The sequence below is a fragment of the Anaerostipes sp. PC18 genome (assembly GCF_039789045.1).
In the GTDB taxonomy this organism is placed as follows: domain Bacteria; phylum Bacillota; class Clostridia; order Lachnospirales; family Lachnospiraceae; genus Anaerostipes; species Anaerostipes hominis.
Genome location: NZ_CP121164.1, coordinates 1,719,285 through 2,177,998, shown reverse-complemented (window position 1 = coordinate 2,177,998; position 458,714 = coordinate 1,719,285). Strand labels below are relative to the sequence as shown.

The following is a 458,714-nucleotide window of genomic DNA, read 5'->3' as shown; positions in this document are numbered from 1 at the left end:
GTTTTAATGAAATCTACAATGGAGAGCCTCTGTGGCTTGGATCTGAGATCCGAAAAGTCTGCAGGCTGGCTCCCCAGAATCTGCGCCTTCATTTCACGAAAGAGACAGGAGAGGAAGCTTTTGCAGTCTACCGGGCTATCTGTGAAATACTGGAGGGAAAGACGGCTGAACTTCCATTCCCAAATTATACAAAAGGACACTTTAAGAGAGGAATATTATAGGTGGTAATATGATTCAAATCATTGCAGTGGCTGCAAAATACCTGATACTGATCATGTGTCTGGTCTATACATTTTCTTGTTTTACTATGTTCCGGCCGAAAAATAAAAAACGGCAGGAGGCACTGCTTGACAATCAGGTCATTTATATGTTTATATTTTTGTTTCTGTGCAATCTGGTCTTGTTTTTAAAGACACTGGAATTGAAAGTTCTAATATTTTTTGCGGCACAGATCGTGTTTTTTGAAATCGTCATGATCTTATATCCGAAAATTTATAAGAGGTCATCCAGGCTTCTGATTAACAATATGTGTTTCCTTTTGGGAACAGGATTTGTGATCCTCACAAGGCTTTCTTTTGAACTGGCAATGAAGCAATTTGCCATCGTAGCCATCGGGGTGCTCGTCACAGGACTGATCCCCCTGATGATGCATAAACTGTCATTCTGGAATAAGCTGGGATGGGTCTATGCCATCGGCGGCTTTGCGCTGCTTTCCTCCGTATTTGTTTTCGGAGTTATGAAAAACGGTGCTTATAACTGGGTTCAGTTCGGAAGTCTGGCATTCCAGCCGTCCGAATTTGTCAAGATCATCTTCGTGTTTTTTGCTGCGGCCATGCTGAGCAAAGCAAAAGAATTCAGAGATCTTGTCAAGATCACGGTTATCGCAGGCCTCTATGTTCTGGTGCTTGTGGTGGAAAAGGATTTGGGAGGAGCGCTCCTCTATTTTATGATCTATCTGATGATGCTGTATGTTGCGACTGCCAAGCCGAGCTATCTGCTGGGCGGATTAGGGGCAGGAGCATTTGCGGCAGTGATCGCATATCATTTGTTCTCCCATGTACAGGTCCGGGTAGCTGTCTGGCAGGACCCGTTTTCCATGATCGAGGGGAGAGGTGCACAGGTATGCCAGTCTCTATTTGCCATCGGCACCGGCGGCTGGTTCGGGATGGGCCTTACCCAGGGAAGACCGTTTGATATCCCGGTCCGGGAATCAGATTTTATTTTTTCCGTGATCAGCGAGGAATTCGGTGTGATCTTCGGGATCTGTCTGATCTTCGTACTGATCAGCTGTTTTATCTTGTTTATGGACATTTCCACCAGAAGCCGTACACTGTTCAACAAGCTGCTTTGTCTGGGCTTTGGTGTTTGTTTTATTTTTCAGGTATTTTTAAGTATCGGCGGGGTGACCAAGTTCATACCGTCCACAGGTGTTACCATCCCTCTCGTAAGCTACGGAGGAACATCGGTGCTGAGTACTTTGATTATTTTAAGTGTCATTCAGGGACTGCACATGTTAGCAAATAGTGAGGAAGAAGAAAATGAGCTTATTCAAACGCAGAAAGAAAGCGGAAACGGAGATACCAAAGAAATCTCCTTCTCTAAAAACAGGACGAAGCGCGGGAAGAAAGAAAAAGCACGCAAATAGACAGATCCTTCAGATTACATATATCTTTGTCGGATTGTTCCTTGTGCTGATCGGTTATATCATACACTTTGTCGTCAGAGACAGCCGGAATGTGATCACCGATTCCCACAATTTAAGGCTTCAGGAATTGGAGAAATATGTGGTGAGAGGAAAAATCATCAGTGCGAACGGAAAAGTCCTGGCCCAGACCGTCAGCGACGGAGACAGCGAGACAAGGGATTATCCGTATGGACGGATGTTCGCCCATGTGGTGGGATATAATGCCAAAGGAAAGTCCGGCCTGGAATCCAAATGTAATTTTGATCTGCTGAAATCCAATGCAAATCTTTTATCCCAGATTGAGAGTAATCTGAAAGGAGAAAAGAGCATCGGGGATAATGTTTATACTACGCTGGATACAAGGGTACAGAAGGCAGCGTATGATGCGCTGAGCGGTGAAAAAGGAGCGGTGGTGGCCATGGACCCTGAAACCGGAAAAGTGATCGCCATGGTTTCAAAACCGGATTTCCGTCCGGCTCTGGTAAAGGAAAACTGGAAAGAACTGAATACGGATGAAGATGCACTTTTGATCAACAGGGCGACACAGGGACTGTATCCTCCGGGGTCTACCTTTAAGGTGATCACTGCCCTGGAGTTTATGAGGGAACACAAAGATTATAAAAACTTTACCTACCACTGCACCGGATATACGACCATCAATAATGTAAAAATCCGCTGTTATGGGGGAACTGCCCATGGAACTGTAGATCTGGAAGGAGCAGTGGAAAAATCGTGCAATACTGCTTTTGTCCATATGGCTTCCCAGCTGAATAAAGGTAAATTTGCTTCCCTCGCAGAGGATATGATGTTTAACTCCAGAATTCCGATTAATCTGGCGGCGGTATCCAGCCGGTTTACATTTGACGGCAGTTCCAAAGACAGCCAGGTTCCCCAGATCGCAATAGGACAGGGAAGCACACTGATTACGCCGCTTCAGAATGCGGCAGTCATGAGCACCATCGTCAATGACGGAGTCATGATGGAACCATACCTTGTGGACAAGGTGAAAAATGTAAACGGAGGGGTGATCAAAGAGACGAAGACGAAAGAGATCGCCAGCCCGCTCAGCGCCGCGGAGTGTAAAAAACTCAGGAAAATGCTCAGGAAAGTTGTGACAAACGGAACAGGTACATCAGCCTACTCTTCAAGATATAAAGTCTATGGAAAAACCGGTTCTGCGGAGTATAACGATGATAAGGATTCCCACGCATGGTTTATCGGCTGTGCGGAGCATAACGGCAGAAAGATCGTCGTAAGCGTGATCGTGGAAGGCGGCGGATCCGGAGGCCGCGTGGCAGCTCCGATTGCAAAAAATGTCTTTGACGCTTATTTCAGGTAAGTAAAGGGAAAGCAAAATCCAATGTTGAAATGCATATCCATTAACGTTATAATAATTTCTAGAGAGACCCAAAATAGCGTTGAGGCAGGATGATTGGAGGCCGCGATGACAGAGGCAACAAGCTGTGGAGGTGTCGTAATTTACAGAGGGAAGATATTGCTGTTGTACAAAAGTTACAAGAACAGATATGACGGCTGGGTACTTCCGAAAGGTACAGTTGAAAAAGGGGAAACGCATGAACAAACCGCTTTGCGTGAAGTAAAAGAAGAGACAGATGCCAATGCCCGTATTATCAAATATGTCGGAAAGAGCGAGTATTCCTTTTACTCTTTCCACGAGCAGATCGTAAAAAGCGTTCACTGGTATTTGATGGAGGCAGAAGGGTATCATTCAAAGCCGCAGAAAGAAGAGTTTTTCGTTGACTCTGGGTACTACAAATTTCACGAAGCCTACCACTTGTTAAAGTTCCCGAATGAAAAAGAGATTTTAAAGGAAGCATACGAAGAATACAAGAAATTAAAATCTAAAAATCAATGGGGAATACGGCAAAGAAGATGAAAAGGAACTGTAGATGGGAATCCATCTATGGTTCTTTTTGTTATGAGGAATATTTATACATAACTATAACAGGAGTTAATATATGGTGAATAATGTGAATATATTATTAATATTACAATAAGATTTAAATAAAAGCATTGATTTAATTTTGTATAACTGTTATTATAATCAAACCAAATATAACCATATTATGGGTTTTATGAAAGGAGAAGTCATATGAGAAAAATTGTAGTGTTTAATATGATATTTGTATTTCTACTCAGTATTTTTTGTTTTGGGCAACAGGTGAAAGCCTATAAACTAATTTCAGGCTGGAAGTTTTCAAATCCAAAAAAGATAGAATATAATATAGACAAGTCGGCAAGCAAATACTCCTCTGTCATGTCCAGCGGTATTTCGACTTGGCAATATACCAGTAAGATAAAGATTAAAAAATCTGTCTCTAACATCCCGGCTGGACAAAGGGTGTTGATTTCCTACTTAAACAAAGATACAACTGCCTATGCATCGGCGACTAAAAGTGGCAGTACAAGAACGATAGGATTTTTTAAAGGATTTAGTAAGCTGTCAGAGACAAAAAAGAAGGAAACGGTTGTCCATGAGTTTGGCCATCAACTGGGACTGGCCCATACTCAAACTACAAATGATAAAAAGGCGGTTATGCGAGCATTAGGATTTAATAATAAAGCGTACCCTTTGGGTGACGATAAAAAAGGAATCAGCAAAATTTATTGAGGAGGGCATATACAATGAAAAAGAAAATAATGATAGTAATGTTAGGAATTATAATTTTATCTGTATGTAGTTGTACTAAAAAAGAGGAAAACTCATCAACAGAAGAAACAGAGAAACAAGATGTTTACCAGATTTCAGAGAAGGACCCTAGATTAATTTGTAGCGAAGCGAAAACAGATGGATATCAAACACTTGGACAACTTGAAGAAGCAAGTCCAATCATACTTTTGGTACAGAAGAAAAAAGAAATTAAATCGGAATTTGGAAATATGGAAAATGCTAAAATCCCTGTGGGGACATTATCTTCTGTAAAAGTGCTCAATGTAATTAAAAATGAATCTAAGGAAACCATAGAACAAAATGAACTAATTTCTGTATTGGAGAGCGAGGTTTATGACCATGATGACAACACCCTGTATCGTATCAACGATTATTCTATGATGCAAGAAGGAGGACAGTATTTTTTGTATGTTAGAAAATCAACAACGGATAATGAATATTTAATTCTTGGAATAACCCTTGGAAAAGTAGAAGCCGATACAAAAAATGCAAAACCAGGAAGGTTAAAGTCCAGTAAGTTATCCGATGACGTTCAAAAGATTCATAAGGCTGCTTACGAGAAAAACAAGAAATATTTAAAAAAGTAAGACCACATTTCTGCAAAGATCCAAAACTGTATTCCCGCAGAGGACATTATTTCTATGTCTTCTGCGGTTTTTTTGTAATAAATCGGCTTGTTCCTTATTAAACTGTAACATAAGAGGTGAAAGGTTATTTTATGAAAAAAGCAGCGATTTTTATTCTTTCTTTACTGTTATGCATTTCATCCGGAACAGTGGTGCGTGCCACAGAACCGGAAACATTGCTTACAGTGGCTCAGGACGGAGAAGGACTTGACCTGACTGCAAAATCTGCAGTTGTGATGGAGGCGGGGAGCGGTACCATACTGTATCAAAAAGACAAAGACATGAAACTGCCTCCGGCCAGTGTGACAAAAGTCATGTCTCTTCTTCTGATCTTTGAAGAACTGGACAAAGGAAATCTTAAGTATTCAGATAAAGTGACAGTCAGCGAGCACGCGGCTTCCATGGGAGGGTCCCAGGTGTTCTTAGAGCCTGGAGAAAGCCAGACAGTGGACACGATGCTTAAATGTATCGTGATCTCCAGCGCCAACGATGCGGTTGTATCCATGGCGGAACATATCGCAGGAAGCGAGGGCGCTTTTGTAAAGCGGATGAATGAAAAGGCGAAGCAGCTTGGCATGAAAAATACCACATTTAAAAACAGCTGCGGTCTGGATATCAAAGGACATGAGACTTCAGCCTATGATATTGCCTTGATGTCAAGAGAACTGACGACAAAACACCCGGATATTTTTAAATATACGAAAATATGGATGGACAAATTTACCCATGAGACGAAAAAGGGAACTAAGGAATTCGGTCTCAGCAATACAAATAAACTGTTAAAGCAGTATAATGGATGTACCGGCCTGAAGACAGGAAGTACCAGTACCGCAAAATTCTGTCTGAGTGCCACGGCTACGAGAAACGGAGTCAATCTGATCGCCGTTGTCATGGCAAGTGACGATTCCAAAACAAGGGTGAAGGATGCAAGTGCTTTGCTGGACTATGGATTTTCTCACTGTCAGGTGATGGAGGACCACACGAGGGCGAAGGACATCGGAAAGATCACCGTGACAAAGGGCAAGAAAGAGACGGTCTCTTACAGCAGGGATATTCCTGCCAAAATCGTTTTGGTGAAGGGCAGCAAAAGTGATGTAAAGAAACAGATCCGCATCGGACAGGTAAAAGCTCCCGTGAAAAAGGGCCAGGTGCTCGGCTATATAATTTATAAAAGAGGAGATGAAATTCTCTTGAAAAAACCGGTGAAAGCCATAGAAAGTGTGGAGAAAATGAATTTTCTTACCAGCCTGACCCGGTTGGCGGAGCGATACTTTTGAGTGAAAGTGAACAAAAAAAGTAGATTATGATTTTTTCATAAGTTATAATAAAATACCTTGGGTATAAATATTTTATAAACAAATCTGAATAATATATAAAGTATAATTTTCGCTTATTTTATAAATAAGACACTTCTTTTCATCGGCATGGAAAAAGACAGAATTAAATTTCTTCCTCTTTGACTTTATAATGAGACCATCAAGTAAACAAGTCACATGTTAGGAGGATTATTTATGAGCGAATCATGGTTGGGCCTTGAAGGCAAAACAGTCATCGTGACCGGCGGAGCATCCGGAATCGGGAAAGCAGTTGCCCAGGAATTTTTAAACGTGGGATGCAATGTGGTTGTTTCTGACATGGCGCCGGAAGCGCCGGAGTTTGACACTGCAGCCGGCAGGTTCCATTACGTGAAGACAGACGTGACCAGTGCAAAAGATGTGGATGCCATGGTAAAAGAAGTGGTGGATACATTCGGAACCGTGGATGTACTGGTAAACAACGCGGGGATCAATATCCCGAGACTCCTGGTAGACCCGAAAGAGCCGAAAGGACAGTATGAACTGGACGAAGCAGTATGGGATAAAGTATGCAGCGTCAATTTAAAGGGAGTGTTCTTCTGTGCACAGGCGGTCGGAAGACTTCTTGTGGAAAAGGGAGAGGGAGTTATCATCAACATGTCTTCAGAGAGCGGACTGGAAGGGTCCGAGGGACAGAGCGTGTACGCGGCGACAAAGAACGCAGTGAATTCCCTGACGAGGAGCTGGGCAAAAGAATTAGGGAAACAGGGAGTGCGCGTAGTAGGCGTGGCACCGGGCATCATGGAAGCGACGGGATTAAGGACACTGGCGTATGAATCAGCGCTGGCGTACACAAGAGGGATCACAGTGGATGACTTAAGAGCGGGCTACAGCAAGACGTCAACAACACCGCTCGGAAGATCCGGAAAGCTTTCCGAAGTGGCAGACATGTGTGTATATCTGGCAAGCAAAAGATCTTCTTATGTACACGGTGTGACCATCAATGTAGCCGGCGGAAAGACAAGAGGTTAATCTGCATACGGAGAAAAGGTGGTATTAGGTAAGCTTATGAAACTTTTTAATGATGAAAACAGAATGGCTGCTCTGTTAAGGAACGTGGAGGTACAGGATTCCTCCGACGTAGACCGCATTGCGGCAAAGCTCAGCGTTTCCACAAAGACTGTGCGGAACGATGTAAAAGAGCTGAACTGCCTGATGGGCGGATATGCAGTCATCAGCAATAAAAAAGGACAGTATAAGCTTATTGTATTCGATCAGAAGGGTTATGAGGAGATCCGAGACAAGATATACGAACAGGAAGAATATTTTAATTCCCCTCAGACAAGGATGGCGTATATTTTCTGGCAGCTGATGGATGCCAAAAAGCCATATCTGATCGATGACCTGTCGGAGGAGATGAAGGTAGGGAGAACGACTACCGTCGGAGATTTAAACCGTATCCGGGAACAGATAAAAAAGTATGATCTGACAGTGGAAGGAAAGGCAAACACAGGGCTCTCCCTTTGCGGGGAAGAGATTAAGATTCGCCTGTTTCTCCTGGAAAATGTCTATGAGCAGATTTATCTGAACTATCCGCTGGGCAGCCAGTTAAGGCAGCTTTTGTACGATATGCAGACAGAATATTCTCTGGATGCTTTGGGATTCGGACAATTTTTCAGGGCTTTTGTAGTCATGGTCGACCGCCTTGGGAACGGACATACGATTGAGTCTCTGGACCACAGGTATCTGGAGCTTTATGACAGCAAAGTATACGAGATTGCGGACGAATTTGCGGACAAAGTGGAAGAGGCTGTTCCATTCAAAATACCGAAGCCGGAAAGGATTTTCCTCTGCCTGCCGATCGCAGGGATGAGGACTCCGGTAAACACCGAGGGGATAGAAAATTATATCCAGATTTCAGAGGAGGCGGCGGATCTGATCATCGAGATTTTAGACCGTATCCAGGATGAAATCGGTGTCACAGTGATCGTAAATGAACTGTTTGACGATTTTGTCTATCATGTATTTTTCATGATCAACCGGCTGAAATATGGATTTCATATCCGGAATGCCCTGGTGGAAGAAGTAAAAGATGAATACTCCGTTGCCTACACGATGGCCGGCATTGCCAAAGATGTCATCGAGACGAGGACCGGAGTCGAGGTGACGAAGGACGAGCTGGGATTTCTGGCGATGTATTTCGGCGTGTTTCTTTTAGAACAGGCGCCGGAACAGAAGCAGTACAGAATTGCTATTGTATGCGGGTCAGGAAAGATTATCGGAAGACTGATCGCCAGCCAGCTGAAAAATATTTTTGAGGTGGAACCGGTCATCGATTACTATTTCAATGGAGATTTTGAAGCGGAAAAAGAAGATTCCTACGACTTGATTATTACGACAACAAATTTAAAGACAAAAGGGCCGACACCGATCATCGACATCGATGAGGTGTTCGACAAGAATCTGCTGAAAAGCAAAGTGGAAAGTGTAAAAAACATGGCGGAGATGGGAATACCGATCCGCCGGGGAATTGATTCAGTGTTTCTAAACATGCTGGACGAGGAACGGTTCTTTGTGCTTAGGCCGGATCTTGGCTACGAAGAGAATGTGGACATGATGACCGAAGAGCTGTTTAAACAGGGACTTGTGGACGACGGCTTTGAGGAGAGACTCCGCATTCGGGAACAGGAATCGACAATGATATTTGAAAAAAATATTGCTTTTCCTCATACGACGAATAAACTGCAAAAGCTGACCCTTGCCTTCGGTGTATTTCCGGAAAAAGAGAAGGCGAAAGGGGAGGACGAGGTTCAGCTGGTGTTTTTGCTGGCCATCCCGGAAGAAATGAAAAATGATTCCGTGCTGATCCAGCTCTATGACAATATGCTGGCGATCGCCCATGATCCGGACGTGGTGAAGAAGCTTCGGCAGATGAAGACTTACAGGGAATTACTTCTATATTTTGTGGAAGAGAACAATATTTTTAAATAAAGTTAAGGAGGATGCGTATGTCATACTATTTATTGATTGCAGGTGCGCTGCTGACGGCATTTATACTGCAGTTTCTGTTTTCAATGGTTCAGATGAAGGGCTTTAACGTCCACTACGGAAGATTGAGAAAGATCGGAAGAGTGGCGATTGGAAAAAGCAAAGGCGGTTTTCATGCCGGAGCTATGGTGATGTTTGCAATTGATAAGCGTGGCATGATCAAAGAAGGATGTTTTATGCGGGGATTTACAATCTTTGCACGATTTAAAAAGTTTGATGATTTCAACGGAAAGAATGTGGGACTGATTACGAAAGAAGACTGCAAAGGCATGGAATATTCTTTGAGAAGATCCGTTTTGAATGCAGCCTCCAACTACAACACGATCATGGACGGAGGCGAAGTAGTGGAGACGCCGGGACTCTTGACGAGAATTGCGGACATGCTTCTCGGCAAATCCAGAAAAGCCTGTAAATAGGAAGGAGAAATATATATGAACGTTATTGTAAAATTTGCGTCAGGATTTATGGGATTATTTGACACTGGGGCCCAGACTTTTATCGGCTGGGTATCAGGAATTGTACCGAAGGTATTACTGTTACTTATTTTAATGAATACCATCATCGCACTGGTCGGACAGGACAGGATCAACAAATTTGCGAAAGTGTGCTCTAAAAATGTTATTTTGGCTTACGGGGTGCTGCCATTTATCGCAGCCTTCATGTTAGGTAACCCTATGGCGCTTTCCATGGGTAAATTCCTGCCGGAACGCCAGAAACCAAGCTACTATGCTTCAGCAGCTTATCACTGCCATACAAACAGCGGTATTTTCCCTCATATCAATCCGGGTGAAATCTTCATCTACATGGGAATTGCGGCTGGAATCCAGAAACTCGGTTTAAACGAAACAGACCTTGCACTGAGGTACCTGTTAGTCGGTCTTGTCATGAACTTCTTTGCCGGATGGGTGACAGACTTTACGACAAAGATCGTTATGAAACAGCAGGGAATCGAACTGAGCAACGAGATTAAGTTAGAGGATCAATAAAGAGAGAAAAGGAGGATTCATCATGGCAGAATACAGAGCAATTAAAATTGAAAAAGGAAGCGGCGGATTCGGCGGACCTTTAACCGTAAAACCAGAAGAAGGAAAAGACGTTTTATTATTCATCACCGGAGGAGGAGCAGAACCTGATATCGTTCAGAAGATCGTAGACCTTACCGGATGCCGTGCAGTAAACGGATTTAAGACAACCGTGCCGGAAAAGGAAATTTTCCTTGTAATCATCGACTGCGGAGGAACTCTTCGCTGCGGTATTTACCCTCAGAAAAGAATTCCTACCATCAATGTAAACCCGGTTGGAAAATCCGGACCGATGGCGAAGTACATCACAGAAGACATCTATGTATCCGGTGTCGGCATGAACCAGATCAGCGCAGCAGACGGGTCTGCGGCTCCGATCAGATCAGAGGCGCCTAAGACAGAAGAGAGAGAATTCAAATACAGTGCAGACAAGAAAGTTTCAGAGCAGATGGGCGGAAACGGCGGAAAGAAATCCAGCTTCATCCAGAAGATCGGTATGGGTGCAGGTAAAGTCGTAGCGACATTCAACGCGGCTGCGAAAGAATCCGTAAACACCGTATTACATACGATTCTCCCGTTCATGGGGTTCGTGTCACTGCTGATCGGTATTATCCAGGGCTCCGGTTTCGGTAACTGGTTTGCACAGATGTTAAAGCCACTTTGCGGAAATATCGTGGGACTTGTGATCCTTGGACTGATCTGTTCTATCCCGTTCCTGTCCTGTCTGTTAGGACCTGGAGCCGTTATTGCTCAGATCATCGGTACTCTGATCGGTGTGGAAATCGGAAAAGGAAACATTGCACCTGGACTTGCACTGCCGGCACTGTTTGCCATCAACACACAGTGTGCCTGTGACTTCATCCCGGTAGGCCTGGGACTTGCGGAAGCAGATCCGGAAACAGTTGAAGTCGGTGTGCCTTCTGTGCTATACTCAAGGTTCATAATAGGTGTGCCGCGTGTGCTCGTAGCATTCGTAGCAAGTATTGGATTATACAAATAATTCAGCTTTAGCAGGAAAGGAAGAAGAACATGATTTATCAGACAACGATCAAAGGAATGGGAGATCAGGTAGAAGCATTTGTTGGAGAGGGAATCTTCGTAACATTTGGGGACAACGCTCCGGATACTTTAAAAGATTTCTGCTATTCCGTAGAGGTGACTCCGGTTCAGGGAGAGATCAAACCGGGCAATAAGCTCGTGATCGACGGACAGGAATACAAGATTACCATGGTTGGAGATGTTGCCAGAGAAAACCTGAACAACTTGGGACACGTGACATACTCATTCAACGGAAGCGGAGAATGCCTTCCGGGAAGCATCTGTGTAGAGAAAACAGATGTGCCGACATTAAAAGTTGGAAGCACAATTTCTATTACAGAATAAATATTATTTTTCATAACAATGGACAATGGGGGACGGAAGCCCGGGTGAGGCATCCGTCCCTCTTGTTTTTTTTCAAATTATTTAGTAAAATAGGGAAAGGTATACCCGGACTGTCAAGAAAGGTACGGGAATGGCCTTTATAGATATGGGACTTCCAAATAACGGGAAAGTGAGAGAGTATGTTGTTTATAATTTTAACTGCGGCCGTAATATTGGGGACGGCTGTATGTTTTGCGAGTATGAATGAAAATCAAAACCTGTCGTTGGAAGAATATACGGTTGTTTCTGCAAAACTGCCGGAGGAATTTGACGGCTATAAAATCGTGTTCTTGACGGATCTGCACTGCAACGAATTTGACTACCAGAATAAGGCATTGATTGACATGATTGACGGATGCAGCCCGGATGCCGTTTTTGTGGGCGGGGATATGCTCGTGAGCAGGGTGGACTCGTCTTATGAAGTCGCGCTGGATCTGATGAGAGAACTCTCCCGGAGATACCGTATCTATTATGCTGACGGGAACCATGAACTGAGGCTCAAAAGAAATGAAGAAGTTTACGGAGTGGCCTATAAAGAATATGTCCACCAGCTCAAAGAATGCGGAGTCGTTCATCTGTCCAATGAAAGTATCATGGTAGACAGCGGAATTTCTGCCATCTGCCTGACAGCTTTTGATATGGAAGAAAAACAGTACCGCAAGTTCCATCCTGCACCGCCTTCGTCGGAGGAAATGACCGATACGCTCGGAGATGCAGATCCGGAATTTTTTCAGGTGCTCCTGGCCCACAATCCAAACTACTTCAGACAGTATTCCAAGTGGGGGTGTGATCTGGTCTTGTCAGGACATTTTCACGGAGGCATGGTCAGGCTTCCGAAGGTAGGAGGCGTGATATCTCCTCAGTTTCAGCTGTTTCCAAAGTATGATGCGGGAGAATACCAGATCGGCACATCGATCATGATATTAAGCCGCGGACTGGGCAACCATTCTATTAAGATCAGGCTGTTTAACAAGCCTGAGGTATCGTGTATTACATTAAAGAAAAAGTAGGACATTGAGTATGGCAGCGATTGATATAAAATTAAATGTTTATGAGGGGCCTTTGGATCTTTTGCTCCATTTGATTGAGAAAAACAAAGTGGATATCTATGATATCCCCATTTCTGAGATCACAGAGCAATACCTCGCCTATATCCGTGAGATGGAGGAGGAAGACCTGGATGTGATGAGTGATTTTCTTGTGATGGCGGCGACACTGCTCAGGATCAAAGCCAAAATGCTTCTTCCGGCCAAAGAAGATGATGAGGAGGAAGGAGATCCAAGGGAGGAATTGGTTTTAAGACTTCTGGAGTACAAAATATATAAGTACGCGTCCAGAGAACTGAAAGCGAGGGAGTACGAGGCGGAGAAGACATTCTTTAAAGAACGGGCCGTTCCGGAAGAGGTGCTCAGATACCGCCGTCCGGTTGACGTCCGGGAGATCAGCAGGGATGTCACTATGGAAGACCTGAACAGGATTTTTGAATTTGTCATGCGCAAGAGGGAAGATAAGATCGATCCCATCAGGAGTAAGTTTGGAGAGATCAAACAGGAGGAAGTCCGGCTGGAAGATAAGATGGAAGAAGTGGAATATCTGATATCTTCCAGGAGACGCTTGTCGTTCAGACAGCTGCTGGAAGGACAGATGACCAAAGAACAGGTTGTGGTCACGTTTCTTTCAATTCTGGAACTGATGAAGGTTGGAAAGATACGGGCTGTCCAGGAAAAGATCGGACAGGAAATTATGATTGAGGTGTTAGAGAGGCATGAGACAGAAGCAGGCAATGATTGAGGCAATTTTATTCTCCATGGGAGAGAGCGTCTCGAAGAAACAGCTGATGACGGCTCTGGATATCCCGGAGGATTTATTTTTTTACTTAATTGATCAGTTAAAAAGAAAATACAACAGAAAAGACAGCGGGATCAGGCTCCTTGAGCTGGACGGTTCTTACCAGCTGTGTACCAGGCCGGAATACTATGATCAATTAATTAAAATTGTAAACCAGCCGAAAAAACCGAAGCTTACCGATGTCATGATGGAAACATTATCTATCATCGCATATAAGCAGCCGGTGACAAAACAAGAGATAGAAGCCATCCGAGGGGTCAAATGCGACCATCCGGTAAATAAGTTATTAGAGTATAACTTAATCCAGGAGGCCGGGCGTTTAGACGCTGTCGGACGACCGATATTATTCAGAACGACGGAAGAATTCTTGCGCTGTTTTGGAGTGGAATCCATAAAAGAGCTTCCTGAAATCGATCAGGATAAGGTAGAGGACTTTAAACAAGAAGCTCAGGAGGAAGTAAAATATGCATTAGAGGAACTGGAACAAAATTAAGGGAGGACAGCATATGGGAAAAATTACAGGAAACCAGCTTTTGGTAAAGGCATTAAAAGAAGAAGGCGTAGATACCGTCTTTGGGTATCCGGGGGCCTGCGTCATTGATATTTTTGACGAGTTATACAAAGATGACACGATCGACGTGATCCTTCCGAGACATGAACAGGGACTGATCCATGCGGCAGACGGGTATGCCAGGGCTACCGGAAAAGTGGGCGTCTGTCTTGCTACCAGCGGCCCCGGTGCGACTAATCTGGTGACGGGAATCGCCACGGCGAATTATGACAGTGTACCGCTTGTGTGCTTCACCGGACAGGTGGCGCTTCCGCTGATCGGAAATGACACGTTCCAGGAAGTAGATATCGTGGGAGTGACAAGGAATGTCGCCAAATTTGTGATCGTTGTCAGGAACAGGGCAGATCTGGGCCGTATCATCAAAGAAGCTTTTTATATCGCAAGGACCGGAAAACCGGGGCCGGTGCTGATCGATCTTCCAAAGGATGTGATGGGCACCTTCGGCAGCGAGGAGTATCCGGACAGCGTCAATATCAGAGGATATAAACCAAATACGAAAGTACACCACGGACAGGTGATGAGAGCCATGAAAGCTCTTCATAAGTCCAAGAAGCCGCTGTTTCTTATCGGTGGAGGAACAAAGATTGCCGGAGCCCACAAAGAGATGACAAGGCTTGCGGAAATACTGAAGGTACCTGTGGTGTCCACGATTATGGGTCGCGGAGTACTGCCTACAGACCATCCGCTCTATTTTGGCAACATCGGCATGCACGGAAATTTTGCTGCAAATGAAGCCATTGCCAACTGTGATGTCCTGTTTTCCATCGGAACGAGATTCAATGACCGGATCACAGGAAAACTTGGTACGTTTGCGTCCAAGGCAAAGATCATACATATTGATATCGACACGGCGGCCATTTCTAAAAATGTAACCGTGGATATCCCAATCGTTGCAGATGCAAAGGAAGCCATTTTAGATATTCTGGAACTGGCACAGAAAGAACCGGCTCTTAATGTGGAGCGCTGGATCTCTATGATGGAGAGCTGGCAGAAATCCCATCCGATCAAGATGGAGGGTGCCAAAGGAAATCTGACTCCTCAGATGATCATAGAGGCCATCAATAAAGATTTCAAAGAACCGATCGTTGTCACAGATGTAGGGCAGAATCAGATGTGGGCGACACAGTATGTGGAGCTCCACGGAAACCGCCAGCTGCTCACCTCGGGAGGTCTGGGCACTATGGGCTACGGATTCCCGGCGGCCTTGGGTGCATGTATCGGAAATCCCGGAAGGGAAGTGGTATGCATCAGCGGAGACGGCGGAGCCCAGATGAACATCCAGGAGATGGCGACGGCAGTAGTGCAGGAGCTTCCTGTGGTATTCTGTATTTTTAACAACGGATATCTGGGCATGGTGAGACAATGGCAGGATCTCTTCTATAATAGAAGGTTCGCAAGTACATGTCTGAAATATAGAAAGAGCTGCAAAGGTAACTGTACGCCGGAGAACCATCCGTGCCCTCCGTATACACCGGATTTTGTGAAACTTGCGGAAAGCTACGGAGCTCAGGGGATCCGTGTGACCAAGCCGGAAGAGATTGATGCAGCATTTGAGAAGGCAAAAGAAAAGACCGACGGACCGACATTGATAGAATTCATTATTGACAGTGAGCAGCTGGTATTCCCGATGATGAAGACAGGCGGTTCCATCAACGAAATGATTATGGATCGATAGTCCAGCGGTGATATGTCAAGTATAAATTGAAACTTTTTTGCAGACTTTTTCATATCATATGCTGAAAAAAGGGTAACTTTAACAAGCCCTGCGATATCTGCTTTTGGAAGCAGGGCATTCATCAGCAGGAATAGAATTCTATTCCGCTGCTCGATATAGACGATTGTCTTTCAGCAGTCGAAAGACCAACCGCACAAATTTACGGGCAGTTAATGCGAGTGCACGTTTGTGTTGATGCCTGTTCACTTCCTTGTACTTGGAGTGATAGAAGCTGCTGTACTCCGTGTCGCATCTCACGAGAGACAAAGCACCTTCACACAGGTAATACTTTAAAAAGCGGTTGCCGGAGCGGATGAGTTTTGTATTCTCCGCCTCGAAGTCACCGGATTGATTCTGAGTCCAGGCAAGTCCTGCATATTTGCCAAGCTGCGCTTGACCTGGGAAACGGTTGATATCTCCGATTTCAGCCATGATGCCGGCTGAGATGACCGGCCCAATGCCGGGGATGGATATCAATACATTTGGCAGGAGTTCCATTTGTGCTTCGATAGCTTTATTGAACTCTTTGATCTGAGCATCCAGCGCCTTTATCGAGGTTATGGATATAGAAAGCACCTGATTTATGGAGTCATTCACCGTCTTGGGTAAACGGTAGGAACTCCTGGCAGCTTTCTGGATGGCTTTGGCTACGGCATCGGGATTGGGAAAGCGGTTCTTTCCTTTTTCCATAATGAAGTCCGTAAGTTCTTGTAAGTCCATCGCCGCCAATGCTTCTGCGGATTCAAACTCTTCGTAGACAGCTAAGGCAGTAGTGCTGAAGGTATCGGAAAATACCTTCTCCTGCGTCATAGTAGAATACTTCTTGAACAGGACATTGATGAATCGCTGTTTTTCTTTTACGAGGTTCTGTACGGCGAAGAAACGAGCCCTTGTAAGGTTCTGAAGGGCTTTATAGCGGTAATCTCCCAGATAGACCTCTTTGTTGATTCTACCAAAGCGCAGGCAGTCAGCAATGACAAAGGAGTCCATATAATCATTCTTTGGCAGGTCGTTATAGGCTTCCTTGAAGTTCTTTACCTGCTTGGGATTGAGGACATGGATCTTCCTGTTAAACGGAGCCAGAGAGGCATCTTCCCTCAGGAAATATACGAGATTGTCTCCATAGACAGATGTAGCTTCAAGACCTATGACGACTGTATCGAGGGAACGGGAAGTGACTGCGGAAAGAATCCGTTTTACCATCTGGGATGAGCCATCCTGAGAGTTTGCAACAGAGAAACAGCTATGTTTCGCACCATCAGGGAGCATTAGATAAATGACATTGGATTTGCTGCTGACATCAATACCGACGTAAAGTGGGTTCATGATATCACCTTCTTTCTATGTTGTATTTGAGTGTTCAATCGGCTTGGTAAAACCCATGATCACGGAGCATCAACACCCTCGCATATAAGAATCCGGTCTGAGATGGGCTGATGCGAACCACACTGCTAAATGGCAGTCCATGTACTCAGACAAACAGCCAGCTGGTTTGAAGCTAACTTCCATGTCAGGGGAACAGACTATCTTTGAAGCAACCATTTTTGGTTCAACAGGAGGTAACAGAACTATTACCTGATTGACACTAGGGAACAATTATACCATGGGCTTTACTAAGCCTATTGAACAATTTTTATTCAGTTATCAAGGTACATTTAATGTATCTAAAAGATATTATACGAGGAGGTTTTTCTATGGAAAAAAGATGGTTATCCTTATATGTTGAAAACCGTGTGGGAGTGCTGGCGAGGATTGCGGGTCTGTTCTCAGGAAAATCCTACAATCTGCAGAGCCTCACGGTGGGAACGACAGAAGATGAGACGGTGTCCAGAATGACGATAAGCGTAGAAAGCGATGACGCCACCTTTGAGCAGATTAAAAAACAGCTGAACCGCAGCGTGGAAGTTATCAAAGTCATGGATTACACAAACATGTCTATCCGCATGAAAGAGATCATGTTTATCAAGGTGAAAGGCTGTACCCAGAAGGACAGAAATGAAGTGTTTCAGATGGCGCAGGTATTCAAATTTCGTGTGAAGGATATGGGGAAAGACAGTATTTTGATCGAATCTGTACGGACAGAAGCGAAGAACAACTCTATATTAAAAGTTTTTAAGAAAAGGTTTTCCAGTATTGAGGTGGTGCGGGGCGGAAGTGTCGCGATCGACTCCATCAGTATGCAGGACAGATAATTGAGTTTTTTATTACTATTTCTGTCACGCTTTGAAATGTATTCCTACAATAGTGATAAAAAACTGCCTCTGGATGTTTCCTTCCGTTGGTGGGAAACTTCTTCGACAAATACTATATGTGATTTAAAGGCTCAGGAGCAAACAGGCTCCCGAGCCTTTTTCTGAATGATTGTTTTGTGAAAAAACTGTGAACTTTTATTGGAGGAGTTGACATATTGAAAGATAATTGTTATATTACACATAGAACAAATAAACAACATATAACAGTGCGGGTATTCCCGTACAGGAGATAGAATAGGAGGAATGACTTATGTTGATGCCAAGTATTTTTGGAGAAAATGTTTTTGACGGATGGATGGACCGGGCGTTTAAAAATGCATTTCCTGCTGACCGTTTTGGCTTTGGAGATTTTGAACGCGGCATGAAGACAGATATCAAAGATACAGAAGACGGATATGAATTAAGTATGGAACTTCCTGGTTTCAGCAAGGAGGATATTTCCGCCCAGCTGAAAGACGGTTATCTGACCATCAGTGCGGCAAAGAACGAAGCAAAAGATGAGAAAGACAAAGAGGGCAACTATATCCGGAAAGAGCGTTACTCCGGACAGTGCAGCAGAAGCTTCTATGTCGGAAAAGAACTGAAACAGGAGGATATCAAGGCGAAGTTTGACAACGGCGAACTGGTGCTGAGATTTCCAAAGGCCGAGGAAAGAAAAGAAGTTCCGGCAGAGGAATACATTTCAATAGAGGGATAACGATAAAAGATTTGACCGGGGTGTTTAAAAGGTACCCCGGTCAAATCTTTTATTCCTCAGGCATTCGGGAATCATAACTTTTCCTGTGCCTGTCCTGAAAGGCAGCCGTGAAATTTTAAAAGAATTGAGGTATAAAGTAAATCTGCCCGAGTTTAAAGAACTTATCGCGGCAGACTTCTCTGATCTGGCTCAGGGCTGTATGATTTACAGTGAGTTTATTGAAAAAATGTTACAGACGGCAGAGGAACAGCTCGATTATCTCGGGATTGCCCTGTGCGGACCCAAAAAGATGGTGAACAAATTAACTGGTAGCCTGCCTCTTTTAAGATAAAAAATGAAGGAAAAAGAGACAGGCACAGATGCTTATGATAAGCCTTCATCATGAAGACAGTGTATATTGTTAATTTTATGACGATTTTATGTTGATTTTAAGGGATACAATGTCTAAAAATATATGAAATTTTTCTAAATAAAAAAACGAACATATGGATGTATTTAAAAAAGTACAATCTATACTGTATACAAAAGACTAAAACAAATGGCTTAAATACGCAGTTTTTAAGATGATATGAAGCCTGGATTAAAGCCTGAAAAAAATTAGTAATTGAAATGAAAAAGTGATTGTGATACTATTAACATATCGGCGGGAAACTGCCAAACACTATATAACACAGAATTATTATGGAGGAATTGATATGTCAAGAAAAGTAGTTATTGCAAGTGCTTGTCGAACAGCAGTAGGTAAGATGGGCGGAGCATTGAGCACGACTCCGGCTGCTGACTTAGGATCAATCGTTATCAAAGAAGCGCTGAACAGAGCGAATGTTAAGCCAGAGCAGGTAGATGAAGTATACATGGGATGTGTTATCCAGGCTGGTTTAGGACAGAATGTTGCTCGTCAGGCATCCATCAAGGCAGGTCTTCCGATCGAAGTTCCGGCAACAACGATCAACGTTGTGTGCGGTTCCGGACTGAAGGCGGTAAACATGGCTGCAGACATGATCAGAAGCGGTGACGCTGACGTTGTCGTAGCAGGCGGATGTGAGAACATGTCAATGGCTCCATATGTATTAGATCAGGCACGTTTCGGATACCGTATGAACAACGGCGTATTAAAAGATGCTATGGTTAATGATGCATTATGGTGTGCATTTAATGACTACCACATGGGTATGACAGCAGAGAACATCTGTGACCAGTGGGGACTTACCCGTGAAGAATTAGATGAGTTTGCAGCAGCGAGCCAGCAGAAGGCAGTTGCAGCTCAGGAAGCCGGAAAATTCGACGAAGAGATCGTACCGGTAGAAGTAAAAAAGAAAAAAGAAACCATTATCGTAAACAAAGATGAAGGTCCTCGTCCGGGAACAACAGCAGAAGGAATCTCAGGATTAAGACCAGCGTTCAAACAGGGCGGAATGGTGACAGCTGCTAACTCTTCAGGAATCAATGACGGTGCAGCAGCAGTTGTAGTTATGAGTGAAGAAAAAGCAAAAGAATTAGGCGTTACCCCGATGGCTACATGGATTGCCGGAGCACTCGGCGGTGTAGATCCTAAGATCATGGGTATCGGACCAGTTGCTTCTACAAGAAAAGTTATGGAAAGAACAGGAATGAGCATTGATGACTTCGACCTGATCGAAGCAAATGAAGCATTTGCAGCTCAGTCTGTAGCAGTAGGAAAAGACTTAGGATTCGACTTAAGCAAATTAAATGTAAACGGCGGAGCGATTGCCATCGGACATCCGGTTGGAGCTTCAGGATGCCGTATCTTGGTTACTCTGCTTCATGCAATGAAAGACAGGGGAGCTAAGAAAGGTCTTGCAACACTTTGCATCGGCGGCGGTATGGGATGCTCTACCATCGTTGAAATGGACTAATTTAATTTGAAAGGAGATTGAATCCATGGAATTCATCACATATGAAACAGAAGGTTTTGTAGGTATCCTCACCATCAACCGTCCAAAAGCATTAAATGCATTAAACAGCCAGGTGCTCGGCGAGATTGAGGAAGCACTGGATGCTGTTGATCTGGAAAATACAAGAGCCTTGATCCTTACCGGAGCAGGAGATAAATCCTTTGTGGCCGGAGCTGACATCGCTGAGATGAGTACATTGACAAAAGCAGAAGGAGAAGCCTTCGGTAAGAAGGGAAATGACGTGTTCCGCAAGTTAGAGACATTCCCTATTCCGACCATCGCCGCAGTGAACGGATTTGCACTGGGAGGAGGATGTGAAATCTCCATGAGCTGTGATATCCGCCTTTGTGCTGAAAACGCAGTATTCGGCCAGCCGGAAGTAGGTCTTGGAATTACTCCTGGATTTGGAGGAACTCAGAGGCTTGCCCGTCTTGTAGGCGCTGGAAAAGCAAAAGAAATGATTTATACTGCTTTCAATATCAAAGCAGATGAGGCATACAGGATCGGACTTGTAAATGCTGTATATCCGCAGGCAGATCTCTTGGATGCAGCAAAGAAGATGGCTGCGAAGATCGCTAAGAATGCTCCTATTGCAGTCCGCGCTTCAAAGAAAGCCATCAATGAAGGACTGGATGTGGACATGGATCAGGCCATTGTCGTGGAAGAAAAAGCATTCGGAAGCTGCTTCGAGAGTGAAGACCAGAGAGCAGGCATGGAAGCATTCTTAAACAAGACGAAAGTCGACGGATTCAAAAATAAATAATCAGTGTCAGGCAACAATTAGAGTTTAAATACAGGAGGAATCATAATGAAAGTTGGAGTTATCGGTGCTGGAACAATGGGCAGCGGAATTGCTCAGGCATTTGCGCAGACAGAAGGCTATGAAGTTTACCTTTGCGATATCAATGAAGAATTCGCAGCAAACGGAAAAGCAAGAATCGCAAAAGGATTCGAAAAAAGAGTAGCAAAAGGTAAGATGGATCAGGAAAAAGCTGACGCCATTTTAGCTAAAATCACAACTGGTGTGAAAGACATCTGCACTGACTGTGACCTTGTTGTGGAAGCAGCGATTGAAAACATGGAGATCAAAAAGCAGACTTTCAAAGAATTACAGGATATCTGCAAACCGGAAGCAATCTTCGCTACCAATACATCTTCCCTTTCTATTACTGAAATCGGAGCAGGACTTGACCGTCCGATGATCGGTATGCATTTCTTCAATCCGGCTCCGGTTATGAAGCTTGTTGAAGTTATCGCAGGAATCAATACTCCTCAGGAAACGGTTGACAGAATTATCGAGATCTCTAAAGATATTGGAAAGACACCGGTTCAGGTAGAAGAAGCAGCTGGATTTGTTGTTAACAGAATCCTCATCCCTATGATCAACGAAGCAATCGGAATCTATGCAGACGGAGTAGCATCTGTAGAAGGTATTGATACAGCCATGAAATTAGGAGCTAACCACCCGATGGGACCGTTAGCATTGGGTGACCTGATCGGATTAGACGTTTGCCTTGCTATCATGGAAGTGCTTTACAATGAGTTTGGAGATACCAAGTATCGTCCGCATCCATTGCTGAGAAAGATGGTACGCGGCGGTATGTTAGGCCAGAAGACCGGCAAAGGATTCTACGATTATAGTAAATAATTAAATGGAGGAATAAGAAATGGATTTCGCATTAAGTAAGAAACACGAAATGGCAAGAACTCTGTTCAAAGAGTTCGCCGAAAATGAAGTAAAGCCTCTTGCACAGGACGTGGATGAAACAGAACAGTTCCCAAAAGAAACTGTTCAGAAGATGGCTGAGAATGGTTTTCTTGGTATCCCGATTCCGAAAGAGTACGGCGGACAGGGCTGTGATCCTCTGACATACGTTATGTGTGTAGAAGAATTATCAAAAGTCTGCGGTACCACAGGCGTTATCGTATCTGCACATACATCTCTGTGCTGTGATCCAATCCAGACTTACGGTACAGAAGAACAGAAGAAAAAATACCTTCCTGATCTTGCATCTGGTAAGAAATTAGGTGCATTCGGCCTGACTGAACCGGGAGCTGGTACCGACGCTCAGGGACAGCAGACTAAGGCTGTCTTAGACGGTAACGAGTGGGTATTAAACGGTTCTAAATGCTTCATCACAAATGGTAAAGAAGCAGACGTTTACATCGTGATCGCTGTTACAGGAATCATTGAAAAACGCGGAAGAAAATTAAAAGAGATCTCTGCATTCATCGTAGATAAGGGAACTCCAGGATTCTCCTTTGGAACAAAGGAAAAGAAAATGGGTATCCGCGGATCTTCCACTTATGAACTGATCTTCGAAGACTGCCGCATTCCAAAAGAAAACTTATTAGGAAAACAGGGCAAAGGATTCGGAATCGCAATGCATACTCTTGACGGCGGACGTATCGGTATCGCTTCCCAGGCTCTTGGACTGGCAGAAGGTGCATTAGAAGCAACCATCGAATATGTAAAAGAAAGAAAACAGTTCGGACGTACGATCGGACAGTTCCAGAACACACAGTTCCAGTTAGCTGATATGGCGACTAAGGTGGAAGCTGCAAAACTGTTAGTTTATAAAGCGGCAATGGCAAAAGCTACACAGAAAGTATATAGTGTGGAAGCAGCTATGGCGAAGTTATATGCAGCAGAAGTGGCAATGGAAGTGACAACAAAGGCTGTTCAGTTACACGGTGGTTACGGATATATCAGAGAATACGATGTAGAACGTATGATGCGCGATGCTAAGATCACAGAGATCTACGAAGGAACATCTGAAGTTCAGCGTATGGTCATTTCTGGAAATCTGTTAAAATAAGGGAGGTACTTTACTGTGAAAATCGTTGTATGTGTAAAACAGGTACCAGATACTAAGGGCGGAGTTAAATTTAACCCGGATGGTACTTTGGATAGAGGTGCAATGCTGACCATCATGAATCCAGATGATAAAGCTGGATTGGAAGCGGCATTAAAATTAAAAGATGAATATGATGCAGAAGTTACTGTTCTTACGATGGGACTTCCGAAAGCAGATGAAGTTTTACGTGAGGCTATGGCTATGGGAGCAGACAAGGGAGTCCTTGTCACAGACAGAGTTCTCGGAGGAGCAGATACATGGGCTACCTCTACAACGCTTGCAGGTGCGATCAGAAATCTTGACTACGACCTGATCATCACAGGACGTCAGGCAATCGATGGAGATACCGCACAGGTAGGTCCTCAGATTTCAGAACATCTGGATATTCCAGTTATTTCTTACGCTCAGGATATCAAAATCGACGGAGACAATGTTGTTGTTGAACGTCAGTATGAAGACAGATATCATGTTGTAAAGGCAAAAATGCCTTGCCTGATCACAGCACTTTCTGAATTAAACGAGCCGCGTTACATGACACCGGGCGGAATCTTTGATGCATACGATGCAGAAGTGACTGTTTGGGGAAGAAAAGACTTAAAAGATGTCGATGATGCAAACATCGGACTTGCCGGATCACCTACAAAGATTGCGAAAGCATCTGATAAGGTTCGTAAAGGTGCAGGGGAAAAGGTAACCCTTGATCCGGAAGAATCCGTAGCATATATCATGGACAAATTGAAAGAAAAACATGTAATCTAATTTAAAAAGGAAAAGTGGTGAATAAAATGGGTTTAGAAGAATATAAAGGAGTTTATGTCTTTGCACAGCAGGTGGACAATGAATTAAGCGGCATCGCTTTTGAATTACTTGGAAAAGCCAAAGACCTTGCAAAAGATTTAGATACAGATGTTACAGCTGTTTTAATTGGATCTGAAGTGAAAGACCTTGCAGATGAACTTGCAGCTTACGGTGCGGACAAGGTGATCGTAGTTGATGATCCTGAACTGAAAGAATACAGAACAGAGCCTTATACACATGCACTTGCATCTGTGATCAATGAATACAAACCAGAAATCATGTTAGTTGGTGCGACAGCAATCGGTAGAGACTTAGGACCTCGTGTGTCTGCGAGAGTTGCAACTGGTCTTACTGCTGACTGTACAGTCCTTGAAATCGGTGATTTCCCATTAGTAGCAATTCCGGGAAAAGAGCAGAAACATAACCAGTTACTGATGACACGTCCTGCGTTCGGCGGAAATACGATCGCTACCATTGCATGCCCGGATAACCGTCCTCAGATGGCTACAGTACGTCCTGGTGTTATGCAGGCGATTGACAAGATCGAAGGAGCAAAAGCGGAAGTGATTGAATTCAATCCTGGATTTACTCCGGACAATAAATATGTTGAGATCATGGAAGTTGTAAAATCTGTGACTGACGTTGTGGATATCATGGATGCAAACATCCTTGTATCCGGCGGACGTGGAGTCGGAAGCCCTGAAAACTTCAAGATCTTAGAAGATTTAGCAGAAGTTTTAGGTGGAGAAGTGAGCTGTTCCCGTGCGGTAGTAGACGCAGGATGGAAGCCTAGAGATATCCAGGTTGGACAGACTGGTAAGACTGTACGCCCAAATGTATACTTTGCAATTGGTATCTCAGGAGCAATCCAGCACGTGGCAGGTATGGAAGAGGCTGACATTATCGTTGCAATCAACAAAGATGACACAGCACCGATTTTCGATGTAGCAGACTATGGAATCGTTGGAGATTTAAATAAGATCGTTCCAATGCTGACAGAACAGTTAAAGACTGTAGTAAAATAATTATAAACATCAATAAAACTTATAAAAGAGGTTCTGCATCCGTGCAGGACCTCTTTTGCTACGGAAAGTTGCATAAAATACTCAGATGTAAACTATAGTTGCTTGCTGGAAAAAACTTTGATTGCTATACTTTAACCATCAAAACAGAGGAGGAACATAAAATGTTTTCTGCAAAATTAAAAGACCTGCGCAAGCAGGCAAAAATGTCTCAGGAGAAGATGGCTGAAAAGTGACTATATTTATGACAGCCGGTTGCCGCATGAGAGAAGCTCATGTGTAAGAAATAAGCAGGTTGCTTTTTTCGTACCAGAGATCAAGATGGTCACTGGCTTGTGTCTGTGAAATGAGGAGGCACATGATCATGAAGAAAGCAATCAAAAAAGTTCTGGTAAGTGCATTGGCAGTTTTGCTTGTTATCGGGTTCACAGCTCCGGCAGCAGAACCTGTGGCAGCAGCCAGCAATAAAGTAACGGTCAAAACAAGTACATCCAAGAAAGTTAAAACAAAGATATATAAATTAAAGAAAATAGTAAAACGTAAAAAGGTCACAACAAAAAAAGCAAAGAAAAAAACTGTCAAAACAACAACAATCATTAAAAAGGTTATCAAAACAACAAATTTTGCGCAGGCAGGAAATGCAAATATCAGTCAGTTAAAGGGCATCGTCGATGACAAAGTAATCAGCGAATTCAACAGAGTGGGTATGACCATCCAGACGAATCCGAATTCTTCTTTGCTGAAAGGGGCAGACGGCAGAAAAGAACAATTTTGCCGGCGACAACCGTGCATATGCAGTATCAAACAACAAAGAGTTTTTTACAGAGGTATTTAAAGAGTATTCTATGAACAGAGCTTCTTTAAAGAGCCACTGCCCGAGAGCTTATGAATATGTCAAAAATGTTCTTGCAGAAATGTAAGGTGAAGGGGTTATGGAGATCCGTCCGGAGTTGTCCGGACGGATTTTTTCTAGTATAATAGTTAAAGAAAATTTATTAGAAAGTAGGATAAACATGCAGATACAGAGAGACGATATTATCATCAGAAAAGGAATCATCCATATACTGGACAGCCATAACGGATACCTTGGCCTGTCCAATGACCTGCTGGATATGGGTCCGGACTTGATGGAGTTTATCAGAGGACACATTTTTAAAATACTGGAAAGCGATGACACAAAAAAATGCCAGTTTGACGGAAGTCTTTCACCGGTTTTAAGCCTTTTGGAATCGATGGATGAAAAGGAGGACGAAAGCTTTGTGGAAGCCAGCCGTGTACTGTCGGAAAGTCTTTTTGATATTATGTGCGACAGTGTGACGATTCCGGCGGCAGACCTGATCGTGGTCAGTTTCCAGCTTTACAGCGTCGTACATCTGGCGCTTCTGAAAATGAATTATAAGGAGACTTACATACATAAAGAGGAAGAAAACGAAGTCAACGACATTGTAAAGCAGCGGGTGATGCCTATGGACGGGGCAAAGCTTACAGAGGCCGTGATCGTGGATCTTCTGGAGTATAAGGTCCAGCTGGTGGAAAAGAAGTTTGAGATGCTGACAGGCGACAAGATTAACTATATTTCGGAGCGCTTTCTTCAGTGCCATGCGGACATGGCTCCCAAAAAGAAGTTCCAGATCTTAAACAAGGTGATCACAGACATCAATAACCGGTACGAGAATGAACCTCTTAGAAACCGACTGGATGCCAGGAGTAAGTTGAGAGAAGAATTCGCGGAAAAAAATGAGTTTCGGGTCAACGAGATCGGCGACAGGATCTTTGGAGACAGCACGGAGAAGAAACAGGAGTTTGATGACCGCATCGAGAGATATGACCTGCAGTATGATACCTTTACGGTGGCCAAAGAAAATACCGTGAAGAAGCTGGAATATCAGATTCTTGAGACCGACGCAGGGATCGAGATTAAGATTCCCATGGAAGAATATATCACAAAAGACAATGTGGAGATCCTGGAAGAACAGGGAGGAGGAAGCACAATCATCATTAAGAACATAGAACAGGTGAAGATAAAATAGTCCGCGATTTCTTGACAGACAGAAGAGAAAGGAATATAATAAGCAAAATTCATTATTTGAACGCTCTAGGCCGGAGGATGTCCGGTTTAGAGCTTTTCTTACATCATCGCGGAAAGAAGAGGTACAAAAGTATGACACAGTTTTCAGAGAGAATCTTAAACACGCCCGCATCCTTTATCAGGGAAATTTTAAAAGTGATCCAGCAGGATGACATCATCTCCTTTGCAGGAGGACTGCCTAATCCGGTTTCCTTTCCAAAGGAAGATCTTAAACAGTCTATGGAAAGGGTCATTGACCAATATGGTGATGAGGTCTTCCAGTACTCCAGTACGGAAGGCTACCGGCCGCTCAGGGAATGGGTGGCAAAGAGATACCGGGACGAATACGGGATGGATGTACAGGCGGTCGATGTATTGATCACGACAGGGTCGCAGCAGGCTTTGGATCTGATGGGAAAGGTACTGATCAATCCCGGTGACGCGCTGGCGATCGAAGAACCCGGCTATTTGGGAGCTATTCAGGCATTTACCGTATTTGAGCCGGATTTCTGCCCGGTGCCTCTTTTGGATGATGGGATGGATCTGGACAGGCTGGAGCAGATCCTGGAGGAGAGGAATGTAAAACTTTTGTATACGGTTCCAAACTTTCAAAACCCAACCGGACTTACATATTCTGTGGAGAAAAGAAATGCACTGTGCAGTCTTTTAAACCGCTATTCTGCCTATTTGATCGAGGATGATCCGTACGGACAGCTGAAGTTTGAGGGAGAGGCGCTTCCTTATATCGGATCGTTCGGCCTGAAAAAGAGTGTGCTCTTCGGGACGATTTCAAAGATCATCACACCGGGAATGAGACTTGGATGGATCTGCACGAAAGACAAAGAACTGATGCAGCATCTCGTGACCGCAAAGCAGGCGGCCGATCTGCACAGCAATATATTTGCCCAGTATGCAGTGTATGATTATCTCATGAACCATGAATTAAACGAACACATCGGCAAAATCAAAGCCCTCTATAAAGAGCAGAGCGATGTCATGCTCCAGGCAATGAAGGATTTCTTTCCGGACACTGTCACTTATACCATGCCGAAAGGAGGCATGTTTGTATGGGGATCTCTTCCGGAAGGCGAGTCATCCCTCGAATTATTTGATCGTGCGATGAAAGAAAAGGTCGCTTTCGTACCGGGCAATCCGTTTTATGTGAACGATGAGAAGCCGGTGCCCACATTCCGCCTGAATTATACGAATTCCGAGCCGGAAGTGATCCGGGAGGGAATCCGGCGGCTCGGCAGGCTGATGGAGAGTTATTAATCTGACTCGAACTTGATTTCATAGTGGATCACCAGAGTCAGAAAAGATCTCAAAAGGATGACGGCTCCCAGCATATAAAGTTCGTTCATGTTTTTGGTGATGACGGTCCTGAGTATTTCGCCTCCCAGTTTGAACTCCAGGGCAAAAGCCAGCATTTTGGCCAATTCCAGTTTGATCTCCCTTCCCTCCGTGGTAAATCCTGCCCGGAGATATTGGAGAAAAGCCTTGATACAGCCAAAGACGATGACAAAGATCCCGAAAAGTTCCAAGAGGTGGATGCAGAGCATCACGGTTTCCGTTAAAAGATGATCAGGCATATTGCTGTACGCTTTCTATGTTTTTGTAAAATAGCTTCATTTTATAGTCTGCATGTTTGTAAGATTTCATTCAAATATGGTATAATAAAACTACTATAACAAAAAGGCAGGAAATAAAAATGAATCAAGCAAAAAACGGCAGTGCAGCTGTATTGCTATATAATTTAGACAGCTCTGAGCGGGCAAGAAAGATAAAGTTTATCCTGATCCGCATGGGTGTACGGATAAAAAATATAAAAAAAGAAGATTATCTGAAACCAATCGGGGCACTGGCAGGAGTTCCCGGCATTGAACCAGGAGACAGCTGCTATGACGGCCCCGGATTCACAGAAGAGATGCTTGTCATGAAAGGCTTCTCCGGCCGTCAGATTGATGAGATGATTTTGAGTTTCCGAAAAGAGAAGCTTAAAAAGATAAATTTAAAGGCCGTTCTGACGGATACAAACCAGACTTGGGACTCTATGACTCTATATGAGAATCTCAGGGAAGAACATGAACAGATGTCCGGGCAGTGATCGAATCTGGGGAGTTATGCAATGAAAATCAGGGATTATTATAGGGATCTTGGGAAATCGACAGCGATTTTATCGGTTAAGCAGGGGCTTAATTCTGGGTTCCTTTGTACTTTTATTTAAGAGTTTTCCATATCCGCCTTATCAGGAATTTATAACCGCTTTCCTGGGAGGGCGGATTTTGAATATTTTAGATGCTACGGCCATGTGCATCACGATGCTATCCTGTGCGCTGTTCCGGCTGAGTGTCAGGGCGGCAAAGAAGTTTGAAGCGATGCATACGGCGGGAGCAGAGTATTTGTTCAACTTATCCATACTGAATCTGCTGTCGATCGTCATGATTACTCATTTGTTCGCAGGAGCCGGCGTACTGCTGAGAGAGAGGATTACGGCAGGCCGGTCCCGCCGGAGGAATTCATTAAGATTTATCTTTAACAGACCGAAAAGGAGTGAGTGATGTGCAGCAGATGATTACGGTCCTGGACTTTGACGATTTATACGATAAGGAAGAGTTTTATAAATCAGCCCCTTATCAGCGGATCGGCCTGACAGAAGTTCAGGGGACCAACGGATACTGTGAGGATACTGCGGCGGAGACGATCAGAGAAAGGATCAGGGCAGGAAAGCCCTCTCATATTTATTTTCTAGGTTCCGGAAATTACCATTATGTCTCCTTTCTTCTGCAAAAAGAGATGTGCAGGGATTTTACGCTGGTGCTGTTTGACTACCACACTGATCTTCAGAAGCCGCTGTTTCCTGAACTTTTATCCTGCGGATGCTGGGTGCGGAGGGCCATGGACGAGATTGAACATCTAAAAAAAGTGATTCTGATCGGTACTTCGGCCGCATATCTGCGGGAGGTGGAGCCGAGATACAGAAACCACATGGCGGCAGTGCCGGAGGAAGAAGCTATATCCCCGGATTTTGACTGGAAGACATGGCTTCAAAGAGAGATCCTGACGGATGTCTATCTGTCTTTGGACAAGGATGTGCTGAGCCAGAGCGAGATGTCCACAAACTGGGACCAGGGCAGCATGACCGTCGGGCAGGTCTGCAGGATATGTACAATGATATCACAGGAAAGAAAAATCTTAGGGGCCGATATCTGCGGTGAATATCAGGGCGGCCTGCTGTCCGACGGAAGAGAGATCATGCAAAGTGACCGTGTCAACAAAGAAGTTTTGGAATGTTTGGACGGGCTGTTGCCCCTTTCCGATGATCCGCAGACGTAAAGAATCATTATTTACACAGAAAAGGGGATAGGTGCAATGAAGAAAAGGAAGATGACAAGGTGCTGTGTTCATCTGTACATTGGCACTGAGCGGGTGCAGCGGCAAAAATACGGTCTTGAATGAAGAAACAGATTCTGAGGATGTTACTATTATTTATTACGTTTTTCCGGAACAAATATGAGCCTGAAAATGTCAAAGTAATCGAGGAGATCATATGAGAGCCTGAAAGGGCAGAATACTTTGAAGCCCTGGAAAAGCGGATGGAAACAGGGAAGAGTGCTGATGTTTTCATGGTCAATCACGATATCCTTCTGAAACTGAAGGCGAAAGAACAGGCGGCAGATCTGTCGGGCCTTCATACGATTCCGGACTATACAGATCAAATGCTGACTAAGATGAAAGATAAGGGAAAGATGTATTGGGTTCCGACTACGGTATTTGCGTTGGGACCCTACTGCAATGAGGATTTGCTGAAAAAACATAAGCAAAAGAATCTGATTCATCCGGACGATTAAGACAGTCTTGTGAAGAGTATTCAAGCTGCAGACACAGACGGCCGGAAATGCAAAGCGGGCAGGCATGGACCGGCATTTTGCGAAACCAATCGATGTGAAAGCATTTGAACAGATGCTGTATGAATACCTTCTGGGAAATCCTTAGGTTGTAACTCTATTCTTTTTTGCATATACATAGTGCAGAAAAGAATAGGGGATGAAGCGGATGAACAATACAAAAAGGAGTTTTTGGCTGCTTTGCACGGTGTTTTTCCTGGGACTTTTGGTCACAGCCGAGAGTTTGACTGTGGAAAGGATTCTAAGGCGGAACGAAGCCATCGAAGAAGAAAAGGTATATCAGGAATACCGAAATACCGGATGTAAAAGCGGAAGACCGGATCCGCTGATACAAGAGGAGATCAAGGGACCTCCGGTGCCGGATGAATATATACCGTTTGTAAACTATTCGGATTCTTGGAATGAGGCGAGGAATTTTGGCGGAGACAGGCATCACGAGGGCACGGATATTATGTCCGATACGGTATCGAAGAAGAGAGGTGAAATACCTGTGCTCAGTATGTCTGACGGAGTCGTAGAGCAGATCGGATGGCTGAAACTGGGAGGCTACCGTGTCGGCATCCGTTCTCCGAAAGGTATTTATTTTTATTATGCACACCTTTACAGTTATGCTCCCGGAATCAAACAGGGAACAAAGATTCATGCGGGAGATATGATCGGGTATATGGGGGATTCAGGATATGGGAAGGAAGAGGGAACAGTGGGGAAGTTCCCGGTGCATCTGCACCTCGGCATATATCGGAAGGATGCAGGGCATGGAGAATACAGTGTAAATCCATATCGCTTTTTGAGGCAGGTATTATGAGTGGGAAGAGTAAAATGATCATTTTCTTTCAAGAGAAGTCATGGTAAGATAAGGATATGTATAAGGGGACAAAAAATGAGGGGATCATGTGGGTACATTCAAGAAAGGTAAGCCATCTCACCACATTAAAAAATAATATTTTTCAGGGGTGTCTTCTGATTACGTCAGGATCAATTTTGACCAACATTCTGTCTACGGCCATGATTTAACGTGTCGATGAGTTTCCCATATGGATGACCTGGCCTGTAATAATGGTTTACTATATTCAGCCACCGCTGATGGGGGCTTTACACCGTATCTATCGTCTATACAGAGAGGAAGGAACTGAGAAAGGTCATAGGCTTTGGAATCATACCTGCCCTAGTGTACAGTGTGCTCGTTCTGATCAACCCATTGACCAGAAATCTGTTTGATATCAGCCCTGGGCAGGGTTATGTAAGGAGGCCGTGGATAGTCTACACTTATTTGATCTTTTATGCGTACTGTGCCATCAGCATTGTGGTCACCGTACTGAACAAGAGAAAGATTGATAGAAATATATACCATATACTTGCGGCTTTTCCGATTCTGGCCGTACTGGTTATTCTGGTCCAGCAGAGGTATCCAAATGTAATTCTGTCCGGATCTGCAGCAACCTGTGCCCTGCTTATAATTTATCTGCACCTGCAGAATAAGCAGATTTCGATGGATTATCTGATCAATGTGCCCAACCGGAAGGAATTTTTCAATATGCTGGGGCTGATGATCAAAAAATTGCCCGAGAAGCAGTTTATACTTGTCGTCGTCTCTCTGAGGGATTTCCACCAGGTTAACAATACATGCGGACAGCAGAAGGGCGATGAGCTTCTATTATGCAAAATCAATGCCTGAGGATCAGATGCAGAAAATGACAGGAGGAACGTATGAAACGATTGTTTGAGCCGTTTTACATAAAGCATTTAAAAATAAAGAATCGTATCTGTGTGCCGCCGATGGTATGCTATAACTGGGTGAAGGAAGACGGCTGCGTGGTGCACAAAAATATTGAACATTACAGAGCCATTGCCAGGGGCGGTGCCGGCCTGATCATTCAGGAAGCCACCTGTGTTGACCCGGAGGGAAAACTCTCCAAGGACCAGCTGGGCATCTGGGAGGACAGACAGATTGACGGGCTGAAAGAGATCGTCGGTGCGGTGCATGAAGAAGGCTGCCCGATATTTTTGCAGATCCATCACGCAGGGGTGAACGGCTCCGGTGAGTATCTTCTGTGTCCGAGCGATTATGAGATGGACAAAGACGGAGAGAAAAGAATCGGCCATGAAATGACGAAAGAACAGATTCATAAGGTGCAGGATCAGTTTGTTAAAGCTGCGGTGAGAGCATATGAAGCCGGTTATGACGGGGTGGAGCTGCACGGCTGCCACAGGTATATGATGTGTGAATTTTTCAATTCGAGAGTCAACAAAAGAACCGACGAATACGGACGGCATCCGGAAAAGTTTGCGTTGGAGATTCTGGAGAGGATCAAAAAAGAAGTACCAGAAAATTTTGTTGTGGGAATCCGGCTGGGAGCCTTTGAACCCGCTCTTGCAGACGGTATCCGTCATGCAAAGATTCTGGAGAAGCACGGAATTAATTTCTTGGATATTTCCTATGGATTTTCAGGGGAAGATAAGCCTGAGGCTCCAAAAGATTTTCCGTATAAAGATGTGATCCATGCCGCGGGGGAGATCAAAAAGCATGTATCGGTTCCTGTTTTTGCGGTCAACAGCATAACGGATGCCCGGATGGCAGAAGACATTTTAGAGCGCACCGGTGTGGATATGGTGGATATCGGCAGGGGTGTACTGGTCAATTATAACTGGGCCATAGATGCGAGAGAAGGAAGAAATACCGGCAGATGCCTGCACTGCAAAGAATGTCAGTGGAGGATCGATGCCGAAAAATGTGCAGGAAGGGTCCTGCTGAACAGAAAGAGAAATACAGGGGAATAAAAAAGCTCCTTTCAGTGTGAATTTATTGGCACTGAAAGGAGCTTTTTTATTCTGTACCCACAAGGATCATGTTCTCAACCATAAAGTCCGGATTTTTATCGGTGATGAGTGTGACGCTGTCTGTCCCGGATAGAAAAACACATCAGAAGCCGGAGACTGGGGTAAAAGCAGGCCCACCGACACAGTCATGCCTTGAAAACCACTGGAGAATGGATTAAAATGAAACATGTAAAATTAAATCGTGCAAAGATAAAAACACAGTCCCGGCCGGTAGTCCGGGCGCAGAGATAAAATCTGTCAGTAACCTGCCTCCTCGGTTGTCCGTTCTTTGCTGTCGAAAGCGAGGAGTGTTTTTTATGCAAAAAATCGAGAGCAGGCTGACAGTATATTTTGACGGACCCTTTTGGGTCGGGATTTATGAACGTATTCTGGACGGAGGGTTGGAAGTGTCCAAAATTACGTTCGGGGCAGAACCAAAAGACTATGAGGTCTTGGCATTTCTGATGGAGCATCATGGAGAACTTCGTTTCAGCCCTCCCGTGGATGTTTCGGTCAAAGAGGTAAAAAATCTGAATCCCAAACGAATGCAGAGAAGTCTTCGAAGGCACAGGAACGAAGGGCTGGGAACCAAGTCCCAGCAGGCGCTGGCTGCCCGGAGGGAAGAACAAATAACCGTAAGGAAAGAGCGCAGAAAAGATCTGCGGGAAGAACGGAAGCAGCATGAAAAGAATAAGCCCAGGAATTCCTTTTTTGACGGGTGCATATATTTAGAAAAAGACCAAAAAAAGGAATGAAGTATGATATATGTAGTAAATGAAGGGGATACGATTAATTCTATTGCAGGGCAGTTTCATATTTCAAGTAGCCGGCTGATCTATGACAACCAGATTTATGCCGGGAGAGTTGTGCCCGGCCAGGCACTGCTCATTCTGGAGCCCTCTGTTGTCCATACGGTACAGGAAGGAGATACGCTGACATCTATTGCGCAGCAGTACGGCACCTCGGTTTCTTCGATTGTCAGAAAAAATCCATATCTGCTGAATGAATCAAATCTGATGCCGGGAGATGTGCTAACGATCCGCTATCGGCAGGAGCAGCTGGGGAACCTCAATGTAACGGGATATGCTTATCCATATATCAGCACGGAGATTTTAAGAGAAGTACTCTTATATTTGAATGAACTTCTGATCTTTTCTTATGGCTTTACAACCGAAGGAACGCTCATACCGCCGGCTATGGAAGAGCCTCTGATTGAACAGACATTGGAGTTTGGGGTTGATCCCATGCTTGTGCTGACGCCGTTTGCAGAGACCGGAAGTTTTAACAATCAGCTGGTTAAGGCTGTGTCGGAAGATCTTCAGATGCAGCAGGTTCTTATTGAGAATCTGGTTCAGACGGTTCAGGAAAAGCAATATGCCGGAGTGGATGTGGATTTTGAATACATCCTTCCGGAGGACCGGGAGGGATATGCCGCATTCGTAGGTAACTTAAGAGAGCGGATGAATCCCTTAGGATATAAGGTGTCTGTCGCTTTAGCACCTAAAATTTCTGCAGAACAGGCAGGCCTGTTATATGAAGGAATGGACTACGGACTTTTGGGTGCTAATGCAGATTCCGTATTTTTGATGACGTACGAATGGGGATATACGTTCGGGCCGTCAATGGCAGTTGCACCGATCAACAAAGTCCAACAGGTTTTGGATTACGCAGTGACAGAGATCCCGCCGGAGAAAATATATATGGGCATTCCGAACTATGCCTATGACTGGCCGCTCCCCTACGAGAGAGGAACCACAAGGGCAAGGACGATCGGAAATGTGGAAGCAGTGGAGATCGCAGATCAGAACGGAGTACAGATCCGGTTCGATGAGACTGCTATGAGCCCATTTTTTAACTACACGTTAAATGGAACAGAACATGAAGTATGGTTTGAAGATGTCCGGAGTATCGATGTAAAAGTCCGGACAGCAAAAGAATATGGTTTTACGGGTATCGGATACTGGAATCTGATGAGGCCGTTTCGGGCCAACTGGCTGCTGTTAGACAGTTTATTTCAGCTAAACGGCAGACCGTAGACGGGAGGGATCCTATGGGGAAACATATTGTAAGTATGATGCTGGCGGCATTGATTGGACTGGGTGCATCCGTTCAGGAGATAAGAGAAAAGGAACCCGTCAAACCGGCATTTTCCAATAAAAGCATCAGCGGTTTTTCTTACGAAAAGGTCCCGAAGGCAGTGAAAGAAAAAATCAGCGGGGTTTCTTACAGGTCCAATCCGAACATAAAAATTCAGGACCTGCGCTATGTGAAGGTGAAATATTACGGTTATGACGGGAAGATCAGGAGTGGGCAGCTGCTTGTGAATAAGTCCATTGCCAAAGATACGGTGGAAATTTTTCAGGAGCTTTATGATATGCAGTACCCGATCGAGAGTATCCGTCTGGTCGATGATTACGGCGCCGATGACACAAAATCTATGGAAGCCAATAACACCTCCGCCTTTAACTACCGGATTGTAGAAGGGACCAGTCACCTGTCCAACCATGCTTACGGCAAAGCGATTGACATTAATCCGAGGGTCAACCCCTTTGTAAAGAGAAATTCCATCACACCTGAAAACGGAAAAATCTATGCGCAGAGAGATGTAAAAAAGTGCAGAGGCAAGTATAAATATAATATGATCCACAGAAATGACCGTGTGTACCGGATTTTCAGGAAACACGGTTTTCAGTGGGGCGGTGACTGGATTACATATAAAGACTATCAGCATTTTGAGAAACGATAAGCGCCAAGACGCATTGTATTTTATGACCTTTAATAAAAAAACTCCGGTTAAAATCTATGACCGGAGTTTTTTCTGAGTGCGCCTGGCTGCGCACGTTACTAATGGGTGAAAGTCGTGTGTTCTGCAAGCTGTCAACAGCTTGCCAGTGAAAGTCTGGTCGGAGTAATCACCAGTGAGCTCCGTAACATTAAGTGAATCCTGTAGCATCGTTACGTTAGCCCTTTTGGGAAAAAGAGGGTGTCGAGTCACTGGCTTTCTGACGAAGACCACGGAAGGTGTGAAGAAACTGGAAGCAGCGCTGAAGAACCCTTCGGTGTAGAGGGAGCGGAATGTTAACATAGTTGTTGATGGAACAGAAGAGACCTCATAGTGTCATGGAACCATAAACATGTAATTCTTGATATAAGTAACACACGAAATTCAAGAAGACGCATTATGAGGAGTCGGAGGAGCCCATAGTATCTATGATGGTGCGGTAAGATAAACGTATTTGGAAAAGGGGCTCTACTTTAGTCAAGTTAAACAGGAAGGTAAGGGACAGTGCATGCCTCAAAAGGGACAACAACACTCAATAGATAAATCACGACAACTTCAATGCAAACTATACTTGGCTGCCAAAAAGGATAAGCAACGCAGATTTCATGCGTTGTATGACCGTATTTTTCGCCTGGATGTTTTATGGCGGGCGTGGAAAGAGGTAAAAGAAAACAAAGGAAGTGCCGGAATAGATGGTGTGACCTTTGAAATGATTGAAGAGTATGGAGTGGAATCATACTTATTGGATACCTAGGAAGATTTAGTAAAAGGCATCTATTATCCAAAACCAGTTAAGAGAGTTTATATATCAAAGCCAGATGGTAAACAGCGACCATTGGGTATACCTGTTATTAGAGATAGAATTGTACAACAGGCATGCAAAATAGTAGTTGAACCAGTTTTTGAAGCAAACTTTTTAGAATGCTCATATGGGTTCAGACCAAAACGGGACGCAATACAGGCAACGAAGAAGGTACAGAAGACTTTATATAAGAGCTGGTATGTAGTAGATGCAGACATAAAAGGATATTTTGATAACATCGACCATGAAATACTTATGAGTCTTATCGAAAGAAGAATCAGTGATAGACGAGTTCTGAAATTGTTTCGGCAATGGTTAAAAGCAGGAGTAATAGAAGACGGAAAATACTTCCCAACAAAAGTGGGTTCACCGCAAGGAGCGTTATGCCTTTCTAATCATAAGGTGGAGTAATAAGTCCGGTTCTTGCAAATATGTTTTTGCACTATGTATTTGATATGTGGATGAAATGAAATTTTCCGCAAGCCCCGTTTGAGAGGTATGCAGATGATAGAATAGTCCACTGCCGTACAAAAGAGGAGGCAATATGTATCAAGCAGAGCCTGGCTCAAAGGTTTGAAGAATGTAAGCTGGAACTGAATCCGACCAAGACAAGGATTGTGTATGGTAAGGACGAGGACAGGTGAAAGGAAGAAGAACTTACAGAGTTTGATTTTTCTGGGATACACATTTAAAGCAATGTATAGAATCCGATACTAAGTGGCTGGATGAATTATTTTGGGAAATACAATCCATCCGCAATGAAAGATACGCTGCTATGCATAGAAAGAAGACTTGTGAAATGGGCATGTGTATGTATAAGAACTTCCGTGGGAGAAGACGCAGGGCAGAAGAATGGCTCTGCACTTTGAGAAAGCGAGAGCCAAAACTATTTGCTCATTGGAGTATGATATATTCGTACTGCTGAATGATAAGAGCCGTATGAAAGGAGACTTTCACGTACGGTTCCGTGAGAAGTTTGAGGTGAAATTCCTCCTACTCGATTGAACTTATAAAAGATTTTGATTTAATATCTCTGCCAAACGGTTTCTGGCTTTGGTCACTGATTTGTCTGAAACTTTTTTTGCAGACAGGCAGTGTTCCAGTTGTTCCATCCGGGAATCTACCCGTGAAAAAGCAGTTTTTCTGCTTTTTGTATACTGTTCAAACGCCTTTTTGATATTTTTAAATTGTTCGCTGGCCAGATCTTTTGAAAGTTCAGCGTTTAAATATTTATCTGTCGTCTCAATCGCTCTCAGGCCCAGCCTGTACTGGCTGTCACTGAGTCCTTCCGGTTTTACGTGTGCTGTACCGCATCCGCTTAAAGTAACTGCAATCGCCAAAGCTACAATACCGGCTAAGAGATATCTTTTCATATGGAACCCTCACTTTTTGTATGAATCTAATAAAAAATCAGTAAATTTTTGTTTGAATCATACAATAGCACAGATCTCATAATGTGTAAATATTTCCACTGTACTTTTTCGTATACAAAAGATACAAAACGGAGCCTGCTATAAATCCAGGGATGAAAGGATCTCTTTTAACTGTCCTGCAGATTTATTCAGCAGATTGGATTCTTTACTGTTTAAATCAATTTCTATGACCTGTTCCGCACCGTTTTTGTTGACAATGGTCGGTACGCTCAGACAAAGGTCAGACAGGCCATATTCTCCGCTAAGCAGGCTGGAGACCGGGAGGATCGAATTTTTATTTCGAATAATGCTCTCTGCAATATGGCTGACTGCGATGGCGACGCCGTAATAGGTAGCACCTTTCTTCTCGATGATCTCATAGGCGCTGTTTCTCACATCGTCAAAAATCCTCTTCATAGATTTCTCGTGGTCAAAATGCCCGCGCATTTCACAAAATTCGTTGATGCCGATCCCTGAGACATTGGTGTCACTCCAGACAGCCAGTTCACTGTCTCCATGCTCCCCGATGATAAATGCCTGAATGCTGCCGCTGTCTACTTCCAAGTGTTCGCTGAGCAGGTATTGGAAACGTGCCGAATCCAAGACGGTTCCGGAGCCAAAGACCCGGTTTTTTGGAAATCCTGAAAGCTTTAAAGTCACATAAGTAAGAATATCAACCGGATTGGCAACAACCAATAAGATCCCCTCGGAGTTTCGTTTGGTGATCTCCGGAATGATAGATTTAAAAATGGCTACATTTTTGTGTACCAGGTCGAGACGGGTTTCATCGGGCTTTTGATTTGCACCGGCGGTTATGATGATCAGCCCGCAGTCCGCGACATCATCATAGGTGCCTGCATATATCTTGGATGTATCTACATACGGGCGCCCATGGCTTAAATCCATCGCCTCACCCTTGGCTTTTTCTTCGTTTACATCGATTAAGACCAGTTCGGAAAACAGTCCCTGGTGCATCAGGCTGAATGCGGTGGACGCACCGACAAATCCGCAGCCAATGATGGCCGTTTTTCTATTATTAATCATAAAAAATCCTCCTTTGTATTAAGTAGTTTAACAAAGGAGGATAAAATATTCATCGAATTTTGATAAAGTGAGAAACTGTATCAAAATCTATTTGTTGGATCTTCTCCAAATGTGAGCTTTTTCTGCGTCTTTGATCAGCTGGTCTCTGAAGTCTGGATGAGCGATATTGATCAGGGCTTCCGCGCGCTGCCATGCAGAGAGTCCCTTCATGTTTGCCATTCCGTATTCAGTGACGATGTAGTGGGCATTGGCACGGGTATCTGTTACAATAGACCCGTTATGCAGGGTAGGAAGAATACGGGAATGCATCTGGCCGGCCTTGTCTGTGAAAGTGGAAGAAAGACATACAAAGCTCTTTCCACCGTTTGATAAGTAAGCTCCCATGACGAAGTCCAACTGTCCGCCGGCACCGCTGATCTGTTTGATTCCTGAAGATTCTGCACTGATCTGTCCGTACAGATCCACATCCACGGCGTTATTGATAGAGATGAAATTGTCAATGGAAGAAACCCTTGCAATGTCATTTGTATAGTTTACAGGAGCACTCATACATTCCGGATTGTTATCTAAGTAGTCATATAATTTTTTGGTTCCTGCTGCAAACGCATAGGTTTGACGGTAGCGGTCGATATTTTTTCTGGCACCGGTGATCTTTCCTGCTTTTGCAATGTCTACGAACGCATCCACATACATTTCAGTGTGAACACCCAGGTCTTTCAGGTCGGATTCCGCGATCATGGAACCTACGGCATTCGGCATTCCGCCGATACCAAGCTGGAGACATGCGCCGTTCGGGATCTGGTCTACAATGAGTTTTGCAACGGCTTTGTCCACATCAGTGGCTGCTCCGCCTCCGCCCAGTTCTGCAATCGCAGGATTTCCGCCTTCGACGATCATATCAACTTTGGAAATATGTACGCCCTCTTCAAATCCGCCTAAGCAGCGAGGCATATTTTCGTTAACCTCCACGATGACACAGTCGGCTTTTTCAAGCATTGCAGCCAGGTGGGATGCGCTTGGCCCGAAGTTGAAGAATCCGTGTTCATCCATCGGGGCAACCTGCATCATCGCAACATCTATGTGATCGATATAATTGCGGTAGTATCCTGGAAGCTCAGAATAACGGATTGGTGCATAATATGCGAATCCTTCGTTGATCCATTTTCTCTCCAGTCCGCCCATGTGCCAGGAATTCCATGTAAAGTGATCGGCAGGGGAGTCGATCTTTGTAATCTCCAGCGGCCACATGACGATTCCGCCCCGGATATTAATATTTTCCAATTCCGGCATTCTTTTTGCCAAAGCCTTGTCAAGGGCAACCGGTGTGGTGACGCACCAGCCGTACTCCAGCCAATCGCCGGATTTCACAACTTTTACGGCCTCATCGGCTGTTTTAAGTTTCTTTTGGTATTCTTCCTTAAATGACATAAGTAATCCTCCTGTCTTTTATCTGTTAATTTATTAACATACCGTTTCATTGTACCATCCGCATAAAAGAAACACAAGTAAAATAATTTAAATTATGGGTGGCCTTTTTACAAGTTTTGTACTATAATTAGATACTGAGTTTAGGAGGACATTTATGGAACATAAAAAATTTACTTGGAAGCATTACACACTGATCACAGTCGGGATTATTTTTGTGATCTACTGCTGTATCGCAGTGTATTTCAGCAAGAAGTTTACATATGGGACAAAGATCAATGGTGTCGATGTTTCCAACAAGACAGTTGACGAAGTTACAGACATTTTCAAAAAAAAGGCGGACGGCTATTCGCTGACCGTAAAAGAGCGAAAAGGCAGAGAGGAAGTTTTAAAGAGCAGTGTGCTCAAGGTTTCCTTTGACGGTGAAGACCAGATCAGGAAGCTCAAAGACGGACAGAGTTCTTTTCTGTGGATCAAAGGTGTTTTCGGGGGAGAGAAGTACAACGATATCGATATGTTTGCTTATGACAAAGCAGCATTTCAAAAGGCCTTAAAAAACCTTGACTGCTTCAAAAAGAAAAATATCATCAAGATCCGAAATGCCAAACCGGTTTACAAAGACGGAGCTTATCAGATCCAAAAAGAAGAAATCGGTACGGTCTTAAAGAAGGAACAGACGGAAAAACTCATAAAGAGTGCCGTAGAAGGCGGTGTCGCTGTCGTGGATCTGGACAAGGAAGGCGCCTATGATGTCCCGAAGTATACTAGCAAGAGCAAAGAGATCATTTCTCTGAAAGACAGGATGAACGATTCTCTGAAGGGAAGTATTACTTATAAGTTCGGGAAACAGACGGTAGTTCTTGATAAGGATGTATACCACAAGTGGTTTAAGATCAAGAATGACACAGATTTTACTATCGACATGAAGAAGATGGAAAACTGGGTTATGAAGTTTGCATACAAATATAACACGATGGGGACTATGCGCACTGTCAAGACTCACGACGGAAGAACCAAAAAGATTTTCGGAGGTCCTTACGGCTGGAGAATGAGCCGTGAAAAGGAAGAAGCCGCAGTCAAAAAAATGCTGAAAGAGGGCACACAAGAGACAAGAGAGCCATACTGGCGCCAAAAGGCAAAGGTATACGACGGATATCAGGGAGACATCGGCGATACTTATATCGAGGTCGATATGGGACAGCAGGAAGTTTTCTACATTAAAAAGAAAAAGGTTGTCTTTTCTTCATCCGTAGTCACAGGCAAGATGGAAGCGGGAAGAAAAACACCGGAATGTGTGGCATTTGTACTGTACAAACAGCGCAATGCGACATTGAGCGGTCAGGGTTATAACTCACCGGTATCTTACTGGATGCCGTTCAACGGCAACGTGGGACTTCACGATGCAAGCTGGAGGTCTTCTTTCGGAGGAAGTGAGTATATTTCCGGGGGATCACACGGATGTGTCAATATGCCGCCTTATGCAGCTGCAACCCTTTACAATATGATCGATGCCGGAACACCGGTTATCTGCTATTACTAAACTAAACCGAGAGAGCAGGATTTAAATAGTCCGGGCTCTCTCTTTTTGTTATTTCATAGAAAAGGTCTACGACCTTTTTGTCCACGGATCAGGAGGGAATGAAAATGAGGATCAGCATAACACAGTGGGTGCATGGAGAGCTGAGACGCTTTATTAAACAAGGAGACTTATGTATTGATGCAACGGTTGGAAACGGAGGTGACACTGAGTACTTGTGCGGGCTCACAGACAGAGTGATTGGATTTGAAATACAGGAGGAAGCACTGTTCAATGCCAGGAAGCGGCTGAAATTAAAAGGATACCATCCAAAGTTTATTTTGGACAGCCATGAAAATATGGACCGGTATGCAGAAAAAGGTACGGTACAGGCGATTTTGTTTAATCTGGGTTATCTTCCGGGTGGGGATCACAGTATTGCTACAAGGCCGAAAAGTACGATACAGGCTATTAAAGTGGGACTTGAGCTTTTGAAATCGGGAGGAGTTATCAGTGTTTGTATTTATAGTGGAGGAGATACCGGGTTTGCGGAGAAAGAAGAAGTCCTTCAATACTTAAAGCAGCTGGATGACAGGAGATATATTGTTATAAAACAGGACTTTTATAATAAACAGAATCATCCTCCGCTTCCGGTACTTATTTTGAAACTGGATTAGCTTGCTCTTTCCTCCGGCACATTGTAATTTATGAGTGGAAGAAAGTTTAAAACCGGGTTTTAATTTCTGCGGCATTTTAAAGATGGAGGAAGATTTTATGAAAAAAAATTGCGGGAGAGAACGGTGCGTTCCATATAGACGGACAGGCGTTTTATGATGCGATTGTGAGCAGTACAGAAGATTATATCTATATCATCGATATGACAACCGATATGGCTCTGATTTCCGATAATATGCTGCAGGATTTTGAACTGCGGGAAGAATCGTACCCGGGCTTGCTCCGATGGTCCTGTCCTGACACTGAAGCCGCAGGTCCTGCTCAGTTTATACCGCTCCTTGAAAACAGCGGGCTGATTATAGAGGCAGGAAAATGAATATTGGAGCAGGCATTCTCTACATGTAAACGCTGGCTGCTTCATATCCGGATCATGTATTTAATCATTCTTTTATCGGGGCGGTCATAAAGCTATGCCACAGTGTAGGGATTGCTGTATGTGTGGAAGGAGTCGAGCATCCGGGAGAACTGGAAGCAGTGTGTTCCCTGGGTGCAGACAGTATACAGGGATTTTATATTTCAAATCCGATCCCGGCGGATCAGTTTGAGGAGAAATATTGGAAGAAGGGCGGGAGGCAATGAATATGACCTCCCTGATTTATTTTTGTCCCTTCAAACATAAATACGTTCCTTATCTTTTGGCGGGACTTTAGAACTGCGTTTTCCTTGCGCTGAGGTTATTACGATTATTTTATATGCAGCTGTTTCTTCGCAGCTTTCTGCCGCTGTCAGCCAGCAGGAACTGCAGGATGAGAACCGCAGCCTGTCGACGCTTGCAAACTATGACCAGCTCACCGGACTGCTGAGCCGGCATGCTTTCCTAAAAAAGGTGGAAAACTGTCTGGCGGCCTTTGCAGTGCTGGCACTGCGCGATATCGATGATTTTAAGATTGTAAACGACACGTGGGGAAATTTCTGCGGAGATAAGATTCTGAGTGAACCAGCAGAACTTATCTGTTCTTTTCTGGGAGGAGACGTGGATGTCTGCCGGTGGGGAGGAGCAGAGTTTATTTTTCTTTTCCGGGACACACCGCTGGAGGATGTGCTCATAAAGCTTTAGGAGCTGTGTGATACGGTGGCCGGACATGTTTTTTGCTGTGATGATAAAAATCTGCATATTACTATGATCTTCGGAGTCAGTCCTTCCGAGGAGATAATTGCCCTGGCCGACAGACAGATGTACAAGGGCAAGACTGCAGGGAAGAATCGCGTCGTCTGCGGGAAACCATGAGACTATGTTATACCTTATCGTGCGGAGCACGTCCACCCGAAGGGTATGAGTTACGGTGTGCCCTGTGGGTATACCTTATCGTGCGGAGCACGTCCACCCGAAGGGTATAAAATACGGTGTGCCCTGTGGGTATATTTTGTTCTGACGTTTCATATAGTATTAATTGTATGAGTTTTTCTCCATTATCCCAGTCGGCTCTTAACAGGCCTCCTTCCGATAACGGAGAGAAATATCTTAGCTGGCTTGAAGGAGAGTAAATGGAATGAAGAAGATTTTCTGTGTAATATGGTCTCTGTTTTTGTGTCTGCAGCTCGGATTTCACACGGTCCGGGCGGATGATACGTTAAAGCTCTATGCAAAATCTGCAATTTTGATGGATGCGGGCAGCGGACGAGTCTTATTTGATAAATCCGGAAAAGCCAGAATGCCGAATGCCAGCACTACAAAGATTTTAACATGCCTGTATATTATTAAACATTGCAATCTGGAAGAGGAAGCGACAGTTTCTAAAAATGCCGCTGCCCAGCCACAGGTCCATCTGGGAGCAAGGGCCGGGGAAAAATACAAAGTTAAGGACCTCCTTTACGGACTGATGCTTGAGTCTTACAATGACTGTGCGGTGATCCTGGCGGAGCACGCGGCGGGATCAACTGAAAACTTTGCAAAAAAGCTTAATGCAGAGGCCAGATCCTATGGGGCAAAGTCGACACACTTTGTCACGCCCAACGGATTGGACCGCACCGACAAAAACGGGATTCATTCCACTACGGCATATGATCTTGCACTGATCATGAAACAGTGCATCAAAAATAAAGAATTTTTGGAGATCACCAGAGCCAGGAGCCATTCTTTTCATGACGCATCCGGGCAGCGTTCTTTTAATTGCAATAACCACAACGCCCTGCTGTCCATGATGGACGGTGCGGTTTCCGGAAAGACCGGATTTACTTCTAAAGCCGGGTACTGCTACGTGGGAGCCGTGAAGAAAAATGGCATGACCATGATCGCGGTCGTGCTGGCCTGCGGATGGCCTCCCCATAAAACTTACAAATGGTCGGATGTCAGAACTTTGATAGACTACGGTGCCAAAAATTATTCCTATCACAAGATCATTCCGGACTACAGCAAATTAACGGACTTGTATGTAAACGGAGGAATGGAGCACAAAGTCTCCATAGGGGCCAAAGGCGGAGGTATAACGCTTCTGCTGAAAAAAGGGGAAAAGGTCGATATCAAATGCCAGATCCCGAAGAGTTTAGATGCACCTGTAAAGAAGAAAGAACAGGTGGGGAAGATCGAATATGTGCTGAACGGCAAGGTGATCCGGGAGGAAAAAGTCTTTACGAAAAATTCTATCGACAAAAAGGATTACTGGTGGTATCTCGGAAAAACACTGGATGAGTTCTGCCTGTAAAAAATATTAGAGGAAAAGGTTGTTGAGATTCTGGATCAACTGCCTTTTTTTCTAAACTGAAATATGATAAGATAACCGGAGAATAAACCAAGGAAAGGAGAACAAGACAATGTTATTTATAGAATATCCGAAATGTACAACCTGTAAAAGAGCGAAAAAATGGCTGGACGAGCATCAGATTTCCTATGAAGACCGCCATATAGTGGAAAACAATCCAAAAGCAGAGGAATTAAAAGAATGGATTGCAGTGAGCGGACTTCCGGTCAAGCGTTTTTTTAATACAAGCGGGATGAAATACAGGGATCTGGGACTGAAAGACCGACTCCCGGAAATGAGCGAGGAGGAACAGATCGATCTTCTGGCGACAGACGGCATGCTGGTAAAACGTCCTTTAGTCATAGGGGATGACTTTGTCTTGATTGGATTTAAAGAGGAACAATGGGGCAATACTATCAAATAAAAAGTATTTTTGCAGACAGAAAGGATATTGCGAATGGAACGAAAGAATACATGGCTTTCTTATACAGAAGAAGAGATAGAAAAACTGGAATCTCTGGCGTCTGATTATAAAGAGTACCTCACCGGCGGAAAAACAGAGAGGGAATGTGTGAAAGAATCAGTAAAACTGGCCCAGAGAGCAGGATATCAGGATTTAGAGCATTTTATAGCAGAGGAAAAGAAGCTGAACCCGGGTGATAAAGTTTACCGCACGTGGATGGACAAAACCATTGTCCTATTCCAGATCGGGGAAAAGCCGATGGAAGACGGGTTGAACATTTTGGGGGCGCACATCGATTCCCCAAGGATGGATTTAAAACAAAATCCACTGTATGAGGACACAGAAATGGTGCTTCTGGACACCCATTACTACGGCGGTGTGAAGAAATATCAGTGGGTGACGCTGCCTTTGGCTCTCCACGGAGTTGTCATTAAAAAGGACGGAACTACAATCGAGATCAGCATTGGTGAGAAAGAAACCGATCCTGTGGTAGGGGTGACCGATCTTTTGATCCATCTGTCCGCACAGCAGCTGGAAAAGAAGGCTAAGGTCGTGATCGAAGGTGAAGATCTGAATGTACTGATCGGAAGCCGCCCGGCCAAAGGTGAAGAGAAGGATGCCGTAAAAAGAGAAATGCTTGGCATATTGAAAGAGGAATACGGGATTGAGGAAGAAGATTTCCTGTCTGCTGAGATCGAGGTTGTCCCGGCAGGGCCCGCCAGAGATTTCGGATTAGACCGCAGCATGATCATGTCTTACGGGCAGGATGACAGGGTTTGTGCCTACACATCCCTTGTGGCTATGCTGAATGTGGAGGATGCTCAGAGGACTACCTGCTGTATCCTCGTGGACAAAGAAGAAATCGGAAGCGTGGGCGCTACCGGCATGCATTCCAGATTTTTTGAAAATACACTGGCCGAGATCATGGCCCTGACAGGAGAATACAGTGAGTTAAAACTCCGCAGAATCCTTCAGAATTCTCATATGCTGTCTTCTGATGTGAGTGCGGCTTTTGATCCGAATTATCCTCAGGTCATGGAAAAGAAGAATGCGGCTTACTTCGGAAAGGGACTGGTCTTGAATAAATACACCGGCTCCAGGGGGAAATCCGGTTCCAACGACGCCAACCCTGAATTCGTTGCGAAACTCCGAAGAATGTTTGATGATAATCAGGTAGCATTCCAGACTGCAGAACTCGGAAAAGTAGATGAAGGAGGCGGGGGAACCATCGCTTATATTCCGGCTTCCTATGCTATGGACGTCATCGACTGCGGTGTTGCAGTGCTGAATATGCACGCTCCATGGGAGATCACAAGCAAATCCGATCTCTACGAAGTGGAAAAGGGATACGAAGTATTCCTGCGAAACTGCTGAACATCATGCAGATAAAAAGAGAATCCTGACAGTTTCCTTATCACTGTCAGGATTCTCTTTTATTTTAGATTCTGAAAATAAATTACTTTTTGCTCGGTATGATCTCGATCCAGTAGCCGTCGGGATCACTGATGAAGTAAATACCCATATCCGGATTTTCATAACAGATACAGCCCATCTCCTCATGACGCTTGTGAAGGGCTTCCATATCGTCGGTCTCCAGAGCCAGGTGATACTCGAGTTCTCCCAGATTATATGGTTCCGTGCGGTCCTTTAACCATGTGAGCTCCAGAGAGAAGCCTGTAGTCTGGTCTCCCAAAAATACGAGCTTAAAACTCCCGTCGGATGCGTTTTTTTCACGGACAGGCTCAAGATCCAATGCTTTTTTATAGAAGTCAAGGCTTTTGTCCAAGTCCAGAACGTTGAAGTTAAAGTGATTAAATGCAATCATAATGTCCTCCTTGATATTTTACGATTTTCTTAAATTTATAATAACATACTTTTTGCTATTTACAAGTGTAAAAGAGAGTGGATATAATGGTAGAGTATTTAGGAAAGACGAAAGGGGAAGTTATGAAGCAGCAAATCAGCAAGTTAAAGAAGTTGACAGCAGTCCTTCTGATGTTGTCTTTGCTTATCGGGACAGGAATTGGTCCGGCTAAGGCAAAGACCGTCAGCGCGGCACAGACAAAATACTGGATTAAGGTTAATAAGCAGGCAAATGTAGCCACTGTATATAAGCTTACCAAAGGAAAGTATAAACCGATCAAGGCGTTTTTAGTGTCCTGCGGGGGCTCCAATACACCGTCCGGAACCTTTTATACTCCGGCGAAATATCGCTGGCAGACATTGATGGGACCGAGCTATGGACAGTATTGTACAAGGATTCATGGAGGGATTTTATTCCACTCTGTGTGGTATTACAGCCACAGCAAGGCCAGCCAGTCCACCGTTCAGTTCAATAAGCTTGGAAAGACCGCATCACACGGATGCGTGCGTTTAAGTGTTGCTGACGCAAAGTGGATCTATGATAACTGTAAACTGGGAACAAAGGTTACCATATACAGCAGCAAGAATCCGGGACCGTTAGGAAAACCAAAGCCCATCAAGGTGTCCACTTCCAGAAGTATGTACTGGGACCCGACCGATCCGGATAAGAACAATCCGTACCGCAAGGTAAAACCGACCATCAAGATTTCTTCCAAGAAGAAAAAAACAGTGGAGTACGGCAAATCTTACAGCGTGAAGTCTCATGTAACGGCGAAAGACAATGTGACAAAGAAAAGCCTTACAAAGAAAGTGAAGTATTCAGTCACCAAGTATAATGCAGAGAAGAAAAAGTATTATAAAGCGAAATTCAGCACAAAATCTTTAGGTACATACAAGATTAAGTATTCTGTAAAATCTGCCCTTGGAAAGAGCGCAAGCAAGACGATCAAGGTAGAAGTTGTGGATACTCTTGCACCGGTAATTTCCAACGCGGCAAATAAAACAGTTACGATTAATACGAAGAATGCTGTGTTTAAGACAACGGCCAAGATGAGAAGCGGCAAGAGCAGAACTTCTGCCATGACAGTCTCCATCACAAAACCGGGAGAGAAGAAGGCCACGTCCATGTCTTACTCTAAGGCCAAATCTTACGTGTTTAACAAGGCCGGAACTTACACTGTGAAGTATACGGTGAAGAACAGCAATAAGCCTTACAGAGCGGCATCCAAGACAGTAAAAGTTACAGTCAAAGGTTATAAGAATGCTGAGATAAAAGCAAATCCGACGGCATTTACAATGACAGTGACCGATCCAAATGCGGTAGATCAGGCAAAGAAAGAATTAGAGGCACAGATTATAAAGGCCATCAGCATTACAGACAATGGTACTAAGGTGATACCGTCTGATAAAAATCTGAAGTTTGAATATATTGGGCAAAACGATGATACAGCCTATACAGACTTCTCAAAAGACGGAAACTGCAGAGTGAAAGTTACTTATACTGGTACAAAAAATAAGAAGCCGGTATCTGTTATCGTGAATATTTCTGTAAAAACCGAAATTCCGTTAGACGGTAAAAATACCAAAGCTATACCTGCCTCTGAGACGACAACAGCAGTAGAATAAACTAAATAGCTTTTAACTATGAAAGGTGTCCGGCTTTGCCGGATGCCTTTTGCATATAGAAATATTGACATCAAACGGGTATATGATAAAATAAATAAGTTAATAAGTATATATTACTTTATTTTATATATTGTATTTAGACAAGAGATACAGTTTAGGAGGATGAAAATTATGGCAGTACCTTATAATCATAAGGCAATCGAACAGAAGTGGAGGAAACACTGGGAGGAACAGCCGGTCAACGTAAATGACGGCAAAAAGCCGAAATACTATTGTCTGGACATGTTCCCGTATCCGTCAGGAAGCGGACTTCATGTGGGACACTGGAGAGGCTATGTGATCAGCGATGTGTGGAGCCGTTACAAAATGCTCAATGGATACTATGTGATCCACCCTATGGGATGGGATGCCTTTGGACTGCCGGCGGAAAACTACGCGATCAAGATGGGCGTGCATCCGAAAGAATCCACAGCAAAGAATATAGAGAATATCAAACGCCAGATCGGCGAGATCGCGGCCATCTATGACTGGGATATGGAAGTCAACACCACAGACCCTGAGTTCTACAAATGGACCCAGTGGATTTTTGTTCAAATGTTTAAAAAAGGACTGGCCTATGAAAAACAGATGCCGATCAACTGGTGCCCTTCCTGTAAGACAGGGCTTGCAAATGAAGAAGTTGTAAACGGCAAATGTGAGCGCTGCGGTGCAGATGTGACGAAGAAAAATCTGAGACAATGGATGTTAAAGATCACAGAATATGCAGACCGCCTCCTGGGTGACTTGGATAAGCTGAATTGGCCGGAAAAAGTCAAGAAAATGCAGGCAGAGTGGATCGGAAAGAGCCACGGCGCCGAGGTTGACTTTAAAATAGAAGACAGCGATGAGGCGATCACTGTCTATACGACAAGGCCGGATACACTTCACGGAGCAACCTTCATGGTATTGGCGCCGGAACACAAGCTGGCAGCGGAACTTGCCACTGATGAGACCAGAGAAGCAGTGGAGGAGTATATCTACCAGGCATCTTTGAAATCTTCCGTAGACCGCCTGCAGGATAAAGAAAAGACCGGTGTGTTTACCGGAAGCTATGCAGTCAACCCGATCAATGGTAAAAAGGTTCCAATCTGGCTGTCTGACTATGTCCTCGCAGACTATGGAACAGGTGCTATCATGTGTGTTCCTGCCCATGATGACCGTGACTTTGAATTTGCCACGAAATTTAATATTCCGATCGTACAGGTCATTGCTAAAGATGGAAAAGAAATCGAAAATATGACAGAGGCATACACAGAGGCAGCCGGAACAATGATCAATTCCGGTGACTGGAACGGTATGGAATCTTCTGTATTAAAAGAGGAAGCCCCGGCCATCATTGAGAAGATGGGAGTGGGCAAAAAGACTACCAACTATAAGCTCAGAGACTGGGTATTCAGCCGCCAGCGCTACTGGGGAGAACCAATTCCGATCGTTCACTGTCCGGACTGCGGTGCCGTGCCGGTGCCGGAAGAAGAACTTCCGCTGACACTTCCGGAAGTTGAAAAATACGAGCCTACGGGAACAGGAGAATCTCCGCTTGCAGACATTGATGAATGGGTCAACACAACCTGTCCTGTCTGTGGAAAACCGGCTAAGAGAGAGACGAATACTATGCCGCAGTGGGCGGGATCATCCTGGTATTTTCTGCGATATATCGACAGCAAGAACAGTAAAGAACTGGTTTCCAAAGAAAAAGCGGACAAATACCTGCCGGTTGATATGTATATCGGCGGTGTAGAGCATGCCGTGCTCCATCTATTGTATTCCAGATTCTACACGAAGTTCTTGTATGACATCGGTGCAGTGGACTTTGATGAACCGTTCCACAAGCTGTTCAACCAGGGTATGATAACAGGTAAAAACGGAATTAAGATGAGCAAGTCCAAGGGAAATGTAGTCTCACCGGATGATCTGGTAAGAGATTATGGATGTGATTCCCTCAGAATGTATGAACTGTTCGTGGGACCGCCTGAACTGGATGCGGAGTGGGATGAGAGAGGAATCGACGGTGTGCGCCGTTTCTTAAGCCGTTTCTATAACGTGGTTCTGGACCAGAAGGACAAGAATGTTAAAGAGACAAAGGATCTGCTCAAGGTACGCAATCGTCTTGTATATGATGTGACAAGCAGGCTTGAGAAATTCAGCCTGAATACAGTGGTCAGCGGATTCATGGAGTATAATAATAAACTCAATGATCTGGCGAAAAAGGGCGGAGTGGACAAAAAGACTCTGGAAACTTTCATTGTGCTGCTGGCACCTTTCGCGCCTCATATTTCTGAGGAACTCTGGAGTGAGCTGGGACATGAGGACAGTGTATTCTCACAGAAATGGCCGGCCTATGATGAAGCGTATTTAAAAGACGATGAGGTTGAGATTGCAGTGCAGATTAACGGAAAAGCGAGAACAACTATTACCATCGGAGCAGATGATGCAAAAGATGCGGTCATTGCAAAGGCAAAAGAAGCATTGGGTGACAAGCTGAACGGAACCGTTGTAAAAGAGATTTATGTTCCGGGAAGAATTGTAAATATTGTGCAGAAATAAAAAAGTAAATCCAGAAAAATGGCGCAAGTGGAGACATTGCTTGCGCCATTTTTGAATTTGATGATAAAAGGAGAATCAGAAAATGATAAAAGCAGTTTTTTTTGATCTTGATGGCACATTGATTTCTAATACAACTGGTGGAATTCCGAAAAGCGCCAGAAAATCCATAGACTGCCTGAGAATGAACGGAGTTCGTGTATTTACGGCGACCGGCAGACACATGTCGGAGATCAAAGATCTGCCAGCCTTTGACATACAGTTTGACGGCTTCATTACACTGAACGGGCAGCTCTGCCTGGACAGCAGGAAAGAACTGCTTTACGGTGAGCCAATCAGTGAGAGGAATGTCGAGCAGATGCTTACTATGTTTGAGGCGCGGAAGGTGCCGCTTATGCTGGTTGAAAAAGACAGAATGTATATCAATTATATCGATGAGATGGTGGAAAAAGCACAAGCAGCGATTAATACAGCAGTTCCCGATATCGGCACTTATTCCGGAGAACCGATCTATCAATTTATTTTGTATTCGGAGGAAAAAACGGCAGAGAAAATCGTTGCGGGACTTGAGGACTGCAAGATGACCAGATGGAATCCATATGGGGTCGATATCATTTCAAAAAGCGGGGGGAAAGTGGCCGGAATCAAGCGGATCATACAGGCTTGCGGGATTCGACGTAATGAAGTCATGGCATTTGGAGATGGTGAAAATGATATGGACATGCTCCGCTATGCAGGAATCGGGGTCGCGATGGGAAATGCTGAGGAAGATGTCAAAGTGTGTGCGGATTATATAACAGATGATGTGGATGAAGACGGAATTGAAAAGGCATTCAAATATTTTAAGATGGTTTAATTTATTCCTCACCATTTGAATAGAATCGTTATTTTGAGAGTAAAATCAAAAGGGAATATTAGTATAATTTATTTTTATATGTTATATATTTAAAAATTTTTCAGGAACAGAATTAAGGGCTTGAAAAAAAATAGAAATTATAGTAGAATCTATTTATAACAATAAACAGAAAAGGAAAGATAGCATTGGAAAATAAAGATATACTATATGGTGTAGAAACTATTATTATGAAATCCATTTGGAAATTAGAAAAAACAGAGAAAGCTATAACTGTTTATGATATAATTCAAAGTTTAAAGGAAGATTATGAAAAAGAATACAGTCGAGCCACGGTCAGAACCTATCTAACAAAACTCGAAAAAAAAGGTTTTATACACATGGAATGGAAAGGGCGTTATAGTTATGTAATTTCTCTCATAGAAGAAAAAGCATATCAGAAGAAACAGTTAGAAAATATAAAAGAATTTTGGTTCGATGATTCTTTATCAGATATGGTATGTGCCTTTACAGAAACGATTTCACAAGGGCAAGTTGAGGAACTGAAAGATTTGATAAACAAATTAAGTGACTGAAAGGGGTTATTTGTTTATGGAAAGGAATAAAATAAAAGTATTTAATGCTGACAACCAGCTAAGTGCCATGGTATAAAAATAAAGTCATCGTTGCTAAAATTATTTTAATATTTTTTCTGCTTGGCATTATTATTCCGTTCATTGAGATGGTGATCGACATCCTGTAATGATTTGTTGAGATTAAAAGACGACAAAAGGGTGTTTCGCTGTCTGTGGGGAATACAAAATGATCTCCTCCTGTTATAATGAGCATAAAAAGGAGGGGATGATCTTGGATCAGAAGAAAATCGGAGTGTTTATTGCTCTGCTTCGTAAGGAACGGGGAATTACCCAGGCAGAACCTGGTGAAAAAATCGGGGTGACGAATAAAACAGTTTCACGGTAGGAAAATGGAGTTTCCCAAATAAAAGAATATTGCTACTAAGCTAAGAGATACTGCGTAAATGTTCAGTATCTCTTTTTCATTGCCATGAAACAGTATAATATTTCATTTCTGCTTGATTACCTTAAAACTTATTAGATTATGGTTTGTCAAGGGCTTGTTGCGTAAGCAATGCTTTAGCATCCTTTATAAATCATAGTCTGATAAGTAATTTATCAAAAGCAGAAAAGAAATGACTATATTGAAGTATCATGATATAATAACCCCATCAATGCCCATTTGTGGAATTACAAAAAATGCGCTGTCAATGAATTTTCTTGTAGGTGTTGGAAGATGATTTTAATGTGAGAAAATCTTACGAAAAGAACGGCTGGGGACAGGATGTTTAGGAGGTATCATGAAAGGATTTAATCGACAAAATCAATTATTCGCTCTCTGTGGTTTGAACTGTGGGCTTTGCCCTATGTTTTTGAGTAAACACTGCCCTGGCTGCGGGGGCGGCGAGGGAAATCAGTCTTGTAAAATTGCAAGATGTAGCATGGAACATGGAGGGATTGAATACTGCTTTCAGTGCGGTGAATACCCTTGTCCGAAATATGATCATATCGAAGACTATGATGTTTTCATCACAGGAAGGAATCAAAAGCGCGATATGAAAAAGGCACAGCAGATTGGAGTGGAAGCCTACAACGCAGAGCAGGCAGAAAAGGCATGCATTCTGGACATCCTCCTCGCCCACTATAATGACGGGAGGAAAAAGACGCTGTTCTGTGTTGCAGTCAACCTGTTGGAACTGCAGGAACTGCAGGAGGTACTCCGGCAAATTGAAAACAGATCCGATTTGGAAACGCTGACGCTCAAAGAAAAAAGCGCTCTTGCCGCAGGATTGCTGAAGGCTGTGGCAGCAAAGAATGATATTGACCTGAAGTTGCGCAAGAAAAAGTGACGATGAAAAGGAGAATTTAAATGAAGTATGTATGTGTGGTTATATCAGTAGCTGACATCAAGACCGCAAGGAAGTTTTATGAAGACCTATTCGGATTAGAAGTGTATCAGGATTATGGAAGGAACATCGCGTTTACCTGTGGGCTGGCGTTACAGCAGGATTTTGACTGGCTGGTAAGTATACCAAAAGAAAAGGTACTGAAAAAATCCAATAATGCGGAAGTCGTCTTTGAGGAGCAGGATTTCGATGGTTTCCTGAATAAGCTGAAGGAGTACCCGGAGATCGAATATCTGGGAGAAGTCGCCCTGCATAGCTGGGGGCAGCGTGTAATCCGCTTCTACGACTTGGATGGGCATCTTATAGAGGTTGGCGAGGATATGAAAATGGTGATTAGGCGTTTTCTCGCTTCTGGTATGACTATGGAAGAAATATCTGTGAAGATGGATACTTCTATTGGGGATTTAACAAAACTTCTGAATCGTTAGTACACAGTGGACAAATCAGCAAATTCCTATTCTGACAATCAAAACGCAAACACCGTCTGTAGGATAGTTGAGTTGGCCCAACAGTGAGGAGCAATATATGAATGAAAAAGTCTTAGTGGTTGATGATGAAAAAGAGCTGGCCGACTTAGTTGAAGTATATCTGAAAAATGATGGATATTCCGTTTATAAATTCTATAATGGCAAGGATGCATTAAAGTGCATTGAATCCGTAGAATTGGATTTAGCCATACTGGATATCATGCTTCCGGATGTTGACGGCTTTCAGATCTGCCAGAAAATCCGGGAGAAGTCCTACTTCCCTGTTATCATGCTGACAGCGAAAGTCGAGGACGGGGATAAAATCATGGGGCTGTCCGTTGCGGATGATTATATTACGAAGCCATTTAACCCGCTGGAAGTGGTTGCGAGAGTAAAGGCGCAGTTAAGGCAGTACATGCGGTACAAGCAGCCCCGCATAAAGCAGGAGGCTGAACGCACAGAATACGATATCAGAGGGATGACAATCAGCAAGAGCAGCCATAAATGTATCCTGTTTGGAAAGGAGATCCAGCTGACGCCAACGGAGTTTTCCATCCTTTGGTATCTGTGCGAGCGTCAGGGGATGGTTGTTTCTACGGAGGAATTATTTGAGGCAGTATGGGGAGAACGGTATTTTGACAGCAATAATACCGTGATGGCGCATATCGGGCGCCTCAGAGAGAAAATGAAGGAGCCGTCAAGAAATCCGAAATTTATAAAAACCGTGTGGGGAGTGGGATATACCATTGAAAAATAAAAATAACATCAGTCATGAAGATGACTATTTGCTTTTTAAAAACAGATTGTTTGTTAAAATACTGCTGATCATGGCATGCTCCATTCTGATTATAGCGGTTATTTACCTGTTCGTCTTAAAAGATAATTTTGCAAATGTGGTGGTAGCCATATTAGAGTGTTTTGTTTATCATGACCGGAATGAGGCGGTGGCTGTTTACCTGAGAACTTTCAAGGCGTATGAGATATGGCTTTTCCTGATTGCCGTCATGGGCGTGTTCTTTATCATTTTCCGCCACTATCTGGACAGCATTTCAAAGTATTTTAAGGAGATCAACCGGGGGATTGATACCCTGGTGCATGAAGATACCAATGATATTGCCTTGCCTCCGGAACTGGCTTCGACCGAAAGGAAAATCAATTCCATACGGCATACCCTGACGAAACGGAAAACGGATGTCGAGCTTGCAGAGCAACGGAAAAACGACCTTGTCATGTACCTGGCCCATGATTTGAAGACCCCGCTTGCATCGGTCATAGGGTATTTGAACCTGTTAAGGGATGAGAAGCAGATCTCCGAGGAACTCAGGGAAAAATATCTTTCCATATCACTGGATAAGGCGGAGCGTTTGGAAGAGCTGATCAATGAGTTTTTTGAAATTACCCGTTTTAATCTTTCAAACATTACGCTTGTATACAGCAAAATCAATCTGACGATGATGCTGGAACAGCTGGGGCATGAGTTTAAGCCGATGCTGGCCGGGAAAAATCTGAGATGTGAATTTGATGTTCAGCCGGACATGATGTTGTCCTGCGATGCCAACAAGCTGCAGCGGGTGTTCGATAATGTGATGAGAAATGCCGTCAACTACTGTTATGAGAATACCACCATTCAGGTGAAGGCCAGGAAGACAGAAAACCATGTGCTGATCAAAATCATGAACGAGGGGGATACGATTCCTGGAGAGAGATTAGAAAGGATCTTTGAGCAGTTTTACCGCCTGGATGTGTCACGGAGCTCAAGCACCGGCGGAGCCGGTCTGGGGCTTGCGATTGCAAGGGAGATTGTGGAACTGCACCATGGGCAGATCACTGCCCACAGTGAAAACGGCACCACCTGTTTTGAGGTTACATTGCCGCTCGTAGAAAAATCGTAAGAAATTCCAGGATAAACCGTGTGTTATCCATAAAAGAATACGAAAACATAAATCGTTCCATTCTGGTATGCTTTTATACTAGGGGGAGCGATTTTTTTTGCTTTCAGAAAGGAGCTAAGAGAAACGTGAAACGTCAAAACAACAGAAGAAATTATGATGGAAGGAACCGCAGAGAAGCGAAAAGAAGAAAATTGCTTTTTTACAGGGCTGCGTGTGCCATGCTCTGTTTACTCATAGCCTCTGTAATTTTTGGGGTCGCACATTTCCTTAAGGATGGTAAAGAGCCTGCCCTTCCAGTCGAAGAGAGCACAAAACCCGGCAAGGACATTTCGCGGGTGGCTGATGACCAGAGCGAAAAGGTTCTTCCATTTTCAGAGCCTGCCGTATCAGATCAGGCTGGCACGATTTCCACAGACATCACAGCAGCAAACGCCATTTTGGTGAATAAAGACACCAATACGGTATTGTATCAGAAAAACGGCACGGATAAGATTGCGCCGGCCAGTACAGCCAAAATGATTACGGCGTTGACCGTGCTTGACCATTGTTCCCCGGAGGATGAAATGAGGGTAGGTGCGGAGATTGAAATGATCCATAATGATTCGTCAACCGCATGGCTTATGCAGGGCGATACATTGACTGTCAGGCAGCTACTGATTGCCCTTATGCTTCCGTCCGGCAATGATGCAGCCTATACCCTTGCAGTCAATACCGGAAAGGCCATTGCAGATGATAACAGCCTGACCAATCAGCAGGCCATTAAAATATTCATGGATAAGGTGAATGAGAAGGCCAGGGAGATTGGCGCCACAGACTCAAATTTTGTGGTCCCGGATGGGTATGACGCCGAGGGACAGTATACCACAGCCTATGACCTTGCCATTATTGCAAAGGCATGTTTGGAGAATTCCATTATTTCAGAAATTGTGGCAAGCAATACATCAAATGAAAAATGGCCGAACGGAAGAGAGGTGACTTATAAAAATTCCAATAAGCTTCTTGATCCGAATAGTCCATATTACCATCCGGAGGTTATCGGCCTGAAAACCGGAACCAGCAGCCTTGGCGGCGCCTGTGTCGTTTCTGCCGCAGTGATTGACGGAGAAACCTATATCTGCGTAGTCATGGGCTCTACGAAGGAAAGCAGATTTCAGGACAGCGTTGATATTTTGGATAAAATCAAAGCCCAGTGAGATTTTAAGGAGGAAACGAATGAAGAAAAAACACATATTACGGTTTTTGGATGTGAGCCGGACGAAGCAGAGATATTCCGTAAACTTTCATCTGAGTATGGCATCACAGTTTCGCTCATAGAAGATGCCGTATCAGAGCACAACGCAAAATTAGCAGACGGATGCCGTCACGCTTGCCATTACTGAGAAACTGGCAAGGCGTGAAAAAATAGAGATGTTCCTCACAGAACTGGAACAGCAGGACGGGACGGTTACGGAATTCAGAGAACGGCTCTGGTACAGTTTGGTGGATTATGTGACAGTCTTCAGCAAGGAAGATATCCGTTTTACTTTTAAGAATGGGATGGAGATAAAGGTATAGGTAGAAACCTTGGGTGTTGGATACGAACAGGCAATAATGGGTGTTGAAGAAAGGATTTGTTTTATGGAAAATAGGATAGAATTTAATGCGGCAAAATACCCTAAAGTGATGTCATTAGTTATAGGGAAATCAATAAATGCGGATAAAGTTGATACAGATATGAATAGCATGGAACCAGAGTTGGCCATATACCTTCCAAGAGGAGTATATCTAATTTATCTTCAAGACATGGTCAACAAGCGAAAACATACGGAAATTGAGTTGTTCAAAAAATATGCCTATGGTGTTGTTTTAGAAGATAAGGATTACTCTGCATTGCTCCATTTGGACTATGCATCAATGAGGATGAAAATTGAAAGAAGATATTTAGCATAATAGAAGATGCGGAATAATCTATAAAGGTTGAAGCATGGGTAGGCATTAGAAAGTTCTATCGTTTTATATCCGGCAAGAGGATGCCCGTATGGAACTGCCACATTCAAATAGTGATATCCCAGAGGATAAAAGTTACATTTCGACAGCCAGGATCTTGAACTGCACGTTCCTACAAAAAAATCAAAATCCTTCCCTAAGTGTTCAAGTGTTGAAAGTATATTTCTGTGGTCATCTTCAAATGTAACAATGTTTAACTGATATTCTAAATGCTTCTCGCTGATCGATTTCCAAAGGTTGAAAAAAGTACGGCATGGATTAAGCAAAGACGTTCCTACAAATTGATTTTTATAGCGCCTATATTGTTCCCTTTTGGAGGGTTTATGATTACGATGACAAATTCATCTGTTCTAATATCCGAACCAGCCGCAGCACATAATCTGCAGGTTTGAGTGAATACAACAGCCCATAGGATATGCTGTATTCCCACTCTACGGGAATTGTCACTAACCCAGGATGAACATCCTGCCAGCATTCCAGGGATAACAGTATATTTTCTGTCTCGGCGCACCGGTTAAACACGGACATATCATAAAAATGCGGGGTGTCTTCTATTTGTATCTGGGGATGATGTTTCTTGAGATCATCTCTGATATGATCATTGGTATCGGAGTCACCCTGCTTTACCATCATGAGTTTTTCACCGTATAAATCCGTAATTTTCAGCAGTTTTTTCTCTGCAAGACGGTGTTCCCTTGAGACTGCACACATCTTTTTATATCTTCCGAGAGGAAACATATTGCATTTGTTTAGCCATGTCTTAGAATCACAGACACCGATCAGGACATCAAATTTTTCTCCCAATTGTGATATTTCTGAAAGAATCCCTTTATGGTTATCGTCAAAAGGAACAAGATGCAGTTTATAGCCAGGAAAATCTTTATTTACGCGGTACCACAAATTCATAAAGGGTTTTGCCGGGTTAAGAAGTGATGTTCCGACATAGAAAGTTCGGTCTGTACAAGACATAGCATGTCTGGCATTCGTAATTGATTTTTTGGAAAAATCGAATAAAAACTTTGCATCTTTATAGATTACCTCCCCGGCAGGCGTCAGACGAATCCCTGAGGGTGTCCGTTTTGTAAGCTTCAGGTCCAGATGGTTTTCCAGGGAATTGATCTGTTTCATAACAGCGGTAGGTGAAATGTACAGGATTTCTGCAGCTTTTGTAAAACTGCCGCAGTCAGCCACCGTTACAAAGGATGTTAAGAGACTGTTATACATAGGGCACCTCCAATCATAGTATAAACATTTAGTTTATACTATCGTAACGTACTGGAGATTCCAGGTCAAGCTTATGGCAAATATAATGAAGGAAAGATGGATAGGGAAAGCGAGGGAGAATGATGGCAATGACAGAATTTTCAAAAAAATACAAGGAAAAAATATTTCAGGGATGCGAGTCTGAGCTTATAGAAACAGATCCGGAGTTTATGGAGCGTTTTAATCATTTTGTATTTGATGAGGTGGTCAATCAGGTGAAACTTGATGACAAGATCGGATTTATGGCAATTTTGGCAGCTCTTTTAGGCTGTCAGGGAAAAGAAGCATTCAGAGAATTACTGCCTGCGGCCATGGATTTAGGGGTTACACCTGTTGAAGTGAAAGAAATTGTATATCAGGCAGCAGCTTATTTAGGAATGGGTAGAGTCCTTCCATTTTTAAAGATTACCAATGAAGTGCTGACAGAAAAAGGGGTATCACTTCCGCTGGAAGGACAGGCAGGCAACACTGTGGAGAACCGCAGGGAGACAGGAACACAGGTACAAGTGGAGATCTTCGGAGAAGGAATGCAGGATTTCTGGCAGTCCGGTCCTCGGGAGAGCAGGCACATCAATCAATGGCTGGCTGAAAACTGCTTTGGGGATTATTACACGAGAAACGGGCTTGACTACAAACAAAGGGAGATGATCACATTCTGTTTTCTGGCAGCACAGGGCGGATGTGAGCCTCAGCTTACCAGCCATGCGGCGGCCAATATGAGGATTGGCAATGGCAAGGAGTTTTTAATCAGGATTATTTCTCAGTGCCTGCCGTATATTGGATACCCAAGGAGTTTGAACGCATTAAGCTGTGTGAATGCAGCGGCAAAGAAATAGGAAAAAGGAGATTGATATCAATGAAGATGATAGAGAAAAAGGAATTTGACGAAATCAATGTATTTGGGCAGGGAGAGCCTAACGAAGGATTTGCGCAGTATTTCAGCGGAGCATCTTTTTTAAATGTACTGAACAACTCCCAGGAGAAGGGCGGAATCTTTACAGCCAATGTAACATTCGAGCCGGGATGCCGCAATAACTGGCATATCCACCACGCAGAGACAGGCGGCGGACAGATGCTGATCTGTACCGCCGGTGAAGGGTGGTATCAGGAGGAAGGAAAGGATGCGGTAAGCCTGACACCCGGAACCGTCATCAATATAAGGCCGGAAGTGAAACATTGGCACGGCGCAAAGAAAGATTCGTGGTTCAGCCACATAGCATTGGAGATTATGGAACTGACTGCAGGAATGAATGGCGCGAGCCGGTTTCTGATGAAGAATATGGGGAATTATCTTGACAAAAACAGTTTTATACAATAAAAAGTATGAGTAGAACAGCCAGAAGAGCGTAGAATCACGACGATTCTACGCTTTTTTTTCTTCTTCCCAGCGTACTTTCTCTTTTAATAAGTGGATTTTATAATATTGTTGGCCAGATTATTACATTTTCATACTAAAAAATTTCATAAAATGAAATTTTTAAATTTTTTTTTCTGTAAGGTGATATATTATAGACACCAAAAGAAAACATTTACAGAAAAGAGGTATGGATATGAAGAAAAATGCAGTAGTTATAGTAGGTGCAGGAAGCACACACACACCAGGAATAATTCAAAGTTTATTACAAAAGAAGGATGAATTTCCTTTAAGAAAATTAGCTTTATTTGATATCGATGAAAAAAGATTACATTTAGTATATGATATCATGAAGCAATTCATTAATGAAACTTATCCAGGTCTTGAGGTTGTAGTTACAACAAATGAAGAAGAGGCTTATACAGATATAGACTTTGTATTTGCTCAAATTCGTCAAGGTGGATTAAAGTTAAGAAGTTCAGATGAAAAGATTCCATTAAAATATGGAGTAGTTGGACAAGAAACTTGTGGTCCTGGAGGATCAATTTCTTATGGAATGCGTTCAATTCCAGCTATAATTCATATCATAAAAATGGCAAAAAAGTATTCTCCAAATTGTTGGATTTTAAATTATTCAAACCCAGCAGCAGTTGTTGCAGAGGCTACAAGAAGAGAGTTCAATAATGAAAGAATATTAAATATATGCGATATGCCAACAGCAATTCTTTTATCTTATTCTAAGATGTTAGGCTTAGATAGCTGGCAATCATTAGACCCATGTTATTTTGGATTAAATCACTTTGGGTGGTTTACAGCTTTATATGATAAAGATGGGAAGGACCGTTTACCAGAATTAAGAGAAATGATATTAACTTCTGGTATGACAGCTTGTAGTGATAAGCATCATAAAGATAAGGATTGGCAAAAGACATGGAAGCAATATGCAGAGATAGTTAAGGATTATCCTGACTTCTTACCAAACAGCTATCTTCAATACTATTTATATTCTTCAGAGATGGTAGCAAAAATGGATATAAATCGTACAAGAGCTGATATGGTTATTGAAGAACGTGAACAAGAAATGTTTGCAGAACACAAGAAATATTTAGAGTCACCAGAAAACTATAAGAGTCCATTACAAGAGTTCACAGTATTTGGCGACTTTATAGTTGATGCAGCCTCATCTATTGCATACAATAAGGGAGAACGTTTCTTAGTAATTGTAGAAAATAATGGAGCTATCCCTAATATGCCAGCAGATGCCATGGTAGAAGTACCAGCATATATACGTTCATGGGGGCCAGAGCCAGTGTCAATTCCAGCAATACCAACCTTCCACAAAGGAATGATGGAAAATCAATTAGCTTCAGAAAAATTAGCTGTAGATGCTTATTTTGAAAATTCTTATGATAAAGCATTACAAGCTATAGCTATAAACAAAACAGTACCATCTACAACAGTTGCAAGAAAAATCTTAGATGACTTAATTGATGCAAACGGTGATTATTGGCCAACATTAAAATTAAAGAACGAAAGATAAGGAGGATTTTCATGGATAAGAAAAAAATATTTAGCTCATTTCAAAAACTAGGTAAAGTTCTAATGGCGCCTGTTCTACTTTTACCTATTTCAGGTATTCTTGTTGGTGTTGGTAGTGCATTTACAAACGCTAGCTTAGTTGAAGTTGCACCTTTTTTAGGGAATAGTTTCTTTTCTCTTATATTCCAATTAATGAAGGATGCAGGTAACGTTGTAAATAATAATATTTCAATTATTTTTGCTATATGTATTGCGTATGGATATGCTAAGTCTGAAAAAGCTACAGCAGCATTATCAGGTTTTTTAGGATATATGACAATGAATACAATAATGGGAAGTTTCTTAATTGCCAGAGGTGTTATAGATACAAGCAATTTAATTACTGGTCAAAAAGCAATTTTAGGTGTAACTACTTTAGATACTGGTGTGTTTGGTGGTATAATAATTGGTCTTATAGTAAGTTATCTTCATAATAAATATTATAAGATACAATTACCTCCAGTATTGGGTATCTTTAATGGGACACGTTTTATACCTGCAATTACAATTATAGTTTCTAGCTTTGCAGGTATTGGATTATCATTTATATTCCCTCCTATACAAAATGCTTTAGAGTTATCTTCTGGATTTATTAATTCAACTGGTGTGTTTGGAGCATTTGTATACGGATTTGCAGAGCGTATGTTATTACCTTTTGGTTTACATCACTTTATATATCTTCCATTCTTCTTCACATCTCTTGGTGGTGCAATGGAAATTGGAGGTCAAACAGTAGAGGGAGCTGTAAATATATATAATGCAATATTAAATACTCCTGGTGCTATGTTTGACATTAATATAAGTCGTTATGTAATGAATGGTAAAGTATTATTTGCTATGTTTGGTTTAACTGGTGCGGCACTTGCAATATATAAGACTGCAAAGAAGGAAAATAGAAAGAAAGTAGCCTCTCTTATGATAGCGGCAGTTATACCTTGTGCACTTATGGGAATTACTGAACCACTAGAGTATAGTTTCCTTTTCGTAGCACCTATGCTATTTGGAGTTCATGCTTTATTGTCAGGAATAGCTTATGTATTAACATATATAGTTCAATTTAATGTAGCAGGACCATCAGCCTTTGGAGGACCATTATTATCATGGATATTCAATGGAATATTAAATGCTGATAAGGGATCTAACTGGTATTGGTTACCTATACTTGGAATAGTTTATTTTGTAATCTACTATTACGTATTCAAATTTGTAATTATTAAATTCAATTTAAAAACCCCTGGAAGAGAAGTTGTAGATGTAGAAGAAAATGCAGTAAATGAAAGTAATACAGGAAATTTAATTCCTAAAATAGTAGAAGCCGTTGGTGGCAAAGATAATATTTTAAAAGTAGAAGCATGCTTTACTAGATTACGTTTAACACTAAAAGACACCTCAGTAATAGAAAAAGATGAGTATTTCAAAAATGAATTATCTGCTAATGGAATAGTTAAGGTTGCTCAAGGTGTACAACTTATTTATGGTAATAAAGTTTCTGTTTATAAAACTGAAATGAGAGAATATTTAGGTATTGAATAATTACATAAAGATATAGGGTAGTTTATGCTACCCTATATTTTTGTAATATAATATATATTTAATAGTTATAGAATGGTCCTATGTCAAGATAAATGGAGGAAAGTATGTATTCATTTTTTTCTAACATAAAAAGATGTGTAGAAGAAATAACGGAGTATTCTTCTATAGATAGCTATATAGCACAGTATATTTTACATAACCATGAAATAATCCCTGACATGACTATATTTGATATTGCAAAAGCATGTAACACCTCACCTTCTACAATAACAAGGTTTTGTAAAAGGGTTAATAATTCAAATTTTAAGGAGTTAAAAGAGGATGTTATTGTTTATAATGAGTTTCTTCAGGATGAAATAAGCAATAAAAGTGTTAAAAGTGGTAATGAAAATAGGAATAGTAATTCTATATTGAATGGGTATTTTAAGGCGCTTAATAAGTCATTTGTAGAAACAAAAGAACTTATTGATGAAAAGAAGCTGATTAAAGCTGTTCATTGGATTGAAGAAGCTAAGGGGATTTATGTCTTTGGTAGCTCTTTTTCTAATATTGTTGCTAAAAATTTCAGCGAAAAATTTACAAGGTTAAATAAGACTGCTTATTCTTTTCCAACTTTAAAAAGCCAGATACTTGCAATAGAAAGTATGAGTGAGGATGATATTGCAATAATTGTATCATTTTCTGGAACAACACGACATATAAAGCAAATAAATAAACTTTTAAAACAAAAGAATATAAAGATAATTTGGATTACATCACAAAATGAAATTAAGAATTCTTTTAGAGAAATTAGGTTATTAGTAAGTACTTTAAAAATGGAGGAGTTTCAAACATCAATTATTCAAGATCATGCACTAAATAGCATTGTAGATATATTATATATTTATTATGTATATCTATAATCTTAAATATAACAGAATAGCAATGTTCTTATGGGTGATTGTCTAAAAACAGATAACTACCCTTTTTCAGATAGTGTCAAGTGATGTATGAAAAAGCTGAGCATAAAAAATAGGCTCAGATGAACCTTGAAACCTGTAGATATTGATAACGTTAAGCTCTCCGAGGGCTTAGGGCGCTGCCCTAAGTACCCGCAAGGGACTTGTCCCTTGACCTAATATCAGACTTTGCTCGAACCCATCCTCGCCGGAAGGCAGGAAAAGGGCGCAGTTGCCCCTTTTCTGCTAAACAGGATAATCCGAGAACCCTTATGTCAAGCAACTTTCGCGGCATATCCTTGTGCGGTGCACTGTGGTATTCCACGGTTTGCGTGACAACGGTTCCGCTCCTTTTAGCAGTTCCACCTCATTTAGGACTTTATATCCTGTGTGTTTGTGAGGACGAAGGAAATTGTAGTAAGCAACCCATAGAGCAAGGTCATAGTTGGCGCCGTCGATGTTGTCAAAGCCGTTCGTAGGTCTGTAAGAGACCTTGTATGTACGATTGAGCCTTTCAATCATCTGCTTGTATGGTCGGAATTCTTTTGACACTTCATCGTCGTTGGTAAGTCCAATTACCTGAGTGATGCTGAACTTAAATTTATCACCAAACTCATGGAAGAACTGCTGGGCAGCTAATGGATAGGCACTGTATCCATCCGCAATAAATTTAAAGTTTTTCGGAAGCTCTTTTAGATTTCGGAAAGCCATTCTCATCGCAAGGATACAGGGACCAACACCGCGATTATCAGAGATCCGGTATCCAATGATGGAACGTTTTGCAGCATCCATAATGAACCAGACGTAAGCTTTAAGACCACGGATTTTGATATAGGTTTCATCAGCCGTGAAGACGGATTCGGTGCCATAATCGTAATGATCGACAAAGGGTTTGATGCAAAGAGCTGCGGATTTACAGTAGTTGGCAATGCTCTGATGAGAGATAGTGATACCGTAAAGGTCATGGAGCGCCTGCTTAGTTTTCCTGAGAGAAAGTCCAAGATTCACATGCATAGTCAGACATAGAGACATGGTGTGGGAATCAAACTTGGTGAATTTGAGAGAAGAGGCATTCTTTGGGAGAGAGTTTAAATCCATCCGAAAGAAATCTATCGTGAATTCACGGTAGATGTAGTGAAGCTTATATTTATTTTTACCGTAATCCTCATTCAGATGCTTTTTATCAACTTTTTTCAGGTTGTGCAGATAGTAAGGACACTTTAACACGGTAGTTTTGGAAAAACGGTTATCTTTGGTTGGAGAAAAATGTGTCTGGCAGACCTTGCACAGCACTTGGGATTTTCGTTTCCCATCGTTCCACGTGAGATAGTCAACCGGCGCACCGCAAACAGGACAGTGACAGGATTTGGGGATATCACATTCCACGCGTCTGAACACAGGCTTAATGGATTTATGGTAACGCCGCTGATAGTAAGAGATGAGATCCTTCCAGTTCCATTCCTGTTTATAGGAAATGAATTTGGGGAGCTGATCAATTTTAAATTTTTGATATTTCGGAGAATGGGAATCATCGAAAGCCCACTGCTTAAGTGGGATGTATCTACAGATAAAGTTAATAAGCCAGCAAAGTTGTTTATGTTGGTATTGAATAAGTTGAAGTAAATAAAGTATAATGTCCATGAGCAATGAACTCCTTTCGTATTATGTTTGGTTGTGGTGACTACATTATACTTCAAAAAGGGAGGTCATTGCTCTTTTTATTGCAAACTCCCATAAAATCAAGGTTAAAACAATAAGACAGGTAGTAAAACTTGACACTACCCAAAATTTGCAGAGGGTGCATATTATGGCGCTTATGCTCCGTTAGGATATAAGAAACACCCTGATATAAAAGGAAAACTGCTGGTTGATGATGAAACAAAGTGGATTATTGAAAGTGTGTACGTCTGGACCGTAATGATCGGCTTTTTAGATATGACATTTTGACCAGGATCTAACGATTGCTTCTTATCACTATTGGAGGAACGCATTTCAAAGCGGGACGGAAATAGTAAAGATGAAAACGGGGCAATGCTGGCCTATGCCAATTCCTATTGGGTTTATATGGATTTGGAGACGGGCCGCCCGGTAAAGGCTACGCCGGAGGAAATAGCGGTATATGATCCGGAGCCTGAGCTGCCCATGGAGTATGCATCCAGAAAGATTAAACTTCCGGACAGCTGGGAGGAGAAGGAAGGCTTGAAAGTACCCAAATCTTGGATTGACAGTAATTACCATGTAAATAACAGCCAGTATGTGAGACAGGCGTGGAATGAACTCCCTCTTTATACAAAAATACAGCAGGTGAGAGTTGAATACAAAAATTCTGCTAAATTGGGGGATTTGATGATACCGAGAATTTCTATGGAAGAGGAACGGATTGTGGCGGAATTGTGTGATGAGACAAGAAAACCGTATGCAGTTGTTGAATTTAAAATCAAGAAATAAATTTATCTGGTATTATGAAAAGTAATACCATGAATATTGTTTCTAAATTTCTTTTTCGTCTAACTGTTTCAATAGGTACTAATACCTGAAAAGAAAAATTGTCAGATTACGAGGAAAAGGAGCAGCAGTTATGATAAGAAAATTTTTAGTCTTCTTGTTGGTCATTGTATTTGGGACGGGGTAGGCTATGGTTTTTGTGGAGTCCGGTGCACAGGAAGCAGAACAGGCAGAAGATAGAAAGCCTGAAGCGAACATAGGAAATACAGAGGATACAGAATCGACAACGGAAGAATCGGAGGAGAATTTGGGGGAGACTGTCCGAAAAATAAGTTAGACAGTCATCCGTAAACATTAGATTGAATCACCCTCTAAGGGGGCGTTTCATATAGATATATTTGTACATTGCTACGAAAAGGGGCATATTTATGCTGAAAAATAAAGTTTTCGGACAGGCTGAGGGGCAAATTGCCTCTGCTATAATTTTTCCTTACAACGCATTCAAAGATATTTGTATTATCCAAAGGAAAATTTATGGATTATAATGGCATTATTCATTGTAAAAAAAGAAGGTGAGCAGATGAAACAGATATTATGCTTTGGAGATTCCAATACATACGGCTTGATTCCAGGGACAACAAAACGGTACGATTGGAACGCAAGGTGGACTGGAATTATTGGGAAAAAATTTGCAGGTACAGGATATCAGATTATTGAGGAGGGATTGTGCGGCAGGACAACCGTATTTGATGATCCCCTCCGTGCGGGAAGGAGAGGTACAGAGCTGCTTCCCACAATATTAGAAACGCACAGGCCTTTGGACACGGTAATCCTGATGCTGGGAACAAACGACTGCAAGGCACATTACGGGGCAACTGCGCAGATGATCGGATTAGGAATCCATAAGCTAATCGGCCAAATCAGGGATTTTGTTCCAAAAGCCAATATACTGCTGATTTCACCGATTTACCTTGGTGATGATGTCTGGGATGGCTATGATTCGGAATTTAATGAAGAATCTGTAAATATCTCAAAACAGCTGGGAAAAGTATATGAGCAGATTGCTGCAGAGGAAAAAGTTTTTTATCTGAGGGCTTCCGATTATGCATTCCCATCCAATGCGGACAGGGAACATTTGGACGAAGAAGGCCATGAAAAATTAGCACAGGCAATACTGCAGAAACTTCAGGAAGTATTATCGTAGAAAATATTCTGGTTGAATTGCAGGAAAGCCTGTGTTATATTTTAACAGTAAAGCCTATTAAAACAATATGCAAAATAAGAAAAGTAGGTGAATAAATGACACTGACACAGTTAGAGTATGTGGTAAAAATTGCAGATACCAAGTCCATGAACAAGGCAGCAGCAGAACTGTTTGTTTCACAGCCGGCACTATCAGGGGCAATTAAGGATTTGGAGAAGGAAATACATACAGAGCTTTTTATCCGGACAAACCGTGGCATTGTGATTACCACAGAAGGGGAAGAGTTCCTAAGTTATGCCAGACAGATGCTGGAGCTGAATAAGCTGATTGAGGAACGCTATGCAGGGAACAAACAGGCAAAAAAGAAATTCAGTGTATCCATGCAGCATTATTCCTTTGCAGTGGAAGCATTTATTGATTTGGCAAAAGAGTTTGCGATCGGAGAATTCGAACTGGCAGTACACGAAACCAAGACACATGAAGTAATTGATAATGTGAAAAATTACCGGAGCGACCTGGGGATTTTGTATCTGAATGAATTTAATGAGAAGGTGATGCAGAAGATTTTTTCGGAAAGCGAGCTTGAGTTTGTCCCATTGTTTGAATGTGGGATATCCGTTTATCTGAGCAAGGGACATCCGTTAGCTTCACAGGACAAAATTAAATTCGAGGAGCTTGCAGATTATCCATGCCTTTCTTTTGAACAAGGGGACAAAAATTCTTTTTATTTTGCAGAGGAAGTATTAAGTACTTTGGAGTATAGGCAAATCATTAAGGCAGACGACCGGGCTACCATGCTGAATCTTATGGTGGGACTGAATGGTTACACATTATGCTCAGGCATCATCTGTGAGGATCTAAACGGAGGAAACTATGTATCGGTTCCTCTTGATACTCAGGACAAAATGAATATCGGATATTTGAAACGTAAAAATATACCGCTTGGCATTTTAGGGGAGAAATATGTAGAAATTTTGAAAAGATACGGAGACCAGTCGGCATAATGGAGGTTTGGTATGAGTCAGGATATTAAAAGAAGAATATCGGATGCAGCCGGGAGACTGGAATTAAATTATAAAACGCAGTTGATTTTTAAGGATATAGAGGCAGAATTGCAGGGTGATCCGGCAACAGGCAACAAGGAGGAGATTATTTTTTCTTATCCGGGAATCTATGCAATTTCTGTATATAGGATAGCACATGTTTTATATGAGTTAAATGTTCCGTTTATCCCAAGAATCATGACGGAACACGCACATGGGAAAACAGGGATTGACATCAATCCGGGGGCAAAGATTGGCGAATATTTTTTTATTGACCATGGCACCGGTATTGTAATTGGGGAGACAACGGAAATAGGGAACCATGCAAAGATATACCAAGGGGTAACGCTTGGGGCACTGTCAACGATGAAGGGGCAGGCCCTTTCCGGGATTAAGAGACACCCGACCATAGAAGATAATGTGGTAATTTATGCAAACACTACAATTTTAGGAGGGGATACTGTCGTTGGCAGAAATTCCGTGGTGGCAGAAAATACATTTGAAACGCAGTCCATTCCGGAAGGCACAAAGGTGTCAGCCTATGTGCCAGAGTTACAGATGCACAAACGCACACTATAGCGATAAATAACAAAATCAAATGTAGTATTCACAGGAAGCAGGCTGATTGTTGATGACATCCTGTAAGGTAATGCCATTCAGGTACTGGATGATAACGTCATATAATCCCTCATAGATAGGAAGGGTCATACAGCCATCACAATTTTCACACAGGTTTGGAGTGTTGTCCATGCAGCTTACGGGAGTAAGGCTGCCTTCTGCACTTTCCAGTATTTCCCGTACTGTAATTTCAGAAGGATGTCTGGCAAGCTGGTAGCCTCCCATGTGTCCTTTGTTGGCATTTAATAGATTGTTTCTGTTTAAAAATGGGATGATCTGTTCCAGATATTTTTTTGATATTTTCTGACGTGCAGAAATATCTTTGAGGGCAATAAAGCCTTCATTATAGTGCCGTGCTAAATCTATCATCATACGAAAAGAATAACGGCCTCTGGTTGATATTTTCAATGCGACTGCCTCCTTCTATTAAAATATGGATTATTTTTGTTTTCAAAACCTATCTTACCACAGGATACATAGGTAATCAAGAATAAAAAGAAACATATACCTTGATACCCAAGAAACAGAGTAATAATTAGGAAAGGATGTATTAGTTTGATACAAAAAATAAAACAGTTAAAACAGGAAAATGATTTTGTAATCCTTGCACATTATTATGTAGATGGAAGTGTACAGGAAATTGCAGATTATGTTGGTGATTCTTTTTATCTCAGCAAGATAGCCACGGGTATATACAGCAGGAACATATTGTTTGCCGGTGTTTCATTTATGGGAGAAAGTGCAAAGCTCATAAATCCGGAAAAGCATGTTTATATGGCAGATAATACAGCGGACTGTCCGATGGCTCATATGGTGGAAGCAGATGAAATCCATAGGATTAGGGAAGAAAACGACGATTTAGCAGTGGTCTGTTATGTAAACTCTACTGCAGAGATTAAGTCACTATCTGATGTGTGTGTTATATCATTAAATGCATTAAAGGTGGTCAGCAATCTGAAAGAAAAAAACATATTTTTTATCCCCGACTACAATCTTGGACATTATATAGCAGAACAGATGCGGTCAAAGAATTTCATTTTAAATGATGGGTTCTGCCATGTACATAAAAGCATAGGAGATAAGCTGGTAAAACAGGCAAAATCTTGAGTTGGTGGATTTTATAGGGAGTACCTCGCAAATCATTGATTTTGCAACCGACAGCAGGGAAATGGAGTTTATTATATGTACGGAGATGGGGATTTTTTATGAGCTTTCCCAGAAAAACCCGGATAAAAGATTTTATTCTGTAGGACACAGGCAGTTTTGTCCTAATATGAAAAAGATAAATATGCAGAATATTTTAAGTGTTCTCGAAAATCCTGGAAATGAAATTATTTTGTCGGATGAGTTGATGGTAAAGGCAAGGATTCCTTTAGTTAAAATGCTGGAATTGGCAAAGTGAGTCAGAAGTAAAAATGGAGGTAAAAATGGAGGTAAAATTAGAAATAACAATAGATGAGTTGGAGAGGGAAATTGAACATATTCTGCTAATTGACATTAGAGATGGAATTTCCTATCAGCATGGACATATACCAAAAGCAGAGTTGTTAGCGGACAATGCAGATGCAAAAAAAATCACAGAACTGCTTTATCGTAGTGTAGGCAAGACTAAGGTGGTACTTTATTGTAGCATTGGGGAGAAAAGCAAAGAAGTGGTGGAAGGGCTGCGAAGAGAGGGAGTTTTGGCATATAATCTGAAAGGTGGATTTCGCTCCTGGCTGTTAAAACATACAGGTATCCTGAATGAAGAGGAAAACGAACGATATTCCAGACAAATGATTTTGCCACAGATAGGTCAAACTGGTCAGGTAACATTAAAAAAATCTAAAGTGCTGATCGTTGGGGCAGGAGGGCTTGGTTCACCGGCGGCGCTTTACTTGGCAGCAGCAGGGATAGGAACCATTGGCTTGATAGACGGGGATGATGTGGACCTGTCAAATCTGCAAAGGCAGATATTACATGATACTGCTTTTCTGGGAGAAAGAAAGGTGATTTCAGCAAAAAAACGTTTGCAATCAGTAAATCCTAATACGGAGATTATCACTTATGATGATTATATAACACCGGATAATATAACAGATATTATAGGTTCCTATGATTTTGTGATTGATGGGGCAGATAACTTTGAGACAAAATTCTTAATCAATGATGCCTGTGTTATTCGGAAAATACCCTTTTGCCATGCAGGAATTTTGAAGTTTGAAGGTCAGGTTATGACATATGTTCCGGGAGAGGGTGCATGTTATCGCTGTATATTTGAGGACATACCAAAAGAATATGTACCAAATTGTGCAGAGGCTGGAATTATCGGAGCCATGGCAGGAGTGATAGGCAGTATTCAGGCATTAGAAGCGATTAAGTATATTACAGGAGCAGGAGAACTGCTGACAGGGCGAATGTATATCCTTGACGGGCTCTCTATGCAGGGCAGAACAGTCAGTTTTCCCAAGCGTTCCAGACAATGTAAGGTTTGTGGGGATCATCCGCAGATAACAGATGTGAGAGTAAATAGAAAAGCATACCAGACAGAGGTATGTAGGTTATAAGATTTACGGACAGCTGGTTCATAGAAACATGTAATACCCATGTATTCTCAGTTTGTTTAAAATAAAAAAGACAAGCAAGCATAAGGAAACACCTTATGGGTATATCTAGATGTCTTGGGAAACAAGGCAGTAATAAGGAAATGATGGATATACATATGGGCTGTGGATTTGCAACAAAATGTATTTACGGAAACGGAAAAGATTTCGAATAAGGAAGGAAATGCTTCACATTGATACAGAGGAAGCAAGAGCGCATTTGTTAAAGGGAAAGTTTGGATTGGAAATGAAAGGACTGAGATTAATACAGATATAGAAAAAAGCCCAGGGGATGCAGTGAAAGCACTGGGCAGATACTATGCAAAAATTCAAAATACACTGGGAAAACTGCCAGAGCCGGAATTCCTTTGGTCATTTTCCAATCCGCCATATATCAGGAATGAAGAAGATATTCCGGTGGCAAAATTTAACGGAAAAGAATCATCGAAAACGGTGTACAGGGATTATTTATCTGATTGATATGGCAAGTATAAAATGACATTTTTTATTATATATATAAATTATTTCTTCTCAGATGGGCTTTTAAAAAAGGATTTTGAAAGAATAGGCCTAAAGAATTTTAAGGATTATAAAAAACAGTTATATCTGGATTTGGCACAGTAGCTTGTAACCTATAGATGGATATTGGTAGCAGTTACGAAGCAAGTCCGGTACTGAATTCTTCCTATGTGGAAAAGGGGAAATTCGATGGGGATTTATTTATGGGGCTTGCATCCGTAAGGTACAGAGAACTTGGATATTGGAATTTCTTTGCCCCGATATTAAATTACTCGGATTTGAAGGCTTATGTGGACAGTATCCATGAATATATAGACAAAAAGCGGATTCAGGCACCGTCCGAGCTGTATTATCCAATCCGTTTGAAACCAAAAGGAGAAAATAACCTGAAGAATTTATTAGAGCATGGCATCAATCATATTGAGCTTCGTATGTTTGATTAGAAGTTTACGGAAAAAGATCAGGTGCAGGCAATCCAGAGCCTTAAGAATGCGGCACATTACGACTTGAAAACGGTTAGGATTATTGTACCGAATGGAGAGGTGTAAATGGCTTTCTTTTATGAGGGCATTGCCTCTACAGAAAAAGAATCGGTACAGGCACTAAAAAGCAGCTATTTAAAAGAAAGACTGTGGCACAAGATAGAAGCAGACATGCGGCTGATGGCATGGCGGGATGGAAAACATTTATTTACATGCCATAAACACGGTCATGAATATAAAGATAATGCAAAGGATATGCAGTTCCTTTTTTGGATTCTTCATTATTATAGAAGAGCTGGTTATAACAGTTGGTTATAACCAGTTCTAATTTTTTGCTATTAAAAAATGGGGAGAAAATGATTGACAGGAAATGACTGTGTGAATATAATAACATACATAAAATAACATATAAAATCTATGAAAAAGATAGGTAATTAAACAAGGATATCTAAAACGGAGGTAATCAGTTATGTCAAAAATCAAAGAAAGTGCATTAGAGTTAATTGGGGGTACACCATTGCTTAAGTTAAATCGTTACAGTGAGAAAGTAGGCATCACAGGTGCGAACATCATTGCAAAGCTGGAATATTTGAATCCGGCAGGTTCCGTAAAGGACAGAATTGCTTTGGCAATGATTGAGGATGCGGAAAAAAACGGCAAATTAAAGCCAGGCGCTACGATTATCGAGCCTACCAGCGGAAATACGGGAATCGGCCTTGCTGCGGTTGCAGCGGCAAAGGGTTATCAGGCAATCCTCACACTGCCTGATACTATGAGCGTTGAGAGAAGAAATCTTTTGAAAGCATATGGTGCAGAGCTTGTGCTTACAGAAGGTGCTAAGGGAATGAAAGGTGCAATTGCAAAGGCAGAGGAATTAAATCAGGAAATCGAGGGTTCCATTATCCTTGGTCAGTTTGTGAATCAGGCGAATCCGGCAGTACATAAGGCAACAACAGGTCCTGAAATCTGGAAACAGACAGATGGAAAAGTTGATATCTTTGTAGCAGGCGTTGGTACAGGCGGAACTGTTACCGGTGTGGGAGAATACTTAAAGAAACAGAATCCGAATGTAAAAGTAGTAGCGGTGGAGCCAGCATCAAGTCCGGTGCTTTCAAAAGGAACTCCGGGACCGCATAAGATTCAGGGACTTGGTGCCGGATTTGTACCTGATGTACTGAATACAAAAGTGTATGATGAAGTCATTGCCATTGAAAATGAAGATGCATTTGCAGAAGGAAAAACATTTGCGTTGGCAGAGGGAATTCTTGTGGGAATTTCATCTGGGGCAGCACTGAAAGCAGCTGCTATTCTTGCAGCAAGACCGGAAAATGAAGGTAAGACTATTGTGGTATTATTGCCGGATTCAGGAGATAGATATTTGTCAACACCGCTGTTTGCTAACTGAGAAAGAAAATCGTTAAGGAGGATAAAAGGATATGGGATAGAGATATTATAGAAAAGGCGGCAGAGGAGTTATTGAATTCATACACGGATGAGGTTGCGGAGCAGTATGCTGCACAAAACAGATGTAATGTCAATAGTTTTCTGAAAAAAGTGAAAAAACTTTCCCGGAATTGGGAGGAAAGAAGAAATTGAAAGCAAGAAAAAAGAGCGAAAATTCGGGCTTTGAAGAGTTTCCGAGACCGTTCTTTTTCGATTAGGGAGGACAATATGGCAAAGCATGAACATATACATAATCACCGTGCACTTATAGGTTTTGATAAGCATGGCATACCAACAGTTGTAGCAAAGGCTGACCATGGTGATGGTGAGGAGAACGCTTTTATCAGGGATTATATGAGCGCAGTTAAAGAATATAAAAAGACCTTTCCTTCTAAACAGGATGTAATCGATAAAACGCCCGATCCGGCCGTACGGGATTTGCTGCTAAGAGCTGAGCAGCTTGGAATTGACACGGCATTTGACCGATTTGACAGGCAGAAACCGCAATGTAATTTTGGTCTTGCCGGAATTTGCTGTAAAATCTGTAATATGGGACCTTGCCGTATTACGGAGAAGGCACCAAAAGGTGTATGCGGGGCGGATGCTGACTTGATTGTTGCAAGAAATCTGCTGCGCTCGGCGGCAGCAGGTGCGGCACAGCATGGTATGCATGCGAGAGAGATTATTTTAGCTCTTAAATGGGCTGCAGAAGGTAAACTTGACATTCCGATTATAGGGGAGCAAAAGATACGAAGTGTTGCCGAAGCGTTTGGAATAAAAATCTACCGCAGAACAACAAAAGAAATTGCCGCGGATTTGGCTGATGCCCTGCTTGAGGATATGTCGCGGACGGTCCCGGCTGAATATAAAACTATTAAAGCCTGTGCCCCGTCTGAGCGCCAGGAGGTGTGGAGAGAGCTTGATATTCTTCCGATAAGCGCCTATCATGAGGTTTTTGAAGCATATCATAAATCAGGGTGTGCAACAGACGGTGATTGGAGAAGCGTAATGCAGCAATTTTTACGCTGCGGTCTTGCTTTTACCTTTTCCGGCGTTGTCGGCGCATCAATAGCTACGGACAGTTTATTCGGAGTTGGCGATAGGGTAACTTCAAAGGTAAATATTGGTGCGCTGAAAAAAGGTTATGTCAATATCGCTGTACATGGACATTTGCCGCTTTTGGTAAGCGAAATAGTAAAGGTCGGAAAAGATAAAAAATTTATAGAACTTGCAAAATCAAAAGGTGCAAAAGGAATACGATTTTACGGAATATGCTGTTCGGGACTTGCGGCAATGTATCGGTACGGCGGAGTTGTTCCTCTCTCGAACGCAGTATCAGCCGAGCTTGTTCTTGGAACGGGAGCGTTGGATTTATGGGTTGCGGATGTGCAGGACGTATTTCCTGCAATTATGGACGTTGCAAGATGCTTCAAGACAACGGTTGTTACTACAAGCGAGTCGGCGAGGCTGCCGGGTGCGGAGCGTTATGAGTATGACCATCACCATTCAAATATCGGTGAAACGAGAGCGCTTGCGGAAAAGATCGTGGTACGCGCTATAGAGAGTTTTGAGTCAAGAAAAGGAATTCCTGTATATATACCTCCATATGAGGTTGAGGCGGAGGTCGGTTTCTCGGTTGAGTATGTGCATAAGCGGTTCGGCAGTATGCAGCCGTTGGCGGATGCACTAAAAAGTGGAAAAATACTCGGTATTGTGAACATGGTAGGATGTAGCAATCCGAAAACCATTTATGAAAAATCTACGGTTGATGTTGCAGATGTGCTTTTGAAAAATAATGTCCTTATCCTATCAAACGGCTGTGCTTCCTTCCCGCTGATGAAGCTTGGTTATTGCAATACATCTGCGTTTGACAAATGCGGCGAAGGATTAAAGGAATTTTTAGCGCCTGACTTACCCCCTGTGTGGCACGTCGGTGAGTGTATTGACAACACGCGTTCATCAGGGATTTTTGCCGGAATAGCAGGTGCAACCGAAAAGAGAATCACAGATATGCCGTTTGCTTTCGCGTCACCCGAATGGGGCAATGAAAAAGGGATTGACGCAGCCTTAGGGTTCAGGCTGCTGGGTGTAAGCTCATACCATTGTATTGAAGCTCCGATTTACGGTTCAAAAAATGTAATTGAGTTTTTGAAGGAAGGGACAAAAGAAATTCTCGGTTCATCAATGAACGTTGATGCAGATCCTGCTGCGCTTGGAAACAAAATTGTAGAGGATATGAAGGCTAAGAGAAAAGCTCTTGGATGGGATTAGGGAGGCTTAGTGGGAAAATAGATTTTCATTGCTATTGGTGCCTTTTGACAGAAAGGAATGGATATTAAAATGAAAAAGATAGTATCACTTATTTTAGCGGGAATAGCGCTCTTAGCGCTGGCAGCTTGCGGAAGAGGAACAGCGGATAGTAAAACAGTAAAAATAGCATATCTGCCGATAACTCATGCACTAACCGTGTTTGAAGAAGCGGAAGAGTTGAAAAATAGTACTGGACTTAATGTAGAGCTTGTGAAATACGGCTCGTGGCCAGAGCTTTTAGACGCTCTTAACACTGGCAATGTTGACGGCGCATCGGTTCTTATTGAACTTGCAATGAAATCTAAGGAAGAGGGCATCGGTGTAAAGGCTGTTGCGCTCGGACATCACGATGGAAATGTTATTATTGTATCAAATGATATAAACTCGGTTGAGGATTTAAAGGGAAAGACATTCGCGATACCGCACAGGCAGTCATCACATAATCTGCTTATCAATGATGCTCTTGCGGCTGCTGGACTTACAACGGATGACCTGAATATAACAGAGCTTGCTCCGACGGAAATGCCGTCGGCTCTTGCGGGCGGTCAGATTGACGGATATTGTGTAGCTGAACCATTTGGAGCAAAGGCAGTTGAACTTGGAGTTGGTAAAGTGTTGTTCTCATCAGAAGATTTATGGGAAAATTCGTTGTGCTGTGGGCTTGTGCTTACGGACAAATTTATAGATGAGCATCCTGAAACAGCTAAGGAGTTTGTTGATGCATATAAGGAAGCAGGAAATAATTTAACTGCTGAAAAGGCAAAAACTGTTGCAAAACAGTACCTGAATCAAGATGATAATGTTCTCGACATATCCTTGAAATGGATTTCATATGATAACCTCGATATTACGGAGGAAATTTATAACGGTCTTGTTGAAAGAGTAAAGAAGTATGGCCTTTCCGACAATCCTCCATCTTACGAGAGCTTTGTGGATAATTCTTTATGACGAGGAAATGGAAGGTTGAAAAAGAATAGTAGAGGGTATCCATTCCCTTAACTGCATCACAATTAGACCATCTTACGGTGGTCACTTAAAAATTGAATATGTAGCGAAGTTAAGGTTTATTCAGTAGCTGACTTGATTTTATATCCTTGAAACTGTGCCATTAAGATTGTCTGTTCCACCGTGATTTCACGGTCTACAGGAAGAACATCGCTTTTTCGGTAAAGTTCAGCATTATAGGATTCCTTATTTTTCAGCATGTTGTATAAAGCTGTTAGAAGCATTCTCGTAATAGTGATGATTGCCTTCTTGTGGCCGCGACGTTTTCTTAAACGGAGATAGCGGTTACGATAGATGAAAACATTTTTTCGTCTCTGTACAGCAGTAAGGCATCTCGCCCGAATACTCCGGTAAATGTTATTGTAGGTGCCCTTATTCTAAAAGAAGCCCTTGGTAATACAGACGATGAATTAGTAGAAGCTCTTATGTTTGACATTCGGTATCAGTACGCACTTCACACTACAAGCTTAGAGGAACAGCCGCTTAGTGACAGAACTCTCAGCAGATTCAGAGCACGTGTGCCGGCGTATGAAACAAAACACGATGTGGACTTGATTCATGAATGCATTGTTAAGATGGCGAAAGAGATTTCGGAGTTTATGAATATCTCTCCAAATATGCAGCGTATGGATAGTCTCATGATTTCAGCAAATATCAGAAATCTTTCACTGCTTGAGTTGTTTTACATTTGTGTAGCAAATCTTAAAAAGATTATGAACCAACGTGAAATAGAAATTCCGCAAGAGCAACATCACATGAAGCCGAGAATCTTATTCATCTGTGTGACAGTACTGGAGACTTCGACGATACAAGCATCTTAAACTGGTTACTACAAACTTTACAGAGCGTAAACCAGATGCAATTTATTCGAAATTCAGGTTCACAGAGGATGGACACTTTTTGATAGAATGCGTAAATGGCAGTTCTCCTGAAGAATGCACGTTTCCGTAATGGTGTAGAAGCAATCCCGTCTCTTCTCAGAAGAAGATATCATGCAGATAAGATACCAGCTCATGGAAAGAATAGAACTCGGTTTTATTTTGGTTTTAAAATAGCAGCATTGAATTTTCAAAGGCTATTGGATTATACCGATAGCCTGAACAACGATGGTCAAAAATCAAAAGTAGCCTAAAAATTCGTCGAATAGATATTCATCAAATAGCACCAAACTCCTATATTCTGTCATCTAAAACCATTTCGTGTTAAATTTTCAAGATACAAGTAAATATCAATTATTATTTAAGAGTCTTTTGACACCCTAATCTAATAAGAAAATCGCTCAAAGCCAACATTTTCATAACGTTTTGTGCCTTGAGCGAAGCGAAAGGAATGTATATAAAAATGAAAAAAATTGTAGCAGTTAAACATGTTATTGTATCGTTTATTACACTGATTTCCATATGGCAGATAGTATATGTGACAAGTCATTTCAATGAAGCGCTGTTTCCGTCCCCGCTGCACGCATGGAAAGCACTTGTGCAAATGGTTATTGATGGTTCCATATTTGTTCATATAGGAACAAGTATGTATCGCTTTGCAGTGGGATATATAAGCGCAATTGTTGTTGCTGTATTGTTGGGGCTTCTGCTTGGGTGGTTTACAGGAATATTTAATTATGTAAATCCCATTATACAGCTTTTAAGGCCGATTTCGCCAATGGCCTGGATGCCGTTTATTGTGCTTTGGTTTGGTATTGGTGATGTTCCGGCGATTGTAATTATTTTTATCGCAGCGTTTTTTCCTGTTCTCCTATCAACTGTTTCAGCAGTCAGCGGGGTTAATCCAATATATTTAAAGGTGTCAAAAAATTTTGGCGTCGGCCAGCCGCATATTTTATGGAAAGTTGTGTTTCCGGCTGCGTTCCCGCAAATTGCAAATGGCATACATTTAGCTCTCGGCACGGCTTGGGTATTTCTTGTTGCAGGTGAAATGACCGGTGCGCAGTCCGGGCTCGGTTACCAGATTATAGACGCAAGAAATAATCTTGAGTCCGATACCTTGCTTGCCACAATTGTTGTTATTGGATTTCTAGGTATATTGCTTGATGCATTGCTGAAGGTAATTGAAAAGCGCGTGCTTCGCTCGTGGGGAGGTGTTGCGTAATGTATATAGAAATAGAGAATGCGGGTAAAACTTTCCAGCAAAATGGCGAGAATTTCCGTGCGCTTGAAAATGTGTCATTGTCAATAGAAAAGGGAGAATTTATATGTCTTTTGGGTCCGTCGGGATGCGGTAAAAGTACGTTGTTAAATGCTATTGCCGGATTTGACCCGATAAACGAGGGCAGTATAAAAATAGATGGGAAAGAAGTCACACAGCCTTCAAGGGAGAACGTAACAATATTTCAGCATTACGGACTTTTGCCGTGGAGGACGGTACTGAAAAATGTAGAGTTTGGACTGGAACCGCAAAGAATATCAAAACATGAGCGCAGAGAAATTGCGGAAAAGTATGTGGAGCTTGTAGGTCTTTCGAAATTTAAACATTCATATCCGCGTCAGCTTTCGGGAGGCATGCAGCAAAGAGTGTCTATTGCCAGGGCGCTTGCGGTTGACCCTGAAATTATATTCATGGATGAGCCATTCGGCGCACTTGATGCAATTACAAGAATGAAGCTTCAGGATGATATTTTAGAGATTGCAAGCAGACAAAAAAAGACAATTATTTTTGTTACGCACGATATTGAAGAAGCCGTATTTCTTGCGGATAGAATTGTCGTGATGACACCGAATCCCGGAAAAATAAAATGTATTGTCCCCGTGCAGTTAAGACATAACAGGGATAGGACGGGCGATGATTTTGTGGCTATGCGTGATAAGATCTTTGAAATATTCAACATGAAGCATCATGATGAAATTGAATATATCATTTAAATGGAATGTCCCTTGAATAGACGCTGACAGTAACAGGCAAGTCACTGTTTCTGGAGGGCCAGAAGGAGTCTCTGCGGCGGCAGAAAGAATTTAAGGAAACGGCTCTGCCACTTACTGACTGAATCCTGTCCAAGGCCTACCCGGCCTGATATCTGCATGTTATCAAATCCGTCTGCAGTCAGGAGGATTATCTTTGCACACTGTACCTGGCGGGCTGAAAAAGTCCTGCTTCTGGCATATTTGGAAAAGATAGTGCGGATGGCTTCGGGTATTGTAACAGGGGCGGCAACAAATGGCATGTGAATGTTCTCCCTGGGTTTTCATTCTGTTACTCCGGCGGTTAAATATTGACAAATTTAGGCAAGTAGAAATGTCAGTTTATGTAAAAGAAAAATATCAAGTCTGCAAATAAAAAGTCAAGCAGAAATTAATGAACTTTGAAAATTTTATACAGGTTGAAAAAAGAGTACAACAACAAGACCACCGCAGTGCGCTGGTCTGAAGCCTGATAGATCTTTTCTGCTTTTGAGGCACTGAAGTTATAGCCTTTGCGTTTGCACCAGTTTTGATAGTGTTCAGTAAAGGCTTTCTGGGATTTTCCGCGTACACAGTCCACATGCCAGTAGGTATAGACAAAATCTACCCATTTCTGGCTGCCGTCACTACGGGCGGGGATGTCAAATAAGTCATTGGCTCCGGGATAGGATTGATCCAGAAGGGCAATGAGATTGTTTTTCATAGCAGTTTTCTGGTCTATATAAAAACCGAACTGCCGGTTCATTGTTTTGAGTTGGTTGCGTGTTTTATCCATGCTTCCACATTGCTTCAGTTTTGCCCAACGGTCAAGAGTATAACGGGTAATTTTTTTAGAATCCGCCTTATCTGTCTTGGGAGTACGAAGAGAATCAGCACCGAAATCCCTGATGAGGATCGGATTTTCAGCACTGACAAAGATACCGGCATCAGAGAGCCAGGTAGTAACCGGTTCGTAGTATCTGCCGGTATGCTCCATGCAGACTTTGGTTTCGCCGTTAAGGCCTTTGATCTGCTCAATGAGAGCATTGATAGCAGACTGGATATGTGGAATATCGCATGGCGGCATAAGAACAACATCTCCGGACATGCGGATTGTGACAGTACTTTTTCCTTTGGAAACATCGATACTAGCAGCGTTCATGATAAAAACTCCTTTGAAATGAATTAGCAATGGTCAATACCAGGTTTACTCATTGCCTATTCAAGCTACTGGGGATTTCACACGAACGGAGGAAGGTTCAACCTGCGTAAAACGAATGCTGCGAATGAGGGCCAGATCTATTGCCACACTCATTCTAACAGCTTAAGCAACAAGATGGGTAATTCCTTACTGGCTGTAAGGGGTATTAACCATAAATATATTGTAGTAGGAGGAAATACGGGAACTTTCTAAGCAATTGGGGCTTTCCACATGGAATAAACAGTCCTTTGCCTGTCTTTCTTCCTGTTTTGTATATGGAGAGACGATTAGCGAGGAACGGCTTGGAATGGTGGATAAAGCAGAGCAGCTGCTTCTTGATATGGATTTTCATCAGGCGAGGGTTCGCATTCATGGGCAGGAAAATGGGACAATTGCAAGAATGGAAGTGTTATCGGAAGTATTTTCCAGGTTAGTTTAGGAAGACAATCGTAAAAAGATATATTATTATTTGAAACAATTAGGTTTTTCCTATGTCACATTGGATTTGGGGAGAATATCGAACTGGCAGTATGAATGAGATCTTATAATAGCATGGACTGGAGGATAAATATTGGATTTACTGAAATTGGCAGAACAGTCAGTTTTCCGAAGCGTTCCAGACAATGTAAGGTTTGCGAGGATCATCCGCAGATAACAGATGTGAGAGTAAATAGTAAAGCATACCAGACAGAGGTATGTGGGTTATAAGATTTACGGATAGCTGGTTCATAGAAACATGTAATACCCATGTATTCTCAGTTTGTTTAAAATAAAAGAGACAAACAAAGAACAAAGCAAACTTAAAGAAACACCCTTTGGGTATACCATGATGCCTTGAAAAACAAGGCAAAATTAATGAAAGGATTATTTTACATATGGACTGCGGATTTGCAACAAAATGTATTTACGGAAATGGAAAAGATTTTGAAAAAGATAAGACAGGGGCAATCAGCTTCCCCATTTATCAGACCGCAACCTACGAACATCCGGAAGTGGGAAGGAGCACAGGATATGATTACAGCAGGCTTCAAAACCCCACAAGGCAGCAGGTGGAGAAGGTTGTGGCAGCATTGGAAGGTGGGGTAGATGCCCTGGCATTTTCTTCCGGCATGGCGGCGATTACTGCGATGATGGAATTATTTCAGCCGTGTGACCATCTTATCACAGATGCGGATCTTTACGGAGGCAGCATACGGTTATTTGACAATGTGAGTGAGAAAAATGGTATTACATTCAGCCATATTGACTGTTCCAGTGAAGATATAGAAAGCTTTATACAGAAGAACACAAAAGCAATCTTCGTAGAAACACCGACAAATCCTATGATGAATGTGGTAGATATCCGTAAAACTGCAGAAATAGCGAAAAGGCATGGATTGTTATTGATTGTGGATAATACATTTATGTCCCCATATTTTCAAAAGCCATTTGATTTAGGGGCTGATATTATCATACACAGCGGAACGAAATTCTTAGGGGGGCATAATGATACCCTTGCCGGATTTATTGTGGTGGGTTCACAGGAGATGTCGGATAAACTCCGCTTTTTCATTAAGACGGTGGGTTCAGGACTTGCACCGTTTGACAGTTGGCTGATTCTGAGGGGAATTAAGACATTGCCTCTCAGGATGGAGAAGGCACAGGAAAACGCAAAGGCGATTGTGGAGTTTCTGCGGGGAGAGGAGAAGGTAAAAAAAGTATATTATCCGGGAATTGAAGGTTCTAAGGGATATGAGATCTGTAAATCCCAGGCAAGCGGATTTGGCAGTATGCTCACTTTTGAAGTGGAAAGTAAAGAACTGGCCCTTCATATTTTAAAATTCACAAAATTGATACCATTTGCGGAAAGCCTTGGAGGAACCGAGACATTGCTTACCTACCCTGCCACCCAGACCCATGCAGATGTGTCGGAAGAAGTGCGTATGAAGAATGGAATCACAGAAAAGGTGCTTCGTTTGTCGGCAGGCATCGAGGACAAAGAAGATTTAATTCATGATTTAAAGCAAGCCATTGAGTCTTTTGAAGGCTAATGGAATGCGAATAAAAATTTGCGAATCATTCATGATAAGAGAGGATGGTGTATATGCAGGCAGAAAAGAATTTAGATTTTGATACCGTAACAGACCGAAGAGATACAGACTGTTTGAAATATGATTTTGCCAAGAGACGGGGCTACCCAAAGGATGTCCTGCCTCTTTGGGTAGCGGATATGGATTTTCGGACATCAAGTCTGATATTAGAGGCGATACATACAAGAGTGGAGCATGGCATTTTTGGCTATACGGAGAGCCGGGACAGCTATTTTGAAGCAGTGTCAGGCTGGATGAAAAGGAGACATGGCTGGGATGTGGAACGCAGATGGCTGGTGAAAACGCCGGGGGTGGTGTTTGCCCTGGCTATGGCAGTAAAAGCGTATTCCAAAGCAGGAGATGCGGTACTGATTCAGAAGCCGGTCTACTATCCCTTTACTGAGGTGATAGTAGATAATGAAAGAAAAGTAGTAAGCAATAATCTGATACTGGGAGAGGACGGAAAGTATCATATTGATTTTGAGGATTTAGAAAACAAAATAATAGAAAACAAGATACAATTGTTTTTGTTTTGCAGTCCCCACAATCCGGTAAGCAGGGTCTGGACGAAAGAGGAACTGGTTAGAATTGGAGAGATATGTCTGAAACATCATGTGGTTGTTGTAAGCGATGAGATTCATGAGGATTTTGTATTTGGTCACAGGAAACATTATGTTTTTGCAGACTTAAAGGAAGAGTTTCAGGATATTTCCATTACCTGCACTTCGCCGGCAAAGACCTTTAATCTGGCGGGGTTACAGATTTCCAATATATTTATACCGAATGCTGCCCTGCGGGGGAAATTCAAGAAACAGATCGCAGCGGCAGGCTACAGCCAGTTAAATATCATGGGGCTGACGGCCTGCGAGGCGGCTTACCGGTATGGAGACACATGGTATGAGGCAATGATGAGGTATGTAGAAAGCAATATTGATTTTGTGAGGGAGTATTTGAGAGAGAATCTTCCGCAGATCCATATGACAGAGCCGGAAGGGACTTACCTTCTATGGCTTGATTTTCGGAAACTTGGACTGCCAGAAAATGAACTGGAAGATTTGGTGGTAAAAAAAGCAAATCTCTGGCTGGATTCCGGTGCAATATTTGGCAGGGCAGGAGAAGGCTTTGAACGAATCAATGCTGCCTGTCCGAGAAGCATTTTAAATCGGGCCCTAAATCAACTGAAAGCAGCTATTCTAAGAGAGGCAGGTGACTAGAGATGCTTCACATTGACACGGAGGAAGCAAGGGAACTTTTGTTAAAGGGGGAGTTTGGGCTGGAAATGGAAGGGCTTCGTGTGGACAAAGATGGCTTTTTGTCCCATACGCCCCATCCGTTTGGAGAGCATACACATATCGTGCGGGATTTTTGTGAAAATCAGACGGAAATCAACACGAATATCGAAAAAAGCCCGAAGCATGCAGTGGAAGCATTAAGCAGATATTATATGGAAATTCAAAATACACTGGAGAAATTACCGGAGCCGGAATATCTCTGGCCGTTTTCAAATCCACCCTATATCCAGAATGAAGAAGATATTCCGGTAGCAAAATTTAGCGGTATGGAATCATCGAAAACGGTATACAGGGATTATCTGTCTGACCGTTATGGCAGGTATAAAATGGCATTTTCCGGTATTCATATCAATTATTCCTTCTCAGAAGAGCTTTTAAAAAAGGATTTTAATAGAACAGGCTTGTCAGATTTTAAGGATTATAAAAATCAGTTATATCTGGACCTGGCAGAAAGGCTGGCAGCTTATGGCTGGATATTGGTAGCAGTGACAGCTGCAAGTCCGGTACTGGATTCCTCCTATGTGGAAAAGGGAAAGTTTGATGGGGATTTATTTATGGGTCTTGCATCTGTAAGGTGCAGCGAACTTGGATATTGGAATTTCTTTGCGCCGATATTAAATTATTCGGATTTGCAGGCTTATGTGGACAGCATTCATGAGTACATAGACGAAAAGTGGATCCAGGCACCGTCCGAATTGTATTATCCCATCCGTTTGAAGCCAAAGGGGGAGAATAATCTGAAGAGCCTGTTAGAAAACGGTGTGAATCATATTGAGCTTCGCATGTTTGATTTAAATCCCCTTGCAGAGTATGGAGTGGACGAAAGGGACATTGCCTTCGCCCAGCTTCTCATGGGCTGGCTTGCCTCTACGCCGAAACAGAAATTTTCAGAAAAGGATCAGGTGCAGGCAATCCAAAACTTTAAAAATGCAGCGCATTATGATTTGAAAACGGTAAAGATTATCGTGCCGAATGGAGAGGTGTATTCCGTGGTTCAGGCAGCATTAAATGTGATTGGCTTTATGAAGGAGTTTTATGAAGGATATTCGCAGGAAGTAAAGGAAATCCTAGCGTTTGAGGAGTCGAAATTTACGGAGGCTTGGAACCGTTATGCATGGCAGATACGAAAATTGTATGGAAAAGGATATGTGAAAAAAGGATTGAAGCTGGCAGAAAAGAAGCAGAAGGAAAGCAGGTGAGAGCCGGTGTGTGAATTATTTGGCATAAGCAGCACGAAAAAAGTCAGGGTAAATGAATATTTAAAAGAATTCTTTTCCCATAGCGTGGAGCATCCCCATGGCTGGGGCATGGCAGCCTTTTATGAGGGCGTGGCATCCATAGAAAAAGAACCAATACAGGCATTAAAAAGCAGTTATTTGAAAGAAAGGCTGCGGCATAAGATAGAAGTTAGTACTATGATCGCCCATATCCGGCTCGCCACGGTAGGCTCTATGGATTATGAAAACTGCCATCCCTTTGTAAGGCAGGATAATTACGGAAGGAGATGGACTCTGGCACATAACGGAACCATGTTTGATGCTCCTGCCTTAAACCCTTATTTTTACGGGCAGGAAGGACAGACCGATAGCGAGAGGCTTCTTTATTATTTTATTGACAAAATAAATAAAAAGCAGAAATCCCTTAGACGGAGTTTAACAGAGCAGGAACGCTTTGAGTTTTTAGACGGATTGATAGGCGGTATGGCAGCAGGGAATAAGACGAATCTGCTGTTTTATGATGGAAGTGTAATGTATGTGCATACGAATTACAGGGATTCCTTATACTATGCTACAGAACAGGATGCCGTCCTGTTTGCGACTGTCCCACTATCAGACAAACAGGAATGGAAAGCGGTACCGTTTATGCGGCTGATGGCATGGCGGGATGGAAGACATTTATATACCGGTCATAAGCATGGTCATGAATATAAGGATAATGCAAAGGATATGCAGTTTCTTTTTCTGGATTCTTCCGCATTATAGAAGGACTGGTTATAACAGCAGGTTATAACCAGTTCTAATTTTTTGCTTTCTTTAAATTGAAAAAAGTGATTGACATGGAAACAAAGAGTTAATATAGTAACATACATACAATAACATATAAAACCTATGAAATAAATAGGCAATAAAGAAGAAAAATAAATTTTGAGGTAATCAGTTATGTCAGAACTCAAAGAGAGTGCATTGGAATTAATCGGAGGGTCACCATTACTGAAACTTAGCCGCTACAGCGAGAAAGTAGGCGTTACCGGGGCAAACATCATCGCAAAGCTGGAGTATCTGAATCCGGCAGGTTCCGTAAAGAACAGAATTGCTTTGGCAATGATTGAGGATGCAGAAAAGGGTGGTAAATTAAAACCGGGAGCTACGATTATTGAGCCTACCAGCGGAAATACGGACATCGGCCTTGCGGCGCTTGCAGCAGCAAAGGGCTATAAGGCAATCCACTTTATTCTTATGAAAAAGGCGGTGTTTATATGCAAGATAAGCCAGTGGAATCTTCAGGTAAGGATTTTCTATATCTTGCCCATTACCTTAAAATATCAGATGATGATACATATGCAATAGGTGATGGTAATAATGACTTTGGCTTAATCAGCAGTGTCAGATATCCGATTGCAATGGGAAATGCCAATCAAAAGATAAAAGAAGCTGCAAGATGGATAACGAATTATAATGCTCATGATGGTATTGCAAAGGTGATTGATATGGCTTTCCATACTATTAGGAAAGTCAAATTTTATGATTTGGATGATGTGGTAAGAATTGAACAGGAATGCTTTCCGATAGAAGAGGCTGCAACAAGAGAACAGTTGTCGGCAAGAATTGAAACTTTTAGCAGTCATTTTTATATATTGGAATATGCAGGAGTGCCTATTGGGTTTATAAATGGCATGGTAACAAATGGAGAAGCCATTACGGATGAAATGTATGAAGATGAAAATATGCATATAGAAACAGGAGAGTGGCAGACCGTATTTGGATTAGATATAGTAAAGAATTTCAGGCATCAGGGATATGCCAGCGAATTGATGCAGGAATTTATCGGCAAGGCAAGAGAAGAAAAACAAAAAGAAGTAGTTTTAACCTGCAAGGAACAGTTGATTTCTTTTTATGAGCAGTTTGGTTTCTGCAATATGGGTATATCCGGGTCCGTTCATGGTGGAGCTGTTTGGTATGATATGAAATTAAGCCTGATATAAGAAAAAATTATAGCCAAATATAAGCTATCCATATTATACAAAGCCAGAAAAATATATTATACTGCATTTAAATTTAAGAAAGAAATGAAAGGAGCGATGCTTATGCATGGAAATTTGGGAAAAGTTATGAAAGGACGAATGTGTTGTATGCGTAGCATTTGTATGAAGAAATAACAGGATGGTGAAATAGATAGAAATGAATTAAATTAGTGAACCATAAAAATGTATTTTGGGAGGATTTCATTATGAGTGAATATAAATTTGAAACATTGCAGTTACATGTAGGACAGGAGCAGGCAGATCCGGCAACGGATTCAAGGGCAGTGCCGATTTACCAGACAACATCTTATGTGTTCCATAATTCTGCCCATGCTGCAGCAAGATTTGGACTTACCGATGCAGGGAATATTTATGGAAGACTTACAAACTCCACACAGGATGTGCTGGAAAAGAGACTTGCAGCCTTAGAGGGAGGTGTTGCAGCATTGGCATTAGCCAGCGGTGCGGCAGCCATTACATATACCATTCAGGCACTGGCACAGGCAGGCGACCATATTGTCTCGCAGAAGACCATTTATGGCGGTACGTTCAATCTTTTGGCACACACCTTAAAGCAGTACGGAATCGAGACAACCTTTGTGGATGCACATAACCTTGATGAACTGGAGGGAGCAATACGCCCGAATACGAAAGCAGTCTTTTTGGAGACACTAGGAAATCCAAACTCGGATATACCTGATATTGATGCAATTTCAGAAATTGCACATAAACATGGGCTTCCGCTTGCAATTGACAATACCTTTGGAACGCCATATTTAATCCGTCCGATTGAGCATGGTGCAGACATCGTAGTGCATTCAGCCACAAAATTCATTGGCGGGCATGGAACCACCCTAGGGGGAATTATTGTGGATTCCGGTAAATTTGACTGGAAGGCAAGTGGGAAATATGCCAATATTGCAGATGCCAATCCAAGCTATCACGGTGTGTCCTTCGTGGATGCCGCAGGTTCTGCCGCATTTGTTACTTATATCAGGGCGATATTGCTCCGTGATACGGGTGCAACCATATCACCGTTCAATGCATTCCTTCTGTTACAGGGAGTGGAAACACTTTCGCTTAGACTGGACAGACACGCAGAGAACACAAAGAAGGTTGTGGAGTATCTGGCAAAGCATCCGCAGGTAGAGCATGTGAACCATCCATCGTTGCCGGATCATCCGGATCATGCTTTATATAACAAGTATTTCCCGAATGGCGGCGCATCCATCTTTACCTTTGAGATTAAAGGGGGGCAGGAAGAGGCCCACAAATTTATTGACAATCTTGAGATTTTTTCGCTGCTTGCCAATGTTGCGGATGTAAAGAGCCTTGTCATCCATCCGGCAACCACCACACATAGCCAGTTGTCTGAGGAAGAATTGCTGGATCAGGGGATTAAGTCGAATACAATCCGTCTTTCTATTGGAACAGAGCATATTGACGATATCATTGCAGATTTGGAAAAGGGCTTTGCTGCGGTTCGTGGTTAAAGGGAAGTTGTCCTGATGCTTTTGGCTCATATCATGGATAAGATTTAAAGGGACAGGATAGGTATTTTTCAATATTTATCCTGTTTTTCTATGGGTAAGCCGTGTAAAGAAGATTGACAAGAAATTGGAAAGCAGTATTATTAAGTAAAAAACCTATAAAAACAATAGGTGAGATAGGAGGAATAAGAATTGGAAAATTTGATTTACTTAGACAATGCGGCTACTACAAAAGTGAACCATGAGGTATTTGAGGCAATGAAACCATACTTTGAGGAGAAATATGGAAATGCCTCCGGTATTTATACATTTGCAGGAAAAGCAAAAAAGGCTGTGGACGATGCAAGGGAAACCGTTGCTTCGTTTTTAGGTGTAAAACCGAATGAAATCTATTTTACCGGCGGCGGGAGTGAATCCGATAACTGGGCATTGAAGGCCACTGCCTATACATTGAAAGAAAAGGGAAACCATATCATAACTTCCAAGATTGAGCATCATGCCATTCTGCATACATGTAAATTTATGGAAATGCAGGGTTTTGAAGTGACATATCTGGATGTGGATGAAAATGGGGTGGTAAAGCTTGACGATTTAAAGGCAGCCATCCGACCGACCACGATTCTTATTTCGATTATGTTTGCCAATAATGAAATCGGGACAATCGAGCCAATCAGGGAAATCGGGGAGATTGCAAAAGAGCATAACATTTTGTTCCATACAGATGCCGTGCAGGCATATGGCCATCTTCCAATCAATGTGGAAGAGCTTCATATAGACATGCTTTCTGCCAGCGGGCATAAGATTAGCGGACCAAAAGGCATCGGTATCCTGTATATGAAAAACACTGTAAAAATCGGCTCATTTATTCACGGAGGCGCACAGGAGCGTGGCAGGAGGGCAGGAACGCATAACACACCGGGGATTGTGGGTTTTGCAAAGGCTACAGAAATTGCTGCTGCCAATATGGAAAGGCGTGCAAGACAGGAGACGGAGCTTAGGGATTACTTGATTGAAAGAGTGTTAGATGAGATTCCGTATGCCAGATTAAACGGTCACAGGGAAAATAGATTGTCCAATAATGCTAATTTCTGCTTCCGTTTCATAGAGGGAGAATCTCTTTTAATTCTGCTTGACCAGAATGGGATATGTGGATCCAGCGGTTCGGCATGTACTTCCGGTTCACTGGATCCGTCCCATGTGCTTCTTGCTATAGGGCTGCCGCATGAGATCGCACATGGCTCCCTCCGGCTTACACTTTCGGATGAGACAACAAAAGAAGAGATTGATGTTGTTATAGAAAAGCTAAAGGAAATCGTAAAGAGACTTCGCAGTATGTCCCCGTTATATGAGGACTTTATCGGGAAGGAGGCGAAATCCTCCTGATAGGGTAAAGGATGAAATAGATAGACTGAAATTAGGAGGATTACAGGCATGAGTCAGGTGATTGAATACAGTGAAAAAGTAATGGAACATTTTAATCATCCGAGAAATGTGGGAGAAATTGAAAATCCCAGCGGTGTCGGTACGGTTGGAAATGCCAAGTGCGGGGAAATTATGAGGATTTATCTGGATGTGGATGAAAACGGAGTAATCAGAGACTGCAAGTTCAAGACATTTTGCTGTGGTGCAGCAGTGGCGACAAGCAGTATGGCTACGGAAATGGTAATCGGGAAAACGGTGCAGGAAGCACTTACAGTGACAAACAAAGCAGTAATGGAAGCATTGGATGGATTGCCGTCAGTTAAGGTACACTGTTCCCTGCTGCAGAGGAAGCAATTCATGCCGCACTTTAGGACTATGCATAGAAAAACAACATTGAAATTGAAGGGCTGAAGCCGCCGGTAGACGATATTGATGAGACAGAAAAATTTTATGAGTTGTCCGGTGATTAAGTATGTCTAAGACAAAAGTTGTTGTGAGAATGTCCGGTGGTGTGGATTCCTCGGTTGCTGCGTATCTGTTAAAGGAACAGGGATATGATGTCATTGGCGAGACGATGCAGATTTGGCATACTGAAATGCTGTTTTGAGGAAAAAGTAAGGGCGGCGCCGCCAGGGCAGGCTATCGTCTTCTATCATGGGGAATATGTTCTTGGTGGAGGGACAATTATAAGAAACAAGGAGGCTTCAGGATTATGATATCAACAAGAGGCAGATATGCATTAAACATTATGCTGGACATACTGGAGCATGATAACGGAAAGCCGGATTACTTGGAGGCGTTAGAGGCGCAAACGGCGGGTACTATTTAAAAAGGCCTGCGAAAGATATCAGTGTCGGAGAGATTCTTCGTGTTATGGAAGGAAATTTGGCACCGACCCCTGCGTGGAAGAGAATAGCATTCCATGTAAAAGAAAGGATAAATGTACGAATAGTATTCTCTGGAGGAAAATCAATGATGCGGTAAATTCCGTAATTGATAAAATTACATTGGAAGATATGCATATGTGGGAACATGATACAACTTAACATATTAGCATTGCCAAAATATATGAAATGGATAGTTTATAATAACAGCAGAAAAATAATAAAAAATGAACAGGAGGCAGTAAAATGGAAGAGAATCGTTACGAATTAAATAAGAATCTGGCACAAATGTTAAAAGGTGGAGCCATCATGGATGTTACAACACCGGAGCAGGCACATATTGCAGAGGAGGCGGGAGCTTGTGCGGTTATGGCACTGGAAAGAATTCCGGCAGATATCCGTGCAGCCGGTGGAGTATCCAGAATGAGTGATCCAAAGATGATTAAGGGAATACAGGAGGCGGTTTCTATACCGGTCATGGCGAAATGCAGAATCGGACATTTTGTGGAAGCTCAGGTTTTAGAGGCAATCGAAATTGATTACATTGATGAAAGCGAAGTATTATCACCGGCAGATGATGTATATCATATTGATAAGACAAAGTTTAAGGTGCCATTTGTATGTGGGGCAAAAGATTTAGGCGAGGCACTGCGGCGTATTTCAGAGGGAGCATCCATGATCCGTACAAAGGGAGAACCAGGAACGGGCGATGTGGTTCAGGCTGTAAGGCATATGCGGGCTATGAATTCAGAAATCAGGAGAGTTCAGAATCTCTCAGAAGATGAATTGTTTGAGACTGCAAAGCAGCTGCAGGTTTCTGTTGATTTGCTTAAGATTGTACATAAAAATGGAAAGCTTCCGGTCGTAAATTTTGCGGCAGGTGGCGTTGCAACGCCGGCAGATGCCGCTCTTATGATGCAGCTTGGAGCAGAGGGCGTGTTTGTGGGATCGGGTATTTTTAAATCAGGAAACCCTGCAAAACGGGCAGCGGCCATTGTACAGGCGGTAACCAATTATACGGATGCAAAATTAATTGCGGAATTATCAGCAGACTTGGGTGAAGCAATGGTGGGAATCAATGAATCAGAGATTGCATTGCTTATGGCTGAAAGGGGAAAATAAATGAAGATAGGGATACTTGCCCTGCAGGGAGCTTTTGCAGAACATGGCATGATATTGGACAGGCTGGGGGTGGAACATTTTGAAATCCGAAACAGATCGGATTTGGGGAAAACCTTTGATGGGTTGATCATTCCGGGCGGCGAAAGCACAGTTATGGGGAAACTGCTTAAGGACTTACAGCTATATGAACCGATAAAAGAATTTACAGAAAATGGATTACCTGTATTTGGAACCTGTGCTGGACTGCTCCTTTTGGCAAGGGAGATTGAGGGAGAAGATGCACTTGGTTTTCGGACAATGAACATAAAAGCAAAAAGAAATGCTTATGGAAGGCAGTTAGGAAGCTTTTATACTGAAGAAGAGTTTTATGGAATAGGCCGGATAGCAATGACGTTTATCAGGGGTCCATATATTGCTGAGATTTGGGAAAATGCGGAAATTCTTGCCCGAACCGGAGACAGGATTGTCGCTGCAAGGCAGGAAAATCAGTTAGTAACAGCATTTCACCCGGAACTTTCAGAGGATGTCAGGGTACATCAGTATTTTATTCATATGGTTCAAAACAGATAGGATACGGCAAGGCATATGTCTATTTAGATATTTGTCTTGCTTTTTATCATATTCCTGTTGAAACCTATAAAAATCATAGGTACAATAGATGATGTATAATTGGCTAAACGGGTTTTATTTGAAAGGAAGAGAAGGGATGGAAGATTTTGAGATATCCGTACAAAAGCTATTCACATTAGATATAAGGGATTACAATTTCATTGATATCCGGGATGAAATATCATTTTCTTATGGGCATATTCCGGGCAGCATAAATATTCCAAAAGAATTGCTATATGGAGAATATGAAAAATATAAGAATAAAAAGCTGATTGTGTATTGCAAAAAAGGTGAAGCAAGCATAGAAACAGCCTGCTTTCTGCGTGAAAGAGGAATCACGGCATTCAGCTTGAAAGGCGGTTATCTTGCATGGCTGATGGCAAATTTAAATACGGAGCAAAAGGGGCAGGGAACGGGAGGACATCACTTAGAAATTGAAGAAAGCATCCGGAAGAACTTCCGAAAAAATATATGGCGCAAATTCACGAAAGCGATTCGTGAGTATGAACTGGTGAAAGAAGGGGATAAAGTAGCAGTATGTATTTCCGGAGGTAAGGACTCTTTTCTTATGGCGAAGCTGTTTCAGGAGTTAAAACGCCACAATAAGTTTCCGTTTGAACTGGAATTTGTTGTGATGGATCCGGGATACAGTACAGAGAACAGGCAGATTATAGAGGCAAATGCAAAGAGATTAAATATTCCAGTCATGATCTTTGAATCGGATATTTTTGAATCGGTTTTTCATGTGGAAAAATCACCCTGTTATCTGTGTGCAAGAATGAGAAGGGGGCATTTATACAGCAAAGCAAAGGAACTTGGATGCAATAAAATAGCATTGGGACACCATTATGATGATGTGATAGAAACGATTCTTATGGGAATGCTCTATGGGGCACAGGTACAGACTATGATGCCAAAGCTCCACAGTACAAATTTTGCAGGCATGGAGCTGATTCGCCCACTATATCTGATACGGGAAGAGGACATTAAGAAATGGCGTGACTATAATGATCTGCATTTCATTCAATGCGCCTGCAGGTTTACGGTTACCTGCTCTTCCTGCTCAGCAGCTGGACAAAGCAACTCGAAACGGCTGGAAGTAAAGAAACTGATACAGGAATTAAAAAAGACGAATCCATTTGTGGAAGGAAATATTTTCAAAAGCGTGGAAAATGTGAATTTGAGTACGGTTATTGCTTTTAAACAGGATGGAGTAAAGCATCATTTTCTGGAGGACTATTATGGCTGATATAATGATTCGTATGGCTGTTATAGAAGATGCATGGTCATTGAGAAAAATTTATGAACCCTATGTAAAAAATACTGCTATTACATTTGAATATGAAGTGCCAACAAACGAAGAATTTTCAGGGCGAATTAGTGAAACATTAAAGAAATATCCATACCTTGTAGCGCTTTATGGAAATGAAATAATAGGATACGCTTATGCAGGAGCATTTAAAAACCGGGCTGCTTATCATTGGGCAGTAGAAATGTCGGTTTATGTAAAAGAAAAATATCACGCAAAAGGAATAGGAAAGCAATTATACCTACATATGGAAAATGTTCTTAAAAAACAGGGGATTACCAATCTGTATGCCTGTATTGCCTATCCAAACATAGAAGATGAATATTTAGATATGGGCAGTGTACATTTTCATGAAAAAATGGGCTATCAAATGATTGGAACTTTCCATAATTGTGGATACAAATTTGGAAAATGGTATCATATGGTCTGGATGGAAAAAGAGATAGGGCAGCACCTGCCAAAGCAGCCGGAGGTAATCTGGTTTTCGGAGTTGAAAGATAAGAGAGGATAGACAAGATGACAACTTATGAGAAGTATCAGAAATTAAAAAATTACTTATTGGAGCTTGGAAGTGTTGCGGTAGCATTTTCCAGCGGGGTGGATTCAACCTTTCTGCTGAAAGCAGCAGTGGATACATTGGGAACAGATAAAGTGATTGCAGTTACAGCTTCCTCCTGTTCTTTTCCGGTCAGAGAATTAAGGGAAGCAGAAGAGTTTTGTAAAAACAATAATATAAGGCATGTTGTGTGCCAGTCGGAAGAACTGGACATAGATGGCTTTCGGAATAATCCGAAGAACCGTTGCTATTTGTGTAAGCATGAGTTATTTGAAAAGATATTGGCGATTGCAGCAGAAAACAATATAAATACAGTTTTAGAAGGTTCAAACCTGGATGATAATGGGGATTACCGTCCGGGATTGATGGCAGTGCAGGAATTAAATATCAAGAGTCCTTTGCGTTATGCAGGGCTTAATAAGGAGGAAATACGGGAACTTTCTAAGCAATTAGCACTTTCCACATGGAATAAACAGTCCTTTGCCTGTCTTTCTTCTCGTTTTGTGTATGGAGAGACAATCAGCGAGGAACGGCTTGGAATGGTGGATAAAGCAGAGCAGTTGCTTCTCGATATGGATTTTCATCAGGTGAGGGTCCGCATTCATGGACAGGAAAATGGGGCGATTGCAAGAATCGAAGTGTTACCAGAAGAATTTTCCAAGTTAATGCAGGAAGACAATCGGGAGAAGATATATCATTATTTGAAACAATTAGGTTTTTCCTATGTCGCATTGGATTTGGGCGGATATCGAACAGGCAGTATGAATGAAACTTTATAATAGCATGGACTGGAGGATAAAACATTGGATTTACTGAAATTAGCAGGAAAAATTATAAAAGGATATCGAATCAAAAGAGGAGAAAATCTGGATTTCTTTCTGGATTGCGAGTTACAGGAACTGTGTAATGCGGCAGATTTAATCAGAAAACATTTCTGCGGTTATAAAGTTGATTTGTGTACAATTATTAATGGTAAAAGCGGACGCTGTGGGGAGGACTGCAAATATTGTGCCCAGTCAGCACATCACCATACAGGCTGTGAAGCCTACGGTTTTATGGATACAGATTCTATTGTGGATGCAGCACTGGCAAATGAAGCGGAAGCTGTTGACCGTTTTGCAATTGTGGAGTCTTATGTGGGAATAGGAAACTGTATCCTTGGCTACGCAAAAGGGGAACATCCGGTTGCCGCTCCGAGAAAAGCGGACTATGTAATAAAAAGTTAGTTTATGTTCGGGATAGAGAGAATCATAACGGCGAAAGTACGGAACAGTTATTGAGTGAGAGAAATATGAAAAAGAAAGGACGATTGTTATGACACGAGAAGAAGCATGGAATTTACTAAATGAATATAATAGGGATGAATTCCATTTGCAGCATGGACAGATTGTGGAGCAGACCATGATGTACTTTGCAGAAAAATTAGGGTATGGAGAAGAAAAAGAGTTCTGGGGAATTGTAGGTCTGCTGCATGATTTAGATTTTGAACAGTTCCCGGCGCAGCATTGTATTAAGAGTCAGGAAATTATGAGGGAAAGAGACATAGATGAAAAGATTATCCATGCAACAGCAAGTCATGGCTATGGGATTACTGTAGATATTAAGCCGGAGCATGAGATGGAGAAAGTTCTCTATGCCGTCGATGAACTGACAGGTCTCATCGGTGCAGTCGTTTTGATGCGGCCGTCAAAAAGCGTGCAGGACTTGGAATTAAAGTCTGTAAAAAAGAAATACAAAAGCAAGGGATTTGCAGCAGGTTGTGACAGGGAGGTGATTCAGAGGGGAGCAGATATGCTCGGCTGGACACTGGATGACTTGATAATACAGACCATTGAAGCACTTAAAACTTTTCAAGATTAGGGGGATGGGGAAGCTGGAGAATATGAACAGTTGTTAATCAGAGACAAGAGCTTTTATTAATTACTATAGGTTTTAGCATGACAGAAGTATGAAACCAGATAAGGATAAAACTCAAAAATTGTGTTTAAGACAGCAGACACAAGAATGTGGAGTGAATATTCTATCTGGAGGTAACAGACAATGGCAAAATCATTATTTGAGGAACTGGGCGGCAAATACGAAAGGCAAGGGGATTACTTTACTTAAAGATAACCTATACATACAGCCTGCTGATACATTGTTTGCAGATACTTCGCAGAAACCAAACCATACAGAAAAGGAGCTTTTGCATATGAAATCAATATTTGAACAGTTAGGCGGCACATATCACGAAGAAAATGAGTATCTTATCCCAGATTTGAAGTTACCAGAGGAAGAAGAACAGCCGATAGGCATCTGGGGACAGCGGCATTTAGATTATCTGAAACAGCACCTCAAAGATACATACATCAATCTTCTAACAAGCGGCAAACTCAACGTCTATCTTGCCGACATCAACAAACAGGCACAGGAACGCTTTGAGAGAGTTATAGAGGGCATGAAGCAGTCACAGGGCATAACGGAACAGCTAAAGGCAGAAAACGTCTTAGAGTGGACAGGAAGAATGAATAATATAAGGGCTTGTGCGAGGGAGATTGTAAATAAGGAAATAATTTACGCATAAGCACCAACAGCGGCAAGGAGAAATCTTTGCCGCATTTTTTGAGTTTCTATAATTCTATCGTAACAAATTTGACAAGCATAGTTCATTATGATATAATTACCACTGCAGTAGTAACTAATATAATTAAGGAGAAAGGAAAATGGAAGAAGCTGTATTTGAGAAGTTACAGAAATTTGGATTGAATCTATATGAAGCCAAAGCTTATGCAAGTCTGTTAAAAATTGGAACAGCTAATGCGTATAAGGTAAGTAAAGAATCTGGCATACCAAGAGCAAGGATTTATGATGTTTTGGAAACACTCACGAAACGTGGGTTAGCTATGGTAGAAGAAAGCAGTGAGAACACAAAGATTTATACACCTGTTCCCAGTAAGGTTTTTTTGGAGAAAACGAAAAAAGAATGGGAAAACGATTTTGAGGATGTTACAAATGCTTTGGTCGGGTTGGAAACAGAGGCAAATAAGCAGGATGTTTATGTTTTCACAGTAAAAGGAAAAGAAAATATTACCTCTTATTGCAGACAGTTGTTAAAGGGGGCAAGCCAGTATGTAATGATTTCCATGTGGAATCAGATGTATGAACTGCTTTTGCCCGAACTGGAAGAATGCCAGAATCATGGCTGTAAGGTCTTAGGTGTGGGGCATAATTTAAAAAATTCTGTTGCACAAATTGAAATACACCATGATGGAAAATACCATAATATGCCTGAAAATCTCCGTTGGTTTATCATCTCCGCAGATGGGGAAAAGCTACTTTATGGATATTCAGCAGAGATGGATAAAGACGCATTTTATACTGAGGACACAAGCCATATTTATCTTCTGGAAGATTATATGATTCATGATATGGTAGTCAACCGGTTTGTTTCGGATAGGGAAAATGAGGAGGAATTAAGTTCTATAATGAGGGAAATATTAAAAGAACTGGGAAAATAGTTTTAGGAAGGCTGGTAGTCTTATGGAAAGTCAGAGCGAAAAATCTGTAAAGTTAAGCGGAAAGATGATTGCACTTATGGCGGCGGCAAGTGGAATAGCGGTTGCCAATATCTACTACATACAGCCGCTGTTAAACAGTGCGGCAGAGCATTTTAATATAGCAGGCTCTCAGGCAAGCCTGCTTGCGACTCTTACACAGACAGGATATGCTTTGGGTTTGTTTTTTATCCTGCCCATAGCAGATTTGACGGAACGAAAAAAATTGATTTTAACAATGATTTTTTTATCAGTCCTGTCACTTTTAGGAATGTATTTATCGCCCAATTTTACCTTAGCTTGTATTGCCTGTCTGGCTGTTGGTATTTCATCTGTAATTCCACAACTGCTGCTTCCGCTTTGTGCAAAATTGTCAGATGAACGGGTAAGAGGAAAAAATATCGGACATATCATGAGTGGGCTTTTAACAGGAGTTGTCCTTTCAAGGGTAGTCAGCGGTACAGTCGGAAAGTATTTCGGATGGAAAAGCATTTACATAATTGCAGTTGCTTTTATGGCAATACTGTTTGCTGTTTTAAAATTTACACTTCCTGTCTGTACAGCAGAGGAAAAAGGAAGTCTGGACTACGCATCATCTCTAAAATCAATGTTTTTCTTGCCGAGTAAGTTCCCTGTAATCAGGGAGGCGGCGATAAATGGGGCAATGATTTTGGCGGCATTCAGTGCGCTTTGGACAGTTTTGACATTCCATTTACAGGGTTCTCCATTTTATTTTGGTACAAACATCATCGGTCTGTTTGGGATTTTGGGAGTAAGCGGAGCTTTGTTTGCGCCCTTTGCAGGGAAAATTTCTGATAAAAAAAGCGCAAAATATACAGTCGGAATCAATATTATAATAATTTTTATTTCATATCTTTGTTTTATTGCTTTTGGATTTAAGGTTTGGGGACTGATTGCAGGCGTTATATTGCTTGATATGGGCGTGAACTCCTGCAATGTTGCAAATCAGGCAAGGATACAGAGCCTTAGTGAAAGCGAGAGGAACAGAATTACCTCAGTTTACATGGTAACTATGTTTGCAGGAGGTGCAGTAGGTTCATATTTAGGTGCGGCTTTATACAATCATTTTGGATGGTATGGTTTTTGCTGCATCGGAATAGCCACACAGATGATTGCAGGAGCTGTCCATTTAATGGGCGGTAAAAAGCGGTAATTTTCCGTTTGCAATATAAAAAAATCATAGGAGGTCATTAAAATGGCGAAAATTTATCACGAAGAAGAATGCAGCTTGAAACCGTTAGAGGGCAAAAAGGTTGCGGTTATCGGTTATGGAAGTCAGGGACATGCACATGCTCTGAATCTCCATGAAAGCGGAGTGGATGTAATTGTCGGGCTTTACGAGGGCAGCAAATCATGGGCAAAAGCCGAAGCGGCAGGACTGAAAGTTGTTAATGCAAAGCAGGCGGCAGAAGAAGCAGATGTTATCATGATGCTTGTCAATGATGAGAAGCAGGCAGATTTGTACAAAAGGTCAATTGAACCGTATATGACAGGGGGAAAATCTCTGGTATTTGCACATGGATTTGTCATCCATTATGGGCTTATCAAACCGCCTGCGGATGTTGATGTGTTTTTGATAGCCCCAAAAGGTCCGGGGCATACAGTACGAAGCCAGTTTGAAGAAGGCAAAGGAGTTCCCTGTCTTATTGCAATTCATCAGGATGCAAGCGGAAAAGCAAGGGAAACGGCACTTGCATATGCTCTGGGAATCGGCGGGGCGAGAGCGGGAGTTGTTGAAACAACATTCAAAGAAGAAACGGAAACAGACCTTTTCGGTGAGCAGGCGGTGCTTTGCGGTGGCGTTTCTGCCCTTATAAAGGCAGGTTTTGAAACTCTTGTAGAGGCGGGGTATCAGCCAGAAATGGCATATTTTGAGTGCTGCCACGAAATGAAGCTGATTGTAGACCTCATAAACAGAGGTGGTCTTAATATGATGAGGTATTCCATCAGCGATACGGCTGAGTATGGCGATTACATAACAGGGGAAAAGATTATCACGGATGATACCAGAAAGTCCATGAAAAATATCCTAAAGGATGTTAGGGAGGGAAAGTTTGCAAGGGAGTGGCTGCTTGAAAATCAGTCTGGCAGGGTTTATTTCAATGCTAAAAAGCAGATGGAATCAGAGCATGAAATTGAAAAAGTCGGGGCAGAACTTAGGGGATTAATGTCTTGGATGAAAAAAGAAAGCAATTCATAGCATTATGTCAGAATGGATATTATGCCCTGTCTGCGGGAATAAAACCCGTGACAGGATTAGAAAAGACACCACATTGAAGAACTATCCCCTATACTGCCCGAAATGTAGGCAGGAAACATTGATTGAAGCAAAAAATTTGCAGATAACTGTCATCAGAGAGCCAGACGCACAGACGCAGAGCCGATAAACTTTTGAAACACATTAAAGTTTGTTGGTTCTGTTTCTTTTGTAAGGCTTTAAGGCAAACGCCCACCAAATAAAAATATGGTGTTATGGTGGGCGGTATTGCTATGCCCGAAAGACTTAACAGACACTCCCCAGACCTGTTTTAAAGTTTGGGGGGATTTTTTATGTCCTTTTTTCGGGCAGTTATCCATCTGCACATACGAAGTAAATTTTATACATACATAGCACATCAGAGAAAGGCAGGAAACCAGTTAAAAAAATCCCTGCCCATGCAACGGTACTTCTCACCATGAAAGCAGAAGTACAATCTCTATATAACAGAACTATTATTACTTATAACCGTGAAGGTCACAGAGCCTTTGCGGTTTTTCTTTTGTCGTTTTTTATCGGAATACGCCGCAGGGCTGTTTCTGGTATGCGGTGTCGTTCGCCGCCTTTCAATCTGGATTTTTACGTTTTCAAAGATTCAGATTGATTGGAGGAAAAAAGAATGGCATATAACAACGGACGTGAGGACAGGAAATGGCGTATCTGGAAAGAAGCCGAGGAAAAAGTATTGAGGGAACATGGAGTTGATGAAAATACGATTGAGCAAATCCGCATTGATGACAGGGCAGACTTTAATTCCAACAGACGATTTTACCATTGGTCAAGCGACTTCGGGGAATACCTTGAGGGAATGGCGGACAGGGAACGGTCAGACGAAGTAAAGACTGTTGAGGATTTACTGGATGGAATCGAGAATGAAAATCTATATTGGGCATTGCTTACGGTGGACAGGCGTACCCTGCAAATCCTTGTGATGAAAATGCAGGGATATTCCACAAAAGAGATTGCGCCGATTGTCGGTCTGACAGCAGGGGCTATCTATGCACGGTTAGACCATCTTAGAAAAAAGCTGCGGAAGATTTTATAAGCGTCTAATATAGACTGCTTTTCTACGGACTATTGGGTGGGGGAGAAAATTCTCCCATCCAATTTTTAAAATGGATGAATAAAATTTGCGTCCACAGGGAATACTAAAAAATTTATCTAAAATCTTGACATGGATATAGCCGCTATGGTATTCTGAAATACCCATAAGGGAATTGGAAAATTAAATAACACATAGATTGAAGTATTGAATGTCAGCCGATGGACAAGGCTGACCGCCGCCGAAGCAACGTTGCTTTTTCGGTTGGTGTATTGCAGCATGGGTTTTGAATTTCAAAGCCGTTACATAGCATTGCGGAATCAGAACGGGAGGAAATCCTCTTGTTATCCGTGATGTGGTGTAGCGGCTTTTTTGTTTGCTCAAAATCGGAAAGTGAAAATCATATCCAGAACGGAGGTGGAAAGGACATAGGATTTTCTTTTCGGAGGGTAGATATGGAAGAATGTCGTTGCACAGGGAAATTGCTTTGTGGCGGTGTCCACAGAGATAGCGAGCATCGGATTGTGTCAGCCACAATCCCGCCCACATAAAACAAGTGGGCATAACTTACTCAGGGAACGCCCCTGTTTACCCCGAAGAAAGTAAAATTCAAGACTGGAGGATTAAGGAAAATGAGCAGAGAAAAATCAGAAAAGAACGTGCGGAATGTTCCGATTACTATCCGACTGAACGAGGAAGAAAGCGGGCATTTAAAGAATTGTGCCGCCGCTTGCGGTCTGTCCGTAGCGGAATTTATGCGCCAGCTATAAGCGTTCGTCAAGCGTGTCCAGTCTTGTGAAACACGCTAATGAATTTTGATAAGCATGCAATTTTAAAATATAAATATGGGAATTGACATTTCTGGGCAGCAGGATATTATGTAAGCACGGTAGGATTAAATGAGGCAACCATAAAAAAATATATTCAAGAGCAAGAAAGTCATGATATAGCGAAAGATAAGTTAAGTGCAAAGGAATATGAGGAGCCTTTTAAGGGTGGCAGGTAATAGAGGCTTATAGCCTCAGAACAAGCCGCCCGTTTTACGGGCGGTCATGACTCTTCGCAGTTCTCAGGCAGCTTTCTCTCTGATAAAGACTCCAACATCAATTATTTTAAGGAGGATTTTATGAATCAGTCAGAAAACAGTCGATTTTGGGGACAAAAAAATATCAAAGCTAATGCTTAAATTTTTTGTTCCCTGCGTACTATCTCTTTTGAAGCAAGGGCGGCTTATTATCATAGCATTTCCGGTCTGCACTGGGGAAATGTTTATAATTATGATTTGCTGATAGACAGGTCTATAGGCATTGAAAACTGTACTGCAGCGGTCTGTTAATTGTAGTAAGGACTGAAAATAAAAAATAATTTATTTAAGAATGGCGGCTGCCGTAAAAAACAGCCGCTGTCTTTTTCTTGTATTCATCTTTTCACAAAATTTTTCTTGACTTGGAGTTAACTACAAGGAGTATTCTTTATATATGGGATACATAAATAATTAACTCGATGTGAAATATTCAAGGAGGATTCGTATGATTTATAAAGATTTTAAAGACAAGAAGCTTTCTGCCCTGGGACTGGGAGCAATGCGTCTTCCGATTATGAAGGGTGGTTCGGATGGACAGATTGATGAAGAGCAGACTGTAAAGATGGTAGATTATGCGCTGGACCATGGGATCAATTATTTTGATACCGCGTATGGCTATCACGACGGACAGTCAGAGATTGTCATGGGTAAAGTATTAGGCAGGTACCCACGGGAGAGCTATTATTTAGCCGACAAGTTTCCAGGGTATGATTTGTCAAACATGGATAAGGTGGAGAGCATTTTTGAAGAACAGCTGAAAAAATGCGGAACAGATTATTTTGATTTTTACCTGTTTCATAACGTATATGAAAAAAATATAGATCCCTATATGGATGAAAAATACGGCATTATGGAATACCTGAGAAAGCAGAAAGAAGCCGGAAGAATCAGACATCTGGGATTTTCCTGTCATGGACGATATGACACATTAAAACGATTCCTGGATACATACGGCGATGATTTGGAATTCTGCCAGATCCAGCTGAATTATCTGGACTGGAAACTCCAGGATGCAAAAGCTAAGGTGGAACTGCTCAATGAATACAAGATGCCGATCTGGGTTATGGAGCCGTTAAGAGGAGGAAAGCTGGCGTCACTCTCTGATGAAAACAGCGAGAAGCTGAAGGCCTGCCGTCCGGATGAGAAAATTCCGGCCTGGGGATTCCGGTTTTTACAGTCAATCCCAGGAGTGACCATGATCCTTTCCGGCATGTCCGATATGGAACAGTTGATGGAAAATGCGGCTACATTTGCACAGGAAAAGCCGCTGACAGAGGAAGAAATAAAGGTTTTGATGGAAGTTACCGACAGCATGCTGGATATTCTTCCATGCACTGCCTGCCGCTACTGTACATCACACTGTCCGAAAAAATTGGATATTCCAACGCTGATGTCTTTATACAATGAGAGCCGTTTCAATATGACGATCATCACACAGATGGCTGTAGGTGCCATGCCGGAGGATAAACGTCCGGATGCATGTATCGGATGTAAAAGCTGTGAAGCAGTCTGTCCGCAGATGCTGAAAATATCTGAGGCAATGAAGGACTTTGCACAAAAGCTTGGACAGCCGGCAGGACTGTGAGAGACAGAAGAAGGAGGAAGAAAATGTTAGGAAATTTCAGTTATTCAAATCCAACGAAATTGTATTTTGGAGAGGATTCCTTAAATTATTTAAATGAAGAACTTCCGAAGTACGGCAAAAATGTACAGCTTGCCTATGGGGGCGGTTCCATCAAGAAAAACGGGATCTATGATAAGGTGATGGAGATTCTTAAGGCAAACGGGAAAAATGTATTTGAGGATGGAGGTGTTATGCCCAATCCTACGGTAGAAAAGCTTTATGAGGGCGTAGAGATTGCCAGAGAACATAAAGTGGACTTCATCCTGGCCGTAGGCGGCGGGTCTGTCTGTGATTATGCCAAGGCAGTGTCTATCTCAGTTCATTGTGAAGAAGATCCATGGGATAAATACTATCTGCGTATGGAGGACGTGGACAATGAGATCATTCCGGTGGGCTGCGTCCTGACGATGGTCGGAACAGGTTCAGAGATGAACGGCGGGTCTGTCATCACCAATCATGAGACGAAGTTAAAGATCGGCCATGTTTTCGGAGAAAATGTATTTCCAAAGTTTTCGATTCTAAATCCCACATTTACATTCACTTTGCCGAAGTATCAGATGACAGCAGGATTCTTTGACATCATGTCTCATATTTTAGAGCAGTATTTCTCAGGGGAGGATGACAGTACCTCTGATTATATCATGGAAGGGCTTTTAAAATCTCTGATCCACAGCTCACGGATTGCCATAAAAAATCCTGCCGACTATGAGGCCAGAAGCAATATTATGTGGATTGCCACATGGGCCTTAAATACTTTTGTTGCAAAAGGGAAAACGACCGACTGGGAAGTGCACATGATCGGACAGTCCATCGGCGCATATACGAATGCGACCCATGGAATGACATTATCAGCCGTATCTTTGCCATACTACCGTTTTCTTATGCCTTACGGCCTTCAAAAGTTCAAACGTTATGCCGTAAATGTATGGGATGTAAATCCGGACGGCAAGACGGATGAACAGATTGCAGAAGAAGGCCTTTTCTGCATGGAATCCTACATGAAAGAGCTGGGTCTTGTCATGAACATCCGGGAACTCGGTGTGACAGAAGAAATGCTTTCTGGGATTGCAGACGGAACCTTTGTCATGGAAGGAGGATATAAGGTTCTGACACATGATGATATCGTTACTATATTAAGAAAAAGTATGTGATTCAGATACCGTTTAAATGTTCTTTCAGTAGGTTAAAAATTTTTCGGCTGGTCTGGAGAAGATCTGATGTTTCTTCCAAAGGATGCTCATTTCTTCTTCCAGCTTTGGTGCCAGAGGGGAGCGGAAACAAAGGCTGCTGTGGGAGGTGTTGATGATTTTGTCAAGACCGACGGCGTATCCTAATCCTTCATCCACAAGCAAAGATGCATTATAGATGAGATTGTAGGCAGTAGTGATATTTAAATCCGTCACCTGGCATTGAAACCACTGCGTTAAGCTGCCGCCCCGGTGTTCCTGTTGGGACAGGGTCTGGAGCTTGAGGGCATTGTATTTTGTCAAATCAACGGTTCCAAAAACGAGCAGCCCTCCGAAAGGTAAAAATGAAAGCTGGGGTTTAAAAAAGAAAGGAGAGATACGATTGAAAAAGGTTTTACACTCTTGCTTGTGGGAGTCTTTGTTTTATCTTTAGCGGGCTGCGGCCGGGACATACGTCAGAGAAAAACCTTAAAGAAAAGCATCTCCGGATAAAAAGCCAAAATGGACAGAACATTATAATTAAGCTGCTGTCCATACAAAAGCTACCTATCTTTTTTGGGTTGACTGTATGAGTGTGATCGAAGATTCATCGCAGTTTTCTGCGTATGAATCTGGCCTGTCCGAGAAGACGGCTTGAAGATAGACTGAAACAGTTAAAAGCCGGCGTGGAAGCATATGAGGAATGGTTGTCAGGACAATGCTGTGAAAAGACAAAAAAAGAAAGTTTTAACACAGAAAATCGGACTATGTTATAATGAAATGAAATAAGATTTTTACCTTTTTAATTGGAGGAGGGAAAGGAGTTTTCATGAAGTTATTCATAGTCTATCTTGTTTTTATAAATGTAATTACATTTTTTATATATGGGAGCGATAAGCAAAGGGCAAAAAAGAACAGATGGAGGATTCCGGAAAAATAAAAATTTTATGCAGTATGAATTAGACTGACAGGAATACATAGACGGAGGACTGAGGATATGATGAAAGGTAGAATCCTGCTGCTGGAAGACGATGAGAGCTTGAGACGCGGAATTTGTTTTAAACTGGAAAAGGAAGGATACCAAATCTCTGCCTGTCCGGATATCCGGGAGGGCATGAGACTGTGGAATAAGAATACGTTTGATTTGGTCATCTGCGATATAACACTTGAGGATGGCAGCGGACTGGATTTTTGCCGGGACATCCGTCAAAGAAGTAATGTGCATTTCATGTTTTTGACAGCCATGGATCAAGAAATAGATATTGTCATGGGGTACGAGGCCGGAGCGGATGACTATGTGGTAAAACCATTCAGTCTTGCCGTTCTCATATCCAAGGTTCACGCAGTATTTGCCCGGATGGACGTAAAAGAGGAAAAGATAGAATCCGGAAAAGTATGTGTCCATAAGACAGAGATGAAGGTCATGGTATCGGGAGAAGAGAGAAGTCTTACCAAAAATGAATGGAAACTGCTGCTTTTGTTTATCTCCCATCCAAGGCAGGTGTTTTCTAAAGGTCAGCTTTTAGAGCAGATGTTTGACATGGATGGCGAGTTTGCTGATGAAAACACGGTGGCAGTCAACATCAGAAGACTCAGGGAAAAGATTGAGCCCGATCCGTCTGACCCGGAGTATATTAAAAATATACGGGGGATCGGATATTTGTGGGATAAGGAGTGTACCGGAAATTGATTGGAAAGAGGGAAAAGATCGGCTGGGTCAAGTTTTCCGTTTGTACGGCAGCTATTTTATTATGTATATTTGGATACGCATTATTTTCAGAAGATAGAAGGCTGATCCGGGAAGAAAAGCAGCTGCAGGAAACGGCAGGAATGCTGGAAGAGGGAAAGACTAAGGAAGAGATACTGTATCATATATTTCAGGAAGATGACGAAAAAGCTCTGGAGAAAAAGGGAAAACAGTTTTTTGTCAGGGCAGGTTTTGAAGAAGAGACGAAAGCAAGGTATCAAAGCCGGATGGTGCAGTATATTGTCCATACCGGAGGAGCCCTTTTAGGCGCTTACCTTCTGATTACAGCAGCTGCATATATCTGGACGAGAGAGACCAGCAGGCGGAGAGAACAGGAGTTTGAACAATTCGGCAGTGTCATTGAACAATTTTATACAGGAAATTATCAGGTTCCTTATAAAGAGGAAGAAGGTATGAAAAGTCAGCTTTTCAGCAGACTAAATTCTCTTGGAAAACGTTTGGAAGTGCAGGAGAAGAGAATACAGGATGAAAAAGAAACTACAAAGTCCTTGGTCACTGATATATCCCATCAGCTGAAAACGCCTGTGACATCTTTAAAAATGTGTCTGGAACTTTTAGAGGAAGAAGAACTGTCAAAGGAAGAACAAAAAGAGTTTCTCGGTCAGGCAGTGGGACAGACACGGCGGCTGGACAGCCTCACAAAAGCTCTGATCAATATTTCCAGGATGGAAACAGGCATGATTTCAGTCAAAAAGATCCATGCACCAATCATGGATACCGTCGCCCAGGCAGTCAGCAGTGTTTATGGGAAGGCTCAGGAGAAGAATATCGAGATGGAAGTGGTGAAAAACAGCGACGGGATCGCCGATATGGCAATCCCCCATGATCCTCACTGGACCAGGGAAGCGATTGCAAATATTTTGGAAAATGCAGTGAAATACAGCGGAAGGGATACCTGCATCCAGATCCGTATGATGAGACGGACCAGTTTTTTGAGGATTGAAATTGAGGATCAGGGGATCGGAATTGACAGCAGAGACTATTCCAAAATCTTTCAGCGGTTCTACCGGGGAACAGCACCGCAGGTAAAAAAAGAGGACGGCTCCGGAGTCGGCCTTTATCTTACCAGAAGTATCCTGGAGGCTCAGGGAGGGTCTATTTCTGTTTCTGCGGGGAAACAGGGAAGTATCTTTAAGATACATTTAAGTTTATTATAACTTAAAATAAATTTCTGAATATCTTTTTAAATCTTCTTAAATGTCCGTATAGCCTTATTTTATCGGCTATTCGGGCATTATTTCTATCGGTGGATACTTCACATTTCTTCTTATATATCCTCATGTTTTGGCTTTGAAAAGTGGTAAATTCTTTACGCTATCAAACGTAACAATTCTGATTTCACACCGTCAATAGACGCATGAGCGTACAGGTTCAGCGTGATATTGATATTTGAATGACCCATGATATAGTGCAGGCTCTTAGGGTTCAAATTCAGCTTATTCAATCATTTTGACTTTACGATGTGTTTGTTCGTTTACTTTTTGATAACTGCTATCTACTCTAAGAACTTCTTCTAAAATGGTGTCCATTCTATTGACTTTGACGTTACGTCATAGTGTATTATGTAAAAAAAGAAAGGGGTGCAATTATGAATGTAACTGCTATACGTTCAGATAGTGTCTACAAAAAAATTATGGAAGCACCAATGGACAAAAAAAACGATATTTATCGCTACGAATTGATGATGCCTTTTGAAAAGAAATGGGCCTGTTATAGTGTTCCAATGAAAGCAACAACGCCCAATGGTTATGATGTTATTATGGCAAGTGGTATGCTTGGTCACATTTCACCAACCAAAGTCGATGAAACCCAGGAGCAAAATATTGAACTTATTTCAGACAATAAATTGTGGAAAGTATGTGAGGAGTCAATCCGAAAATCATTGAATTGTTTTGTTGCACAAGGAGTAACATTGCCTGTCAACGATTATCTGTTCACTATTTTGCTTGCCAATGCAGAAAGTCCATATATTATGCTCAACGAGGGATATTGTGGCGACGGTGGGATTCCAGGATATATTTTTTCATGGCTAGTTCCTAACAAATACACTCTGGAACATCTTCCTGTAGCCTTGGCACATGAAACTAATCATAATATCCGTTTTCAATTTATTAAATGGAAAAATGATATTACACTTGGAGAGATGATGGTAAGTGAGGGACTGGCAGAAAATTTCGCCACTTATTTGTATGGGGAAGAAAAGGCAGGACCTTGGGTAACAAAAACGGACATACAAACTTTGAATGAGTACATTAAACCCATAATTTATGAGGGTTTGAATGTTCAAGGTCTTGAAAATCTTAATGCCTATTTATATGGTGATGAAATGGCTAAACTTCAGAATTATCCACAGGTTGGTTTGCCTTATTGTGCTGGCTATGCTTGCGGTTACCACTTAGTTAAACACTACCTAAATAAAACAGGCAAAAATATTGTAGAAGCTACTTTATTATCCGCAAATGAAATTTTAGAAGCTACGGAGGATTTTTGGAATGAACAATAAACCAAAGACCGTTCATGAAGTTGTCTGTTTAACTGGAATTACAGCCCGAACTCTTTGCTATTATGATAAAATTGGTCTGCTAAAACCATCTATCGTAACAGAAGCAAAGTATCGGTTATATACAGAGGATGATTTATACAAACTTCAAGAAATCTTATTTTTTAGAGAGGTGGGTTTTGCCTTAAAAGAAATAAAAGAACTGATTTCCTCTCCTAATTATATCCGATCCGAAGCATTAGAAAAACATTTGAAAATTTTAGAAGCACAAAAGGAACGAATAGACACTTTGATTGCACTTGTTAAAAAAGAAATAAACGGTGCCAATGATATTTCTTTTACTGAATTTTCAAACTCAAAGATTATAGCAATGCAAGAACAGTTCAGAGATGAAGTATTGGAACGTTGGGGAAATACAGAAATTTTCAAAGAATATGAAGCTACATTCTCAAGAAAAGCAAAAATGCTACAAAATGAAAAAATGGAATCATTTTATTTAGTGGCTCAAGATATATTTGAAAGATTAGCCATGTATGAAGATAAACCCGTTGATTGCCCAGAGGTTCAAAAGATAGTTCACAAATGGCAGGAGTATATTACAGAACATTTCTATGAGTGCAATAAACAAATATTATCGTGCTTAGGTAATCTCTACATAACAGACGAAAGATTTACGAATTTTATTAACCGCTTTGGACAGGGCGATCTGGCAAATTTCTTTCATATGGCTATTGAAGTATTTTGCAGTCGTGAGGAATAGAATAGATATAAGTATAATTAATGTAAAAAAACAACAAATAACTGTTACAGAGCCAGACACAAAGATGCAGAACCGATAATCCAAGAATATAGTCTATGGGTTATCGGCCTATTTTTAAGAGGAAGTGGTATCATGGGAAAATACTAATAATTACATTTAATAATGATGAGGAACAACTCCTGTCCTTATTAAAAAGCAAATAAATAGATTTTATATAGACCCTTTTACTAGAACTTTTATTAGTGAAAAAGGAAAGTCAGTATATATAACTGCTAAAGAATTTGACCTACTCTATTTTCTCTATTCTTACAAGGGACAGGTATTTACCAAAGAGCAACTTTACGATAACGTATGGGGACATTTGATTTTCTGATTAAGAAAAAAATTTCAACTAAACATTGTAAAGCATATGAAAAAGATGTACAGTGTTAATATCAAGGAGGGTGTTAATACTAAGAGGAATGATTAGTGCTCATGCTCTTGAACGCTAGAAAAGGTGGCCAGCAAAATATTTATTATGGATTATGCAACAGCAGCATAAGATCAATTATAAATAAAAGAAGTCTTACAAATCTGTAAGGCTTTTTCTTTTGGATTGAAAGCTGAATGTAAGAGGGGGCCTTTATTATAGACAGTAAGAACAGGAGGTATGAAAAAATGCAGAATACAGTCATTTTAGAGACAAAGGATTTATGTAAATATTACGGCAGCGGAGAAAACGAGGTGCGGGCCATCGACCACACATCCCTTCAAATCTACCAGGGTGAATTTGCTGCGATTGTGGGAAAGAGCGGTTCCGGAAAAAGTACTCTTCTTCATATGCTGGGAGGGCTGGACTGCCCTACGGAAGGAAAGATCCTGATTGGAGATAAAGACATCAGTTCCATGAAGGAGGAAGAGATTGCTGTTTTCCGGCGCAGAAAGATCGGATTTATTTTTCAGTCCTTCAACTTAATTTCTTCTTTAAACGTCTGGGAGAACATCGTTCTTCCCATCGGACTGGATGGAAGAAGCGTGAATAAGGTATTCATCAATGAGCTTTTGTGTACACTGGGTATCGAGGAGAAGAAGCACAATCTTCCCAACACGCTTTCCGGCGGCCAGCAGCAGCGGGTTGCCATCGCCAGAGCTATTGCGTCAAAGCCTGATATTATTCTGGCAGATGAGCCGACCGGAAATCTGGATACCAAGACCGGAGATGAAGTGATTTCCCTGCTGAAAATGACAGCTAAGAAATACGGACAGACTTTAGTCATGATCACCCATGATGAGGAGATTGCACAGATGGCTGACCGAATTATCCTGATCGAAGACGGCAAGGTGGTGGATTAAATGAAGGCAGTAACACAGTTATCGAAAAAGAATCTGATGCAGACCAGAAGCAGAAGTATCCTCATTGGGATTTCCATCATGCTGACGACGGCTCTCTTAACGATCATCGGTTTAAGCTGTAATGGATTACTGAAAGCGAACAGCCAAAACAGCTCGATACTCTATGGAGATTTTCATGCCGCATTTACCGGGATCAGTGAAGAAAAAAAGCAGGAGATTTCCGTCAGAGGCGAAATTGAAAAGACAGGCTCCATGTCCTCTGTAGCCACGGTAGAGTTGGGGAAAGCCAGCGGCGTGCTTTCCTACTATGACCAGAATGCCCGTGCAATGTCGAACTTAAAGATGACCAGCCAGAGCAGAATTCCCACTGGGGAAAACGAGATCATGGCCCAGAAATCATTTTTTGAGAACCTCATGAAAAAGAAACCTAAGATTGGAGACACGGTCACGGTTCCTTACCGGATCAATGGGGAAGGAGACGTACTGAGAAAAAAATTTACAATTACCGGATTTCTACCTGACAGTGAAATGAATGACCTGAAACAGGCATACGGGGCCGTAGTATCAAAAGAATTTTTTGAAAAGGCTGTCCCTGTGGACCAAAGATCCTATACGGTCTGTGTGAAGATGAATAAGGCAGATAAAGTCACAGAAAACGGACTGAAGGAGAGTATCAATCACCTTGCAGAGAAACTTTCCATCCCTGAAAAAAATGTTTCCCTGAATACGATATTTATTATGTGGGATACGGACCCAGGGGTAGAAACCGTGGCTGCAGGAGTATTTATCGCGGCGGTTGTCATCTTATTCAGCATCGTTGTCATCTATAATATTTTTTATGTCGGTATGATACAGAAGGTACAGGAATACGGGAAACTGCGGGCCATCGGAATGACAAAGAAGCAGATGAAGCAGATGATCTTCCGGGAAGGCATGATATTGTCCGGCATCAGCATTCCTGTTGGACTGATTGCAGGTTATTTTGGAACAGAGCTGTTTTTCGCAAAGATCGCCGGGTTTAGCAGTGTAAACGAAGCCATCAACGAAGTGATCGCAGATACTCAGCTGTTTAGCATACCTGTTTTGGCCGGAGCAGGGATACTTTCGCTGATTACCGTCTGTCTTTCCATGAAGCATCCGATGCAGATTGCAGCCAAAGTGTCTCCGGTGGAAGCGGTACGGTATCAGGAGAACACCGGGAAAAAGAAACAGAAGCGGAAAGGATACAGGCAGGTAAATTTGATCGGTCTTACCAGGGCAAATTTGTCGAGCAACCGGAAACGGACATTGATGACGATCTTTACTATGGGGTTAAGCTGTGTAATGTTCGTGACCATCGCCAATCTGTGCGGCAATATGGACCCGGCCTATGAGGCTGAAAAAGATGTGAAAAAAGGAGATTTCTATCTGACACTGGATACGAAGCTGGATGATAAGACCTATCCGGAGAGAAATCTGAACCGGGTTCAGGAACAGGGGCTCATGAATGCTTCGGTAGTAGATAAGATCAAAAATATCAATGGTGTTACAAAGGTAGAGACTGGTAAATGGGCCGCAGTAAAAGTCCGGGTAAATGGAGAAGAAGGAACTTCGGTCATTCAGATTTTATCCAAAGAGGATTTTGATGCATTTGTAAAAAGCGAATTAGAGCGCGGAAGTGCGGACTATGAGCAGATGGTAAAAGAAAATGGAACCGTCTATCTTTGGGATTACTTCCTCGATGAAAATGGGTATCGCATCGGGGAAAAGATATCTATGGATCTGCTGGATGGAAAGAGGAAAGTACCTCTTACGTTAAAAATTGCCGGTTCTTCAAATTCGCATTTAGATGCCAGTTGGGCTATGACAGAGGAGACATTCAAGAAGCTCCATGTGAAAGGGGATCTGACCAGCGAAATTTATGTTTCCTGCCGTCCGGAAAAAAAGCTGGCAGTGGAAAAACAGCTGAGGAAACTTACAGGAGGCAGCGAGTTTTATGACTTGCTCTCTTACGATGATGCATACCGTACTGCGGATCTTAGCATTGGGTTTCTCAGGGACTCTTTATACGCCCTACTGTTTGTCATTGGGATCATTGGATTTATGAATATGGCGAATACATTGATTACAAGCATTGTTACGCGGAAAAAAGAACTTGGAATCCTTCAGGCACTGGGGATGACCAATGTACAGCTGGCCAGAATGCTCCAGATGGAAGGGCTGATCTTTACGGTGGGTACGCTGCTGATATCACTGACCTTTGGAAATGCCGCCGGATATATTCTGTTCCTGAAATGTAAGAATACCGGAATGATCGGTCTTAATGACTATCATTTTCCCATGGCTGAGATACTTGCGATGTCAGGCATCCTTCTGATGCTGCAGATCATTCTGTCCGCATTTATGAGCAGGAAGTTGCAGAAGGACTCTCTGGTTGAACGGATAAGATACGAAGAATAAATATAAAAAAATTTCCGGAATACTTTTTAAAAGTATCCGGAAATTTTTTTAAAGTATCATATTTCTCAGCATTTCAAGTCTCTGTTTCTCCTGACCGGTCATAGTTTCCGAGAGAGCGTCGATGATGATGCCCGTTTCTTCGTTGGTAAATGCGATGCCCTGTTCTGCCAGGCGGCTGGAGGCTGCCATAAGATCCGGCAGGATGTCTTCCAGGTTTTTGCCCCGGCATTGGTTCACGAGAAGTTCCATAATTTCTATTTTCTTTGAGTCGATGCTCTGAACCGCGCGATTCATTTTCCATTGTTCATCCATGCGGGATACCTCACTTTTTCAGAATTTGATTGATTTGATTTAACAGGTCACTGTTGGGTGCGTTTGCTGCTTCCTGCTTCTCAGGCTGAGACTGGGACATAAACAGCGGCATTAGTTTTGCCATCATGTCAGAATCGGCTGAAGAATTGCCGGGTGAAGCATTGGCATTCGGATTTGCCTGAAGAAAATCCTGATAGGACTGGTACATTTTTGCCATTTTCATCATCTGGAGTATCTGATCGATTTGTTTTGAGGTTTCCTTAGGCGCCCGCATTCTCATCGCGGTAAGCATCATTTCCAGAGAGGCATTGTTCTGGTCCAGCCCGCATGCGGAGAGAGTATCCTCATCGTCAAAGTCTTCCATGATGTTTTGGAGTTCATGGAGTTTGATGTAAAGAGCTGCAGATTTTTTCAGATTGGAAGGGAGATAAGGGAGCGCGTCTTCCAGCATATTGGACGAGTCGTCACGGAAAAAGTGCTCCCAGTGGGTTTGTTTTTGATCCATTTTGTCACAACCTTAGGTTTTATTCTCATATCCTATATTATTAGGAGGTGAAGAAAATTATGAGTGAAATTTTTGTAGAAGAAGAAAATACCGTTTACGAACTGGATGAGGAATGTCTCAGAAGAAAAGGAAAAATGGGATTTTCAAGACAGGGAAATGGAATCATGAAAAAGCAGAGTATGGAAGGCGGCAGCATACTGATTTTGATCGTTGCCCTTTTATGCTGCTTTAAATAATAGATATTTCAGTGTCCGGGGGATCACTTCCGGACACTTTTTTCTTTCACAGGAAAGTTCTACGACCTTCCCTATGAAATAAAAACGCTCCGCGGCACACAAAAAGGGCAGCAGGTTGGTTACCCGCTGCCCGTGGTTTATCAGGACATATCAGATTAGCATCCGCATCCGCAGCCACTGCCGCCGCCGAATCCGCCTCCGCAGCAGCACAGTAAGATGATGATCCAAATGATAGAATCACATCCACATTCGCATCCGTCTCCTCTTCCGAATCCGCAGTCGCCTCCGCAGCAGCATAATAAGAGAATAAGAAGAAGACAGTTGTTTCCTCCGAATCCTGAATTGCATGATGTTCCGCAACCTGTTGCAGCTAAATCACTCATGTTGTTTCCTCCTTGATTTTATTTACAGTTTATATTATTCGGTCTCTTCCAATGTGTGCCGGAAAAAGAAAATCTTTTTATTTGCCTGTTACTTTTTTCTGGGAGAAAACGGGGGTTAAAGAATTGTAAGTAAATTGTAACAAACGTAATGAGAAGGTGTGTTATACTCTAACAATAAGATATAAGCAGGGGGAAGGAGAGCGTATGAGGTATTTTAAAAGATGGGCAGCATGGCTGATGTCGGCGGTTCTTTTGGGAACATCGGCTCCCGCCGCGGTTAGTGCGGCTTCCGGAAAAGACCAGGTGACAGAGATGAAAAAGTTGCTTTCCGGCAGACAGGAAGCAGGATATGCGGAGGGAGAAGCACTGGTCATGTACCGGACCACAGTATCAGGGCAGAGGAGCAGATCCGTTCCTTTTTCCTCCGGAATCAAGGTAAAGCAGGCCTGGAATTTTTCGGCGGATGTAAAAGGGAAGACAAGGAGCGCTTCCCGGGACTCTGCAGTTTCTATTGCCAGAGTGACTTCTGGAAAGAGCACAGATGATCTGGTCAGCCAGCTGAAGAAGGAGCCGCAGGTGATTGCGGCACAGCCCAATTATAAGATCAGGCTTTTGGGAGGCAGCGATCCCTGTTTTGATTTTCAGTGGGCAAATAAAAACAGCGGTCAGAATGGCGGCAGTGCCGGGAAGGATGTCGGCTATGACCAGTTTTATGACAAGACATCCGGGTCCAAAGGCAAAGAAACGGTTGTGGCGGTGGTTGACACAGGGATCGACCTCGAACATGAGGATCTCAGGGACAGGCTGTGGACAAACAGGTCAGATGTGATCGCCGGCAGACATGGCTATGATTTTGCCAACCATGATGCAGACCCTTCCGACGATTACGGACATGGGACCCACTGTGCCGGCATCATTGCTGCTCAGGCAGGCAACGGCAAGGGTATTGCGGGCATCAGCCAGAGCAGTGATATTAAGCTGATGGCACTGAAGGTGTTGGATGAAGACGGAGACGGTGAAATATCTGACGTGATTGATGCCTACTATTACATTTATAAGCAGCAGATGGAAGGTGTCAATGTGGCGGCCATAAACAATTCCTGGGGAATAGATGAGGCTGAAGAACAGGAATTGATGAAATATCTGATCGAGCTGGTGGGAAAGAAAGGGGCGGTGACAGTCTGTGCCGCCGGAAACGACAGTAAGGACAATGAAGGGACCGCATCTATTCCGTCAGGCATCGACAGCGATTACGTGATATCGGTTGCGGCATCCAATGATAAAGACGGACTGGCTTCCTATTCAAACTATGGGAAAGAGTCTGTACATATGGCGGCACCGGGGAATCAGATTTTGTCCACAGTCAATGAAGACTGTTTTAATCCTTCGATTTACAGTGACGGCGAGAGAAACTCCAACTGCCAGTTTTATAAAAACTTTAATGACGGTGATGTCTCAGAGATAAGGACAGAGGGAGCAGGCAGCATCGGAAAAGGTACGGTGACGGTATCTGCGGACAGTGATTATTTTGGAAAAGAATCCGCCGGAAAGTCAGCGAAGATCTCAGTGAAGGATGCAGTGCCCGGAGATATTTATACAGTATATCTTCCTTATGACAGTGCCAAGGGTGCTACAGACTCTTATCTGAGCACGATGCTGAAGGCCTCCAGCAGTCTGGCAGTGGAAGGCGGGGCTGGGCTGGTCATCGCAAAGGACTATAAGCTCGATGAAGAAGGTCAGATTGAAGATCCGCTGACGCCGGAAGATGTCGTCATAAGCATGACGACGGGAACGATCCCTATGATGGCAGCCAACGGCGAGTCGGACACATGGGGACATCTCTCCTATCCAACCCGCAGCACGACAAAGAATGAAAAGCGTGCGGTTGGTATTACCCTGGTCGTGTTAGAGAAGCAGGATTTCACGATCCTTCTGGATGACACTGCAGTCAGCAAGGCAGGTGTATTAAGCCGGAATTTCGGAAAATATGATTTTTCCAGCGGAACATCCATGGCTGCGCCTCTGGTGAGCGGTGCTGTGGCGAACACTTCCTGGTACTATGGCAAGAAGGATGCACTTTCCAACAGGGAAACAGTCCTTGGAATGACAAGAACAGTCAAGGATCTGCCTGTGATCACCAGGGGAGTTCTGGACGGCAGGAAGCTGTCTGATCAGAATGCAATCCTCACCGGGGCAGCAGTTTCCGGGGGCAGAGTTGTTCTCTCAGGGAAAGGATTCGGAGCAGGCGGTACCGTAAAGATCAACGGAAAGACAGAAAAGACAGCATCCTGGAGTGATACAAAGATTGTTCTGGAAAACAGACAGTTAGTAAACCGGGTCGGCAAAGTCGAGATTCTTACCGGCAGCGGAAAATCTGTCACCGGATCATTCTACTTTATAAAAGGTAAGAACGGGCCGAAAAAAGTCTTTTCAACCGAGGATATTACAAATGGAGGGGATGCAGTCTCCGATGGCAGGAAGCTGTATTATCTGGACAAAGAGCTGAATCTTTATGTGATGGATGAGGAGGAACAGGAGTTTTCCAGAGTAGCCTCTATGGCACGGGAAAAAGCATTTGCAGGCATAAAAAAGGGAGAACTGGACCGGGCAGATCTCAGTCTGGATTCAGCACCGGTCTACTGTGACAGGGCTGTCTATGCGATAGCCGAGGCGGACTTGGGATATGAGACAAAGAGGTCTCTTGTGAGTTACTCATTTCAGACGAAATCATGGTCGAGAGTTGACTCCTATGTGTCGAAAACAGGCGGGGCCAAACTGGAGGGGTCAGCTCTGGCAGCCTATAATGGGAAGATTTATGTGATCGGAGGCCGGAATAAAAAGACCGGAGCTATGGAAAAGAGCGTCTTTGGCTACGACAAGGAGAAAAAACAGTGGTCCAAAGCCCCCGGACTTCCGGAAGGGCGGTATCAGAGTGTTGCTGTCCAGTCAGGAAACCAGCTGATCCTCACCCTGGGCAGCAGCGGGAAGAAAGGGGAGATCCCCAAGAATCTGGTTTATAGTGACAAGAGCAGGAAGTGGGTGAAAAAATCAGCTTCTCTGATACCGAAAAATAAAAGCGAAGAGATATATACGGCGAGTGTGGGTGTATGCAGAGATGGTCTTGCCTATGTGGGCCTTAGTACAGACGGCTGCGGAAATGTGTTCCGGTATTCTGTTTCCAAAGACCGTTTTGAAGCCATGGATTATCAGGCATTCTTTAAAGAAGATATCATAGGGACAACTGTCGGCTCACGGTTTCTTTTCATGCCTGTGACGGAACAGGAAGATTTCGATTATAAAAATTTAAACAGCATGAAGACGCCGGTTCAGGCTAAAGCACAGAGCGATGAAGACGACGATTATGACGACAGCTGTACGGTATATTCTTATCCTGTAACATCCGGGCTTGTGACGGTGAAAGCGAAAACAAAGCATGGAACCATCTCTGGAAAGGGAGAATACCTGCCGGGGCAGAAGGTGATGGTAAAGCCGAAAGCCGCAAAATATTACTGCTATAAGCCTTCTACTATGAAAGCGGCAGGTAAAAAGGTGAAAGGAAGCAGTTATTCCTTCTGCATCACGGGAAATGTAACAGTATCCGCAGTATTTAAGAAGACTGTTGTAAAACTGAATAAGAAGAAGCTGACTCTTAAAGCTGGAGGGAAATACCGCCTCAAAGCAAAAGTAAAGACTGTGGGCAAAAAGAAGTCGGTTACATGGAAGACGAGTAAGAGCAAGTACGCCACGGTATCCAAAAAGGGCGTGGTAAAGGTGAAGAAGGCAGGCAGAGGAAAGACAGTCACAATCTATGCCAGAGCCAAAGACGGTTCCCGGTCCTATGCGAAAATCAAAGTAAAAATCCGATAGCAAAACCGAAAAAATGATCCCTGTGTTTCTGAATTATAGTATATCCAAAGGGCACACCGTATTTCATACCCTGCGGGTGGACGCGCGTAGCGCGGTAAGGTATAATCAGAGATACAGGGATTTTGTCTGCTTTATTTCAGAAATCATTATCAGGAGGAATTTTTATGTTTGAAGACATATTACATAATGTACAAAAGCAACCGTCTCTTGTTCACTGTATAACCAACTATGTGACGGTCAATGATGTGGCCAACATGGTGCTGGCGTCCGGCGGTTCGCCGATCATGGCGGATGACAAGAGCGAGGTGGAGGAGATCACGAGTATCTGTACCTCACTTGTGATCAATATCGGGACGCTGAATGCGAGGACCGTTGAGGCAATGGTGCTGGCCGGAAAGAGGGCCAATGAACTGGGACATCCGGTTATCCTTGATCCGGTGGGAGCAGGCGCATCCTCTATGAGAACGGAGACGGTAAAGAGACTTTTAAAAGAGGTCCGGTTCAGCGTGATCCGGGGAAATATTTCTGAGATCAAGACGGTATTTGAAGGCAGCGGGGCAACGCCTGGTGTGGACGCCAGCGAAGCAGATGCCGTGACGGAAGAAAACCTTTGGGAAGCAGCGGACATGGCAAAGCGTTTGTCTGCACAGACCGGTGCAGTTGTTGTGATCACAGGAGCCACAGATATAGCAGCAGATGAGCATAAAGCTTTTATTTTAAGAAATGGTGATCCGATGATGGCAAAGATCACCGGGACCGGATGCATGCTTGACGGAGTCATCGCAGGATTTGTGGGGTCCAATCAGGACAAGGTTTTGGAGGCCACGGCTGCGGCTGTGTGTGCCATGGGATACTGCGGAGAGAAGGCCAGAGCAAAATGCGAAGGCACTTCTTCCCTGAGGATGCATTTGATCGATGTCATGAGCAGCCTGACGGCGGATGAACTGGAAAGGGGTGCGGACGTTGAGAGTAGAATCTGAGGCAATGGCCCTCTATGCGGTGACAGATTCGGCATGGGTGGGCAAGCAGACATTGATGGAACAGGTAAAAGATGCGCTGGACGGAGGTATTACATTTCTCCAGCTCAGGGAGAAAGAGCTGGATTATGATGCGTTCTTAAAAGAAGCCGGGGAGATGGCGGAGCTGTCCAGGCAGTACGGAGTGCCGTTTGTCATCAATGATGAAGTAGAGATCGCACTTAAATGCGGAGCCGACGGAGTCCATGTAGGGCAGGAGGATATGGCGTGCCGGAATGCCAGGAAGCTTCTGGGGCCGGATAAGATCATAGGAGTATCGGTCCACAATGTAAAAGAGGCATTAAAGGCGCAGGCCGACGGAGCAGATTATCTGGGGCTTGGAGCAGTGAAAGCCACGCCTACAAAGACCGATGCCAAGGTGGTAAAATTCGAGGAGATAAAAAAGGTATGTGATGCAGTAGATATACCGGTCGTAGCTATCGGAGGGATCAAAAAAGATAATTTAATGGAGCTAAAGGGCAGCCATGTGGACGGGATCGCAGTTGTCTCCGCCATTTTCGGCGCCGAGAACATTAAAAAAGAGACGGAAGAATTGCGAAAGAAAGCAGAGGAGATGAGGGTACGATGAAGACAGTATTAACCATTGCGGGATCTGACTGCAGCGGCGGGGCAGGGATTCAGGCCGATTTAAAAACGATGGCCGCCCATGGTGTGTACGGCATGTCGGCTGTTGCGGCACTGACAGCACAAAATACTACTAAAGTTGCAGGAATTTATAATGTTTCAAAAGAGTTTCTTGAGCAGCAGTTGGACTGTATTTTTACGGATATTTATCCCGATTCGGTCAAGATTGGGATGGTATCGGAAAAAGAGCTGATCCAGGCGATCGCCGGAAAACTGGAGCAATATGATGCAAAGAACATTGTGCTGGATCCGGTCATGGTTTCCACCAGCAAAAGCCGTCTGCTCAGTGAGGATGCCATCGGCACACTGAAAGAGACCTTGTTCCCTCTGGCGGATATCATCACGCCAAATGTGCCGGAGGCGGAGGTGCTTTCCGGAGTGCGCATCCAGACCAAAGAGGATATGCAGGAGGCAGCGGCAAAGATCGGGGAATACTTTGACGGAGCTATTCTGATGAAGGGTGGACATTCAGTGGAGGATGCCAACGATTATCTGTTTTGTCATGGAAGGGTAAAGACGTTCCGGGGTACAAGAGTGGACAATCAAAATACCCACGGGACAGGCTGTACTTTATCCTCTGCCATTGCGTGCAACCTTGCCATGGGATGCGATATGGAGACAAGCATTCAGAATGCGAAAGAATATATCACCGGCGCGTTGCTTGATGGACTGGACCTTGGAAGAGGCAGCGGTCCTTTGAATCATATGTACCGTCTGAAATAAAAAAAGCGTCGGCCAAGCGAGAAAGGGGTGTTTTGGTGAGGAAATGCCTGATCAGCCAATTGGAAGTCATAACAGAAGAAGAACAGAGGATTCTGGATGGGCGAGATGTAAGCAGAACCTTATATACTACGAAAAAGACATTTGAGGTAGAGGCCGAAAAGCTTTTGAAGAACGGGCGCCTGATCCAGGTGAGGACACACACAAGATTCACTGATTTTCCGGAGCACAATCATAATTATATAGAGATGATGTATGTGTGTCAGGGAAGGATCACTCATTTTATCGGCGGTAAGGAAGTGGTCATGGAGGAGGGAGATTTCCTCATTCTGAACCAGCATGTCCGCCACAGCATCTGTTGCGCATCCAGAGAGGATCTGGGGATCAACTTTATCGCTCTGCCGGAGTTCTTTGATATTCCGCTGCAGATGCTCCAGGGAAATAATGTGTTAGCTGATTTTCTTGTGGATACGCTCAGACAAAATTCCTTTTCTGAAAAATATCTGCTGTTTAAGCTTTCCGGTATCTTAGAGATTGAGAATCTTATGGAGAACATCGTCTATTCCTTAAAAAACCTGGGCAAAAATGAAGAAAAGATCAACCAGCTGTCCATGGGGCTTGTGTTCCTTCACATCCTGAACCATATAGACAAGCTGGACTATACATCTCCCCAAAATTACAAGGAGATCGTACTCCAGACAACACTGAGTTACATAGACCAGCATTACAAGGAGGCGAATCTTTCTAAGCTTTCAGAGGATTTGAACCAGTCCCTGTCTGTGCTGAGCCGGATGATCAAACAGAATTTCGGACACACGTTCCAGGAACTGGTGCAGAGAAAGAAGTTCCAGAAAGCCATGACACTACTGTCCGAGACGAATCTGTCCATCGCAGATATCGTGGCGGCTGTAGGTTATGAGAACAGCAGCTATTTTTACAGGAAGTTTAAAGAAAAATATCATATGTCCCCCAGAGAATACCGCCTGACTCACCAAAACGGAGATCAAATACGGATTTAAAAGTAAAGTAGTTTATGTTTGACGTACGCTATAATGTATTTAAGTAGAAGAAAGAGGGAATGGGGGATGATGATGAGTATTGTAAATAGCAAAGGGCAAAATGCAGTTTTAATTGAAGAGCAGGATCGAAAAGCGATTGAGGAAACCCTGTATTTAAATAGGATTCCAGGGATGAGAGAACACCTACAAGCTGGAATGCAGACTTCTCTTGAAGATTGTGAAGAATATAAGGAGGATGAAGAGTGGTAAAATACAAAAATTTCTTCGGATCCATTTGAGAATCCGCCTCCGTATGAAAAACTCATGGGGAATTTTGATGGCTTGATTTCCCGGCGCATTAATATAAAATATCGTCTTGTATATCAAGTTCATGAAGAGGAACAGACGATAAAAATTTTAAGTCTTTGGTCGAATTATGAGTGGTTGTAAGAAAAAGATCATTGGAATATCCCGAATACAAACAAACGTATTCGGGATATTTTTTTGTTCCATAGGAAAGTTCCTCTTGTACAGTCAAATAAAGACACCTTTTTCGTCAAACCACGTCCTAACTTTTGGGCGTGGTTTTTCTTATACTTAATGTATCGAAGAAAAGAACGAAATCAAAAGGAGGAGAAACATATGAACGCAGAGTATCGAAGGAAGGCATCGGCTGTCCCGCCGGAAGACCGGCCCATTTCCAAAAAGAACATTTCCGGACTTGGGAATTTCTTTGGGATTTATGGCGGAGAACACATCGCGGCTACAGAGTTTGTCATCGGCGCTACACTGGTGACCTGGGGTGTCAAGGCCACAGACATTTTTATCGGACTGTTTATCGGCAACATTCTGGCAACGCTGACATACGCACTGATCTGTGCACCGATTGGGACTGACACAAGAGTTACCCTATATTCTTACTTAAAAAAGGTCATGGGACCTTACATGCAGAAGGTTTACAACTTTGTCTGGGGGCTGGCATCCATCGCCATGGCGGCATCCATGCTGACCGTATCGGCCTCTGCAGTGAGAGAGATCTTCGGGATCAGGCTGCAGACCCAGTGGTATCCGACGGATATCAAATTTATTCTGGTGGTCATTGTGCTGGGTATCATTGTAACTTTAGTGGCGGCAAATGGATTTGAGGCGGTGGCCAAATTCTCATCGGTCTGTGTGCCGTGGATGATCATTATTTTTGCCGCAGGAATCTTCGTGGTTGTCCCTGAACTGATCAAGGTGACCAACGGGGCGCCAGTACAGAGCTTTACCGACTTTATGAATCTTCTAAACACCAGTGTGTGGAACGGGGCAGTCATTCCGGGAGGACAGAAGCTGGGTATCATCCATGTCATTGGATTTGCCTGGATGTGCAATCTGGCTTACCACGGCGGACTGAACGATATGGCATTGTTCCGCTACGCAAAGACTCCAAAATACGGATTTATTACCTCTTATGGAATGTTTATAGGACATTTCTTTGCATGGGGAAGTGCGGGGATCATGGGAGCAACAGCTTCTGTCATATTGAACAAATCGCTGCTCATCCTGGATTCAGGAGCCATCACAGGTGCCGTTTTGGGGGCAACCGGCCTGCTGGCAGTCATTGTGGCTGGGTGGACCACTGCCAATCCGAATATTTACCGGGCAAGTCTCGCATTTGAAACCATATTTAATAAGATACCTCTGAAAAAGCTTACCTATGTGATCGGCGCAGTCATGACCTTTGCGGCATGCTTCCCGATTACCATGAACATTATGGCGATTGTCAACATCATTGTGCTTGTGATTCCGGCCATCGGGGCAGTGATCTTTACGGAACACTGGATCCTTCCGAAAATGGGCGGTACCAGATACTGGGCTACATTTAAAGGATGGAAGATTAATTATGCAGGTCTCTTTGCATGGCTGATCTCACTGGCATTTGTGGCGGTCATGACATTGACCGGAGCCATCCACTCTTATCTTTTGTTCCTGCCTACCTATCTTCTTGCCATGGTAAGTTATATCATCCTGGCCTGTTTCATGGGAGCCAGAGAGGACTATATGGCCCAGAAGGAAGAAGACCAGAAGGTGCGGGCGGCACTTGAGGAATTAATGGAAGAGGAAGATGAAAATATCATCGAATATGTGCCGAAGAAACCTGAAGTCCAGAAAGCGGCAGCGCTCCTGTCTTATGCAGTTTTAGCCGCTCTGGCAGTTGTGACAGTTTTGGTATTCGCAGGAGGCATCGGTGTAGAAACATGGAAAACAATCTCTTTTCCGATCACGGTCTGTTACTTTGTGCTGGGAGGCATTGCCACCTATCTGAAGTATGGATTAACGGAAGTCAAAGAACAGCAGGAGGTAAAGAATGAAACGATACAAAGGATTCAAAATGAAGCTCTATGAAGGGCAGGCGGAGGAATATGAAAAGAGGCACAACCAGCTGTGGCCGGAGATGAAAGCTATGATCCATGAGTATGGCGGAAGCAATTATTCTATCTATCTGGACCCGGAAACCAATGTTTTGTACGGATACATAGAAATCGAAGATGAAGAGAAATGGAACCAGGGAGCAGATACGCAGATCAACCGGAAGTGGTGGGATTTTATGGCGGACATCATGGAGACAAATCCTGACAACAGCCCGGTGAGCAAAGACCTCCAGCTGGTATTCCATTTAGATTGATCAGGAGGCAGAGATAATGAAGAAATATTTTTTGGCAGTGGACATCGGGGCTTCCAGCGGAAGGCATATCTTAGGTACTCTGGAAAACGGAAAGCTGAAGCTTGACGAGATCTACCGGTTTCCAAACGGTATGGAGAACGAGGACGGCTCCCTGTGCTGGAACACAGACGCTCTGTTTTACGAGATCAAGCAGGGACTTAAAAAATGCAGGGATCTGGGGAAAATTCCTGTCTGTATGGGAATCGACACTTGGGCAGTGGACTATGTTTTGCTGGATGAAAATGACTGTCCTATAGGGAAACCCTACGGGTACCGTGACAGCAGGACGCAGGGAATGGATACAAAAGTGTATGAAGAGATCTCCCTGAAGGAACTGTATCAGAAAACCGGGATACAGAAACAGATCTTTAATACAATTTACCAGCTGACAGCGGACAAGGAAAAGGAGCCAGAACGGCTTAATCAGGCCAAAAGCCTTCTTATGATCCCGGACTACTTCAACTTTCTGCTGACAGGAGTCAAGAAGACGGAGTACACGAATGCCACCACAACGCAACTGGTGGATCCGGAGACCAAGGATTGGGATTATTCTTTGATAAAACGTCTCGGTTTTCCGGAAGGGATCTTTCAGGAAATAGCGGTTCCCGGAACTTTTGTCGGAAACTTCACTAAGGAGATCCAGAAAGAGATCGGATTTAACTGCCAGGTGGTGCTTCCGGCAACCCATGATACCGGGTCTGCGGTGGCAGCTATACCAACAGAAGATGACCAGGCTTTATATATCAGCTCCGGCACATGGTCTCTGATGGGAACCGAGCTAAAAAAAGCGGATTGTTCCTTAGAAAGTATGAAGGCCAACCTGACCAATGAGGGAGGCGTGGATTACCGGTTTCGCTATTTAAAAAATATTATGGGCCTGTGGATGATACAGTCTGTTAAGAAGGAGTTTGACACGGAATATTCGTTTTCCTATATCTGTGAGATGGCATCCAAGCAGACAATACCATCCATTGTGGACTGCAACAATGAGTCATTTCTGGCACCGGACAGCATGATAGCGGCGGTAAAAGATTACTGCCAAAAGACCTCACAGCAGGTGCCGAAGAGCGAGTGGGAGACAGCGGCAGTGATCTATCACAGTCTGGCAGAATGTTATGCCAAGACGATCAGGGAGATCGAGAGCCTGACAGGTAAAACGTATGAAAAGATTTATGTAGTGGGCGGAGGCGCAAACGCCGGATACCTCAATGAGCTGACAGCAAAATATACCGGGTGTACCGTATATGCAGGACCGTCAGAGGCAACAGCCATAGGAAGCCTGCTCTTACAGATGAGATACGCCGGATGTTTTAAGGATTTGAAAGAAGCAAGAAACTGTGTGGCGCAGTCATTTGAAATAGAAATTTATGAACCGGAAAATATAGGAGGAAAAGCATCATGACAGTAGAAGAAAGATATGAGGCGGCAAAAGAAAGCTATAGAAACATCGGGGTGGACACAGATCAGGTACTGGAAAATTTAAAAAATGTACCGATCTCTATGCACTGCTGGCAGGGAGACGATGTGGCCGGTTTTGAAGGAGAGGGAGCGTTATCCGGAGGGATTCAGGCTACGGGAAACTATCCGGGAAAAGCGAGGACACCAAAAGAGCTGATGGAAGACATTGACAAGGCGATGAGCCTGATTCCGGGAAAACACAGGCTGAACCTGCACGCCAGCTACGCTGTGTTTGAAAATGGATTTGTGGACAGGGATGCCCTGGAACCGAAGCACTTTAAAAAATGGGTGGAATTTGCAAAGAAAAGAGGCCTGGGCCTGGATTTTAACCCTACTTATTTTTCTCATCCAAAAGCGGAGGAAGCAACACTTTCCAGTGAAAATGAAGAGATCAGGCAGTTCTGGATCCGCCACGGCCAGGCTTGCTTGAGGATCTCCGAATATTTTGCAGAGGAGCTGGGAACTCCATGTACAATGAACATCTGGATCCCTGATGGATTTAAGGATGTTCCTGCAGACAGAAAGGCACCCAGGGCAAGACTGAAGGACTCCCTTGACCAGATCCTGGCAGCAGGCTATGACAAGGAAAAAGTCAATGTGGCAGTGGAATCCAAAGTGTTTGGTATTGGGATGGAGAGCTATACCGTAGGTTCCCATGAGTTTTATATGAACTATGCGGCTAAGAATGATATCCTCTGCCTGCTGGACAACGGACATTACCATCCTACAGAGGTAGTCTCTGACAAAATCTCATCCATGCTTTTGTTTTCAGACAAGGTGGCACTTCATGTGACCAGGCCGGTGCGCTGGGACAGCGATCATGTGGTTCTCCTGGATGATGAGACAAAGGAGATCGCAAAAGAAATCGTCATGAACGGGACAGAACATGTGCTCCTTGCGCTGGACTTCTTTGATGCCAGCATCAACCGTATTTCAGCCTGGGTGGTCGGCATGAGAAATATGCAGAAAGCCCTGCTCACAGCCATGCTTAGACCTAATGAGAAGCTTAAGGGGCTGCAGGAGAACAGGGAATTTACAGAGCTTATGGTGATGCAGGAGGAATTAAAGCTGTACCCGGTAGGGGACGTATGGAATTACTTCTGTGAGATCAACGGGGTACCTGCAAAAGAGGACTGGTTTCAGGAAGTAAAAGCTTACGAAAACAATATCCTGTTAAAGCGCGATTAGAGGAGGCAGAACATGAACGTATTGGGAGCAGAATTTATCAAAGGATTTATCAGAATGTGCACAGACGGCTTTGCGCAGGGGTGGCACGAGAGGAACGGCGGAAATGCAACCTACCGTATGAAGCCGGAGGAAGTTGCTAAGATCAGGGAGGCATTTAGCCTGGAACGGGAGTTCACTCCGATCGGAACAGAAGTTCCGGGACTGGCCGGTGAGTATTTTTTGGTGACGGGTTCCGGCAAATACTTCCGCAATGTGGAGCTTAAGCCGGAGACAAACATCGCTGTCATCGAGATCGACAGCAGGGGAGAGAATTATCGGATCGTCTGGGGACTGGAAGGAGGCGGAGTGCCCACCAGTGAACTGCCTTCCCATTTGATGAACCACGAGGTGAAAAAAGAAGCTACAGGCGGAGCCCACAGGGTGATCTATCATTCCCACACACCTAATGTGATTGCACTGACCTTTATCCTCCCCATTGATGACAAGGTATTTACAAGAGAACTGTGGGAAATGATGACCGAGTGTCCGGTTATATTTCCAGATGGGATCGGAACTGTTGGATGGATGGTTCCGGGAGGAAGAGAGATTGCGGTGGAATCCAGCAGGCTGATGAATAAGTACAACGCTATCATATGGGCTCATCACGGCATCTTTTGTTCCGGAGAGGATTTTGACAACACCTTCGGTCTGATGCACACCGTGGAAAAGGCAGCAGAGATTCTCATAAAAGTGCTGTCTGTAAGACCTGATAAGCTTAAGACCATCACACCGCAGAATTTCAGGGATCTGGGTGAAGCATTTCAGGTAAACCTGCCAGAGGAATTTTTATACGATAAGAAATAAGAATACAGAGCATAAAAGAACTGTTGCCCCGGGGAGAAATATCCAAGGGCAGCAGTTCTTTTAGACTACTCGTGGTTCATGCACAATTTCGCTTTTTTAATATCCGGAACTGCCGTTAGGATTGGCAGCAGAATGGCTGCCACAATCAGGCCGGAACAGCCCTGGATGGCATTGGAAGGCACGCTTAAAAGTGCTGGTCCGATCCCCTCCGTAATATAGGAGTGGAGGAAGTATCCTGCCACCACAAATAAGATGTCGGCCAGTCCGCACGGGATCATGGCGATCAGTTCTTTCACTCCGTGACTGATGAGGGCTTTATACAGTACGGCTGCACAGAGCGCCACCATGAACTTTACAACGAAGGTAGTCGGCGCATAGTAAGCATAGCCTGAAAAGATATCCGCAAAGGCAGAGCCGATACCGGCGGCCAGAGAGCCGTACTTCTTTCCCAAAATAACACCGCTTAAGATGACAAAGGCATCACCCAGATGAATATAGCCGTGGGTGGCAGGGGTTGGGATCTGGATGACCATGGTCCCCACACAGCACAAAGCCGTGAAAAGAGCGGTATATACAAGTTTTTTCGTTTGATTCATAACGATCATTCCTCCTCAATTAAGATTGCTCAAATCCGTTTCATTTATCTTAATAAAAAAGTGGCATTGATAAAAATGCCAGATATAAAGTTTTTAATGGTGCCAGCTTATTTTTCTTTCCTAAAACAGCATCTTATGATATAATCTCCTAAAAAGATTCAGGAGGAAAGTATGATTAATTTGTATGAAAAAGGTGCATTTTTAGTAGACGGCACCGAACTTGTAGATGAAAAAAACGCAGAACGATTAAACCAGCTTGTTGGGTCTGTCCCGACAAAAGAAGAAGCGAAACAAAACACCATCGCATATGGAATTCTTAACGATCATAACACGTCCGGCAGCATGGACAAGCTGATGATTAAATTTGATACATTGACATCCCATGACATTACTTTTGTGGGGATTATCCAGACCGCAAGAGCGTCAGGGATTGAAAAGTTCCCGGTCCCTTATGTGCTCACAAACTGCCATAACAGCCTCTGTGCCGTTGGCGGAACGATCAATGAGGATGACCACATGTTCGGCCTGACTGCCGCAAAGCGCTACGGCGGCATGTACGTACCTCCTCATCAGGCAGTCATCCATCAGTTTGCAAGGGAAATGCTCGCAGGCGGAGGAAAGATGATCCTTGGTTCTGACAGCCATACAAGATACGGGGCGTTGGGAACCATGGCCATGGGCGAGGGAGGACCGGAGCTGGTAAAGCAGCTTTTGAACCGTACTTATGACATTGATATGCCATCCGTGGTAGGAGTTTACCTTACCGGAAAACCCGAAAAAGGAGTCGGTCCTCAGGACGTGGCTCTGGCCATTATTGGAGCCGTGTTTGAATGCGGATACGTAAACAATAAGGTAATGGAATTTGTCGGACCGGGTGTTTCCAACCTGTCTGCCGATTTCCGGATCGGCATCGACGTTATGACCACAGAGACTACCTGTCTTTCTTCTATATGGAAGACAGATGATACCATCAAGGAATTTTACGAGATCCACGGCAGGGAAAAGGATTATAAAGAATTAAATCCCGGAGCCGTTGCATACTATGACGGAATGGTGGAAGTTGATCTGTCAAAGATCAAGCCGATGATCGCCATGCCGTTCCATCCGAGCAACACGTATACAATAGAAGACGTCAACGCAAACCTTAAAGATGTCCTTGCAGAAGTAGAAAAACGTGCCCTGGTGAGCCTCGACGGAGCAGTAGATTACTCTCTTCAGGACAAGATCAAGGACGGAAAGCTTTACGTGGATCAGGGTATCATCGCAGGATGTGCCGGAGGCGGATATGAGAATATCTGTGAGGCTGCAAATATCTTAAAGGGTGCAAGCATCGGCTCCGATGAATTCACTCTGAGTGTTTACCCTGCAAGTACGCCTGTTTTCATGGAACTTGTAAAGAACGGGGCAGTGGCTGACATGATGGCTGCGGGTGCTGTCGTGAAGACTGCATTCTGCGGGCCATGCTTCGGTGCAGGTGACACACCGGCCAACAATGCGTTCAGTATCCGCCACTCTACAAGAAACTTCCCGAACAGGGAAGGCTCCAAGCTCCAGAGCGGTCAGATCGCATCAGTTGCACTGATGGATGCAAGATCTATTGCAGCCACTGCAGCAAACAAAGGATACCTGACCCCGGCAACAGATATTGATACAGACTTCAGCGTACCGAAGTATTTCTTTGACAAGACAATCTATGAAAACCGTGTCTTTGACAGCAAGGGCGTGGCAGATCCTTCCGTGGAAGTCCAGTTCGGGCCGAACATCAAGGACTGGCCGGAGATGTCCGCACTTCCGGAGAATCTGGTATTAAAGGTCGTATCTGAGATTCATGACCCTGTGACAACTACAGATGAACTGATCCCGTCAGGGGAGACTTCATCCTACCGCTCCAATCCACTCGGACTCGCAGAGTTTACACTGTCCAGGAAAGATCCCGCATACGTGGGACTCGCAAAGGAGATCCAGAAAGCACAGAAAGCCATAGAGGCGGGGAACTGCCCTCTGGATGCCGTGGAAGAATTAAAACCTGTGATGGAAGCAGTCCACACAATGTATCCTGAAGCCGGAGAAGGAAATATCGGCGTCGGAAGTACGATCTTTGCGGTGAAGCCTGGAGACGGCTCTGCCAGGGAACAGGCGGCTTCCTGTCAGAAGGTCCTGGGCGGATGGGCAAATATTGCCAACGGATATGCCACGAAGCGCTACCGTTCCAACCTGATCAACTGGGGCATGCTGCCGCTTACGATCGAAGAAGGAGAACTTCCGTTTAAGAATAAAGACTTCTTATTCCTGCCTGGTATCAGGAAGGCAGTAGAGAACAAAGACAGCAGGATCAGGGCTTTTGTTGTCGAAGACGGAGGACTCAGGGAGTTTGCCCTGACTCTGGGAGAACTCACCGATGACGAAAGAGAGATCATCCTGAAGGGATGCCTGATCAATTACTATAAAGAGGAGAACTGAGGAGCAGCATAAATGGTCGGAACTATTTGGGCGTTGGTACCGCCCGTCATTGCCATTGGACTGGCATTGATCACAAAAGAGGTTTATCTTTCCCTGATGGTGGGGATTGCTTCCGGGGCTTTGATGTTTGAGCATTTCAAGCCTGTGGAAGCAATGAATACCATATTTGAAATTATGACTGGAAAAATCGGGGGCAACTGTGACATCCTGATTTTTCTTGTGATGCTGGGTATTTTAGTAGCCCTGATCACCAAATCCGGGGCCTCAAGGGCCTATGGGAAATGGGCATTAAAGGCAATCAAGTCAAAGAGACAGGCCATGTTTGCCACGTCTCTTCTTGGAACTGTGATCTTCGTGGACGATTATTTCAACTGTCTGACGGTTGGAACCGTCATGAAGCCAATCACAGACAAATATAAGGTCACGAGGGCCAAGCTTGCGTATGTGATCGACGCCACCGCAGCGCCGATCTGTATCATTGCCCCGATCTCCAGCTGGGCTGCGGCTGTGGGCTCCTCGCTTCCAGAGGGAAGCAAGATTGACGGATTCTCTTTGTTTGTCAGGGCGATCCCGTTTAATTATTATGCTCTCCTGACTTTGGTGTTCCTCATCTTTCTGATCATCATCAACGTGGATTTTTCCAAGATGAAACAGTATGAGGAGGAAAAGGGGAACGAGACCCATGACCAGAAGCATGACGCGGATGTGCCTGTGGTGGGAAGAGGACAGGTAAAGGATCTGATCCTGCCCATCGTGTTTCTGATCGTTTCCTGTATTGGATTTATGCTTTATACGGGAGGATTTTTTGAGGGAAAAGATATCATAACGGCGCTGTCCGAATGCAGCAGCGGAAGAAGTCTTGTATTGGGGTCTTTTTCGACGCTGATCTTTACATTTCTTCTGTATATTCCGAGAAAGGTCGTCGCCTTCGTGGATTTCTGCGGGAGTTTCAGCCAGGGATTTAAGTCGATGACGTCAGCGATCATGATCCTTTGTCTGGCATGGACTCTATCCGGTATATGCGGAGAAGAATATTTAAGGATCGGACAGTTTGTCAGTGGAATTATCAGTGGAAATACGTCCGCAGCGGCTGTGCTGCCGGCCCTGTTCTTTTTGGCTGCTCTGGGCCTGTCCTTTGCCACAGGAACTTCCTGGGGGACATTTGGAATCCTGATCCCTATCTCCGTGGCTGTCGTGGGGAATGACATTTCTGCGCTGACACTGCTGGTGGGGTCTATTTTATCCGGGGCCGTATGCGGAGACCACATCTCTCCGATCTCCGATACAACGATTCTGGCCTCCGCGGGAGCCGGATGCCGCCATATTGACCATGTTGCAACACAGATGCCCTATGCGTTTATCGTGGCAGTCTGTGCTGTAGTCGGATACCTGACGGCGGGAGCATTAGGAAACGGGTTTTTAGGCCTGGCGGTTGCGGCCGGAGCCCTGGCTGTGGCCATGGCTTCCATTGTGTGGAATGTAAAAAAGAAGGCTTAGAGGTGATAAGATGAGCAATTTGGCCACAAGGGCAATTGAAGAAATAGGAAAAGTGATTATTGGAAAAGACCATATCACAAGGCAGGTCATGACTGCGATCCTGGCCAACGGCCATATTTTGATTGAGGATATTCCGGGCGTGGGAAAGACTACGCTGGCAATTGCATTTTCTAAGGTTCTGGGTCTGGATTACCAGAGGATACAGTTTACGCCGGATGTGATGCCTGCGGATATTGCCGGGTTTTCTGTCTATAAGCAGGGCAGTGAATCCTTTGAATATCAAAAGGGGGCGGCCATCACCAACCTCCTCCTGGCAGATGAAATTAACCGGACTTCGCCCAAGACCCAGTCGGCTCTCCTGGAGGCCATGGAGGAAGGAAGAATCACTGTAGATGGGGTGACGAGAGAACTTCCCGATCCATATGTGGTCATTGCCACACAAAACCCTCTGGGAGCGGTGGGGACCCATTCACTCCCTGAGGCCCAGCTTGACCGTTTTATGATCCGGATTTCCATGGGATACCCGGACAGGGAGAGTGAGGTGGCGATGCTCAAGCAGGAAAGAGTCAATGTTGCCATCGACTCTCTGGAAGAGATCATACAGGTGACGGATCTCATACTGATGAAACAGCAGGCGGAGCGGGTATATGTCCATGAGGATCTGTACCGGTATATTGTCGATATTGCATGTGCCACCAGAAACCATCCCGATCTTAGCATGGGGATCAGTCCGAGGGGAACGATCTCTCTTCTTCAGATGGCCAAAGCAAATGCATATCTCGATGACAGAGATTATATGGTGCCGGATGATATTAAGCAGATTTTTTATGCCACATCCGCCCACCGTGTCATGAAAAGCAAAGAGGCGAGGATCAAACGCAGGACGGTCAGGGATATTCTTAAGTCCATAGCCGAAGAGATCCCGGTACCAAAGAGCAGATAAGGAGCATCCATGATCATTGGAATTATCATCCTAAGTGTGATTTATGTTATCTTATATCAAAATATCGTCGGAGGATGCCTTCTGGCATCCTTATTTGTTTTGGTGTTAATATCCTGGTGGAACGTGCGGAGGAAGGCATCGAAGCTGAGGATTGAAGTGTCTCTTGACCGGAAAGCTGCCTCAAGGAAGGAAGAGATTCAATTAAAGGGTATCTTTAAAGGAATCCGGTGTCTGGATACAGCAGAGTGCCAGATTACCTATCAGGTTCGCTATTGGCTCATGGGACGGAAAAAAGTCATAAAAGAGAGATTTGAGTATTCCGGAAAGGAGTCGGAGGGCTTTTTGATCCCGCTCAGATTTGATCACTGTGACGAAGTGCACATAACGGTGGCTAAGATAAAAATGCGGGATATGACGGGCCTGTTCTGGGCAGATAAATTTGTAAAAGCCAAAGCCGTGGTGCTTATCATGCCGGATGCGTATCCGCTGGGCCGGATGTCAGATCAGGCGGTGGAGGCAAAGACCATGGACCCGTATGAATATGACGGACTCAAGGAATACCGCCCTGGAGACAAGGGTTCCAGGATTCACTGGAAACTGCTCGCAGGAAAAAATCTGCTGATGGTGAAGGACATGGAGGAAGAAAGGGAGGAAAAGCTCTTTATCTTTCTAAGCCTGCCGGAGTGGGGAGAAGCATATGATGATTTTTTTACTGTATTTTTCTCTGTCTCAAAGTTTTTTTTGGAGCAGGGAATGCCGCAGACAATATACTGGGGGACAAAGGAATACTACCTGGAACGGTATCAGCAGTATGAAGAATTGTTTGGGGAGATGTTTGCGTCAGACTTCGGCGGGGACTTTGAAAACAGGGAGCATGAGGGAATTCATATCTATATGAGAGAGACAGAGACTGATCTGATTTATGTAGAAACAGAATCGGAGACGAATGCAGTCGATAGGAGCAGGCTGGAGCAGGGAATCTATGATCTGGAATTATTTTGAAGCAGATTGCAAGGGGTCTTTTTATTATGAAGGAAAAAATTGAACCATATATGAAATATATATTTCTGAGCATGATATTTCTTGGCTTGACAGACAGTGTTTTTATCGGGTTTTTTACGAGAGCCTTTCAATATTATCTGCTCTGTGCCGGCGTGGCGATCCTGACAGTGCTCTGCGTTCTGTTAGAAAGGTATCCGAAAGCTGTCTTCGGCGCAGTTGGCTTTGCGGCAGCGGCTTCATTTTTTTTAAGGAGCTCTCTTGTCAACGGATTTCAGCTGATCAGCAACCGGATGGCCGATGCAGTAAATCAAGTGTTTGATATGGGATTTTATTATTACGTGGATATCCGGCCTGAGTATACGCGGCGGGACAGCATCCTGTTTATCCTGCTTTTATTCCTGGTGGGCAGTGTGATCTTTCATCATCTGACGAAGAAGACGAAGAGCTTTGCGGCAGTGGTATCTGCAGTCGAAGCCTGCCTGCTGATCCTGACTCCGTATTCCATCACGGGACCGTTTCTGCTGTTTTTATGCGGCTTGACCGGCTATGTACTCTGGACACGCAAAAAGACATTCAGCGCATCGTTAATATCCGTATGCCTTCTCCTGGGGGCTGTCGCAGTATCCGGAACTGCCGGGGAGCCTGCAGACAGCAATCCGGTCAAGGAGACGGCACTGGAATTCGTAAGGACGCTGTCACAGGGCAAAGATTATCAGGTGGCAGGAGGGATCGGAAGCGGAGATATTGGGAAGATCGGTTCCGTGTCGCCGAGGGGAACAAAGCTGTTTCAAGTGAAGCTTTCAAAACCGGAGACGCTGTATCTGAAGGGATTCACAAGCGGTGTTTATGAGAAAGGCATGTGGAAAAAAGAAAAGAGAGACGCAAAGGTGATCCTGGGAGAGAACAGTCTGGATCTGCCTTACCAGTTTTTTGATCTCAAGATTCCTGAGCTCAGTCTTGAACTTTTAGATACAGGTCTTCAGAAAAAGCCGGAAAAAGCAGAGATCCGCTATCAGAAATTTACGGATGATTATTACCTTTGGCCTTATTTCAGCAGTATCTCTTCGGAAAAGGGGAGGTACTACGGAGATTACAATATGAAAAGGACCGGAAAAAGGGAAAAGGAAACTCTCACATATTATCCTGTATCCTTGGACAGTATGCTGAAGGCAGACGGAAGGATCACAGATGCCCTTCTGGATGGCCAGACCGGGGATGTGACTTTGGAAAGGGAGTATTTTGAGGCAATGGATTCCTACAATAAATATGTCAGAAGACAGTATTTGAAGGTCCCCGGAGAATTAAAGAAGAAGCTTACAAAGAAATTTCCGGAACTGCTACAGGTGGTCTCCATGCGGAAAAAGACCGAGATGATCCAGACACTTTTGAGAGAAAATTATCGATATACAAGCGAGTCCGGAACTACACCGGAGGGAAAAGATCCCATCTGGTATTTTCTGAATGAGAATAAAAAAGGCTACTGTACGCAGTATGCTTCCGCTGCGGTCATGATGTTCCGCTCTGCGGGGATCCCGTCCAGATATGTGGAGGGATATCGGATCGATGAACAGAAGTTTAAGAGAGATCGTACAGCCCAGGTCACGGATTTCTATGCTCACGCTTGGCCCGAAATATACGTAGAGAATGTGGGGTGGGTCCCGGTGGAAGTGACCAACACCCGGAATCTGCTGTCCGAACAGGATCAGACAGAGGAGGAGGTTTCATACACAGAAGAAGGAAGAGAGTCTCTTTTGAAGAAAAATATGGTTCTTCAGAGCCTGGCTGCGCTGCTTTTATCTTTTTTCATAATTGTTACAATTATTAAGATTGCGGGGGAAATTATCCGGTACAGGAATTGGAGAAAAAGTACCAACAAGGAAAAAGTCATAATTTATCAAAATTTAATAAATTCCCTGACAGATGGTAAGAAGCTGGACGAAAAATATGTCCTGACCCTCGAAAAAGTGCGTAAAATCACGGAAAAAGGTAGGTTCAGCCAGCATGAGATCACCGACGAAGAACTAAGATATGTGAAGAGATTTGTCGATATATTAAAAAATAAAATATAATTGTTACACAAATGTTAAAAAACTCTTGACAATTTCATTACATATAAGCTACAATAGCAACAGTGAAAGAAATACATGAAACATTATTGTAGTATTTGTATTGATTGATTAGGAGAACACATGAAACGTTTGGTAGTAAAAGCAATAGTAGTCATAATGCTCACAGTTGTGGGATGTTCTGCAATCGGCGGGACTAGAGAGACAGAAGCTGCTTCCAATAAAGGGCAGAAAGTTGTGAATTATGCAAAACGCTTTGTCGGTAATAAATATAAATATGGCGGAACCAGTTTGACGAGAGGAGCTGACTGCTCCGGATATGTAATGTCTGTTTACAGAAAATTCGGCAAAAGACTTCCGCACTCTTCCTACGGAATGAGAAAAGCAGGAAAGAAAGTAAAAGGCGGAATCAAGAAGGCGAAGCCGGGTGATATCATCTGTTACAGCGGACATGTGGCAATTTATATGGGAAATAATAAAATTGTCCATGCAAGCAACTCTGCACCGTATCCCAGAGGTGGGATCAAGATCTCCAAGAATGCGAAATACAGAAAGATCGTGGCAGTAAGAAGAATTTTTAAATAGGTATACATAAACATAAAACTGTTGTATTAGTGTTCATACCACTGATACAGCAGTTTTTTTTCTGAAAAATAAAAAACGCTCAGCACTTGATCCGTCTGTGATCATTGTACTTTTTCACCTTATATGGTAAAATTGATTAATATATATGGACAGAGTTGGTGCCGGGATAAGAACTTTTATTCCTGTCCAATGTGGAAAGCAGTAGCAAAGGCAGTGCTGTGGATGGGGAAGATAAGGCGTGAGGCCCAAGAGGCTCTGGAGATGATTCCAGGCGGAGTGTGTATATATTTATAAAGAAGGCCGGATTTATCCGGTATTCCGCAACTCCTCATTCTATGAAACATCAGGCTGTTCCGAGAAGCATGCCAGGGAGATCAGCCAGGAGATGGCATTTCAGGGGGTACACAGGGAAGACCTTCCGGAAGTGAAGGAAAAAGTAAAGAGATTTTTACGGAGATCTGCTCTGCATCAATCAGATCCCCATCAACCTTCTGAGCAACACGGTCAAGTTTACAGGCAGGGGATGAACGCTCATGTGGCCAAACCTGTCGATTTAGAAGTGCTGATGGATACGCTTTGGAAGGTGATGAAAGCCCCGAACCTTGGGGAAACTTGACAGTGGAAAAAGGAACGATTATAATTTTCAGTAATGATTGAACTTGAAAAAAAGGAGATATACATGAAAATAAGTCCAAAAGTCCGGGATTTTTTGTGCCTTACTGCACATCCAGAGGGCTGCAGAAAAAATGTTGAGAATCAGATTACATATGTAAAGAAGCACAGCGAAGTCAAGAACGGGCCAAAGAAAGTCCTGGTCATCGGAGCGTCCACCGGATACGGGCTGGCATCAAGGATCAACGCGGCATTCGGATGCAAAGCAGCTACGGTAGGTGTCATGTTTGAGAGACAGGCGGCTGGAAAGAGGACTGCCACGGCGGGCTGGTATAATACGGCTGCATTTGAACATGCGGCAGCCAATGAGGATCTATATGCCAAGACAGTCAACGGAGATGCATTCTCCAGGGAAGTCAAGGAGAAGGTGATCGATCTGATCAAGAAGGATTTAGGGAAAGTCGACGCCGTCATTTACAGTCTGGCCGCACCGAGAAGAACTGCCGAGGACGGCACCGTGTACCAGTCTGTGCTAAAGACGACCGGAGAAGATTTTACAAATAAGAACCTGAATCTGAAAGACAACACCATCGGAGAGAAAACCATTGAGGCTGCCACAGAGGAAGAAGTGGAAGCGACGGTGAAGGTAATGGGCGGAGAGGACTGGAAGGCATGGATTCGGGCACTCACAGATGCAGATGCCATTGAAGAAGACACTGTTACTTTCGCCTACTCTTATATCGGGCCGGAGCTCACTTATCCCATCTATTTTGAGGGAACCATCGGTGCTGCAAAGAAACATCTGCACAAGACCGCAGGTGAGATCAATGAAGAATTTAAAGAAAGAGGCATCAGGGCATATATTTCGGTCAACAAGGGTCTCGTCACTCAGGCAAGCTCTGCAATTCCGATCGTTCCCCTGTATATGGCAGTGCTTTACAGTATCATGAAAGAAAGAGGCCTCCACGAAGGATGTATCGAACAGATCACCAGGCTGTTTGGAGAAAAGGCTGTGTTCGGACAGGCAGAGACAGACGGTCAGGGACTGATCCGTCTGGATGACTGGGAGTTAAAGCCGGAAGTACAGGCAGAAGTGGAACGGCGCTGGGAGAAGATCAATACGAAAAATGTTAAGGAATATGCCGATATCGAGGGATACTGGGAAGACTTTTACCAGATGTTTGGCTTTGATATGGACGGAGTGGATTACGAAAAAGATCTGGACCCTTCCGTGAATATTCCGAGTATACCGGACGCAGAATAATATATGAATGAAGTAATCATAACAAGGCTCGGAAGGCATATCGTCAGCGCATGGCTTGAGGACGGAGAATTCGCGGAGTTTTCATCCGAACCAGTAGAGGAAGGCAGTCTGGTCGGAAATATTTACAAAGCCAGGGTGAAGAATATCGTAGGAAACATCCACGGAGCTTTCGTTGAGATCGACAAGGGCAGGCTCTGCTTTTATCCTCTGGACGAACGAAGAAAACCGGGAAAACTCAAAAACGAAAAAGAAATCCTCATCCAGGTAAAAAAAGACGGCACAGACAAGAAGGAACCGTTAGCCACAGAGAACATTGAACTGACCGGAGAATATCTTGTGCTGTCCTCTGATAAGTCGTTCGTGGGTATATCAGGGAAAATCCGGGATAAAGAAAAAAAGGAAGACTTAAAGAGGTTCGTCTCTGCTTTTGTCACCGGAGAGTATGGATTTATTGTGAGGACAGAGGCTGCAAATGCGGATAAAGAAAAGATCGGGAGAGAAGCAGCAAGTCTGGCTGAGAGATATGTTCAGATCCAGGAGAAACAGCAGTATATGAAGCCTTGCAAGCTTCTGGCCACAAATCAGAATTTCTCGTCCCGTTATGTATTTGGACTTTCTCCTTCCCGTGTGGAACGTATCATCTCCGATGATGAGGTGATCTGCAGGGAGGCAGAGGAGAATGGATATCAGGTCCGCCGGATGGACAGACAGGATCAGTCTATTGAGAGGGGATACCGGCTTTCTCATGCACTGGAGGCAGTTTTTCATACGAGAGTGTGGCTCAGATCGGGAGGGTTTCTGATCATCGAGCGCACAGAGGCCATGACAGTGGTCGACGTAAATACAGGAAAATCGATCGGGCGGGGACAGAAGGAAGGCCATATTATAAAGATAAACCGGGAGGCGGCAAGAGAGACGGCCAGACAGATCAGGCTCAGAAATTTATCCGGGATTATCCTCGTGGATTTTATCGATATGAAAGAAAAAGAAGAAGAGGACAGGCTCCTTTCCTATATGCAGTCTGTGCTGAACAGGGATTCCAAGAAAGCGGTGGCCGTAGACATGACGAAGCTTGGACTGATGGAGATCACGAGAAAGAAGGTCAGAAGACCCATAGAAAAAGAAGATTTCCTGTAAGATTATTGCTTGACATGGAAAAAATAAGTTGCTATACTGTAACAGTATGCCGCACAGCGAGGTATAAGAATCCATAAGGATCACCAAAGCTGGCGAGTTTGATTATAGGAGGTGCCATAGATGTACGCCATTATTGCAACAGGAGGAAAACAGTACAAAGTAAGCGAAGGTGATGTGATCAAAGTTGAGAAGCTTGACGCAGAAGTCGGAGCAAAGATTACTTTTGATAATGTTTTATTAGTTGGTGGAGATACTGTAAAGGTAGGAACACCGAACGTAGATGGTGCAAAGGTTGAAGCTTCAGTTGTAAGCGAAGGCAAAGACAAAAAAGTCATTGTTTACAAGTATAAGAGAAAAACCGGATACCATAAGAAAAATGGTCACAGACAATTATTCACACAAGTGAAGATCGATAACATTGTTGGATAATAAAGGACCGAGAGAATGACACAGATCACATTCTACCGGGACCATCAGGGAAAGCCTGCAGGCTTTCAGGCAAAGGACCATGCCGGATATGCGGAGGAAGGACAGGATATTGTCTGTGCCGCGGTATCTGCACTGGTCATTAACTTCCTGAATTCTTTTGAACAGCTGACAGAGGATGCCGGCACATGTTACACATCGGAAGACGATGCAGTGATTGAGTTCAGAGTTTCAGGGACATGTTCTGAAGAAGGACAGATTTTATTGGATTCTCTGGTTCTTGGGATAACCAACATTGAATCGGAGTATCGTCCATATATTCACGTAGTATTTGAGGAGGTGTAAGACAATGATGAAAATGAACCTTCAATTTTTCGCTCATAAAAAGGGAATGGGTTCCACAAAGAACGGAAGAGATTCTGAATCTAAGAGATTAGGTGCGAAAAGAGCTGACGGACAATTTGTAAAAGCTGGAAATATTCTTTACCGCCAGAGAGGAACAAAGATCCATCCGGGAGTCAACGTAGGACGCGGTGGTGATGATACTTTATTTGCATTGACAGATGGTATCGTGCGTTTCGAGAGAAAAGGCAGAGATAAGAAACAGTGTTCTGTACACCCAGTTGCATAGTTGTCGGCTAGTGTTTGTACAGGCAGACAGTTGAATGTTTAACGGCTTCAAATTTCACAATTTGGAGCCGTTTTTTTGAAAATCAGAAAGGAAAAGCCGATGTTTGCAGACAGAGCAAATATATATATCAGATCAGGAAAAGGCGGCAACGGCCATGTGAGTTTCCGAAGAGAGCTCTATGTGCCTAACGGCGGTCCGGACGGCGGTGACGGAGGACGCGGCGGCGACGTGATCTTCGCTGTGGATGAAGGGATGAATACCCTGGCTGATTACCGTCATAAACGAAAATATAAAGCAGGAGACGGCGAAGAGGGCGGAAAGAGACGCTGTCATGGTGCCGACGGACAGGATGTTGTGCTGAAGGTCCCGCCCGGAACGATCATAAAAGAGAAAGAAACAGGGAAAGTAATCCTTGATATGTCAAATAAAAAAGAACCGGTAGTGCTTTTAAAGGGAGGCCGCGGAGGGAAGGGCAATCAGCATTATGCTACGGCTGTGATGCAGGCACCCAAATATGCGCAGCCGGGAGGCAAATGCCAGGAACTTGAGGTGATCCTGGAACTGAAGGTGATCGCCGATGTGGGACTGATAGGTTTTCCAAATGTGGGGAAATCTACGTTCTTATCCAGGGTGACCAATGCAAGGCCGAAGATCGCAAACTATCATTTTACCACACTGAATCCTAATCTGGGTGTCGTTGATCTGGCCGGAGGAAAAGGGTTTGTCATCGCGGATATTCCGGGGATCATTGAGGGAGCGTCTGAGGGAGTTGGCCTGGGATTTGAGTTTCTCCGCCACATCGACAGGACGAAGGTCACAATCCACCTGGTGGATGCGGCTTCTGTGGAAGGCAGAGATCCAATTGCGGATATCAGGGCCATCAACGGCGAACTGGAAAAATACAATCCGGAGATCTTAAAGAGACCGCAGGTCATCGCGGCTAATAAGATCGATGCCATGACCGAAGAAGACCGGGAAACCGTGATGGATCTGCTGAAGGAAGAATTTGCAGAGAACGGTATCGAAGTATTTCCGATCTCGGCTGTCACCGGAGAAGGTGTCAAGGAGCTTTTGTGGCATGTAAGAAAGCTTCTGGACGAGCTTCCGGAAGGGGCAATGGAATTCGAGCAGGAATACGACTTAAGCTTTGAGGATGAAGAGGGAGGAATCACCGTAGCAAATCCGGAAGAAGGAGTCTTCACGGTGGAAGGTCCGAAGGTAGAGCGAATGCTCGGCTACACAAACCTGGAGTCAGAGCGCGGATTCGATTTTTTCCAGAAATTCCTGAAACGAAACGGTGTTCTTGAAGAACTGGAAGCCCTGGGAATCGAAGAAGGAGATACCGTAAAATTATATGATTTAGAATTTGATTATTACAAGTAAGGAGAAGCAATGACGAGTAAACAGAGAGCTTATTTGAAAAGCCTGGCGATGAAGATTGATCCTATATTCAGGATTGGGAAAGACAGCATATCCCCGGAATTGATCGAGGGAGTCAGAGAAGCCATAGATGCCAGGGAACTGATAAAGATCGCAGTTCTTCAAAACTGCATGGATGACCCGAAGGAAGTGGCGCAGACACTGGCCGAGCGTACCAGATCTGAAGTAGTACAGGTCATCGGGAAGAAGATCGTGTTATATAAAGAGTCCAGGGATCACAAGAAGATCCAGCTGCCGAAATAATATAAGGAGAAGGGCTTTTCGGAGGGATTATGAAGAAGATAGGAATTCTTGGCGGGACATTCAACCCAATCCATCACGGACACCTGATTCTCGGGCAGACTGCCCTTGAGGATTTTGGATTGGATAAGGTGCTGATCGTCCCGACCAAAAATCCGGCCTACAAAAAAATATCCAAAAATGTAGAGATCGAGGACCGTGTCAATATGGTCAGGATGGCCATAGAGAACCATCCCGGTTTTGAATTTTCTGACATTGAACTGGACAGGGAAGGATATACTTATACAGTAGATACACTGAGAAAGCTCACCAGACTGCATCCTGATGCAGACTACTATTTTATCATGGGTGCAGATTCTCTGTATCAGATCGAATCGTGGAAAGATCCAGGCCAGATCTTGTCAATGGCAACGATTTTGGTTGCATCCAGGAATGATTCCAGGAGTGCATTGGATGCGCAGATTGAATACATTCAGGATAAGTATCAGGGACGTATTTATCATTTGGACAGTCCAGATTTGGAGATCTCATCGAATGAGATCAGGAAAAGGGCATCCAGAGGACAGAGCATCCGGTATTTTGTGCCGGAAGAGGTCAGACTTTATATAGAAAGAAATGATTTGTATGGAACTCAATGAGATAAAGAAAAAGCTGTCGGGAAACCTGAAAGAGAGCCGTTATACACATACGCTAGGTGTGGCCTACACCGCATCTGCGATGGCAATGGCTCTGGGAGCGGACATTCAAAAGGCATTCAGGGCAGGGCTGCTCCACGACTGTGCGAAAGGGTATCCCATAGAACGGCAGATGAAACTCTGCAGTCAATATGGGATCATATTGACAAGAGAAATGAAAGAAAGTCCGCAGCTTCTTCACTCTGCACTGGCACCGTATATAGCAAGGGACTGCTACGGCAATGAGGATGCAGAGATTGCATCTGCGGTGGAATGTCATACAACCGGAAAGCCAGGAATGAGCCTTTTAGATAAGATTATATTTATCGCCGACTATATAGAGCCGGGCAGAAAGGACATACCGGGTCTTTCCGAGGCCAGGCGGCTTGCATTTTCGGATATCAACCAATGTCTTCTCAAAATAATTGAAAATACCATGCAGTATCTGAAAAGCAGGGATCAGGCGATTGATCCAAGGACGACAGAGACTCATGAATACTACAAGGAGGGTGATCACACATGAATCAGTCTTTAGAAATGACAAAAATTGCTTATAAAGCGTTAGAAGAAAAGCTGGCGGAGGAGATCAAGGTCTTAGACATCCGCTCGATCTCCGTCATTGCCGATTATTTTATCATAGCCAACGGAAAAAATAAGAATCAGGTGCAGGCCATTGTCGACAATGTACAGGATGCTTTGCAGAAAGCGGGATATGAGATGAAACAGATGGAAGGATATCAGAACGGAACTTGGGTTTTGATAGACTTCGGTGATATCGTGATCCATATTTTTGATCAGGAAAACCGTCTGTTTTATGATCTCGAGAGAATCTGGAAGGATGGAGTGGAAGTCTCTTTGGAAGAGGGAGAATAGCACTCTGCCAGAAGGCAAGAAGCGGGCGGACCGTTTTCAGTTATAACTTAGGACAAACTGCCGCATGAGCTGAGATATTTGGCTGTTCGGCAGTTTTTTTCATAGGTGAGACTTTGATAAACCTGGATCTTGTGAATGCAATGGGGTTTACAAGTTATTTTAAATCTGCCTCAGGAGCAAACCAAAGTAAGCTCTGCTGATCGGAAAGAAAAAGAAACTGTAGAGAAGGATGGACAGGAAAAAAGAAGAAAAGCCAAGGTGCTTTTCTTCTTTTTTGTTAAGATTATGTATAGTCTGGATGGCAGATTATGACATGCTGCGGTAAAGGCCGATGACCTTTCCTAAAATAGAAACTTCATCTACGATGATCGGGTCCATAAAATCGTTTTCCGGCTGAAGTCGGTAATGCCCGTCTTCTTTGAAGAATCGTTTGACTGTGGCGGAATCTTCTATAAGAGCTACCACGATGTCGTTATTTTCAGCGGAAGGAGTTTCCTCGACGATCACCATGTCACCGTCATAGATGCCGATATTGATCATGCTGTCGCCTTTCACATGGAGCATAAAGGTGCTTTTGGAGCCGATAAACTCAGGAAGCATGGGAAAGTAGTCTTCGATGTTCTCAGTGGCGATGATCGGTTCTCCTGCGGTCACGGTTCCTACTATAGGAATGTTCACAACCTCGCGCCTCGTGAGCTGGAAGTCATCGTCAATGATCTCAATGGCCCTTGGTTTTGTCGGATCTCTTCGGATATAGCCCTTGCGCTCTAAAGACTCCAAGTGGGAATGGACAGAAGAGGTGGACTTCAGACTGACAGCGGCACAAATCTCACGGACTGCGGGCGGATAACCCTTTTCCAGTATCTGAGATTTTATATATTCTAAGATTTGTTCTTGTTTTGGGCTCAACTTTTGTTTGCTCATAATGTGCCTCCTTTATTTTCTTGCTATTATCTTACCATATATTACAGATTGAAACAAGTGTTCCCGAACAAATTTTCGGAAAGACGTTGACAAACGAACGCGCGTTCTTTATAATAGAATCATAAACAAATGTTCGATAGGAGGATGCGTTATGAAAACACTGAAGATAAAAGTTTTGATCACAGTCTTATTTATTGTTACGATTTTGGGTATCGCTGGCGCCGTTATGGCAGAGAGCCGGCAGGTGGCGGGAGCTGCCGACGGCAGAAAGAAGTATTTTACCAGTATCCGGATTAAAAAGGGAGACAGTCTTTGGAATATAGCAAAAAGCCGTATATCGGAGGAATACAGCTCTGTCGGTGAATATGTGGAAGAAGTATGCGAGACCAATCATATCTATGACGGCGAGATCAAGGAAGGTATGTACCTGGTTGTCCCATATTACAAATGACCCTGTGACGAGTATGAGGTTACGAATCGCTTCGGAAGTTAACATAAAAGGCCGGAACAACTTGGCATTGAGTTGTTCCGGCCTCCTGTAACAGATAAATTTCTTATCGTTTGCTCGGATACGTGGAAAAAGAGTTTACGATAGCGTTGTATACGGCTTTTCCATAGGTACCGGTATTGCTTTTCATTTTTTTTGCTTCTGCCTCGTTGGAGATGAAACCGATTTCTGTAAGACTGGAAGCAGTCTTTGTGTTTCTCAGGACAGCCAGTCCTGTCCGGTTTTTAAGTCCCCGGTTCGTAAAGCCTGTGGCAGGCCGCACATATGCATGGATCTTGTTTGACCAGTTATAACTGGTAAGACCTGAGGATGACTTATAACCTTTGGAGTTATAGAGAGTCTCTGTTCCGTGGGCGGAAGGAGTCGCTGAGTTTATGTGGACACTGATAAAACGGTCAGCCCCTACATTGTTTGCCAGATCTGAGCGGTATGACAAAGACGGATACCAGTCGGACAGCCGTGTGTAGTAGACTTTATATCCGGAATTCTTGTTAAAATATGATTTGGCAGACTGGACGATTTTGAGTGTCAGATCTTTTTCCCTGAGCCCGTTTCCGGTAGCTCCGGAATCAGACCCTCCGTGTCCCGCATCCAATACAACAATGCGGCTGTATATCTTCTTCGGTGAATCATACTTTACATAGATATAATCAGGTGTCTGTGAGACTGCATAAGCCTTAATCACATCTTTTCTCGGACGGATATAGATATTCGTATAGCCGCCGCTGTATGTGACAGTATAGGAACGGAAGTACTTGTCCGTTTTTATGTAGCGGTTGGAACTGGAGCTAAAGTGTGTTTTATAGTTGCCCTTTACCTTGATGATCAGTCTGCGGTTGCTGTAATCATCTGATGTCGAGATAGCCGAAGATGAAAGTCCGCTTGGTTTCTTTATCCTCACACTGTAATTTGAGGCAGAAGCAGTGATCCTTGTTCCGGGCGTGATACTTGAAGTGCCTGAGCAAGAGGAACCTGAACTGCTTCCAGAAGATGAGGAAGACAGACTCTTCGTTGTTATGAGACCGCTTTTCTGTGAGGAGCTCCACTTATAACTGTGTCCGAGTTTTGTGATACAGAATGCACCAGGCACATAGATATAATTCTTTTTACGTGCATAAGAATATACCTTTCTTGCCGGTGTAGGCATCTTGGTCTTCTTGCCGTTTACATAAGCATACATGCTGTCAAGAGTCATGACCACAGATTTGCTTCCCCGTTTCAGGGTTACTTTTTTTGTTTTGGATGAGTAGCTGTAAGACACCCCCAGGCTCTTTTGTTTTTCAAACAGCCAGTATGCTGAGTACATAGAAGTATTAGCCCGTGAAAATCCAGGAGCATAGGTCTTTACAATTGTGCCGTTGATTTTGACATTCCGGCATTTCTTTTTCTGCTTTTTTCCTGCAATCTTTAAGGTATAATATTTGCCTGCTTTTGGTACTGAGGCAGCTTGTACGGTGGATACAGGGATCGTAGTTGCTGTTAGCATCATAATTGATAAATAAGCAATAGATTTTTTTAAATTATTCATACTTTTCCGTCCTTTCGCGTAAATTGTAACATAATCGTAATAAAAATGCAATGAATATATAAAAAATCCCATAATACTTTACTTTTTGGGGGATTCTCCAAAAGAAATATCATGGGATTTCAGCTGAGGTCATGATCACTGGCGTTCTGTGCAGCTAAAATGAGGCCAGGATTCCATCATAAAATGCTTTTCCGATCTTTGTATAATTGTTTTTCATGGAGGAAGCCTCCGTAGGATTGGATATGAACCCCACCTCTCCGAGCGTTGCTGCGGTTTTGGAGTAAGTCAGAACAGCAACCCCGTTGACACCAGGAACTCTTTGTTTTAATCCTCGGTCTGTAAATCCTGTTGCGCTTCTCAGTTTTTTGTGAACGTCCTTTGCCAGTGCTTTGCCGGTCAGGCTGCTGTAAGGAGAAGGAGCCTTTCCGCCTTTTGGATTGTAGAGGGTCTCAGTACCTTTGGCTGAATAACTGATCTTTCCTACATCATTAATATGGACACTGACAAACCGGTCTGCCCCTACGTTGTTTGCCATCTGATACCGCTCTGACAGAGTTGGATACCAGTCAGAAAGTCTCGTGTAATAAACTTTATAATTGGCATTCCGATCAAAATAATACTTCGTTTTCTGTACAATGGAGAGGGTCATATTTTTTTCCTGAAGTCCGTTTCCTGTGGCGCCCGTATCGCTTCCTCCATGTCCTGCATCCACAACGATAACTCTCGAAAACATAGATTTCGGAGCCGCATACTTCACATAGATATAACTGGAATCCTGTGTGATGCTAAAGCCTTTGATGGAGCTTGTTTTCAGATAGATCTTGGTCTTTCCTCCGGTATAGGATACGGAATAGGTCAGACTATCCTTTATATTCCGGTTGGAAGAAGAGGAAAAATGGGTTTTATAATTGCCGTTGATATTTAATACTAGCCGTTTGTTCCAATAATCATCCTCAGAGGTGACCGCAGATGAAGACAAGCCGGCAGGTTTTTTCAGGCGGATTGAATAATTGCTGCTGCTTGCGGTGACTTTTGTTTTCGGTGCAACTACCCCGCCGGTAGACGGAGCTGTGGATGTGGGTGGAGCTGATCCTTGGCCAGATGAGGAAGAAGCTTTCATCACGCCGGATAAGAGCCGATTGTTCCAGGTATAGGAAATGCCGAGCTTTCCGGCAACAGTCTGTCCCGGCACCATAATATAATTTTTCTTTTTTGCCACATAGCGGACTTTTCTTGGGGCAGCGGGAAGTGTAAAAGATTTACCGTTTAAAGTGGCTTTTTTGCTGTCTAGGGTCATGACGACTGTCTTATTGCCTCTTTTAAAAGTAATTTTCTTTGTCTTGCTTGTATATTTATAAGAGGTACCTAAAGATTTGCACTTGCCAAAAATCCAGTAGGCAGAGTACATGGACGTGGAACCGTCCAAAAATCCGGGCATATTTGTCTTAATAACGGTGTTATTGTACCGGGCATTCAGAGCTTTCTTTGTATAGGTTTTTTTGTTGTGAGTATACTGTACTTTAAAAATGCTCCCTGCACTGATAGCAGAAGCCGGATGAATGCTTGCGGCAAGCATCATGGCGGAGAGGCCAGCGCAAAGAAGTGTCTTTCGATTCATATGTATTCCCCTTTTCCTTTTTTATTCTTTTTCTGCCATTATAATATATTTTTCTGTCTGAAACAATAGTGTAATAGGGAATGGTAAATTATGAAAGAAAATTATGGGCTAATTCAAATAATTTGTTATAAATCATGTTAAAACAACAAAAAGGTCCAGAGAATCACATATTCAATGAAAAAACTATTTTCAATCTATATTGAAATATGGTATTCTATTATATAAGTTCGCTTCGGGAGGGAGAGGGAACCCTCTATATTATAGAAGAAGAACAATCAATGAAATAGCGACAGGAGAAGAAAATGAAAGTAGAGAACAGCTTTCGCCGGGGAGCTTTGGATTCGATTCCGATAGCGCTTGCGTATCTGGCAGTTTCTTTTGCTTTTGGAATCGCCGGGAGTGCCAAGGGTGTTCCTGTCTGGGCGGTAACGCTCATATCTGCCACCTGCCTTACATCAGCAGGCCAGTTTGCAGGGCTGATTTCCATTACCGCAGGGGGAACTCTGATCGAGCTGGTCCTGTCTCAGGTTATCATCAACCTAAGATATTCTATCATGTCCATTGCGATTGGACAGAAGCTTGAATCGAGGACAAAACTTTGGAACAGATTTTTGATGGCATTCGGAGTGACCGATGAGATTTTTGCCATGGCCTGCGGCCGGAAAGGCGAGATAGGTCCAAAATACTTTTATGGACTCATGAGTTTTTCATGGCTCGCATGGACGCTGGGTACCTTTCTGGGGGCCACTGCAAGCGGGCTGCTGCCTCAGATGGTGATGAACGCACTGGGGATTGCCATCTACGGAATGCTGATTGCGATCATTATTCCGCCGTCAAAGCATAATAAAAATATAGTGGCAGTTATCATTGTATCTGTATGTTTTAGTTTATTATTTCATTATGTAAAACTGTTTTCTTTCATTTCCAGTGGATTTTCCATTATTCTCTGCACGCTGATTGCAGCGGGGGCAGGAGCTGTATTTTTTCCGGTGAAGGAGGAAGATGAATGAGTCTTTGGAGATTGTTTTTGTATATCATTGCAATGGCAGTGACTACATATCTTGTAAGAATGATTCCGCTGACGGTCTTTCAGAAAAAGATAACCAATCGTTTTTTTCGATCATTTCTTTTTTATGTGCCATATGCCGTTTTGGCTGCTATGGTCATACCGGCAGTGTTTTCAGCTACAAAGAGTTTTGGATCATCAATCACAGGTTTTGCGGCAGCGGTGATACTTTCATACAGAGAAATGAACATCGTCACAGTAGCCTGTTTAAGCTGTGCGGCAGCTTTGGCAGCGGAGATGATATCAGTGATATTATAAGGAAGAGGAGAAGACTATGAATTTTAATGTAGCAGTTATCAAAGGAGATGGGATCGGCCCTGAGATCGTAGAACAGGCTGTGAGAGTTCTGGATGCAGCGGCAGAGAAGTCGGGACATAAGTTTACATATAAACAGATTTTAATGGGAGGGGCATCCATTGACGTCTATGGAAAGCCTCTTACAGAGGAAACACTGGAAACTGCGGGAAACAGCGATGCAGTCTTGATGGGGTCTATCGGAGGCAATACTACCACATCGCCGTGGTATCGGCTGCCTGCTGAGCTTCGTCCGGAGGCAGGGCTTCTTGCCCTGAGAAAAGGATTAGGTCTGTTTGCAAACATCCGTCCGGCTTATTTATATGAAGAGTTAAAGAAAGCCTGTCCGTTAAGAGACGAGATCATCGGCGACGGTTTTGACATGGTGATCATGAGAGAACTGACAGGGGGACTTTATTTTGGCGAGAGAAGCACCGACGTGGTAGACGGCATCCGGGTAGCGAAGGATTCTCTGACATACAATGAAAATGAGATCAGAAGGATTGCAGTCAAAGCCTTCGATATCGCCCGCAAGAGAAAGAAACATGTTATCAGTGTTGACAAGGCCAATGTATTGGACTCTTCAAGACTCTGGAGACAGGTAGTGGAAGAGGTCGCAGAGGACTATGACGATGTAACTTACGAGCACATGTTGGTTGACAACTGTGCCATGCAGCTGGTCAATGACCCGAAACAGTTTGATGTGATCCTCACAGAGAACATGTTCGGCGATATTTTATCAGACGAGGCCAGTATGATTACCGGGTCCATCGGGATGCTTTCATCGGCCAGCCTTGGGGAGGGTAAATTCGGATTATATGAGCCGAGCCATGGTTCTGCCCCTGATATCGCAGGAAAAGATATTGCCAACCCGATCGCTACGGTCCTGTCGGCAGCCATGATGCTCAGATATTCGTTCGATCTGGATGCAGAAGCTGACATGATCGAAAAGGCAGTGAAGAAAGTGTTGGAAGACGGATACCGAACCGTGGATATCATGTCCGACGGAATGATCCAAGTGGGAACCAAAGCGATGGGAGATCTGATCATCGAAAGAATATAAGACAACATGATATAAAGTGCCAAAGGCATATAAAAAGCCTCCGGAATCCCGGAGGCATAGATAATATTTAGGAGGAAGTGCGATATGAGTAATACTTATACAAATGGAGAGAATTTTGCTCCTCAGAGATCGTTGTTTAACGCATTGGGCTATACCAAAGAAGAGATGGAAAAGCCGTTAGTCGGTATCGTCAGCTCATACAATGAGATCGTGCCGGGACACATGAACCTGGATAAGATCGTAGAAGCAGTAAAGATGGGAGTAGCTATGGCAGGCGGAACCCCGGTCGTCTTTCCGGCGATCGCAGTCTGTGACGGAATTGCCATGGGGCATATCGGAATGAAATATTCTCTTGTGACAAGAGATTTGATCGCGGATTCCACAGAGGCAATGGCACTGGCCCATCAGTTTGACGCCTTAGTCATGGTCCCGAACTGCGACAAAAATGTTCCGGGACTCTTGATGGCAGCGGCACGCGTCAATGTACCCACAGTGTTCGTCAGTGGCGGACCAATGCTCGCAGGACGTGTAAAGGGACAGAAAACCAGTCTGTCCAGCATGTTTGAGGCGGTGGGCTCATATGCTGCCGGTTCTATCTCGAAGGAAGAACTGGACGAATTTGAAAACAAGGCATGTCCGACCTGCGGTTCCTGTTCCGGGATGTACACGGCAAACTCTATGAACTGCCTTACTGAAGTGTTGGGTATGGGACTGAAAGGAAACGGAACCATCCCGGCAGTATATTCAGAGAGGATCAAGCTCGCGAAGCATGCAGGAATGAAAGTCATGGAGCTGCTTGAAAAGAATATCCGTCCGAGAGACATTATGACGGAAAAGGCATTTTTGAATGCGCTGACTGTTGATATGGCACTGGGGTGCAGCACAAACAGCATGCTCCATTTGCCGGCCATCGCCCATGAAGCAGGTGTGGAACTGAATCTGGAACTGGCAAACGAAATCAGTGCGAAGACGCCGAATCTCTGCCATTTAGCTCCGGCAGGCCATACTTATATAGAAGATTTAAATGAGGCTGGCGGCGTTTATGCAGTTATGAATGAATTAAATAAGAAGGAACTGTTACATACAGACCTGATCACCGCAACGGGAAAAACAGTGGCAGAAAACATTGAGGGATGCATCAACCGTGATCCCGAAGTGATCCGACCGGTGGAGAACCCTTACAGCGAAACAGGCGGAATTGCAGTGCTCAAAGGAAATCTTGCACCGGATTCCGGTGTGGTAAAACGTTCTGCCGTGGCTCCGGAAATGTTAAAGATGGAAGGGCCGGCCAGAGTGTTTGACTGTGAGGAAGATGCCATTGACGCGATCAAAGGAGGTGCGATCAAAGAGGGGGATGTGGTTGTCATCCGCTATGAGGGACCGAAGGGCGGACCGGGAATGCGGGAGATGCTCAATCCGACTTCAGCGATCATGGGCATGGGACTCGGCTCCAGCGTGGCTCTGATCACAGACGGACGTTTTTCAGGGGCTTCCAGAGGCGCATGCATCGGACACGTTTCTCCGGAGGCAGCGGTCGGCGGACCGATCGCCCTTGTGGAAGAAGGGGATACGATCTCCATCGACATCAATGCAAATTCACTGAATGTAAAAGTATCTGATGAAGAGATGCAGAGACGAAGAGAAAACTGGGTACCGAGAGAACCGAAGATCACAACCGGATATCTGGCAAGATATGCGTCTCTTGTTACTTCAGGAAACCGCGGTGCCATCTTAGAAATCAACCAGGACAAATAGAGAGGTATTCTTATGAAGCAATTGACGGGATCACAGATTGTTTTAGAGTGCTTGAAAGAGCAGGGGGTCAATACGGTTTTCGGCTATCCTGGCGGTGCCATCTTAAACATCTATGATGAATTATACAAGCAGCAGGACTGCTTTACCCATATTCTTACCGGACATGAGCAGGGCGCTTCCCATGCGGCAGACGGTTATGCCAGATCCACCGGAAAGGTAGGCGTGTGTTTTGCAACTTCCGGTCCGGGGGCGACAAATATTGTCACAGGGATTGCAACCGCATATATGGATTCTATCCCTGTGGTGGCGATTACATGTAATGTAGGAGTCAGTCTTCTCGGAAAGGACAGCTTTCAGGAAGTGGACATCACGGGGATCACTCTTCCCATCACAAAGCATAACTTTATTGTAAAGAATGTGGAAGACCTTGCAGACACGATCCGAAGGGCGTTCAGGATTGCCCAGACCGGAAGAAAAGGACCGGTCCTTATCGACATTCCGAAAGATGTGACGGCAGCAGTCACTAATTATAAAGCACAGAAGCCAAAAGAAATCAAGAGAAAGATTGATAATATCAAAGAAATGGATATCCGGCAGGCCATTAAACTGATCGAATCGTCCAAAAAACCGTTCATCCTCGTGGGCGGCGGAGCCGTGCTCTCGGACGCATCGGAAGAACTCAGGGAGTTCGTGGAAAAAGTTCACGCTCCGGTTGCCGATACGCTGATGGGCAAAGGCGCTTTTGACGGGACAGATGCCCTGTATACCGGTATGCTCGGTATGCATGGGACCAAAACTTCCAATCTGGGAGTCTCGGCCTGTGATCTGCTGATTGCCATCGGAACCAGATTCAGCGACAGAGTATTGGGCAATCCGGATTCTTTCGCAAAGAATGCAAAGATCCTGCAGATCGATATCGATCCTGCGGAGATCAATAAAAATATCATGGCACATACCCATATTATTGGTGATATCAAGGCTGTACTCACCATGGTAAACCGCAGGCTCGGCCAGCAGAATCATAACACCTGGGTGAAGAATGTCATGGTGGATAAAGTGAATTATCCGCTGATCTATGACAAATCGAAGCTTTCCGGCCCTCAGATTGTGGAGGTAATCTACGAGAGGACAAAAGGAGATGCCGTGATCGTTACCGAAGTGGGCCAGCACCAGATGTGGGCTGCACAGTTCTATAAATATAAAAAGCCGAGGACGTTCCTGACATCGGGAGGCCTGGGGACTATGGGATACGGTCTGGGAGCCAGCATCGGAGCGAAAGTGGGCAGCCCTGAAAAGACTGTTATTAATATCGCAGGAGACGGATGTTTCCGTATGAATTTAAATGAACTTGCAACGGCGACCAGATATAATATTCCGATCATTGAGGTCATTATCAACAACAGTGTGCTCGGAATGGTACGCCAGTGGCAGAACCTGTTTTATTCAGAGCATTATTCTTACACGACCTTCGAGGATCCAGTGGATTTTGTGAAGGTTGCGGAAGGCATGGGTGCGCTGGCGAAACGGGTGACGACTCTTGATGAGTTTGAGTTTGCATTCGAGGAAGCACTCGAAGCAGGAAGACCGGTTGTTCTGGACTGTCATGTGGATCTGGACGATAAAGTCTGGCCGATGGTGAATCCAGGAGCCGCAATTCAGGAGGCATATACAAAAGAAGACTTGGAAAAAACAACAAAGTAAATTTGGAGGATTATGAAAATGACAAGAGTGTATAACTTTTCAGCAGGTCCGGCAGTGCTGCCGGAAGAAGTGTTAAAGGAAGCGGCAGAGGAGATGCTGGACTATAAAGGCTGCGGCATGTCTGTAATGGAGATGAGCCACAGATCCAAAATGTTCTCTGACATTATCGAGACGGCGGAAGCTGACTTAAGAGAATTAATGAACATTCCTGACAACTATAAAGTGTTATTTTTACAGGGCGGAGCTTCTTCACAGTTTTCTGCGATCCCGATGAACCTGATGAGAAACAAAGAGGCAGACTTTATCATCACAGGCCAGTGGGCAAAGAAAGCGTATCAGGAAGCAAGCCGTTATGGAAAAGCGAACATTATCGCTTCATCCGAAGACAAGACTTTTACATATATTCCGGATTGTTCTGATCTGAACATTTCTGAAAATGCAGACTACGTGTATGTATGCTATAATAATACGATTTATGGAACCAAGTATCAGCAGGTGCCGGATACAAAAGGAAAGATTCTGGTTGCAGATATGTCTTCCTGCATCTTGTCTGAGCCGGTAAATGTGGAAGACTTTGGAGTAATCTACTTTGGAGTACAGAAAAATGTAGGACCTGCGGGAGTTGTAGTTGCAGTCATCCGAGAAGATCTGATCACGGACGATGTGCTTCCGGGAACACCGACCATGTTAAAGTGGAAGACTCATGCAGATGCAAAATCCTTATATAATACGCCTCCGTGCTACGGAATTTATATCTGCGGAAAAGTATTTCAGTGGCTGAAAAAACAGGGCGGACTTGAAGCAATGAAAAAGCACAATGAAGAGAAAGCAAAGATCCTCTATGATTTCTTAGACCAGAGTGAAATGTTTAAAGGAACTGTTGTAAAAGAAGACCGTTCTCTCATGAACGTTCCGTTTGTCACAGGTAATGATGAAATGGATGCCAAGTTTGTCAAAGAAGCAAAGGAAGCCGGATTTGAAAACTTAAAGGGACACCGCACAGTCGGCGGAATGAGGGCAAGTATTTACAATGCAATGCCGACAGAAGGCGTAGAGAAGTTAGTTGAGTTCATGAAAAAATTTGAAGAAGAAAACAAATAAGGGGTGTTGAGAATGTATACAGTAAAATGCTTAAACCCGATTTCAAACCGGGGATTGGATTTATTTACAAGCGAGTTCGAGGTAATTGATGATCTTAATGCTGCAGACGCAGTTTTAGTCCGCAGTGCATCTATGCATGATCTGGAAGTGCCGGATTCCATGCTTGCAGTGGCACGTGCAGGAGCAGGAGTCAACAATATTCCATTGAATGAATATGCAGAAAAAGGAATCACCGTTTTTAATACGCCGGGTGCCAATGCAAATGGTGTGAAAGAATTAGTAGTTGCAGGTCTTCTTTTAGCTTCCAGAGACATCATCGGTGGTGTGAACTGGGTAAAAGAGAATGCAAAAGAGGCAGATCTTGCAAAGATGATCGAGAAGAAGAAAAAAGCATTTGCTGGAAATGAGCTAAAAGGAAAGAGCATCGGTGTAATCGGGCTCGGAGCCATCGGTGTTCTGGTTGCGAATATCTGCAATCGTCTCGGCATGAATGTCTACGGATATGATCCGTATGTATCTGTTCGTTCTGCATGGAGCCTGTCAAGAATGGTAAACCACAGCAGTTCCTTAGACGAAATCTATGAGAAATGCGATTTTCTGACCATCCACGTTCCGTACATGGAGAGCACAAAGGGTATGATCGGAAAAGAAGCTGTCCAGAAGATGAAAGACGGAGCGACCATCCTAAACTTTGCAAGAGGTGAGCTGGTGGACGATCAGGCGGTACTGGACGGACTCGCATCCAAAAAGATTAAACATTATGTGACAGACTTCCCGAGACCGGCGGTGGCAGCGGCAGACGGCGTGATTACGATCCCTCATCTTGGGGCTTCCACTGAGGAATCTGAAGAAAACTGTGCGGAGATGGCAGTCGACCAGCTGATGAACTACCTGGAAAAAGGAAACATTGTAAACTCTGTCAACTATCCAAACTGTGATTTGGGAGATATCGAGGCAGAATGCAGGATTACGGTTCACCACAAGAACCTTCCGAACATGATCGGACAGCTTACATCAGCTCTGGCAGAAGAAGGATATAATATTGAAAACATGCTCAACAAGTCCAAAAAAGATTATGCTTATTCTATCTTTGATGTGGAGAAGCGCCCTTCAGAGAAAGTACTTTCAAAAATGAAGCAGATCGATGGTGTCATTCGTTTAAGAGTATTATAGAGGTGAAAAATATGAGAGAAAAATTGAGAGTCGGAATTCTTGGCGCTACCGGAATGGTAGGTCAGAGATTTATTTCCCTTCTGGAAAATCATCCCTGGTTTGAGGTGACTACGTTGGCGGCCAGCCCGAGATCCGCCGGAAAAACTTATGAAGAGGCAGTGGGTGCGCGCTGGAAAATGGACACCCCGATGCCGGAGACAGTGAAGAAGCTTGTTGTAAAAAATGTAAACGAAGTGGAAGAAGTAGCATCTGAAGTAGACTTTGTTTTCAGTGCGGTGGATATGTCAAAAGAAGAGATCAAGAAGATCGAAGAAGACTATGCAAAGACGGAGACCCCGGTAGTATCCAATAACAGTGCACACCGCTGGACGCCGGACGTACCGATGGTCGTGCCGGAAATCAACCCGGAACATTTTGATGTCATTGAAAGCCAGAAGAAACGTCTCGGCACAAGGAGAGGTTTCGTTGCCGTAAAGCCTAACTGTTCTATCCAGAGCTATGCACCGGTCCTCACCGCATGGAAGGAATTTGAACCGTATGAAGTAGTAGCGACTACATATCAGGCGATTTCCGGAGCAGGAAAGAATTTTACAGACTGGCCTGAGATGGTAGGAAATATCATCCCGTTTATCGGCGGAGAAGAAGAGAAGAGCGAGCAGGAGCCGCTTCGTCTCTGGGGACACATTGAAAACGGAGAAATCGTGAAGGCAGAGTCTCCGGTCATCACGACTCAGTGTATCCGTGTTCCGGTATTAAACGGACATACCGCGGCAGTATTTGTGAAGTTTAAGAAGAATCCTACAAAAGACCAGCTGATCGAAAAGCTTATAAACTTTAAGGGAATTCCTCAGGAATTAAGTCTTCCAAGTGCGCCGAAACAGATGATCCAGTACTTAGAAGACGACAACCGTCCTCAGGTAAGCATGGATGTGGACTATGAAAATGGAATGGGCGTATCAATCGGACGTCTCAGAGAAGATACTGTCTATGATTATAAATTTGTAGGATTATCCCACAATACGGTCCGCGGAGCGGCCGGCGGAGCTGTTCTCTGTGCAGAGACTTTAAAAGCCAAGGGATTTATCGCAAAAAAATAATTTATATGTTTCAGAACCAGCCATTCATTTTTATGGCTGGTTTTTTCTTCCACAAATTACCTCGATTGAGATGTTACAAATGTTACAAAAACAATTGTATTTGTTCACAATTTATATTATAATAAGGTTGTTTAAATGTAAAAACATTTTACGGGGACAAAGGGAGAGACAGATGAGCAAGAAAAGGATAAGATGGGGGATTTTGGGACTGGTACTGGGTCTGGCAGTTGCTTTTCCGGCAGGAGGGAAATTAAAGGCTGCTATGACAGTTGTAGAAGTAAAAAAGACAGGACAGGTCGTCGATGAGTTTCAGGGCGTAAATGCTGTGTACCGCCCGGGCAAATGGGACGGTGATGACAAGACCTACTCATGCGCGGCACTGATAAAGAAGTATTACCAAATCAGATGTGGATTTACACCGTACAATCTTTTACCAGGAAGAACACCTGTTGAGGACGAAAAGGGTGGAAATTTTAAAAAGGTTTCTACGCCAAAAGTAGGGGATATTGCGGCAAAAGACACACACTGGGCCATAGTACAGAATGTTTCAGGAAACAGTGTCACCTTATTGGAACAGAATTGGAAATGGACAGAAGGAAAGAAAACTTATGCCAAAGCAGACAGGGTTGTTTCAAAGAGTGAGATGAAGTATTTCCGCTATTATGATAAAAACGGAAAAGAAGTGTTAAATGGCAGCAGCAGTTCATCATCCTCTGTTTCAAAACCAAGAACCTTGTCCATCAATAGGACAAGTCTTAATGTCAAGACCAGAGCGACCGCAACGCTCACAGCTACAATCGGCAATAAGAGAAGTGGTGATACCGTCACATTCTCATCATCAAATAAAAAGATTGCCACGGTTTCATCCAGAGGGGTGATCACCGGAGTTAAAACGGGAACCTGTTATGTCACAGCTACGGTCAAGGGAACAAACCTTTCTAAAAAGTGTAAAGTATCAGTGTCATTGGGTTCCAGAAGTATCAAGCTGAATGCCAGCAGACTGACGTTGATCAAGGTAAAGAGTTACCCTCTAAAGGGTGTTATTTATAATAAGAGATCCAACGACAAGCTGAAGTACAAAACAAGCAATAAAAAGATTGCAACCGTTTCTTCCAAAGGCGTTGTGAAGAAAAAGAAGAAAAAGGGTACAGCAACGATCACCGCATGGATTCCGGGCACATCCACGAAGAAGACATGCAAAGTTACCGTAAAATAGAGTACATAGAGAAACACGCACTGCGTGTTTCTTCTGTTTTAAAGCGGAAGATATAAAAAATACTTATAAATAACAGGAGAAGAACATAAGATGATAGCATCAAGCGTGAATTGGAATGTCGTATTGAATCATTATACAGATCAAATTTTAGATTTTGCACTGAATATATTAGTGGCACTGATTATTATCGGTGTCGGGTTTAAGCTGAGCAAATGGCTGGTTTCCCTGTTCCGGAAAGGAATGGAGAAGCGGAAAGTAGATCTTGGAGTTGTAACCTTCAGCTGTTCCTTCCTGAAAATTGCCCTGAGGTGCATTGTCATTTTCATGGCAGTAGAGCGTTTGGGAGTGAAGGGGACGTCCATTGTGGCTCTGTTCGGATCAGCCGGTGTTGCCGTAGGTCTGGCCCTGCAGGGGAGTCTCTCCAATATTGCGGGCGGAGTGCTTCTTCTGATTCTGAAACCATTTCAGGTGGGAGATTATATTGTGGTGGACGGTACGGGCTGTGAAGGTGAAGTGGCATCCATGGACATTTTCTACACAAAGCTCAAGACCGTGGACAATCGGGTCATCGTGATCCCAAACGGAACACTGAGCAACAGCAATTTGATTAATAACACAAAGCAGGACAGCAGGCTGATCGATTTAAAGATTGGAATCGCCTATGACAGTGATATTCAGAAAGTAAAAGAGACGATGCTTCATGTGGCAAAAAAAGAGCACATGACACAGGATGAGAACATTCAGGTGTTTGTCAGCGATCTGGCCGACAGTTCCGTCATCATGGGACTGAGAGCATGGGTGTCCACGGAGGTCTACGTGTCCACCAAGTGGTCTTTGCTGGAACATATCAAAGATGCCTTTGACCGGGAAGGCATTGAAATTCCTTACAACAAACTGGATGTCAATGTAGTGGAGATGAAAGGAACGGATCAGGAACAGAGTACAGTGTAAAGCCAGTATGATACACAATAAGAGAGGGAGAATATCTGCGGATTACAGATATGAGACTATGAAAAAAAGTCTGTAAATAAGATTCTTCTATGATAATGAAGGGCGAAAGTCTTGAAAAACAGGCTTTTCGCCCTTACTTTATATATAACAGTTACAAAAAAACATGTCAACAGCAGGCGGTAAATCCGCCCGTTTTAGGCCGTCTTTGAATTACTCTGGAAGTCGTCCCTCGTACATGATGCTTAACTCCCCATATACTTGTGCCCAGTTGCGCATCGTTACCGTCCATTTCTTTGTAGCCTCAAATGTCGCTAAATACAGCGCTTTCAACAGCGCCGTATCACTTGGGAATACGCTTCTCTGGCGGTTCAGCTTCCGATAGGTGGAATTCAGTGATTCTATGACATTGGTTGTGTATATCACCTTCCTGACGGTTGCTGAAAACTTGAAGATGGGAGAAACAGCATCCCAGTTGTCCTTCCAGCGTTTCATCGAATTCGGATATTTGGGTGTCCATTTCTCTGTCACACGTTCAAGGGCTGCAAGGGCCTTCTTTTCATCCGATGCCTGGTAGATCGTCTTTAAATCTGCTGCAAACGCCTTCCTGTCTTTATCTGGAACATATTTTAAGGTATTCCTCACCTGGTGGACAATGCATCTCTGATATTCTGTTTTGGGGAATGCAGCAGCAATGGCCTCCTTTATGCCTGTAAGACCATCCGCACAGATGATAAGGATGTCCTTTACGCCCCGGTTTTTCAGCTCATTCAAAACAGACAGCCAGTATTTTGAGCTTTCATTCTCTCCAACATGAATCGTAAGTACCTCTTTCTTCCCTTCCGCATTGATCCCAAGAATGACATAGGCGGCAAGTTTACGGATCATTCCATTGTCACGGACAGAATAGTGGATGGCATCAATATATAGGATTGGATAGACCTCATCCAGCGGCCGGTTTTGCCAGTCTTCGATCTGGGGCAGGATCTTGTCTGTGACATCAGAGATAAATCCTTCCGAGGTTTCAAAGCCATAGATCTCCTCCATGGTTTCTGATATCTGCCGGGTCGTCATCCCTTTTGCATACATGGAAATGATCTTTTGGTCAATATCAGAAATATCTTTCTGCCGTTTTTTCACCACTTGTGGTTCGAAAGTAGATTTCCGATCTTGTGGCACAGGGATCTGCATAGAACCATAACTGCTATTTACCTGTTTTGGTTTGTATCCATTCCGGTAATTCTCATTGTCGGAGCGTTCTGATTTTGCATATCCCAGATGATCATCCAGTTCCGCTTCCATCATTTCCTTGATGGTTCCGCCAAGGAGATCTTTCAGGGCATCTTGAATATCTTCCGCTGTTTGGATATGGTATTCCTCCAGGAGCTGATGGATGATGTTGCGTTTCCCTTCCGTCATTTGTACTTTGTGTACTGGTTTCTTTTCTCTTGCCATAATAAAAGGCCCTCCTATGATTTTTATTTTATCATAGAAGAACCTTCTAAGTTCTATTTTACAGAAAAAGTTTCACACACTCACAGATATTCTTCCTCATTTTTGATTTTATGAAACAAAAGATTGTTTACCTTTTCGGTGATCCAGATTTCATCTTTTGTAATTTCTATATCATAGCCGGCAGTGACCTGCGGATCAAACCTGTGTACTATTTGATCGAATTCAGGGGCATCCTTCTTTTTCTTAGGAAACCGTATATGACTTTCAAAGCCGTCTGTATAATGAAAACCTGTCAATTCGCCGAGTTTAAGCCACTCCTCTTTTGTATAGAACTTGATATGTCCGTCTTTTTTCATCTGCATATTTCCGTTTGGTTTCAATACCCTGTGGATTTCATGAAAAGCATCGGTAATCTCCGGCAACTTCTGCCGCAGGATATTTCCGGGCAATGGGAAAAGCCAGATAGCCTGTCCCTGTGCCGAGATCAAGAATTTTCATTCCAGGGCTTACATTCAGACAATTTAGTATCAATTCCAGATGCTTTTGGTCCTGGGTCTGTTTATTGTAAAAGGTTCCTGTCTTAAAACTTTCTTCAAATCCTTTTTTTGTACTTTCGATGCTCTCATATGAATCACGTTTCATTGTATATTCACCTCTGAAATTTCTTTATCTGTTCCTGTAATTTTTCCTTTGTTCTTTTCAGCCAGCAGAGGACCGAATTCTGTTTGATATAAATAAGGATTCCGGCAACGAGCAGAAGGATTAGAGGCAGAAGGAATTTCAGTACATTTAATACGAAATGATCCGAGGTGCTTCCTTCATAGTTTAAAGTAAAAGAATCGCCTGTGAGTTCTACCTTATGGATAGAAGCAACTGTTTCGTCTCCCTCCATCAGGGCAGAGACCGGTTTATCCGCTACGTTCTGTGCCATTTTTATGTTTTTGTAATGATCTGCGGTCACAGAAATATCGGCAGAGGAATCTTTGCTCACGGAGGCAAAAGTGAAAGTGCCTTTGGCTTTCTTATTGTTCAGATGCAGTCTGAATTTTCCGGTATAGCCGGATGTCTGCCCGCGGAAAAGGGACTTCTTTGTCTCATAGGAAGAAGAACTGCCCTTCCAGATCTTTTTCAAGTCTGCATCACACTGGTTCACGGTACCCTTCTGTGTGAAAGAAAGGCGATAATCATCTTCTTTGTCCAGTGAAACATTGGAGACAGTACTGCCCATAAAGGCTTCTTTGAGTTTTGCAAGTTCCCGTTTGTTGCAGACAGAAGAGAAAATAAGGCTGAAACTCCTTCGGATATCGTTTTTATTCTTGTAGACTTCTGCAATCTCATATTTTCTCACCGGCTGTCCAAAGGAAGATGAGAAATTTACTTTCTTTTTGCCTGTTTTTCCGTCGATCAGAGTCTGTTCGCCGCTGCCGGAATAGGCGGCATTGGAAATATGAGTGTAGGTGACGGGAACCTTTCCGGTTTCGTCTGCAAAGTTTTTAAAATCTAATGTCTCTTCATAATCCAGGAGAAATTTAAACGGGCTGCCGCTCTTTGTCTCCACCCGGTATGTGCCTCCCGTATCTGATGTGTGCAGCACCTTTCGTGTGACGGCGCACAGATCGGAAAAATTGTCTTTGGTAAAGGTGATGACCAGAGTCTTTCCGTCTTTTTCATTTTTCCAGCGTTTTTCATAGGAGGAGCCGGAAAAATAGCTGCTGATGGCAGAAGAGTGCTTTTCCAGCGTTTCTTTCGGGAGCCGGATGGAAATAGTCCTTTTGAGTTTTCTGCTGCTTGTCTCCCGGGTTTTTATATCAATGGAGGAGACAGGTACATAAGTCATTTCGTTAATACTGATCTTTTCATCGGTCTCGTACTTTTTTCCTGCGAACGTAAATTCTGTGCTTTTCAGGTTCCACAGGTCATTGACAGACTTTTGATCTACGTACCCCTTCTCATAGAGGGCTGTATAGAGCCAGGACATCAGATCTTTCGTGGAGAAATTTTCTGAATAGCGAAGTCCCTTTGCAAACGGAGAATCTGCATAGCTGTAACTGATCTCCGGAGCAAAGTTCAGCAGGGACTCGACTTTTTTTCTGTAATCTTTCAGGGAAGAAAAGTCCATGCGGAAGGTGTAGACCGTGTCGTCTTTTTCCGTGGTCTGCTTATAGACAAGGGCTTTTGGGCAGGCATCCCGTATGACCCTGTCTAAATCTTTTTTGGAACCGGAAAAATATCTGGTCAGATCGGCAGAACTGACCGTACAGGTCATGAGCCTGTGTCCGGAAAAATCTTTATTCAGTTCCATGCGGCTGTTGAGTTCAAGTCCGCAGCCCCACAAAAATATGAGAGAGAACAGCATAAGAGACAGCAAACATTTCTTTTTCATTTACATTTCCTTTAAATATGCTTCATTAATTTCGATTACTTTTTTCATCGCATCCTGTCCCGGAGCTCCGATCGTATTTCTCTTTTCCACGCAGGTCTTCATGCTGATCGCATCATAAATATCTTCCTCAAAGGCAGGGCTGATCTCCTGATATTCCTCAAGAGAGAGATCATCCAGGGAAATACCTTTTTTAATACATAAAAGCACCAGCTGACCCACGATACCGTGAGCGTCCCGGAACGGAACCCCGTGATTTACGAGATAATCCGCAGCATCGGTGGCATTGGTAAAGCCGTTCTTTGCGCTGCTTTCCATGCGGTCTCTGTGAAACGTCATCGTTTTTATCATTCCTGTGAACAGGCTTAAACACCCTTTCACCGTGTCAATGGCATCGAAAGTATATTCTTTATCTTCCTGCATGTCTTTGTTATAGGCCAGCGGAATTCCCTTCATAGTCGTGAGGATGGAATTAAGAGCCGCATAGACACGGCCGGTCTTTCCGCGTACCAGCTCTGCGATATCCGGGTTTTTCTTCTGCGGCATAATGCTGCTTCCGGTACTGAATCCGTCATCGATGGACACAAATTGGTATTCATTGGAATTCCATATGATGATCTCTTCGCTGAACCGGCTTAAATGCATCATAACAGTTGAAAGAGCAGATAATAGTTCTATGATATAATCCCGGTCGGAAACAGAATCCATGCTGTTCAAGGTCGGCCCGTAAAAGTCCAGAAGATCTGCGGTCATTTTTCTGTCCAGCGGATAGGTTGTCCCGGCCAGTGCTCCTGAGCCTAATGGACAGTAGTTCATTCTCTCATAAATATCTGTAAGGCGGGAGTAGTCCCTTTTAAACATCTCCATATAAGCGCCCACGTGATGGGCAAGTGTTACCGGCTGTGCCTTCTGCAGATGTGTAAAGCCGGGCATAAATGTATCAAGATTATCTTTCATAATCTGATGCAGATTCTCCATCAGGTCCTTTAAAAGTTCCTTGAGAGAGGTGATTTCATCTCTGGTGTAAAGTTTCATGTCCAGAGCTACCTGATCGTTTCGGCTTCTTCCGGTGTGAAGCTTCTTTCCGGCATCGCCGATGCGGTCGATTAAGTTGGCTTCCACAAAACTGTGAATGTCTTCATACTCACTTGTGATCTCAATGGCTCCTGACTCAATGTCCGAGAGGATACCGTTTAAACCGCCGATGATCAGGTCTCTCTCAGCCGCTGTGAGAACACCGATACTTTCAAGCATAGTAACGTGTGCAATGCTGCCCTCTATATCCTGGCGGTAAAATTTCTGGTCAAATCCGATGGATGCATTGAAGTTGTAAACCAGCTGGTCGGTTTCTTTGGTGAATCTGCCACCCCATAATTGTGCCATATGTATTTCCTCATTTCTTATTATTTTGTCTTTTGATAAATTCTAACCATAATATTTTACACTATAAATGCAATATTTACTATATTTTTATTGGAAAAAGAGCGTATATCCAAACCCGGCATCGCACACAATATTTAAAAAACGGGTGAATAGAATGGAACGAAGATTAAAAATAGAAAAGCATTTAATTTTATTTGTTTTGGGAGGAATGGGATATTTCTTCCTGGAAGTTTTAGTGAGGGGATATTCTCATTATACGATGTTCCTGTGCGGAGGAGCCTGTTTTTTATGTATCGGGCTTTTAAACGAGAGCGTAAAGATCAAGATGAGCTTTATAAGCCAGATGGTTCTTTCTACGTTTATCATCACAGGGCTTGAACTGGTCACGGGACTGATCGTCAACGTTTGGCTTGGCTGGGACATTTGGGATTACTCTGAGCTGCCATATAATTTTAAAGGGCAGATCTGTCTTCTGTACTCGGTGCTCTGGTTTTTTGCATCCAGCGTTGCGATTGTCATGGATGATTTTTTAAGGTATAAACTGTTTCATGAAGAAAAACCTCATTACAAAATCCTTTGAGTCTTTCTTGCGATCAGAAGGAGGCTGTTTTTGCCTTTTTCTGATCATTTTTTTTGGAAGACATCAGGTTCTTTTTATGATATTATTGTCAGGAGAATATAGGCAAGATTGGATTGCAGTGAATCGATTTCTTATTAAACTATAATAAAATCATAAGTATTTTCATAAGAATTAGCCAGAAAGAGTTTTATATAATGGTAGCTGCGAGGTGATTCTTATGAAAAAAATACCGACAGTACATAAAAAATTGGCAGCTGTCCTGCTGTTTGTCTTATTAGTGGGATGTTTTCTGACGGGGGTTTTATATACATCAGGAAAAAAGACAGCCAAAAAAACTGTATATAAAAATGGAACGATCCAATACAATATTTTCTATAATAACAAGAAAGAAATCAGACGGATGGTAAAGCAGGGCTTTGATCTGAACGACCCGGATCAATCCGCATCCAATGCACCTTTGCTCATGGCGATCGATGTTCTCGACCGGAACCGGATGTACGGCATGGTGGAATTTCTGACTGGGCAGGGGGCAGAAGTGAATGCGGATTATTCTGCAGAAAATGATATTGTCTTTAGACGCAGGACTCCGCTTTATGAGGCCATCTCCTTCGGAGACCGAAAGCTGCTCGGTCAGCTTTTGAAGGCCGGGGCAGATGCGGCTTATCAGGATAAAGACGGGACAACGCCGCTGATGTTTGCCTGCTATATGGCAAATGGAAACGTGAATCAAAACTCGGTAGATATCATCCGGAGTCTTTTGGATGCAGGTGCAGATCCGTCTGCCGTAAATAAGGACGGAAAAACAGCCGAAGATTATTTTGAAATGGGACGCAGAAATATGGAAGCCGATATGGAAAACAGCGGCTTAACCGACGAAGAGAAGAAACAGAGCCGGCGGTATCTGGGAAAGATCCGGGTTTTGCTGGACCGTGCGGTCGGCAGCCGGCGATAGAAATGAGGATGGAAAATGAAAAAACAATTAGTAATTGCAGAGAAACCTTCGGTGGCAAGGGATATCGCCAGGGTTTTGGGATGCAGGCAGAAGGGATCTTCCTTTATGGAGGGGGATCAGTACATCGTGACCTGGGCACTGGGTCATCTGGTGACTCTGGCAGATCCGGAGCAGTATGGGAACCAGTATAAGCAGTGGAGCATGGATACACTTCCGATGATGCCAAAACAGTGGAAACTCGTGGTGATCGGGAAGACGTCCAGACAGTTTCAGTCTGTCAAAAAGCTGATCTTCAGGGAGGATGTGTCGGATATTATCATTGCGACAGATGCGGGGCGCGAGGGTGAACTGGTGGCCCGGTGGATCCTCTTGAAAGCGGGAAATAAAAAGCCTGTAAAGCGGCTGTGGATTTCATCGGTCACGGACAAAGCCATCCGGGAGGGATTTTTAAAGCTGAAACCGGGAAAAGAATATGAAAACCTGTATCACGCGGCTGTGGCAAGGGCAGAGGCAGACTGGCTGGTAGGGATCAATGCCACGAGGGCGCTGACCTGCAAGTATAACGCCCAATTATCCTGCGGCAGAGTACAGACTCCTACGCTTGCCATGATTGCTGAAAGAGAAGAGGAGATCCGCAGTTTCCGGCCGAAAAACTATTATGGACTTAAAGCTGTCAGCCAAGGCTTGACATTTACGTGGAAAGATCACAGGTCAGGAAGCAGCCAGAGTTTTGACAGGGAAAGAATAGAAAAGGTAAAAACAGCCGCGGACGGAGCGCCCCTCCTTGTTCAGAAAGTATCAAAAAAGCCGAAGAAAGCCTATGCGCCTGCCCTCTATAACCTGACGGACCTTCAGACCGATGCAAACAAAAGGTTCGGATTTTCTGCCAAACAGACGCTGAATCTGATGCAGAGTTTGTATGAGCACCACAAGGTATTGACTTATCCGAGGACGGATTCCAGATATCTGACCACCGACATGGCAGACACCATAAAAGAACGGCTGAAAGCCGTGAGCGTAGGCCCGTACAAGCAGTGGACCGCAAAGCTCATGACAAAACAGGTCAAGGCCTCGGCTTCGTTTATCAATGACGGCAGGGTATCAGACCATCATGCCATCATTCCAACAGAACAGCCGGCATATCTGAGTGATATGAGCTTTGAGGAGCGGAAAATTTTTGATCTGGTAGTAAAACGTTTTCTCGCCGTTTTGTCACCGGCCTGTGAATATGAGCAGACGTCTGTTTCCGGAAAGATACAGGGAGAGATGTTTGAGGCAAAAGGAACCGTCATGGTCAAAGCCGGATGGAAAGATATTTATCAGGAAAAGGACGGAAAAAATGAGGCTCTGCCTCAGAAAATACTTAAAATTTTTAAAGAGGGAACGAATGTCAAAGTGGACTCTTTAAAGATCACAGAAGGGACGACCAGTCCGCCTTCACGGTATACGGAAGGAACCCTGATTTCCAAAATGGAGCGGCAGGGCCTGGGCACGGTGGCTACCAGAGCGGATATCATTGAGAAACTGTTTTCAGGATTTCTTCTCGAAAAGAACGGCAATGAAGTTACTGTGACTGCCAAGGCAAAACAGCTTTTAAAACTGGTCCCGGAAGATTTGAGAAAGGCAGAGCTCACGGCTCAGTGGGAACAAAGGCTTACGGCAATCGCCGAGGGCAGGGAAAGCGACAGAAAATTCATGGGAGAGATTGGCGGGTACACCAGACAGATCATCGAAGAGATCAAACATGCCGACGGGACGTTCCGCCATGAAAACCTTACCCGCCATAAGTGTCCGGAGTGCGGGAAATTCATGCTGAAAGTGAAAGGAAAGCACGGTACGTTCTTAGTCTGCCAGGATCGGGAATGCGGATGCAGAAAGACACTTTCAAGGACAACCAACGCCAGATGCCCTGTCTGTCATAAAAAGATGGAGATGGTCGGAGAAGGAGATGCCCAGAAGTTTGTCTGTGTGTGCGGACACAAAGAAAAACTCAGTGCGTTCAAAGAGCGGAAGAAAAAAGAGGGTGCCGGAGTCAGCAAAAAGGAAGTGAACCGGTATCTGAAAAAGCAGCAGAAAGAAGCGCAGGAGCCGATCAATAACGCCTTTGCGGATGCATTGGCGAAGCTGAAACTTTAAAGGTGCAGCAGGGGGGAGCAATATGAAACAGAAGAAAAGACGGTGGGTGAAACTATTGTTAATTCTCATCTTTGCGGGGCTTCTGAGCGCAGGAGGGATCAACTGGTTTGTCGTCCGCCGGTCGGGAAAAGAAATACAATCATTGCAGAAACTTGCTTCGCAAAAAAGCAGAAAAGCGGATGCAGTCGTCGTGTTGGGGGCGAAAGTGAGAAAAGACGGCAGCATGAGCCTGATGCTGAAAGAACGTGTTGATTTAGGGATTCAGGCTTACAAACAGGGACTTGCGGACCGGATCATTATGAGCGGAGACCATGGAGCAGGGGGGTATGATGAGGTCAGCACCATGAAGACATACGCCATAGAGAAGGGAGTGCCGTCCGAACATATTTTTAAGGATCATGCAGGATTTTCTACTTATGAGACGATGTACCGGGCAAAAGATGTTTTCAGGGCGAAAAGTATTATTGTAGTCACACAGAAGTATCATCTGTACCGTGCCGTTTATGATGCCGGGGCGCTGGGACTTGAGGTGAAAGGGATCGCCTGTGATAAGGCTGTTTATAAAGGAGACAAAGCAAGAAAATTCCGGGAGGCTATTGCAAGGGTCAAGGATTTTGGATACACGGCAGTAAAGCCAAAACCAAAATACTTAGGAAAGGCAATACCGGTCAGCGGAAATGGAAATGTGACGGATTAAGGACAAAGCGGTCAAGCCCGCCTTATCCGCCTGAGAAATAAAAAACTGCCGGTCAGCTGTATATTTTCAGCTGGCCGGCAGTTTTTTGTATAATACCTGCTTTTTTGTTTTAAAATTAATCGGCAAGGCCCTGGTCTTTTAAGGCTCTTACTTTCATTGACAGGCCGAACAGACGGATGAATCCTTCTGCGTCGTGGTGGTCGTACAGGTCACCTGTTGTAAAGCTTGCAAGTGATTCGCTGTAAAGGGTATGAGGAGAGGAAGTACCCGCTTTGATGATGTTTCCTTTGTAAAGCTTGAATTTTACTTCTCCGGTCACGTCTTTATCGACTGTCTCGATGAAAGACTGTAATCCTTCTCTCAGAGGACAGAACCATTTTCCTTCATAGACAAGATCGGCAAACTTGCCTGCTACGATTTTTTTGAACGCCATGGTGTCACGGTCTAAGACTACTTCTTCCAACTGCTGGTGGGCTTCCATTAAAATGGTTCCTCCCGGAGTCTCATAGACACCGCGGGATTTCATACCAACCACACGGTTTTCCACAATGTCGATGATGCCGATGCCGTGTTTGCCGCCGAGTTCATTTAACTTGCGGATAATGTCGGATGCCTTCATCTTCTCACCGTTTACCGCAACCGGAGCTCCGGATTCAAAGGTGATGGTCACGTATTCTCCCTCTTCCGGAGCCTGCTCCGGTGAGTTTCCTAATACTAATAAGTGATTGTAATCAGGCTCCACAGCCGGATCTTCTAATTCCAGTCCCTCATGGCTGATGTGCCATAAGTTCCGGTCACGGCTGTAGCTGTTTTCTGCAGAGAACGGAAGGTCAATGCCGTGGTCCTTGCAGTACTGGATCTCATCTTCGCGGGATTCCATCTTCCATGTGTCCAGTTCACGCCATGGGGCGATGATCTTGATGTCCGGAGCCAGCGCCATGATAGATAACTCAAAGCGGATCTGGTCGTTTCCTTTTCCCGTAGCGCCGTGGCAGATCGCAACGGCACCTTCTTTTCTCGCAACTTCCACAAGTTTTTTTGCGATGACCGGACGGGCGAACGATGTACCTAATAAATATTTGTTTTCGTAAACCGCATCGGCCTTTACTGTCGGGATCACATAATCATCCACAAACTCGTCAACTACATCTTCTATATATAACTTTGTGGCTCCGGAAAGCTTTGCGCGCTCTTCCAGACCGTCTAATTCATTTCCCTGTCCGACATCCACACAGCAGCAGATGACTTCATAATCATAGTTTTCCTTCAACCAGGGGATAATCGCGGTGGTGTCCAGCCCGCCGGAGTATGCCAAAACAACTTTTTCTTTCATTCTTGTTCCTCCTCATATAGTTCGTACCATCAGTTTTTTATCTGTGTTCTATCCAATAATATACGGGATAACAGGAGAAGATGCAAGGACTTTTTCAAATAATAATGCATAAAATTTCAAAATAAATGAATATATACATGAATAAATGAATAAATATTCGTAATGTCTTTGTGGGGAAAAGATTTAAAAACTCTGATTTATCGGTAAAAAAGGTGTTGCATATTACATTACAGAGATGTATAATTATAAACAATTCGTAAACGCAGGAAAAGAGGAGAATTTTATGATAAAAGCAGGAATTATAGGATCTACGGGTTATGCCGGACAGGAACTAGTCCGTCTGCTGATGCAGCACAAGGATGCAGAAATCGTATGGTATGGCTCCAGAAGCTACATAGACAAAAAGTACTATGAGGTCTTCCATAATATGTTCGAGATCGTGGATGCAGGCTGTATGGATGACAATATGGATGAACTGGCCGAAGAAGCGGACGTGATCTTTACGGCTACCCCTCAGGGGCTGTGCAGTTCCCTGGTGTCGGAGAAAGTTTTATCTAAGACAAAGATCATCGATTTAAGCGCAGACTTCAGGATCAAGGATGCGGACCGCTATGAAGAGTGGTATGGAATCAAGCATCCCAGCAGAGAATTTATCAGGGAGGCCGTTTACGGCCTGTGTGAGATCAACAGAGAAGATGTAAAGAAAGCCAGACTGATCGCCAACCCGGGCTGTTATCCGACCTGCTCCATTCTTTCGGTCTATCCTTTGGCGAAAGAGGGGTTGATCGATATGAATACGGTCATCATCGATGCCAAATCCGGAACCTCCGGGGCGGGAAGGGGTGCAAAGGTCAACAATCTGTACTGTGAAGTCAATGAAAATATCAAAGCTTATGGAGTGGCGTCCCACAGACATACGCCGGAGATCGAGGATCAGCTCGGCTATGCGTGCGGGCAGCCGGTTGTGCTTAATTTCACCCCCCATCTGGTGCCGATGAACCGGGGAATCCTGGTGACAGCCTACGCTTCCTTAAATGAAGAAGCTACATATGAGCAGATAAAAAATATTTACGATTCCTATTATAAAGAAGAAACATTTGTCAGAGTGCTTCCCCAGGGCGTATGTCCGGAGACCCGATGGGTAGAGGGAAGCAACTATGTAGATCTGAATTTTAAGATTGATCCGAGAACGAACCGCGTGATCATGATGGGTGCCATGGATAATCTCGTTAAAGGAGCGGCCGGTCAGGCGGTCCAGAATATGAACCTGATGTTCGGACTCGATGAGACAGAGGGACTTAATCTGGTCCCGATGTTCCCGTAGAGATGAGAAAGGAGATAAACTATGAAGATATTAGACGGAGGGGTGACGTCCCCGAAAGGTTTTTTGGCAGCAGGACTGCGGGCTGGAATAAAACCCGGAAAAACAAATAAAGATATGGCTATGATTTTGAGCGAAGAACCGGCGGCTGTGGCAGGGACATTTACGAGAAATGTTGTGAAGGCAGCTCCGGTACTATGGGGACAGAAACTGGTAAATGAGCAGGAGACGGTCCGGGCAGTGGTTGTCAATACAGGGATCGCAAATGCCTGTACCGGTGAAAAAGGTTATGACAACACGGTAAAGACAGCGGAAATGGCAGCGTCAGAGCTTGGTGTTTTAAAAGAAGAAGTTCTGGTGAGCTCTACCGGAGTGATCGGTCAGCAGCTTCCGATGGAAGCCATTGAAAAGGGTGTAAGGCTTTTGGTTCCGGAGCTGAAGCATGACCGACAGAGCAGCCGGGATGCGGCGGAGGCGATTCTTACTACCGATACGAAGACAAAAGAGGCAGCAGTTTCTGTGGAACTTTCAGGTGCGGAGGTGACCGTTGGAGGTATCTGCAAAGGCTCCGGCATGATCCATCCCAATATGGGAACCATGCTTGGTTTTATCACCACAGACGCAGCCATTGACAAGGCTTTGCTCCTGGAACTTCAAAGGGAGCTGATCGAGGATACCTTTAATATGATCTCTGTAGATGGTGATACTTCCACTAATGATACCGTGTTCGTGCTGGCAAACGGAATGGCGGGGAATGCAAAGATCACGGAGAAAAATGCAGACTACGAGGCATTCAAAGAGGCACTGTTTTATGTGAACCGGGAGCTTGCCAAAAAGATTGCCGGAGACGGTGAGGGCTGTACAAAGTTATTTGAAGTTCAGGTACACCATGCACCGGATAAGGACTGTGCCAAGACTCTGAGCAAGGCAGTGGTCACATCCAGTCTCACAAAGGCGGCCATTTATGGAAAAGACGCAAACTGGGGAAGAATCCTCTGTGCCATGGGATATTCCGGAGCGGCATTTAATCCGCTGAAAGTGGATATCTCATTAGAGAGCAAAAAAGGAAGTCTTACTATTGTAAAAGATGGGGTCGCTGCGGATTATTCTGAAGAAAAAGCCACGGAAATTTTAGCCGAAGATGCAGTGACAGCCGTCATTGATATCCATAACGGAGAAGTGACAGCCACGGCGTGGGGCTGTGACCTGACCCATGAATATATATCTATCAACGCAGATTACAGGAGTTAAGGAGAGGAACTATGGACGAAAAGATGTTGGAGGAAGAATCATTGAAAGCAAAGGTATTGATTGAAGCTCTGCCTTATATCCGTTATTTCAGCGGGAAATATGTGGTTGTCAAATACGGCGGAAGCGCCATGCTGGACGCAGATCTGCAGAAAAATGTGATCCGGGACGTAGCCCTTTTAAAATTGATCGGTATGAAGCCGATCATCGTACACGGCGGCGGCAAAGAGATCAGCAAGTGGGTGAAGCTTTCAGGAAAGGAACCTGAATTTTACAATGGCCTCCGTGTCACAGACAAAGATACGATGGAGATCGCAGAGATGGTTCTGTTTAAGGTAAACCAGGAGCTGGTTGCCATGATGGCACAGCAGGGCATCAAAGCCGTCGGACTTTCCGGAAAAGATGCGGAGATGATGAGGGTAGAAAAAAAGGAAGTCCCGGGAAAAGATCTCGGCTATGTGGGAAATGTAACAGAAGTCAATACGGACCTTTTAGAGGCGCTCATTGAGGATGATTTTGTTCCGGTTATCTCTCCCATCGGACTTGGGGAGGATTACGCCGGCTATAACATTAATGCGGATGATACGGCCTGTGCCATTGCTTCTGCTTTGAACGCAGAGAAGCTGGTTTTCCTTACGGATATTGAGGGAGTCTTCATTGACCCTGAAGATAAGAGCACACTGATCTCCGAGATGGATTTGACCCAGGCGCATGAATTCGTCGACAAAGGAGTCGTTGGCGGGGGCATGCTTCCGAAGCTTAAAAACTGTATAGAGGCCATCGAAAACGGTGTTGCAAGAGTGCATATTCTGGACGGACGCCTGGACCACTGCCTGCTGCTTGAGTTCTTTACACAAAAAGGTATCGGAACAGCGATCTTAAAAGATCCGATTTTTTAGGAGGAGAGCATGAATCATTTTATAGAAGACGGAGAAGCATACATATTAAAGACTTACAACCGGTTTCCAGTGGTTTTAGACCGCGGGGACGGTGTAAACCTATATGATACCGACGGGAAAGAATATCTGGACTTTGGGGCAGGGATCGCTGTTTTCGCATTGGGGTACGGAAACAGAGAATACAATGATGCTCTGAAAGCCCAGATCGATAAACTGATCCATACGTCGAACCTGTATTACAATGTGCCGTCGATTGAAGCGGCAAAAAAAATCGTAGAAGCCACAAAGATGAAAAGAGTATTTTTCACTAACAGCGGCACGGAGGCCATCGAGGGCGCGCTGAAAGTCGCACGGAAATACAAATATCAGGAGGACCCGGACAAGGAATATGAATTCATTGCAATGAAGCAGTCCTTCCACGGCAGAAGCCAGGGGGCCCTGTCTGTGACAGGCAATGAAAAGTATCAGGAAGGCTTTGTGCCGAAGGAATTTCGTGCGGTGTTTGCCGAATTCAATAATCTTTCCGATGTGGCTTCCAAGGTGACGGACAAGACCTGCGGCATCATCTGCGAGGTGGTCCAGGGAGAAGGAGGTATTTATCCTGCCGATCCTGAATTTTTAAAGGGTTTAAGGAAACTCTGTGATGAGCATGACCTTCTGCTGATCTTTGATGAGATCCAGTGCGGCATGGGACGGTGCGGTTCAATGTTTGCCCATGATATCTATGGAGTAAAACCGGATATACTGACCCTTGCCAAGGCTCTTGGATGCGGTATTCCTGTGGGCGCGTTTGTAGTAGGTGAGAAAGCAGACGGGGTTTTAGTGCCCGGAGACCACGGAACGACTTATGGGGGGAATCCTCTGGCGGGAGCAGCGGTAAATGCTGTCTTTGAGCAGTTTGAAAAGCTTGATTTGGTCGCACATGTCAGGGAAGTGGGCGGCTATCTGTGGGATAAACTCGAAGAACTTAAAAATGAATTCAGTTTCATCACTGCCCACAGAGGCGCCGGACTGATGCAGGGACTGGAGTTTTCGTCAGAAAAACAGGCTGGGCAGATTGTATCGAAGGCTCTGTCCAACGGACTGATCCTTATCTCTGCGGGAAACAATGTTTTGAGGTTTGTACCGCCGCTTGTCATCGAAAAGGAACATGTAGATCTGATGACTGAAAAGCTCAGAGCCTCTTTTTAAATGTATAATCAAAAACTTCCAGGGATAAACTATGGGTAACAAATCTTTGGAGGTTTTTTTATGATTGGATTTATAATAGCATTAGTATCAGGAGCCCTGATGAGTATTCAGGGTGTGTTTAACACCGAAGTTTCAAAGCAGACCGGATTGTGGACAGCCAGTTCTTTCGTGCAGTTTACCGGACTGCTGACCTGCCTTGCCGTCTGGAGCTTTGCGGAAAGGGACCAGAGCTTTCTAAGCCTCATGAAAGTGTCGCCCAAATACGTGCTTCTGGGAGGAGTCATGGGTGCGGGCATCACCTTTACAGTTATCAAGAGCATCGGTTTGCTCGGACCGGCAAAATCTGCCATGCTGATCGTGGCTGCACAGCTGATCGTTTCGTACTTAATCGAGGTTTTCGGACTGTTCGGCGTTGAAAAAACAGGGTTTCAGTGGATGAAGCTTGCGGGCGTCGTATTGTTTGTTGCCGGCATCTTAATTTTTAAATGGAAATCATAAGGTTCCCCTGAAAGATGTCCTTGTAAAAATGAGACAGATTAGTTACAATAGCAATAGAGATTTTACGCATAGATAGATGGCGCTTTGTACAGTTAAGGAGGTCCTTAGATTGTATAGAGCAAAAAAGTTATGCATGACCGGTATACTGTTACTGGCATTCTGCGCGGCGGGATGTACACAGAAGTCCGGAATGCAGATAAAAGATGGGTCCGAGCCCCGAAAAACCGAAGAAGCTTCCGAGAAGGAGAAGATCTGCGTCTATGTCTGCGGCAGCGTGAAGAAACCTGGAGTTTATGAACTTCCGGAGGATGCAAGGATTGTCTCTGCCATCGCTTTGGCAGGAGGATTCACGAAGGATGCCTCAGCCGAAGACGTCAATCAGGCAGAACGGATCAAAGACGGGCAGCAGATCTATGTGCCCTCGAAAAAGGAAGCCGGGAAGAAGAGGGATACATCTTCACAGACCGGAGTTTCCGGGGCTCAGGACAAAAGGGTGAATCTAAACAGTGCATCCAGGGAAGAACTGATGACCCTTACAGGGATCGGAGAGGCCAAAGCTTCCGACATTATTTCTTACAGAGAAGAAAACGGAGGCTTTGAAAAGCCGGAAGATATTATGAAGATTCGGGGGATTAAACAGGGCATCTACCGTAAAATCAAAGACATGATAACAGTTTAGTTTGAGGTGAAAATATGAAGAAGGTACTGGTTGTTGATGACGAAAAATTGATAGTAAAAGGAATCAAGTTCAGCCTTGAGCAGGATGAGATGGAGGTAGACTGTGCCTATGACGGAGAGGAAGCCCTGGGCCTTGCAAAGGAAAATCAATACGATATCATACTTTTGGATGTGATGCTTCCTAAGCTTACGGGATATGAAGTGTGTCAGGCCATCAGGGAGTTTTCGACCGTACCCATTATCATGCTGACAGCAAAAGGCGACGACATGGATAAGATCCTCGGACTTGAGTACGGCGCGGATGATTATGTGACCAAGCCATTCAATATTCTGGAAGTAAAAGCGCGGATCAAAGCCATTTTAAGGAGAAGTGTCAGCCACACGGCTCCGGCAGAGACGCCTAAGGTGATAGAAAGCCGCGGATTAAAGATTGACTGTGACAGCCGGAGAGTCCATATCAACGGCAAAGAGGTTAACTTGACGGCGAAAGAGTTTGACTTGCTGGAACTGCTCGTATTCCATCCGAACAAAGTATACAGCAGAGAAGACCTGCTGAACACTGTTTGGGGGTATGACTATCCGGGTGATGCCAGGACCGTGGATGTCCATATCAGGCGTCTGCGCGAAAAGATCGAGGTAAATCCGGGAGTTCCTGACTATGTACATACAAAATGGGGGGTAGGTTATTATTTCCAGGCATAAGAAGGACAGATTTTCCTACTTTAAAAGTATGCAGTTCCTCATTTTTATGTCAGTGCTGGTGATTACGGTATTCGTGGTGGTGCTGTTCAGCAAGCTTTTAAACGACTCATACAGCGAAAAGGCAGAACAGCAGAAGATCGACGGGATTGAAAGCCAGTGTCAGTGGCTGGCATGGCAGGTTGTCGGAGTGGATTTTTTGATCGATGACAGTTCCAACTCCATTTCCAACCAGACCAATGAGCTGGCGGCGAGCCTGCATGGACGGATTATCGTCGTAAAGAGTAATTATAAAATAGTAAAAGACACAATGACAGATTATCAGGATAAGTTTTATATCTCTGACGAACTGCTGAAGGTCATGAAAGGAAACAAACAACGTATTGTCTCCGAGGTGGGCAACAACGTAGAGATCATGATTCCGATCGTGAACAAAGGAAACCGGAAAAAGAAGGTACTGGGAAGCGTCATCGCAACGATTCCGAAGAGCGATATTGTAGCTGTCTCCAATGAGATGAAGCAGCAGAGGAATATGCTGGTGGTTGCGTTTATCATATGCGGCATGTCTGCCGGGGCGCTGTTGAGCTACTGGCTGACGAAGGATTACCGTAAGATCCAGAAGGATCTGGATTTTATCTCTTCCGGACATGAGGATGAGACGATCAGTGTAGTAGGATGCACCGAAGTTAAAAACATGGTTACGGCCATGAATGAGATTCTTGCCAAGGCACAGGTTCTCGAAAATTCACGCCAGGAATTTGTCTCTAACGTTTCCCATGAACTGAAGACGCCTATGACTTCCATGAAAGTCCTGGCCGATTCACTTCTTCAGCAGGGAGAGACTGTGCCGGCGGAACTCTACCGCGAATTCATGAATGATATTGTGGCCGAAATCGACCGGGAGAATGTCATCATATCGGACCTTTTATCTCTGGTCAAACTGGATAAGAAGGCAGCCAAGCTGGAGATTTCCAGCGTCAATATCAATGAACTGCTGGAGATGATCATGAAGCGGCTGAAACCGATCGCGGGACAGAGGAATATTGAGCTGATTCTGGAATCTTTCCGTCCGGTTACGGCCGAGATCGATGAGGTGAAGCTGACCCTGGCGCTTTCCAACCTGATTGAGAATGCAATCAAGTATAACCAGGACGACGGATGGGTAAGGGTATCTTTAAATGCCGACCACAAATATTTTTATGTGAAGGTAGCGGATTCAGGCGTCGGCATCCCGGAAGACTGTCAGGGACAGGTGTTTGAGCGGTTCTACCGGGTAGACAAGGCCAGATCCAGAGAGACCGGGGGAACCGGTCTGGGACTTGCTATTACCAAAAATGCAGTTCTTGTCCATAACGGTGAGATTAAGCTGTACAGCAAAGAGGGAGAGGGCACTACATTTACGGTCCGGATTCCGCTCAAATATCAGGCATAAGGAGGGATACGGCGGTGAGAAAACGAACGATTTTATTATGTATCCTTCTGACCCTTTCCAGTGTGCTCGTTTTCTGTGCGGGCTGTTCAAAGAAAGATGAAGAGGATACACAGTCAAAAGACGGGACAGGAATTTACTACACAAACAAAAGCTGCACGAAGCTGATCAGGAAGGATAAAGATATCGATGTCCAAATGAACAGTCAGCTGGGGGCAGAGGAACTTTTGGACGAGATGTCCAAGGTCGGCAGGAACAGCAAGTATAGGACAGCCATTCCGGAAGATATCAATATCAGCAATGTGATCGTTTCCAACAATATTGCCTATGTGGATTTTTCGGTTGGGTATAAGAAGATTGAACCGAATGAAGATGTCATCTGCAAAGCTGCCATCGTCTATACGCTGACACAGCTGAAGGGAGTCGGTTATGTGGAATTCACCGTCTCCGGGCGTCCGATCATCGATACGGACGGTAAGCTGATTGGTGGGCTGAACCGGGACAGCTTCCTGTTCGGTGAACTTCCGATGGAGTAAAACAAATGAATAACAGACCATTTCTTGCAGTATTTGCAGGCTGTTGGCTTGGAGAAATCACAGCATGTAATGATGTTCGGATGGTTTTCGCAGCGCTTCTCTTTTCAGGGATATTTGTGCTCTTTTTTAAGAAACAAATGTATGAATGGAGAAGGGCTGTTTTATTTTCCTTTGCAGGTTTTATGTTGGGAGCCCTTATGTTTCTTTATCAGAACGAAAGGTTCACCCGGCAGGAAAAAGCGTTAAAAGGCTCTGAACAGGTAAGAGCGGCGGGTACCGCAGAGTGGAAAGGAAAGACAAAGAAGAAAGAATTTCTGCTTCTATCCCATGTATATCTGCCGGACCGGGATCTTTATCTGGATGGGGACGTGATGGTGTATGACGACGATTTCGATCATATACTGCCGGGAAATAAAGTGGTGCTGACGGGGAAACTTTTGGCTCACGAAGGGCCGTCCAATCTGGGAGAGAACGATATGAGGATCTACTATCTCTCCAGGAATATCGGATTTACGATGTTTCCGGATAAGAAGGAGACTTTGGGGCAGGAGAAGAATTTTTGGAAGAGCAGGTTGTTTTCTATACGCAACCGCATGTCGGAACATCTTTCCTCCCAGTATGGCGAGGAGATACGGCCGATATTTGAGGCGATGATTCTGGGCGACAAGACAGATATTTCGGAAGATTTGAAAGACACTTTCACCCAAAGCGGAATCGTCCATATTCTGGCGATTTCCGGGCTGCACATCTCGCTGGCAGGCGCAGGGATTTACCGCAGACTGAGAGGGGCAGGGGTTTCTCTCTGTCTGTCAGGTGCAGCCGGACTGATGTTTGCTTTTTCCTACTGTGTCATGACCGGAATGTCCGGTTCATCAAAAAGAGCCCTGCTCATGTTCTTTTTCTTCGTGCTGTCCCAGATATGCGGACGCTCTTATGATCTGCTGTCATCCGGCGGCACGGCGGGGTTTCTGCTTTTGCTGGAAAGTCCGTTCAGATGCATGGATGCCGGATTTTTAATGTCCATGGGGGCTGTCGTCTCTGCCGGTATTTACAGAGAAGTGCTGCCGGCACGAAAACAGAAAACTTTCAAAGACAGACAGATAAACCGGTTTGTCTTCTGTATTGTGGTCCAGATCATTATGATGCCGATTCTTTTATATTTTCAGTATGAATGTTATCCTTTTTCTTTTATTTTTAATTTTCTGATGCTCCCTCTCGTGACAGCAGGGTTCACGGCAGGATTCCTGAGTGCTTTTCTGCCGGTTTTCCTGTTTTCGGTCCCCGCATCCGTATTGTTTTCTCTGATTGTGGCGGGAACAAAGCTGTCCCGCCGCCTGCCGGTTCAAAACCTTGTCCTTGGAAAACCTTCTTTTTTGTGGATTATTTTATTTTATACTGGGCTCTGCTTGATGTATAAAACGTTGAAAAAAAGGTCTTATCTTAAGTATGCCTGCCTGCTGGCATGCGGCTGTTTTTTGGCATTGGACGTACAGAAAGGGCAGGATAAAATTTCTTTTCTGGATGTGGGCCAGGGAGACTGTATTGCCCTGTCGTTAAACCGGCAGGACATGATCCTGGTGGACGGCGGGAGTTCCTCCAAACAGGATGTGGGACGATATATCATAGCACCGTATGTAAAATCACAGGGATATCAGGCGATCAGAGCAGCAGTCATCACCCACCTGGATTCTGACCATTATTCGGGCATCAAAGAACTTCTGCCGTCGGGGATGATCAAGCGACTTTATCTGCCCCGGGTAAAGAAAGATAATGCATATATGGAAATAGAAAAGGAAGCCGAACAATATCACGTTCCGCTCGGTTACTTGTCGATGGGGAGTAAGTTTTCGGGGACTGACTGGTCTATGGAATGTCTGCATCCCAAGCCGGATACCGGGCTGGAGAAAAATTCCGCATCCCTTGTGTTCCGGCTGAAGGTACAGGACTTGAGTGTTCTTCTGACAGGAGATTTGGAGAACGAAGGGGAAGAGATGCTTGTGCGGAGCGGGATACAGCATGCCGACATATTGAAGGTGGGACATCACGGATCTAAAAACGGCACAGGAGAGGAGCTGCTCCGTCAGCTCAGGCCAAAGATTGCCATCGTTTCCGCGGGGAAAAAGAACCAATACGGGCATCCCCACCGAGAGACGGTCAGAAGGCTGAACGATTCGGGGTGCAGTATCTATGAGACTTCCAGATCAGGAATGCTCTGGTTTTCCATGGAAAGAAAGCGGTGGTATTTAAATTCCAAACTTGATATAATAAAACAATGATAAAAAAGAAGAAAATCGCAGGTATTGTCCCATGTGCAGGATTATCGAGGAGGATGGGGGCGTTTAAACCGCTGCTTCCATTTGGAAACGGAACCATTATAAGAGGTACGGTCAAAAGCCTTTTGGACGCCGGTGTCAGCAAGGTTATTGTGGTGGCAGGATACCGCGCAGATGAGATTGAAGAAGAACTGGCCTCTATGAGCGGGACAGAGATCATACATAATGACAATTTTGAGCACGGAGATATGATGGAATCCGTACAGATGGGGATTGCCAGGGCTCTGGCCTTTGACGGCGCCGTAGTGGTGCCGGGGGATATGCCTATGATCGCTGAAGAGACATATCAGGTGCTTTTTACATGGTTCGAGGCCTCAGAGGCCTCAGTAGTTATTCCGTCCAGAAACGGGCAGAGGATTCATCCTCCGGTGATTTCGAGGGAGTGTTTTCCATATCTTTTAAGATTCAGAGAAGGGGGAGGTCTCAGGCGGGCATTACTCCATTACCTGGAATCTACGGTTTTGGTCACAGTGGAGGATGATCCCGGATGCATAATGGATACGGATACACCGCAGGATTATGTGAGACTGATGGAATATTATGGAACAGGGAGGAAAAGGCATGGAATTTCGGCAGATTGAAGCTTTTGTAAATGTAGTAAAGTATCAGAGTTTTTCTAAGGCGGCAAAGATCATGTTTCTTTCCCAGCCCACGGTCAGTGCCCATGTGGTTTCAATGGAACAGGAACTTTCCTGCCGTCTGTTTGACCGGACGACGAAGCGGGTGGAAGTCACGGCAGATGGAAAAAGATTGTACGAGTATGCCACAAAAATACTGGATTTAAGAGATGAAGTATATGAGGAATTTATCCGTCCGAAAGGAGAGAGGCTCTCTCTCGTGCTTGTTGGAGATTCGATTGCCCTGCAGTATGTTCTGCCTGATATCTTAAAGGATTTTAAGCAGCTGCACAGGGAGGTGGACATCTCTCTCGTCCAGAAGAACAGTGCGGATACGGTTAAGATGCTTCTCAAAAAAGAAGCTGATCTGGGATTTCTGGGAAAACATGAGGATGTGCCGGAACTTGTTTTTATCCCTTATGGGACCGATCAGCAGGCAGTGATCACGCCGAATCACGAAAAGTACCGGAATCTGCTTGAAAATGGCTATTCGTTTCAGGAATTGCTCAGCGAACCTTTTATTTTAAGAGAACTCACAGATGATACGGAGGAAGATGAAGACCGTTTTTTAGAAGAACAGGGTGTTGATCTGAGCAAGCTGCATGTGGCTGCAAAAATACATGATAAGGAGATCATCAAACGTTCCGTCAGTATGGGAATGGGCATCGCGGTCATGCCGCTGAAAGCGGTGGAAGAGGAGGCAAAAAGAGGAAAGCTGCTGATTTTTCATCTGGACCCCGGGAAAGCCGAGAGGACGCTTTACCTGGCTTTCCGCAAAGAAGATGCAGAGCAGTCCCCGATTTTAGAGCTCACAGCTCTGTGCAGAAAATATAATGGAAGAGAGAGGCTTTGACAATGAAAAGAGTTTTACAGCATATAAAAGAACAGAAGTATCAGAACCTATATTTGTTTTATGGAAAAGAAAAGTATCTGGCAGCCCAGACGCGGGACAAGTTAAAAGAGGCGCTGATTCCATCCGGGGATACGATGAATTACTCCTATTTTGAAGGAAAAAAGACGGACCTTCCGGAAATTTTAGAACTGATACAGACAATGCCCTTTTTTAATGATTACCGCCTCCTGGTACTGGATCAGACAGAACTTGGGAAGAAAAGCAACGATGATTTTTTGAGTGCGCTCAAGGAAATCCCGGAGACTACGATTCTTTTAATCATTGAAGATGAAGTGGACAAGAGGTCAAAAATCTATAAGTATATCAATAAAGAAGGCTGTGCGGTATCTTTTGAGACGCCGAAGGAAAAAGACCTGATCCTGTGGGTTGCCCAGATGCTGAAAAAAGAACAAAAAAAAATGACTCAGAAAGATATTCAGCTGTTTCTTTATAAGACCGGGCAGGATATGTTTACAATAAAAAATGAGCTGGAGAAATTGATTGCCTATACGAAGGGCAGAGAGGTCATCGGTTCAGAAGATCTGGAGGCCCTGACCACAGCCCAGACGACCAATCAGATCTTTGTCATGCTGGAAGCCATCGCAAAAAAACAGCGGGATACCGTTTTAAAGCTCTATTATGATTTGATCGAACTTAAGGAATCCCCTTTCGGGATACTGGCTCTGCTGGTGAGACAGTGCAACCAGCTTTTACAGACCCAGTCGCTTCTGGAAGCCGGCAAATCCCAGGGGGAGATGGCGAAAGAACTGAAAGTGCCTCCGTTTGTAGTGGGAAAACTGAAGCAGCAGGTGCGCTTGTTTAAAAGAGAAGAATTATATGCGATGATAAAAAAATGTGCAGTCACAGATGAAGGGATCAAGACCGGAAAAATCACGGACAGGATCGGAGTGGAACTGCTGCTCGTAGAATTCAGTAAGTAATAAATAAGTAATAAAAAAAGAGCTGACGGTTAGCTCTTTTTTTATAGATTCATTTTGAAAATTAAGCTACAGAATTGACAGCTTTTGTCAGGCGGGAAACCTTTCTTGCAGCAGTGTTCTTGTGGAAAATTCCTTTGGATGCTGCTTTGTTGATCTCTGAGATACATGCTGTTAACGCTTCGTTTGCAGCAGTTTTGTCTCCTGCGGCAACAGCTGCTTCTACGTTTTTGATATATGTTTTTACTTTTGTTTTAATCGCTTTGTTTCTTTCTGTCTTTGTGTTGATTACAAGAATTCTCTTCTTTGCAGATTTGATATTTGCCAATGTGGGCACCTCCATATAATAATTGTACTTATCTTTTCGTTCGGTGTTTACTTCGAAGCGAGACACGGTAATAGCTTCTATAAACATACTTCTCTATTTTATAGAAGTCTGTCCGATCTGTCAATGCAAAAGTTCCTGTTTTTACATATTTTTTTTGGATTCTTTTCATACTAAGGACAGGAAGAAAGGAGAATAAGGATGCAGAACAGAACAGACTTAGCGTTAGAACTGAAAGAAGAAGCAGAGGAAGAATCCAGATTAAAAGGGGTTTCCATGAAAACCAGAATCGATGCCTCCAATCAGATCAAAGAGACGAGGATCACGATCAAAGACAAAGAGGGCGAACAGGTACTTGGAAAACCTATGGGTCAGTATATAACGATTGAGGCAAAGGACTTGTCGGCAAACGACGGCAGCTACCACAAAGAGATGAGCGAGGCTTTGTATTTGAACTTAAAAGAAATGATTCCAAGAAATGCAAAGGTGTTTGTGGCAGGCCTTGGAAATTCTGAGGTTACGGCCGATTCTCTCGGACCTAAGGTTGTAAATAATCTCTGGATTACCCGGCATCTGAAAAGAGAAGGTTATCTAAAAGATGCGATGGAACTCAGTGCGATCGCACCGGGAGTTATGGCACAGACCGGTATTGAAACTTCAGAAGTGCTGGAGGCCCTGGCAGCCAAGATCCAGCCGGATCTGTTGATCGCCGTGGATGCCCTGGCAGCCAGGAGTTCTTCCAGGCTGAATAAGACGATCCAGATCAGTGATACCGGAATTGCACCGGGGTCCGGGGTGGGAAATCACAGAAATGAGATCACAGAGAGAACAGTCGGAATCCCGGTCCTTGCCATAGGTGTTCCGACGGTCATCTCTGTTCCCGCTATCATCAGTGATATTGTGGGGAATGAGTCGGATAACGGAGATATTTTGGAAATGCTTGACGAGGATTTTACTTCCATGCATGTGACACCGAAAAATATTGACGAATCCATTAAGAGAATCAGTTACACAATTTCAGAGGGAATTAATCATTTACTGCATAATCATATAAAAGCTGAATAAAATGATGATATGGGAAAAAAGAGAAGAGCAGCGGGATGCGTCTTGTTTGCCGTCTTCCTTATCATGGGAATCCGTTTTTTTTCCGGACATCCGGACATGGTGTCCACGGCTGTCCAGAATTATTATCTAAAAGCAGTAAATGAGCTGATTCCGTCCTATCACAGCGGCGGCCAGCCGATTTACGGATCAGTGCTGAATAAAATCATAACGACCTACCGGAATGACATTGTGCCGTCTATCTGTTACAGTGAAAATTATTCCGAGGTTAAAAGTTCCGATTTAGTAAAAAATCAGTTCTATGATCTGGAGGATAATGAACAGAGCGGAGTCCGGGTAGATGAAGTTCCGGCGAAGAAGACCGTGTTCAACAGTAAAAAGTGGAACGATCCGAATTATTTAAGAAAATATATTTATCAGGTAGACAGCACTACGATGGTGACGAACAGTGAGATCAATGGAAAGGTTCTTTTAAATAAGGACCTTTCCCTGAAGAAATCAAAGCAGCCCCAGATTTTGATCTTTCACACTCACGGCAGTGAAGCTTATAAGGACAGCAGGAAAGGAGAAAAGTCAGACACTGTCATAGGAGCCGGAGATGTTCTAACAAAACTCCTGAAAGAACAATATGGGATCAATGTGATACATGACAGAGGGATTTACGATGTAAAAAACGGAAAGGAAGACCGGTCGAAAGCATATTATTATGCGGCGGCCTCTGTTGAGAGATATCTTAAAAAATATCCGAGTATCCAGGTGGTGATCGATCTGCACCGGGACGGAGTGAAAGAGAGTACAAAACTGGTTTCAAAACAAAATGGGGTGGAAATGGCTCAGTTTATGTTTTTTAACGGCATCAGCCGGACTGCCAAAAATGGAGATATCAAATACCTGAAAAATCCGAACAAGAAGACGAATCTGGCGTTCAGCCTGCAGCTTCAGGCGGAGGCAATGAAAAAATATCCGGGTCTTACCAGGAAGATTTACATCAAGGGATACCGTTATAATCTGCATTACAGGGGAAGGAGTCTTCTGATTGAGTTGGGTGCTCAAAACAATACAGTAAAGCAGGCTAAAAATGCAATGAAACCGCTGGCAGAAATTTTAAATGATGTGTTATACCCTTAGAGGACCTACATAAATATAAGCAAAGAAAAAGGTTGAAATGGACTTTCAGCCTTTTTTTTGCTATACTGAATCGAATATGTTTATTTGCAACAGGAGGAAACTATGGCAATCGATCAGAGTAAAATCCGCAATTTTTGTATTATTGCGCATATAGATCACGGTAAGTCCACATTGGCAGACCGTATCATTCAAAAAACAGACACCCTGACTGACAGAGAGATGCAGGAACAGGTGCTGGACAATATGGACCTGGAGAGGGAACGCGGGATCACGATTAAATCACAGGCGGTCCGTATTGTATACAAGGCAGAGGATGGTGAGGAGTATATTTTCAACCTGATAGACACGCCGGGGCATGTGGATTTCAACTATGAAGTTTCCAGGAGCCTGGCGGCCTGCGAAGGAGCTGTTCTTGTGGTAGATGCCGCGCAGGGCATCGAGGCGCAGACTTTGGCAAATGTTTATCTTGCCCTGGACCATGACCTGGAAATCATGCCGGTCATCAATAAGATCGATCTTCCGAGCGCAGATCCGGAGAGAGTAAAGACAGAAATTGAAGATGTCATTGGCATTGAAGCTGAGGATGCACCACTGATTTCGGCAAAGAACGGAATCAACATCGAGGATGTGCTGGAACAGATCGTAATGAAGATTCCGGCGCCGTCCGGTGATCCTGAGGGACCGCTGCAGGGACTGATCTTTGACAGTATTTATGATGCCTACAAAGGAGTTATTATTTTTGCAAGAATCAAAGAGGGCACTATCCGGCCAGGAACAAAGATGAAGATGATGGCATCCGGCGCGGTGGCTGAGGTAGTGGAAGTCGGCATCTTCGGCGCGGGACAGTTCATCCCGTCGGAAGAACTCAGCGCCGGCATGGTAGGATATGTGACGGCCAGTCTTAAGAATGTCCAGGATACCACGGTCGGAGATACGATCACGGATGCAGACAATCCATGCAGCGACCCGCTTCCAGGTTATAAAAAAGTAAATCCAATGGTATTCTGCGGGCTTTATCCGACCGACGGAGCCAAGTATCCGGACCTTCGGGATGCCCTGGAAAAGTTACAGCTGAATGATGCCTCACTACAGTTTGAGCCGGAGACATCGGTGGCACTTGGATTCGGATTCCGCTGTGGATTCCTGGGGCTTTTGCACCTGGAGATCATTCAGGAACGTTTGGAACGGGAATACAATCTGGATCTGGTGACTACTGCACCGGGCGTTGTTTACCGGGTATATAAGACGGACGGTACGATGGCCGAACTGACCAATCCTTCCAACCTTCCGGACCCGTCTCAGATCGATTATATGGAAGAACCGATCGTATCTGCTGAGATCATGGTCACATCCGATTATGTGGGAGCGATCATGGGGCTATGCCAGGAACGCAGAGGCGTTTATATTGGAATGGAATATATCGAGGAGGGACGGGCTGTTTTAAGGTATGAACTTCCACTTAACGAAATCATTTATGACTTTTTCGATGCCCTGAAATCACGGTCCAGGGGATATGCATCTCTGGATTATGAGATGAAGGGATATCAGAGATCAGAGCTCGTGAAACTGGATATCCTGATCAACAAAGAAGAAGTGGATGCACTGTCCTTCATCGTTCATGCCGAGACAGCTTACGAGAGGGGAAGAAAAATGTGTTCCAAGCTGAAGGAAGAAATACCAAGGCATTTATTTGAGATCCCGATACAGGCGGCAGTGGGCAGCAAGATCATTGCCAGGGAGACAGTAAAAGCCATGCGGAAAGATGTGCTGGCCAAATGCTATGGCGGAGATATTTCCAGAAAGCGGAAACTTCTGGAGAAACAGAAACAGGGAAAGAAACGGATGCGGCAGGTGGGAAATGTAGAAATTCCGCAGGAAGCATTCATGAGTGTGCTGAAATTAGATGAAGACTAGAGAACTCGAACTGTACCTTCATATACCGTTCTGCAAAAGAAAATGCAATTATTGTGATTTCTGTTCGTTTCCGGCCGGAGATGATGACATCAGTATCTATATACGAAAGCTTCAGCAGGAAATCCTGTATTGGGGAAGACGTCTCCAAAGTCCGTCAGTGAGCACGGTATTCATCGGAGGAGGAACTCCATCTCTGATTCCGGCAGTGCAGATAGAATCTTTGATGAATACGGTCAGAGATTCTTTTTCCTGTGCAGAAACTATGGAGTGCACGATCGAAGCCAATCCCGGCACTGTCACAAGAGAAAAACTTTCGGTCTACCAAAGCTGTGGGATCAACAGGATCAGTTTCGGACTTCAGAGTGCCAGGAAAGAAGAATTAAATATGCTGGGCCGGATTCATACATTTGAGGATTTTGTCTCGGGATTTTATGAAGCCCGGGACTGCGGATTCCAAAATATCAATGTGGATCTGATGAATGCGATCCCTATGCAGACAATGGAAACGATGGAGCAGACCCTGTTAAAAACTGCAGAACTTGAGCCGGAACATTTCTCGGTTTACAGCCTGATCATCGAAGCAGGGACACCTTTCTATGAAAAGAAGGGGCTGGATGATCTCCTGCCGACGGAAGATGAAGACGCTGCCATGTACGAAAGGACGGAAGCGATCCTTCATACCTTAGGCTATGAAAGGTATGAACTGTCCAACTATGCCAGACCGGGATATGAATGCAGGCATAACTGCGGGTACTGGACAGGAAAACCATACCTGGGATTTGGTCTGGCGGCATCTTCTTATATTGGGAAAAAACGCTTTGCAAATCCGGCAGATATGGAAGAGTATTTGTCATTATCAGATTTCGGCGGCATATTTGAAAAAGAGAACGAGCTGTCCAAAAAAGAAGAGATGGAAGAGTATATGTTTTTGGGACTTCGGATGACAAAGGGGATCTCAAAAATGGAATTTTCCAAGCGGTTCGGGACAGGTATCCTGGATGTTTACCGGAAACCTATCCAAGAACTCTCTGGAAAAGGTCTGTTAAAACAGGATGCCGAAAGAATTTGGATCCCGCAACAGGCCCTGTTTTTAAGCAATCAGGTAATGATGGAGTTTCTTTTATAGATCCAGAAGTTTCTGAACGTTGATCTGTCCCCATCCCTGATGATTTCTCGGAGTGGAAAGTTTGTCACAATTGTACCGCAGTTTCATTTTTACATCTTTGTTCGTATAATACGGATACCGCTCCAAAAGCAGGGCGATGGCTCCGGAAACTGCCGGTGTTGCCATAGAAGTGCCGCTCTTGATGCTGTGTCCTCCGTTCAGGCCGCAGGAATAAATATTTGTTCCGGGAGCTACTACGTCCGGCTTCATGACACAGGAAGAGGTAGGCCCCCTGCTGGAATAATTCTTTGCAAAGCGCTGAGATCCCATGGGACGGCTGGCATCGTCACTGGAACCTACGGTAATGATCTTACGGCTGTTGCCCGGTGCGGTGATGGTATTATCCCTGGGGCCATTATTTCCGCTGGCGATGCAGACGACCAGCCCGTCATCCCACAGCTGATTGACCTGCTTCACAATCGCATTGGCAGCTTCATCGCTTCCGGAGGCAGGAGTGCCGATGGATATGTTTACAATCCGGATTCCATACTGCTTGTGAAAATGGTGGATCCAGGACAGTCCGTTTAGGAAAGTGCGCTGATTTCCGTTGCCCAGAGCATCCAGGACTTTGAGGGAAATGATATGTGCTGCAGGTGCAATGCCGCAGCTTGCAGATGCGGCAATACCCGTGATATGGGTTCCGTGTCCATTGTCGTCATAAGGATATGATCTGTGGTGTACATAATCTATGAATCCGGCGATCCGCTGATCGGCCGGATAAAATTCTTTATGGGGATAGATACCGGTATCCAGGAAGGCAATCCCTATATTCTTCCCCAGGAAGCCATGTTTATGGGCGATATCCGCATGGATTATCTGTGATATAAGCTTCATAAAATACTGTCTCCTAATAAGTGTTATAGTATAAGATACGCCCAAAATACAGAAAAGACATGACATTTTGCGCAGGCTATTCCCACTGAAAGAATTTGAGGGCGGCAGAGGTACAGATTACTGCGATGCAGACGATGGTGACAACCGGAACAATAACACTGCCAAATTCTTCTCCCAGAGAAGCGGCTTTCAGCAGCTTGATTCCCTGGGTCAGCGGCATGATGTCTGCAGCTTTCTGCAGCACTTTGGGCATGATTTCATAGGGCAGCGTTGCGCCTGAAAAAATCAGCATCGGAAAGTACAGCAGACTCGCAGCGACACTCGCTATCTTAGTATTCGGAGCAATACCGCCTACCAACATGCCGATACTGAACATAGACACAATGACCAGGAGATAACATCCCAGAAAACTCACAAAAGATCCGCGGAACTGATATCCAAAGAAAACGACTGCTTCGGTATAAAGAAGGACCAGAGAAACAGCCGCATATAAAGTATAAATTGTCACCTGTACCGCTAAGATCATGGAAGGGCTGACCGGCGTAACCTTGTAGCGCTTTAATATACCCTTGCTCCGATAATCAGAGACGACCAGCGGCAGTCCCATCACACCTCCCGCACAGATGGATATGGTGGTGACGGCTCCGAACGACTGTTCCAGGAAAGAGTATCCGGCACCGCCGAATGCGGGCCTGTCTCCATAAATAATTCCTATAACTGCCAGTACCACAAGAGGCACACAGATCGCAAATATAAACATATCCATTCCTCTCAGAGATAATTTTAATTCTGTTTTCAGCATTGTCTTAAAAGTTTTCATGGATTCATTCCTCCTCGTCTGTATACCAAAGATAAGCGTCTTCAAAATGATCAAAAGGACTCGATTCAACTGCCTCCGCCACCGTACCGTAAAATATGATTTTTCCTTTTTTTAAAATACAGATACAGTCACACAGGTTCTCGATCTCATCCATAAAATGGGACGTCAGGAAAATCGTCAGTCCATTTTCCTTGAGTGAGGAGAGTATATTCCACACTTGTCGTCTGGCCCTAGCGTCCAGCCCGGTCGTCAGCTCGTCCAAGAAGACAACTTCAGGATTGGGTATGAGTGCAAGTATAACAAAAAGTCTCTGCCTTTCGCCGCCGGATAAATCTTTGATCTGGCTTTTTGCTTTGCCGGCAATTCCAAACTTTTGCAGTAATTTTTCTGGATCTGCGGATTCCTGATAGAGGGCAGCGGTAACTTCACAAAGTTCCGAAACGGTGATATTATCCTGATAAGTTGCCTCCTGAAATTGGACTCCTACCTTTTGAAACAGCTGCTTTCTGGATGTCTGCGGATTCATTCCCAGAATGGATATTTCTCCGCTGTCTGCCGTCTTTGTACCTAAAATGCATTCAATCGTTGTGCTCTTGCCTGCACCATTGGCCCCGATCAGGCCGAAAACCGTTCCGCGCTTTACGGATAAACTGATATTGTCTGCCGCAGGCGTTTTGTTATAGGTTTTACATAATTTTTCTGATTTTATCACTTCATTCATGAAGGATACCTCCTTTTTTTGTATAAAAAAAGAATACCACCAACGGAAACATTGGTGGTAAAGTGGAGGGTTTAAGAAAATTGTTTTTTCATTCTTTTCAGTTTGCATATCATTTCCAGGGCATTATTCTCGGCAGTCCGTAGAGAAGTAACCAGTTTGTCGCACACAGCAATAATTTCGTCATCCTTATTGGGAGTATCCAAAACTTCTTTGATATCAATCCCGGGATTTTTTGACAGGTGGCCGAGCAGACGCAGAATAGACTCCAAAGAATAATTTGCACACCGCAGGGAGCGAATGATTTTGAGCCTCTGTATATCCTGACTCGTATATATGCGATAGCCATTTTGCCTGCGTTTTACAGTCAAAAGGCCGTTCATTTCCCAATTTCTCAGAGCATCCATAGAAATGCCGAGATACCGGGATACTTCCCTGCGTTTCATGGGATGAGTATGTTCCTGTGATTCTCCGGCTAAAATCTCTGTTACAATTTCAACTGCCTCTTCGGCATTGGCGTGTTCCTTTCTGATCTGTGCCAGGTATTCTTCTGCCAGTACCAGAGCCTTGGAAAAATCACAGGATGCCGCTGTTTTTACGATCTGGACAGCCTTTTTCCTCAGCCCGTTTTGCAGTACCTCCATTTGAAAAGCCAGACGGGCCAGTCGGAACTGTTCGATATGGAGATCGGTAAAAATGCGGTATCCATTGTTCTGCCGCTCCGGTTTTGGGATCAGTCCCGCTTTTTCGTACAGCCGGACGGTATTGGGATGAATTCCTATGAGTTTTGCAACCTCAGATGTTTTATAAGTTTTCATGAAAAAACCTCCATTCATAGCTTTAGAATAACACAGATCAGAAGTATGGTGATATAGTGGAGGGTTTTGGATTTCACATTATAATTTTCTTATGGAATAAAAAATGACATTGGTTTTATTGTTTCCAATGTCATTTTTATCTGATCTGATTGGGGATGTCTGCGCCGGCAGACATGTCCGTTTAATTAAATCCAATGAACTTCCGGGCTGCTTTGTAAGCTGCGATGACAACTTTCCGGCCTCCATAGCCCGGGAGATTGACTGCATTTCCAACAAGAGAGCCCCGGATCTGGCGGTACAGTTTTGTATTTTTTGATTTCAGGTACTTCCAGAGTTCTTTTTTCATCTGAAGATGCTCCGGTATGCCGGATTTGATGGCAATGACAGATGACACAGTCATGATGATACTCAGATAGTGTTTCATGTAGCGGTATAACGGCTTGTTCACCAGTTCAAAGCTGCTCATATAATCGATCATGGCTTTGGTGACAAAAAACTGCTGGTCGATCCGTTTGATCATATTGGCTTCGTTGACAGACTGGTCGTCCCTTCCGATGAAGTAGCGGTAAAAATTTACATCCAGATAGTAAATGGTCTTCACATATGGAAGCGGTTTGAAAACGTAAAGGTTGTCTACATAAAAAGTATGTTCCGGCAGGCACAGGCGGCACTCATGGAGAAGAGAAGTACGGTAAATGACGGAGTGCATGAGAATGTACTGGCTCAGAGGAAAACGCTTTACATCGTCCCATGTAAAAATCTGTTCAACCGGGATCGTATGGCGGTAATGAATCACGGTTTTTCTCTTTACACCCTGTTTCTCATAGACATAGTTGGACATAAACATGTCTATGATGGTTCCCTGACGGTAAAATGTCTCTAATTGATTGAAGATTTCTTCATAAGCATGTTCGCTGACCCAGTCATCACTGTCCACGACCTTAAAATAAATCCCTTTGGCATGAGCGATACCAGTGTTTACCGCACCGCCGTGGCCTTTGTTCTTTTGATGGATCGCCCGGCAGATACCGGGATATTTGTTTTCATATTCATCGGCGATCATGCCGGTATTGTCCGTGGAACCATCGTCGATGATGAGGATCTCAACTTTGTCACCTCCGGTCAACAATGTATCTATGCAGTGTCTCATATATTCCTGGGAATTATAGCATGGCACAGCAAACGATATTAATTTCATCTTGTTACCTCCTAAAAATGGTACTTAGTCTATTATAACAAATATTTGTAAAAATACCATGGCATTTTCACTCGGTTTCTTCTGACAAGGTCTCCCATTCTTCATAAAGGGTTTCCAGATGTTCCTCATTCCGGGCTTTGGCAGTGGAGAGTTCCAGCAGTTTCTTTGTATTGACTGCGTTCTCCGGCAGGCACATTTCTTCGTCAAGTTTTGTGTTTTCCGCCTCCAGTTCCTCGATTTCCTGTTCTATTTTTTTCAGGCGGTTTTCTCTTTTCCGCCGTTTTGCGTCTTTCTCCTTTTGCTTCTGCCAGATCAGCTTCGTATCGGATACAGACTCAGTTTCAGCATCCTGTACCTCTTTCGTGCCTTCCTTTTCCTTTTCTAAAAGATAGTGCTGGTAGTCACCCGGATAAGAGTGAAGACCGTCTTTCGGAGAGAGTTCAAGAATTCTTGTAGCCGTTTTGTTTATGAAATACCGGTCATGGGATACGTAAAGAACCGTGCCTGTGTATTGGGTCAGGGCGGATTCCAGGATTTCCTTGGAGTGAATGTCCAAGTGGTTGGTAGGCTCGTCAAGAATCAGGAAATTGGCATGGGATAACATAAGTTTCGCAAGAGATACCCGCCCCTTTTCCCCACCGCTTAAGGAAGAAACAAGTTTAAATACATCTTCTCCCTTAAAAAGGAAAGCGGCCAGTGTATTTCTGATTTTTGTGTTGGTCAGTTCCGGAAAGGAATCAGATATCTCCTCGAAGATTGTCTTATCCGGATGCAGGTTGTCCTGTGCCTGGTCGTAATATCCGATGGATACTTGGGAACCGAGCCTGATCAGTCCTTTGTTTTTAGGCATTTGTTTGCAGATGATTTTCAACATCGTAGTCTTTCCGGTTCCATTGGCGCCGATCAATGCCACGCGCTCGCCGCGGAATATTTCAAAATTTATATCGGAAAACAGCGTATGCGGCCCGAAACTTTTTTCCAGATGTTCCACCGTTAAGACATCGTTTCCGCTGACAACCGACGGTTCGATAGCAAAGCGCATTTTCCCGTCGATCTCCACAGGCTTTTCGATGACATCAATTTTGTTCAGCATCTTTTCACGGCTCTCGGCCCGGCGGATGGATTTTTCCCGGTTAAACTGCTTTAGTTTTTCGATGACCGCCTTCTGGTGCCGGATCTCCTGCTGCTGGTTTTCGTACTCCTTTAAGCGGATCGCCTTTACCTGATCCCTTTTCTTAATAAAAGAAGTGTAGTTGCCGTCAAAGAGCATCGCATGCCCCGCCTCGATCTCCATCACCTTGTTGACGATCTTGTCCAGGAAATACCGGTCATGGGAGACCAGGATGACAGCGCCCTCATAGTGGCTTAAATAGTTTTCCAGCCATTGGATTGACTCAACATCCAGATGATTGGTAGGCTCATCCAGGAGAAGAATCTCGGGCTTCATCAGCAGAAGTTTTCCGAGAGCTACCCTTGTCTTTTGTCCTCCGGACAGTGTCTCAATCATTTTTTGAAAGTCTTCCTCTTTAAACCCGAGTCCTTTTAAGATTCCTGCGATCTCACTTTCATAGGCAAAACCGTTTTTCTGTTCAAATAAATGAGTGGTCCTGGTGTATTCCTCCATCTTTTCTTCGAGCTCTGCGCCGCTTAAATGCTTCATCATATGCTCCAGAGAGCGGAGTTTTTTGTCCAGTTCGATCACATCTTGTTTTATGGTCAAAAGCTCTTCATAAATGGTGCGGGAAGAAGTATGGTCCTGATGCTGTGCGAGATAGCCGATATCGGCGTCCTTCTTTTTGTGGATCTCCCCTTCGTCGGGTGTCATCTGATCCATGATGATCTTGAGCAGGGTGGACTTTCCGGCGCCGTTTAAGCCGATGACGGCGAGCCGGTCCTTCTCATTGATATGAAAGGAAATTCCTTTCAGGACTTCCTGGTCGACAAATGTTTTATGTATATTCTGACAAGATAAAACCATAGTGCACTCCTTCAAAATTTCTAAGCTGTAAAAATTCTTTTTAAGCATAACATAATTTCTGAAAAAACGCACCGAAAAGTTTGACAGTTATTAGACAATCTTATATAATTTATTTAATTTGAGTAGTTAATAAAATAAGTGGGAGGGTAATAATGTCATCAATGGATAAGAATATATCACCGGCAGTTATAAAGAGATTACCTAGATATTACCGTTATTTGGGGGCTTTGAAAGCAAAAAATATTACGAGGATCTCATCCAAAGAGCTGAGCGAGAGAATGAAAGTAACTGCATCCCAGATCCGACAGGACCTGAATAACTTTGGAGGTTTCGGGCAGCAGGGATACGGTTACAATGTAGAAAACCTTTACGTGGAGATCGGCAAGATCCTGGGGCTTGACAAGAGCAATCAGATGATCATTGTCGGTGCCGGAAATCTGGGGCAGGCATTGGCCAATTATCAGGATTTCAACAATAACAGCATTGGTTTTCAGGTGATCGCACTGTTCGATGTAAATCCGAAGCTGATCGGCATCACGGTGCACGGAGTAGAAGTGCACGATATTGACGATATGGAAGAGTTTATAAAGAATCATGAGATCAAGATCGCAGCCCTCACGCTTCCGCAGGACCAGGCGCCGAAGATTGCCAAAGATCTTGTGTCCTGGGGCATCAAAGGATTTTGGAACTTTGCTCCTGTGGATCTCACGCTGCCAGACAGTGTGACCGTGGAGAATGTCCATCTGGCAGAAAGTCTCATGACGCTGACTTACAATATTCACAGCAGGGAAGACGGCGAGGGCGCGGAGTAAAGACGGGAGGAACGCCATGATTGTCGGTATAGGAACTGACCTGATAGAAATCGGGCGGGTACAGAAGATGGTGGAGAGAAAGAACCGCCTAAGCCGGATTTTTTCAGAAGAGGAACTGGCATACGCAGGTTTAAACAGTACGACTCTTGCTGGTAATTTTGCAGTTAAAGAAGCCGTTTCCAAAGTATTTGGAACCGGCTTCTTCGGATTGGAGCCCTATGAGATCGGAGTGTTCCGGGATTCAAAAGGAGCGCCTTATGTGAAACTGACAGGCAGAGCCGAAAAGCTGGCATCGGATATGCAGATTACGAAATTTCATGTGTCGGTTACGAACACAGGGGGGCTGGCACAGGCTTTTGTCATAGGAGAGTGTCTATGAAATATGTTTTGAAAAATCAGGAAATGCAGGATGTTGATAAAGAGACCATACAGCAGATCGGAATGCCGGGTCTTGTGCTGATGGAGCGGGCCAGCGAAAAAATTGCCCGAAGGCTCATGGAAACGGTCAGAAAAAGTGACAGGATACTTTCTGTGGCAGGATGCGGAAATAACGGGGGAGATGCGCTGGCTGCGGCCAGAATCCTTCTGGAGGAAGGATATTCTGTGGATTTCACAGTCGTGGGGGAGCTGTCCAAGGCATCCGGAGATTTAAAGACGCAGTATGATATCCTTACCCGTCTTGGGTATGAGCAAAAAAAAGAAATAGATTATAACGGCTATGACTGGATTTTGGAAGGAATGTTCGGCGTAGGCCTTTCCAGGGAGATAGCGGGGATATATCGGACCGTTGTGGAGAGGATCAATGAAAGCAGAGCCAGAGTCATGTCGGTCGATATTCCCTCCGGCATCAGCGGGGATACGGGGAAAGTCCTTGGATGCGCCGTCAGGGCAGACGCTACGGTGACGTTCGGCGGGCCCAAGGCAGGACATCTGCTCTATCCGGGAAGAGAATATGCGGGACGGCTGTATGTAGAAAAGATAGGTTTCTTTGATTCCGTTTTAAAGAAGCATGCAGGGGGATTCACATACGACAGGGAAGATCTAAAGAGGCTTCCGGGCCGTTTTGCGGATTCTCACAAGGGCACCTACGGAAAAGTCCTGATCATAGCAGGAAATGAGACGATGTCAGGGGCTGCTTTTTTTTCGGCAAAGAGTGCTCTGCGCATGGGCAGCGGACTGGTAAAGGTGATTTCCTGTGAAGCCAACCGTCCGATTCTGCAGTCTATGCTTCCGGAAGTACTGTTCGGAACATATGAGAATGTAAAAAAAGCCCTTGAATGGTGTGACTGTATCTTATTCGGACCTGGAATGGGAGTCTCAGAGCGGACCAAAGAATTATTGGAAGAGGTTTTACAGTGTGGAAAGAAACCTCTTTTGCTGGATGCCGACGGCCTGAATACGGTCAGCCGTTATGGAATGGAGATCGATTATCCGGCAGGGTGTGTTCTCACACCGCATCTCCTGGAAGCTGCAAGGCTTCTTGAAATATCCGCAGAGCAGGTGAAAGAAAGTTTGACGGATGCGGGGCAGAGGCTTTCGGACAGATTCCGCGGCACTGCTGTGCTGAAGGATGCGGCGACGCTCGTAGTGTCAGCCGACCGGCCCGTTTATTATAACAGCAGCGGCAACAACGGAATGGCCACAGGGGGGAGCGGAGACGTGTTAAGCGGCATGATCGCAAGTCTCCTCGGGAGAGGCATGGGATGTTTGGAAGCTGCGGTTCTGGGCGTCTATGTCCACGGGCTTGCAGGAGACCATGCTGCAGAAATTTTGGGATACGACAGCATGCTGGCATCAGACATCATCGACGCGGTCAGCAGTGTTTTAGGAGGAATCAGCAATGAATCAATATTATAGAGTATATGCAGCCATCGACCTGGATGCGATCTGCCAAAATATCAGCGAGATAAAGAAAATTGTGGGGCCGGATACAAAGATCATGCCGGTGATCAAGGCCGACGGCTACGGACACGGGGCAGTCCCGGTGGCGAAGGCATTGAATAAGATCGGCGTCGACGGTTTTGCGGTGGCGATCATTGAGGAAGGGATCGCACTGAGAAAACAGGGGATCACAAAACCGATCTTAATTCTTGGATATACTTCGGAATATCAGTATGCTTCTTTGATCCAGCACGAAATTGAACAGACGGTATTTTCTTATGAGATGGCGGAGGCGATCTCTAAATTTGCGGTTACGATGAAGAAGGAAGCCAAGATACATATCAAAGTGGATACCGGAATGAACAGGATCGGTTTTAAGCCCACGGAAGAATCTGTCGGGCAGGTACAGCGTATCCGGAAGCTTCCGAATATTAAGATCCAGGGGATTTTTACTCATTTTGCATGTGCGGACGAGGAGGAGAAGACATCAGCCAGACACCAGAAGGAACTGTTTGATCAGTTTGTCTCAAAGATTGAAGAAAAAGGGATCAAGATCCCGGTCAAGCACGTCTCCAACAGCGCAGCCATCATGGACCTTTGTGAATGCCGCATGGATATGGTGCGCTCCGGCATCATCACCTATGGACTGTACCCATCCGAAGAAGTGGATAAGTCGGCCATTGATTTAAAGCCGGCACTTTCCCTGATCAGCCATGTGATCCATGTAAAGGAAGTGGGACCGGGAGAAGGGGTCAGTTACGGCTCAACGTTCGTTACGGACAGGAAGACCAGGATCGCGACGATACCGGTAGGTTACGCTGACGGCTATCCGAGGGCCTTATCTTCCAGGGGAAGGGTCATTATCCGGGGACAGTATGCGCCGATTATTGGAAGGATCTGCATGGATCAGTTTATGGTGGACGTGACCGATATCGAAGGCGTCAGCGTCATGGACCGGGTCACCCTGGTAGGGACAGACGGAGATAAAAATATCACGGTGGAAGAGGCGGCAGATCTGGCAGGTTCCTTTAACTATGAATTTGTCTGCGGGATCGGAAAAAGGGTTCCCAGAGTATACTTCCAGGATGGAAAGGCAAAAGAGGCAGTGGACTATCTGGAAGACTGAGGTATTCTAAAGCCGGACGAAAATCGTTTGGAAAATAGGATTAAGTTGAATACTTCTGAAAGAAATGTCAATACTCTTCATAAACTATTATGAAAGAGATGGAGAGTGATTAGGCTTATGGTAATTAAGCGAGGAGATATTTTTTATGCGGATTTGAGGCCTGTTGTCGGCTCAGAACAAGGAGGCGTCCGCCCGGTCATTATTTTGCAGAACGACGCGGGCAACCGATACAGCCCCACGGTCATCTGTGCAGCGATCACGAGCAAGATGAACAAGGCAAAACTTCCGACCCATGTGCCGGTGGACTGCAGGAAATGCCAGCTGGAAAAAGATTCGGTTATCTTGCTGGAACAGATCAGGACGATCGATAAAAGCCGGCTGAGAGAAAAGGTCTGTCATCTGAACAGTTTTATATTGGAGAAAGTTGACAGGGCATTAAAGATCAGTTTAAGTCTTGATACATAGATGGACAGATTGACCTTTTCTTCGTAAAATGGTATATTTTATTACGACTGATGAATAAAGGAGATGTATATGGAAGATTTAAGTGCCGCGATGATCCTGATACCGCTGCTTACGTTGGTATTAGGTGCCGTCTTCGGCTACATAATTGGAACGAAAAGCAAAAATAAGCCCAAGGGTAAGCAAAACGATCAGACAGAGCGGGAAGCGGATGACGATAATGACAATGAATATGAGGAAGAGATCATGAACATTGTCAACCAGGGGCATGAGCAGGGGGCCATTTTGGAAGATGAAGCCAAGATGATCACCAATATTTTTGAGTTCGGGGACAAAGATGTAACCGATGTCATGACTTCCAGAAAGAAAATCGATGGGATCGACTGCACCATGTCTCTGGAAGAAGCCCTGCATTTTATGCTGGATGAGCCATATTCAAGATTTCCTCTCTATGAGGAGGATATCGATCATATCATCGGTGTCCTGTATCTCAAGGATGTGATCGACGCCTTTATAAATAATAAAGATCTGGAGCTCTATGAGATTGCCAGGGAGCCGTTCTATGTACACCAGACCATGAATCTGTCTGTGTTGTTTCAGGAAATGCAGACAAAAAAGATCCATATGGCGATCGTTGTGGATGAATACAGTCAGACAGAAGGCATTGTTTCAATGGAAGATATGCTGGAAGTGATCGTTGGAAATATCCTGGATGAGTATGATGTGGAAGACAGGGAGATCACAAAGCTTGGTTGGGCCGATATTTTCCTGATGCGGGGAAGCACGAGACTTGAAAAGATCGAGGAAGTGCTCGGCATCGAGTTTGAAGTAGAAGAGATTGAAACGCTGAGCGGATTTTTGGTAGACCAGTTGGGCCATCTTCCGGAACAGGGAGAAGAAGTGGAGATCATTTATGAAGGATGGTCTTTTAAATCCGTGGATATTCACGACAACGTGATCAAACAGGTAAAAGTGGAGAAAAAGCATACAAAAAAAGAAGAAAATGATTCAGAGAAGGAGTAAATACAGTTATGTCAGGACATAGTAAATTTGCAAACATTAAACACAAGAAAGAAAAAAATGACGCGAAAAAAGGCAAGATCTTTACCAAACTCGGAAGAGAGATTGCTGTGGCGGTGAAAGAAGGCGGTGCGGACCCGGAAAATAACAGCCGGCTCCGTGATATTATCGCTAAGGCAAAGGCCAACAATATGCCCAATGACACCATTGACCGAAGCATCAAAAAAGCTGCGGGCGATGCAAACGCCGTCAACTATGAGGCTATTACATATGAAGGATACGGCCCGAGCGGAGTTGCGATCATCGTAGAGGCTCTGACAGACAACAAAAACAGGACTGCCTCCAATGTCCGGAGTGCCTTTACCAAAGGAAACGGAAGCATCGGGACACCGGGCTGTGTCTCCTACAATTTTGAGAAAAAGGGCCAGATCATTATCGCAAAAGAGGATTGTCAGATGGATGAGGACGATCTCATGATGACTGCGCTGGATGCGGGAGCAGAGGATTTTGCCGCAGAGGAAGACAGCTATGAGATCGTTACGGACCCGGATGATTTTTCTAAAGTCAGGGAGGCCCTGGAAGCGGAGTCCATCGAGATGGCCAGTGCGGAAGTCACCATGATCCCGAACACCATGGTAGAGCTGGTTTCTGAGGATGATATCAAGAATCTGCAGAAGACGCTGGATCTGCTGGAAGAAGATGATGACGTCCAGGATGTCTGGCATAACTGGAACGAATAGACTGTACAGACCGAACAGAGACCTTTCATTATGCATTTATGTCATGATGAAGGGTCTTTTTATGATATAATTAAGAAGATGATATATCATGCAGATCCGGGAAGGTGCCATCAGGGGAACCGGCAGGGCTGTGATCAAAGTATCTGTTCCTGAATCGGGCATTTATAGCAGTGCTTCTAAAAATATTACGGTCAATGCGGCACCGAAGCGTCCTTCATTCAGCATTAAGAATATAAAAGGGAAAAAATTAAGGATCAGCTGGAAAAAGGATAAAAGGCCAAGCGGTTATGAGATCTGTACAGCGTCCAACTCAGAATTTAAAAATCAGAAAGTAAACTTTGTATGGATTTTGATCTCCTATGAGATACTAATAACCTTAATCTTTCAGGATTATATGAAAGAAGACAGGACGAATTTTCTTTGTGAACATCCTGTGATTTTTTCTAAAATAACTATAAAATCTATTGATTTTATAACAGCTTGAAGATATAATGCATGTTACTGTAAAGAAAAGATAAACTTTTTGAAGAGGAAGGGATGACTTATGTTTCCGATGTATGGATTTTTTGATCCGACTTATATTTTGATTATAATAGGTGTTATTATTACGCTTGCGGCATCTGCCAAGATGAATTCGGCTTTTAGGAGGTACTCAAGGGTCCGCAGCCACTCAGGGCTGACAGGAGCACAGGCAGCTACGAAAATTTTGAATTATGCGGGAATCTATGATGTAGTAGTGGAACGTGTGTCCGGTAACCTGACCGACCACTATGATCCAAGAAGTAAAGTATTAAGATTGTCCGACGCTACGTATAATGCCACATCGGTAGCGGCAATCGGTGTCGCCGCTCATGAGTGCGGTCATGCTATGCAGGACAAAGAGGCGTATGCACCGCTCAAACTCCGCGGAAGTCTAGTACCTGTAGCTAATATTGGCTCTAATCTTTCATGGGTTTTTATTATCCTGGGTATCATCATGGGGGCCAATCAGACACTCCTGAATATCGGGATACTCCTGTTCTCGCTGGCCGTGATCTTCCAGTTAGTAACTCTTCCGGTAGAGTTCAACGCATCCAGCCGTGCGCTGAGAGTTTTGAAAGACTCTGCGATGATGTATGATGATGAAGTGGAAGATACAAGAAAAGTATTATCTGCGGCTGCATTGACCTATGTAGCATCTGCGGCTGCAGCTATTTTGAGTCTGCTGCGTCTGGTGATTTTATTCGGCGGCGGCAGAGACGATTAATAAATTAAAGAGATTTTCTCGATTTTCTGCATTCGGTTTTGAAAAGCCCGTCTTTTCGCTGTATCCAAAGTTCTTATAAAGATAAAGACACCGTGTTGCAAAGACTGGGAATAAACATAAGACGCCGTGGATTTTTGGATGCGTGATACGATTGACGGGAGCAGCAGTCTGTCTGTTTAAGAAAAAGAAGATGGAGGAGTGGACAGCCGGGAGAAACAAACCTGGCTGTCTTCTTTTGTTTCGGGAAAAGTCTGGATGCACGGATCACGGAAAGCAAAACTTGTCAACTGAATAAAGAAAGCTTAAAATAGTGAAGAGTAAGTATTCAGGAAGAGAAAGGATGATTGACATGTCTGTAACAGAGGTCAGGAGTTATTTAAAAGAATTTAATATGGCTGACAGAATGAAGGATTTTGAAGCTTCCAGTGCCACAGTAGAGCTAGCGGCCAAAGCACTGGGTGTGGAAGAAGCGAGGATCGCCAAGACGTTATCCTTTTACGGGCCGGATGGGTGCTGTATCCTTGTGGTAACCGCCGGAGACGTAAAGATCGACAATAAAAAATTTAAAAATATGTTCGGGTTAAAGGCAAAGATGCTGAGAGGAGACGATGTAAAAAAGCTTACCGGACATGAAAAGGGCGGTGTCTGCCCATTTGCAAATCCGGAGCATACAGAAGTATTTTTGGATGAGTCGCTGGGAAAGTTTGAAACTGTTTTTCCTGCCTGCGGCAGCGCAAATTCTGCGATTGAGCTCAAACCGGAAGAACTCTTTCAATGTGCAAAAGCCGTGAAGTGGGTGGATGTGACAAAGGCCGCAGGAGCCCCAAAATGAACGTAAAGATTATCTGTGTGGGGAAGATTAAGGAGCCATATTTAAGAAAACTGATCGAGCGCTGTGTGAAAGAACTGAACAGGAGCTGCCGTCTGGAGATCATTGAACTGAAAGATGAAAAAACACCTGACGGAGCCAGTGAGAAGGAGGAGGAGCGCATCCGGGAGATCGAGGGCAAGAGGATCTTAAACCGGATTCCGGAAGGAAGCATTGTGATCCCGCTTTGTATTGACGGAAAACAAATGACTTCAGACGAACTCAGGCACAAGTGGGAGAAATGGAACAGGCAGAGGGATGCAGAGGTTGTATTCGTTATCGGAGGATCTCTGGGACTTTGCAGTGCGGTCCAGAGGAGGGGGACATTTAAGCTGAGTTTCAGTGCAATGACATTTCCACATCAGCTGATGAGGCTGATCCTCTTGGAACAGCTTGTATATGCGGCAGGGATGAAGGAGGAATGATGGGATCAATATTGATCATAGAGGACAATCAGGATGTCAGCCGGATGCTGTCGGAGTTTCTCTTAGAGTCCGGCTATCAGCCAGAGTCAGCTTTTTCCGGAACGGACGGGCTTAGAAAACTGAAAGAACACTGCTATGACCTGGTGCTCCTGGATCTGATGCTTCCCTATAAAAGCGGAGATCAGGTTTTGAGGGAACTGAGGGAATTTTCGGATATTCCGGTGATCGTCATTTCGGCAAAGGACCTGGTGGGAACAAAGATCGATCTCTTAAAGCTGGGGGCCGACGACTATATTACGAAGCCTTTTGATATGGGAGAGGTAGAGGCCAGGGTCCTGTCGAATTTAAGACGGCAAAGTTCTTCCAAAGTCAAAGAACAGACGCTTCAATACAAAGATCTGATACTGTCGAAAGATGCAAAAAGTGTACTGCTGGAAGGCCAGGATGTGAAACTTACCGCAAAGGAATATGCAATCCTTCAACTGCTGATGGAGTATCCGAAGAAGGTCTACACAAAAGCAAATTTATACGAGACTGTATGGGAAGATGAATATTTGGGGGATGATAATGCAGTAAAGACCCATATAAGCAATTTAAGGAACAAATTAAAAAATGCGAATCCCTTAGAACAGTATATTGAGACGGTGTGGGGCATCGGATATCGGATGTACAAGGAATAAACCGACAAATTCTTTACCATTGATAGTATGAACTTAACCTTTTCTTTACGATTGACAGCTATACTGTACTTACAAAAGGAAAGGACAGGTGAGAAACATGAATTATGTATTGGAGACAGAAAATCTGACGAAAGATTTCGGCAGTTTCCGTGCGCTTGACCGGGTCTCAGTAAAACTTGAGCCCGGGAAAATTTATGGGCTGATCGGCCGGAACGGAGCCGGGAAGACCACACTGATGCGTCTTGCGACAGGACTCAGCTTCCCCTCAGAAGGAAGCATTTCTTTGTTTGGGCGCGGGGGTGAAAAAGCCCTGCAGGAGGAGCGGAAACGGATTGGCTGTATGATCGAATATCCGGGCATTATCGGAAACATGAATGCCAAAGAGAACCTGAGAGTCCGCAGAGTCTTAAAGGGAATACCAAACGAGGAAAATGAAGATGAACTGCTCAAACTGGTAGGCCTTTCAAAGGCAGGGAAGAAAAAAGCAAAAGATTTTTCCCTGGGTATGAAGCAGAGACTCGGCATCGCAGATGCACTGATCGGCAGTCCGGAACTGCTCATCTTAGATGAACCCGTCAATGGGCTGGACCCGCTTGGTGTGGTGGAAATCCGCCGTCTTCTGATAAAACTGTGCCGGGAAAATCATATAACGATCCTGATTTCCAGCCACAATCTGCCGGAACTCTACCAGACGGTAACAGATTATATTATTATCCATGAGGGAAAAGTCGTAAAAACGCTGAACCAGGAAGAACTGGATGAAAAGTGTAAGCGTCACATCAGAATCCGGTGTGCGGAGACATCCAGGCTGGCAGCGGTTTTAGAAGAGAGCCTTCATACGTCGAATTATAAAGTGATGCCGGACGGCTCTGCAAAGCTGTATGATTGCCTGGAACGGCAGGAGCAGGTTGTGGAAACTTTATATCAAAACGGATTGACAGTGAAAGGATTTTCCGTGGAAGGTGATAGTTTGGAGAATTATTTTATATCTGTGATAGGGGGCGGTCAGAATGATGAATGTTTTAAGGGCTGATATGTTAAAGCTGAAAAAGTCATTGGCTTTAAAAGTGATCTTTTTGATCTCCGGGGCAGGAGCAGTCCTCATGTTGATCGTGGCCCGTCTGTTCGGGAACGGCACTCTTGGCATGAACGCTGCCGGCAATGCATCCTTCCTGGCAGATCCTCAGATGGTGGCCCTTTTGGGAACAGTGGCCGCAGGAATGTTTCTTTGCGGGGATTTTGAAAATAAGACTGTTCACGATGCAGTGTCCGGAGGCATCGGAAGAAGTCAGCTGGTTCTGGGGAAAGCACTTTCTTATTTTTTGATCCTCTTTCTATTGATTCTTCCGTATTTCGCAGTCACGATCACGGCATTTTTTATAGACAGCCAGTATCAGCTGTATATCCCGTCTGTGTTTCTCACTTTGATTTGCAGAGAATCAGGAAATGCGCTCACACTATATTCTGTATTGAAAATTCTTGGGATCACGGCGGCGGTATGTGTGGTCTACGCGGGACAGCTGAGCATTTGTCTTCCGCTGGCGTTTATTTTTCGCAGGCCGGTGCCGGTCATCGGGATTGGATATCTGGTATCAATGACCTGCGGAATGCTTCAGGCAGGAGGAAACAAAGTATTTAAAGTATTTGAAAAAATGATCAGTATGACGCCGTTCCACTTTAAAAATTTAACCCGGCTTTCTATGGACGCAGAACCGGAAATGTTTTTGAAGAGTGTCGGAACCGGAGTCGGTTTTACCGTTCTGATGATCCTGGCGGCCATGCTCATTTTCAGGAGAGCCGAGATCAAATAAACATACAGGAGATGTACAGATGGTTCTTATATTGTCAGCGGTGATCGTAATTCTGGTCGGATATGTGATTTTGCTCCGGAAGCAGGTCAATAAAATAAACCGCCAGCTGGAAAAACGCAGAAAAGAAAATACGAGACAGCCGATAAGCCTGGAATTGATAGATTCCGGGCTTACAAGCCTTGCGGGAAATATCAACCGATGCCTGAAAAGTGAGGAAAAACTGAGGGAAGAGACTGTGCGCAGGGAAAAGGAGCAGAAGGAAATGATAGCAGACTTATCCCACGATCTCAGAACACCTCTGACGGCAATCAAGGGATACCAGCAGCTGCTCATGGCTACACTAACGGAGGAAGGACAGAGAGAAAGACTCCGGACCGCTCAGAAACATGCAGATGAACTGGGGAAGATGATCGAACAATTTTTTGAGTATTCTCTTTTTTCTTATAAAGCATCAGAGCCAAAATGTGAACGGATTAATCTTGGGGCATTGATCGCCGAATGTATTGCGGAAATGGTTCCGGTGCTGGAAGAACATAAACTTTCCATCCGGATGAAAGAAACAGATCTGGTTTATGCAAAAGCGGATAAGGAAATGCTCATCAGAATTATTCAGAATTTGATTCGTAACTGTCTTGCCTATGCAGAATCCGATGCTGTGGTCAGGGTAGTAAAAACAAAAAAAGCGGTTTTTTCATTTGGAAACCGGACAACGGTAACAGCAGACCCGGATCGCCTGTTTGTCCGGTTTTACAGGGAAGACCGATCAACAAGCCGGCCGGGAGGTATGGGCCTTGCCATTGTAAAACTTTTGGCAGAACAGATGGGGGGAACTGTCAGGGCCAGAAAAAAGGACGGCTGGCTGTGGATCTATGTCGAACTTCCTTCTGACGGATGATACTTATTCCATTCATCCAGGATATAACGGTTCCACAGATTATAAAATTGAAAGCCACGTGCAGCAAACCCTGAGAAAAATACAAGGACTGCAATGGCGGATGTGTACCGGAATCCTGTCAAAGACAAGGCATACCAGATAAAAACCGTCGACAGCAATGCCGATACGGTGTAAAGGAAAACAGCGTATGTCTTTATCTGCTTTTTCGAGAGACTGAGAATAAACCCGATCCATCTGCCGGGAGCGAAGCATAGAGATCTGTCTTTCATCAAAAATATAAAAAAAATAAGTCCCAGCGCGGCCAGCTTTGTGATTAAGGATTTCACGCCTATAATTACAAGAAATAAAATTAATTTCATGTCTTACCTCTCTTTAGTTTCTGACTGTATCATCATCTGTGTGATGTATTCGTCTGCACTGGAAATCACAAAATCATCTCCTTTAGAGTGTGGTGAGAACAGACCGATCGTATCATAATAGTGCAGAGTCCGCTTGGTGATTGCGTAGATTTTTGCAAACTGTGAAGTTGTCATTTTTATTGAGCGGCGATTTATGATATTTCCTCCTTGACTTCACACTTACTGAATACTTTAAGGTAATTATATACCAATAAGTTTAATTAGAATAGGAGCAATCAAATGAAAGAACAAATCAGGATAAGAGAATACATGGACAGAGACAGCATCTAAATTGGCAAGAGTTTTTCTGTACAGCTGCCTCTGCAGCCAGACTTCAGGTTATCAAGATTTTTGGATGTATAAACCTGTATGAAAAATGAAGAGATTCAAAGTATTTATCTGTTTACAGACACAAGCTGTAATTTTAAATTTTATGAACATCAGGGTATGAACCGGTGCAGGGAACATACCCAAATTTTCACTGTCCACAGCCGGCCAAAATGAAATTCTTTTTGTCTGAACAGGAGGACAGAAGTATGGCCTGAACTCTATTTGTCCAGACTTTCCTCAAACATCCGGTAGATCTGGGGATGTTCTTTTTTTACATTGACCGGCACCAGATTTTTGCCGACCATCCCGTGAGAGGTGGTGCCGGTGGCGATCAGGGCGCGGGGATTTTCCCGAATGACTTCATAGGAGAATTCCAGGCGCACCGGTGTAAGCCTTGTCAGTTTTATCCGGATGGAAAGTTCGTCTTCATAAAAAGCGGCCTGTTTATACCTGACCGTAAGGCCGGTAAGAGGTGTGATAATGCCGGCTTTCTCCACGTCTGTGTAGCTGATTCCTGAGGCTTTGATAAAATCGGTTCTTGCAACCTCAAACCAGACTGGATAATTACTGTGATGAGCAATCCCCATCTGGTCTGTTTCCGCGTATCTTACAACGATTTTTGATGTGTACATAAAATCATCCTTTCTTAGCTTTGTCAATTCTACCAGTATATAATAAAACGTCCTGATATGTCTAACCCATCTTTCATGGAATCGTTGAATTTCTTAGATTTATATTGTATCATAAAAGAAACAGACAGCAGAAAAGAAAGCAAGGAGAGCTTCTATAAAAAACAGGCTGAAAGCAACAGAGGGTATACATTGGTAGAGCTGATGGCGGCACTGGTTATTTTTGCCATCCTTATTTCTGCGGATCAGACAGAAGGCAATGTGGGGATCGGTATCCCTCTGACGGTGGAAAGACAGGGAACTCAGAATTACAGGACATCGGGAACTGAAGAAGGCAGGAAAGTTACGATCAGCAATTTTACTGTAGATCCGACGCAGCTTTCAGAAGCAAATATAAAAGATTTTTATGCTAAAATCGAGCGCACGATCAATGGCTATTATAACGGCATGAACTAAAAGGATGAAAAACGATAAGCGGGTCTACTACAATGAGAAAGAAGAAGGCTACGGCAAAAAAGAAGCTTTCCGCACTCTGGATATTGAGATGATCCAATCGGCGAAAGATACACTGGGAGACATAAAGGTTACGGTCTACTGGGAGTTTAAAAGGATGAATCCCTTGACCAGGCTGTACTTGTGACAAAAGTAAGTGCAAGTTCCAGAAAGTAGGAATATCATATAACGACCAGGTATTCTTTAAAGCTAAACACTGGCGAGCCGGAGCAGTGGATCTGGGCGACAAAATGGCAGGAGTGATTGCATGAGAAAAATACGGAAGCGGAATGACCCATGTGGAATTGATGGTTACTTTTCTGCCGCTGGTACAGCTGCTGCTGCCCGTTCGTTGAGAAACTTTCAGAGGTAAAGGCAAGCAAATATGATAGTGTTTCTATTACATTTCGGACGGTATAACCTGTGCACACGAAGAAGGTTTAAAAATCACAAGTTCATAGAATATGCAAAAGGGGAAGAAGTTCCTGACGCGGGAAAACGCCAGGTGTTCTCCGGGGATGTGGAAAAGGACATTTTAAAAACTGCCAGGAGTTATGGAAGGATCGACACCATTGCCTATGACAGACGGGATGTAAAAGTGACAGAACTTGTATATATTGAGGATGGCTACATCGTAAGCTACAAAGAAATGAAGGGAAAACCAGTCAGGAAAGTGTAGCGATTGAGCCGGATGATAGGGGATTCATAAGAGATTTAAGTAAAAGGGTGTCCCAAAAGTATTTTTATTTCTGGGGTATCCTTTTCTTTTGCAAAAGGGGGAAACATGGGACTTGTATATTTTATATTCTTCTGGATCGGAGCATCCGTCTTTTCTTTTGTGAATGTCTTGATCTATAGGGTACCCAGGAAGATTTCTTTTGTCGGCGGCAGAAGTTTTTGTCCGTCCTGCAGGACCAATCTAAAACTATACGATATGATACCGGTATTCAGTTATATTCTCCTTAAAGGCAGATGCAGAAAATGTAAATCAAAGATCCCGGTCCGCTGCCTCTTTGTAGAATTACTGGGAGGAATTTTAGCTGTTCAGTGTGCGGCAGCCGTTCCTTTGGATGAGACGGGAGCAGGCATCTACCTTTTTAAAACAGTTTTTTTATTAATGACTGGGGCTCTTTTGACTGCAGTGACATTTGTAGATATTGACACAATGGAAATTCCCAATGGCTTTGTACTGGCGTTAGCGTGTCTTGGAGCCGTGTCTCTTTTTGTGTTTCCGGAAGTTTCTCTGCCTGTGAGGGTGACCGGATGTTTTGCGGTCAGCGTTCCGATGCTGCTGCTTACGGTACTGATCCCTGGAGCTTTCGGGGGCGGTGATATTAAGCTGATGGCCGCAGCGGGAATCCTGCTGGGGGCAAAGCTTACCGGCGCCGCATTTTTCTTTTCTATGTTAGCCGGAGGGCTGTACGGAATCTACCTGCTGGCCGGAAAGAAAAAAGGAGGCAAAGATCATTTTGCATTCGGACCGTTTTTATGTGTGGGCATCTGGGCAGCCATTTGTTGGGGAAATGAGATCTTCGGCTGGTATTTTGGACTTTTGCCGTGAGATGATGCTTGAGGAGGGAAATTATATATGCCGAAATATAAATATAAATCAAAAGAAAGATGAAGGAGTCTCATTGGTTCACTCCCTGAATTTCCTTTCTCAGAGGCGATGGAGGAACAGGGGAGGACGTTCCCGGTCCTTTTAGTCAGTATGATGCGCTCTGCGGAGGTCAATGGAAATTTGGACCGTACCTCACTGCACATGGCGGAGCATTATGATAAAGAAAACAGGCTCAACGGAAAAGTCAGGAATGCCGGATTTAATGTAGAAAATGTCCTAAAATTTCAAAAATATGATTGCAAATGATTTGGAATTGTTGTAATATATAACACGGACATTTAATATACTACTTTGCATCAGTAACTCAGTGGATAGAGTGACAGCCTCCGAAGTTGTTGGTCGCAGGTTCGACTCCTGCCTGGTGCAGTTTTGAAAACCGCATATATATGCGGTTTTTTTAAGTATGACGGGCATGTCCGTGTTCTGTGGTGCAAGTCCACATAGGCGTAGCTACCGACGAACTTGTAAGCGACTCCCAAGGTTTGCATCGTGAGGTGTGGGCGAGAAGAAGGGATAGCGAAATCGTAGCCCTACGGACAGAAACCCGATATTAAGGCGTACATGGTGGGTAAGTTGACTTAAAGCAACGAAGCCCTAAAGGTAGCCGTAACCCATGTGCGTAAATCGGGAGGGTAGACGAGGAAAGAACACGGACTTATCCCGTGAGGTCTCACAGGCGGTTTCATCAGCCGTAGTAACAACGAACTGTGAGAAGTCAGCAGAAGCCATAGTAGGAGAAATCTGAAGGGCTGAACAATGTAACCGTGCAGACGAATGTATGTACCTGTGAGTATTCGACAAGCGGATGTAGGCGAAACGTATATGAGCTGTAAACGCATAAACATAGGACAAATCACAGGGAGCGGAAAGGAGTGAAGCACACAAAGTATGTCGGAATTGTTGGAAAAGATACTGGAGAAAAAGAACATGAACGAAGCATATAAGAAAGTCTGTGCCAATAAGGGTGCAGGCGGCGTTGACGGCATGGAACAGGGAGCAAATCAGAGGAAGGAGTTACAAACCTCAACCCGTGAGGCGTGTAGAAATCCCGAAGCCTAACGGAAGCAAAAGAAAACTTGGAATACCGACAGTCATGGACAGGGTAATCCAGCAGGGTATAGCACAGATAATCAGCCCTATGTGCGAGCCGCTGTTTTCAGACCACAGTTACGGATTCCGTCCAAACAGGAGCTGTGAAATGGCTATCAAAGATATGCTCATGTTCCTCAATGAGGGATATGAGTGGATAGTGGACATAGACCTAGAGAAATTCTTCGATAACGTACCGCAGGATAAGTTGATGAGCCTTGTCCACAACATCATAAATGACGGAGATACGGAATCGCTGATACGGAAATATCTGAAAGCAGGAGTCATGGTGCAGGGCAGGTATGAGAAAACAGAACAGGGAACGCCGCAGGGTGGCAATCTGTCGCCGCTATTGTCTAATATCATGCTGAATGAACTGGATAAAGAGTTGGAAAGACGTGGATTGGGCTTCGTGAGGTACGCTGACGACTGTGTAATAGCAGTCAGAAGCGAAGCAAGTGCCAAACGTGTTATGTATTCGATAACGGACTGGATAGAGAGGAAGCTTGGTCTGAAAGTAAATGCAGATAAAACACACATAACAAGACCAATGAACCTCAAATATCTCGGCTTTGGATTCTGGAAAGATTCCAAGACGAAAGAATGGAAGTGCAGACCACACAAGGATTCTGTGCAGAAATTTAAGAGGACGTTAAAATTTGCGTACAAGACTGCGAGTAATAATCTGGAAACAATGGAAAGTACCGAAGAAACGGCAGTGGGGATTGCAGAAGCTGGGTATAGGAAAAGACCTTGCAAGACAGACATCATACATGGGAGACCACTATCAATGGATAGTAACGAAAACCTGTGTAGTCAGGGCAATCTCAAAAGAAAAGCTGAAACAGGCAGGGCTTGTGAGTTGCTACGATTATTACATGGAACGTCATGCTTTGAAGTTATGTTGAACCGCCGTATGCCGAACGGCATGTACGGTGGTGTGAGAGGGGAGATTTAATCTCCCCTACTCGATTGAATAAATAAAATCTCTGCCGATGATTGGAGTCGGTCAAGATGAAAATGAGGAATGAATATATATGTCCGTTGGAATTGATACATGACATCATAAAGGGCAAATGGAAGCCTGTTATTTTATGGAAGCTCAGCAAGGGCGGCAGTTCTCTTTCCGTTTTGATAAAATCTATCCTGGGAATCAGCCAGAAAATATGGCATGCGGGCGATACCATGTATTACCCGGAAGGCGTGACGGACCCTGATTACTGTGTACTTCGTTTTACTGCGGAACAGGGCAGATTTTACAGTAATTTCAATTCTGAAAATTTTGAGATTGAATGACAGGAGACTGATATAATAAAAACAGAGAAAACTCTAATGAATATCCTTGAGCAAAGGGGGCTTGGTCAGCCATCATTTTTTAAGTAAGTGATGGCTAATCAAGCCTTGCCATTTGCCCTGCCATCGTTTATACTAAACAAATACCTTGAATGAAAAATAGTAGATATGTCTAAAAATAAATGGGAGCGCATAGAAATATGCGGTTTTTTCATTCCATAGGGGAAGTTTGTTTTCGCTATTGGAGGAACGCATTTTAAAATGCGAAGGAAATAGTTATAAAAAGCTCATAAGGAGAATTCCATTGAAGATTATCAAAAGAATCATTCTGTTTATACTGATGATCCTGATTTTAACGGGTCTTTTGGCAGTATATGCAGTGAAAATAGAACCATACCGTCTGGCAGTCCATGACTATGAACTGAAGAAAGGACCGGCATCGATAGAGTTGAAGCTGGTCCATATATCTGACATCCAGGTGAGTGAAGCATATTCTGAAGACCGGCTGGGAAAGTTAGTGGATAAGATCAACGGGCAGTCGCCGGATATTGTTGTTTTTACCGGGGATCTCTATGACAATTATGCGTCCTACCATCCTGAGAAAAAAGTAGAGAAGGCATTGTCCGACATCCAGGCCAAATACGGAAAATATGCGGTCTGGGGAAACCGGGATTACGGAGGAAGCGCCATGAGGGCTTATCCGGGGATCATACAGAACGGAGGATTTAAGCTGCTTGCCAATGAATCTGCAATCATCCGTCTTCCCGATGGAAAAAAGATCGGGATCGGCGGGCTGGACGATGTGCTGTTCGGAACACCGGACTATGGACTGATGGAGTCGGGAGAGTTAAAGAACTGTGATTACAAAATATTGCTGATGCACGAACCGGATGCGGCAGAGCGCGTCCCTGAAAAAAGTGCCGACCTGATTCTGGCAGGGCACAGCCACGGCGGACAGGTAAAGCTTCCGTTTTTTAAGATGAAAACGTCTCTTGCCAAAAAATTTACGGATGGGTTCTATTCGGTAAATGGAATGAAGCTTTTTGTCAACACAGGGATCGGGACATCCCACTATCCCATACGGTTTCTAGTTCCTCCGGAAATTGATGTATTTCGTATTTCAATCTGATCCAAAATCAGGTATATTAGACTTAGAGGTCATCAATGCCGGTAAGGAGGATATTAGTGGCATCTTCCCAGAGTGCGTATATGGAACTGTATGTTAAAAACCGCCTGACTTCAGTGGGTGCAGATAAGAAACAGATCTTAAAAACGGCCTTTGTGTGAAATACAACAAAGATGCCGATGTTAAATATGTAATTTCCGATGACAGCGCTTTGACTCCGCTGGAGGAATATGTAGAAGAATACAAAAAGCTCATGGACCAGCTTTACAAAGAAGGAAAGGTAAACAACTGGGCCAGCAGAGAGTCGCTGATGAAGTATATGTATGAGCACTTGACGAACTGGAAGACCAGCTGTACTGGCAGCCCTATTACCTGTCATGAAAAGGGGTATCGAGGTCTTTCGGTTCCTTACTGATCGCCACGAAAAGCGACGGCTCCAATCCTAATGACATGCATGGGCAGTGGAGGACATATCTTGTATATTATGACGGGAAAATATATGAGACAAGTAAAACAACGACAAATGCATCCGGTACCCATCCTGCATATATAGGCGTTTCTTCTCTGTCTACAGTCAAAAATCCGGATGACGTCCACGACTTTCTCATAAATCTTTGTTTCCGGGTACAAAGCTAAAAAAGCCTGAAGTATTTGAAAGCCGTATTCTGTCTGCTTTCCTGTGAATACACGGGATTGGACGGAGTGCGGTTCTTATTTTATGTTTTCTTTGTATCAAAAAAAGGGATATGCTATAATAAAAGAAACTATCTAGATGGAGGCATGGTAAGTGAAGCTAAAGAAATCAACAGTCATTGTCATCGTATTGAGCTGGATTTTATTTTTTTGCGCTTGTTTTTTGATTTTCCTGAAACTGGACAAGGAACATACGGAAAAAATCACAAATGAGAAGATTTTCAGGGAAGAGACAGAAGCCTCAGAGAAAAAAAGCACCGATGCTGCAGCAACATCTCGGCCGGTGGAGCCGGAGACAGAGAAGCTGCTGTCATTTATGAATGAGTACTATAAAAAGCTCAGGGCAGGTGACGAGAAGGGCTTAAAAGGCATGGTGGAAGACCCGAAAGATCTGGTTTCCAGCCGGGCAGTAAAGAAGCTACATAAGTATGTGGAGTCATATAAGAACCTCTCGTTCCACACTGAAAAAGGCGCGGATGAACAATCATTCATCGTTTATGCCACTTACAGTACAAAGCTCCGGGGGATCAAAACACCTGCACCCGGCATGAGCCAGTATTATGTTGTAAAAAAGGGCCAGTCTTATCTGCTCTATAATAACGAGAAACATTATACAGCACAGATAAAAAATGCTCTGAATGCTGGTCTTGGAACAGAAAAAGTAAAACAGCTGATCAAAGAGACCAACGATACCTTTGAAAAAGCGCTCAAATCTGATAAGAAACTGAAGAATTTTTTTGATAAAGGCAAGTCATGATGAAGTTTTATATTTTTATTTTACAAAAGAACAGGGATACACTGTATGTCCAGGCAATGCAAGAATATTTGAAACGTCTCGGAAAATATTGTACGATAGAGGTCAAGTATGTAAAAAAAGAGAAACAATTGGGAAGAATTTTTGAGAAGGAAGGGAAGCATTTTATGGTCACCAGTTCTGAAAACAGCATGGAGAGCACTGCATTTGCAGAAGAAATCAGCCGTTGGATGATGAACGGCTGTTCTAATATCTTTTTTTATATCGGAGGGTTCAGACCGGAGCATGATGTTTCTGAGTTTTCTGTCTCCTCTTTTGACATGGCGCCTGAGTTATGTGCGGCCGTCCTGTTGGAGCAGATCTATCGGAGCTGCCGGATTATGAACTGCCAGCCCTATCATAAATAATTAAAGGAGTTTACAATGGATTTTAAGACACCCAAATTAGAAGATAAAAAAATGTTTGACGCATATTTTCACAAAATTAATTACCGGAGTGCTGATTTTTCGGCGGCAACACTGATCCTGTGGAAAGATCATTATCACATGACATATGCAATAACTGAGGATATGCTGATCATCCGGTCAAAAGACGGACATGGATGTACGTTCAGCTATCCGATTGGAGGCGGGGATGAAAAGAAAGCCGTGGAGGCCGTCATGGAATACTGCAGGGAAGAAGGAATCCCGTTTGCCATGCATGGTATCCTGAAGGAAACAGAAGAAAAGATGAAAGAGATGTTCGGGGATATTTTTACAGTGGAATATGACCGGGATCTTTTTGATTATATTTACGAACGGGAATCTCTGGCAACGCTGAGGGGCAAGAAGCTTCACGGCAAGAGAAATCATATCAACAGGTTTAAGGAGAACCACGACTGGTCTTACGAATCTTTAAATGACGAGAATGCTCTGGAAGCCCTGACCATGCTCATGGAATGGAAGATGGCAAACGAAGCCACCAAAGAAGAAGATGCCGACAAGCATGAAGAGATCTGTGCCGCCAAGAATGCTCTGATGTATTATAAAGATCTCGACTTAAGGGGCGGGGTGTTGAGAAGCGATGGAAAGATCATTGCATTTGCCATAGGGGAGGGAACAACTGAAGATACCTTTGTCGTCCATTTCGAGAAGGCGTTCGGAGAGATACAGGGAGCCTACCCGATGATCAACCAGCAGTTTATTCTGCACGAAGCCATGGATTATCAGTTCATCAACAGAGAGGAAGACCTGGGGGAAGAAGGACTGCGGAAGGCAAAACTTTCTTACCGGCCGTTGGAACTGCTGGAAAAAGGCCTGCTAAAATATAAGTAATTCATTGACACTATTGGTCTGTAAATGTAGAATTATTATAATATAACGATTAGGAGGTACTTTCTATGAAACATATAATCGATCCGATGGATTTGTCTGTGGATGACGTCGACAGGCTTTTGAATCTTGCGGATGATATCTCGTTAAGGCCGGAGAAGTACAGGGAAGTATGCAGATATAAGAAGCTGGCAACACTATTTTTTGAACCAAGTACCAGGACGAGGCTCAGTTTTGAAGCGGCCATGCTGGAGTTAGGAGGCAGTGTACTTGGTTTTTCTTCTGCTGATTCTTCCTCGGCAGTAAAAGGAGAAAGTATTGCCGACACGGCGCGGATAGTGGCCTGCTACGCAGACATCATCGCCATGCGCCATCCGAAGGAGGGGGCTCCGTATGTGGCATCCAGACATGTGGACATCCCGATCATCAATGCAGGGGACGGAGGGCACAACCACCCGACTCAGACACTCACAGATCTTTTGACCATAAGAAGGGAAAAAGGAAGACTTAAAAATCTGACCATTGGATTCTGCGGCGACCTGAAGTTCGGGCGCACCGTGCATTCGCTGATCAAGGCCCTTTCAAGGTATGAGGATATTAGTTTCATCATGATCTCTCCTGAGGAGCTTCAGATACCGGAATATCTGAAAAAAGATGTATTTGAGAAGAAGAATATTCCGTTCCGTGAAGTCAGAGAGATGGAAGAAGTCATGCCGGAACTGGACATCATATACATGACCAGAGTCCAGAGGGAGAGATTTTTTAACGAGGCCGATTATGTCCGCTTAAAGGACAGCTACATTCTGGACCCTGAGAAGTTAAAAAAGGCAAAAGAAGACCTGTCCATCCTGCACCCGCTGCCGAGAGTCAACGAGATTTCTGTCAAAGTGGACGAGGACCCGAGAGCCTGCTATTTCAGACAGGCACTGAACGGCAAACACGTGAGGATGGCGCTGATCATGGATTTATTGGGGGTTACGGCATGAACATAGATAGTATCAAGAACGGAATCGTTTTAGACCATATCACAGCCGGAAAAGGCATGGATATTTACTACCAGCTGGGACTTGACAAACTGGACTGCAGCATTGCGATCATTCAGAATGCCAAGAGCAATAAACTTGGCAAAAAAGACATCATCAAGATTTCCAATAACTTTGATATCGATCTGGATGTGCTGGGATATGTGGATCCCAATGCCACCGTATGTATCATTGAGAATGGAAAGCTGAAATCCAAACATAAAGTCGGGCTTCCGGAAGTCATCACAAATATTGCAAGATGCAAAAATCCGAGGTGCATTACTTCCATAGAGCAGGAGATCGATCATACATTTAAACTTGTGAATAGAGAAAATAAGGTTTACAGATGCATTTACTGTGAATCAAAATTAAAAAATAATTAATCTGGAGTGGCTGCCAATGGAGCAAAACAGTAAAACAAAAATAAACCGTGTAAAAAAAGATATCAGCAATCCCAAGAGTTTTACGGCTCCTGATGAACTCCGTCATCAGCTGATGGAGACTATGAAGAGCCTGTACAGCGATGAAGATATAGAGATGGTGGGCAGGGCCTATGATATGGCTTTTGAAGCCCATAAGGACCAGAAGAGAAAGTCCGGGGAACCCTATATCATTCATCCTATTTGTGTCGCCATCATCCTGGCAGAACTGGAACTGGACCGGGAGACGATCATTGCCGGTTTGCTGCATGATGTCGTGGAAGACACAGACGTGACATATGAAGACGTAGTCCGGGAGTTTGGGGTGGAGGTTGCCCAGCTTGTGGACGGCGTCACAAAATTAGGCCAGTTAAGTTATTCCAAGGACAAGATCGAAGTACAGGCGGAGAATTTACGAAAGATGTTCCTTGCCATGGCCAAGGATATCAGGGTAATACTAATTAAACTGGCAGACCGTCTGCACAACATGCGCACCATGCAGTTTATGAAGCCTGAAAAGCAGAAGGAAAAGTCCAGAGAGACCATGGACATCTATGCGCCTATCGCTCACAGACTTGGTATTTCCAAGATCAAGGTAGAACTGGATGATTTGTCTTTGAGATATCTGAAGCCGGATGTCTACAAAGAACTGGAACATTCTCTGGACTCCCAGAAGGTGCGCAGGGAAGCTTACATCAAAGAGATCGTCGATGAAGTCAGCGGGCATATTGAGCGGAGCGGCATCAAGGCGGAGATTGACGGGCGGGTGAAGCATTTCTTCAGTATTTACAAGAAGATGGTGAATCAGAATAAGACTCTTGACCAGATTTATGATCTGTTTGCGGTGCGGATTAAAGTGGATACGGTCAAGGACTGTTATGCGGCTCTGGGAGTGATCCATGAGATGTATAAGCCTATCCCCGGAAGGTTCAAGGACTATATCGCCATGCCAAAGCAGAACATGTACCAGTCGCTCCATACGACGCTGATCGGGCCGGAAGGACATCCTTTTGAAATCCAGATCCGGACATTTGAGATGCACAGGATCGCTGAATACGGTATTGCCGCCCATTGGAAGTATAAAGAAAAAAGCAGCAGCGTGGGCGTCAACAAAGAAGAGGAAAAGCTGAGCTGGCTCAGAGAAATCCTGGAGTGGCAGCAGGACATGGACGACAACAAAGAGTTTTTATCTCTCCTCAAGACGAATCTGGACCTGTTTGCGGAGCAGGTTTACTGTTTTACCCCAAACGGGGATGTAAAGAGCCTTGCCAACGGTTCCACGCCGATCGATTTTGCTTACAGTATTCACAGTGCGGTAGGAAATACGATGGTAGGAGCCAGGGTCAACGGCAGGCAGGTGCCGTTTGAGTACCATCTCCAGAACGGGGACAGGGTGGAGGTGATCACCTCGCAGAATTCCAAGGGTCCCAGCAGGGACTGGTTAAATATTGTTAAATCGACCCAGGCCAAGAGCAAGATCAATCAATGGTTTAAGACCCAGTTTAAAGAAGAAAATATCGTTAAAGGCAAGGAAATGCTTGAGAAGTACTGCAAGGGCAAGCGGATTGAACTGTCAAGCTACTTAAAGCCGGAATATATTAAAAAGGTACAGCTCAAATATGGGTTTAAAGACTGGGAGTCTGTGTGCGCAGCCGTGGGACACGGCGGACTGAAAGAGGGCCAGGTTGTCAATAAGCTGGCGGAGGAGTTCAATAAAGACCAGAAGCAGAAGATCACAGATGAACAGGTTTTGGAGGCGGCAGAACATGTCAGGGAACGGCGTCCGGAAGAGAAACAGAAGGGCGGAATCGTTGTCAAAGGCGTGGACGACGTGGCAGTGCGGTTTTCCAAATGCTGCAATCCGGTTCCGGGAGATGAGATTGTCGGATTCGTCACAAGGGGACGGGGAGTGTCCATCCACAGGACAGACTGTGTAAACTTATTAAGTATGTCAGAGACAGACCGGTCCCGCCTGATCGAGGCAGAATGGCAGGAAGGCTCTGAGGGCTCCGGACAGACCTATACGACGGAAATTTCGATTTATGCAAACAACCGGAAGGGGATGCTTGCAGATGTATCCAAAGTATTTTTGGAACTGGACATCGATATTCTGACGATGAATGTTTCAAACTCCAAAAAAGGGAGGGCTACCCTCAGCATGTCCTTTGACATCAACGGAGTTGCCCAGTTAAATCAAGTGATCGCAAGGATCCGCAATATTGAAGGTGTGGTAGACATAGAGAGAAAGGTAGGATAGTTTTTCAGCCATGAACGAAAATATTATTTTGATAGGCGCAGGTCTCGGACAGATGCAGACGAACTGTTATATCGCCGGTAACCGCCAGACGAAAGAAGCGCTCGTATTTGATCCGGGAGACGAAGGATACCGGGTGATGGAAATGCTTGAAAAAGAGGGGCTTGAGCTCACGGCAGTCCTTCTGACACATGGACATTTTGACCACGTGATGGCTCTTCCTTATTTGCAGGAGCTAAAGCCGGGGCTGCCGGTTTATCTGCATGAGGATGAGGAAGATGTACTGAGAGACCCCTCTTTGAACCTGACTTCTATGTTCGGGGAGCCTGTTTCCATGGATGCTGATCATCTCGTAAAAGACGGACAGGTTTTGGATCTTCTGAACACGGAGATACACTGTATTCATGTGCCGGGACATACAAAAGGCGGAGTCTGCTATTATTTCAAAGAACAGGGATGGCTGATCGCAGGAGATACTCTGTTTCGCCAGAGCATCGGGCGGACAGATTTTCCTACTGGAGAAACAGACGCACTGCTGTCAGGTATCCGGGAAAAACTGTTTGTTCTGCCGGATGAAACGGAAGTGTATCCGGGACATATGAACAGCACGACCATCGGGTTCGAAAAACGGACAAACCCGTTTCTTATGCAGCCATGATCGGACTGATTCAGAACGAAACCCTGTATGAATATGATATCAGAAGCCTGATTCTGGCATTCTGCATTGGAGAAAAGATAGAATTGTCTTCGGGAGGAGATGACAATTCTATCTATGATTTTATATGCAGGGTCTTCTACGGAGAGGAAGAAACTCTTCTGGAACTGAGAGCCGGGGAATCCGTCATTTCCGAGAAGGTCAGAGGAGACTTCAGGGACAAGAGGAACTTCAAAAACAGCCTGAAGGCGGCTCTGTACCGTCTGCTATCCTGTCATCTTAAAAAAGAACTGCCCTGGGGAACACTGAACGGCATCCGTCCTACAAAGCTTGTGTTTGAGGACTGCATGTTGGGGAAAACCAGAGCGGATATGAAAGCGAAACTGCGCCGGGACTATCTGGTCAGCGAAGAAAAGGCAGACCTTTGTGTGTCTGTGGGGCTGAAAGAGACAGAACTGCTGAAAGATATTTCTTATGAAAGCGGATATAGTCTGTATGTGGGGATTCCGTTTTGTCCAAGTACATGCCTGTATTGTTCTTTTACGTCTTATCCGATTTCGGCATACAGGGAGTATGTAGATCAGTATCTGGATGCCCTGATTCGGGAGATCTGCTATATAGGGGAACAATACAGAGACAGGGAGATGATCAGTCTTTATGTGGGAGGGGGAACCCCCACCACCCTTTCTCCAAAGCAGCTTGACCGTCTGTTTGGAGAACTGAGACGCTGTTTTGATTTTGGCGGAATCCGTGAGATCACGGTGGAGGCCGGAAGACCCGACAGCATCACCGCGGAAAAGCTTTCTGTCCTCTCGGAAAACGGAGTTACTAGGATCAGCATCAATCCTCAGACGATGAACGACGACACGCTCATAAGAATTGGAAGAAAGCACACGGCGGAGGATGTGGCAGACTGTTTTCAAACGGCCAGAAAATCCGGCTTTGACAATATCAATATGGACATGATCTGCGGACTTCCGGGAGAAGGCATTCGAGAGCTTGAGAAAACGTTTAAGGCCCTTGGGGAACTGGGACCTGACAGTATTACGGTCCACGCGCTGGCGATCAAGAGAAGTGCTCCCTTGAATCAGATGAGGGATCAGTTTTCATTCGGTGCCGATGACGAGATGATCCGATTTGCACAGCGGGCATGCTTTGATATGGGGATGGAACCATATTACATGTACAGACAGAAAAATATCCCCGGAAATTTTGAAAATATAGGCTTTTCTTTGGAAGAAAAAGAGTGCCTTTATAATATACTGATTATGGAGGAACTGCATGATATCATCGCAGCAGGCGCCGGCGCATCATCCAAGTTTGTCGGCGGCAGCAGAAACATTCAGAGGGCGGAAAACCTGAAGGACGTAAGACAGTATACGGAACGGATCGAAGAAATGATTTTACGGAAAGATAAATTGCTAAAAAGTATGTGTTAGGTGGTGTTATGATATGCCGATGAAATATGAATCCCGCGATGTAGAGACTCCGATCCAGGTCGGTCTGGATGATTCCATTGAACATGGGATCGTTGTGAGCAACCTTGCATACAGTGTGGGAAAAGAACTGGGACTGGATGAGGCAGCCTGCTATGATCTGGCGGTGGCGGGCCTTCTCCACGATATTGGAAAAGTCCGGCTGAATTTTTACATGAATGAGAAGGAAGAACAGATCCTTGCAGTAGATGAGACACGCTATCTGCGCATGCATTCTACGATCGGCCATTCAATTCTGGTGGAGCATGGATATGATGATATTGTGCTGGATGCGGTGCTGTACCACCATGAACACTATGACGGCACCGGATATCCGAGCAACTTAAAGAGAGATGAGATCCCGCTGGTAGGCAGGATTATGCATGTCTGCGATATCTTCGGAGCTTTGATCGCCAACAGGGATTACCGGGAGGGATTTTCCGTTGAAACCGCCCTGGAAGTCATGATCGAGGAAGTGAAGAATTTTGACATGAAAGTGTTTCTCGCGTTTCAGCGGGTTGCATTTTCAGAAGAAATGCTTAGAATATTAGAAAAGAGTAATCTGCACGATACAGATACAATAAAAGGAGGAACTGTAAATGATAACACAAGCACCGAGAGGGACGAAGGACTGGTACGGAGAGGAAATGCAGAAACGGACATATCTGGAGAACGCGTTTAAAGACCTGTGTGAGACATATAATATCCATGAAATCATTACGCCTGTTTTTGAGCACACCGTACTGTTTCAGCGAAGCGTGGGAGAGACAACGGATGTGGTCCAAAAAGAGATGTATACCTTTGAAGATAAAGGAAACCGGAGCATTACCTTAAAACCGGAAGGGACTGCGGGAGCCATCCGCGCTTATCTGGAGCACGGAATGCAGAACGAACCCCAGCCGGTAAAGATGTTTTATATTACCCCGGCTTTCCGCTATGAAAAACCACAGAGCGGAAGACTCAGACAACACCACCAGTTCGGAATCGAATTTGTAGGTGCCCAGAGTCCGCTGGCGGAAGTGGAACTGATCACCCTGGTGACATCTTTTATCAATAAGATCGGTCTTACTGATGCAAAACTTCACATCAACAGTATCGGATGCTCAAACTGCAGAAAGGATTACAACGAGGCTCTTTTTGCGTACCTTCACCGGCATGAGGACAAGCTTTGTCCGACCTGCCGGGAGAGGATGGAGAAGAATCCGCTGAGAGTCATCGACTGCAAAGTGCCTTCCTGTAAAGAGATCATCAAGGATGCACCGAGAACGATCGACTATCTGGACGAAGAGTGCAGAGAACATTTTGAAGAGCTGAAAAGCCTCCTGGACAGCCTGAATATTCCTTATGAAGTGGACACAGGCATTGTCCGCGGGCTCGATTATTACACAAAGACCGTGTTTGAGTTTGTAAATGGGGAAGGTTTTACCCTGTGCGGCGGAGGAAGATATGATAATTTAGTCCATGAGATCGACGGAAAAGTGTCCATGCCTTCGGTTGGATTTGGCATGGGAGTAGAGCGTATCTTATTTTTCCTTGAAGAGGAAGGAGTAGAACTTCCCGCGGGCAGGCCCCTGAACCTCTATGTGGGAATTCTCGGAAAAGAAGCCAGGGCAAGAGCTTATGAGATCGTTTCCGGTCTGCGCACGGAAGGATTCAAGGTGGAGACAGACTACCTTGGACGAGGGGTAAAGGCACAGATGAAATATGCAAACAAGCTCCGGGCACAAAACACGATCATTATCGGTGAGAATGAATTAAAAGAAAATAAAGGAAGACTGAAAAACATGGAATCCGGAGAAGAGATAGAAATTTCTCTGGACAATATAAAAAGTGCATTATAAGGACGGCCTGTTTTTTACAGTGTACAGAGGCAAAAGCTTCTCTGATTATTTGAGATCAGAGAAGCTTTTTATTTTTGTGAGATTTCATGAATTTTATAAAAAATGGAATGTTCTGTGAAACAGCTGCAGGCCTGTTTCACAGAATAGGATAAATTATGGAAACGATATAAACTTCGGCGTTTTGCACAAAAAATATAGGGTATTATGAGACTTGTTCATGCAAATGGGCTTGACAAATGAAGAAATTGGTCCTACCATAAGGGACAACAGGGGATTGGTAGAACCAATTTATTTGGATTGTAACTCGTCGTCTTAAACCGAAAGGAGTTTCTGCTTGTGATGTTCATCAAATTTATTTTGGCTTTGCTCCCTATTCTTTGGCTGATGGCTGCCTTGAGCGGTCTTAAAATGCCAGGATACAAAGCCTGTCCTATTTCACTTGCGATCACACTAGTTCTTGCACTGTTTCTCTGGAAAATGCCGCTCATTGATGCTCTTACCGGAACACTGGAGGGAGCGGCTATGGGGATCTGGCCGATCTGTCTCGTCATTATCGCGGCCATTTTCACTTACAACCTGACGGTACATACAAAAAATATGGATTTAATTAAACGGATGCTGACCAGTGTATCCAGAGACAAACGGATTCTGATCCTCATCATTGCATGGGGATTTGGAGGATTCATGGAAGGGATGGCCGGCTTTGGAACGGCAGTTGCGATTCCGGCCAGTATCTTATGCGGGCTTGGCATCAGCCCGATCTTTGCGGCAACGGTATGTCTGGTTGCCAATGCAACGCCCACTGCATTCGGATCGATCGGCATTCCAACCATCACGGCTGCCTCTGTGAGCGGCCTGGATTCCAAAGGCGTAGCAGTAGCCGTTGTAATACAGCTTGCAGTCCTGGTAGTCCTGACACCGTTTTTAATGATGATCATGACAGGGGGTTCTGTCAAAGGACTGAAGGGAATCGGCATGATCACGCTGCTATCCGGATTAGGATTTATTATTCCGGAATACCTTACGGCAAAGTTTGTGGGGGCTGAACTTCCGGCTGTAATCGGCTCTGTATGCAGCATGGCTGTCACGATCCTGGCGGCAAAACTTTTGAAGAAAAAAGAGGACCCGGAATACATTCTTCACGGGCTTGAAAATTCGGAACAATCCGGAAGGGAACCTCTTGGATTAAAAAGGGCAGTTATCGCATGGCTTCCGTTTCTGCTGATCCTGGTATTTCTTCTGCTGACTTCCAGTCTTGTCCCGGCCATTCACGATCCGCTGGCGAGCGTAAAGAGTTCTGTTCAAATTTATACAGGTGCGGATGCAGCCCCGTATACTTTCACTTGGCTGGCGACACCGGGTGTTCTGATTTTTTTAGCGGCTCTGATCGGAGGAAAAGCACAGGGAGCCTCATTAAGAGAGATCGGAATGGTATTGAGAGACACTTTGATACAGATGTCAAAGACGGTCCTTACCATCGTATCCGTTCTGGCAACAGCAAAAGTCATGGGATACAGCGGAATGATCAGCGATATTGCGGCTTTGATTGTGGCAGTCACCGGTTCTTTTTATCCTCTGGTGGCACCGCTCATCGGTTCGATCGGAACCTTCGTGACGGGAAGCGCCACATCTTCGAGTGTCCTCTTTACCGGTCTTCAGGTCCAGACAGCCCATACACTCGGTATGAACGATGTCTGGCTGGCGGCGGCCAATACAGTAGGGTCCACGGCGGGAAAGATCATCTCACCCCAGAGCATTGCCATTGCTGTGGCAGCTACGGGAACAGTGGGAAAAGAGAGCAGGATACTGAACGGGTCCATGAAATACTTCATTCTGTTTATCGTACTTTACGGAGTGATCGCATTTTTGGGACTTAGATTTATTTAATACATTCGACGGAGGTGACTTATGAAAACGATAAACCTTCCCTACGGAAAAGGGAAATTAGCGATTGAGATCCCGGAGGAGCGGCTAGCAGGAATCCTCTTATCAAAAGCCCATGATTATCAGGCAAAGATGGGAGAGGAAGATCTGGTCAGGGATGCCCTGATGCATCCGGTGGGAACACCGAGGCTAAAAGAACTGGCCAGGGGAAAAGACAATATTGTGATGATCGCCAGCGACCATACTCGTCCGGTTCCAAGCAAGGTTATCATGCCGGCTGTTTTGGAGGAGATCAAGCAGGGAAATCCTGATGCAGAGATTACAGTTTTAATCGCCACGGGATTTCACCGTCCTACCACAAGAGAAGAACTGATCTCAAAGTTTGGGGAAGATATGGTGGATCATCCGGATATCAGGTTTGTAGTGCACGAAAGCGGGAAGCCGGAGGATATGGTAAGCCTTGGAAAGCTTCCATCCGGAGGAGAGCTTTTAATCAACAAAATTGCCTGGGAGGCCGATCTTCTAATCTCGGAAGGATTCATTGAACCCCACTTTTTTGCAGGTTTTTCCGGAGGAAGAAAGAGCGTGCTTCCGGGAGTCTCCAGCAGAACAACGGTACTGGCCAACCACTGCTCAGAGTTTATTGATGATTCCCATGCCAGAACAGGAATTCTTGAAGGAAACCCTATTCACAGAGATATGATCTATGCGGCTGGAAAGGCAAAACTGGCTTTTATCATAAACGTTGTGCTGGATGAAGATAAAAAGGTGATCGAGGCATTCGCGGGGCACTATGAAAAAGCTCATGAAAAGGGCTGCCGGTTCGTGGATCAGCTTTCAGGAGTGGACGCAGTACCTTCCGACATCGTCATATCCACCAACGGGGGTTACCCTCTGGATCAGAATATTTACCAGTCAGTCAAAGGCATGACTGCGGCGGAAGCCACCTGCCGGCCGGGCGGAGTCATTATTATGGCTGCAAGCTGCATTGACGGACACGGCGGCAAGGAGCTGTATGACACTTTTGCAAAGGAGAAGGATAAGGAAAAGATCATGCAGAGATTTCTCGCTACAGACCGGAACTCCACAGTGCCTGACCAATGGGAGTCCCAGATCTTATGCCGTATCCTGTTAAAGTATAAAGTCATCCTGGTGACGCAGGCTCCGAAGGACATGGTGGAGGAGATGCAGATGGACTATGCGGACAGCGTGGAAGATGCGATCCGCATGGCCGATGAGTATCTGGGCAAAGAAAACAGTAAGATCACTGTGATACCGGACGGTGTTGCAGTTATTGTAAGAAACAGAAACTGAGATTTTTGAAGGAGGAGAAGATGAGCGAATATGAATACGGCAAAGTGACACAGGAAATCATTGACCGTCTGAATGAGATTGCACCCAAGCGTGTCTATACGGGAGATGAGATCAATGATGATTTTACCCACGATGAGATGTCGATCTACGGAAAGGCAAAACCCGAAGCGGTAGTAGAACCATTGACTACAGAAGAAGTTGCAGCGGTGATGAAGCTTTGTAATGAGCAAAAGATTCCAGTGACGCCAAGCGGAGCCAGAACCGGGCTGGTGGGAGGAGCCGTCAGCATACACGGCGGAGTCATGCTGTCTATAACGAAAATGAATAAAATCCTGGGCTATGACAAAGAAAACTTTGTGGTGACGATACAGCCCGGAGTTCTTCTAAACGATCTGGCGGAAGATGCACAAAAGCAGGGGCTTTTGTATCCACCGGACCCGGGAGAAAAATTTGCAACAGTAGGCGGGAATGTGGCAACCAATGCCGGCGGTATGAGGGCTGTAAAATACGGGACTACGAGAGATTATGTCAGGGCGATGACGGTCGTTCTTCCCACCGGCGAGATTGTCAAATTGGGGGCGACAGTTTCCAAAACCAGTTCCGGATACAGCCTGCTGAATCTGATGATCGGATCGGAAGGGACATTGGGAGTCATAACAGAGCTGACTCTTAAATTGATCCCTCAGCCGAAAGCGGTTATCAGCCTGATCATTCCCTATGAAACTTTGGAAGACTGTATTGCCACAGTGCCCCGGTTTTTCATGAATCATCTGCATCCTCAGGCCTTGGAGTTTATGGAAAAGGATGTCGTCATGGATACGGAGAAGTTCCTGGGAAAGAAGGTTTATCCAAAAGAAATGGAAGGCGTGGAGGTCGGTGCTTATCTGCTGGCCACCTTTGACGGGGACTCAGAAGAACAGCTGGAAGATATCATAGAGGCAGCCTCTGAGGTTGTCTTGGAGGCGGGAGCCATCGATGTTCTGGTAGCTGATACACCGGCACTGAAACGTGACGCGTGGGCTGTGAGAAGTGCTCTTTTAGAGGCCATTGAGGCGGATACTGTGCTTTTGGATGAATGTGATGTGGTCGTACCTACGAATAAGATTGCCGAGTTTTTAACCTATACCAAGTCTCTGGAAGCAGAAGCTGATTTCAGGGTAAAAAGTTTCGGCCATGCGGGAGACGGAAATCTGCATATTTATACTTGCAGCAATGATATGCAGGAGGAGGAATTCAGAAAGCAAGTATCAGTGTTTATGAAAAAAGTGTACGAAAAAGCCACGGAATTCGGAGGGCTGATCTCCGGAGAACACGGCATTGGACACGGAAAGCTTGACTACCTGGCAGAATCTGTGGGACCGGTCAGCATGCGTATCATGGAAGGCGTAAAAACTGTCTTTGATCCGAATATGATTCTGAATCCGGGCAAAGTCTGCTACAAGTTATAATGTAAAACCAACTATTTATCTATAAAGGAGAAATCAATTATGGCATATTTAATTTCAGAAGAGGCAAACGATTTACTGCAGGATGTGAGAGAGTTTTGCGAGAATGAAGTCAAAGAACAGTGTAAAGAATTTGACCGTTCAGGAGAATGGCCGAAAGAGATTTATGATAAAGCGATCGAGATGCAGCTGCACTCCCTCGAAGTCCCTGAGGAATACGGCGGACCGGGTCTTTCCAGAGTAGATGTTGCGGCGCTGATCGAGGAGATGGCAATCGCGGATGCAGGATTTGCCACCACGATTTCTGCCAGCGGACTGGGAACAAAGCCGGTTCTCATTGCAGGAAACGAAGAACAAAAGAAGCATGTCTGTGATCAGATCATCGAGGGCGGATTCGGAGCATTCTGCCTCACAGAGCCGGGAGCAGGTTCAGATGCAGGAGCAGGTACAACAACTGCAGTGAAAGACGGAGACGAATACATACTGAACGGAAGAAAATGCTTTATCACAAACGGCGGGATCGCTTCCTTCTACTGCATTACGGCTATGACCGATAAAAGCAAGGGTGTAAAAGGTATCTCCATGTTCCTTGTGGATGCAGGAACACCTGGACTGAGCACCGGAAATGAAGAAGATAAGATGGGAATTCGTACATCCAACACATGTGACGTTGTCCTGGAAGACTGCAGAATTCCGGCAGCGAACCTGATCGGGCAGGAAGGAAAAGGATTTGGAATCGCCATGAAGACCCTTGACCAGGCCAGGGCATGGATGGGCTGTGTAGCAGCCGGAATTGCACAGAGAGGCATCAATGAGGCAATTGCCTACGGAAAAGAAAGAATCCAGTTTGGAAAACCGATCATCAGAAATCAGGCGCTGCAGTTTAAGATCGCAGATATGGCGATCAAGACAGAGACAGCTCGCCAGATGGTTGCCCATGCACTGACAAAGATGGATCTTGGACTTCCTCATTCTAAGGAAGCGGCTATTGCAAAATGCTACGCCAGCGATATTGCCATGGAGGTGGCATCAGAAGCCATCCAGATGTTCGGCGGATACGGATACAGCAGAGAATATCCGGTAGAAAAACTTCTCCGTGACGCGAAGATCTTCCAGATTTTTGAGGGAAGCAACGAAATCCAGAGAATTGTCATCGCGAACAATACCATTGGCAGATAAGAAATTGACTGGACAAAGGAGTGAAGATTATGGAAATTTTAGTGTGCATTAAACAGGTGCCGGATGATTCCGTGGAAGTACATTTGACAGAAGAAGGGAAGCCGGATCTTGCAAACATCACGCCTGTCGTCAATGCGTTTGATACCTATGCGCTGGAGATGGCTGCCCGCCTGAAAGAAGCCGGGGAAGGGGAGATCACTGCCCTTTGCATCGGCGGTGAGGAAGCCAGGAATTCATTAAAAAACTGTCTCGCAGTGGGAGCAGACCATGCATATCTGGTCCAGGAAGACCGGTTTGACGGTTCGGATTCCAGGGGGATCAGCCATATACTGATGTGTGCCGCCAAAAAGATCGAGGAAGACACCGGAAAGAAGTTTGATCTGATCTTCTGTGGGAAAGAGGCTACCGACGCTGCCCTTGGACAGGTGGGAGCAGAACTCTCCGAAATGCTGGGTACCGGAGTCATCACCAACGTGATCGAGGTCGAATTCGCCGAAGGACAGGTGTGCGCCAAACAGGAGACGGAAGAAGGATACCGCCTCATCGAGACGGCCTCTCCGTGTGTTCTGACTGTCACAAAGCCGGATTATGATCCGAGATATCCGACGATTAAAAATAAGATGGCAGCCCGGAAAAAGCCGATTGGTACGATCAAGGCACAAGACCTGTCAGTGCTGGAACCTGAAAAAACAGGAGAGGGCGGTGCCTTTGTAAAAACTCTTAAGCTGTATGAACCGCCGAAAAAAGAGGCTGGGATCAAGATTCAGGAAGAGACAGCGCAAGATTCAGCATTAAAAGCAGTTGCCATGATGGCGGATGCGAAAGTATTCTAAGGAGGAGTTTGCAATGGATATGACAGAATATAAGGATATCGTGGTTTATATTGAGACTGCGGACAAAAGTCCGGTCAAGGTCGGATTGGAAATGCTCTCTCCTGCCAGAAAAATCGCTGAAAAAAAGGGCGGGAAGGTCAGAGCAGTCCTGATCGGAGACGGGATTCGAACAGCCGCCCAAAAAGCTGCCGAATCCGGCGCCGACGAAGTGATCTTGATCGAAAGTCCTGAGTATGAAATATTTCATCTGGACCGCTTTGCCAATGTGATGGAATCAGTGATAAAAGAGGTGAAACCCTATGCGGTTTTCGTGGGAGGAACTCAGGACGGCAAAGACCTTGCCCCGAAGCTTGCCGCCAGATTAAAGACCGGTTGTGCCTCTGATGTCATGGATGTAAAGACGGAGGATGGAAAGACAGTCTATACCTGCCCTCTTTATGGAGGAACCGTACTTCAGGACGTGGTTATGGAAACATCTGTGCCCCAGATTGCAGTGCTGCGTTCCGGAGCTTTTAAAAAGTCAGAGGAAACTGTAAAAGGTACGATCACAGAGAAAAATATTCCGGCCGCAGATGAAAATATCCGGCTGAAGATAAAGGATGTGGTCAAAGAAATTTCCGAGACAGTCAATCTCGAAGATGCCCAAGTCATCGTCTCAGGCGGAAGGGGAATGGGCAGCAGGGAAAACTTTGAACTTGTAAAACAACTGGCAGATCTTCTGGGCGGAGTGGTTGGAGCCACAAGGCCCGCTATCGAAGACGGATGGATCTCCAGGGTCCACCAGGTAGGGCAGTCAGGAAAAATCGTAGCGCCGAAGCTTTATATTGCCTGCGGTATTTCCGGTGCGACACAGCATGTTTCCGGAATCATGAATTCCGATTATATAGTAGCGATCAACAAAGATGAAGATGCGCCTATTTTTGAAGTAGCCAACATCGGCATCGTAGGAAATGCAATAAACGTGCTTCCGGTTATGATCGAAGAGATCAAAAAGAAAAAGGAAGCAGAATAAATCAGCGTGTTTCTATGCTTAATGCATATTGACCATCTTAATGCACCTTCTGTTCCGGAGTAATCCGAAACAGAAGGTAATCCTCTTTTGCGAAAAAAACGGCGAAAAAGCCGGAAATAATAGAAATTCCCTTGATTTGATGAAACCTGGACGGTATAATTTTCTCCAAACGGTTTCATAGAAAGAGGGATAGAGATGCAGCAGACAAAAGCTTACGAAAAAGTGATTGAACATATTAAGAAACAGATCATCAACCATGATCTGACGATCGGTGAAAAATTACCTCCTGAGAGAGAAATATCAGAGCAGCTGGGCGTCAGCAGAAATTCTGTGCGTGAGGCGATCCATATGCTGGAGATGATGGGGTTTATCTCAAGTCAGCAGGGAGCGGGAAATTATGTTTCCTGTAATTTTGAAAAAAACCTTGTAGAATCAATGTCCATGATGTTTATTCTGCATAAACTTGACTATGGTTCCATCACACAGCTCCGCTTTGCGCTGGAAATGCAGGCCTTTGTGCTGGCAGTGGACAACATCAGCAAAGAGGAGATCCAGAAGATTGGCGAGTATATACTGAATCTGGACCGGGGCAAAACTGAGGAAGAATGCGTGATCTGGGATAAGAAGATTCATTATGCGATAGCAAAGGCTTCCCACAATGTTCTGATTATAGATATTTTACAGGCATTATCCGATGTGCTGGATACTTATATCACAGACATGCGGAGAGAGATATTTAAGGATGACAACAAAGAAAAGCTGCAGCAGGCACATAAAGAAATTGCAAAATGCATGATTGAAAAAGACCTGGAAGGCGGAAGAAAGGCGATTGAGGATCACTTTGATATTATCAACAGCACGCTGGAGCGCATGAAAACGAGATAAAGTTGTGCATTATGACGAAAAAGTCATAAGATATAAAAAAATGCTGGACGGATAGTACAAAAAAAGTTATAATAAAGATAAATTGGTAGGGCCAATATAGAGAACAGAGAACCTGGAAATGAAGAACCATTTCCAATTATTTTTCAAACGATTGGTAGGACCAATCGAAGAGCAGGAGGAAAAGCAGATATGAATATTTTAGTTTGTATCAAACAGGTGCCGGAGTCCAATAAGGTAGAGGTTGATCCAAAAACGGGAGTCCTGAAAAGAAACGGGGCAGCGTCCAAGATGAATCCCTATGATCTCTACGCATTGGAGACAGCCATGAGATTAAAGGAAGAACTGGGAGGGGAGGTCAGTGTGATCACCATGGGGCCTCCTCAGGCGGCCCAGGTGATAAGGGAAGCCTATGCGATGGGAGCAGATCACGGAACTTTGATTTCCGACCGGAGATTCGGGGGAGCCGATGTGCTGGCCACAAGCTATACCCTGGCCCAGGGGATCAAAAAGATGGGAGACTTTGACCTGATTCTGTGCGGGAAACAGACCACAGACGGGGATACAGCCCAGGTTGGACCGGAGATCTCGGAATGGCTTGGTATCCCGAGTGTATCAAATGTAAGAAAAATCACCGAGGCAGACGGACAGAATATTACAGTTGAGATGGATATGCCGGACGACATTGAGATCACAAGGATTGCCTATCCTTGTCTTCTGGCAGTGGATAAAGACATTTTCCAGCCGAGACTTCCTTCTTACGTGAGAAAAACCGAGAAAGCAGATACGGAAATCACTATGCTCAGTCTGGATGACATGGATGACAGAGATGAGACCCATTACGGACTGAACGGTTCACCCACACAGGTTCAGAAGATTTTCCCTCCGGAAACTAACCACCACAGGGAACTCTGGAACGAGGAGAGCAGTATCCTTTCAGAAAAACTCTTTCAAAAAGTGAAAGAACTGAAATTTGTATAGGAGGAATTACATATGGCAAAGTTAGAAATTAATCAGGAAAAAATAACGGATCTCAGTGAACTGATTAAAATTTGTCCGTTTGGGGCGATGGAAGAAAAAGACGGAAAACTGGAGATCAATTCGGCCTGTAAGATGTGCAGACTGTGTGTGAAGAAAGGACCGGAAGGAGCCGTCACTTATGTGGAGGACCAGAAGGCAGAAGAGATTGATAAATCCTTATGGAACGGAATCGTAGTGTATGTTGACCATGTGGACGGCAAGATACACCCGGTGACTTATGAACTGATCGGAAAGGCAAAAGAACTGGCCAAAAAGATTTCTCATCCTGTGTATGCCCTGTTCATCGGAAGCGATATTAAAGAAAAGAGCAGGGAACTGCTGCATTATGGAGTTGATCAGGTATTTTTATATGACGACCCGGAACTGAGCCGTTTTAAAATAGAACCGTATACGGCAGTCTTTGAAGACTTTATACAAAAACAGCATCCATCCGCTATCTTAGTAGGTGCAACAACTGTCGGAAGACAGCTGGCCCCAAGAGTAGCAGCCAGAATGAAGACAGGGCTTACGGCGGACTGTACGATCCTTGAGATGAATGAAAACACAGATCTGTCCCAGATACGGCCTGCCTTCGGCGGAAATATTATGGCACATATCACAACACCCAATCACCGTCCGCAGATGGCAACCGTCCGCTATAAAGTGATGAATGCTCCGGAACGGATGGAGGAAGAACAGGGTGAAATTGTAGAATGTTCGATTGAAAAGGATAAACTTAAGACAAATGTTGAAGTTCTTGATATTGTTCTGAAAGAGAAGGAAAAGTTCATTGAATCTGCCGATGTCCTCGTAGTGGCGGGACGCGGTGTCAAAAAAGAAGAGGATCTCCTGATGCTGGAAGAATTGGCAGACCTTCTCGGCGGGCAGTTGGCATGTACAAGGCCAGTGGCAGAGAACGGCTGGCTGGATGCAAAACGGCAGGTGGGCTTAAGCGGCCGTACTGTCCGCCCGAAACTGATCATCACCTGCGGGGTGTCCGGTGCCATTCAGTTTGTTGCCGGCATGGATCATTCAGACCAGATCATTGCCATCAATAAGGATGAGAAAGCTTCTATCTTCAAGGTAGCCCATTACGGTCTGGTGGGGGATTTATATGAGGTCATTCCTCAGTTCATTGAAAAAATCAAAGAGAGTCAGGGGGCATAGCTATGGGATATAAAAGATTAGATGAAAAAGATCTTATGTACATAAAGCAGGTAATCGGTGATGACGAACGTATTTTATACGGAGAAAATATAAATGAGGAATACAGCCATGACGAGCTGAGCGGTACCCAGAGTTATCCTGACGTTGTAGTAAAGGCAGCAAATGCAGAAGAGATTTCAAAGATCATGTCCTACGCATATGAACACACGATTCCGGTCACTCCAAGGGGAGCGGGCACAGGGCTTGTGGGATCTTCTGTGGCAATGGAACACGGGATTATGATGGATACCAGTCTGATGAATCAGATCCTTGAACTGGACGAAGAAAATCTGACGGTAACCGTGGAGCCTGGAGTGCTCCTGATGGAGCTGTCAGCATTTGTAGAGGATCATGACTTTTTCTACCCGCCGGACCCGGGGGAGAAATCTGCAACTATCGGAGGAAATATCAGTACAAATGCCGGAGGCATGCGGGCAGTAAAATATGGGGTTACAAGAGATTATGTCCGTGGACTGGAAGTGGTTCTGCCCAACGGAAAGATTGTAGAGTTCGGAGGGAAAATCGTGAAGAACAGTTCCGGTTATGCGATGAAGGATCTGATGGTAGGGTCCGAGGGAACACTGGGAATTATTACGAAGGCGGTTCTTAAACTGCTTCCGCTTCCGAAAAAAGCGATCAGTCTTCTGATACCGTTTGAAAATCTTAACTCGGCGATACAGACGGTGCCGGAGATCATCAAGTCCAAAGCGATTCCTACGGCAATCGAATTCATGCAGAGAGAGGTTATTGAGGATGCCGAAGAATATTTGGGCAAAAAGTTCCCGGACCATCAGGCAGACGCATACCTTCTTCTGAAATTCGATGGAAATTCGGCCGAGGAGATCGAAGCGGACTACGATAAGGTCGCAAAACTCTGTTTAAGTCAGGGCGCACTGGATGTGCTGATCTCCGATACAGAAGAGCGGGACGAATCCATCTGGAAAGCCAGAGGTGCATTTCTGGAAGCGATCAAAGGATCTACCACCTATATGGACGAGGTGGATGTGGTCGTTCCAAGAAATAAGATCAGTGAGATGGTTGAGTATATGCACAATCTTCACAGCGAAGTGGACATCAGGATCAAGAGCTTTGGCCACGCGGGGGACGGAAATCTCCATGCTTATATTTTGAAGGACGATCTGACAGAGGAACAATGGCAGGAGCGGATGACGCTGGCAATGGAAAAAATATACCGGAAAGCGAATGAACTAAACGGTCAGGTGTCCGGGGAACACGGCATAGGATATGCCAAGAAGCCATATCTTAATGAGTCTTTAGAAGAAGAAACCATGAATATCATGAGGGGAATCAAAGCAGCCTTTGACCCGAAAAATATCCTGAACCCTCACAAAGTATGCCAGCTTTAAATTTCATATATACTGTTTCATAAAAAACCGGCGGAGAACATGTTTCCGCCGGTTTTTTATGGTATTAATCCTGTTTTACGAGAATCTGTTCGATCTCTGCCACATAGAGAGTATGGTAGTCTTTATCCGCATACCACTGAGCATCCAGTGCTTTTGCGTCTCCTATAAATCCTTCCGGGTCCATCGGCTGGCTGTACAGCTTTCTGCAGATCAGAACGATTTTTGCTTCCTCAAAGTAAGGGATGCCGTTGGCATCTGTCGGTGTAAGTCTTGTTTTTGCAATTTTATCTTCGGTCCGTCCGGACACACTTCCGAGATAAGTCAGGTCCTTCTTAAATGCTTCATCATAAAATGACAGCGAGAAAGTTTCAGAGTTATCGATAAATTCTTTCGTATAGCGCTGCGGACGGATCACAGATACTGCCACGTCCTTGCCCCACATGACTCCGAATCCACCCCATGATGCGGTCATCGTATTGATCTTGCCTTCTTCATTTTTGGCGGTTACCAGCATCCAGTCCTTCCCTATGAGACGGAAGGCACTCTGGTCAAAATCTTCTGGTGCAACAATTGCATATTCACTCATGTTACTTGCCTCCTTTTTTGTGTAATTACCATTATAATGCAAAAATGATGTAATGTCTATAAAACCTGCAAGTTTCATTGAAATCCTGCCATCCCTTATGCTATAATGACAGACAGGTTTAATATATGTAAGGAGGAAGCAGCATGGCAGAGTCAATGGCCGGGCTATCACGGAGCCACCGGTGTACAGAAGTGGGCCGTGAAAATATCGGCGAGAAAGTAACCGTCATGGGATGGGTACAGAAGAGAAGAAATTTAGGAAGTCTTATATTTGTAGATTTAAGAGACCGTTCAGGATTATTGCAGCTGGTCTTTGATGAAGATACATTGTCAAGTGAAGATTATGAAAAAGCCAATTCCCTGAGAAATGAATATGTGATCGCGGCGGCAGGGGAAGTACAAAAACGAAGCGCCGCTGTCAATGAGAATTTAAAGACAGGGGATATCGAGATCAAGGTGACAGACTTAAGAATCCTGTCGGAGTCAAAAACACCGCCATTTCCTGTCGACGCGGAACAGACCGTAAAAGACGAGCTGCGGCTCAAATACCGCTACCTGGATTTAAGAAGGCCGAACCTTCAAAAGAATCTCCTCGTGAGGAGTCAGGTGACCAAAGCGGCAAGAGACTTTTTAGCAGAAGAAGGATTTTTGGAGATCGAGACACCGATTCTTGGAAAAAGCACACCGGAGGGGGCCAGGGATTATCTCGTGCCGAGCCGTGTGCATCCGGGCAGCTTTTACGGACTTCCCCAGTCACCGCAGCTTTTTAAGCAGCTTTTGATGTGTTCAGGGGTAGACCGCTACTACCAGATTGCAAAGTGTTTCAGAGATGAGGATTTAAGGGCGGACCGTCAGCCGGAGTTTACACAGATCGATATGGAGCTCTCTTTCGTCGATGTAGATGACGTGATCGATGTCAACGAGCGTCTGTTAAAGAGAGTGTTTAAAGAAGTGCTGGACGTGGATGTGCAGATTCCGATGAAGCGTCTCACTTACCAGGAAGCCATGGACCGGTTCGGTTCCGACAAGCCGGATACAAGGTTTGGCATGGAACTCATTAACGTATCGGAAACAGTGAAAGATTGTGATTTTATGGTCTTTAAAGGAGCTTTGGAAAATGGAGGCTCCGTGCGCGGACTGAACGCAGAAGGACTGGGAGATCTGGGACGCAAGAAGATCGATGCTTTTGTAGATTCCGCCAAAGAGTTCGGTGCAAGGGGACTCGCCTATATCCAGCTGAAGCAGGATGGAAGCGTAAAATCTTCTTTTGCCAAGTTCATGAAAGAGGAAGAGATGACGGCGCTGATCGATGCGATGCAGGGGAAACCTGGAGATCTGCTTCTGTTTGCGGCCGACAAAGACTCTGTCGTCTATGATGTCCTCGGAAACCTTCGTCTGGAGATCGGCAGAAAATATGAAATGATCGATGAATCCTTATATAATTTCTTATGGGTGACAGAATTCCCTCTTCTGGAATGGAACGAAGAACAGAACCGCTATACGGCGATGCATCATCCATTTACTATGCCAATGGAAGAGGATTTAAAGTACATTGAAACAGATCCCGGAAGAGTCAGGGCAAAGGCCTATGATATCGTTTTAAACGGCACAGAACTCGGAGGGGGGTCCGTGAGGATTCACCGCGATGATATTCAGAAAGCCATGTTTAAGGCTCTTGGATTCAGCGATGAGGATGCCAATGAAAGATTCGGATTCCTCCTGGAGGCTTTCCAGTACGGAGTACCGCCTCATGCAGGCCTTGCTTACGGCCTGGACCGTCTTGTCATGTGGATGACAGGGGAGGACAGTATCCGTGATGTCATTGCATTCCCGAAAATAAAGGACGCCTCCTGCCTGATGACACAGGCACCGGGAGGGGTGGACACAGAGCAGCTGGATGAGCTTGGAATAGATTTGAAAGAAAACGATACGAACGAGGAATAAGGAGAAGCAGATTATGGAGAAAATGTTATTTAGCGGCGTGTTATCAAACACAGATGTTGCACAGGTGGCGATCAAAGGTCTGAAGCATGAACCGGGGATCGCGGCGAAACTGTTTACCGCCATCGCGGACAAAGGGATCAATGTAGAACTGATCCTGCAGTCCATCGGGAGAAAAGACAGCAAAGACATTTCCTTTGTTGTGAAAAAATCTGATGCGGATGCCGCGGTGGAGACCTTAAAAGAAACCTTTCAGGAAGGCTCTTATAAAGAAATTGTTTCTGACAAAAACGTGGGTATTGTATCCATTGTGGGGGCAGGAATGATGTCAAACTCAGGGGCGGCATCTAAAATGTTTGAAGCTCTTTATAACAAAGGCGTAAATATCCATATGATCTATACTTCTGAGATCAAGATCACAGTCCTGATCAGAGAAAGCCGTGTGGAAACAGCAGTGGAAGCACTGAAAGAACAATTCCAAGACTAACATCATCAATATATAACAGGAGGACACCAAGATGTTCGATTTTAGCGAAGTTAAGAATTATGATCCTGAAGTTGCCGAGGCAATGCAGGACGAGTTATCCAGACAGAGAAACAATCTGGAACTAATTGCCTCTGAGAACTTAGTTTCAAAGGCAGTCATGGCAGCCATGGGCAGCCACCTGACCAACAAATATGCGGAAGGATATCCCGGAAAGAGATATTACGGCGGCTGTGAGTTCGTGGATGTAGTGGAGAATCTGGCAAGAGAACGTGCAAAAGAACTGTTCGGATGTGAATATGTCAATGTTCAGCCACACTCAGGTGCACAGGCGAATATGGCAGTATTTTTTGCGGTCTTAAATCCAGGGGATACTTATATGGGAATGAGTCTGGACCACGGCGGTCATTTATCCCACGGAAGCCCGGTCAACATGTCAGGGAAATATTACAACTGCGTGCCTTACGGCGTCAATGACGAGGGATTCCTCGACTATGATGAAGTGCTCCGCATAGCGAAGGAGTGCAGCCCGAAGCTGATCATTGCAGGAGCGAGCGCTTATGCGAGATCCATTGACTTTAAGAAGTTCCGTGAGATTGCAGATGAAGTCGGAGCCGTTCTTATGGTGGACATGGCACATATCGCAGGCCTTGTGGCGGCAGGCGTACATCAGAGTCCGATTCCATATGCCCATGTGACGACAACAACCACCCATAAGACTCTGAGAGGTCCCCGCGGCGGTATGATCATGTGCAGCAATGAGATTAATGAAAAATACAACTTTAACAAAGCTATCTTCCCTGGCATTCAAGGTGGCCCGCTGATGCATGTGATTGCCGGAAAAGCCGTGTGCTTCAAAGAAGCGCTGTCCGATGATTTTAAAGAGTATGGAAAACAGGTGGTGAAGAATGCAAAAGCATTGGCAAAAGCTCTCATTGAAGAGGGATTTGATATTGTATCCGGCGGTACAGACAACCATTTGATGCTGGTGGATCTTAAAAAATATGATCTGACCGGAAAAGAAGCAGAAAAAGTTTTGGATTCCATTCACATCACCTGTAATAAAAATACAGTGCCGAATGATCCGAAATCTCCGTTCGTTACATCAGGACTCCGTCTCGGAACACCTGCAGTGACAACCAGAGGATTAACAGAAGAGGATATGGCGGTGATCGCCAAGGCAATCCGGCTTACACTTTTAGACCAGAAGCTTGAAGAAGCAAAACAGCTTGTAAAAGAATTGACAGCAAAATATCCTTTATATGAGTAATCTGAAAAAAGCTTAAAACGGAAGAAAGTACAGCCGGGTCATCGGGCTGTACTTTTTTGTCATAAATTAATTACTTTCTGCAGAAGAGAGGAATTCATAAAATGGAGGAAGAAAAAGCCAGAAAGCAGATCAGGGAAGAACAGATGAGACGGATTGAAAATGATTAATGACAGCCAAGGTCATTCCGCAGGAGGTGAATATTAAAAAACGTTTGCGGAAGCAATGAAAAAGAATCTGGAGAAAGATGATCTGCTGGTCAGAATCGGAGGGGATGAATTGAGCTTAAAAGGGATTGTATTTGATTTTAACGGAACGATGTATATTGATGGGGACAAACAGGAAGCTGCGTGGTTTGAATTTTTTCAGAGACATGCAAATGGGAAGTATACGGTCGAACAGCTTCACAAAATGATCCACGGGATCAATGGAGGAGAATTTTTGAAAATGGCTCTAAATCCTGATCTCACAGAACAGGAGATTTATGACCTGACAGAGGAAAAGGAAGATATTTACAGGGAAATGTGTCTGAATGATTCGAAGGGGATAAATTTTACAGAAGGCCTTCCGGAATTTCTCACCAAGCTTAAAGAACATGCGGTGCCTTTTGCTATAGCCACGGCATCAGCCATTGGGAATGTGAGATTTTATATGAAGCATATGCACCTTACCCATTGGATTCCGGCAGAACATATTGTTTATGACGACGGAACCTTCAAGGGCAAGCCTGAGCCGGATATTTACCTGATGGCCATGGAGAGAATCGGCCTCAGTCCCGAAAAATGCGTCGTCTTTGAGGATGCAGATGCGGGGATTGAAGCTGCCAGAAGGGCAGGGGCAGGAAAGATTATAGCCATTGGGCCGAAAAAAGAGCATGAAAGGCTTCTTGGACTCCCGGGAGTCACGGCTGTCATCGAGGATTTCAGAGAAGTCGGACTGGAGCTGTTGGAAACAGTCTGACAGAGAAAAGCAAAAACAGGTGTTCGAAAATTTGCTTCTTCCGGAACACCTGTTTTTGCTTTAATAACCCAGATCTTCTCCAACTAAGATGACCTTGATCCGGTCTTTCTGGCCGCATCTTCTGGTGATGAGCAGATGAGAACAGATAGAGGAATTGCCGTAACATTCTCCGCAGTGTCCTGTGATGGAACACGGAGTTTTCAGTCCCAGACGGATCGTGTTCGGACAGGAAGCCTTGCTCCTCGTCCTGTGTATGCCTTCTTCCACGGTGCTTACCACTTTGTTCATTCCGACGACCAGGATCACCTGTCTTGGCCCGTAGCTTAAACAACCTACACGGTTGCCGGAGCCGTCGATATTAATCAGTTCCCCTTCCAGTGTGATGGCATTCGTACTCATAATATAGGTGTCGGCGAGGACCGCCTTTGCATAAATCTGCCTCTGTTCCTCATAATTCTTTGCCGCTGACCGGTCCACAGCTTCATACTGTCCGGAATTCTTTACGGCATCTATAAGGCCGATCTCTGCCGCACTCATGGAACCGCCCCATGAAACAACAGAGCCTTTTTCCATGTAGGACAACGCTTTTTTTAAGGCTTCTTCCTTCGTAGCACAGTAAACTCCTGTAAAGTTTCTCTTTTCCATGTTCTTGATGATCGTAGCTGCAGTCACCTGATTTGCTTTTTCCATACTCATATCAAACACACTCCTTTGTTCATTTTATCTCTGGATATTATTGTATCACATGAGACCTAAATATGATATAATAGCAAAAGAAAAAAATGAAAGCAGGATTACGTTTGAAGTCATTATTTATTACAGAAAAACCAAGCGTGGCGAGAGAATTTGCCAATGCGCTGGACCTGAAACCGTCCGGCAGGGACGGATATCTGGAGAGTGAGAAAGCCGTGATTACATGGTGTGTAGGACATCTCGTCACCATGTCATATCCGGATAAGTATGATCCCAAGCTGAAGCGGTGGGATTTAGAAACACTTCCGTTTCTGCCGGAAGATTATAAGTATGAGATTATTCCGGGAGTAAAGAAACAGTACGATATTGTATGTTCACTTCTGAACCGGGAAGATATCGATACGATCTATGTATGCACCGACTCGGGACGGGAAGGAGAATATATCTACCGGCTGGTGGACCAGGAAGCCCATGTGACCGGAAAACAGAAAAAGAGAGTCTGGATCGATTCCCAGACGAAAGAAGAGGTGCTCAGAGGGGTCCGGGGGGCCAAAGACCTGAGCGAGTATGATAATTTAGCTTCCGCCGCTTACTTGCGGGCTAAGGAAGACTATCTGATGGGGATTAACTTTTCCAGAGTGCTGACCTTAAAGTATGGCTGGACCCTTGGAAACTTTATGAAGCAAAAGCGGAGCGTCGTTGTGGCTGTGGGCAGGGTCATGACCTGTGTCCTTGGCATGATTGTCAAAAGAGAACGGGAGATCAGGAGTTTTGTTCCTACCCCTTTTTTTAAAGTGCTCTCTCACATTACACCACAGGGTGTAAAGATTGAGTCCGAATGGAAAGCGGTAAAGGGCTCCAGATATTTTGAGTCAAAGAAATTATACAAAGACAACGGGTTTTTGAAAAAAGAGGATGCAGAGGCCTTTATAAAAGAAATTGAAGAAGCCTCCGGCATGGAGACGATTGTGGAAGCTTCTGCAAAGCGTCAGGAGAAAAAGAATCCGCCGCTTTTATACAATCTGGCGGAGCTTCAGAACCAGTGCTCCAAGATGTTTAAGTTAAGTCCTGATGAGACGCTGAAGATTGTTCAGGAATTATATGAAAAAAAGCTGGTCACTTATCCGAGGACCGATGCGAGAGTTCTGTCCGTCGCTGTTTCAAAGGAGATCAGCAAAAACCTGTCTGGATTAAAAAATTACGGAATACTCTCGGAAACAGCTGCGGAGATTTTAGATAAAAAGTCCTATACCGGACTTGCAAAAACCAGGTATGTGGATGACAAAAAGATCACGGACCACTATGCCATCATCCCAACCGGACAGGCGCTGAATAACCTAAAAAGTGTTTCGCAGACCGGGCAGAAGGTGTATGAAGTAATCGTCCGGCGGTTTTTATGTATTTTTCTGCCTCCGGCGGTATATTCTAAGATAAAGCTGGTGACAAGAACGGCGGGAGAAACCTTTACGGCAAATTTCAAATTGCTTGTAGATCCCGGATATCTTTTAGTGGCCGGGGGAAAAGAGGTCAAAAAGCAAGATTCTGTATCCAAGGAGCAGATAGATGCCATACTCTCCCTGAAAAAGGGAATGAAGCTTCAGATTAAAAAACATTTAATCAAGGATGGTACTACAACACCTCCAAAACGTTATAATTCCGGTTCTTTGATCTTGGCCATGGAAAATGCGGGGCAGCTCATCGAAGACGAAGATTTAAGGGCTCAGATCAGGGGAAGCGGGATCGGAACAAGTGCAACACGGGCCGAGATTGTCAAAAAACTGCTCAACAATCAATACATAGCGCTGAATAAAAAGACCCAGACTGTAACGCCGACACTGATGGGTGAGATGATCTTTGACGTAGTCAGAGGCTCCATCCATTCTCTTCTGAATCCGGAGCTTACCGCAAGCTGGGAGAAAGGGCTTACTTATGTGGCAGAAGGCACAGTAAGTGAAGAAGAGTATATGAAGAAGCTGAATCATTTTGTTGCAAAGCATACCGATGCGGTCAAAAGGACGAATCATCAGTATGTACTGCGCAGAATGTTTGACGAGACTGCAAAATATTATGTGAATAAGAAAGGGAAAGGTGAATGAGTATGAAACAGCTGACAAATCAGGAATTATTTAAAGATATGGACCAGACGACCGCAAAAGAATTATTTGAAAAGACTACATATCCATGGGAAGTGCTGGCGCTGATCGGCGATTTTATTTTAAAGACAGGCCCGGAACTTTCCGCGGAAGAGTTTGACCGGATCGGCGACGATGTCTGGATCGCAAAATCTGCTGTGATCGCAAGGACTGCGGAGATCAATGGGCCGGCCATCATCGGGGCCGGCACTGAGGTAAGGCCGGGAGCCTTTATCCGCGGTAATGCCCTGATCGGGGAGAACTGTGTGATCGGGAACTCCACAGAGATAAAAAATGATATATTGTTTAATAACGTGCAGGTTCCCCATTATAATTACGTGGGAGATTCTATTTTGGGATATAAATCCCACATGGGTGCGGGGTCGATCACATCCAATGTAAAATCCGACAAGACCAATGTAGTGATCAAGTGCGGGGACCGGAAAATCGAAACCGGAAGAAAGAAAATAGGGGCAATCTTGGGAGACCATGTGGAAGTAGGCTGCGGCACTGTCTTAAATCCCGGGTCTGTTGTCGGAGCGAACACGAATATTTATCCGCTTTCCATGGTAAGAGGCTATATTGAGGAAAACAGTATTTATAAAAAAGCAGGGGAGATCGCCAAAAAACACTAAGACAAAGAAAGGATTTCACAGCATGAGAAAAAGAATGATGACGCTGACGCTTTTCATCTGCGTTTCTTTTGCGCTTTCCGGCTGCGGAAAAGCTTCCAAACAGGAAATCATCGAATCAGAATACTACCAGAAATTACAGGACCAAAACAAAAAGCTCAGTCAGGACCTGAAGAAATCAAGAGCAAGGGAAGATTCGCTGGACAAAAAAATTAAAGAAATACACGAATATACCGGTGACCAGAAGCTGGCTTCCTACAAAAAGGAAGTGGCAGGGAGCACCATTTCCAAGACAGATTTTGTCCGTATTCAAAAGGGAAAGGTGTACAAAAGTTTTGCCGTCACAAACGAGCCGGTTTGTAAGTTTGTGAAAAATATTGTCCAGAATTCTTATCGGATCATAGGGCTGACGGTCACTGATCTGCGGGAAAAATATCATGGCAATATTTACTCTTATGCACTGATTGATGAGGATAATACTACGTATGAATTTAAGGTTTATGGGAACAGCTATATTGTATTTGACCAGATTCCTGAAAATGTATATTGCTTCAACAATGCAAGCGTCATTGGGGATGGGCTGATCGACGCGGTCAATGTCAAACATTATCCTTCCTATCTGGAAAGGCTTGCAGATGCGTCTCTGATCATCACAGATCAGAAGCTGAAATTTAACGAAACAGCTGTTCAGGTGTCTGATCTTCTGCAGAATGCCAAGGCAGATAAGAAAAAGCATGATACTGCGAAGTGGACCGAGTACCGCTTTTATACTCAGGGGACACTGACCAGTCTTTCGATATCTGAAGAGGGAACGTCTTTTTGCATCACGGATAAAAAAGGCAGCCAAAAGTTTTATACAGCCAGTGAAAAATCACTGTCCAAGATTAAAAAATTGTTAAAGTAAATAGTTTTTATGAGGGTAACATAAATAACAAAGAAGGGGATATAAAGGTATCATAAAATGTACGCCATAAGGAGCAAAAATATATGGGGATCGTTAAGCGGACACTGAACAAAGTAGATCCCCGCCTGGTTGAACACGGAGAGAGGGCAGCTTACATCGCTCTCAGAATTTTAGAAGAGGCAGAGGGAGGGATTCCGGACGACATGCTGAAAAATGTCCTTCTGAGAAGCGGCGGACTTATCTGGAAATGCTGGAATCCTCTGTCGATTTTCGCAGTGAGTTCATGGTGCTTCACACGATCACAACGGTCAATGCCAGCATTGCTATAGCAAATATTATGGGAATTCCCGGTGACAGGTCAGACCGCCTGTATTACGGTGCTCTGCTCCATGATATCGGAAAGGTTGCCACACCGGTTGAAATCTTAGAAAAGCCGGGGCGCTGACAGAAGATCAGCTTTACAGGGAGGAAAGAATCTGTGCGGTGGCGGACAACATCAGTACCCTGATCCGAAAGCGCAGCTATAAGCAGGTCTTCTCAAATGAACAGACCATGAAGATACTCGGTGACATGCCCGGTAGTTAACAAAATAGTGAAATTTTACATTTTTACCACTCCAAATATGGGGTGGTTTTTTTATTTCATAGGAAAGTTCTACGACCTTCCCTATGAAATAAAAACGCTCCGCGGGTTGTGCACAGATGCGTAAGGAAATTATTTGCCTGCGACAAATTGCATCTGGCACGCAAAGTTGTCAAGCCCCTCAAAGAGTGAGGGGATGCGAATGAGCATATTCACAAAATAATGTGAATATGCTTGACAAACAAATAGAACCTGCTATAATTTTAAATATAAAACATATGCACGATAAATATAGCAAATGCACAAATGGAGGTATTGGCATGATCACAGATATGGGGACAATTTTACGAAAGGCAAAAGCAGAAGGATATGGTGTTGCGGCGCCGAATGTATGGAACAGCGTTACAGTAAAGAGTGTTTTTGAAGCCGCTGAGGAGCTGAAGGCACCGGTAATCTTTGACTGCGCAGGAATCCACAGCCTGGAGGAAACGATAGACACAGTGAATTACTATAAGCATAAGTTTCCAAATGTATCCGGAGCAATCAACTTAGACCACGGCGGAGATTTTGAAGAAATTATTACAGCTATCCGGTGCGGATGCACATCTGTTATGGTAGACCGCTCTACCCTGCCGTTTGAAGAAAATGTAAAAGAGGTTGCGCAGATCGTAAAGATCGCCCATGCTGTCGGAGTTTCTGTGGAGGCAGAGCTGGGACATGTGGGACAGGGGTTTGAGTACGAGCAGACCAGAGATTCGGGACTTACGAGGAAAGAAGAGGCAGCCGAGTTCGTGAAGCAGACCGGGGTTGACTGTCTGGCAGTATCTGTGGGAACTTCCCACGGCGCTTATAAAGGAACTCCAAAGCTGGAATTTAAATTGCTGGCCGAGCTTCACCGGATGCTTGATATTCCGCTGGTTCTTCACGGGGGATCTGGAACGGGAGATGAGAACTTGCAGAGAGCGGTGAAAACAGGAATACAAAAAGTGAACTTGTGTACAGACTTGAGTAATGCAGGGCTTGCAAGGTTAAAAGAGTATCTTGGAATTGACTATGACAGTATTGTAAAAGACGGAAGTCTCGGAGAGTTCGGAAACCAGAGTGCCAACATGTATGACTTGTCAAATGCTATGGGAGAAGGCTATAAGAACTTACTGAAACATTATATGAAATTATTTGGCGGAGAAAACAGAGCATAGAGACTTTTAGGACAGTAAAAAAGGAGTAGATTATGAGCAAAGAGAAAATGAGATTTGGATGCTTAGTAAAAAAAGGAGTGGCAGTAGTCAGGGAAAGAGATTTGCCGGAAATCGGTGAGTATGATGTTCTCCTGAAAATGAAAGCCTGCAACATCTGCACTACCGACTACGGACAGTGGCTTGGTCTGAGAGAACACCAGGGATATCCGATGGCAGGAGGACATGAGGCTGCCGGCATCGTAGAAAAAGTCGGGTCCAAAGTGACTGATTTCAAGATTGGTGATCTGGTGGCAACAGGATATGAGGGCTGCGGAAACTGTTCTGCCTGCCGGAACGGGCAGGTGGACCAGTGTGAAGACATAAGAATAGACACGGAAGATGGATACCGCTGGGGCTTCTTCGGTTTTTCAGATTACTGTGTAAAAAGTGTGAGGGGCATTTATAAAATAGCAGCTTCTGTTCATCCGGCTGAAGCAAGCTTTTTAGAGCCGCTGGCTACAGTACTCCACGGGGCAAAAAAGTTAAGGCTCAAGCCATTTGATACCGTGGTTGTCATCGGGGCAGGAACAATGGGGCTGATCAACGCACAGGTGGCAAAGGCTTATGGATGCCGTGTGATTGTATCAGAAATGATTCCGAAGAAAATTGAGACTGCCAGAGCCATGGGATTCGAGGTAATCGACTGCAGTCAGTCAGACCCGACAGAGGAAGTAAGAAAGCTGACAAAGGAAGACGGTGCAGATGCGGTCATTGCAGCTGTGGGAGTCACGGCAGCAAACGATCAGGGTCTTGAAATGCTCAAGGAAAAGGATGGTAAGCTTTTACTGTTTGCGGCAGGCTATCCGGCACCGGAATTACATATTGATTCCAACGAAATGCATTACCGAAGGATGGAACTGATCGGAACGTTCGGCGCCGACAATGAGGATTTTCAGGAAGCCGCAAGAGCGCTCAGCACAGGGGTTGTAGACGTCTCAAAATTAATTGAGGAAAAAACATTCAGTCTGGATCAGATACAGGAGGCATTTGAAGCAGCAAGCCGGCCGGGAATGTACAGGGTAAGTGTCCTGCTGGACCAGTAAAAAGGAAAGGAGAAGGATTCTAAGCAGAGCAGAAATACAGACCCTTATGGATATTGAAAAGAGTGGGGTGAAGCTGTATTTTCAGATGCAGTCAACCGACAGGAAAAACGATTTCTTTAATGCAGGCCATATTATTGCTGGAGCTGACCATTGTTTCACTCATTTTGGGCTGTCTCGGGATAATTATATAAAAGGATGAATGGTTTAGATTGACGGATCACGTATCATTTCTATATACTAGTAGTAAGACAAACAAATTTGCAGAAGACAGGGAGACGCAGGAAGTTGAAAGACGAACGGTTCATGATGAAAGTTGTAAAGATGTATTACAAAAACGGCATGTCGCAGGTGGATATCGGTAAGAAATTAAACGTGTCTAGAATGACTGTCGCAAGAGCATTGGAGCAGGCCAGAAAACAGGGATATGTACAGATCAAAATCAACTTTCCTGAAAACAGCGCTGCCAACGAAGAAGAATTCCTTGAAGAAAAATTTGACCTCAAAGAAGCGATCATAGCTTATCCCAGAGAGGGGGAGGTCATCGAAGAAATCGGGTTTCTCACAGCAGACTACATGATCAGGATAATGAAAAACCATATGACTCTGGCACTTACAAAGGGGATCATTCTTCAAAAAGCCATTCAGTATCTGGAAAAAGACATGAGGCTGAGGCTGAAAAAGTATAAGGATGTAAAAGTAGTTCCCCTGTCCGGCTCCAATAATCCGCCGGCTTCTGCAGATGAAGAATACCGTCTGGCATATTCCAATTATCTGATCGATGTGGTCGCCAAGATTTTAAAAGTAAGTGCATATCAGATCATGGCGCCGCTGGTCGTTGCAGACGAGCAGGCTAAACAGAAGTTTATGGAAGAAGAGAGTGTCCGCAATGTCATCGAGATAGCGGAAGACGCGGATGTAGCAGTGTTTGGGATCGGTGCATTGGATTACAATTCAACCATCATGAATACAGATATCATTCCTCCGGGGGAATATGATCGTCTAAAAGAAAAGGGAGGGGTCGGCGAGATTCTTTGCCATGTTTTTGACATAGAGGGAAACTTGATTGAAGATTCCTTCAACAAGCGTCTGGTCAGTATTTCATTTGAAAATTTAAAAAAGATACCAATCAGAGTAGGGGTTGCCTACGGCAAAGAAAAGCGGCAGGCAATTCTGGGCGCGCTGAGGGCAGGCATTGTAAATGTCCTGATCACCGACATGCAGGCAGCAGAATATTTGATGGATGTAGAACAATAAAACACATATAAACATAATTTAAGGAGGTCCAAATGAACAATTTCACATACTCTATTCCAACAAAGATTCATTTTGGAAAGGGACAGATCACACATTTATCCGAACTGAGGGAGAGCGGAGAAAAGGTCCTGCTCGTCTATGGAGGCGGCAGCATTAAAAAAGCAGGAATCTATGATACCGCAATGAAGATTTTGAAAGATGCAGGACTTTGTGTGTCCGAACTTTCCGGTGTGGAGCCTAATCCGCGGATAGAGTCTGTGGTAAAAGGAGTTAAAATCTGCAAGGAAGAAAAAATCGACATGGTCCTTGCAATCGGAGGAGGAAGTGTCATCGACTGCGGAAAAGTCATTGCGGCCGGAGCCTGCAGTGAAGAAGATCCATGGGAACTTGTTTTACACCCGGAAAAGATCACTGCCGCGTTGCCGATTTACTCTGTGCTTACATTGGCAGCCACCGGATCTGAAATGGATAAATTTGCAGTCATCTCCGATCTGAAGAAAAATGAAAAATGGGGAACAGCCAGTGAGCACATGAAACCAAAGATGTCCATCATGGATCCGGAGTATACTTATTCTGTTTCCAAAAAGCAGACGGCAGCAGGTACAGCAGATATAATCAGCCATATTTTTGAAAATTATTTTACCAATGTGTCCAATGCTGATGTACAGGCACGGTTTGCGGAAGGCCTTTTAAAGAACTGTTTTTACTATGGACCTATTGCACTGGAACACCCGGATGATTATGACGCCAGGGCCAATCTCATGTGGACATCCAGCATGGCAATCAACGGCATTCTTTCAGATGGAGCCGAGGTTGCATGGTGTGTGCATCCCATGGAGCATGAATTAAGTGCATTTTATGATATTACCCACGGGGAGGGACTTGCAATCCTCACACCTCACTGGATGGAGTTTGCACTAAATGAAGCTACCGCGAAGAAATTTGCAGACTATGGAAGAAATGTCTGGAATCTGCCGATGGCAGAAGAAAATATGGAGACAGCGAGAAAGGCCATAAACTGTACGAGAAAGTTCTTTAGGGACATGGGTCTTCCTACTACATTGAGAGAAGTAGGGATCGACGAAACCTATTTTGACATCATGGCAGAAAAAGCGGCGGCAGGTTGTAGAGGCTCCTTTGTAGAGCTCACGAAAGAAGATATCATTCATATTTATGAAAATGCATTATAGGTTCAGAGTAAAATAACAGAAAAAGGCCGGGGTCCTGTCCATGGGAACCGGCCTTTTCTGATGCGTTCTCCTGATGAGTGATTTCTTTTTCAAACACACTGTTCCAGTCCGCGAAAAAATACAAAACATTACAAAGTTATTGAGATAATTTCTTGTTTTAATTTTAACAATATGATAAAATAAGCTAGAGCAAATGAGCTTAAAAACATTACTTACATATGAGTGTGGGATGTTTATTATTTATTCACTGAAAGGAGTTTCAACATGATTTATTCACATGAAGTAGAACAAATGTGTACCGTAGCTCAGGGTGTAAACCACGGAGCTGCTCCAATCCCTGAAGAAGCAAAATGGATCAGTGCAAAAGACGTAACTGATATTTCCGGGCTGACTCACGGTATTGGCTGGTGTGCACCTCAGCAGGGGGGATGTAAGTTAACTCTGAACGTTAAAGAGGGAATCATTCAGGAAGCATTGGTAGAGACTATCGGATGCTCTGGTATGACTCACTCAGCTGCTATGGCATCTGAAATTTTACCGGGAAGAACAATTTTAGAAGCATTAAATACAGACTTAGTATGTGATGCTATCAATACAGCAATGAGAGAACTGTTCTTACAGATCGTATACGGAAGAACCCAGAGTGCTTTCTCTGAGGACGGGCTTCCGATCGGAGCAGGTCTCGAAGATTTAGGAAAAGGTTTAAGATCTCAGGTTGGTACTATGTACGGTACACTGAAAAAAGGACCTCGTTACCTTGAAATGGCTGAAGGATATGTTACAGGAATCGCTCTTGACGATGAAGAACAGATCATCGGTTACCAGTTCGTAAACTTCGGTAAGATGATGGATTTCATCAAAGCAGGCGATGACGCTCAGACAGCTTTAGACAAAGCAAAAGGTCAGTACGGCAGAGTAGATGATGCTGCTAAAATCATTGACCCAAGAAATCAATAGGAGGTAACGAACATGGCTTTATTTGAATCATATGAGAGAAGAGAGAAACAAATTCTTGCTGTATTAAAAGAATATGGTATTAATTCTATCGAAGAAGCTGCTGAAGTTACAAAGGCTGCAGGATTAGATGTATATGCTCAGGTAGAAGGCATCCAGCCAATCTGTTTTGAAAATGCAAAATGGGCTTACACCGTGGGTGCTGCCATTGCAATCAAGAAGGGCTGCAAGAGAGCTGCAGACGCTGCGGCTGCTATTGGTGAAGGCCTTCAGGCATTCTGTATCCCTGGATCAGTAGCAGACCAGCGTAAAGTAGGTCTTGGACACGGTAACTTAGGAAAAATGCTCCTGGAAGAAGAAACCGAGTGTTTCGCATTCTTAGCAGGACACGAGTCTTTTGCTGCTGCAGAAGGTGCGATCGGTATTGCCGAGAAAGCAAACAAAGTACGTCAGAACCCACTTCGTGTTATCTTAAATGGTCTTGGAAAAGATGCTGCACAGATCATTTCCAGAATCAATGGATTTACATTTGTTGAAACTAAGATGGACTATTCCACAGGAAAAGTAGAAGAAGTATTCAGAAAATCTTACTCTGAAGGTCTGAGAGCAAAGGTTAACTGCTACGGTGCAAATGATGTAACAGAAGGTGTTGCAATCATGCACAAAGAAGGCGTTGACGTTTCTATCACAGGAAACTCAACAAACCCAACACGTTTCCAGCATCCTGTTGCAGGTACATACAAAAAAGAATGTATCGAACAGGGTAAAAAATACTTCTCTGTTGCATCCGGCGGAGGTACAGGCCGTACACTTCATCCGGACAACATGGCTGCAGGACCGGCTTCTTATGGTATGACAGATACTATGGGACGTATGCATTCTGATGCACAGTTCGCAGGATCATCTTCCGTACCGGCTCACGTTGAAATGATGGGTCTGATCGGAATGGGCACAACCAATGGTAGGTGCAACTGTTGCAGTTGCAGTTGCGATTGAGGAAGCGGCTAAAGAAGGTAAGTTCTAAGAAATGGCTTAAAATAAGGGTTTTGAGAAGTGGTTAGGAGTAGTGAAAAGTGAGCTAATGTAGGTAATTCCTATATTATTCATACACTACTCCTACACTTATATTCCTACACTTTCGATCGTGTTAAAAACAAGTTATTTTATTTTTTCTATTTCAGTCTTCAGCCATGAAACATCTCTCTTAGTATATACCTTTTCTGTAACATCTGAGATCTGATGACCAACCATGTATTTAATGGCATATTCGTCTACTTTATATTTTTTGGCAGCTGTTATGAATTGCACTCGACCATCATGAGCTCTATGTTCTTCGTTTAGTTTCAATATCTCGACGATCTTCAAAAATCTATGGCGAAATTTATCATAAGTTAACATGTTATTAGATCTATGTGTTTTTGTATCTGTGCAGTTTATCAAATAATCACTACCAAGCTCTATGGCTTCTTCATACCGAGCCTTAATGAGCGGTTTTATTTTTGGATGTATAGGGACAACTCTATTCATACCAGCTTCGGTTTTCATTCCACCTGTAAAGGTGTCATTATCTAAATCTACATTTCTAAGTTCCAATAATCCTAATTCCTGAGGCCTCCATCCCGAATAGCATTGAATCAAAATGACGTCTACATAAGGTATCATATCAACATTTTCCCACAGCAGTTTTAATTCTCTGTCTGAATACGGGATATGACCACGTTTACTTTCTGTACTTTCTTTAATGATATCATCCGAAACATTGAATGTCCTGGCATAATTCCTATCTACTATTTCATATTCCACACCATAATCTAGCATAAGATTAAACATGGATTTTATTCTGGATTTAACGCCGGCAGTTGGGCATCGTTTCTCGCCTTTGATGATGGCGACCCCTTCTTCCATACATCCTTTTATATGTCTGGCACGCAGATCTTTAGCTCTCATATCGTATATAGACGAACAATATGCCCAGGCTGCTTTAATTGTACGTTTACTAGTGTCCGATTTAAGAGTCTTAAAATATACTTCACACCAACGTTCGTACAAGTCTTTTACTGTTATATCAGGATCGAGATCATAGGGGTTTTTGTTATATTCCACTAAAGCCGCATATGCATCGTTATACGTTGAAAAATACGATTCTGGTTTCAAAGGTTTGGAAATCGGCCGACCAGTAGAAGTCTTACCTACCGTCACCATCGCTCTAAAAGGTTTTCTAAGGTTTCTATTTTTTATTTCACTTATTTGACCGAAGCCGTTTGGTAATCTTCTTCTTTTATTGGATTTTCTTCGTCTTACAGTGTTCTGTTCTGACTTCAAGGGAAATCCACAGTGCGGACATGATAGGGCTTTATCGCTAACCTGTAATTCACATTCGGGACATTTTATTAACATTGTTGATCCTCCTCTCATTGTTTTACAACATTATATAAACAGAGTGTAGGAATTGTCAATTCCTACATTGTGGAAAATATTACCATCCAACATTTACTAAATATCGTTATATAATGCTAATTTAGATTAAAATTATATAGGTGGTATTTAGAATGGTTTTAGGAGAGGATGTTACGATTTGTCCAAATTGTGGAGGTACTTTGAAATATTATGACAAAGTTCAAAGAATCGTGAGAACAAAAGAACGACAAACAAGCTGGGTGACGATAAGGAGGTTTAGATGTACAAGATGTCACCATGTACATAGAGAAATACCAGATTTTCTTTATCCGTATAAACAATACGAGGCTGAGATTATAAACGGTGTTTTAGAAGGATTTATTACTTCTGAAACAATCGGATTTGAGGATTACCCTTGTGAGATTACAATGCATAGATGGAAGTCGCATAAATAACGAACAGTAGTATTACGCACAAAATGGCGGGCTAATAAAATTGGTCTGCTGTTTATATTTTTGTGCTTGAAACTGCATTCGCGAAATTTACACATTCTATTATGAGAAAACAATGAATAGATGCTGGTAGAAATCCAGTGGTAAGATGCGAAGGTGTATGGACGTTTCCATACCTGCCGGGGCAACGCTTTCGTCAGGCTGTCCCCTGAAGTCATTGTTTTCTCTTTTTTTTTTATCTAATTTAAAGGAGTGTTCAAATAGGAGGAATAAGTCAATGAAAGAGCAAGAAAAATTGAAGTATGTTCAAATTGCAAGGGAATTATTTTACCCAGAAGCAGTGATACGGAAAATTCAAACGACTAAGAATGAACATCAATGTCAACAGATACTTTATGAAGCGAGAACGATGGAAGAAGGTAAATAATACCACTGACTTTGTTTTTACTAAAAGTAATTCTAATCCTAGAATAGTATTTGAAAGGAGGCAGAAGTAAGTGGAAGAATTTACACGCGGTTCCGTACCCGTTGCAATAGCGGCTCGGGTATATGGAAAAGATGCATCATGGGTGAGGGCAGGTATTATTGCTGGATGGCTGCCGATTGGAAAGGCTACCAGAAATGGTAAACTTGTATCCAGTATCGAAGAAATGGATTCAAAGTATGGCCGAATCAACTTTTATATTTCACCAAAAAAATTATATGAAGAAACAGGATATGTATGGAAAGGAGAACGGGTTTGGCATGGGAACAACGATAAGTCCGGAGATATCACAAAAAAATAAGTATTGGATCGATAGACATAGATATTATGAACTGAAACATTTTTGTTTGCAGTATCCTTTATGGAAACGATCTTACTTGGTTTTGGACGGCCTAAGCAAACGATCAACGGAGATTAATAACAATTGTACATCGAATAAAAAAGGTGATCCCACAGCAAAATGTGCGATAGCGAAAAATTTCTACAAAGAACGTATGGATATGATAGAGAGAATCGCTGAGAACACCGATCCAGAACTGGCAAGTTACATTTTAAAAGCTGTTACTGAGGGTGTTTCCTTTAGTAATCTTAAAGCTAGATTAGAAATTCCGTGCGGTAAAGATACATACTATGATCGATATAGGCGGTTCTTTTGGTTGCTTAGTAAGGAAAGGGGGTAAATATGAAGATTGTGGATGTGGCTACTAAAAGGGTTTATCGGTTTAACTGCCCGAATTGTGGTAGCCGGCTTGAAGCTGAGAGCCGGGAACTTACGGACGTTGGTGGGAAGATAAGTAGATTTTTTTGCCCTGTTTGTAGAGAAGATCGCTACATTGGGTGGTCGGATCTTCGAAAGAAAACAGTTTATGAAGGTGAGAATTCGCGCTAATAAAGTAAACTTCAAAATGGAGGGGTTGAGCATTAGTACTTGACCTCTTCTTTTTTCTTTTCGCTAAATTTACATGCTCTTATACGAAAGGAGAGATGAATATGTTTAGTAGAGTTGATAATTTTTTAGTTATTACAACGAACAATCTTATGGCGTTAGAGGCTACAACAGAATGGGTATATGGGATATTGAAAACGACATATTTTATACAAATAGAGTTGTTTCCGAATTTGACTTTATATCGCATATATATTCCTATAGGCCAAGATTGGGATAATAAAATTAAAAAGAAACTAACAGAATATTTAACAGCAAGACATCTTAAATTATTAAAGGAGTCCTAACACGGACTCTTTTTTTAGCTCGCGAAATTTACAAGGAGTATTATGAAAGAGCACACATATTTAAAGGAGGAATAGTAATGTTTAAAATGAAATTTAAAATCGTTGAAGTTACTGAAAGTGGAGCAGTGGTAACCCACTACTTACAGGGTAAGAGAAGCGATGTAAAAAAGGACATTGAAATGTTTAAAAGAAACTCTAAGCAATATGAAATGTTTGGGAAAAATGGAATGACCGTGTGGAATTAAGGTTTACACGGCCTTTCATTTTTATCCTAGATTAAAAACCGTACACAGGTTATAAGAAAACGTGATATTTTGATATATAAGAAATACTCGAAAAATAGTTTCGAACTGACGTAGTACGTCTCGCGAAAATTACAAAGTGTATTATGAAGAAACGGTTAGCTCAGTTTGGTGGAGCACCACGACTACGTCGGGGATGACACGGGTTCAAATCCCGTACTGTTTCTTTTAACTTTTTCAACCAATAAAAAATTGAAAGGAGAGGCATGAAATGTTTGTTTTATTTTTGGCAGGGGTTTTTGTTGGAGCTATTTTGACTGTAATTATTATGAGGACAAAGAAGATGGGGGTACTACGAGTGGATACATCGTCTGACGATGGCCCTTATTTGTTTTTAGAATTACCAAAAAATGTTGATGAAATCTGCGGACGTAAATATGTCATTTTTAAGGTTTGCGTAAAAAATCTGCTTTCGCAGAAATAACATACACTTTTGTGGTAACAGAAAAATTTATTTGAAAGGGGAAACTATGGAAAAAACAAGAAAAATGTTGGAAGAAGAGATTGAAGAAAAACTCAAATTTATATCTTCATCAGATCCTGATAGCAAAGAGCATTCGATGGCAGTGCAGGACTTATCGGTTTTGTATAAGCTGAAAATCGAAGAGGATAAAAACGTGTTTGACTGGGCTGAGAACCTAAGAGAACATGGAGAAAGATCAAAAGAACAGAAAATCAGATTATTATTAGATGGGGTGAGTATTGTATTACCAATGATGTTCTATGGTGTATGGATGAGAAAAGGATTTAAATTCGAGGAAACTGGATCGTTTACTTCTACGACATTCAGGGGGTTATTCAATAGATTCAAACCTACGAAATAGAAGAAACGGTTTATCAAGATGAAGTTCGTGTAAAACGCATGGACTTCTATCTTTTTCATTTGTAATAAACAATTAATGTCGTATATGAAGGAGAAGTATTAAATAAATGCGATATCATTATGAAAAACCTTCAATATATTTATCTATGTACGGTCAATTGTATACATGCAACCACCCGGTATACAAACGATGTACATTATTTACGATCAATGATAAAGGACTGGCTGTCATACAACAGCGATTCAATACTGATGATAAATCTACTTGTTGGACAGAATTAGATCCGTGGTTAACGGATGATCTATACTTACATAAAAATTTTAAAACATATTTTGATGAACGGTCTGGAAAGTGTAAGGACGGCTTATATCCAACAGTTACGGTCAGACAAATAATGTGGGCATTAAAAATGAAGCCCATACCCAGACAAAGATGGGAAACCGTGTTTGACCGGAGAGAAATATAAGTCAAGAGTTTAAATCGATTTATTTCCATGATATAATTATTACCTATTAATTGAAGCGGAGGAAAATATCATGGAAGAGAAAATAACAGAAAAAACTTTTGAACATAGTGAGCCGTTACCAATGTGCGAAATTTGTCCAATTGGATTTGAAACGTGTTCTGGATGTAGTTCATATAGTTTTTTGAAAAAACGGGAGAGAGGTGAAGAATCCAAATAATCTAATGATTTTAACTTTAATGATATGGTAGTAGAGGAAAGGTAGGATGGGGAAAATGAGAAAAAGAAGTAAACTGTTAGTTGTCATAGGAATTGCTATAATATTATGTTTTAGCTTTGTTGCTTGTGGCAAAGCAGAAGACAATAAGGGTGTTAAATGGCCAGAGGGAGAAAATTCGGACTTGTTGCCCAATTTACCAGAAGGTTCTAAAATAACTCAAATATCGCAAAGCAAAGATGGATTAGGAGCCACTGTAAAGAATATTTCGATGGATGATTGTAAGGATTTTGCAAAAAGATGTAAGGAAAAAGGATTTAATGAAAAAGTTCAAACAATAGAAAACGAGGGTGAATATACTTTTGGTGCTTATAATAAAAAGGGAAATGCATTGGCTGTATGTTACGGTCGCAATCTTGAAGATAATGAAAAGGACAAGGAGATGTCAGTTATGATATTCCCACCAGAAAAAGAAACGAGCAAAACTAAATAGTGATGTTAAAAATAGAGGATGGCAGAATGACAAAAAGAAGAAGGATATTGAGTGTTTTAGGAATTACTTTTGTGATGGGCTTTAGTCTCATCGCTTGCGGTAAAAATGAGAATTCGACTTCCAAGGAAAATGTTAAGACAAAAGAAGTCGCAACGACAGAAGACAATAAGGGTGTAAAATGGCCAGAAGGAAAATTTTCGGACATGTTGCCGGATCTACCAAAAGGTTCCGAAATAATACGTATATCGCAAAATGAAAGTGGATTGGGCGCTGGTATAACAAATATGTCTCGTAACGCTTGCAAAGATTTCGTAGATAAATGTAAGGAAAAAGGATTTAACAAAAAAAATGAGTTATATGAAGATGACACCCATTATGGTATTAGAGCTGAAGATAAATCAGGAAATAGATTAACCATCGGATATGACGTTCCCGAAGACAAAAACGATAAGGAAGAGGTATCAATTTTATTATTCCCACCCGAAAAAGAAACAAGCAAATCTGATAGTTAATTCGCGAAAATTTCAACTCCTTTTATGGAACGGTAATAGTTTTGTAAAAGGAGGTAAGTTTATGGACGAAAAAAAATTCGATAAGAACATGATGGAGTTAATAACCCAAGGGACAGACAAAGAGAAATTCGATGCCTTGTTCTGGCAGAATCAATTAATTCTTGATATGCTTAGAGAAGATCGAAAAGAAAGAGACGAAATCAAGAGATTTATGAAAACTTTATCGTAGGCAATAGAGCTTAGGTTAGAAATAACTTAGGCTCTATTTTTTATATCATTAAGGAAGGAGATAAGATGGAATTAAAAAAGATTTTTGGACAGCATAGCGCTTTTATTTTAACCTGTATTGCCGGAGCAGGAGTTATTGCAACTTCCATATCTGCAGCCCAAGGGGGTATGGAAGTTTCAGAACTGTTAGCCGAAGCGAGAGGTGGCGGAGAAGAACTTACTGTTAAAGACAAAATCGCTATAGCAACTCCGGTATATTTTCCTGCTTTTATGTTTGGTGTGGCAACAGTAACGTGCATATTCGGGGCCAATGCGATTAATAAGAAACAGCAAGCGTCGTTACTTGGAGCTTATACAATAACCAAGCGGTCATTCGAGAAATATCGACAAACACTAATTGAAAAACACGGGATAGAAGCGGATACCGAAATAAGAGAATCCATAATAGCCAGACAACATTGCGATTATCATCAAATAGGTTTGGATGTTCCAGATCAAAAATGTATATTTATAGAACCAATTTCTGGGCAGGTTCTGAAATGTTACGAGCGGGAAATTATGGACGCAGAATATCATCTAAACCGAAATTTTGTACTTCGAGGGTTCGTTTCATTAAACGAATTTTTGGAATTTTTGGGGTTGCCTAAAACAGATCGAGGGGCAAAAACAGGATGGTCCATTGACAGCGGGTTTTACTGGATTGATTTTGAGCATCGTTTACTTGAAGATAAAAAATATTTAAAACACTATACGATTGAACCAGTATTTCCGCCAGATGAAAGCTATTTGGAGGGATGGCAATAAATTCGCAAAAATTACAACTGCTATTATGAGAAAGGAGGTAATGACTTTGAAAAAAATGAAAATGATAGGTATGGCCGGTTTTCTTTTAAGCGGGGCTGCCACATTAATCGGTAGCTGGGTTCAAGAGAAACAAATGGAAGAAACCATCGAAGAAAAAGTAAACGAAGCATTAACTGCTAAAAGTGACAAAGAGTCCCACTAGGGCTCTTTTCTTTTTTTTTAGAAAGGGGGAATGACAATGAAAAAAAATATATTTATATTATCGTTGGCCTTAATACTTATGTTACCTATTAATGTAGATGCTACAGAAATTGTTGTCGGTTCCGACGGAATATATCCGTTTAAAATTATGGATGGAATTCATCGAAAAGAGGTAACGAAAAAGAAATCACAGCGTCAAGTAAAACCAAAAAAGAAAAATGTAATTGCAATGGGCGATTTTTTAATAACTGCCTATTGCGGTTGCTATGCATGCTCGGAAGGTTATGGAAAAAAGACCTCTTGCGGCGGAAGTTGTAAGGAAGGACGAACAATTGCAGTAGATCCGGATGTAATTCCATATGGGTCCAAAGTGAAAATCGATGGACTTGCTGGTACATATATTGCCGAAGATACAGGCGGAATGATAAATGGCGACCATATTGATGTTTATTTCGAAGAACACGTTGACGACTTTAAGCTATACAGAAAAGTATGGATCATAAGAGAATGAGGTATTAAAAGATGAGTAAAGCAGATTCAACAAAAATTACGAAAAATATACGAACAACATTGTCAAAACATAGTCCTGAAATATTAACGGGAGTTGGCATTGTTGGGATGCTATCGACAACTGTACTCAGCGTAAAAGCGACACCAAAAGCGTTAGTGCTTATTGAGGCGGAAATTGAAAAGCAGAATGAAGATTTATTAAAGGACGCTGAAGATAAAGCTATGGATGAATGTTCACAAGTTGCTGAACTATCGTTAACGGACACGGTTAAGACAACTTGGAAATGTTATATTCCGGCAACAATTACAGGGGTTTTATCGGTGGCGTGTTTGCTTGGAGCCCATTCTGTAAATATGAAACGAAACGCAGCACTCGTTACGGCATATACATTATCGGAAACAGCGCTTAAAGAATATACAGAAAAAGTAGTTGAGACTATCGGCGAAAAAAAAGAACAAGAAATTAAAGATTCTATAGCAAAAGATAGAATCGATAAAAATCCGGTAACCAATTGTGAAGTTTTTATAACGGAAAAAGGAAATACGTTGTGCTATGATTCGTTATCCGGGAGATATTTCACGTCCGATATTGAGAAAATTCGTAAAATTGAAAACGACTTAAACCAGCGGCTTCTGAGTGAGATGTATTTAGGTCTAAATGAGTTATATTATGAATTAGGTTTACGCTGTACTGAACAAGGAAATGAACTCGGCTTTAATGTGAACGACGGACTCATCCGGTTCGAGTTTAGCTCTCAGTTGACCGATGACGGACGACCGTGTTTAGTGTTGGGGTATCGTATAGCTCCACGCTATGGCTATGGCGATCTTCACTGATTCGCGAAAATAACAAACATTATTATGAGAACAACAACCAATTTGAAAGGAGATTTAAAGATGGAAGAAAATCAGGTATTAGAAAATGTTGCGGAGGAAATGGCAGAAGTAAATTCTGGAACAAATTTAAAGGATGTAGCAACTGGCGTACTATTAACCGGTTTAACCATAATTGTGGTTAAAGGAGTTAAAAAAGTAGTGCCAAAGCTAAAAGACAAATTTGGAAAGAAGAAACAGGAAGTAACCATAGACGAAGACGGCATTGTTGAAATGATTGACGACATTGAAGACGAAGAATAGGTAATGGTTCGAAGCGAAGAGTCTAAGATAACTTAGGCTCTTTTGTTTTATCTGAAGGGAGAAGTTGATGCAAGAGTATAAACCGAATTCGCACAGGTCAAAAGAACTAAAAACAGACCGAGAGAAAAAGAAAGTAAAGCAGGTAGTAAAGGGGCCGGTAAAGGTAAAGCGAAAGGGAGAACTAAAGAAAATTATGGATGTCTTTTTACCAGAAGATGTCACCAACGCTAAGACCTATATCGTCTTCGACGTTCTCATACCTTCAATAAAAGACTTCCTTTACGAGAGTATGGGGACCATTTTATATGGCGAAGAAGGAAGACAGAAGAGGACGTCATCTACAAAAACTTCATACAGAAGATTTTATGACGAAAAAAACAATAGGGCTCGTGATACCCGAAGAAATCGTTCAAATTTTGAATACGACGATGTCGTTTTAGATAGTCGGGGTGAGGCAGAAGAAGTATTAGCTGAAATGGACGAGTTGATTAGTATTTACGGCTTCGTTTCGGTTGCCGATTTGTATGATATGGTCGGAATCACACAGCCTTATACGTATAACAAATATGGCTGGACGAGTCTTAACAGCGCATCCGTAACGAAACTTAGAGGCGGCGGATATTTGTTGAATCTACCAAAAGCCTTACCATTGGATTAAAAGGAGGAAACTAATGATTATAAAAGATTTAACAATTAGTAATACAGAAGAAGCAAAATCAGTATTACAGTTAATGAAAACCATTGTAAAGAATAATGGATACGTCTCAGTAGCTCGTTATTACGAAATTATAGGCAGGCCAGAGTTTGCAGGGATGGAAGAAACTTTATATGGCTGGGACTGGGAAAATATTGATGGGGTTGAAGTAGAGTATGTGATCTTTGGATATAGAGAATGTACCCTTTCCTTGCCCGAACCAGAATCTACTTCAGTTATTATGGATAGATTACTTAGTAAAGAGGTATTGAATAATATATTCGGATACAACGAAGTAACAAAACATACTAACGAGCAAAAAGAACAAGATATGGTATCGCATCCGCCACATTATCAGTCAAAATCAGGCCTTGAGGTTATCGATGTCATTGAAGCGTTTACAGCAGACCTTATAGGGCTTGAAGCTACGGACACCGGTAATATTATAAAATACGCATGTCGCTGGAAAGATAAAAACGGTGTTGAAGATTTAAAAAAAGCGGTATGGTACGCGAATCACTTAATTGAATATTTGGAAAGAAAGGGAGAATAGGAAATATGAAAACAACAGCAATTACAAACACATTTAATAAACTGGCGTTTAAGGTAAAAAAACACTCGCCGGAACTTTTAGCTGCGGCTGGAGTTATTGGTATTGTAACGAGTGCGGTAACAGCTTGTAAAGCAACATTAAAAGCGGGAGAGGTTTTAGAAAACGCAAAGGAACAGCTTGATCTTATCGATGGAGCAAACGAGAAAATTACGGACGAAACATACAGCGAACAGGATTATAAAAAAGATATTGCAATTACTTATACTCAAACTGTTGTAAAGTTCGTGAGATTATACGGTCCGTCTGTAATATTAGGGACAGCCTCCATTGGATGTGTTTTAATGTCAAATAATATTCTTCGCAAACGAAACGCAGCTCTGGCGGCCGCTTACACGGCAGTATTTACGGATTATAAAGGTTATCGGAGCCGCGTGGTCGAACGTTTTGGAAAAGATTTAGATCGCGAATTAAAATTCAACATTAAAAATGAAGAAATTGAGGAGACGATTACCGATAAAAAAGGTAAAGAAAAGAAAGTTAAAAAAACAGTGGAAACGATTGATGAAGCGGATTTACATAGTGAATATGCAAAGTTTTTTGATTCAAGTTGTTTTTCTTATGAAAAAGATTCCGAATATAATTTAATGTTTTTAAAAAATCAGGAAAGCTACGCGAATGACTTATTAAAGGCGAAAGGGTATTTATATCTAAACACCGTTTATAAAGCATTGGGGTTACCAGAAACGAAAGCTGGACAAGTTGTTGGGTGGATTTATGATCCGGAAAACCCGGTCGGAGACAATTATGTGGATTTCGGAATCCATAAAGTTCGTAATAAACGATCTGTAAACGGTCTTGAGTCAGTATTCCTGTTAGATTTTAATGTTGATGGAAACATATGGAATTTAATGTGAATGACAGGCCTTGGAAGTATAGGTACTGGTAATTATAAGCAAGATGTATTTGACTATCCTTGGCTACTGGATGTGTAGCCTGGGTTTTTTAATAGGAGGGATTTCAAATGAATCACGATAATGTTCTTTCATATGCGTTGGCGGCTATGGCCGGTATATTTTTTATTAAAGGACTAGCTGTTTTATCTATTGGGAGGCGGATATATGGATGAGCTAAACGCGGTTATTTCCATACTGGATTACTCATTAGATACAGAGCAAAAACGCCATATAGTAGGTGGTGTTTTACTAAGCATCTCTTTGCTTTTTGGCGGTTTGGCCTTTACTGTTATGACGATAAATATGGAGGAAGAAAATGAATAAATTTATGATATTTGGGTTGGGGGTCGTCATAGGATCGCTTGCCACATGGCAGCTATTGAAAAATAAATACGAGCAACTGACTCAGGAAGAGATTGATTCTGTAAAAGAGGTTTTTTACAGAAAAAACAATTCCGAGACCGAAGACCAAGACATTAAAGATGAACATGAAGAAAAAATGACGAGAGCTTCCTACGAAGAAACCATAAAAAATTACACTGGATACTATGATAAAAGTGACCCAAAAGACCCTTATGTTATTCCGCCGGAAGAATATGGTGATAACGAAGAGTACGAGGAAATTCTTCTTACTTATTACGTGGATGGTGTTGTAACTGACGACAATGGAGAAATAATTGATGATGTAGAGGAAATCATTGGACATGCTTTAGAAAGTTTTGGAGAATACGAAGAAGAGTCGGTACACGTTCGTAATGACGAACGAAAGGCTTATTACGAGATTATTAGAGATCCTAGAACCTATGAAGATATGTACAGAGAAGAGTTACCTCCGCATCTAATGTGATGGAGGAATAATGACAGGACGAGAATTAACACACCATTACTTTAATTGGATGTACGGTCTTGTATGTGATAAAAAGAGGAAATCATATAAAAAGCTATTACGCCATTTGTATAATCGGGAATTCATTTATATGATTGGAATGGACGGTAATAGGGCTGAAGATGGAATCGATTTAAGGTATAGATTCGCACAGGAGACTGGACAAAATGAGGCTATGGTATCGTCATATTTGGACAACCAACCATGTAGTGTACTTGAGATGTTGGTAGCATTATGTGTTCGATGCGAGGAAGAGATCACAGATAACATGGGCGAAAATAACAATGCCCAAAAGTGGTTTTGGAATTGTATAAATAACCTCGGTTTAAAAAATATGGATGATGAGAAGTTTGATGGGGAGTATACGGACGAAGTAATCGATCGTTTTTTGAACCGAGAATATGCGCCGGATGGTAAAGGGGGGCTATTCGTAATCGAAAACTCCAATTATGACATGAGGAATGTTGAGATATGGTATCAAATGTTATGGTATTTAGATAGTGTTTTATAGGGGGTGAAACGAAGAGATGACACATAAAGATGTAGTTGCAAATCTAAGGAGACAATTTCCGCAATATGCAAATAATATAAAAGTTTGGTTTCCAAACGGAAACAACAGTGTCCGATTCAGACAAGATGATGGGACAGAGTATGTGTTTACATATAACAGTCCTAAGGATTGGCGTTTCGAAACTTCATGTAAATATGCTAAGGAAAGGAGAAAAAAATGAAAGTAATAGTTAAAAGAGCATCAGTTCGTAACATGGATGATTTGATAAACGCCGTAGATCATAACGCCATTTTAAGTGAGTTGTTGCAGATTAAACAGGCTAAAACAAATAGACGCCTATTTGTTATTATGGCCGCAGTGACATTTGTTACTTTTATAAATTATGGAGAAAAAATTCGCCAAAATGAAGAAATTGAAAAGCTCAAAATAAGGTTAAATGATTTAGATGACGTGGAAGGAGAGAATGGGATGTAATGATCGACTTTTTAATGATTTCAACGCGTAGTACGAAGCGAGGCGTGATAGAAATCTATCCAAGATTTATTATTAAAAAAAGTTCGGATTTAATGATTCGGGGAGGGGATTTCTACGCTATCTGGATAGAGGAACGTGGCTTATGGTCTACCGACGAACAAGATGCCCTGCAGTTGATTGATCGAGAGCTGGATAAATATGCGGAAGAGAACCGACAGCGGTTTGACTCTAATATAAAAATTTTGTATATGTGGGATGCCGAATCGGGAATGATTGATTCTTGGCATAGGTATTGTCAAAAACAAATGCGAGATTCGTTCCGAATGTTGGATGAGAAACTTATATTTTCAAATACAGAAACAAAGAAAAAAGATTATGCTAGTAAAAGACTTAATTATCCGTTAGAGAAGGGAGAACTCGAAGCGTATAATAAATTAATGTCTACATTATATTCTGAAGAAGAAAGACACAAAATCGAATGGGCAATAGGATCTATTGTGTCGGGAGATTCGGTGAAAATTCAGAAGTTCCTTGTACTGTATGGTGCTGCCGGAACTGGTAAATCTACGGTTCTTAACATTGTCCAACAATTATTCGACGGATATTATTCAGTTTTTGATGCAAAGGCCTTAGGGTCAACTAGCAATTCATTTGCTTTGGAGGCATTTAAGACAAACCCGCTCGTGGCAATCCAACACGATGGAGACCTATCCAGAATTGAGGACAACACAAGACTTAATAGTCTAGTTTCTCACGAACTGATGACCGTAAATGAAAAATTCAAATCAACTTATTCAAATCGATTTAAATGCTTTTTATTTATGGGCACAAATAAACCAGTGAAGATTACGGATGCAAAGTCAGGTCTCATTCGAAGACTAATCGATGTATCGCCTTCTGGACGCAAGCTTAAAGCAAACGAATACAAGAACGTCATCGGTCAAATTAAGTTTGAACTGGGTGCAATCGCATATTATTGCAAAGAAGTGTATAAAAGTAATCCCGGAAAATATGATAATTATATCCCAACAACAATGTTGGGCGCTTCTAATGATTTTTATAATTTCGTAATTGATTCTTATCATGTATTTAAAAAAGAAGATGGTGTAACATTGAAGGCTGCCTGGGAAATGTACAAGACTTATTGTGATGAAGCAAAGGTCTTGTATCCTTATCCGCAAAGAGCGTTTAAGGAAGAACTTAAAAATTATTTTTGGAGCTGGAAGGACCGTTATGCTTTGAGTACCGGTGATCGAGTACGAAACTATTATTTAGGCTTCAGGACGGACAAATTTGAGGGTGAAGTTCATGATCAAAAAGAACAAGATTCGTCTTATTCAATAAAATTTGATATGAATCGATCCATATTTGATAAGGAATATGCTGAGTGTTTGGCTCAGTATGCAACATCAAAGGAAACTCCCTTGAAAAAATGGGATAAGACAAAAACAAAATTGTCTGAAATAGACACTTCAAAAATCCATTATGTAAAAGTTCCAGAAAATCATATAGTCATCGACTTTGATATTCCGGATGAAGGAGGGGGTAAATCTTATGAGAAAAACTTAAAAGAAGCAAATAAATGGCCTCCTACATACGCTGAATTAAGTAAAAGCGGAGCCGGGATACACCTTCATTATATTTACTCTGGAGATGTATCAAAGCTTAGTCGGGTATACGGAGACCATATTGAAGTTAAGGTATTCATGGGCAAGAGCTCGTTGCGAAGAAAACTTACAAAGTGTAATGATCTACCAATCGCAACGATCAGCTCGGGGCTACCGTTGAAAGGAGAAAAAAGGATGGTTAATTTTGAGACTGTCAAAAGTGAAAAAGGTCTACGTTCGTTAATAAAACGTAACCTTAACAAAGAAATCCATCCGGGAACAAAACCCAGTATCGATTTTATTTTTAAGATATTGGAGGATGCATATCAAAGCGGATTAAAGTATGACGTATCTAATATGTATAATTCTGTTTTAGCATTCGCAGCGAACAGTACGCATCAGTCGGATTATTGTGTTAAGTTAGTTAATAAAATGCATTTTAAATCAGAGGACTCGTTTGTCAACGTTAGTAAAGACAATGGCGGCCCTCTGATTTTTTATGACGTAGAAGTTTTTCCCAATCTGTTTCTGGTTAATTGGAAAGTTGAAGGAGAAGGAAAACCAGTTGTACGAATGATAAATCCAAAATCATCAGAGATTGAAGAACTCATGAAATTTAAACTGGTTGGATTCAATTGTCGCCGGTACGATAACCACATGCTATATGCTCGGCTGATGGGATATACAAATGAGCAATTATACAAATTATCACAAAAAATCATTAGCGGCGAAAGAAATGCATTTTTTGGGGAAGCCTATAATGCTTCCTACACTGATGTGTATGATTTTGCCTCGGCTGGAAACAAGAAAAGTCTGAAAAAATTAGAAATCGAAATGGGACTTCACCATCAAGAGTTAGGGCTTCCGTGGGATAAACCGGTACCCGAAGAAATGTGGGTTAAGGTTGCTGAGTATTGTGACAATGACGTAATTGCTACAGAAGCAGCCTTTAATTACCTAAATGCGGATTGGACGGCTCGTCAAATTCTGGCGGATTTGGCCGGAATGACTGTTAACGATACAACGAATACTCTGACAACAAAAATTATTTTTGGAAACAACCGAAAACCACAGGACCAATTCAATTATCGGAACTTAGCAGAGCCCGTACATAATTTAGATGAGGAAACATATGATTTCCTATCAAACGCGTGTCCTGAAATGATGCAGCAAACGCATGGAGAGGCTGGTAGCTTTCTTCCTTATTTTCCAGGCTACAAATATGAAAGCGGAAAATCTACATATCGCGGAGAGGAAGTCGGTGAAGGTGGTTATGTCTATGCGGAGCCTGGTATGTACGGTAATGTGGCCTTGCTGGACGTTTCCTCCATGCATCCCCATAGCGCAATCGCGGAGGTACTCTTTGGTATTAGGTTCACAACAGCATTTCAGGAGATTGTCGAAGGCCGTGTGAGCATCAAGCACGAAGCTTGGGATGAAGTAAATCAAATGCTAAATGGTAAGCTAACTCCATATATTCAGAAAGTCATCGAGGGTGAAATGTCTTCTAAAGATTTGGCGAATGCATTAAAAACAGCTATCAACTCGGTTTACGGGTTGACATCTGCTTCATTCGAGAACGCATTTCGTGATCCGAGAAACAAAGATAACATCGTTGCCAAACGAGGAGCGCTGTTTATGATTAACCTTAAACATGAGGTACAGGAGCGAGGCTTTATTGTCGCACATATTAAAACTGACTCCATCAAGATACCAGATGCCACTCCTGAAATTATCCAGTTTGTTGTGGATTATGGGAAGCGATATGGTTATATTTTCGAACATGAGGCGACATATGAACGAATGTGTTTGGTTAACAACGCTGTATACATTGCTAAATATTCAACGGAAGATTTCTGTAAAAGTTCATATGGATATATTCCAGCGGATATAAAGAAGAAAGCAGGTAAATGGACGGCCACTGGCACGCAGTTTCAGATTCCATATGTATTTAAGAAACTGTTTAGCGGAGAGAGAATCACTTTCGAAGATATGTGTGAAACCAAATCAGTAACCAGCGCTTTATATTTGGATATGAATGAGGGACTACCTGATGTGTCTCAATATGAAAAGGAACACGCTAAACTTTGGAAAGATATTGGTGATAACTCACTACCGCATGATTCGGAAATGGAACGAAAATGTAAACGTGTAGAGGAACTCTCAGAGTTAATTGAAAAAGGACATAGCTATCGTTTTATAGGGAAAGTTGGACAATTTTGTCCAATCAAGAATGGTTGTGGTGGTGGACTTCTAATGCGGGAAAAAGATGGGAAATATTACGCTGCAACTGGATCTAAAGGCTTTCGGTGGTTGGAATCAGAGATGGTTTTGAAACTCGGTAAAGAATCTGACATCGACCGATCATATTACGACAAACTTGTTGACGATGCTGTAAAAGAATTGATCGCATACGGAGATTTTGAATGGTTTGTTTCGGACGATCCATATATTGAGCCAGAGTTTAAGGACGGAAAGCCTGTTTATGAAGAAGAGATGCCGTTTTCATAATTGCGAATTTAACACGAGCAAATTTATAATTTTATTTAAAGGAGAAATATCATGACGTATAAAAAAACAGAAAATATCGTAATGGAGAATGTAAGAATCGGTTTTAGAAACTTTTCCGGAAGAGAATCACAATACAACAGGGCAGGCTGCAGAAATTTTTGTGTATTCATTGACGATTCTGATTTAGCGGAAAAGTTAACAGAAGAAGGATGGAACCTTCGAATTTTAAAACCAAGGGACGAGGATGAAGATCCGGCATATTATATGCAAGTTGCGGTTGGATTCGGTAAAATACCACCTAAAGTTGTTATGGTGACCAGAAGAAATCAGACAACTCTGGATGAAGAATCGATCAACACTTTGGATTATGCCGAAATTGCAAATGTTGATTTGACGATTCGACCGTATCACTGGGAAGTAAACGGTAAATCAGGAATTAAGGCGTATCTAAAAAATATGTATGTAACCATCGAGGAGGATGAGTTTGCTGAAAAATACGCCGTAGAAGATGAGCCGATCAAATAGGAGGATGGGTATGTTTCAAAAAGATAAAAAGACTGGTAAAACCAAAATAATGAATCTGGTTCGTGAAGTGGACTTGCTAATTGTACTTATGATATTACATGATCAATTTGATTTCAAGAAAGACGATATCAAAAAAATGATTAAAGAATACCGTGACAAACTCGATTCATACGATAAAAAGTATTTTTCATATGAAGATATGCGTGAATTAATTAAGGATGAAATAGGCGTAGAAGTTTAACTTCATGGAGGTTAAGATGGATAATCATTTGAAAGAAGTTTATTTTTATCAATTTTGTCGTACATGTAGATATTATGAAAAAGGAGAAGGTGAAAGCACTTGCGATATATGTTTATGTAAGTCGACAAATACGGATAGCCACAAACCAACAAAGTGGAAGGAGAGATTATGATTTTTATTTTTATAGCAGTGCATCTATTAATAGGCGCACTATTAGCACTTCGATGTAGCAGCGAGGTCGAGACCGATTGTGGGTTGTTTATAACACTTATAATAGTCATCGTTTTCGCCATAATATGGCCAGTTATGCTCATAAGGGCAATTATAGGTGGTGACTAAATAGTGGCATTCGAATTGTACGACCATCAAAAAAAGGCCATTGATAATATGAAAAACGGTTGTATTCTATGCGGAGGTGTTGGTTCTGGAAAATCTCTAACGGCGCTTGCTTATTATTTTTTTAAAGAAGGTAATGGAACTTTAGATTGGGATGGTTCTTATATCCCTATGACCGACCCAAAGGATCTTTACATTATTACGACAGCAAGAAAGAGGGACGATCTTGAGTGGGAGAGAGAATTAGGACAATTTCTCCTTTCCACTCACCACGAATTGAATTTCTATGATAATCAAGTTATCGTGGACTCTTGGAATAATATTGAGAAATATAAGAACATAAGAGATGCATTCTTTATCTTCGACGAACAAAGAGTCGTTGGCAAAGGGTCATGGGTAAAAGCGTTTCTCGAAATCACGAAAATGAACCATTGGATCTTGTTATCGGCAACACCCGGTGATACTTGGCAGGATTATATTCCGGTATTTATAGCAAATGGATTTTATAAAAATCGAACGGAATTTAATCGGGAACACGTAGTTTTCAGCCGATTCGTTAAATTTCCTAAAATTGATAGATATTTAAATACGGGACGACTCATTAGACTACGCAATAGTATTTTGGTTGAGATGGATTTCAATCGCAGTACAGTGTCACATCACGAGGATGTTTTTGTAGAATACGATGTTGATAAATACAAAGAGGTAGTAAAAACTCGATGGAATCCATTTAAGAACGAACCGATATCTAATGTTAGTCAGTTCTGTTATATTCAGAGAAAAATTGTGAACATGGATGAATCAAGGCAGGCTGCCTTATTAGAACTTGCAGAAAAACATCCACGAGTAATTGTGTTTTATAACTTTGATTACGAGTTAGAGATACTAAGAAATTTATATTATGGTGACGACGTAAAAATAGCAGAGTGGAATGGTCACAAACATCAACCAATTCCTGATGCTAAAAAATGGATGTATTTAGTTCAATACAATTCTGGAGCTGAAGGTTGGAATTGTATTAAAACTGACACCATCGTATTTTACTCACAGAATTATTCGTATAAAATTATGCATCAATCCGCAGGTAGAATAGACCGGCTTAACACCCCTTATAAAGATCTATATTATTATCACCTTAAGTCTCATGCGAACATGGATTTGGCAATCAGCCGGACACTAAAAGAAAAGAAAAGTTTTAATGAGGCTAAGTACGTGAACTGGTGAAATCTTTAGAATCGAAAGGAGAAAAATTATTGAATATTAAAAGACGGTTTACAAAATGGTATATCAAACGAGGTTATTCATTCGGATATGAGTTTGGGATATCGGAAGGTATTTGTAATGCTCGTTATTATTGTCCCTTCTGGGTTAAACCATTTTTGATTTTATTTTCCCCAAGTGTTTATATGAAAGAAAAATTTAGGCAGGGTCTTGTGAGTGGTTTTATAAAAGGAATATCACAACAAGGCGTTGAATAATAAACAAGCAAATGGTCGATATACAGGACTGGTATGAAACGATTTCGTACCAGTCTTTTATATTAGCTAGAAATTCGAAAGGAGAACAACAAATATGAAAACAACAGGAAGTGTAATTGTTAGTTGGGATTTCTCTAAAGGAAAAGACCAAAGTATTTTGATTGTAGGGGAGCAACAAAATGGAGTAGTCAATATTGTAAATGCTTTTCAAGGAGAAGATGCTGTGAAAATCCATAAAAAATTGACTACAAAAAAGTTGATAGTGTCAAGTGATGTATGAAAAAGCTGAGCATAAAAAATAGGCTCAGATGAACCTTGAAACCTGTAGATATTGATAACGTTAAGCTCTCCGAGGGCTTAGGGCGCTGCCCTAAGTACCCGCAAGGGACTTGTCCCTTGACCTAATATCAGGCTTTGCCCGAACCCATCCTCGCCGGAAGGCAGGAAAAGGGCGCAGTTGCCCCTTTTCTGCTAAACAGGATAATCCGAGAACCCTTATGTCAAGCAACTTTCGCGGCATATCCTTGTGCGGTGCACTGTGGTATTCCACGGTTTGCGTGACAACGGTTCCGCTCCTTTTAGCAGTTCCACCTCATTTAGGACTTTATATCCTGTGTGTTTGTGAGGACGAAGGAAATTGTAGTAAGCAACCCATAGAGCAAGGTCATAGTTGGCGCCGTCGATGTTGTCAAAGCCGTTCGTAGGTCTGTAAGAGACCTTGTATGTACGATTGAGCCTTTCAATCATCTGCTTGTATGGTCGGAATTCTTTTGACACTTCATCGTCGTTGGTAAGTCCAATTACCTGAGTGATGCTGAACTTAAATTTATCACCAAACTCATGGAAGAACTGCTGGGCAGCTAATGGATAGGCACTGTATCCATCCGCAATAAATTTAAAGTTTTTCGGAAGCTCTTTTAGATTTCGGAAAGCCATTCTCATCGCAAGGATACAGGGACCAACACCGCGATTATCAGAGATCCGGTATCCAATGATGGAACGTTTTGCAGCATCCATAATGAACCAGACGTAAGCTTTAAGACCACGGATTTTGATATAGGTTTCATCAGCCGTGAAGACGGATTCGGTGCCATAATCGTAATGATCGACAAAGGGTTTGATGCAAAGAGCTGCGGATTTACAGTAGTTGGCAATGCTCTGATGAGAGATAGTGATACCGTAAAGGTCATGGAGCGCCTGCTTAGTTTTCCTGAGAGAAAGTCCAAGATTCACATGCATAGTCAGACATAGAGACATGGTGTGGGAATCAAACTTGGTGAATTTGAGAGAAGAGGCATTCTTTGGGAGAGAGTTTAAATCCATCCGAAAGAAATCTATCGTGAATTCACGGTAGATGTAGTGAAGCTTATATTTATTTTTACCGTAATCCTCATTCAGATGCTTTTTATCAACTTTTTTCAGGTTGTGCAGATAGTAAGGACACTTTAACACGGTAGTTTTGGAAAAACGGTTATCTTTGGTTGGAGAAAAATGTGTCTGGCAGACCTTGCACAGCACTTGGGATTTTCGTTTCCCATCGTTCCACGTGAGATAGTCAACCGGCGCACCGCAAACAGGACAGTGACAGGATTTGGGGATATCACATTCCACGCGTCTGAACACAGGCTTAATGGATTTATGGTAACGCCGCTGATAGTAAGAGATGAGATCCTTCCAGTTCCATTCCTGTTTATAGGAAATGAATTTGGGGAGCTGATCAATTTTAAATTTTTGATATTTCGGAGAATGGGAATCATCGAAAGCCCACTGCTTAAGTGGGATGTATCTACAGATAAAGTTAATAAGCCAGCAAAGTTGTTTATGTTGGTATTGAATAAGTTGAAGTAAATAAAGTATAATGTCCATGAGCAATGAACTCCTTTCGTATTATGTTTGGTTGTGGTAACTACATTATACTTCAAAAAGGGAGGTCATTGCTCTTTTTATTGCAAACTCCCATAAAATCAAGGTTAAAACAATAAGACAGGTAGTAAAACTTGACACTACCAAAAAGTTAAAGGGGGAAGTTTTATGAAACAGCCCAAAAAGTTAACACGCGATCAGAAGTGTTGTTTATCAGCACACAATCTCATTTGGAAAAACTGGATGCTAATCGAGGAGACCGAGTTTTACTACCGGATTATTAATAAGAAGACAGGAACCATTAAAAATGTGGATAAATTTAAAAGGAGACGAAAATGAATACTGTTCAAAAATCGAATTCTATATATACAAAATATTATCAGGATGGGTACGAAGCCGGATACAAAGCTTGCGATAAAGCACACGTAAAAAGGATGAAGCAGCGTAAATATTTTATAAAACAAAAAATGATTGGAGTAATGATTCTTGTTTTTACTATATGTTCGTTAGCATTTTTGGATGGAGATCTTACGATATCGTTTTTGACGATTCCAATTGGGTGTATGTTTTTATTTACCAAAAAAATGATACTGATGGATAACTACTATTTCAAAAATGAAAGGGGAAAAAATGAACTCTAAAATTATAGCTGTAGATTTTGATGGTACTTTATGCGAAAACAAATATCCGGATATTGGGGCGCCCAACGAAGAACTCATAGAATATTTACAAAATAAGAAAACAGATGGATCTAACACAAAGATTATACTTTGGACCTGTCGGGCCGGAGAACATTTACAAAAAGCAGTAAAATGGTGTGAAAAACATCATTTATATTTTGATGCTGTGAATAAAAATCTCCCCGAAAATGTAGAGTGGATGGGTGGTGACACCAGAAAGATTTTTGCTAATGAGTACATTGATGATCGGAATTGTTCTGATTTTGAGCTTCCGTTTGTAAAAGAAGATGAATCAAGCATAAAATCTTGGGCAGAAAAAGAAATCGAGATAGCGTGTAAGAGCGAACGAAATTGTTCGGAGAGTAAGGACGAAGATTGGGATTACGGTTGTGCTTGTTACGAGAGTGCCTTAAAAGCTTACGAAAGTCTTGTAGAAGATGGGCATAGCGGGTTCAGTATCAGCATAACAAAACATATTTTGAACCGCTTAATTGATGGAAAACCTCTTACTCCCATTGAAGACACATGCGATATTTGGAAATATAGCCATTCTATAAGCGGATTTCATGGCAAAGAGGTTTTCTATCAGTGTAAACGTATGAGTTCTCTGTTTAAACGTGTTAGCGTTGATGGGACTATAAAGTACAAAGATGTGAATAAATTTTGTGGAATAGACGTTAACAAGCATACAGCATCTTATCATAGCGGATTAATTGATATGATAATGGGGGACATGTTTCCTATTACAATGCCGTATTTTCCAGAAAATAGTCCATTTAAAGTATATTGCGAAGATTTTCTTACTGACAAGAAGAATGGTGATTTTGATACTGTAGGAATCTTTTATGCGATTAAGCCGGACGGCGAGAGGGTTGAGATCAATCGATTTTTTAAAGAGGGCGAACGAGATTTCGTTGAAATAAAAGCTGATGAATACTGCATACGGAAGTTGGAATCGCGTTCTTTAGATATATGCGATATGTATAATTTGCAAATCGATTTTAGGCATGACCTTTTTGACGATTCTTATTCGATTATAGCAAGGAAAGACAAGCCCAAACGCCAAGGTTTTACAATATCATTAAGTTCATCAGATCTACATAACTGTACATTGAAAAATTTCGGACGGTTAGAACAACTAATATTCAAGGGGATTATCTTAGGAATGGATTTGGATGTCAAACCGTTAGAACAATATTATGAACATTTAAAGGAGGAAAGAAATGATGATATTTAAAGAAGATCTCGAGAAGGAATTAAAACCTATTGAGAAATTATTAGACGTCCATACCATTGATAATTTGATCGTCGCGGGATATTTGGATGCTCCTGCAAGCACGAAATATCATGGGAACTATATCGGCGGTTTATTTGTACATAGTTGTAATGTTACTGATACGCTTGTTGAATTAACTGAGAATAATAACTTAACATGGGGGAGAAAAGAGTCGCCTTATATAATTGGAATGTTTCATGATCTTTGTAAAATGGATCAATACAAAACACTTGAGGAATGGGGAGATTCCAATGGTTCGGAATTCGAAGTTATATCTGCTCAAGTAAAGTTTGAGTACAACGAGGAAGTTTTATACAAAGGCCACGGCGATAAATCAGTAATACTCGCTTCTACATATTTGAAATTAACTCCAGAGGAAGTGGCTTGTATTAGGTATCATATGGGAGCTTTTACAGAGAAAGAAGACTGGAAATATTATAACAGAGCATTAACAGCATTTCCTAACGTTTTATGGACCCATAATGCCGATATGATCGCCACTTATCATCTTGACAATATAGAGAAAGGAGAAAATAAATGATTAAAATTGAGAACGATGAAGCTATTGGTTGGGAAGCTGCTATTAGGGGAATGCGGAATCCGATGAATTCTTGGGAGAAGAGTGATAGTGAATTTATTGAGTCTGAAATCTTTGATCCCGACGATTATATATGTCGATTTAAACTTGGACAAAACGACTATGACCTTATGATGAGACTTCGTAAGGCCGGTACAGATCATCGAAAGTTTATGCGGATGATTACTGTGTATGTTGATATTATTGCACCTTTATATTGGTGGAAGGAATTTGATACATACAAGGTAGGCACTGTTGCGAACTCTTGTTCAACTATGCACAAGATTCATGAGAAGGAGTTTACAATAGAAGATTTTTCGTGTGAGAATTTACTGAATGAAAAAGCTTGTTTAGACGACGAAGATTCGTCCATTAATATTCTTAACAACACAATAACTGCACTTAATAAATGGCGTAATAAATATTTATACACAAAAGACAAATTATACTGGTGGCAGATGATTCAGCTTCTTCCGAGCAGCTACAACCAGAAACGAACAGTAATGTTGAACTACGAAGTTTTAGCAAATATCTATAAGGCGCGGAAGGATCACAAACTTGATGAGTGGCGAGAACTCTGTGCGTGGATTACAACGCTTCCCTATTCGGAGATTATTATTGGTCTATAAATTAGGTTAGAAGGAGATGCCATAAATGAGACACATTAAGCGTTGGAATAAATGGAGAAAAAATAATTCTAATAGCAAATTACATAAATTTCTCGTACTAATAGGCCTTGTTAAATCACCAACAATGGAGTGGACATTTTTAGAGGATGAGATGAAAAAAATTAATAATGGTTTGCTGGAATCCGTTCACGACTTCACTGCCGACAATACCATTTCTAATAGAATGGAATCTACATTTTTAGAGGCTACAAATTTTACTTGTGATAAGTTGGTGATTGATTCCAAAAGAAAGGAGAACCCAGATGAACCGAAAGGAAAAACGTAAGCATGGTGTAAAACAAAAGACCCCAACATACAACTTGTCTAAAGACCAAATAGAAGCTATAAAACAAAAAGCTGTTACGGAGGCATCTGAGCAAGCTTTTATTTTATTACTTGGAATACCTCTAATTGTTATGCGGGATGAATTTGGTTTTGGAAAAAAGAGATTGGAGCGTTTTATTGATAGAGCTGTTGATCAGTACGACAGCTTCGATAAAGGGTATATTACATTAGACGATTTGACCAATACCATATTCGAAGAAACCGGCGTGAAAGTAGTACAAAATTAATTTGAGATTTAGGAGGAAAATGATTTTGAATTTAACGGCATTAAAAATTATTGAAATTGTGCTTGCTTTTATTATGGCATTTGCCCTGGGGATGAAGTTTGATGTATCAGAGCAAACAAGAACGATTGCGAAATATGTGTGGATAATTACATTAGCCTTAATTTGGATATTTATTATAAGTGGTGTGTAAAATTAGAATTTGAGAAAGAAGGTAGATCATGAAAAAAGTATTTTTAGGTGGTACGTGTAATGACAGTGATTGGAGAGATGTGCTAATATCGGCATTAAGAATAGATTACTTTAATCCGGTTGTGCCAGATTGGACAGAAGAATGTTATCAGCGTGAACTAAGGGAAAGAGAAGAGTGCGATTATTGTCTATACGTTATTACCCCTAAGATGACTGGGGTGTATTCAATTGCAGAAGTGATAGACGATAGTAATAAAAGGCCTGAAAAAACAGTGTTTGCCTTTCTGTTTGAAGACGATGGGATTACATTTGATGTGGGGCAGATACGCTCTCTGGATCGAGTAGGCAGAATGGTTGAGAGTAACGGCGGAAATTACTGTAAGTGCTTGCTGCAGGTGGCAGATTTATTAAATAGCTAACTTAGAATTCAGGTTGAAAATACTCAACAACCTGACAAAGGAGAAAAAATATGAGAATAAGAGAGGTTAATGACGAACATATCCTGTTTGATAACGGAAAAGAAATAACGTTCTATCATTTTCAGGATTGTTGTGAGTATAATTATGCAGATTTCAAACAGCTTGAAAAACTGGCTTTGGAAACAGAATTCACGGAGCCGATTGAATTTGAAAAAGTCGAAGGTGCAGGTTTTCGTTTTGGGAACAATGTTGGAAAAATGTTTTTTGTCCCCTGCTATTCAGATCAAAATGGCTGCTACAGTTCTGACATAGATATTTTTTATGCAGGTGAGAAGGTGCTTAATCTTGAGTGCGAAGAAGCGTATTATTGTTAAAAAAAAAAACGAAAATGGAAAGGTGGGCGTTGAGAAAAATATGGTTAGTAAAAAATGCTTAAATTGCAAATTTTGGGTCAAGTTTTATAACTCAAATAAACATTATTGTAAACGTGGGTATTGTATTAAAAGTCAATCACTAAGGAGGAAATAGATGAAGACTGTTATTACTATTCCAAACAATTGTTGCAATTGCCCTTGCTTTATCGTCGCAAAGGGGACATGTGGATTTACCGAGAAATTATTTTATTTATGCCGTGCTTTTAACAGAGTTCTTACGATTGATGTAAACTACGTTGAACGTTGTGAAGAATGTAAGAAGGCTGAGGTGGAAGATGTCCCATGAGAGCTAAAGATATTTACGGAAACTACATAAGTAATATTATAGGATATTGTCATTATAATGGGCACCCTGGAGCGTTAAATCACTCTATAGCATGGCATAAAAAGTGTAAAGGTAAACACTGCAGACATCTTGAAATCATTATACATGAAGCCTGGGAGAGACAAAAATATAGAAATAGAAGACCAAAAAGGTAATGATGATATATAGTTTTAGAAATTCTTTTATGATTTTTACGCCCACTTTCATATTTTCAAAAGTGGGCTTTTTACGTTTTTAAAGATTTTTACCTATTAAAAAGCTAATTATAGCCTAAAAAAATGACGAATTGCCCACTTTGTGCCCACTTTCCTTTGGGAAACCGGCCACGAAAAACCACGTATTTATGCGGGTTTGCGGGGTATTGCCCACTTTCCCACTTTTTTTCTTTATTAATGTGAGAGAAAAATTAATATATATATATAAATAAAAGGGCGGTTTCCTGTGGGAAATTATTTCCTTAAGGAAATTGATACGGAGGAACTTTCAATGACGGAACTTGAATGGATGGAAATGTTTGGAGATAATCTTGTTTATATGTTAGACAAGCATTGTCTCTCACAAAAAGAACTGGCTGAAAAGACTGGAATATCTGAGACGAGTATTAGTAATTATATTAACAAACGTAAGATACCTGGTATGAAAGCTATTATTAATATCGCCTATGGGTTAGACTGCAGTGTTTCAGAACTCATAGAGTTTTGCGGTGACAAAATTGAATAGTAGAAGGAAGATGATAAAAAACATATATGGTGTTAAATTATAAATATTAAAATTTTCCTTTCATTTACACTGGGTTGTTTGTATAATATTTTTAACGATGAATGCGAACAAAGGAGGCTGCAAAATGAAAGATGAATACAATGATATTTATAACGAATTTGGATACCGATTCGATTATAGCAAAAAACATTTAGGCAAATCGAAAGAATTATCAATTGATGAGATTAGAAAGATTGACGATTCAAAAAGTAATAATAATGATATCCCTATATTTATCAGATGTAAACAATGTGATACATATATGGAATTTAAACCTGGACCTGAAAATTTATTAGACGGTTGTTGGGTGTGTCCAATATGTAATTCCAAAGTGAAAGAAATTACACCATATACGAAACTAGAATCTGAAAACTCGGCGTTTCTTGATAGCTGGGATGTAGATTAAGTTTTTAAGCCTATGCTAAATCGCATGGGCTTTTATTTTGCGTATTTTTAGCCTCGCGAAAAAAACATGGACTTTTATGAGAGGGAAGGATAAAATGCTCGTTTTTAGCATTTACTTTCTCTCTTTTTGTTTTAAAAAAATATGGAGGAGCCTTTAATAATGTTGGAAAGTGAGTTTCAATCAAATTTGAAAGAAGAACTTCGAATGATGTTTCCAGGATGTATAGTCACAAAATTGGATTCTGGCGATATTCAAGGTATTCCTGATCTATTGATTCTTTATGAAGATAAATGGGCCTCCTTAGAATGTAAAAAAAATGCGAGCGCTACAAGACAACCTAATCAAGAATATTATGTTGGCAAGATGAATCAGATGTCTTTTTCTCGATTCATTTATCCAGAGAACAAGGAGGAAGTGTTGTATGAACTTCAACGAGCATTTGAATCTTGAAGGATGCCATGCATTTCTTGGTGCTAGTAAGTATCATTGGATAAGATATGACCAAGAAAAACTCGCAAATGCATATTCAAATTTTCGGGCTGCCACAAAAGGCACTGAATTACATAATTTCGCAGCGCAGTGCATCAAACTTGGTCAAAAATTACCTAGATCGCGCAAAACATTAAATATGTATGTTAATGACGCGATTGGTTTCAAAATGATTCCAGAACAAGTTTTATATTATTCAGATAATTGTTTCGGTACCGCTGATGCGATAGCTTTTCGGAACAAGCTACTTCGGATACATGATTATAAAAGTGGTGTAATACCAGCACACATGGAGCAGTTGGAAATCTACGCTGCTCTTTTTTGTTTGGAATATAAAACGAAGCCCTCGGAAATCGATATGGAATTAAGAATATATCAAAATGATGAGGTTTTGATTCATGTCCCAACAGCAGAAGATATACTGCTAATCATGGACAAGATTATAACCTTTGATAAATTGCTTAATAAAATTAAATTGGAGGAGGCTTAGACATGAGTGAGATAGAAAACGACAAAGATTCGTTGATGCACTATGGAATGCCCAAGCGTTCTGGTCGATATCCATGGGGGTCTGGAAAAGAGCCATATCAGCATAGTGGAGATTTTTTAAGTAGAATTGAAGAATTGAAGAGGGATAAAAATCTTTCGTTTATTGACGAGAATGGAAAGAAATGGACTGGTGAAACAGCTATTGCAAAGACTATGGGATTGAGTTCTTCTGAATATAGAATTCAAAAAGCATTAGCGAAAGGAGAACGAAGGGCCGCCGATATTTCCGAAGTAAAGAGGCTCCAGGATAAAGGTTGCAACAATAGTGAAATCGCCAGAAAAATGGGAATAAACGAATCATCGGTCAGATCCTTGCTGGATGAAGATTCCAAGGCGAGGATGTTACAATCACAAAAAACAGCAGATTTTTTAAAAAACCAAGTTGAAAAAAAGGGCATGATTGACGTCGGAGCTGGCGTCGAACGAGAACTGAATATTTCCAGAAGAAAGCTTGATGATGCTTTATATATTTTAGAAAGAGACGGTTATGAAGTACATGGTGGTCGTGTACCACAGGTGACTAATCCGGGTAAAAATACAACGATCAAAGTGTTGTGTCCGCCCGGAACAGAGCATAAAGAAATTTATAATTTCGATAAAATCAATTATGTTACTGATCATATTTCTCATGATGGAGGCACGACGTTTGAAAAAGGGTTTGTTTACCCTAAGAGTATGGATTCCAAGCGATTACAAATTCGTTACGCTGAGGACGGCGGTATTTTAAAAGATGGCGTTATCGAATTAAGAAGGGGTGTCCCGGATTTATCATTGGGAGAATCTCATTATTCCCAAGTTCGTATCCTTGTCGACGATAAAAAATATCTTAAAGGGATGGCTATATATTCAGATGATATGCCAGATGGCGTTGACGTGGTGTTTAATACGAATAAAAAGAAAGGAACACCAAAGGAAAACGTATTAAAAGATATCTCTTCTGATCCGGACAATCCCTTTGGATCTTTGATCAAAGAACATGGAGGACAATCATATTATTATGATAAGAATGGCAAAAAGCAATTATCGCTTATCAATAAAAGGGCAGACGAAGGCGATTGGAGTGACTGGCAAGACAAATTACCATCCCAGTTTCTGGCAAAACAAAATTTAGATTTAATAAAAAAACAGCTTAACCTCGCAATTGCAGATAAGCAAACAGAGTTTGACGAGATTTGTTCATTAACAAATCCTACGGTTAAGAAACGATTACTTCAATCCTTCTCAGACGACTGTGATTCTTCAGCTGTCCATTTAAAAGCTGCAGCGTTACCACGTCAAAAGCATCAAGTCATTTTACCAATAAAGACGATGAAAGATACCGAAGTCTACGCGCCCAACTATAGAGATGGAGAAAAAGTAGCACTTATTCGATATCCGCATGGTGGGTTATTTGAAATACCAATTCTAACTGTTAACAATAAACATCCCGATGCCAGAAATATTTTAGGCACCGATGTAAAAGATGTAGTCGGTATTAACAGTAAAGTGGCGGAACGTTTGTCTGGCGCTGACTTTGATGGGGACACCGTTATGGTGATACCTACAAATCATAAGACCAAAATATCATCAGCTCCTCCTTTGAAAGGATTGGAGGGATTCGATCCTAAAGGTGAATATCCGTACAGTGAAGGTATGAAGTTGATGAAAAACCCCAAGACTGGTACTGATAATACTCAGCAAGAAATGGGGAAAATATCAAATCTTATTACTGATATGACCATCAAAGGAGCTAGTCAGGATGAACTGGCGAGAGCCGTGCGTCATAGTATGGTTGTAATCGATGCGGGTAAACATAAGCTGGATTATAAACGCAGTGAACTTGAAAACGGCATTAAAGCATTAAAAAGAACTTATCAGGGACATTATGATGAAAACGGAAGGTATCACGAAGGAGCCTCAACTTTAATCTCCCGAGCTAAGTCAGAGGTATCTGTAGCTAAACGACAAGGAAGTCCTATCATTGATAAGAATACCGGTGAGGTTTCTTATAAGACGGCGGATGATTTATATTACGTTGATAAAAAGACTGGTAAAACAAAAATGAGGACTCAACAGAGTACAAAAATGGCCGAAGTTAAGGATGCCCGGCAATTATCTACTGGACACCCCAAGGAAGAAGCGTATGCCACATACGCGAACAAGATGAAAGCTCTGGCCAATGAAGCGCGGAAAGAAATGGTTACAACTAAAGAAATACCATACCAGCCATCCTCCAGTTTAACGTATAAGAAAGAGGTATCATCTTTAAAAGCTAAGCTGAATGTTTCTCTAATGAACGCCCCTAGAGAACGTCATGCTCAGGCCATAGCCAACGCCGCAATCAACGCAAAGATTAAATACAATCCAGATATGACTAAGAAAGAGATTAAAAAAGCCAAACAGCAAGAACTTACTAAAGCTAGGAATTTGGTTGGCGCGTCCCGAAATGCTATTGATATAACGGATAAAGAATGGGAAGCTATACAATCCGGCGCCGTAAGTAAGACTACACTTGCTAAGATTCTGGACTACACAGACATTGACGTTATCAGGGAAAGAACAACGCCAAAAGACAAACCGGTTGTAACTCCGGCTAAGGCAAACCGAATAGCAGCAATGCGCGCTTCTGGGTATACTATTGCTCAGATCGCCGATGCTTTAGGCATTTCTCGTTCTACAGTATCAAACCATTTATGATGAAAGGAGTGAAACAAAAGTATGGAAGGAACATGTGCATTAACTACATTTGATAATCCTTATGATCCATTCGAAGATTTCACTTCGTGGTTTATGTTTGATCTCGAAAAGGGTTATGGGACTTGTGATTACCTTGCAAGAATTACTAGAACATCTGATGAATACAGCGATAAAGAAAATAATTTAGAAATTGAACGCGCAATTGACGAGATAATTGCTAATGATTTCATGAATATTTACAAAAAAGTAAGAAAAAGAGATATAAAAGAGGAATAAAGAGGGTACGGGGGGGTATCGAAAATTGCACCCCCTCCTCAAATCGCCTGGGTCTTCAAAAAATCCCCGGGGGTAAATTTTATATTTTTGGTTTTATGGTATCCACGCTTAAAGGGTACTTACGATAGTTGAATGTGAAAGAAAGGACTTTTTATTACTTACCTCCTTTCGACTAAAAAGTCAGATGTCACAGAAGATTATTTTTGTAAGTTCCTTTTAAGAGTGGATACTAATCTATCTAAGTATAAAATTTTATGAAAGCCACATGCAAATTTAGGAAAGGAGATGATAAGTGTGGGTAAAAGTAAAGGAAAGTCTTCCTCATCTACTTCTAAAAGTAAAAGAAGGCCCGCTTTATCTCCTGAGGCCAGAGAAAATCAATTAATTTCTTTGGCCTACGACTTGGCCGAAGAAAGATTATCGGATAAAACTGCATCTTCACAAGAAGTTACCCACTTTCTAAAACTCGGTTCGTCCAAGGCTCAGTTGGAAAAAGAAAAATTAAAACAAGAAAACGCTTTATTAGCGGCTAAAACTGAATCGTTAGAATCGGCAAAGAGAGTGGAAGAATTATACGACAAGGCGTTGAAAGCGATGAAATCATATAGCGGGCAGGACTATTGAAGATGATTAGAACCTATTCGGAATTATCAAAACTTAAATCATTTGAAGAACGCTTTCAATACTTGAAGATTGGCGGTGGAGTGGGTGTAGATACGTTTGGTCATGATCGATATCTTAATCAACGGTTTTATAAATCCGACGAGTGGAAGTCATTGCGAAACTATATCATTATACGAGACAACGGGTGTGATCTTGGATTAGACGACTATGATATATATGGTCATATAATTATTCACCACATGAATCCTATATCAGTTGATGATATATTGTTCCACAGTAATTTTTTGATCGACCCAGAATATTTGGTTTGCACACAGCTTTCAACACATAACGCTATTCACTACGGAACTGAGGATCTAATACCAATTTCGCCGACTATTCGACAACCGAATGATACTTGTCCGTGGAAAAAGGGATAAAGGAGAAAAAAACATGACAAATAGAAATAAACAAACACCAAAAATAACATCGGCAGAGACAATCTCGGAATTTAACAAAGAGGAAACTACAGAAGAAAACATTATTGGAATTGTGGCAAATTGTAAAATTTTGAATGTTAGAAAACAACCAAGCAAATCTTCCGAAGTTCTTTGTACGGTACGTGTTTCAGACGAAGTAATAATCGATACTACAAAGTCAAACGAAAATTGGTTCAATATTAAAACGAAATCAAACATTGAAGGCTTTTGTATGAAGGATTTCATAAACGTTAAATCGTGAGGAAAATATTATGGACAGCATACTCGTCTCAATTAAAAAATTGCTTGGGATGGATGCGGATTACACCGCATTTGACACTGATATTATTATACATATAAACACTGTATTGATGACTTTAAGGCAGATTGGGGTTGGACCCAAAGAGGGTTTTTCTATTAGAGGTAAAGATGAGGTTTGGTCAGATTTTGTGCCAAACGTGAACGATTTAGAATCCATAAAAACTTATGTGTATTTAAAAGTTAAGGCTGTATTTGACCCGCCGCTAAGCGCAGCTGTAAAAGAGTCTATGGAGAAACAAGCGGCCGAACTTGAGTGGCGTATCTATGTTGAGGTAGAATCTATAAAAAAGGAAGAGGAGAAAATTCAAAATGGGATATGTTGTTACAAGAAGTGTCAATAATGACGAACTAATGCACTATGGTGTTCCTGGTATGAAGTGGGGCGTTCGGAGAGCAAACCATCAAACAATTGGGAACAAACACCATTCAAGAGCAGCAGCAGCTATTCAAAGAGATGCTGATAATTTAAGAAAAAACGGATACAAATCCGAAGCGGTAGCTGTTCAGAAAGTTGCCGATAAACATAGAACTAAAGCATTGGAGTCTCAGAGAAAATACGACTCTAAAGAGATCAACTCTATGAGCGATCAGGAATTGCGTAATCGTATCAATCGGCTTCAAATGGAAAAACAATACACACAACTTACACAAAAAGAAAAAAGCGCTGGTCGTAAGTTTATAGAAAGCGTTTTAAAAAATGCAGCTCAACAAACAGCAAGCAAATATGTTTCAAAGTATATGGATAAAGGAGTTCGGTCCGCTCTAAAGCAAACGAGAAAACGGTAGGAGGCGTTAATCTATGGCGTTATCGAATACTGCCGTCCCAAAATATTATGGTGAATTTAGAGATTCTGTCATAAGAGGCGAAATACCAGTATGTAGAGAAATCTCGCTAGAGATGGATCGAATAGATGATTTAATCGCCAATCCTGGAATCTACTATGATGATAAAGCAGTAGAAGGCTGGATAAGATACTGTGAGGAAGAACTCACCTTGACTGACGGATCTGATCTAAATCTATTAGATAGTTTTAAACTATGGGGAGAGCAGGTATTTGGGTGGTTTTATTTCATAGAAAAAAGTGTATATGAGCCTAATGAAGATGGACATGGCGGTCACTATGTTAACAGAACAATTAAAAAACGGTTGACTAACAAGCAGTATCTCATTGTTGGAAGAGGTGCTGCTAAATCTTTGTATGATTCATGTATACAATCGTATAACCAAAACATTGATACGTCGACCACTCATCAGATAACGTGTGCCCCAACGATGAAGCAGTCCGAAGAAATTATGTCACCTATTCGAACTGCCATAACCAGAGCCAGGGGACCGTTATTCCAATTTTTAACGGAGGGATCGTTGCAGAATACAACCGGTTCCAGGGCGAATCGGGTAAAATTAACGTCTACTAAAAAGGGTATTGAAAATTTTCTCACAGGATCGTTGATTGAGATTCGTCCGATGAGTATCAACAAACTTCAAGGCCTTCGATGTAAGACCGCGACAGTCGACGAGTGGCTTTCTGGAGACATCCGAGAAGATGTTATCGGAGCAATCGAGCAGGGGGCGTCAAAGGTTGATGATTATTTAATCATTGCAACCAGCTCCGAAGGAACCGTTCGAAATGGGAGCGGTGACACGATCAAAATGGAACTGATGGATATCCTAAAGGGGGAGTATATAAATCCTCATGTGTCTATCTGGTGGTATAAGCTGGATTCAGTAGATGAAGTATCCAACCCAGATATGTGGTTAAAGGCAAATCCTAATTTGGGAAAGACTGTAACTTATGAAACATATCAGCTTGACGTGGAGCGTGCGGAAAAAGCACCGGCGACAAGAAACGATATTTTAGCAAAACGTTTCGGCATTCCAATGGAAGGTTATACTTATTTCTTTACATATGAAGAGACTTTGCCCCATAGAAAAAGGGATTTCTGGCAAATGCCGTGTTCGCTTGGAGCTGACCTTTCACAAGGAGATGACTTCTGCGCTTTCACATTTCTATTCCCGTTATCTAATGGATGTTTCGGTGTAAAAACCAGAAACTACATTTCTGAATTAACCCTGATGAAATTACCTGGAGCTATGCGAATTAAATACGAACAGTTTATAGAAGAAGGAAGTCTAATTGTATTAGACGGAACTATCTTAGATATGATGAAAGTTTACGATGATTTAGATAATTATATCATTGCATGTAGTTACGATGTCTGTTGTTTTGGTTATGACCCTTATAACGCTAAAGACTTTGTCGCTAGATGGGAAGCTGAAAATGGTCCGTTCGGAATTGAAAAAGTCATTCAGGGAGCCAAGACCGAATCGGTACCTCTAGGCGAATTAAAGAAGCTTTCGGAAGAACGAATGCTTTTATTTGACGAGGAATTAATGTCGTTTACCATGGGTAACTGTATTACGATGGAGGATACGAACGGCAACAGAAAATTGTTAAAAAAAAGAAACGATCAAAAGATTGACGCTGTTGCCGCAATGATGGATTCATTCGTTGCTTACAAACTAAATCGAGACGCTTTTGAGTAATGGGGTAGAAACGAAGATTTAACTTTAAAGGAGAAAATTCAAAATGGCATTAGACATAAAAAGTCGTTTAAAACGTTCTGTGAACGCTTTTTTTAATAGGGATCCAACATATTCAAATGTCGGAAGAGGTTATACCTATAGGCCGGATCGGGTTCGTTTCACAAGAGGTAACGAACGATCCATCGTTACGTCAGTATATAACCGTATAGCTCTTGATGCGGCGGCCATAGAAATTAAACACGTCCGTCTTGATGAGAACGAACGTTATATTGGTTCTATCGATTCTGGATTAAATAATTGTTTAAACTTAGAAGCAAATTTAGATCAAACCGGAAGGGCATTTGTACAAGATATTGTTATGTCGATGATGGACGAGGGATGTGTGGCACTAGTACCAATAGACACCGATCTTGATCCAGGAAGTACAAATTCATACGAAATCCTGACTATGCGGACTGGGAAGATTCTTGAGTGGTATCCGTCTCAAGTGAAAGTTCGTGTTTATAACGATCGGACTGGTATGAAAGAAGATCTCATCATGGCAAAGAATCAAGTTGGCATAATAGAAAATCCACTTTACGCGGTTATTAATGAACCAAATTCAACGATGCAGAGACTAATAAGAAAACTTAATCTTTTGGATGTTATTGATGAACAAAACAGTTCAGGAAAGTTAGACTTGATCGTTCAATTGCCGTATTCAATAAAGGGTGAACTAAAGCGTCAACAGGCCGAAAAAAGGCGTCAAGATATTGAAGAACAATTAACGGGTTCTAAATATGGCATTGCTTATACCGATGCTACTGAACGGATCACTCAACTTAATCGTCCTGTAGAGAACAATCTAATGTCTCAGATTGAATATCTAACGAGCATGCTATACAGCCAGTTAGGAATTACTAAGAGCATATTGGATGGCACAGCAGACGAAAAAACGATGTTAAATTACTACAATCGGTCGATTGAACCTATTGTATCTGCCATCGTTGATGAATTAAAGAGAAAGTTTTTATCAAAAACTGCACGTTCACAAAAACAATCGGTTATGTATTTCAGAGATCCATTTAAACTGGTGCCGGTGCTTGAACTTTCGAATATTGCCGATTCTTTCACTCGAAATGAAATCGTGTCATCAAACGAGTTTAGGCAAACCATCGGCTTCAAACCTTCAGACGATCCCAGAGCCGACGAACTTAGAAATAGCAATATAAGTACACAGAAGAGGAACGACCCAACACTAATAGAGAAAAGTACAGAAACTGTCAACGAGGAATAAGGAGGAAAAGTCAAAATGGATAAGTATGATTTTAGTGGCTGGGCCACTAGACATAATCTTAGATGCTCTGATGGGAGAGTTATTCTAAAAGACGCATTTAAAAAAAACGATGGACAAAAGGTCCCATTGGTGTGGAACCATCAGCATAATGATCCGTTCAATGTTTTAGGCCACGCGCTATTGGAAAACAGGGGGGACGGTGTTTATGCATATTGTTCACTTAACGACACTGAAGCTGGAAATCAGGCTCGTGCTATGGTCCAGCATGGAGATATTGATTCGCTATCTATCTTTGCAAATCAATTGGAACAAAACGGTACGAACGTTGTACACGGAAATATTCGTGAGGTGAGCCTTGTAATGGCGTCAGCTAATCCGGGGGCATTTATAGATTCGGTGATTGCTCATAGTGACGGCGAAGACGAAGTTGAAGCTCGTATCTATACCGGAGAATTAATCAGCCTGTGTCATTCCAGTGAAGAGGAAGAAGATAAGAAAGAGACGCTGGATGAAAATAAGGAAGATGATGAAGAAACAAAGACTACGGAATCTGACGCGACGGTTGAAGACATATTTGAAACTTTGACCGAAAAGCAAAAAGAGGTTGTTTATGCAATGATCGGGCAACTTTTAGGAGAATCAAACACTGATGAAACAGAGAAAAAAGGAGATGGAGAAATGAAACATAATGTATTCGATTCAAGCGAGAAGGACGAAAACGTACTCAGCCATGACGCATTGAAGACTATTCTTAAAGACGCAAAGCGTCAGGGAAGCTTAAAAGAAAGCTTTTTAGTCCACGCTGCAGACTATGGCATCGAGAATATTGATTATTTATTCCCAGATGCGAAAAACGTAACAGAAACACCTTCATTTATACAGCGGGATATGAATTGGGTTCAGAAAGTAATGAATGGAACCCATCATGTACCGTTTTCACGGATTAAGTCCATTCACGCAGATATCACCGAAGATGATGCCAGAGCTAAAGGTTACATTAAAGGCAATATGAAAAAAGAGGAGGTATTTGGTTTATTAAAGAGATCTACTAGCCCTACCACCGTTTATAAGAAGCAGAAAATGGACCGTGATGATATTCTGGATATTACGGATTTCAGCGTTGTAACATGGCTGAAAAGCGAAATGAGACTTATGCTGGACGAAGAAATCGCCAGGGCTTGTTTGGTCGGTGACGGCAGATCTGCATCTTCGGATGATAAAATCAACGAATTGAACATTCGTCCAATTTGGAAAGATGACGATCTATATACAATTAAAACAGAAATCGATGGTGCGACCAATACGACGGCCGACGATAGAGCTAAGGCATTTATCAAAGCATCTATCAAATCTCGTAAAAATTATAAAGGAACTGGAAACCCAACTATGTTCACCACAGAAGATATGCTGACCGATTGTTTATTATTAGAGGACAAAAATGGTCGCGCTATTTATGACACTGTTGAAAAACTGACAACTGCATTGAGGGTGAAAGAAATCGTTACAGTTCCAGTAATGGAGGACCTGACAAGAAATGATGAAAGTGGCAATACGTTAAGTCTTATGGGAATCATTGTGAATCTCGATGATTATCGTATTGGAGTTGATAAAGGTGGAGCTATCAACATGTTTGACGACTTTGATATTGATTACAACCAGGAAAAATATCTGATTGAAACTCGTTGTTCGGGTGCGTTAACTGTTCCATACTCAGCAATTGCATTGGAGCTTAAGACTACTCAGGCAGCAGGATAATAAATATTGAAACCGGCGGAACCGATAAGGGTTCTTTTTTTATGCCTAAAATCGAAGGAGAAAATTCAAAATGGCTAAATTTTATGGAGAAATCGGTTTTGCATTTACAGAAGAAAACAAAGATCGCCCAGGTGTTTGGACACCAACTATGGAAAAGCGTACATATTATGGCGAACTCATAAGAAATACCAGGAGACTTCAAGGATCTGATGTTAATGATGATGTCGCCATGAACAACGAAATTAGCATTTTAGCTGATCCATTTGCCAATCAGAATTTTCGAGCAATGAGGTATGTGAAATACATGGGGACTAAATGGAAAATTGTCAATGTAGAAGTAGCATACCCAAGACTCATCTTAACGATAGGGGGCGTTTACAATGTTGAAAAATAGACTGGAATTACACAAAATTCTTTGTGAAATTCTTGGGAGTTCGAATGCTTATTTTCAACCGCCAGAGTCAGAAAAGATGGAGTATCCAGCAATAACATATTCACGCTCTATAGTTAACAAACACGCTGATGATAGAGTGTACGCTCAATCTTTAACTTATCAATTGATAGTAATTGACAGTGATCCCGATAGTGAAATTGTAGAAAAGGTTTCGAAACTACCCAGATGCAGATTTGACAGACATTATACGTCTAACAATCTGCATCACACTGTCTTTACCATTGTTCACTAAATTAGGAGGAACTAATTATGGCAAAACTTGTTTGGGATAAAACAGGAGAGAAAACATACGAAACCGGTGTGAGTCAAGGCGTTTTGTATCCTCAGACATCCGAGGGTACATACCCCAAGGGGGTTGCTTGGAATGGACTTACAAGCGTTACAGAAAGCCCATCTGGGGCCGAGGCATCACCATTGTATGCGGATAACATTAAGTATTTAAATCTTATGAGTGCCGAAGAATTCGGTGCCACCATTGAGGCTTATGTGTATCCAGAGGAATTTGGGGAGTGTGACGGATCTGCCGAGATTGCACCTGGTGTCACTATCGGTCAGCAGTCACGCAAACCTTTCGGGGTGTCATACAAGACTACCTTAGGCAATGATACAGAAGGCGATAAGTACGGTTATAAAATTCATATCATTTACGGTGCGATGGCAGCACCTTCAGAAAAAGGATATGGAACCGTTAATGACAGTCCAGAATCTGTAATTTTTTCATGGGAACTTACTACGACGCCAGTGGTCGTAGACGGATACGACCCAACGGCAACTGTTGTGGTTAACAGTACAAAAACCGATGCAGCTAAAATGAAAGCTCTGGAAGATATTCTATATGGAAGTACAGAAACAGAGCCAAGATTGCCGTTACCAGACGAAATCGCAGATATTGTCGGTGATACGCCGGCAGCAGGGTAGTAATTAAATAGTTATTACAACTCATAGGGTCGTTTAGTGTAAATCTAGCGACCCTTTTATCGAAAGGAGAAAATCAAAATGGTAAAAAAAACAATTACATATATCGACTATAACGGAACAGAAAGAACAGAAGATTTCTATTTTCATTTATCAGAAGCCGAAATTATTGAAATGGAAATGGGCACAGCCGGGGGGATGAAAGCATACGTTGATCGAATCGTTCAAGCACAAGATCAAGAAACTATCATCAAGATCTTCAAACAATTACTTCTCAAGTCTTATGGAGAAAAAAGTATGGACGGAAAACGATTCATTAAGAGCAAGGAATTATCCGATGCCTTTTCACAGACAGTAGCATATTCAAACTTGTTTATGGAACTGGCTCAGGATGCAGGTAAAGCCGCGGAGTTTGTTAATGGTGTTATTCCTAACGCTGAGAAAAAGACTGTACGTGAGAAAATACCAAACGCCGATAACTAATACTGGAGTGACGCAGAATGCTTGAGATCACGATACCTGCTGTGGAGCAATGGGACGAATCAATTCAAGAATTTATCAACACTAAAGAGCAAACATTGAGATTAGAACATTCTCTTGTTTCACTTTCCAAATGGGAATCAAAGTGGTGTAAACCGTTTTTGACTAAAAACGAAAAAACAGAAGAAGAGCTTATTGATTATATACGTTGTATGACTATTACAAAAAACGTGAACTCCAATGTTTTTAGGGATTTAACGAGTTCAAATGTTGATGAAATAGTCAGATATATAGACGCTCCAATGACCGCTACGACGTTCTATGAAGGTGACAGGAAAGGTGCTAATCGAGAAATAACAACCTCTGAAATTATATATTACTGGATGGTGACGTTTAACATCCCGTTTGAGTGTCAAAAATGGCACTTAAATCGCCTGTTAACATTAATTCGTGTTTGTAATGTTAAGAATCAACCAGCTAAAAAAATGAGTAAACAAGAAATTCTAAGTAGAAACGCAGCTTTGAACGCTGCCAGAAAAAAACAACTTAATACTAACGGATAAACAAAAAGAGGTTGTTTAAATGATAACTATAAAACAAAAGGGCGATTTTTCTAAAGCCACTGGTTATTTGGAAAAAATCAGAGGGGTTGCGAAACTCAGCTTATTAGATAAGTACGGGAGAGAAGGGGTTGCGGCTCTTTCTTCTGCGACACCTCTGGACTCCGGATTAACGGCTGTCTCCTGGTATTACGAAATCGAGAGACGTAACGGGACTGTAATTATAAATTTTAAAAACTCACACATTAACGACGGCGTACCAATAGCCATTATATTGCAATATGGGCATGGTACCAGACAAGGCGGCTGGGTTCAAGGGAGAGATTATATCAATCCTGCGATCCAGCCTATTTTTGACCGAATTGTTGAAGAGGCGTGGAAGGAGGTTACTGAACTATGAGCACCACAGTAGATGACAGAGTTGTCTCCATGCAGTTTGATAATAAAAATTTCGAAAGAAACGTTCAAACGAGTATGAACACACTCGATAAACTGAAACAAAGTTTAAAACTAGGAGATGCTTCAAAGGGTTTAGATACTCTTAATTCCACGGCTAAAAAGTTTGACATATCACATCTTAATAATGGTGTGGAAACTATAAAAGCTAAATTTTCTGCTTTAGAAGTAATGGGTGTTACGGCCTTGGTGAATATAACCAATACGGCAATTAACGCTGGTAAACGAATTGCATCCGCACTAACAATAGATCCGGTTAAAAGTGGCTTTGAAGAGTATGAAACTCAGATTAACGCCGTTCAGACTATCTTAGCAAATACGCAAGGAAAAGGTAGTACACTCAAAGACGTCAATGCCGCATTGGATGAGTTGAACCATTACGCCGATTTGACAATTTATAATTTTACGGAGATGACCCGTAATATTGGTACATTTACAGCGGCAGGGGTCGATCTTGATACGTCCGTAGCCGCGATAAAAGGTATTGCAAATTTAGCAGCAGTTTCCGGTTCTACATCACAGCAAGCTAGTACAGCGATGTATCAGCTTTCTCAAGCCTTGGCTTCAGGAACCGTAAAGCTACAGGACTGGAATTCAGTAGTTAACGCTGGAATGGGTGGACAGGTTTTCCAGGATGCATTGAAAGAAACCGCACGGGCTCACGGTGTTGCCATCGACGAAATGATAAAATCCGAAGGTTCCTTTAGGGAAACCTTGAAAAAGGGATGGTTAACTTCTGATGTATTAACAGAGACTCTTTCTAAATTCACTGGTGATCTATCTGAAAAACAGCTCAAGACAATGGGCTATACAAAAGAGCAAATCGCTTCAATAATCAAAATGGGTAAGACGGCCAATGATGCGGCTACGAAAGTAAAGACGTTTACTCAATTATTTGACACTTTAAAAGAGGCGGCACAATCTGGATGGACCCAGAGTTGGGAAATTATTGTCGGCGATTTCGAAGAAGCGAAAGGGTTGCTTACTGAAATCTCCGACGTGTTCAGTGGATTAATCAATAGCTCTGCTGAGTCCAGAAATAACTTGTTGCAAGGCTGGAAAGACCTAGGTGGACGTTCATCTCTTATTCAATCGGCAAAAAACGCCTTCGAAGGAATTGTCAGCATCGCAAAACCTATTAAGGAAGCCTTCAGAGACATATTTCCGCCAATGACTGCAAAGCAGCTATTTAACATTACGAAAGGTCTCGAAACACTTACTTCTCATTTGAAGCTTAGCGATGCACAATCAAAAAATTTGAAAACCACATTTAAGGGTTTATTTGCGATTGTTGATATAGGAAAGCAAGCAATAACTGCCATTTTAAAACCGATTCTTTCTTTTGTTTCCGGCGGAGCGGTATTATCGATGGGCGATGCCATTTTAACTATTACTGCTTCGATAGGCAATCTATTCGTAAAAATCGACGAAGGTTTAAAAGCTGGAAACGTTTTTACGGTTATGAGTTCTGTTGTTACCGGAGCATTAGATATAATGTCCTCAGCGATTTCTGTTGTTACGGAAGGCATAAAAGTATTGTTCGGTTCATTCTCAGGTGGAGATAAAAAAATAACCGGAGTAGCTCAAGGTATATCTAACGCATTTAAAGGAATCTTTGATGTTGTAAAAGGAGTCATTACATGGATTAAAGATAATGTATCAGCTGGGGACATATTTGCTGGTCTTGCTGGTGGCGGTATATTTGTTGCGGCTAAAAAATTTGCAAATGTATTTGATAAAATAAGCGGCGTTTTTGATGGATTTTTAGGTACAGCTGACGAGGCCACGACTAAAATCAAGGATATTTTAGGTTCACTAAATGATTCTTTACAATCATTTCAGCAAGGCATCAAAGTGGCATCCATCGTCGGAATTGCTGTGGCGATAACGCTTTTAACGTCCTCATTAAAAACTATTTCGCAGATTAAGCCAGAGAAAATAGCGTACTCGTTGGTGGCAATCGGTATAATGATGAAGGAATTAAATTCTGGATTTAAATCGCTGATTGGCGCACTTAGTAGTTTTAAATCGAAAGGCGTTGTCAAATCGGCTGTCGCGATGATTGGCATTGCTAAAGCGATTGACATATTAGCTTCAGCGATGGTGAAACTTAAAAACCTTTCATTGTCACAAATAGCAAAGGGTCTGGTTTCAATTGGAGGCTCTCTCGCAGGTTTAACATTGGCGATTAAGCATATAGGCAACGGCGGAGTAAGCTTGCGTACAAGCGTAGCCGTTATAGCACTCGCAAAAGCTTGCCAAATGATGGGTGAGGCGTTTGTTGACTTTGGTGCTTTATCATGGGGTGAAGTTGCTCGCGGCTTAGTCGGTATGGGAGGAGCTTTAGGGCAATTAACCGCGGTTACCGTAATTATAAATAAATTTGGTGGTTCAGTAAGTGGGGCCGCCAGCATACTAATCCTTTCGAAATCCCTGGATGAAATTTCAGAAAACCTGAGCAGACTTGGTATGCTGACGTGGTCCGAAATTGGACGCGGATTAGTCGCGATGGGTGTAGCTTTAGGCGAACTGACCGCTGTTTTTGCAATTTTAAGGAAGGTAAGTGGATTCAAATCCATATTTACCAGTGGGGCAATCCATATTGTTACTGAATCTCTTGATGAAATTTCAGAAAATCTGGAACGACTCGGTATATTAACATGGTCTGAAATTGCACATGGGTTAACGGCAATGGGTGGAGCCTTAGGTGAATTTGTAATAGCACTAGGGGTATTGCAAAAAGCCGCAGGATTTAAATCAATCTTTTCGAGCGGATCGATTCTTATGGTGACAAAATCCCTGGATGAAATTTCAGAAAACCTGAGCAGACTTGGTATGCTGACGTGGTCCGAAATAGGACACGGATTAGTTGCCATGGGGGCAGCCTTGGGCGAACTTGCGACGGTAAGCGGAGTCTTAGGCCGGTTAACGGGATTGTCGAGTATACTTGGCTCAGGCGCAATTGTTCTGGCAGTGCAGGGGCTTGAGAAAATATCCAACGCTCTACAGTCGATCGGAACAATGTCTTGGAAAGAAGTAGCAGTAGGTTTGGTCGGCATGGGTGGAGCTTTGACTGAGCTTGGTTTGGTAAGTGGAACTTTAGGTAAGTTAGCAGGTTTATCAGGAATTATAGGTTCGGGTGCCATATTATTAGGTGTCCAAGGACTTAGAAAAATAGCAGACGCTTTAGTTATTTTCGGAAGTATGGCATGGGAGTCCATTGCTCGTGGTTTAGTCGGTATGGGAGGAGCTTTAACAGAAATAGGTGTTATTTCTGGTACTCTCGGAACCTTAGCCGGACCATTAGCGCTTGTAGGTAGCGGTTCTTTATTGTTAGGAATAAAAGGACTTGAAAACCTAGCAAATGCGCTAAAGAAATTCGGTGAAATGAACTGGGAAGAAATTAAAAGTAGTCTAGCGGCTATGGGCCTGGCCATGGGTGAAGTTGGCCTTGGGGGGTTATTGAACACACTTTCAGGGCTTGGTGCAAAGTCTATTTCAACAATAGCGGAACCACTTGGAACATTAGCTGAATCTGTTAAAAAATGGAGTGGTGTGTCTGTTCCAGACGGATTGTCCACGCAACTGAAATCATTGGCTAGTGGAATTTTTAGTTTCACCTTAGGTGGCCTTGGCGCAAATGCTTTGTCTACTGCAGCTCCTGGAGTTGGTCAAATGGCTGATGCAGTTAAAAAATGGAGCGGGGTCGTTGTACCTGATACATTGAAAGACAATCTGTCCGGTTTAGCAGATGGTGTCAAGGCTTTTGGGTCAATTTTCGAACTAATTGGTTCAGGAGTAATATCAGAAGTAGCATCTCCGCTTGGAAAGCTAGCCGAGTCGGTTAAACAATGGAACGGCGTTACCGTACCACAAAATATAGAAGCTGATTTAGAAAGGTTGTCTGACGCAATCTCAACTTTTGCATCATTTAAAGATTTTTTTGGAGGAAAAGCTATTAGTAAGGTAGCCGGTCCTCTTGGAAACTTGGGCGTGGCAGTTAGCAAATGGGCTAACGTCAAAGTTCCTGCGAATTTAAAAGATGATTTGACTAAATTATCCGAGGGCATTAAAGCTTTTGGATCTTCCGGACTAAATGGAGATAAGATATCATCCATATCATCAGCGGTAGGTAAGCTTGCGTCAGCGGTTAATAAAATTAACGGTGTTGATACGAGTAAAGTTGCGGCATTCGTGAAGTCTGTCAATAAATTAAACAATATAAACGTAAATACGGAATCACTTTCTAAAACGGCATCCTCTGTTGGTTCATCCGTTAGCAGCATGGTAAAATCTATGACATCAACCATTTCAAAAGGTAAATCATCTGTAAACTCATCAATGAAAACTGCGATGTCTGGAGCATCATCCGCCATTAAGTCGAATACGAGTTCCATCGTAACAGCAGTCAACGTATTAGTAAATGCTATAACCAAAGCTATTAAAGGCAAAAAAACATCAGTTACAACCGCCTTTAAGGGACTTGTCTCTGGCGGCGCAAGTGCGATTAAATCCTATCGTTCATCATTTTCATCAGCAGGTAGTTACTTAGGAGCAGGATTAGTTTCCGGCATTAACTCAAAAAAATCTGACGTTGTAACTGCCGGATATAACCTGGGTAAAGCGGGAGCAGAGGCCGTAAACAGGGGTGCTAAAGTAAACTCCCCGTCAAAAATAACTACAGAGACAGGCAAATTTATTGGTGAAGGCGTTGTGGTTGGTATTGCAAAAAAGACATCAGAAGTTATTAAATCCGGTACCGTTTTAGGAAAAACAGCAGCAAAGAGTGTAAATAATGCTGTTTCAAAAATTGCGAATGTGATTGACTCTGGGATGGACTCTACTCCGATTATCAGTCCTGTAGTAGATCTTAGTAACGTTAATGATGGGGTGGGAAGAATGAATCGTTTGTTCAACGCTTCAAATCCGTCTGTTGGCGTTATGTCAAATGTTGATGCTATTCGCTCCACGATTGGAAATATTCGAAATGGATCAAATGGCGACGTAGTTTCGGCAATTAAAGGTTTGCGGAAAGACATTGGGAATATATCTAATAATTCCGTTTCCATCGGAAATGTTACATACGATGATGGAAGCAATATTATTAATGCAGTTAAATCACTTATTCACGCAGCTAATATAGAAAGGAGGATGTAATGGCGAAGAAAAAGAAAAAAAAGAAAGTCCAGAAAAAGTTATATGCCAGTCGGATAAAAATTATCAGACAGGGCAAAAACTCGACAAATAATTTTTATGCTTCATGGAGTTTTTCTAAGTCGCAAAAAAAGATTAATATAACAAAAAAAGTTTGTACTTATGTTAAGAAAACCAAGAAGTATGTAACAAAGTCGACTAAAAAGAAATATACAAGCGTTATCGATAATTACACGGTTAAATGGTACTATTCGGTAGCAGACTATAAAAAAGGAAAAACTCCAAAGTGGTATTTGGACAAAACCATTACAACATCCTCACAAAATACAAGTTCGGATTTGTATTCGCCACCAAATAACGCAAAGCAGATCAGAGTTTCCATAAAGGTTAATGGGAAAAAATATAAGTCTAGCAAGTCCAAAACAGCATTATGGTTTACGACAGATTATGTGTCCAAGAGGGATACGGATTATGACGAAATCCCGGAAGCACCTACGATAAGCGAATTTACAATTACGAATAAGACGTTAAAAGTTGAAGTCGAAGTAGATAATGTTGAGTATGACATCGATCGAGTTCGCATTCAAGTGCTGAGGGACGGAACGAAGTATGTTAAATTCGGTAATGATTATTATAAAGATTCAACTTCAATTAATAGCACTGGCCTGGTTCCTTTTTCCTTACATTTATCTACAATTGGAAGTTATCAGGTGAGGGCTAGGGTTTGTACTGTGGACGGGGGTACCGCATCGGCCAATTTATGGTCGGACTGGTCATCCTGGTCGTCTTCTATTGACACGAGGCCGAATCCTCCAACAAATCTTAAAGCATCCGCATTGGATGACGAAAAGATTAAATTAACATGGAACAAAGTTAATAATGTGTTACAGTATCAAATTGAATATGTTAGCGACTCTCCAAGCTACTTTGACAGCAATATGGTGTCGTCTACAACAGTTGATGATATTAACAGTTATATTTTAGCAAATTTAGAAGTAGGACATACTTGGTATTTCAGAGTTCGTTCTGTAAATGGATCAGACAAGTCAGATCCTTCTAATACTATATCAGCAGTATTAGCGGTTAAGCCTTCTCCGCCAACAACGTGGTCGTCAACGACAACAGCTGTTATTGCTTCGAACATAGATACGACTGATCCTACATACCTATATTACGTTCACAATTCCCAAGATGGTTCGGCACAGCGTAGTGCACAGCTGGTGTTTAATATAGGGGGAATCAATTATTATTTAACAAAAACAAATACGAAAACTGATGATTATGGCGAACTTATCGATGAAATATCGGAGTTAAATTTATGGACATTGACCGTTTATAAGAATGAAGCAAATACGATTTCTGCTGGAACGATATACAGCATATTTGTTGACAGTTCCAGCGATTCGATCAAATGGAAAGTCAGAACCAAAGGTATTCATGCTTCTTATAGTGATTTTTCTATTGAAAGAGTCATAAAAGCATACATGAAACCAAACTTAAGTTTATCGGTTACCAATAAAGACGGTTTACCGTTAATCGGAGATGTTTTATCCAGCTTTCCGCTTGTTCTTAAAGGTGAAACGACGCCCAGTTCGCAAACTCCCATCAGCTATCATATCTCCATTGTAACAAGTTCGGCGTATGAAACCACAGATATACATGGAGACGAAATAATTGTAGCTGAAGGGTCTGAAATCTATTCTAAGTTTCTGGATACCAACGAACAGCTTGATATGATAATTTCTGCTTCTGACGCCGACTTTGTAACAGATGTTCGATACACCTTAAAAGTTATCGTATATATGAACTCTGGATTGTCGGCTGAGGCAACGTATGATTTTACACCCGATTGGGTCGAAACAAGTGATACTCCTGAATTAGAAATAGAATTCGATGAAACATATCGATATACGATTCTTCGTCCATATTGTCACTACTATATCGGATATGATCCGGAAGAGGATGACGATCAGGCACCTTCGGAGGTGGATGAAAATTACGAACCAGTCGCTTATATCGGTATAAACATAACCGGGAAAGTAGAAGTCGGGACCGTATTTCCTAATTCCGAAGTCGAAGAAGCTTTCATGGGGGATGTATATTTCAATCAGTCAACATATGAAACTTATACCTGTGTGGTCGGCGGAGACCCTAATACGGCCATGTGGTTATACAAGACCATGTTTGATTACAGCGACGCAGTAAAATGGTACAGCGGTACCATTATAGACGGTGATGCCGATGAAGACATTTACTACAGCAGTGGAATTGAACTTTCTCAAATTAATGACTACTATTTCAATGTTCCTAGCGGAGACATTTATCGCTGTGTGAAATCGGGCACCCCCAGCGAGGCTGTATGGGAATATTTGTGGAATGTTTTTTGGGCAGTAACATCTAACACAACATTAAGCGTGTATCGAAAAGAACAGAACGGTTCTTACGTAGCGATTGCCGAGGGAGTAAACAATGATTTACAAAGTACCGACTCAGCTTTATTTTTTAGAGATCCTCATCCTTCTTTTGGTACCTGTGTGTATCGGGTGGTTTCAACAAACACTGAAACGGGAGGAATAGCATTTGCTGATTTTATAGAAACATATGCAGAACCGTCAGTGATTCTGCAATGGAATGAAAAATGGAGCGAGAATGTATACAGTGATGACGAAGAAACATTCAACGGAAACATACTGGAATTACCGGCGAATATTAAGCTGTCGGATTCAAATTCTAATGATGTGTCTTTGGCTGAGTATATTGGAAGATATCGTCCGGTCGCCTATTACGGAACGCAGCGTGGCGAAAGTTTAAAAATTTCATGTGAATTTCCTAAAACTGATACCGAAACATTAGCATTGGTACGCCAATTAATGGGTTACCAAGGGGATGTCTATGTTAGAGAACCTTCCGGTTTGGGATATTGGGCAAACGTCACAATCTCTTATAATCGAAATTATAAAGAACTCTCTATCCCCGTATCAATTGATATAAAACCGGTAGAAGGAGGAGTGTGATTGATATGGCTGATTGGTTATTGTCAATGTCTCAGACTTTTGAATTCTATGAAATTGACCCGAACACTTGGAAAGATAAACGGCGGATATCAAGCATCTTGTCATGCAGCATCAAACGGGATTTGTCAAGTGATACGCTTGAAAGTGCATCTTTTAAGACCACCGAAGTTTTTGGAGAATGCTATATTAGAGTATATCTCATAACAATTCAAAATGGAATAAAAGAGAAGTTTCCTTTGGGGACGTTTCTTGTCCAAACTCCATCTGTATCGTTTGATGGTAAGATCCGGACGATAAGTATGGATGCATTCTCACCTTTATTGGAGTTGAAAGATGGATATCCGGAATTAGGCTTCACCGTGATGAAAAACGCAAATGTAATGGATAACGTTGCAACTTTGACCGCGGCTCATTTGAGAGCACCGGTTATTGGACCAACAAAAACCGATGAAACATTGTACGATAATTTTACTGCCGAAGAAACAGAAACGTGGTTGGATTATTTATTGTCACTTATGGCGAATGCAAATTATAATTACGAGTTAGACGAAATTGGACGAGTCCTATTTGCACCAGCACAAGATACAGCATCACTTCAGCCACGGTTCACGTTTGGGGACGACAACTCATCTATACTATATCCAGATATAGAGGACAGGTATGACTTGTACGGGGTACCAAATGTGGTCGAAGTTGTTTATTCAGGAGATAAAGGTGACATAATATACTCGAAAATTGTTAATGATGACCCAACAAGTCCTACATCTACTGTAACCAGAGGACGGGAGGTTGTACATCGAGAAAAGAACCCGTCTATTACCGGAATTCCAAATCAAGTATACCTTGACCAATATGCCACCCAATTATTAAAAAAATTAAGTTCCGTTGAACATACCGTGTCTTTTTCGCACGGGTATTGCCCGGTAAGAATCGGCGATTGTGTCCGATTGAATTATCAAAGAGCCGATCTAAGAGATATAAAAGCTAGAATTACAACACAGAATATTGAATGTGTTAGCGGGTGTAAAATTACGGCAACCGCAGTGTATACGGTTAATCTATGGAAAGAATAATAAATACAGAAAAGCTAAGAGACCCTCATCGGTCTTTTAGCTTTTTTTGCATAAGGAGAGACAACATGAGCGTATTACCAACCGAAGTGATTTCGCAGTTTGTTCAAGAGACAAACGATTCCTCAAAATCTACGAATAGCGCTAAATCGTTTTATGGCACCGCTGTTGTAAATAACAGTGGTATATATGTTCGTTTGGATGGTTCAGAAGCGTTGACTCCTGTGTCGATGGCTACAGATGCCAAAAATGGTGATAGAGTATTAGTATCCATCGAAGATCATAAAGCGAGTATCACAAACAATATTACTAGTCCAGCCTCCGGACGTAGCGCAACCGATTTGTATTATGTGGAGACAAATGAAAGCGGGGATGTAGTAGTAAAAGGCGAACTAAGGGTTGCCAAAGAATATGTCGATGAATTGATTGCTAAAAATATAACCGTATCCTCAATCGAAGCACAATCTGCGAAAATTATTACGTTAGAAGCACAACAGGCAAATTTTGAAAACGCCACTGCCGAGAACTTTACAGCGGTTCGAGCAGAAATAGAAAATCTAATTGTCGGAAATCTTGATGCAAAATATGCAAACATAGATCTAGCTAATGTCGATACTGCTAAAATCCGCCAAGGGTTTATGGAAAACCTGATGGTCAGCCAGGGGATATTTACATCAGATATCACGGCGGCAGAGGGGACTTTTACGAATTACTTGACCGGGGTTAATATCCTAGCGAATAATATAACCGCCGGCACGCTAAGTGTAGAGAGACTTATCATTACCGGGTCAGATCAGTCGGTTGTATATGAGATCAACAAGGCCAATGGTACGCCGCAGTTGTCTCAATCAACCGTGGATGGCGGAGCATTAACCGAAAGGACGATCACGGCTGACCGTATAGTAGCTGGAGCCATCACTGCCAATGAGATAGACGTTACAAATTTATTCGCACAGGATATTACGGCAACAGGGACAATTACTGGTGTGAATCTAATAGGTGCAACGGGAAGCTTTAGTGGTAATATTGCAGCCGCAACGGGAACGATCGGACCGTGGAGTATTGGAGGTACATCTATTTGGAAGGGAAATAGCTCTTTTGCGAACGTGTCTGGGATGTATTTCGGAAATGATGGATTGAGTATCACCGATAAATTTAAAGTTTCTAACACTGGATCAGTCGTTGCCAAGGATATTACATGTCCTGGAAATACTTACGATGTCTATATATCAAGCGAAGGATTTAAAATAGCCGATAAATCAAATAATCGTATATTACAAATTGATTCAGATGGATATGTTCATATGGAAGAACTTTTTGTTACATATTTTTTTCCTAGGACTATAGATTGTCAAAACAGTATGACAGTGCAAGGAGAAATCGGGACTGGCGGAAGTATAAGATCAGGCGGTGATGTAATAGCTAATGTATTTCGCTTCAAGCCAAATAACTCAGGCAATAGCTCAAGCACCAATTATATATCTATGGGAAACTATAATAACGCATGGAACAACTATTATTATGCCAATGGATATCATGCTTTTTATTGCAACGGGAATGGTGTAGCATATATTCAGTCGAACGGAATAAAAATGAACAACTATGATATTATGTTTAACCTAGGACACGGTATTAAATATGGAGAAAGCGAATGGATACTGAGGGGCTATAAGTCGGGCGATTATAATGTTACAGCGTTAGGGAATACGAATAGACGAACGGTGCTTTATGGATCTCAGGTAAGACTAAATTCTTCAACCGGTACTACGGTAACTTCGGACCGAAGACTAAAAAAGGATTTTTCAGATTTTGATGAACGCTATGAAAAATTCTTTATGAATCTAAAGCCGCAAACTTATAAGATGGCTTACGAGAAGAATACAGAAGAATATAAAAGGACAAATGGATTTATTGCGCAGGATGTAGAGCAAGCATTAATAAAAGCAAACATAAATCCAGAAGAATTGGATCTGATTTCCTGTGATACAGCAGATAAAGAATTTTTAGATGAAATGTTTAACGGTCATCCGCCAGACATTATAAAACAATATTCATTAAACTATAACAACTTCATTTCTATAAACACATATATGATCCAGAAAACTCGAAAAGAGATGTTTTATCAAGCCGGACAAATCAATATTCAAGAGTCTATTATAAATGACCTTCAGGTCCGACTCTGGCAGGCAGAAAAGGAAATAAAGCAACTCAAACAGGCAGCCGTGTAAGCTGTCTATTTTCATGTAAAGAAAAGGGGACAATCAAATGTTAAACGTAAAGAAATCGATCACTCTTACCGGTAATATAACAGTAAAAGATGGAGAGACGGAGAAGCAGGTTGTTTATTTAAACGCAAACATTTCTCGAGACCGCGGAAATGATAACATTTCACAGACGATCCAGGACAAAGCGTTATATGCAGCGAATAAGACGGAAATCAGAAAGGACATAGAAACTTTTACAGATCAGGTATACTCAATTCAGGATCAGGAGGTAATGGGATAAATGAAGATGAAGTTGGGAGAAGTCCAAATTAGATTACAAGGGCTGATAAATATCGCCGGAAAGAAATTTCCGGCCAAAGTCGGTTATGCAATAATGCGAAATGAGAGAGAGTTGGAGTCTGAGTATAAAGACTTGGATACACAGCGAATTAAAATTTGTGAATCATACGCGGAGAAAGATTCCGATGGAAAAGCCCTCGTAAAAGACGGGAAATATGTTTTTTCTGAAAACAACCAAGCTGTCTGCAACAAAGAATATAAAGAACTCATGGACGAAGAGATTGAGGTGGATATTCATACTGTAGATGTAACGGAATTGGATAAGTGTGATGAGAATGGTCGTTATGATGTGCCGACGGCAGCTGATTATATGGCCATGGATTTTATGTTTAAACGAAAGGAGAACGGACTTGAATGAGTGGAACATTGTCCTTACTGTCGTTGTGTTGGTAGATTTATTTTCAAAAATCTATAATCCAATGTCCAAAAACACAAAGGAAAACACAAAGGCAATGACTGAACTGACTGTAACGATGAAAATGCTGTCAGAAAAAGTGCTACAACATGAATCGGACATGGATTCTTACGCTATCAAAAATCACGATTCCCATAAACGTATTTGGGACAAGAACGATGAACAGGATGTTAAATTAGAAAACCACGAAACGAGATTGAAAATTATTGAAAAGAAGGAGAAATGATATGAGAGATTGGAAAAAATGGATGAAAGCTGCTGGAATCAGAGCTGCGAAAACGATGGCACAGACTATTGTCGCAATGGTCCCGGCGGCAATGACAATTACAGCGGTGGATTGGAAGACGATATTCGGAACGGCGGCACTGGCCGGAGTGGTATCATTATGCACTTCTATCGGAGGCTTACCAGAGTTGAAATCGAAAAAGGAGGAATAATATGTCTAAATATAATGTACATGCTGGACATTGTCCGCAGGGAAAAGGTGCCTCCGGAGCTGTTGGACTTCTAAAAGAATCAGTAGAAGACAGGGCTGTAAAAAACGAAGTAGTAAGTTTACTTAAGAAGCAGGGGCATACTGTATATGACTGTACATGTGATACGAAAGAAACGAAAGGTGGCTGTCTGGATAAAATAGTTTCAAAATGTAATCAGCATAGCGTGAAGCGAGACATTTCAATACATCTTAACAGCGGCCGGAACGATCAAAAAGGGGATGGTGCTACTGGCGGAGTAGAGGTTTATGTGTACTCCAGCTCCTCTGAAGCTTATGGTGATGCAGAACGGATTTGCAAGGAAGTTTCAAAAGCACTTGGCATTACGAACCGAGGAGTAAAAGTTAGCACAAAACTTAGAGTTCTTAGAACCACAAAATCACCCGCCTTGCTGGTAGAGTGTTGCTTTGTCGACGACAAAGATGATTACAAGCATTGGGATGCGAAGAAATGCGCAACAGCCATCGTGAAGGGTCTGACTGGGACTGAACCTAAAGCACACGAAAAGAGAGAATCGACAACAAAAAAGAAAAGCCTTCATAAGAAAACTGAATCCGCTAAAACAAACGAGAAATCAATTATAAAAGATCTTCAAACGGCCTGCAACAAACAGGGATATAGCGATCAGAAAGTGGACGGAGTCGCCGGCAAGAATACTCTGGCGGGATGCCCAACCCTTAAATACGGATCGTCTGGAGAGATAACAAAATGTATGCAACAGATGTTAAATCTTCATGGCTATAAGCTTAATTGCGATGGCAAATTCGGCAATGAAACTAAAACCCAAGTAAAGAAGTTTCAAAAGAAACATGAGCTTACTGCGGACGGAATCGTGGGTCAAAAGACTTGGAAGAAATTATTGTATATTTAATGCATATTTTATGTATATAGCAGTAGATGGGTTTAGTTAAAATTAGTTTATTCATTGATTATTTGTACATTTTGCTTAAAAAACCACGTATTTACGCGGTTTGTGGTTTCGATTGAGGAAGCTGCTAAAGAAGGTAAGTTCTAAGGAATGGCTTAAAATAAGGATCTCTGATGGTGTAAGTGGCTGTCAGAGGTCCTTTTTTGGTGTGCGTAGGTTACGTATAGGTTACAAATTACACGGAACGGTTACACGGAAAATCTTTTTGACAGTGGGTTTCGGGGAGCAAAAAAGAGGCCTTCGGTGGGATACAAAATTTGTATCCCACCGTTTTCTTTCTTTTTGATTTGTATCCCACCGGAGGGTGTTTGTATCCCACCCCAAATTTAGTGTATCCCACCGGGACCTAAAAAGTTTAGAAAATTTGGCGTGTTTTTAATGGCTTGTAATCTTCTTCGAAGCACTGTTCTAAGATGAAAGAAAATGCAAAAAGAACTAGAATCATTTCTGTCCAGTCTTTTTATGGAGCAGAACCTTATGTTATAATTTAATTACAAAAGAGAAAGATTCGGAGGGAGAGAGTATGATTTGTCCGAAGTGTGGAAAAGAAAGCGTAAAGGATGCTTTGTATTGTGAGTGGTGCGGAACTCAGTTGAATCAAAAAAAGACAGTAATCTGTCCAAAGTGTGGTAGAGAGGGTATTAAGAATGCCTTATATTGTGAATGGTGTGGGGCTCAGTTAAATCAAAAAGAAATACCATCAAACAGAAATATGGAGAAATACGTCATATATAATTCAAAAAGTAAATTTTTGTGGTTAGTTTTTGCGTCAATATGTGGTGTCGGAGGAGGCCTTTTTATTTTGGGGCAAAGCAGAGAGGAATTGGCGGAATATCATATCACTGGACCAGGTCGTTTTTTAACAGGAAATCCAGATGGATTAATTATTGTAGGCTGGCTATGCATTATACTTTTTGGTGCTTTTTTATTATTCCTTTTATTGAATTATAAAAATTGTGCGAAAAGACCATGGTTTGTATTAAATTCAGATGGCTTCTATAGCTATTCAACTAATAGCGGATTTAAAGGAATGATTGGCTGGAATGAAATCAGGAATTTTCATATAGATTTACAAAATAATTCCAGATTTTTAGTCATAGAATTTATAACGAAAAATGAAAAATATGAGTCTACAAGAAAATATGCTATAGCTGAACGTAAGGCAAAGAAAAAACAAAAACAAAAGACAGTAAGAATCTTTATTAATTTTTTAGGCATTAGTGATAAAGAACTTATTGAAACAATGCATGAATTTCAAGAAGAGTATCAAAATAAAAATTTATATATACAGAATCGTTCCTTATAAATTCAAAACGTTTCATAGTTTTTAATTTTTGCTTTTTTGCAGTCGTCTACAAAAAAGAGATGTCATAAGGCATCTCTTTTTTTAGCTGTTGTATAGAAAATTTGCGGGCTATATTCTGTTTTGCATAGAAATGCTGAATGGCATAATCAAAGATAGAATTTAAAAAGCTTTTTGCTTTTTCACGAGAGGATGGTGATATTTGAATAATCTCTGATATTGTCAATATTAGTTGACACATTTTTCTCAAGCATATCACTGACTATGCGGCCAGTTCCAAATCCTCATAATACTGCCTGCGTTTTATCATAGGTGGAAGCCCGCCATTGGCAGAGCATATCCTCCGGTTATTCCAGTAGCTGAGGAAGTATCTCCAAATGAGTACCTTTAATTCCTCTACAGTCATCTGCTTTTGGTGTACTGTGTTCCACGGTCACTGTGGATGATAGCGCCTTCCAGTGCAGGATAAGCAGTCAGGGCGTTTTCCAGTGTATGGACACACAGATCTGCTTTCATGTTTGTTTCCATTGCCAGACCAAGGACGCTAAGATCAAAGCAGTCGAAAATCACAGATACATACAGTTTCCCATTGGACGCCGGGATTTCCGTGATATCTGTAATACATTTTTCTAATGGGGCATCTGAATGGAAATCCCGTTTCAGCAGATCATCTGATTTCATAGCCTCCCGGTCTGCCTTTGTGATCCCGTTCGGTCTTCGCTTGGGGCGATGGCTCAGGCCAATTTGGTCCATGACCCGGTATACGGTCCGCTCACTGGGAATCGACACTCCCTCCGGCCGCTTCAGGCACAGTGCCTGATACATCCGAATCCGTCCGTAAGTATCGTTACATTCATCCTCGCTGGCGATTTCTTTCATGGCATCCGCCAGGTCTTGGTACTTCCAGGGACGATCTTTGGTTTCAAGATATTTATAGAAGCCTTGCCGGCTGATACCAAGCATTCGGCAATAAAATGAAATTTTCCCGGTAATCCTGCCGTCCTCTGTTTTCAAAGCCAAAAAGATCATTCTCTGGTTTTTACTGACTTCCGACGGCTGGCGGCGAAAAAAGCGCTGGCCTCCTCCAAAAATTCGTTTTCTTCCTTTAGGCGACGGATTTCTTTATCCTGCTCCTTAACCCTCTTACGCAGCATGGTAATCTCTTCTGACAGGCTCATTGCGCTGGCAGGGGTATGGGAACCTTCCCCAATATCCAACTTGCCAGCTCTTACGGCTTTCAGCCATGTATGGATGGTTCCTTCAGGGATTCCCAGTTCTTTAGCCGCTTTGGCGCCTCCGATTTCTTTGGCAAGTTTTACTGCCTGTACTTTGTATTCATGGTCATATTTACGTGCCACTTTGAATACCTCCTTATTCTCTTGGTTTTATTATGAAATCCTTGAGAATAAACTGTCAACTTTTTTTATACCACACCAAAATGAGATTGCCAAAATAAATCATCCGGCAGTGGAAAGAAAAGAGGGTCCCATTCGGCTCTAATGCCTTTTTAGAGGGAACGATCTGATCATTCTTGCTGATTAAATAAAAGAATGATGTTATAAATTTATGTTTTGAAAGTGGGGAGGAGTACAAAAATGTTATCTTTCACCAGTAAATAGAAGGTAATAAAAGACAAACTATGGGGTCTGAAATAAAGATTGGGGATATTCGTTTGTCAGAATATGAAGATGATTGGAAATAAAATTTTTGATTTTAGCTAAGTTTTAACACTGAAATTACCTACATAATTTTTTGTTAGATAGTCATTATTAGACTATCTAACATTTTTATTTTGATGAATTCTATACCACTCAGAAACGGTTAAGTTGCCATTTGTTGTGATGATGCGATTTCCGTTTTCTGTGAGATACACAACCCGACCAACTAGGTTTTCTCCCGTTGCGGCATCCACGCCCTTGATCTTTTGACCTCTGGGATGAATCGCTTGATAGGATGTCGATTCCTTGGTGCGATCTTTAAAATAGTCTTTTTCCATGTTATCTCCTTTTTTAATACTCTGATCGTAGTATAACAAAAAATAATTCTTATTCATACTATTTATGAGAATAGAAAGGATGAGGCGTTATGGATCAGAAGTTAAACAATGGAAAGATTTTTGTAGAAATACCGGATTTCGAGCATGGCAATGTGCCTGTTTCCTTAGCAGCAAAGGTCATGCACAAAGATGTTTTGTTTGTTCGATTGGGGCTGCAGCAAGGAGAGCTGCCATTTGGCAGTGCTTTTGTTAAGGAAGGAAGCAGTCAATATGACTATTATATTTCTCCATTTTTATTTTGGCAGTATACCGGTTATGTCTATAGAGGAGATGACTGCGTTTAAAAAAGAGAAGCAGCACGCTTTTCTTTTTTTTGTGCTTTATGATATAATAGCGCATAAACTATTTGAATAAAGGTGGTGAACAGGATGGACTTATTTATTCCAAAAGAGACCTTAGACATATTATCTTATAAATCAACGTTGGGAAGAAGTTTAAAACAAATTTCACTTCGGAATACCCCATTACAGCGAATATTAGAAGATATAGAGAGATATCGTGCCAGCTATATTGATGTATTGGTACAGGAGAATTTAATCGGTTCGAGATTTAAAAGTGATGATTCTATCATTCGAAAATATGAAAAAACGATTAGAACCGGCGGCGGATTCAAACAGTGTTTTAATGACATTCTTGGATTCAGACTTAGATTCGAACAATATCCTGAAGACTATCCGGATTATTTTAGAGTTGTAGATTTGAGAAAAGGGAAAAAGATTGACGATGGTTATCGTGCCATTCACTTGTATTACCAAAGAGATAATCTGGCATATCCAATAGAAATTCAGTTGTGGTGTGGAAAAGATTATTTATTTAACATTTGGAGCCATAGATACGTTTATAAATATAAAAATGCTGAAATAGGGAAAATACTTTATAAGGAATATGATGATAAAATAATTAGTAGTGAAAAAGATTTTTTGGAACGTCTAAATTATTGGGAAGGAGAGATAAATGGGAGATAAAAATATTTATATTGTTGCGAAGATCTTTGATAGGCAGGGATGCTTAGCATATAAGTGTAAAACCGTGAATGAAGCACGTTGTTTACCAGGCACTTTAGAGGCTTTGCGGGCAGATGGAGTTCAGATTGTCATCCTTGATAGTCCAGATATTTATTCGGAATATGAACCTTATCAATATGTAGCGGATATGAAAGATTTTATCGATATGGTTAGTAATATGAATCGTTCTGCGTAAGAGACAGTGATTGATGAAGATGTACGAGTTAGAGTTCGTTAATAGCATCTTAATAAGAAATGTTCTCCATTGCTATCATTTGCTTTCAATAGGAATGTATAGGTGACATATAGGTTACAAAAACGACGCAACCCCTCCTGTTTATGCGGATTGTAAGCTTCGATTGAGGAGAGCGCCAAAGAAGGTAAGTTCTAGTTAAAAGTTCAAAAATATATCAAGAAATGGCTTAAAACCGTGGTTTTTAGGTCATTTCTTTTTTTATACAAACAATATGGAAGGAACTGTATAAAAACTGCAAAATCACTTTCGTATGTTACTTATATGTTACACTTGGGTTAAGCAGACACTTACTGTATCCTATATAATAGGAAAAGCATTTTGGATCAAAAAAGAAGAACTATGGTATATCACAGTGTTCCTTAATTCATTATGAAAGTATTTTTAATATAAATAGTATGGAAAAATAGGAGTTATTTAAGAATTATGTATGAAGGACTTAAAATAAATATATAATACAAAGAAAACGAACGAAGAATGACAAGCCTAGAAACTGCTCTGGGGTGTTTCCTCGACAGCTATATATGATTGGATGGGAACCTTTCCTATAAAGGTCGCTATCGCTTAGGTAACCAATTCATATTTAGGCATCCGGCAGTATTATTCACCGTAAAAGATAAAAATCGTTGTCGGCTTTTTCCTCCTTCATACTTAGCATGATAAAAACTGTGATTTTTATGGATTTTTTCGTAAGATCCCTTTTGGAAGAAGCTGAAAGCGATGAGTTAAATGGCTTCAAATCATGGGATAATGATGGTATAATTAAGTCGTAATTTAAGGAAAGTATAACAATTAAGTTAAAATTGTGTAGAAGACTAAGAATAGTGTATGGTGTATAGTTAAAAGCGTATAAATTTGTTCAAAAGAGTATGTGACCGAATCCGGTCATACACTCCTCTTACTATTATCCTGAAAATGAGGGTTTGTCCTCTTTTGTTTATTTATAGATTACAGATCACAAAGTTTTTTTAGCAAAGTTATTGAATCCGATAATAATTCCAATACGCCTCTATAAAATCCATTAATTCTTGTAATTCTTCCGGATCAGGTAAAAGACCGGCAACCCTTTTTCGCTTTTTCCCTGGTGCGTAATAATGGATTAAAATCTGATACCTTGGCTTAAATGAACGTGGCCCAGATACATCATTCTTTTTAACTTCTGTGATCCAATCCCAAGATATATCATTACCTCGTACGCTGATTTCTTTTTCGTTCATATAAAGTTGTGGTATTTTTCTTCTGCAATAATAGATTAATTGTAGGGCGCCTATGCCGAAGAACAGAAAACAAAAAATGGAAAAAAATAATCCAAAAGAACTAAGATGAACATTTCTGATGATACACAGAATGCCAATATCCAAAAGAACTAAAAAGAAGATGTTTATCAGATCTCCTTCATTATCATTCCAACAAAATTCAATTCCATTTTCTCAAAATTTCTGCATAGTTCTCACTCCTAATGATTTTTCTTTAAATTATTATATGCCGCAGAGGAAATGGCGTCTATCTGCATCCCATAGTTAAAATAGATTTTTAGGGTTACGAAAGAAAATCTCTTTTCGACATACTAAGAATTAAGAAGGCAAGGATCTAAGGAATGGCTTAAAAACATTGGTCTGAACCAAAAGAGAAAGGAAGTTATTAAAAATTACTATCATCCATATCCAGCCTTTTTCTATATCCAAATCATATGTTATAATATAATTACGACAAAAAAGAATTCGGAGGGAGAAAAATTGATTTGTCCGAAGTGCGGGAAAGAAAGTGTAGAAGATGCTTTGTATTGTGAGTGGTGTGGCACCCATTTGAAAAATAAAGAGATTTGTCCGAAATGTGGGAGAGGGAGTGTTGAGGGTGCCTTATATTGTGAATGGTGTGGTACATCTTTAGAGCCTAAAACCAGTCACAAAATCTATCTCATTTACAACAATAAAAAAAGTATAAGAGTTCTATTTTGATAACTTTAGCATTTGTGTTGGGCGGATTTTTTATATTAAGTAACAGCAATGAAGAGTTAGCGGAATATCACATTAAAGGGCCGGGTCGATTCCTTACTGGAAATCCTCTCGGTTTAAGATTGGTTGGATGGATTCTTCTTATTGTATCTATGCTGATACTGATATTATATTTATATGGTTACAAAAAGCAAACGACCAAACCCATTATTAAATTAGATGCAGAAGGTATAGAGAGTTATTTTCGTAGTAATGGTTTTATAGGAAAGATTTGTTGGAATGAGATTACAAATTTATATCTTACATATGTGCAAGGTGCAAGATACTTAATCATTGATTTTAAAACTAAAAAAGAGGTATACGAAGCTTCAAGAAAATATGGATTGTTCGATAACCACTCGATTAAAAAAAGAGATTTAAAGTCAACATGCTTATCATTGGGTATGGTAGATATGAGTGATGAAGAAATTATGGATGTTATATCTACATTTCAACAAGAGTATAAAAAGAAAACTTGATACAATCTTAATGTGTCTCTATAAAAACAGATAATAGATTTTTAAATAATATAGGGAATTGACTAAAGGCCTAATCTGCTTCTATAAGCTGATTTTAGAATCCAGCTTATAGAAGATCATTTCTTATAGAAAAGGAGGCAATAAAGAAATCACTATAGATCATTCTTATGAACATCATACCAGAGTGTGTGAAACTTTTTCTGTAAAATAGAACTTAGAAGGTTCTTCTATGATAAAATAAAAATCATAGGAGGGCCTTTTATTATGGCAAGAGAAAAGAAACCAGTACACAAAGTACAAATGACGGAAGGGAAACGCAACATCATCCATCAGCTCCTGGAGGAATACCATATCCAAACAGCGGAAGATATTCAAGATGCCCTGAAAGATCTCCTTGGCGGAACCATCAAGGAAATGATGGAAGCGGAACTGGATGATCATCTGGGATATGCAAAATCAGAACGCTCCGACAATGAGAATTACCGGAATGGATACAAACCAAAACAGGTAAATAGCAGTTATGGTTCTATGCAGATCCCTGTGCCACAAGATCGGAAATCTACTTTCGAACCACAAGTGGTGAAAAAACGGCAGAAAGATATTTCTGATATTGACCAAAAGATCATTTCCATGTATGCAAAAGGGATGACGACCCGGCAGATATCAGAAACCATGGAGGAGATCTATGGCTTTGAAACCTCGGAAGGATTTATCTCTGATGTCACAGACAAGATCCTGCCCCAGATTGAAGATTGGCAAAACCGGCCACTGGATGAGGTCTATCCAATCCTATATATTGACGCCATCCACTATTCTGTCCGTGACAATGGAATGATCCGTAAACTTGCCGCCTATGTCATTCTTGGGATCAATGCGGAAGGGAAGAAAGAGGTACTTACGATTCATGTTGGAGAGAATGAAAGCTCAAAATACTGGCTGTCTGTTTTGAATGAGCTGAAAAACCGGGGCGTAAAGGACATCCTTATCATCTGTGCGGATGGTCTTACAGGCATAAAGGAGGCCATTGCTGCTGCATTCCCCAAAACAGAATATCAGAGATGCATTGTCCACCAGGTGAGGAATACCTTAAAATATGTTCCAGATAAAGACAGGAAGGCGTTTGCAGCAGATTTAAAGACGATCTACCAGGCATCGGATGAAAAGAAGGCCCTTGCAGCCCTTGAACGTGTGACAGAGAAATGGACACCCAAATATCCGAATTCGATGAAACGCTGGAAGGACAACTGGGATGCTGTTTCTCCCATCTTCAAGTTTTCAGCAACCGTCAGGAAGGTGATATACACAACCAATGCCATAGAATCACTGAATTCCACCTATCGGAAGCTGAACCGCCAGAGAAGCGTATTCCCAAGTGATACGGCGCTGTTGAAAGCGCTGTATTTAGCGACATTTGAGGCTACAAAGAAATGGACGGTAACGATGCGCAACTGGGCACAGGTATATGGGGAGTTAAGCATCATGTACGAGGGACGACTTCCAGAGTAATTCAAAGACGGCCTAAAACGGGCGGATTTACCGGTTTTTATCTGTTTTATTTGTGATTTCTATATTACAGGAAGGCTGACATGGTCTTTGGTTGTCACTGCCTCCCTCGTATTCAGCTGGCTGCTTTTCTTGCCTTTATTAAAGGCGAAACAGGGCTGTATAAAGATGACACTTTATGTACTCAGCGTTACGATATTCATTTATCTGTTTGTTTTAGGGCAGATTTTAAATCTTCCTATGGTGTATACATTAGGTTCTGCTGTTTCAGGAGTCTCTTTAGCAGGAATTTGGTGTATGTACTTTCTGTTTTATAAATTAAAACACAGATTGTGGAGTGCGTTCGGAGGTTTATTTTTGTTGGCCATTGCTGTGAGCCTGACAATTAATCATTTGACATCCTATTTCTTGAAAGATTATACGTCAGATATGATCAGCGATGCGGTCAATGTTATTTCGCTGGTCATATTGTCAATGATCTGCTTTGCAGTCGACCGCTATGTGGCTAAGAAAAGATATTAAGACAGAAATATGGCAGGCTGCCATTTAAAATCCGGTTGTACCGGATTTTTTTCGTTGCAAATGAGTTTTGTCGTAAACTCTACGGAGCGTTGATTGTGTTTTTATGCTGGGTTTCTTATAATGACAAATGAGGTGAGAAAGATGGATAATAAAAATGTCGGAGGAGGCCTTTTTATTTTGGGGCAAAGCAGAGAGGAATTGGCGGAATATCATATCACTGGATCAGGTCGTTTTTTAACAGGAAATCCAGATGGACTAATTATTGTAGGCTGGCTATGCATTATACTTTTTGGTGCTTTTTTATAATTCCTTTTATTGAATTATAAAAATTGTGCGAAAAGACCATGGTTTGTATTAAATTCAGATGGCTTCTATAGCTATTCAACTAATAGCGGATTTAAAGGAATGATTGGCTGGAATGAAATCATGAATTTTCATATGGATTTACAAAATTTTTGTCACTTTCCGAAGCTGCCGGTTGAAGCCTTCAATGGCATTGGTTGTTATATCAGCCGTCTGACTGCTTCCGGGTATTTGAAATAAGTCAAAAGCGCTGCCCAGTTATCGTGCCAGGATTTATAGATTTTAGGGTATTTAGCGTCCCATTTGTCCTTGAACAGCTCCAGTTCGTTTTAGGCAATTTCTTCGGTTGGTGCAGCATATACACCTTTCAGATCTGCTATCAGTTTCTTGATATCCTTGTATGATACAAATTTTGTGGAATTCCGAATCTCATGAATAATATACTGTTGTATCTCTGTCTTTGATTAAACAGCTTCTATCGCCTGCGGAAAGCCGGTAAGTCCATCAACGCCCCGGTTCTTAAGACTAATCCTAAAAGATAACCAAAGTTTTGCACTTTCATTTTCACCTACATGAATATCACCATAGCTGGTATGCTCGGTCTTTTGTGAATGTCCGTTATGGCTGTTGTCAGTATCCTTATTCCGGTGATCATATTTTGAATAACCGAATTCTTTGTTAAGTTCCTTATCCAGTGCACCTTCCAGAAGCACTGACATCATGTCACGCATGACGGAGTTAACATCCGTGCCGGTTTCGATGCTGATATCATTTAACTTCAAATAATCATGCATCATTTCCCTCATTGCTGCTTTTTGTGGGCTGTCATTCTCCCCTGCCATAAATAAAACCTCCAAACTGACTAATCTTATCTTACATCAGTTTGGAGGTTTACAAAAACTATGTGATACTCTCGTTTGTTGATTATAAAAGCAATTATAGTGGTGTTAATGAGTGAAATCGTTCTTCATAAACTTTGATCAAATCATCTCTAAAGTCAGGATGTGCAATCTCAATCAATGCTTTTGCTCTTGCTCGAAGTGTTTTTCCCTTCAAGTGAGCGATACCATATTCTGTGACTACGTAGTCAACATCATTTCTTGAAGTTGTCACAGCAGCTCCTTCATCTAGTAGCGGAACAATCTTTGAGATTGTTCCTTTTCTTGCAGTAGAAGGCATAGCAAGGATCGATATGCCGTGTTTTGCCATAGAAGCACCTCGAACGAAGTCTACTTGTCCACCAACTCCACTGATCTGAGTCAATCCAACGGATTCTGAACAAGCCTGTCCCATTAAATCAACTTGAACGCTAGAATTGATACAGATAATATGGTCATTTTTTGCAACGATTACTGGGTCATTGGTAAAGTCCGCAGGGTACATAGCAACATTTTCATTGTGATCTACAAAATCATAAAGACGTTTTGTTCCCATAAGAAAGTTTGCTACCATTTTTCCAGGAAGTAGTTCTTTTTTTGCGTTTGTAATAACTCCGGCTTCTGCTAATTCAACCACACCATCTGAAAACATCTCAGAGTGAATTCCAAGATCCTTTTTGTCTTTTAGGCAAAGAAGTACCGCATCTGGGATTGCTCCGATTCCTAATTGAAGTGTGTCTCCATCCTGGATCAAAGATGCACAGTTAGCTCCGATGGCTTTTTCCACATCAGATAGCACTGCTGGCTTTAATTCTGGAAGAGGTGTTGAATGTTCTACAAAGTAGTCGATTTCAGAAACGTCCATTAAACTGTCACCATAAGTAAAAGGCATTTGGTCGTTTACTTGAGCTATAACGATTTTAGCATTTTGGGCAGCGCCTTTTGTATAGTCTATAGAAACGCCAAGACTGACTCTTCCGTTTTCATCTGGAGGTGTGACAGAAATCAGTGCCACATCTACTGGAAGTTCTTCTTCAAACAATCTTGGGATTTCATGGAAGAAACAAGGAGTATAATCTCCACGTCCCTCAGCAACTGTCTTTTTGGTATTTGCACCAATAAACAGAGCATTGTGACGGAAATGTTTTTCCATTCCTTCCTGTGCATATTCACTTTTTCCAAGTGAAACCATATGGCAGATCTCTACGTTGTGAAACCATTCTTTATTTTCCGCCATTACGGTAAGAAGATAAGAAGGTTCCCCTGCAGCGTGTCCCGTTACGACACGTCCGCCATCAGGAATATTTTTTAAAGCAACTTCAGCTGAAGTTGATCTTTCTTCATAAATCTTTTTCCAGTCCATCGTTTCCTCCTAAAGAATCTTATTCTTCGATTTTTGCAATTGTCTTAGCAAGTTTTTTCTTCATAGGAAGGTTACCTTGACGAGCAATCATGATTCTTTGTGCCTGAGGTGATCCGGCTCCGTGCATAGACTCTGTACGATATCCAACAGCAGCACTTCCAAGGGTTAAGTTTTCGATCAAACGTAAGATACGTAGACGATTTTCAGTAGAAACATCCTCCACGCCACGAAGGTATTTGTCTATGTATCCTCCTAATTTAGGATTTTTTAAGTCCTTTTCAGATGGTGCAGTTACCATTAATCCACCAGCAATATCTTCTGCAAGACGAGCGATTTCATAAGGGAAACGAGTGACATTTTGCTTGCATACATTTGCCAATAGTAAGTCGATCATGTAGTTTCCTGATTTTGTCTTTGTACCTTCTGCTGAACAGGCAATACCACAGCAGTATAAAGTTTCATTTAAGTGAGTCATTTCGATTAATTTGTCTTTGACATGAGAGGCTCTTTGAGCTCCGTTGTATTCTGCAGCAACAGCAGTAGCACCAATCAAGACGTCACCAACACCTACTTTACATCCACCGTAAGATTGTCTGTGGTATCCGGCAAAACGTTCTACTAATACTCCAGCAAATTCATATTCTCCATTTAAGAAGATTCTATCATTTGGTACGAATACGTTATCAAATACGACCAAAGCTTCCATTCCACCAAATTGAGAGTTACCAACGTCGATTTGGCTTCCTTCTAGTTTTCTTGTGTCACAAGATTGACGTCCAACGATCATGAAGATTCCTTCAGAGTCAGTTGGTACTGCAAATGAAACTGCATAATCTTTGTCATCTTCCCCCATGGCGATGGTAGGCATTACGATCACTTCGTGGGAGTTGATGATACCAGTTTGATGAGCTTTTGCTCCGCGAACAACGATTCCATCTGGACGTCTTTCGACTACATGAAGATACAGATCTGGATCAGCTTGTGCATGAGGTGCTAAAGAACGATCTCCCTTTGGATCTGTCATGGCTCCATCGACTGTTAAATCCTTTTCTTGTACATACTTTAAGAAGCTTAAGAAGTTTTCGTGGTAGTTCGTTCCGTGAGCTTCATCTGTTTCAAACGTCGTACTATAAACTGCGTTAAATGCATCCATTCCTACACATCTTTGGAAACAAGCAGCTGTCTTTTGTCCGCATAAACGTTGCATCTTAACTTTCTTTACTAAGTCGGCAGTGCTTTCATGAATGTGAGTAAAACGGTTTACGATTTCTCCTGTATATGGAGATTTTGTTGTCATTAACTCTTCGTATTCTGGATTTCCTGCTAAGTCATAAGTTGCTTTGACTGAATTTAATGATGGACGTAAGATTGGGTCATCGACTGGGTTTTCGATTTTCTCTCCAAACATATAAACTTGAAGATTTAACTTCCTCATACTTTCCACATATTCATTTCCTGTCATTAAAGCCATAATTGTATCCTTCCTTTCTTGAATCATGAATAGTTCAAATGTTCCAAGTACATATAGCGTACTGAAATTATGATTGAATAAAAAGCAAAAGCCGTGCCAACTTAAAAAATGTTAAGATTCTGAAAAATGAATGCAATAAATGCAGAAATGCAACAAATCTACGATTCAAAAATGCAACAAGAAAATATTTGTTGCAAAAATGCAACGAGAAAGAAGGATAGAATTTAAAAGGTATCTGAATCCACACGAAATGAGGATGGCATAAGTTTTGCTATAATAAATAAAATGAAAAGAATTATAGTAGGAGGAAACAGAAATGTTACATGAAATAGAAAAGGTATTAGAAGAGGACGTAAGACCACAATTATTATCTCATGAAGGAAATGTAGAAGTTGTAGATGTTACAGATGGAGTCTTAAAAGTCAGATTGCTAGGACAATGTTCTGGATGTCCATCTGCTACACTAACGACAGAAGAATTAATTGCAGAAGCAATGAAAAGTCGGATTCCAGAGATCAAGGATGTTGTCTTAGTCAATCAGGTAAGTCAAGATTTGATCGATATGGCAAAGAAGATCCTAAGTCACGGAAGATAAGGAGCTTATTATGGAAATTGGGGTCAAGTTTTGTGGTGGCTGTAATCCAAGATATGATCGTGGACGAGAATTAACTGCACTCAAAGGAAAGTTTCCAGATGTGACTTGGGTTTGTGGAAGTTCAGATCAAGTATGTGATTATTGGTTGGTCATTTGCGGGTGTTCAAGAAGATGTATAGCCACGCAAGAATTGTTAGTGCGAAAGAAAATCTTATTACTAGAAAGTCCTATAGATTTTCAAAAGGCAGTGAAACAGATTAAAAAGGATCAAAGATCCAGAGGAAAGCAGGAACGAAAGGCTCTTACCGTTGGAGATGAAGCAGCCATGGAAAAGAAAGTGACCAAAGAGGTGGTAGAAGCATTTGCAAGTTTAACAGGTGACTATAATAAGATGCATATGGATACAGAATTTGCGTCTAGACAGTGGTTTCAAAAACCAGTTGCTCATGGGATGTTTTCATCAAGTCTTCTTTCGTCTGTTATGGGAATGAAGCTTCCTGGAGATGGAACGATCTTGATGGAGGAATCTAGCCAATTTCAAAAACCAGTGTACCTTGGAGATAACATTACAGCAAAGATCACATTTCATTCCTATCAGGAGGAACGTGTATTTTATATTGGAACATTCCATGGAGTATGCACCAATCAAAATGGTGAGATTATCACCGAAATGAAAGCAAAACAAATGATGATGAAACATTTATTTCAGGTAAAAGAAAAAGGAGAATGAAAATGACAAACTTAGAAAAATACAACAAAGTATTTCAAGTAATTTTAAAAAAAGAAGGAGAAGAATTAAAGGAACTTCGTTATCGAGGAGTTCCGGAATGGGACTCCATGGGACATATGAATTTGGTAGGAGAACTGGAGGAGAAGTTTGATATTATGCTAGATACACCAGATATGTTAGCCTTTAGTTCTTACGAAAAAGGAAAAGAAATTTTAAAAAAGTATGGGGTTGAAATTGAGAAAGAGGATGCCTAGACTATTTGTCTTAGAAGATCGTTTGACACAGAGTAATTGTTATCTGATGGAAGATAATGGAAGTGTTCTGATCATTGATCCAAATGACCATGAACGAATCCTAAAAATCATAAGAGAACATCAATGGAACATAGATTATATTTTATTGACTCATGAACATTGTGACCATATACAAGGATTAAATGGGGTGCGTAGAGGATACCCGGAAGCATTGGTCATCGCAACCGCTGTATGTAGTGAGAATCTTGGAAACCGAATCAAAAATATGAGTGGTATGATGGGTACTTATTTACACTTCAAGTATGGAGGTGACAAAAAGTATGTTTATTCATCGATTTTATGTAATCCTGCAAATCTTACGTTTGATCAAGAATATGAGTTTCATTGGAAAGGGCATATGATTCAAATGGAACTTGTACCAGGACATACCATGGGAAGCTGTTGTATAAGAATGGATGAAACGATTTTATTTTCAGGAGATTATTTGATTATGGGGGAAGAAGACATAACCAGATTGCCAGGAGGAAATGAAGAGGCATATGAAACTTATGCAAAGCCTTGGATCGAGGCGTTAGAAGATGGAATTCATATTTATCCCGGACACGGAACAGATTATATCTTAAAAAAAGAAAAGAGGTGAAAATGTGGAATATGAAGAGCTATTAAAACAGGAACCATTTGGTGTTTCACAAAAAGAAAAAGAGGTGTGGTTTTATAACTATTTTACAGAATTGACTGCATACCATAAAGAACATTGTCCAGCCTATGCAAAGTTGTTAAGCGTCCTTCAGGTTCCAGAGGCATTTTCATCGATGAGTCAAATCCCTATGATGCCAGTATCTGCATTTAAGGATATGAAACTTCGAAGTGTGGAGGAAGAGGATGTTTTTAAGGTAATTACATCTTCAGGAACAACAGGTAAGAAGGTGTCGGAAATCTATTTAGATGAGGAAACAGCAGCGAACCAACAAAAAACGTTAGTCCGAATTATGGAAGAAGTGATTGGAAAGAGGCGAATTCCAATGCTGATCGCAGACTCTCCAGAGGTGCTGCAAGATCGGAATATGTTTTCTGCAAGAGGAGCTGGAATCTTAGGATTTTCCATTGTATCTTCCAGACACCAGTATGCCTTTAACAAGGATATGAATCTAGATGTCAAAGGAATCGAAGCATTTTTAGAAAAATATAAGAATGGTCCCATTTTAGTCTTTGGCTTTACCTATATGATCTGGAAGTATTTTTATGGTGCGTTAAAAGAAAGTGAAAAAAAACTTTCGATTCCCAATGGGATCATGATCCATGGAGGCGGTTGGAAGAAGTTGCAGGCACAAGCGGTATCAATGGAGGATTTTAAAAAAGGTATTCAGGAAGTCAGTGAGATCAAACAGGTATATGACTATTATGGAATGGCAGAGCAGACGGGATGTATTTACTTAGAATGTGAATATGGTCATCTCCATGCAAGCACATATTCAGATATTTTGATTCGAAACATGCAGGATTTTTCGGTTTGTGAAATTGGAACGGAAGGAACGATCCAGGTACTGTCACCGATGGCTAGATCATATCCAGGGCATTCGATCTTAACAGAAGATCAGGGAATCTTACTTGGAATCGATGATTGTCCTTGTGGGAAAAAGGGAAAATATTTTAAAGTGACCGGAAGAATGCAGCACGCAGAGGTCAGGGGGTGCAGCGATACATATGAAGGATGAAACAATCATTAGATTAGCAGGAGGCTGGAAAGGATCTGAAATCGTTGGGAGAACCCTTTTAGAAGAAAGTGTGTTATGCTTTTTGGAGGATTTATCCAGGGAAATTCGCAGCAATCCCATGACAAGAAATCGAGAAGACTGCGCGGCTTTTGCATTCTGGTGTCGAAGAAAACATTTAGAGTCATGGAAAGAAGCACTGAATGATAGAGAAAGCAGACTTGGATGGGGAATGATATTTCACATTGCACCGTCAAATATACCAACGCTGTTTGCGTATAGCATGGTGTTTGGTATGTTGGCTGGAAATGGAAATGTCATTCGGATTTCAAGTCGAGTCATGGAAGATAGTCTTCCATTGTGCCAGATGATCGAGCAGGTAATGCAGCAGAAAAGGTATCAGGATATTTATGAAAATACGTTACTGTTTACTTGTGAACGAGGAGATGGCTGTATTGAAACCTATACAAATCTTTGTGATGGAAGGATTATTTGGGGTGGAGATAAAGCCATTGAAGAACTTCGCAAGATTCCAGTGAGGCCTGGTGTGACAGAACTTGAATTTGCAGACCGATATTCCATTGCAGTTATTGACACAGAATGGATGAAACAACGATCAGAAGAAGAGCTTCAGCAGCTTTCTTATCAGTTTTATAATGATACCTTTGCTATGGATCAAAATGCATGCTCTAGTCCAAGGTTGATCGTTTGGAAAGGGGAAGACAGAAAGTGTTTTGAAACGTGGTGGGAGCAATGTATGGAAACCGCAAAACGATATGAATTAAGTCCATGGAAAGTTAGTCGTAAATATGAAGAAGTCTGTCTAAACATCATGGAAACCGATCAAATAGAGAAGGTTCGTTTTTATGATAATCGAATCTATGTGGCAGATTTGCAAGAATGTCCTAGAAATCCAGAACAGTATGATGGGAGATTTGGTTGCTTTTATCAATGTATCATTCAAAATCTAGAGGAATTGATGCCAAGCTTAAATCGAAAGATTCAAACTATAGAGTATGCTGGTGTTTCGCCAAAGGAATTGCAAGATAGGATTGTAGAATTTGGAGCTAAAGGTGGAGACCGTATCGTTCCATTGGGACAAGCACTTTCTTTAGACTATATGTGGGATGGAATAAATGTGATAGAGCATCTGTCACGCGTGATTTGTACAGTAGAAAGAAGGGGAGACTAAATGTATTTTTTTGAAGAACAAGTATTAGATAAGGATCGGATCTATTTAAGATCAGAGAAGGAAGGATCAGTGACATATGGAGAGTTGGATTGCTTTTGCAAGGAGATGGGAACACATATGGAGAAAAGAACGCTGGTGTTTCTTCTATGTCAAAATACCGCAGGTTCTGTTCTTGGATACATAGCATGTCTTCGAAATCGAGTGGTCCCTCTTTTGTTAGATTGCAAAATGGATTATAATATGTTAAAAGATTTAATCTGCCATTATGAACCAGACTATGTGTTTGCACCAAAAGGACATCAGGGGTATTCTCCAGATGAAAGGACACAATTGGTATATGAGGCATATGGATATAACCTGTACGATATTTCAAAGGAAACGGAGACGAAGTTAAATGAGGATTTAGCTCTTTTACTGACGACGTCAGGAAGTACTGGAAGTCCCAAATTAGTCCGTCAAAGCTATGAAAATATTCAGTCCAATGCAGAATCCATCGTGGAATACTTAGAGTTAAATGAAAAAGAGCGTCCAATCTCGACACTTCCTATGAATTACACTTATGGCTTGTCGATTATAAATAGTCATACTCTTTGTGGGGCAACGATCTTATTAACCGAACATACCATGTTTGAACATGAATTTTGGGAGTATTTTAAGGCAGAAGAGGCAACTTCCTTCGGAGGAGTTCCGTTTACTTATGAGATGTTAAAGCGAATTCAATTTTTTCATATGGATTTACCGTCTCTTAGAACAATGACACAGGCTGGAGGAAAACTTTCGAGGGCTTTGCAAAAGGAATTTGCGTTATATGCGAAAAAAGCAGGCGTTAAATTCGTGATTATGTATGGTCAGACAGAAGCTACGGCTAGAATGTCCTGGCTTCCGCCAGAACGTGTTCTGGAAAAAGCAGGAAGCATTGGAATACCGATTCCAGGTGGAGCATTCTCTATTGTGGATGGTGAACTTGTTTATGAAGGGAAAAATGTAACTTTAGGTTATGCAAAGTGTAAGGAGGATCTGGCAAAAAAAGATGAGCGTCATGGCGTTCTATACACAGGGGATCTGGCAAGAAAAGATGGGGATGGATTTTACTATATAACCGGGCGGAAAAAACGATTTTTAAAGATCCTTGGCAGCAGGGTCAATCTTGATGAAATTGAGCAGATTTTAAAAGGAAGATATAAGGATGTTTGTTTTGCCTGTACTGGTGTGGATGATCGATTAGATATCTTCGTAGAAAAAGGAGCTGGTCTTTGTTCAGAAGAAATCGTTGACTTTATTAGTAAAAAAATAAAGATGAATGATGGAGTGCTTCAAGTGAGGCAGATCGACAGTATCCCGTTGAATCATTCTGGAAAGATACATTATAGAGAATTGGAGGAAATGTAGATGGCATATGGGTTGGAACTCCAACAGGGGTTATCACAACAACTGAATCAATTTCAATTACAATCATTGAATATATTGTCGTTGGATAATTATGAGTTGGATGAATTTTTGCAAAATGAATTTGCAGAAAACCCATTGCTAGAGTATAAACCACAAAGTGAAAGTCCACAGATGTTAAGTGGAAATGCAGGCGGCTACCGAGAGACTGAGAGACCAGAGATCAAAGACGAATCTCCCAGAGACAAAAAAACATTTTTTATGGAGCAATTGCATCTTGTACAATTTACAAGAAAGGAACTGGATATTATGACATATCTGATAGACTGTCTTGAAGATTCAGGGTTATTGCATGTTTCTTTAGAAGAAATCAGTGATAATCTTGGTGTCCCTTTAGAAGAGATCAAAGCGTGTCATGATGCATTGATCAATCTAGAGCCAGCTGGTGTTTTTGCAAGAAACCTAGAAGAATGTTTGATGCTGCAGTTGGAACGAAAAGGATTGTTAGATGATGATCTTGAGAAAATTATCCTAGAACATTTAAGCGATGTGGCGACGGGGCATATTGCTTCGATCACAAGAACTTTGGGTCTTTCAACAGTGCAGGCAAGAAAGTATATTCAACAGATCCAGCAACTCAATCCAAGACCTTTTAGTGGATATTCATATGAAAAGGCAGAGTACATTGTTCCTGATATCATCATCCAGAGAAATGGAGATGAGTGGAAGATTGAACTTAACGATAACTGGATAGGAAAGTATTCTTTGAATGACTATTATCTAAAGATGATGAAGGAAATCGAAGATCCGGAATTGAAAGAATATTTTCAGAAAAAGTATGAGAGAAGCCGCTTTATCATCGCAAGTATCGAACAGAGAAGACAGACTATTACAAAGATTGTATGGGCTGTTTTTAAGAAGCAAAAAGAGTACTTTACTAAGGGCGGAAAGCTAAAACCCATGTGTATGCAGGATGTTGCAGATGAGACACAGATGCATGTCTCTACTGTCAGCCGTGCTTCCAAAGGGAAATATATTCAATCCCCATTTGGAACCGTCTCGATCAAGGACTTATTTGCATCTTCCTATTCGTTCGGGAATCAGTGGAATACAGCAGATGATATCAAGGAGGCAATTTGGAAGTTGATCCAGTCGGAAGATCCCAAAAAGCCATATAGTGATCTTAAGATATCTCAGTTGTTGTTGGAAAAAGAGATGAAGATCTCGAGAAGAACGGTGGCGAAGTATCGAAAAGAGATGGGGATCTTGGGGACGTATTCGAGGAAAGATAGTGAAAGTTTCGGATGGTAGAGCTTTTTAGCTCATCGATTAAGACTTGGGACCATAAAAGGAAAAATCGTCAAGGTCATGAATTGATTATAACCTTGGCGATTCTACCTTATCTTGAATTTGAAAATGAAGATTATCTAGTCTGTTTCTTCGATTGCGTCTGGTGAATTTTCTTCAAGAACAGGGTTCTTGAAGTTTCCATTGACTAAGATGTAAACAATGATACCAATGCAAAGTCCCCAGCTAGCACCCTTGATGGCAAGGATAGCAGCCATAACTCCTGCGATACCACGTTCCATATCAGTGCCGATCATACTAAGGCCAATCTTACAACATACATAACCTTGAACAATTAATGTAAGTGACAATGCAGCCGGGAGGATTGGCTGTACAAAAGATGCAACAGGAACCAATGCGACACAGATAAATGTCATCCAACGGAAGGTACCGACTCCACTGTAGATGGAATCCATAGATTCACGGCCTTCTTTGTAGCGTTCAGAAATGGCTGCGGTAACAGCTGCCCACAATGGGCCGCTTAATACAACATAAGGACAGAAGAATCCTTCCACTAAGTTACGTAATGCACTGATGACATTTGAACGGTTTGAATTGAAGTCAATCTTCTCATCGGTACGAATTTCATCTGCCTCACGAATCAACTGTTCACTCGAAACGAAATCACCGAATGCAATGATGTAAACAGCAATTGCTGTTGGAATCACAGAGATAAAGGTTTGGATGGAAGGAAATCCAATTCCAAATGGACTCAAAGTTTGGAAAATCGTTCCGATATCCGGAATTTTGATGATAGATCCAAGCACAAAGTTTGGTGCTGGTAATTCTCCAGATAAAGGTCCAATGATAACAGCGATGATGATCGCTGGTAACATCCCAAAGTTTCCAATTGTGTGCCAAAACTTACTTTTTTCCTTCGTTCGTCGGAATAGCAAGGAAAAGAGCAAGAAATAAGCAATCAAAGAGCCAATACCAACAGTGATAGGGTATAATCCAAATCTTCCTCCTGTTTGGAATTCACCCATTATCGCAGAAAATCCAGCACCCAATAAGATACCAGCTTTAATCGCATTTGGAATCAATCCAATGATCTTTCCTGCCATTCCACTCAGACCCATACTTAAGAATATAAGTCCAACTACAATTTGAAGTGCAATCAATGTTTTGATTCGCTCAGGCCCTTGTTGAGATTGGGTCAAAAATGCAGTAATCAAGGGAAGTGCCGGTGTAATCCAACCTGGAACCACCGGGTCACCAAGCAGAGTGTGTAGATTGTATAAAAAACCGTTAAGAATAACCATGCTCCATGCGATTTCATATGGAACGCCTAAGACTTGCTCCAGGATTGGGATCGCCCCAAGACAGGTTGCACACATTAAAATAGCTTGGAGACATTCAGAAAGTTCCCAACGATAGTGAATGAATGGAAGTCTGATCTTAAAAATACCAGCGGGTATGTATGGCTGTTCCATACCCTCTTTACGTTTTAATGCCATATTATATTCCTCCTCTTCGTATAATAAAATTTATTTGCTAATGATATAAGAAGCAAAAAAGGTGCCAACCTTAGAACCTTGGTTTTGTGTTAAAAATAAAACAAAATACGAATCATTTTTGAAACGTGTTGCAAAAATGGATCAATACGTAGATAATAGGGTTGAAAAAATTAGACAGAAGAGAAAAATAGGAAGGAGATGCTATAATGAAAAAAATTAATTTATTTCGGACAAAAGAAGAAACTTTGGAACGCTTAGAAGCGATCATTGAACATTCTTTTGATGGAATTTATATTACAGATGGACATGCGAATACCGTGATGATTAATCGTGCCTACGGACAGATTTCTGGATTAAAAAAGGAAGAGGTTATGGGTCGCAATATGAAGGATCTTGAGAAAGAAGGGCTCATATCGATCTCAGGTTCCTTAAGGGCTATTCGAGAGAATCGAGTGGTAACGTTGCCACAGGAATTTAAGACTGGGAAAAAAGCAATTATTACAAGCTCCCCAATCTATGATGAACATGGAAATATTGTTATGGTAGTGACCAATGTACGTGATTTGACGGAAATACACTATTTAAAAGAACAGGTAGAAGAACAGCAGCAGCAAGAGGAGCGTTTGCGTCGAAATCTGGAGCATATGCAGGATAGACTTTTGAAAAAGGATATCATCGCACAAGATGAGAATACATTGAATGCCATTTTTAAGGCGGATAAAGTAGCACCACTTGATGTGACCGTGATGCTGCAAGGAGAAACCGGAGTTGGAAAAGAAGTATTTGCGACCTATATCTTTCAGAATAGTTCCAGAAAAGATGAGAACTTTATCAAAGTTAATTGCGGAGCCATTCCAGAAAATTTATTAGAAAGTGAATTGTTTGGATATGAAAAAGGTGCATTTACAGGCGCCAACCGAACGGGAAAGATTGGATTATTTGAATTGGCAGATAAAGGAACTATTTTCTTAGATGAGATTGGAGAACTTCCTTTGGCGATGCAGGTGAAGCTGCTTCGTGCCATTCAAGAACAAGAGATTACAAGAATTGGTGGAAGTAAGCCGATAAAGATCAATGTAAGAATCATTGCTGCAACGAACAGAAATCTTGAAGAGATGATGCGGCAAGAAACATTCCGAGCGGACCTATATTATCGATTGATGGTATTTCCAATTTATATTCCTCCGCTTAGGGAACGAAAAAATGATATTATGGCACTGGCAGAATCTTTTTTGGATAAATTAAATAAAAAGTATAACTTTCAAAAAAAGTTTTCAGATAGCAGTAAATATATTTTAAATGAGTATGCTTGGCCTGGGAATATTCGAGAATTAAAGAATATCGTTGAGCGAGCCATTATAATTAGTAATGGAGATGAAATCGAGCCGGATGCCATTCCGATCGTAAGCCAAAGAGAAGCTGCACAGCCGGAAGGAAAGATGTTAAAGCCAGTGAATAATCTTGCTCAAACTTTGCTTGAAATTGAAGCCGAATATATGAATCAAGCTTATGAAAAGTGCGGAAATGTAAGAGACGCAGCTAAGAGTTTAGGGATGAATCCATCAACCTTTGTACGAAAACGAAAAAAATATGAAGCATATTTAAAAGAAGGAGAAGGTCAAGGATGGACACAACAAAATTAGTGATGATAGGCACAGGAAATGCCATGTAACCACGCGAAGCTATATATTGAATGTGGACTTTCCGGCGCTAGCAGAACCCAAAATGAACCCTTATGACCTTTATGCATAGACCAGCACATGCAATCTGGAATAGAGATGATGATGGAAATATTCACTGATGATTCAGCAAAAATATCCAGCAGGGGCCTCCTGCTGGATAAATTTTTTTATTGTTTAACTTTCTGCATAACAGGCCGCGGTGATCTTACAGCTCATTAATAGTCTCCGTAACAGATATATTCCGAATCCTTTTTGCCGGCCCATAAACTGCGGCAGCGGCTGAAAACGAAACGAGCAGAAGTATAAGGATCAGAGATTTGACAGGCAGGCTCCAGACAGCATAACCGAAATGTGAAGTGATGAGCATATCGTACATTGTTTTGCTGAGAAGCAGGCCGAACGCACATCCGGCAATACAGCCGGATAAAGCATAAGTAAACGATTCGGCAGCGATCATTTTCGTCAGCTGTCGTTCATCCATGCCAACTGCCCGCATTGCTCCGTATTGTTTGATTCTTGCAGAGACACTCATAGAAATGCTGTTTACAATATTCAATACTGTCACTAAAGTAATGATTGCCAAAAATGCGTAGATGCACAGCACGAACGCAGTATAAGTGCCGGAAGTGCTCTGGCTGCGCTGATCACTGAATTTATATTTGCTGCCTGCTATATTGCGGATGGCTTTGATATTGTCATCGGTTGCGTCTTTTGTGGTCTGTATCATTACAAGAGAATAATCTGAAACACCGGTTAGCCGCTGAAAGGTTTTTCCGGAAGTAATTAGCGTTATTTTTTTATTTGTACTGCCTCCACTGTTGAACGGATCATATTTTAACAAGCCTGCGATCTCTAATTTTGATGCCCCTACCTGTATTTTATCACCGATTTTTAAAGGACTTTTTTTATCCCAGGTTGCCAAAACATAATGGCTGTCTCCGTATACTTTTGAAATATCGCTGCCCTTTTTTAATACATCATCTTTTGTAAGGCAGTCTAAATCAAAGTTATCATAAGAAATTATATCAGTTTTGTCTGAAAGTTTTGTTTCCCTGTCTAATTCTGCGGGAATATCAAAAATGCTTCTGCGTCCATAAACGTGCTTTACTCCTTCCATACCGCTGATTCTGTCAAGCAATTTTTCGTCTATTGAATTAGAACTGCTGCTTGAAATCTGGAGATCAGGGGTGCTGGATAACTGAGGCATAAGACAGCCGACAAAATCAATAAGAACCGAAAAACTTAAAAAGAGAATGATGCTGAGGGCAAAGGACCCTGTCATGAGTATAAGATTTTTCTTGGCTGATACTGCGTGATGGATGCCCAAGGCAGTTTCGATTTTAAAAAAACGTGTATTTACTGCACGGTGTATGTTTTTTGTACTTTCAGAATTTCCGGAAACAGCAGTAACAGGGGATACCTTCGCTGCCCGTTTCGCAGGGGATCTTGCAGCAAAAAGTACTGTGACGATTCCTACAATAATCCCGCTGATAATTCCAATGATGCTGATACCAAACAGAGGGATATCAGAAAATTCCTCTCCGACAATAAAACGCAGAGCGGCACACAAACCCCAAGTAGACACGGTTCCAAGTATAAGTCCTGCCGGAACTGCAGTTTTACACCAGTTCAGTGCTTCCAGCCGGACAAAACGGATGATCTGACGTTTGCTCATTCCGATGCAGCGCATCATTCCGAAAAATTTTGTTCTTTGAGCTACGTTGCTGTTGATGCTGCTTGAGATCATCAGCACTCCGGCTATCAGAATCAGGACAAATAATACTGCAGCTGCCAGATAGATCGTTTGTCCCATGGCACTGCCGCTTAAATTTTGAAGTGACAGTCCGCCATGTTTCTTCATCAGTCTTGTCTGTTCCATCCTGACACCCATGTCTGCCATGCTGAAAACAGCTGTTACTAAAAATACGGCAAAGATGATGCAGAGCAGCGTCATGCGGTTTTGCCGTCTGTGTACTTTTGCGGAAATTGGGATCAGGCTAAGATAGCTTTTCATTCGCGGCACCTCCCAAAATCGGTCAGGACACCGTCAGATACCTGCAATATCCGGTCTGCAGACTGTGCGATGCTGCGGCTGTGGGTAATCATAACAATGGTCTGTTCATATACTTTTGCGGCTTCTTTTAGCAGAGCAATGACTTCACTGCTGTTTTGTGAGTCCAAATTACCTGTTGGTTCATCTGCAAGGATAAGAGAAGGACGAGTAATCAGAGCACGGCCTATCGCCACGCGCTGCTGCTGGCCGCCGGATAATTGGCTGGGCAAGTGGTGGCGGCGTTCTTTCAGATTGAGGACAGTAAGAATTTCTTCCAGATAATTTTGATCGGGTTTCTGGTAATCAAGCAATACAGGGAATATGATGTTTTGTTCAACACTCAATTCCGGAATTAAATTAAAACTTTGGAAAATAAATCCGATATTTCTGCGGCGAAAAATTGTCAGGCTGCGTTCCTTCATTGCAAAAATATCTTTACCGTCAATCAATACTTTCCCGGAGGTTGGTGTGTCAAGTGCTCCTATCATATTCAAAAGTGTACTTTTTCCGGAGCCGGACTCGCCGACGACTGCGACAAATTCGCCTTTCGGAACGGAAAAAGCAGCGTTTTTTAGTGCGTGTACGGCAGCTTCGCCACTGCCGTAAGTTTTAGAAATTGTTTTAACTTCCAATAAGTCCATTGGATAAACACTCCTTTCTGTTAAGTCAAGGATATTTCCTTTTTTTAATCTTTTTTCCTATAGATAGAATATCACTCCAATACTACCGGAAGATGACACACAGCCTACAATTTTGTAGGAATTAAGAAATTGATCGTAAAGGTTGTTCCAACCCCTAATTCACTGCCAGCCTCGATGGTTCCACTGTGTGCCTCAACAATCGCTTTCGCAAGCGGAAGGCCCAGCCCGATGCCCTGTGTATCTTTAGAAAAGCGGCTGCGGTAAAATCTTTTAAAAATGTGGTGCAGATCTTCCGGGTGGATACCGCTGCCATTATCTTTTATGGAAATTTGAACAACCGACGGGAACTGTTTCCATTCTATACAGATCCTATCGCCTTTTTTTGTATGGTCAAAAGCATTCTTAACAAGATTGCCGATGCCCTCAATCAGCCAGTTACGGTCGCATAATAATGAAATGCTGTCATCCCCGGACAGATGTATTTCTTTTTCCTCCTGCCGGGCGCGGTACAGGTAGTGATCTTTTATATTGTTCATCATCTCAGACACATTTTCCATGTTTTTATCTACTACAATCGTTCCTGCGTCAAGTTTTGTGATTTTCAGGAGATTTTGTACAAGGATTTCGATTCTGTCCAGCTCCCGTTCCGAAAGATCTGCAAACTCTTTGATCGCAGGCATGTCTTTTGTTTCTTCCTGAAGGATGCCGTTATAGATATTGAGGGCAGCGAGAGGGGTTTTTAACTGATGAGAAATATCAGAAATAGTGTCTTTTAAGAACCTTTTTTCTTTTCCGGCATTTTCAGCATGGGCATTTAAAATAGACACTAAAGAATTTACTTCATGGAAGAGCCTGTATAATTCTCCCTCGTTGTTACATTCGATGCGTGCATTCTGGTTTCCGGAAATATATGCTCTGATCTGTGTGACGGCATCCTCCATTATTTTATTTTGTTCCCTGAAGTACAAATAGGCGGTTACTAATAATGAGATACTCATACACAAAGAAGCAGCCAATATATAAGATGCCGCATTTCCGGTTTTCAAACCTATAAAAGCAGTGGAGAGAAGAGTATATACTGTGATAAACAGCAATTCCCAACAAAAAAATAATTTAATCTTTCTATTTATTAATATTTTCATACTGCACCTCAATCCATTGTGTTCCATTTGTACCCCATACGCCGGACGGTCACTATTTTTTGGGGCTCTCTGGGGTTATCTTCGATTTTTGTGCGGAGTCTGCGAATATACACAGTTAGAGTGCTGCTTTCTATAAACTTGTCATCATAATCCCAGAGTTTGCTCAGAATCTGTTCCGGTGAGAGAACAATATTCGGATTTTCCATAAAGAGACAGAGCAATTTATATTCGCCTGCGGTTAAAACAATCTGTGTTCCGTTTTTATAGACTTCCATTTTCAGAAGCTGTACTCTTATTCCGTTTGAGATTAATTCAGTATTTGCCTGAGTAAAATTACTGCTTCTGCGGAGCAGGGCATTGATCCTTGACAAAAATACTGCAAGCTTGAATGGCTTTGTAATATAATCATCGCCTCCTAAATCAAGGCCCATGATAATATCCGTTTCCTCATCGGCCGCAGTCAAAAACATAATCGGCACTTTGGATGATTCACGTATTTTTTTACACAGTTCGAAGCCGGAACCATCGGGGAGTGAAACGTCCAGAATAACTAAATCAAATGTACCGTTTGCCCATAAAATTTGTGCTTCATTGCTTGTGCGGGCAACCTCTATTTCATATCCCTGTTTTTTCATGGCATAGGATAAACCGCTGATTAAACTTAAATCGTCTTCAACAAAGAATATACGTTTCATTTTTTACACTGTCCTTTCCGACACCTTCTCTCAGAATCTATACGATACATTATATAAGTTTGACCCAATAAAAACAATAAAGGATGAAAGCAGTAATATAAAATCAGTTTTTGAAACTTGCCCACATTGTCCTCAACCGCCAGTACCGATTGTGGATCTGAGACAGCAGGTCGACGTGACGGAGGGCGGATATGACACCACACTTCAGCCATCAAAAACAGACGGAGGAAAAATGATCATACCGGTTTTGTTGGAGATTAGAGGATTAAAAGAAAGCTATGAGTTATGGCAGGTGGGATTTTATGCGGAAGATCCGGACGAGGGAGAAGTTTTATTCTGTCTTGCACAGGCGGCACAGGCTAAAAATATTCCCGCGGAGACGGAAAGCCCGGGCTTTTCTGTTACATGGGATTTTTGTTTTGATATTTCTAATACTGCACCATTTGATGTAGTGATGAACTCTGTTGGATTAGTAAACATTGAGGCATAATTTGTTTTTATAATACTATTTGAACAACCCGACAAATTATGAATATAATACAGTAAAACAGTAGTTGGAAACTTTTATGGATAACAATACTCGTGGGAGATTGATTCAACAAGGAAATCTGATGCGGATCAACAACGCTTTCGTGGAAGAGACTTCTTGTGTTAATAATTCAGTTGGAAGTATTTTGATATCTTATTCTGTCCCGGAAAGAAATCGGTCTGATTCGATTCATTATATACGTTTAAATTTAAATAGGAATACGGTGATCTTAAATTCTTTTGGACAGAGCATGTGTATATGCTGTATTCAGAGGGGAATGTGGGTGAATGTCATATTTTCATCACGCATGACAAGAAGCATACCGCCTCAGTCCAGTGCCGTTTCTGTGATTGTACAAAGGATTTCTCTGCCGCCGCGGCCGCCATTGCCGCCTCAGCGACCATCCTCGGTGACAACAGGAAGGATTGTTTTAATTGATTTTGACAACCATTTTATCGTTACGGAAAATCCAAGGAATATCAACAGTCAAAACAGATTTTTGATCACAAATTCAACTACATTTACTAACCAATTCGGTTTGCCGATCAGACTGCGTGATCTGCAGCCCGGAAATATGGTGAAAGTGACTCATGCAAATTTTCAGACGCCTTCTGTGATACCTCAGACGACTGCATTCCATATACAACGGATATAATTTGAGAAATCGATGAATTTAAGGAGAAGGTTTTATGAAATAGGCGGCATTATTTGTTTTATTGGATCAATATGCTGACTGGGAGTCTGCCTATCTGTCCTCTGCTCTCTATATGCTGGGAGACAGCAGGTATGAGGTTAAAACAGTATCCCTGATAAAAGACAAGGTTTCATCTATCGGAGGTTTTCATGTTCTGCCTGATTATGATATTTGTTCCGTCCGGGATGAATATGAGGCTTTGATCCTGATCGGCGGGATGGCGTGGAGAGATGAAAATGCAGGCCCTCTTTTTATTTTTTAAGAAAGATCTTGTCACGCTGATGTGTGAAAGCTTTTCCTGAAAAATAAAAAACTCTCCACGGGCTGTGCACAGATGCGTAATGAAAAACAGCAGAAATTTTATTATAAAATTTCTGCTGTTTCCGAACTTAAAGGAATAAAGAAAATGAGTTGGTGGATGTTATCATCTTAGCATCCTGATTTGTTTGCGAAAGATTCACAGTCAGTGCATTCTTTTGTTGTTGGATTAGGCTCATGAGTTCCGATTTTGATTGTCTCTAAAGTACAGTAGTCAACGTCGCCTGCATGGTAGGCACAGTTATTTATTGTACACTCGATACAATCGTTTTTTTCATTTGATTTCATAACAAAGCTCCTTTCAATTTATGATACAACCTTAGTATCTCCTTAATCTAAAAAAGGATACATAACATGTTGACACTAAATAAAATGTTCGTTATCCTTATACGTGGCAAGCAAAAACAGGCCATAAAAGGTAAATGCAGCTTAAAGACAGGAGAAAAATATGGCAAAAATGAAACAAAAATATTTATATATAATGGGTGCAACGGCGGTGGTCGTCATTGCAGCACTCACAGCAGTACATATTTATTATAAAGACCGGTGGTATCCAGGAAGCAGAATCGACGGCCTCAAAGTATCCGGAATGACCTATGAAGAGTCGCTGGATGAGCTCAAACAGACTGCAGACCGTTACAGACTTACTGTAAAAGGCAGGGAAAAAGGAACCTTAACGATCACAGGCAGGGATATTGACTTAAAGGTAAAGTCTCTGGAGTCGGTGGAAAAACTGTATCAAAAGCAGCATAAACAGAGTGTCATTTTTTCTTTTATGAAGAAGGAACAGAGAAATTTAAAGGACACGATTGATTTTTCAGAGAAGAAGCTCTCGGCTCTTGTAAAAAAATCGGTTTTGGTGACCGGGGATGACGGCTATAAGCTGATGAAGCCCGAAGATGCAGCGATCGAATACTCCAAAGAGAAAAAGTATGGTGTGCTGAAAAAAGAATTAGAAGGAAATATTTTGGATCAGAAGGCCTTTCTGGGACAGATATCGGAAGCCATAAAGGGGCTGAAACCTTCTATGGACCTGATGGACCAAAAGACATATCCCGGTGTGTATCAAGAACCCGGACTCAGAATCGATGACGCCGAACTTACCAGGATGCAGGAGAAATATAATCAGTATTTGCTGCACTGGATCCAATGGGACATGGGAGACAATACAAAAGAGACGATGACACCTGAGGTTTTGAAAGACTGTATCAAGGTCAACACGAAAAAACATACGGTGAAGCTTAACAAAACTGCCGTGGAAGACTGGGTGGAAAAATTCTGTCTTAAGTATAAAACGGTAGGTATTGCCAGAAAATTTACGACTCATTCAGGCAAGAAAATAAAAGTAGAAGGCGGAGATTACGGATGGAGGATCGATTACGACAAGGAGATCGCCAGAGTCCTGAAATTGCTGAAGAAAGTGCCGTCAAAGGAATTGATTGAGGCTTACCAAAAAGATCCGTCGGATAAAAATCAGGAAGCTATGACTGCAAAATTAAAACCTGTTTATTTTAATAAGGCCTATCGGAAAGATTATCAAAATCCCCAGAATGACTGGGATCATAAAAATTACAGTGAGGTAGATCTGTCCGCCCAGGAAGTATTTGTATATAAAAACGGCAAGAGAGTATTTTCTGCAAACTGTATTACGGGGAAACCGACTCCTGACCGCATAACAAGGACCGGAACTTACTACGTGAAGGAAAAACGGCTGACCAAAACTCTGGTTGGTGCAGATTACAGTGTAGACACGAAGTATTGGGTCAGAATCATGTGGACCGGAACCGGATACCACTGGAGCAAGAGGAGCGACTGGGGTCTCTGGTCTCCGAGCAGATATAAAGTGACCGGTTCCCACGGGTGTGTAAACCTTCAGCTCTCAGACGCCGCGGCCATATATAAACTTGTGGAGAGCGGAGATCCGGTGTTTATCCACTATTAAGTGTTCTTAATACTCAACATTCATCAGGAACAGACCCTGGGGCGGGGCGGTGATACCTGCATCTTTCCGGTCTTTTGACTGAAAGACATGAAGGATAGATTCAGGATCTCTGGTTCCTGCACCGACCTCAGCCAGTGTTCCGGTCAGAATCCGGACCATATTATAAAGGAAGCCGTCGCCTGTGAAACTGATCCGGACTTCCCGGTGACCTTCTTCAATCACAATAGAAGAGATCGTTCTCACAGTTGATTTCTTTGTCTTTTTTACAGAAGAGAATCCTAAAAAGTCGTGGGTGCCTAGACAGAAGGAGGCTGCCTTGTTCATTTTTTCTATGTCGAGTGTTTTTGGATACTTCCACAGATATTTTCTTTCAAAAACATTCACGGTGCCGGGGACAGCGATGCGGTACTGATATGTCTTTTGTTTTGAATTCAGCCGGCTGTGGAAGCGCTCTGAGACTTCATCTGCCGTCAGAAGTCCGATATCGGAAGGCAGATATTTCGTGAGGTACTCTTTGATCTCCTGGCAGGAGAAGCCGCAGTCTGTATGGAAATTGGCGACTTGTCCGCAGGCGTGTACGCCGGCATCTGTGCGGCCGGAACCGATAACCTGGATGGATTCCCCGGTCATTTTCGAGAGGACCGACTCCAATTTTCCCTGGATCGTGTTGGCGTTTACATTTTTGCCAAGCTTCTGCCAGCCTTGATAGCGGGTGCCGTCATATTCTATTTTCAGGCGGATATTGCGTTTCATCATTTCCTGTACTCCTTTTTGTGCGGGATTTTTTAATCTGCTGGACTTCATTATAGGGGAAGATGCCAAAAAATACAAATCATAGTTTCTGCTGCAGGCTGTGTACAGATGCGCAGGGAATTTATGATATAATAGAGGACAGAAAATATCAGGAGGAGAGATGAAGTTTCGGATACCGGATTATTATGACAAATTTAAATGTATAGGTTCTGACTGCACAGACAGCTGCTGCGCGGGATGGGATATCACTGTGAACGATGAGACCTATGAAAAGTACACCCTCGTGAAAGGATCATTCGGAGACCGTCTCATGAGATCTGTCAGCTCTTCCTGTCCTCATCATTTTCTCATGGAGGAGAGAAGATGTCCTTTTTTAAATCAAAAGAATTTATGCGATATTTACATTCATCTGGGAGAAGATTTCCTCTGCCAGATCTGTACAGACCATCCACGGTTCTATGAAGTTTATGGCAGCCGGCAGGAAGCGGGGCTGGGGCTCGTGTGCGAAGAGGCGGCAAGGCTGATTTTAACCAATCAGAAAAAGGTCCGGTTTTTTGATAAAGTTTTGAATGAAAAAACGGAAGAAGAGGAGCCCTGGCTGGAGCCGCTTACGCTGGCAAGAGACTTGATCATCCGTCTGCTTCAGGACAGGGAGCAGACGCTGGAGAGACGTTTGCGACAGACGCTGTCGGCGGCAGCTGTCTTTCAGGAAGATTACATTCGCGATGATATGGAGGCCATGTATCTGCATATACATAAATGGAAGACGAAAGAAAGAGTACAAAAGCCGCGGATCGGTCTGAGAGAATGGTTCACGGAATGTCTGGAATTTCTTCTGGATCTGGAGATTCTCACCCCCGAGTGGAAGCAGGCTTTAAGCCAGGCATCTTTCATGTTTCGGGAGGGAGACATTTGTTTTTCTGATTTTGACGGAATCTTTTATGAACATTTGATGGTGTATTTTATATACCGGTATTTTTTAAGATCCGTTTATGATTTTCAGCTGTTGGATAAGGTTAAATTTGCGGTTTTCAGTTGTTTGGCTGTCCGGGGGACAGAGGCTGCGGCTTCGGGAGAGGGGAGCCTGACGTCTTTGGAAATTGCCCGTCTGTACTCAAAAGAAATAGAATACTCGGAAGAAAATATGGAAGCAGTCAATGAACAAATTTTGTTTTCAGACATGTTTGACACACAGAGACTGTCAGAGATGGTATCTGCAGTGTTCAGAAGTTCATATTTATCTGAAGAGACAGGGAGAACTTATGAATAAGATAAAAAAATATCTGGGGTTTCCGGCAGATTCTGCTTACCGGATTCAAATTGAACAGAACCTGACCGCCAATATTTTTAAAACTCATACGATTTTTCAGCTGCTTATTTTGGGCTGTCAGATTTTGATGCTCTATTCGATATCGACACTTCCGGGAGGCGTTTTTTTGAAACCGAGAAGAACCGCATATTTCTGATCACTCTATATCGGAACCGGGTTTTGTCAGAATATGACCGTATTATTATCGGAGAACAGTATCAAAAAATCGCCGAGATCAATAAGGAATTGAATCAACAGGTGATCCGTGACCGTCTGACCGGGCTTTTTAACCGCAGTTATCTGGAAACTTCCCTAAAAGAACAGTTCCAGACCGTACAAGAGAAGCTCGGAAACATTGCATGTATGATGATTGATATTGATTATTTTAAGCAATATAATGATCGGTTTGGACATATATCCGGAGACCAGTGCCTGAGAACTTTCGCAGGCTTCCTGGAGAAGGAAGTGCAGAACAGGTCAGGAAGCCTGATCCGTTATGGCGGAGAAGAATTTCTCGTATTCTTATTTGGGCAGGGTGCTGAGGAGGCGGAAGAAACTGTGTAAAATTAAAAACAAGTAAACTGCCTCAGCAGACATAGACCAGTCTTGCTTCCGGAAGACGCAGACTCACATAGTCTGTCAGCACCGACTCTGCTTCCAGACGCAGTTCCTTCCGGTAGCGGTATTTTCCTCTTCCGCCTCCGGACATAGACTGATTGTCATAGAGGTCCGGGACCTCCGGAAATGCCTCTTTGTTAATAGCATTCTGTACAAAACTGTAAGTCATAAAAATCATCTCTATGGTCATCGCCTTTTTTGTTTTTTCTGTAAGCCCGTCGGCCAGTTGATTGATCAAATCCATGTATTTTTCTTTCCATCCATCATTAAGAATGATGGGAGCGATTAGTATTCCTACGGGATATCCGGCCTCACACATAGCGTTGACTGCCCGTATTCTCTGATCCAGAGGTGAGGTTCCAAGTTCGATGTGGTCGATGATCTCCTGAGGGTTGACGCTCATTCGAAAAATGGTTTTTCCCTGATGGTCAAGGCCGAGCAAAGGTTTTACAGATGCAAATTTGGTCGGAAACGTAATCTGTCCTCTCCCTTCACGGGCGAAAGCAGGTATGACCCATTCCAGATTGCCTGTGATCATATTTTCTAAGACAAGATCGCTGTTGGAGCCTATCTCAAATGTCTGGGGATCAGCTCCTTTTTTTGAGTTCTTTATCAACCGTTCCATCATCTCTTCCCGGTTTACGAAAAGCCTTAAATAGGCGCATTTATTATAATTGCATACCAAATAACAATAAAGGCACATGGCAGTGCATCCGGACGAGGTGAATGGGACCAGATAATCGGATATCTTATGGTTTTCCGTATATCGGTGGGTTTTTCTTGTGCCGATGATCAGGAAGCGTTTCATTTTTGGAAAATCGCTGTTGGGCCTTTGGGTCATCTCTTCGATCCGGTTATGGCTTTTGATCTCATGCCAGGGCAGATCCGCAAAATCTCTTTTTAATTTTCGGCCGAGGGGATAATCAAAGATTCCTGGTTCATGATATACGGCGGTAAATAATCTCATAAGCAGTTCTCCTTTTCGTATTTGTTTTAGTATTCCAGAAAAAAACGAGATATATTGATTGTTGTCTGATTTTTGGTAAGGATTTCATTGGAAATAATAGAAAATTTTCTAGTTAAAACAGATTTATTATGTTATAATAAATGAAAACAGATTTGTTTGCATGTAAAATGATGGGAGTTATAAATTGGATGAATATTCAGCGTTGATGATACATATAAAAAAGAGAATGAGGTATGAGCCCGCAGAGGAGCAGAATCTTCAGATTTATCTGACCAAAGTGGCGGAGCAGCTGAACAGCCTTTTTGTGGATAGCATGATATTTCCGGTGATCTTCGGAAGGCATGACGAACTTCAGGGCCTGTTTACATCTTCAATGTCCGCAGCCTCTTATTTCCGGCTTTTTGAGATCATGTGTTATCCGGTCGCCGTCACCGGAGGGATCGGAATCGGAGAGTGGACGGTACGGATAGAGGAAGGGACTTCTGCGCAGCAGCAGGGACCAGCCTATGACCGGGCAGAAGAGGCCATGAAGACTGCTGCAAAGAAGAAGACACAGAGGCTGCGGATCCATTCTTCCAGAGAAGACGGCATGGCAAACTATCTTCTGAATGTCTCCAAGGACATGCTGAGCGCACAGAATTCTATCCAGAATCGTCTCCAGCTGATCGCAGAGATCCTGTACCCGTTTGTTGAGAACAGGACGTGGATACGATTTGAAAATCATGGTCTCAGGCTGCTGACATTGAAGGAGAATTTTGGGCCTGCGAAACAGATGGTTGATAAGATCGCAAAAGTGCCGGAACAGACGATCTCCTGGAAGAAGAACGTTTATGTCCAGGAACCGATCTTCATCACTGGCGAAAAAAAGGAAGGAGAAGAAGCTGTCATTCTTAAAAATGTTTCCAGCAACATTGCGGTGACCGCAAAGAAAAGCCGGCAGAACGTGGAAACGATCATGAAACGGGGGAAACTGCTCACGATCCGGATCATGGATTATATGGCACTGCAGTATATAAAACGGTATTACTGAAAAGGGAGAAAGAAATATAAGTATGGAAAAGAAGGAAAAAAGATTTGCTCTTTTAATCGACGCTGACAACATATCAGCAAAATATATCAAGCCGATTTTGGACGAGCTGTCCCAGTACGGCAACATTACATACAAGAGAATCTACGGCGACTGGACAAGTACGCTTCATGCCAGCTGGAAAGAGGAACTGCTGGCCAACTCCATCACGCCGATCCAGCAGTTTTCTTATACACAGGGGAAAAATGCGACGGATTCAGCAATGATTATCGATGCCATGGATATCCTTTACACCAACCGGGTGGACGGCTTCTGTATCGTCTCCAGTGACAGCGACTTTACGAGGCTTGCCAGTAGGATCAGAGAGACAGGACTCACTGTGATCGGCATGGGTGAGGGGAAGACTCCCCCGGCTTTCCGTAAAGCGTGTGATGTTTTTACAAACCTGGAACTCCTGATCGAGGACAAAGAGGAAAAGGAAAGCAAACCTATTGGCCGCAAGGATATCGAGGCAGCGATCCATTCTATCATCACTGACAATCAGAACAGCGATAAAGAGACGACGCTGGGAGAGATCGGGACAAGGCTGTTAAAGAGATATCCGGACTTTGATGTGAGGAGCTATGGCTACAGTCTGCTCTCTAAATTTCTGGAAGAATTCGATCATTTCAGGCTGATAAAGGATGGCAATATTGTCACTGTTTCTCTGAGAGAAGATATTGACATGAAAGAACAGCTGGACCACTATGTGACGGCGCTGGTGAAAAATACAGGAAAGAAGGGGCTTGATCTGTCTGATCTTGCAAATAAAATTTATGCAGAATATGAGAACTTTAAGGTGCAGGACTTTGGATACAACCGGTTCAGCTCATATGTGCGGAGCATCCCGGGCATGCAGCTGGAGAGCAAGAACAATATTACAAAAGTAACATTTTCAAAAAAATAATACCGCTAAGGCAAAAAAATTTTCTAATAGAAATACGAAAGCAGATAAATATACAAACCAAACGAGGTATTTTAAATATGAGAATTTTTTTATGGGAAATCAGGGAAGAACAGGGTTACAGTTTGAGAAATCTTGAAAAATATACGGGCATCAGCCATATGCATATCTATGATATTGAAAGAGGGCTGGTCAGTCCCACGTTGGAGGAAATCGAAAAGCTGGCGGGAGTCATGAGGATCAGTCCTTACCGTCTGTTTGATTTTCGTCCGGCCATACAAGTTAATTCCAATTAAAGAGACTGCTGCAAAACGCGCATGAGTGCTTCTGTTTGAAACAGAATATCGGGTTTTGCAGCAGTCCTTTGTCAAACGAATATGAGGATCATTGGTATTAGAGATCTCTTCCACAGCGGCCGTAAAAGGTTAAAAGATAAAGTCCGCAGATGCCGACCAGATCATAGACGAGCCTTGAAAGCATCGTCATGCTGCCGAAGAGAAAAGCTACTAAATCAAACCGGAAGAAGCCAATCAGGCCCCAGTTGACCGCACCTATAATTGTAATTGTCAGTGCTATATAATCTAATGTTTTACTTCCCATAGCAACCTCCTTTTCTATTTATAATCTTCCCAGTCTTAGAAATATTATGCATGATATTTTGGCACTATGGTCAAAATATTAATTTCCGCCAGGACCGTCTTTTCTGGGACGTTCAGACTCGGGAAGAGGCTCCACGATATGCGGACGTTCTTTTTTTGCGTCTTTTGGTTCCTGCTGTTTATGCCTGTGGCAGTTGGATTCGTGCATTGCGATCACTCCTTTCTTTTTAGTTCTCTTAGTATGTTTGCAAAAAGTCCGGACTATACAGTATAATAAAGACAGAAACTACGAATATAGATTGAGATTAGGATAGGAGGGATTTTATGGTGGGAAAACAGAAAAGCACCTGTGAGTCTTGTGTAAATTATGTGTATGACGAGATGTGCGGTTACTATGTATGTGACGTAAACCTGGACGAAGATGAGCTGATGCGGTTTATGACATATTCTAATTATAACTGTCCGTATTTTCAATTAAATGATGAATATAGTATTGTTAGAAGACAAATTTAAACAGGAAAAGATGTATGAAGTTAAAAAGAAATCGTATGGTATCCTGGACAATGGTCATTTTGATGATGGCGGTGATCTTTTTATTTTCTGCGAAGACGGCAGATGCGTCTGAGCAGATGAGTATGGGAGTAACCCAATGGATATCAAAGCTGATCGGGATATCCCCGGCAGAGGCGGGAACATTCGGAAACAGCCTATATGATATGCTGTCCGTCATGGACCACTATGTGAGGAAGACAGCCCACTTTTTGGAATATGCACTGCTCGGAGTGCTTGTGTGCCGGGCTTTGAGGATTGATGTAAAGAAAAAGGCCCATCTTCTGGGTGCGGCATTGGCGTTTTGTTCTATCTATGCCGTGACAGATGAACTGCACCAATATTTCGTACCAGGAAGAAGCTGTCAGGTCAAAGATGTCATGATCGACAGTTCGGGTGCTCTGACCGGCATCTGTCTTTGTATGCTGGCATGTTTTGTATTAAAAAAATTAAAGGATAAAGCGTAGAACTTTCCTATGAAAGATTAGGGTGTCAAAAGACATATTAATAAATATCTGATTTTGTTTGTACCTTGAAAATTTAACACGAATTGGTTTGAGAATATTAAATTTAGAACAATCAACAGAAGGTGAGCTTGATGTTTTGAGTATTAATTATGCTATCTCTTTTTCAGAGGCACAATAAACCAAGCTATTTTCATAATCCAATAGCTTTTGAAAATTCAAAGCTGCGACTTTGAATCCGAAATGCAGACGAGTCTGTTTTTTGCCATGTGTTGGGATTTTGTCGGCATGATATTTTCTGCGAAGCAGTGAAGGTAATGATTCTACTCCATTTCGGAAATGTGCATACTGCTTGAATTCTTCTGTTTTCATAAAACGAAGTTGTTTTGCTCGATTGACTGCTTTCCAAGACAGTTCTTTTAACGCATTGTTTTGGCGTAAACGTGGTTTGCATTCTGCCAGGTATGGACAGTCTGCACAGTCACATTTTTTAAACAACGCATCACAACGGTCATTGTGCTCATCATAGCGGAACTGATATGGCTTTTTATGATTGATACACTCCAACAGTTCATGCCCATCTTCGCTAAAAATAAACTCTGCAAAAATATCAGCCGGTTTTCTCCCGGTAAAATTCGTAGTGATAAGTCGGATTCTATGTTTAGCAGCTTCGGCAACATTAACCTCACTGCCGTAAGCACCATCGGCAATCAGTAATACTTCCTGTTTATATATCGGTTCCTTGGCTAAATGATCCTTCATGAATTGGCTGTCTCCGTATATGTTTTGTTCGTACGCATAATCGGTGATCAGGCTTTTGTTTTCCCCTACGGTTTCTGTGAGATTTGCTACGTATCCTAAATGTTTACCTCCTGCTTTTTTTCGGAAAGTGGCTTCCGGATCAGATGGATTTAACAACACTTTTGATGGATCCTCTTTTTCCTTTTTTTCACGCAACCTGCGGGTCCCATCGTCATTGAAGATGGTTTGTTCTTTGAGTAAACGTATCAACAGCTGATATTCGCTGGTATCATCAAAATCTCCTTCGCAGAGTTCCAGAAGTTTTTCGGCATCATGCATTACAACAATTGTTCTTTCGTTAGCATCTAGCTTACGCTGGTGATAGATAAACGCATTGTAATCATCCTTTTCCACATAATGTTTTTGCTTTTCTGGAAGAGTAACCCCTCTGCTAACCATAACTTTTGCTAAATTTGCAGTACAAGTATAGAAAAGCTCTAATAGTGAAAGATTCCGGATATTTGCCGCGATCATCATACTGTCCATTCTCTGCATAGAAGGGGTAAGCCCCATAAATTCAGATATTTCTTTTGATAAAGAGGTAACACATATATGAATCAGGTCAATACCGGTTTCTGTTTCATAAGCAAGGCATCTTGCACGAAATCTACTCAGAGTTCTGTCGCTCAAGGGCTGTTCTTCAAAACTAGTAGTATGAAGAGCATGCTGATACCGTATATCAAACATTAGAGCCTGAACAAGTTCATCATCACTATCACCAAGTGCTTCTTTGAGAATCAATGCACCAACGATGACATTTACGGGAGTATTTGGACGAGAAGCTTTACTACTATACAATACAGAAAATATATCTTCGTTTATGGCAGGAAAAATCCTATCCGAAAAAGTCTTTGCCCATGATTTTTCAAGAAACCTACGTTCTCTTTCTGTCAGGTTAAATGTGCTGTCAGTCAACGACATTTGTTGACTATTATTTGATACAAAACACATGCGAATCACCTCGATATTTGATATTTATATTTTACCAAATGTTCGGATGGATTGATATATCGTGTTAAATTTTCAAGGTACAAATTTATATCAAAGGTCAATGACCTTTTGACACCCTAATCCTATGAAATGAAAAAACACCCCGGATGTCAGATTTTTCTGATATCCGGGGTGAAATTTTTGGTGACAGCGGCAAACAAATTATATAAGATCCCTTATCTCCCTGTGACGAGATTAATCAGATCAGAGCCAAGCTGTTTGGAATCTTTCGGAAAGTACAGGGTAACTGTGTCTTCACCGCTTTTGATATTCTGTTTGGTCAGTGTGAAAGTCTTTGTCTTCATGTCGGAAGACGGTTTCATACTTTTGAAACCTTTTGCCACGTTTTTGATCAAAAGTTTCTGAGCATCTTCTTTCGTCTCGATATGCTGAGGCTTCAATGCATCTACTGTTTTTTTCTTGGCGTCCTTAAATACGGATAAGTAATCAATATACTGTGATTTTACAGTGACAACAGCCTCTTTCTTTTCCTGCTCTTTCACGGATACTTCATATTCAAGACTGGACAAAGCCTGGGAGAGTGCATCAAAGATATCTTCAGCGTCTTTTGTGGTCAGTGTGATGCCCGCAGATTTGAAGCTGTTTTTCAGTGATGAAATCGTAGACTCCTTGTATACACTCAGGGTATCACTGACTTCGGCAGAGTCAATGCCCAGATCTGTCATGGCATCTGCTTTATGGCATACGATCAGCTGATAAAAAGCATCCATGGATTTATCTGCATCCGGGGCTTTTTTTGTGCCGCATCCGGTCAGCAGAGTCACTGCCAATAAGGCTGTTATAATCAAGGACATCAATTTCGTATTTTTCTTCATAATTCATTTCCCCAATCCTGTTTGTTTATAATGAATACTCGTTTCATTATAAAGGTTAGAAGGAAATGTGTCAATAAATGACGAATAGAATCGAAGGACCGAATGTTTCCCATAACATTTTCATGACCGGAGTTCCTGGATCAGTCTGCGGAGCTTAGACATGATCTTTCGTCTGTGTATGCCGGTATAGCCCGTTTTTTCTGCAGAGAGGAACAAATACTCGCGGTAAAGAACGACGATATCCGGCTGCGAGATCTCAAGTACCGTAAAAGGATCAGACAGATGTACCAAAAGGGCGCGGTGATTTTCTTTCAACATGAGTGTACTGTCTGGTTTTTTGAGAGCAGGCTGTTTCCCTTGGTTCAGAGACTGCAGACCGGCTTCTGGCAGATTTATCAACTGCCCTGCTCAGTACGCTGTCCGGTGACCTGTCGGTGTTTACCAGAGCAAGAGCGGATACATTTTTTATACTTGTCCCATACAATGAGGACCGTGCGCTTATGGCTGCTGACAGAAAGTGCATACGTGAAGGATTCAGAAAAGTTTTTATCTGTTATAGAAAAGGTGAACCAGAAAGGATTTATTATTGAAATGGATGACATTGGGAGCGGTTACTCGTTTCTTAATACACCTTCAGAGCTCCACATTGATGTTATGAAACTGGATCTGAAATTTTTGCGGCAGACTGAGGATAACCGGCGGCGTCAAAAAGTAGTGGAGTTTGTCAGATGCCCCTGAACTTCAAGTCATCGCAGAAGGGGTAGAGACAAAGGAACAGGCACAGATGTATAAGAAGATGGGTGCTGTCATGCCCAGGGATATCTGTACGGATGTCCGATGCCGGAGCAGGAGTTTATAAACTATTTATCAGGAGAAGAATTGTAAGCAAAGCTATTATGCGGATTAAGTATAATAGCCTTTTGCATGAAAAACGATGGAATACTGCACACTATGACTACTGCAGGATATCTACTTGAAGTTCTTGTTCAAAATGTATATAATATTTTAGATTGTATAAAAGCAGATGTTTCTATGACAGGGCTGCAGGAAAGCCTTGATCATATTGGGAGGAGAATATAGAAAATGAGCAGTCAAAACTATGACGCAAACAGTATTTCTGTACTGGAAGGGCTGGAGGCAGTCAGGAAGCGGCCCGGAATGTATATAGGAAGTGTTTCGACAAAGGGGCTTAATCATCTGATCTATGAGATCGTAGATAACTCAGTGGATGAATTTCTTGCGGGACACTGCGATGAAATCACGGTAACACTCAAGGATGACGGGACAGCAGTGGTCGAAGACAACGGCAGGGGCATTCCTGTCGGGATCAATGAACAGACCGGTCTTTCAGCGGTGGAGATGGTGTTTACCATGCTTCATGCCGGAGGAAAATTCGGAGACGGGGGATATAAAATTTCAGGAGGACTGCACGGTGTGGGGGCATCTGTGGTCAACGCCCTTTCTACCTGGCTTAAAGTGACGGTCAAACAGGACGGAAAAATCTATGAGGAATGTTTTGAGAGAGGGAAGGTTACAGAACCGCTGAAAGTCATCGGAAGCTGTAAAAAGTCGGAGACCGGGACAAAGGTCCGGTTTCTGCCCGATCCCGAGATCTTTGACAAGACCTATTTCAAAGCCGCTATGATCCGCAACCGTCTCCATGAGACGACTTATCTGAACCCGGAATTAAAGATTAATTATATTAATGAACGTTCAGGGGAAGAGACGGAAGTTTTATATCATGAGCCTGAGGGGATCTGTGCCTATGTAAAGAAGCTGAATGATGGTAAGCATGTGCTGCATGATCCGGTCTATTATAAGAGGGAGATCAACGGAATCGAAGCGGAGATCGCCTTCCAGTATACGGAAGATTTTGGTGAAAATATTTTAGGCTTCTGCAATAACATTTATACCACGGAGGGCGGTACCCATATCACGGGATTTAAGTCCAAATTTACGGCAGTGATGAACCAGTATGCCAGGGAACTGGGTGTATTAAAGGAAAAAGACGCAAACTTTACCGGGGCAGATGTGAGAAACGGCATGACCGCAATCATTTCCGTAAAGCATCCGGAACCAAGGTTTGAAGGTCAGACAAAGACAAAATTGGACAATCCTGATGCCAGTAAAGTGGTCAGTGAAATTACCGGAGATGAGACGGTATTATTTTTTGATAAAAACCTGGATACCTTAAAAAAAGTCCTTGCCTGTGCGGAGAAATCTGCAAAGATCCGCAAGGCTGAAGAAAAAGCGAAGACAAATCTTCTTGTGAGACAGAAGCTCTCCATTGACAGCAACGGAAAGCTATCTAACTGTGAAAGCCGTAAGCCGGAAGAGTGTGAGATTTTTATCGTCGAGGGAGATTCTGCCGGAGGCTCTGCGAAAACTGCCAGAAACCGCCGAACTCAGGCCATTCTGCCGATCAGGGGAAAGATCCTGAATGTTGAGAAGGCTACCATGGACAAGGTCTTGGCTAATGCAGAGATTAAAACGATGATAAACACCTTTGGGTGCGGATTTTCAGAAGGGTACGGAAACGATTTTGACATCGAAAAACTGAGGTATCAAAAAATTGTGATTATGACCGATGCCGATGTGGACGGAGCCCATATTGCCACCTTGCTGCTGACATTTTTCTACCGGTTTATGCCGGAGCTGATTACCCACGGACACGTTTATCTGGCAACACCTCCTCTTTATAAGGCAATTCCTAAGAAAGGAAAGGAAACTTATCTGTTCGATGATACCGCGTTGGAGAAATACAAGGCTGCTCATAAGGGTCCGTTTACCCTTCAGCGGTATAAGGGCCTCGGAGAGATGGATGCCAGCCAGCTGTGGGAGACGACGCTGGACCCGGAGACGAGGACATTAAAGCAGATTGAGATCGAAGATGCCAGAATGGCATCCGATGTGACCTCTATGCTGATGGGCAGTGAGGTTCCGCCGAGAAGGCAGTTTATTTACGATAATGCAGGCGATGCGATGTTGGATATATAGAAAGGGAGAAAGATGGCAGAACATATCATTAGGGCAGAATTTTCCGAGGTCATGCAGAAGTCGTATATCGACTATGCTATGAGCGTTATTTGTGCGCGTGCCCTCCCCGACATTCGGGACGGTTTAAAGCCCGTACAGCGCCGCGTCCTGTATGCCATGGATGAGCTTAATCTGAGGTATGACAGGCCGCACAGAAAATCTGCGAGGATCGTCGGAGACACGATGGGTAAATATCATCCCCACGGAGACGGCTCTATCTATGAGTCTCTGGTAGTCATGGAACAGGAATTTAAAAAGGGTATGCCTTTGGTGGACGGACATGGAAACTTTGGTTCCATCGAGGGTGACGGGGCCGCGGCCATGCGTTACACGGAGGCAAGACTGAAAAAGTTTACCCAGGAGGTTTATCTTGCGGATCTGGATAAAAATATAGTAGATTTTATATCCAATTTTGACGAGACAGAGAAAGAACCGGAAGTGCTTCCGGTCAGAGTGCCGAATCTTCTGATCAACGGCGCCGAGGGGATCGCCGTCGGTATGACCACCAGCATTCCGACTCATAATCTGGGCGAAGTGGTCGATGCCATGATCGCGTATTTGGAAGATGAGTCAGTGACCAATGAAGATCTGCTCACCTATATCCAGGGACCGGATTTTCCGACCGGAGGCCTGGTGGTCAACAAAAAGGACATAAAAACAATTTACTCTGAGGGCCGCGGAAAACTGAAACTCCGGGGGAAAGTAGTCTTTGAGCCGGGGAAGAAGCGCGGGGAAAAGGACAAGCTGGTCATCACAGAGATACCATATACGATGATCGGCGCCAATATCGGGAAATTTCTTTCTGATGTCGTAAACCTCGTGGAATCTAAGAAAACGACGGATATCGTTGATATTTCCAACGAATCCTCCAAGGAGGGTATCCGCATTGTTCTGGAACTGAAAAAAGGGACAGACATAGAACGCCTGAAGAATCTCCTGTACAAAAAAACAAAGCTTGAGGATACCTTCGGCGTGAATATGCTGGCCATCGTCGACGGCCGTCCGGAGACTCTGAGTCTTCGGGATATCATAGCGCATCACACAGAGTTTCATTACGGGCTTGTAAGAAGAAAATATCAGACTCTTTTATCCAAACTTTATGACCAGAGGGAGATTAAAGAAGGCTTGATCAAGGCCTGCGATATGATCGATCTGATCATTGAGATACTGAGAGGGAGCAAAAACCTGAAAGAGGCAAAAGCATGTCTTACGAAGGGTGAGGTCGGAACTATCAGGTTCAAATCATCTGAATCCATGATCGAAGCCTGCAAGCTGTCTTTTACAGAGAAACAGGCAGAGGCGATCCTGGACCTGCGCCTCGGAAAGCTCATCGGATTAGAAATCCTGGCTCTCAAAGAAGAATATGAAGAGATCGTTGCCAAAATAGCCGAATATGAGGATATCCTTCATAATCCGGCATCTATGCAGCGCGTTATGAAACAGGATCTCACGAAGATTAAAAAAGAGTATCAGAGAGAGAGAAGAACGGTGGTAGAGGACGGAGCCGAGGCAGTTTATGAAGAAGAACCGCTGAAAGAGGAGCAGGTTTATTTTGTCATGGACCGGTTTGGCTATGCAAAGACCTTCGACAAGGCTACCTACCAGAGAAATCAGGAGAATGCAGCCAGGGATTATAAATATATTGTTCCGTGTATGAATACGGATAAGATCTGTATTTTTACAGACACCGGCGTAATGCATCAGATCAAAGTGCTGGACATACCGGCAGGAAAATATAAAGATAAGGGAACACCGATCGACAATCTGGGCAACTACGACAGCTCCGACGAAGCAATTATCGCAGTTCTGGCAGCGGAGGAAATGATACATGAAAGTCTTTTCTTTGCCACGGAACAGGGGATGTTAAAGATCGTTTCGGGAACGGAATTCCAGGTAACCAAAAGAACAGTATCCGCCACAAAACTGTCGGACGGAGACGCACTCCTCTCGGTAAAGCCGCTGAAAACCGACGGTGGCCTGATAAAACCGGATATGGTAATATTAGAGACAAAAGAGGGGGTTTTCCTGCGGTTTTCACTGGAAGAGGTGCCGGAAAAGAAAAAAGGTGCGGTAGGCGTAAGAGGCATCAAACTGAATAAGGATGATATACTGCTCCATACTTATCTTATGGAGGCCGACGGCATTACATCCATAGATTATAAAGGAAAACGTCTGGATTTCAATAAACTGAAGCTTGCAAAACGGGATACGAAGGGTTCTAAAATCCGGCGCTGAGAAAAAGGAGAGAAGCGATGACGATTGATCTTGTAATTCCAACTTATAAACCAGGGGAGAAGCTTTTTGAATCTCTCCGGCGCCTGTCGAGGCAGACGGTTACCTTCGGAACTATCTTTCTGATCAACACGGAGGAGGAGTATTTTCCTGAACATCTTACAGAGCAGTATCCGAATGTGGCAGTAAAGCATATAAAAAAAGAAGAGTTTGACCACGGAGCCACAAGGGATTACGGAGCTTCACTTTCTGATGCGGAGATCATTGCGTTTATGACCGATGATGCGGTGCCCAGAGACAAATATATGGTGGAAAATCTGCTGAAGGCTTTTGAGGACCCCAGTGTGGGAGCCGCTTATGGGCGCCAGATGGCGGACCCGAAGGACAATTATCTGGAGTATTATACGAGGAGCTTTAACTATCCCCCGGATAGCTCCATAAAGACAAAAGCCGACCTGCCAAAGCTTGGGATCAAGACATTTTTCTGTTCCAATGTGTGCAGTGCATACAGGAAAAAAGATTATGAAGCTATGGGCGGATTCATTCACAAAACAATATTTAATGAGGACATGATTATGGCTTCCAGGCTGATCGAGTCAGACAAAGCCATTGCATACCAGGCAGATGCCGCCGTATGGCACTGGCACAACTACCGCTGTTTTGACCAGCTGCACAGGAATTTTGATCTGGCAGTTTCACAGGTATCCTACGGAGGACTGTTTCTTGAAGTCTCTTCTGAATCGGAGGGGATGAGGATGGTCCTTCACACACTGAAACATCTGCTGTTTACCGGAAGATTTTTTAAGATTCCTAAATTCATGGCGGATACGGCGTGTAAATTCATAGGCTATAAGCTGGGCAGCAACTATAAAAAACTCCCCAAAAGCCTTATCCTGAAACTTACGATGAACCATTCTTACTGGGATTCGTATGAAAAGCTTTAGATTTTCTTAACATTTCTGGTTTAGTTTTCTGTTACAATAGATAAAATTACAGACATACGTTTGGAGGATAAGGAAATGGGAAAGAAATTTAAAATTGTTATGGCTGTCTTCCTTGTATTTGCTCTTTCAATAGGAGGAGTTCTTGGATACTATGATGCAAAATTAGAGGCTTCGGTGACACCGAAGGGAAACTTAAGCAAAGTAGATGTGGGAGACGACGTTAAATTTGATAATGATGTAGTCAACATCCTGCTGGTCGGTTCTGACCGCAGATCCGACGAGACCGAGGCAGGAAGGTCGGATTCTTCTATGATCGCCACCATCAATATGAAGACAAAAGAATTAAAGCTTACCTCTTTGATGAGGGATATGTATGTGGATATTCCGGGGCACGGAAGGAACAAGCTGAATTCTGCATATTCTTTCGGCGGAGTGGACCTGCTCTACAAAACCATTGCCCAGAATTTTGATATAAAGATCGACAAATACTGTGTCGTAGACTTTTCAACATTTGAGAAGGTGATCAATGAGGTGGGCGGCATCGAGATCGACCTGGAAGAAAAAGAGGCAGACTATCTGAATACGACCAATTACATTTCAAAGAAAAAATACCGCAATGTAAAAGCCGGAAAACATGTCCTGAACGGGAACCAGGCTCTCGGTTATTCCAGAATCCGTTATGTGTCAAACAGCAGGTACGGAGACGGCGAATTCGGCCGCACCGGCCGTCAGAGAGCGGTCCTGGAAGCTACTTATAAAAAGATCATCAGGCAGAATCCGATGAAGATCCTGGATATCGGGTTCAATGCACTGGACGATGTGTCCACCGATATGAATGCAAGTTATATCAAAGGCCTGGTGACTTCTGTTGTTCAGTTCGGAATTCCGAAGGTCCAGCAGATGAGGATTCCAATCGAGGGCACTTACATGCAGGGCCGGGCACAGAGCGGCATGTTTGTCTTCTTCATCAATTTTGATGCGAACAAGGCGGCAATGGAGCATTTCATCTTCAGCAAAGGAAAAGAAGAGGATTTCGCATCCAAATTCGGCGGATATCAGAATATAGAAACTTACGGATACCCTGCAAAGCCGGATTCAGAGGATGCGTCAGAGAGTTCTCCCGGAAGCTATAAGAGATAATTTTTCACACTTACATAAAGTCGAAACAGTACAAACATTGTAAAATCTTCAGGTTTAATTAAGAAACTGTCTGTTGTTTTCTGATATAATGTGCTATAATTGTAGACTAATAAATAGCAATTCAGGAGGAGTAGCATGACGCTGAAGACATATAAAATCATTTTGAACATATTTTTAGTAATATCCGTTGCGGCCGGAGGAGTTCTTGGATATTATGATGCCAGGCTTGAAGCTGCCATCAATAAGACCGGTGATTTAGGAAGTGTAGATGTCGGTGATGTAAAGTTTGATGAGGATGTTGTAAATATTCTGCTGGTGGGTTCTGACCGGAGATCCGACGAAGAAGCGGCCGGACGGTCCGACTCTTCGATGATCGCGACGATCAATTTTAAGACAAAAGAACTGAAGCTTACCTCCATTATGAGGGATATCTATGTAGAGATCCCGGGACACGGAAGGGATAAGCTGAATTCTGCATACGCATATGGCGGCGTGGAACTGCTTTATCAGACTATTGCGAAAAACTTTGGAATTAAGATCGATAAATACTGTGTCGTAGATTTTGACACTTTTGAAAAAGTGATCAATGAAGTGGGCGGCATCGAGATCGATCTGGAAGAAAAAGAGGCACAGTACCTGAATACGACCAATTATATTTCCAAGAAAAAATACCGCAATGTAAAAGCCGGAAAACATATCCTGAACGGAAATCAGGCCCTTGGCTATTCCAGGATACGCTATGTGGTATCTAAGAAATACGGAGACGGAGATTTCGGCCGTACCGGCCGCCAGAGGGCAGTTATGCAGGCGACCTTTGATAAAGTCAAAGGCCAGAGCCTCACGAAGATCCTGGATATTGCTCTGAAGGTTTTAAGCGATGTTTCTACCGACATGGATGCCGACTACATCAAAGGTCTGGCGGCATCTGTGATCAAGATGGGAACGACGGATATTGACCAGATGAGAATACCGATTGAAGGTTCCTATAAGATGGGAAGGGCACAGCATAACATGTTCGTCTTTTTCATCAACTTCAATGCAAACAAAGCTGCCATGAACTATTTTATCTTCGGTGACGGCAAGGTTGGGGACGGATCTGACGAGGCCTTTGCCAAGGAGTACGGCGGACTAAGCGGCGTGGAGACCTTCGGATATTCGGGGGTATCCAATACTTCGTCCGGCAGTACCTCGTCAGGAAATGCGGGATATGGTAATTCAGGAGGATCTACGGGGAGCGGCTACCCTACTTCGTCTACGAGCGGTACAAGCAGGCCGGCTTCCACAGCGACCAGAAGGCCGGCTACGACAGCAGCCACCCAGGCCACAACAGAACAGCAGATCCAGGCTACCACCCACGCCACAACGGCTGCTAAACCAGAAAATACGAGTCAGGGAAACGCAGAAGAATAGTTTTTCAGTGATTTCTTGACACTGAATATTAGAATTGATAGAATTGTTAGGAGGATGAAGTCGTCTATGAAACAGATCGTACTATCTATCGTGGCGGAAAATAACCCGGGGGTACTCAGCCGTATATCCGGACTGTTCAGCCGCAGAGGCTATAATATCGACAGTATTACAGCCTGCAAGACACAGGATGAGAAGTATTCGCGAATGACGATCGCGGTCAGCGGGGATGATACCATTCTGGCACAGATCAAGAATCAGCTTATCAAGCTTGAGGATGTCATAACACTTGTGGAACTGGAGAACCCGACCTCTGTCTGCAGAGAGCTTATCTTAGTCAAAATCCGCACAGGAAAGTCGGAAAAACAGGAGATCATCACGATCGCCGATATTTTCAGAGCCAAAGTTGTGGACGTGTCAAAAGATTCACTGATGATCGAGCTTACCGGAAATGTAAATAAAATCGAAGCTTTCATAAATCTTTTGGAAGGCTTTGATATTCTGGAACTTGTGAGAACCGGACTCACCGGGCTTTCTCGCGGGGAATCCGTGCCGAGACTTGTCAAATAGGCACATATTTAATTTGAAAGGTATGGGAATACCCCTTACTTATAAAGCCTAGAAAATGGAGGAATGTAAAATGGCAAAGATTTATTATCAAGAAGACTGTAACTTATCACTTTTAGACGGAAAGACCATCGCAGTGATCGGTTACGGAAGTCAGGGACATGCACATGCGCTTAACGCAAAAGAGTCCGGATGCAATGTTATCATCGGATTATATGAAGGAAGCAAATCCTGGAAGAGAGCAGAGGAACAGGGATTTGAAGTATATACAGCTGCTGAGGCTGCAAAAAAAGCAGACATCATCATGATTCTGATCAACGATGAAAAGCAGGCTACAATGTACAAAAATGATATCGAACCGAACTTAGAAGCAGGAAATATGCTGATGTTCGCTCATGGTTTCAACATTCATTTTGGATGTATCGTGCCTCCTAAAGATGTAGACGTAACAATGATCGCTCCTAAAGGGCCTGGACACACGGTAAGAAGCGAATACGAAGAAGGCAAAGGCGTTCCTTGCCTGGTAGCTGTAGAGCAGGATGCTACCGGAAAAGCACTGGACATGGCTTTGGCATATGCACTGGCAATCGGAGGAGCAAGAGCAGGTGTTCTTGAGACTACCTTCAGAACAGAGACAGAGACAGACCTCTTCGGAGAGCAGGCAGTGCTCTGCGGCGGTGTTTGTGCACTGATGCAGGCAGGTTTTGAGACATTAGTAGAAGCAGGATATGATCCGAGAAACGCATACTTTGAATGTATCCATGAGATGAAACTGATCGTTGACCTGATCTATCAGTCAGGATTCTCAGGAATGAGATACTCTATCTCCAACACTGCAGAATACGGTGACTACATCACAGGACCGAAGATCATCACAGAAGATACAAAGAAAGCGATGAAAAAGATCCTTGCAGATATCCAGGACGGAACTTTCGCAAAAGACTTCTTAGTAGATATGTCTGATGCAGGAAGCCAGGTTCACTTCAAGGCTATGAGAAAGTTAGCTTCCGAACATCCGGCAGAAGTTGTCGGAGAAGAGATCAGAAGCTTATACAGCTGGTCTGACGAAGACAAACTGATCAATAACTAATTCGGGATCACTGATATTACATATAAAGCCAGAGTGCATGTGCACTCTGGCTTTTCTTCTGGCTCCATGGGAAAGTTCATCCTAATATGTCTATCCCTTCTGCTGTCTTGCACGGTTGGTGGAATCTCTGACGATGAGATACGGTTTGTACTCTATTCGGATAAAGTATTGGCTTTTCTGTTCCGGAGTCTCATTCCACAGGATTTTTTGATAAATCGTGTCAAAAGCTTTCCGCCCTTTCTCCTCCATATAGTGTTCCACTGTGGTCAGTGAGACCGGAAGCAGTCCGGAAGGGAAATCATTGTCAAAGCTGCACACACTGAAATCTCTTGGAATCTTATATCCTTTCTTTAAAACCGCATCCATGATCCCATAGGCAACCATATCGTTATTTCCGACAAAAGCAGTGATACCGGACAGGCCCCGGTCTTCCAGACAGTCCATACACAGCTGATATCCCACATCATACTCCAGTGACAAATGATTTCTTTCATATTGGGAATCAACCTTTTGCTCTCTTACGATGACGTCATAGGGCTCATTTGCGCATAATTTTGCATAAGTATTCTGAATCGCCTTCAGCCTTTGATATCGCATGGCCAGGGATACGTCAGTCGTGATCGTCGTTGTCAAAAAAGCAATATGCCGGTGCCCTAAACTGTGCAGGTGTTCAGCCACCAGGACACCTGCGGTATAGTTATTTGTTTCAATGATATCAATGTTGATGGAAGAAGTCTTGTCACCGATCACGACAATGGGGAACTGTTTTGCAACTTTTTCCACAAATCCCGGATCGTTGGGAATCATGGTGAATATGATTCCTTCCACGTTCATATGGATGGCATCCATGACCAGTTCGTGTTCTTTCTTTACTTCCCGGAAAGTAGTAAAGATTAGTGTCTTATATCCTTTTTTATAAGCGGACTGTTCGATGGACTGGGCAATCGTTGCATAATAGGAGTTGAAAATATTGGGGCAAAAAACAGCGATTACTTTTTTGATCTGTGCAGAAGAAGGGGATCTGAGAGCAGTGTCTTTTTTCTCATGGCTTAACTCATATCCCAGCCGTTTTGCAGACTCCAGTACTTTTGCCACCGTTTCTCTTGAGAAGGAGACATCAGATCTTCGGTTTAAGATCATGGAAACAGCAGAAACAGAAATGTCCGTATCCTTTGCAATATCTTTCATCGTCACACTTTTTTTATTGGCCATGGCGGTTCTCCTTATTAAAATTTTAATTGGGTTTTATGTATTATATACAAAATATTTTTGTTGAAACTGTATATTATCCCGAAATTTATTGAAAATAATTTAAATAATTTGATAATTTAACGGGTCTGGATTAAAATTTAAGTAAAGAAAAGTTAAATTTAAATAAAATTCCGGAATGATTTATTAAAATTTTAATTAATTATAACACATCAATTAATGTGAATCAACGATTCCTAAGGAGGTTTAAGAATTATGAGAATTATACAAATTTCTGATTTTCATTTGAGAGGGGACGGGAAATTGTCTTTTCAGAAAGCAGACACAATAGCTGCATTAAACCAAACGATCGAGTACTTTTCAAAATTGAAACCTTATGAATTACCTGAATTTTTTATTGTGACCGGAGATCTGGCCGACGGGGGAACACAGGAAGGATATGAGATTATCAAGGACGGATTAGATAAGCTTCCACGGCCTTACTATGTAGTACCAGGCAATCATGACAAACGGGAGTTTTTCCTCCGTATGTTTCCTGAAAATGCACCGGTGGAAGATGATATTAAACCTTATATTTGCTACACCTTAGATGACGGGCTGATACGTGCGATTATAATTGACACCATGATTTCGGACTGCCATTACGGCGGTCTGACGGATGAGGTTGCAAAATGGCTGGAGAAGAAAATTATTGAATATCCTAACAAACCGACTTTGGTATTTACCCATCACCCGCCTTTTACTACCGGATTGGCAGCGATGGATGAGGGGTTTGCACAGGCAGACCGGCTGGCTGGAATTTTAAAGAAGCATAAAAATGTCCGCCTTTGCTGCGGACATATGCACACCGGTATTTTTACTTCATGGCAGGGAGTTTCCTGTGTGACCTGTCCGCCGATCGCCATGCAGATGGAAGTAGATTTCAGGACAAAAGACGGACCGGATGTCACGCCGGAAGAGCTGGCTGATCATTTCAAAGGGGGAGGAGATCGTTTCTTCCTTGGAAATCCCGGATATTTAATTCATGATCTGCAGAATGACATGGTAAATACCCATTATATGATAATCCCCACAGGCGCAGATTATTCCGGCCCCTGGCCATTTAAATATTATGAGGGAGAAGGCCATTAATAGTCTGATAAAGGAGAGAAAACTATGGGAGAGAAAAAATTAAGTCTTAGAAAAATTGCCGCAGTTACCCTGTTTGAAAGTGCTGTTCAATGGTATTGCTTTTTACTGTACGGCACCGCTGCAGGAACTGTGTTTGCAAAAGTATTTTTCTCACAGTCCGGGAACGGCACTACCGCATTGATTTTGTCTTATATGTCTTTTGCCATCGGATACATAGCCGGACCGTTTGGAGCGGTGTTTTTTGGACACATCGGTGACCGAAAGGGACGTAAGGTTACAATGTATGCCTCTTTATTGATGATGGGCATCTCAACATCTATTATCGGGATCTTGCCGTCGGCAGCGACGGCAGGCATTTGGGTCGTTATCGTACTTCAGTTAATGCGTCTGCTACAGTGCTTTGGACGCGGAGGAACATGGGGTGGCGGCATCCTGATGGCTTTTGAAAATGTGCCGGAGAATAAGCGAGCTTTCTACGCGGCTATTCCGCAGATCGGGCTTCCGATTGGGTTCGGATTATCCTCCATTTTAATTGCCGTACCGACTTTGGTACTGCCTGAGGAGATATTTTTTAAATGGGGTTGGAGAATTCCGTTTTTGTCGGCAATTATCCTGACACTTATTGTTGTCTATTTAAAAGGCATCACGATGGAGACGGAAGACTTCAAGAAAGCCCAGGCAAAATTAGAGGCTCAGGAAGCCGAGGGGAAGAAGCAGAAAGTAGGATTTATCCCTATGGTAAAAGGGTATTGGAAGACGCTGCTTCTCGGATGCGGAACCCGCTGGGTAGACGGAACATTTTATAATATCTTTATTGTATGGATTTTATCTTACTGCATCGGATGGCTCGGAATGCCATTGATTCAAACTTATATTATTACCATCGTTGCATGTGTCTTCAAGATTCCATTTACACTGTTCGGCGGATGGTGTGCACAAAAGTTCGGTATGACCAGGACTTTTGTCATCGGAGGCCTGGCATCGGCGGTTCTCAGTATTCCGACATTGAAAGTCATTGAGCTGAGCGGCGGAAATCTGTTTGTCACCATCATGGGAGTCGTACTCGGATGGAGCATTGCCTACAATTTAATTTGGGCAGTCATCAGCGGTCTCTGGTCTTCTTATTTTGAGACGGAAGTGCGCTACTCCGGCATTTCCTTTGTTTATCACGTTCCGAGTTTCCTGGTAGCCGGTCTTGTGCCGACCATCTGTACACTGCTGATCGACTACGGAAAAGGAGATACCATTTATGTAGGAATTTATTCTACTATTGTCGCTTTGATCAGTGTGGCCTGTGCCATTGCTTTAAAATACCGGCATGACCGGGGCATGAAATAAATCAAAATTCTAAGTGAAAATACGATTTACCCAAAGGGGCTGTCGCACTAGCTAGAAATATTTAGCTGGTCGGTAGCCCCTCCTTTCATCCCTAAAAGGCCAGTTCCTTTCTCTTTCATGCAACATTTCTTTTTTTAGTGCGACAGTCCCTTTTGGCTTTTTGTTTCCCAACATGATTAGGAGTTTATAGTGTTTTTTCCGCTAAGATGATAGATTGTCGCAAATAACCTAAATTTTCTCTTATGAAACGGACAAAACTATATCCTCCTGCCTGCCTTAATTTGCGGAAGACTTTATCGAGAAAAAACGATCCGGCAGGTTTGATATGGTGGTACTATGATGAGATCGGGCTGCTGAAGCCGACAAGCAAGAGTGATGCGGGATACCGGCTTTATGACGATAAAGCGTTGGAAACTTTACAGCAAATCCTGTTTTTCCGTGAATTTGATATTCCACTGAAAGAAATCAAAGCGGTCATGTTGCCAGGAAAGAACGGATGGAGCGTTTGATTGCCAGGATTGATGACATTTTGAAAGGAGATAAAAAGATGGATTTTGCAGTTTTCAGTAAATCAGAAATAGAAGAAATGTTTCAAACAATTATGGGTCATATGCCAGATGAAATGCGGCAAATGGCTATTGAGGAATCTGGCGGTGTAGAACAGTGGAGAAAACATTACATTGAAGCATTGTCCTCAGAAAAAATGCAAAAGGGCTATGCAAAGGTAGTTGAGTGGTATGGCGGCAAAGATGAATATTTGTCTGTTGTGAAGAATCCTGTCAGCAAAGAAGTTGCAGAAAGCTATAATAAAAGAATAGAAGCGATTGAGGCTTTTTATGAAAGAAGTGGTGAGCATTAAATCTAGGAAATCTTGATGATAAAGAAAAGTGATTGTTATATAGATAAAATAAGAACTGGATTTTACTATTAAGAGGTGGAGTCCAGTTTTCCTTTTTGCAATATTTCCGGAAACGGCAAAAATATTATGATTAATAATTAGAACATTGAATTTATTGCCGATAATATGATATACTATTTATAAAATTAGTATAATTTTGATTGTGAATTAACGGAGGAAATCAGATGCAATATCTTTCAGTGATAGAGATAGCGGAAAAATGGAATGTGTCGGAGCGCAGTGTAAGAAATTACTGCGCCCACGGCCGTGTGCCGGGAGCGTTTCTTTCCGGAAAGACCTGGAATATTCCAGAGAATGCAGAAAAGCCGGAGCGTATTAATAAGAAAGAAGAAAAGCCGATAACACTATTAGATATTTTGCAGAATGAGAAGAAAAATAAGTATTCTGGCGGAATTTATCATAAGACTCAGATTGATTTGACATATAACTCAAACCACATCGAGGGCAGCCGCCTGACTCATGATCAGACGAGATATATTTTTGAGACCAATACCATCGGTGTGGAAAATGAAGTCCTCAACGTGGATGATGTGATTGAAACGGCAAATCACTTCCGGTGCATCGTCATGATCATCGACAATGCGAAAGCGGTATTGACTGAAAAACTTATCAAAGAGCTTCACCTGATTCTGAAGAACGGAACCAGCGATTCCAGAAAGGATTGGTTTTCTGTAGGCGATTATAAAAAGATGCCAAACGAAGTCGGTGGCATGGATACTGCACTTCCGGAAGAAGTTGCCGATAGAATGAAAGTGCTGCTTACAGAGTACAACGCCAAGGGAAAAAAGACTTTGGAGGATGTTCTGGAATTCCATGTTAAATTTGAAAGAATTCATCCATTTCAAGACGGCAACGGACGTGTCGGCAGATTGATTATGTTTAAGGAATGCCTGAAATATAATATCGTTCCGTTTATCATCGAAGATAATTTGAAGATGTTTTATTATCGTGGACTGAAAGAATGGAACGATGAAAAAGGTTATTTGACAGATACATGTCTGACAGCACAGGATAGATATAAATGTTATCTGGATTATTTTAGGATTGGATATTGAATGTCATTACTTTGAAGCTAATGAAAAGGATTTATAATGGGTGATTATATTAAAAGTAAGAAAGATAAGAAATTTCAAAGTCAGGATGCATTAAGAACAGTTCAGTCTGTAATTAATGATGCAGATGCTGCACTAAAGGATAAAGTTACAATTTACACTTAGATAATTGTTCTACAGGAAAGGGTACGAAGCATGGAAAATGAAGTATACCCGCAGGGCACACTGTATTTCATACCCTTCGGGTGGACGTGCTTCGCACGATAAGGTATACGAAAAAGATTGGGGCAAGAAGTGATAAGACGCAGTACCGGATTACAAATTTTTATTCCCATAAGGATTCACATAATCAGGCGGGCAGAGATGTTGCTCGCTCCATATCATCATTTGATTTAAGATAGGGATAAAACTCTGCCCTAATTCGGTTAAAGAATACTCTACCTTTGGTGGTATCTCTTTATAGATCTTCCGGTGCAGAAAACCATCGCTTTCTAATTCCCGAAGTTGCTTGGTTAAAGAGGACTGCGTAATTCCATCCAGCCGGCGCATTAACTCGCCAAATCTCTGAACCTTATAAAACGCTATATACCATAAGATTATGATTTTCCATTTTCCACCTAGAATAGCCTGTATGCAGCTCATGGGAACACATCTGGTCATCATTTCTTCTGTTTGAAATTTATTTCCTGCCATGTCTGATTCCTTCCTTTCACGTTTGTCTTTATAGAGAGTATATAACAACGGAAGGATATTTTAAAGCACAATCTTTTTTTAGTATTAGTACAAAAAATACTACTACTACTAAAAAAATTGCGTACTTGAATAAATCTGTCTGCTCCTGTACTCTTGTGGCAAAGGAGATGATAAACATGAGAAAAACACTTTTTACTTCTGAATCTGTAACGGAAGGACATCCCGACAAAGTATGCGATCAAATTTCCGATGCAATCCTTGATGCCATTTTACAGAAAGAACCGAAGGCTCATGTGGCCTGTGAGATATCAGCCACTACTGGGTTAGTTGTTCTAATGGGTGAAGTATCAGCTCATGCGCTGCACAAGATTGATGTAGAACAAATTGTTCGGGATACTGTCCGGAGTATTGGATATACCGGAAATGATTTTGGGTTCAATGCGGACGGAATTGCTGTAGTCTCCGCTCTGCACAGTCAATCCCCGGACATTGCCCAGGGAGTAAACAATGCATTAGAGACTCGTTTTTCTGATACGGCTGATATTGGGGCCGGAGATCAGGGGATGGTTTTTGGATATGCCACGGATGAAACAGACACCTATATGCCAATGCCTGTCTATCTTGCACATCGGATTACCCACAGATTAGCAGAAGTCCGCAAAAATGGAAGTCTTTCTTATTTAGGGCCGGATGGAAAAGCGCAGGTTTCCGTGGAATACAAAGGCGACAGGCCGGTGCGGATTGATACCGTGATTCTTTCTACACAACATCTGCAGGAAATTTCGCATGAGGTGATTGAAGAGGATATGATTAAAAAGGTTATCATGCCGGTCATTCCGAAAGAGTTATTGGATGAGGATACCCGCTATTATATCAATCCAACTGGCCGGTTTGTGATAGGCGGTCCACAGGGTGATACCGGTTTAACTGGCCGTAAGATTATTGTAGACACCTATGGAGGATTTGCTCGTCATGGTGGAGGTGCTTTTTCAGGAAAAGATCCAACGAAGGTAGACCGCAGTGCTGCCTATGCTGCACGCTATGTTGCAAAGAATATAGTGGCGGCGGGGATTGCCCATCGATGTGAAATTCAAATTGCCTACGCAATCGGAGTGGCAACACCTGTTTCCATTTTTATTGATACCTTTGGAACCGGGGTGCTGCCGGATGAGCAGATTCTGGCTTTGGTTGAAAAATATTTTGATCTCCGGCCTTCTGCAATCATAGAAGCACTTGATCTTAGAAAACCAATCTATAAGGCTACTGCTGCTTACGGACATTTCGGAAGAAATGATCTTGACCTTCCGTGGGAACATACAGATAAAGCTAATGTGCTGCACAAAGAATTGATGAACAACACAAGCGCAGGAAAGGAGAAATGATTTATGCATTTTACAGGAACAATTTGGAGACCGCCTTATGAGGCTTACTCACTTTTGATTCAGGTAACGGCAGGATGTACCCATCACTCCTGCAAATTCTGTACTCTTTATGAGGATTTGCCCTTTAAGTTTAGAATGTCGCCGCGGGAAGAAGTAGAGGAGGATTTAAAAGAAACAAGCCGGTATTATAATAAGGTGCCGAGGGTATTCTTTACGGGAGCAAATCCCTTTGCATTGAGTGTAGATAAGCTGAAAACACTGGCAAAGAGCGTACATGAATATTTTCCGGCCTGCCAGAGTATGGGCTGCTTTTCAAGAATTACGGATGTTACCAGAAAATCGGTGGAGGATTTAAAGGAACTGCGTGCCCTTGGATATGATGGGATTACCTTCGGGATTGAGACCGGTGATGATGAAGCGCTGACCTTTATGAAAAAGGGTTATCTGGCAAAGGATATTCTCGAACAGTGCAGGAAGATGGACGAAGCAGGAATCAGCTATAACTTTTTCTATCTGACCGGCATTTCCGGTTCCGGCAGAGGGAATATCGGTGCAAAGGAGACTGCAAAAGTCATAAACCAGCTCCATCCGAAGATTATTGATGCGTCCATGCTTACGATTTATCCGACTTCTGAGCTGTACAAAGAAATTCAGGCGGGAAATTGGAAGGAAGAGACGGAGCTTGAGAAGCTGGAGGAATTAAAGACACTTATTGAAAATCTGACAGTGGATGCAAAGTTTGCTACAGATGGAGCCTCTAATCTGATTCAGGTGCGCGGTAATCTGAAAAAGGACAAGAAGAAGCTGGTTCGGTTTTTGGAGCAGCAGATCAGCAGTCAGGATGAAGCATACCTTCGGAAATATCGTGAGAATCTTCGTCACCTGTAATACAGGATGAAGTGTCAGCTCTGCGATTTGCTGTGCTGGAAAGACAATCATTTTCTGCAGCGCAAATCGCAGAGCTGTATAAAAAGGAGGGACATTTATGCATTTTACAGGGCGCACATGGAGACCGCCTTACGAGGCAAGCTCGTTTATCTTACAGGCAACATCAGGCTGTACCTATCGTAATTGCAGCTTCTGTAGTTTGTATAAAGATGAACCATTTCGGATGTCTCCAATGGAGGAATTTGAGGAGGATCTTGCCGAGCTGAAACATTATCAGCCAAACGCAAGGAGAATTTTTCTGACTGGCGCGAATCCATTTGCTATGAGTTATGAGAATCTGAAACTCCGGGCGCTGACAGTCCGGGATTATCTGATCAAATGTCAGACGATTGCCATGTTTGCCAGTATTCGGGATATAAAAAATAAAGAGGTCTGGCAGCTTAAGAAACTGCGGGCTATGGGAATCAATGGGCTGACGATTGGGATAGAAAGCGGAGATGATGAAACGCTTACTCTGGCAAGAAAGGGCTACACTTCTCAGGATATACTGGAACAGTGCCGGAAGCTGGATGAAGCCGGGATTGAATATTATTTTGTGTATATGACAGGACTGTCGGGAAGAGGTGGGGAGTACCGCAATGCGGTAAACAGTGCGAAGCTGTTCAGCCAGTTAAATCCTTATTTTATTTCTGTGGATTCCCTGACGCTTTTCCCGGAAACAGAATTATATCAAAGGTATCAGGAAGGAACTTTCCTTCCGTCAACGGAGAAGGACAGACTGCGGGAACTACAGCATGTGATTGATACGGTGGATGAGAAAGACATGGAAGCGTACCGAGCAGGATTGCGGTCATTGGGTTGATGGGACATTACATATGGAAGGCCTGATTTTATATAGAAATAATAGATAGAAAAAAACTTTTGTATGTGGTGAATGTGGGGTATTGGATCGAACTATTGATGATGCACATCTGATTATCCCAACTAGTGCTGTACGAGATGAAGGTACAAGTTATCATTATTTGCCAGTTTCAGATGAAGTGGAACTTGATACTTATGGAATAAAAGTGATTGAAGAAGTATTTAAAAGCCAATGTTTATCAGCTATACCCGGCTCTTTCTTTTATCCTTTGCAGCACGGAGACTGCACATCCAGTCCATCCAGATAGCCTTTCCCCCACTGGCATAAAGCGTCCAATATCGGAATAACACTGCGACCAAATTCGGTAAGGGAGTAGATCGTTTTTGGTGGTTTCTCCGGGATGACCTCTCGATGAACCATTCCGCAATTCTCTAAATCATGGAGCTGACCGGAGAGCATTTTGGGGGTTGCCTTTGGGATGAGCCGCTGCAGTTCCATGTAGTGGAGAGACTGGTCTATCAGGTGCCAGAGGATTAAAGGTTTGTATTTGCCGCTGATTAAAGACAGTGCGGTTTCAACCGGGCAGTTAAATTGAGTTTGTTTACAGTTCATGTTGCGTCTCCTTTTCTGCAAGGGTGCTACCTTTTTTGAAAGTACCTATCAAAAAAGTGCATTCTTGTGGATATTACATTTCATGCTACAATAAATTCATGGTTGGTTTGACATACCGAATACATGATACATAGAAAGGGGTAATTATTATGGATTTTATCAATATTGCAAAACAGCGTCATTCTGTACGCAGCTACAAAAATCAGAAAGTGGAGCCGGAAAAGTTGGAGCAGATTCTGGAAGCAGCTCATGTGGCTCCGACAGCCGCTAACCTTCAGCCGGTTCATCTGATTGCTGTTCAGAGTGAGGAGGGTCTGGCGAAGGTCAGTAAGGCCGCTGGTATCTATAATGCACCATTGGCGATCATTGTTTGTGCAGATCATAACAAGGCATGGGTACGTCCATTCGATCAGAAACAAAGTGGTGACATTGACGCATCCATCCTGACTGACCACATGATGCTGCAGGCCACAGAGTTAGGTCTTGGAACCGTATGGGTTTGTTACTTCAAGCCGGATGTACTGCGCGAGGAATTTAACCTTCCGGATAGTCTGGAACCGGTCAACATTCTGGTAATTGGTTATTCTGATGATGATCCGGCAGATACGAATCGTTTTGATACACAGCGTATTCCGATGAGCCAGTTGGTTTCCTATGAAAATCTGTAAATGAATACTTGGCGCAGCCCCTGTAAAACAAGCACAGGGGCTGTGCTTTTATCGCTCTGAAATATGTGCGTAGGTTTCTTCCAGTATCCAGCCGATGTGTTCGTCCTGCAAGGAATAAAAAACGTTTTTACCAACCTTGCGGGAGTAGACCAGGCGTACAATCCGCAGCGCACGAAGCTGATGGGAGATGGCTGATTTTGTGGCCTGCATTTCCTTTGCCAGATCACTGACACAGTATTCTTTCTCCATCAGACGCCACAGTATCCGCATACGGGTATAATCACCCATTGCTTTATAAAGTTCAGATAGCTGCTGCAATTCCTCTGGTTTTGGAACCATAAAAGTTGTATGTTCCGTTGTATTCATGTAATTTCTCCAATCTATGTGTAAGCTGTTTGACAGATAAAATTTAAATAGCTATGATAGTTCCAGGAAGGAGATGATTTTTGATGTCACATTATAATCTACCTCACAACCACGGACAGAATATTGAACGGGTATTAGACAAGATGCCTTCTGTGAAAGGCTTTACTAATATAGCATTTTTATTTCAGCAGCTTGATGATCCGACACGTCTGCGGATTTTGTGGCTGCTCTGTCACTGTGAAGAATGTGTCTGTAACATTGCGGCGGCTGTGGATATGAGTGCTCCCGCAGTATCGCACCATTTGCGGATACTGAAAAAAAGTGGGATCATATCCAGCCGCAGGGAAGGAAAAGAAGTGTATTACTCCTTGTCAGACACACAACAGGCTAAATTATTGCATCGTTCTATTGATGCGTTATTTGAAATATCCTGCCCGACAAATCAATAGAGGAAATACCCTCCGGGTATACCATGATGTCATGATTACAGGACGAATAAGGGAAATGCGCCGCTTTCATGTTAGGAATGAAGTGCGGCGCATTTCGGTTCTCAAATCTTTTTAGATCTGGGAAGGCACATCCAGCCGCTTTACCCGCATGGCACGGATTGCGTTTAGGATGGCAATGACGGAGACACCGACATCGGCAAATACGGCCGCCCACATATTGGCGTATCCCAAAGCACCTAAGATGAGTACCAGGAATTTCACACCCAAGGCAAATACGATGTTCTGATTTGCGATACGGATCGTCTTTCTGGCAATCTTCATCACAGAAGCGATTTTGGATGGTTCATCCGTCATCAATACAACGTCAGCAGCTTCAATGGCTGCATCGGAACCCAGACCGCCCATAGCGATACCTACATCGGCCCGTGCCAGTACGGGAGCATCGTTGATGCCGTCCCCGACAAAGACAAGTTTTCCTTTTTCACTTTTTTGTTTCAGCAGTTCTTCTACACGGTCAACCTTATCGGCAGGGAGCAGTTCAGTGTATGCCTGATCTAATTCAAGACGGTTTGCTACCTTTTTTCCAACGGCATCTGCATCTCCGGTCAGCATGACTGTTTTGTGGATTCCGGCGGATTTCAGACGTTTGATTGCTGCTGGAGCATCTGCTTTGATCTCATCTTCTATGACAATACATCCGGCATATTTTCCGTCACAGGCCAGATAAACAACGGTGCCGGCAGCAGTAGAAGGGGTGTATTGGATACGTTCCTTTACCATCAGCTTGGCGTTTCCGGCCAGAACTGCTTTACCGTCAATGACAGCCCGCACGCCATGGCCTGCGCTTTCCTGAACCTCTGTGATGCGGCCGCTGTCAATTTTTCTGCCATAGGCTTTCTTGATCGAGAGCGAGATTGGGTGATTAGAATAATCCTCCGCATATGCGGCCAGTTCCAGAAGCTGTGTGTCTTTCATACCTTTTGGATTGACCTCACTGACGGCAAAGGAACCTTTGGTCAGAGTACCTGTTTTATCAAAGACTACCATTTCCGTATGAGCAAGTGATTCCAAATAGTTGCTGCCCTTTACAAGAACACCGATCCTGGACGCACCGCCGATACCTCCAAAGAAACTAAGCGGGATGGAGATGACGAGCGCACAGGGACAGGAGATAACCAGGAAGGTCAAAGCACGGTAAATCCAGGTTCCAAATGACTGCCCGGTGATCAGTGGTGGCAGGATGGCAAGTGCGAGGGCTGCGAATACCACAGCAGGGGTGTAGTATCGGGCAAAGCGTGTGATAAAGTTTTCTGTCCGGCCTTTTTTGTCGCTTGCGTTTTCCACCAGATCAAGGATTTTTGCAACCGTAGACTCTCCAAATTCCTTTGTGGTCTGGATGGTCAAAATACCAGTCTGGTTGATACATCCGCTGATGACTTCCATTCCCGGCTCTACTTCACGGGGCATGGATTCCCCGGTAAGGGCAGAAGTATCCAGTGCAGAGGAACCTTTGAGGATTGTTCCGTCCAAAGGGATGCGTTCTCCCGGCTTTACTACGATGACATCTCCGATCTGCACTTCATCTGGATCAACCTGCACCAGTTTTCCGTCTCGTTCTACGTTGGCATAGTCCGGGCGGATATCCATCAGGCCTGCGATGGATTTGCGGGATTTGGAAACCGCATAAGACTGGAACCATTCGCCTACCTGATAAAACAGCATAACGGCAACACCTTCGGAATGTTCCCCTAAAATTAATGCGCCAACGGTGGCTATCGTCATCAGAAAGTTTTCATCAAATACCTGCCCGTGGAGGATGTTTGTGATCGCTTTCCATACAATATCCCATCCAACAACAGCGTAGCAGACAAGGAATACACCCATTTCTACGTATTCAGGAAGCTGTAAGAAGCTCCCTGCAAAGAACAGCACTGCCGCCACAATGATGCGTGTAAGCAGATGCTTTTGTTTTCGTGTCATAATTTCTATTCTCCTTTCATGGCAGGGAAAGCGGTAATTGTACTTTCCCTGTGTCTTAATGGAACAAAGTGGGCAAGCCCACTTCAACGCCCCAACCCCTCCCTCACTCTTTGAGGGGCTTGACAACTTTGCGTGCCTGATGCAATTTGCCGCAGGCAAATAATTTCCTTACGCATCTGCGCACAACCCGCGGAGCGTTTTTATTTCATAGGGAAGGTCGTAGAACTTTCCTATGAAATAAAAAACACCGGCTACCAGGAAACGGCAGCCGGTGTCCAGCTTTTCATCACACCTTGACAGTTACATCCGGCTCGATTTTCTTGATCAGTGCCTTTGCTTCGGTCAGGATGGAGGCGAACTTGTCATCCGGTGCCTCCAGTACCATCTTCTGGTTCAAAAAGTTCACGGATACATTCGTAACACCGTCAATCTTTTTCACGGCACTTTCGATCTTTGCTGCGCAGTGTCCGCAGTCAAGGTCGATTAATTTGATTGTTTTCTTCATAGGATGATATCCCCTTTCTATAGTTATTTGGTTGGTTTGACATGGCTGAACAATTAAAAGAATGTTTAATCGTTCATGCCGTCAGTATATTCACGAAAAGGCACAAAGTCAACGGTTTTGGGAGCAGTTCTGCCCTTTGGATTGGAAAACCTGCTGATTGGATTTTCTGCAAAAAAGGAATTGCTTTTTGGATCAAAAATGCTCCTTTATGGAGCGTACAAAACCAGGAAGGCGTGTTTATAATGATTGTGTTCCCTACGGGGGACGGGTAGTATATGTCAGTGGACACTGACATATGCCTCCGGCAGATTGCAGGCGTGCATAGGTGCACATTATCAGCAAAGCTGATATGCACGCTGCAGCAGGGACACAGGAGTGTCCCTGATAAAAATAAAAAGAAAGAAGGGATGAAATTGCAAAAGGAGCAATTTGACATTACGGGTATGACCTGCTCGGCCTGCTCGGCCAGGATTGAAAAGAGTGTGGGAAAACTGCCCAGCATCAAAGAAGTGTCCGTCAATCTGTTAAAGAACAGCATGGTTGCTTCTTATGATGAATCTGTTCTGGATACAGCAGGGATTGTCCAGGCTGTTGAAAAAGCCGGATATGGGGCATTCCCCAAAACGGCTGCAAAGGTCCAGAACAAAAGCAGTGCCGCAGGCCGGACTCAAAATCCGGAAACCAGTACGGCACAGGCAGAATATAAGCAGATGAAACAGCGGCTCCTGCTGTCTGCCATTTTTACTATACCGCTGTTTTACATATCAATGGGACACATGATGGGCTGGCCGCTTCCAGGCTTCCTTTTAGGAATGGAAAATGCCATGAGCTTTGCTTTTACACAGTTTCTGCTTCTGATCCCGGTGGTATTTGTCAATTCGAAATATTACCGGATGGGATTTAAGACGCTGTTTCACGGTTCTCCCAACATGGACTCCCTGATTGCCATAGGCTCCGGTGCGGCGATTGTTTACGGGATTTATGCCATTTATAAAATAGGCATCGGGTTCGGATATGGGGATATGGTTACCGTCCATAGTTTTATGATGGATCTGTACTTTGAATCCGCAGGCATGATCCTGACGCTGATTACTTTAGGGAAAACTCTGGAAGCCCGTGCAAAAGGGAAAACCTCAGATGCGATTACCAAGCTGATGAACCTGGCCCCCAAGACTGCAACCGTAGAACGTGATGGACAGGAGTTTACCGTTCCGGTGGAGAAAGTGCAGGCCGGGGAAACGCTGATCGTGAAAGCGGGAGAGTCTGTACCAGTAGATGGAATTGTCATTGAAGGATTTTCTTCTGTGGATGAGTCTGCCTTGACGGGTGAAAGTATTCCGGTAGAGAAGCATATCGGAGATAAGGTCATTGGGGCAACCATAAATAAGTCCGGCTATTTTAAGATGCAGGCGACCAAAGTGGGTGACGATACCACATTGTCACAGATTGTCCGTCTGGTGGATGAAGCGACCAGCTCTAAAGCGCCGATTGCAAAGATGGCCGATAAAGTCAGCGGTGTGTTTGTACCAGTGGTAATCAGCATTGCATTGATTGCCGTTGTCGTATGGCTGTTGTTGGGTTACGGGTTTGAATTTGCCCTTTCCATTGGTATTTCCATCTTAGTGATTTCCTGCCCCTGTGCGTTGGGGCTTGCCACACCTACCGCAATCATGGTCGGAACCGGAAAGGGTGCAACAAACGGCATCCTGATTAAGTCTGCGGAAGCTCTTGAAACAGCACATGGTATTGATACGGTAGTTCTTGACAAGACCGGAACGATCACACAGGGAACTCCGGTAGTCACAAACTTATTATGTGGAGACGGTGTAGGTCAGAAGGAACTGCTGCAGATAGCGGCTTCCCTGGAAAAACTGTCCGAACATCCATTGGCAGACGCAATTGTGGCAGAAGCAGAAAAAGAAAGGATTTCTTTCCTTCAGGTAAGTGATTTTAAACAGATTCCCGGCCAGGGTATTGTAGGAAAGATCGGAAACGATATCTGCTATGCCGGAAACCGGAGGTTACTCCAGGCAAATGGCATTTCGGGCGGAGCACTCCTGCAGCTTGGGGAATCTATGGCAGTTGACGGTAAAACACCGCTGTTCTTTGCCCGTGGCGGGCAACTCATTGGTGTGATTGCCGTAGCTGATGTGGTAAAGCCTACCAGCCGTCAGGCAGTACAGGAATTGTCTGCGATGGGCATTGAGGTGGTCATGCTGACCGGAGATAATGCGAAAACAGTAGAAGCGATCCGGCGTCAGGTTGGCGTGGACCGTGTAGTAGCCGAGGTATTTCCACAGGATAAGGAAAAGGAAATCCGGCGTTTGCAGGATAGCGGTAAAAAAGTGGCGATGGTAGGCGATGGAATTAACGATGCCCCGGCGCTTGCCAGGGCAGATGTAGGCATTGCCATCGGAGCCGGAACGGATGTGGCGATTGAGTCAGCGGACATTGTTCTGATGAAAAGTGACCTGCTGGATGTGTCAACGGCGATCCAGCTCAGTAAGGCAGTCATCCGTAATATTAAGCAAAACCTGTTCTGGGCGTTTATTTATAATATCATCGGTATTCCAGTGGCGGCAGGGCTGTTCTTTCTGCCGTTTGATTTGAAATTGAATCCAATGATCGGGGCATTTGCCATGAGTTTCAGTTCCGTGTTTGTAGTATCAAATGCGCTGAGGCTTAGATGGTTTAAAGCAAAACACACATCCCATGCGGAACCAAATGAGGACCGCGTGTATGAACGGACAACAATAAAAAGTGAAAGCAAAGGAGCGATCCAAATGGAAAAAGTATTGAATATTGAAGGTATGGTTTGTATGAACTGTGTAAAGCACGTAGATAAGGCATTGCGGGAAATCCATGGCATCAAAGATGTGGCAGTTCATCTGGAGAGCAAGTCCGCCCAGGTACAGATGAGCCAGGATGTACCGGATGATGTACTGAAAGCCGCTGTTGAAGATGCGGGTTATCAGGTTGTAAGCATTCAGTGAGCGGGCTGCCTATGAAAGCAAAAAAGAGCGACATTACCCATAAACTGAAGATTGCCAGAGGGCAGATTGACGGTATCCTGCAGATGATTGAATCTGATCGGTATTGTGTGGATATATCCAATCAGCTCCAGGCAACACAGGCTTTACTGCGAAGTGCCAATCAACAGATTTTACAGGCTCATATCAGAAACTGTGTCAGGGAGGCCCTGCAGACGGATGTTGAAAATCCAAAGCTGGAGGAAGCGCTTCAGCTTTTGGAGAAAATGAATCAATGATTTTCAGGGCGGTGCAATTCACAATTAGGCTGTACCGCCCTTTCTATGGAGGAAATATGCTGGAACTGAAAAATATCTCTTTTGAGGTTTCCGGGGATTCCGGTTCAAAAGAGATTTTACAACAAATCAATTTATTACTGCCAGACGACTGCTTTATAGCGGTAACCGGCCCTAATGGTGGCGGAAAGTCCACCCTGGCAAAGATGATTGCCGGAATCGAACAGCCTACATCCGGACAAATTTTGTTAAATGGTGAGGACATCACACATATGGAAATTACTGAGAGGGCGCAGAAAGGGATCAGCTTTGCTTTTCAGCAGCCGGTCCGCTTCAAAGGTATTACCGTGCTTGATCTGATACGAATATCGGTCGGCCACGATTTGACCGTTTCGCAAGCGTGTGAGTACCTCTCCGAAGTTGGCCTGTGTGCCAGGGATTATATCCACCGGGAGGTAAATGGCAGCTTGTCAGGAGGCGAGCTGAAGCGGATCGAAATTGCAACCAGTCTGGCAAGGTCAGCCCCGTTGTCTATTTTTGATGAACCAGAGGCAGGGATTGACCTGTGGAGTTTTCAAAATCTGGTACAAGTTTTTGAGAATATGAAATGTAAGCTGCACGGCTCTATTCTGATCATCTCCCATCAGGAGCGCATTTTGAACATTGCCGATGTGGTTCTGGTAGTAGTCGATGGCCGGATCGTGCGCCAGGGAGAACGTGACGAGGTGCTGCCGGAACTTTTGAACAGCTCCGATGTGGGTGGCTGCCGATTCTATCAGGAAAGGAAGTGATAAGAAATGGATCTGATACAAAAGAAGTTGTTGGAGGCTGTGGCTGGTCTGCATGAAATTCCGACGGGGGCTTTCAATATCCGTTCTAATGGAAAGAGTGTGGAGCGTAGAACTACGGAACACATTGATATCTTATCTAAAGAAGATGGTTCGGGTATTGATATTAGAGTAAAGCCGGAAGTCAGGGGCGAAAGCGTACATATACCAGTCATCATCAGCCAGTCGGGACTATCCGAAGCCGTATATAATAACTTTTACATTGGAGAGAATGCCGATGTGACGATTATAGCGGGCTGTGGAATCCATAACGGAGGCACAAAAGCCAGTCAGCATGATGGCATTCACAGGTTCTTTCTTGCTCCAGGTGCAAGAGTGAGATATATTGAGAAACATTATGGCAGCGGAGACGGTATGGGGAAACGGATCATGAATCCTCAGACTATCGTGCATATTGCAGAAAACGGATACATGGAAATGGAAACGGTGCAGATTAAGGGAGTGGACTCAACGGAGAGGCTTACCACTGCCGATCTTGATGCCGGAGCAACACTTGTGGTCACGGAACGGTTACTGACACACGGCTGCCAGAGCGCAAAAAGTACCTTTGAAGTAGCCCTAAACGGGGAGGGGGCAGGAACCCATATCATTTCCCGTTCCGTAGCAAAGGAACATTCAAAACAGCTTTTCATATCCCGTGTCAATGGCAATGCCCCGTGCAGCGGTCATACGGAGTGCGATGCTATCATTATGGATGAGGCCAGTGTCCGGGCAGTGCCGGAGATTGCTGCAAACTGTACAGATGCGGCATTGATCCATGAAGCTGCGATTGGTAAGATTGCCGGGGAGCAGATTGTAAAACTGATGTCCCTCGGACTGACAGAACAGCAGGCAGAAGAACAGATTATTAGCGGTTTCCTGAAATAAGTAATAATCAGCGGAGGGATGAGCCACCGTTGTTTGTGGTTCCTTATACCGGGTAGGAAAAATTATTACCGTATGGAGCGCAACTTCTGCTTGATGGAGCGTACAAGAAAACCCTGATTTTATATATTTAATATGGTTGGTTAGATATTGCTAATAAACATGGACCAGGAGGAATAGAGTGATGAAACAAGCACTTGATACAAGAACAAAACTTTTATCGAAAAGTCCCTGGCCGCTTATGATAGAACTCAGTATTCCTGCGGTTCTCGGTATGGTGGTCGTTGGACTATATAACATGATGGATTCCATCTTTGTAGGTCAGATGGTAGGAGCAGCCCAGATGGGAGCAGTATCTGTCTCTTATCCATTCACACTGATTAATGCGGGTTCTGCCGCTATGTTAGGTGTAGGTTCCGCATCGGTATTTTCCCGTGCGATAGGAGGGAAGGATGAGGGAACCATGAAAAAGATTATGGGAAACCTGGTTGCAATGGTTCTCTTACTGTCCGTCATTTATACAGTAGTGGGTATGGTGTTTACCCGCCAGCTTTTGACTCTGGCCGGAGCCAGTGACAACATTTTAAATTACGCAGAGAAGTATCTGCGTATCGTATTTGCCGGATCACTGTTCGTAAACTTCTTCCAGAGTGCGAACATGGTCATCCGTGGAGAAGGACAGCTGAAAAAGGCGATGAGTATTATTGCCGGCGGAGCCATTTTGAACATGATCCTTGATCCGATCTTTATCACGATTTTGAAACCTTATGGCATGGGAATAGAAGCGGCAGCTTATGCGACCATTTTGTCACAGTTTATTCAGGCCGCCGTTACCCTCTGGTATTTCAAAAAGAAAAGTCCAAACGTAAAAATCGGGCGCATTCGTATTGATGGAGGGCTGCTTCCACAGGTTCTTTCTGTTGGCGTATCCGCACTTTTGATGCAGATTCTGACTCTGGTACAGCAGACGGTGATTTATCGTGTGGCATCCAATTACGGAGGGGAGACTTCCCAGATTCTTTTGGGTGCGGCACTGCGGTTCTGGAACTTTTCCTTTGTACCACTGTGGGGTATCAGCCAGGGCTTCCAGCCTGCCGCTGGCACGAACTATGGAGCAAAAGAATATGACCGGGTAAAAACATTGACGAAAGTATTCGTGATCGCAGCTACGGTATTGTCTCTGGTATTATATATCCCGGTGGAGCTGTTCCCGGATAAGGTACTTTCGATGTTCATTACAACGCCGGGTATAACAGCTTCTGGTGCGACTAATTTCCGAATTATGTTCAGTACCTATATCCTGCAGGCAAGTTTCCTGATTGCTGTGACGCTGTTCCAGTCTTTGGGAAAAGCAAACAAAGCGACCTGGCTGGTACTGTTCCGTCAGATCATTCTGTTTATTCCGCTCTGCGTGATCCTGCCGATGGTTGGCGGCATGGGTATCTTAGGCGTATGGCTGGCGATTGCCCTGACGGATGCAATCCTTGTAGTGATTACGATCAGCATGATGCTTTCTGAGTTTCGTAGGATGCCGGCTACAGCGAAAGCAAAGCGGTAAGGGCTGAATTGTTACCGGAATCATTGTTTTAGGCGTGGCAGGTTATGCGATATGGGCTGTTCAGAAAATCTACATAGACCGCAAGAACGGTTCCTGCTGTAGCGGCAGCTGCTCCGGTTATGTAGGGAATGAATATTGCAGTAAATAATTGACCTCGGGCTGATACTTTTTTAGAGAGCTTCAGCCCGTTTTCTCTGTTTGCACTATTGGAAGGGTTATAATATAATGCTAAATGGATTGTAAATCATTCTGATTGGAGCGGTACAAAATAAGAATAATTTATATAATAAGAGATGCCAGAGAGATTCTGGCAGAGCAAACAAAGAATAGTGGAATTGTAGAAAGGGATGTTATGAGCGAAAACCCTATTACAAACGCAAAAGGGTTATCCGCGGTTATTCCAAAAGATAATGATGGATATTGTACGGTTTATAAAATGGACTGTACAGATGGCCTGGGGCTGATGACAGTTTATCAGGTTTATCCTGGCATACAGCTCATTTATAATGACTTTGAAGCTGCAAGCTGTGACTGGAAGGAAAATCTGGATAAGGATATATTAGAGATCAATCACTGTCGTGAGGGGCGGGAAGGAAGTACACTTTTAAGTGGTTCCTGCCTGTATCTTGGTGAAGGGGATCTTTCGATTCATACAATGGATAACTGTTCCCCGGAGATGAGCTTTCCCTTAAAGCATTATCGTGGAATCTCTGTGGTAATTGACCTGAAATTTGTAGCAGAACATCCACCGGAAATCCTTTCTGAGAGCGGTATTGACATTTTAGATTTTAAGGAAAAATTCTGTGCGGATGGGAATTGTTTTGTTATGCGGGCAAAGGATGAAATTGAACATATCTTTTCGGAACTTTATTCTGTACCGGACTGCCTGCAGAAACCCTATTTTAAGATAAAGGTCCAGGAACTTCTCTTATTCCTGTGTATGGTAGACGTATCGAAAGAAAAGCAGCGGGAGCAGTATACTTCCCCGCAGGTAGAAGTTGTGAGAGTAATTCATAAGAAGTTAATCTCCAATCTGCAGGTGCGTCCTACGATTGAGGAGCTTTCTAAAGAGTATCTCATCAATACAGCAACATTAAAAGATACGTTTAGAGGAATTTACGGACAACCGATTGGTGCGTATATGAAAGAGTATCGGATGAAACAGGCTGCTGTTCTTCTACGACAAACACAGTACACCATAGCAGAGGTTGCAAATCGGGTGGGATACGAAAACCAGAGTAAGTTTGCGACTGCTTTTAGGGATATTTTGAAAATGGCACCAGCCGAATATCGAAAGCAGAACAGCAGTATCTGATTTGTTTGAAAAGTGAACCGTAAATTCAGATCGTGGATACCTTGTATTGAGAGGCAGGACACAAAAATGGTATGAGGCTATGGAATATGGAGATGTCCTGGAGTAACGTGAGAAATTACTCCGGGGCATTATTTTTATTCCATAGGAAAGTTCTTCGAACCTCCCTATGGAATAAAAAAGCCCTGCGGGCAAGTATGCACACAAATGCGTAAGGAAATCATTTGACTGCGTCAAATCGCATTTGGCGCACAAAGCGGAACGAGTCCCTCATGATTGAGGGATTTAGGGAGTTGAAGCGGACTTGTCCGCTTTGTTCTCGAAGGTTGAGTGTAAAGGAAAAATCAGTGCGCTTTTTACATCGTATTCATTAAGCCGAGCAAGGAGTTGCTTCTGTTCATCTGACAGCGTACTCCATTTTGAAAAGTGCTTTTCGTTTACCACGGCGACAGTAGCGCTTCGGAATTTAATATGTTATACTAAAAATCGAAAATTTATGAATAAACTGAGGAAAACGATTATGAAGTTACAGCAAGTATTAAGCTACGTCCGCAGAGCCGTGGACGATTATCAAATGATACAGGAAGGGGACAAAATTGCGGTCGGCATTTCCGGCGGCAAGGACAGTCTGACCATGCTCTATGCCCTTGCACATTTACGCATTTTTTACCCAAACAAGTTTGAAATCCACGGAATCACTGTGGATCTTGGATTCGGAAACTTTGACATATCTCAAGTAGAAAAACTGTGTGAAGAACTGAAAGTTCCATATACGGTTGTAAAAACCGAAATCGCAGATGTAGTTTTTGAGCGTAGGAAGGAAACCAATCCGTGTTCTCTTTGTGCCAAGATGAGAAAGGGTGCACTGAACGAAAAGATAAAAGAACTGGGATGCAATAAAGTAGCTTATGCCCACCACAAGGATGATCTGGTGGAGACCTTTTTGATGTCTATGCTCTTTGAAGGACGGCTTCACTGTTTTTCACCGGTGACGTATCTGGACCGTATGGATCTTAAAGTAATTCGGCCTTTGATGTACATGGATGAAGCAGATGTAATCGGATTTAAGAATAAGATGAATCTTCCGGTGGAAAAGAGTCCCTGTCCGATGGACGGCTACACAAAGAGGCAGTATGCAAAAGAGACTTTAAAAAAGCTAGATGAAGACCATCCGGGATCTAAAGATCATATGTTTCGGGCTATGATTCATGGAAATCTTGAAGGATGGCCTGAAAGACAGGAACGAAAAAGATAACATGAGTTTTTACCACTATTGTATATTGTAGGAGCGCATTCTAAAGTGCGACGGAAATAGTGGTAAAAAACTATCGTTAGATGGCTCCTTTGGTTCAATATTTATGAAAGCAGAAGGTGCAAAAACCATCAGAAGAGAAAAATTGCGATCTCTATATCTATACGCAAAATACTAATTTAAATTATAGATAGAGGAAAATCCGAGACTATGAAAAAAAGTCTGTAAATAAGATTCTTCTATGATAATGAAGGGCGAAAGTCTTGAAAAACAGGCTTTTCGCCCTTACTTTATATATAACAGTTACAAAAAAACATGTCAACAGCAGGCGGTAAATCCGCCCGTTTTAGGCCGTCTTTGAATTACTCTGGAAGTCGTCCCTCGTACATGATGCTTAACTCCCCATATACCTGTGCCCAGTTGCGCATCGTTACCGTCCATTTCTTTGTAGCCTCAAATGTCGCTAAATACAGCGCTTTCAACAGCGCCGTATCACTTGGGAATACGCTTCTCTGGCGGTTCAGCTTCCGATAGGTGGAATTCAGTGATTCTATGGCATTGGTTGTGTATATCACCTTCCTGACGGTTGCTGAAAACTTGAAGATGGGAGAAACAGCATCCCAGTTGTCCTTCCAGCGTTTCATCGAATTCGGATATTTGGGTGTCCATTTCTCTGTCACACGTTCAAGGGCTGCAAGGGCCTTCTTTTCATCCGATGCCTGATAGATCGTCTTTAAATCTGCAGCAAACGCCTTCCTGTCCTTATCTGGAACATATTTTAAGGTATTTCTCACCTGATGGACGATGCATCTTTGATATTCCGTTTTCGGGAATGCTGCAGCAATGGCCTCCTTTATTCCGGTAAGACCATCCGCACAGATGATCAGGATGTCTTTTACACCACGGTTTTTCAGCTCATTCAATACAGACAGCCAATATTTTGAACTCTCATTCTCTCCCACATGGATCGTAAGTACCTCTTTTTTTCCTTCCGTATTGATCCCAAGAATCACATAGGCGGCAAGTTTACGGATCATTCCATTGTCACGGACAGAATAGTGGATGGCATCAATATATAGGATTGGATAGACCTCATCCAGTGGCCGGTTTTTCCAGTCTTCGATCTGGGGCAGGATCTTGTCTGTGACATCAGAGATAAATCCTTCCGAGGTTTCAAAGCCATAGATCTCCTCCATGGTTTCTGATATCTGCCGGGTCGTCATCCCTTTTGCATACATGGAAATGATCTTTTGGTCAATATCAGAAATATCTTTCTGCCGTTTTTTCACCACTTGTGGTTCGAAAGTAGATTTCCGATCTTGTGGCACAGGGATCTGCATAGAACCATAACTGCTATTTACCTGTTTTGGTTTGTATCCATTCCGGTAATTCTCATTGTCGGAGCGTTCTGATTTTGCATATCCCAGATGATCATCCAGTTCCGCTTCCATCATTTCCTTGATGGTTCCGCCAAGGAGATCTTTCAGGGCATCTTGAATATCTTCCGCTGTTTGGATATGGTATTCCTCCAGGAGCTGATGGATGATGTTGCGTTTCCCTTCTGTCATTTGTACTTTGTGCACTGGTTTCTTTTCTCTTGCCATAATAAAAGGCCCTCCTATGATTTTTATTTTATCATAGAAGAACCTTCTAAGTTCTATTTTACAGAAAAAGTTTCACACACTCGAAAATCCCACAGATCATTATACTGTCAGGATCATTTTCTGGCACGGATAATCAAACACGGTGAGTAATTCATCATCTTTAAATCCGCATTTATGATAACACTTTCTTGCAGGAATTCCCTTGGGATCACCGGATGCAAATGTCACCACCTGGATCTGATCGCCTGTTCTGAAGTTAGATTTCATTTTCTCGATCATGGATCTTGCCGTTCCTTTTTGTCTGGCTTCAGGATGTACCGCAAGGAACTCAAGCTCACAGTCTGCCTTTGAATAAAGCAATAAACCAATGATATTCCCGGCTTCGTTCATGGCCGATATGGCCTCTCTGTGTTTGATACAGTTTTCCAGAGCTTTTTTAAATCCTTCTTTTTCATATCCTGCAAAGTCTTCTTTGACGATTTCTACAAATTCAATGCATGTGTTTATATCGTTGTATTCTACAAGTTTAATTTCCATTTGATCCTCTCTTTCCTAGTCTTTCCAATTCCACCATTTTAGTTTTTCCGGTTCATGTACATCTGTGGAGGCATAATATACCGCACAGCGATATACATAAAGCTGACATCGGTCGATATGGCAGCCTTTCATCAGGCATTCCCTTTCATACAATTCTTCCGGGTCTGCCCCTTTTAATGACTGTATGGTAGTATATCCGAGCATTTGAAGATCCTCTTCTGTTTTCTTTCCCACGCCGGGGATATTTCTCAATTCACCCATATTTCCTCCTGTAATGATTCTGTCCTATGTTCTTTTTTCATTTTAACACACAGCTGGATCTTCTGCATTCTTATGATTCTATTTTGACATAATATAGAACTTGATATATTATTAATGTGCAGTTTAGAAAAATTATGGAGGTTTTGGTCAAGTATTATAAAATCAAGGAGGTTCCTCACCTATGGGAAAAATGACAGTGTATCTAGGCAAAGATTTAATTACAAAAATTTATGATTTAGCAGATGTATATCACAGTGACAATATCGACCGAGTGAGCGATGATTTTATCTTAGCTGCCAAACTTCAGAATGGTGATTTTGATAATGTATCTACTGCAAAATATGCTGTTCCAAGCCACTGGGATATTGGAAAAGTCTACAAACGCCTGATTCTTGGTATTGCGAAAGAAAAAGAAATGGATATCCCCGATGCTCTGCTGGCTGCATACAATTCGTTTGTCAGTGATAAAATCGATGATTATAACAGCAGCTTCTATTATGATGCTCCACAAAATATTTTAAATGCTTTTTTAGATGGAAAAATAGAATGAGTCTAAATATATAAAATCCTAGAGAAATATAATGTCTCCGTGATTTTATAAATTGTATAATCAATCGTATTTATTAGAAAGAATTTGAGTATATTCAAAAAACACTTGCACTCTTCGACGGAATTCGATAAAATACTTCTGACGGGGTATGGCTCAGTTTGGTTAGAGCGCACGGCTGGGGGCCGTGAGGTCGCAGGTTCGAATCCTGTTACCCCGACTTATCATTTAGTCAGTAATTAAAAAATATCCCGAATACGTTCATCGCCGTATTCGGGATATTTTCATCTATTTCTCTTCGTCTTCTTTTTCTACCTGGCGGATCTCTTTTGTCTCAATTTCCTTTTTGACCGCAGAAAGGAATTCATCTAAGGACATCTGCCCCTCATCTCCCTTAAATCGGCTTCTCACGGAAACGGCCTGGTTTTCTTCTTCTTTTCCTCCCACAACTAGCATATATGGGATCTTATGAAGCTGTGCCTCCCGGATCTTATAACCCATCTTTTCAGCCCTGGTGTCGATCTCAGCGCGGATGCCGGCTTCTTTTAACGCATCCAGCACCTTGTTTCCATAGTCTAAATGCTTGTCAGAGATCGGAATGACCTTCACCTGCACTGGTGCCAGCCAGATTGGGAATGCTCCTGCGAAGTGTTCGATCAGGATACCGATAAACCGTTCGATGGAACCAAAAGCAACCCTGTGGATCATGATCGGACGGTGCTTCTCTCCGTCTGCTCCAGTGTAATGGAGGTCAAACCGCAGAGGAAGCTGGAAGTCTAACTGAATGGTTCCGCACTGCCATGTTCTTCCGATGGAATCTTCCAGATGGAAATCAATCTTCGGTCCGTAGAATGCTCCATCCCCTTCATTGACTACATAGTCAAGTCCAAGATCGTCCAGTGCGCTCCTCAAAGAATCTGTAGCCATCTCCCAGTCTTCATCACTTCCCATGCTGTCTTCCGGCCGGGTGGACAATTCCACATGGTATTTGAATCCAAACAGGCTGTAAACCTGGTCGATCAGCGCTGCGACACCTTTGATCTCATCTTTGATCTGCTCAGGCATCATAAAAATATGGGCATCATCCTGTGTAAAACAGCGGACACGCATCAGTCCGTGGAGCTGTCCGGATTTTTCGTGGCGGTGTACCAATCCCAGTTCTCCCATACGCAGCGGCAGGTCACGATAAGAGCGTGGCTCTGACTGGTATACTAAAACGCCGCCTGGGCAGTTCATAGGTTTGATGGCAAAGTCTTCTTCATCGATGACCGTTGTGTACATATTTTCCTGGTAGTGATCCCAGTGTCCGGATGTCTCCCACAGGTGCCTGCTCAGCATGATCGGACTGGAGATCTCTACATATCCTGCTTTGTTATGGATTTCTCTCCAGTAGTCCAGCAAAGTATTTTTAAGCACCATACCATTAGGTAAAAAGAATGGGAATCCCGGCCCTTCATCTCTCATCATAAAGAGTCCGAGTTCTTTTCCAAGCTTTCTGTGGTCACGTTTTTTCGCTTCCTCCATCATGGTCAAGTAATCTTTCAGATCTGCTTTTTTTGCAAATGCAGTTCCATAGATACGGGTGAGCATCTGATTCTTTTCATTACCGCGCCAGTAGGCTCCGGCGATGCTTGTGAGCTTAAACGCTTTCACAGGCTTTGTTGTCATCAGATGAGGTCCTGCACACAGGTCAATGAATTCACCCTGCTGATAGAAACTGATAACGGAATCCTCAGGAAGATCCTCGATGAGCTCGACCTTGTACGGTTCCTTGCGTTCCTTCATAAATGCGATTGCTTCTTCTCTTGGTTTCGTAAAACAAGTGATCTCCAGATTTTCTTTTACGATCTTTTTCATTTCTGCTTCGATCTTCTCCAGATCATCCTGTGTAAATGGAGTATCCTTCTCCATGTCATAATAAAATCCATTGTCGATAGACGGCCCGATAGCAAGCTTTGTCTCCGGGTACAGGCGTTTTACAGCCTGGGCTAAAATATGGGATGCAGTATGGCGAAAAGCGTGTCTTCCCCCTTCCGAGTCAAAGGTAAGGATACTCAGCTCGCAGTCATCCTCTACAATCGTCCTTAAATCCACGACTTCCCCGTTGATCTCCCCTGCACAAGCAACTCTTGCAAGTCCTTCACTGATATCCTTTGCGATATCAATGACAGACATGCTCTGGCCGTACTCTTTAACAGATCCATCTTTTAATGTAATCTTCATAGTATTTTTCCTTTCTTGTATTGTAATTAAGAACAAAGCAGCCTTCCTTGGCACATCGTGTGCATCATGCCCGGAGGGCTTTTTTATTCCATAGGGAGAACATTCCTATGGAATAAAAAAAGCCCCATGGAAAAATCCATGGGACGTTATTCACGCGGTTCCACCCTTGGTTGCCTGCTTCATATCGTAAAGCAGACCACTTCGTTGACGATAACGGTGTCGGCCGGGCTGGTTTGCAGCCGCTCGGAGGTGGTCTTCATCTGTTTTAGTACTTAAGATGCTCTCACCAAATGCATCTCTCTCTGGAAGACTTTCACAGATTACTCTTCTCTTCAACGCTTTTTTATTTCCCACATATTATAACACTGTTAATTTGTGAAATCAATCCTTTTTCATAGCAAAAAATTTAGATGCCAGAAACAAACTTATCTCTAATTCGGCTGAAGTCTCTGTATCATATTGTCAAGAAACGGCGCCAGGACGTATACAATGGCCAGCCCGCCAATACCGAAAACAAGCAGGCCTTCCGCGCAGACCCTGCCGTGGATATTCAGAAAGTATCCGCTGTAATCCCACCATCTTTGCCCGTGATGCATCGTTTCCAGAAAGACAGAAGTAAAATATTCCACACATCCGCAGACAGCCACGATACTGATAAATTCCAGGATCGGTTTTTGTCTCAGTTTATTTAACAGTGTCAGGATCAAGATTCCGCCGGCTCCGTAGATGGGAATCCAGGGACCGTGAAGGATTCCCCTGTTGGTAAAAACACCGCTGGCGATTAAATGCAGGCTCACTTCCCAAATCCAGCCCAGAAAGGACAAGATAAAGAAAAGCAGCGTCAATGACCATAAGGTATAACGGCGCATATAATGCAGAGTCTCAATTCTGCGGCGTTTTTTGCTTTCCGGCATCATACTCAGCCTAGTGGGATAAGAATCTTTGTCCGCCGCATTTTTCATGGCCTGGATGTGAAGCTGCTCTGTCTGGTATCGTTCATATTCTTTTTCGGCCTCTGTGTTGATCAATACGATGCCAAGATAGTCTTAAAAAAACCTGCTGAGCTTTGTGCGGCGGTCCTTAAATTGACTAGCTGCTTCTATAATCTGGAGTACATCTCCATATGCAGATTGAATTGCTTGTTCGTCTGCTTTCTCAAACAAATATTTGTCATTGAGCAGCTCTGAATTAGGGATTCCTTTTTCCTTTGCTTTATTTCTTAAGTATGTATAGTATTCACAAAAAGCCGCCGTCCGGTAGGCATTGGAGTAAAAAACTGCACTCAATCCAAGCGTCACAAGTTCCAGCAGCCACCAGCCCAGGAAGGACATTTCAAAAAAAACACTGCCACTTATGTCCGTTCATCATCTCTCTGGACAGCCGGATTGCATCCCGGGATTTGATCGACGGATTTTCTGCCACGATGTAAGGCACAAGATAATAGGAATACTTTTTTATGATGCCTCCAATGACCGTAAAAGTCCACAGAAACTGAAAAATGGAAACAGTAAGCATCGTCTTGGACGCACGGAGCCATTTTTTTACCCGAAGCAGGAATAACACATGCTGAGCCGGAACTTTGTGGTAAACACGCCCTTCCAGAAACATTCTGCGGGAGATGACGGCGAAGGTATTGACAATGAGAATCCAAAAGGATAAAACAGCAGCCAGGCAGAAAACCAGTAAAATGGCCAGGGTAACATTTTGAGAGCCAAACAGGGAATTCATACCCGATGCCAGTGTGACCAGGAGAGATCCTGAGGTGACGCCATTGAGTATCTGTGCAAAGACTCCTCTGCTCCGTCCGAATGCGGGGTTCTGCTTTTTGGATGCGTCGATATGTTCTTTCTCAATCTTTTTGGAAAGCTTTCTGCCGGATTCGGTGTCCCCTGCCGCGATATCCTCTGCCACATCCACAACACCTTTTGAAGTGGCCACTGTGCCGGATACTGCTGCATGAGTGAACTCCGTAGAATATGTTTTGATGGATTTTATCGAGTCAGAAAACTCGGAACCAAGGAATGCGGAAACAAGACAGATGGCAAGAAATAGAGCGTAATGCCTTTTCACCGTCTGTCTGGCCTGTTTTTTCATTTCTTTTCTTGTCAAGATCTTATCTCCATATCCGGACCACATAAGCCTGGCGGTTTAAAGGGTCTCTTTTTTGATAGTCAAAGAGCAGGAGGGTTTCCTTCCGGCTCCCGTCCCCCGCAACATCAAACTGGAACTTTTCGATGTGGGACATCTTCCGCAGATTTTTATTGGCATAGGCAGAGAGTTCCCGATTCTTTGGAAGTATATTGTCATAGAGATCATACAGCTCGTCTTTGTTTACCGTGTATTCCCCGGAAAAAGACGGCCTGTTTTTGATATTTTCTCTTAAATATAAGTCGTAGGTTAACAGTTCCCGGTAAAGCGGAAGACTCTCATTCCCTGCATACCGGCAGATAAATTCCTCCAGTATCTCATAGGAGGCGATCCGGGAATGATTCATCTTGTGATATCCCTTGTCCTCATAAAAATTCCCCAGACACTGATACATGTGAAAGGGCGAGGAGAACTCATGCTCCAAATATTCCATTGTGTTGGCAAACTGCCGGCTGTTATAATAGATCTCCACCATATTCTCTATGGATTTCAGAGTCATCATATCCTCATAGGGAAGCCATTTGGTATACAGAACCTCATAGGGAGGCGTATCCTTGAATACAAGGCCATATTCATGCTTTTTCTTTTCCATATGGGAGCCTTTGAGCACCTTTAAAAATCCCAGCTGAAGCTGTTCCGGCCTTACCTTGTAAACGTCATTAAATGACGAAGCAAAGCTTTGCAGGTCCTCATATGGAAGCCCTGCGATCAGATCCAGATGCTGGTGGATGTTGTGCCCCTCATTGATCTTTTTGACGATTCCTGCCACCTTCTTAAAATCCATTGTCCGGTGGATCTCACGGATGGTCTCAGGATTTGTGGATTGAACACCGATCTCTAACTGGATCAGGCCGGGACGCATGCCTGAGATCAGCTGCAGTTCTTCTTCATTGAGCAGATCGGCTGCTACTTCAAAATGAAAGTTCGTGACTCCGTTGTCATGTTCCTTGAGATATCTCCATATAGCCATAGCATGTGTACGATTACAGTTAAAAGTCCGGTCAACAAACTTTACCTGGGGAACCTTGTGGTCAATAAAAAATTGGAGCTCTTTTTTTACGAGGGAAAGATCCCTGAACCGAAGGCATTTATCAATGGAAGAAAGACAGTAGCTGCAGGAAAACGGGCAGCCGCGGCTGGATTCATAATATATGATCCTATGCTGAAAGTCCTCCATATGGTTATATACAAAAGGGACCTTGCTAAGGTCCATCACCGGCCTCCATGGATTGTCTGTGATTGTTTCTCCGCTCCTCCAGGTGATGCCGTCAATCTGTGAAAGATCATCTTTTTTGCCGTGATAATAGTCCATCAGTTCCAAAAAGGTCTCTTCCCCTTCTCCTTTGATTACTCCGGTGACCTGGGGAAAACGTTTCAGCACATCTTGGGCATCATAAGATACCTCCGGGCCGCCCAGCCAGACTGGCAGGGCGGGAAAAAGCTTTTTGATCTCCCGGAGGATGCTTTCAACATATTCTATATTCCATATATAGCAGGAAAAGCAGAGTAGATCCGGCTTTTGTTTATATAGATCCATCAAGATATCGTCTGTCTGCTGATTGATCGTATATTCCGCGATGGTAATCTCCTCCCGGTAGGGCTTTGCATAGGCCCGCAGGCAGTAGACAGCCAGATTGGAATGAATATATTTTGCGTTGATTGCAGTAAGTATAACCTTCATCTTGTCTCCTGTATTTATATGATCTCTGCCCCAAACGGCATCAATGCTAATTTTGCTATCTTAAAGTGCTGAAGCCCAAACGGGATGCCGATGACAGTGATGCACAGAAAAGCCCCCATGATGGCAGAACCGGCAGCCATAGGAAGTCCTGTGACGATCAGCCAGATGATATTTAACAGCATGGAGCCGGCACCTCCGCCATAGCGGACCTCTTTGCCGAACGGCCAGAAGCTTAAGGATGCAAACTTAAAGCACTGGATACCCACCGGGATTCCCACAATGGTAATGCACCAGAGACATCCTGCAAGGCACCATCCCAGTCCGCTTACAAAACCTCCGCAGATAAACCATAATATATTTCCGAAACAGCCCATAATATCTCCTCCTAATCTCTTGTTCTTTTGCTCTTAAAGTAAATGAAATCATCAATGGCAGCAAGGATATCCTGAAAATCTTCTCTTGGTGCCAATTCAATATATTGTCTCAAAAGTTCCCGTTCCTCTTTCTTATAGGGACCGTAAAAAATATCAAACAGGTTATGTCCCCGCAGATAAATCTTGATCTCCTCCATATGAGCTTTGACATCATCAGGGGATGTCAGCGTTCTTCCGAGCACCTCCATCAAATGCCTGCCGCTCTTAAGACGGTGTAGGTATTCCTGCCACTTCTGAAACAACGTTTCATAAAATTCTTCCTCTGTATTGATAAGGTTTAATTTTACCATAACTGCAGGATTCAGAAAATAGTTTTCAAAGGAATAGTATTTCAAGATCAGCACATTTCTCCTGGTAACTTTAGGAAGAGGGTCCACATCGGATATGCTCCGCTCGTCGTAATACCTGCAGAGCTGTTTTCCCAGGACATCCGGATCTTTTCCGTCGCTGTCCCGGATCATTAAAAACTGGTCCTTTAGATAAATCTGGTTCATATATTTTAAGTTTGCATAGGTCTTGATGTTGGTGCAGCTGTTTGTGGTTATGATAGCGATTCGCTTTAGCCGTACGTCTTCATCACAGACCTCTGAGTAATAACGCTCCAGCAAAAGAGGAAGGCGGCTTTTGTCCTGTTTTCCTTCCACGATAAAGACAAAATTCACATCCATCAGGTCCGCGGCGGTGTAGCCCAGATCATTGAGGATGACTCCCAGATCTGTTTTTTCCCGTACAACGGAATAGGCATCCTTATCAAGAAGAATCTGTCTGATCTGGCGGCTGTTGAAGTTAAAGATCAAGTTCGGCGCATGGGTGGTGAACATGACCTGATTCTTTTCGGAAAGCTTGTAAAGAAGGTCTCCCGCCGCCTTCTGGAGCTCCGGATGCAGGTAGATCTCAGGGACCTCCATCATGATGATACACGGGATTTTAGCGGATTCCTCCACATAGGCTTCCAGCAGCGACAAAATATAGATGCTCCTTATGCCCTTTCCCTGCTGTTCCACAGTCCTGGCCCCTTGGTGTTCTCTGCTGTAGATCATGGAACGGACCTTAAGCAGAGAATTCATGTCGTAGTTCATATAATAAAATACATCGCCTACTCCTCCATTTTTGTGGAAACTTTTATTGACCTTTTCCACAAAATGGTCCAGATTCAGGTGATACAACTTGTATTCAAATAACTTGGACGTCTCGAATGCGTTTAATTCCTCCGGCATTTTCTGATGGATCAGACCGATACACTGAAAGCAGTGAGTGCACTGCTTCTTCCTGTCAAACATGCAGCAATCGGAGCGCATCTGGGTCAGCAGTTTATCCTCCTGGCTGATGAACAGATCTTCCTGGATCTGGGAGATGTCCCGCTCCGTGTCCATGTAATAGATCTTTGGAAAAACTTTCGGGATATAGGGATTGTTTTTCTGGAATCCATCCTGATACAGGATCCTGCCATTTCTGTTGGCTATGAAAGAGAAGGTCAGGCTGCCATCCTGAAATGATGGGAGGCGTTCCCGGAAATTCTTCTCCCATATCTCATACCTCTTATAGTGGCTTACGATCCCTTCTGAGTGGAGAAGCTTTAAATCCTCCTGGGTGATGGAAATGCTGATGCCGATCTCGATATTCTGTCCTGATGAGTGGAAATCATCTTCCGTGATCTCATACTGCCCTCCGGCTGCCCGCACGGCATCTAAGACAGAGCTTTTTCCCGCGTTATTTTTGCCCACCAGAATCAGAGCATTTTCGATATTGGTCAAATGCATGGTTTTAATGGATTTAAAGTTGTGAATAGAAAGGCTGGTGATCTGCATAAAGAATTCTCCAATCACATAAATATATTCTTATTCTATCATATATCCTGTTCTGGAAGTACTTCATCTTCCCCATGCGCAGAAAGTTCTTTAATATCACAGATGAGAGATATACGAAACAGCTTCTGTACTGTCTTCTTTCTCTTTATCGCTCTGACATATATTTCTGTATTTCGTTAGAAGTCAATTTTCGTATTTGTGTATTTGCATATTCTTTATATTCTTCAACAGCAAAAATAGGCTTTGTATCTTTACAGGTTTTACCTTTATTCTTTTTTAGGTATAACTGTAAGTCCTCATTATTTGCAAAAATTTTGTAGGAACGTCTCCCATTTTCACTTACTATTTCATAAATACCACATGATTTTTTCATACTGTAATCAGCAGTACGCAAATACATTTTTGCAATTTCTAGTGACTTGAAAGGAAAATTCCATCTTTGCAGACCACGCTTAGGGTCATGTTCAATACAGATGCACCGTCCACAAGTCCCACAGATATACTGTGTATGATTTTGTAAACATTCTATCGGATTTAACAACGGTGTAATTCTACTTTCATCAATATAGCATTCAATGCACATTATAGTCTCATCTCCTTACAAATTATATTTTTTATCTTCTATAGTCATATAAACTGGGATTTACATTTAAGTGTTCACATCAATATTTGAATAATTTATCTTTACTTCACTTATGATATTTTCATATGATAGTAATTCACACCTATCCATCTCATCGTAATGCTCACTCAAATAGCTATAGTCATATTCTTTTTCATCAGGAAATTTGCAACTTCCTTCTACCACAGAGAACATATTGAAAATATACTCGTTATTTGAATTATATAAATTCATTGATATATCAAATGAATATTCTATAAATATTTTCCCATCAACTTTTGTAATATTTGTAAGAATACATTCATCACTTGCTATAATTTTTCCTTCTGTAATACCAAATAACAAATTAGAATCGATATAACCAATGTGTAACAGTTCCTCTTCTGCATTAAAAGTTTGCTCTACTTTTCTTGATATTATTTCCCATACAAGTAATATAAACATTTCTTCATTCATAAATCATTTCTCACTTCGCATTCATATCAAAATTCCAATTTGTATTCTAAATTCTAGCATAAGATTATCACTTCCTGTTGGGCTTTCTTTTTATTCCCAACAGCCTAACAAAATCATCAAACAAAGCTGTATCTGTTGGCTCAAACATCAGCCATTTTCCGTCATGATAAGTTTTCGTCTCATCATAAATTTTTTGCACTTCTTTTGAATAACTATTTCTATCTTTATCGAATTTTAATCGTTCATCTTTCCCTAAGATAATCATAAATCCTACACAATTTTCTCTTGCGTACAACGCACAAAGCGTTTTTCCACCTCGACGATATTTATACTCATAAGTCCACGCTTTACCACCTTTGTTCCACAAGCATTCCATTTCATACTTTTCATCAATTAAGATACACAGTTTATTCCATATATCATATAATGATTTACCGACTAAAGCAGTCATTTCTTCTGCATTTGGTATTTTATCCAGCATATTCGTTTCTCCTTTATAATTTTCTCAATTCTATAAACTGAAGATTTTGCTATTTCATTTTTTCTTGACACTCGCTACATTCTCTATCGTGAATAGAAATAATTCCACCGCATTCAGAACAAGTATATTTTATTTTCTGCTGTTCCATGAAATGCTCCAAATCCTGTCCTTGAACAAAACGACTATTTTCTATAAGACTTGCTTGATACCGTTTGTTATAGCTTTTTTCAAGGTTTTTAATCAACTTACATGGATATTTGGCACATTCAAAACAATAGGATAACGCTTTGGCTTTGACACAGTCCTTTATTTTGCATTTACGACAATGTTCAGGTTTCCCTTTATCACTATTCAAACACCCAGCACAAGGTTTTTTGTGGTAACAGTGCTTATAACAAACTTTACAATTCATTCCGCATGGAGCAAACATACTTATATCAATTTTTTCTGGCATTTTCATAGTTTTCTACTCCTTTCGGCAAATTATGCTCAAGCTAAGATTTACCTTTTTTATTAATAATATATGATTGCAAACTTTTTCGACAGCCATTCTTTTCATAAAATTGCTCTACTGTTGGTTGTGAACCAAAATATAACATAGTAGGTGTAGTATCTTTTGCAGAATGATTCTGAGCTTATCTGCCACATAAACTGGAAGTTATACTTTACGTTTCTTGTATTTCTCTTTTGCATAATCATATGCTTCTTGGATAAGTGGTTTCAATTCCACAAAAGTTTTTTCCGATGGATTCAGTGAACATATCCACCCCATCCACGCATATACAGGGTGGGGAAGAATTTTGTTTGTTGCAGAAAAATCATAATTCATATCAACTATACAACCCTTTGCAGGGCGTTTTGGTATAAAATCAAACATTTCTATAAAAGTAGTTTTTCGTACTCCTAAATTCACGCGGTATATATTCTCCCTGTTCAAGCTGGAGCTTTTGTCATTATCCCCGTCTTTCTCTTTTACCGTCAAAATATAGACACCGCGCTTTAGAATATTATCAGGATTATAATATATCCCTCTTTCCCCCCAACTATTAACTAAAACCGTTCCCTCTAAATTTTCAAGACAGTATTTTAATATTTCATCTGGTGTCATATATTATCCTCCACATCACAATGTTTATAGTTTTATAATCTGGGATTTGTTTATTTCTTCTTTTTCAGTTTTGGTACTGGTAATTCCTCATACATTGCATTAAACAAACCTATCAGAAATTCCTTATTATCAACTTCGTCTACCAACAACATTTCTTTTGCTCCCTCATAGGGTAACTCATGCGGAGCTGTTGACATATAACTAATTGCTGATTTTACTGGTTTGACAAGCAATCTATCATCATAGATACCGCCGACAATCTTACCACGATAATAGATAATAAATTCTCCCATCATAGCACGATATGTAATTTCTTCTAATTCGGATAACTGCCCTAAAATAAACTCCAAATATTCTTTGCTTGATGCCATACTTCCACCTCAAATTCTAATTTATCTTTGTATTTATTGACTTCTACAAACTGAATTTTTGTTTTGAAGGTCTTGCTTTTTTCTGAACCAAATCACTATCAAACGATACTTTTACAACTGCATAATTTATTTTAGCTCCAGTAAACCGCACAACGTACTCTTTCTCTTTTTGCAGATTCTCAAGCGTAATTATAATAGTGTCGTCACTGACGTTTTCATCCCATATCTTGCTCCATAAAATCTCATCAGCATTTCTGTCCTTGATTTCTACAATGCCACTTTCACCATCCATTTGAAAAGAAACTTCCGCATCTAAAGTTTCCATATCTTCGGACACACAAAACAGGAGTTCATTCTCAAATGGGTCCGCGTTACTGTAATTTGCATGCATTTCCATTTCAAGAACTGTTATTTCAGTGTTTTCGATTCCTACTCTGCTCAATTGATTATTATCAGCTTTTGAACATGCGGTCAGGCTGACAACACTAATCATACCAACTAAAAAAATAATATTTTTTATTACAAACATGCTCTTACCTACATCATAAATTTTATATTCCAAAATTCTCTATTCTGAATAATCATTATATAGTGCTGGAACAGCTAATCTTGCTCCTGTGCTTGTATCTGCACCAAAATTAAAACTTGGAGCTATATCATATGCAAATTTGTATCCATATAACGTAGGATTATATTTTCCAATAGCTGTATATGTGCTTTCTATTGCTTTACAAAAATCTTCTTCATTTTCATATGGTTCACCTTGAAAATATAGCATAATACATTCTGGAAGCTCTACTATTTTATATGATTCCGGAAGTTCCTTATCATATTCTAACGGAACTTCAATACCTACTGCTATCCTTGAAAAACCTTTTTCTACAAATTTTTCTGGAAGTTCAATTAAAGCGGCAGGTTCAATTTTTTCTGGAATACTATTCAAAAGCCCTTCCCACTCACAGCCAACTTCTTCACAATAAGAAAAATAATCTTGTGCATTTTTCGATGGCAGATAAATAAGTTTTCTTTTGTTACGTTCTTTGGCAGTAATCATACAAAAATTCAAAGCATTATTCATAAATAACTCCTCCTTATGTTTGAGTAACGCATTATAGTGACTGACTGGATATTGTATGAATAATGGAATTGCAATTTTTTTGTCACGGTATACAGAGGGCATAATGTGAAATCTCTTATAAAACGAACGTGCAAATCCCTCATGTGTTTCATAATGACTATTCAAAGCAACTTCTAAAATTGTTTTTCTTGTATTTAACAACTCGTTCGCGCTTTCTGTCAAACAAACTGCATTGATATATTCTCGTAATGTTTTTTTCAGAAACCTCTTGAAAAATCTATCAACTTGTCGTCTCGAATATCCAATCTTAGAACAGACATCATGTATACAAAAATTATCATCTTTATAATGCGTGCGTATATAGTCTTGTATTATCTGTACTGCTTCCATATCATTCATTATATCCACCTTCAATGTACACCAGCATAGTGGCTTTATCTTGATTTATTTAGACAACTTCAAATTTGTCTTTGTGTACATTATATCACGCCACATCAATATCGTCATTTCTTTCCTGCTTTTGAAAATTTACTTATCACCCTATGTTTTGTAAAGAGTGCTATTCAGCATTGCTTATGCAACAAGTCCTTGACAAACCATAACCTAATAAGTTTTAGGATAATCAAGCAGAAATGAAGTAGTCTGCTATTTCACAGCGACAAAGAAGAAATACTAACACGCCTATGTAGTATCGCTTAACTTAGCAACAAAATTCTTGTCTTTGCAAGCAGGTAAACACAGGTTATTCTTTAATATCCTTTTGTTTGGGAAACTCCGCACTCCCAGTTAGAGATGGTCTGCCTGGTAACGGATAAAAAATCGGCTACTTCCTGCTGGCTGTATCCCTGTTTCTTTCTAAGTTTTAATAATTTTTCTTCTATCATACAAACGGTGCTCCTTTCTGTGCCATCATTATATTGAATCCCACAACAAAGTGCCAGCAAATCTGTTTGGAACTTTGTCAAATTTTTTTGGCAAGCCTGAAAAACACAGGAAGATAGTACAGTCCTGTAGCAGTTATCATGCCTCCGCACAGGATCATCAGAAAGATCTGGACGGCCCTTGGCATTCCGGGAAACAGGAGAAAAAATCCCATGCTCCAGTAGGTGATCATGGTAGCTGCCTTGCCGATGAAGGCTGCCCCGTCCAGCTTTTTTCCATTGAGCTTCATGGCGGTCAGGTTGCCCAGGAGCATATACAGTTCTTTGACAATAAAAACGAGAAACAGGTACTGGAAACCATTGATTCTGCGGATCAGGCAGAAGATCACCGCGCCCAGGGTCAGTTTGTCAGCCACAGGGTCCAGAGCCTTGCCAAGCTCCGTGACCTGGTGAAGCTTTCTTGCGGCAATTCCATCAAAGAAGTCTGTGACACCTGAGAGAATGAGAACAGCCAGGGCCTTGTATGTGTCTGTCACAGAATGCGCGTTGATATAGAGATAGATAAACACAGGGACCAGCAGAATGCGAAAGTATCCCATAAGGTTCGGTATTGTAAAAAGATCTTTTTTCTGAAACATTTGGATGGCTCTCTCTTTCTAGTTTTTCTCTCTTAAAGTCACTTTTTTTGCCGCCTGTCTCCGCTTCGTGTCAGACATGGCAGAATAGTGTTTTCTTGTAGTATTCACATCGTTATGCCCCAGGACTTCGGCCACCAGGTAAATATCATCGGTTTCCTCATAGAGAGCTGTACCATATGTACTCCTAAGTTTATGAGGAGTGATCTTTTTCAGCGGCGTCACCTGTTTTGCATATTTTTTTACAAGGTTCTGCACAGCCTGAACCCCGATCCGTTTCCTCTGCATGGAGTAAAACAAAGCATTCTCATGCCCTTCCCGGGGGATTATTTTGCTCCGGGAGCCTTCGATGTACTGAATTAGTGCGTCTGCCACTTCCTCCCCGAAATAAACGGTCATTTCTTTCCGGCCTTTTCTAATCAGGTGAAGTCCGTTGTTCTTAAAATCCACATCGTTCATATCCAGTCCTACCAGCTCTGAAACACGGATTCCGGTTCCGAGAAGCAGGGTTATAATAGCCAGATCCCGTTCTTTTGTTTTTTCATAGTACATCCGTTTCTGTCCGGTTAAATTATCGCCGCCTCTCTCGATAAAGTCCAGCAGGGAGGCAACCTCATCCGCCTCCAGACGGATGATCTCCTTTTCATGGATCCTTGGCATATCCACCAGCAGAGTTGGGTTTGTCTTGATCAGCTGGCGTTTATAATAATAGGCATAAAACGTTCTCAAAGAGGACATTTTGCGGAAAATTCCCCGTTCTGTGTTCTGCATCCGTTTGTCATCGGACACATAGGTTTTTAAATACTCCATATATTCTTCCAGGTCCACTGATTCAATCCTATCCAAATCTTCAGGTTTGAAATCCAGTACCGTATAATTTTTGTATACTGGGTTTTCATCCATCAGAAAGTGGAAAAACACCCGCAGGTCGTACGCATATGCGATCCGGGTCCGTACCTGGGTCGTGGTATCGATCGCCCGGAAAAATTCCTTTGAAAAAGGAGGCAGTGTCCGGATCAGTTCTCTTAGCTTTAAGGTCTGCTGCACGCTCAGTTCATCGTAATAAGATTGAGGTTTCATAATGTCTTTAAACTCCTTTCCGTGTCAAGCGTTCTGAAAATTATTATAGCACAAACAGGACAAGCCCGCTTCAACAACATAAAAAGACCCAAGTACAGTCGATCATGCTATACTTGGGTCGGAAAAGACGATATATAACTGGTGACGGCTATACATGAGTCTCGTTATTTAAGACAAGCCAAATGATCAGAGACAGCGGATCATATCTCTTGTGATCTCCTCCAGAGAATTTGCACCGCACATGGCCATGGTATCCTGAAACTCTGCTCCTATTTTCTCAATATATGTATGGACACCCTCTGCTCCGCCTCCATACACGGCGGTCACAAACGGACGGCATATGATGACCCCGTCTGCCCCTAATGCCAGTGCCTTGAAGATATCGGCTCCGGAACGCAGTCCGCTGTCAACCAGGATCTTTATAGAGCCGTCTAACGCTTCTGCGATTTCCTCCAGCACTTCTGCCGTGGCCGGGCACTGATCCAGAACACGCCCTCCGTGATTGGACACAACGATGGCTGAGGCACCCGCCTCCTTCGCTTTTAGCGCACCCTTGACCGTCATGACACCCTTTACGATGAAAGGAAGTCCGGCTTCTTTAATGATCTCTGTCAATTCTTCCGTCGATTTTCTTCCGGCGGGAGGCGTCATATTTTTTAAGAAAGGAAGCCCGGCTGCGTCCACGTCCATAGCCACCGCAAAGGCACCGCAGCTGTGAACCTGAGAAAGCTTCTCCCGTACCGTCTCCAGATTCCATGGTTTTACTGTGGGCACACCCATGCCGCCGGCTGCCTTGATGGCCTGAGTGGCTGCTGTCATCACTTCCGGATTGACTCCGTCACCGGTAAAAGCGGCAATCCCCGCCTGTGCACAGGCCGAGACCAGGACCTCATTGTAGGACACATCTGTGTATTTATCACCATAGTGAAGATTTACAGCGCCTACGGGACCGGCAAAAAACGGATAACGGAATGTCTGTCCAAATAACTCAAGTGCGGTGCTCACCGGCTGGTTTTCAGACAGGGTATCCATATTTACCCGTATCTCCTGCCATTTCTGGTAATTGCGGATAGCTGTGTCCCCTGATCCTTTTGCTCCCGGTCCAGGGATCTGGCTGCCGCAGGCTTTTCCGTTGCACACAGGACAGGCCTTGCAGTAGGCCCCCATACAGGTTCTGGCTGAAGCCAGCAATTCTTCATAAGTCATATGCTCCTCCAATCTGTATTTAAAATGTGATACCATTTTATCATCAGGCACAGGAAAAGGCAATCAACTCTCTGCGAAGGCTGAAAGCCATAAAAACAGTGACCGCAGCTGCCAGGATGATAGGAAGAAAACAGATCCCCTGTCTGCAGGTGCCCAGGATAAAACCCTCTTTTGCCTTTCCAAGGGCGAGGTAAAGGGAGGAATACACTGTATAACACCCAAACACAAAAAATGACAGTCCGTTTGTCCTCAGTGCTTTCCGTCCCACATCGATCATGACAAGGTCATCCTTTGTAAACTGGGATATGGTGGATGCGGAAAACAGGGCAACGGATAAACCAAAGATGACACAGAAAACGGTTGACCATAGGACCATGGTCCGGATAGCCTCATGCAGGAGGTCATACTTTTGTCCTCCCTCTGATTTAAATCGTTATCTTTTCGCTTTTCTGTATCCTGCCTGCTGTGCTTCCTTTTCACTCTGGAACTTCACAAGATACTTAGAGGATTTCATTTTTTCATAATCTCTCTGCCCAGGACAGTGATAAACTTTGGACCTGGAATTACCGCAGATATAACTTGAGGTACTTTCATGACTGCTTTTTTCGGAAGATGTTCTCTTTTGGCCGGATACCGCTTTTGATGCCGTGCTCTCACCTGTTTTGTAGTCAATGGATATACCTGGCTGCACATTATATACAAAGACATTAAACTCTATTGCTTTTCCTTTATCCTCCACAGATTTCGCTTCCATCTGAACACCTTTTGCTACCAGATCCTTCTTTTCATAGACCGGAGTGACCCGGTACAGAACATGGTTTCCGGTTTCCTTTACGTAGTCGGCCACCATGTCTTCAAACGGCAGCATTCCGTCCACGTTCATGGCTCTGGTTCCTGTGATGAGATTCTTTTCATTTGCATTTTCTCCGGTGAGCTGATAACCGATCAGATGGCAGCGGTTATAGAGATACTTGCCGTCTACACTGCTGTATTTAACGGTATGCCACCCCGTGGGTTTCACCATTCCGATGGCTCCGCGCTTTTTTGTGGGCATGATGTCTTTTCCGATGTTTGCTTCGGCTGTGCCGCATCTGCCCAGAGAATCCAGTTTACTGTAGGACTCGTAGGATTTGGATTTTAAATCCTTTGAAGAAAAATCAGGGCTGTTGTTATTTAGCTCCACATACATTTTGCCTGAATAGTCGGGGATATTGTCTATGGACACATTCTGTGTTTCGGTCTTTACCGTCATTTTGACAGCTGAACCGGATTTGTCAGCTGCCTGGCACGCTCCGAGGCTGAGTGCCAGGATCAGGGTCAACAGTGCGGCTGAGATTCTATTTCGCAGTTTCATAGTGATGTTTCTCCTTTGTATATCTTTTTTTGGTGATATGATGGGTGGATCCTTCAAACTCCTCTGTTTCTTCCAGATGCCATGCCGACAGATCCAGGTCAAAATACAAGTCTGCCGGATAGATCTTATTCCAGCGGAATAGGATCAATTCTTCAATACGGTCTTCATATTCCTTTACCGGACAGTCTTCCACCAGACAGTAATCCCCGGTGTCTGCCTTTTCTAAGAAATCATCGCAGACCACAGCATTTGGGATATCTTTATAGAGCTCATAGGTGTAAGAGTTCATATATACTCTGGAGCCTTTTACCATGTCTTTCATAAAAGCCCTGAGCCCACGGTCCTGGCTCTGCCTTCTGCAATGGAATAATAGGCCGTTTTTGTCATCCAGACAGGTGATCAGTTTCATGACAGGTTCTCTCCTTTCTCTCTAGGCAGCTTCTTCCCTTGTGACCTTGGTGATCCACTTCCAGCGGTGCAGCCTTATGAATACAGGGATTGCCTTATAAAGCTGATCCCATTTCAGGAGGAAGAAGACAATGATCGGGGACAGATGCAGGACAAAGGCGGCAAAGATAGAAATCGGCAGCAAGATCAGCCACATGCTGATCAGGTTCATTTTCATGCTGAAGCTGGTGTTGCCTCCTCCGCGGATAATACCGTTGTCGCAGGACATCTGATATGCGGTCCCAACAGTTGTCACCGACAGTATTGCCATAAACTGCATGGAAAGTGCCTTTGCCTGCGGGGAGATCTGATACAGGGACAGGACCGGTTCACGGATCAGGAAAATGGCCAGTCCCGATAAAATGCCGATGGACAGGAATAAAATCTCCAGGGTTTTTACCATAGGTTTTATATTCTTTTCTTTTCCCTCCCCGATGGTCCATCCGATCATGATCCCTGAGGCGCTGGCAGAGCCGTAGACCACCACCGTGATGATCTGAAATACAATGGTGGCAATAGAGTTGGCCGCAATGGCCGGGGCTCCTAAATGGCCGAGCACCCCGGTCTGCGCCATCTGGGCAAGGCCCCATTGTGCCTGGCTTGTGAGTACCGGAAGTGCGGTCCTTTTATAGTCTCTGATGTACGACCGGTCGATGAATACCAGCTTTTTTAAGGTCAGGTTCAGGGAATGTTCCTTGTATTTTAAATACCAGATCACGATCAAAAGTTCCACCGTGCGTGAACAGAGCGTCGCAACGGCTGCGCCCCGGATACCCAGCTCCGGAAATCCAAAATTGCCGTAGATCAGGCATGAGTTCAGGATAATATTCAGGATCAGCGTAGATGCTGAGATGATATATCCTATTTTAACGATCCCGACGGATCTCAGGGATGCCGTCAAAATATTAGTCACTGTAAACATCAGGTAGGTAAAACAAATAATCTGCAGATACTTCACTCCTTCTGCAATGACAGCGGCGTCATTGGTGAGAAGGCCCAGGATCTGTCCTGGGAAGAACAGAATCAGCAGAAACATGACCGCAGCAATACCGCCGCCGAAGCGCACTGCGGTCCCGATGGTATGTACGATGGGCTCAAACCTGCCTTTTCCGAAATACTGAGTTCCCATGACCACTGCCCCTTCCGAGGCACCCACCACCAGCATCTGTAAAAAAAACTGAATCTGGTTGCACAGGGCCGAGCCGGACAGAGCCGTCTCACTGTAGGAACCAAGCATCAGGTTATCCGCCAGATTGACGCCGTAGGTGAGCAGATTTTGCAATGCCAGCGATAACGTCAGCAGAGCAAAGGTTTTATAAAAAGATTTTTCAGATATCATAATAATACTCTCATCTTTCCTTGATAATTATCTTTATTATACCAAAAAGCAATCAAGATATCTTCATTATTTTGTATAAATTTAAATTATTTGATAGTCTCATTATAATGAATGGATAGAAAAATGATCCATGATAACGTCTCATGGATCATTTATTCTGCTTGTCTTACTTTTGAAAAGAGTATTAACATTTTCAAAGAAAGCTTATTTTTAAATTATCCCAGCTTACCAGTCTTTCCAGTTCCGCTTTTGCAGATTGAAATGTACCGTGTGCATAATAGCCAAGTGTCATGGTTATGTTAGCGTGTCCCATGAGATATTGCAGAGTATTAGGGTTCATTCCTTTGTTTTCCATATTCGTACAATAGGTATGTCTGAATGAGGTGTGATGTTCGGTAACTTGTTCTTTAGTATTCTTTGGAGTGCTTGATAAGCTCTTTCTGCCAATGGAAGTTCTCGTTTTCCGTTCTTTGTTTTTGGAGTATCAATATAGTAGCCGATTTCGCTATCTCTTAATAGCTGGTGGTCTATATTGAGTATTCTGTTCTGCATATCAATATGCGTTGTCAATCCACAAAATTCAGAAATATGAAGTCCCGTTTCTAACAGAAGCACAACCGGTGAAAGCGGTATGCTTTCATGTAAAAGCAGGGTGCAGAGCAGGAAAGAGGGGATTGAACAAATCATGCTCTACGTTACTGCTTGTTATTCTTCTTCAATTTCTAAGGCAATATCAAACCCTAAAATCATTTTGATAAGTGCTTCTCGGATAAGTCCTTTTAACTCCATATCTACAACAATATAAACATTACCGTATTCATCATAGAGTGGACGCAAACAGCACTTTGATATGAATTGTGTCGGTTTTGAAAAACTCCACTTCTGAAAATATTCTGTTTTTTTGCAATCTCGGTGTCACTCATGTCCAAGAAATAGTACATCAGTAAATTTTCACAGTTACGTTCGGACAGCTTTTTCAAGGCTTCTGCCAATTCATCATCACAAATACGAATATCATTACCGCCTTTCCGTTATGACGTGAAAAGTGTTTATCCCTCTTTCCGCACCATATAGGGAATGGCAGGTATGATTTGTTAAGTTGAAACCAGAAAAAATCGAAAAAACTTTTTAATAAAATGAAAACAGCCCGTGTGAATGTAAGTACACAAACAGACTGCTTTGTAAATGTTATTGATATGAATTTTAAATTCTTGTAAAGGGTATAATGATTGTAATACTGGACTGAAATATTTCTTCAGTTGATTCCATGATTTAGTTACCATGTTCAATATATCGGTTGATGAATATTTCTATCCGCCAGAGAAAGTTGGCAAAAGCACAGCTCGCCGTCAGATAGAAACATCACTTGATTTATTGAGTGATAACGAATTAAAAATTATTCAAGGTACGATTGACGGTATCTTGAACAGCAGGGAGAATAAGAAGTAATCAGCTTCTTATTTTCCCTATTTTCCTTTTAGCGATGTTTCTTTAAGAATTATTTGTTAATGTGCTTTGCAGGAAACAAATAAGAGCCGACAATCTACAAGTTACATTAACCTATAAATTATCGGCTCTGCGTCTTTGCGTCTGGCTCTTGATTTACACTCGATAAGGATAAAAATAGATATGTATCGGCAGGAGCATAGATTTTCTCCTGCCACGCCTATATTTAGGCGGTTTGACGTGTAGTACGCTTCATATTTCGGACAATTGTACGCAAGAGAATATCGCCAAAGCTTCCAGCGTTTCTCTTTCTTCTCTACAAAAGCTGTTCCGGTATGTCTTCGACCATAGTGTCAACGAGCATATTACCAAGAGAAAAATGACACTTGCTGCGGAAGAATTGCTTTCTGGAACTGCTTCTGTGGCAGAGTTAGCAATGAAATACGGATATAGTTCCACAGAGCCCTTCAGCCGGGCTTTCCGCAAGGTGAACTGCTGATATGATTGGATTATACATAATCAATGATGAGTAAGGAATATGAATTTATAAAAGATTGTGGTTGCTTTTTTATTGTAACAATAAATGGTGATTTTCCAGCTTGCAGACCATTTGGTGCAATAATTCTTCAAACAGTTTTCTACTGCTCCGTGCCGCAGATATCGGATTTGACAGCAGCAATACCATCCCGCTTTACTTCATCTATAACCTGACGGCTTCTCTTTTGGCGATTCCTTGTGGAAACCTGTCTTTCTGATTTTTGTAATTTATGGCGTGTTTACTGCCATGACAGCAGGTGTGGAACGGGCATTCATCGCGGAAATTGCTCCGCCGCAGTTAAAGGGGACGATGCTGGGGCTGCACTCCACCCTTGCCGGGATTGCCTTGCTGCCTGCAAGTGTAATTGCTGGGCTTCTGTGGGATGGAATCGGGGCTTATGAGCCTTTTGTATACGGCAGCTTGATGTCCCTATTCTCCGCTGTCATTTTGGCAACAAAACTACGACAAACACCTAAAGCGATAAGTTGAGTTCTTTTCTATTACAAAACTAATTAAAGAAATTAAACTTTTTTCTTCGTAATCTTATAAATATATTCTTCTGGTATAGGGCGTTTATTCCCGAAGAGCTTTTTAAAATTTGCCTGCACCTCCGGATCTGTGCTGTTCATAGCTTCATCAATCGTTGCTTCAATATCAGCTCGTACATCAGCATACGATAAACCGCCAGCTTTTGCACCAGCTTTCAATGCTTTTTTAATATCTCGTTTTTCAATCCTATCATTAGAACCAACTCCCTAAAATAAAGTTAATCTTCTTTTTCAAAAATTAAATCTATCTTTCGCATACAGCCTTTTGCGTCAATTTCTGTGGGTACAAACCCTGCGTAGTGATACCCCGTTTTTGCGTAACTGTCAATAATTTCTTTGTGTTTATCAGTACAAAGGAATACAACTCCTTTCGCATTATAGTTAATTTCTACATACTCATATTTTTTCATTCTTCAAAACTCCTCGTATAATAAGTTTGTAAGCAAGAAAAACAGCTTACAGACTTATTCTTTTTTTGTTAGACAGAAGGATAATTCTAAACATCCTTTCCGAAGATTCTTCTTCCATAATGCTGGCTCATCCATTCTCTGTCTATTGGTTAATAAGTTACTTTATAGTCATGGCCCCAGATGTTACAATAAGGTTCATAAGAACTGTAGCTATGGTCACTGCTTTCAAATACAAATTTATCTTTGGATTTATTGACTTTTACAAACTGGGATTGAACAAAATCGCTGCGCGATGGCCTACCAAGGCTGTGACATAGCGATTTTCTGTTTTCAAATCATTACCCTCAAAGATAAAATTATTGATGTCAATCGATAAACATATTAGAACGCAAATTATAGTGTCTGGTTCTAAAGAATTTATCTTTTTTGTAGAATTATAGCAATAAAATTCAGATAATCTCCACCGCCAGCTTCTATTGCTTTACGGTCATTTATTGCATATTCATTATTTTGCTTTATCCAATCCGACCAAACTTCCGAATTACTTTCCATTTCATATATTGAAATTAAATCTGCCTTTTTACAATGACTAATTATGTTAGACCAATATGTTATATCATGTATATAATCAAGTTCTTCTGGTGTCCATGATAACAATAACTCTTCTGGAAGTTTGTCATGGCAATCTTTCTTCATGCCAGGAACTGTGATATAAACAAACCCACCTTTCTTAACAAATGGAAGCAATTTTTCATCTAAATATATAGGGTCACGTCCAAAATAATTATATGAATCTGTACTTACTACAGCATCAAAAAACTCTTTCTCAAATTTAAGTTCATTGGCGTCAGCTTTTACAGATTTAATTTGTGCAGAAGATAATCCCATTTTTTTGAAAAATTCTTCATTTTCTTTTGGCTCACTCCATAAGTCAACTGCAAAAACAACAAATCCATATTCTTTTGCAAGAAATACAGAAGTTAAACCTTGTCCACTTCCAAGGTCACAGACATAGCTACCAGACGGGATTTTATGATTTTGTAATAGTTCCTCTTGTAATTTTATAGGATTCGGTCCCATAATTTTTGTCTGTAAGTCGGGTGTAAAATATTTTTTACTGCGAATATATTCCATTTTCTCATCTCCGTTATTGTAATATTTTAATAGTTAATATTTGTGACTTATAACAATATTCATTTTGAGTTTCTCTGCTGAAATTAAAAAGTTATATTTGCATTTAGGACAGAATAAAGGATTATTTTACTTTCTCATTTATAATATATTTCTTGACAAATTGTTTAACGTGTGTAGTTAATTGAGTTTTTAAATCCCAACAATTTTCAACTGCATCTGCTACACTTATCCATAGAAATAATGGCGCATAATATTCAATAGCAAGCTGTTTTGTATCACACTCTTGAAGAACACCTTTTTCAATCATTTCATTAAATATATCTTCTATATAACTGATAGGACCATTTACAAGACATTTTTGATAAAGCATATTCATTTTTAAATTTCTATATTGCTCTAGTATTAACATTTTGCGAAAATTAGACGCAAATTCATCAGTCACCCAAAAATCGTATTGTGCAAGAGTAAATGTTATTAGACTTTCAATAGTTGTATTTCTGTATGCATTAGGGGTTACCTCTATTGTGCTTTCTGGTACTTGATAATCCTTAGCTCGCTTATTATCAATTTGATACATACGTTCTACGATACAGTCAAAAATATCTTGCTTATTTTTATAATGTTTATATAATGCTCCTTTTGTCATTCCCAAGGCTTCCGCAATCATACTAACAGAAACAGCCTCATAACCATTCACTGCAAATAAGTGTAGTGCAATTTTTAATATATTTTCTTTTGTGTCAGACATTTACAACCTCCTTCTTTAGTAAACGAACGTTTACTTCTGTAAACCATTATAGTAAACACTCGTTTACTTGTCAAGTAATATAAAATGTAGTGTGCCTTTGGTTCACAGGTTGATTTCTCAATCGCTGGTGCTTTGTGCCTTGCACCATATTTCCTACATACATTTCTCTATGCAAAATACTGTTGAAGAAAAAGGAACGTCATTTTAGGCGTTCCATAGTCTATGAAATATTCAATTTTTTTCTTATTTCAATACTGATGTGCCGTACCATATCTTTACATATCCAGAAAAACTTGCGTATCAAGGCTCATTCATTGGTAGTAAATTAATGTTTTTGTTTCCTTGAAAATGCTGATAGATACTGTGTTTTAGCGGATAATCAGATTTGTATTGCGTTTTTATACTAAAATGATATATAATTCAAAATTTTATAATATATGATGCACTAGACAAAAAAAGTCCGTGAGAATATCCCACGGACTTTCTTAGATAATAAATGATTGGAAAATGTACAGAGCAATCATAAAATATTTCTGATCACTTCTCTTTTTCTGCGATGACCTGTTCGAGCAGATCCACGGTCTGGTCAATGCCTAGAAGACTGCTGTTGATACAAAAATCGTAGGCTTTGGCATCGCCCCATTTGTTTGAGCTGTAGTAATTATAATAGCTGGCCCTCTGTTTATCCTTCTTTAGAAGAGCTTCCTTGCTTTTGGCTTTCGGGATCTCGTATACTTCTTCGATCCGTTTGATCCTGTCTTCAAAAGGAGCGTGGATAAAAATACTCAGGCAGTTATCAAAATCCTCCAGTGCATAGTCGGCACATCTTCCGACAAAAACACATGGACCTTTGCTGGCTATGTCCTTGATGGTGTCAAATGCGGCCAGAAATACTTTGTGGTTCAGCGGAAGGTCAAAGGAATTGGCGTTATATCCTAAAGAATATGGGTCCATGACAAGGGAATATAAAAAGCTCGTGGTCGGCTTCTCATCAAAGCTTTCAAAAATCTCCTCACAGATTCCGCTTTCCTTTGCCGCAACTTTTAATAACTCCCCGTCATAAAAAGGAATATTCAGATCCTCTGCAAGCTTTTTCCCTATCAAATGTCCGCCGCTTCCGTACTGTCTTTCAATCGTAATAATCGTTTTTGTAGCCATATGAACCGCTCCCTTCTTTTCAGTAACTTCATTTAAGTTACATCCATTATACCGCATCTTGGGAAAAAAGTACACCCAGGGGCATACCGTATTTTATACGGTTTCTACTACATAAGCCCTTCTTTTTTTACCCATTCTCTGGCAAAATCAGCATCTTCCTTCATCTGTTTTGACAGACGCTCCAATGAATCAAACTTCATTTCCGGACGCTTAAAGCAGAGAAGCTCCACAGAAATAGGTTTGTGATAAATATTTTTATCAAAATCCAGGATATAGGTTTCCACGCCCATATGTTTCTTACCTTCAATGGTCGGTTTTACTCCGATATTGCTGATCCCGTAATAGACCTGATCCTTGATGGTGATCCTGGAAACATAGACTCCGTTGGGCGGAAGCAGCTTTTCAGGATTCGGGATCTGATTGGCAGTGGGAATTCCCAGAACATCCTTGCCCATATGGTTTCCCTTTACAACAGGACCGTAGACGAGGAACGGGGAGGTAAGAAGGCGGTTGGCTTCTTCAATCCTGGCTTCTTTAAGCAGACTGCGGACACGGCTGCTGGAGACAATGCCGCCGTTTAATTCCAGCTTTGGAATCACGATCAGTTTAAAATCATACTCTCTCTGCATTTCCTGTAAGAGTTCCACGTTGCCCTGGCGTTTATAACCAAAGCCGCAGTCATCCCCTACCACTAGAATCTTCATTCCGACCTTTTTGATCAGTATTTCAGTGACAAAATCCCTGGGGGAGAGCTTGGAGAATTCCTTTGTAAAAGGATGTTCAATCAGGACATCCAGTCCTTTTTTTGCAAGTAAACGTTCTTTTTCCTCTTTTGAATAAATCATATGATAGTTTTCTGACTTCAGGGTATTGACTGGGGGACGGTCAAAAGAAAAGACAACCGTTTGATATCCCTGTTTTTTGTATTTCAACAGCTCGTCAAAAATAAGCTGATGTCCTTTGTGCAGTCCGTCGAATTTTCCAAGCGCTACCACAGAGTTATGAAATTGAAAGTTCTCCGTTTGATGTATGTATTCCATAGTGCTCCTTTCAGTAAAATATTTTATCCGGAAAGTACATGCTCTTTTGGTCTTTCCAGTCATAAATCCCGATGAAATGGCCGTCTTCATCATAGATTTTAAGACGCTGTTCTGTGCCTACAGGCAGTGTAAAGCAATCCTTTTTCAGCGGATTTCCATTATACAAAATCTTGGCATGCTGTTTTTTCACTGTGCGTTCAGGAAGATCTGAAAATATCTGGTCCGGAGGAATGACCGCCTCCATGATCCTGTTCTCCCTCATGAGTTCTTCGATCTCTTCCAGTGTATGGCTGCCTGACTTATAAAAACCACTGGCAGCGGTGCGCTCCAGTGCAGTCATGCAGGCTCCGCATCCAAGCTTTTCCCCTATATCGCGTCCGAGACTGCGGATATAGGTGCCTTTGCTGCAGACCACAGTCATGTGGATATCCGGAAGATCAATCCTCAAATCGTTGATCTCAAAAATGGTGACAGGGCGTGTCTTACGCTCGATCACCCTGCCTTCTCTGGCAAGCTCATACAGCTTTTTACCGCCCACTTTCAGGGCAGAATACATTGGCGGCACCTGCTCATATTCACCCACAAACGAGAATACGGCGTCCTCAACCTGTTTTTCGGAAACATTGACTTCTGACTCTTCAGTGACTGTCCCCCATATGTCTTCGGTGTCTGTTTTTAATCCGAGGCAAAACGACGCCCGGTACTCTTTTTTTGTGTCGGTGAGCATGTCGCAGAGCTTTGTTGCTTTGCCCAGACAGACGGGAAGCACACCGGTGGCCTGCGGATCCAGGGTACCGGTGTGTCCTATTTTCTTTTGTTTTATGATGCCTCTGAGCTTGGCCACCACATCGTGGGAGGTAAAGCCGGGCTCTTTGTATACATTTAAGATACCATTTATCATAAGCACCTCTATAATTGTTTTTGGATTCTTGAAAGAACGGTATCGGTCACTTCAGCCAGATCCGCTTTCATGCTGAAGCCGGCGGCACGGACATGTCCTCCGCCCTTAAATTCTTCGGAGATAGCAGCCACGTTTACCTTTCCGTTGGAACGCATGCTGACTTTATATGTGTCAGCATCCAGTGCATATAAAAAAACTGCGGCCTCCACGCCTTTTGTGACTCTGAGCTGGTCGATGATACCGTTGGTATCTCCGGAATCAGCTTCCAGCTGCTTCATCTCTTCGCCCGTAAGATAGGAAAGGATGACCTGTCCGTCTTCATACAGACAGCTGTTTAATAAAGCCTGTCCAAGAACCCTGTTTTGGGTAAATGTCTTTTGGTAAAAGGTCTCGTCGATCACTTTGGAAGTGTCGATCCCCCTGGAGATCAGATCTCCCGCATACTCCATCGTCTGTTTTGTCGTATTGGAATGTTTGAATACACCGGTGTCATGTACAATGCCCGTATACAGACAGTAAGCACAGTCCAGTGAGATGTGTTCAGGGTCAAACAATTCATACAGCACTTCGCAGGTGGCGCTGGCCTGGGGTTTTAAGATATATTCCTGTCCTATGCCTTTGCTGCTGATGTGATGATCAATACAAAACGTTTTTGTTGCATTTTCATACATGGAGATAAACGGTTCGATCCGATCCAGCGAACTGCAGTCTAAAACAAAGAACAAATCATAGCGGACCACTTCTGCCTCGTGTCTGACAGAACCGGCGCCGGAAAGAAACCGGAATTCCGGTGCCGGTGATTCAAGATAAACAGTCACAGATTTCCCGCGGAAATTATCTAAAATGTACTGCCGAAGCCCCAGACAGCTCCCAATGCAGTCACCGTCCGGGTGTATATGGCCGGTGATGGCAATGGAATCTGCAGCTTCGATGGATGATATGAATTCATTCATGATCGCTTCTCCTATTTGTTCAATTCGTCAATCTTTTTTGACATTTCCACTCCGTATTCAATGGAATCATCCAAAACAAAAGTGATTTCCGGGGTATTTCTGAGATTGATGGAATGAGCCAGTTCTCTTCGGATATAGCCGACAGCGCTGTTAAGGCCTGCTAGTGTATCGTCCTTTGCTTTTTGGTCACCGAGGACACTGATATAGGCTTTGCACTGTTTTAAGTCGGAAGTGACCACGGCATCCACTACGGAAGTCATAGGTGCGATGCGCGGATCTTTGATCTCCCGGCTGATGATGCGGCTTAACTCCCGCTGTACTTCCCCATTGATTCTAGTATTCTTAATGCTGTTCTTTCTCATTGTTTTCCTCCTGTCAAGAAGGCTTATCTAGGGATCTCTTCCATAATATAGGCTTCAATCTGATCGCCTTCCTTGATATCATTATAATTTTCAAGTACAAGTCCGCATTCAAATCCGGTCTTGACTTCTTTTACGTCGTCGTTAAAACGCTTAATGGATGCAAACTCACCCTCATGGAGGACGACTCCGTCACGGATAAGTCTTGCGGTGCTTCCTCTCTGGATCACACCGTCCAGGATATAAGAACCTGCAATAGTTCCAACTCCGGATGCTTTGAATGTCTGGCGTACCTCGGCATGGCCGATGACCTTCTCTACATATTCCGGCTCCAGCATACCCTTCATGGCTGCCTCGATATCTTCGATGGCATTGTAGATGACACGGTATAACCTGAGATCTACTTTTTCGCCCTCAGCGGCATCCTTTGCGGCAGGGTCCGGACGCACGTTGAATCCAATGATGATGGCGTTGGATGCAGATGCAAGCATAACGTCAGATTCTGTGATGGCACCGACTCCGCCGTGGATGACCTTGACTGCGACTTCCTCATTGGAAAGCTTGGAAAGGCTCTGTTTTACAGCCTCCACAGATCCCTGAACATCCGCTTTTACAATGATATTCAGATCTTTTACGCTTCCCGCCTGGATCTGGTCAAACAGATCATCCAGTGACAGCTGTGATTTTGTCTCAGAGAGCATTTTCTCACGGCCGTAGGCAATGAACTTCTCTGCAGTGGATCTGGCTTCTTTTTCATTTTCCATTGCCATGCAGACTTCCCCTGCAAACGGCACTTCACTCAATCCAAGGATCTCCACAGGAGTTGACGGTCCTGCCACTTTGACACGTTTTCCCTTATCATCAATCATGGCGCGGACTTTTCCGTGGGCGCTTCCTACCGCAATGGCATCTCCAACGTGGAGGGTACCCTTCTGTACCAGCACAGTTGCCACAGGGCCGCGTCCTTTGTCAAGCTCTGCCTCGATGACGATTCCTCTCGCTTTACGATTTGGATTTGCTTTTAACTCCAGCACTTCCGCGGTCAGGGAGATCATGTCTAAGAGATCGTCGATTCCTTCTTTGCTATGTGCGGATACCGGACAGAAGATCGTTGTTCCGCCCCAGTCCTCAGGGATCAGTTCATATTCTGTAAGTTCCTGTTTTACGCGCTCAATATTGGCGCTTTCTTTATCAATTTTGTTGATGGCTACGATGATCTCAACACCTGCGGCTTTGGCATGATTGATCGCTTCAATTGTCTGTGGCATGACACCGTCATCTGCTGCTACAACAAGGATCGCGATATCGGTGGACTGGGCACCTCTCATACGCATGGATGTGAAAGCCTCATGTCCCGGTGTATCCAGGAAGGTGATGGTCCCGTTGTCCGTCTGTACGGTATAAGCACCGATATGCTGTGTGATCCCACCGGCTTCACCTGCGGTGACACGGGCAGAACGGATGGCATCCAAAAGGGATGTTTTACCGTGGTCAACGTGTCCCATAACGCACACAACCGGAGGTCTGGTCACAAGATTTTTTGTATCTTCTTCGTCATCATCCTTAAGCAGCTCTTCAATGACATCCACAGTTTCTTCTAATTCCACAATGCGGTCATACTCTAAAGCGATCTCTTCTGCACGCTCAAAATCCAATTCCGTGTTAAGGTTCACAAGGCCGCCTCCGGAGATCAGAAGCTTTTTAATGATATCGTTTGCAGGAATATGGATCGCTTCCGCAAACTCCTTTAAAGTGAGGAGCTCAGGAATCTTTACTGGCTCATTTGGATCATATTCTGGTTTCTTTACTGGATCCGGCTTGATGAAAGCACCTGGTCCTGTCTTTTTCTTCTTCTGTGTATTTTGGTTTTTATTATTGAATTTGTTGTTTCTGTTCTTTCTGTTCTTTTTGTTAAACTTATTGTTTTTATTCTTCCCATTCTGTCCGTTATTATTATTGGAGAATTTCTGAGAATTCTGAGGATTCTCTTTTTTCAGGACTTTCTTATGAGTTCCCTGATTCTGACCCACTTCTTTTTCCTTCGGCTGCCTTTCCGGTTTTTTACCGGCACGGTTCTGATTCTGAGTATTCTGAGGTCTCTGCTGACCCCTGTTGCCGCGCTGCTGGTCTCTCCCCTGCTGATTCCTTGGCTTTTCCTGGCGGTTCTCTGGTTTATTCTCTTTTTTCGTCGTTTTTTCTTCCTTTTTTACTCCAAGAGCCTTTTCAATGACCGCGATCTGGGAATCTTCTACCGTACTCATATGGTTTTTTACTTCGACATTATTTTTTTTCAAAATTTCTATGATTTCTTTGCTTTGTTTTTTATATTTCTTTGCTATCTCATGGATTCTAGTTTTTGCCATAGATTGCACCTCCATTATTCAATTTTACTATTTTCGAGTTTCCCGCGAATGGCCTTTGCAAATCCCTGATCTTCTACAGCTACCGCCGCACGGAATTCTTTTCCGATGGCGTGGCCCAGTTCGCTTCTGTCACTGAAAAAATACAGCGGCACATGATAGTATTCGCACATATTCTGGTACATCTTTTTCGTATTTTCGGAAGCATCTTTGGCCGCAAGGACCAGATATGCATGGCCGGATTTCACAGATTTTTCTACCGCAAATTCTCCGCTTACCAGATTTCTCGATCGGGCTGCCAATCCGAGAAGAGACAGAATTTTATGAGTCAAGATCCATCATCTCCTTTTCCAGCGCGTCATAGACTTCCTCGGAAATCGACGTCTTAAAAGAACGGTCAAGACCCTTTGACTTTCTCGCTTTTTTCAGGCAGGAGAGAGAACGGCAGATATAAGCGCCGCGTCCGTTGGACTTTCCGGTGGGATCGATGAAGATATCTCCATCCTTGGGCTTCACCATTCTCACAAGGTCTTTTTTCGCTTTTGATTCCTGACATCCAATGCATTTTCTCATCGGAATTTTCTTGTTCATACGATCACATCCTAAATTTTATTCGTCAATATATTCAGATTCTTCTGAAAGGAGTTCTTCCTCCTCAGCCTGAGATTCGCTCTTGATATCGATTTTATAGCCGGTCAGCCTTGCCGCGAGCCTTGCGTTCTGACCCTCTTTTCCGATAGCCAGTGATAACTGGTAATCCGGAACGACAACCTGAGCGCTTTTTTCTTCCACGTCTACCGATACAGATACAACCTTAGACGGACTCAGCGCATTTTCGATGTAGACACAAGGATCTTCATTCCAGTTGATGATATCAATCTTTTCGCCCTTTAAGTCATTAACAATCGCGTTGACTCTGGCACCGTTCATACCGACGCAGGCGCCGACAGGATCTACGTTTTGATCATTGGACCAGACGGCAAGCTTTGTTCTGGAACCGGCTTCGCGGACGATGTTCTTAATCTCTACGATGCCGTCCTGGATCTCGGCTACCTCTTTTTCAAAAAGGCGCTTTACAAGATCCGGATGTGTACGGGACACTAAGATCCGGGGTCCGCGGTTGGTGTCTTTTACTTCTACGATATAAAGTTTGATCCGTTCCGTGGGCTGGAATACTTCGCCTCTGATCTGCTCGGACTTCATCAGGAGTGCATCTGTCTTGTCATCTAAGCTGACGCTGACATTCTCGCCGACATAGCGCTGTACCACGCCTGTGACAATGTCTTTTTCTTTGCAGTAAAAATGGTCAAAAACAACTCTTCTCTCTTCTTCTTTGATCTTCTGTACAATGACGCTTCTGGCGTGCATAGCAGCAATTCTTCCAAAATCTTTCGGAGTAATCTCCACGCGGACGATATCACCCAGCTCATATTTAGGGTCCATTGCTTTTGCTTTGGCAAGACTGATCTGGAGCGCCGGGTCAAAATCTTCCCCGTCTGCGGTTTCCACGACTTCTTTTTCTGCATATACGACAATATCTCCGGTCTCTCGGTCCATATTGACCACCACATTGTCTGCATTTCCAAAGTCTCTTTTGCATGCAGCAACCAGGGAATTTTCAATCGCTTCCATAATGACGTCTTTATCAATATGCTTTTCTTTTTCTAACTGGTTTAATGCATCAATTAATTCACTCATTTTTTCTGTTGTCCTCCTTTAAAAATCTAATGATAAACGGGCGGATGCCACACTTTTTGTTTCAAATTCCTGATCGGTGCCGTCGATCGAGAGAATTATTCTTTCCTTTGAATATTCTTTTAAAATACCGGTAAACTCTTTCTGTTTGTCGATGGCCTTATATAATTTAATGTCCACAGACTGCCCGATACTTCTCTGAAAGTCTTTTTCCTTTTTTAAAGGTCTTCCGAGTCCCGGGGAGCTGACTTCCAGAATATATGCGTCTTTGATGAAATCATCGGCGTCCAATTTGGCCTCCAGTGCCCGGCTGATCAGCACACAGTCATCGATACTGATGCCTCCCTCTTTATCCGCGTAAATCCGCAGATACCAGTTGGCACCTTCTTTTACATACTCCACATCAACAAGTTCAAAGTGGTTTTCATCGATGATCGGTGTCACAAGTTCTTCTGTTTTCTGTTCAATCTCTGCTTTTCCTGCCAAGTTGCCCTGCCTCCTTTTCTGCGCAAACAATAAGAGTGGACTTACGTCCACTCTTTAAGTTAAGCTTTATGTTATTGATAATTATAACACTTTCGTTTACAGAATACAAGGGTTTGTGTCGGAATCTTGTTTTTATCTTGAATCTTGAATGAAATCACAGATCAAACAGCGACAGCTGGGTAGCCTCAGGCTGTTCTTTTCCTGCGGTTTCTTTTGCCGTATACTTTTGCGGCAGGTCCGCAAGAAATTCAGAAGATTCTTTTCTCGTGAGCAGGATCAGTTCTTCTTTTGCCCTGGTCATCCCTACATAGAACAGACGCCTCTCCTCTTCCTTATCCGCAGGATAAACAGGTGATTCCAGCGGTATGCTGCTCTGTTTTGCGCCGGCGATGAACACGACCGGAAATTCCAGTCCTTTGGACCCGTGGAGAGTCATCAGGGTGACGGCATCCGACGTATATTCCTTTTCACCGCTTCTTTTTAAGTCTCCTTCTGTTCCCAGCAAAAGATTAGACAAAAAGGATGCCATATCGTTATAAAACAGAGTCATCTTGTACAGGCAGAGAAGGGATTCATCTTCCAAAAGACCGTTCTTTTCCATCCAGAGCTTTAAAATCTTTCCGGGGGACTCCTTTTTTAGAAGCTGTTTGAATTCTTTTTCCAGGCTTCCACAGTCAGGAAAAGCGCTCAGTGCGATCTGGAGAGCCTTCGTGTCCTTTTCATCGAGAAGAAACCGAAAGAATGAAGTCGTACCTTTTACCTTGTCCTCCTCAAGAAAACTGTCCTGGCCTGTGATGACGCATGGAATACTCTCCTGTCTGAGACATTTTTCTATGGCTCTGGCCTGATGGTGGGTTCTGTATAATACGGCAATTTCTCCAAAGCCTCTGGGATGTTCCGTTTTTACAGCAAAATTCTGGGCATCCATCATATCCATGCCGCCGGTGAGCCTGTTAATTTCCTTTGCAATAAAAATGGCCTCGGACCAGTCATTTGAGACAGTGACCAGACGGACTGGTTTCCCGGGTTCACGGACGGCCGAAAGACAGCGTTTGTTTCCCGGATTCCGGCTAATCACCTGAAGAGCAGATTCCACGATCTCAGGTGTTGACCGGTAGTTTTTCTTAAGATAAATTTCATACAGGTCCGGAACTTCTTCTTTCAGCCGTGCAAAACATCTGGAATCAGAACCCCGGAAGCCATAGATAGACTGGTCCGGATCTCCGATGACAAATAATTCTTTTCCGTTTTGGTTCCAGGAAAGCACCAGACGGAATTGAATGTCGTTAATATCCTGAAATTCATCTACGAGAAGATAAGAAAACTGTGAGTTTTGTAAAACCGGTGATTCTGTCTGTGAAAGCACATTCAGGAGCAGGTCGTCAAAATCTGTAAGACCCATCTCACTCATAATTTCCTGAAAACAGACTGCCTCCTCTTTCGTCAGGCATTCTTCCATTTGTACATTGTTCTTAAAATTGGATATCTGTTTTAAAAAGTCCTTTGGCTTTTTGTCTGAATCTAAACGGGTCAGTGTTTCTTTGGCGGCTTCGAGGAGTTCTGCTTCATCGGCAAGAATAATGTCCTCACCCTGCTGTTTCAGCAGCTGAAGACAGATAGAATGAAAGGTTCCGATGGTCATGTCTTTGACAGCACGTTTTCCTCCAAGCCTCTTGGCAAGCCGCTCTCTCATCTCTGCTGCCGCCTGGTTTGTAAATGTGACAGCTGTAATCTGAGCCGGAGACACGTTCCGCTCCTTCACAAGATAAGCTATTTTGTCTACCAGGGTTTTCGTTTTTCCTGTTCCCGGTCCTGCGATGACCGCAACAGGCCTGTTTTCAGCAGCGACCGCCTCCTGCTGTTCTTCGTTGATCCCTGTATCTCTGACGTTAAGGACGTCTGCATCCATGACTGGTTCTTTTTTCATAGGCCTGATTTTTTTCTTCTTTTTCTCATGCTCGGCTGCAGCGGCAATTCCCAGAGAATCAAAAAACGTCATCTGGCCGTTAATGATGTCCATCTCGTCCTTTTCGATGAGATGGATTTTTCCGTATTCTCCGTCATATCCGGGGTCGCGGCGGACTTCTCCCCGTCTTAAACGTCGGATTCCTTCCTCTACACAGGCTCCCGCACTGTGCCGGATATCCTCAAGCGGTACTTCTCTTAAAATAGAAAACTCCGGGCCAAGCTCCGAGAGCATTTTTTCAAACTGGGCATTCACTTTTTTTCCGCCGGCTGACATTCCCGTAGATGCCGCAATGACTTCCGGAAGTGGTACAAGGCTCTCAAAGGGCTTCGCATCAGGACGGAGATAATCTTCCGGCCTGTCCGCCAGCTGCTCTACCCGGTGCTGGACTCCGATGGTGATCTTTTTTTTGCAGACCGGACAGATCCCGCCATATTCCTTTGTCTCTGACGGAGTCAGCACAAGACCGCATTTCCGGTGTCCGTCAAAGTGATATTTTCCTTCTTCCGGGAAAAACTCGATCGTTCCGTACATCCCCTGTCCGGTCTGGATGGCTCTCGTGAGGTCCGAATAGGAAAGTTCAATGTTCAGGAGATTGGCTTCCCGGCCGAGTTTTGCCGGAGAGTGGGCGTCTGAGTTTGAGATCAGCTGGAAGGAGTCCAGTGCCGAAAGCCTCCAATTCATAGGAGGATCGGAGGACAGGCCTGTCTCTAACGCATGGATATGAGGCGTTAAGTCTTCAAAACACTCCTCGATCGTATCAAACCCTGAAAAGGCTCCGAACAGTGAAAAATAAGGAGTCCATATATGGGCAGGCACCAGTACCGCATCCGGAGAAATGTCCAGAAGAATCTCCAAGAGATCCCGGCTGTCCAGACCGAGGATCGGCCTGCCGTCGGAATGAATGTTGCCGATGGTCTCGAGCTTTGCGGAAATTTTATCTGCGGCTTCAAGTCCCGGAAGAAGGATCAGATTATGGACCTTTCTTGTCTTTCCGTTCTTTTTATAGATAGAGCTGATCTCTCCGGTGATGACAAAGCGCGGATTCTGGCCGTCCGGAGCGATCCCGTCTTTTATCCGGAATTCATCTTTCAGGATATACAGGCCTTCTTCCGCAGGCACCAATTTTTCCTGTAACTCGTCCCTCCATGCCTGATGAGTAAAATCACCGGTTCCTACAATATGAATCCCTTTTCTTCTGGCCCAGAGATCCAGATGTTCCGGATCACACTCTTTGCTTGTAGCCCTGGAATATCTGGAGTGGATATGTAAATCTGCAATGTACATCGTATTCTCCTTCTTTCGTAGTGTTTTATTCTTACATAGAACGCACTTTCCTATGGAACAAAGCGGACAAGTCCGCTTCAACTCCCTAAATCCCTCAATCATGAGGGACTCGTTCTGCTTTGTGCGCCAAATGCGATTTGACGCAGTCAAATGATTTCCTTACGCATTTGTGTGCATACTTGCCCGCAGGGCTTTTTTATTCCATAGGGAGGTTCGAAGAACTTTCCTATGGAATAAGAACAAAACAGATAATCTGCTGATCATCTGTTTTTAGTGACTGCTTATGAAATTATTTGCAGAATCTGATGGAATAAAGATAAAGCAGCGGGAAAACAAAGCCTCCCAGGCTTGTAGCCGTAAATTCATTTACAAAGAGATTAAAAATAAATATGAATACAGCGGCGGCTACCAGTGCGATGGCAAGCTGGAAGCAGGTTTCTCCAAATTCAAAATGTTTGGCTGCTTTTAAGCCGTAAACTCCGCACACTATTTCAAGCATCCCGAAGATAATGCAGACTACAAGGTACACGGTTAAGATCGCACCGCTCAGCCTGACCTGCTCCATGGCCATCTTCATCAGATTGCGGCTTGTCATCAGAGTGACATTGGTCAAAAGGTTTAAGATCCCGGCTAATAACAGAATGATGCTCATGATCGTCAGCATCACATTCCTCTTTTTGTTCATATGTTTCTCCTAACTTGTAATAATGAAATTATTCTATCACAGAATGTTTTGAAAATCAAACATTCTGTCTGACAACCATTCTCAGCAAACGAAATACGAGAAATCCTATAAGGTTCGCAATGACGATGCTTGCACCGGCCGGTGCAGAAAAGAGATAAGACCCCGACAGGCCGATACAAAAACATATGACGGAGAGGAAGCCGGAACAGATCACGACTCCCCGGAAGCTTTTAAACATCTGCATGGCCGTCAGCGCCGGAAAGATGACCAGGCTGGAAATGAGCATGGCCCCCATCATTCTCATGCCGATAACAATCGTGACAGCGGTCAGGATCGCAAGAAGCGAATTGTAAAAGGAAACATCTACTCCCGATGCCCGCGCAAAGCTTTCATCAAAGGTGACAGCAAAAATTTTATGATAACAAAAGAGAAACAAAATAAGGACTGCGGCACTCAGCAAAACACTCAGGCGTACATCTTCTCTGCTCATGGCCAGGATGCTTCCAAACATATAGCTGTATACATCCATATTCATACCGGTAGTAAAGGAAGTCACCAAGACCCCGGCAGCCAAAGCCGATGCCGACATGACAGCAATGGCCGCATCGCTGCTGATCCGGCTGCTCTCAGTAAGCTTCAGGAGAAAAAATGCCGCAATGACAACGACCGGAATCGAGAGTTTCAAAGGAGCGATCCCGAAGGCTATTGCAATGGAAAGTGCTCCGAAGGACACATGGGACAGTCCGTCCCCGATCATGGAAAATTTTTTCAGCACAAGACTCACACCGAGCAGGGCTGCACAGAGGGAAATCAAAATTCCCACGATAAAAGCACGGATAATAAAAGGATATGATACCATTTCTTTAAATAGTTCCATGGACAGCACCTCCATTCATTTCATGGAAATGTTCAGAACTGCGGTATTCTGAGACACTGCCGAAAAAGTAATCCTCATGCCGGATGTGAAGGATCTCATCTGCATCCTTTAAGGCGTTGGACAAATCGTGTGAAACCATCAAAATTGCGATGCCCTCATTTTTGTTGAGTTCCTTCAGCAAGACATAGAGTTCTTTTGCGGCACCAGGGTCCAGACCTGTCACCGGCTCGTCCAGGACCAGCAGCTGATCGGTTGCGCATAAGGCTCTTGCCAGCAGGACTCTCTGCTGCTGGCCGCCGGAAAGCTCCCGGTAGCATGTTTTTGAAAGCTCCGGGATTCCAAGCTTCTTTAGCTGTTCCATGGCGGTAAATTTTTCTTTTCTCATATAAAAAGGCCTGCGCTGTTTTCGGCTTAAAAAACCTGACAGAACCACTTCCAGGGCAGTTGCAGGAAAGTTTTTCTGCATTTCCGTCTGCTGGGGGAGATATCCGATGCCCTTTCCAGAAAGACTGCGCCGGATTTTCCCGGAGACAGGGCGCACAAGACCTAACATCGTCTTGATAAACGTGCTCTTACCGGAGCCATTTTGTCCGATGACAGAAATATAAGCCCCCTGTTCTATTTCCATATTTAAGTCTTTTACGATGACATGTCCGTCATATCCAAGATTCACATGACTGCATGAAATAATGGATGTCATTCTCTCAGTCCTTTCTCCAGATTTTTCACATTTTTCTCCATCAGATCCAGGTATGTGACGCCCTGGTCAAACTGACGTTTTGTCACGGTGTGGCAGGAATAAAACGTCATATTTTCGGCACCGGATGCTTCACAGATCACATCCGCAATCTTACTGCTTCCAAAGTCCATATGATAGATGACCGGTATTTCTTCTTTCTTTACTAAGTCAATCAGATAGGAAAGCGTCCGGGAGCTGGGCTCCGATTCCTCGCTGCATCCCGGGAATGCCGCCCTGTAAGAGAGGCCGTATTCCTCGGTAAAATAGCGCATGGGGAACTTATCTCCGAAAACTATGAGCTTGCGTTTTCCGTGTTTTACTGTTTCTCTGAACTCCTGGTCCAATTTTTTGAGCTTTTTCAAATAATTCATTGTATTCTTTTCATAAAAATGGGCGTTGCCGGGATCTTCCTTTGATAAGACGGCGCAGATTTTTTTCACGACTTTCTGCGCATTCACAGGAGATGTCCAAATATGTTCGTCATATTCTGTTTCCCCTTCTTCTTCCTTAGGAAGGCTCATCCCCTCTGTCACCTCTTCTTCCACTGGATTGACCGAATCCATGAAGGCATAAGAAACCTGTCCGCTGTTTTCCTGGGATTTTTGTATTTTTTGGACCCAATATTCCATCGCTCCGCCGTTATAGAAAAAAATATCTGCTTTCTGTATGCTGATCAGATCGGCCGGAGTCGGTTCAAATGTATGGCTGTCTTTGCCCGCGGTGACGATCATTTTGAGTTTTACTTTATCTTTCCCAATTTGACGCACAAAATCATAGTAAGGGAAAATAGTGGTAACAACATTTAGTTTTTTTGAACTGCTGTCGGAATATTTACCGGTGCCGCATCCGGATAATGCGGACAGGCAGACAGTAAGGCACAGCAGAAAGACAATCCATCGTTTCACAGGCATTTTCCTTTCTGTATATTATCTAATTGAATATAATAGCAGGAAAAAATTTGAATTGCAAATATGGAAATTTTCTTGTGGTTGAATATTTTGTCGAATTATCATATACTTATACTTCATAGGAGAAAGGGGAATGAGTTTATGAGTCAGTATACGTCTACAAAAAAACAGCTGAAAGCGCGTGAAAATGCGTTGTTGCACGGGATTCTCTTAATGTCTGTGCTTTTGCTTGCGGACACTTATTTAAGAACCAGGAGCTATATTCTGATTGATGGAATATGGAATAATATCTTTATTATTGTCGCTGCTTTTACTTTGATTTTTTTGGAAATGATCATAAAAGGGGCCTTCGATCTGAGCGATCCGGTCTGGACTGTGTTGGCCGGAGCCGTTGGCATCGGGAGCCTGGCAGCCTTTGTCAGTCAGGCATATCTCATATTTTTCAGCAAAGACAGTTTCTTTCTCATCACAGAATCAATATCCAGCAATGGATTCTTTTTAATCTGTTCCGTGCTGGGAATGCTTGTGGTTGCAGCTTATTTTATAAAGAGGAAATGTTTTTTGAGATAAAAGATCACTATAAAAAGGACAGGGAACATGAACTGCTTCCCGTCAGGTAGACAATTAAAATAATAATACTTTTTCTGCCAGTAGGTAATACCTGCTGGTAAATCTTTTCCCATAATAGCGTTCACTTTTCATGATTCCCCAAAAACCTTCCATTGGCCCCCTGATTTTTTACGACTAATCCCAAAACGCATCCTATACTCAGCGAAACGATAACAAAGACAGCAAGCCCTCTCTTTTCAAACTCCGATTTAGGAAAGCAATTACATTCCGACTATCTTCCTGACGGTGTTTGCCGTTCTTATTGTCAATTTGCCGCTGATGCCCGCACTTGCCGTCTTTGGCCACCAGTTTGTCTTTTGATAATCTTTTCGATTGAAAGACCAGAATACCGCTTCCTTATATTCCTTTATCTTCTCTAATTCTTCCCTCGGTTCTCCGATCTCGTCCCATACTTCAGCAAATGTAGCTGGAGGCATAATAAAAATCAAATTATCATAGATTTCCTTATTTTCGGTTCCCCACCAGTCAGGTGCATGATGCAAAATGTCTTTGAGATCTTCTTTTGATGTGACGAAAACCGGAATATCCAAACCAAACTGATTTTTTATCATTGTTTCAATCTGGCCTGTAAGACTCCCTATATTATTTTTTTCACTTGAAAAAATCACATTTCCACTGTTCAGATATGTCTTTACCTCTGTAAGCCCAAGTTCTTCAAAAACTTTCTTTAATTCTGCCATTGGCACCTTATTTTTTCCGCTTATATTGATACCACGCAAAAGCGCAACATATCTTTTCATATTCGTTGATTCTTCCATACAAACCCCATTTGTCCTCCTTATATCTTCAATTCATTCACCCAAACGGGCAAACTCCGATATTCATCTATATTTCTGTCCCATGGCACGACATTGACTAATTTGAAAGCCATATTATTCACATCAACAAATTCTTATTTTCTTTCCTGCTCAGCTATTTAGCAGCTTTTCCATATCCCCGATGGAAACGTCCATTCTTTCGGACACTTCTTCCATAGACATTCCGGTATTCAGAAAACGCTTGATCACCATTTTCATATCCTCGCCGACCTCTATGAGATGCCCGTCTAAGTCGTAGAACCGGATCACACGCTGTCCCCAGCTATGCTCGATGACTTCTCCCAGATATTCAATGTCCGGGTACTCTTTCAGCTTATTCAGGAAACCGTCAAAATTCTGTTCCTCAAAAACGACTTCTGCATTGTTGGATTTCTTCAATACCTTTTCTTTTGGTATGTTTACCAGCCAGTCAAAATCCTGCTGTAATGCCAGACCGCAGGTAAAAGCGATGTTCCTTCCGTAATCCTGATAGACCTCTAACCCGAATAGATCCTCATAAAACTTTCTTGCGGCGTTGATATCCGCTACCGAAATAACCACACATACATACTTCATATAAATACTCCATTCAATCCTCTTTAGCTGTTCTTTATTTCTGATAAAGCCTTTTGTATAGCACACAACTAAATGATATTATACTGCTTTAAAAATGCCGCAGATAGTTTCTGATTTTCCTGTAAAATCTGCTCCTGTCACATCATCAAAAACACCAATTTCTGAAAATCCGCCGCTTCTAAGTTCATCAATGAATGTTTCTTTGGAATAAATTTGATTCCATATATTGAAACATTCACAATTATCATCCGTTAATATCAAATACTGCTCTAATGTATTAGCGGTTTCTTCAAAATACTTATTTCTTTGAATAATTACATAAGGCTCCGCAGACCAAAATCCACCGTTTTCGTACCGTATGCTTTGTATTGGCTGAAACGAATCCAAGTATGGCCTGTTAAATGCATCTAATATCAGAATTCCATCTTTCTTCAGTGCTTTCTGGATTTTTTTCAGCAAAGCACTTCTGTCTTGCGGAGGAAGTACACCAAAGTCACAATAAATCAGGATAATAACATCAAACTCGTTTTCATAATCCATTTCCAGGTAGTTCTGATAGTAATACCGGATTTTACGACATGTTTCTTTCGCATGATTTTGGGCATATTCTATGGAACGTTTGGAGAAATCAATTCCTGTAACTGAAAATCCCTTATCATATAACAATTCGGAATAAATACCAGGTCCACACCCCAAATCCAAAAGCTGTTTACCCTGACCGTTTTTACAATAGCTGACAATCCATTCGACAGAATTTTGAATGGTGCTAAGCCTTCTTGATGCTCCATCGTTTTCCGTGTTTAAATGAGCGTCTAACATACTTTTAGAAATATGCTCATCATCCCAAAACGCTTTAGAGCTTTCATGATAAACGGGCGGCTCTTCTTTCAGGTAATTTATCAATTCACGATATTTCATATTCTTCCTTTCTGTATACACTCTAAAGAAATACTTCTTTCTATACGTATATTATATAGCAGATAATGCTGCGCCTGCGGCCCTCCCTTTTAGACCTGCTTCTTGAAAATATCAAGCGCATGGCTGGTAACACCTGCTAAATCTGCCCGTTCACAAGTAGCAAAATGATATTTCAAATATAATTCAAAAGTATCATTATCCATTTTATCTATTGCCTCACGTAATAATAGGGCAGAGCCATCTGTTGCAACATAATGTAACCGGACAGTAGAAAAGCCTGACATTAGCTCGTCAATATCTTCTTTGCGGACAAGCTCAAATAAATCTTTTGGCTCAGATTTTGCAGCAAATGTTTCCGCATCAAGAAGTCCATTTTTGATATATTCAGCAACATTAATGTTGTTGCGATGAAAGCCTTCATCAAGGAGACAGCCATCAGAGATAACATATGCGGCAAATATTATGCCTCCCGGTTTTGTTACGCGAATGGCCTCACTGATAGCCTGTCGTTTGTCTTCCACGGTATATAAGTGATATAGCGGCCCTAACACTAAGGTCATGTCATACTGATTATCAGGAAAAGCAGACAAATCCAAAGCATTTCCTTGCATAATCGTTATTTGTTCTTCCGGCTGCGTATTTTTCCGGAATACTTCTATATTGTGTTCCACTAATTCTACCGCATCAACAACACAGCCCTGACGTGCCAGTGTATGGGAATATCGGCCGGTGCCGGCTCCTACTTCAAGCACACGGTTTCTAATTCTCACATAGTTTTTAATATATTGCATAGTGGTAAGAAATTCAACGGAGCCATGTTTTGACATTAGCCGATTGTCCTCATCATAGTTATTATAAAATTCAATCAGGTGTGGATTGGTTTTCATATGATCCATTGCAAATTATACCTCCATAAAATATCATAATCTCTCGGAATCTTCAGCCCAGTAAAATCAAGGCTTGTAGATTCCATTTTATTAAAATCCCCCACTTTTTTGTCAAAAAAGACTTGACAAATCGCTCAAAATTTGCGGCGAAGCCGATTAAATATATTTTATTTTTATCGACTGGAGGGCGATTTTTATGTTACCTGTTTATTCCGGCGGTCATACCGCCTATCAGACTTTTTTACTTGAAAACCTTCGTAAATATTATCCTGATCCCACTGTTTTTTCTAAATCAACGTGGGATATCATCGAACGTTTCTGGAATCTTGATCTTTCTTATACCGACGAACTGCTCCGCAGCAAATATTCTGTCTTTGGTCCAAAACCAAGGACTCCTTCCTGTATGCAGCGTTCTTATCTTCTCTCCATTGATTTTAAAGTTCATTCACTTACCGACTGGGCTGCTCAATTGAAAATCAATCCACTCTATGCAATCCTCAGTGGGTTTCGCTTTGGTGACACTCCTGGAGTCGGCACTTTCTATGACTTTCTTAACAGGCTTTGGGATTCCGATTCTGATAATCTTTCTCCCCATATACATCCTTTAAAAAAGAAAAAAGTGCAAAAGCCAAAACAGAAGGGAGAAAAAGCAGAATCTATTGAAAAAATCACAGTGGAACAACTTTTTAAATCCATGGAATCTTCTTCTTTTTCTATTGATGACCAACCATATGCTTCTCTTTTCAAGATTTACAACCATGAATTTTTAACCGTTTCCATCTCCAAAGGATTGATTGATACCTCCAATCTTTCCATTGCCGGTGACGGTATGCCTGTTGTTACATCTGCACGTGAACGGAAACACCGTATCTGTAAGTGTTCCGAAAATGGTATCACTTCCTGTGATTGCGACCGCTACTTTTCCCAGCCCGATTGTGATGTCGGATATGATTCTTCTCGAGACTGTTTTTATCATGGCTACGATTTATATATGCTGGTTGCATCCAACTCGGAAAGTGATCTGCCTTTATTCCCTTTACTCAATCCTGCCTCAAAACATGATTCTCATGGTTTTTTGGAAACTTACTTTCGTTTCAGAGCCTTTCTTCCTGATTTTCATATCAGCAAATGGCTTTTGGATTCTGCTCATGATGCCATGCCGTATTATCAGTATTGCCGTGAAAACGGCATACAGCCTTTTATCGACTTAAATGAAAAACGCGGAATCAGCATGAAATATAAGGATGATTTTACCATTGCAAAAGATGGAATTCCTATTTGCAAAGCTGGGCGAAAAATGAACCATGATGGTTCTGAGCCATCGAAAGCAAGGTTAAAATTTCGCTGTCCACTTGCCAGCCGTAAATACGGATGCTCCTGCAGTACCCCCCTGCTCAGACTCCAAATATGGGAGAACCGTCCATCTTGCAATGAAAGATAATCCAAGATTCATCAATTTCCCGCCTCGTGACAGTAAAGAATGGAAACTGGAATACAATGCCAGAACTTCAGCTGAACGTTCGAATAAACGTGAGAAAATAGACTTTCAATTAGAAAGCGGCAGGCACCGCTCAACTAAGATGTGGTACTGCCGCCTATATCACATCCTTATGCTGCAGCACTTGGATGCTTGGGATTTGCCCTATGAATCCACCCTGAGAAAGTTGATTTTAGATGTGGCATAATCCTTTACTATTATACACCATTTTTCAGGCATAGCGACAGTTATGTCTATTTTCTATGTTCTTTTTTCTGTTTTAAATAATATTTACTTTTCAAAGTACGTTTCTCGGCTGTTGCCGATAATAATCACTCAGGATTCCGAGAGATTATTATCGCTTATTTTTCTGCCAAGGGGTCTTTATTATCTTTTGCCGTCTCTTCCTCTACAGGACGCCATGCCTCTCCAAACTTTATATCCTTAAATAATGCGGCAAGACCGGTAATCTGCTTGAGACGTAAAATTTCATCTCTATCCATTCCCAAATGCTTTGAAATCCATGCGTCTGATCTCCCAAATTCATGAAGTTCTTTTACGATGTTACTCATCAAGTCCACATCGTGAGAGCCTCGTGCCCTGTTATGGCGCACGGTGCTGGCCATACGTTTGTCAATCGGTTTCTCAATGACAGAAACCGGCAGCAACCCCTGTTCTCTTTCATAGATATCCGGGTGGTCCATCATGACCTGGTACCGATGGAACCCATCAACAATCAGATAAAAATCCTGCGCTTTTGAGTAGTAACATACGACTGGCATCGTATATCCGTCCTCTTTAATGCTTTCATATAACAGCTTCATTTCAGGCGGTGCAACTTTATTCGGGTTATAGTTATTCGGCCGTACCTTCTCTATCGGAACAGCAATGATACTATAAACTGGGCTTTTGTACTTCATACTCAAACTCCTCTATGCTTTTGTATTTACGGCGTATAATGTCCAGCTGCTTCTGCTGCTGCCGTGTCATCCCAAACCCCATGAAACGGCAGATATGGTCATTTTTCAAAATGCAGTAACACATTCGTTTCCAGCTGGGAATATCCTTTGTGGATTTGATATCGTCCGTGTGGTCTGGTATTTCCCCCACAAATACAATGCGTGATTTTTTGTTCAATGTATAATTGGAGACGCCGTTTCGTTTTATTTGATATCCCTTTTCCTGAAGCTCTTGAATCACTTCCTCGTCCAACCCGCCTCCTGTCTCATGCCAAAATTGGATAGATGTATTAAATTTTTTTATATAGTTATTCCGCAGTCTTTTTGGCAACGTTTCCAATAAAAACTTCGTGTAGGATTTCCACGTATATCCCTCCGGCAAAGAAATATTCCGGTAGCCCATCGCTTTGGTCTTTCCATAAATGGAAGCAAAATTTGCCCCCTGTACACGTCCCACAAGCTTGCACCAAATCTCCGGGTCTATGACGCGGTATAGATTCAGTGCGTCCTTCGCATAGTCGTTGAACGGGGAGGCCACGCGCATTTGCGAGGGCTTCAGGCCAGCCATATAATAAAGATCATACAGGCGGTTATACTCGTAACCAAATAAATAGTTGGCGTGCCAGACATCATTGGTAGACCAATCATATAAAGGGGAGGCACACCAGACATCTTTAAATTGCTTGCTGATCCAGCAGGTATCTTTATACCCGTATTTTTTATTCAGAAATCCGCTATACCGCTGTAAAGATTCATCTGCCCGCATCCCAAGCAGGCATACGGTTTTTCCGCCGTCATGGGCGTTCCGGTACCATCGCCCGAACTGTTTTGCCAAATCTTCCTGATGCATCCGGTAACGGTATGTAGTCATAATGTTATTTTCCAGATTGATGACGTATTCTTTTTGGGGCATCTCCCGTATCCAGATATCCTTTTTTGTGTCATCCCATGGATACCAATACATCTCGTAACTGCTTAACGCGGTTCTGGTTGCCATGGGCAGGCAAACCCAATAAGACTCCACCTGGTCCTTGATCCGTTCAAAGGTGCGTTCTACATACTTTGTCGTCATCGTATATTGCGCCTCAAAATCCTGATGAAATACACCAATGGTTCTTTCCGGATAATGCTGATTCCGGTAATCCAGAACCAGATTGAGCAGCAAACCACTGTCTTTGCCTCCGGAAAAAGAGACATAGATATTACCAAACTCTTCAAAAAGAAAATGCATTCGTTCTAAAAACGCATCATAAACATTCAAATGTAAATACTCCCTTATCAAAAAGACACCTCTCTTCTGTTCCTTCTAAAGATAGATTTCTTTCTGCAAGAGCTCACTTCGGTTCTCTACCTTTCTCAATGCTTTATTGAATGATTACAGTATTCAAATCATCACTTCTTCTTGCGTAGCTTCAAGTTTATATTGTTCTTTGCTGCCGCAGCCTGCAGCAATCCCGCGGCAAAAGCACTCTTTTCTTTGAGCGTCAACATTCCCAAATCGGATCTGTTCTCAATTTGTCTAAGTACCTCCCGCAGCTCTTGCAAGTCTAAAAGAGTTACTGCTGTACAAAACAGGGGCTTTTTGCGCCCGTCATTAAAGCCGGACAGAAGAATGTCCAGTATTTTTGTCTTTTCCATCTGCTCCGCATTGGAAGCAGTATTCTACACCATCATGCTCCATGCGATTTTACACGACTGATTTCCTTCACTGCCACCGCATCCGGGGCAATATTTATATAAAAAATGCATGAAATCCCCAAACAATGACGTGTCAACAGGTTCATATATCAGCCATTTCCCATCGTGATAAGTTTTTGTTTCATCATACCTTATCGCGCGGAGCGCGTCCACCCGAAGGGTATAAAATACGGTGTGCCCTGTGGGTATAGATTTTCCGGACGCTCTCAGAATACTCATTTCGGCCTGCTTCAAATTTTTCCCGCTCATCTTTTCCCAGGATTACCATAAAGCCAATGCAGTTCTCCCTTGCGTATAGGGCGCAAAGTGTTTTTCCACCTCTTCGGTATTTTATCAAGCATAGTGAACCTCCTACAATTTGAATATTTACATCATAAACATATTTATTGTTCCATGAACGAAAGCCGGGGTCAAAGCCATCAACAGTGCAACTATTATAGTAAGAATAATATACACCTTTAAAAAAGGAGTTGGAAAAACCAGAATCTCTACTTTTCGGATACAACCATAAGCAGGACCATTTTCAATAGCATAAGCATTTTAGAATTTGTTTCCATATTCATTTCAGAAACACTTCACCTCTTTGCTTTGCCAATCTGAAAAGCTAATTAAAAAACTTTCCCTTAAAGAAATTCTCATTTCCAAGTTTTTTCGCTGTCAGTCGGAACATCACACATCCGTCCGGGCATACGATATCCTTGCTGTACTTACCGCTGCCGCCAATGTTCTCTAAATCCCCGCCGCTTCTGACTGCCTCCATAACAGGGAACAGTATCGTCATTACTTTAGAACAGATCCCTTGTCCGTCTGCATTTACAGGGCAACCATATGCACAGGTATATTTATCTCCGATTTCCTCTCCGTTACGGCAATATCGCTCTGTGTGATCGCCGCGAAGAAACCCTGTTACCTCAATTTCAAATTCATATTCTTCGTCATACCATTTTTTCATCATTGACCTCCAGCCTATGACTCCGCCTCGCCATTTTTACATAATATTCATTCTTAAAGGTTTTATTATATCATACCCGCAGGGCATCCCGTGTTTCATACCCTTCGGGTGGACGCGCTCCGCGCGATTAGGTATACCCACAGGGCACACCGTATTTTATACCCTTCGGGTGGACGCGCTCCGCGCGATAAGGTATAGAATTGCCTGCAACTCCACTTTCACTCTACGCGGTCTGAATCCTCGACCATATAGCGGTTACGATGTCAATTTCCTCCTGGATTACTGTCATCCGGGTACAGGCATTCAGAAAACACTGGTTCATTTCTTTACGCAGAGCCCTTTATGCTACTAATCCCTTCACCTGGCATATCCCTGTGACCAGTAACACAACAGGTCTTTCTTCCCAATTTAACTTCTCCAGTCGATAGTTTTATTTTTTTATATTATCTAATTATAATAAATTTGTTTTTTTAAGTCAATGTAAACACCCCTTTTATATCTGTAATCTTTGTTGCCAATTAAAACGAAACTTGATGAAATAGAATTCTTTTTATATTCAGCTAAAAATAAATGGATAAGCCCACAAATGGAATTGGCTATGAATTTGATGAAAGAGCATTTAGGAAAAGAAAATTTTAAAGTACGCCTGTTGGGGAATGATAATGTATACCCACAGGGCACACCGTATTTCATACCCATCAAACAAATGGAATGATCCAACGATAGTTTTTTCAATTGTCGGAAGGAGGCCTTTCCAGAGCCGACTGAAGACAATGAAGAAAAACTTATTTTATTTGGCGAACTTATCGATGAGTTCTACCAGTTCATCAATTTTTTCATCGCCTTTGTTTTCAGCCAGGGCATCGGCAATGCAGCCTTTCATATGTGCCCGTAAGATTTCTTTATTGGTCTTTCGTATAATGGCCTCCGTAGACATGAGCTGGTTGGAGATATCCATACAGTACCGGTCGTCTTCCACCATTTTTAAGATCCCGTCGATCTGTCCCCTGGCGGTCTTCAGAAGTCTTGTGATCTGAGTCTTGTCTGCCTGCATGGCCCCTCCTTACTGAATACCGGTCACTTGATAGCCTGCATCTTCTACTGCCTGTTTCAGTGATTCGTCGCTGACCTCTTTTTCTAAGTTCACAACGGCGCTTTTATTTGAAAGGCTGACCTCTGCGGCCACCCCGTCCAGCTTATTGAGTGCATCTGTCACGTGTTTTACACAGTGCTTACACATCATTCCTTCAATCGAGATCGTCTTTTTCATGTTTGTTTCCTCCTCTCTTTGGACCGGCTCATTTACTCTTACCGGCGTTTCTTTGTTTCTTATAAAGCCTGGCCGGAAAAACTTCAGGCGCAGGGCATTGCTCACGACAAATACAGAACTTAAACTCATGGCTGCGGCACCGAACATAGGATTAAGCTTTAATCCGAAAAACGGATACAGACACCCGGCGGCCAGGGGAATTCCGATCACATTATAGAAAAAGGCCCAGAAGAGATTTTCTTTGATGTTTTTGATCACCGCTTTGCTGAGCTGGACTGCCGCCACTCCATCCAGCAGATCACTCTTCATCAGGACGATATCTGCGGATTCGATGGCAATATCGGTGCCGGCTCCTATGGCAATTCCCACATCGGCTCTGGCAAGGGCCGGAGCATCATTGATGCCGTCCCCGATCATGGCCACTTTCTTGCCTTCCTCCTGAATTTCCCGGATCTTGGCCTCTTTGTCCTGTGGAAGCACTTCTGCGATCACCCGTCTGATGCCCAGCTGTTTTTGGATTGCCGCTGCTGTTTTTTTGTTATCTCCGGTCAGCATGACCACTTCGATGTCCATCTTCTCAAATTCCTGAATGGCCTGTCTGCTGGTCGGTTTTACCACATCGGCTACAGAGATCAGCCCAAGCAGTCTGCCCTCTTTTGCAAAGAAAAGAGGTGTCTTGCCCTGTGAGGCAAAAACAGTACTTTTTTCTTCCAGGTCTCCAAGAGAAACTCCAATCCGTTCCATCATTTTGAGGTTGCCGGCATATACCCTATCACCTTCTATGGAACCCTCGATCCCTTCTCCTGGCACAGACTCAAATCCGGATACCTCACAGAAGCCGGCATTGATCTCTTCGCCATAGAAGACAATGGCATCCGCCAGAGGATGCTCCGAAGGTTTCTCCATACTGGCGGCAAGCTTGACCAGTTCTTTTTCTTCAATGCCGCCGGAGGTTACGATGTCCGTCACCTGTGGCCGTCCTTCCGTGACAGTTCCGGTCTTGTCCAAAACGACGGTTTTTATCTCATGTGCCGTCTCAAGACTCTCCGCAGACTTGATCAGGATGCCGTTTTCCGCGCCTTTTCCAGTTCCGACCATGATTGCCGTCGGTGTGGCAAGACCAAGTGCACACGGGCAGGAAATGACCAGGACGGCAATAGCCGTGGACAGTGCGAACTCAAATGTCTGCCCGGAAAGGAGCCATACTATCCCGGAAGCCAGGGCAATGACAATAACAACGGGAACGAAAATGCCGGCAATTTTATCTGCAAGCTTTGCGATCGGGGCTTTGGAACCGGATGCATCTTCCACCAGCTGTATGATTTGGGCAAGCGTCGTATCATCCCCTACCTTTGTAGCCCTGAATTTAATAAATCCCCCTTTATTAATGGATGCGCTGATGACTTTATCTCCGGAGGATTTCTCCACAGGGATGCTTTCCCCGGTCAGAGCGCTCTCATCCACGGAAGTCATGCCTTCAAGGATGACTCCGTCAACCGGAATGCTGGCTCCGGGGCGCACTATCACCGTATCTCCCTCATTCAGCTCCTCCACAGGGATCTCAATCTCTTCCCCGCCCCGTTCTACGGTGGCGGTCTTCGGAGCCAGATCTAAGAGTTTGCTGATAGCCTCAGAAGTCTTCCCTTTGGACCTGGCCTCCAGATATTTTCCGACCGTGATCAGTGTCAGGATCATCGATGCAGATTCAAAATATAAATCCATGTGGTACTGATGTACCAGCTGAAGATTCTGCACACCGAGGCCGTATCCCATGCGGTAAATGGCAAATACTCCATAGACAAAGGCGGCGCCGGACCCGATGGCGATCAGGGAATCCATATTCGGAGAGCCCTTAAACAAGGTCTTAAATCCCACCTGATAAAACTTCCGGTTAATGTACATGACCGGGAGAACCAGCAGCATCTGGGTCAGCCCGAAAGAAACCGCATTGTGGGTTCCGCTCAGAAAAAATGGAAGCGGAAGATTCACCATATGTCCCATGGAAATGTACATGAGCGGTATCATAAACAGGATAGATACCCAAAGTCTTCTCTTCATGCCGGTGATCTCATCGTCTACGCCAATATCCCGGTTCCTGCCTGCTTCCTCTTGCTTATCATGGACAAAGGCACCGTAGCCTCCATCAATGACAGCTCGGATAATCTGATCATCGTTTACTTCTGACTCATCATACTCCACGGTCATGGTGTTTTGGAGCAGATTTACATTAACTTCAGCGACACCATCTAATTTTCGGACACTTTTATCTACATGGGCACTGCATGCGCTGCATGTCATGCCTGTCACATCAAATTTTTGTTTCATAATACGCCTCCTTACCACCCCCAGGGGGTATGGGTCTATTATATGTCTCACCTTAATTTCTGTCAACGATAACATTTCTCAAATAGTATTGCCCAATCCGCTTATAATATCGCCGCAGACAGAGAAAGGCAGAAAAAGCAGCTTATTTCTGCTTTTTTCTGCCTTCCATCCATTCGATGAATTTTTTTGTTAAAAGGGGTCAAACTGTCTTCCTGACCAGCGATTTAATTCCTTTATGATTTCTTTTTCAGAAAGGCGGTACCTTCCGAATAGTGCATATTTCATCCGGTCATAGCATTGAGGATCACATCTAATGTCCCGGATTCTTTTACGGCGTTGTTAAAACAAAAACTCCCCGCAGTCTGCCGATGCCTTCTGGCAGACATGAAATTATTATATGAGCGGTTCTATTATTTCGGGGTATCAAAAGAAATTGAAACTGAGCTGGTCGCTTTCTTCCAGATCTCCCATCAACCCCAATTCTTTCATCTTATCTACGACAGATTTAGGCGCCTTTGTCCGGTCACGGAAATTTTCCATGGAAGTAAAAGGTTCTCCCTTGGACGCCTCTGCGGCTTCCTTGGCAGCTTTATCTCCCATGCCGTCGATCGCGGAGTAAGGAGGCATGATCTTTCCGTCGATGATCTGAAAATCCTTTGCCTTTGCCCGGTAGATATCAAGGGGCATGAACTCAAATCCACGGGCATACATCTCGTCTGCAATCTTCATTTCCCGCAGAAGATCCAGGTCTGCATTTTTCACCTCAAACTTCGGCGTGTTTTGTATCTCCCTCATCCGGTTGTTCAGTTTTTCTTTTCCCATGCACATGTCTTCATAGGAAAATGACTTGGCGCGGATACTGAAATAGGCGGCATAGTAGGCAAGGGGGTGAAAAACCTTAAACCAGGCGATCCTCCATGCCATCATGACATAGGCTACTGCATGTGCTTTCGGGAACATGTATTTAATCTGTTTACAGGACCAGATATACCATTCCGGCACATCTTTTTCCCTCATTGCCTCTTCCTGTTCCGGTTTCAGCCCTTTTCCCTTCCGGACGCTCTCCATGATCGTAAAGGACAAGGCCTCATCCAGACCCTGATTGATCAGATAGACCATAATATCATCTCTCGTACAGATGGAAGTCGAAATCGTGGCATCCCCCTCCTCGATCAGTTTCTGGGCATTGCCGAGCCAGACATCCGTACCGTGGGACAGGCCTGAAATGCGGACCAAATCGGAAAAACTCTGAGGATTTGTGTCCAGAAGCATCTGAATAACGAAATCGGTTCCGAATTCCGGTATCCCGAGAGACCCAAGCTTCGTGCCTCCGATCTGTTCCGGAGTAATTCCCAGAACCTCTGTTCCGTGAAACAAAGACATGACGGATTCATCGTCCAGAGGTATATTCTGAGCGTTGACGCCGGTCAGATCTTCCAGCCTGCGGATCATGGAGGGATCATCGTGTCCCAGGATATCCAGCTTTAACAGGTTGGAATCGATAGAATGGTACTCATAATGGGTTGTGATGATCGGTGATCTTACGTCATTGGCCGGCCGCTGGACGGCAGTAAAGTCGTAGATCTCTTTGTCATGAGGCACAACGATGATGCCTCCTGGGTGCTGGCCGGTCGTTCTCTTAACTCCGGTGCACCCTTTCGCCAGCCGTTCAATCTCACATTTTCTTTTAGATATTTCTCTCTCCTCCAGATATTTTAAAACATATCCATAGGCAGTCTTCTCCGCCAGTGTACCGATCGTACCTGCACGGTAGGCCTTTCCTTTGCCAAAGATCACTTCCACATATGCGTGGGCCTTACTTTGATATTCTCCTGAAAAATTAAGGTCAATATCAGGTTCCTTGTCCCCCTTAAATCCGAGGAATGTCTCGAACGGGATATCGTGGCCTTCTTTGTTCATTTTTGCACCGCATTTCGGACACACCGCATCCGGCATATCACATCCGGACATACCCATCCTGGCATATTTTTTTACTTCAGGAGAGTCAAAATCCACATAATAACACTCAGGACAGATGTAGTGGGCGGGCAGAGGATTTACTTCCGTGATCCCGGACATGGTCGCCGCAAAAGACGACCCCACAGACCCCCTTGATCCTACCAGATAACCGTGGTCCAGGGAATCCCATACCAGCTTCTGTGCGATGATATACATAACCGCATAGCCGTTTCCGATGATGGAATTCAGCTCTTTGTCAAGTCTGGTGGTTACGATGTCCGGCAGATTCGGACCGTAGATATCGTGTGCTTTCTTGTAACAAATATCCCGAAGATCCCGGTCCGAGTTCTCGATGACCGGCGGGCATTTATCCGGATGAATCGGGGAAATATTTTCAATCTGGTCATTGATCATATTTGGATTTGTTATGACAACTTCTCTGGCTTTATCGCTTCCCAGATATTCAAATTCATGGAGCATTTCCTCCGTCGTCCGGAAGTAGAGAGGCGGCTGGCTGTCCGCATCTTTAAATCCCTTTCCGGCCATCAGAATCGCCCGGTAAATGGAGTCATCCGGATCTAAAAAATGCACATCGCAGGTAGCGGCCACAGGTTTGTGGAAGGTTTCACCCAGTTCCACGATCTTCCGGTTAAAATTTCTGATATCTTCAAAAGAATTGACATTCTCATGGCGCGCGGATTCGATCATAAACTGGTTATTGCCCTCCGGCTGAATTTCCAGGTAATCATAAAATTCAACAATCTTTGCGATCTCTTCCTCAGACCGCTGGTCCACGATGGCGCTGTACAGTTCGCCGGCTTCACATGCAGATCCGATGATCAGTCCTTCCCGGTACTTATTGATCAGGGATTTGGGCATTCTCGGGCGCCGGTTAAAGTACCGGACGTGGGATTCCGACACCAGACGGTTTAAGTTGACTCTTCCGGTGTTGTTTTTGACGAGAATGATACCGTGATAGGTGCGGCCTTTTTTAATGAAGTCTTCGGAGCCTGCGACAAACTCGTTTACCTGATCTAGGTCAAAGATTTCTTTTTCCTCCAGAATCTGAACAAATTTTATGAAGATTTTCCCCGTAGCTGTGGCGTCATCCACTGCCCGGTGGTGAGTCTCCAGTTTGATGTTTAAATTTTTGCACAGATTATCCAGTGTAAATTTTGCCAGGTGGGTCATCAGGCTCCTTGAGAGACCGAGCGTATCCACAATGGTAGGATGAAAATCAAGCCCCAGGCGTTTCGTATTTTCATGGATAAATCCGGTGTCGAACCCGGCATTGTGGGCCACTAAGGCAGAATCCCCGCAGAACTCAAGAAATCTTGGCAGAACGGCCTCGATCGTATCTGCGTCCATGACCATCTCATCTGTAATCGTAGTAAGCTGTGTGATCTTAAATGGAATCGGGATCTGCGGATTGATGAATTCACTGAAGGTTTCCGTGATCTCACCGTCTATGACCTTTACGGCCCCGATTTCTATGATGCGGTCTGTATGGCTGTTGAACCCTGTGGTCTCAATGTCGAATACCACAAAGTCTCCCCGGAGGGACTGGCCTCTGGAGCGGACTGCCAAATCTCCCAGGTCATCCACAAAGTAAGCCTCCACCCCATAGATGATCTTAAACGGATCGTCTTTTGGAAGCCTTAAATCCTCATAGGCGTGCCTTGCAATCGGAAAGGCCTGGAGCACGCCGTGATCCGTGATGGCAACGGCAGGATGTCCCCACTCGTAGGCGCGTTTTACGATGTCATTGATCTGAACAACACTGTCGTTGTCGCTCATAACCGTATGTAAATGGAGTTCCACCCTTTTATCCATGGACGTGTCCTGGCGTTTCTCCCTGAAATCAGAGACTGCTTTGATGCCCACGACAGAACCAAGAGATATCTCATGATCAAATTTATCATACATGGCGACCGCCTTAATCCGGTAGAAGCCTCCTTTTTTCAGATCGCTGAGAACCTCCGGGAGCTGTTCATTTCTGACAAATATTTTACAGGAGATTGTATCCGTAAAGTCAGTGATATGAAAAATGATGATCGTTTTTTCGTTTCGAATTTCTCTCGTATCAAGGCTTGTAACCTGTCCGTGGATCACGACTTCGCCGATCTCATCGAAAATATCCTTGATCTCAATGAGCTCCCCTTCACAGTTGCGGCCGTAAAGAAGGGTCGGATCGTCTTTGAATTTAGGCTTTCTTTTAAACTTGGAATCGTAGGAAAAATTGGATTCTTTTTTCTTTTTTCTCGCCTTTTTCTCTTCTGCCTGTTCTTTACAGAGAAGATCGGCCTGTTCGACAATTCCCTCAATCTCTTTTTGAAGTTTATACTGGCTTTCTTTTTTCAGAGACCGGTCTGTCGTCTTGGAAAAATCAAAGCCTACCTTGATCTCCATACCAAATTTGTCTTTAAGCGTTGTCTCGAAATACTCTTTGATCTCTTCTGACTTGCTCTTGTTGACAAAAGTATTTTCAAAGATAAAGGTAACGACATCTCCGTCAATGGCATAGTCTCCTTTTCTGACCACATTAAAAATAACCTCCCCTTTGCCTTTTAACTCAAAGAGGAAGCTTTTCATATAGTGTTCAAATAAATAGTCCAGATCATACTGAGCAGAAAGCCGGAAAAACTCCTGAAAACGTATTTTGACATAACGTTTTGAAAACAGCTGCTCTCTGATCTGCTGTTCCATCCGCCAGGTGTCGATCCTTGGGATCAGATGGTCGCTTGTAAAAGAAATGAAAAGTGTGTTTTTTGATTTCTTGAATACGACCTGGCGGATACACACAGTCCGGAACAGTTCTTCTACATCTCTAGACACTTTCAGGTCAGGAAACACCTGAAAAAATTCTTTTGTATGCTCTTTAGCAGCCTGCATCTGATTCACCCCAATGTTCTAATTCATAACGCAGAGTACTTAAAAGATCCTCCTCCGGAACTTTCCGTATGACCTGTCCTTTTTTCATCAGAAGGCCTTCACCGATTCCGCCTGCGATCCCGATATCCGCTTCCTTTGCCTCACCGGGGCCGTTGACGACACAGCCCATGACGGCAACCTTGATATTCAAATGTTCGAAATCTGCGGCCATCGTCTCTACCTGTCCGGCAAGACTGATCAGATCAATGTTGGTCCTTCCGCATGTAGGACAGGAAACCACTTCGATCCCGCCGCTTCTGAGCCCCAAAGTCTTTAAAATCAGTTTGGCACTTGCGATTTCATTAACAGGATCTCCGGTCAGTGAGACGCGAATCGTGTCTCCGAGCCCCTGATGAAGGATAATGCCAAGTCCGACTGCGGACTTGATATTTCCGCTGTACACGGTTCCTGACTCTGTAATGCCGACATGGAGCGGATAGTCGATCTGCTTTGCTACCAGTTCATATGCTCTGGCACACATAAGAACATCGGAGGATTTGATGCTGACTGCCAGATTGTCATAGTCAAATGCCTCGATCATGCGGACTTTGTCAACGGCACTCTCCACCAGTCCCTCGGCCGTCACTCCGTGATACTTTTCCACCAGCTCTTTTTCCAGTGAACCGCTGTTGACGCCTACCCGGATCGGAACGCCGTACTCTTTGGCATTTTCAATGACTGCCCGGATACGGTCCTCTCCTCCGATATTGCCCGGATTGATGCGGATTTTATCCGCGCCGTTCTCCATAGCCGCGATGGCGAGCTTATAGTTGAAATGTATATCTGCCACCAGCGGAATGTGTATCCTTTTTTTGATCTCGCCCAGGGCGTCAGCCGCTTCGGGAGTCGGGACCGTACATCTTACGATGTCGCATCCGGCTTTCTCAAGGCTTAATATCTGTGTTACGGTAGACTCCACGTCTTCTGTCTTCGTATTGGTCATGGACTGGATCAGCACAGGGTTGCCCCCGCCGATCTTTTTATCTCCGATCCGGATGACTTTTGTATTATTTCTTATAACCATACTAAGACTCCTTTACAACATAATCTTATAGATATCCTGGAACATGACAAAGATCATAAGCCCCAGCAGCAAAAACAGACCGACCGTATGGACGGTGGCTTCCACATTTTTGGAAACAGGCTTTCTTCTGACCGCTTCCACGATGAGAAAGCAAAGTCTGCCTCCGTCCAGTGCGGGAAGCGGCAGAAGATTCATGACTCCTAGGTTTGCGCTGATCAGGACCGCAATACTCAGCATCGTGGAAAGAAGGACTGTGAAACCGTAAGTGGCTGCCTGGTTATACGTATCCCCTACCTGTTTTACAATGCCCACAGGCCCTGACAGATCATTCAGCGTCAGCTGTCCCGTAGCCAGTTTCACGACACTCTTTACCGTCACACGAATTTGAAATCCTACCTCATGAAATCCATATTCTATGGTCCTGAGGGGATTTAATTTTTGATATGGTTCCCAGCCTATGCCGATCATATATCTTTTGGCTTCCTTGTTAAACTTCGGGGTCACAGAGAGGTTTTTCTCTATTTCGTCCCGCTTTATCACGATAGGCACTTCTCCGCCTTTATAGTCCAGAAGGAAATAATAAGACAGTTCGCGGTTATTGTAGATCTTTTTTCCATCAATCTTCAAGACCTGGTCCCCGGCTTTCAATCCTGCTTCCTGAGCAGGAGACTTTGTCTCCACTCTGGCGATATCGGGCAGGTCAGCTCCTGATATACCGATCATAATAAAGGCAAGGATCAGGGCAAAAATAAAATTGAAAAACGGTCCGGCAAAAATGACTGCCATTCTGGCCCAGACAGATTTATTTCCAAAAGCGTCCGCCTCCGGCCGGTCTTCGTCTTCACCCATCATACAGGCTCCGCCGAAAGGAAGGAGTTTTACAGAATAATAAGTTTCTCCCACCTGTTTTCCGAACAGAGTCGGACCAAGCCCTATACAGAATTCGTCCACACGGATGCCGTTCTTTTTGGCGACTGAAAAATGTCCCAATTCATGTACGATGATAATAATGCCAAAGATTAAGATTGCAATAATAATGTTCAAGTAATTACCTGCTTTCTATGAATTCATATACCCACTGTTCTGTTTCCAGTACCTCCGTAAGAGATGGATTCTCTATCACATGATGTGCATTCATTGCATCTTCGATCAGATCATAAATCTCTGTAAAAGATATTTTCTCCTGCAAAAACAGAGCCACTGCTTTTTCGTTGGCTGCGTTCAGCACGGCCGGCATGGATCCGCCGGTCCTTCCTGCATCATATGCATATGAAAGACCTTTTAGAACATCAACAGGCGGCTCTTCAAAAGAGATACTTCCCAATGCAGCAAAATCTAAACGATCACCCGGAAGAAATCTGCGCTCCGGATAGTAGAGGGCGTATTGGATCGGAAGCTTCATATCCGGGGTTCCCAGCTGGGCCTTTACCCCGCCGTCCTTGAACTGCACCATAGAATGAATGATGCTCTGAGGCTGTACGACCACCTTGATCCGGTCAAAATCCATGTCAAAGAGCCAGCGTGCCTCGATCACTTCCAGCCCCTTATTGACCAGCGTTGCGGAATCTATGGTGATCTTTTTGCCCATAGACCAGTTTGGATGATTTAAAGCATCTTTTAATGTGACCGTTTTGAGTTCTTCTTTTGTCCTGGTACGAAATGGTCCGCCGGATGCCGTGATGATCAGGGAATCCACCTCTCTTTCAGCCTCTCCCTGAAGGCACTGAAAAATTGCGGAGTGTTCGCTGTCCACCGGATAAATCGAAACTCCGTATTCTTTTGCCATGGGCATGATCAGATGGCCTGCGGTCACCAGCGTCTCCTTATTTGCGAGAGCGATATCTTTCTTTGCCCTTATGGCAGCCATCGTCGGCTTTATGCCGATCATCCCGACGACTGCAGTGACGACCAGCGAACAGGATGGCTCAGAAGCCGCCTCGATGAGGCCTTCCGGTCCGGAAAGCACCTTCACTTCAAGATCCTTTACGCGCAGCCGCAGTTCCTCTGCTCTTTGTTTGTCATAGAGAACTGCTGTATGCGGATGAAATTCCCGTATCTGCCGTTCTAAAAGATCCACATTGCTTCCGGCTGCCAGAGTCGTCACTGCAAGGTCTTCATTTGCACGTACAAGCTCCAGCGTCTGGGTTCCGATCGAACCGGTAGAGCCAATGATGGAAATATACTTCACTGCATCGCTCCTCCTGAGATCATCATTGTAAGATAATAAATAACCGGAGCGATCAATATAATGCTGTCAAACCGGTCTAGAATACCGCCGTGTCCCGGGATCAGAGTACCGAAATCCTTAATCCTGGAATCTCTTTTGATCGCTGAAGCAGCCAGGTCACCGATCACGGATATAGCCGCACCGATTCCGCAGATAATCCCGAACATTATCATTGGATTAAAATTAAACCGTATCCTTGTCTTTAAATAGATACCATATGCTGCTCCTAAGATCACCGCCCCAATAATACCGCCGATCAGGCCTTCTATGCTCTTTTTCGGACTCAGTTTCGGGGTCATCTTGTGCTTTCCAATCAACATGCCGGTGCAGTAAGCCAGTGTATCATTGCCCCATGCGGCCAGGAACAGGAGCACGATAAATTCGCCTCCGTTCTGAGCGATCCTCAGCTGATAAATATAGGAAATCATGACGCTCACATAGACAAATCCAAAAAAACAAGCCATCACCTGGTTCATGTGATACTTTGGAAAGCGGATCACATAACATCCGAGCAGGAAGATCATAAACAAAATGATGATCGATGTGGACCACTGACCCAGGTCAAAAAACAATGCGGCATAGTAAAGAATCGTTCCTGTGTATCCAAGGACCGCCAGAGATGATTTCTCTATTTTGAAAATCTTCAGTATTTCATTGTATCCGATCAGGGCAACGATCGCCGTTAAGAGTAAAGTTACGATACCGCCCAGGTAAAGGCCAAGGACGGTAACTGCCACTAAAGCAATCCCGCTGATAAGTCTCTGTTTAAACATAAGTCTATATTCCTCCAAATCTCCGTTCTCTTCCGTTATAGTACTCCACAGCTTTTTTCAATTCTTTTTTGTTGAAATCCGGCCAGAGCACATCGGTAAAATAAAATTCTGTGTAGGCCAGCTGCCAGAGCATGAAATTCGACAGCCGCTGTTCTCCGCTTGTGCGGATCATCAGGTCAGGCTCGGGAAGTCCCTTTGTATCCAGATATCCTGCAAACAGATCTTCTGTGATCTCCTCTTTTTTCAGAGTGCCTGCCAGCAGATCACCGGCCATTTTTTTCATGGCGCGGATCATTTCATCGCGGCTGCCGTAATTCAGGGCGATAGTAAAATTGATTCCTGTGTTGCCCTTGGATGCTTCTTCAAGCTGTTCGATCTTTTCCCTGAGATCCTCTGAAAGCCCGGTCACATCTCCGATGACGCGGACCCGCATATTATTTTTATTTGCCCGTTTGATGCATGTCTTTAAGTAGTCCCTTAAAAGCTTCATCAAGGCATCCACTTCATCCTTCGGACGTCTCCAGTTTTCGGTTGAAAATGCGTATACCGTCAGGTATTTGATGCCCATGTCAAATGCATCCTCAATGATTCTCTCCACCGTCTTGCTGCCCTGTGCATGCCCCATATTCCTGGGAAGGAATCTTTTTTTTGCCCATCTGCCGTTGCCGTCCAAGATTATCGCAACATGCTCCGGCACTCTCATTGACTCCATAGAACACCTCCGTCAAATCATCGAAAAAACAGGGCTGACTCAAACCAGCCCTGCAGCTTTTCTTTATTGTTATACTGTCATGATCTCTTTTGACTTTGCCTCCACCGCATCATCAATTTTTTTTATATATGCATCCGTAAGCTTTTGAACTTCAGATTCCTGGTCTTTTAACTGGTCGTCGTTCAGCTCATTGGCTTTGTTCATCTTTTTCAGTTCATCGTTGGCATCCCGGCGGATATTCCGGACTGCAACTTTTGTTGTCTCTCCTCTTTTTTTGATATCCTTTGCCAGATCCTTTCTGCGTTCTTCCGTGAGTTCCGGGAAATTCAAGCGGATCGCAGTTCCGTCATTGTTAGGAGTGATTCCGATGTCAGACATCATGATCGCTTTCTCGATCTCTCCTAGCAGATTCGGCTCCCACGGCTGGATCAGGATCGTGCGGGCTTCCGGAACAGAGACATTTCCCACCTGCTGGATCGGAGTAGGCACTCCGTAATAGTCTACGGTAACTTTGTCCAGAACGTGAGGATTGGCGCGTCCTGCACGTATCGCCATAAATTCTGATGTCATGTTCTCATAAGATTTCTGCATCTTATCTTCAAATTTCTTTAACATTTTTCTTCCTCCTATTTTACGGTAACATATGTACCATTGAATTTTCCTTTTAATAAATCGGCTATGCTGTCCGGCTCATTAAGCCCGAACACTGCAAGGGGCATCTTGTTTTCCAGACACATGATCGTAGCTGTCAGATCCACGACTGCAAGCTTTTGATCCAATACATCATCTAAACTGATAGTATCGTATTTCTTTGCATCGGGGTTAACCGCGGGATCGCTGTCGTATACACCGTCAATAGACTTTGCGAGCAGTATCGCATCTGCCTCGATCTCCACAGCGCGGAGAGCTGTCGCCGTATCGGTAGAAAAATACGGATGCCCGGTTCCGCCGGCAAAGAAAGCGATCTTTCCGTCTTCCATGGCTTTTACCGCCTTGTCTTTGGAAAACAGTTCTGTAAACGAACCGCACACAAATGGGGTGAATACTTCGGTCTCAAGCCCTGCGGTGCGGAAAGCGTCCGCAACATAAATACAGTTCATTACCGTAGCCAGCATGCCGATCTGGTCTGCTTTCGTCCGTTCCATATTCTCGCTTGTGCGTCCTCTCCAGAAATTACCGCCTCCGATGACAATGGAGATCTGGAGTCCCCGGTCGGCTAAAACCTTGACCTGTCTTGCCACATCCATACAGGTGGCTTCGTCAAAACCAGTCTTTTTATCTCCCGCGAGTGCTTCGCCGCTCAGCTTCAAAAGAATCCTTTTCATATCCTTTATATCTTTCATGAACTTACCTCATCTATCGTATTTTTCTGTTTCTCTCTGATGAATTATAGCATAAACCATACCAAAGGACAACTGAAATTCAGCTGTCCTCACTGTCCAGTATGATCGTGAACGGTCCGTCGTTTGTAAGCCTCACTTCCATCTCCGCACCGAAGATTCCGGTCTCGACTTTCGGAACTTTTTTTCTGCACTCTGATATGATATATTCATACAATTCTTCTGCCAGGTCCGGTTTTCCTGCATTGATGAAAGAAGGCCGGTTGCCCTTTCTGCAGTCTGCATAGAGGGTAAACTGGGAGACGAGCAGGAGACTGCCGTCCACATCCTTCAGTGCAAGATTCGTCTTCCCATTTTCATCGTCAAATATTCTTAACCCTGCCATTTTTTTAATCAGTTTATCCGCTGTCTCTCTCGTGTCGTTCTGACCGACACCGATCAGTACTAAAAATCCCCGGTCAATGCTCCCGACCGTTTTGTGGTCCGCATCCACCTCGGCATGGCTGACTCTTTGAATTACAAATTTCATATGCTCTCTCTTTCTTTTAATATCCAAAAATTCTTCCCGTGATCTCTTCCGCTTTCCTGTAAACGTAATCAGGTTCTTCTCCGATAAAGAATTCTCCGTCCTCATAGAGGATCTTCCCCGCAACCATAGTGAACCGGACATTTTGTTTGCTTCCGCTGTAAACTAAATTCTTTGTCAGATTATGGAGCGGCCGCATGTTTGGCTGATTCAGGTCGATCAGGATCAGGTCTGCCTGCTTCCCTTCTGCGAGAATATCACAGTCAGAGAGTCCCATTGCCGCTGCGCCGCCCAACGCAGCCATTTTGATCACAGCGTCCGCATCTGTGGCCGAGGCGTCGTTTTCCCGGTACTTGGAGAGCCCTGTGACCAAAAACATTTCACGGAACATGTCCAGACAGTTGTTGCTCGCTGGGCCGTCGGTCCCGATGGCCAGATTGATCCCCATATCCATCATCTGCTTTATCGGCGCAATGCCGCTTGCCAGCTTCAAATTAGATGCCGGATTTGTAATCACAGACACCCGCCGTTTTTTCAAAATCTGGAGATCTTTTGGTTCCATATGAACACAGTGAAAACACCCGCCTCCATTCTCGAACAGGCCCAGTCGGTCCATGTAAGCCGTCGGCGTCAGCCCGGTGCGTTCTTTGCAGGAAATGACTTCCGGGAGGCCCTCTGAACTGTGGGTATAAACCGGAGCATGATACTGATCCGCCAGCTCTTTTAGAGCGCGAAGTTTCTCCTCGGATGTGGTATACTCTGCATGAAAGCCAAGCCGAAAACTGATCAGACTGTCTTTTTTGTTATATTTTTGATACCATTCGTCCAACTGTTCGACAGACTGTGAAAAATCGTTCAGGGCACCGCAAAGCACCGTCCTGAATCCGCAGTCTTCGGATGCCTGAGCGATCGTATCAGGTGTTAAGTACATATCAAAATTGGCCGTCATCCCGCTTGTCAGATATTCCATAACCGCAAGCTTGGAGAGATGATAGATATCGTCGGGAGTGAGCCTTGCCTCCCATGGAAAAACCTGCCGGTTCAGCCATTCAAGCAGAGGCAGGTCATCTGCATGGGACCTTAAAAAGGTCATGCCAGAATGAGTGTGGGCATTTTTAAAACCCGGCATTAAAAGACCACCCCGGGCGTCAATCTCTCTTTCAAACTGCCCGTCTGCTCCGGAAAAAGCGGAGATTTTCTCACCGACATATGAAATCCGGGACCCGTCAATTTGGATTTCTCCGTCAAACGGCTGCATACCGTTTTCCATTGTAAGAATTTTGGCATTATAGATCCTTATCATGAGACTCTCCTTTGAATATATTGCCGGAACTGCTTTTCTCAGAGCAGCTCCGCTATCTTTATGATCCCTTCTTTGAGCAATGCCTTAAACACAGGAGCGGCTTTATCTGCGGTCTCCTGAACTTCTGCATGGCTTAACGGCTTCATTGTGATGCCTGCGCCCGGATTGGTGATGCAGGAAATACCGCAGGTCTTCAT

492 protein-coding genes, 3 tRNA genes, 19 pseudogenes and 1 other annotated feature (2 of these 515 cut by a window edge) are annotated in these 458,714 nt (G+C 42.9%); of the genes and pseudogenes, 376 read left to right on the top strand and 138 right to left on the bottom strand.

Annotated elements, in window-relative coordinates; genetic code table 11:
* From P8F77_RS11890 to ilvB (P8F77_RS11810), 17 genes are all read left to right on the top strand, one after another.
* A protein-coding gene (locus P8F77_RS11890) for a U32 family peptidase (RefSeq protein WP_024727100.1) crosses the window boundary here: on the top strand, positions 1-221 show its final stretch. Its footprint begins 2,155 nt before the window's first position; 221 of the gene's 2,376 nt are visible here — the last part of the coding sequence; its start codon lies off the left edge, out of view; the stop codon is at positions 219-221.
* Positions 222-229: 8 nt separating this feature from the next.
* Positions 230-1,645 carry an FtsW/RodA/SpoVE family cell cycle protein gene (locus P8F77_RS11885; RefSeq protein WP_024727101.1) on the top strand — a complete coding sequence of 472 codons (1,416 nt, stop codon included), beginning with the start codon at positions 230-232 and terminating at the stop codon, positions 1,643-1,645.
* Positions 1,539-3,023 (top strand): penicillin-binding transpeptidase domain-containing protein, encoded by a 1,485-nt coding sequence (locus tag P8F77_RS11880; protein WP_024727102.1) that lies wholly within the window; start codon positions 1,539-1,541, stop codon positions 3,021-3,023. The genes P8F77_RS11885 and P8F77_RS11880 overlap by 107 nt, the downstream gene beginning before the upstream one ends.
* Positions 3,024-3,128: 105 nt before the next feature.
* Positions 3,129-3,581 carry an NUDIX hydrolase gene (locus P8F77_RS11875; RefSeq protein ID WP_006565785.1) on the top strand — a complete coding sequence of 151 codons (453 nt, stop codon included), beginning with the start codon at positions 3,129-3,131 and terminating at the stop codon, positions 3,579-3,581.
* 216 nt (positions 3,582-3,797) lie between these two features.
* On the top strand, positions 3,798-4,316 hold the full coding sequence (locus P8F77_RS11870) for a matrixin family metalloprotease (RefSeq protein ID WP_148460338.1): 519 nt from the start codon (positions 3,798-3,800) through the stop codon (positions 4,314-4,316).
* A 14-nt stretch (positions 4,317-4,330) separates the two neighbouring features.
* On the top strand, positions 4,331-4,963 hold the full coding sequence (locus P8F77_RS11865; protein WP_148460339.1) for a hypothetical protein: 633 nt from the start codon (positions 4,331-4,333) through the stop codon (positions 4,961-4,963).
* Positions 4,964-5,094: 131 nt separating this feature from the next.
* On the top strand, positions 5,095-6,279 hold the full coding sequence (locus P8F77_RS11860) for a D-alanyl-D-alanine carboxypeptidase family protein (RefSeq protein ID WP_148460340.1): 1,185 nt from the start codon (positions 5,095-5,097) through the stop codon (positions 6,277-6,279).
* Positions 6,280-6,513: 234 nt separating this feature from the next.
* On the top strand, positions 6,514-7,329 hold the full coding sequence (locus tag P8F77_RS11855) for an SDR family oxidoreductase (protein WP_024727104.1): 816 nt from the start codon (positions 6,514-6,516) through the stop codon (positions 7,327-7,329).
* 36 nt (positions 7,330-7,365) lie between these two features.
* Entirely contained in the window at positions 7,366-9,288 is a 1,923-nt protein-coding gene (locus P8F77_RS11850; RefSeq protein WP_024727105.1) for a PRD domain-containing protein, read from the top strand.
* Between the two features lie 17 nt (positions 9,289-9,305).
* Complete coding sequence (locus P8F77_RS11845) at positions 9,306-9,761, top strand: transcriptional regulator GutM (RefSeq protein ID WP_024727106.1); 456 nt, start codon at positions 9,306-9,308, stop codon at positions 9,759-9,761.
* Positions 9,762-9,776: 15 nt separating this feature from the next.
* Positions 9,777-10,331, top strand: a complete 555-nt coding sequence (gene srlA / locus P8F77_RS11840) for a glucitol/sorbitol-specific PTS transporter subunit IIC (protein ID WP_009290547.1) — start codon at positions 9,777-9,779, stop codon at positions 10,329-10,331.
* Positions 10,332-10,353: 22 nt separating this feature from the next.
* On the top strand, positions 10,354-11,367 hold the full coding sequence (locus P8F77_RS11835; protein WP_006565779.1) for a glucitol/sorbitol-specific PTS transporter subunit IIBC: 1,014 nt from the start codon (positions 10,354-10,356) through the stop codon (positions 11,365-11,367).
* Between the two features lie 29 nt (positions 11,368-11,396).
* On the top strand, positions 11,397-11,750 hold the full coding sequence (locus P8F77_RS11830; protein WP_024727107.1) for a PTS glucitol/sorbitol transporter subunit IIA: 354 nt from the start codon (positions 11,397-11,399) through the stop codon (positions 11,748-11,750).
* A 239-nt stretch (positions 11,751-11,989) separates the two neighbouring features.
* Positions 11,990-12,799 (top strand): metallophosphoesterase, encoded by an 810-nt coding sequence (locus P8F77_RS11825; RefSeq protein ID WP_347256139.1) that lies wholly within the window; start codon positions 11,990-11,992, stop codon positions 12,797-12,799.
* Positions 12,800-12,809: 10 nt separating this feature from the next.
* Positions 12,810-13,580, top strand: a complete 771-nt coding sequence (locus tag P8F77_RS11820) for a segregation/condensation protein A (RefSeq protein WP_270433456.1) — start codon at positions 12,810-12,812, stop codon at positions 13,578-13,580.
* Positions 13,555-14,130, top strand: coding sequence for an SMC-Scp complex subunit ScpB (gene scpB, locus P8F77_RS11815; RefSeq protein ID WP_287520448.1), 576 nt, complete (start codon positions 13,555-13,557; stop codon positions 14,128-14,130). The genes P8F77_RS11820 and scpB overlap by 26 nt, the downstream gene beginning before the upstream one ends.
* A 13-nt stretch (positions 14,131-14,143) precedes the next feature.
* Positions 14,144-15,883 carry a biosynthetic-type acetolactate synthase large subunit gene (gene ilvB, locus P8F77_RS11810; RefSeq protein WP_024727111.1) on the top strand — a complete coding sequence of 580 codons (1,740 nt, stop codon included), beginning with the start codon at positions 14,144-14,146 and terminating at the stop codon, positions 15,881-15,883.
* A gap of 138 nt (positions 15,884-16,021) precedes the next feature.
* Here the strand turns inward: ilvB (P8F77_RS11810) and P8F77_RS11805 are convergent, their stop codons facing one another.
* Complete coding sequence (locus tag P8F77_RS11805) at positions 16,022-17,248, bottom strand: IS110 family transposase (RefSeq protein ID WP_347256138.1); 1,227 nt, start codon at positions 17,246-17,248, stop codon at positions 16,022-16,024.
* A 368-nt stretch (positions 17,249-17,616) separates the two neighbouring features.
* Here P8F77_RS11805 and ilvN (P8F77_RS11800) point away from each other — a divergent pair, with 368 nt between their 5' ends.
* From ilvN (P8F77_RS11800) to P8F77_RS11745, 12 genes are all read left to right on the top strand, one after another.
* The gene (gene ilvN / locus P8F77_RS11800) at positions 17,617-18,114 is read left to right on the top strand and encodes an acetolactate synthase small subunit (protein ID WP_006565772.1); all 498 of its coding nucleotides are present in this window, start codon (positions 17,617-17,619) and stop codon (positions 18,112-18,114) included.
* A 310-nt stretch (positions 18,115-18,424) separates the two neighbouring features.
* The gene (locus P8F77_RS11795) at positions 18,425-18,871 is read left to right on the top strand and encodes an Hsp20/alpha crystallin family protein (protein WP_024727112.1); all 447 of its coding nucleotides are present in this window, start codon (positions 18,425-18,427) and stop codon (positions 18,869-18,871) included.
* Between the two features lie 85 nt (positions 18,872-18,956).
* The gene (locus P8F77_RS11790; protein WP_024727113.1) at positions 18,957-19,202 is read left to right on the top strand and encodes a DUF2000 family protein; all 246 of its coding nucleotides are present in this window, start codon (positions 18,957-18,959) and stop codon (positions 19,200-19,202) included.
* 364 nt (positions 19,203-19,566) lie between these two features.
* Positions 19,567-20,748: an acetyl-CoA C-acetyltransferase gene (locus P8F77_RS11785; RefSeq protein ID WP_287519602.1), complete on the top strand. Its 1,182-nt coding sequence runs from the start codon at positions 19,567-19,569 to the stop codon at positions 20,746-20,748.
* Between the two features lie 25 nt (positions 20,749-20,773).
* Positions 20,774-21,550, top strand: coding sequence for an enoyl-CoA hydratase-related protein (locus P8F77_RS11780; RefSeq protein WP_024727115.1), 777 nt, complete (start codon positions 20,774-20,776; stop codon positions 21,548-21,550).
* Between the two features lie 45 nt (positions 21,551-21,595).
* Positions 21,596-22,435, top strand: a complete 840-nt coding sequence (locus P8F77_RS11775; RefSeq protein ID WP_024727116.1) for a 3-hydroxybutyryl-CoA dehydrogenase — start codon at positions 21,596-21,598, stop codon at positions 22,433-22,435.
* 19 nt (positions 22,436-22,454) lie between these two features.
* Positions 22,455-23,606, top strand: a complete 1,152-nt coding sequence (locus P8F77_RS11770) for an acyl-CoA dehydrogenase (RefSeq protein ID WP_024727117.1) — start codon at positions 22,455-22,457, stop codon at positions 23,604-23,606.
* Between the two features lie 15 nt (positions 23,607-23,621).
* Complete coding sequence (locus P8F77_RS11765) at positions 23,622-24,404, top strand: electron transfer flavoprotein subunit beta/FixA family protein (protein ID WP_006565763.1); 783 nt, start codon at positions 23,622-23,624, stop codon at positions 24,402-24,404.
* A 26-nt stretch (positions 24,405-24,430) separates the two neighbouring features.
* Positions 24,431-25,468 (top strand): electron transfer flavoprotein subunit alpha/FixB family protein, encoded by a 1,038-nt coding sequence (locus tag P8F77_RS11760; protein WP_024727118.1) that lies wholly within the window; start codon positions 24,431-24,433, stop codon positions 25,466-25,468.
* 361 nt (positions 25,469-25,829) lie between these two features.
* The gene (locus P8F77_RS11755) at positions 25,830-26,300 is read left to right on the top strand and encodes a hypothetical protein (RefSeq protein ID WP_235824639.1); all 471 of its coding nucleotides are present in this window, start codon (positions 25,830-25,832) and stop codon (positions 26,298-26,300) included.
* 178 nt (positions 26,301-26,478) lie between these two features.
* Complete coding sequence (locus P8F77_RS11750) at positions 26,479-27,495, top strand: nucleoid-associated protein (RefSeq protein WP_034549182.1); 1,017 nt, start codon at positions 26,479-26,481, stop codon at positions 27,493-27,495.
* A gap of 131 nt (positions 27,496-27,626) precedes the next feature.
* Positions 27,627-28,805, top strand: a complete 1,179-nt coding sequence (locus P8F77_RS11745; protein ID WP_024727120.1) for a PLP-dependent aminotransferase family protein — start codon at positions 27,627-27,629, stop codon at positions 28,803-28,805.
* Here the strand turns inward: P8F77_RS11745 and P8F77_RS11740 are convergent.
* Positions 28,802-29,122, bottom strand: coding sequence for a DUF1622 domain-containing protein (locus P8F77_RS11740; protein WP_024727121.1), 321 nt, complete (start codon positions 29,120-29,122; stop codon positions 28,802-28,804). The two genes, P8F77_RS11745 and P8F77_RS11740, sit on opposite strands and share 4 nt — an antisense overlap.
* 119 nt (positions 29,123-29,241) lie before the next feature.
* Between P8F77_RS11740 and P8F77_RS11735 the strand changes: the two genes are divergently transcribed.
* The 14 genes from P8F77_RS11735 (at position 29,242) to P8F77_RS11670 (ending at position 38,708) form a co-directional block, all read left to right on the top strand.
* Positions 29,242-29,637 (top strand): DUF3783 domain-containing protein, encoded by a 396-nt coding sequence (locus P8F77_RS11735; protein WP_024727122.1) that lies wholly within the window; start codon positions 29,242-29,244, stop codon positions 29,635-29,637.
* 178 nt (positions 29,638-29,815) lie between these two features.
* Positions 29,816-30,091 (top strand): hypothetical protein, encoded by a 276-nt coding sequence (locus tag P8F77_RS11730; RefSeq protein ID WP_024727123.1) that lies wholly within the window; start codon positions 29,816-29,818, stop codon positions 30,089-30,091.
* Positions 30,092-30,101: 10 nt separating this feature from the next.
* Positions 30,102-30,866, top strand: a complete 765-nt coding sequence (locus P8F77_RS11725) for an arginase family protein (RefSeq protein WP_024727124.1) — start codon at positions 30,102-30,104, stop codon at positions 30,864-30,866.
* A 260-nt stretch (positions 30,867-31,126) separates the two neighbouring features.
* The gene (locus P8F77_RS11720) at positions 31,127-31,381 is read left to right on the top strand and encodes a hypothetical protein (RefSeq protein WP_287519596.1); all 255 of its coding nucleotides are present in this window, start codon (positions 31,127-31,129) and stop codon (positions 31,379-31,381) included.
* Between the two features lie 205 nt (positions 31,382-31,586).
* Entirely contained in the window at positions 31,587-32,243 is a 657-nt protein-coding gene (locus P8F77_RS11715; protein ID WP_287519594.1) for a M23 family metallopeptidase, read from the top strand.
* 465 nt (positions 32,244-32,708) lie between these two features.
* Complete coding sequence (locus P8F77_RS11710; protein WP_024727126.1) at positions 32,709-33,113, top strand: diguanylate cyclase; 405 nt, start codon at positions 32,709-32,711, stop codon at positions 33,111-33,113.
* Positions 33,114-33,145: 32 nt separating this feature from the next.
* Complete coding sequence (locus P8F77_RS11705; RefSeq protein WP_024727127.1) at positions 33,146-34,216, top strand: NADH:flavin oxidoreductase; 1,071 nt, start codon at positions 33,146-33,148, stop codon at positions 34,214-34,216.
* Between the two features lie 356 nt (positions 34,217-34,572).
* Entirely contained in the window at positions 34,573-35,010 is a 438-nt protein-coding gene (locus P8F77_RS11700; protein ID WP_287519590.1) for a YjdF family protein, read from the top strand.
* Between the two features lie 3 nt (positions 35,011-35,013).
* Positions 35,014-36,291, top strand: a complete 1,278-nt coding sequence (locus tag P8F77_RS11695; protein WP_287519588.1) for a glycosyl hydrolase family 18 protein — start codon at positions 35,014-35,016, stop codon at positions 36,289-36,291.
* Between the two features lie 14 nt (positions 36,292-36,305).
* Complete coding sequence (locus P8F77_RS11690) at positions 36,306-37,001, top strand: M15 family metallopeptidase (protein ID WP_024727140.1); 696 nt, start codon at positions 36,306-36,308, stop codon at positions 36,999-37,001.
* Positions 37,002-37,545: 544 nt separating this feature from the next.
* Complete coding sequence (locus P8F77_RS11685) at positions 37,546-37,791, top strand: hypothetical protein (RefSeq protein ID WP_287519585.1); 246 nt, start codon at positions 37,546-37,548, stop codon at positions 37,789-37,791.
* 81 nt (positions 37,792-37,872) lie between these two features.
* Entirely contained in the window at positions 37,873-38,250 is a 378-nt protein-coding gene (locus P8F77_RS11680; protein WP_287519583.1) for a reverse transcriptase domain-containing protein, read from the top strand.
* Between the two features lie 101 nt (positions 38,251-38,351).
* Entirely contained in the window at positions 38,352-38,483 is a 132-nt protein-coding gene (locus P8F77_RS11675; protein ID WP_334300207.1) for a hypothetical protein, read from the top strand.
* An 81-nt stretch (positions 38,484-38,564) separates the two neighbouring features.
* Positions 38,565-38,708, top strand: coding sequence for a hypothetical protein (locus P8F77_RS11670; RefSeq protein ID WP_235824636.1), 144 nt, complete (start codon positions 38,565-38,567; stop codon positions 38,706-38,708).
* Between the two features lie 138 nt (positions 38,709-38,846).
* On the opposite strand, the gene P8F77_RS11665 is transcribed toward P8F77_RS11670, so the two are convergent.
* The 3 genes from P8F77_RS11665 to P8F77_RS11655 all read right to left on the bottom strand — a co-directional run bounded on the left by P8F77_RS11665 (position 38,847) and on the right by P8F77_RS11655 (position 41,723).
* Positions 38,847-39,212: a hypothetical protein gene (locus tag P8F77_RS11665; protein ID WP_024727141.1), complete on the bottom strand. Its 366-nt coding sequence runs from the start codon at positions 39,210-39,212 to the stop codon at positions 38,847-38,849.
* Between the two features lie 138 nt (positions 39,213-39,350).
* Entirely contained in the window at positions 39,351-40,295 is a 945-nt protein-coding gene (locus P8F77_RS11660) for an L-lactate dehydrogenase (protein ID WP_287519580.1), read from the bottom strand.
* An 87-nt stretch (positions 40,296-40,382) separates the two neighbouring features.
* Positions 40,383-41,723: a butyryl-CoA:acetate CoA-transferase gene (locus tag P8F77_RS11655; RefSeq protein ID WP_024727143.1), complete on the bottom strand. Its 1,341-nt coding sequence runs from the start codon at positions 41,721-41,723 to the stop codon at positions 40,383-40,385.
* Between the two features lie 154 nt (positions 41,724-41,877).
* Here P8F77_RS11655 and P8F77_RS11650 point away from each other — a divergent pair, with 154 nt between their 5' ends.
* The 9 genes from P8F77_RS11650 to P8F77_RS11610 all read left to right on the top strand — a co-directional run bounded on the left by P8F77_RS11650 (position 41,878) and on the right by P8F77_RS11610 (position 48,486).
* The gene (locus P8F77_RS11650) at positions 41,878-43,260 is read left to right on the top strand and encodes a L,D-transpeptidase family protein (RefSeq protein WP_024727144.1); all 1,383 of its coding nucleotides are present in this window, start codon (positions 41,878-41,880) and stop codon (positions 43,258-43,260) included.
* Positions 43,261-43,364: 104 nt separating this feature from the next.
* A complete protein-coding gene (locus tag P8F77_RS11645) occupies positions 43,365-43,913 on the top strand; it encodes a class I SAM-dependent methyltransferase (protein ID WP_081723805.1) in 549 nt (182 codons plus the stop codon).
* A 164-nt stretch (positions 43,914-44,077) separates the two neighbouring features.
* Positions 44,078-44,287: a hypothetical protein gene (locus tag P8F77_RS11640; RefSeq protein ID WP_330625670.1), complete on the top strand. Its 210-nt coding sequence runs from the start codon at positions 44,078-44,080 to the stop codon at positions 44,285-44,287.
* A 122-nt stretch (positions 44,288-44,409) separates the two neighbouring features.
* On the top strand, positions 44,410-44,550 hold the full coding sequence (locus tag P8F77_RS11635) for a hypothetical protein (protein WP_235824635.1): 141 nt from the start codon (positions 44,410-44,412) through the stop codon (positions 44,548-44,550).
* 40 nt (positions 44,551-44,590) lie between these two features.
* Positions 44,591-45,028 carry a GGDEF domain-containing protein gene (locus tag P8F77_RS11630; protein WP_330625671.1) on the top strand — a complete coding sequence of 146 codons (438 nt, stop codon included), beginning with the start codon at positions 44,591-44,593 and terminating at the stop codon, positions 45,026-45,028.
* Positions 45,029-45,043: 15 nt separating this feature from the next.
* Entirely contained in the window at positions 45,044-45,199 is a 156-nt protein-coding gene (locus tag P8F77_RS11625) for a hypothetical protein (protein ID WP_287519577.1), read from the top strand.
* Positions 45,200-45,461: 262 nt separating this feature from the next.
* Positions 45,462-46,613: a D-alanyl-D-alanine carboxypeptidase family protein gene (locus P8F77_RS11620; protein WP_287519575.1), complete on the top strand. Its 1,152-nt coding sequence runs from the start codon at positions 45,462-45,464 to the stop codon at positions 46,611-46,613.
* Positions 46,614-46,722: 109 nt separating this feature from the next.
* Entirely contained in the window at positions 46,723-47,073 is a 351-nt protein-coding gene (locus P8F77_RS11615) for an arsenate reductase family protein (RefSeq protein ID WP_024727149.1), read from the top strand.
* A 33-nt stretch (positions 47,074-47,106) separates the two neighbouring features.
* Entirely contained in the window at positions 47,107-48,486 is a 1,380-nt protein-coding gene (locus P8F77_RS11610; RefSeq protein ID WP_024727150.1) for an aminopeptidase, read from the top strand.
* Between the two features lie 82 nt (positions 48,487-48,568).
* On the opposite strand, the gene P8F77_RS11605 is transcribed toward P8F77_RS11610, so the two are convergent.
* Positions 48,569-48,937 (bottom strand): VOC family protein, encoded by a 369-nt coding sequence (locus P8F77_RS11605; RefSeq protein ID WP_006566643.1) that lies wholly within the window; start codon positions 48,935-48,937, stop codon positions 48,569-48,571.
* A gap of 86 nt (positions 48,938-49,023) precedes the next feature.
* Between P8F77_RS11605 and P8F77_RS11600 the strand changes: the two genes are divergently transcribed.
* The 13 genes and pseudogenes from P8F77_RS11600 (at position 49,024) to P8F77_RS11540 (ending at position 60,282) form a co-directional block, all read left to right on the top strand.
* Positions 49,024-50,601, top strand: a complete 1,578-nt coding sequence (locus P8F77_RS11600) for a L,D-transpeptidase (protein WP_270430815.1) — start codon at positions 49,024-49,026, stop codon at positions 50,599-50,601.
* A gap of 171 nt (positions 50,602-50,772) precedes the next feature.
* Positions 50,773-53,184: a leucine--tRNA ligase gene (gene leuS / locus P8F77_RS11595; protein WP_287519571.1), complete on the top strand. Its 2,412-nt coding sequence runs from the start codon at positions 50,773-50,775 to the stop codon at positions 53,182-53,184.
* Positions 53,185-53,266: 82 nt separating this feature from the next.
* Positions 53,267-54,037 carry a Cof-type HAD-IIB family hydrolase gene (locus P8F77_RS11590; protein WP_095142966.1) on the top strand — a complete coding sequence of 257 codons (771 nt, stop codon included), beginning with the start codon at positions 53,267-53,269 and terminating at the stop codon, positions 54,035-54,037.
* 185 nt (positions 54,038-54,222) lie between these two features.
* Entirely contained in the window at positions 54,223-54,609 is a 387-nt protein-coding gene (locus P8F77_RS11585) for a BlaI/MecI/CopY family transcriptional regulator (protein WP_024727154.1), read from the top strand.
* Between the two features lie 271 nt (positions 54,610-54,880).
* A complete protein-coding gene (locus tag P8F77_RS11580) occupies positions 54,881-54,994 on the top strand; it encodes a helix-turn-helix transcriptional regulator (RefSeq protein WP_235824632.1) in 114 nt (37 codons plus the stop codon).
* Between the two features lie 394 nt (positions 54,995-55,388).
* The gene (locus tag P8F77_RS11575) at positions 55,389-55,937 is read left to right on the top strand and encodes a DUF3795 domain-containing protein (protein WP_024727155.1); all 549 of its coding nucleotides are present in this window, start codon (positions 55,389-55,391) and stop codon (positions 55,935-55,937) included.
* Between the two features lie 20 nt (positions 55,938-55,957).
* Complete coding sequence (locus P8F77_RS11570) at positions 55,958-56,422, top strand: VOC family protein (protein WP_024727156.1); 465 nt, start codon at positions 55,958-55,960, stop codon at positions 56,420-56,422.
* 97 nt (positions 56,423-56,519) lie between these two features.
* The gene (vanR-D, locus tag P8F77_RS11565) at positions 56,520-57,218 is read left to right on the top strand and encodes a vancomycin resistance response regulator transcription factor VanR-D (RefSeq protein ID WP_024727157.1); all 699 of its coding nucleotides are present in this window, start codon (positions 56,520-56,522) and stop codon (positions 57,216-57,218) included.
* Positions 57,208-58,353, top strand: coding sequence for a vancomycin resistance histidine kinase VanS (gene vanS, locus P8F77_RS11560; RefSeq protein ID WP_287519566.1), 1,146 nt, complete (start codon positions 57,208-57,210; stop codon positions 58,351-58,353). The genes vanR-D and vanS overlap by 11 nt, the downstream gene beginning before the upstream one ends.
* Positions 58,354-58,478: 125 nt before the next feature.
* Complete coding sequence (gene vanY-D / locus P8F77_RS11555) at positions 58,479-59,546, top strand: transpeptidase-like D-Ala-D-Ala carboxypeptidase VanY-D (RefSeq protein WP_287519564.1); 1,068 nt, start codon at positions 58,479-58,481, stop codon at positions 59,544-59,546.
* 36 nt (positions 59,547-59,582) lie between these two features.
* A pseudogene (locus P8F77_RS11550) lies at positions 59,583-59,714 on the top strand (D-lactate dehydrogenase VanH-A); the annotation flags it as partial.
* 46 nt (positions 59,715-59,760) lie between these two features.
* Positions 59,761-59,907, top strand: coding sequence for a hypothetical protein (locus tag P8F77_RS11545; protein WP_287519562.1), 147 nt, complete (start codon positions 59,761-59,763; stop codon positions 59,905-59,907).
* Between the two features lie 9 nt (positions 59,908-59,916).
* Positions 59,917-60,282, top strand: coding sequence for a hypothetical protein (locus tag P8F77_RS11540; RefSeq protein WP_024727161.1), 366 nt, complete (start codon positions 59,917-59,919; stop codon positions 60,280-60,282).
* 384 nt (positions 60,283-60,666) lie between these two features.
* Here P8F77_RS11540 and P8F77_RS11535 read toward each other — a convergent pair whose 3' ends face one another.
* Positions 60,667-61,563 (bottom strand): LysR family transcriptional regulator, encoded by an 897-nt coding sequence (locus P8F77_RS11535; protein ID WP_287519560.1) that lies wholly within the window; start codon positions 61,561-61,563, stop codon positions 60,667-60,669.
* 122 nt (positions 61,564-61,685) lie between these two features.
* Between P8F77_RS11535 and P8F77_RS11530 the strand changes: the two genes are divergently transcribed.
* From P8F77_RS11530 to P8F77_RS11510, 5 genes are all read left to right on the top strand, one after another.
* Positions 61,686-62,438 (top strand): carboxymuconolactone decarboxylase family protein, encoded by a 753-nt coding sequence (locus tag P8F77_RS11530; RefSeq protein WP_095142962.1) that lies wholly within the window; start codon positions 61,686-61,688, stop codon positions 62,436-62,438.
* Between the two features lie 20 nt (positions 62,439-62,458).
* A complete protein-coding gene (locus P8F77_RS11525) occupies positions 62,459-62,920 on the top strand; it encodes a cupin domain-containing protein (RefSeq protein ID WP_347256137.1) in 462 nt (153 codons plus the stop codon).
* Between the two features lie 232 nt (positions 62,921-63,152).
* Complete coding sequence (locus P8F77_RS11520) at positions 63,153-64,496, top strand: 6-phospho-alpha-glucosidase (protein ID WP_024727165.1); 1,344 nt, start codon at positions 63,153-63,155, stop codon at positions 64,494-64,496.
* Between the two features lie 11 nt (positions 64,497-64,507).
* Positions 64,508-66,067 (top strand): PTS transporter subunit EIIC, encoded by a 1,560-nt coding sequence (locus P8F77_RS11515; protein ID WP_287519557.1) that lies wholly within the window; start codon positions 64,508-64,510, stop codon positions 66,065-66,067.
* Between the two features lie 104 nt (positions 66,068-66,171).
* Positions 66,172-66,969 (top strand): MurR/RpiR family transcriptional regulator, encoded by a 798-nt coding sequence (locus tag P8F77_RS11510; RefSeq protein ID WP_158221719.1) that lies wholly within the window; start codon positions 66,172-66,174, stop codon positions 66,967-66,969.
* Between the two features lie 378 nt (positions 66,970-67,347).
* Here the strand turns inward: P8F77_RS11510 and P8F77_RS11505 are convergent.
* Positions 67,348-68,646, bottom strand: a pseudogene (locus P8F77_RS11505) (DDE-type integrase/transposase/recombinase); the annotation flags it as partial.
* A gap of 336 nt (positions 68,647-68,982) precedes the next feature.
* Between P8F77_RS11505 and P8F77_RS11500 the strand changes: the two are divergent.
* The 5 genes and pseudogenes from P8F77_RS11500 to P8F77_RS11480 all read left to right on the top strand — a co-directional run.
* Positions 68,983-69,453: an acyl-ACP thioesterase domain-containing protein gene (locus P8F77_RS11500; RefSeq protein WP_287517481.1), complete on the top strand. Its 471-nt coding sequence runs from the start codon at positions 68,983-68,985 to the stop codon at positions 69,451-69,453.
* Positions 69,454-69,640: 187 nt separating this feature from the next.
* Positions 69,641-69,787 (top strand): hypothetical protein, encoded by a 147-nt coding sequence (locus tag P8F77_RS11495; RefSeq protein ID WP_287517479.1) that lies wholly within the window; start codon positions 69,641-69,643, stop codon positions 69,785-69,787.
* A gap of 243 nt (positions 69,788-70,030) precedes the next feature.
* The gene (locus P8F77_RS11490) at positions 70,031-70,654 is read left to right on the top strand and encodes a GDSL-type esterase/lipase family protein (RefSeq protein ID WP_287517477.1); all 624 of its coding nucleotides are present in this window, start codon (positions 70,031-70,033) and stop codon (positions 70,652-70,654) included.
* A gap of 95 nt (positions 70,655-70,749) precedes the next feature.
* Positions 70,750-71,658: a LysR family transcriptional regulator gene (locus tag P8F77_RS11485; RefSeq protein WP_287517475.1), complete on the top strand. Its 909-nt coding sequence runs from the start codon at positions 70,750-70,752 to the stop codon at positions 71,656-71,658.
* An 81-nt stretch (positions 71,659-71,739) separates the two neighbouring features.
* Positions 71,740-72,276 (top strand): annotated as a pseudogene (locus P8F77_RS11480) (serine acetyltransferase); the annotation flags it as partial.
* 15 nt (positions 72,277-72,291) lie between these two features.
* Here the strand turns inward: P8F77_RS11480 and P8F77_RS11475 are convergent.
* Complete coding sequence (locus P8F77_RS11475; protein WP_287517473.1) at positions 72,292-72,723, bottom strand: Rrf2 family transcriptional regulator; 432 nt, start codon at positions 72,721-72,723, stop codon at positions 72,292-72,294.
* Positions 72,724-72,864: 141 nt separating this feature from the next.
* Here P8F77_RS11475 and nadA point away from each other — a divergent pair.
* The 8 genes and pseudogenes from nadA to P8F77_RS11435 all read left to right on the top strand — a co-directional run bounded on the left by nadA (position 72,865) and on the right by P8F77_RS11435 (position 80,599).
* Positions 72,865-73,717, top strand: a pseudogene (gene nadA / locus P8F77_RS11470) (quinolinate synthase NadA).
* Between the two features lie 25 nt (positions 73,718-73,742).
* Positions 73,743-74,861: a molybdopterin-synthase adenylyltransferase MoeB gene (moeB, locus tag P8F77_RS11465; RefSeq protein ID WP_287517472.1), complete on the top strand. Its 1,119-nt coding sequence runs from the start codon at positions 73,743-73,745 to the stop codon at positions 74,859-74,861.
* 333 nt (positions 74,862-75,194) lie between these two features.
* Positions 75,195-75,377, top strand: coding sequence for a hypothetical protein (locus tag P8F77_RS11460; RefSeq protein WP_347256136.1), 183 nt, complete (start codon positions 75,195-75,197; stop codon positions 75,375-75,377).
* 158 nt (positions 75,378-75,535) lie between these two features.
* Positions 75,536-75,859, top strand: coding sequence for a hypothetical protein (locus tag P8F77_RS11455; RefSeq protein WP_287517470.1), 324 nt, complete (start codon positions 75,536-75,538; stop codon positions 75,857-75,859).
* A gap of 105 nt (positions 75,860-75,964) precedes the next feature.
* Positions 75,965-76,216: a hypothetical protein gene (locus P8F77_RS11450; protein WP_287517469.1), complete on the top strand. Its 252-nt coding sequence runs from the start codon at positions 75,965-75,967 to the stop codon at positions 76,214-76,216.
* Positions 76,217-76,367: 151 nt separating this feature from the next.
* On the top strand, positions 76,368-77,303 hold the full coding sequence (gene cysK, locus P8F77_RS11445; RefSeq protein WP_287517467.1) for a cysteine synthase A: 936 nt from the start codon (positions 76,368-76,370) through the stop codon (positions 77,301-77,303).
* Positions 77,304-77,569: 266 nt separating this feature from the next.
* A complete protein-coding gene (cooS, locus tag P8F77_RS11440; protein ID WP_287517466.1) occupies positions 77,570-79,612 on the top strand; it encodes an anaerobic carbon-monoxide dehydrogenase catalytic subunit in 2,043 nt (680 codons plus the stop codon).
* Between the two features lie 69 nt (positions 79,613-79,681).
* Entirely contained in the window at positions 79,682-80,599 is a 918-nt protein-coding gene (locus P8F77_RS11435; RefSeq protein ID WP_287517464.1) for an ABC transporter substrate-binding protein, read from the top strand.
* A 116-nt stretch (positions 80,600-80,715) separates the two neighbouring features.
* Here P8F77_RS11435 and P8F77_RS11430 read toward each other — a convergent pair whose 3' ends face one another.
* Complete coding sequence (locus P8F77_RS11430; RefSeq protein ID WP_347256135.1) at positions 80,716-80,856, bottom strand: hypothetical protein; 141 nt, start codon at positions 80,854-80,856, stop codon at positions 80,716-80,718.
* Between the two features lie 78 nt (positions 80,857-80,934).
* Between P8F77_RS11430 and P8F77_RS11425 the strand changes: the two genes are divergently transcribed.
* The 3 genes from P8F77_RS11425 to P8F77_RS11415 all read left to right on the top strand — a co-directional run bounded on the left by P8F77_RS11425 (position 80,935) and on the right by P8F77_RS11415 (position 83,529).
* Complete coding sequence (locus P8F77_RS11425) at positions 80,935-81,477, top strand: transposase (protein WP_330625576.1); 543 nt, start codon at positions 80,935-80,937, stop codon at positions 81,475-81,477.
* Positions 81,478-81,967: 490 nt separating this feature from the next.
* A complete protein-coding gene (locus tag P8F77_RS11420) occupies positions 81,968-82,759 on the top strand; it encodes an ABC transporter permease (RefSeq protein WP_347256134.1) in 792 nt (263 codons plus the stop codon).
* The gene (locus P8F77_RS11415) at positions 82,759-83,529 is read left to right on the top strand and encodes an ABC transporter ATP-binding protein (RefSeq protein WP_287517461.1); all 771 of its coding nucleotides are present in this window, start codon (positions 82,759-82,761) and stop codon (positions 83,527-83,529) included. The genes P8F77_RS11420 and P8F77_RS11415 overlap by 1 nt, the downstream gene beginning before the upstream one ends.
* A 41-nt stretch (positions 83,530-83,570) precedes the next feature.
* On the opposite strand, the gene P8F77_RS11410 is transcribed toward P8F77_RS11415, so the two are convergent.
* Entirely contained in the window at positions 83,571-83,828 is a 258-nt protein-coding gene (locus tag P8F77_RS11410) for a hypothetical protein (protein WP_287517460.1), read from the bottom strand.
* Between the two features lie 194 nt (positions 83,829-84,022).
* A pseudogene (locus P8F77_RS11405) lies at positions 84,023-84,706 on the bottom strand (transposase); the annotation flags it as partial.
* Positions 84,707-84,938: 232 nt separating this feature from the next.
* Between P8F77_RS11405 and P8F77_RS11400 the strand changes: the two are divergent.
* The 29 genes and pseudogenes from P8F77_RS11400 to P8F77_RS11260 all read left to right on the top strand — a co-directional run.
* Positions 84,939-85,293 (top strand): annotated as a pseudogene (locus P8F77_RS11400) (TIGR00268 family protein); the annotation flags it as partial.
* A gap of 327 nt (positions 85,294-85,620) precedes the next feature.
* Complete coding sequence (locus P8F77_RS11395) at positions 85,621-86,775, top strand: PLP-dependent aspartate aminotransferase family protein (protein ID WP_287517459.1); 1,155 nt, start codon at positions 85,621-85,623, stop codon at positions 86,773-86,775.
* A gap of 53 nt (positions 86,776-86,828) precedes the next feature.
* A complete protein-coding gene (locus P8F77_RS11390) occupies positions 86,829-88,028 on the top strand; it encodes a MalY/PatB family protein (protein WP_287517458.1) in 1,200 nt (399 codons plus the stop codon).
* A gap of 2 nt (positions 88,029-88,030) precedes the next feature.
* Entirely contained in the window at positions 88,031-89,305 is a 1,275-nt protein-coding gene (locus tag P8F77_RS11385) for a hypothetical protein (protein ID WP_287517456.1), read from the top strand.
* Between the two features lie 6 nt (positions 89,306-89,311).
* Complete coding sequence (locus P8F77_RS11380; RefSeq protein ID WP_287517454.1) at positions 89,312-90,088, top strand: class II glutamine amidotransferase; 777 nt, start codon at positions 89,312-89,314, stop codon at positions 90,086-90,088.
* Positions 90,089-90,265: 177 nt separating this feature from the next.
* Positions 90,266-90,550 (top strand): annotated as a pseudogene (locus P8F77_RS11375) (pyridoxal-phosphate dependent enzyme); the annotation flags it as partial.
* Between the two features lie 32 nt (positions 90,551-90,582).
* Positions 90,583-91,308 (top strand): GNAT family N-acetyltransferase, encoded by a 726-nt coding sequence (locus P8F77_RS11370; RefSeq protein WP_330625568.1) that lies wholly within the window; start codon positions 90,583-90,585, stop codon positions 91,306-91,308.
* Between the two features lie 245 nt (positions 91,309-91,553).
* Entirely contained in the window at positions 91,554-92,840 is a 1,287-nt protein-coding gene (locus P8F77_RS11365; protein ID WP_287517452.1) for an O-acetylhomoserine aminocarboxypropyltransferase/cysteine synthase, read from the top strand.
* Positions 92,841-93,029: 189 nt separating this feature from the next.
* Positions 93,030-94,220, top strand: coding sequence for a cysteine desulfurase NifS (nifS, locus tag P8F77_RS11360; protein WP_287517451.1), 1,191 nt, complete (start codon positions 93,030-93,032; stop codon positions 94,218-94,220).
* Between the two features lie 48 nt (positions 94,221-94,268).
* A pseudogene (nifU, locus tag P8F77_RS11355) lies at positions 94,269-94,729 on the top strand (Fe-S cluster assembly scaffold protein NifU).
* A 2-nt stretch (positions 94,730-94,731) separates the two neighbouring features.
* Positions 94,732-94,845: pseudogene (locus P8F77_RS11350) on the top strand (tRNA 2-thiouridine(34) synthase MnmA); the annotation flags it as partial.
* A 248-nt stretch (positions 94,846-95,093) separates the two neighbouring features.
* Positions 95,094-95,243 (top strand): annotated as a pseudogene (locus P8F77_RS11345) (hypothetical protein); the annotation flags it as partial.
* 146 nt (positions 95,244-95,389) lie between these two features.
* Positions 95,390-96,265: a pyridoxal 5'-phosphate synthase lyase subunit PdxS gene (gene pdxS, locus P8F77_RS11340; protein WP_287517450.1), complete on the top strand. Its 876-nt coding sequence runs from the start codon at positions 95,390-95,392 to the stop codon at positions 96,263-96,265.
* Entirely contained in the window at positions 96,266-96,835 is a 570-nt protein-coding gene (gene pdxT, locus P8F77_RS11335; protein WP_287517448.1) for a pyridoxal 5'-phosphate synthase glutaminase subunit PdxT, read from the top strand.
* 136 nt (positions 96,836-96,971) lie between these two features.
* Entirely contained in the window at positions 96,972-98,123 is a 1,152-nt protein-coding gene (locus P8F77_RS11330; RefSeq protein WP_287517447.1) for an ATP-binding protein, read from the top strand.
* On the top strand, positions 98,116-98,694 hold the full coding sequence (locus P8F77_RS11325; protein WP_287517446.1) for a GNAT family N-acetyltransferase: 579 nt from the start codon (positions 98,116-98,118) through the stop codon (positions 98,692-98,694). Before P8F77_RS11330 ends, P8F77_RS11325 begins: the two co-directional genes overlap by 8 nt.
* A 5-nt stretch (positions 98,695-98,699) precedes the next feature.
* Entirely contained in the window at positions 98,700-99,518 is an 819-nt protein-coding gene (gene larE, locus P8F77_RS11320) for an ATP-dependent sacrificial sulfur transferase LarE (protein ID WP_287517444.1), read from the top strand.
* A gap of 24 nt (positions 99,519-99,542) precedes the next feature.
* Positions 99,543-99,965 (top strand): hypothetical protein, encoded by a 423-nt coding sequence (locus tag P8F77_RS11315; protein WP_287517443.1) that lies wholly within the window; start codon positions 99,543-99,545, stop codon positions 99,963-99,965.
* Between the two features lie 88 nt (positions 99,966-100,053).
* Complete coding sequence (locus P8F77_RS11310) at positions 100,054-100,599, top strand: hydrolase (protein ID WP_287517441.1); 546 nt, start codon at positions 100,054-100,056, stop codon at positions 100,597-100,599.
* Between the two features lie 331 nt (positions 100,600-100,930).
* The gene (locus tag P8F77_RS11305; protein ID WP_287517486.1) at positions 100,931-101,302 is read left to right on the top strand and encodes a TnpV protein; all 372 of its coding nucleotides are present in this window, start codon (positions 100,931-100,933) and stop codon (positions 101,300-101,302) included.
* Positions 101,303-101,441: 139 nt separating this feature from the next.
* A complete protein-coding gene (locus tag P8F77_RS11300) occupies positions 101,442-102,236 on the top strand; it encodes a TrmB family transcriptional regulator (RefSeq protein WP_287517440.1) in 795 nt (264 codons plus the stop codon).
* A gap of 22 nt (positions 102,237-102,258) precedes the next feature.
* A complete protein-coding gene (locus P8F77_RS11295) occupies positions 102,259-103,446 on the top strand; it encodes an MFS transporter (protein ID WP_287517439.1) in 1,188 nt (395 codons plus the stop codon).
* 42 nt (positions 103,447-103,488) lie between these two features.
* Positions 103,489-104,493, top strand: a complete 1,005-nt coding sequence (gene ilvC / locus P8F77_RS11290; protein ID WP_287517437.1) for a ketol-acid reductoisomerase — start codon at positions 103,489-103,491, stop codon at positions 104,491-104,493.
* A 4-nt stretch (positions 104,494-104,497) separates the two neighbouring features.
* Positions 104,498-104,680: a cysteine-rich KTR domain-containing protein gene (locus P8F77_RS11285; protein WP_287517435.1), complete on the top strand. Its 183-nt coding sequence runs from the start codon at positions 104,498-104,500 to the stop codon at positions 104,678-104,680.
* Positions 104,681-105,169: 489 nt separating this feature from the next.
* Positions 105,170-105,595, top strand: coding sequence for a sigma-70 family RNA polymerase sigma factor (locus tag P8F77_RS11280; protein ID WP_287517433.1), 426 nt, complete (start codon positions 105,170-105,172; stop codon positions 105,593-105,595).
* 629 nt (positions 105,596-106,224) lie between these two features.
* Positions 106,225-106,362 carry a hypothetical protein gene (locus P8F77_RS11275; protein ID WP_287517431.1) on the top strand — a complete coding sequence of 46 codons (138 nt, stop codon included), beginning with the start codon at positions 106,225-106,227 and terminating at the stop codon, positions 106,360-106,362.
* 29 nt (positions 106,363-106,391) lie between these two features.
* Positions 106,392-106,598, top strand: a pseudogene (locus P8F77_RS11270) (transposase); the annotation flags it as partial.
* 523 nt (positions 106,599-107,121) lie between these two features.
* Entirely contained in the window at positions 107,122-108,261 is a 1,140-nt protein-coding gene (locus P8F77_RS11265; protein ID WP_287517429.1) for an aldo/keto reductase, read from the top strand.
* A 23-nt stretch (positions 108,262-108,284) separates the two neighbouring features.
* Complete coding sequence (locus P8F77_RS11260; protein ID WP_095142936.1) at positions 108,285-109,451, top strand: iron-containing alcohol dehydrogenase; 1,167 nt, start codon at positions 108,285-108,287, stop codon at positions 109,449-109,451.
* Between the two features lie 24 nt (positions 109,452-109,475).
* Here the strand turns inward: P8F77_RS11260 and P8F77_RS11255 are convergent, their stop codons facing one another.
* On the bottom strand, positions 109,476-109,790 hold the full coding sequence (locus P8F77_RS11255) for a LysR family transcriptional regulator (protein ID WP_186992434.1): 315 nt from the start codon (positions 109,788-109,790) through the stop codon (positions 109,476-109,478).
* 676 nt (positions 109,791-110,466) lie between these two features.
* Between P8F77_RS11255 and P8F77_RS11250 the strand changes: the two genes are divergently transcribed.
* The 6 genes from P8F77_RS11250 to P8F77_RS11225 all read left to right on the top strand — a co-directional run bounded on the left by P8F77_RS11250 (position 110,467) and on the right by P8F77_RS11225 (position 118,265).
* On the top strand, positions 110,467-111,156 hold the full coding sequence (locus tag P8F77_RS11250) for a response regulator transcription factor (RefSeq protein ID WP_287517484.1): 690 nt from the start codon (positions 110,467-110,469) through the stop codon (positions 111,154-111,156).
* The gene (locus tag P8F77_RS11245; RefSeq protein WP_235824595.1) at positions 111,153-112,391 is read left to right on the top strand and encodes a HAMP domain-containing sensor histidine kinase; all 1,239 of its coding nucleotides are present in this window, start codon (positions 111,153-111,155) and stop codon (positions 112,389-112,391) included. The genes P8F77_RS11250 and P8F77_RS11245 overlap by 4 nt, the downstream gene beginning before the upstream one ends.
* Positions 112,392-112,822: 431 nt before the next feature.
* Entirely contained in the window at positions 112,823-113,737 is a 915-nt protein-coding gene (locus P8F77_RS11240) for a DUF2268 domain-containing protein (protein ID WP_095142937.1), read from the top strand.
* Complete coding sequence (locus tag P8F77_RS11235) at positions 113,727-114,494, top strand: MerR family transcriptional regulator (protein WP_095142938.1); 768 nt, start codon at positions 113,727-113,729, stop codon at positions 114,492-114,494. The genes P8F77_RS11240 and P8F77_RS11235 overlap by 11 nt, the downstream gene beginning before the upstream one ends.
* 657 nt (positions 114,495-115,151) lie before the next feature.
* Positions 115,152-115,826 carry an ABC transporter ATP-binding protein gene (locus P8F77_RS11230; protein ID WP_024727171.1) on the top strand — a complete coding sequence of 225 codons (675 nt, stop codon included), beginning with the start codon at positions 115,152-115,154 and terminating at the stop codon, positions 115,824-115,826.
* Complete coding sequence (locus tag P8F77_RS11225; RefSeq protein WP_270430802.1) at positions 115,827-118,265, top strand: ABC transporter permease; 2,439 nt, start codon at positions 115,827-115,829, stop codon at positions 118,263-118,265.
* A gap of 48 nt (positions 118,266-118,313) precedes the next feature.
* Here the strand turns inward: P8F77_RS11225 and P8F77_RS11220 are convergent, their stop codons facing one another.
* Both P8F77_RS11220 and P8F77_RS11215 read right to left on the bottom strand, forming a co-directional pair.
* Entirely contained in the window at positions 118,314-118,577 is a 264-nt protein-coding gene (locus P8F77_RS11220; RefSeq protein ID WP_034549159.1) for a hypothetical protein, read from the bottom strand.
* Between the two features lie 10 nt (positions 118,578-118,587).
* The gene (locus P8F77_RS11215; RefSeq protein ID WP_287517424.1) at positions 118,588-119,082 is read right to left on the bottom strand and encodes a hypothetical protein; all 495 of its coding nucleotides are present in this window, start codon (positions 119,080-119,082) and stop codon (positions 118,588-118,590) included.
* 59 nt (positions 119,083-119,141) lie between these two features.
* On the opposite strand from P8F77_RS11215, the gene P8F77_RS11210 reads away from it, so the two are divergent.
* Positions 119,142-119,318, top strand: a complete 177-nt coding sequence (locus P8F77_RS11210) for a hypothetical protein (RefSeq protein ID WP_186992435.1) — start codon at positions 119,142-119,144, stop codon at positions 119,316-119,318.
* A gap of 155 nt (positions 119,319-119,473) precedes the next feature.
* On the opposite strand, the gene P8F77_RS11205 is transcribed toward P8F77_RS11210, so the two are convergent.
* Positions 119,474-119,701 carry a hypothetical protein gene (locus tag P8F77_RS11205; RefSeq protein ID WP_024727174.1) on the bottom strand — a complete coding sequence of 76 codons (228 nt, stop codon included), beginning with the start codon at positions 119,699-119,701 and terminating at the stop codon, positions 119,474-119,476.
* Between the two features lie 204 nt (positions 119,702-119,905).
* Between P8F77_RS11205 and P8F77_RS11200 the strand changes: the two genes are divergently transcribed.
* From P8F77_RS11200 to rhaD, 12 genes are all read left to right on the top strand, one after another.
* Positions 119,906-123,568, top strand: coding sequence for a S8 family serine peptidase (locus P8F77_RS11200; protein ID WP_024727175.1), 3,663 nt, complete (start codon positions 119,906-119,908; stop codon positions 123,566-123,568).
* A 164-nt stretch (positions 123,569-123,732) separates the two neighbouring features.
* Entirely contained in the window at positions 123,733-124,548 is an 816-nt protein-coding gene (gene thiM / locus P8F77_RS11195) for a hydroxyethylthiazole kinase (protein WP_024727176.1), read from the top strand.
* Positions 124,549-124,552: 4 nt separating this feature from the next.
* Positions 124,553-125,173: a thiamine phosphate synthase gene (gene thiE, locus P8F77_RS11190; RefSeq protein ID WP_270430820.1), complete on the top strand. Its 621-nt coding sequence runs from the start codon at positions 124,553-124,555 to the stop codon at positions 125,171-125,173.
* Positions 125,170-125,952: a bifunctional hydroxymethylpyrimidine kinase/phosphomethylpyrimidine kinase gene (thiD, locus tag P8F77_RS11185; protein WP_287517420.1), complete on the top strand. Its 783-nt coding sequence runs from the start codon at positions 125,170-125,172 to the stop codon at positions 125,950-125,952. Before thiE ends, thiD begins: the two co-directional genes overlap by 4 nt.
* A 35-nt stretch (positions 125,953-125,987) precedes the next feature.
* A complete protein-coding gene (locus P8F77_RS11180; RefSeq protein ID WP_024727179.1) occupies positions 125,988-126,968 on the top strand; it encodes an AraC family transcriptional regulator in 981 nt (326 codons plus the stop codon).
* 33 nt (positions 126,969-127,001) lie between these two features.
* The gene (locus tag P8F77_RS11175) at positions 127,002-127,217 is read left to right on the top strand and encodes a hypothetical protein (RefSeq protein ID WP_034549223.1); all 216 of its coding nucleotides are present in this window, start codon (positions 127,002-127,004) and stop codon (positions 127,215-127,217) included.
* Between the two features lie 54 nt (positions 127,218-127,271).
* Entirely contained in the window at positions 127,272-127,397 is a 126-nt protein-coding gene (locus tag P8F77_RS11170; protein ID WP_081723808.1) for a type II toxin-antitoxin system YoeB family toxin, read from the top strand.
* A 192-nt stretch (positions 127,398-127,589) separates the two neighbouring features.
* A complete protein-coding gene (locus tag P8F77_RS11165) occupies positions 127,590-129,335 on the top strand; it encodes a hypothetical protein (protein WP_287517417.1) in 1,746 nt (581 codons plus the stop codon).
* Positions 129,298-129,615 (top strand): L-rhamnose mutarotase, encoded by a 318-nt coding sequence (gene rhaM / locus P8F77_RS11160; protein WP_024727182.1) that lies wholly within the window; start codon positions 129,298-129,300, stop codon positions 129,613-129,615. The genes P8F77_RS11165 and rhaM overlap by 38 nt, the downstream gene beginning before the upstream one ends.
* Positions 129,616-129,631: 16 nt before the next feature.
* Positions 129,632-131,056: a rhamnulokinase gene (gene rhaB, locus P8F77_RS11155; protein ID WP_287517414.1), complete on the top strand. Its 1,425-nt coding sequence runs from the start codon at positions 129,632-129,634 to the stop codon at positions 131,054-131,056.
* On the top strand, positions 131,053-132,300 hold the full coding sequence (locus tag P8F77_RS11150; RefSeq protein ID WP_287517412.1) for an L-rhamnose isomerase: 1,248 nt from the start codon (positions 131,053-131,055) through the stop codon (positions 132,298-132,300). The genes rhaB and P8F77_RS11150 overlap by 4 nt, the downstream gene beginning before the upstream one ends.
* 12 nt (positions 132,301-132,312) lie before the next feature.
* Positions 132,313-133,143, top strand: coding sequence for a rhamnulose-1-phosphate aldolase (gene rhaD, locus P8F77_RS11145; RefSeq protein WP_137328931.1), 831 nt, complete (start codon positions 132,313-132,315; stop codon positions 133,141-133,143).
* A 65-nt stretch (positions 133,144-133,208) separates the two neighbouring features.
* Here the strand turns inward: rhaD and P8F77_RS11140 are convergent, their stop codons facing one another.
* The gene (locus P8F77_RS11140; protein WP_287517410.1) at positions 133,209-133,739 is read right to left on the bottom strand and encodes an ECF transporter S component; all 531 of its coding nucleotides are present in this window, start codon (positions 133,737-133,739) and stop codon (positions 133,209-133,211) included.
* A 171-nt stretch (positions 133,740-133,910) separates the two neighbouring features.
* Between P8F77_RS11140 and P8F77_RS11135 the strand changes: the two genes are divergently transcribed.
* The 18 genes from P8F77_RS11135 (at position 133,911) to P8F77_RS11050 (ending at position 149,901) form a co-directional block, all read left to right on the top strand.
* Positions 133,911-136,199, top strand: coding sequence for a hydratase (locus P8F77_RS11135; protein ID WP_270430785.1), 2,289 nt, complete (start codon positions 133,911-133,913; stop codon positions 136,197-136,199).
* A 12-nt stretch (positions 136,200-136,211) separates the two neighbouring features.
* Positions 136,212-137,696 carry a Na+/H+ antiporter NhaC family protein gene (locus P8F77_RS11130; RefSeq protein ID WP_024727188.1) on the top strand — a complete coding sequence of 495 codons (1,485 nt, stop codon included), beginning with the start codon at positions 136,212-136,214 and terminating at the stop codon, positions 137,694-137,696.
* A gap of 10 nt (positions 137,697-137,706) precedes the next feature.
* Positions 137,707-138,639, top strand: a complete 933-nt coding sequence (locus P8F77_RS11125) for a MoxR family ATPase (RefSeq protein ID WP_148459756.1) — start codon at positions 137,707-137,709, stop codon at positions 138,637-138,639.
* Between the two features lie 9 nt (positions 138,640-138,648).
* Entirely contained in the window at positions 138,649-139,641 is a 993-nt protein-coding gene (locus tag P8F77_RS11120; protein ID WP_287517406.1) for a DUF58 domain-containing protein, read from the top strand.
* A 26-nt stretch (positions 139,642-139,667) separates the two neighbouring features.
* Positions 139,668-141,710: a transglutaminase domain-containing protein gene (locus P8F77_RS11115; RefSeq protein ID WP_148459754.1), complete on the top strand. Its 2,043-nt coding sequence runs from the start codon at positions 139,668-139,670 to the stop codon at positions 141,708-141,710.
* Between the two features lie 120 nt (positions 141,711-141,830).
* Positions 141,831-142,292, top strand: a complete 462-nt coding sequence (locus P8F77_RS11110) for an NlpC/P60 family protein (RefSeq protein ID WP_024727192.1) — start codon at positions 141,831-141,833, stop codon at positions 142,290-142,292.
* A 385-nt stretch (positions 142,293-142,677) separates the two neighbouring features.
* The gene (locus P8F77_RS11105; protein ID WP_024727193.1) at positions 142,678-142,908 is read left to right on the top strand and encodes a hypothetical protein; all 231 of its coding nucleotides are present in this window, start codon (positions 142,678-142,680) and stop codon (positions 142,906-142,908) included.
* Between the two features lie 63 nt (positions 142,909-142,971).
* On the top strand, positions 142,972-144,168 hold the full coding sequence (fabV, locus tag P8F77_RS11100; RefSeq protein WP_024727194.1) for an enoyl-ACP reductase FabV: 1,197 nt from the start codon (positions 142,972-142,974) through the stop codon (positions 144,166-144,168).
* A gap of 3 nt (positions 144,169-144,171) precedes the next feature.
* Entirely contained in the window at positions 144,172-145,305 is a 1,134-nt protein-coding gene (locus P8F77_RS11095; protein ID WP_024727195.1) for a ribonuclease E/G, read from the top strand.
* A 120-nt stretch (positions 145,306-145,425) separates the two neighbouring features.
* Complete coding sequence (rplU, locus tag P8F77_RS11090) at positions 145,426-145,734, top strand: 50S ribosomal protein L21 (RefSeq protein ID WP_024727196.1); 309 nt, start codon at positions 145,426-145,428, stop codon at positions 145,732-145,734.
* A 15-nt stretch (positions 145,735-145,749) separates the two neighbouring features.
* A complete protein-coding gene (locus P8F77_RS11085) occupies positions 145,750-146,076 on the top strand; it encodes a ribosomal-processing cysteine protease Prp (RefSeq protein WP_287517403.1) in 327 nt (108 codons plus the stop codon).
* A 4-nt stretch (positions 146,077-146,080) separates the two neighbouring features.
* Positions 146,081-146,362 carry a 50S ribosomal protein L27 gene (rpmA, locus tag P8F77_RS11080; RefSeq protein WP_006566702.1) on the top strand — a complete coding sequence of 94 codons (282 nt, stop codon included), beginning with the start codon at positions 146,081-146,083 and terminating at the stop codon, positions 146,360-146,362.
* Between the two features lie 99 nt (positions 146,363-146,461).
* Positions 146,462-147,745 carry a GTPase ObgE gene (gene obgE / locus P8F77_RS11075; RefSeq protein ID WP_024727198.1) on the top strand — a complete coding sequence of 428 codons (1,284 nt, stop codon included), beginning with the start codon at positions 146,462-146,464 and terminating at the stop codon, positions 147,743-147,745.
* Between the two features lie 9 nt (positions 147,746-147,754).
* The gene (gene yhbY / locus P8F77_RS11070; protein WP_024727199.1) at positions 147,755-148,045 is read left to right on the top strand and encodes a ribosome assembly RNA-binding protein YhbY; all 291 of its coding nucleotides are present in this window, start codon (positions 147,755-147,757) and stop codon (positions 148,043-148,045) included.
* A gap of 29 nt (positions 148,046-148,074) precedes the next feature.
* Positions 148,075-148,680 carry a nicotinate-nucleotide adenylyltransferase gene (nadD, locus tag P8F77_RS11065; RefSeq protein WP_024727200.1) on the top strand — a complete coding sequence of 202 codons (606 nt, stop codon included), beginning with the start codon at positions 148,075-148,077 and terminating at the stop codon, positions 148,678-148,680.
* Positions 148,667-149,239, top strand: a complete 573-nt coding sequence (gene yqeK / locus P8F77_RS11060; RefSeq protein ID WP_024727201.1) for a bis(5'-nucleosyl)-tetraphosphatase (symmetrical) YqeK — start codon at positions 148,667-148,669, stop codon at positions 149,237-149,239. Before nadD ends, yqeK begins: the two co-directional genes overlap by 14 nt.
* A complete protein-coding gene (gene rsfS / locus P8F77_RS11055) occupies positions 149,236-149,589 on the top strand; it encodes a ribosome silencing factor (protein WP_024727202.1) in 354 nt (117 codons plus the stop codon). Before yqeK ends, rsfS begins: the two co-directional genes overlap by 4 nt.
* Positions 149,590-149,724: 135 nt before the next feature.
* A complete protein-coding gene (locus tag P8F77_RS11050) occupies positions 149,725-149,901 on the top strand; it encodes a hypothetical protein (protein ID WP_287517398.1) in 177 nt (58 codons plus the stop codon).
* Here the strand turns inward: P8F77_RS11050 and lexA are convergent.
* Positions 149,896-150,513, bottom strand: a complete 618-nt coding sequence (gene lexA, locus P8F77_RS11045; protein WP_024727203.1) for a transcriptional repressor LexA — start codon at positions 150,511-150,513, stop codon at positions 149,896-149,898. The two genes, P8F77_RS11050 and lexA, sit on opposite strands and share 6 nt — an antisense overlap.
* A gap of 151 nt (positions 150,514-150,664) precedes the next feature.
* Between lexA and P8F77_RS11040 the strand changes: the two genes are divergently transcribed.
* Entirely contained in the window at positions 150,665-150,964 is a 300-nt protein-coding gene (locus P8F77_RS11040) for a LysM peptidoglycan-binding domain-containing protein (RefSeq protein WP_024727204.1), read from the top strand.
* Between the two features lie 103 nt (positions 150,965-151,067).
* On the opposite strand, the gene P8F77_RS11035 is transcribed toward P8F77_RS11040, so the two are convergent.
* Together P8F77_RS11035 and P8F77_RS11030 are read right to left on the bottom strand one after the other, a co-directional pair.
* Positions 151,068-152,549 (bottom strand): N-acetylmuramoyl-L-alanine amidase, encoded by a 1,482-nt coding sequence (locus P8F77_RS11035; RefSeq protein ID WP_287517396.1) that lies wholly within the window; start codon positions 152,547-152,549, stop codon positions 151,068-151,070.
* Positions 152,550-152,703: 154 nt separating this feature from the next.
* The gene (locus P8F77_RS11030) at positions 152,704-154,167 is read right to left on the bottom strand and encodes an N-acetylmuramoyl-L-alanine amidase (RefSeq protein WP_270430770.1); all 1,464 of its coding nucleotides are present in this window, start codon (positions 154,165-154,167) and stop codon (positions 152,704-152,706) included.
* A 302-nt stretch (positions 154,168-154,469) separates the two neighbouring features.
* On the opposite strand from P8F77_RS11030, the gene P8F77_RS11025 reads away from it, so the two are divergent.
* The 10 genes from P8F77_RS11025 to P8F77_RS10980 all read left to right on the top strand — a co-directional run bounded on the left by P8F77_RS11025 (position 154,470) and on the right by P8F77_RS10980 (position 165,584).
* Complete coding sequence (locus tag P8F77_RS11025; RefSeq protein ID WP_024727207.1) at positions 154,470-155,177, top strand: AzlC family ABC transporter permease; 708 nt, start codon at positions 154,470-154,472, stop codon at positions 155,175-155,177.
* Positions 155,174-155,491: an AzlD domain-containing protein gene (locus tag P8F77_RS11020; RefSeq protein WP_024727208.1), complete on the top strand. Its 318-nt coding sequence runs from the start codon at positions 155,174-155,176 to the stop codon at positions 155,489-155,491. The genes P8F77_RS11025 and P8F77_RS11020 overlap by 4 nt, the downstream gene beginning before the upstream one ends.
* A 16-nt stretch (positions 155,492-155,507) precedes the next feature.
* Positions 155,508-156,590, top strand: a complete 1,083-nt coding sequence (gene leuB / locus P8F77_RS11015; RefSeq protein WP_024727209.1) for a 3-isopropylmalate dehydrogenase — start codon at positions 155,508-155,510, stop codon at positions 156,588-156,590.
* Positions 156,591-156,674: 84 nt separating this feature from the next.
* On the top strand, positions 156,675-158,345 hold the full coding sequence (gene ilvD / locus P8F77_RS11010) for a dihydroxy-acid dehydratase (protein ID WP_024727210.1): 1,671 nt from the start codon (positions 156,675-156,677) through the stop codon (positions 158,343-158,345).
* Between the two features lie 12 nt (positions 158,346-158,357).
* Positions 158,358-160,046 (top strand): biosynthetic-type acetolactate synthase large subunit, encoded by a 1,689-nt coding sequence (gene ilvB / locus P8F77_RS11005; RefSeq protein WP_287517394.1) that lies wholly within the window; start codon positions 158,358-158,360, stop codon positions 160,044-160,046.
* Between the two features lie 18 nt (positions 160,047-160,064).
* Positions 160,065-161,147, top strand: a complete 1,083-nt coding sequence (gene serC / locus P8F77_RS11000) for a 3-phosphoserine/phosphohydroxythreonine transaminase (protein ID WP_024727212.1) — start codon at positions 160,065-160,067, stop codon at positions 161,145-161,147.
* Positions 161,148-161,159: 12 nt separating this feature from the next.
* Positions 161,160-162,320 (top strand): phosphoglycerate dehydrogenase, encoded by a 1,161-nt coding sequence (locus tag P8F77_RS10995; RefSeq protein ID WP_024727213.1) that lies wholly within the window; start codon positions 161,160-161,162, stop codon positions 162,318-162,320.
* An 11-nt stretch (positions 162,321-162,331) separates the two neighbouring features.
* The gene (gene asd, locus P8F77_RS10990) at positions 162,332-163,417 is read left to right on the top strand and encodes an aspartate-semialdehyde dehydrogenase (RefSeq protein ID WP_024727214.1); all 1,086 of its coding nucleotides are present in this window, start codon (positions 162,332-162,334) and stop codon (positions 163,415-163,417) included.
* 172 nt (positions 163,418-163,589) lie between these two features.
* A complete protein-coding gene (locus P8F77_RS10985) occupies positions 163,590-164,633 on the top strand; it encodes an Ig-like domain-containing protein (RefSeq protein ID WP_024727215.1) in 1,044 nt (347 codons plus the stop codon).
* Between the two features lie 90 nt (positions 164,634-164,723).
* A complete protein-coding gene (locus P8F77_RS10980) occupies positions 164,724-165,584 on the top strand; it encodes a mechanosensitive ion channel domain-containing protein (protein ID WP_024727216.1) in 861 nt (286 codons plus the stop codon).
* Positions 165,585-165,794: 210 nt separating this feature from the next.
* On the opposite strand, the gene P8F77_RS10975 is transcribed toward P8F77_RS10980, so the two are convergent.
* From P8F77_RS10975 to argH, 5 genes are all read right to left on the bottom strand, one after another.
* Entirely contained in the window at positions 165,795-167,036 is a 1,242-nt protein-coding gene (locus tag P8F77_RS10975; RefSeq protein ID WP_302582943.1) for an IS256 family transposase, read from the bottom strand.
* Positions 167,037-167,116: 80 nt separating this feature from the next.
* A complete protein-coding gene (locus P8F77_RS10970; RefSeq protein ID WP_347256133.1) occupies positions 167,117-167,416 on the bottom strand; it encodes a hypothetical protein in 300 nt (99 codons plus the stop codon).
* A 13-nt stretch (positions 167,417-167,429) separates the two neighbouring features.
* Positions 167,430-167,678: a class I SAM-dependent methyltransferase gene (locus tag P8F77_RS10965; RefSeq protein ID WP_287517390.1), complete on the bottom strand. Its 249-nt coding sequence runs from the start codon at positions 167,676-167,678 to the stop codon at positions 167,430-167,432.
* A gap of 7 nt (positions 167,679-167,685) precedes the next feature.
* Complete coding sequence (locus tag P8F77_RS10960; protein ID WP_270430766.1) at positions 167,686-169,419, bottom strand: hypothetical protein; 1,734 nt, start codon at positions 169,417-169,419, stop codon at positions 167,686-167,688.
* Positions 169,420-170,799, bottom strand: coding sequence for an argininosuccinate lyase (argH, locus tag P8F77_RS10955; protein WP_287517388.1), 1,380 nt, complete (start codon positions 170,797-170,799; stop codon positions 169,420-169,422).
* Positions 170,800-170,953: 154 nt separating this feature from the next.
* Here argH and P8F77_RS10950 point away from each other — a divergent pair, with 154 nt between their 5' ends.
* The 4 genes from P8F77_RS10950 (at position 170,954) to P8F77_RS10935 (ending at position 175,164) form a co-directional block, all read left to right on the top strand.
* The gene (locus tag P8F77_RS10950; protein WP_024727221.1) at positions 170,954-171,379 is read left to right on the top strand and encodes a hypothetical protein; all 426 of its coding nucleotides are present in this window, start codon (positions 170,954-170,956) and stop codon (positions 171,377-171,379) included.
* Positions 171,380-171,596: 217 nt separating this feature from the next.
* Positions 171,597-172,331 carry an ankyrin repeat domain-containing protein gene (locus P8F77_RS10945; protein ID WP_148459743.1) on the top strand — a complete coding sequence of 245 codons (735 nt, stop codon included), beginning with the start codon at positions 171,597-171,599 and terminating at the stop codon, positions 172,329-172,331.
* A 15-nt stretch (positions 172,332-172,346) separates the two neighbouring features.
* Positions 172,347-174,467, top strand: coding sequence for a DNA topoisomerase III (locus P8F77_RS10940; RefSeq protein WP_287517385.1), 2,121 nt, complete (start codon positions 172,347-172,349; stop codon positions 174,465-174,467).
* A 22-nt stretch (positions 174,468-174,489) separates the two neighbouring features.
* On the top strand, positions 174,490-175,164 hold the full coding sequence (locus tag P8F77_RS10935) for an ElyC/SanA/YdcF family protein (protein ID WP_270430762.1): 675 nt from the start codon (positions 174,490-174,492) through the stop codon (positions 175,162-175,164).
* A gap of 115 nt (positions 175,165-175,279) precedes the next feature.
* Here P8F77_RS10935 and P8F77_RS10930 read toward each other — a convergent pair whose 3' ends face one another.
* Complete coding sequence (locus P8F77_RS10930; RefSeq protein ID WP_024727225.1) at positions 175,280-176,497, bottom strand: argininosuccinate synthase; 1,218 nt, start codon at positions 176,495-176,497, stop codon at positions 175,280-175,282.
* 283 nt (positions 176,498-176,780) lie between these two features.
* Between P8F77_RS10930 and argC the strand changes: the two genes are divergently transcribed.
* The 13 genes from argC (at position 176,781) to holA (ending at position 189,779) form a co-directional block, all read left to right on the top strand.
* Entirely contained in the window at positions 176,781-177,821 is a 1,041-nt protein-coding gene (gene argC / locus P8F77_RS10925) for an N-acetyl-gamma-glutamyl-phosphate reductase (RefSeq protein WP_270430760.1), read from the top strand.
* Between the two features lie 21 nt (positions 177,822-177,842).
* Positions 177,843-179,069, top strand: a complete 1,227-nt coding sequence (argJ, locus tag P8F77_RS10920) for a bifunctional ornithine acetyltransferase/N-acetylglutamate synthase (RefSeq protein ID WP_270430759.1) — start codon at positions 177,843-177,845, stop codon at positions 179,067-179,069.
* An 11-nt stretch (positions 179,070-179,080) separates the two neighbouring features.
* Positions 179,081-179,965, top strand: a complete 885-nt coding sequence (gene argB / locus P8F77_RS10915; protein ID WP_287517382.1) for an acetylglutamate kinase — start codon at positions 179,081-179,083, stop codon at positions 179,963-179,965.
* 9 nt (positions 179,966-179,974) lie between these two features.
* Positions 179,975-181,156, top strand: coding sequence for an aspartate aminotransferase family protein (locus P8F77_RS10910; protein WP_024727229.1), 1,182 nt, complete (start codon positions 179,975-179,977; stop codon positions 181,154-181,156).
* A gap of 60 nt (positions 181,157-181,216) precedes the next feature.
* On the top strand, positions 181,217-181,654 hold the full coding sequence (locus P8F77_RS10905) for a DMT family transporter (RefSeq protein ID WP_024727230.1): 438 nt from the start codon (positions 181,217-181,219) through the stop codon (positions 181,652-181,654).
* A 109-nt stretch (positions 181,655-181,763) separates the two neighbouring features.
* Complete coding sequence (locus P8F77_RS10900; protein ID WP_024727231.1) at positions 181,764-182,333, top strand: helix-hairpin-helix domain-containing protein; 570 nt, start codon at positions 181,764-181,766, stop codon at positions 182,331-182,333.
* A gap of 14 nt (positions 182,334-182,347) precedes the next feature.
* Complete coding sequence (locus P8F77_RS10895; protein WP_024727232.1) at positions 182,348-183,034, top strand: response regulator transcription factor; 687 nt, start codon at positions 182,348-182,350, stop codon at positions 183,032-183,034.
* Positions 183,035-183,080: 46 nt separating this feature from the next.
* Complete coding sequence (locus tag P8F77_RS10890; protein ID WP_235824597.1) at positions 183,081-184,463, top strand: ATP-binding protein; 1,383 nt, start codon at positions 183,081-183,083, stop codon at positions 184,461-184,463.
* Between the two features lie 14 nt (positions 184,464-184,477).
* Positions 184,478-184,996, top strand: coding sequence for a GerMN domain-containing protein (locus tag P8F77_RS10885; protein WP_024727234.1), 519 nt, complete (start codon positions 184,478-184,480; stop codon positions 184,994-184,996).
* Positions 184,997-185,001: 5 nt separating this feature from the next.
* Positions 185,002-187,272 (top strand): DNA internalization-related competence protein ComEC/Rec2, encoded by a 2,271-nt coding sequence (locus P8F77_RS10880; protein WP_287517379.1) that lies wholly within the window; start codon positions 185,002-185,004, stop codon positions 187,270-187,272.
* Entirely contained in the window at positions 187,269-187,910 is a 642-nt protein-coding gene (locus P8F77_RS10875; RefSeq protein ID WP_024727236.1) for a nucleotidyltransferase family protein, read from the top strand. Before P8F77_RS10880 ends, P8F77_RS10875 begins: the two co-directional genes overlap by 4 nt.
* Positions 187,891-188,799 (top strand): selenium metabolism-associated LysR family transcriptional regulator, encoded by a 909-nt coding sequence (locus P8F77_RS10870; RefSeq protein WP_024727237.1) that lies wholly within the window; start codon positions 187,891-187,893, stop codon positions 188,797-188,799. Before P8F77_RS10875 ends, P8F77_RS10870 begins: the two co-directional genes overlap by 20 nt.
* Before the next feature lie 2 nt (positions 188,800-188,801).
* Complete coding sequence (holA, locus tag P8F77_RS10865; protein WP_095142939.1) at positions 188,802-189,779, top strand: DNA polymerase III subunit delta; 978 nt, start codon at positions 188,802-188,804, stop codon at positions 189,777-189,779.
* A gap of 61 nt (positions 189,780-189,840) precedes the next feature.
* On the opposite strand, the gene rpsT is transcribed toward holA, so the two are convergent.
* Positions 189,841-190,104 (bottom strand): 30S ribosomal protein S20, encoded by a 264-nt coding sequence (gene rpsT, locus P8F77_RS10860; RefSeq protein WP_009289501.1) that lies wholly within the window; start codon positions 190,102-190,104, stop codon positions 189,841-189,843.
* A gap of 198 nt (positions 190,105-190,302) precedes the next feature.
* Between rpsT and gpr the strand changes: the two genes are divergently transcribed.
* The 4 genes from gpr to hemW all read left to right on the top strand — a co-directional run bounded on the left by gpr (position 190,303) and on the right by hemW (position 195,331).
* Positions 190,303-191,166: a GPR endopeptidase gene (gpr, locus tag P8F77_RS10855; protein WP_024727238.1), complete on the top strand. Its 864-nt coding sequence runs from the start codon at positions 190,303-190,305 to the stop codon at positions 191,164-191,166.
* Positions 191,167-191,175: 9 nt separating this feature from the next.
* Entirely contained in the window at positions 191,176-192,291 is a 1,116-nt protein-coding gene (locus tag P8F77_RS10850; protein ID WP_024727239.1) for a stage II sporulation protein P, read from the top strand.
* Positions 192,292-192,393: 102 nt separating this feature from the next.
* On the top strand, positions 192,394-194,205 hold the full coding sequence (gene lepA / locus P8F77_RS10845; protein WP_287517374.1) for a translation elongation factor 4: 1,812 nt from the start codon (positions 192,394-192,396) through the stop codon (positions 194,203-194,205).
* Positions 194,195-195,331, top strand: a complete 1,137-nt coding sequence (gene hemW, locus P8F77_RS10840; RefSeq protein WP_287517372.1) for a radical SAM family heme chaperone HemW — start codon at positions 194,195-194,197, stop codon at positions 195,329-195,331. Before lepA ends, hemW begins: the two co-directional genes overlap by 11 nt.
* On the opposite strand, the gene P8F77_RS10835 is transcribed toward hemW, so the two are convergent.
* From P8F77_RS10835 to abc-f, 6 genes are all read right to left on the bottom strand, one after another.
* On the bottom strand, positions 195,326-196,204 hold the full coding sequence (locus P8F77_RS10835; protein WP_024727242.1) for a S8 family peptidase: 879 nt from the start codon (positions 196,202-196,204) through the stop codon (positions 195,326-195,328). The two genes, hemW and P8F77_RS10835, sit on opposite strands and share 6 nt — an antisense overlap.
* Positions 196,205-196,280: 76 nt before the next feature.
* Complete coding sequence (locus tag P8F77_RS10830; RefSeq protein ID WP_270430749.1) at positions 196,281-197,024, bottom strand: ABC transporter permease; 744 nt, start codon at positions 197,022-197,024, stop codon at positions 196,281-196,283.
* A gap of 4 nt (positions 197,025-197,028) precedes the next feature.
* Positions 197,029-197,745 (bottom strand): ABC transporter ATP-binding protein, encoded by a 717-nt coding sequence (locus tag P8F77_RS10825; protein ID WP_148459726.1) that lies wholly within the window; start codon positions 197,743-197,745, stop codon positions 197,029-197,031.
* Between the two features lie 71 nt (positions 197,746-197,816).
* On the bottom strand, positions 197,817-198,560 hold the full coding sequence (locus P8F77_RS10820) for a MerR family transcriptional regulator (protein ID WP_270430747.1): 744 nt from the start codon (positions 198,558-198,560) through the stop codon (positions 197,817-197,819).
* Between the two features lie 181 nt (positions 198,561-198,741).
* A complete protein-coding gene (locus P8F77_RS10815; protein ID WP_024727246.1) occupies positions 198,742-199,758 on the bottom strand; it encodes a glycosyltransferase family 2 protein in 1,017 nt (338 codons plus the stop codon).
* 67 nt (positions 199,759-199,825) lie between these two features.
* Positions 199,826-201,736 (bottom strand): ribosomal protection-like ABC-F family protein, encoded by a 1,911-nt coding sequence (gene abc-f / locus P8F77_RS10810; protein WP_287517371.1) that lies wholly within the window; start codon positions 201,734-201,736, stop codon positions 199,826-199,828.
* A gap of 152 nt (positions 201,737-201,888) precedes the next feature.
* On the opposite strand from abc-f, the gene P8F77_RS10805 reads away from it, so the two are divergent.
* From P8F77_RS10805 to P8F77_RS10735, 15 genes are all read left to right on the top strand, one after another.
* A complete protein-coding gene (locus P8F77_RS10805) occupies positions 201,889-202,548 on the top strand; it encodes a redox-sensing transcriptional repressor Rex (RefSeq protein ID WP_024727248.1) in 660 nt (219 codons plus the stop codon).
* Between the two features lie 16 nt (positions 202,549-202,564).
* Complete coding sequence (acpS, locus tag P8F77_RS10800; RefSeq protein ID WP_024727249.1) at positions 202,565-202,927, top strand: holo-ACP synthase; 363 nt, start codon at positions 202,565-202,567, stop codon at positions 202,925-202,927.
* A complete protein-coding gene (locus tag P8F77_RS10795) occupies positions 202,924-204,405 on the top strand; it encodes an NAD(P)H-hydrate dehydratase (protein ID WP_270433322.1) in 1,482 nt (493 codons plus the stop codon). Before acpS ends, P8F77_RS10795 begins: the two co-directional genes overlap by 4 nt.
* Positions 204,389-205,555, top strand: a complete 1,167-nt coding sequence (gene alr, locus P8F77_RS10790; RefSeq protein ID WP_024727251.1) for an alanine racemase — start codon at positions 204,389-204,391, stop codon at positions 205,553-205,555. Before P8F77_RS10795 ends, alr begins: the two co-directional genes overlap by 17 nt.
* A gap of 117 nt (positions 205,556-205,672) precedes the next feature.
* Positions 205,673-206,020 carry a type II toxin-antitoxin system PemK/MazF family toxin gene (locus P8F77_RS10785; protein ID WP_024727252.1) on the top strand — a complete coding sequence of 116 codons (348 nt, stop codon included), beginning with the start codon at positions 205,673-205,675 and terminating at the stop codon, positions 206,018-206,020.
* Positions 206,021-206,089: 69 nt separating this feature from the next.
* A complete protein-coding gene (locus P8F77_RS10780; protein WP_024727253.1) occupies positions 206,090-207,040 on the top strand; it encodes a hemolysin family protein in 951 nt (316 codons plus the stop codon).
* 8 nt (positions 207,041-207,048) lie between these two features.
* Positions 207,049-207,777, top strand: a complete 729-nt coding sequence (locus P8F77_RS10775; RefSeq protein WP_024727254.1) for a YebC/PmpR family DNA-binding transcriptional regulator — start codon at positions 207,049-207,051, stop codon at positions 207,775-207,777.
* A gap of 88 nt (positions 207,778-207,865) precedes the next feature.
* Positions 207,866-208,261: a hypothetical protein gene (locus P8F77_RS10770; RefSeq protein ID WP_270433326.1), complete on the top strand. Its 396-nt coding sequence runs from the start codon at positions 207,866-207,868 to the stop codon at positions 208,259-208,261.
* A 60-nt stretch (positions 208,262-208,321) separates the two neighbouring features.
* Positions 208,322-209,023, top strand: a complete 702-nt coding sequence (locus tag P8F77_RS10765) for a zinc metallopeptidase (RefSeq protein WP_024727256.1) — start codon at positions 208,322-208,324, stop codon at positions 209,021-209,023.
* Between the two features lie 349 nt (positions 209,024-209,372).
* A complete protein-coding gene (locus P8F77_RS10760; protein ID WP_024727257.1) occupies positions 209,373-209,855 on the top strand; it encodes a YbaK/EbsC family protein in 483 nt (160 codons plus the stop codon).
* Entirely contained in the window at positions 209,852-210,316 is a 465-nt protein-coding gene (gene rlmH, locus P8F77_RS10755; RefSeq protein ID WP_024727258.1) for a 23S rRNA (pseudouridine(1915)-N(3))-methyltransferase RlmH, read from the top strand. The genes P8F77_RS10760 and rlmH overlap by 4 nt, the downstream gene beginning before the upstream one ends.
* Positions 210,316-210,996 (top strand): response regulator transcription factor, encoded by a 681-nt coding sequence (locus P8F77_RS10750; RefSeq protein WP_024727259.1) that lies wholly within the window; start codon positions 210,316-210,318, stop codon positions 210,994-210,996. The genes rlmH and P8F77_RS10750 overlap by 1 nt, the downstream gene beginning before the upstream one ends.
* A gap of 97 nt (positions 210,997-211,093) precedes the next feature.
* Positions 211,094-212,029, top strand: a complete 936-nt coding sequence (locus P8F77_RS10745; protein ID WP_024727260.1) for an ABC transporter ATP-binding protein — start codon at positions 211,094-211,096, stop codon at positions 212,027-212,029.
* Positions 212,007-212,807, top strand: coding sequence for a hypothetical protein (locus P8F77_RS10740; protein ID WP_024727261.1), 801 nt, complete (start codon positions 212,007-212,009; stop codon positions 212,805-212,807). The genes P8F77_RS10745 and P8F77_RS10740 overlap by 23 nt, the downstream gene beginning before the upstream one ends.
* Positions 212,808-212,826: 19 nt before the next feature.
* Entirely contained in the window at positions 212,827-213,702 is an 876-nt protein-coding gene (locus P8F77_RS10735; protein ID WP_024727262.1) for a HAMP domain-containing sensor histidine kinase, read from the top strand.
* Here P8F77_RS10735 and P8F77_RS10730 read toward each other — a convergent pair.
* The 3 genes from P8F77_RS10730 to P8F77_RS10720 form a co-directional block, all read right to left on the bottom strand.
* Positions 213,675-214,061: a hypothetical protein gene (locus tag P8F77_RS10730; RefSeq protein WP_024727263.1), complete on the bottom strand. Its 387-nt coding sequence runs from the start codon at positions 214,059-214,061 to the stop codon at positions 213,675-213,677. The two genes, P8F77_RS10735 and P8F77_RS10730, sit on opposite strands and share 28 nt — an antisense overlap.
* A 3-nt stretch (positions 214,062-214,064) precedes the next feature.
* On the bottom strand, positions 214,065-214,235 hold the full coding sequence (locus P8F77_RS10725; protein ID WP_198959578.1) for a MerR family DNA-binding transcriptional regulator: 171 nt from the start codon (positions 214,233-214,235) through the stop codon (positions 214,065-214,067).
* A gap of 413 nt (positions 214,236-214,648) precedes the next feature.
* Complete coding sequence (locus P8F77_RS10720) at positions 214,649-215,062, bottom strand: thioesterase family protein (RefSeq protein ID WP_287517366.1); 414 nt, start codon at positions 215,060-215,062, stop codon at positions 214,649-214,651.
* A gap of 57 nt (positions 215,063-215,119) precedes the next feature.
* On the opposite strand from P8F77_RS10720, the gene P8F77_RS10715 reads away from it, so the two are divergent.
* The 31 genes from P8F77_RS10715 to P8F77_RS10565 all read left to right on the top strand — a co-directional run bounded on the left by P8F77_RS10715 (position 215,120) and on the right by P8F77_RS10565 (position 243,245).
* Positions 215,120-215,515 (top strand): prepilin-type N-terminal cleavage/methylation domain-containing protein, encoded by a 396-nt coding sequence (locus P8F77_RS10715; protein ID WP_081723810.1) that lies wholly within the window; start codon positions 215,120-215,122, stop codon positions 215,513-215,515.
* 4 nt (positions 215,516-215,519) lie between these two features.
* Positions 215,520-215,699, top strand: a complete 180-nt coding sequence (locus P8F77_RS10710; protein WP_024727266.1) for a hypothetical protein — start codon at positions 215,520-215,522, stop codon at positions 215,697-215,699.
* 237 nt (positions 215,700-215,936) lie between these two features.
* Entirely contained in the window at positions 215,937-216,230 is a 294-nt protein-coding gene (locus P8F77_RS10705; protein WP_235824599.1) for a hypothetical protein, read from the top strand.
* 105 nt (positions 216,231-216,335) lie between these two features.
* On the top strand, positions 216,336-217,112 hold the full coding sequence (locus P8F77_RS10700; RefSeq protein WP_024727267.1) for an A24 family peptidase: 777 nt from the start codon (positions 216,336-216,338) through the stop codon (positions 217,110-217,112).
* 108 nt (positions 217,113-217,220) lie between these two features.
* Positions 217,221-217,418, top strand: a complete 198-nt coding sequence (locus P8F77_RS10695; protein ID WP_334300197.1) for a hypothetical protein — start codon at positions 217,221-217,223, stop codon at positions 217,416-217,418.
* Between the two features lie 47 nt (positions 217,419-217,465).
* A tRNA-Arg gene (locus tag P8F77_RS10690) sits at positions 217,466-217,538 on the top strand.
* A 522-nt stretch (positions 217,539-218,060) separates the two neighbouring features.
* Positions 218,061-218,231, top strand: a complete 171-nt coding sequence (locus P8F77_RS10685; protein WP_347256132.1) for a hypothetical protein — start codon at positions 218,061-218,063, stop codon at positions 218,229-218,231.
* Positions 218,203-219,219, top strand: a complete 1,017-nt coding sequence (ltrA, locus tag P8F77_RS10680) for a group II intron reverse transcriptase/maturase (RefSeq protein ID WP_347256131.1) — start codon at positions 218,203-218,205, stop codon at positions 219,217-219,219. Before P8F77_RS10685 ends, ltrA begins: the two co-directional genes overlap by 29 nt.
* Before the next feature lie 56 nt (positions 219,220-219,275).
* Positions 219,276-219,557 (top strand): hypothetical protein, encoded by a 282-nt coding sequence (locus P8F77_RS10675; protein ID WP_270432885.1) that lies wholly within the window; start codon positions 219,276-219,278, stop codon positions 219,555-219,557.
* Between the two features lie 301 nt (positions 219,558-219,858).
* Positions 219,859-220,683, top strand: a complete 825-nt coding sequence (locus tag P8F77_RS10670; RefSeq protein ID WP_024727269.1) for a metallophosphoesterase — start codon at positions 219,859-219,861, stop codon at positions 220,681-220,683.
* A gap of 154 nt (positions 220,684-220,837) precedes the next feature.
* A complete protein-coding gene (locus P8F77_RS10665) occupies positions 220,838-221,095 on the top strand; it encodes a hypothetical protein (RefSeq protein ID WP_287519764.1) in 258 nt (85 codons plus the stop codon).
* 372 nt (positions 221,096-221,467) lie between these two features.
* Positions 221,468-222,130, top strand: a complete 663-nt coding sequence (locus P8F77_RS10660) for a hypothetical protein (protein WP_024727271.1) — start codon at positions 221,468-221,470, stop codon at positions 222,128-222,130.
* Positions 222,127-222,534 carry a 23S rRNA (pseudouridine(1915)-N(3))-methyltransferase RlmH gene (locus P8F77_RS10655; protein WP_024727272.1) on the top strand — a complete coding sequence of 136 codons (408 nt, stop codon included), beginning with the start codon at positions 222,127-222,129 and terminating at the stop codon, positions 222,532-222,534. Before P8F77_RS10660 ends, P8F77_RS10655 begins: the two co-directional genes overlap by 4 nt.
* Positions 222,535-222,549: 15 nt before the next feature.
* Positions 222,550-223,440: a phosphatidylglycerol lysyltransferase domain-containing protein gene (locus P8F77_RS10650; protein WP_024727273.1), complete on the top strand. Its 891-nt coding sequence runs from the start codon at positions 222,550-222,552 to the stop codon at positions 223,438-223,440.
* Positions 223,441-223,505: 65 nt separating this feature from the next.
* Positions 223,506-224,423, top strand: a complete 918-nt coding sequence (gene pyrB / locus P8F77_RS10645; protein WP_148460093.1) for an aspartate carbamoyltransferase — start codon at positions 223,506-223,508, stop codon at positions 224,421-224,423.
* The gene (locus P8F77_RS10640) at positions 224,420-224,842 is read left to right on the top strand and encodes an aspartate carbamoyltransferase regulatory subunit (protein WP_024727275.1); all 423 of its coding nucleotides are present in this window, start codon (positions 224,420-224,422) and stop codon (positions 224,840-224,842) included. The genes pyrB and P8F77_RS10640 overlap by 4 nt, the downstream gene beginning before the upstream one ends.
* Before the next feature lie 16 nt (positions 224,843-224,858).
* Positions 224,859-227,135, top strand: coding sequence for a bifunctional (p)ppGpp synthetase/guanosine-3',5'-bis(diphosphate) 3'-pyrophosphohydrolase (locus tag P8F77_RS10635; RefSeq protein WP_024727276.1), 2,277 nt, complete (start codon positions 224,859-224,861; stop codon positions 227,133-227,135).
* A 10-nt stretch (positions 227,136-227,145) separates the two neighbouring features.
* A complete protein-coding gene (locus tag P8F77_RS10630; RefSeq protein WP_287519760.1) occupies positions 227,146-227,790 on the top strand; it encodes an MBL fold metallo-hydrolase in 645 nt (214 codons plus the stop codon).
* A complete protein-coding gene (gene hemZ / locus P8F77_RS10625) occupies positions 227,787-229,226 on the top strand; it encodes a coproporphyrinogen dehydrogenase HemZ (protein ID WP_287519758.1) in 1,440 nt (479 codons plus the stop codon). Before P8F77_RS10630 ends, hemZ begins: the two co-directional genes overlap by 4 nt.
* Positions 229,227-229,239: 13 nt before the next feature.
* Positions 229,240-229,944 (top strand): HD domain-containing phosphohydrolase, encoded by a 705-nt coding sequence (locus P8F77_RS10620; RefSeq protein ID WP_024727279.1) that lies wholly within the window; start codon positions 229,240-229,242, stop codon positions 229,942-229,944.
* Positions 229,862-231,103 carry a histidine--tRNA ligase gene (gene hisS, locus P8F77_RS10615; RefSeq protein WP_287519756.1) on the top strand — a complete coding sequence of 414 codons (1,242 nt, stop codon included), beginning with the start codon at positions 229,862-229,864 and terminating at the stop codon, positions 231,101-231,103. The genes P8F77_RS10620 and hisS overlap by 83 nt, the downstream gene beginning before the upstream one ends.
* A 339-nt stretch (positions 231,104-231,442) precedes the next feature.
* On the top strand, positions 231,443-232,990 hold the full coding sequence (locus tag P8F77_RS10610; protein ID WP_024727281.1) for an L-lactate permease: 1,548 nt from the start codon (positions 231,443-231,445) through the stop codon (positions 232,988-232,990).
* A gap of 21 nt (positions 232,991-233,011) precedes the next feature.
* Positions 233,012-234,301, top strand: coding sequence for a nickel-dependent lactate racemase (gene larA / locus P8F77_RS10605; RefSeq protein ID WP_287519754.1), 1,290 nt, complete (start codon positions 233,012-233,014; stop codon positions 234,299-234,301).
* Between the two features lie 20 nt (positions 234,302-234,321).
* Positions 234,322-235,749, top strand: a complete 1,428-nt coding sequence (locus tag P8F77_RS10600) for an FAD-binding oxidoreductase (protein WP_024727283.1) — start codon at positions 234,322-234,324, stop codon at positions 235,747-235,749.
* Between the two features lie 39 nt (positions 235,750-235,788).
* Complete coding sequence (locus P8F77_RS10595; protein ID WP_024727284.1) at positions 235,789-236,925, top strand: acyl-CoA dehydrogenase family protein; 1,137 nt, start codon at positions 235,789-235,791, stop codon at positions 236,923-236,925.
* A 29-nt stretch (positions 236,926-236,954) separates the two neighbouring features.
* Positions 236,955-237,758 carry an electron transfer flavoprotein subunit beta/FixA family protein gene (locus P8F77_RS10590; protein ID WP_024727285.1) on the top strand — a complete coding sequence of 268 codons (804 nt, stop codon included), beginning with the start codon at positions 236,955-236,957 and terminating at the stop codon, positions 237,756-237,758.
* A gap of 13 nt (positions 237,759-237,771) precedes the next feature.
* Positions 237,772-238,770, top strand: a complete 999-nt coding sequence (locus P8F77_RS10585; RefSeq protein WP_095143005.1) for an electron transfer flavoprotein subunit alpha/FixB family protein — start codon at positions 237,772-237,774, stop codon at positions 238,768-238,770.
* Between the two features lie 195 nt (positions 238,771-238,965).
* Positions 238,966-239,655, top strand: a complete 690-nt coding sequence (locus tag P8F77_RS10580) for a FadR/GntR family transcriptional regulator (RefSeq protein WP_006566834.1) — start codon at positions 238,966-238,968, stop codon at positions 239,653-239,655.
* Between the two features lie 189 nt (positions 239,656-239,844).
* Complete coding sequence (locus tag P8F77_RS10575) at positions 239,845-240,633, top strand: electron transfer flavoprotein subunit beta/FixA family protein (RefSeq protein WP_024727287.1); 789 nt, start codon at positions 239,845-239,847, stop codon at positions 240,631-240,633.
* A gap of 12 nt (positions 240,634-240,645) precedes the next feature.
* Entirely contained in the window at positions 240,646-241,839 is a 1,194-nt protein-coding gene (locus P8F77_RS10570) for an FAD-binding protein (protein ID WP_024727288.1), read from the top strand.
* 2 nt (positions 241,840-241,841) lie between these two features.
* The gene (locus P8F77_RS10565) at positions 241,842-243,245 is read left to right on the top strand and encodes an FAD-linked oxidase C-terminal domain-containing protein (RefSeq protein WP_024727289.1); all 1,404 of its coding nucleotides are present in this window, start codon (positions 241,842-241,844) and stop codon (positions 243,243-243,245) included.
* Positions 243,246-243,309: 64 nt separating this feature from the next.
* Here the strand turns inward: P8F77_RS10565 and P8F77_RS10560 are convergent, their stop codons facing one another.
* Complete coding sequence (locus tag P8F77_RS10560; RefSeq protein ID WP_024727290.1) at positions 243,310-243,831, bottom strand: flavin reductase family protein; 522 nt, start codon at positions 243,829-243,831, stop codon at positions 243,310-243,312.
* 143 nt (positions 243,832-243,974) lie between these two features.
* Between P8F77_RS10560 and aspS the strand changes: the two genes are divergently transcribed.
* The 4 genes from aspS to P8F77_RS10540 all read left to right on the top strand — a co-directional run bounded on the left by aspS (position 243,975) and on the right by P8F77_RS10540 (position 248,482).
* Positions 243,975-245,774 (top strand): aspartate--tRNA ligase, encoded by a 1,800-nt coding sequence (aspS, locus tag P8F77_RS10555; RefSeq protein ID WP_024727291.1) that lies wholly within the window; start codon positions 243,975-243,977, stop codon positions 245,772-245,774.
* A gap of 13 nt (positions 245,775-245,787) precedes the next feature.
* A complete protein-coding gene (locus tag P8F77_RS10550; RefSeq protein ID WP_006566840.1) occupies positions 245,788-246,258 on the top strand; it encodes an ACT domain-containing protein in 471 nt (156 codons plus the stop codon).
* Between the two features lie 31 nt (positions 246,259-246,289).
* Positions 246,290-247,525: a serine hydroxymethyltransferase gene (gene glyA, locus P8F77_RS10545; protein ID WP_024727292.1), complete on the top strand. Its 1,236-nt coding sequence runs from the start codon at positions 246,290-246,292 to the stop codon at positions 247,523-247,525.
* A 222-nt stretch (positions 247,526-247,747) separates the two neighbouring features.
* Positions 247,748-248,482 (top strand): HAD family phosphatase, encoded by a 735-nt coding sequence (locus tag P8F77_RS10540; RefSeq protein WP_287519741.1) that lies wholly within the window; start codon positions 247,748-247,750, stop codon positions 248,480-248,482.
* 60 nt (positions 248,483-248,542) lie between these two features.
* Here the strand turns inward: P8F77_RS10540 and P8F77_RS10535 are convergent, their stop codons facing one another.
* A complete protein-coding gene (locus P8F77_RS10535; RefSeq protein ID WP_287519739.1) occupies positions 248,543-249,178 on the bottom strand; it encodes a lactate utilization protein in 636 nt (211 codons plus the stop codon).
* An 86-nt stretch (positions 249,179-249,264) separates the two neighbouring features.
* Between P8F77_RS10535 and P8F77_RS10530 the strand changes: the two genes are divergently transcribed.
* From P8F77_RS10530 to P8F77_RS10485, 10 genes and pseudogenes are all read left to right on the top strand, one after another.
* Positions 249,265-251,271, top strand: a complete 2,007-nt coding sequence (locus tag P8F77_RS10530) for a DNA topoisomerase (protein ID WP_287519737.1) — start codon at positions 249,265-249,267, stop codon at positions 251,269-251,271.
* A 2-nt stretch (positions 251,272-251,273) separates the two neighbouring features.
* On the top strand, positions 251,274-251,942 hold the full coding sequence (locus P8F77_RS10525) for a UDP-N-acetylglucosamine pyrophosphorylase (RefSeq protein WP_095143004.1): 669 nt from the start codon (positions 251,274-251,276) through the stop codon (positions 251,940-251,942).
* 22 nt (positions 251,943-251,964) lie between these two features.
* Positions 251,965-252,843 carry a hypothetical protein gene (locus tag P8F77_RS10520; protein WP_024727296.1) on the top strand — a complete coding sequence of 293 codons (879 nt, stop codon included), beginning with the start codon at positions 251,965-251,967 and terminating at the stop codon, positions 252,841-252,843.
* Positions 252,844-253,090: 247 nt separating this feature from the next.
* Complete coding sequence (locus P8F77_RS10515; RefSeq protein WP_235824658.1) at positions 253,091-253,288, top strand: HD domain-containing protein; 198 nt, start codon at positions 253,091-253,093, stop codon at positions 253,286-253,288.
* Positions 253,289-253,745: 457 nt separating this feature from the next.
* The gene (locus tag P8F77_RS10510) at positions 253,746-254,624 is read left to right on the top strand and encodes a class II fructose-bisphosphate aldolase (RefSeq protein WP_024727298.1); all 879 of its coding nucleotides are present in this window, start codon (positions 253,746-253,748) and stop codon (positions 254,622-254,624) included.
* 32 nt (positions 254,625-254,656) lie between these two features.
* Positions 254,657-255,706 carry a zinc-binding dehydrogenase gene (locus tag P8F77_RS10505; RefSeq protein WP_287519733.1) on the top strand — a complete coding sequence of 350 codons (1,050 nt, stop codon included), beginning with the start codon at positions 254,657-254,659 and terminating at the stop codon, positions 255,704-255,706.
* 303 nt (positions 255,707-256,009) lie between these two features.
* Entirely contained in the window at positions 256,010-256,960 is a 951-nt protein-coding gene (locus P8F77_RS10500) for a sugar-binding domain-containing protein (RefSeq protein WP_347256130.1), read from the top strand.
* Positions 256,961-256,992: 32 nt separating this feature from the next.
* On the top strand, positions 256,993-258,150 hold the full coding sequence (locus P8F77_RS10495) for an iron-containing alcohol dehydrogenase (protein ID WP_024727301.1): 1,158 nt from the start codon (positions 256,993-256,995) through the stop codon (positions 258,148-258,150).
* Positions 258,151-258,414: 264 nt separating this feature from the next.
* Positions 258,415-259,107 (top strand): nitrogen fixation protein NifU, encoded by a 693-nt coding sequence (locus P8F77_RS10490; RefSeq protein ID WP_024727302.1) that lies wholly within the window; start codon positions 258,415-258,417, stop codon positions 259,105-259,107.
* Positions 259,108-259,119: 12 nt separating this feature from the next.
* Positions 259,120-260,128, top strand: a pseudogene (locus P8F77_RS10485) (GGGtGRT protein).
* A gap of 134 nt (positions 260,129-260,262) precedes the next feature.
* Here P8F77_RS10485 and P8F77_RS10480 read toward each other — a convergent pair.
* Positions 260,263-261,501: a tyrosine-type recombinase/integrase gene (locus tag P8F77_RS10480; RefSeq protein WP_347256129.1), complete on the bottom strand. Its 1,239-nt coding sequence runs from the start codon at positions 261,499-261,501 to the stop codon at positions 260,263-260,265.
* Between the two features lie 152 nt (positions 261,502-261,653).
* On the opposite strand from P8F77_RS10480, the gene P8F77_RS10475 reads away from it, so the two are divergent.
* From P8F77_RS10475 to P8F77_RS10320, 32 genes are all read left to right on the top strand, one after another.
* Complete coding sequence (locus P8F77_RS10475; protein WP_347256128.1) at positions 261,654-261,956, top strand: DUF6431 domain-containing protein; 303 nt, start codon at positions 261,654-261,656, stop codon at positions 261,954-261,956.
* Between the two features lie 274 nt (positions 261,957-262,230).
* Positions 262,231-262,380 carry a hypothetical protein gene (locus P8F77_RS10470; protein ID WP_347256127.1) on the top strand — a complete coding sequence of 50 codons (150 nt, stop codon included), beginning with the start codon at positions 262,231-262,233 and terminating at the stop codon, positions 262,378-262,380.
* Positions 262,381-262,450: 70 nt separating this feature from the next.
* Positions 262,451-262,738: a hypothetical protein gene (locus tag P8F77_RS10465; protein WP_347256126.1), complete on the top strand. Its 288-nt coding sequence runs from the start codon at positions 262,451-262,453 to the stop codon at positions 262,736-262,738.
* Entirely contained in the window at positions 262,698-263,117 is a 420-nt protein-coding gene (locus P8F77_RS10460) for a hypothetical protein (protein WP_347256125.1), read from the top strand. The genes P8F77_RS10465 and P8F77_RS10460 overlap by 41 nt, the downstream gene beginning before the upstream one ends.
* Positions 263,118-263,119: 2 nt before the next feature.
* Entirely contained in the window at positions 263,120-263,326 is a 207-nt protein-coding gene (locus P8F77_RS10455) for a DNA-directed RNA polymerase (protein WP_347256124.1), read from the top strand.
* Between the two features lie 101 nt (positions 263,327-263,427).
* Positions 263,428-263,670 (top strand): hypothetical protein, encoded by a 243-nt coding sequence (locus P8F77_RS10450; protein WP_347256123.1) that lies wholly within the window; start codon positions 263,428-263,430, stop codon positions 263,668-263,670.
* A 77-nt stretch (positions 263,671-263,747) separates the two neighbouring features.
* Positions 263,748-263,915: a hypothetical protein gene (locus P8F77_RS10445; RefSeq protein ID WP_347256122.1), complete on the top strand. Its 168-nt coding sequence runs from the start codon at positions 263,748-263,750 to the stop codon at positions 263,913-263,915.
* Between the two features lie 149 nt (positions 263,916-264,064).
* Positions 264,065-264,138, top strand: a tRNA-Val gene (locus tag P8F77_RS10440).
* 45 nt (positions 264,139-264,183) lie between these two features.
* Positions 264,184-264,396, top strand: coding sequence for a beta-lactamase induction signal transducer protein (locus tag P8F77_RS10435; RefSeq protein ID WP_347256121.1), 213 nt, complete (start codon positions 264,184-264,186; stop codon positions 264,394-264,396).
* 46 nt (positions 264,397-264,442) lie between these two features.
* A complete protein-coding gene (locus P8F77_RS10430; RefSeq protein ID WP_347256120.1) occupies positions 264,443-264,796 on the top strand; it encodes a hypothetical protein in 354 nt (117 codons plus the stop codon).
* Positions 264,797-265,332: 536 nt separating this feature from the next.
* Positions 265,333-265,479, top strand: coding sequence for a hypothetical protein (locus P8F77_RS10425; protein WP_347256119.1), 147 nt, complete (start codon positions 265,333-265,335; stop codon positions 265,477-265,479).
* Between the two features lie 55 nt (positions 265,480-265,534).
* Positions 265,535-265,969: a DUF6591 domain-containing protein gene (locus tag P8F77_RS10420; protein WP_347256118.1), complete on the top strand. Its 435-nt coding sequence runs from the start codon at positions 265,535-265,537 to the stop codon at positions 265,967-265,969.
* Positions 265,970-265,971: 2 nt separating this feature from the next.
* Positions 265,972-266,481 (top strand): DUF6591 domain-containing protein, encoded by a 510-nt coding sequence (locus P8F77_RS10415; protein ID WP_347256117.1) that lies wholly within the window; start codon positions 265,972-265,974, stop codon positions 266,479-266,481.
* A gap of 61 nt (positions 266,482-266,542) precedes the next feature.
* Entirely contained in the window at positions 266,543-266,710 is a 168-nt protein-coding gene (locus P8F77_RS10410; protein WP_347256116.1) for a hypothetical protein, read from the top strand.
* Positions 266,711-266,775: 65 nt separating this feature from the next.
* Positions 266,776-267,513 carry a DUF6353 family protein gene (locus P8F77_RS10405; protein ID WP_347256115.1) on the top strand — a complete coding sequence of 246 codons (738 nt, stop codon included), beginning with the start codon at positions 266,776-266,778 and terminating at the stop codon, positions 267,511-267,513.
* A 46-nt stretch (positions 267,514-267,559) separates the two neighbouring features.
* Positions 267,560-267,715, top strand: a complete 156-nt coding sequence (locus tag P8F77_RS10400; RefSeq protein ID WP_347256449.1) for a hypothetical protein — start codon at positions 267,560-267,562, stop codon at positions 267,713-267,715.
* A gap of 36 nt (positions 267,716-267,751) precedes the next feature.
* Positions 267,752-268,225, top strand: a complete 474-nt coding sequence (locus P8F77_RS10395; protein WP_347256114.1) for a 3D domain-containing protein — start codon at positions 267,752-267,754, stop codon at positions 268,223-268,225.
* 11 nt (positions 268,226-268,236) lie between these two features.
* Complete coding sequence (locus P8F77_RS10390; protein ID WP_347256113.1) at positions 268,237-269,061, top strand: DUF6353 family protein; 825 nt, start codon at positions 268,237-268,239, stop codon at positions 269,059-269,061.
* A 60-nt stretch (positions 269,062-269,121) separates the two neighbouring features.
* Positions 269,122-269,361 carry a hypothetical protein gene (locus P8F77_RS10385; RefSeq protein ID WP_347256112.1) on the top strand — a complete coding sequence of 80 codons (240 nt, stop codon included), beginning with the start codon at positions 269,122-269,124 and terminating at the stop codon, positions 269,359-269,361.
* Between the two features lie 67 nt (positions 269,362-269,428).
* The gene (locus P8F77_RS10380; protein ID WP_347256111.1) at positions 269,429-270,019 is read left to right on the top strand and encodes a hypothetical protein; all 591 of its coding nucleotides are present in this window, start codon (positions 269,429-269,431) and stop codon (positions 270,017-270,019) included.
* A 13-nt stretch (positions 270,020-270,032) separates the two neighbouring features.
* Complete coding sequence (locus P8F77_RS10375; protein ID WP_347256110.1) at positions 270,033-270,608, top strand: DUF3310 domain-containing protein; 576 nt, start codon at positions 270,033-270,035, stop codon at positions 270,606-270,608.
* A 5-nt stretch (positions 270,609-270,613) separates the two neighbouring features.
* The gene (locus tag P8F77_RS10370; protein ID WP_347256109.1) at positions 270,614-271,522 is read left to right on the top strand and encodes a DUF6353 family protein; all 909 of its coding nucleotides are present in this window, start codon (positions 270,614-270,616) and stop codon (positions 271,520-271,522) included.
* Positions 271,523-271,726: 204 nt separating this feature from the next.
* On the top strand, positions 271,727-271,885 hold the full coding sequence (locus tag P8F77_RS10365) for a histidine kinase (protein ID WP_347256108.1): 159 nt from the start codon (positions 271,727-271,729) through the stop codon (positions 271,883-271,885).
* Positions 271,878-272,408, top strand: coding sequence for a hypothetical protein (locus tag P8F77_RS10360; protein WP_347256107.1), 531 nt, complete (start codon positions 271,878-271,880; stop codon positions 272,406-272,408). The genes P8F77_RS10365 and P8F77_RS10360 overlap by 8 nt, the downstream gene beginning before the upstream one ends.
* Positions 272,409-272,418: 10 nt before the next feature.
* Complete coding sequence (locus P8F77_RS10355) at positions 272,419-272,958, top strand: hypothetical protein (protein WP_347256106.1); 540 nt, start codon at positions 272,419-272,421, stop codon at positions 272,956-272,958.
* Positions 272,959-273,174: 216 nt separating this feature from the next.
* On the top strand, positions 273,175-273,432 hold the full coding sequence (locus P8F77_RS10350) for a hypothetical protein (protein WP_347256105.1): 258 nt from the start codon (positions 273,175-273,177) through the stop codon (positions 273,430-273,432).
* Positions 273,432-277,550, top strand: a complete 4,119-nt coding sequence (locus P8F77_RS10345) for a DUF5906 domain-containing protein (protein WP_347256104.1) — start codon at positions 273,432-273,434, stop codon at positions 277,548-277,550. The genes P8F77_RS10350 and P8F77_RS10345 overlap by 1 nt, the downstream gene beginning before the upstream one ends.
* A 51-nt stretch (positions 277,551-277,601) precedes the next feature.
* On the top strand, positions 277,602-278,075 hold the full coding sequence (locus tag P8F77_RS10340) for a hypothetical protein (RefSeq protein WP_347256103.1): 474 nt from the start codon (positions 277,602-277,604) through the stop codon (positions 278,073-278,075).
* Between the two features lie 10 nt (positions 278,076-278,085).
* Positions 278,086-278,316 (top strand): hypothetical protein, encoded by a 231-nt coding sequence (locus P8F77_RS10335; RefSeq protein ID WP_347256102.1) that lies wholly within the window; start codon positions 278,086-278,088, stop codon positions 278,314-278,316.
* Positions 278,317-278,658: 342 nt separating this feature from the next.
* Positions 278,659-279,876 (top strand): DEAD/DEAH box helicase family protein, encoded by a 1,218-nt coding sequence (locus tag P8F77_RS10330; protein ID WP_347256101.1) that lies wholly within the window; start codon positions 278,659-278,661, stop codon positions 279,874-279,876.
* Complete coding sequence (locus P8F77_RS10325) at positions 279,873-280,130, top strand: hypothetical protein (RefSeq protein ID WP_347256100.1); 258 nt, start codon at positions 279,873-279,875, stop codon at positions 280,128-280,130. Before P8F77_RS10330 ends, P8F77_RS10325 begins: the two co-directional genes overlap by 4 nt.
* A 94-nt stretch (positions 280,131-280,224) precedes the next feature.
* Positions 280,225-280,410, top strand: a complete 186-nt coding sequence (locus tag P8F77_RS10320) for a hypothetical protein (protein WP_347256099.1) — start codon at positions 280,225-280,227, stop codon at positions 280,408-280,410.
* A 287-nt stretch (positions 280,411-280,697) separates the two neighbouring features.
* Here the strand turns inward: P8F77_RS10320 and P8F77_RS10315 are convergent.
* Positions 280,698-281,996: pseudogene (locus P8F77_RS10315) on the bottom strand (DDE-type integrase/transposase/recombinase); the annotation flags it as partial.
* Between the two features lie 332 nt (positions 281,997-282,328).
* Here P8F77_RS10315 and P8F77_RS10310 point away from each other — a divergent pair.
* From P8F77_RS10310 to P8F77_RS10125, 38 genes are all read left to right on the top strand, one after another.
* Positions 282,329-282,634, top strand: coding sequence for a hypothetical protein (locus P8F77_RS10310; RefSeq protein WP_347256098.1), 306 nt, complete (start codon positions 282,329-282,331; stop codon positions 282,632-282,634).
* Positions 282,609-283,910: a hypothetical protein gene (locus tag P8F77_RS10305; RefSeq protein WP_347256097.1), complete on the top strand. Its 1,302-nt coding sequence runs from the start codon at positions 282,609-282,611 to the stop codon at positions 283,908-283,910. Before P8F77_RS10310 ends, P8F77_RS10305 begins: the two co-directional genes overlap by 26 nt.
* Complete coding sequence (locus P8F77_RS10300) at positions 283,897-284,490, top strand: hypothetical protein (RefSeq protein WP_347256096.1); 594 nt, start codon at positions 283,897-283,899, stop codon at positions 284,488-284,490. The genes P8F77_RS10305 and P8F77_RS10300 overlap by 14 nt, the downstream gene beginning before the upstream one ends.
* On the top strand, positions 284,487-285,155 hold the full coding sequence (locus tag P8F77_RS10295; protein WP_347256095.1) for a hypothetical protein: 669 nt from the start codon (positions 284,487-284,489) through the stop codon (positions 285,153-285,155). The genes P8F77_RS10300 and P8F77_RS10295 overlap by 4 nt, the downstream gene beginning before the upstream one ends.
* A 25-nt stretch (positions 285,156-285,180) precedes the next feature.
* Positions 285,181-285,480 (top strand): hypothetical protein, encoded by a 300-nt coding sequence (locus P8F77_RS10290; RefSeq protein ID WP_347256094.1) that lies wholly within the window; start codon positions 285,181-285,183, stop codon positions 285,478-285,480.
* The gene (locus P8F77_RS10285; protein ID WP_347256093.1) at positions 285,458-285,766 is read left to right on the top strand and encodes a hypothetical protein; all 309 of its coding nucleotides are present in this window, start codon (positions 285,458-285,460) and stop codon (positions 285,764-285,766) included. The genes P8F77_RS10290 and P8F77_RS10285 overlap by 23 nt, the downstream gene beginning before the upstream one ends.
* A gap of 25 nt (positions 285,767-285,791) precedes the next feature.
* Positions 285,792-285,956, top strand: coding sequence for a hypothetical protein (locus P8F77_RS10280; protein ID WP_347256092.1), 165 nt, complete (start codon positions 285,792-285,794; stop codon positions 285,954-285,956).
* A gap of 28 nt (positions 285,957-285,984) precedes the next feature.
* Positions 285,985-286,374 carry a nucleoside 2-deoxyribosyltransferase domain-containing protein gene (locus P8F77_RS10275; protein ID WP_347256091.1) on the top strand — a complete coding sequence of 130 codons (390 nt, stop codon included), beginning with the start codon at positions 285,985-285,987 and terminating at the stop codon, positions 286,372-286,374.
* A gap of 50 nt (positions 286,375-286,424) precedes the next feature.
* On the top strand, positions 286,425-286,748 hold the full coding sequence (locus P8F77_RS10270) for a hypothetical protein (RefSeq protein WP_347256090.1): 324 nt from the start codon (positions 286,425-286,427) through the stop codon (positions 286,746-286,748).
* A gap of 342 nt (positions 286,749-287,090) precedes the next feature.
* Positions 287,091-287,288 carry a hypothetical protein gene (locus P8F77_RS10265; RefSeq protein WP_347256089.1) on the top strand — a complete coding sequence of 66 codons (198 nt, stop codon included), beginning with the start codon at positions 287,091-287,093 and terminating at the stop codon, positions 287,286-287,288.
* A gap of 331 nt (positions 287,289-287,619) precedes the next feature.
* The gene (locus tag P8F77_RS10260; RefSeq protein ID WP_347256088.1) at positions 287,620-287,853 is read left to right on the top strand and encodes a helix-turn-helix transcriptional regulator; all 234 of its coding nucleotides are present in this window, start codon (positions 287,620-287,622) and stop codon (positions 287,851-287,853) included.
* A gap of 124 nt (positions 287,854-287,977) precedes the next feature.
* Entirely contained in the window at positions 287,978-288,298 is a 321-nt protein-coding gene (locus tag P8F77_RS10255) for a hypothetical protein (protein ID WP_347256087.1), read from the top strand.
* Between the two features lie 159 nt (positions 288,299-288,457).
* Entirely contained in the window at positions 288,458-288,748 is a 291-nt protein-coding gene (locus P8F77_RS10250; RefSeq protein ID WP_347256086.1) for a hypothetical protein, read from the top strand.
* On the top strand, positions 288,720-289,277 hold the full coding sequence (locus P8F77_RS10245) for a DUF2800 domain-containing protein (protein WP_347256085.1): 558 nt from the start codon (positions 288,720-288,722) through the stop codon (positions 289,275-289,277). Before P8F77_RS10250 ends, P8F77_RS10245 begins: the two co-directional genes overlap by 29 nt.
* A 2-nt stretch (positions 289,278-289,279) precedes the next feature.
* Entirely contained in the window at positions 289,280-292,012 is a 2,733-nt protein-coding gene (locus P8F77_RS10240; protein WP_347256084.1) for a helix-turn-helix domain-containing protein, read from the top strand.
* Positions 292,013-292,033: 21 nt separating this feature from the next.
* The gene (locus P8F77_RS10235; RefSeq protein WP_347256083.1) at positions 292,034-292,288 is read left to right on the top strand and encodes a hypothetical protein; all 255 of its coding nucleotides are present in this window, start codon (positions 292,034-292,036) and stop codon (positions 292,286-292,288) included.
* 294 nt (positions 292,289-292,582) lie between these two features.
* Positions 292,583-292,912 carry a hypothetical protein gene (locus tag P8F77_RS10230; RefSeq protein ID WP_347256082.1) on the top strand — a complete coding sequence of 110 codons (330 nt, stop codon included), beginning with the start codon at positions 292,583-292,585 and terminating at the stop codon, positions 292,910-292,912.
* A 432-nt stretch (positions 292,913-293,344) separates the two neighbouring features.
* Positions 293,345-293,632: an SH3 domain-containing protein gene (locus P8F77_RS10225; RefSeq protein ID WP_347256081.1), complete on the top strand. Its 288-nt coding sequence runs from the start codon at positions 293,345-293,347 to the stop codon at positions 293,630-293,632.
* Positions 293,633-293,642: 10 nt separating this feature from the next.
* Positions 293,643-294,032, top strand: coding sequence for a hypothetical protein (locus tag P8F77_RS10220; protein ID WP_347256080.1), 390 nt, complete (start codon positions 293,643-293,645; stop codon positions 294,030-294,032).
* Entirely contained in the window at positions 294,001-294,477 is a 477-nt protein-coding gene (locus tag P8F77_RS10215) for a hypothetical protein (protein ID WP_347256079.1), read from the top strand. Before P8F77_RS10220 ends, P8F77_RS10215 begins: the two co-directional genes overlap by 32 nt.
* A gap of 13 nt (positions 294,478-294,490) precedes the next feature.
* Positions 294,491-296,236: a terminase TerL endonuclease subunit gene (locus tag P8F77_RS10210; protein WP_347256078.1), complete on the top strand. Its 1,746-nt coding sequence runs from the start codon at positions 294,491-294,493 to the stop codon at positions 296,234-296,236.
* A 43-nt stretch (positions 296,237-296,279) separates the two neighbouring features.
* Positions 296,280-297,512, top strand: coding sequence for a phage portal protein (locus P8F77_RS10205; RefSeq protein ID WP_347256077.1), 1,233 nt, complete (start codon positions 296,280-296,282; stop codon positions 297,510-297,512).
* 15 nt (positions 297,513-297,527) lie between these two features.
* On the top strand, positions 297,528-299,267 hold the full coding sequence (locus tag P8F77_RS10200) for an HK97 family phage prohead protease (RefSeq protein WP_347256076.1): 1,740 nt from the start codon (positions 297,528-297,530) through the stop codon (positions 299,265-299,267).
* A gap of 70 nt (positions 299,268-299,337) precedes the next feature.
* Positions 299,338-299,661: a hypothetical protein gene (locus P8F77_RS10195; protein ID WP_347256075.1), complete on the top strand. Its 324-nt coding sequence runs from the start codon at positions 299,338-299,340 to the stop codon at positions 299,659-299,661.
* Between the two features lie 309 nt (positions 299,662-299,970).
* The gene (locus P8F77_RS10190; RefSeq protein WP_347256074.1) at positions 299,971-300,639 is read left to right on the top strand and encodes a hypothetical protein; all 669 of its coding nucleotides are present in this window, start codon (positions 299,971-299,973) and stop codon (positions 300,637-300,639) included.
* Between the two features lie 78 nt (positions 300,640-300,717).
* Positions 300,718-301,119: a hypothetical protein gene (locus P8F77_RS10185; RefSeq protein ID WP_347256073.1), complete on the top strand. Its 402-nt coding sequence runs from the start codon at positions 300,718-300,720 to the stop codon at positions 301,117-301,119.
* Positions 301,120-301,136: 17 nt separating this feature from the next.
* Positions 301,137-301,679 carry a hypothetical protein gene (locus P8F77_RS10180; protein ID WP_347256072.1) on the top strand — a complete coding sequence of 181 codons (543 nt, stop codon included), beginning with the start codon at positions 301,137-301,139 and terminating at the stop codon, positions 301,677-301,679.
* Between the two features lie 19 nt (positions 301,680-301,698).
* Positions 301,699-302,076 carry an HK97 gp10 family phage protein gene (locus P8F77_RS10175; protein WP_347256071.1) on the top strand — a complete coding sequence of 126 codons (378 nt, stop codon included), beginning with the start codon at positions 301,699-301,701 and terminating at the stop codon, positions 302,074-302,076.
* A complete protein-coding gene (locus P8F77_RS10170; RefSeq protein ID WP_347256070.1) occupies positions 302,073-307,289 on the top strand; it encodes a tape measure protein in 5,217 nt (1,738 codons plus the stop codon). The genes P8F77_RS10175 and P8F77_RS10170 overlap by 4 nt, the downstream gene beginning before the upstream one ends.
* Entirely contained in the window at positions 307,289-310,300 is a 3,012-nt protein-coding gene (locus P8F77_RS10165; RefSeq protein WP_347256069.1) for a fibronectin type III domain-containing protein, read from the top strand. Before P8F77_RS10170 ends, P8F77_RS10165 begins: the two co-directional genes overlap by 1 nt.
* A gap of 5 nt (positions 310,301-310,305) precedes the next feature.
* Positions 310,306-311,373: a hypothetical protein gene (locus P8F77_RS10160; RefSeq protein ID WP_347256068.1), complete on the top strand. Its 1,068-nt coding sequence runs from the start codon at positions 310,306-310,308 to the stop codon at positions 311,371-311,373.
* Between the two features lie 65 nt (positions 311,374-311,438).
* On the top strand, positions 311,439-313,598 hold the full coding sequence (locus P8F77_RS10155) for a tail fiber domain-containing protein (RefSeq protein ID WP_347256067.1): 2,160 nt from the start codon (positions 311,439-311,441) through the stop codon (positions 313,596-313,598).
* Between the two features lie 37 nt (positions 313,599-313,635).
* A complete protein-coding gene (locus tag P8F77_RS10150; RefSeq protein ID WP_347256066.1) occupies positions 313,636-313,875 on the top strand; it encodes a hypothetical protein in 240 nt (79 codons plus the stop codon).
* Positions 313,876-314,292: a hypothetical protein gene (locus P8F77_RS10145; protein ID WP_347256065.1), complete on the top strand. Its 417-nt coding sequence runs from the start codon at positions 313,876-313,878 to the stop codon at positions 314,290-314,292.
* On the top strand, positions 314,285-314,575 hold the full coding sequence (locus P8F77_RS10140) for a hypothetical protein (RefSeq protein ID WP_347256064.1): 291 nt from the start codon (positions 314,285-314,287) through the stop codon (positions 314,573-314,575). Before P8F77_RS10145 ends, P8F77_RS10140 begins: the two co-directional genes overlap by 8 nt.
* 1 nt (position 314,576) lies before the next feature.
* Positions 314,577-314,786, top strand: coding sequence for a holin (locus P8F77_RS10135; protein ID WP_347256063.1), 210 nt, complete (start codon positions 314,577-314,579; stop codon positions 314,784-314,786).
* 1 nt (position 314,787) lies between these two features.
* Positions 314,788-315,714, top strand: a complete 927-nt coding sequence (locus P8F77_RS10130) for an N-acetylmuramoyl-L-alanine amidase (RefSeq protein WP_347256062.1) — start codon at positions 314,788-314,790, stop codon at positions 315,712-315,714.
* 580 nt (positions 315,715-316,294) lie between these two features.
* The gene (locus P8F77_RS10125; protein WP_095142930.1) at positions 316,295-317,077 is read left to right on the top strand and encodes a zinc ribbon domain-containing protein; all 783 of its coding nucleotides are present in this window, start codon (positions 316,295-316,297) and stop codon (positions 317,075-317,077) included.
* 259 nt (positions 317,078-317,336) lie between these two features.
* On the opposite strand, the pseudogene P8F77_RS10120 reads toward P8F77_RS10125, so the two are convergent.
* From P8F77_RS10120 to P8F77_RS10110, 3 genes and pseudogenes are all read right to left on the bottom strand, one after another.
* Positions 317,337-318,103, bottom strand: a pseudogene (locus P8F77_RS10120) (IS3 family transposase).
* The gene (locus P8F77_RS10115) at positions 318,100-318,432 is read right to left on the bottom strand and encodes a transposase (protein ID WP_055159092.1); all 333 of its coding nucleotides are present in this window, start codon (positions 318,430-318,432) and stop codon (positions 318,100-318,102) included. Before P8F77_RS10115 ends, P8F77_RS10120 begins: the two are co-directional and overlap by 4 nt.
* A 416-nt stretch (positions 318,433-318,848) precedes the next feature.
* Positions 318,849-319,070: a hypothetical protein gene (locus tag P8F77_RS10110; RefSeq protein WP_347256061.1), complete on the bottom strand. Its 222-nt coding sequence runs from the start codon at positions 319,068-319,070 to the stop codon at positions 318,849-318,851.
* 89 nt (positions 319,071-319,159) lie between these two features.
* On the opposite strand from P8F77_RS10110, the gene P8F77_RS10105 reads away from it, so the two are divergent.
* From P8F77_RS10105 to P8F77_RS10095, 3 genes are all read left to right on the top strand, one after another.
* Positions 319,160-319,414, top strand: coding sequence for a hypothetical protein (locus tag P8F77_RS10105; RefSeq protein WP_034549329.1), 255 nt, complete (start codon positions 319,160-319,162; stop codon positions 319,412-319,414).
* Between the two features lie 84 nt (positions 319,415-319,498).
* Positions 319,499-320,095: a hypothetical protein gene (locus tag P8F77_RS10100; RefSeq protein ID WP_024727457.1), complete on the top strand. Its 597-nt coding sequence runs from the start codon at positions 319,499-319,501 to the stop codon at positions 320,093-320,095.
* Positions 320,085-320,330 carry a DUF6718 family protein gene (locus P8F77_RS10095; protein WP_148460410.1) on the top strand — a complete coding sequence of 82 codons (246 nt, stop codon included), beginning with the start codon at positions 320,085-320,087 and terminating at the stop codon, positions 320,328-320,330. Before P8F77_RS10100 ends, P8F77_RS10095 begins: the two co-directional genes overlap by 11 nt.
* A gap of 1,034 nt (positions 320,331-321,364) precedes the next feature.
* Here P8F77_RS10095 and P8F77_RS10090 read toward each other — a convergent pair.
* Complete coding sequence (locus tag P8F77_RS10090) at positions 321,365-321,604, bottom strand: hypothetical protein (RefSeq protein ID WP_143266103.1); 240 nt, start codon at positions 321,602-321,604, stop codon at positions 321,365-321,367.
* A 737-nt stretch (positions 321,605-322,341) separates the two neighbouring features.
* Between P8F77_RS10090 and P8F77_RS10085 the strand changes: the two genes are divergently transcribed.
* From P8F77_RS10085 to P8F77_RS10070, 4 genes are all read left to right on the top strand, one after another.
* On the top strand, positions 322,342-322,860 hold the full coding sequence (locus P8F77_RS10085) for an STM3941 family protein (RefSeq protein ID WP_347256060.1): 519 nt from the start codon (positions 322,342-322,344) through the stop codon (positions 322,858-322,860).
* 264 nt (positions 322,861-323,124) lie between these two features.
* On the top strand, positions 323,125-324,366 hold the full coding sequence (locus P8F77_RS10080) for an IS256 family transposase (protein WP_347256059.1): 1,242 nt from the start codon (positions 323,125-323,127) through the stop codon (positions 324,364-324,366).
* Between the two features lie 165 nt (positions 324,367-324,531).
* Positions 324,532-324,885, top strand: coding sequence for a hypothetical protein (locus P8F77_RS10075; protein WP_347256058.1), 354 nt, complete (start codon positions 324,532-324,534; stop codon positions 324,883-324,885).
* Positions 324,886-325,026: 141 nt separating this feature from the next.
* A complete protein-coding gene (locus P8F77_RS10070) occupies positions 325,027-325,191 on the top strand; it encodes a hypothetical protein (protein ID WP_347256057.1) in 165 nt (54 codons plus the stop codon).
* Between the two features lie 197 nt (positions 325,192-325,388).
* On the opposite strand, the gene P8F77_RS10065 is transcribed toward P8F77_RS10070, so the two are convergent.
* From P8F77_RS10065 to P8F77_RS10050, 4 genes are all read right to left on the bottom strand, one after another.
* On the bottom strand, positions 325,389-325,469 hold the full coding sequence (locus P8F77_RS10065; protein WP_347256444.1) for a hypothetical protein: 81 nt from the start codon (positions 325,467-325,469) through the stop codon (positions 325,389-325,391).
* Positions 325,470-325,652: 183 nt separating this feature from the next.
* Complete coding sequence (locus P8F77_RS10060; protein ID WP_330625703.1) at positions 325,653-326,030, bottom strand: transposase; 378 nt, start codon at positions 326,028-326,030, stop codon at positions 325,653-325,655.
* Positions 326,031-326,124: 94 nt separating this feature from the next.
* On the bottom strand, positions 326,125-327,429 hold the full coding sequence (locus P8F77_RS10055; protein WP_024727473.1) for an acetyl-CoA hydrolase/transferase C-terminal domain-containing protein: 1,305 nt from the start codon (positions 327,427-327,429) through the stop codon (positions 326,125-326,127).
* Between the two features lie 19 nt (positions 327,430-327,448).
* Positions 327,449-328,900, bottom strand: a complete 1,452-nt coding sequence (locus tag P8F77_RS10050) for a 4-hydroxyphenylacetate 3-hydroxylase family protein (protein WP_024727474.1) — start codon at positions 328,898-328,900, stop codon at positions 327,449-327,451.
* Between the two features lie 316 nt (positions 328,901-329,216).
* On the opposite strand from P8F77_RS10050, the gene P8F77_RS10045 reads away from it, so the two are divergent.
* Genes P8F77_RS10045 through rpoN form a run of 8 tightly spaced genes read left to right on the top strand, consistent with a single transcriptional unit; the run spans position 329,217 to position 336,080 of the window.
* The gene (locus P8F77_RS10045) at positions 329,217-329,495 is read left to right on the top strand and encodes a NifU family protein (RefSeq protein WP_024727475.1); all 279 of its coding nucleotides are present in this window, start codon (positions 329,217-329,219) and stop codon (positions 329,493-329,495) included.
* A gap of 10 nt (positions 329,496-329,505) precedes the next feature.
* On the top strand, positions 329,506-330,225 hold the full coding sequence (locus P8F77_RS10040) for a MaoC family dehydratase (RefSeq protein WP_024727476.1): 720 nt from the start codon (positions 329,506-329,508) through the stop codon (positions 330,223-330,225).
* A gap of 2 nt (positions 330,226-330,227) precedes the next feature.
* Positions 330,228-330,479 carry a hypothetical protein gene (locus P8F77_RS10035; protein ID WP_024727477.1) on the top strand — a complete coding sequence of 84 codons (252 nt, stop codon included), beginning with the start codon at positions 330,228-330,230 and terminating at the stop codon, positions 330,477-330,479.
* Positions 330,480-330,501: 22 nt separating this feature from the next.
* The gene (locus P8F77_RS10030) at positions 330,502-331,119 is read left to right on the top strand and encodes an MBL fold metallo-hydrolase (RefSeq protein WP_347256056.1); all 618 of its coding nucleotides are present in this window, start codon (positions 330,502-330,504) and stop codon (positions 331,117-331,119) included.
* 4 nt (positions 331,120-331,123) lie between these two features.
* A complete protein-coding gene (locus tag P8F77_RS10025; RefSeq protein WP_270430585.1) occupies positions 331,124-332,194 on the top strand; it encodes an acyl-protein synthetase in 1,071 nt (356 codons plus the stop codon).
* Positions 332,184-333,383 (top strand): acyl-CoA reductase, encoded by a 1,200-nt coding sequence (locus tag P8F77_RS10020; RefSeq protein ID WP_148458806.1) that lies wholly within the window; start codon positions 332,184-332,186, stop codon positions 333,381-333,383. The genes P8F77_RS10025 and P8F77_RS10020 overlap by 11 nt, the downstream gene beginning before the upstream one ends.
* Positions 333,384-334,772, top strand: coding sequence for an AMP-binding protein (locus P8F77_RS10015; RefSeq protein ID WP_287519961.1), 1,389 nt, complete (start codon positions 333,384-333,386; stop codon positions 334,770-334,772). It begins immediately after the preceding gene.
* Positions 334,773-336,080 (top strand): RNA polymerase factor sigma-54, encoded by a 1,308-nt coding sequence (gene rpoN / locus P8F77_RS10010; RefSeq protein WP_287519960.1) that lies wholly within the window; start codon positions 334,773-334,775, stop codon positions 336,078-336,080. It begins immediately after the preceding gene.
* Between the two features lie 116 nt (positions 336,081-336,196).
* Here rpoN and P8F77_RS10005 read toward each other — a convergent pair whose 3' ends face one another.
* Positions 336,197-337,573 carry a hypothetical protein gene (locus P8F77_RS10005; RefSeq protein WP_024727482.1) on the bottom strand — a complete coding sequence of 459 codons (1,377 nt, stop codon included), beginning with the start codon at positions 337,571-337,573 and terminating at the stop codon, positions 336,197-336,199.
* A gap of 206 nt (positions 337,574-337,779) precedes the next feature.
* Here P8F77_RS10005 and P8F77_RS10000 point away from each other — a divergent pair, with 206 nt between their 5' ends.
* Positions 337,780-339,216: a sigma 54-interacting transcriptional regulator gene (locus P8F77_RS10000; RefSeq protein WP_148458802.1), complete on the top strand. Its 1,437-nt coding sequence runs from the start codon at positions 337,780-337,782 to the stop codon at positions 339,214-339,216.
* A 244-nt stretch (positions 339,217-339,460) separates the two neighbouring features.
* Here P8F77_RS10000 and P8F77_RS09995 read toward each other — a convergent pair whose 3' ends face one another.
* The 4 genes from P8F77_RS09995 to P8F77_RS09980 all read right to left on the bottom strand — a co-directional run bounded on the left by P8F77_RS09995 (position 339,461) and on the right by P8F77_RS09980 (position 343,786).
* The gene (locus P8F77_RS09995; protein WP_287519959.1) at positions 339,461-341,269 is read right to left on the bottom strand and encodes an ABC transporter permease; all 1,809 of its coding nucleotides are present in this window, start codon (positions 341,267-341,269) and stop codon (positions 339,461-339,463) included.
* On the bottom strand, positions 341,266-341,949 hold the full coding sequence (locus P8F77_RS09990) for an ABC transporter ATP-binding protein (RefSeq protein WP_287519958.1): 684 nt from the start codon (positions 341,947-341,949) through the stop codon (positions 341,266-341,268). Before P8F77_RS09990 ends, P8F77_RS09995 begins: the two co-directional genes overlap by 4 nt.
* 104 nt (positions 341,950-342,053) lie before the next feature.
* The gene (locus P8F77_RS09985) at positions 342,054-343,091 is read right to left on the bottom strand and encodes a HAMP domain-containing sensor histidine kinase (protein ID WP_270430578.1); all 1,038 of its coding nucleotides are present in this window, start codon (positions 343,089-343,091) and stop codon (positions 342,054-342,056) included.
* A gap of 8 nt (positions 343,092-343,099) precedes the next feature.
* A complete protein-coding gene (locus tag P8F77_RS09980) occupies positions 343,100-343,786 on the bottom strand; it encodes a response regulator transcription factor (RefSeq protein WP_287519955.1) in 687 nt (228 codons plus the stop codon).
* 151 nt (positions 343,787-343,937) lie between these two features.
* On the opposite strand from P8F77_RS09980, the gene P8F77_RS09975 reads away from it, so the two are divergent.
* From P8F77_RS09975 to P8F77_RS09965, 3 genes are all read left to right on the top strand, one after another.
* A complete protein-coding gene (locus tag P8F77_RS09975; protein ID WP_287519953.1) occupies positions 343,938-344,276 on the top strand; it encodes a hypothetical protein in 339 nt (112 codons plus the stop codon).
* A 76-nt stretch (positions 344,277-344,352) separates the two neighbouring features.
* Complete coding sequence (locus P8F77_RS09970) at positions 344,353-344,970, top strand: hypothetical protein (protein WP_287519951.1); 618 nt, start codon at positions 344,353-344,355, stop codon at positions 344,968-344,970.
* A 61-nt stretch (positions 344,971-345,031) separates the two neighbouring features.
* Complete coding sequence (locus tag P8F77_RS09965) at positions 345,032-345,271, top strand: DJ-1/PfpI family protein (protein WP_347256054.1); 240 nt, start codon at positions 345,032-345,034, stop codon at positions 345,269-345,271.
* 167 nt (positions 345,272-345,438) lie between these two features.
* Here the strand turns inward: P8F77_RS09965 and P8F77_RS09960 are convergent, their stop codons facing one another.
* The gene (locus P8F77_RS09960) at positions 345,439-345,615 is read right to left on the bottom strand and encodes a DUF1540 domain-containing protein (RefSeq protein ID WP_081723827.1); all 177 of its coding nucleotides are present in this window, start codon (positions 345,613-345,615) and stop codon (positions 345,439-345,441) included.
* Positions 345,616-345,775: 160 nt separating this feature from the next.
* Between P8F77_RS09960 and P8F77_RS09955 the strand changes: the two genes are divergently transcribed.
* Positions 345,776-347,269, top strand: coding sequence for a L,D-transpeptidase (locus tag P8F77_RS09955; RefSeq protein WP_270430573.1), 1,494 nt, complete (start codon positions 345,776-345,778; stop codon positions 347,267-347,269).
* A 6-nt stretch (positions 347,270-347,275) separates the two neighbouring features.
* Here P8F77_RS09955 and truA read toward each other — a convergent pair whose 3' ends face one another.
* Positions 347,276-348,025, bottom strand: coding sequence for a tRNA pseudouridine(38-40) synthase TruA (gene truA / locus P8F77_RS09950; protein WP_148458799.1), 750 nt, complete (start codon positions 348,023-348,025; stop codon positions 347,276-347,278).
* Positions 348,026-348,182: 157 nt separating this feature from the next.
* On the opposite strand from truA, the gene fliB reads away from it, so the two are divergent.
* Genes fliB through P8F77_RS09935 form a run of 3 tightly spaced genes read left to right on the top strand, consistent with a single transcriptional unit; the run spans position 348,183 to position 349,895 of the window.
* Positions 348,183-349,292 carry a flagellin lysine-N-methylase gene (gene fliB / locus P8F77_RS09945; protein ID WP_287519948.1) on the top strand — a complete coding sequence of 370 codons (1,110 nt, stop codon included), beginning with the start codon at positions 348,183-348,185 and terminating at the stop codon, positions 349,290-349,292.
* Complete coding sequence (locus tag P8F77_RS09940) at positions 349,285-349,488, top strand: hypothetical protein (RefSeq protein WP_287519946.1); 204 nt, start codon at positions 349,285-349,287, stop codon at positions 349,486-349,488. The genes fliB and P8F77_RS09940 overlap by 8 nt, the downstream gene beginning before the upstream one ends.
* Before the next feature lie 23 nt (positions 349,489-349,511).
* Positions 349,512-349,895, top strand: a complete 384-nt coding sequence (locus P8F77_RS09935; protein WP_024727493.1) for a GGDEF domain-containing protein — start codon at positions 349,512-349,514, stop codon at positions 349,893-349,895.
* A gap of 22 nt (positions 349,896-349,917) precedes the next feature.
* On the opposite strand, the gene P8F77_RS09930 is transcribed toward P8F77_RS09935, so the two are convergent.
* Positions 349,918-350,916 carry a spore photoproduct lyase family protein gene (locus P8F77_RS09930; protein WP_287519944.1) on the bottom strand — a complete coding sequence of 333 codons (999 nt, stop codon included), beginning with the start codon at positions 350,914-350,916 and terminating at the stop codon, positions 349,918-349,920.
* A 184-nt stretch (positions 350,917-351,100) separates the two neighbouring features.
* Here P8F77_RS09930 and P8F77_RS09925 point away from each other — a divergent pair, with 184 nt between their 5' ends.
* The 3 genes from P8F77_RS09925 to P8F77_RS09915 all read left to right on the top strand — a co-directional run bounded on the left by P8F77_RS09925 (position 351,101) and on the right by P8F77_RS09915 (position 353,182).
* Positions 351,101-351,946: a hypothetical protein gene (locus tag P8F77_RS09925; protein ID WP_024727495.1), complete on the top strand. Its 846-nt coding sequence runs from the start codon at positions 351,101-351,103 to the stop codon at positions 351,944-351,946.
* A gap of 22 nt (positions 351,947-351,968) precedes the next feature.
* Positions 351,969-352,889, top strand: a complete 921-nt coding sequence (locus P8F77_RS09920; RefSeq protein WP_287519942.1) for an NYN domain-containing protein — start codon at positions 351,969-351,971, stop codon at positions 352,887-352,889.
* Between the two features lie 77 nt (positions 352,890-352,966).
* A complete protein-coding gene (locus P8F77_RS09915) occupies positions 352,967-353,182 on the top strand; it encodes a helix-turn-helix transcriptional regulator (protein WP_009289583.1) in 216 nt (71 codons plus the stop codon).
* A gap of 97 nt (positions 353,183-353,279) precedes the next feature.
* Here the strand turns inward: P8F77_RS09915 and P8F77_RS09910 are convergent, their stop codons facing one another.
* Both P8F77_RS09910 and P8F77_RS09905 read right to left on the bottom strand, forming a co-directional pair.
* Complete coding sequence (locus tag P8F77_RS09910; RefSeq protein ID WP_024727497.1) at positions 353,280-353,486, bottom strand: DUF378 domain-containing protein; 207 nt, start codon at positions 353,484-353,486, stop codon at positions 353,280-353,282.
* Positions 353,487-353,564: 78 nt separating this feature from the next.
* Entirely contained in the window at positions 353,565-353,693 is a 129-nt protein-coding gene (locus P8F77_RS09905) for a hypothetical protein (RefSeq protein WP_268876113.1), read from the bottom strand.
* Positions 353,694-353,809: 116 nt separating this feature from the next.
* On the opposite strand from P8F77_RS09905, the gene P8F77_RS09900 reads away from it, so the two are divergent.
* Complete coding sequence (locus P8F77_RS09900) at positions 353,810-353,998, top strand: DUF6472 family protein (RefSeq protein ID WP_148458790.1); 189 nt, start codon at positions 353,810-353,812, stop codon at positions 353,996-353,998.
* A 14-nt stretch (positions 353,999-354,012) separates the two neighbouring features.
* Positions 354,013-354,501: a VanZ family protein gene (locus P8F77_RS09895; protein WP_051405203.1), complete on the top strand. Its 489-nt coding sequence runs from the start codon at positions 354,013-354,015 to the stop codon at positions 354,499-354,501.
* Between the two features lie 147 nt (positions 354,502-354,648).
* On the opposite strand, the gene P8F77_RS09890 is transcribed toward P8F77_RS09895, so the two are convergent.
* From P8F77_RS09890 to P8F77_RS09880, 3 genes are all read right to left on the bottom strand, one after another.
* Positions 354,649-356,250, bottom strand: a complete 1,602-nt coding sequence (locus P8F77_RS09890) for a transposase (RefSeq protein WP_347256053.1) — start codon at positions 356,248-356,250, stop codon at positions 354,649-354,651.
* A 215-nt stretch (positions 356,251-356,465) separates the two neighbouring features.
* The gene (locus tag P8F77_RS09885) at positions 356,466-357,125 is read right to left on the bottom strand and encodes a hypothetical protein (RefSeq protein ID WP_270430565.1); all 660 of its coding nucleotides are present in this window, start codon (positions 357,123-357,125) and stop codon (positions 356,466-356,468) included.
* A 120-nt stretch (positions 357,126-357,245) separates the two neighbouring features.
* On the bottom strand, positions 357,246-357,524 hold the full coding sequence (locus P8F77_RS09880; RefSeq protein WP_270430563.1) for a hypothetical protein: 279 nt from the start codon (positions 357,522-357,524) through the stop codon (positions 357,246-357,248).
* 322 nt (positions 357,525-357,846) lie between these two features.
* Here P8F77_RS09880 and P8F77_RS09875 point away from each other — a divergent pair, with 322 nt between their 5' ends.
* The 9 genes from P8F77_RS09875 (at position 357,847) to ilvC (P8F77_RS09835) (ending at position 367,541) form a co-directional block, all read left to right on the top strand.
* On the top strand, positions 357,847-357,984 hold the full coding sequence (locus tag P8F77_RS09875) for a hypothetical protein (protein WP_235824578.1): 138 nt from the start codon (positions 357,847-357,849) through the stop codon (positions 357,982-357,984).
* A gap of 65 nt (positions 357,985-358,049) precedes the next feature.
* Positions 358,050-358,205: a hypothetical protein gene (locus tag P8F77_RS09870; RefSeq protein ID WP_347256052.1), complete on the top strand. Its 156-nt coding sequence runs from the start codon at positions 358,050-358,052 to the stop codon at positions 358,203-358,205.
* Between the two features lie 3 nt (positions 358,206-358,208).
* Complete coding sequence (locus tag P8F77_RS09865) at positions 358,209-360,122, top strand: DNA gyrase subunit B (protein WP_024727502.1); 1,914 nt, start codon at positions 358,209-358,211, stop codon at positions 360,120-360,122.
* A gap of 12 nt (positions 360,123-360,134) precedes the next feature.
* Positions 360,135-362,396 (top strand): DNA topoisomerase (ATP-hydrolyzing), encoded by a 2,262-nt coding sequence (locus P8F77_RS09860; protein WP_024727503.1) that lies wholly within the window; start codon positions 360,135-360,137, stop codon positions 362,394-362,396.
* A 17-nt stretch (positions 362,397-362,413) separates the two neighbouring features.
* A complete protein-coding gene (locus P8F77_RS09855) occupies positions 362,414-363,337 on the top strand; it encodes a glycosyltransferase (RefSeq protein WP_347256051.1) in 924 nt (307 codons plus the stop codon).
* Between the two features lie 75 nt (positions 363,338-363,412).
* Entirely contained in the window at positions 363,413-364,477 is a 1,065-nt protein-coding gene (locus P8F77_RS09850; RefSeq protein WP_024727505.1) for an LCP family protein, read from the top strand.
* Positions 364,478-364,612: 135 nt separating this feature from the next.
* A complete protein-coding gene (locus P8F77_RS09845) occupies positions 364,613-365,887 on the top strand; it encodes an LCP family protein (RefSeq protein ID WP_024727506.1) in 1,275 nt (424 codons plus the stop codon).
* 66 nt (positions 365,888-365,953) lie between these two features.
* Positions 365,954-366,454: an acetolactate synthase small subunit gene (gene ilvN, locus P8F77_RS09840; protein ID WP_009289590.1), complete on the top strand. Its 501-nt coding sequence runs from the start codon at positions 365,954-365,956 to the stop codon at positions 366,452-366,454.
* Positions 366,455-366,524: 70 nt separating this feature from the next.
* A complete protein-coding gene (gene ilvC / locus P8F77_RS09835) occupies positions 366,525-367,541 on the top strand; it encodes a ketol-acid reductoisomerase (protein WP_024727507.1) in 1,017 nt (338 codons plus the stop codon).
* A 90-nt stretch (positions 367,542-367,631) separates the two neighbouring features.
* On the opposite strand, the gene P8F77_RS09830 is transcribed toward ilvC (P8F77_RS09835), so the two are convergent.
* Positions 367,632-368,753 carry a LacI family DNA-binding transcriptional regulator gene (locus P8F77_RS09830; RefSeq protein WP_024727508.1) on the bottom strand — a complete coding sequence of 374 codons (1,122 nt, stop codon included), beginning with the start codon at positions 368,751-368,753 and terminating at the stop codon, positions 367,632-367,634.
* Between the two features lie 252 nt (positions 368,754-369,005).
* Between P8F77_RS09830 and P8F77_RS09825 the strand changes: the two genes are divergently transcribed.
* The 5 genes from P8F77_RS09825 (at position 369,006) to P8F77_RS09805 (ending at position 373,193) form a co-directional block, all read left to right on the top strand.
* Entirely contained in the window at positions 369,006-369,881 is an 876-nt protein-coding gene (locus tag P8F77_RS09825) for a metallophosphoesterase (RefSeq protein ID WP_024727509.1), read from the top strand.
* Positions 369,882-369,905: 24 nt separating this feature from the next.
* Complete coding sequence (locus P8F77_RS09820) at positions 369,906-371,219, top strand: MFS transporter (RefSeq protein ID WP_024727510.1); 1,314 nt, start codon at positions 369,906-369,908, stop codon at positions 371,217-371,219.
* Positions 371,220-371,461: 242 nt separating this feature from the next.
* The gene (locus P8F77_RS09815) at positions 371,462-371,728 is read left to right on the top strand and encodes a MerR family transcriptional regulator (protein WP_347256050.1); all 267 of its coding nucleotides are present in this window, start codon (positions 371,462-371,464) and stop codon (positions 371,726-371,728) included.
* The gene (locus P8F77_RS09810) at positions 371,716-372,078 is read left to right on the top strand and encodes a hypothetical protein (RefSeq protein ID WP_330607086.1); all 363 of its coding nucleotides are present in this window, start codon (positions 371,716-371,718) and stop codon (positions 372,076-372,078) included. The genes P8F77_RS09815 and P8F77_RS09810 overlap by 13 nt, the downstream gene beginning before the upstream one ends.
* A 224-nt stretch (positions 372,079-372,302) precedes the next feature.
* Positions 372,303-373,193 (top strand): Fic family protein, encoded by an 891-nt coding sequence (locus P8F77_RS09805; RefSeq protein WP_347256049.1) that lies wholly within the window; start codon positions 372,303-372,305, stop codon positions 373,191-373,193.
* 312 nt (positions 373,194-373,505) lie between these two features.
* Here the strand turns inward: P8F77_RS09805 and P8F77_RS09800 are convergent, their stop codons facing one another.
* Positions 373,506-373,883 (bottom strand): helix-turn-helix domain-containing protein, encoded by a 378-nt coding sequence (locus P8F77_RS09800; RefSeq protein ID WP_270430558.1) that lies wholly within the window; start codon positions 373,881-373,883, stop codon positions 373,506-373,508.
* Between the two features lie 176 nt (positions 373,884-374,059).
* On the opposite strand from P8F77_RS09800, the gene metK reads away from it, so the two are divergent.
* The 3 genes from metK (at position 374,060) to P8F77_RS09785 (ending at position 377,015) form a co-directional block, all read left to right on the top strand.
* Entirely contained in the window at positions 374,060-375,265 is a 1,206-nt protein-coding gene (gene metK, locus P8F77_RS09795) for a methionine adenosyltransferase (protein WP_270430557.1), read from the top strand.
* A 3-nt stretch (positions 375,266-375,268) separates the two neighbouring features.
* Positions 375,269-376,153 carry a radical SAM protein gene (locus tag P8F77_RS09790; protein ID WP_024727514.1) on the top strand — a complete coding sequence of 295 codons (885 nt, stop codon included), beginning with the start codon at positions 375,269-375,271 and terminating at the stop codon, positions 376,151-376,153.
* Between the two features lie 97 nt (positions 376,154-376,250).
* Positions 376,251-377,015 (top strand): radical SAM protein, encoded by a 765-nt coding sequence (locus P8F77_RS09785; RefSeq protein ID WP_347256048.1) that lies wholly within the window; start codon positions 376,251-376,253, stop codon positions 377,013-377,015.
* Positions 377,016-377,276: 261 nt separating this feature from the next.
* On the opposite strand, the gene P8F77_RS09780 is transcribed toward P8F77_RS09785, so the two are convergent.
* Positions 377,277-377,627, bottom strand: a complete 351-nt coding sequence (locus P8F77_RS09780; protein ID WP_270430554.1) for a helix-turn-helix domain-containing protein — start codon at positions 377,625-377,627, stop codon at positions 377,277-377,279.
* 149 nt (positions 377,628-377,776) lie between these two features.
* Between P8F77_RS09780 and P8F77_RS09775 the strand changes: the two genes are divergently transcribed.
* A complete protein-coding gene (locus tag P8F77_RS09775) occupies positions 377,777-378,295 on the top strand; it encodes a nitroreductase family protein (RefSeq protein ID WP_148458769.1) in 519 nt (172 codons plus the stop codon).
* Between the two features lie 48 nt (positions 378,296-378,343).
* On the opposite strand, the gene P8F77_RS09770 is transcribed toward P8F77_RS09775, so the two are convergent.
* Complete coding sequence (locus P8F77_RS09770; RefSeq protein ID WP_024727518.1) at positions 378,344-378,661, bottom strand: metalloregulator ArsR/SmtB family transcription factor; 318 nt, start codon at positions 378,659-378,661, stop codon at positions 378,344-378,346.
* An 83-nt stretch (positions 378,662-378,744) separates the two neighbouring features.
* Between P8F77_RS09770 and P8F77_RS09765 the strand changes: the two genes are divergently transcribed.
* Positions 378,745-379,110 carry a metalloregulator ArsR/SmtB family transcription factor gene (locus P8F77_RS09765; RefSeq protein WP_024727519.1) on the top strand — a complete coding sequence of 122 codons (366 nt, stop codon included), beginning with the start codon at positions 378,745-378,747 and terminating at the stop codon, positions 379,108-379,110.
* Positions 379,111-379,221: 111 nt separating this feature from the next.
* Here P8F77_RS09765 and P8F77_RS09760 read toward each other — a convergent pair whose 3' ends face one another.
* Positions 379,222-381,090 carry a heavy metal translocating P-type ATPase gene (locus P8F77_RS09760; protein ID WP_347256047.1) on the bottom strand — a complete coding sequence of 623 codons (1,869 nt, stop codon included), beginning with the start codon at positions 381,088-381,090 and terminating at the stop codon, positions 379,222-379,224.
* A 286-nt stretch (positions 381,091-381,376) separates the two neighbouring features.
* Positions 381,377-381,595, bottom strand: coding sequence for a cation transporter (locus tag P8F77_RS09755; RefSeq protein ID WP_024727521.1), 219 nt, complete (start codon positions 381,593-381,595; stop codon positions 381,377-381,379).
* A 407-nt stretch (positions 381,596-382,002) separates the two neighbouring features.
* On the opposite strand from P8F77_RS09755, the gene P8F77_RS09750 reads away from it, so the two are divergent.
* The 8 genes from P8F77_RS09750 (at position 382,003) to P8F77_RS09715 (ending at position 390,697) form a co-directional block, all read left to right on the top strand.
* Complete coding sequence (locus P8F77_RS09750; protein ID WP_347256046.1) at positions 382,003-384,588, top strand: heavy metal translocating P-type ATPase; 2,586 nt, start codon at positions 382,003-382,005, stop codon at positions 384,586-384,588.
* Positions 384,589-384,599: 11 nt separating this feature from the next.
* On the top strand, positions 384,600-384,863 hold the full coding sequence (locus P8F77_RS09745) for a metal-sensing transcriptional repressor (protein ID WP_022279545.1): 264 nt from the start codon (positions 384,600-384,602) through the stop codon (positions 384,861-384,863).
* Positions 384,864-384,919: 56 nt separating this feature from the next.
* A complete protein-coding gene (locus P8F77_RS09740; protein ID WP_095142908.1) occupies positions 384,920-385,651 on the top strand; it encodes an ATP-binding cassette domain-containing protein in 732 nt (243 codons plus the stop codon).
* Between the two features lie 6 nt (positions 385,652-385,657).
* On the top strand, positions 385,658-386,575 hold the full coding sequence (locus P8F77_RS09735) for a SufD family Fe-S cluster assembly protein (protein ID WP_024727524.1): 918 nt from the start codon (positions 385,658-385,660) through the stop codon (positions 386,573-386,575).
* 181 nt (positions 386,576-386,756) lie between these two features.
* Positions 386,757-388,130, top strand: coding sequence for an MATE family efflux transporter (locus tag P8F77_RS09730; RefSeq protein ID WP_347256443.1), 1,374 nt, complete (start codon positions 386,757-386,759; stop codon positions 388,128-388,130).
* 34 nt (positions 388,131-388,164) lie between these two features.
* Positions 388,165-388,278: a FeoB-associated Cys-rich membrane protein gene (locus tag P8F77_RS09725; RefSeq protein ID WP_235824576.1), complete on the top strand. Its 114-nt coding sequence runs from the start codon at positions 388,165-388,167 to the stop codon at positions 388,276-388,278.
* Positions 388,279-388,398: 120 nt separating this feature from the next.
* A complete protein-coding gene (locus P8F77_RS09720; protein WP_148458821.1) occupies positions 388,399-389,445 on the top strand; it encodes an AraC family transcriptional regulator in 1,047 nt (348 codons plus the stop codon).
* A 517-nt stretch (positions 389,446-389,962) separates the two neighbouring features.
* Positions 389,963-390,697, top strand: a complete 735-nt coding sequence (locus P8F77_RS09715) for a tRNA 2-thiocytidine biosynthesis TtcA family protein (RefSeq protein WP_270430547.1) — start codon at positions 389,963-389,965, stop codon at positions 390,695-390,697.
* A gap of 359 nt (positions 390,698-391,056) precedes the next feature.
* Here the strand turns inward: P8F77_RS09715 and P8F77_RS09710 are convergent, their stop codons facing one another.
* The 3 genes from P8F77_RS09710 to P8F77_RS09700 form a co-directional block, all read right to left on the bottom strand.
* Entirely contained in the window at positions 391,057-392,298 is a 1,242-nt protein-coding gene (locus tag P8F77_RS09710) for an IS256 family transposase (protein ID WP_347256045.1), read from the bottom strand.
* Positions 392,299-392,397: 99 nt separating this feature from the next.
* Complete coding sequence (locus P8F77_RS09705) at positions 392,398-392,835, bottom strand: GNAT family N-acetyltransferase (protein WP_347256044.1); 438 nt, start codon at positions 392,833-392,835, stop codon at positions 392,398-392,400.
* Between the two features lie 15 nt (positions 392,836-392,850).
* Positions 392,851-393,096, bottom strand: a complete 246-nt coding sequence (locus tag P8F77_RS09700; RefSeq protein WP_034549383.1) for a helix-hairpin-helix domain-containing protein — start codon at positions 393,094-393,096, stop codon at positions 392,851-392,853.
* A 181-nt stretch (positions 393,097-393,277) separates the two neighbouring features.
* Here P8F77_RS09700 and P8F77_RS09695 point away from each other — a divergent pair, with 181 nt between their 5' ends.
* Both P8F77_RS09695 and P8F77_RS09690 read left to right on the top strand, forming a co-directional pair.
* On the top strand, positions 393,278-393,646 hold the full coding sequence (locus P8F77_RS09695; protein WP_303008903.1) for a hypothetical protein: 369 nt from the start codon (positions 393,278-393,280) through the stop codon (positions 393,644-393,646).
* A 142-nt stretch (positions 393,647-393,788) separates the two neighbouring features.
* Positions 393,789-393,863, top strand: a tRNA-Pro gene (locus P8F77_RS09690).
* Between the two features lie 68 nt (positions 393,864-393,931).
* Here P8F77_RS09690 and thrS read toward each other — a convergent pair.
* The 27 genes and pseudogenes from thrS to P8F77_RS09555 form a co-directional block, all read right to left on the bottom strand.
* A complete protein-coding gene (thrS, locus tag P8F77_RS09685) occupies positions 393,932-395,866 on the bottom strand; it encodes a threonine--tRNA ligase (protein ID WP_347256043.1) in 1,935 nt (644 codons plus the stop codon).
* 136 nt (positions 395,867-396,002) lie between these two features.
* Positions 396,003-396,211, bottom strand: a binding site (T-box leader).
* An 86-nt stretch (positions 396,212-396,297) separates the two neighbouring features.
* Positions 396,298-396,894: a putative ABC transporter permease gene (locus tag P8F77_RS09680; RefSeq protein ID WP_051405204.1), complete on the bottom strand. Its 597-nt coding sequence runs from the start codon at positions 396,892-396,894 to the stop codon at positions 396,298-396,300.
* An 18-nt stretch (positions 396,895-396,912) separates the two neighbouring features.
* The gene (locus P8F77_RS09675; protein ID WP_347256042.1) at positions 396,913-397,197 is read right to left on the bottom strand and encodes a hypothetical protein; all 285 of its coding nucleotides are present in this window, start codon (positions 397,195-397,197) and stop codon (positions 396,913-396,915) included.
* A 1-nt stretch (position 397,198) separates the two neighbouring features.
* On the bottom strand, positions 397,199-397,975 hold the full coding sequence (locus P8F77_RS09670) for a DUF975 family protein (protein ID WP_235824574.1): 777 nt from the start codon (positions 397,973-397,975) through the stop codon (positions 397,199-397,201).
* Between the two features lie 4 nt (positions 397,976-397,979).
* Positions 397,980-399,695: a B12-binding domain-containing radical SAM protein gene (locus P8F77_RS09665; RefSeq protein ID WP_024727533.1), complete on the bottom strand. Its 1,716-nt coding sequence runs from the start codon at positions 399,693-399,695 to the stop codon at positions 397,980-397,982.
* Between the two features lie 14 nt (positions 399,696-399,709).
* Positions 399,710-400,069 carry a YccF domain-containing protein gene (locus P8F77_RS09660; RefSeq protein WP_024727534.1) on the bottom strand — a complete coding sequence of 120 codons (360 nt, stop codon included), beginning with the start codon at positions 400,067-400,069 and terminating at the stop codon, positions 399,710-399,712.
* A gap of 11 nt (positions 400,070-400,080) precedes the next feature.
* Positions 400,081-401,937, bottom strand: a complete 1,857-nt coding sequence (locus P8F77_RS09655; protein WP_024727535.1) for an AAA family ATPase — start codon at positions 401,935-401,937, stop codon at positions 400,081-400,083.
* Between the two features lie 145 nt (positions 401,938-402,082).
* The gene (locus tag P8F77_RS09650) at positions 402,083-402,520 is read right to left on the bottom strand and encodes a hypothetical protein (protein WP_024727536.1); all 438 of its coding nucleotides are present in this window, start codon (positions 402,518-402,520) and stop codon (positions 402,083-402,085) included.
* 66 nt (positions 402,521-402,586) lie between these two features.
* A complete protein-coding gene (locus tag P8F77_RS09645) occupies positions 402,587-403,015 on the bottom strand; it encodes a hypothetical protein (RefSeq protein WP_024727537.1) in 429 nt (142 codons plus the stop codon).
* 67 nt (positions 403,016-403,082) lie between these two features.
* Positions 403,083-403,496, bottom strand: coding sequence for a DUF3788 domain-containing protein (locus tag P8F77_RS09640; RefSeq protein ID WP_024727538.1), 414 nt, complete (start codon positions 403,494-403,496; stop codon positions 403,083-403,085).
* A gap of 49 nt (positions 403,497-403,545) precedes the next feature.
* Positions 403,546-403,956 (bottom strand): DUF3795 domain-containing protein, encoded by a 411-nt coding sequence (locus P8F77_RS09635; protein WP_024727539.1) that lies wholly within the window; start codon positions 403,954-403,956, stop codon positions 403,546-403,548.
* A gap of 34 nt (positions 403,957-403,990) precedes the next feature.
* A pseudogene (locus P8F77_RS09630) lies at positions 403,991-404,116 on the bottom strand (GNAT family N-acetyltransferase); the annotation flags it as partial.
* 38 nt (positions 404,117-404,154) lie between these two features.
* Entirely contained in the window at positions 404,155-404,604 is a 450-nt protein-coding gene (locus tag P8F77_RS09625; RefSeq protein WP_009009736.1) for a DUF6194 family protein, read from the bottom strand.
* A gap of 50 nt (positions 404,605-404,654) precedes the next feature.
* On the bottom strand, positions 404,655-404,975 hold the full coding sequence (locus tag P8F77_RS09620) for a TfoX/Sxy family protein (RefSeq protein ID WP_009009735.1): 321 nt from the start codon (positions 404,973-404,975) through the stop codon (positions 404,655-404,657).
* Positions 404,976-405,018: 43 nt separating this feature from the next.
* Positions 405,019-405,537: a DUF4624 family lipoprotein gene (locus tag P8F77_RS09615; RefSeq protein ID WP_235824573.1), complete on the bottom strand. Its 519-nt coding sequence runs from the start codon at positions 405,535-405,537 to the stop codon at positions 405,019-405,021.
* 6 nt (positions 405,538-405,543) lie between these two features.
* The gene (locus P8F77_RS09610) at positions 405,544-406,452 is read right to left on the bottom strand and encodes an AraC family transcriptional regulator (protein WP_024727541.1); all 909 of its coding nucleotides are present in this window, start codon (positions 406,450-406,452) and stop codon (positions 405,544-405,546) included.
* A gap of 350 nt (positions 406,453-406,802) precedes the next feature.
* Complete coding sequence (locus P8F77_RS09605; protein WP_081723829.1) at positions 406,803-406,937, bottom strand: helix-turn-helix transcriptional regulator; 135 nt, start codon at positions 406,935-406,937, stop codon at positions 406,803-406,805.
* Between the two features lie 77 nt (positions 406,938-407,014).
* Entirely contained in the window at positions 407,015-407,572 is a 558-nt protein-coding gene (locus P8F77_RS09600) for a CDP-alcohol phosphatidyltransferase family protein (protein ID WP_034549362.1), read from the bottom strand.
* A gap of 18 nt (positions 407,573-407,590) precedes the next feature.
* A complete protein-coding gene (locus P8F77_RS09595) occupies positions 407,591-408,649 on the bottom strand; it encodes a tyrosine-type recombinase/integrase (protein WP_024727543.1) in 1,059 nt (352 codons plus the stop codon).
* A 186-nt stretch (positions 408,650-408,835) separates the two neighbouring features.
* The gene (locus tag P8F77_RS09590) at positions 408,836-409,855 is read right to left on the bottom strand and encodes an alpha-hydroxy-acid oxidizing protein (protein WP_024727544.1); all 1,020 of its coding nucleotides are present in this window, start codon (positions 409,853-409,855) and stop codon (positions 408,836-408,838) included.
* Positions 409,856-409,898: 43 nt separating this feature from the next.
* A pseudogene (locus P8F77_RS09585) lies at positions 409,899-410,279 on the bottom strand (MATE family efflux transporter); the annotation flags it as partial.
* A gap of 9 nt (positions 410,280-410,288) precedes the next feature.
* The gene (locus P8F77_RS09580; RefSeq protein WP_024727546.1) at positions 410,289-411,209 is read right to left on the bottom strand and encodes a DNA/RNA non-specific endonuclease; all 921 of its coding nucleotides are present in this window, start codon (positions 411,207-411,209) and stop codon (positions 410,289-410,291) included.
* Positions 411,193-411,618, bottom strand: a complete 426-nt coding sequence (locus P8F77_RS09575) for a hypothetical protein (protein ID WP_024727547.1) — start codon at positions 411,616-411,618, stop codon at positions 411,193-411,195. Before P8F77_RS09575 ends, P8F77_RS09580 begins: the two co-directional genes overlap by 17 nt.
* Positions 411,619-411,639: 21 nt before the next feature.
* Positions 411,640-412,995, bottom strand: coding sequence for an MATE family efflux transporter (locus P8F77_RS09570; RefSeq protein ID WP_034549364.1), 1,356 nt, complete (start codon positions 412,993-412,995; stop codon positions 411,640-411,642).
* A 193-nt stretch (positions 412,996-413,188) separates the two neighbouring features.
* A pseudogene (locus P8F77_RS09565) lies at positions 413,189-413,613 on the bottom strand (site-specific integrase); the annotation flags it as partial.
* Between the two features lie 87 nt (positions 413,614-413,700).
* Positions 413,701-413,847: a helix-turn-helix domain-containing protein gene (locus P8F77_RS09560; RefSeq protein ID WP_081723830.1), complete on the bottom strand. Its 147-nt coding sequence runs from the start codon at positions 413,845-413,847 to the stop codon at positions 413,701-413,703.
* A pseudogene (locus tag P8F77_RS09555) lies at positions 413,787-414,133 on the bottom strand (hypothetical protein). The gene P8F77_RS09560 and the pseudogene P8F77_RS09555 overlap by 61 nt, the downstream one beginning before the upstream one ends.
* A 1,041-nt stretch (positions 414,134-415,174) precedes the next feature.
* On the opposite strand from P8F77_RS09555, the gene P8F77_RS09550 reads away from it, so the two are divergent.
* A complete protein-coding gene (locus P8F77_RS09550; RefSeq protein ID WP_270430526.1) occupies positions 415,175-415,468 on the top strand; it encodes a hypothetical protein in 294 nt (97 codons plus the stop codon).
* A 32-nt stretch (positions 415,469-415,500) separates the two neighbouring features.
* Here the strand turns inward: P8F77_RS09550 and P8F77_RS09545 are convergent, their stop codons facing one another.
* From P8F77_RS09545 to P8F77_RS09455, 19 genes are all read right to left on the bottom strand, one after another.
* Positions 415,501-415,713: a hypothetical protein gene (locus P8F77_RS09545; protein WP_347256442.1), complete on the bottom strand. Its 213-nt coding sequence runs from the start codon at positions 415,711-415,713 to the stop codon at positions 415,501-415,503.
* Between the two features lie 32 nt (positions 415,714-415,745).
* Positions 415,746-415,937, bottom strand: a complete 192-nt coding sequence (locus P8F77_RS09540; RefSeq protein ID WP_003434344.1) for a DUF4177 domain-containing protein — start codon at positions 415,935-415,937, stop codon at positions 415,746-415,748.
* Positions 415,938-416,354: 417 nt separating this feature from the next.
* Positions 416,355-417,071 carry a methyltransferase domain-containing protein gene (locus P8F77_RS09535; RefSeq protein ID WP_148458748.1) on the bottom strand — a complete coding sequence of 239 codons (717 nt, stop codon included), beginning with the start codon at positions 417,069-417,071 and terminating at the stop codon, positions 416,355-416,357.
* A gap of 121 nt (positions 417,072-417,192) precedes the next feature.
* Positions 417,193-417,819 carry a TetR/AcrR family transcriptional regulator gene (locus P8F77_RS09530; RefSeq protein ID WP_024727553.1) on the bottom strand — a complete coding sequence of 209 codons (627 nt, stop codon included), beginning with the start codon at positions 417,817-417,819 and terminating at the stop codon, positions 417,193-417,195.
* 537 nt (positions 417,820-418,356) lie between these two features.
* Positions 418,357-418,977, bottom strand: a complete 621-nt coding sequence (locus P8F77_RS09525; protein WP_024727554.1) for a cytidylate kinase-like family protein — start codon at positions 418,975-418,977, stop codon at positions 418,357-418,359.
* 107 nt (positions 418,978-419,084) lie between these two features.
* A complete protein-coding gene (locus P8F77_RS09520) occupies positions 419,085-420,017 on the bottom strand; it encodes a bifunctional riboflavin kinase/FAD synthetase (RefSeq protein ID WP_287520353.1) in 933 nt (310 codons plus the stop codon).
* A gap of 10 nt (positions 420,018-420,027) precedes the next feature.
* The gene (truB, locus tag P8F77_RS09515; protein WP_287520350.1) at positions 420,028-420,918 is read right to left on the bottom strand and encodes a tRNA pseudouridine(55) synthase TruB; all 891 of its coding nucleotides are present in this window, start codon (positions 420,916-420,918) and stop codon (positions 420,028-420,030) included.
* An 8-nt stretch (positions 420,919-420,926) separates the two neighbouring features.
* Complete coding sequence (locus P8F77_RS09510) at positions 420,927-421,871, bottom strand: bifunctional oligoribonuclease/PAP phosphatase NrnA (protein ID WP_024727557.1); 945 nt, start codon at positions 421,869-421,871, stop codon at positions 420,927-420,929.
* A gap of 11 nt (positions 421,872-421,882) precedes the next feature.
* Positions 421,883-422,233 carry a 30S ribosome-binding factor RbfA gene (gene rbfA, locus P8F77_RS09505; RefSeq protein ID WP_034549369.1) on the bottom strand — a complete coding sequence of 117 codons (351 nt, stop codon included), beginning with the start codon at positions 422,231-422,233 and terminating at the stop codon, positions 421,883-421,885.
* A gap of 23 nt (positions 422,234-422,256) precedes the next feature.
* On the bottom strand, positions 422,257-424,593 hold the full coding sequence (gene infB, locus P8F77_RS09500; RefSeq protein WP_024727558.1) for a translation initiation factor IF-2: 2,337 nt from the start codon (positions 424,591-424,593) through the stop codon (positions 422,257-422,259).
* 14 nt (positions 424,594-424,607) lie between these two features.
* Positions 424,608-424,922, bottom strand: coding sequence for a ribosomal L7Ae/L30e/S12e/Gadd45 family protein (locus P8F77_RS09495; RefSeq protein WP_034549372.1), 315 nt, complete (start codon positions 424,920-424,922; stop codon positions 424,608-424,610).
* Entirely contained in the window at positions 424,912-425,181 is a 270-nt protein-coding gene (locus P8F77_RS09490) for a YlxR family protein (RefSeq protein ID WP_024727560.1), read from the bottom strand. The genes P8F77_RS09495 and P8F77_RS09490 overlap by 11 nt, the downstream gene beginning before the upstream one ends.
* Before the next feature lie 18 nt (positions 425,182-425,199).
* Positions 425,200-426,288 carry a transcription termination factor NusA gene (nusA, locus tag P8F77_RS09485; protein ID WP_270430514.1) on the bottom strand — a complete coding sequence of 363 codons (1,089 nt, stop codon included), beginning with the start codon at positions 426,286-426,288 and terminating at the stop codon, positions 425,200-425,202.
* Between the two features lie 18 nt (positions 426,289-426,306).
* Positions 426,307-426,771 (bottom strand): ribosome maturation factor RimP, encoded by a 465-nt coding sequence (rimP, locus tag P8F77_RS09480; protein ID WP_009289623.1) that lies wholly within the window; start codon positions 426,769-426,771, stop codon positions 426,307-426,309.
* A 154-nt stretch (positions 426,772-426,925) separates the two neighbouring features.
* The gene (locus P8F77_RS09475) at positions 426,926-430,024 is read right to left on the bottom strand and encodes a UvrD-helicase domain-containing protein (RefSeq protein WP_287520343.1); all 3,099 of its coding nucleotides are present in this window, start codon (positions 430,022-430,024) and stop codon (positions 426,926-426,928) included.
* A gap of 289 nt (positions 430,025-430,313) precedes the next feature.
* Entirely contained in the window at positions 430,314-430,709 is a 396-nt protein-coding gene (locus P8F77_RS09470) for a hypothetical protein (protein ID WP_270430510.1), read from the bottom strand.
* Between the two features lie 55 nt (positions 430,710-430,764).
* Complete coding sequence (locus P8F77_RS09465) at positions 430,765-431,586, bottom strand: metal ABC transporter permease (RefSeq protein ID WP_024727565.1); 822 nt, start codon at positions 431,584-431,586, stop codon at positions 430,765-430,767.
* On the bottom strand, positions 431,573-432,286 hold the full coding sequence (locus P8F77_RS09460; protein WP_287520508.1) for a metal ABC transporter ATP-binding protein: 714 nt from the start codon (positions 432,284-432,286) through the stop codon (positions 431,573-431,575). The genes P8F77_RS09465 and P8F77_RS09460 overlap by 14 nt, the downstream gene beginning before the upstream one ends.
* Positions 432,283-433,236 carry a metal ABC transporter substrate-binding protein gene (locus P8F77_RS09455; protein WP_081723832.1) on the bottom strand — a complete coding sequence of 318 codons (954 nt, stop codon included), beginning with the start codon at positions 433,234-433,236 and terminating at the stop codon, positions 432,283-432,285. The genes P8F77_RS09460 and P8F77_RS09455 overlap by 4 nt, the downstream gene beginning before the upstream one ends.
* A 138-nt stretch (positions 433,237-433,374) precedes the next feature.
* Here P8F77_RS09455 and P8F77_RS09450 point away from each other — a divergent pair, with 138 nt between their 5' ends.
* The gene (locus P8F77_RS09450; protein WP_095142906.1) at positions 433,375-433,803 is read left to right on the top strand and encodes a hypothetical protein; all 429 of its coding nucleotides are present in this window, start codon (positions 433,375-433,377) and stop codon (positions 433,801-433,803) included.
* Between the two features lie 260 nt (positions 433,804-434,063).
* Here the strand turns inward: P8F77_RS09450 and P8F77_RS09445 are convergent, their stop codons facing one another.
* The 4 genes from P8F77_RS09445 to P8F77_RS09430 all read right to left on the bottom strand — a co-directional run bounded on the left by P8F77_RS09445 (position 434,064) and on the right by P8F77_RS09430 (position 437,041).
* Positions 434,064-434,603, bottom strand: a complete 540-nt coding sequence (locus P8F77_RS09445) for a DUF1697 domain-containing protein (RefSeq protein WP_270430595.1) — start codon at positions 434,601-434,603, stop codon at positions 434,064-434,066.
* A 168-nt stretch (positions 434,604-434,771) separates the two neighbouring features.
* Entirely contained in the window at positions 434,772-435,236 is a 465-nt protein-coding gene (locus P8F77_RS09440) for a VOC family protein (protein WP_024727572.1), read from the bottom strand.
* Positions 435,237-435,314: 78 nt separating this feature from the next.
* Positions 435,315-436,154 carry a class I SAM-dependent methyltransferase gene (locus P8F77_RS09435; RefSeq protein WP_287520504.1) on the bottom strand — a complete coding sequence of 280 codons (840 nt, stop codon included), beginning with the start codon at positions 436,152-436,154 and terminating at the stop codon, positions 435,315-435,317.
* An 89-nt stretch (positions 436,155-436,243) separates the two neighbouring features.
* Positions 436,244-437,041 (bottom strand): class I SAM-dependent methyltransferase, encoded by a 798-nt coding sequence (locus P8F77_RS09430; RefSeq protein ID WP_287520513.1) that lies wholly within the window; start codon positions 437,039-437,041, stop codon positions 436,244-436,246.
* Between the two features lie 196 nt (positions 437,042-437,237).
* On the opposite strand from P8F77_RS09430, the gene P8F77_RS09425 reads away from it, so the two are divergent.
* Together P8F77_RS09425 and P8F77_RS09420 are read left to right on the top strand one after the other, a co-directional pair.
* Positions 437,238-438,482, top strand: coding sequence for a hypothetical protein (locus P8F77_RS09425; protein WP_347256041.1), 1,245 nt, complete (start codon positions 437,238-437,240; stop codon positions 438,480-438,482).
* The gene (locus tag P8F77_RS09420) at positions 438,472-438,726 is read left to right on the top strand and encodes a hypothetical protein (protein ID WP_347256040.1); all 255 of its coding nucleotides are present in this window, start codon (positions 438,472-438,474) and stop codon (positions 438,724-438,726) included. The genes P8F77_RS09425 and P8F77_RS09420 overlap by 11 nt, the downstream gene beginning before the upstream one ends.
* Positions 438,727-438,880: 154 nt before the next feature.
* Here P8F77_RS09420 and P8F77_RS09415 read toward each other — a convergent pair whose 3' ends face one another.
* The 5 genes and pseudogenes from P8F77_RS09415 to P8F77_RS09395 form a co-directional block, all read right to left on the bottom strand.
* Positions 438,881-439,438, bottom strand: coding sequence for a ParB/RepB/Spo0J family partition protein (locus P8F77_RS09415; RefSeq protein ID WP_024727574.1), 558 nt, complete (start codon positions 439,436-439,438; stop codon positions 438,881-438,883).
* The gene (locus tag P8F77_RS09410; protein WP_024727575.1) at positions 439,413-440,759 is read right to left on the bottom strand and encodes a DUF3440 domain-containing protein; all 1,347 of its coding nucleotides are present in this window, start codon (positions 440,757-440,759) and stop codon (positions 439,413-439,415) included. The genes P8F77_RS09415 and P8F77_RS09410 overlap by 26 nt, the downstream gene beginning before the upstream one ends.
* A 110-nt stretch (positions 440,760-440,869) precedes the next feature.
* Entirely contained in the window at positions 440,870-441,115 is a 246-nt protein-coding gene (locus tag P8F77_RS09405) for a hypothetical protein (RefSeq protein WP_287519687.1), read from the bottom strand.
* A 24-nt stretch (positions 441,116-441,139) separates the two neighbouring features.
* A pseudogene (locus tag P8F77_RS09400) lies at positions 441,140-441,506 on the bottom strand (DUF3788 family protein); the annotation flags it as partial.
* Positions 441,507-441,779: 273 nt separating this feature from the next.
* Positions 441,780-442,127, bottom strand: coding sequence for a TIGR04076 family protein (locus P8F77_RS09395; protein WP_347256441.1), 348 nt, complete (start codon positions 442,125-442,127; stop codon positions 441,780-441,782).
* 508 nt (positions 442,128-442,635) lie between these two features.
* Here P8F77_RS09395 and P8F77_RS09390 point away from each other — a divergent pair.
* The gene (locus tag P8F77_RS09390) at positions 442,636-442,842 is read left to right on the top strand and encodes a hypothetical protein (RefSeq protein WP_081723833.1); all 207 of its coding nucleotides are present in this window, start codon (positions 442,636-442,638) and stop codon (positions 442,840-442,842) included.
* Positions 442,843-442,917: 75 nt separating this feature from the next.
* Here P8F77_RS09390 and P8F77_RS09385 read toward each other — a convergent pair whose 3' ends face one another.
* The 13 genes from P8F77_RS09385 to P8F77_RS09325 form a co-directional block, all read right to left on the bottom strand.
* Positions 442,918-443,181 carry a metal-sensing transcriptional repressor gene (locus P8F77_RS09385; protein ID WP_024727577.1) on the bottom strand — a complete coding sequence of 88 codons (264 nt, stop codon included), beginning with the start codon at positions 443,179-443,181 and terminating at the stop codon, positions 442,918-442,920.
* A 9-nt stretch (positions 443,182-443,190) separates the two neighbouring features.
* Positions 443,191-445,722, bottom strand: a complete 2,532-nt coding sequence (locus tag P8F77_RS09380; RefSeq protein ID WP_287519689.1) for a heavy metal translocating P-type ATPase — start codon at positions 445,720-445,722, stop codon at positions 443,191-443,193.
* Positions 445,723-446,145: 423 nt separating this feature from the next.
* Entirely contained in the window at positions 446,146-450,573 is a 4,428-nt protein-coding gene (locus tag P8F77_RS09375) for a PolC-type DNA polymerase III (protein ID WP_287519691.1), read from the bottom strand.
* The gene (gene ispG, locus P8F77_RS09370; RefSeq protein ID WP_287519693.1) at positions 450,560-451,636 is read right to left on the bottom strand and encodes a flavodoxin-dependent (E)-4-hydroxy-3-methylbut-2-enyl-diphosphate synthase; all 1,077 of its coding nucleotides are present in this window, start codon (positions 451,634-451,636) and stop codon (positions 450,560-450,562) included. The genes P8F77_RS09375 and ispG overlap by 14 nt, the downstream gene beginning before the upstream one ends.
* A 12-nt stretch (positions 451,637-451,648) precedes the next feature.
* Positions 451,649-452,680, bottom strand: coding sequence for an RIP metalloprotease RseP (gene rseP, locus P8F77_RS09365; protein WP_287519695.1), 1,032 nt, complete (start codon positions 452,678-452,680; stop codon positions 451,649-451,651).
* Positions 452,681-452,684: 4 nt separating this feature from the next.
* Positions 452,685-453,824: a 1-deoxy-D-xylulose-5-phosphate reductoisomerase gene (locus P8F77_RS09360; protein WP_287519697.1), complete on the bottom strand. Its 1,140-nt coding sequence runs from the start codon at positions 453,822-453,824 to the stop codon at positions 452,685-452,687.
* A complete protein-coding gene (locus P8F77_RS09355) occupies positions 453,821-454,636 on the bottom strand; it encodes a phosphatidate cytidylyltransferase (RefSeq protein ID WP_287519699.1) in 816 nt (271 codons plus the stop codon). The genes P8F77_RS09360 and P8F77_RS09355 overlap by 4 nt, the downstream gene beginning before the upstream one ends.
* 4 nt (positions 454,637-454,640) lie before the next feature.
* Entirely contained in the window at positions 454,641-455,339 is a 699-nt protein-coding gene (locus P8F77_RS09350) for an isoprenyl transferase (RefSeq protein ID WP_024727584.1), read from the bottom strand.
* Positions 455,340-455,417: 78 nt separating this feature from the next.
* Positions 455,418-455,963: a ribosome recycling factor gene (gene frr, locus P8F77_RS09345; protein ID WP_024727585.1), complete on the bottom strand. Its 546-nt coding sequence runs from the start codon at positions 455,961-455,963 to the stop codon at positions 455,418-455,420.
* An 11-nt stretch (positions 455,964-455,974) separates the two neighbouring features.
* On the bottom strand, positions 455,975-456,673 hold the full coding sequence (gene pyrH, locus P8F77_RS09340) for a UMP kinase (RefSeq protein ID WP_024727586.1): 699 nt from the start codon (positions 456,671-456,673) through the stop codon (positions 455,975-455,977).
* 97 nt (positions 456,674-456,770) lie between these two features.
* The gene (gene dtd / locus P8F77_RS09335) at positions 456,771-457,217 is read right to left on the bottom strand and encodes a D-aminoacyl-tRNA deacylase (protein WP_024727587.1); all 447 of its coding nucleotides are present in this window, start codon (positions 457,215-457,217) and stop codon (positions 456,771-456,773) included.
* A gap of 16 nt (positions 457,218-457,233) precedes the next feature.
* Positions 457,234-458,517 (bottom strand): amidohydrolase, encoded by a 1,284-nt coding sequence (locus P8F77_RS09330; protein WP_287519702.1) that lies wholly within the window; start codon positions 458,515-458,517, stop codon positions 457,234-457,236.
* A 38-nt stretch (positions 458,518-458,555) separates the two neighbouring features.
* On the bottom strand, positions 458,556-458,714 hold the end of the coding sequence (locus P8F77_RS09325; RefSeq protein WP_024727589.1) for a purine-nucleoside phosphorylase. Its footprint extends 675 nt past the window's final position; only the last 159 of its 834 coding nucleotides appear in the window; the start codon falls outside the window, past its right edge; its stop codon occupies positions 458,556-458,558.

What these genes read in the sequence shown, in the direction of transcription:
- P8F77_RS10000 (WP_148458802.1), top strand. Translation starts at nt 337,780, where the DNA reads ATGAAAAAAATTAATTTATTTCGGACAAAAGAAGAAACTTTGGAACGC.
- fliB (WP_287519948.1), top strand. Translation starts at nt 348,183, where the DNA reads ATGAAGTTTCGGATACCGGATTATTATGACAAATTTAAATGTATAGGT.
- P8F77_RS11830 (WP_024727107.1), top strand. Translation starts at nt 11,397, where the DNA reads ATGATTTATCAGACAACGATCAAAGGAATGGGAGATCAGGTAGAAGCA.
- thiE (WP_270430820.1), top strand. Translation starts at nt 124,553, where the DNA reads ATGGCCCTCTATGCGGTGACAGATTCGGCATGGGTGGGCAAGCAGACA.
- P8F77_RS09930 (WP_287519944.1), bottom strand. Translation starts at nt 350,916, where the DNA reads ATGAGATTATTTACCGCCGTATATCATGAACCAGGAATCTTTGATTAT.
- P8F77_RS09520 (WP_287520353.1), bottom strand. Translation starts at nt 420,017, where the DNA reads ATGGAATACATACATCAAACGGAGAACTTTCAATTTCATAACTCTGTG.
- frr (WP_024727585.1), bottom strand. Translation starts at nt 455,963, where the DNA reads ATGTTAAAGAAATTTGAAGATAAGATGCAGAAATCTTATGAGAACATG.
- P8F77_RS10875 (WP_024727236.1), top strand. Translation starts at nt 187,269, where the DNA reads ATGATAAAAAAGAAGAAAATCGCAGGTATTGTCCCATGTGCAGGATTA.
- holA (WP_095142939.1), top strand. Translation starts at nt 188,802, where the DNA reads ATGAAAAGAGTTTTACAGCATATAAAAGAACAGAAGTATCAGAACCTA.
- leuS (WP_287519571.1), top strand. Translation starts at nt 50,773, where the DNA reads ATGGCAGTACCTTATAATCATAAGGCAATCGAACAGAAGTGGAGGAAA.
- rlmH (WP_024727258.1), top strand. Translation starts at nt 209,852, where the DNA reads ATGAACGTAAAGATTATCTGTGTGGGGAAGATTAAGGAGCCATATTTA.
- P8F77_RS10205 (WP_347256077.1), top strand. Translation starts at nt 296,280, where the DNA reads ATGGCATTAGACATAAAAAGTCGTTTAAAACGTTCTGTGAACGCTTTT.
- P8F77_RS10930 (WP_024727225.1), bottom strand. Translation starts at nt 176,497, where the DNA reads ATGAAAGAAAAAGTTGTTTTGGCATACTCCGGCGGGCTGGACACCACC.
- P8F77_RS10095 (WP_148460410.1), top strand. Translation starts at nt 320,085, where the DNA reads ATGGGAGATAAAAATATTTATATTGTTGCGAAGATCTTTGATAGGCAG.
- P8F77_RS09730 (WP_347256443.1), top strand. Translation starts at nt 386,757, where the DNA reads ATGAAACAAGCACTTGATACAAGAACAAAACTTTTATCGAAAAGTCCC.
- P8F77_RS09425 (WP_347256041.1), top strand. Translation starts at nt 437,238, where the DNA reads ATGTTACCTGTTTATTCCGGCGGTCATACCGCCTATCAGACTTTTTTA.
- P8F77_RS09940 (WP_287519946.1), top strand. Translation starts at nt 349,285, where the DNA reads ATGAATAAGATAAAAAAATATCTGGGGTTTCCGGCAGATTCTGCTTAC.
- hemZ (WP_287519758.1), top strand. Translation starts at nt 227,787, where the DNA reads ATGATCGGACTGATTCAGAACGAAACCCTGTATGAATATGATATCAGA.
- P8F77_RS11620 (WP_287519575.1), top strand. Translation starts at nt 45,462, where the DNA reads ATGAAGAAGATTTTCTGTGTAATATGGTCTCTGTTTTTGTGTCTGCAG.
- P8F77_RS11705 (WP_024727127.1), top strand. Translation starts at nt 33,146, where the DNA reads ATGAAACGATTGTTTGAGCCGTTTTACATAAAGCATTTAAAAATAAAG.
- vanR-D (WP_024727157.1), top strand. Translation starts at nt 56,520, where the DNA reads ATGAATGAAAAAGTCTTAGTGGTTGATGATGAAAAAGAGCTGGCCGAC.
- serC (WP_024727212.1), top strand. Translation starts at nt 160,065, where the DNA reads ATGACAAGAGTGTATAACTTTTCAGCAGGTCCGGCAGTGCTGCCGGAA.
- P8F77_RS11875 (WP_006565785.1), top strand. Translation starts at nt 3,129, where the DNA reads ATGACAGAGGCAACAAGCTGTGGAGGTGTCGTAATTTACAGAGGGAAG.
- P8F77_RS10405 (WP_347256115.1), top strand. Translation starts at nt 266,776, where the DNA reads ATGGAATTAAAAAAGATTTTTGGACAGCATAGCGCTTTTATTTTAACC.
- rhaD (WP_137328931.1), top strand. Translation starts at nt 132,313, where the DNA reads ATGAACGTATTGGGAGCAGAATTTATCAAAGGATTTATCAGAATGTGC.
- P8F77_RS11365 (WP_287517452.1), top strand. Translation starts at nt 91,554, where the DNA reads ATGAGTGAATATAAATTTGAAACATTGCAGTTACATGTAGGACAGGAG.
- P8F77_RS10015 (WP_287519961.1), top strand. Translation starts at nt 333,384, where the DNA reads ATGTATTTTTTTGAAGAACAAGTATTAGATAAGGATCGGATCTATTTA.
- P8F77_RS09535 (WP_148458748.1), bottom strand. Translation starts at nt 417,071, where the DNA reads ATGGAATATATTCGCAGTAAAAAATATTTTACACCCGACTTACAGACA.
- P8F77_RS09855 (WP_347256051.1), top strand. Translation starts at nt 362,414, where the DNA reads ATGACGATTGATCTTGTAATTCCAACTTATAAACCAGGGGAGAAGCTT.
- P8F77_RS11025 (WP_024727207.1), top strand. Translation starts at nt 154,470, where the DNA reads ATGAAAGTAGAGAACAGCTTTCGCCGGGGAGCTTTGGATTCGATTCCG.
- P8F77_RS10040 (WP_024727476.1), top strand. Translation starts at nt 329,506, where the DNA reads ATGGAAATTGGGGTCAAGTTTTGTGGTGGCTGTAATCCAAGATATGAT.
- P8F77_RS11720 (WP_287519596.1), top strand. Translation starts at nt 31,127, where the DNA reads ATGGAAACAGGGAAGAGTGCTGATGTTTTCATGGTCAATCACGATATC.
- ilvD (WP_024727210.1), top strand. Translation starts at nt 156,675, where the DNA reads ATGAGTAATACTTATACAAATGGAGAGAATTTTGCTCCTCAGAGATCG.
- P8F77_RS11235 (WP_095142938.1), top strand. Translation starts at nt 113,727, where the DNA reads ATGAACAATAAACCAAAGACCGTTCATGAAGTTGTCTGTTTAACTGGA.
- P8F77_RS10340 (WP_347256103.1), top strand. Translation starts at nt 277,602, where the DNA reads ATGACGTATAAAAAAACAGAAAATATCGTAATGGAGAATGTAAGAATC.
- P8F77_RS09655 (WP_024727535.1), bottom strand. Translation starts at nt 401,937, where the DNA reads ATGCAGATCACCAGCCTTTCTATTCACAACTTTAAATCCATTAAAACC.
- P8F77_RS10630 (WP_287519760.1), top strand. Translation starts at nt 227,146, where the DNA reads ATGAACGAAAATATTATTTTGATAGGCGCAGGTCTCGGACAGATGCAG.
- P8F77_RS11600 (WP_270430815.1), top strand. Translation starts at nt 49,024, where the DNA reads ATGGTAGAGTATTTAGGAAAGACGAAAGGGGAAGTTATGAAGCAGCAA.
- P8F77_RS09455 (WP_081723832.1), bottom strand. Translation starts at nt 433,236, where the DNA reads ATGCCTGTGAAACGATGGATTGTCTTTCTGCTGTGCCTTACTGTCTGC.
- larA (WP_287519754.1), top strand. Translation starts at nt 233,012, where the DNA reads ATGAAAACGATAAACCTTCCCTACGGAAAAGGGAAATTAGCGATTGAG.
- P8F77_RS11280 (WP_287517433.1), top strand. Translation starts at nt 105,170, where the DNA reads ATGGCATATAACAACGGACGTGAGGACAGGAAATGGCGTATCTGGAAA.
- P8F77_RS10200 (WP_347256076.1), top strand. Translation starts at nt 297,528, where the DNA reads ATGGATAAGTATGATTTTAGTGGCTGGGCCACTAGACATAATCTTAGA.
- leuB (WP_024727209.1), top strand. Translation starts at nt 155,508, where the DNA reads ATGAATTTTAATGTAGCAGTTATCAAAGGAGATGGGATCGGCCCTGAG.
- P8F77_RS10425 (WP_347256119.1), top strand. Translation starts at nt 265,333, where the DNA reads ATGGAAGAGAAAATAACAGAAAAAACTTTTGAACATAGTGAGCCGTTA.
- P8F77_RS10415 (WP_347256117.1), top strand. Translation starts at nt 265,972, where the DNA reads ATGTTAAAAATAGAGGATGGCAGAATGACAAAAAGAAGAAGGATATTG.
- P8F77_RS10005 (WP_024727482.1), bottom strand. Translation starts at nt 337,573, where the DNA reads ATGGCATTAAAACGTAAAGAGGGTATGGAACAGCCATACATACCCGCT.
- P8F77_RS11835 (WP_006565779.1), top strand. Translation starts at nt 10,354, where the DNA reads ATGGCAGAATACAGAGCAATTAAAATTGAAAAAGGAAGCGGCGGATTC.
- P8F77_RS11870 (WP_148460338.1), top strand. Translation starts at nt 3,798, where the DNA reads ATGAGAAAAATTGTAGTGTTTAATATGATATTTGTATTTCTACTCAGT.
- rsfS (WP_024727202.1), top strand. Translation starts at nt 149,236, where the DNA reads ATGAATCAGTCTTTAGAAATGACAAAAATTGCTTATAAAGCGTTAGAA.
- P8F77_RS10170 (WP_347256070.1), top strand. Translation starts at nt 302,073, where the DNA reads ATGAGCACCACAGTAGATGACAGAGTTGTCTCCATGCAGTTTGATAAT.
- P8F77_RS10795 (WP_270433322.1), top strand. Translation starts at nt 202,924, where the DNA reads ATGAAATATGTTTTGAAAAATCAGGAAATGCAGGATGTTGATAAAGAG.
- P8F77_RS10165 (WP_347256069.1), top strand. Translation starts at nt 307,289, where the DNA reads ATGGCGAAGAAAAAGAAAAAAAAGAAAGTCCAGAAAAAGTTATATGCC.
- P8F77_RS10395 (WP_347256114.1), top strand. Translation starts at nt 267,752, where the DNA reads ATGAAAAAAAATATATTTATATTATCGTTGGCCTTAATACTTATGTTA.
- P8F77_RS10045 (WP_024727475.1), top strand. Translation starts at nt 329,217, where the DNA reads ATGTTACATGAAATAGAAAAGGTATTAGAAGAGGACGTAAGACCACAA.
- P8F77_RS09915 (WP_009289583.1), top strand. Translation starts at nt 352,967, where the DNA reads ATGAGAATTTTTTTATGGGAAATCAGGGAAGAACAGGGTTACAGTTTG.
- ilvB (WP_287517394.1), top strand. Translation starts at nt 158,358, where the DNA reads ATGAAGCAATTGACGGGATCACAGATTGTTTTAGAGTGCTTGAAAGAG.
- P8F77_RS09695 (WP_303008903.1), top strand. Translation starts at nt 393,278, where the DNA reads ATGGGAAAAATGACAGTGTATCTAGGCAAAGATTTAATTACAAAAATT.
- ilvN (WP_009289590.1), top strand. Translation starts at nt 365,954, where the DNA reads ATGAAACAGATCGTACTATCTATCGTGGCGGAAAATAACCCGGGGGTA.
- P8F77_RS09920 (WP_287519942.1), top strand. Translation starts at nt 351,969, where the DNA reads ATGGAAAAGAAGGAAAAAAGATTTGCTCTTTTAATCGACGCTGACAAC.
- fabV (WP_024727194.1), top strand. Translation starts at nt 142,972, where the DNA reads ATGAAAATAAGTCCAAAAGTCCGGGATTTTTTGTGCCTTACTGCACAT.
- P8F77_RS09765 (WP_024727519.1), top strand. Translation starts at nt 378,745, where the DNA reads ATGTCACATTATAATCTACCTCACAACCACGGACAGAATATTGAACGG.
- P8F77_RS10575 (WP_024727287.1), top strand. Translation starts at nt 239,845, where the DNA reads ATGAATATTTTAGTTTGTATCAAACAGGTGCCGGAGTCCAATAAGGTA.
- P8F77_RS10495 (WP_024727301.1), top strand. Translation starts at nt 256,993, where the DNA reads ATGAACAATTTCACATACTCTATTCCAACAAAGATTCATTTTGGAAAG.
- P8F77_RS10125 (WP_095142930.1), top strand. Translation starts at nt 316,295, where the DNA reads ATGATTTGTCCGAAGTGTGGAAAAGAAAGCGTAAAGGATGCTTTGTAT.
- P8F77_RS11295 (WP_287517439.1), top strand. Translation starts at nt 102,259, where the DNA reads ATGGAAAGTCAGAGCGAAAAATCTGTAAAGTTAAGCGGAAAGATGATT.
- P8F77_RS10145 (WP_347256065.1), top strand. Translation starts at nt 313,876, where the DNA reads ATGAAGATGAAGTTGGGAGAAGTCCAAATTAGATTACAAGGGCTGATA.
- P8F77_RS10985 (WP_024727215.1), top strand. Translation starts at nt 163,590, where the DNA reads ATGAGCAAGAAAAGGATAAGATGGGGGATTTTGGGACTGGTACTGGGT.
- rplU (WP_024727196.1), top strand. Translation starts at nt 145,426, where the DNA reads ATGTACGCCATTATTGCAACAGGAGGAAAACAGTACAAAGTAAGCGAA.
- P8F77_RS09770 (WP_024727518.1), bottom strand. Translation starts at nt 378,661, where the DNA reads ATGAATACAACGGAACATACAACTTTTATGGTTCCAAAACCAGAGGAA.
- P8F77_RS11285 (WP_287517435.1), top strand. Translation starts at nt 104,498, where the DNA reads ATGTCAGAATGGATATTATGCCCTGTCTGCGGGAATAAAACCCGTGAC.
- P8F77_RS11590 (WP_095142966.1), top strand. Translation starts at nt 53,267, where the DNA reads ATGATAAAAGCAGTTTTTTTTGATCTTGATGGCACATTGATTTCTAAT.
- P8F77_RS11570 (WP_024727156.1), top strand. Translation starts at nt 55,958, where the DNA reads ATGAAGTATGTATGTGTGGTTATATCAGTAGCTGACATCAAGACCGCA.
- P8F77_RS10890 (WP_235824597.1), top strand. Translation starts at nt 183,081, where the DNA reads ATGTCAGTGCTGGTGATTACGGTATTCGTGGTGGTGCTGTTCAGCAAG.
- nadD (WP_024727200.1), top strand. Translation starts at nt 148,075, where the DNA reads ATGAAGAAGATAGGAATTCTTGGCGGGACATTCAACCCAATCCATCAC.
- P8F77_RS09575 (WP_024727547.1), bottom strand. Translation starts at nt 411,618, where the DNA reads ATGAAACTGATCACCTGTCTGGATGACAAAAACGGCCTATTATTCCAT.
- P8F77_RS09790 (WP_024727514.1), top strand. Translation starts at nt 375,269, where the DNA reads ATGCATTTTACAGGAACAATTTGGAGACCGCCTTATGAGGCTTACTCA.
- pyrB (WP_148460093.1), top strand. Translation starts at nt 223,506, where the DNA reads ATGAAACATATAATCGATCCGATGGATTTGTCTGTGGATGACGTCGAC.
- P8F77_RS10825 (WP_148459726.1), bottom strand. Translation starts at nt 197,745, where the DNA reads ATGAATGAAGTGATAAAATCAGAAAAATTATGTAAAACCTATAACAAA.
- P8F77_RS09610 (WP_024727541.1), bottom strand. Translation starts at nt 406,452, where the DNA reads ATGAATGATATGGAAGCAGTACAGATAATACAAGACTATATACGCACG.
- P8F77_RS09735 (WP_024727524.1), top strand. Translation starts at nt 385,658, where the DNA reads ATGGATCTGATACAAAAGAAGTTGTTGGAGGCTGTGGCTGGTCTGCAT.
- P8F77_RS11485 (WP_287517475.1), top strand. Translation starts at nt 70,750, where the DNA reads ATGACACTGACACAGTTAGAGTATGTGGTAAAAATTGCAGATACCAAG.
- P8F77_RS09850 (WP_024727505.1), top strand. Translation starts at nt 363,413, where the DNA reads ATGGGAAAGAAATTTAAAATTGTTATGGCTGTCTTCCTTGTATTTGCT.
- P8F77_RS10370 (WP_347256109.1), top strand. Translation starts at nt 270,614, where the DNA reads ATGAAAACAACAGCAATTACAAACACATTTAATAAACTGGCGTTTAAG.
- P8F77_RS10150 (WP_347256066.1), top strand. Translation starts at nt 313,636, where the DNA reads ATGTTAAACGTAAAGAAATCGATCACTCTTACCGGTAATATAACAGTA.
- P8F77_RS11385 (WP_287517456.1), top strand. Translation starts at nt 88,031, where the DNA reads ATGCTTCACATTGACACGGAGGAAGCAAGGGAACTTTTGTTAAAGGGG.
- P8F77_RS09900 (WP_148458790.1), top strand. Translation starts at nt 353,810, where the DNA reads ATGGTGGGAAAACAGAAAAGCACCTGTGAGTCTTGTGTAAATTATGTG.
- P8F77_RS11030 (WP_270430770.1), bottom strand. Translation starts at nt 154,167, where the DNA reads ATGAATCGAAAGACACTTCTTTGCGCTGGCCTCTCCGCCATGATGCTT.
- P8F77_RS11715 (WP_287519594.1), top strand. Translation starts at nt 31,587, where the DNA reads ATGAACAATACAAAAAGGAGTTTTTGGCTGCTTTGCACGGTGTTTTTC.
- P8F77_RS10475 (WP_347256128.1), top strand. Translation starts at nt 261,654, where the DNA reads ATGGTTTTAGGAGAGGATGTTACGATTTGTCCAAATTGTGGAGGTACT.
- yqeK (WP_024727201.1), top strand. Translation starts at nt 148,667, where the DNA reads ATGGAACTCAATGAGATAAAGAAAAAGCTGTCGGGAAACCTGAAAGAG.
- P8F77_RS10135 (WP_347256063.1), top strand. Translation starts at nt 314,577, where the DNA reads ATGAGAGATTGGAAAAAATGGATGAAAGCTGCTGGAATCAGAGCTGCG.
- P8F77_RS11725 (WP_024727124.1), top strand. Translation starts at nt 30,102, where the DNA reads ATGATTACGGTCCTGGACTTTGACGATTTATACGATAAGGAAGAGTTT.
- P8F77_RS10105 (WP_034549329.1), top strand. Translation starts at nt 319,160, where the DNA reads ATGGATCAGAAGTTAAACAATGGAAAGATTTTTGTAGAAATACCGGAT.
- P8F77_RS10380 (WP_347256111.1), top strand. Translation starts at nt 269,429, where the DNA reads ATGCAAGAGTATAAACCGAATTCGCACAGGTCAAAAGAACTAAAAACA.
- P8F77_RS11700 (WP_287519590.1), top strand. Translation starts at nt 34,573, where the DNA reads ATGCAAAAAATCGAGAGCAGGCTGACAGTATATTTTGACGGACCCTTT.
- P8F77_RS11215 (WP_287517424.1), bottom strand. Translation starts at nt 119,082, where the DNA reads ATGGATCAAAAACAAACCCACTGGGAGCACTTTTTCCGTGACGACTCG.
- P8F77_RS10190 (WP_347256074.1), top strand. Translation starts at nt 299,971, where the DNA reads ATGGCAAAACTTGTTTGGGATAAAACAGGAGAGAAAACATACGAAACC.
- pyrH (WP_024727586.1), bottom strand. Translation starts at nt 456,673, where the DNA reads ATGAAAAGGATTCTTTTGAAGCTGAGCGGCGAAGCACTCGCGGGAGAT.
- yhbY (WP_024727199.1), top strand. Translation starts at nt 147,755, where the DNA reads ATGACGAGTAAACAGAGAGCTTATTTGAAAAGCCTGGCGATGAAGATT.
- P8F77_RS10420 (WP_347256118.1), top strand. Translation starts at nt 265,535, where the DNA reads ATGAGAAAAAGAAGTAAACTGTTAGTTGTCATAGGAATTGCTATAATA.
- P8F77_RS11845 (WP_024727106.1), top strand. Translation starts at nt 9,306, where the DNA reads ATGTCATACTATTTATTGATTGCAGGTGCGCTGCTGACGGCATTTATA.
- P8F77_RS10935 (WP_270430762.1), top strand. Translation starts at nt 174,490, where the DNA reads ATGAAACAGAAGAAAAGACGGTGGGTGAAACTATTGTTAATTCTCATC.
- P8F77_RS11785 (WP_287519602.1), top strand. Translation starts at nt 19,567, where the DNA reads ATGTCAAGAAAAGTAGTTATTGCAAGTGCTTGTCGAACAGCAGTAGGT.
- P8F77_RS10710 (WP_024727266.1), top strand. Translation starts at nt 215,520, where the DNA reads ATGAAAAACGATAAGCGGGTCTACTACAATGAGAAAGAAGAAGGCTAC.
- P8F77_RS09600 (WP_034549362.1), bottom strand. Translation starts at nt 407,572, where the DNA reads ATGTTTCAGAAAAAAGATCTTTTTACAATACCGAACCTTATGGGATAC.
- P8F77_RS09815 (WP_347256050.1), top strand. Translation starts at nt 371,462, where the DNA reads ATGAAACGGACAAAACTATATCCTCCTGCCTGCCTTAATTTGCGGAAG.
- P8F77_RS11050 (WP_287517398.1), top strand. Translation starts at nt 149,725, where the DNA reads ATGCAATGGGGTTTACAAGTTATTTTAAATCTGCCTCAGGAGCAAACC.
- P8F77_RS11495 (WP_287517479.1), top strand. Translation starts at nt 69,641, where the DNA reads ATGGTTTTTGTGGAGTCCGGTGCACAGGAAGCAGAACAGGCAGAAGAT.
- P8F77_RS10980 (WP_024727216.1), top strand. Translation starts at nt 164,724, where the DNA reads ATGATAGCATCAAGCGTGAATTGGAATGTCGTATTGAATCATTATACA.
- P8F77_RS09745 (WP_022279545.1), top strand. Translation starts at nt 384,600, where the DNA reads ATGAAAGCAAAAAAGAGCGACATTACCCATAAACTGAAGATTGCCAGA.
- P8F77_RS10695 (WP_334300197.1), top strand. Translation starts at nt 217,221, where the DNA reads ATGGAGGAACAGGGGAGGACGTTCCCGGTCCTTTTAGTCAGTATGATG.
- P8F77_RS09885 (WP_270430565.1), bottom strand. Translation starts at nt 357,125, where the DNA reads ATGAAGAAAAATACGAAATTGATGTCCTTGATTATAACAGCCTTATTG.
- obgE (WP_024727198.1), top strand. Translation starts at nt 146,462, where the DNA reads ATGTTTGCAGACAGAGCAAATATATATATCAGATCAGGAAAAGGCGGC.
- acpS (WP_024727249.1), top strand. Translation starts at nt 202,565, where the DNA reads ATGATTGTCGGTATAGGAACTGACCTGATAGAAATCGGGCGGGTACAG.
- P8F77_RS11525 (WP_347256137.1), top strand. Translation starts at nt 62,459, where the DNA reads ATGAAGATGATAGAGAAAAAGGAATTTGACGAAATCAATGTATTTGGG.
- P8F77_RS11250 (WP_287517484.1), top strand. Translation starts at nt 110,467, where the DNA reads ATGAAAGGTAGAATCCTGCTGCTGGAAGACGATGAGAGCTTGAGACGC.
- lexA (WP_024727203.1), bottom strand. Translation starts at nt 150,513, where the DNA reads ATGAGCAAACAAAAGTTGAGCCCAAAACAAGAACAAATCTTAGAATAT.
- P8F77_RS10740 (WP_024727261.1), top strand. Translation starts at nt 212,007, where the DNA reads ATGATGAATGTTTTAAGGGCTGATATGTTAAAGCTGAAAAAGTCATTG.
- P8F77_RS10565 (WP_024727289.1), top strand. Translation starts at nt 241,842, where the DNA reads ATGGGATATAAAAGATTAGATGAAAAAGATCTTATGTACATAAAGCAG.
- P8F77_RS11200 (WP_024727175.1), top strand. Translation starts at nt 119,906, where the DNA reads ATGAGGTATTTTAAAAGATGGGCAGCATGGCTGATGTCGGCGGTTCTT.
- P8F77_RS10410 (WP_347256116.1), top strand. Translation starts at nt 266,543, where the DNA reads ATGGACGAAAAAAAATTCGATAAGAACATGATGGAGTTAATAACCCAA.
- P8F77_RS10365 (WP_347256108.1), top strand. Translation starts at nt 271,727, where the DNA reads ATGGATGAGCTAAACGCGGTTATTTCCATACTGGATTACTCATTAGAT.
- P8F77_RS10820 (WP_270430747.1), bottom strand. Translation starts at nt 198,560, where the DNA reads ATGAAAACTTATAAAACATCTGAGGTTGCAAAACTCATAGGAATTCAT.
- P8F77_RS11850 (WP_024727105.1), top strand. Translation starts at nt 7,366, where the DNA reads ATGAAACTTTTTAATGATGAAAACAGAATGGCTGCTCTGTTAAGGAAC.
- P8F77_RS11300 (WP_287517440.1), top strand. Translation starts at nt 101,442, where the DNA reads ATGGAAGAAGCTGTATTTGAGAAGTTACAGAAATTTGGATTGAATCTA.
- P8F77_RS10520 (WP_024727296.1), top strand. Translation starts at nt 251,965, where the DNA reads ATGAGAAAAAGAATGATGACGCTGACGCTTTTCATCTGCGTTTCTTTT.
- P8F77_RS11820 (WP_270433456.1), top strand. Translation starts at nt 12,810, where the DNA reads ATGGCAGCGATTGATATAAAATTAAATGTTTATGAGGGGCCTTTGGAT.
- P8F77_RS10185 (WP_347256073.1), top strand. Translation starts at nt 300,718, where the DNA reads ATGGTAAAAAAAACAATTACATATATCGACTATAACGGAACAGAAAGA.
- P8F77_RS10610 (WP_024727281.1), top strand. Translation starts at nt 231,443, where the DNA reads ATGTTCATCAAATTTATTTTGGCTTTGCTCCCTATTCTTTGGCTGATG.
- P8F77_RS10255 (WP_347256087.1), top strand. Translation starts at nt 287,978, where the DNA reads ATGAAAGATGAATACAATGATATTTATAACGAATTTGGATACCGATTC.
- P8F77_RS09580 (WP_024727546.1), bottom strand. Translation starts at nt 411,209, where the DNA reads ATGAAACTGCGAAATAGAATCTCAGCCGCACTGTTGACCCTGATCCTG.
- P8F77_RS10975 (WP_302582943.1), bottom strand. Translation starts at nt 167,036, where the DNA reads ATGGCAAGAGAAAAGAAACCAGTACACAAAGTACAAATGACGGAAGGG.
- P8F77_RS10305 (WP_347256097.1), top strand. Translation starts at nt 282,609, where the DNA reads ATGAAAGGGGAAAAAATGAACTCTAAAATTATAGCTGTAGATTTTGAT.
- P8F77_RS10470 (WP_347256127.1), top strand. Translation starts at nt 262,231, where the DNA reads ATGAAAGAGCAAGAAAAATTGAAGTATGTTCAAATTGCAAGGGAATTA.
- P8F77_RS10195 (WP_347256075.1), top strand. Translation starts at nt 299,338, where the DNA reads ATGGCTAAATTTTATGGAGAAATCGGTTTTGCATTTACAGAAGAAAAC.
- ilvC (WP_287517437.1), top strand. Translation starts at nt 103,489, where the DNA reads ATGGCGAAAATTTATCACGAAGAAGAATGCAGCTTGAAACCGTTAGAG.
- nusA (WP_270430514.1), bottom strand. Translation starts at nt 426,288, where the DNA reads ATGAGTGAATTAATTGATGCATTAAACCAGTTAGAAAAAGAAAAGCAT.
- P8F77_RS11410 (WP_287517460.1), bottom strand. Translation starts at nt 83,828, where the DNA reads ATGCCATTTGTTGCCGCCCCTGTTACAATACCCGAAGCCATCCGCACT.
- pdxT (WP_287517448.1), top strand. Translation starts at nt 96,266, where the DNA reads ATGAAGATAGGGATACTTGCCCTGCAGGGAGCTTTTGCAGAACATGGC.
- P8F77_RS09395 (WP_347256441.1), bottom strand. Translation starts at nt 442,127, where the DNA reads ATGAAAAAATGGTATGACGAAGAATATGAATTTGAAATTGAGGTAACA.
- P8F77_RS11135 (WP_270430785.1), top strand. Translation starts at nt 133,911, where the DNA reads ATGATTAATTTGTATGAAAAAGGTGCATTTTTAGTAGACGGCACCGAA.
- P8F77_RS11205 (WP_024727174.1), bottom strand. Translation starts at nt 119,701, where the DNA reads ATGAGTGATTTAGCTGCAACAGGTTGCGGAACATCATGCAATTCAGGA.
- P8F77_RS11435 (WP_287517464.1), top strand. Translation starts at nt 79,682, where the DNA reads ATGAAAAAGATAGTATCACTTATTTTAGCGGGAATAGCGCTCTTAGCG.
- P8F77_RS10715 (WP_081723810.1), top strand. Translation starts at nt 215,120, where the DNA reads ATGTCTAACCCATCTTTCATGGAATCGTTGAATTTCTTAGATTTATAT.
- P8F77_RS10685 (WP_347256132.1), top strand. Translation starts at nt 218,061, where the DNA reads ATGTCGGAATTGTTGGAAAAGATACTGGAGAAAAAGAACATGAACGAA.
- P8F77_RS10250 (WP_347256086.1), top strand. Translation starts at nt 288,458, where the DNA reads ATGTTGGAAAGTGAGTTTCAATCAAATTTGAAAGAAGAACTTCGAATG.
- P8F77_RS10435 (WP_347256121.1), top strand. Translation starts at nt 264,184, where the DNA reads ATGTTTGTTTTATTTTTGGCAGGGGTTTTTGTTGGAGCTATTTTGACT.
- P8F77_RS10835 (WP_024727242.1), bottom strand. Translation starts at nt 196,204, where the DNA reads ATGAAGCTTATATCACAGATAATCCATGCGGATATCGCCCATAAACAT.
- truB (WP_287520350.1), bottom strand. Translation starts at nt 420,918, where the DNA reads ATGATAAATGGTATCTTAAATGTATACAAAGAGCCCGGCTTTACCTCC.
- P8F77_RS10430 (WP_347256120.1), top strand. Translation starts at nt 264,443, where the DNA reads ATGGAAAAAACAAGAAAAATGTTGGAAGAAGAGATTGAAGAAAAACTC.
- argJ (WP_270430759.1), top strand. Translation starts at nt 177,843, where the DNA reads ATGAAGATATTAGACGGAGGGGTGACGTCCCCGAAAGGTTTTTTGGCA.
- P8F77_RS11610 (WP_024727150.1), top strand. Translation starts at nt 47,107, where the DNA reads ATGGAACGAAAGAATACATGGCTTTCTTATACAGAAGAAGAGATAGAA.
- P8F77_RS10060 (WP_330625703.1), bottom strand. Translation starts at nt 326,030, where the DNA reads ATGGCAGGGGAGAATGACAGCCCACAAAAAGCAGCAATGAGGGAAATG.
- P8F77_RS10480 (WP_347256129.1), bottom strand. Translation starts at nt 261,501, where the DNA reads ATGTTAATAAAATGTCCCGAATGTGAATTACAGGTTAGCGATAAAGCC.
- P8F77_RS09825 (WP_024727509.1), top strand. Translation starts at nt 369,006, where the DNA reads ATGAGAATTATACAAATTTCTGATTTTCATTTGAGAGGGGACGGGAAA.
- P8F77_RS09895 (WP_051405203.1), top strand. Translation starts at nt 354,013, where the DNA reads ATGAAGTTAAAAAGAAATCGTATGGTATCCTGGACAATGGTCATTTTG.
- P8F77_RS11430 (WP_347256135.1), bottom strand. Translation starts at nt 80,856, where the DNA reads ATGCTGAAAAATAAGGAATCCTATAATGCTGAACTTTACCGAAAAAGC.
- P8F77_RS11770 (WP_024727117.1), top strand. Translation starts at nt 22,455, where the DNA reads ATGGATTTCGCATTAAGTAAGAAACACGAAATGGCAAGAACTCTGTTC.
- P8F77_RS10215 (WP_347256079.1), top strand. Translation starts at nt 294,001, where the DNA reads ATGGGATATGTTGTTACAAGAAGTGTCAATAATGACGAACTAATGCAC.
- P8F77_RS10905 (WP_024727230.1), top strand. Translation starts at nt 181,217, where the DNA reads ATGATTGGATTTATAATAGCATTAGTATCAGGAGCCCTGATGAGTATT.
- P8F77_RS09530 (WP_024727553.1), bottom strand. Translation starts at nt 417,819, where the DNA reads ATGTCTGACACAAAAGAAAATATATTAAAAATTGCACTACACTTATTT.
- P8F77_RS09510 (WP_024727557.1), bottom strand. Translation starts at nt 421,871, where the DNA reads ATGAATGAATTCATATCATCCATCGAAGCTGCAGATTCCATTGCCATC.
- P8F77_RS10160 (WP_347256068.1), top strand. Translation starts at nt 310,306, where the DNA reads ATGGCTGATTGGTTATTGTCAATGTCTCAGACTTTTGAATTCTATGAA.
- P8F77_RS11855 (WP_024727104.1), top strand. Translation starts at nt 6,514, where the DNA reads ATGAGCGAATCATGGTTGGGCCTTGAAGGCAAAACAGTCATCGTGACC.
- P8F77_RS11330 (WP_287517447.1), top strand. Translation starts at nt 96,972, where the DNA reads ATGGAAGATTTTGAGATATCCGTACAAAAGCTATTCACATTAGATATA.
- P8F77_RS09625 (WP_009009736.1), bottom strand. Translation starts at nt 404,604, where the DNA reads ATGACACCAGATGAAATATTAAAATACTGTCTTGAAAATTTAGAGGGA.
- P8F77_RS11095 (WP_024727195.1), top strand. Translation starts at nt 144,172, where the DNA reads ATGAATGAAGTAATCATAACAAGGCTCGGAAGGCATATCGTCAGCGCA.
- P8F77_RS09665 (WP_024727533.1), bottom strand. Translation starts at nt 399,695, where the DNA reads ATGAAGGTTATACTTACTGCAATCAACGCAAAATATATTCATTCCAAT.
- P8F77_RS11780 (WP_024727115.1), top strand. Translation starts at nt 20,774, where the DNA reads ATGGAATTCATCACATATGAAACAGAAGGTTTTGTAGGTATCCTCACC.
- P8F77_RS09595 (WP_024727543.1), bottom strand. Translation starts at nt 408,649, where the DNA reads ATGAAACCTCAATCTTATTACGATGAACTGAGCGTGCAGCAGACCTTA.
- P8F77_RS09860 (WP_024727503.1), top strand. Translation starts at nt 360,135, where the DNA reads ATGGCAGAACATATCATTAGGGCAGAATTTTCCGAGGTCATGCAGAAG.
- P8F77_RS09330 (WP_287519702.1), bottom strand. Translation starts at nt 458,517, where the DNA reads ATGATAAGGATCTATAATGCCAAAATTCTTACAATGGAAAACGGTATG.
- P8F77_RS09785 (WP_347256048.1), top strand. Translation starts at nt 376,251, where the DNA reads ATGCATTTTACAGGGCGCACATGGAGACCGCCTTACGAGGCAAGCTCG.
- P8F77_RS09440 (WP_024727572.1), bottom strand. Translation starts at nt 435,236, where the DNA reads ATGAAGTATGTATGTGTGGTTATTTCGGTAGCGGATATCAACGCCGCA.
- P8F77_RS09845 (WP_024727506.1), top strand. Translation starts at nt 364,613, where the DNA reads ATGACGCTGAAGACATATAAAATCATTTTGAACATATTTTTAGTAATA.
- P8F77_RS09540 (WP_003434344.1), bottom strand. Translation starts at nt 415,937, where the DNA reads ATGAAAAAATATGAGTATGTAGAAATTAACTATAATGCGAAAGGAGTT.
- rhaM (WP_024727182.1), top strand. Translation starts at nt 129,298, where the DNA reads ATGAAACGATACAAAGGATTCAAAATGAAGCTCTATGAAGGGCAGGCG.
- P8F77_RS10175 (WP_347256071.1), top strand. Translation starts at nt 301,699, where the DNA reads ATGATAACTATAAAACAAAAGGGCGATTTTTCTAAAGCCACTGGTTAT.
- scpB (WP_287520448.1), top strand. Translation starts at nt 13,555, where the DNA reads ATGAGACAGAAGCAGGCAATGATTGAGGCAATTTTATTCTCCATGGGA.
- alr (WP_024727251.1), top strand. Translation starts at nt 204,389, where the DNA reads ATGAATCAATATTATAGAGTATATGCAGCCATCGACCTGGATGCGATC.
- P8F77_RS10360 (WP_347256107.1), top strand. Translation starts at nt 271,878, where the DNA reads ATGAATAAATTTATGATATTTGGGTTGGGGGTCGTCATAGGATCGCTT.
- P8F77_RS09960 (WP_081723827.1), bottom strand. Translation starts at nt 345,615, where the DNA reads ATGAAATCAAATGAAAAAAACGATTGTATCGAGTGTACAATAAATAAC.
- P8F77_RS11795 (WP_024727112.1), top strand. Translation starts at nt 18,425, where the DNA reads ATGTTGATGCCAAGTATTTTTGGAGAAAATGTTTTTGACGGATGGATG.
- rhaB (WP_287517414.1), top strand. Translation starts at nt 129,632, where the DNA reads ATGAAGAAATATTTTTTGGCAGTGGACATCGGGGCTTCCAGCGGAAGG.
- P8F77_RS09620 (WP_009009735.1), bottom strand. Translation starts at nt 404,975, where the DNA reads ATGGCATCAAGCAAAGAATATTTGGAGTTTATTTTAGGGCAGTTATCC.
- P8F77_RS10635 (WP_024727276.1), top strand. Translation starts at nt 224,859, where the DNA reads ATGGAGCAAAACAGTAAAACAAAAATAAACCGTGTAAAAAAAGATATC.
- P8F77_RS11220 (WP_034549159.1), bottom strand. Translation starts at nt 118,577, where the DNA reads ATGGATGAACAATGGAAAATGAATCGCGCGGTTCAGAGCATCGACTCA.
- P8F77_RS11490 (WP_287517477.1), top strand. Translation starts at nt 70,031, where the DNA reads ATGAAACAGATATTATGCTTTGGAGATTCCAATACATACGGCTTGATT.
- P8F77_RS10675 (WP_270432885.1), top strand. Translation starts at nt 219,276, where the DNA reads ATGAAAATGAGGAATGAATATATATGTCCGTTGGAATTGATACATGAC.
- P8F77_RS10385 (WP_347256112.1), top strand. Translation starts at nt 269,122, where the DNA reads ATGGAAGAAAATCAGGTATTAGAAAATGTTGCGGAGGAAATGGCAGAA.
- P8F77_RS10995 (WP_024727213.1), top strand. Translation starts at nt 161,160, where the DNA reads ATGTATACAGTAAAATGCTTAAACCCGATTTCAAACCGGGGATTGGAT.
- P8F77_RS09750 (WP_347256046.1), top strand. Translation starts at nt 382,003, where the DNA reads ATGAAATTGCAAAAGGAGCAATTTGACATTACGGGTATGACCTGCTCG.
- P8F77_RS11865 (WP_148460339.1), top strand. Translation starts at nt 4,331, where the DNA reads ATGAAAAAGAAAATAATGATAGTAATGTTAGGAATTATAATTTTATCT.
- P8F77_RS09865 (WP_024727502.1), top strand. Translation starts at nt 358,209, where the DNA reads ATGAGCAGTCAAAACTATGACGCAAACAGTATTTCTGTACTGGAAGGG.
- P8F77_RS10560 (WP_024727290.1), bottom strand. Translation starts at nt 243,831, where the DNA reads ATGAGTGAATATGCAATTGTTGCACCAGAAGATTTTGACCAGAGTGCC.
- P8F77_RS11130 (WP_024727188.1), top strand. Translation starts at nt 136,212, where the DNA reads ATGGTCGGAACTATTTGGGCGTTGGTACCGCCCGTCATTGCCATTGGA.
- P8F77_RS10265 (WP_347256089.1), top strand. Translation starts at nt 287,091, where the DNA reads ATGAGAGCTAAAGATATTTACGGAAACTACATAAGTAATATTATAGGA.
- P8F77_RS10590 (WP_024727285.1), top strand. Translation starts at nt 236,955, where the DNA reads ATGGAAATTTTAGTGTGCATTAAACAGGTGCCGGATGATTCCGTGGAA.
- P8F77_RS11210 (WP_186992435.1), top strand. Translation starts at nt 119,142, where the DNA reads ATGAGTGAAATTTTTGTAGAAGAAGAAAATACCGTTTACGAACTGGAT.
- P8F77_RS09430 (WP_287520513.1), bottom strand. Translation starts at nt 437,041, where the DNA reads ATGAAAACCAATCCACACCTGATTGAATTTTATAATAACTATGATGAG.
- P8F77_RS10655 (WP_024727272.1), top strand. Translation starts at nt 222,127, where the DNA reads ATGATGAAGTTTTATATTTTTATTTTACAAAAGAACAGGGATACACTG.
- P8F77_RS10335 (WP_347256102.1), top strand. Translation starts at nt 278,086, where the DNA reads ATGTTTCAAAAAGATAAAAAGACTGGTAAAACCAAAATAATGAATCTG.
- P8F77_RS10745 (WP_024727260.1), top strand. Translation starts at nt 211,094, where the DNA reads ATGAATTATGTATTGGAGACAGAAAATCTGACGAAAGATTTCGGCAGT.
- P8F77_RS10510 (WP_024727298.1), top strand. Translation starts at nt 253,746, where the DNA reads ATGATCACAGATATGGGGACAATTTTACGAAAGGCAAAAGCAGAAGGA.
- P8F77_RS09990 (WP_287519958.1), bottom strand. Translation starts at nt 341,949, where the DNA reads ATGGACTTATTGGAAGTTAAAACAATTTCTAAAACTTACGGCAGTGGC.
- P8F77_RS10960 (WP_270430766.1), bottom strand. Translation starts at nt 169,419, where the DNA reads ATGAAAAAGAAATGTTTGCTGTCTCTTATGCTGTTCTCTCTCATATTT.
- P8F77_RS10220 (WP_347256080.1), top strand. Translation starts at nt 293,643, where the DNA reads ATGGACAGCATACTCGTCTCAATTAAAAAATTGCTTGGGATGGATGCG.
- P8F77_RS10945 (WP_148459743.1), top strand. Translation starts at nt 171,597, where the DNA reads ATGAAAAAAATACCGACAGTACATAAAAAATTGGCAGCTGTCCTGCTG.
- P8F77_RS11260 (WP_095142936.1), top strand. Translation starts at nt 108,285, where the DNA reads ATGTTAGGAAATTTCAGTTATTCAAATCCAACGAAATTGTATTTTGGA.
- P8F77_RS11545 (WP_287519562.1), top strand. Translation starts at nt 59,761, where the DNA reads ATGTTCCTCACAGAACTGGAACAGCAGGACGGGACGGTTACGGAATTC.
- P8F77_RS10540 (WP_287519741.1), top strand. Translation starts at nt 247,748, where the DNA reads ATGAAAAAGAATCTGGAGAAAGATGATCTGCTGGTCAGAATCGGAGGG.
- abc-f (WP_287517371.1), bottom strand. Translation starts at nt 201,736, where the DNA reads ATGGTTTTATCTTGTCAGAATATACATAAAACATTTGTCGACCAGGAA.
- P8F77_RS10550 (WP_006566840.1), top strand. Translation starts at nt 245,788, where the DNA reads ATGGAGAAAATGTTATTTAGCGGCGTGTTATCAAACACAGATGTTGCA.
- P8F77_RS10535 (WP_287519739.1), bottom strand. Translation starts at nt 249,178, where the DNA reads ATGAGTATGGAAAAAGCAAATCAGGTGACTGCAGCTACGATCATCAAG.
- asd (WP_024727214.1), top strand. Translation starts at nt 162,332, where the DNA reads ATGAGAGAAAAATTGAGAGTCGGAATTCTTGGCGCTACCGGAATGGTA.
- P8F77_RS10320 (WP_347256099.1), top strand. Translation starts at nt 280,225, where the DNA reads ATGAAAACAACAGGAAGTGTAATTGTTAGTTGGGATTTCTCTAAAGGA.
- P8F77_RS10055 (WP_024727473.1), bottom strand. Translation starts at nt 327,429, where the DNA reads ATGGACTGGAAAAAGATTTATGAAGAAAGATCAACTTCAGCTGAAGTT.
- P8F77_RS10730 (WP_024727263.1), bottom strand. Translation starts at nt 214,061, where the DNA reads ATGAAATTAATTTTATTTCTTGTAATTATAGGCGTGAAATCCTTAATC.
- ispG (WP_287519693.1), bottom strand. Translation starts at nt 451,636, where the DNA reads ATGGTTATAAGAAATAATACAAAAGTCATCCGGATCGGAGATAAAAAG.
- P8F77_RS10525 (WP_095143004.1), top strand. Translation starts at nt 251,274, where the DNA reads ATGAAACAGCTGACAAATCAGGAATTATTTAAAGATATGGACCAGACG.
- P8F77_RS10830 (WP_270430749.1), bottom strand. Translation starts at nt 197,024, where the DNA reads ATGAAAACTTTTAAGACAATGCTGAAAACAGAATTAAAATTATCTCTG.
- P8F77_RS10350 (WP_347256105.1), top strand. Translation starts at nt 273,175, where the DNA reads ATGAAAGTAATAGTTAAAAGAGCATCAGTTCGTAACATGGATGATTTG.
- P8F77_RS11225 (WP_270430802.1), top strand. Translation starts at nt 115,827, where the DNA reads ATGAAGGCAGTAACACAGTTATCGAAAAAGAATCTGATGCAGACCAGA.
- P8F77_RS09705 (WP_347256044.1), bottom strand. Translation starts at nt 392,835, where the DNA reads ATGGAAATTAAACTTGTAGAATACAACGATATAAACACATGCATTGAA.
- P8F77_RS10285 (WP_347256093.1), top strand. Translation starts at nt 285,458, where the DNA reads ATGAACCGAAAGGAAAAACGTAAGCATGGTGTAAAACAAAAGACCCCA.
- P8F77_RS11760 (WP_024727118.1), top strand. Translation starts at nt 24,431, where the DNA reads ATGGGTTTAGAAGAATATAAAGGAGTTTATGTCTTTGCACAGCAGGTG.
- P8F77_RS10050 (WP_024727474.1), bottom strand. Translation starts at nt 328,900, where the DNA reads ATGGCTTTAATGACAGGAAATGAATATGTGGAAAGTATGAGGAAGTTA.
- P8F77_RS10705 (WP_235824599.1), top strand. Translation starts at nt 215,937, where the DNA reads ATGATAGTGTTTCTATTACATTTCGGACGGTATAACCTGTGCACACGA.
- P8F77_RS11165 (WP_287517417.1), top strand. Translation starts at nt 127,590, where the DNA reads ATGAACGCAGAGTATCGAAGGAAGGCATCGGCTGTCCCGCCGGAAGAC.
- P8F77_RS11020 (WP_024727208.1), top strand. Translation starts at nt 155,174, where the DNA reads ATGAGTCTTTGGAGATTGTTTTTGTATATCATTGCAATGGCAGTGACT.
- P8F77_RS09590 (WP_024727544.1), bottom strand. Translation starts at nt 409,855, where the DNA reads ATGACTTATGAAGAATTGCTGGCTTCAGCCAGAACCTGTATGGGGGCC.
- P8F77_RS10940 (WP_287517385.1), top strand. Translation starts at nt 172,347, where the DNA reads ATGAAAAAACAATTAGTAATTGCAGAGAAACCTTCGGTGGCAAGGGAT.
- P8F77_RS10750 (WP_024727259.1), top strand. Translation starts at nt 210,316, where the DNA reads ATGGGATCAATATTGATCATAGAGGACAATCAGGATGTCAGCCGGATG.
- P8F77_RS09445 (WP_270430595.1), bottom strand. Translation starts at nt 434,603, where the DNA reads ATGAAAAGATATGTTGCGCTTTTGCGTGGTATCAATATAAGCGGAAAA.
- P8F77_RS09700 (WP_034549383.1), bottom strand. Translation starts at nt 393,096, where the DNA reads ATGGGTGAATTGAGAAATATCCCCGGCGTGGGAAAGAAAACAGAAGAG.
- P8F77_RS11520 (WP_024727165.1), top strand. Translation starts at nt 63,153, where the DNA reads ATGAAGAAAAATGCAGTAGTTATAGTAGGTGCAGGAAGCACACACACA.
- cysK (WP_287517467.1), top strand. Translation starts at nt 76,368, where the DNA reads ATGTCAAAAATCAAAGAAAGTGCATTAGAGTTAATTGGGGGTACACCA.
- lepA (WP_287517374.1), top strand. Translation starts at nt 192,394, where the DNA reads ATGGCAATCGATCAGAGTAAAATCCGCAATTTTTGTATTATTGCGCAT.
- P8F77_RS10295 (WP_347256095.1), top strand. Translation starts at nt 284,487, where the DNA reads ATGATTAAAATTGAGAACGATGAAGCTATTGGTTGGGAAGCTGCTATT.
- P8F77_RS09650 (WP_024727536.1), bottom strand. Translation starts at nt 402,520, where the DNA reads ATGTGCATTGAATGCTATATTGATGAAAGTAGAATTACACCGTTGTTA.
- P8F77_RS11825 (WP_347256139.1), top strand. Translation starts at nt 11,990, where the DNA reads ATGAATGAAAATCAAAACCTGTCGTTGGAAGAATATACGGTTGTTTCT.
- P8F77_RS10455 (WP_347256124.1), top strand. Translation starts at nt 263,120, where the DNA reads ATGAAGATTGTGGATGTGGCTACTAAAAGGGTTTATCGGTTTAACTGC.
- P8F77_RS11880 (WP_024727102.1), top strand. Translation starts at nt 1,539, where the DNA reads ATGAGCTTATTCAAACGCAGAAAGAAAGCGGAAACGGAGATACCAAAG.
- P8F77_RS11395 (WP_287517459.1), top strand. Translation starts at nt 85,621, where the DNA reads ATGGACTGCGGATTTGCAACAAAATGTATTTACGGAAATGGAAAAGAT.
- rpoN (WP_287519960.1), top strand. Translation starts at nt 334,773, where the DNA reads ATGGCATATGGGTTGGAACTCCAACAGGGGTTATCACAACAACTGAAT.
- P8F77_RS10235 (WP_347256083.1), top strand. Translation starts at nt 292,034, where the DNA reads ATGGAAGGAACATGTGCATTAACTACATTTGATAATCCTTATGATCCA.
- P8F77_RS09640 (WP_024727538.1), bottom strand. Translation starts at nt 403,496, where the DNA reads ATGCTGGATAAAATACCAAATGCAGAAGAAATGACTGCTTTAGTCGGT.
- P8F77_RS10950 (WP_024727221.1), top strand. Translation starts at nt 170,954, where the DNA reads ATGGAACGAAGATTAAAAATAGAAAAGCATTTAATTTTATTTGTTTTG.
- P8F77_RS09905 (WP_268876113.1), bottom strand. Translation starts at nt 353,693, where the DNA reads ATGCACGAATCCAACTGCCACAGGCATAAACAGCAGGAACCAAAAGAC.
- P8F77_RS10240 (WP_347256084.1), top strand. Translation starts at nt 289,280, where the DNA reads ATGAGTGAGATAGAAAACGACAAAGATTCGTTGATGCACTATGGAATG.
- P8F77_RS10760 (WP_024727257.1), top strand. Translation starts at nt 209,373, where the DNA reads ATGTCTGTAACAGAGGTCAGGAGTTATTTAAAAGAATTTAATATGGCT.
- P8F77_RS10505 (WP_287519733.1), top strand. Translation starts at nt 254,657, where the DNA reads ATGAGCAAAGAGAAAATGAGATTTGGATGCTTAGTAAAAAAAGGAGTG.
- P8F77_RS11115 (WP_148459754.1), top strand. Translation starts at nt 139,668, where the DNA reads ATGAAGGAAAAAATTGAACCATATATGAAATATATATTTCTGAGCATG.
- P8F77_RS09800 (WP_270430558.1), bottom strand. Translation starts at nt 373,883, where the DNA reads ATGGCAGGAAATAAATTTCAAACAGAAGAAATGATGACCAGATGTGTT.
- P8F77_RS09760 (WP_347256047.1), bottom strand. Translation starts at nt 381,090, where the DNA reads ATGACACGAAAACAAAAGCATCTGCTTACACGCATCATTGTGGCGGCA.
- P8F77_RS09490 (WP_024727560.1), bottom strand. Translation starts at nt 425,181, where the DNA reads ATGAACAAGAAAATTCCGATGAGAAAATGCATTGGATGTCAGGAATCA.
- P8F77_RS11645 (WP_081723805.1), top strand. Translation starts at nt 43,365, where the DNA reads ATGAGGATCAGCATAACACAGTGGGTGCATGGAGAGCTGAGACGCTTT.
- thrS (WP_347256043.1), bottom strand. Translation starts at nt 395,866, where the DNA reads ATGAAGATTACATTAAAAGATGGATCTGTTAAAGAGTACGGCCAGAGC.
- P8F77_RS09710 (WP_347256045.1), bottom strand. Translation starts at nt 392,298, where the DNA reads ATGGCAAGAGAAAAGAAACCAGTGCACAAAGTACAAATGACAGAAGGG.
- P8F77_RS09980 (WP_287519955.1), bottom strand. Translation starts at nt 343,786, where the DNA reads ATGAAACGTATATTCTTTGTTGAAGACGATTTAAGTTTAATCAGCGGT.
- P8F77_RS11745 (WP_024727120.1), top strand. Translation starts at nt 27,627, where the DNA reads ATGACACAGTTTTCAGAGAGAATCTTAAACACGCCCGCATCCTTTATC.
- P8F77_RS09910 (WP_024727497.1), bottom strand. Translation starts at nt 353,486, where the DNA reads ATGGGAAGTAAAACATTAGATTATATAGCACTGACAATTACAATTATA.
- P8F77_RS11695 (WP_287519588.1), top strand. Translation starts at nt 35,014, where the DNA reads ATGATATATGTAGTAAATGAAGGGGATACGATTAATTCTATTGCAGGG.
- P8F77_RS11575 (WP_024727155.1), top strand. Translation starts at nt 55,389, where the DNA reads ATGAAAGGATTTAATCGACAAAATCAATTATTCGCTCTCTGTGGTTTG.
- srlA (WP_009290547.1), top strand. Translation starts at nt 9,777, where the DNA reads ATGAACGTTATTGTAAAATTTGCGTCAGGATTTATGGGATTATTTGAC.
- P8F77_RS10155 (WP_347256067.1), top strand. Translation starts at nt 311,439, where the DNA reads ATGAGCGTATTACCAACCGAAGTGATTTCGCAGTTTGTTCAAGAGACA.
- P8F77_RS09605 (WP_081723829.1), bottom strand. Translation starts at nt 406,937, where the DNA reads ATGATAGAAGAAAAATTATTAAAACTTAGAAAGAAACAGGGATACAGC.
- P8F77_RS11735 (WP_024727122.1), top strand. Translation starts at nt 29,242, where the DNA reads ATGAATCAAGCAAAAAACGGCAGTGCAGCTGTATTGCTATATAATTTA.
- P8F77_RS09525 (WP_024727554.1), bottom strand. Translation starts at nt 418,977, where the DNA reads ATGGCTACAAAAACGATTATTACGATTGAAAGACAGTACGGAAGCGGC.
- cooS (WP_287517466.1), top strand. Translation starts at nt 77,570, where the DNA reads ATGGCAAAGCATGAACATATACATAATCACCGTGCACTTATAGGTTTT.
- rbfA (WP_034549369.1), bottom strand. Translation starts at nt 422,233, where the DNA reads ATGAGAAAGAACAGCATTAAGAATACTAGAATCAATGGGGAAGTACAG.
- P8F77_RS10210 (WP_347256078.1), top strand. Translation starts at nt 294,491, where the DNA reads ATGGCGTTATCGAATACTGCCGTCCCAAAATATTATGGTGAATTTAGA.
- argC (WP_270430760.1), top strand. Translation starts at nt 176,781, where the DNA reads ATGATAAAAGCAGGAATTATAGGATCTACGGGTTATGCCGGACAGGAA.
- P8F77_RS11240 (WP_095142937.1), top strand. Translation starts at nt 112,823, where the DNA reads ATGAATGTAACTGCTATACGTTCAGATAGTGTCTACAAAAAAATTATG.
- P8F77_RS09970 (WP_287519951.1), top strand. Translation starts at nt 344,353, where the DNA reads ATGGATAACAATACTCGTGGGAGATTGATTCAACAAGGAAATCTGATG.
- P8F77_RS10735 (WP_024727262.1), top strand. Translation starts at nt 212,827, where the DNA reads ATGGTTCTTATATTGTCAGCGGTGATCGTAATTCTGGTCGGATATGTG.
- P8F77_RS10850 (WP_024727239.1), top strand. Translation starts at nt 191,176, where the DNA reads ATGGGAAAAAAGAGAAGAGCAGCGGGATGCGTCTTGTTTGCCGTCTTC.
- P8F77_RS09660 (WP_024727534.1), bottom strand. Translation starts at nt 400,069, where the DNA reads ATGGGCTGTTTCGGAAATATATTATGGTTTATCTGCGGAGGTTTTGTA.
- P8F77_RS11175 (WP_034549223.1), top strand. Translation starts at nt 127,002, where the DNA reads ATGTATTTAAGTAGAAGAAAGAGGGAATGGGGGATGATGATGAGTATT.
- P8F77_RS09415 (WP_024727574.1), bottom strand. Translation starts at nt 439,438, where the DNA reads ATGAAGTACAAAAGCCCAGTTTATAGTATCATTGCTGTTCCGATAGAG.
- P8F77_RS11655 (WP_024727143.1), bottom strand. Translation starts at nt 41,723, where the DNA reads ATGTCATTTAAGGAAGAATACCAAAAGAAACTTAAAACAGCCGATGAG.
- P8F77_RS11660 (WP_287519580.1), bottom strand. Translation starts at nt 40,295, where the DNA reads ATGATTAATAATAGAAAAACGGCCATCATTGGCTGCGGATTTGTCGGT.
- P8F77_RS09420 (WP_347256040.1), top strand. Translation starts at nt 438,472, where the DNA reads ATGAAAGATAATCCAAGATTCATCAATTTCCCGCCTCGTGACAGTAAA.
- P8F77_RS09450 (WP_095142906.1), top strand. Translation starts at nt 433,375, where the DNA reads ATGAGTCAGTATACGTCTACAAAAAAACAGCTGAAAGCGCGTGAAAAT.
- P8F77_RS11885 (WP_024727101.1), top strand. Translation starts at nt 230, where the DNA reads ATGATTCAAATCATTGCAGTGGCTGCAAAATACCTGATACTGATCATG.
- P8F77_RS09775 (WP_148458769.1), top strand. Translation starts at nt 377,777, where the DNA reads ATGGATTTTATCAATATTGCAAAACAGCGTCATTCTGTACGCAGCTAC.
- P8F77_RS11750 (WP_034549182.1), top strand. Translation starts at nt 26,479, where the DNA reads ATGCAGATACAGAGAGACGATATTATCATCAGAAAAGGAATCATCCAT.
- P8F77_RS10500 (WP_347256130.1), top strand. Translation starts at nt 256,010, where the DNA reads ATGATGAAAGTTGTAAAGATGTATTACAAAAACGGCATGTCGCAGGTG.
- hisS (WP_287519756.1), top strand. Translation starts at nt 229,862, where the DNA reads ATGATAACACAAGCACCGAGAGGGACGAAGGACTGGTACGGAGAGGAA.
- P8F77_RS10595 (WP_024727284.1), top strand. Translation starts at nt 235,789, where the DNA reads ATGGCATATTTAATTTCAGAAGAGGCAAACGATTTACTGCAGGATGTG.
- P8F77_RS10805 (WP_024727248.1), top strand. Translation starts at nt 201,889, where the DNA reads ATGTCATCAATGGATAAGAATATATCACCGGCAGTTATAAAGAGATTA.
- P8F77_RS11120 (WP_287517406.1), top strand. Translation starts at nt 138,649, where the DNA reads ATGATCATTGGAATTATCATCCTAAGTGTGATTTATGTTATCTTATAT.
- P8F77_RS10080 (WP_347256059.1), top strand. Translation starts at nt 323,125, where the DNA reads ATGGCAAGAGAAAAGAAACCAGTACACAAAGTACAAATGACGGAAGGG.
- P8F77_RS11390 (WP_287517458.1), top strand. Translation starts at nt 86,829, where the DNA reads ATGCAGGCAGAAAAGAATTTAGATTTTGATACCGTAACAGACCGAAGA.
- P8F77_RS09435 (WP_287520504.1), bottom strand. Translation starts at nt 436,154, where the DNA reads ATGAAATATCGTGAATTGATAAATTACCTGAAAGAAGAGCCGCCCGTT.
- P8F77_RS10290 (WP_347256094.1), top strand. Translation starts at nt 285,181, where the DNA reads ATGAGACACATTAAGCGTTGGAATAAATGGAGAAAAAATAATTCTAAT.
- hemW (WP_287517372.1), top strand. Translation starts at nt 194,195, where the DNA reads ATGAAGACTAGAGAACTCGAACTGTACCTTCATATACCGTTCTGCAAA.
- P8F77_RS09810 (WP_330607086.1), top strand. Translation starts at nt 371,716, where the DNA reads ATGGAGCGTTTGATTGCCAGGATTGATGACATTTTGAAAGGAGATAAA.
- argH (WP_287517388.1), bottom strand. Translation starts at nt 170,799, where the DNA reads ATGGCACAATTATGGGGTGGCAGATTCACCAAAGAAACCGACCAGCTG.
- P8F77_RS11415 (WP_287517461.1), top strand. Translation starts at nt 82,759, where the DNA reads ATGTATATAGAAATAGAGAATGCGGGTAAAACTTTCCAGCAAAATGGC.
- P8F77_RS09870 (WP_347256052.1), top strand. Translation starts at nt 358,050, where the DNA reads ATGAAAAACGATGGAATACTGCACACTATGACTACTGCAGGATATCTA.
- P8F77_RS10570 (WP_024727288.1), top strand. Translation starts at nt 240,646, where the DNA reads ATGGCAAAGTTAGAAATTAATCAGGAAAAAATAACGGATCTCAGTGAA.
- P8F77_RS09405 (WP_287519687.1), bottom strand. Translation starts at nt 441,115, where the DNA reads ATGGAAAAGACAAAAATACTGGACATTCTTCTGTCCGGCTTTAATGAC.
- P8F77_RS11535 (WP_287519560.1), bottom strand. Translation starts at nt 61,563, where the DNA reads ATGTATAACAGTCTCTTAACATCCTTTGTAACGGTGGCTGACTGCGGC.
- argB (WP_287517382.1), top strand. Translation starts at nt 179,081, where the DNA reads ATGGACGAAAAGATGTTGGAGGAAGAATCATTGAAAGCAAAGGTATTG.
- ilvN (WP_006565772.1), top strand. Translation starts at nt 17,617, where the DNA reads ATGGAAAAAAGATGGTTATCCTTATATGTTGAAAACCGTGTGGGAGTG.
- P8F77_RS11690 (WP_024727140.1), top strand. Translation starts at nt 36,306, where the DNA reads ATGGGGAAACATATTGTAAGTATGATGCTGGCGGCATTGATTGGACTG.
- P8F77_RS10770 (WP_270433326.1), top strand. Translation starts at nt 207,866, where the DNA reads ATGCAGATCCGGGAAGGTGCCATCAGGGGAACCGGCAGGGCTGTGATC.
- P8F77_RS11140 (WP_287517410.1), bottom strand. Translation starts at nt 133,739, where the DNA reads ATGAATCAAACGAAAAAACTTGTATATACCGCTCTTTTCACGGCTTTG.
- P8F77_RS11455 (WP_287517470.1), top strand. Translation starts at nt 75,536, where the DNA reads ATGGATATTGGTAGCAGTTACGAAGCAAGTCCGGTACTGAATTCTTCC.
- P8F77_RS10090 (WP_143266103.1), bottom strand. Translation starts at nt 321,604, where the DNA reads ATGAACGAAAAAGAAATCAGCGTACGAGGTAATGATATATCTTGGGAT.
- P8F77_RS11670 (WP_235824636.1), top strand. Translation starts at nt 38,565, where the DNA reads ATGAATTATTTTGGGAAATACAATCCATCCGCAATGAAAGATACGCTG.
- P8F77_RS11605 (WP_006566643.1), bottom strand. Translation starts at nt 48,937, where the DNA reads ATGATTGCATTTAATCACTTTAACTTCAACGTTCTGGACTTGGACAAA.
- P8F77_RS10375 (WP_347256110.1), top strand. Translation starts at nt 270,033, where the DNA reads ATGATTATAAAAGATTTAACAATTAGTAATACAGAAGAAGCAAAATCA.
- P8F77_RS10720 (WP_287517366.1), bottom strand. Translation starts at nt 215,062, where the DNA reads ATGTACACATCAAAAATCGTTGTAAGATACGCGGAAACAGACCAGATG.
- dtd (WP_024727587.1), bottom strand. Translation starts at nt 457,217, where the DNA reads ATGAAATTTGTAATTCAAAGAGTCAGCCATGCCGAGGTGGATGCGGAC.
- P8F77_RS09780 (WP_270430554.1), bottom strand. Translation starts at nt 377,627, where the DNA reads ATGAACTGTAAACAAACTCAATTTAACTGCCCGGTTGAAACCGCACTG.
- moeB (WP_287517472.1), top strand. Translation starts at nt 73,743, where the DNA reads ATGGAGGTAAAATTAGAAATAACAATAGATGAGTTGGAGAGGGAAATT.
- P8F77_RS10450 (WP_347256123.1), top strand. Translation starts at nt 263,428, where the DNA reads ATGTTTAGTAGAGTTGATAATTTTTTAGTTATTACAACGAACAATCTT.
- P8F77_RS10310 (WP_347256098.1), top strand. Translation starts at nt 282,329, where the DNA reads ATGAATACTGTTCAAAAATCGAATTCTATATATACAAAATATTATCAG.
- P8F77_RS10725 (WP_198959578.1), bottom strand. Translation starts at nt 214,235, where the DNA reads ATGACAACTTCACAGTTTGCAAAAATCTACGCAATCACCAAGCGGACT.
- P8F77_RS10490 (WP_024727302.1), top strand. Translation starts at nt 258,415, where the DNA reads ATGATTTATTCACATGAAGTAGAACAAATGTGTACCGTAGCTCAGGGT.
- P8F77_RS11615 (WP_024727149.1), top strand. Translation starts at nt 46,723, where the DNA reads ATGTTATTTATAGAATATCCGAAATGTACAACCTGTAAAAGAGCGAAA.
- P8F77_RS09355 (WP_287519699.1), bottom strand. Translation starts at nt 454,636, where the DNA reads ATGTTTAAACAGAGACTTATCAGCGGGATTGCTTTAGTGGCAGTTACC.
- P8F77_RS10355 (WP_347256106.1), top strand. Translation starts at nt 272,419, where the DNA reads ATGACAGGACGAGAATTAACACACCATTACTTTAATTGGATGTACGGT.
- P8F77_RS11740 (WP_024727121.1), bottom strand. Translation starts at nt 29,122, where the DNA reads ATGCCTGATCATCTTTTAACGGAAACCGTGATGCTCTGCATCCACCTC.
- P8F77_RS10070 (WP_347256057.1), top strand. Translation starts at nt 325,027, where the DNA reads ATGGATAATAAAAATGTCGGAGGAGGCCTTTTTATTTTGGGGCAAAGC.
- P8F77_RS11035 (WP_287517396.1), bottom strand. Translation starts at nt 152,549, where the DNA reads ATGAATAATTTAAAAAAATCTATTGCTTATTTATCAATTATGATGCTA.
- pdxS (WP_287517450.1), top strand. Translation starts at nt 95,390, where the DNA reads ATGGAAGAGAATCGTTACGAATTAAATAAGAATCTGGCACAAATGTTA.
- P8F77_RS09475 (WP_287520343.1), bottom strand. Translation starts at nt 430,024, where the DNA reads ATGTACATTGCAGATTTACATATCCACTCCAGATATTCCAGGGCTACA.
- P8F77_RS09465 (WP_024727565.1), bottom strand. Translation starts at nt 431,586, where the DNA reads ATGGAACTATTTAAAGAAATGGTATCATATCCTTTTATTATCCGTGCT.
- P8F77_RS10530 (WP_287519737.1), top strand. Translation starts at nt 249,265, where the DNA reads ATGAAAGCAGGATTACGTTTGAAGTCATTATTTATTACAGAAAAACCA.
- P8F77_RS10640 (WP_024727275.1), top strand. Translation starts at nt 224,420, where the DNA reads ATGAACATAGATAGTATCAAGAACGGAATCGTTTTAGACCATATCACA.
- P8F77_RS09995 (WP_287519959.1), bottom strand. Translation starts at nt 341,269, where the DNA reads ATGAAAAGCTATCTTAGCCTGATCCCAATTTCCGCAAAAGTACACAGA.
- P8F77_RS10965 (WP_287517390.1), bottom strand. Translation starts at nt 167,678, where the DNA reads ATGAAACGTGATTCATATGAGAGCATCGAAAGTACAAAAAAAGGATTT.
- P8F77_RS11755 (WP_235824639.1), top strand. Translation starts at nt 25,830, where the DNA reads ATGAAGAAAGCAATCAAAAAAGTTCTGGTAAGTGCATTGGCAGTTTTG.
- P8F77_RS11125 (WP_148459756.1), top strand. Translation starts at nt 137,707, where the DNA reads ATGAGCAATTTGGCCACAAGGGCAATTGAAGAAATAGGAAAAGTGATT.
- P8F77_RS11110 (WP_024727192.1), top strand. Translation starts at nt 141,831, where the DNA reads ATGAAACGTTTGGTAGTAAAAGCAATAGTAGTCATAATGCTCACAGTT.
- P8F77_RS09635 (WP_024727539.1), bottom strand. Translation starts at nt 403,956, where the DNA reads ATGAAAATGCCAGAAAAAATTGATATAAGTATGTTTGCTCCATGCGGA.
- rpmA (WP_006566702.1), top strand. Translation starts at nt 146,081, where the DNA reads ATGATGAAAATGAACCTTCAATTTTTCGCTCATAAAAAGGGAATGGGT.
- P8F77_RS10445 (WP_347256122.1), top strand. Translation starts at nt 263,748, where the DNA reads ATGTTTAAAATGAAATTTAAAATCGTTGAAGTTACTGAAAGTGGAGCA.
- P8F77_RS09375 (WP_287519691.1), bottom strand. Translation starts at nt 450,573, where the DNA reads ATGCAGGCTGCTAAAGAGCATACAAAAGAATTTTTTCAGGTGTTTCCT.
- P8F77_RS11265 (WP_287517429.1), top strand. Translation starts at nt 107,122, where the DNA reads ATGATTTATAAAGATTTTAAAGACAAGAAGCTTTCTGCCCTGGGACTG.
- P8F77_RS11305 (WP_287517486.1), top strand. Translation starts at nt 100,931, where the DNA reads ATGAAATCAATATTTGAACAGTTAGGCGGCACATATCACGAAGAAAAT.
- P8F77_RS10100 (WP_024727457.1), top strand. Translation starts at nt 319,499, where the DNA reads ATGGACTTATTTATTCCAAAAGAGACCTTAGACATATTATCTTATAAA.
- P8F77_RS09805 (WP_347256049.1), top strand. Translation starts at nt 372,303, where the DNA reads ATGCAATATCTTTCAGTGATAGAGATAGCGGAAAAATGGAATGTGTCG.
- P8F77_RS09740 (WP_095142908.1), top strand. Translation starts at nt 384,920, where the DNA reads ATGCTGGAACTGAAAAATATCTCTTTTGAGGTTTCCGGGGATTCCGGT.
- P8F77_RS11650 (WP_024727144.1), top strand. Translation starts at nt 41,878, where the DNA reads ATGGAACATAAAAAATTTACTTGGAAGCATTACACACTGATCACAGTC.
- P8F77_RS10130 (WP_347256062.1), top strand. Translation starts at nt 314,788, where the DNA reads ATGTCTAAATATAATGTACATGCTGGACATTGTCCGCAGGGAAAAGGT.
- P8F77_RS11150 (WP_287517412.1), top strand. Translation starts at nt 131,053, where the DNA reads ATGACAGTAGAAGAAAGATATGAGGCGGCAAAAGAAAGCTATAGAAAC.
- P8F77_RS11040 (WP_024727204.1), top strand. Translation starts at nt 150,665, where the DNA reads ATGAAAACACTGAAGATAAAAGTTTTGATCACAGTCTTATTTATTGTT.
- P8F77_RS10075 (WP_347256058.1), top strand. Translation starts at nt 324,532, where the DNA reads ATGACACTTTATGTACTCAGCGTTACGATATTCATTTATCTGTTTGTT.
- P8F77_RS11775 (WP_024727116.1), top strand. Translation starts at nt 21,596, where the DNA reads ATGAAAGTTGGAGTTATCGGTGCTGGAACAATGGGCAGCGGAATTGCT.
- P8F77_RS09470 (WP_270430510.1), bottom strand. Translation starts at nt 430,709, where the DNA reads ATGAACAAAAAGAGGAATGTGATGCTGACGATCATGAGCATCATTCTG.
- metK (WP_270430557.1), top strand. Translation starts at nt 374,060, where the DNA reads ATGAGAAAAACACTTTTTACTTCTGAATCTGTAACGGAAGGACATCCC.
- P8F77_RS11275 (WP_287517431.1), top strand. Translation starts at nt 106,225, where the DNA reads ATGAGCAGAGAAAAATCAGAAAAGAACGTGCGGAATGTTCCGATTACT.
- P8F77_RS11530 (WP_095142962.1), top strand. Translation starts at nt 61,686, where the DNA reads ATGGCAATGACAGAATTTTCAAAAAAATACAAGGAAAAAATATTTCAG.
- P8F77_RS10035 (WP_024727477.1), top strand. Translation starts at nt 330,228, where the DNA reads ATGACAAACTTAGAAAAATACAACAAAGTATTTCAAGTAATTTTAAAA.
- P8F77_RS10775 (WP_024727254.1), top strand. Translation starts at nt 207,049, where the DNA reads ATGTCAGGACATAGTAAATTTGCAAACATTAAACACAAGAAAGAAAAA.
- P8F77_RS11685 (WP_287519585.1), top strand. Translation starts at nt 37,546, where the DNA reads ATGCCTCAAAAGGGACAACAACACTCAATAGATAAATCACGACAACTT.
- P8F77_RS10110 (WP_347256061.1), bottom strand. Translation starts at nt 319,070, where the DNA reads ATGGAAAAAGACTATTTTAAAGATCGCACCAAGGAATCGACATCCTAT.
- P8F77_RS11105 (WP_024727193.1), top strand. Translation starts at nt 142,678, where the DNA reads ATGGCATTTCAGGGGGTACACAGGGAAGACCTTCCGGAAGTGAAGGAA.
- P8F77_RS11665 (WP_024727141.1), bottom strand. Translation starts at nt 39,212, where the DNA reads ATGAAAAGATATCTCTTAGCCGGTATTGTAGCTTTGGCGATTGCAGTT.
- P8F77_RS10275 (WP_347256091.1), top strand. Translation starts at nt 285,985, where the DNA reads ATGAAAAAAGTATTTTTAGGTGGTACGTGTAATGACAGTGATTGGAGA.
- P8F77_RS10460 (WP_347256125.1), top strand. Translation starts at nt 262,698, where the DNA reads ATGGGAACAACGATAAGTCCGGAGATATCACAAAAAAATAAGTATTGG.
- P8F77_RS09955 (WP_270430573.1), top strand. Translation starts at nt 345,776, where the DNA reads ATGGCAAAAATGAAACAAAAATATTTATATATAATGGGTGCAACGGCG.
- P8F77_RS11860 (WP_148460340.1), top strand. Translation starts at nt 5,095, where the DNA reads ATGAAAAAAGCAGCGATTTTTATTCTTTCTTTACTGTTATGCATTTCA.
- P8F77_RS10815 (WP_024727246.1), bottom strand. Translation starts at nt 199,758, where the DNA reads ATGAAATTAATATCGTTTGCTGTGCCATGCTATAATTCCCAGGAATAT.
- P8F77_RS11170 (WP_081723808.1), top strand. Translation starts at nt 127,272, where the DNA reads ATGGGGAATTTTGATGGCTTGATTTCCCGGCGCATTAATATAAAATAT.
- P8F77_RS11515 (WP_287519557.1), top strand. Translation starts at nt 64,508, where the DNA reads ATGGATAAGAAAAAAATATTTAGCTCATTTCAAAAACTAGGTAAAGTT.
- P8F77_RS10585 (WP_095143005.1), top strand. Translation starts at nt 237,772, where the DNA reads ATGGATATGACAGAATATAAGGATATCGTGGTTTATATTGAGACTGCG.
- P8F77_RS10020 (WP_148458806.1), top strand. Translation starts at nt 332,184, where the DNA reads ATGAAGGATGAAACAATCATTAGATTAGCAGGAGGCTGGAAAGGATCT.
- truA (WP_148458799.1), bottom strand. Translation starts at nt 348,025, where the DNA reads ATGATGAAACGCAATATCCGCCTGAAAATAGAATATGACGGCACCCGC.
- P8F77_RS09830 (WP_024727508.1), bottom strand. Translation starts at nt 368,753, where the DNA reads ATGGCCAATAAAAAAAGTGTGACGATGAAAGATATTGCAAAGGATACG.
- ilvC (WP_024727507.1), top strand. Translation starts at nt 366,525, where the DNA reads ATGGCAAAGATTTATTATCAAGAAGACTGTAACTTATCACTTTTAGAC.
- P8F77_RS10895 (WP_024727232.1), top strand. Translation starts at nt 182,348, where the DNA reads ATGAAGAAGGTACTGGTTGTTGATGACGAAAAATTGATAGTAAAAGGA.
- P8F77_RS10225 (WP_347256081.1), top strand. Translation starts at nt 293,345, where the DNA reads ATGACAAATAGAAATAAACAAACACCAAAAATAACATCGGCAGAGACA.
- P8F77_RS10390 (WP_347256113.1), top strand. Translation starts at nt 268,237, where the DNA reads ATGAGTAAAGCAGATTCAACAAAAATTACGAAAAATATACGAACAACA.
- P8F77_RS10180 (WP_347256072.1), top strand. Translation starts at nt 301,137, where the DNA reads ATGCTTGAGATCACGATACCTGCTGTGGAGCAATGGGACGAATCAATT.
- P8F77_RS10300 (WP_347256096.1), top strand. Translation starts at nt 283,897, where the DNA reads ATGATGATATTTAAAGAAGATCTCGAGAAGGAATTAAAACCTATTGAG.
- P8F77_RS10870 (WP_024727237.1), top strand. Translation starts at nt 187,891, where the DNA reads ATGGAATTTCGGCAGATTGAAGCTTTTGTAAATGTAGTAAAGTATCAG.
- P8F77_RS11325 (WP_287517446.1), top strand. Translation starts at nt 98,116, where the DNA reads ATGGCTGATATAATGATTCGTATGGCTGTTATAGAAGATGCATGGTCA.
- P8F77_RS10650 (WP_024727273.1), top strand. Translation starts at nt 222,550, where the DNA reads ATGGATTTTAAGACACCCAAATTAGAAGATAAAAAAATGTTTGACGCA.
- P8F77_RS10580 (WP_006566834.1), top strand. Translation starts at nt 238,966, where the DNA reads ATGCAGCAGACAAAAGCTTACGAAAAAGTGATTGAACATATTAAGAAA.
- P8F77_RS09985 (WP_270430578.1), bottom strand. Translation starts at nt 343,091, where the DNA reads ATGAAAATATTAATAAATAGAAAGATTAAATTATTTTTTTGTTGGGAA.
- P8F77_RS10700 (WP_024727267.1), top strand. Translation starts at nt 216,336, where the DNA reads ATGGGACTTGTATATTTTATATTCTTCTGGATCGGAGCATCCGTCTTT.
- glyA (WP_024727292.1), top strand. Translation starts at nt 246,290, where the DNA reads ATGTTCGATTTTAGCGAAGTTAAGAATTATGATCCTGAAGTTGCCGAG.
- P8F77_RS09460 (WP_287520508.1), bottom strand. Translation starts at nt 432,286, where the DNA reads ATGACATCCATTATTTCATGCAGTCATGTGAATCTTGGATATGACGGA.
- P8F77_RS09755 (WP_024727521.1), bottom strand. Translation starts at nt 381,595, where the DNA reads ATGAAGAAAACAATCAAATTAATCGACCTTGACTGCGGACACTGCGCA.
- P8F77_RS11805 (WP_347256138.1), bottom strand. Translation starts at nt 17,248, where the DNA reads ATGAACCCACTTTACGTCGGTATTGATGTCAGCAGCAAATCCAATGTC.
- P8F77_RS09890 (WP_347256053.1), bottom strand. Translation starts at nt 356,250, where the DNA reads ATGTGTTTTGTATCAAATAATAGTCAACAAATGTCGTTGACTGACAGC.
- P8F77_RS09675 (WP_347256042.1), bottom strand. Translation starts at nt 397,197, where the DNA reads ATGTCCTTCCTGGGCTGGTGGCTGCTGGAACTTGTGACGCTTGGATTG.
- P8F77_RS11085 (WP_287517403.1), top strand. Translation starts at nt 145,750, where the DNA reads ATGACACAGATCACATTCTACCGGGACCATCAGGGAAAGCCTGCAGGC.
- thiD (WP_287517420.1), top strand. Translation starts at nt 125,170, where the DNA reads ATGAAGACAGTATTAACCATTGCGGGATCTGACTGCAGCGGCGGGGCA.
- P8F77_RS11370 (WP_330625568.1), top strand. Translation starts at nt 90,583, where the DNA reads ATGCAAGATAAGCCAGTGGAATCTTCAGGTAAGGATTTTCTATATCTT.
- P8F77_RS10270 (WP_347256090.1), top strand. Translation starts at nt 286,425, where the DNA reads ATGAGAATAAGAGAGGTTAATGACGAACATATCCTGTTTGATAACGGA.
- P8F77_RS09350 (WP_024727584.1), bottom strand. Translation starts at nt 455,339, where the DNA reads ATGAGAGTGCCGGAGCATGTTGCGATAATCTTGGACGGCAACGGCAGA.
- P8F77_RS09645 (WP_024727537.1), bottom strand. Translation starts at nt 403,015, where the DNA reads ATGAATGAAGAAATGTTTATATTACTTGTATGGGAAATAATATCAAGA.
- P8F77_RS10780 (WP_024727253.1), top strand. Translation starts at nt 206,090, where the DNA reads ATGGAAGATTTAAGTGCCGCGATGATCCTGATACCGCTGCTTACGTTG.
- P8F77_RS11450 (WP_287517469.1), top strand. Translation starts at nt 75,965, where the DNA reads ATGGCTTTCTTTTATGAGGGCATTGCCTCTACAGAAAAAGAATCGGTA.
- P8F77_RS10880 (WP_287517379.1), top strand. Translation starts at nt 185,002, where the DNA reads ATGAATAACAGACCATTTCTTGCAGTATTTGCAGGCTGTTGGCTTGGA.
- infB (WP_024727558.1), bottom strand. Translation starts at nt 424,593, where the DNA reads ATGGCAAAAACTAGAATCCATGAGATAGCAAAGAAATATAAAAAACAA.
- thiM (WP_024727176.1), top strand. Translation starts at nt 123,733, where the DNA reads ATGTTTGAAGACATATTACATAATGTACAAAAGCAACCGTCTCTTGTT.
- P8F77_RS09380 (WP_287519689.1), bottom strand. Translation starts at nt 445,722, where the DNA reads ATGAAACAAAAATTTGATGTGACAGGCATGACATGCAGCGCATGCAGT.
- P8F77_RS10910 (WP_024727229.1), top strand. Translation starts at nt 179,975, where the DNA reads ATGAATCATTTTATAGAAGACGGAGAAGCATACATATTAAAGACTTAC.
- P8F77_RS09715 (WP_270430547.1), top strand. Translation starts at nt 389,963, where the DNA reads ATGAAGTTACAGCAAGTATTAAGCTACGTCCGCAGAGCCGTGGACGAT.
- ilvB (WP_024727111.1), top strand. Translation starts at nt 14,144, where the DNA reads ATGGGAAAAATTACAGGAAACCAGCTTTTGGTAAAGGCATTAAAAGAA.
- P8F77_RS09570 (WP_034549364.1), bottom strand. Translation starts at nt 412,995, where the DNA reads ATGATATCTGAAAAATCTTTTTATAAAACCTTTGCTCTGCTGACGTTA.
- gpr (WP_024727238.1), top strand. Translation starts at nt 190,303, where the DNA reads ATGCAGAACAGAACAGACTTAGCGTTAGAACTGAAAGAAGAAGCAGAG.
- P8F77_RS10260 (WP_347256088.1), top strand. Translation starts at nt 287,620, where the DNA reads ATGACGGAACTTGAATGGATGGAAATGTTTGGAGATAATCTTGTTTAT.
- P8F77_RS10765 (WP_024727256.1), top strand. Translation starts at nt 208,322, where the DNA reads ATGTTTCCGATGTATGGATTTTTTGATCCGACTTATATTTTGATTATA.
- P8F77_RS10515 (WP_235824658.1), top strand. Translation starts at nt 253,091, where the DNA reads ATGCTGGAATCCTCTGTCGATTTTCGCAGTGAGTTCATGGTGCTTCAC.
- P8F77_RS10345 (WP_347256104.1), top strand. Translation starts at nt 273,432, where the DNA reads ATGATCGACTTTTTAATGATTTCAACGCGTAGTACGAAGCGAGGCGTG.
- P8F77_RS10620 (WP_024727279.1), top strand. Translation starts at nt 229,240, where the DNA reads ATGCCGATGAAATATGAATCCCGCGATGTAGAGACTCCGATCCAGGTC.
- P8F77_RS11310 (WP_287517441.1), top strand. Translation starts at nt 100,054, where the DNA reads ATGACACGAGAAGAAGCATGGAATTTACTAAATGAATATAATAGGGAT.
- larE (WP_287517444.1), top strand. Translation starts at nt 98,700, where the DNA reads ATGACAACTTATGAGAAGTATCAGAAATTAAAAAATTACTTATTGGAG.
- P8F77_RS09820 (WP_024727510.1), top strand. Translation starts at nt 369,906, where the DNA reads ATGGGAGAGAAAAAATTAAGTCTTAGAAAAATTGCCGCAGTTACCCTG.
- P8F77_RS11510 (WP_158221719.1), top strand. Translation starts at nt 66,172, where the DNA reads ATGTATTCATTTTTTTCTAACATAAAAAGATGTGTAGAAGAAATAACG.
- P8F77_RS10245 (WP_347256085.1), top strand. Translation starts at nt 288,720, where the DNA reads ATGAACTTCAACGAGCATTTGAATCTTGAAGGATGCCATGCATTTCTT.
- aspS (WP_024727291.1), top strand. Translation starts at nt 243,975, where the DNA reads ATGGCAGAGTCAATGGCCGGGCTATCACGGAGCCACCGGTGTACAGAA.
- P8F77_RS09385 (WP_024727577.1), bottom strand. Translation starts at nt 443,181, where the DNA reads ATGCAGGCAGACAAGACTCAGATCACAAGACTTCTGAAGACCGCCAGG.
- P8F77_RS10600 (WP_024727283.1), top strand. Translation starts at nt 234,322, where the DNA reads ATGAGCGAATATGAATACGGCAAAGTGACACAGGAAATCATTGACCGT.
- P8F77_RS10785 (WP_024727252.1), top strand. Translation starts at nt 205,673, where the DNA reads ATGGTAATTAAGCGAGGAGATATTTTTTATGCGGATTTGAGGCCTGTT.
- P8F77_RS11230 (WP_024727171.1), top strand. Translation starts at nt 115,152, where the DNA reads ATGCAGAATACAGTCATTTTAGAGACAAAGGATTTATGTAAATATTAC.